Here is a 461,373-nt window from a genome sequence, read left to right as displayed (position 1 = left end):
CCGGGACGACGGCGCGCAGCACCCGCCCGGCGACCGCGGCCCGCACGTCGCCGACGGGACCGTCCGCGACGACCCGGCCGTGCCGCATGAGCACGACGCGGTCGGCGTAATCCTCGGCCTCGGCGAGGTAATGCGTCGCGAAGAGGACGGTGCGGCCCGTCTCGGTGTACTCGCGCATCGACGCCCAGAACCGGCGCCGCCCGTCGACGTCCATGGCCGCGGTGGGTTCGTCGAGCACCAGCAGATCCGGATCGCCGACCAGTGCGAGCGCGAACCGGACCCGCTGCTGCTCGCCGCCGGAAAGCTTGCCGCAGCGACGGTTCGCGTACTCGGTGACGCCCGCCCGCTTGAGCACCTCGCGGACCGGCAACGGATTCCGGTGCAGCGACGCGAACAGGCCGACGAGTTCGGCGACCGTGGCGTCCCGCAGCAGCGTCCCGTTCTGCGCCATCGCGCCGATCATCCCCCGGTCCATCGCCTCGCTGGCGCTGAGCCCGGCGACCCGGACCTGACCGGAGTCCGGCCTGCTCAGCCCCAGCAGCATGTCGATGGTGGTCGACTTGCCCGCACCGTTCGGCCCGAGCAGCGCCACCACCTCCCCTGGCGCGGCCCGCACACTGACGTCTTCGACGGCCAGGACGTCACCGAAGCGCTTGACCAGCCCTTCGAGGCTGAACGCGTCCGCCATTACTCTCCCCCTTCGAGCACTCTGCGCTACAAAGCTCACTCGCACTTTGTAACACAAAGTCCCCTGACTCGGAAAGCTTGGAGCGCGTGAAGGCCCCCTTCCCTCGGCTGAGCCGAGGGAAGGGGGCCTTCACGCGCATCCTTTAGGCGGGGACCCGGGAGAGTGCCGTGCCGGGGGCCGAAGCGGGTGCCGGAGGCGGCACCGGGAGCGGCAGCGGCGCGCATTCGACGTCGGCCGTGCGCCCCGGCTTGCGGTCGGGCAGCGCCCCGGTCGCCAGGTAATCGGCGATCCGGTTGTCGACGCAAGCGTTTCCGCGCGGGGTGATGGCGTGGCTCGTACCCCCCGGCTCACCGATCAGGCGAGCGCCGGGGAACCGGCTGCGCACCTCGAGGCTGCCCTCGTACGGCGTCGCCGCGTCGAGCGTCTCGCCGATCATCAGCACGCTCGGCACCTTCGAGCCGTCGACCTTGACCGGCTTGCCGGGTTTCGCCGGCCAGAACAGGCAGGGCGCGTTGAACCAGGCGTTCTGCCAGGTGAAGTACGGCGCCTTTTCATACGTCCGCCAGTTGTCGCGCTTCCACTGCTGCCAGCTCGGCGGCCACTTCACGTCCGTGCACTGGACGGCGAGGTAGACGGCGTACCCGTTGTCGTCACCGCGGCCGCCGAAGGCCTCGAACAGGCCCTTCATCGTCTGCCAGTCGCCCTTGTTGACGAACTTCGCGAGCGCGTCGCCGAGCAGCGTCCACCGCAGCTGGTAGTACGACGCCTGCTGGAAGACGTCGAGGAGTTCGTCCGGCCCGATGAAACCACCGGCCGGGACGGCGGCCACCTTCTTCAGTTGTTCATTGAAGACCTGCTTCACCGCGGCCTGCGTCTTGCCGAGGTGATAGACGCCGTCGTGCTGCGCGACCCAGCCGAACCAGATGTTCAGGTTGACGTCGAAGGCCACGTCCTGGTTGAGGTTCGCCTGGTACCAGACGTTGCGGGGGTCCACAGTGGAATCGAGGACCATCCGCCGGACGTGCTGCGGGAACAGCGTCCCGTAGACCTGGCCGAGGTAGGTGCCGTAGGAGTACCCGTAGAAGTTCAGCTGCTCCACGCGGAGCGCCTTGCGGATACTTTCCATGTCCTTGACCGTGTCGGTCGTCTTGATGTTCTCCAGCAGCGCGCGGCTGTTCTTCTCCGCGCACGCGTCGGCGTAGGACTTCGAGCGCTGCAGCCAGGTCTTCTCCAGCTGCCGCGTGGTCGGCACGTAGTTCGGCCGGTTGTAGTCCATGTAGTCGGGGATGCACGAAAGCGCCGGCTTGCTGGAGCCGACGCCGCGCGGGTCGAAGCCGACCCAGTCGTAGGCGTCACCGGCGCGGTTCGGCACGCGGGTGCCGCGGGTGGCGAGCAGCAGCCCGGAGCCACCCGGACCGCCGGGGTTGGTGAGCATGACGCCCTGGTACTGCGCGTCGGGCGTCTTGTGCTTGACGCGGCTGAGCGCGAGCTGGATCTTCTCGCCGCGCGGCCTCGAATAGTCCAGCGGAACGGACAGGTAGCCGCATTCGGCGCCGGCGTTGATCAACGTCGGGTCGGTGCACGCTCCCCAGGTGATCGACTCGACGGGCTGTGCCGCCTCCGCCGCGCCGGCCGGCGCGGTCACCGCGACCGAGGCGAGCGTGGCCGCGGCCAGCGCGGTGATGAGAACACGTCTCAAGGTTTCTCCCTTTCCCTCCAAAGGTGAAAGCCCCGAAACCCTATCCACGTCCGTGACCTGCGGAAGCCTTCCGGCGAAGGTCCCTACCAACGGCGGGTCCCGATCGCGGCAAACCGGGCAACCGGTTAATCGGTTGGGATGCTTCGCCGACCTCGCTAGGCTGTCGATCATGATCTACTTCATCCGCCTGCGCACCGCCTGAGACGGCGTGACCGCAGGGCCGCCCGCGATCGGGAGGCCCCTTTTCTGCACGCCGTCTGACGTTCCTCCACGGATTCAGACAGGACATCATGCAGAACCAGCACATCGCCATGATCGGCTCCACCGCGCCGAGTCACATCTATCCCTCGCTGGCGATCATCCGTGAGCTGGTCGCTCGCGGGCACCGGGTCAGCTACGCCGTGGGCGAGCCGCTCACCGGGCTGATCGAGCCGACCGGGGCCGAGGTCGTCGCCCACCCGTCGATCCTCCCGCTCGGCGACCAGGCGGCGTGGCCGGAGGATCCGGCGTCGCAGATGCGGGTCTTCCTCGACGAGGGCATCCAGGCGATGCCGGTGCTCACCGATTTCTACGACGAGAACCGCCCGGACCTGCTGCTGTACGACATCGGCGGGCTTCCGGCGCCGCTGCTGGCCAGGCGCTACGGCGTGCCGGCGGTGCAGCTTTCCCCGACGTACGTCGCCTGGGAAGGCTACGAGGAGGACATGGGTGAGATCATCACCGCGATCCGGACCTCACCGTCCGGAAAGGACTATTTCGCCACTTTCACCCGCTGGCTGAACGAAAACGGCATCGAGGCCGACGCCTGGGACTGGATCTCCCATCCGCCCCAGGTACTCGCACTGCTGCCGAAGGCGATGCAGCCGAACGTCGAACGGGTGCCATCGACGGTCCGGTTCGTCGGCCCGGCGCTGGACCCGGAACGCCTCGCCGACCGGAGCTGGACCCCGCCGTCGAACGGCCGGAAAGTCCTCCTGATGTCGCTCGGCACGGCGTTCACCGACCAGCTCGACCTGTTCCGCGCCTGCGTGGACGGGTTCCGCGACTCGGACTGGCACGTGGTCATCTCGATCGGCCAGACCGATCCGGCCTCGCTCGGGCCGCTGCCGGAGCACATCGAGGTCCATCGGTTCGTGCCGCAACTCGCGGTGCTGGAGGCCGCGTCGGCGTTCATCACGCACGCCGGTATGGGCGGCAGCACGGAATCGCTGTGGTACGGCGTGCCGACCGTCGCGATCCCGCTGGCCACCGACGGCTTCGGCAACGCGGCGAAACTGGCCGAACTCGGCGTCGGTGAGCAACTTCCGGCCGACGAGGTGACGGCCTCGACGCTGCGGGCCGCTGTCGAGCGGGTCGCCGGGTCGCCCGAGGTGGCCGCGCGCCTGGCCGAGGTGCGGGCCGAGACCCGCGGGAACGGCGGGATCGATCGGGCCGCCGACGCGGTGGAGTCCTTCCTCGCGTAGCTCCCCAGTGCTATGAAAGGTCCTTTCCTTGCAAAATTTGCAAGGAAAGGACCTTTCATAGCACGCGCGTCAGGTGCCCCGGATCTCGTTCAGGTAGTTGTAGATCGTGTACCGCGTGACGTCGAGTTCCCCGGCGAGGTGGTCCACCGAGTCCTTGATGAGGAAGAAGCCCGCCTCGTCCAGTTCCCGGACCACGGCCGCCTTGTGCCGTTTCTTCATCAGGTCCACCGGGATCCCGGCCTTCGCCACCGCACGCCCGACCAGGAAGCGCTGCAGGCTGTCGACGTCGGGCGGGAACGTCTCGGGTTCGTGCCCGTCGGCCTTCGGCGCGCCGTCGGACAGCCGGTTGACGCACAGGCAGCCGATCGCGACCCCGTCCGCGTCCCGCAGGAACAACGTCGACGAGCGGATCGCGCGCCCGTCGGGGCCGTGGGTCTCGTAGTTCGTCAGATCCTGCGTGGTGCCGCGCCGGACGAGCCCGAGCAGCAGATCCGTCATCGGTCCGCCGACCGTCCGGCCGGTGAGGTCGCCCGCGATGGCGACGATCGAATCCGGCAGCCTGCTCAGATCGTGCAGCAGGACTTCGTTGCCCGGCCCCAGCATCGCCGCGAGCGCGTGCACCGCCGGGACGAGCGCGGTGAGCAGATCGCCGGACGCCGTGGACGCGATGACGGGCGTCTCGAAGATCCGGGCCGGTTTCTTCAGCCGTTCCAACACAGAACGCACCTGTTCCGCCGCGCTCGCCGGAGTGGACGCGTGCGGCGACAGCCGGACGTGTTCCGGCCGCACGGTCGCGGCGATCCCGGCGCTCGCCAGCGCGGACCCCACCTGTTCGGCCGCGTGCCCCGGCAAGGTGAAGGCGAGGATCCCGGCCCGTCGCTCGACGGCCGAAACCACCTCGCCACCAACGGATTTCACGACGTCTTCGAGTTCGCCGACCCGTTCGGCGATCCGCCCGGCGATGGCGCCGACACCCGCCTCCTCGACCAGTTCCAGCGCGGCCGCGAACGCACCCGAGGTGATCGGGCTCAGGTTCGAGATCGACCACGCGGCCGCGGTGTCGTCGGCCGGGTGGATCTCGTCGTCGAACAGGCCGGGATCGCGGGCACCGGTCCAGCCGGAAAGGATCGGCTCCATCCGCTCCAGCGCGCGGTGAGACAGCACGGCGAAACCGGTGCCCCAGCCCGCCCGCAGCCACTTCTGCCCGCCGACGACGAGCACGTCCGCGACCTCCCACGGCGCCTCGGTCACGCCGAAGCCCTGGATCCCGTCGACCACGAGGAGCCGGTCCCCGGCCACCTCGCGGATGGCCGCCAGATCGGCGCGGTACCCGGTGCGGAAGTCGACCGCGCTCACGCTCACCAGCGACGTCTCCGGGGTCAGCGCCGCCTTGACCGCGTCCGCGGTGACGTTGCCCAGCGGCAGCCGCCGCACGGTCAGCCGCCCCGCCTGTTCCGCGCGCGCCCACGGGTAGGTGTTGGCCGGGAACTCCGCCGCCGACACCAGCGCCTCGCCGCCCGGCGCGTTGAACGCGGCCTGGAACAAGCCGAGACTGGTGTGCGGCAACAGCACCGTGTGGTCGGTGTCGCTGCCGGAAAGCCGCGCCGCGGCGGCCTTGGCCCTGGTCTCCTGCCGCATCAGGTCGTCCACTGTGGACGGACCGGCCTTGGTCGAGGCGTCGAGCAGGCTCGCCGTCGTGTCGAGCACGGCGTGCGAGGGCGGGCCGAACCGGGCGAAGTCGAGGTACCCGGCGGGCTCGCCGAACTGCAGCAGGTACCGCGGCGAGATCCGCGTCATGCGAGGACCCTGGCCAGGAACTGCTTGGTCCGCTCGTGCTTCGGGTCGCTCAGGATCTCCCCCGGCGGCCCGGTCTCGACGACCGTGCCGTCGGCCATGAACACCACCTCGTCCGCGGCCTCGGCCGCGAACCCCATTTCGTGCGTCACCACGACCATCGTCATCCCCTCCGCGGCCAACGTACCCATCACCGCCAGCACCTCGCCGACGAGTTCCGGGTCCAGCGCCGAGGTCGGCTCGTCGAACAGCATCAGCTTCGGTTTCATCGCGAGCGACCGGGCGATCGCGACCCGCTGCTGCTGCCCGCCGGAAAGCTGCGCCGGGTACGCGTCGGCGCGATGCGCGAGACCGACCCGGTCGAGCAGATCGAGCGCCTGCTCCCTGGCTTCCTCCACGGGGACGCCGAGTACCCGCACCGGCCCCTCGACGACGTTCTGCAGCGCCGTCCGATGGCCGAACAGGTTGAACCGCTGGAACACCATGCCGATGTCGCGCCGCTGCCGGGCGACCTCGCGTTCCTTCAGCTCGTACAGCTTGCCGTCGCGCAGCCGGAACCCGATCGGCTCGCCGTCGACCCAGACCTGCCCGGCGTCGATCGTCTCCAGATGGTTGACACAGCGCAGGAAGGTGCTCTTCCCCGCGCCGGACGGGCCGAGCAGGCAGACGACCTGTCCTTTGTGGACTTCGAGGTCGATGCCGCCCAGCACCTCGGTGTGGCCGTAGCTCTTGCGGACGCCGACGGCCTTGAGCAGTGGCTCAGACACGTTCACTCCTCACCAGTGGCGCGGTGCGCAGGGCCTTGGCGGCACGGGAGAACGGGCTCCTCGACCGGTCTTCGGCGTCGAAGGCGCGCTCCAGGTAGTGCTGCCCCACCCCGGCGACGGTCACCACGACCATGTACCAGACGGCGGCGGCCAGCAGGGTCTCCATCACCAGCAGGTTGTTGGACGAGATGTTGTTGGCGGCGTGGATCAGCTCGGTCACGCCGATCACCGACGCCATCGACGTGCCCTTGAGCATGTTGATGAAGTCGTTGCCGGTCGGCGGGATGATCACCCGCATCGCCTGCGGCAGCACCACGCGGCGCAGCGTCGCGCCCGGCGACATCCCGATCGACTTCGCCGCCTCGGTCTGTCCACTGTCGACACTGTTCAGCCCGGCGCGGACGATCTCCGCCATGTACGCGCTTTCGTTGAGCGCCAAGCCGAGCAGCGCGGCGGTGAACGCGGTGATCAGCACGTTGGTCTGCTCGTGCAGCAGATAGCCGCCGAACGGCAGCGGGATCGAGATGAACTCGAAGACCAGCGCCAGGTTGTACCAGATCAGGATCTGCAACAGCACCGGAAGCCCGCGGAACAGCCAGATGTAGCCGGCGGCGAACCAGCGCGCCACCGGATTCGCCGAGCGGCGCATCAACGCGATCACGATCCCGATGACGATCGCCGAACCCTGCGCGATCACCGCGAGCAGCACGGTGTTGAGCAGGCCGACCGCCATCACCCGGTACCACAGGAACTCGGGGACCGAATCCCACTGGATCTGCGCGTTGCCGAGCGCGATCCCGAGCAGGATCAGCAGCGCCAGGATGATCGCGGCGCTGACCCACCGGCCCCAGTGTTTGCGCCGGACGATCGGCAGCGGCTCAGCTTCCGCCATTGAGCTTCGCCTCCTTGAGCGCGCCCTGCTCGACGCCCCAGGCCTGGAGGATCTTGCCGTAGCCGCCGTCGGCGATCAGCGACTGCAGTGCCTTCTGGATCGACTCGGCGAGCGGCTTGTTCTCCTTGTTGACACCGATCCCGTACGGCCCGCCGTTGATCGGCTCGCCGGGAACGACCTCGAAGAACTTGCCCTCGCCCGCGGTCCGCGAGATGTAGACCGCGCTGGGCAGGTCGTTGAGGATGGCGGCGACCCGGCCGGTGCGGAGCTGGTTCTGGTTCTGGGTGTCGGAGTCGGTCGCGGTGACGGTCAACGCGGGCTTGCCCGCCTGCGTGCATTCGCCGTTCTGCTCTTCGGCGAACTTCTGGTGGCTCGTCCCCTGCACCACCGCGACGTTCTTGCCGCACAACGTGTCCGGCCCCGAGATCTGGTCGGGGTTGCCCTTGCGGACCATGATCGTGATGCCGGACGAGAAGTAGTCGACGAAATCGATCTGCGCCTGACGGGTCTTCGTGTCGTTCATCGCGGCCATCGTGAGGTCGACGCGGCCGGACTGGAGGCTCGTGATCAGCGAACCGAACGCCATGTCCTGGTGGTGCACGGTGACGCCCAGTTTCTTGCCGATGGCCTTGGCGAGGTCGACCTCGTAGCCGATCGGGGTCTTGCCGTCGGCGGCGTAGAAGTTGTTCGGCGCGGACTGCAGGTTCGACGCCAGGTGCAGCATCCCGGCCTGCGCGTACTTCGCGGGCAGGGTGCCGGCGACGGCGGCGTCCTTCTGGACGGACTCGATCAGCGCGGTCGTGTCCGGGATCGCGGCGGGCGCTCCCGGGGCCGCGGGTTCCTGGCCGCCGGCACCGTCGGGCCCGCCTCCGCAGGCCGCGGTGACGAGCGCGGCCAGGCCGGTGAGCACGGCCAAGCGCCAGGTTCGGTTCAGGGTGAGCGGCGTCGACGGCATGACGGACCTCCACGGTGCCTCGGGTGGTCGCCGACGCTACAACTGGGTGTTGAAGAGGTCAACTGCGTGTTGAAATCTTGTCCGGTCGGATGTCATGAAAGGGTCGTTCAGGACAAAAAAAGTCCTGAACGACCCTTTCATGACACTTCAGTAAGCGGTGGGCACCGCCGGATCAGACCGCGACGTAGTTCCCCGAGAGGATGATCAGGACCTGCACGGTGATACCGGTGCCGTAGTAGTCCTTGGCGTTCGGCGACCAGGCGGTGATCGACGTCCACAGCTTGTCCAGCCAGGCCTGGCTGCCCGGGTCGTTCATCGCCGCGATGGCGAACGACGCGGTGAAGCAGGGGTGCTGCCCGGTCTCACCCGGCAGCTTGGACCCGGACAGGGTGTAGCCGGAGGTGATCTTGGCCGGGTTGCCGCCGGTGTTCTGCTGGATCCAGGTGTTCATCTTCCGCACCTGCCCCTGCGCCGGGCTGCCCGAGACGGTGATCCCGTCGACACCGAGCCGCCACGGGTCACGGCAGGCGTTGTAGCCGTAGTGCGGGTCGTGGTCCTCGAGGAAGCCGTCCGGCGCGGGCTTCGGCGTGGAGTTGGTGTTGACCACGAAGTCCGGGATCAGGCCGGTCTTCGGCGCGTACTGCTGCTGCAGCTGCGTGACCGCCTTCTCCTGCCGGGTGCGGACCTGGCCCCAGAAGGAGTCACCGGTGGCCTTCTCGAACGCGCGAAGATGTCCGGGCATCCAGTCCGAGGAGCGCGAGCTGTTGATGTACTTGCCGCTGTCGGCCCAGTCCGCCAGCCGCATGAACTTGGTGTCGGGGTTGACCTCGCTGCGCTTGATCGCCTTGATGATCCGCAGCGCCTCGGCCTTGTAGTTGACCGAACCCCCGCTGCCCCAGACCTTGTCGGCGAGGAGCAGGCCGTACGCGATCTCGAGGTCGCCGTCGGTCGCCGCGTCACTGCCGTTGACGCTCTTGCAGTTCTCGTCCTGCTCGGCGGCGTGCAGATCCTTGTCGATCACGGACGGGTGCGCCTTCACGAACTTCAGGATGCCGTCGAAGACCGTGCGCGCCTGCGAGTCCTTGCCCGCCATCATGGCCGCGATGGTCATACCGTAGCCCTGACCCTCGGCCACGAAGGCGTGGTCGGCGTCCGGCGCCTTGACCGCGTACGTGCCCGCGCCGCACTTGGTGGTCAGGAAGTTCTTCTTCCAGTAGTCGTAGTACTTGGCGAGTGCCGCGTCCTGCGCCGACTGGGAGACGGACGGGCGCAGAACGCCCGGCAGGTAAGGGGTCCCCTGAGCGGTCGCCGCGGCGGCGGGGGCGGTCGTGGCGATCAGCCCGGCGGTCAGCGCGGCCGCGGCCAGCGCTGTCCGAACGGTCTTTCTCATGGCTCCTCCGGGAAACGTCGTTGGTGGCGGCGGCGCGTTCCGAGAGTGACATCCGGATCGGGCAAAAACAAGAGAGTTAAGAAAGTTTCCTTACTATTACCTCAAATGACGCCTGTATGACCGGTGCCTTAGCGTTGACACCATGAAGATCGACCTGAGCGAACGCGGCGAAGCCTTCCGGGAATTCTGGACCGAGCGGCACCTCGCCACCCTGACCACCGTCCGCCCGGACGGCACCCCGCACGTCGTCGCGGTCGGGGTCACGGTGGACTTCGAGGCCGGGATCGCCCGGGTGATCACGTTCCGCTCGTCCAAGAAGGCGCGCCTGGTCAAGGAAGCGGGCGAAGGCGGCATTCCGGTCGCCGCCTGCCAGATCGACGGGCCCCGGTGGTCCACTTTGGAGGGCCGTGCCGTGCTGCGCGAAGACCCGGAGTCCGTGCGCGACGCGGAGGATCGCTACGCCGCGCGCTACCGGCAGCCGAAGCCGAACCCGGAACGCGTGGTCATCGAGATCACCGTGACGCGGGTGCTCGGCAACGCTTGACAGGCCCGCATCTCACCACGCTGCCGGTAAGCCAAGACTGAACGGAAGGCCGTTGCGTCAGGCCCGCGAAGACCCTTCGCAGGCTTCAAGATGGGCCGAGTCGCCCATGGCGGCACGATCCCGAGGGTCGCGAGCGGCATGCCCGCTTTGGTCACTTTGCGCAGGGGTCGTGAGTGATTTGGGTGGTTCTAACCCTCATTAACACTCACGACCCCTAGTGGACGCGATATGTCTCCTGTGGACGCTCAAGGCCGGGCCTGTCCTTCACCTCCCGCTAGCCGGCGAGCACGAGCCGGGTGTATTCGTCCAGGATCTCGCCGAGGTCGGTGAATCCGCCCGCCGAGGCCACCTGCTGGTAGCCCACCAGCATCGCCAGCCCGAGCGAGGTCACGACCTCCGCACGACGCCGGTCGGGGATCAGCTCGGCCACCACCCTCCCGACCGTCTTGACCCGGGCGTCGTCTACGCGTTTCTGTGCCACGCGAACGGTTTCGTCGTTCGCCGCCCAGGCGCGGATGGCCGCCTCGGCGCGATGGCGGAGTCCGCGCGTCAGGCTCATCAGCGCGGCGAAATCCGCCTCGGGGCCACCGGAGCCGAAGTCCAGTTCCCGCAGGATCCGGACCTGCCGCTGCGCCCAGAAGTCGAGCAAGGCGCTGACGAACCCGGGCCAGCCGCCGAAATGGTGGTAGAAGGATCCGCTGGTGACACCGAGGCGCCTGCCGAGCGCGCCGACGTTGAGCCCGGCGAACCCGGACTCGGCGAGGATCTCCAGCGCCGCGTCGAAGTACTGCTCGCGGCTGACGGTCGACGGCATCAGACGGCGCGCTCCCGCCCCTCCCAGTACGGGCGCCGCAGGGTGCGTTTGAGGATCTTGCCGGTCGCGTTGCGCGGCAACGCCTCCACGATCTCGACCGTGCGCGGGCATTTGTAGTGCGCCAGGCGTTCCCGGCAGTACTCGACGAGTTCGACGGCGTCGACGCGCTCTCCCGGAGCCGGGGCGACCACGGCCTTGACCTGCTCGCCCCAGCGATCGTCGGGGACCCCGATCACGGCGACCTCGCCGACCGCGGGATGTTCGGCGATGACCCGCTCCACCTCCGGCGAGTAGACGTTCTCGCCACCGGTGATGATCATGTCCTTCACGCGGTCTTCGATGAACACGAAACCGCCGTCGTCGACCCTGCCGACGTCACCGCTGCGGACCCAGCCGTCGACGATCGTCTCGGCGGTCGCCTCGGGTTTGCCCAGATAGCCCGCCATCGCCTGATCGGTACGGAACCACAGCTCGCCGGGAGTCCCCGGCTCGCAGTCTTCGAGCGTTGCCGGGTCGACGACGCGCATCCCCACCCCGGGCAGCACCGTGCCCGCCGACGCCAGCCGCTCCGGCCGGGCGGGGTCGCGATGCGCGTCCGGGCCGAGCGTCGTCACCACGCCGGACAGCTCGGTCATGCCGTAGACCTGCACGAACCGCGTGTCCGGCCAGGCCGCGAGTGCCTTGCGCAGCAACGGGAGCGGCATCGGCGAAGCGCCGTAGCCCAGGTACTTCAACCGCGCGAACGCGGCGACGGCCTGCTCCCCCGCCTGCATGATGCCGGCGACCACCGCGGGCACCAGGAACGCGTGTGTGACCCCTTCGGCGAGCGCGCCCAGCAAAGACTTGCCGTCGGGCTCGCGGGTCATCGTCGTCGGCTGCCCGTAGTGGAAACCGATGATCGCGTAACAACTCCCGCCGACGTGGAACAGCGGCATCGCGACCAGATTGCGGTCACCGTCGCCCATCGGGAACGCGGCCCCGGCGTTGCGGCTGTGCGCCAGCAGGTTGCGGTGGGTCAGGACGGCGCCCTTGGGGAAACCGGTGGTGCCGCTGGTGTAGATGATCAGCGCGCCGTCGTGTTCGCCGACCTCGGGTGAGGGCCCGGCAGGTGTCGCGCCTGCCAGGAAGTCCTCGTACTGGTCGTCTTCTCCTCCGACGACGATCACCCGCTCGACCGACGGCAGCCGATCGCGCAGCGCCTCGACGGCGGGCAGCAGTTCCGGTCCGGCGAAGACGATCCGCGCGCCACTGTCGCCGAGGACGTACGCCAGTTCCTCCGGGGCGAGACGCCAGTTGACGACCGCGTTCGCCGCGCCGAGCGAGGACGCGCCGAAGGTCACCTCCAGACAGGCGGGCGTGTTCTTGTCGACGAAGGCGACCCTGTCGCCTCTGCCGATTCCGGCGGCCGCGAGCGCCCCGGTGACGCGCCGCGCCCGGTCGTCGAGTTCCTCCCAGGTGAGCCGCCGGCCCTGGAACGAGAGGGCCTCCCGCTCGGGGAGCACCTTCGCCCAGTGCGCGAAAAGTTCACCGAGAAGCCGCACATCCGGACGCGCGTCGTCGGGCATGCCGGACCCCTTTCGCCTGGTCGGAGCCGCCATAGAGTGCTCTATGGTGGCTCGGCGACCGGCAGGCGTCAAGCCACGAACAGGCTGAGCAGTCCCTCGACCGAACGCACGATCACCCGGGCGGCGGCACGTTCGGCGTGTGCGGCGTCGGCCCGTTCCGCCTCGTGCCGCCAGCGGACGAGCGCGCTTTCGGCCCCCGCGTGGATCTCGGCCGGATCCGCGTCGGGTTCGAGACCCAGCCGCTCGGTGGGCGCGAGTCCCTGCGCGCCGAGCAGCCGGACGGCCTCCTCGGCGATTTCCCCCGACAAGGCCGTGCGGCCACCGCGAATGCCCGCGATGAGCCGCAGCTCCCGGAAGTCGTGCGCGGCCGCGGCGAAACGTTCCACGCGAGCGGCGAGCCGGTCACCGTGCGGAAGGGGTTCCGCAGCGAGAAGGCCTTCCAAGCGCAACACCGCCGTGCGCGCCTTCAACGCGTCGGCCCTCGCGACGAAGCATCCGGCGAGCGTGTCCCTCAGGTCACCGAGACCACTGCGGTGCACGAGTTCCGCCGAGAGTTTGAGCCTGCTGTCACAGCCCGTGCGGATCAGGGTGATCGCCAGCCGGACCCCGTAGAGCCCGAACCGCGACACCAGGTGTTTCCGCGATTCCGGCGAGACCCGCACCGGGAACGGATCGTCCACAAAGGAATCCACGGACAGCAGATACCGTTCCAGCTCCGGCCGGGAGATCGACGCCAGTGCGCGCAGCACCTCGAATTCGTCGTCCCGCAACGCTCGTCCCGCATAGCCCAGCTGCCCGGCGACCGCGATGACCCCTTGGAATCCCGCGCAATCCGGGTCCTCGCGCCAAGCTCGGCGGGCCAGCTGTTTCGCGGTGAGCAGGGCGTCGATCCGGCCCGCGCCGACCTCGTCCGCCCTGCCGAGCACGAGCACCGAGTTCACCGCAGTCTGCCGCGCGAACGCCGAACCGCCCACCTGCCGGGTGCCGGCGAGTTCGTCGGGTTCGAGATGGCGCACCAACCGCACCGTCGCGTCGACGTGTTCGGCGAAAGCCGGAGTGTCGAACAGATCGATCTCACGCAAGGCCCGCGTCGGCCATTCCGCCAACGCTGAGACCAAAGTGGACTTCCCGGTTCCCGGCGTGCCGATGAAGCCGACGCGCAGCGGTTCGTCCAGCCGCTCCAGGCATTCCCGCAGCATCGCCACCGCGTGCGGACGGTCCCGGTAGTGCGCGGCGGCTTCGTTCAGCAGTTCCCGGACATCGAGGGTGGTCACGCCGACAGCTCCCGGCGCGGCGCGGCGCCGGTGCCGAGTGCCCCCGCCTTCCGGTGCAGGGCGGCCAGCCGGTCGATCTCCTTCTTGACCCGCTGGGTGCGCCGGTCCCGTTCGGCGGAGCCGGCGATGATCAGTTCCCGTTGGCGCGTCAGCTCTTCCGAGAGCTGATCGGACAGCGCGGCGAAATGGTCACGCAGGCGGCGCTGCACCTGGCGGACCTCGTCCTTGATCTCCTTGCTGAACCGGATGAACACGTCGTCGACGTGGCGCTGCGCCGCGGCCTTCGCCAGCGCCTGGCGGCGTTGCAACCGCATCCCGCCTTCGTCGCGCACGCTCTTGGTGGCGAACGCGACACCGGCGCCGAGCGAGACCGGGTTGATCAACGGCAGCCCGGCGAGACTGGTGACCAGGCCGAACATCAGCACGCCGCCGTAGGAACCGCGTAGGCCGGTAAAGAGTTTCTGCCCGATCTTGAACCGCTCGATCTTGGGCGTGCCGACCTCGGGGATCGAGTCCACTCCGGACCCGGTCAGCGGCAGTTCCGGGGCGTGGCCGTAATGCGGCCCGAAGGTCGACGCGACCGCTTGCGCGATCCACTCCGACCGGTCGGACACCCAGTTGTAGTTCGTCTCGACGGCCTCGGCGAGGTTTTCTTCCAGCCAGGTCTGGAAATCCGGCCAGATCTGCACCGGGTCGCCTTCGTCGAAGGTGCGGTCGACATGCCGCACGATCACCCGGGTCCGCTCGCGCAGATCGTATTCGGCGTCGGAGATCAGGTCGGTGATCTCGTCGGACAACATGTTCTGCCAGCGGACGTTCTGTCGCCGCAGCTCCTCGGTGCGCCGTTGTGCCTGGTGCAGCAGGGTGACCTGGTCCACCCCGTTGTCCTGTGAGACGGCGTTCAGCCGGGTCTGCAACGTCTCGACCAGTTCGACCGCCGCCGCGCGCACGCTCACCGCGGCGGCGAGCGCGCGGGTGCGTTCGATCGGGCGCGCGGCCTGTTCTCCCACCCAGTTCAGGAGTTCCGGGAAGCCGGACCGTCCGTTGAGGGCGGCGTCACCGGCCTTCGCGGCGGCCTGACGCACCGTCGCGGACACGGGGAAGACGTCGGCGACGACACCGGTCTCCGACAGCGCGGCACGATTGCGGGCGGCGAGCTCCCGCCAGTCCGGGCTCACGTCGATCTTGGTCAGCGCCAGCACCAAGGCCGGGCACCAGGTCCGGATGTGCCGCGCCAGCGCGAGTTCGGCGGGCTGGAGTTCCTGGGTCGCGTCGGAGACGAGGATCACCGCGTGCGCGTCGGCGAGCACGTCGAGGGTGGCCGCCGTGCGCGGGGAGCGGGGATCCCCGATCGCCGGGGTGTCCACCAGCACCAGCCCGGTGCCGAGGAGTTCGCGCGGCAGGCCGACTTCGACCCGGCGCAGCGAACCGGGCGGCCGGATCTCGAGTTCCTTGGCGAGGTCGCCGACCGGCACGTTCTCCCTGGCGTGCCCGACCAGGGTGGCGGCGGGGTCGGCGGCGTACCCGATCTCCGTTGGCACGGCAGGCGTACTCGCGTCCCCGACCGCGCAGACCGGCGCGTTCAGCAGCGCGTTGAGCAGGTAACCCTTGCCCTGCTTGGGAAAACCGACCACCGCGATCCGGGTGCCCGGAGCCCGCTGGTCCCGTCTGCGCCGGAGTCGTTCGGCCAGGTCGGCGCGACCGTGGGCGGCACAGGCGTCCAAGGTCTCGTTCAGCACGTCGAGCCAGGCGGGGGCTGTCACGGGGATGCAGTGTTCCCTTAACCAAGCGCGGAATCAATGTGGCATGGGCCAACATGCCGTGCGGGCCCCGCGACCTGCTGCGGTCGCGGGGCCCTGGCACAGATATGAAGAATCTTCGGATCAGCCGATGTGGATGTCGTTGTTCGAACCGATGTCACCGGTGCCGATGTTGACGTCGTTGAGGTTGCCGATGGTGTGGCCGATGTTGTTGCCAACCTCGGAAACCGTGTCGTGGACGTCGCCGACGCCGGCGTGGTTCGCGACGTTGGCGACCTCGTTGGCCACATTGCCGGTCACGTCGCCGTTGTTGTGGGCGATGTTGTTGGCGACGTCACCGTTGCCGTAGTTGTTCGCGATGTCGTGCACCTTGGTGGTGACGTCCGCGACGCCCGTCGTCTGACCGATGACGCTGGTCAGGTCGCCGACCGTCGACAGGAAGTCCGGGGCGTCGCCCGCGACACCGTCGGCACGCGGCAGGTCGCTGGTCAGGTCGCCGACGGCCGGGACCGAGTCGACGGCGGGCAGACCGGCGGTGTCCACGGCCGGGACGCCGTGGGCCAGGTCGGTCGCGGTGTCGACGGCACCGGTGGCGATGTCGCCGGCCTGGCCGACGGAAGCGGCGTCGAGGCCACGCGAAAGGTCGTCGGTCAGGCCGAAGCTGCCGACGGTGTTCTGCGCGAGGGCGGTCACGCCGGCGGCGGCGTTCGACACGTCGGTCACGTCGGAGACGGCCGGGACGGCGGGCAGGCCCGGGACGTCGACAGGCAGGTCGCCCACGGCCGGGACGGCCGGCAGGCCACCCAGCTCCGGCAGCTCGGGCAGGCCCGGTACGGCCGGAAGACCGGCCTCGGGCAGGCCCGGGAGGGCACCGGCGCCGGGGACGGCGACCGGCAGGCCGGCGGTCAGCGCGGTGAGCTGGTCGATCGCGCCCTGGACGCCGTCGGCGCACTCGCCGTCGGTGCCGTTGACGGCGTTCGTGATGCCGCCGAAGCCGGCCAGGTTGTCGGCGGTGGCGGCGGTGGTTCCGGTGAGGTCGGTGGCGGTGCCGACCGGGACGAAGTCGAGCACCAGCGGGACGACCTCGTGCACGTCGGCGGCGTTGATGTCGCCAAGGCCGGCGTCGGCCAGCACCTGCTGCGGGTCGTTGGCGAACGCCGCGCGGGCCGCGGTGTCGTTCAGCAGGTTCAGCGTGAAGTCGTGCAGGGTCTGGACGGAACCCATGAAAGGACTCTCCTGGGGGTCTAGGTCGGTGGGGCGCACCCAGCGGCCGGAGGGCACGGCTGAGCGCAGGTCACCGAAGTTAGTGAGCCGGTGCCGCCGGGCACATCGGGGATCACTCCTGGTCGTCGCTCACTCAGCCAATAGGGGATCGGTATGACATCGTTAGGGCGTTAGGGGCTTAACCGAGACGCACTCGGTTGGGTTTAATGCCAACCCTCACCCGGATGGGTCAAGCCGTTCAGGTGAGTGGCCCTATTTGGTCCTTAGGGGCTGGTCAAGCGAAGGAGGATGCTCGTTGCCCTACGTCCTCGGCATCGATATCGCCTCGACCCGCACCACCGCCGCCACCTGCGTGAACTCCGGCGACGGCTGGGGCGTGCCCGAGCCGTCATGGCTCGGCGCGCGCGGCCCGGCGGCGGCGTCGGCGGTGTTCCTCGACGACGACGGCTACCTGCTCACCGGGGACGCCGCGGTCGAGGCGGGCCGGTCCGCGCCCGCCCGGTTGCTCACCGGGTTCCACGAGCGGGTCGGCGACGACGTGCCCGTGATCGTCGGCGGCGAACGGTTCCCGGCCGAATCCCTCAGCGCGGTCCTCGTCGACGCGGCGGTGGATCAAGCGGCCGAACGCTTCGGGGAGAAACCGCACCACATCGTGCTCACGCACCCCGTCGGCTGGGGTTCGTTCCGCCGGGACCTGCTGCGCCGGGCGCTGGCCGAAGCCGGATTCCCCCGTGCCGCACTGGTTGCGTCGCCCGTCGCCGCGCTGCACGCGTATCTCGCCCCGCACGGCGATGTCACCGCCGGAGTCTGCGAATTCGGCCCGGACGGCGCGGTCGTCACGATCGCCGCCGCCACCGCCGTCAACGGCTGGCAACCGATCAAAACGCTGGAAGGTGTCGACCCCGCCGAGGCCGTCGGCAAGGTCTTCGAACTCGCGCACGGCGCCGGGGTCCCGCCCCAGTCGCTGGCGGGCATCGTGCTCTGCGGCGAGGCACCGCCGGTTCCCGGCCGGACGCCGTGCCCCGTGTTCGCGTCGAGCGACCCGGTGCTGACGGTGGCGACCGGCGCGGCCAACATCGCCGCGCGACGTGACCTTCCTCAACCCGGCGGGGCGGGATCGCACGCCGTCGCGACCATCGAGACCACCCTGCTCCCCCGGGTCGATGTGTCCGAAGAGCTCACCGAGCGGCCCGAACGGCCGCCGGTGGACATCACCCCGTTCCCCTTGCCAGAACGCACCGGGGCGGCGAAACTGCTCAGCCGGCGCAAGCCCCTCGTCGCCGGAGCCGCGGTCGTGGTGCTGGCCGCGACCACCCTGCTGCTCACCCTGACCACTCGAGAAGCCACCGCCGACAAGGGTCCCGAAGCCCCTCCCACCACTTCGAGCTCGTGCGCGCCGCCCACCCCCGGTGCCACGCCGTCCACCCCCGAAGGTCGCTGTTGAACGCACTGCTCGACCAGCCCGGCATCATCCATCCGGGTGCCCGGCGCCTGCTCGACGAGGTGACCACCGCCCCGGAAGCCCCGGTGCGGGTCGCCGTCGTCGCCCCCGGCGGGCACGGCAAGACCCATCTGCTCGGCCTGCTCGGACGTCGCTACGCCGATGCCGGTGTCGAGGCACTGCTGATCGACGACGCCGACCAGCTCGACGACGACGAACTCGCGAAGATCAAGGCGCGCACGGAGGAAACGACGGCACCCGTGGTCCTGGCCTTCCGGACGGCGGCGCGCACGAAAGCCTTGCGCACCCTCGCCGATTCCTTCGGCAGGTCGGTGTCCTTGGGCGCTTTCGGCGTCGACGACGTCCGGCGGCTCGTCGAGCACGCCGGTGGCGACGCGGCCACCGCGGCGGAGGTCCACGTCAGAACCGGTGGTGTGCCGGGACTCGTGGTGCGCGCGGTCACCGGGCGGCTCGCGGACTTCCGCGGCGAGCTGGAGCAGCTGGACGACGACGTGTACCGCTTCCTGATCGCGGCGGAAGCGGGTGCGGGCCGGAATCTCGATCTCCTCGCCGCACTTCTGAACCGTGATCGCGAAGGCCTGCCCGAGGTCTTCGACAGTGCCAGGGCGACCGGTCTCCTCGGCGAGGATGACGTCCTGCTGCCGATCGCCGCCGAGGCCATCCGGACCTGGGGTTCGCCGGGACGACGGCTGACGGTGCTGCAGCGGCTGGTGGAACTCCAGTTGCGGGACGGGCTTCCGGTGCTGGACCTCGCCCGGTCGTTGCTGGGAACGGGAAGTTCGGGCGCGAGCGCGGCGGCGGCCTTCGAAGCGGCCGCCCGCGAGGCGATGCCCGACGACACGAAACTCGCGGCGCGGTTCTACGAGGCCGCGTCCGAGGCCGGTGGGCGCGGCGCGGCGCTCACCGTCGGCTGGGCGCACGCCGCGGCGCTGGCCGGGGACCTCGACACCGCACTGCGGCTCGGGGACGGCATGCTCGGCAGCACCTCGGACACGGACGCCCGGGCCGCGGGCGCCGAAGTGGCCGGGACCGTGCTGGCGCATCGCGGCGAACTGGCACACAGCGCGGAGCTGTACCAATGGTCCGGGCGGGCCGAATCGAAGGCGTTCGCCGCGATCGCGTTGCTGGGCACCGGAAAACTCGAAGCCGCCCGGGGTGTGCTGGAAACTCCCGAGGTCCCGACGTTGTTCGCCGGAGCCGCCTCGCGGATGGCACGGGCGATCACCGGCTCGGTGTCGGGCTGTGGCGCCGAAACCCTGTCCGCGTTGCTGGGCGCGGCCTCGATGCTGGAATCGGCGGGCGCGCCGGCGCCGCTCCCGGACAGCCCGGCGGCCCTGGCGGCGTTGGTGGGCCTGCATTCCGGCGAACTCGCGCTCGCGGAGTCGGTGTTGAGCCGTGCGGCGAACGGCCGGATCGGGGGCGACCTGCTCGCGAAACGGCACCGGCTGCTGCTCGGCTGGGTCGCGATGACCGCGGGCGACCTCAAGACGGCCGCCGAAGCGTTGATGCCGCCGGACGGCCTCGAAGCGCGCGACGAACTCTTCGCCGCCACCCTGCACCTGGGCCTGGCGCGGCGCGCGAGCGATCTTCCCGGCCTGCAACGTTCGTGGGACCGGGCGTATCAGGCTTCGATGCGCCAGCAGCCGGACCTGTATTCGCTGCTGCCGCTGGGAGAACTCGCGATCGCGGCCGCACGGGGCGGCGCGAGCGCCAAACTGGCCGGGCAGCTGGAGCGGGCACACGCCGTGCTCGACGCGCTCGGCAACCCTCCACTGTGGACAGCCACCTTGCGCTGGCACGAACTGCACGCCGCGATCACCGTCGAGGATCACACGTCGGCGGGAGAACATCTGGCCGCGTTGAACGATTTCGCGCCCTGCGGCCGTTATCCCGCGGCCCTCGCCGCCGCGGCGACCGGTTGGCTCGCGGTCTTGACCGGCAGTTTCGATCCGGAATCGATCACCGCGGCCGCGTCGGAACTGCACGAACTCGGGCTCTGCTGGGACGCCTCCCGGCTGGCCGGGCAGGCGGCGATCCGGACCTCCGACCGCAAGGCGATGGTCCAGCTGCTCGAAGCGGCCCGGCAATTCCAAGGCCGGGCACCGGAACCCGTCCCGGCCACCGGATTGAGCGCCTTGAGCGAACGGGAACTGGAAGTCGCCCGCCTCGTCGTCGGCGGGCTGACGTACAAGCAGGCAGGGAGCGAACTGTTCATCTCGGGGAAGACCGTGGAACACCACATGGCGCGGATCCGGGGGAAACTCGGGGCCGGTGACCGGCGGGAACTGCTGGCGATGCTGCGGGAGATGCTCGCGGCGGGCGAGGGTTGAGGCTGGTTCGGGGCTCGGCTACCGCTCCGTGAGGTAGGCGTCCTCCGCGGCGTAGTCGAACATCGGCGCGAAATAGTCGTGGTCGAAGCCTGCCGGGAGCCGATCGATGGAGCCCAGCCAGTCCAGCTCAGCGGTCACGGTGGCGGCGTAGTCGCCGACCGGCCGGTAGCCCAGTCGCCCGGCCGCGGACATGTCCAGCCGGATACCCGGCAGGCGGTCCCAGGGGTGACGGCCGAGTCCGGCGGGGGCGTGGTCGTCGAGGAGCACTTCCTCCCATCGATGGCCGAGGTGGTTCGCGACGATCCTCGAGATGCCCAGGGCGTCGGGCGCGTCCGGGTCCGCGGCATTGAGGACACGCCTGCCCGGGTTTCCCGCGGCGGTTTCGATCAGCGCGGCGATGTTCCCGGCCGCACTCGGGTGGTCGACGCCGCGGCCACCGCGGGACAGGAGAAGGACTTCGCGCCGGTCGGCCACGCGTTTGACGAACACCCATTCGCCGGGCTTGGCCGACCCCTCTCCATGGACTTTGGACGGCCGCAGAACGGTGACCGGGTATCCGCTGTCGAGCAGGACATGCTCCGCCGCCACCTTGTTGGCGCCGTAGCCCTCACGAGTGCGGTAGTCGACGTCCTCGCGTGGGGCCATGGTGCGTTGCGACTCGTGGATCGGCCCGTCGAAAACCGGCGCGACGGCCGAGTTCACGTGGTTGCCCGCCGCGTCGACGTACACGGCCTTGCTGGAGATCATCACCGTGGACCCCACATCGTCCAGCAGCGGCAGCAGATCACGGGCGTGTGCGGCGGTGAAGCACAGGCAGTCGACCACCAGATCCGCTCCCGCGCCGAGCGCGGCCGCGAGGCTCCCGGGTTCGCCGCGGTCCCCGGCGGCGAACCGGCCACCCGCGACCGCGATGTCCTCGGGCATACGCGAGGAGTCCCGGCCGGCGACGGTCACCTCCCAGCCGGCGGCCAGCAACCGGCGTGCCGCGGCGCGACCGATCAGCCCGGTCCCACCGAAAACGACCGCGTGCGACATCGATCAACGATAACGCCCTTAGTCCGCTGAGGGTTGATAGACAGGACGGGTGAACGCCTTCTACCACCTGTGCTTCGTCGTTCGTGATATCGGACAGGCGACCGAAGACCTCACCCGCACTCTCGGTGTGACCTGGAGTCCTGTCCGTGCGGGCACCCTCGGGGATTGGGACTACGAAATCGTGTTCTCGACCGACGGGCCACCGTTCTTCGAGGTGATCCACGGGCCCGCCGGCAGTCCATGGGATGCGACCGAGGGGTCCCGCTTCGACCACATCGGCTACTGGTCCAAGGACGTCGTGACGGACAAACAACGCCTGGCGGACCGAGGCGCGCCGATCGAGTTCGACTCCTGCCCGTACGGTCGCTCCTTCACCTACCACCGGCTCGACAGCATCGGAGCGCGGATAGAACTGGTCGATCTCGCGGTGCAGCCGGGCTTCCGCGACACGTGGGCCAAGGACGCGGCGCCGATGCCGCCTCTCGTCCTGGGCGACCCGTGACGGTCAGCCCAGCACCGTGCCCGAGTTCGCGGTGTTCCGGTCGCGCTTACGGGAGAACGCACTCAGGTCGATCTCCAAGCCGGTGCGCGGGGCCCGGAACCGGACGGGCGACGTGTCGTGGTCGGCGCCGTTTTCCACCTGGCCGATCAGCTCCGTCATCAGCTGCCCCACGACCGGCGCGTTCTTGAACTGGTTGCCGCTCCTTCCGATCGCGAGGTAGAAACCACCACGTCGGCACTCGGGCGTTTACCGGGCACGGCAGGTCCTGAGATAGCTGAGGAACGAGGCCTGCAGGCCGGTCACGTGCGTTTCGCGCAGGACCGCGCTGGTGACGGCTCCGCCGCGCGAGGTGAGGCGGTGCAGAACGGTGGCCGCGTTCTTCGCGAGATTCTGGTAAACGGTCAGGTCACCGAGAAGCTCCCGGTCGTTGACGGTCACGTGGAGTTCGGCGGCAGGAAGGCCGTCGCCCAGTTCTTCGAGCATCGCGAAGATCCGGCTGTCTTCGCCGATGACACCGGGGCTGCCCGCTCCGATGCTCCCGAAAAGTGTGCTGCCGCTAAGCCAGGCGTAGAGGCTGAAGAGGCCGCCGTAGGAGTAGCCGAAAAGGCCGTGGCCGCTCGTGGCCGTGCCGTAGTCGCGTTCGATCCGCGGGTGCAGTTCCGCGGTGAGGAAGCTCAGGAACGCATCGGCGTGGGTATCGCGCAATTCGGCGAGGTAGGCATCGGATTCCTCGCGGGTCCTCGCGCCCGCCTGGAATCCCATCCCCACGGCATCGACGAGTTCCTTGGCGACGGGTTCGCCGGGTGGCACGAGGTCCCGGTTGCGCAGCCGGTCCCAGTGCTGTGCTTCCTCACCCGCGTAGCCGACGCTGACCTGGATGTAGGGCTGTATCCGTTGCATGGGGTCCGCCTGGGTGACGATGAGCGGAGCAGTCTGGCCCACGGCGAAGTTGCCGTCGACCACGTACACGGCAGGCGTTGGCGTCGTGGCGGGGTCATAGCCCGGTGGTGTGGTGACCCAGACGCCGTAGTCATGCCCACCGCTCGAGCGCATCTCGAAGTAGTCGGTGTCGGCGAGGCAGCCTTGCCACATGGTGCTCATCGAAGGTCCTTCACGATTCGGCCGGCCTGGAGAACGAGGACGGCATTGGCGGGATCGGCGAACAGCTCCGGGTCTTCGACCGGGTTGCCGTTCCACAACACGAGGTCTGCCTGTGCGCCGGGAGCGATGACACCGACCTGGCCGGACAGGCCGAGGATCTCGGCGTTGGTCTTGGTGGCCGCCACGAGGGCTTCCATCGGTGTTTCGAGCTTCGCGCGCAGCCGGAGCTCTTCGCCCCGGCGGTGCTGCGCCGGACCGATGAGGTCGGAACCCAGCCCGATCCGTACGCCGGCCTCCTTGGCGACGGCGAGCGCCTCGGTCATCCGCTCGCGGACGCCCAGCACCCGATCGCGGGTCGATTCGTCGAGGCCGGCTCCGGCGGTGTCGTGCAGCAGTTGCTCGACGACGGCGAACGTGGGCACGAGGGCGACCTCGCGACCGGCCATCAGGGTGGCCGTGGACTCGTCGAGGTCGGTGCCGTGCTCGACACAGCGCGCCCCCGCCTCGACCGCGTTCCGGATGCCGTCGTTGTTGTGGGCGTGAACGGTCACGTAGGTGCCCCGCGCCGCGGCTTCCTGGACGGCGACGGCGATCTCCTCGACGGTGAACTGGGTGTCGGTCAGCCGGTCGTGCGCCCCGACCACTCCGCCGGTCACGCAGAGCTTCAGGAAGGAAGCTCCGCGGCGGAAGGCTTCGCGCACGTTGTGCCGCAGCTCGTCCGCGTTGCCCGACATCATGGACAGGGCGCACAGACCCGGAACGTGATGGCTGCTCCACAGCTCGGTCGGTTCCCACTCGGCCCCGTAGTAGCCGTGTCCACCGATCTGGCACTGAACCGGCCCGCAGGACAGGACGCGGGGTCCTCGGACCTTGCCCTTGGCGATCGTGGTGACGACGCCGCCGTCGATCCCGCCGGTGTCCCGGACGGTGGTGAAGCCGGCATCGAGCGCCGCGCCCGCCGTGGCGAAGATGTCCGCCGCGAGCTCGGCAGCGCTCAGCCGGAACGAGAACTGTGGCTGGATCGGGCTCGACAGGCCCAAGTGGACGTGAGCGTCGATCAGGCCGGGCGTCATCGTCAGACCGTCGGCCTCCAGGCGCTCGCCGTGTGCGGCGGAGGCACCGACCTGCGTGATTCGCCCGTCTTCGATGCCGACGTTGACGTCGACCGGGTCACGACCCGATCCGTCGACGACCGTCGCGCCGACCACTTGAACACGTCCCACGAGTCGTTCCCTCCACCGGCGTGACTGCGATCATGTGTAAGCGACGGCGCCGCCGTCTCTTATCCAATGGATAAACTGAGGGAGTGATCCTGTCAAGCAACGAACGCAAGGGCGACGCACGCGAGCGTCTCCTGGCTCGGCTTCTCGACGCCTTCGATGAGGACCTGCCCGCCCCGGAGGTGTCGCTCCGCGAGATCGCCGCCAGGGCCGGGACCAACCACGCCCACCTGCGCTACCACTTCGGGTCGCTCCCGGGCGTGTTGGCGGCCATGCTCAAGGCGCAGCGCACCCGAGACAACGAGGTGCTTTTCGAGACCGCCCAGCAGGGCACATTCGACGACTTCGTCGTGGCGATCTGGCGGGCCTACACCAGCCCGGAGCAGTTGTCCCGCGTCCGCGGCTTCTTTCACGTCGTCGGTCTGGCCGCATACGGCCCAGAGGACTTTCGTGAGTTCATCGACTCGCTCGACGACCTGACCAAGATGCTGGCCTCGCTCGCGGAACGCGAAGGGCTTGAGTCCGAGGAAGCACTGACGCTGGCCACCGTCACCATTGCCGCGATGCGTGGCCTGCTCCTGCAGGAGGTCCTGACCCCGGCGGGCCACTCGGAGGCCGCGGTCGCTTTGATCCTGCGCATGCACAAGGGCGGATCCGTTCCACGGACGTGCACCGGGCAAGAGCAGTGACCGATTTTCCGGCGGACGTGGAGACGCACTACCGACGCCTGGCAGCACAACGGCACTGGCCGCCGGAGACCGAAGCCGCGTTCCGGGCGAGCGTCGCGAGGTACCGGATGTGGGACGAAAGCTCCGAGCCTCGCCGGTACTACGAGTACGTGGATCACGAAGGCCTGGTCGACGAAGGAGCCCGCTGGCTGTGGGAGGCGATCGTGGTCGACCACGAGACGGTGGCCGTCAAGCAGATCGAGCAGGACTCGTCCGGCGCCGTTCGCCGCTACTGGTGGCGGAACATCGAGGATGACGCCGGCGGACTCACCGACCAGGCACTCGACTCCGGCCTCACACCTGTTTCCCGAGCCGCGTTCTACTCGCTCTGGGACAGCGCCACCGGCAAGTGAGGCCCTGTGGCCGGGAGTGGGACACACTCCCGGCCACCGATCCGCTTACTCGGGCAGGGTGTCGGTCCATTCGGCGTCGATCCTGGCGCCGGCGGGGTCGGCCACCTTGTGCACCGCCCCGTCCATGGCGACGAAGATCGACGTCCCGTTCACCCGTCCGGTCGCCGGATCGACGACGAGCCGCTCGCCCGTCGGCAGCCTCAAGCCTTGACCGCCCGGCACCGTGCCGAGGTTTTCGACACCTGGATATTCGGCGATCGCGCGCAAGGCCGTGGCCCGGACCCCCGGCGTGGCCGGCAGGGTGGACACCAGTGAGATCAACGACTGGAAGCCGGCTTGTTCCCGGTCGCTCGCGGTGAGTTCACCCGCACTCGTCCTGGCGTCGCTGCGTTCGAGCGCAGCTGCGATCCAAGCCTTCAACTCGCCCGGGTCCGTCGGCAGGGCACGCAACTGCTCGAGGGTCAGATCGACGGCGACCAGGGAGAACGGGGTGGCCGAAAGCGCCCTCAGCGGCATGACCTTGCCTCCCGTCTTCGCTCCCCGCATCCACGACTGACCGTCCGGCTTGATCCAGTACTCGTACTCGTCCGCCCCGGTCACCTTCACGTGCCAATACGTGCCGGCCCCTTCAGGGGAACGCTCAGCAGCGGTGGCGGCGGCGAGCAGGACCTCCTGCCCGGTGACCGTCCGCACCGCCGGACCATCGACCGGTGCGGCCGGCATGGCCGCGATCGCGACGGCGGCAGCGGCCGCCGTCGCGAGCCCGGCCCCCGCGATCAGCCATCCGCTCCTCCGCCCGGAGGGCCGGCCACCGCGGATCCGGTTCTGAAGCCGGTGACGGCTGCGGTCGATCACGTCCTGGGACGGCTCGTCCGGGGTCATCGCGGCGCGCAGCGTCTGCAGGTCATTCATCGAGTGCCTCCGGAGTGAGGATGAAGTTGAGCTTCTTGCGTGCACGATTGAGCCGGGAACCCACCGTGCCGGAGGAGATACCGAGCGCCGCGGCCACTTCCTCGTACCCGAGCTGGCCGAGTGCCACGAGCAGCAACACGTCCCGTTCCCCGGCGGACAGCCGCGAGAGCGCGTTCGCAAGCCGAGGAAGCAGCAGTTGGGCGGCCACTGACGCGACCACCCTGCTCTCGTGTCCCTCGACCGCCGGGGCGACGCTCACCCGTGCCAGCGTCCGATAGTGGCGAGCCTCCTTGCGGCGGTGCCTGGCCACTAGATTCGTGGCGATGCCGAACAGCCAGACCCGCACCTCACCGCGTTCGGCGTCGAACGTGTCGCGCCGGTCGAACGCGACGAGGAACGTCTCCGCGGCGATGTCCTCCGCGGTCTGCGCGTCCAGCCGTCCGGCCACATACCGGTAGATGGCCGCGAAGTAGCGGTCGTGCACTTCGGTGAACAATTCCGGGTCCTGCCGCAACCGGGCGGCCAGGTCGGCATCGGTCACCTGCTCACCCGTTCCCGCTGTCATATGCCCGCCTCTGACATGTGGTTCCTTCCCGTCGACGGTCGGCTTTCACCACCACTTCGCCGACGGCCGGTTTCTTCTTCCCTCGCGGCGAAAGCTCGTTCGCCTCCCGGGAGGCAAATCGTCGAGGTTGTCCCGGACGTGGCCTTGTTCCGGCCTCGGCAGCGCCGCCACGCGGCCTGACCGCTCGATGCGGCAATTCCGGTTGTCGTCCCAGCCTCCGAAACGCCATGCTGCGACCATGATCCAGGCACGGATTGGCTCCGGCCACGACTTCCTGCGGCTGACCACCGATGTCGCCGAGAACGGTCCACCAGAGTCCTTGCTGGCCGAGCTGCGACTCCACGGCTTGTCAGCGTCAGTTCAGGTCGTGCACCACTATGCGACCGGGTTCGCCGATCTCGCGGAGTTCTTCCAGCGGCACGTGGACGACTGGCGTGGATGGGACGGAGTCCGAACGTGGGAGTCGCTCGAAGGGGACCTGAGAATCGACGCGTCCCACCAGTACGGCCACGTGCAGCTACGGGTCACCATCCAGAGGTTTCAACCCGGCTGGGGAAACGAAGGCTGGACCGCGACCGGCGACTTGACGATCGAACCCGGTGAGCAACTGTCGCAGATCGCCCAAGAGCTCAAGGCGCTGGCGACCGGCTCATGACAGTTCCCTTCACCTGCACTCAGAGCCGACGACCCGTGGCCGCTTCCCACCATTCGGCGTGCCAGGTCTCCTGTTCCGCGACACTCACGATCTGGTCGAGCTCCGCATCGGCCAGCGTATCGACGAGGTCGGCTTCCGAAGTCTTTTCGCCAGTGCGCATGACGTAGATCTGCATACCGCCGCCCATATCCCTGCACATCCCGCTCGGGTAGGTGTCGCGACGGGCGCCTTGAACGGCAATCGCCCAGCCCCCGGGTTCCAGCTGACGACGCAGCCGGACGAGCGACTCGAACATGTCCATGGCGGTGGCCGTAAACCGATCACCGTCGAGGAAGAGCTCGATCCGATAGAGCGGCCTTGGCCCGTCGTAACCGTCGAGCCAGCCCCGCAGCCGCGCTCGTCGCCGATCACCGGCCCGCGCCACCGACACTTCTCGGTCTTCCAGCAGCCTCGGGTAGTCGCTCACCCTCCCATTCAATCAGCCGCGGCGACGATCGTGTTCCGGTCTGGGCGAACAGCCATGACTGGCCCGTTCACTCTCCGCGCAAATCCGATCACGATCTCGGCCCAATTCGAACGTGAGTTCGAGTATGATCATGGGCATGACCACAACTCTCGCTTATAACCCGAAAGCCGCTCGCTTTCTTGACGCCGCGTTCGACGAAGAGCTTTCCCTTCGCCGGACGCAGGGACGTCAGGTGCGGGCGTTAGCCGACTTCGCCGCTCGCGGCGGGTCCCGAAGATCCGTGACCGAGGAGGTCGCCCTGCGCTTCTCGGTCACCCGCAATCACGCGTTCCTGCTCGTCGAGACTTCCTGCGCCCTGGTCGCCCGCCTGCCGAACACGCTGGCGGCGTTGGAGCGTGGTGATATCGACCTGTACAAGGCTTCCAAGGTCATGCAGCTGACACGAGAAGTGTCGGACGAAGTCGCGGCGCAGGTCGACGCCTGGATGGCAAAACGTTTCGCCGATCGTGATCCCGGAGCGATCCGGGGTTCGGTGAGACACGCCGTGCAGAAATTCGATCCCGCCGGCTATCGCGAACGAGCCGCCAGGAAACGCGCGTTGCGCCATATCTCGTTGGAACACGACGACGAGACCATGTCCACACTTTCCGGCCATCTTCCCACGGAAGTCGCCAGTTCCATCTACGCCTCGATGAGCCGCGCCGCGCGATCCCGGCGGAACAAGGACAAATCCCGGACGCTCGACCAGCATCGCGCCGATATCTTCGCCGAACGACTGCTGGCCGAGAACGGCCGGGGCAAGCCGCGGGCCCACATCCATGTCTATGTCGACTTCCTGACACTCGTCGGCGCGCGCGACGATCCCGCGACACTTGCCGGGTACGGCCCCATCCCCGACTGGCTGGTCCGCGAAATCGCCTCCGACCCCTCGTCCACCTGGTCTCGGCTGATCACCGACTCCGCCACGGGCCAACTGCTCGAGGCGGGCGGCGACAAGTACCGGTCACCGGCGTCCTTGGCCCGCTTGATCAAGGCGAGGGATCGCGAGTGCACCCAACCGGGCTGTCACCTGCCGGCCGAGTTCTCCGAGATCGACCATATCGTCGCGCGGGCTCGCAACGGGAAGACCAATCACCACAACTGCCATATCCACTGCAAGAACCACAACCTGCTCAAAGAGGAACCCGGGTGGTCGGCCGTGCCCACCGGTGACGGCGGCATGATCATTACCACGCCGAGCGGCCATACCTACGAGACAGCACCCGAGCCGTTCCACGAACCGCGCACAGGTACCGAGGACGACGAACCGCAGACCTGAGCACGGAAACGGATGGCGGCGGAGGTTCCCCACAGGACCATCCAAGGCCTTCGGCACCTGGTGACAACAAACATCAAGCCCGTGTTCCCAATGCCTTCAAGGCCGCCCTGACCACCCGACGGGAAGGATCCTCAAGCATCGAACTCATCGAATCGACCGGAACGGCGTCCAGAATCCGAAGTGCCCCAACGGCTTGCGCCCGCACGCCGGCCGCAGGATGGCTCAGCAACGGATACAGCAGCCGCCCGTCCTGTTGCCGCCCCGACTCGGCAAGCCCCGCGATGGTGCCCAAGGAAGGGTTCGCAGCGGAAACGGCCGACCGGTACCAGCCGACAGCGTCGACGCCCGTACGCCGGGCAGCATCCCGTGCGAGCGCACGGATCAGCGTGGAACGGTCGTCCAGCAGACCGACGATTTCGTTCCAGTGGCCGAGGCGAGCGAGTCCGGTCAGCGCGCTGATCCGTACCTCGCCGTACCGGCAGGCGGCCAGCTTGCGCAGGACGTCCACGCGGCCGGTCCACACGGCCTCGCGGGCGGCGGCCTCACCGGCTCGGGCACGAAGACTCTTGTCGGAATTCGTGAGGGCAACCCGGACCATCTCGTCGAGTTTGAGATCGCCACGCCGGGTTCTGGCCTCGAACGCGAATCTCGGCACCACGGAGGTGACCGAGCACATCAACTGGTCGAGCACCGCCACAGGAGCGTCATAAGCAGCCGCATACAACTGCTGCACGCCGAAGCCGCCACGACGACGGCGCCGCAGGTGAAGCATCGTTTCGGCGGCTGGCCGCAAATACGTCGCCGGATCGTCGTGGAGCAGCCGGACGACTCCCATGCGGGCGACATCACGGACCGGAGACGCCCAATCCGTCATGCGCACCAGCAGAAACGGAAGCATCTCCGGGCGCGGACTCGCCAGCAACTTCGTGACCGCGAACTCCCGGACCCGACCGTTACCGTGTGACGCGGCGATCGCCGTCGTCAACGGCCCGGCCCCACGTCCCGTGAGTCGTAGACCGACGTCGACCAGGGCCCGCTGAGACCGGCAGTACACGTGGAGAGTCGTGACGAGCGTCGGTGTCTCGGTGATCGTCTCGAAGGCGGCCTTGATTTCGGCGGCGTCGCCGGACTTGTCGACGCGCATGAGCGCATCGATGAGTACGCCGACGCGATGTCCCCTGCTCTCCAGAGTTTCCTGGAGAGCCTCGGCCACGGACTTCCTTCTCTCGAAGATCACACGGCGATCTTCCCGAATCCGCCGCCCATCGCGCTCATCCTTTTCGCGGGTAGACGCCCGACCACAAGGCGCGTAGGAACAGGAGAATGGCTGAGGAAAGGTCCAGACGAGTTTTCCTGTCCACGTCGGCCGCGCTCTCGGCGGCCGCCCTGTCATCAACGGCCCTATCATCAACGGCACTGTCATCAACGGCTCTCGCGCCGACCGCCGGCGCCGAGGTCCCGACCAATGACGAAAAGCCCGGTGAACGCCTCACCCCACAACGACCCGACGCCGAACTTCGAGCGATCCTCCGGGAGATAGACGAACACCGCATCGAAGCCAACGTACGCAGGCTCGCTGCTTTCGGAACCCGGCACACGTTGTCCTCGCAGACCGACCCCGTCCGAGGGATCGGCGCCGCCCGCGACTGGATCCTCGCGGAGATGACGAAATCCGCGGAGCGGTCGGGCGGCCGGATGACGGTCCAGGCACAGTCGTATCTGCAGCAGCCCGCTCCACCCCGGATCCCGGTCGCGACCACCATCACCAACGTCGTCGCCACCCTGCGCGGCTCCACCACCCCGGAACGGGTCTACGTCGTGTCAGGCCACTACGACTCGCGTTGTTCGGATCCGCTCGACGCGACGAAGGATGCGCCGGGCGCCGACGACGACGCCTCCGGAGTGGCCGTCGCGATGGAACTCGCCCGGGTGCTCGCCACTCGCCGTCCGGCCGCGACCATCGTGTTCGCCGCGGTCGCCGGTGAGGAGCAGGGCCTGTTCGGCGCACGGCACATGGCCACGCTGTTCAAGACGGCCGGCACGAACGTGCAGGCGATGTTCACCAACGACATCGTCGGTTCCAGCCGGGCGGACGACGGCACGCGGGACCCACGCACGATCCGGTTGTTCGCCGAGGGCGTGCCGACATCGGAAACCCCGGCGCAGGCCGACATCCGGCGCGCGGTCGGCGGGGAGAACGATTCGCCCTCCCGCCAGCTGGCGCGGTTCGTGCGCTCGGTCGCAAAGAACGAAGCGACCGGAATGACCGTACGGGTCATCCACCGGCGCGACCGCTACCTCCGGGGCGGCGACCACATCCCCTTCCTGGAGCAGGGATATCCGGCCGCGCGGTTCACCGAACCGCATGAGGACTACGCGCATCAGCACCAGGACGTCCGGGTGGAGAACGGCAAGCGATTCGGCGATCTGCCCGAGTTCTGCGACTTCCCGTTCATCGCCAGGGTCGCCCGGGTGAACGCCGCGACGATGTGGTCGCTGGCGACCGCGCCCGGTACCCCCGAAGACGTCCGGATCCGGACGAACCGGCTGACGAACGAGACGGATCTGGTGTGGCGGCGCGGGACAGACCCGGATCTCGCCGGTTACGAGGTCGTCTGGCGGGAGACGACGGCGGCCGACTGGACGCACGTCGTCAGGGTCGGCGACACGACCGAGGCTAAGGTGGATCTGTCGAAGGACAACGTGTTCTTCGGTGTCCGCGCGGTCGGGAAGAACGGCCACCGCGGTCCGGTCGCGTTTCCGACGCCCTTGAGTTGAGGTCGCTGAGCTGATGCCACGATGACGGTCACCCCCGGCGACCTCGACGCCGCGATCACGAGCGTGGTCGGTGAACTGCGCCAGGCGTCGGGCCGTGACTGGTCGGCGGCGCCGGGCACCGGCGACCTGAACGCCTGGCGCACGGCCGAACACCTCGGCGACTGCCTCATCTCCTACGCCGGCCTGCTGATCGCGCGGCCGTCGACACCGCGTTTCGTCTGCTTCGAATCCGTCGCCGACCAGGCCGCGACCCCGTCGGAGATGCTGGAGTTCGTCACGGTCGCCAGCGGCATCCTGGGCGCCACGCTCCGCACGGTGGCCCCGGACGTCCGCGCGTACCACCCGAGCGGCCGTGCCGACCTCGAAGGTTTCGCCGGAATGGGCTGTGTCGAAGTCCTGGTCCACGGCGAAGACATGGCCAGGGGCCTCCAAGTCACTCTCGATCCGCCGCGCGACGTCTGTTCGCGCGTGCTCGCGCGGATGTTCCCGGAAGTGGACGTCGCCGGCGTCGATCCCTGGACGGCGTTGCTGTGGGCGACGGACCGCATGGAGCTACCGGGGCGGCCGTCGCGCGCCGGGTGGCAATGGCGAGGCGCACCGCTCGACGATCCACCGTTCAGCGAGGCCTGAAGGCCACCACAGCGGCTTGGGCGCCGTCCCGCCACGCCACGGCGGGCTCGTCGACCGGCCCGGCCTGCAAGGCCCGCAGATGCCAGGCGGCGGGCGGGTGCCATTCCGCCGAAGACGAATCGCCGAACAGCCGGGCCCGTTCCACCACGGCCGGGCCCAGCACCGGATCCGCCGCGACCTGATCCCACCAAGCGTCCCAGGAGCCGTCGTCGCTCGCGGACGCCACGGCTTCCGTCTCCGGCATGTCGTCCACATTGGCCACGAATCCACCCGCCCGCACCAGTCCGGCGAGTTCGGCGTACAACGCGGTCAACCGGTCCGGCGGCAGGTAGTGCAACGCCATGATCGCCAGCACGGCGTCGTAGCCGCTGTACGGCAGCAAGCCCCTCCAGCCGGGATCACGCAGATCGGCCCGGACCACCTCGACAGACGACGGCAGCGACGCCCCGGCGATCGCCAGCATCACCGGGTCGAGATCGACCAGCGTGACCTCCGCCTCGGGAAACCGCGCGAGCAGCCGAGAACAGAGCGTGCCCGTGCCACCACCCACGTCCAGCACCCGCGGCGCCCGGCCGTCACAGCGCGCCGTGATCAGGTCGATCGTCCGCTCGATCGCCTGCTCACGTCCCGGCTGGTACCTCGCCATGAGACGTTCCCAGCTGTCGTTCCAGTCCCCAGAAGTCATACAGGTAATGATAATCGATATCACTAGATGAGCACTGCGTCGCGGACCGTCCCCAGGCAGTAGCCGAGGTACGGCCGATCGGCGCAACTTGGCCTCTGACGCGTTTGCCGCCACGGAGCCCGGGAACTTTTCCGGTATGTCCAGATGGCGAACCACCAGTAGGAGCAACACCGCCGTGCGCGTCATCACCGGCATCGGCGCGCTGTTCGCTTTCATCGAGCTGCTGTACATGGTGATGGTGCTCGCGGGAGCCAACGCGGGCAACGGCTTCTTCATCTTCATCCAAGCGCTGGCGAGGCCGTTGGCGTTGTTCTGGCCGGGCCTCTTCCCGGTGAGTGACCCGAATCTCGCGGTCATCCTCGACTACGGTCTGGCCGCGGCGTTCTGGGTGATCCTGGCGGGCGTGATCGCCCGTTTCGCGGCCCGCTGACCCCCTGCGGCGGCGATCGGCGTCCCGTTCGGCGACACTGGACGGATGAGCGACGGCAGATGGTTCGACCTGAACCCGCTTCCCGAGCTGTTCGGCCTGGCCGCCGCCGGGCGGGCGCTGTTGCCGAACGTGCCCGTGACCCCGGCCGCGATCCTGAAGACCGTGACCGAGCAGCTGGTCGGGCGTAGGCTCACGGCCAAGGTGGACGGGCACGACGTCGGCCTCACCCTGACCGGGCTCGACTACCAGGCCGACAGCCTGAGCCTGGCCGCCACCGGCCGGGTCGGCGACGTCCGCATCGTCGTCGAGGACGTCGACTGGCCGGAAACCCCGCTGGAACGCATCACCGTGCTGGCGTCCAACGTCCGCCTTCGCTCGCTCCCCTCCCCTGCCGCCATCCCGGAGCAGGTGAAGATGGCGATCCGGGTAGCACCGGAAGTCCTCCAGGCACGCGTGGCGGAGGTCCGGCCGGGCATCATCGTGACCCCCGGCGAGGACGGGCATTTCCACATCCGCTGGGAAAAGCGGCCCCACTGGGGTCACCTCGCCCTGGAGTCCACTGTGGAGCACGACGCCGTCGTCCTCCGGCCGATGTCCGTCCACATCGGACGCCACCGGTTCGGCCCGCCGTCCCGGCTCAAACCGATCGTGCTGCCGCTACCGGAGCTCCCGCAAGGGATCCGGCTCACCGCGGTCGAGGCGCACGACGGTCACCTGGTCCTGCACGCGCTGGCCGAGGAATGGCCGGAGAAGCTGTCCACCATCCCGCTCGGCGACCTGCTGGGCTGGGTGACGACGGCCGTGGCCACGTTGACCCTGCCGCGGCTCGGCGGACGTTGACCGGCGATGGCCCTCGCCGCGGTGACGAGGGCCATCATCGGGTCAGCTGTGCAACGGGCCCTGCGCGACGCGCACCGCGGGTGCGGCAGGCTTCGCGACAGCCGCGGCGGTTTCCGCCTCCGCGAGGGCGGACGACCGCACGAGACCGGTCTTCTTGCCGCACACCCTCTTCTTCTCGTCCGTGGTCATCTTCTTGCCGACGGTCCTGGTCTGGCCCACGACACCGGGCGCCGGGCCCTCACCGCTGAAGTTCCAGACGTACCACTGGTGGTGGCCCCAGCGGCGCTTGTCGTACCACATGTCGTACGAGCCGTAGCCCACGCGCATCACCGGAGAGCGGTCCAGACCCGCCCAATAGCCCGGATTCACCTCGATCCGGGTCTCCACGTTCTCGCTGGTCTCCCAGCCCCACTCCTGGCCCCACGTGCGCTTGTAGGCGACCGTCCACTGGACGAGGAACTCGAAGCCCGCGCTCACGCTGATCTCGTTCGACACCGTGTTCTTCCCGCTGCGGGTGTCCCGCTTGCCGATCACCTGGGTGATCTTGTTGGCGCTGCAGTTGAAGACCGTGTCCACCCGGTTCCACTCGCCGTAGAAGTCCTGGCCGCGCTGGTCGACGTGGGCGTTGCAGGTCTTGGTGGCGCGGCCGCAGTCCTTGAGCAGTTCGGCGCGGGACGGCCCGCGCGAGTACACGACGGAGCTGCCGAGGTCGTTCATGTTCGACCCGTAGTTGGCACTGTCGTTGGCGTACCACTCCTGCGTGGCGCCCTGGTATTCGGCGTGCTCGTACATCGTGATGTAGCAGTTGTAGAAGGTTTTGAACGAGGAGACCTTGTCGTTCATGGAGCCGAGGTAGCCGATGGTCTGGTTCGTCCCCTCGACGCACGGCGATCCGGTGACGGCGACACTGGCGCCGCCGAAGTTCGCGTGTTCGTAGAGCACGCTGATCACTGTCGCGGACGCGCCGACCTCGCCGGCCGACGCCGCGGCGAGGGACTCGCCCACGCTGTCGAAGCACCGGAAAGCTCCGGTGATCGTGTCGGCGACGCAGTGCTCGTCACGTTCCGCGGCGTTCGCCGGGACGACGCAGGCGAGACACATCGCCACAGCGGCCAGGAAGGCCGCCCCGAGTCTGTACTTGTGCACGTCTGAACTCCCTGGGGAAGACGGATTACCGACCATGGTCGGATCGGCGCCACGAGTTCACCACGGGGAAACCGGTTTGCCCATGCAGAACGACCGGCAGACTGTTTTTCGCTTACCACTGAACGGGACTGCTAGGCCGATTCGCCGCGCTCGCGCAGATATCGCGTGTGGTCGGCCTGCTGATGGACGTCGCCGGCATAGAAACGTTCCGCTATCCGGTGCGCTTCGGTCTCCAGCAGTTCCAGTTGCGCGAGGAGTTCGTCGGCCGGCCGTTTGGCGGCGAACCACCACGGCAGATTGAGGTAGGTCTCCACCGAAAGCGGCAGATCCGTTCGCGCCAACCGGGTGACGGCGTGCTGGACGTCCGGGTTCGCCGCCCACCGCTCCGGCCGTGAAAGCAGGTCTTCGAGCACCTCGGCGATCCGCCGCACACCGTCCACAGAGGACCCCGGCATCCGCTGTGCCCGCTCGGTCACCTTGTCCACCAACGATGCGAGGTCGGCCCGCAGCTGCCCGGCCTCGGCGACGGCGTCCGGCGAGACCAGCCGGACCCGCTCGGGCGGCGCGAGCAGGGCGAACACCGCGTACAGCCCGGCGACGACCAGCGGCCACAACCCGCCGACGACGCCGGTCAGGTACAGCGCCAGCCCGATCAGCCCGCCGACGCAGCCCGCGAGGTTCTTCGTGGAGCCGAGGTACCCGATCACTGGTACCCGCGGATTTCCTGAAACACCTTGGGCAGCACGTCGCCTCGCGCGTCGAACACGTTGCCACCGGTGCGTTTCGCGACCTCGCCGAGTTCGGCGGAGTCGCCTTCGCCGAAGATCACGGTGAACACGGGGATCTGCCGCATCGCCTCCGGCAGCGACGGGAACGTCAGCTGGAAGTCCGAGAACTTGGAGCCGTTCGCGTTCTGCCCGTCGGTCATCAGCACGATCGAATTGAAGCGATCGGGGTCGCGCGCGACCAAAGGCCCCATGATGTCGTACGCGCGCCGGAGGCTGTCGTAGATCGCCGTGCCGCCGTTCGCGTCAAGGCCCTCGGCGAAGCGCTTGATCTTCTCCAGCGCGGGTTGTGGATCGCCTTCCGGGACGGTGAACGTCTCAGGGCTGCCGGGCACGGTGTCGAACGGCAGCATCGTGACCTCCTCACGGCTGCGGAACCGGCGGTACCGCCCGGTCAGCGAACCGTCGGCACCGGTCAGCCCGATCAGCGCGGCGCGCAGCGACTCGATCCGGTCCCCCGCCATGGACCCGGAGGTGTCGAGCACGTACAGCGTCCGCGACGGCCGCCGGATCTTGTCGAAGTAGGCGCCCAGCAACGCGTCCACCGCCTGCTGCGTCGCGGGGAACGGCAGTTCGACGAGGTCCTTCTGCGCGAACTGCTGCCCCAGCTGAACCCCCGGCACAACCGGACGGCGTTGCGTGGTCTCCATGATCTTGCGCTGGGTGTCCGGCGTCCGCAGCCGCTCGGCGAGCTTGCGGTGTGCGTCCCGCGCGTCGGAATTCGCGCTCTGCAACAACGTCAGCGGGTAGTCAGCGGTCACGACACCGTCGGAGGGATACACCAGCGTCAGCGGTTCGGGGAGTTTCCCGCTAGCGTTCATCGACAGCAGGACGGACTCGTAGTTGATCAGGCCGTCGACCTTCTTGCCGGGATCCTGGCCGCTCGCCCGTCGTTGGTAGGCCTCGGAAAGCCAGCCCGACGAGCCCGCGGACATCGCCTGCGCGCTGAAGAACTCGGTCAGTTTCGGGGTGACGGAAGCGATCTGCTGCGCGTCGATCGCGTTGCCCGCCCCCGCGAGCGCCGACGCCACGCCGACGAGCGCCGAGAAACCCGAGTTCGACGCGGACGGGTCGGTCATGCCGTAGGTGAAGGCCTTCTTCCCGGCCTGTTCGGCGATTTCGCCCCAGCCCACCGGCCTGCCGGTCCAGCCGAGCCGTTGCGCCGACGACGCGGACAGCCCGAGCACCACCGGCGAGCTCATGATCTTCACCTGCTCGCCCAGCCGTTTCGCGGCCTCCGGAACCGCCGCCGGATACCGGTTCGACGAGAACCAGACGGCGTCGTACTGGCCGTCCGCCTTGCCGTTCGCCAGCGACTCGGTGCCCTCCAGCGTCCCGGTGAACTGGAATTTGACCTGGACGCCCGTCGCCGCCGCCTCCTGCTCCAGCAGCGGCTGCAGGTCGGCCAGTTCGCTGCCCGCGAGCACCCGCAAAGTGCCGGCTTCGGCCTCCCCCAGTCCCGTCCCGCCTTCGCTCGAATCGCAGGAAACCAGTGACAGCGCGCAGATCGCCGCCACCGTGAGCCCAGCCCAGCGTTTCACGATGCCCCCTCGGCCGCCGCCGTCTCGTGAGACCGGCGCAGATGGTCTTCGGCCCGCCGGATCTCCCCGGACAGCGCCTCCACGGTCGCCGCCATCGTCGACACGGCCCCCGCCTTGAACTCGTCGATCGCGTCGATGCTCCGGTAGATCCGCTCGAACGACTCGCGGATCGTCGCCACCGCCACCGCCGGATCGCTGCCCGCGCGCTGGATCTCGGCGCTGCGCAGTTCCAGCATTTCCGCGTTGGCCCTGATCAGCCCGTCGGTGGTCGCCTGCACGGCCTGGATCTCGTCGAGCACGTCGCGCTGCCCGGCGAGCGCCCCGCTCACCACCAGCGCGACCCGCAACGCCGCGACCGTGGTCGACACCGCCCGCTCGATCCCGCGGATCAGCTCGTCGTTGTTGCGCCGCACCAGATCCAGCGCCAGGTAACCCTGCGCGCTGACGGCGAGCTGGGTCAGCAGATCCTGATGCCGCTGCCGGATCGGATGCAGCGCGTCCGCCCGCAATGCCTTGGCCCGCATGGGATCGGTGAAGTCGAAGATCCCGGCTTGACGATCGACGGCCGTGTCGACGGCTTCGGCGAACGCGGCCGCTTCCGACAGCTTGCCGAGCGTCGCCCACAGACGTTCTCGCTCACCCTTGAGCGCGGCGTTGTCCCGTCGCAGGAGGTCTTGCCGCGCACGCAGGTCCAGCACGAGCGCGTTCACCGGCTCGTTGGCCGCGCGATAGCGGTCCAGTGCCTTCTTCGCGCTGCCCGCGACCGGGATGAGTCCCATCAGCTTCCGGCCCGTGATCGGCAGCTTCGCCGGGTCGATCTCCGCCACGGCCCGCCGGAGCCCGGCCAGGCTCACCGTCGCCTGGTGTTGCGGCGACCCGATTTCCGTGAGCGCCCGCGTCGACCGGTCCAGCAGCGCACCGGCGACGGTCGCGGCCGCACGCATGTCGGACTCGCCGACCGCGAGCAGTTCGTCCAGGACGCGCGTGAAATCCGGCGAGCGGACGTCGAGCGCTTCGAGACGCCGAGCGAACCCCTCCGCGCGCTTCGCGATCTCAGCGTGGACCTCCGGCGCCAGGGTGACCAGGCCGGCGGCCCGCTCGGCCGGGATCGCCTCCACCGGTTCGGGTGGAGTGAGCGTGAAATCGTCCATCAGTACTGCTTCTTCACCGCGTCGAGCAGCCGCTCCAGCGTTTCGTACGACGGCGGCTCGACGGCGTCCACCAGGTCCGCGGGCACCGGCGCCTTGGCCGCGGCGACGACGTCGGCGAACAGGCGCGGGTCCCCGGTGCGGAAACCGAAGGTGGCGGCGAGTTTCCCCAGTTCCGGGTCGGTCGCGAGCAGCCTGCCGACCTGGTCGCCGTTCGGTTTCAGCGGCACGAGCGTGTGCTTGGAATACACCGTCGGCGCCGTGTAGAGCAGGCGCATGTCCGGCCGGATCGAACCGTCGGCGCGCACCAGCCTGTCGACGAACTGCGACTCGTAGATCAGTGCCATCGGTGTCTTGCCCATCCCGGCCGCGAGGTAGTCCTCGAACGGGCCTTCGGTGCTGTTTTGCGTGTAGCCCTGGTCGATGAACAGCTTCGACACCGCGGGCAGCACCTTCGCCTCGGCTTCCGGCGTGCTGACGACGTTGTTCCCGTTGGCGACGAACGAGACGATCGACAGGTACATCGCCGCCGAGTTCGATTCGCGCGGGTCCGTGGTCGTGACCAGCACGTTCTTGCGCGCGGGGAACGCGGTGTTGCCGGGAAGCTGGTCCCAGCGCGTGCCGTTCTGCGCGGCTTCGAGGTATTTCGCGATGTCGAGCACCTGGTACTCGCCGGCGCCCTTGCGCACGATCCCGTTGGCGCTCAGGAGGTTCACGATCGGCTCGAAGGTCGCGACGGCCATCGGCGACTGGAACGGCGTGTGCACGCCGGTCACCTGATGGTCGCGCTGGATCCGCTGCGCGGCGGGCGACGAGGACGGGAACGCGAACTCGTACTTCCCGAGGTCCATGCTCGCGATCTGCCGCGAGCCCGCGGTGTCCACCTCGACCTTAAGCCCGTGCTTGGCGAACGCGTCCGCCACCCGCTTGTCGGAGAAGAAGGCCAGCTTCTCCGAACCGATGACCCCGCGTACGGTGGTCAGATCCGTTCCCTGCGCGGTGTTCTCGTCACCGTCCCGGCCCCAGACGATCACCGCGGCCACGGCCAGCAGCAGCACCACGGCCAGACCGATCGACAGACGGCGTTTCACCGGCCAACCCCCTCGTTCACAGGCTCGATCTTTCAGCCCGTACGACTCTTTTGACGCGCGGGCGAGCCATTTCGAAGTGAACGATCGATGAACGGGAGCCGTCGGTAGTTTCTGGCGAAACCTTGGGGGATAAGGGAAATCAGATCACGGACTGCTCCGAGACCGGCAGGCATACGGTGAACCGCGTGTCACCCGGCGCCGATTCGACCCGCAGGTCGCCCTGATGCCGTTCGACGACGATCCGCCAGGAGATGTCCAGGCCGAGGCCGGTCCCCTGCCCCACCGGTTTCGTGGTGAAGAACGGCTCGAAGATCCGCTGCCGCACCTCCGCCGGGATACCGGGCCCGGTATCGCCGATCTCGACGTGCACGTGGTCGTCCACCCTGGACGTCCGCAGGGTCAGCGTGCCCTCGGCCCCCATGGCGCCGAGCGCGTTGTCGATCACGTTCGTCCACACCTGGTTCAGCTCGCCCGCGTACGCCGGGATCCTCGGGATCGCGTGGTCGTACTCCTTCACGACGCGGATCCCGGGCGCGATCTTGCCCGCCAGCATCACGAGGGTCGAGTCGAGGCCTTCGTGGACGTCGATCCACTGGTGCGGGGCGCGGTCCATCTGCGAGTACTGCTTGGCCTTGCCGACCAGCACCGAGATCCGGGTGGTCGAATCCTCGATCTCGCCCATCAGCATCTCGGTCTCGAGCGCGTACGCGAGCCAGCGGACGGCACCGTCGAGGAAGGTCTCGCCGACCGCGTCGAGCAACCGGTCGAGATCCGGCACCGTCAGCCCGGCGCGGACGTAGATGTCGGCGAGATCCCAGCCCTGGTCGATGCCGTGGTCGTCGAACCAGTCGCCGATCTCGTCCTCGCGGTCGGCCTGCTGCATCGCGGTCAGCTTCGGCGCCGACGCGACCTGTTTGACCAGCTGTTCCTGGATGTCGAGCAGCTGCTCCAGCAGTGTCGGGTCGACGTTCTTCTTCGCCAGCATCGCGAGCTTGTGCCGCATCCCGGCGACGCGCTCCCGCAGCGACGCCGTCGCGCGGACGGCGGCGGCCGCCGGATTGTTGAGCTCGTGGGTCAGCCCGGCGGACAGCTCGCCGAGGGCCAGCAGCCGCCGCCGCGAACCGATGACGGTGTCGCTGTTGCGCCAGCCGAGGTACATGCCCTCCAGCAGATGCGTCGCCATCGGGAACCAGCGGCGGAACTCGGTGGCGAACTCGGCCGCGGGCAGGGTCAGGAAGGTGAGGTCGCTGACCGCGTGCACCGAAGCGCCGTAGGTGTGTTCGGTCTCTTGGTGCACGAAGAACTGCGTCGCGCCGCAGTACGCGCCACGCTGATCGGACCGGATCGTCTCGACCTCGGTGCCGCCGACGAGCCGCGTCATCCGCAGCGCGCCCGACAGCAGGAGGTAGAAGCAGGTGGCCGGTTCGCCCTCGCGCATGACCGTGGTGCCGCCGGTGTACTGCTCCAGCACGGCGTGCTCGTCGATCCAGTCGAGCTGCTCTTCGCTGAGGTGCTCGAAGAGGAAGAGCCCGCGCAGTTCTTCCCTGGGCAGAACGCTCATTGCTCCTCCAAGTACCGGTGGACCAGGGTGACCGCCATGGCGCCTTCGCCGACGGCCGACGCGACACGCTTCACCGACGCGGCCCGGACGTCGCCCGCCACGAACACGCCCGGGATGGACGACTCCAGGTAGTGCGGGTCGCGGTCCAGCGGCCAGCCCGGCGGCGGGCCGCCGTCGGTGAGCAGATCGGGCCCGGTGCGCACGAAACCGTGGTCGTCCCGCTGGATCTCCGTGCCGAGCCAGTCGGTGCGCGGGGCGGCGCCGATGAAGATGAACAGGTGCCCGGTGGGCACGGTCTCGGTCGCGCCGCCGTTCTCACACAGCGTCAGCCGTTCGAGGTGATCGTCGCCGTGCGCCTCGACCACGGTGGTGCGGGTGCGGACGTGGATGTTCTCGATCCCGGCGATCTGCTCGATCAGGTAATGCGACATCGACGCTTCGAGCGACTGGCCGCGGACGAGGATGGTGACGTCGGCGGCGTGCTTGGAGAAGAACACGGCCGCCTGCCCCGCCGAGTTCGCGCCGCCGACGATGTAGACGTGCTCGCCCTTGCACTCGGGCGCCTCGGTCGCGGCCGAGCCGTAGTACACGCCGCGGCCTGCGAGCTCGGCGACGCCGGGCGCCTCCAGTGCCCGGTAGGTGACGCCGCTGGCCAGCACCACGGAATGCGCGGAGATCTCGGTGCCGTCGCCGAACATGACCACTCGGGCGGAACCGCGGGCCTCCAGGCCGACGACGTCGCGGGCGGTGAGCACTTCGGCGCCGAACTTGAGTGCCTGCCGCCGCGCGCGGTCGGTGAGCTGGGCGCCGGAAACGCCGTCCGGGAAGCCGAGGTAGTTCTCGATCCGGGAGCTGGTGCCCGCCTGTCCGCCGGTCGCCTTGCGCTCGACGATGACCGTGCGCAGGCCCTCGGACGCGCCGTACACGGCCGCTCCGAGCCCGGCTGGCCCGCCGCCGATCACGATCAGGTCGTAGAAGTCCTGGGTGGGCCGGGTGGAGAGGCCGACGGCGTCGGCGAGTTCCGGCCCCGACGGCTGACGCAGCACCGTGCCGCCCGGGGTGACCAGCACCGGGATGTCGTGCGGCGCCGCGTCCGCCGCCTCGAGGATCCGGCGGCCCTCGTCGTCGTCGACGGAGTACCAGCGGTACGGCACGGCGTTGCGCGCCAGGAAGTCGCGCAGGTGGAACGACGGCGAGGAGTACCGGTGGCCGATGAGCTTGATCTCGTCGACCGGCCGCTCCCCCACCGCGCGCCACGTCTCCACCAGCGCGTCGACGACCGGATAGAGCTTCTCCTCCGGCGGGTCCCACGGCTTGAGCAGGTAATGGTCGACGTCGACGACGTTGATCGCCTGGATCGCGGCGTCGGTGTCGGCGTAGGCGGTCAGCAGCGCGCGGCGCGCGTTCGGGAACAGGTCCATCGCCTTCTCGAGGAAGACGATGCCGTCCATCTGCGGCATCCGGTAGTCGGCGAGGATCGCGGCCACGGCGTCGCCGCGCAGCTTGATCTCGCGCAACGCGTCGAGGGCGTCGGCGCCGGAATCGGCCCGGATGATCCGGTAGTCCTTTCCGTACCTTCGGCGCAGGTCACGGGCGACCGAGCGGGATACGGCGGGATCGTCGTCGACGGTCAACAGGATCGGCTGGCTCACCGGATCAGCCTAAGCCCTCTTGCCGAGCCCCTAGCCCTTCAGGCTCGGGTGAGTTTCCGCAGCCGGAAGGCCAGCACGAGCAGCATCACGCCGTACAGCAGGGCGTAGATCCCGACCAGGAGGGCGATCCCGTACGCGCCGGCGATCGGGTTGAACACGATCACGATGCCCGCGATCAGGGAGAGCGCGCCCGCCGCGATGAGGAACGCCTCGCCCTCGATCTGCTTGCGCAGCCGGATCGCCGCGACGATCTCGACGATACCGGTGAAGATCGCCCAGAAACCGACCAGAAGGGCCAGCACCAGCACGGTGATCCCCGGCCAGATCAAGACGAGGACACCGGCGATGATCCCGAACGCGCCGAGGACTCCGTACGCGGCGCGATGAGCGGCGTCGCCCGGCCGGAAGGCCTGCATGATGCCGCCGATGCCGTCGAAGATGGCGTAAATGCCGTAGAGGATCGCGAGAGCCAGCACGGTCGTTCCCGGCCAGATCAACGCGAGAATGCCGAACAGGATGGCGAAAACCCCGCGCACGGCGGCGAGCGGCCAGGCCAGGCGGGGTTCGACGACGGTGAGACCGACGAGAGGCATGTCCCGAGTATCGGAGCGCCTGTGCGGCGGCGCGCGGCACGCCACCCGTTGGGGTGAGGCCGGTGCGCGCCGCGACCGCCATCACGGCGCGCACCGGGGTCATCAGGGATAAGCGACCAGGTTGGCCACGTTCGATCCCGAATTGGCCGGTCCACCGCGGTCGTTGATCACCCGGGCGATGGTCCCGTTCCCGCCGAGGGAGACGGCGACCATGCTGCGGAACCGGACGTTCGCGTTGTTCGGCACCTCGATCGCGCGATCCGCCACCACACTCGGATTCACGTTGAAGAAGCAGTAGCTGCCGAGCCCGTACGCCTCGTGGTTCGTCACCGAGTTCGCCACCTTGTAGGCCGCGAAACCCCGCGTCGAGCCGTTCATCCAGGCGGCCTGATTCGGTGGGTCGTAAGGCATTTCGTTCTGGTAGAAGTACGTCCGGCCCCGTTCGCCGTTCCAGATCGTCTGGTACTTCTGGTAATGCTCGACGAACAGGCCGTACATCGTGACGTCGTCGCCGTTGACGATCAGGCCCGTGTCCGCGGTGTTGGTGTTCCATCCGACCCCGCTGCCGTGGTCGGCGCGCCAGATCCACAGGTGGTCGCCGATGACGTCGTCGCTGTTGACCACCAGGCTGTTCGTGGCCTTGCCGACGCCCGCCCCGCCGATGCGGAAGAACACGTCGTGCAGCGAAGTCGGGTTCGCCGCGTGGTCCTGCGCGGAGTTCGCCGGGCCGACCTCCATCAGCGTGTTCGAGTTCGTGGTGCCCGCGTCGATCAGCACGCCGGCGATCTTGACGCCGTCGACGTCGGCCACCGTCATCGCCGTGATGCCGTTGTCCGGGATCAGCGTGGCCAGGCCGAGGCCGAGCACGACGGTGTCCGGCCGGGTGACGCGCAGCGTCTCGTTGAGGTGGTAGACACCCGGCGTGATCAGGAGGTCCTTGCCTTCGGCGAGGGCCGCGTTGAGCTGCGAGGCCGTCGTGCCGGGCTTCGCGATGAAGAACCGGCTGATCGGCAGCGAAGACCCCGGCTGGCCGGCGCCCCAGGTGATCCCGGAGGCGTTGGTGCGCTTGGCAGGCACGAAGACCTGGTACGCGCCCGCGGCGTCGACGTAGAGGAACGGCTTCTCCCGCACGACCGGCGTCGTGTTCACCGTGGTGTACGGCGGATTGGGGAAACTCGTCGACGGCGCGCCGCCGACTCCCGCGAACACCATGTTCCAGTTGGAGCCGCTCCAGCTCCCGAACTGCGAATTGCGCGAGATCCACTGCTGCTGCGAGCCGGACCGCACCTGGCCGTCGACCTTCACGTCGGACATCCAGCCGCCGCTGGACCAGCCGCCGTCGTCGAGCTGCAGGTTGCCGCGGACATGCATGCGGCGGTACGGCGCGGCCTGCGAAACGGCCCATCGATCGGTACCGCCGGCCGGGTTGACGGACAGGTTTTCCGCGCCACGCCAGAAGTTCTGCGTCGCGTTGCCCTGGAACCAGTCGGCCTCCGCGTGCACCGCACCGTTGATCGTCACGTTGTCGGGAGACAGGCCGAGTCCCAGCACCTGCGTGTAGAACCCGACGTTCACATCGACGTTGTACGAGCCGGGCTTGAACAGCAGCGCCTTCCGGTTCGAGCCGAACTGGCTGGTCTCCTGCTGCGAGAACACGCTGTTCACTTGCGACTGGATCGCCGACTGCGACATCCCCGGATCGAAGAGGAGCACGTTCGGCCCGAGGTCGGGGTTCGCGGTGCCGGAGACCGGGGTGAGCCGGAAGGACTGGGCGCCGGTGCCGTTGCAGGCGTACTGCTGGAGCTGGGTGCTGTCCTGGGTCGAGAGACCGGGGATGTCCAGGCACTTGCCACTGTTGCGGCTCACGAAGTGATACGCCCCACCCGATTCCTCGACCGGCCGCCACTGCTGGTTGTTCCCGCCGCCGTAGGCCCACAGGTGGATCAGCCCACCGTCGGCCGTCGACACCTCGGCGACGTCCCACACCTGCGCCGGGGCGTTGCGCGTGTTGACCCGGTAGTAGCCGTCCGAGGTGGGCTGGAACTGCCACTGCTGGGAAAAGGTCTGGTTGCAGGCGTACTGCTGGACGACCGTCCCGTTCGCCGTCCCGGCGGCGCGGGCGTCCACGCATTTCCCGCCGGTGGTCGACACGGTGTACCAGGTATCGGGCACGATGGCCGCCTGCGCCGCCGGAGCCGCCACCAAAAGCGCTCCGACCAGGGAAAACAGGGCTATCAGGGCTGCTCTGGCCCTCATCAGGATCTCCTCCGCGTCATTCGGGCAGGGCGAGCTGAGGCGGAGCCCAGTGGAGACGCGGCGTAGCGGGCGGGGACCTCGGCGTCACGATGGTCGAAAACGTAACCGCGGTCACACGCGGAGTCAATACACGACTAAAAATAAGCTGCAAAAATGCAGGTCAGAGAGGTTTGCGCCGTCCGTGGCCGCATAGAGTGACCCCCGCGTGAACCGCCTTCGCGGGCGGTGTAATGTATGGACACACGAGATGCGGAGAACAAATCCGCTCCGGGGCTATGGCGCAGCTGGTAGCGCACCTCACTGGCAGTGAGGGGGTCAGGGGTTCGAGTCCCCTTAGCTCCACAGTACGAAAACCCTCCCGAATCAGCGGAAGCTTCCGCAGGTCAGGGAGGGTTTTCTCGTTTAACCGATGATCTTCTGTGATCACCTGAAGATCCACTGCGGATCGATTCAGGAACCCCTGATGGAGGATTTCTGGAGGATCGATCTTGCTGTTCTACCTGCTCGATGATCAGCAGCAGGCGCCAGGCCATGCAGCTGCGGCTGTCCTCACGGCCGCCAAGCACGGTGACGACCGGGGCGAGCTTGCCGGCGGAGTCGGCGCCGAAGACGAGCGGACCTATCAGCACGCACACGAAACTCCCTACAAATCGAGGATCAGGCGGGGCGAGCGAGCGCGGGACACGCAGATCATCATGCATGAGCCCGCCTGGCGTTCCTGGTCGGTCAATACCGAGTCGCGGTGGTCGGGGGCGCCGTCGAGGACTGGTGTCTCGCAGACCCCGCAGGTGCCTTCTTCGCAGTTGTAGACGACCGGAATCCCGGCCTCCTCGGCGACCGCGATGATCGAGCGGTCTGGCGGGATCGTGAGCGTCACGCCGGACTGCGCGAATTCCACGTCGAACTCGGTCGTCGGGCCGTCGAGCGCTCCCTCCGCCGGGGAGAACCTCTCCACGTGCAGTGACCCCTTCGGCCAGGGGGCGCAGTGCGCTTCCACGGCCTTCAGCAGTGGCTCAGGGCCGCAGCAGTAGACAGCCGTGTCCGGGGTGGGCTCTGCGAGCAGGCTCGCCAGGTCGAGCAGTCCGTACTCGTCCTGCGGACGTAGGGACACCCGCTCTCCCCCGGTTGCCACGAGTTCTTCGGTGAACGCCATCGACGCGGCGGTGCGCCCGCCGTAGAGCAGCGTCCAGTCCGCACCCGCGCGCTGCGCGGCCTCGATCATCGGGAGCATCGGCGTGATGCCGATGCCGCCGGCCACGAAGACGTAGCGCTTCGCCTCGATCTGCTCGAAGTTGTTCCGCGGCAGGCTCACCAGGATGGTATCCCCCAACGTCAGTCCATCGTGGACATACGCTGATCCACCGCGGCTGTCCGGCTCACGAAGGACCGCGACCTGGTAGCGGTCGCGCTCGGTGGGTGAAGAGCACAGCGAGTACTGCCTGATCACCGGCGGTTCGCCCAGGTGCAGGTCGACGTGCGCCCCGGACTGCCACGCCGGGAGCTCGCCACGGTCCGGCCGACCCAGCGTGAGCAGGACGACTCCGTCGGCCACGGTCTCCTTGCTGAGCACGACAACTTCGAAGGTCTCGGGAATGGGCATGGCTTTCCTCATCTGGTGCGGCGGCGGTCCTCGCCGGTCTGCCGGTAGAACTCCAGGAGTTCGGGCCGGTCGACGGCGTCCTTCTGGACCGTTGCGGTGAAGCCCCGCAGGATGTTCTTGACCGGTACTTCCAGCTTCTTGCCTGTGCGGGTGTGAGGGATCCCCGGTGCCTCGATCACCTCGTCGGGGACGTGCCGCGGTGACACCCGGTCGCGGACCGCGGCCCACACCGCGGCAGCGAGTTCCTCGTCGAGGTGCCGTCCGCCGGAGAGAGTGACGAACATCGGCATCCAGTAGCCTCCGTCGGGCTCCTCGATGCCGACCACCAGCGCCTCATCGACCTCGGGAAGGTCCTCGACCGCCTGGCAGATGTCGGCGCTGCCCATGCGGATGCCGTGCCGGTTGAGCGTGGCGTCCGAGCGGCCGTGCACGATCACCGATCCGCGGCCGGTCACGGTCACCCAGTCGCCATGCCGCCACACCCCGGGGAATTCCTCGAAGTAGGCGCCGCGGTAGCGGCTGCCGTCCGGGTCGTTCCAGAAGCGGAGCGGCATCGACGGCATCGGTGAGGTGACGACCAGCTCCCCCACCGCGTCGGTCAGCGGCTTCCGGTCAGGAGACCAGGCTTGGAGATCGACCCCCAGACAGCGGACGGCGATCTCCCCGGCCCGGATGGGCGCCGTGAGCGCGAAGCCGGCGAACCCGCTGACCACGTCCGTCCCGCCGGTGGTGGACCCGACCAGGACCTCCGGGCCGAGTTCCTCGGCCGCCCACTGGTGCAACGGGGCGGTGAGCACGGATCCCGTGCAGCCGACCACCCGCAGGGCCGGGAGATCGAAGTCCGCGGCGGGGTGCAGCCCCGCGTCGCGAGAGGCGCTCAGATAGCCGGGGCTGAGGCCGAGGTGCGTGACCCCGCCGCGCTCGGCGACCTGCCAGAGCGCGCGCACCGTCGGCGCGCCGTCGAAACAGTGGACGGTCGCTCCCCGGAGCAGCCCGCCCATCCGGAGGTTCCACATCATCCAGTTCAGCGTCGTGTACCAGAAGAACTGGTCCCCTGGCCGGACTTCCAGATGCAGGCTCAGGGTCTTGAGGTGCTCGACGACAACGCCGGCGTGGCTGTGCACGATGCCCTTCGGGGGGCCGGTCGTTCCCGAGGTGAACAGCACCCACAGCGGATGCTCCGCGAGTACCGGTACCGGCTCCACGCGTTGTGCGGGTGGAGAGACGGCCTGCGCCCAAGCGAGGGTGGTCACGTCCGTCGCGTGACCGTCGCCGACGAGCACGGTCGCACGCAGAGTCGGCAATCCCTCCCGCAGCTTCCGCACGTCGGTGGTGCGGTCGATCCACTGCCCCCGATGGTGGTGGCCCGAGGCGGCGACGAGGACAGCCGGGTCCAGCTGGGCGAGGCGGGCTCGAGCGGCGTCCCCGGCCAGGTCTGTACCGCAGCCGCCCCAGACCGCCCCCAGGCTCGCCGTGGCCAGGAAGGCCACGATCGACTCGGGGCGGTCGGGCAAATACCCGACCACCCGGTCGCCCGCGCGGACCCCCAACCCGGCGAGGGTGGCGGCGAGGCCGCTCACCTGCGCCTCCAGCTCCGCCCAGGTCAGGGTCTGGCTGATCCCGGTTTCGTCGTGGCCCACGACCGCCACTCCGGTGCGCGGGGTCCGGAACACCTGGGCGGCGTAGTTGAGGCGCCCGCCAGGGAACCAGCGGGTTTCCGGCATGGGGGCACCATCGGTGACCGCGTCAGGCTGGGTGTCCCAAGCCATTTCGCAGAACTCGGCCACGGCGCTCCAGAACTCGGTCGTGTCGTCGACCGACCACCGCCACAGCTCCTCGTAGGACGCGCCGGGTGGCGGGCCGCCCCGCCTCCCTGCGAAGCGGGCAAACGCGGTGATCGTCGCCTCGGCGGCCGCCTGGGCTGTCGGTGTCCAGACCTCGGCGCTCACGACGACCCCGCGGTGTTCCACGGGCGCGCACGTCGCCGCTGCTCCACCCGGGCCCTCGGCACGGCCACCGGCTCGGCCCCGGCGACGATCGGGTTCGACACCGAACCGATGCCCTCGACGACCAGCGTCACGACATCGCCCGGCCGCAGCGGCGGGGGCTCCTCGCTGTCCGTGTGGGCCCAGTATTCGAGCAGGCAGCCGGCCCCGCAGGTCCCCGAGGCGAGCACATCACCGGGCACCAGCTCCGCGCCGCGCGAGGCGAACGCGACCATCTCCTCGAACGACCAGGACATGTTGGCCGAGTTGTCCCCGCCCGCGGGCAGCGCGGCACCGTTGAGCTCCGCGTGCATCTCCAGCGCCAGCCGGCCGTCGCGGCGGTAGGGCGCGAGCTCGTCGGCGGTGACGATCCACGGCCCGAGGGTGTTGGCGAAGTCCTTCCCCTTCACCGGCCCCATGCCGACCGGGACCACCGGCGACATCAGGTCCCGCGCGGACCAGTCGTTGAACAGGGTGTACCCGGCTATGTGCTCGGCCGCCTGCTCCGGGCTCAAGTCCTTGCCGGGCTTACCGATGACGGCGGCAAGCTCCAGCTCGAAGTCCAGCAGCCGGCACCCCGGCGGCACCGCGACCGGGTCGTCGGGTCCCATCACCGCATTGGTGTTGGAGAAGTAAAACAGGGGCTGGTCGTACCAGGCGGGGTGAGGTGCCGGCGCGCCGAGCAGCTTCAGGCTGCCTTCCAGGTGCTCCTCGAAGGTGAGGAAGTCCCGCAGCGTCCTGGGCTGCACGGGCACGAGCAGCCGCACCTCGGACAGTGGGCGTGGCTCGCCCTCCGTGGCGCGTTGGACGAACTCCGCGCGCTGTGCTGGGGTCGCGGCGAGCAGCTCGGACATGTCGGTGTCCGCGGCGAGCGGCTGTACCTGGTCGCCGTCGACGATGCCCACCCTGGTCGTTCCCTCGATCTGGATTCGCGCGATCTTCATGCCGGCTCTCCGAGTTCGAAGGCGGCGATCCGGCTGAACTGCTCCAGCCGGTCCGCGCGCGGCCTGTCCGGATCGAGCTCCTCGTAGACGTTGAGCACATTGGCCGCGATCCGTCCCTGCTCGGACATCGCCGCGAACCGGCCGAGGTTCATCGACGCGACGGCCTGTTCGACGCTGAGCCCTTCCTCGAACCGCTTGGTCGCTTCGACCTCCACGAACGCGAGGTAGTCCCGGACCAGCCGGACGCCGTCCTTGTCGGTGAGCGGGCCGTGCCCGGGCACGATCGCGGTGAGTTCGAGGTCGAGGATCCGGTCGCAGGCGGCGATGCACCGCGAGACCGGTCCTGCCCACACGAGCGGAGCACCACCGACGAAGAGGATGTCCCCGGTGTAGACGACCTTCGCGTCCGGCACGTGGACCAGCACATCGCCGGGCGTGTGTGCCGGACCGACCTGAATGAGCCGCACCTGGCGCCCGCCGACGTCGAGGTCGAGCTCGCCGGCGAAGGTGCGGGTGGGCGGGGCCGGGGTGATCCCGGTCAGGTTGAAGCGGCCGCCGACCGAGTGGATGAACTGGCCGACGCGGTCCCCGCGGTTGTGCAGGGAGGCCATTTCGGACACCGCGCGCGGGGTCATCAGCTCCGCCGCCGCCTCCGACGCGACGATCTCCACATCGGGCCCGGCGACCAGCTGGTTGCCGAACCAGTGGTCGCCGTCGGAGTGGGTGTTGACCAGGGTCCGGATCGGATGGCTCGCGGTCAGCGGGCGGTAAGCGTCGAGCATCTCCGCGGTGTGCGGGAGGTCGTAGAGCGTGTCCACCAGGAGTGACACCCCCGCGCCGCGCACCAGCCCGGTATTGCTCTCCCCCCAGCCGCCGTCGGGCAGCAGCCAGGCGTGGCAGTCGCCGCCCAGGTCATGGGGTCCCTTCGAGTACCCGCTCATCACGCCACTCCCGGGGCCGGTACCAGCCGCACCGGCAAGGAGTCGAACTTGCGCATGGTCTGGCTGGGGCTGCGCACCGGCTCGCCGGTGCGCTCGAACCGCAGCACCCGGCGGGTGAGCTCGGTCAGCATCGACGTGGCCTCCAGCCGCGCCAGCGGCGAGCCGAGGCACAGGTGGATCGACGTCCCGAACGACAGGTGCGTGCGGGCGTTCTCCCGGGTCACGTCCAGCCGGTCGGGATCGGGGAACTGCCGAGGATCGCGGTTCGCCGAGGCAAGTACGGCACACACCGCGGCACTGGCCGGGATCGTGGTTCCGCCGATCTCGGTCTCGGCACGCGTGCGGCGGTAGAAGATGCGGAAGGGAGCCTCGAAGCGCAGCAGCTCCTCGACTGCGTTCGGGATCAGGTCGGGCCGGGCGCGCAGCAGCTCCCACTGGTCGGGGTGCTCGATGAACGCTCCGATCGCGTTGCCCAGCATCGCGCCGGTCGAGTCGATGCCCGCCAGCCAGATGGAGGCGAGGGTCATCAGCCGTTCCGAGCCGTCGGCTTCGAGCCCCCTGTTCGCGCCTCCGGACTCAGTGATCAGCCGGCCGAGGCAGTGCGCCGGCAGGCCGGGAACGCCTACCTCGGTCAGCCAGTTCAGTGCTTCGATCAGCAGCTCGGAGTGGCGCGCGCTCGCCGCCGGTTCCTGCGCGCGGACGACCGCGTCGCTCCAGTCAGCCAGCGTCTGGGCGCTCGGCGGGGTGAGCCCGGTCAGCAGTTCCATGGCCTTGTCGGGCATCGGCTGGGCCACCGCCTGGACGGCGTCGATCTCGCCGAGCGCGACGGCTTTCTCGGCGATCGATTTCGCGGCGGCCTCGATCGCGGGCCGCAGCTGCTCGATCGGGCCCTTGGTGAACGCCGGCTGGACCGCCCGGCGGATGCGGGTGTGCACCGGCGGGTCGTTCTCGATCAGCGGATACCGTTCGAGCCGGTCGCCGACCCCCTCGTAGGTGACCCCGTCGCCGGAGACGAACTCCTTGTGATTGCGCAGCACACCTGATGCCTCGGCGTAGCCGGGCACCAGCCAGATCTCGCGCTCCGGATCGAAGAGCACCGGTCCCAGCTCGCGCAGTTTCGCGTAGTGCGCGTACGGATCGAGCAGCGCTTCCGGCTGGTAGAGGTCGAGGTCACTGGGCCGCATCGAGGACGTTATGTTGGACATGGTCACTCCCTTGTGACGAGTTTTGCACTCGAGTGCAGTCACTGCGCGAGGGATGCTTGCACTCGGGTGCAGTTGATGTCAAGCATCGGGAAGGGGCGAGAGCGGCGGTGACACCCACTGAACAGGCCGCAGCGGGCCGGCGCGCTCCGGCCACCCGTGATCTGCTCTACGAGGCTGCGACGGCCTTGTTCGTGGAGCGTGGCTACGAGGACACCACAATGGCGGACATCGCCCAGCGGGCAGGCACCTCGCGCCGCACGGCGTTCAACCACTTCCCCAGCAAGGGCGACATCCCGATGTTGTGGACGCGGCGGATGGCGGACCGCGCCGTGGAGGTGATCACCGAGGCCACGGAGGAAGCGGTGCCGGAACGGGTCCGCGCCTACTTTCGGCTGATCAGCCGTATGGTGGAGGCGGAGCCCGAGCTGAGTAGGCAGATGATGCTCGGCTGGACCGCGGCGGGCGGCCCCATCCGTTACGAGTCACAGTTGCTGGCCGACCTGACACCTCTGCTCAGAAATGGCCAGGAACGCGGAGAAGTCGATCCGGGGGTGGACGTTGCCGAGGCGGCACGCACCCTCAGCGACGTCTACGCGGGAGTGATCTTCCGCTGGGTACGGGACCCGGACACGTCCCGGACACTGCAGACGACGGCGGACAGCGCGATCGACCTCGTCCTGTCGGCCATCCGGGCGGGCGGCAGGACGCCGAGCGCGTGGCGGTGAAGGCTGCGGAACAGGTCCAGCCCGCCCTGCTCGACCGCAACCGGCTCAGCGATCCTCGTACCCCCATGGCTGACCTCGAAGTCGCCACCGCACATCGGCATGAGCGGACGCCGTCGACACGGCATGCACAGGCAGACTGAACATTGCGAGCAGTGGTCCGCCGACTCCGAGAGTGGCGCCCACAGGAGCCAGGTTTCGAGCCCACGGCGAAGTGGAGCGCACCGTCGGTTACAACAGCGCCCAACGACACCGGACCGCATCGAACAGAGCACAACTGCACCAGCCGACCAGCGAGTTCCCGATAACCGCAGGTCAGCGACCTGCCCGAACCTGACTGGCAGTGAGGGGTCAGGGGTTCGAGTCCCCTAGCCTCCACAGTGCGAAAAACCGCCCACCTGGCAGCTTTGCCGAGGTAGGGCGGTTTTTCGTTCCGTCTCACTTTGGGACTCTCACCCGGCGGGCGGGCCACCTACCGCGGATCTTCACCAGCCTCGACGTCAACGAGAACTCCATCTCACCGACGCGACCGTTGACCGGCGCATCAGGCACCACATACCGATTCGATCCGAAGTGCCGGTCATGGCGCGGAAACGCAGCTCCACGTAGCGGGTACCCAAGGAGACGCCGGGCCGTGCGAACCGGCGAGCTGGTTGTCGTCGGTGACCGCGGAGATCCTGCTGGCCGGGGCGAAGTCGCCGATGAAGGTTCGATTCCACCAGATGCCGAGCGTGTTCGAGCCGTCGTTGTTGAAATACCACGCTGCGAGCAGGCCGTTCGCGTTGATGCCCATCACGGTGTTCCCCGGTGTCTTGCCCAGCACGGCACCGGTGTTCACGTCCCACTCGATGAGCTGCTCGCCCTGGGTCCATGACATGCCGACGATCCGCTCGCCCTGGTATCGCTTGATGACGAGATCGCCGTACCCGGCCAGCTGCCGGGTGGAACCATCGGGCGACCACACCAGCCCGGGCTCGGTCACCACCCGGCCCGCGTTGTCGATGCCGACCGCTTTGCCGTCGGCGATGATCCGGTAGCTGCCGGGAGCATTCGCCGGCCAGAGGATGACCTGATAGGGCACTCGTCCATCGCCGATGTACCCCACGATGTCACCGGACTCGTTGATGGCGGTGGCGGTGGCCCGCACCCCGGGCGGACTCGGCAGGGTCTCGTAAACGCCGTCGTGGTAACGGAATCCCGCGCTGACATCGGTCGAGGACTGATAACCCACAACCTCGCCGCGGCCACTGATGGCGGAGAACTGGAGCGCGGCGCCGTTCGGCGGCTGCGGCATTTCGACGACCTCGCGGTTGTGCCACAGCACGTTCACGCGTTTGTTGTCCTTCCACACCGCGCCGGCCAGATACCCGTTCGGTCCGGCGACGGCCACCGAGCCACCGTCGGCTCCGGCGGGGACAGGCAGGTCGGAGACGACCCAGGTACAGGGCGCCACCGAGGGTGTGGCAGCCGCGGTGACGGGGAGGGCGGTGGTGACGGTGAACGCGAGCGACGCGCCGAGTACGGCGCTTAGTACGGCCTTACGCATGGAATAACCCCTTGGAACGCAGGAAGCGGTCTTCGGGTTCACGCACGACTGGTCACCATGGTTGCCTTGGTGACCGGCGAGTGTGCGGGGATTCCCTGTGTTCGTCCTTCGAACGCTGTACACCCCGGCGACGTCGGGATCTCCAGCCCGGGATCCCACGATCCCGGCGCCGGTTTCATGCCCGCCCGTCGGCGACGTCTCCCGCTCGCAAGGCATAGCGCCGCTCGGCGTAGGCGAGGTCGTCCCGCCAGAGACGCGCGGACGCTCGGCGCATCAGGGGCCGCAGAGCCGGGGCGATGCGGGCGGCCTTGGCGAAACCGGGACGGTCGGACGTGGCTATCGTCGCCTCGATCACGGCGGTCCGTGGTCGTCCGTCGGGGCCGGTCCCGAGCGGTGTGGCGTGGGTTTCGACCACGCTGCCCGCGCCTTCGCCGTCGACGATGGTCATCAGCACCGTCCGCGGCTCGGGGCAGGTGAACTCGGCGATCACCGGCACGCCCAGTTTCCCGGCGAGCCGGAAGGTCACTTCGACGACGAACTTGTCCTCGGCGTCGGTGACGTCGTTCCCTTGTGGAGCCGACAACACCTTCAGCCGGGTGAACGAGTACGGATGGAACCACGCGCCATGCCAAGGGTCGAGCCGGTTCGCGACGACGTCCACCGGTTCGCAGGTCCCGGTCAGCGTCGCGACCGCGTCGATGGTGACGTCGCCTTCCGGACGGGCCGGCACGATCGGCCGCTCGGTGGGGGTTTCGCCGCCGAAGCGGTCGAGGCGGACCCAGGCGAGCACACCGTCGTCATGGGAGGGCAGCCGTGACCAGCCCGGCCGCTCGGGCCCGACCCGCAATCCGTGCCACCGGCAGACCAACTCTCCACAATGGACACGAGCCTGATCGAGCGGAGCACCGAGATGCGGGCAGGCACCGGGGCCGATGACCAGGTCACCGTCCGGACCACGCCACGCCACCAGTTCCCGGCCGCCGGCGCGCAGACCCAGTGGCCGATCCGCGACGACCTCCCGGCTGGCCGCGACGACGAACCAGTTGCCCGCCGGCCGCGCGTCGGCCCGTTTGACCGCGGCATCGATCAGCGCGGGACTGCATTCGCGGTAGGTCGGTTCCTGCCGGGCCCAGGCCGGCTCCCGGAACGGCTGGACCGGCCATTTCGCCGGCCAGCGCTCGACCACCTGCCGCCTGAGATCCACCGGGGAATCCTCCCTGTCCCGCGTCCGCTTCCGGATCCATCCTCAGGCACCTGAAGCGATCCCGCAACGGTTCAGGCTTTGAAGCGGGCGGCGACGACGTCCAGCGCGGTGGTCAGATCGTTGACCCAAGGCGCGCCACGGACGTTGAGTCCTTCCCAGCCGGGGCCGGCGACGACGACCTCGGACCCCTGCCGTTGCAGACGCTCGCACAGCAGGACATCGACGGTGCTGGCGGACATCGACCACAGCACCACCAGCACCGGATCCAATCTGGACGCCAGCCCGGCCAAGGTCTCCGCGGGCACCATCTGACCGAGGTGGACGGCGGGGACACCGATCTCCGCCAGGGACGCCCGGAGGACCTCGACCGGCAGGCTGTGCCGCTCGTCCGGGCAGCAGGCGATGAGCACTCCGCGTTCGGACGGCCCGGTGCTGAATCGGGCGACGTAGCGTTGCAGCGCAAGGGAAACCTCGGTGGTGAGCGCCCATTCCGACTCGAAGCACACGTCACCCCTGGACCAGCGGTCCCCGAGGCCGCGCAGGATCGGCAGCAACACGTCGGCCCACGTCGCCGCCGCGCCGATCGCGCCGAGCGTTTCGTCCAGTAACGCCGCGATGGAGGCGAATTCCAGGTCTTCCGCGGCCTGCTCGAGTTCGCCGACCAGCCTGTCGGCGGGTACGTCCGGGACCGTCTCACCGGTACCGGAGAACGCCGCGGCGGCCGCCTCGCGGGCGGGAATCCCCCGGTCGATCAGCCGCTGCATATGCTGCAACCTGCGGACATCCGCGTCCGAGTAACGGCGATGACGGCCACCCGCGCGGATGGTGGGGCCGACCCCGTACCGCGAATCCCAGGTGCGGAGCGTGACCGGCGAGACGCCCAGGATCTCGGCGACCTTGCCGGGGGTCCACGAACCGCCGCCAAGGCCGCTCATCTCGTCGACATCCATCCGTTCCACGTTCCCGGTGCCAGTGTTCGCCCGAAGGGCAGCTTACGAGGTCACCGGGCATGGACAGGCGCACACCGTCCCCGGAACGAAGAACGCCCGACGGCGCCACGGCGGGGCCCCGGGAAGGGACCGGTCCGCACGCCAGGCGCCGTCGGGCATCCGGAGCCCGGCGCGAGGGGGCACCGGGCTCCTGAGGGTGGCGGGGTCCGGGCCACTCTCGTCCGAAAGACGGTCTTCTTCGATCCGCGAGCGATCCGGGTTTGAGCCGGGAGATCCCGGGAAACCCAGGATTTCCTTGCTCTCCGGCCGATATGGCTCGAGTTGCGGGTGCGCCACTGGATCTAGTAGACAGGATACCCCAGGCGTGAAACGGTTATGAAACGAAATCACCGGATCGGCGGAGGGAAGGCGGATGGCGTCGACCATGGCGGCGGGAACGGTGCCGCCGAAGGAGGCGCGGGCCGCCTGGCTGGACGAGGTGGGCAGGCGTTGTCTCGCCGAAGCCCACGGTTTCGTCGAAGCACGGGCCGCCGAGCACTTCTCCGGCCGTGGCGAGGGCGAGCTCGCGGAAACCGTCCTTCCCCAGTTCCTCGCCGGAGGGAAATTCCTCCGGCCGATGTTCGCCTATGTCGGCTGGCGGTGCGGAGGCCCGGAATCGGACGCCGCGCTGCGAGCCGCGTCGAGCTTGGAATTGCTCCACTGTTTCGCGCTGGCGCAGGACGACGTCATGGACGCCTCGGCGCTGCGCCGGGGCCGCCCCGCACTGCACGTGCGGTTCGCGCGGTGGCATGCCGAACAGGGGTGGAGTGGCTCCGCCGACCGGTTCGGCGAATCCGCGGCGACTCTCGCCGGTGACCTTTTCCTTGTCTGGTCCGAACAGTTGCTCCGGGAGTCCGGTTTGGACACGGAAACGCTGTCGCGCGGCTGGCCGAGGTACGACGCGATGCGCGCGGAACTGGCGGTGGGGCAACTCGCCGATCTGGTGAACGACGCCCGGACACTTCCCGGCTGGGACGCGCTGCTCGACGTGCTGCGCCGCAAATCCGGCAACTACACCGTCCGCAGGCCGCTGGAGTTCGGCGCCGCGCTGGCGGGCTGCGGTCCGGACGTCATGGCCGCCCTCGCCGAGTACGGCGGCCTGGTCGGCGAGGCGTTCCAGTTCAAGGACGACCTACTCGGTGTCTTCGGCGATCCCACGGTCACCGGCAAACCCGCCGGCCAGGACCTCCGCGATCGCAAGGCGTCCAGCGTCGTGGTGCTCGCCGCGGAGATGGCCGACGGGCGGCGGCGTGCCGAACTCGGCGAACTGCTGAACCTGACGACCGTCGACGACGACGCCGTCTCCCGCTGGTGCGAACTGATCACGGCCACCGGCGCACGCGAACGCCTCGGCGAACTCATCCGGGAACGCGCCGACAAGGCGCTCGCGGTGATCGACCCGGCCGTCGTCCCGCAGGAGGCAGCGGACGCGCTGGCCGTACTCGCCATCCGGTGCACGGAGCGCGACCAGTGAAAACGGTGCCCGGCAGGACGGACCGGATCGTCGTCGTGGGAGCGGGGTTGTCGGGGCTGGCGGCCGCGTTGCACCTGGCGGGCCGCGGCCGCGAAGTCACCGTCCTCGAACGCGACCCCGGCCCCGGCGGCCGCGCGGGGCGCGCCGAACACCAGGGCTATCTGCTCGACACCGGTCCGACGGTGCTGACCATGCCGTCGATCCTGCGGGACACCTTCGGCGCCGTGGGCGCGGAACTGGACAGGGAACTGCCGCTCACCCGGCTCGACCCGGCCTACCTGGCACAGTTCGCCGACGGCAGCGCCCTGCCCGTGCACACCGACGCCGCGGCGATGACGGACGCGGTACGCGAGTTCGCCGGGCCTGCCGAGGCCGCGGGATACCTGCGGCTGCGCGACTGGCTGACCCGGCTCTACCACGCCGAGTTCGGCCGGTTCATCGACTCGAACATCGACTCACCGCTGGGCATGCTCAACCCGGATCTGGCCCGGCTGGTGGCGCTGGGCGGATTCCGGCGGCTGGACGCGAAGATCGGGTCCTTCCTGTCCGACGAGCGGCTGAAGCGGGTGTTCACCTTCCAAGCGCTCTACGCGGGCGAGTCGCCCATGCGGGCGCTGGCGCTGTACGCGGTCATCTCCTATATGGACACCGTCGGCGGCGTGTACTTTCCGCCCGGCGGGGTCGCGGCACTGCCCCAGGCGCTCGCCCGGGTCGCCGCCGAGAACGGCGTCACCTTCCACTACGGCGACCCCGTGCACGCGCTCGAACGCGACGGCAGCCGGGTCCACGCGGTCCGCACGGCCGCCGGCGAACGTCATCCGTGCGACGCCGTCGTCCTCACGACCGAGCTACCCGAGAGCTACCGGCTGCTCGGCCGGACTCCGGCGCGGCCCGTTCCGCTGCGGCCCGCGCCGTCGGCACTGATCCTGCACACCGGCGGCCCCGATACCGGGCCCGATGTCGGGCACCACACCATTTCCTTCGGTCACGGGTGGCGCTCGACCTTCGACGAACTCATCACCACGGGCCGCCGCATGAGCGATCCGTCGCTGCTGATCACCCGGCCGACCGCGACCGACCCGGGCCTGGCGCCGCCGGGCCGTCAGCTCTACTCGATCCTCGCGCCGGTCCCGAATCTCGACCGAGGCCCCGCGGATTGGACCGCCGAGGCCGGACCGTACGCGGAGGAGATCCTCGCCGTCGCGCGGCAGCGGCTCCTGCCGGATTTCGAACCCGAGTTCACCGAGATCATCAGCCCCGCCGACTGGGCCGACCGCGGGCACGTGGCCGGAACGCCCTTCAGCTACGCGCACTCGTTCGTCCAAACAGGACCGTTCCGCCCTCGGAATCTTCCTCGCGGCACTGAGAACGTCGTCCTCGCCGGAGGAGCGACGGTGCCGGGAGTGGGTGTGCCGACCGTGCTGATCTCCGGCAGGCTGGCCGCCGACCGGATCACCGGCGTTCCCGGACGCCGCTCGCGCGTCCTCGACCTGGCCACGGAGGCGAGCCGATGACCCGACGCGAACTCGATGCCGCCGAGATCCACGATCCCGGCCTGCGGGCCGCGTACACCTGGTGCCGCGACGTCAACGCCCGGCACGGCCGGACGTACTTCCTGGCGACCCGCATGCTGACGCCAGCGCAACGGCCCGCCGTCCACGCGCTCTACGGTTTCGCACGATGGCTGGACGACATCGTCGACGAGCCCGCCGCGGACGCCACCCCGGACTCCCTCGCCGCGCGACTGTCCGAAGTGGAGGATCGGTTTCTCGCCGATCTGACCGCGGGTACGAGTGACGATCCCCTGCTGACGGCGGTGATCGACACCGCGGCGAGGTACGAGCTGGAGGAAGGGCTCTTCCGCGACTTCTTCACGTCGATGCGGATGGACTTGAGCGTCACCGACTACGCCACCAGGGACGACCTCGACGAGTACGTGCGCGGTTCGGCGGAGGTGATCGGCCTGCAAGTGCTCCCGATCCTCGGCGCGGTCGCGCCTCGCGAAGAGGCGGCACCGCGAGCCGCCGCACTCGGGAAGGCCTTCCAACTGACCAACTTCCTCCGCGACGTCGCCGAGGACTTCGAGCGCGGCAGGGTCTATCTGCCCGCCGACGAACTCAAGGAACACGACGTCGACCGCGAACGGCTCTCCTGGTGCGCCGAGCATGGCCGAGCCGACGTCCGCGTCCGGGCCGCGATCAAGGAACAGATCGCGGTGACCCGGCGCGTCTACGCCGAGGCGCGGCCGGGCATCGCGATGCTGCACCCGGTCTCACGGCCCTGCGTCGCCACCGCCGCGACCCTTTATGGGGAAATCCTCGACCGGATCGAAGACGCCGGCCACGACGTCTTCGCCGGCCGGGCGAAGGTGTCCCGGCGTCGCCGTCTCGGGGTCGCCTGCGGCGCGCTCGTTCGCGCGCAGTGGGCCCGGAAACGACATCCCGCTCCCCCGTCGGCGGTGGGCTGATGGGCAAGATCGAATACCTGCTCGTATTGGCGGCATGTGTCCTGGTGACGCTGCCGTTGGAACTCGCGGGCGCCCGCGTCTACCGGCAGCCGAAACGCCTCGCCCGCGCGCTGCTCCCGGTGGCCGTGGTCTTCCTCGTCTGGGACGCGGTGGCGATCGCCGGCGAGGTCTGGGGTTACGCGCCCGAGTTCGTCACCGGTATCCGCGCGCCGTTTTCCCTTCCGCTGGAAGAGATCCTGTTCTTCGTCGTGATCCCGATCTGCGGGGTGCTGACCTACGAAGCGGTCCAGCTCACCCTCGCCGCGGTCCAGCGGCGCGAGAAGCAGGCGGTTCGGCGATGATCCCTTGGGGTTACACCGTTCCGGCCGTCGTCTCGGTGATCGTGGTCGTACTGTTCGAGCTCGCCGTGCTGAAGACCGGGCTGTTCCGCAAACCCGCCTACTGGCTCACCATGGCGATCGTCACCGGCTTCCAGATCCCCGTCGACGGCTGGCTGACCAAGCTGTCCGCGCCGATCGTCCTCTACGCGCCCGAACACATCACCGGCTGGCGGTTCCCGTGGGACATCCCGGTCGAAGACTTCCTCTTCGGCTTCGCGATGGTGACCGCCGTGCTGCTGCTGTGGGAACGAGCCCGATCACGAGAGGAAGCGCGATGAACGCCATGGCGCGAAACGGTTTGCCGCGCGAGGCCGTGCCTTCCGCCTTCGACACCGAAGCCCGGTTCTACGACCGTCTCGTCGGCGCGAATCCCGGCTACCACGAGCATTTGCGCCTTTCCGCCCGGCGGCTCGCCGCTCCTGGACCGCGGGTGCTGGACGCCGGCTGCGGAACCGGTGCGTCCACGGCGGCCCTCCTGTCGGTGCTGCCGAGCGCCCGCATCACCGCCTTCGACGCGTCCGGCGAGATGCTGGAGCGGGCCCGGAGCAAAACCTGGCCCGGCAACGTCGAATTCGTGCACACACCGGTCGAGGAACTGGCCGGGATCCACGGCCCGTTCGACGGAATCCTGGCGGCGTACCTCCTGCGCAACCTCACCGATCCGACCACACAGCTACGCCGGCTTCGCGCACTGCTCCGGCCGGGTGGCCGGATCGCCGTGCACGAGTACTCCGTGGGCGACTCCCGCCGAGCCCGCTGGATCTGGAACGCCGTCTGCGCGGGCGTGATCATCCCGCTCGGGAAACTCACCACCGGCGACGCCACACTCTACCGTCATCTTCGCCGCAGTGTCCTCGAATTCGACGGCATCACCGCACTCGCCCGGCGTCTCACCGACGCCGGCTTCACCGACGTCCACACCGCGACCGTCGGCGGCTGGCAGCGGGACATCGTCCACACCGTCGTCGGCACCGCGCCCTCGGAGCCGGTGTGACCCGCCCCAGGGATCCCCGTCGCGTGACCCGGCAGGCCCCGCCGGGGCTGGCCGACGCCGGACTGCTCGGACGGCGCCCCACCGCCGCGATCGTGGGCGGCGGCATCGCCGGGCTCACCGCGGCGACCGGGCTGGCCGAACGCGGCGTCACCGTCACCGTCTTCGAACGCGAAGACCATCTCGGCGGGCGCGTCGGCGGCTGGCGGGAGCGGCTCCCGGACGGCACCGCGGTGACCATGAGCCGGGGCTTCCACGCGTTCTTCCGCCAGTACTACAACCTGCGCGCCCTGCTCGCGCGCACCGATCCGCGGTTGGACCGGCTGACCCCGCTGACCGACTACCCGCTGTTGGACGCACACGGCCGCATCGACACCTTCGCCGGACTTCCGCGCACCCCGCCGTGGAACGCGATGGCTTTCGCCTGGCGTAGCCCGACCTTCACCCGCCGGGATCTGCTGCACCTCAGCGGCCGCGAGGCGCTGCCGCTGGCGACGGTCAGCGTGCCGGAGATCTACCACCGGCTCGACCGCACCGACGCCTCGACCTTCCTCGAAGCGATCAACTTCCCGCCCGCCGCCAAGCACCTCGCGTTCGAGGTCTTCTCGCGCAGCTTCTTCGCCGACCCGCGTGAACTGTCGGCCGCCGAGCTGGCGACCATGTTCCACCTGTACTTCCTCGGCTCCAGCGAAGGCCTGGTCTTCGACGTACCGACCGAGCCGTTCCCCCAAGCGCTCTGGGACCCGCTCGCGAACCATCTCACCGGCCGCCGCGCCGACATCCGCACCGGCACGACGGTGACCGGCCTCGGCCGGACCCCGGAAGGTTTCGCCGTCGAATCAGACGGCCGGACGGAGAACTTCGACGGCGTGGTCCTCGCCTGCGACGTCTCCGGGCTGCGCGAAATCGTCGCCGCTTCACCGGATGTCGGCACCGAGGCGTGGCGAGCCGACGTCGGCGGTTTGCGTACCGCCCCGCCTTTCCTGGTCCGGCGGCTCTGGCTGGACCGCCCGGTCGAGCCGCGTCGGCCACCGTTCCTCGGCACCGGGAGCATCCCGCCGCTGGACAACATCAGCCTGCTCGACCGGTACGAGGGAGAAGCCCGGCGCTGGGCCGCGCGCACCGGCGGATCGGTCGTCGAACTGCACGCCTACGCGGCCGCCACCGAGGACTCGAGCGGGTTGGAAAAGGCACTGGAAAGCCGTCTTCACGAGATCTACCCGGAAACCCGGGACGCCCGCGTGGTCGGCGACATCACGTTGTGGCGCGAAGACTGCCCGCTGTTCGGCGTCGGCGACTTCGCCCGGCGGCCCACGGTGGCGACCCCGGACCCGGCGCTCGCGCTCGCGGGCGACGGCATCCGGATCGACCTCCCGGTCGCCCTCATGGAACGCGCGGCCGCCACCGGCTGGAGCGCGGCGAACACCCTTCTCGGGCACTGGGGCCTTGCCGGGCACCCGATCCGCTCGGTCCCCAACCACGGACGGATCCGCCTGCTGAACCGGCTGGCCGCCTCGAAGTCCGGCTGAGCGGATGCTCCCCTGGAGCCGGTTATCGAGAGGTAAGTGAAAGGTGTCGTGGTCACGGGTGGGTCGGCGGTGGGGCGAAGGCTCCCTTCGCCGCGTCTAATGCGGCGAAGGGAGCCTTCACCCCGGTCACTCACCCGCGCCGACGGCGCCCGTGTCGCGAAAGCCACTTTCGCGACGTCTGATGTCCCGAAAGTGGCTTTCGTGTGGTCCACGCCGAGCACTAGCGGGTCAGGAACACGGCGGACTGTACGGCAGTTCGGCCGACACGAACTTGTCCCACATCTCGCGAGTGAGCGTGTTCCCCGTGACGGCGCAGATGCCGTGCACGGCTTGGGGCACGGTCATGTTCCACAGCCGCACGGTGTGGTCTTGGCTGCCGGTGGCGAGGGTGGCGCCATCCGGGCTGAACGCCACCGTGTTGACGGCGGCCTGGTGTCCGGTGAGCGGCTGCCCCGACTGCGTCCGGTCGGCTGTCCGCCAGAGCCGCACGGTGTTGTCGCCGCTGCCGCTGGCCACCGTGTGTCCATCCGGGCTGAACGCCAACCCGATGACGGGGTTGGTATGGCCCGCAAGAGGTTCGCCGAGCGGTGTGGCGTGAGCGGGATCGGTGACGTCCCACAGCCGCACCTGAGCGTCGTCGCCGCCGCTGGCCAAGGTCCGCCCATCCGGGCTGAACGCGATCCGGCGTATGTCGTCCTGGTGCCCTTTGAGGGGGCCGGTCAGCAGCGTGGGCTTGGCCGGATCGGAAACGTTCCACAGCCGCACCGCGACGTCGCTGTATTCGGTTCCCGTCGCCAGAGTTCTCCCGTCCGGGCTGAACGCCACCGCCAAGGCGTTGGCGTCCGGTCCGATCTCGATCCGGGCCAGCAACACGGGTTCGGCCGGGTCGGCGACGTCCCACAGCCGTGCGGTGTTCTCGTCCTTCACATCGCCGCCGGTGACCAGGATGCGGCCATCGGGGCTGAACGCCATCGACCGGACTCCGTCGGCATGCCCGGTGATCGGCGCGCCGATGGGCGAGGGGCGGGCTGGATCGGCGACGTCCCACAGCCGCACGGTCCGGTCACCGCCGCCGGTGGCCAGCACGCGGCCATCCGGTCTGAACGTCAAGGCGTTGATGTCGTCTTGGTGGCCGGTGAGCGGCCGGCCCAGCTGCCGCCGATCGGCAGGCGTCCACAACCGGACGGTCCGGTCGCCGCCGCCGGTGGCCAGGATGCGCCCGTCAGGGCTGAACGCCAACGCCTTGACTTCTCTCGTATGTCCTTTTAGGACGGTGTCGGGTATGTTCCACAGCCTTACCGCCCGGTCGCCACTGGCGGTGGCCAAGACACGGCCGTCCGGGCTGAACGCCATCGACCGGACGCCGTCGGCATGCCCGGTGATCGGCGCACCGATGGGCGAAGGGCGAGCTGGATCGGCGACGTCCCACAGCCGCACGGTGTAGTCATCGCCGCCGGTGGCCACCGTCCGTCCGCCGGGCCCGAACGCCAGCGACCGGATCGCGCCGGCATGCCCCGTGATCGGCCTGCCGACCGCCTCGGGGCGGGCCGGGTCGGCGACGTTCCACAGCCGCACTTCCCGGTCGTTGCTCGCACCGGCCAGCATCCGTCCATCGGGACTGAACGCCACCGAATGGAAAGCGCCGGTGTGCCCGGTCAACGGTGGCCCGAAGGGTTCGGCCCGGTCCGGCGCGGCGATGTCCCACAGTCGCATCGTCCGGTCGTCGCCGCCGGTGGCCAGAGTCCGGCCATCAGGGCTGAACGCCACGGAGTAGACGGCGTCGGTGTGCCCGGCCATCGGCGGGCCGAGCGCCGTGGGCCGGGCGAGGTCGGCGACGTTCCACAGCCGTACGGTTCGATCGTCCCCCGCGCTGGCCAGCGTCCGCCCGTCGGGACTGAACGCCATCGACCGGATCGTCTTGGTGTGTCCCGTGATCGGCGGGCCGAGCGCCTCGGGGCGGGCCGGGTCGGCGACGTTCCACAGCCGCACCGTGTTGTCGGCGCCGCCCGAGCCCAGAGTGCGTCCGTCCGGGCTGAACGCCAGCGCCCGGGTTGCCTCACCGTGACTGATGGTTTCGTTCAGCAGCACCGGATGGGCCGGGTCGGCAACATTCCACAACCGCACGAGTCGGTCGCCGCTGCCGCTGCCGGTGGCCAGCGTCCGCCCATCGGGACTGAACGCCACCACGCTGACGTCCTTGGCACCCGCGGGCAACGTCGCGGACAGCGGCGCGTTCGCGTCGACGATCAAGTGGGTGCCGGTGTCCGCGTCGGCCGGGCGCATGCGGTAGGCGACGAGATCGAGCTGGGCCGCCAGCGACACGTCAACGGTCCGTATCCGGTTCGCCTCGGCGGTGACCTTGTTGAAGATCGCGGCGTCACGTTGCTCACGGGCGATGTCGCGTTGCTGGAAGGCGTAGACGGCGGCACTGGACGCGACAAGGCCGAGGACGGCCAGCATGGCGACCGCGGTCCGGCGGACTCTGGCCCGCCGGCTTTCGTGCCGGATCGACGCGCCGAGGAAGGCCGCTCCGAGCGGCGTGAGGGCGGCGCGGTGCTCACTCCTGGACCGCCACCCCCGCGCGATGGCCAGCCGATCGCCGCGATACAGCGATCCGACCGGTTTCCCTTCTCTCTCCCATTGTTCGGCGGCCTCGATCAACTGCTGCCGGATGACCTGATCGTTGCGGCCCGTCTCGATCCAGGTGCCGAGCTGCGGCCACGCCCGCAGCAACACTCCGTGGGAAAGCTCGACGACGTTGCCGTCCAGCGTGACCAGACGTTTCTCGATCAGCCAGCCGAGAACCGTCTCAGCGGTCCGCGGTGCGTCGAAACCCTGGACGAGGTCGGCCGGATCCGCGCGCCGCCTGGCAGGCGGCGCGTCGTGCCTGACCACGACCAGGTGCATGAGGATCTGCTGGAAGATCACGCGCTGCTCGGCCGTGGAACACCGCGCGTAGGCCTCGTCCGCGGTGGCCGCGATCGCGCCTTGGATCCGCCCTGCCCGGTCGTAATCCGCCAAGGTCAGCTTGTCGCCCGCGCGCCGCTGCCAGGTGACGGCCAAGGCATGGGCCAGCAGCGGGAGCCCGCCCGCGTCCGTCCCGATCTCGTGCAGGAGGATCTCGACCAGGCCCGGTTCGACGTCGACGCCGATCTGCCGAGCGGGTCTTTCGATGGCCGCCCGCAATCCGGCCGGAGTCATCGCCTGGAGGTTGAACTGGCTCGCCGGCAGGAACTTCGCGAGCTGATCGTCGGCGAGGCAGTGGTCGTAGAAGTCGCCCCGCACCCCGAGAACCGCCCGCATCGCGATCAATGCGGCGATGAACCGCCGCCGCTCGGCCTCGTCGGCGCACAGGGTGAACACCTCTTCGAACTGGTCCACCACGACGACGGTGCCGTCGGGCAGCATGCTCGCCGGCCGGGCAGGATCGGATCCGACCGCCGAGCGCACGTCATCCACGTCGCCGTCGATGAGCTGCGCGACCTGCTGTGCCAGTGTCTCGCAAGGTTCCTTCGCCGGGGTGAGCAACAGCCACGGGCGTCCACTGTCGGCCACCTCGGTGATCACGCCTGCCCGAAGCAGCGACGACTTGCCGGCACCGGACGGTGCGACGACGAAGACCGGCCCGCCGCGGTGATCGATCTTCTCCATCAACACCGACAAGGTCGCTTCACGGCCGAAGAACCACCGCGCTTGGTCAGGTTGGAACGCACGCAGACCGGGATAGGGGCAGACGTCCTCCGGCCACTCCGCCTGACTGACGTCGGGCGGGTACGGGTCGTCCGGCAGGCAGATCCATCCCACCGTCTCCGTTTCCTTGACCCGGATGCGTTGGGGCCGATAGCGGGTCTCGTCGGCAGCGCTGTGCCAGACCACTTCACGGAACAACCAGTCGGAGGTGATCACCGCGAGCACACCGGCCGAGCCGGCGAGGGCGTCCTTCAACGGCGGCGAGTCGAGCAATCGGAACGTGTGGTTGATCGCGACGCCGGTCGCGCCGTGCTCGTCGAGCAGGACTTCCCCGGCGTGCACGGCCATCCTCAGCCGGATCTGCTCGCCGGTCCCGTGCGCCCGGTTGTGCCTGTTCAACGCTTTCACCAGGCGACCGGGCACCCGCTCGACGAACAGCTGCTTCGGAACATCCGCCGGTGCCAGAAGAAACACACCATCGCCCCGGTCTTCGCGATGGCAGGCGCTCCAGTGCGAGCCGAGCGCATGAGCCAAGGCCGCGTAGACCGCGCTGCGCACATTCCTCTGTTCCGGATTCTTCCGGCCGCTGAATTGCTCCACGTCCACAACCAGAACAGTGTGATGCAGCGCGGTAGGCGACATGAGACCTCCCCAGATCACGTCACTCGGCCAAAGATGCCGCCATAGTCCCCGCAGCCGTACAGAGCCTGATGAGCTTTCACTCGTTCGCGTGAAACCGATTGAAAGTATTCAGGATTAAGGGTGTCCCGCATCAGCTTGGACAGGCGCCGCACACGCATGAATCGACACGTGGCCGGTCCGCTGGACGCAGCCGGCGTGGTCGCCACGGCCGCCGCCGGGGAGACAAACCACAGCTGACCAGAAAAGCTCGATCATCGGGCTGAAGATCGGTGTAATAGCCGACGCCGAAGTGCATAGCCAAATCCTTCTTCAGCTGGGTTCGCAAAAGCGATATCTGGCGGATGATCGCGCAACCGCGACGGCGTTCGGCGTCGGCCGGGGGCAACGCGGCGAGTTGCGCGGCCAGTACGGCCGGTTTCATCTCGCCGACCGGGCAGACGAGATTGCCGTGGACGCCTATGAACAAGTCGCGAGCCGCGGACGAGGTGAGGATGCCGTCGCCGTCGTCGAAGTACCACTTTCCCATGTCGTCGTAGAGCTTTTTCAGCTCTCCGGGCTCCAACGGAGTAGCACGGAACGGGGCGGCGGGCGCGGTCAGCGCCCAGAGCCGCACGTACGACTCGACCTGACGTTCGGCGAGTTTGAGCCGGATCTGCCGCCGGTAGTTGTGCGCGAACCAGAGCCCGACCAGCCCCAGCAACACGGTTCCGGCCGCCTGAACCCACGTCGTGATCACCATGTCACGTCAACTCCCAGCTCGACGATGGCTACCAGTGTGAGGCCTGGAAGCCGCACCACCTCACTCCTTGTTCGGCACCAGGTACAGCTCCTGCTTCCCGAGAGTCGGCGCATCGAGCGTCCAGTGCGCGAGCGCGTCCGGTGGAGGAGCCGCCAGCCGTCGCAGCAGGAGTTCGGGACGCCGTGGCCGGACGTCGAAGTCGAAGAAGGCATAGTTCACGCGAAGCATCGCGCGAATCCAGCGGTTCTCCTCGCCGCGCGCCTCGATCGCGGCGGGCAGCAGGCCTCGGTCGGAGAAGACGTCGACGACCGGGCAGCCGCAACTGTAGGCGAGGACACCGATTTCGCCCGCGCTGCCGACGGTCCGGCCTCCGGCGAGCGTGCCGAGTTCCGCCCCGATACGGGCGTACTGCGCGCTCGACGTGTAGTTCGACGTGAACGGTGCGTACGTACGAGGAAGTCCGGCGGCCGCGTACGCGATCAGACCGGCGACGATCAGCGCGAGCACCCCGCTGACCATGAACCGGTGTGAAACCGCCACGGCACAGAGGACGACGGTCGCCGCGGTGAGGCCGGGCCCGTAGTACCAGTGGTAGGGCGGGACGGCCAGCAGCACGTAGCCGAGGTGGTAGAGCAGGCCGCCGACGGCGAGCGCCGCGAACGGCCGCAGGCCCGCCGGGCTCGTCCGCAGCCGGATGGCCAGTGCCACCACGGCGAGGACGGCGGGCAGGAACGCCAGCACGACCATCACCGGTGAAACCCGCGCGTAGAACAGCGGGCCGTTGCCGAAGTTCCAAGCGCCCCAAGCATGTTGCGCACCCTGGAGGGTCTTGATCACCACGGTGTCCGGTACCGCCGCGCCGAGCGCCACCCAGCTGAAACCGAACCACGGCAACGTGATCAGCCCGGCGCCGAGTAGTGCGCGTCCCACTCCGGGACGGAGGAAGACGAAGAGCACCACCGCGAACACGATCAGGTCCAGCCGGACCAGGGCGAGCGTGCCGGCTGTCAACCCGAAGGCGAATGGGTTCTTCTCGACGGCGAACACGGTGAGCCAGCCCAGGACGGCCGCGCCGAGGGCGACCTCGAGCCCGATCGACGAGAGGAGAAGCGGGTTCGCGGTCAGCGCGCCGAGCGTCAGGGCGGGGAACCGGGACGGCAGCCCGCACGCCGTGCCGAGCCTGCGCAACGCCAGGGCGAGAAGGACCTGGCAGAGCACGAACAGCACTCCAGCGGCGAAGACGGCGTCGCGGACGACGATGGTCAGGGCCGCCAGGACGAGCACGTTCGCCGGCGACGTCGCGGTGTTCGACGTCGCGTCGGCGAGCAGGCCCCAGTGGCCGTGGAAGGCGACATTGCGCGCGTACGCCAGCGTGATGTACGTGTCGTCGATCAAATGCGGACGGGCGAGCAGGAACACCACCGCCGAGAGCACCGCTGTGGACAGGGGCATCCGCCAGGGCGGCGCCTGGTTGTCCGTCGTCCGGACCTGTTCCATGATCATGTCTCGATGTGGCTCCTCCGCCCCGGGAAGTTGCGCGCAACGTTCGAGCGGTGCCGGCCACAACCAGGGCGTGAGCAACCTTGCGATCGGGTTGGGAGAACCGGTGGAACAGACCGGTGACCGGGAACTGTGGGCCCGCGCGGCCGACGGCGACGAGGGGGCGTTCAGTGAGCTGTTCGAGCGGCACGCCGAGACGCTGTGGAACTACACCTATCGCCTGACCGGTTCGTGGAGCAGCGCCGAGGACCTGGCGTCCACGACGTTCCTCATCGCGTGGCGGCGGCGGGCCGAAGTGACCCTGGTGCGGGACAGCGCCCTGCCGTGGCTCTACACGGTCGCGGCCAACGTCGCCCGTGACGAGCACCGCGGTGCTCGCCGCCGGCTGCGGCTGCTCGGGAAGATCCCGGCCCAGCCTGCCGTATCCGACCACGCCGACTCGGTGGCCGAGAAGATCGACGGCCAGCGCCGGCTGAAGCAGGTCGCCGAAGCCGTCCGGTCGCTGCCGAAATCGCAGCGCGAGGTCGTCGAACTCTGCCTGGCCGCCGAGGTGGGCATCGCCGACGCCGCGGAGCTGCTGGGCATCGCCGAGGTCACCGTCCGCGCCCATCTTTCCCGGGGACGAGCCCGGCTGCGTACGTTGCTGGAGGAGAAATGAGCGACGAACCCGTGTACCCGCCTCACCACGCGATGCCGGACGACGTCCGCGCCCGGATGCGATCGGCCGTCCGCGAGGGGATCGCGAAGCCGCGGCGGAGGGCACGCGTCTGGTACGCCGCCGCGGCGGCGGTCGTTCTCGTCGCGTCCGGCGTCGCCGCCGCGGCGCAGTCGCTCCGTCAGCAGGGCGCGGCCCCCGGCCCCGAACCGGCGGCCGGCGGGCTCACTCTGGACACCGCGCTGGCGACGTCGTCGCTCGACCGCTGCTGGGCGGCGGTGCGGGCCGCGGGCAAGTCGGACCGGCTGGCCCCGCGCGAGGAATGGGTCCCCCTGTTCACCGACGTCATGCTGGGCGTTTCGGTCGTCGCCGCGACGGCGGCGGGCAAGCCGATGTTCTGCGAGACGACGCTGACCACCGTGACCGTGTCCGATCCGGACGCCGCCCCCGCGTACATGCCGGGCACCCGCACCGGGCTGCTCGTGCAGAGCGCGACCGGACTGATCGGCGGGGTGCTGGATCCGTCCTGGCCGGGTGCGGGTCTCGCCTTCCAGGCCGAGGATTCCGGCGGCGGGGACACCCTGGAGGCGTCGCCGCTCACCCATCAGTTCGTTTCGTTCACCTGGACCGCCCCCGCGAAAACGCGACTGTCCGTTTACGGACCCGCCGGAGCGACGACCACGACCCTGCCGCCGGCTCCCCCGCCGCTGCTTTCGGCCGTCGATCGCCCGATCGCCCCGGCCGACCGGACCTCGCCCGCGGGACTCGCGCTGGGCGAATGCCTGTCCGGCGCGGTGGACGCCGTCTCCGACGCGGCGGGCTACCGGCCGGGCGCGCTACTGGACAAGGACGGCTATCGGGTCGTACTCGGCCGGTTGGGCGACCGGAGCCTGGCGTGCACGACCGTTCCGGACCCGCGGCGTCCCGGCCGGATGAAGATGCGCGTCTACCAAGATCATTTCGAGCTCCCGCCGACGCGGCCACGGACCATCCCGATGCAGACACTGGGCGGCGTGGAAGACGGTGGTGAACGGGGCAACGCCCGGACGCCGTACGCCGGGACCCTGCTGCCGGAGACGGCGGTGACGGTGACCTGTGACTTCGGCGCCGGACGGACCTCGACGACAGATGTGGTCGACAGGACCTTCGTGGTCTTCCTTCCGAAGGAGATGAACGATCCGTTCCCGCAAGGGGTCGGTATTCAAGCGCGTGACGCCGGCGGCGCTGTCGTATTCGAAGGGACGTTGTAGCCGGGCCGCCGGCGAGGTGTCATCACCCAGGCGGTCGCTACCTCCCGACCATCTCGTTCGCCCAGCCGGTCACCGCGTCGTGCAGCAGCGGCGCGTTGGGTGCGAAGTTGATCGAGTGCCCGTAGCCCGGCACCACGAAGGTTCGCAGCCTCGCCTCGGGTGAGTAGTACCCGGCCTCGCCCTGCCGCAGGGCTTCCGCGCTGGAGCAGTCGCTGGCCGGCGGGCCGCAGAACACGTTGTCCTTCTCCCCCATGGCGACCAGTACCGGCGCGGTGATCCGCCTGCTGTACGGCAGCACCAAACCGATCAGGACGGCGTCGATGATCTCACCGGTCGCGATCAGGTCCTTGCCTGCTTCGTCCACGTCGATGACCTGCCGGTCGAACGGCCCGGGATCGTGGAAAGCGGTGTACCGCATACCCGCTGTCGTGGTCAGGTAGCCCGGATCCAGCCCGACGACCTTGGACATCTTCTCGTCCAGCAACGCCGGACCCAGCGCGACCAGCGTGGGCATCACCGTCAGCGCGGCGACCCGGTGGGTGAACCCGGTGATCACCACACCGTCCACGTCGCGGAAGGTGGCCGCCTCGATGATCGCGGTGGCCGATCCGAGTGAGTGCCCGACGAGGACGATCTTGTCGAACCTGGGCCCCACCCTGCCCGTCCGCATCGCCTGGATGGCGTGGTGCACCGCGTTCGCCTGCGCGCTCGCGGTCAGCAGCCCGCTCAGCGGCTTCGAGCTGCGGCCCGAGCCGACCCGGTCCACCGACAGGGTCGCGTACCCGGCGTTGTTCACCGCCTTGCGGAACGATCGGGTCTCCGGCAGACCGGCCGGGTCGTAGTAGGCCGAGCTGTACGTGCCGCCGGGCACCAGCACGTGCAGGGTGCGGCTGCCGCCCGGCGGGACGCACAGCCTGCCGTACATGGTCTGGTCCTTGAGTCCCAGCAGCGGCACGTCCACCAGTGACACCGGGATGTTCAGGTCCTGGCACGCCGCCTCGACGGCGGAGGCCCGCAGGGGAACGAGCACCGCTCCCGTGCATAGAAGAGCCACCGCGGCGGCGAGGCGACGCAAGCGAAAACGCACGAAATTCTCCTTTGTGGGGCCTAATCCCTCGGGCGCACCGTCATCGGCAGGCCGCGCGGGTAGGCGATCGTGGTGTACCGCACCCGGACCGGGCCGGCGGGTTCGAGGCGCCACCGCGCGAAGATCGTGGCCAGGCCGATGACCACCTCCGCCCGGGCGAACAGGTGGCCGATGCATTGCCGGATCCCGTTGCCGAACGGGATGAACACCCCCGGCGGCAACGACCGCACCCGGTCGGTGGCCCAGCGGTCCGGATCGAAAACGTCCGGGTGGTCCCAATACCGGGGATCCGTGTGCAAGGCGAGCGGGCTGAACATCACCTCGTCGCCGGGCCGCAGCCGCACCGGGCCGAGGTCGATCTCCTGCTCGGTCCGGCGCATCAGGATCCACAGCGCGTACAGCCGCAGCACCTCGCTGACCACCTGACCGGTGTAGACCAGCGCGGGCAGATCGTCGAAGGTCACCGGGCGCCCGTCCAGTACCCGGTCCACCTCGGCCCGCATCCGGTCCGCGACATCCGGGTTGCGCCCCAGCTCGTGGCAGGCCCAGGCCAGGATCAGCGCGGTGGTCTCGGTGCCCGCGGTGAGCAGGGTCATCACCTCGTCGTGCACCTGCTCCCGGGTCATCCGCTCCCCGGTCTCGGCGTCCTTGGCCAGCAGCAGCGTGGACAGCAGATCGCCGTGGTCGGTGTCGGCGTCGCGGCCCGCCATCAGTTCGTGCACCACGGCCTTCATCCGCGTGGTGGCCTCGTCGAAGCGGCGGTTGAACGGCAGCGGCAGCTTCTCCGCGAAACCCGGGGAAAGCACCCGGTACATGCCCAGCCGGATGACCAGCGGGATCGAGCGACGGGCCTCGCTGATAGCCGCCTCCCCCAGTTCGGTGCCGAACAGCGCCTCGCCCACGTTGGTCATGGCCAGCGCCTGCATGTCCGCGTCGATCCGCCGTACCTCGCCCGGCCGCCAGGACGCGGTCAGGGCGGTCGTCGCCCGGACCCAGAGTTCGGCGTAGCGGCGCAGGTGGTTCCGGTCGAAGGCGGGCAGCATCAGTTTGCGCTGCCTGCGGTGAAAGGATCCGTCGGACAAGGCCAGGCCGTTGCCCGCGTACGGGCGGAATTTGCGGAACATGATCCCGGTGCCGAAGCTCGATCCGTTCGTCACCAGCACTCGGTGAATTAATTCCGGATTCGTCAGGAAATATGTTTGCAATGGCCCCAATGACACCTTGACCACGTCGCCGTGTTCCCGCAGTCCGCCGGCGAATCGGACCGGACGGCGGACCAGCGGGAGTGTGTGTCCCAGCACGGGCCATCGGCCGGGTGCCACCCCGACGGGCACGAGAACTCCTTGGCATTGGCGGAAATTCGGAAGTCCGCCACGGTACGGGGCGAGCCGCCGTGTCGGCAGCACCCGATCGGGTAAGACCCGGCCACGTTAGACGGATTAAGCCATTGTCGGCGAAGTGGGTATGCTGTCCCGTCTCCCGAACCGATGAGGTGCGCGATGGCGGATACACGGGACTGGGTCCCGGCCGGAGTCGATACAGCCACACCGAACGTCGCCCGGATATATGACTATTGGCTCGGCGGCAACCATAATTTTGAAAAAGATCGCACTACCGCGGATCATCTCGAGCGCACCCTGCCCTGGATCCGGCAGTCGGTGCGGCTCAACCGCGCCTTCCTCGGCCGGGCGGTGCGGTTCATGATCGCGCAAGGGATCCGGCAGTTCCTCGATTTGGGCGCGGGAATCCCCACCGTGGGCAACGTGCACGAGATCGCCCAACGAGAAGCCCCCGACGCCCGGGTGGTCTACGTCGACAAGGAAGCGGTGGCGGTCGCGCACGGAGAACTGATGTTGGCGGGCGACGACCGCTCCGCGGTCCTGCACGCGGACGTGCGCGACGTGGCCGGGGTTCTCGGCAGCTCGGAAGTCCGGCGGCTGATCGACTTCTCCGAACCGGTGGGCCTGCTGTGCATGCTGCTGCTGCACTGGATCCCGGACGAAGACGACCCGGCCGGGCTGGTGCGTGCCTACCAGGAACCTCTGGCTCCCGGGAGCCTGCTCGCCTTCACGCACATCTCGGCCGATGCGCATCAGGAGTCGTTCGCCGTGGCGAGCGACCAGATGGCCGCGCGGCGCGGCGAGGTGCCGCACACCCGCTCCCACGACGAAGTCCTTGGCCTGCTTGGGGATCTGACGCTGGTCGAGCCGGGCCTGGTCGGTTGTGGCAGCTGGCGGCCCGCCGGGCCCACCGACATCGCCGAGGACCCGGCATGGAACGAACTGATCTACGCGGGCGTGGCACGGAAGTCCTGAACCCATGACCGACCCCGGCAGACACCCGATCCCGGAGCCGCCGCCCGAACCCGGGCGCCGCGAGCGTGGTCTGCTCGCGCGCAAGTGGGCCTACCTGCTCGGCGGGATCGGCTACGTCCCGCTGGTGCACGCGAGCTTCGAGGCCGAGCTGGCCACGCTGCTGGACGCCCTGTGCGCCGAGGTGTACGAGAGCGGGCAGGAGCATTCGCCTGGCAGCACCGGTGCGCTGGAGGCCGCGGGCGCCCGGCTCGCCGAGCTGAACTGCGCGAGCGGGCAGTCGATCACCGTCACCATGGGTGTCCTCGGCAAAGGCTTGCTCACGTTGCCCGAATTCCAGCCCGCCGAAGAGTTCGCCGAACGCGTGGTGGGCGTGCTCGGCGCGCTGGCCGCGAGTGTGGTGGTGGCCGCGCAGAACGCCACCTTGGCACAGCAGGAAAGCCTGAAGCTGTCCATGCTCAAGGCCGTGCGGGACGCCAAGTACGAGCTGCGGACGGCGCAGGCGCGGTTCGACGAGGTCGCGACCTCGTCGGCCAGCGGCATCCTGGTCGCCGGCCTGGACGGCACGCTGGTCACCGTGAACGCCGCCGCGGGCGTGATGCTCGGGCACGCCCCGGACGAGCTGACCGGACGCGACCTGTTCGAGCTGGTACACCCCGACTACCGGCCGGTGCTGCGCGAGGACTACCGCGCACTGAGTGCGGGCAAGGTCGAGCGGATCCAGCAGTCCCAGCGGCTGCTGCACCGCGACGGCGAGCCGGTGTCGGTGTCCTTGACCGCTTCGCTGCTGCGAGGCGCCGGGGACGAGCCGAGTCATTTCGTCACCGTTGTCGAAGACGGCACCGAGTTGTTGTTGCTGCAGAACGAACTCAGCAGGCAGGCCCTGCACGACGTGCTCACCGGCCTGCCCAACCGGCAGTGCTTCAGCACGCGGATGGAGACCTCGCTGAGCAAGGCCGATCCGGAGCTGGGCGTGACGCTGCTGCGGCTGGAGCTGGACGCTTTCGCGGTGGTGCGCAACGGACTCGGCGAGCGCGTGGCCGAACAGCTGCTGGTCATCGTGGCCCAGCGGCTGAAATCCGTGCTGGCCGGGGAAAAGGCCCTAATCTCCCGGTTCGGCGGTGCGGAGTTCGCGGTGCTGGTGGAGAACGCGCCGAGCACCCCGGCCCCGGTGCACCTGGTGCACGAGTTGCGCCGGGAACTCGCCGAGCCCGCCTACGTGGACGAGCACGGGCTGGCCCTGTCGGTCAGCATCGGCGTGGTCAGCCGCCCCGCCCAGGATCGCGAAGCCGCCGACCTGCTGCGCGAGTCCCACCAGGCCCTGCGCCGGGCCAAGGCCAACGGACACGGGCAGTGGGAGCTGTCCCATCCCGAACAGGACCGGCTCGACCGCGAGACCGACGCGCTGGCCGCGACCATGCCGGGCGCTTTCGAGCACGGTGACGTGGAGGCGCGGTACCGGCCACTGGTGCGGCTGGCCGACGGCGCGGTGCACGGGGTGGAGGTACTCCTCGGCTGGGATCCGCCCGGGGTGGACCCGTTGACCGACCGGCAGTGCCGACGGTTGGCCGAGACCACCGGGCTGATGCTGCCGCTGGGCCAGTGGCTGCTGGCCACCGCCTGCCGTCAGGTGGGCTGGTGGCGGCAACGGCTGGACCGGGACCTGCGGTTGCTGGTCAGCCTGAGCCCGCATCAGGCGGCCGACACGGACTTGCTCACCCGGGTGGTCGGCGTACTGGAGGAGACGCGGTTCCCGGCCGAGCGGCTGCTGATCGAGCTGCCCATGCTCGCCCTCGCCGCCGATCTCGGCGAGACCGGGGACAACCTGCGGGCGCTGGCCGACCTGGGCGTACGGCCGGTGATCGGCGTCCGCGGGCTGGGCGACGGCGCGCTGGCCATGCTGGCCGGCCTGCCGGCGCACGGCGTGCGGCTGGACTGCGAGCCGTCGGACGGGGCCGGGCCGGACTCGCCGGTGGCCGGCCTGCTGCGGGAGCTGCCGGGTTTGGCGCACCGGGCAGGCGCGGACGTGATCGTGGACGGTCTGACGACCGCCGGGCAAGCGCGGTTCTGGCTCGACGCCGGGGCCGAATTGGCGGTGGGCGACCATTTCGGGGCGCCGTGCCGTCCGGACGAACTGGCCAAGGCTTTCGGCGACCTCGGTTGACGGACCCCTTTAGGGTGACCCCATGTCGCTGGTGGGAAGGAACGTCGAGCTGGCGCGGGTGCGACGCCTGCTGGCGAACGCGCGTGACGCGCGAAGCGGTGTGCTGGCGTTGCGGGGCGCGGCGGGAATCGGGAAATCGGTCCTTGTCGACCACGCGGTGTCGATCGCCGAAGCCGAGGGCATGCGGGTGGTCCGCGGAGCGGGGGTCGAGTCCGATTCCGAGCTGGCGTACGGCGGACTGCACCAGCTCCTGTTTCCGCACTTGGCCCGGCTGGACGCCCTGCCCATCCCGCAGGCCACGGCGCTGCGATGCGCTTTCGGCCTGGCCGAGGGAGACGAGGCCAATCGGTTCCTGATCTCCGCCGGCACCCTGTCTCTGCTCGCCGATCTGGCCGAGGACGCGCCTCTGCTGTGTGTGGTCGACGATCTGCAATGGCTCGACCAGGGTTCCGTGGAGGCGCTGTTGTTCGCGGCCCGCCGCTTCGTGGCCGACCGGATCGCGATGCTGTTCGCGGTGCGCGAGACGTCGGCGCCGTTCGAGATCGCCGGCATCGAGGTCGTGGAGCTCTCCGGCCTCGCCGCGCCCGACGCCGCCCGCCTGCTCGACGACCACGCGCCGGAACTCGTCGAACCGGTACGGGCCCGGGTCCTCGCGGAATCCGGCGGCAATCCGCTGGCGATCATCGAACTCGGGTCGTCGCGGCTCGCGGCACACGACACCGACGAGCCCGACCCGGCAGAGCAGGTCCGGCCGCTGCCGGTGACCCGCCGCGTGCAGGAGGCGTTCCGCCGCCAGATCGTCGAGCTTCCCGAACCCACCCAGCGCGCGCTCCTGGCGGCGGCGGCCGACACGGCGGCGCCGCTCGCGACCATCCTGCACGTGATCGAAGCGCTCGGTGGCGCCCCCGGCGATCTGGCGCCCGCCGAACGCGACCGGCTGCTCCGGATCGACAGCCGGATCACGTTCCGCCACCCGCTGGTCCGGGCGGCCGCCTATCAGGACGCGCCGCTGCACCGGCGGATCGAGGTACATCGCGCGTACGCCGACGCACTGGAGACCGACGCGGACCGCCGCGCGTGGCACCTCGCCGCCGCCACCACGAGCCCCGACGAGTCGGTGGCCGCCGAACTCGAACGCGCGGCGGAGCGGGCCTGGCACCGGGGCGGCGCGATGGCGGTGTCCGCCGCGTACGACCGCGCCGGCCGGCTCAGCGCCGACCGCGAGCTGAAGGCCCGGCGTATCGCCCGCGCCAGCCAGGCCGCGTTCGACGCCGGCAAGGCCGACCGCGCCGCCCGGCTGGCGGCCGAAGCGCTCTCGCTCACCACCGAGCCCGGCATCCGGGCCGACGCCATCTACACGCGTGGCGCCGTGGAGTACGAACGCACCTCCCCTCGGGCCGACGCGGAGCTGGCGATCGGGGCCGCGGAACTGGTGCGCGACACCGATCCGGAGCGCGCCGCGCTCAACTTCTTCGAGGCCGTGCACGCCGCCCGGCACGGAGCGGCGCACGATCTGCTGTGGCGCGTGGTCGACCTGATGCGCGGGTTCACCCCGCCGGAGGACTGGGCACCGATCGTCACCGCCCTTTTCGGCTGGGCGGAGCTCTTCGCCGGACGTCCGGAGGCGGCCGTCGGCCCGATGCGCGACCTCTACACCACCAAGAGCGGCGGCGGGAACGACCTGATGCATCGCGTCACGGCCGGGTTCGGCGGGCTCATGATCGCGGACGACGACGGCGTCGCCGCCGGGACCGAGGACATGCTGGCCCAGGTGCGGGCCACCGGCGCGCTGGGCTGGGTCCCGTACACCCTGAACGTGCTCGCCGTGGCGCGGTTGTTCCGCGGTGAGTTCGCCGATGCCCGCGCCTGTGTGGCGGAAGGCGCGGCCGTGGCCGCCGAACTCGGCAACACGACCGAACGCCTGGCACACCGGTCGATCGAGGTGTGGCTGCACGCCGTGTCGGGTGACGAGGCGCGCTGCCGGGCGCTTGCCGAGGAGGTGCTCCCGCGCGCCCGGGCCCGGCACCGGGTCAACGCCGAGCTCGCGGACTGGGGACTCGGCATGCTCGACCTTTCCGCCCGGCGGTTCAAGGAAGCGGCCGACCGGCTCGAGAAGGTGTTCCAGGGACCCGCGAGCCGCGATCTCCTGATGCGCGCGGTGCCGGATCTGGTGGAGGCCGCCATGCGTACCGGCGAGCCGGATCGAGCCCACGAACCGTTGGCGTCCTTCCTGCACTGGGCCGAACACGTCGACCGCCCGGTCGTCGCCGGGCTTGCTCTGCGGTGCCGGGCCCTTGTGACCGATGACGCCGACGCGCTGTACACCGGAGCGCTGCGGATCCAGGAGCGGCACGGCGGCCCCTACGAGCACGCCCGTACCCAGCTGGTCTACGGCGAGTGGCTGCGCCGTCAGCGCCGTCGCACCGAGGCCCGCGCCCATCTCGCGGCGGCGGTGTCCGCGTTCGAGGGACTCGGCGCGGAGCTCTGGGCCAAGCGTGCGCGCGGTGAGCTGGCCGCCTTCGGCGAGCGGGGCGACGAACCCCGGCGCAGCGGCCCGCTCACCCTGTTGACCCCGCAGGAGCTGCAGGTCGTCCGGCTGGCCGCCACCGGTCACACGAACAAGGAGATCGCCGCGCAGCTCTTCCTCAGCCCGCGGACCGTCGGCCACCACCTCTACAAGGCGTATCCGAAGCTGGGCGTGACCGGTCGTGCCGAGCTGGCGGGCCTCGTCCGGTAGTCGGATACCGGTCACGATGACTGATTCGCCGACCGGGGTCTCCCGCATAGCTTTTCGGCACAGCACCGAGAACGAGGAGCCGACCATGACGAAGTACTTCCTGAGCCTTCCCCACGACGCCGCCGAGGAGCCGACGATGGCGGACATGGACCCCGCCGAGCTGCAGAAGATCATCGCCGAGGTCGGCGCGTTCAACTCCGCCCTCGAGGAGGCGGGCGCGTTCGTGACCGCCGGTGGCCTGCAGCCGCCGTCGACCGCGACCACGGTGGACTACTCCGGCGACAGCCCCGTGCTGACCCCGGGCCCGTTCGTCGAGGCCAAGGAGTACCTGGGCGGCTTCTGGATCATCGAAGCCGAAAACGACGACGTCGCGATCGAATGGACCAAGCAGGCCTCGCGTGCGTTGCGCAGCCGGGTCGAGGTCCGCGCGCTCCAGGAAGAGCCCCCTGCCTGAAACGCCGTGTGGAGGGCGGACCGGGATCGGTCTCGCCCTCCACACGGGGATACAGCCGGTCATCGCCGGACCGCCGGTTCACCTCCGCTGACCTCACTGGGAGTGCGCAGGGTCGCCATGGCCAGGAAGCCACCGGCGATCGCGATCCCGGCGGCGCCGAGGAACGCGGCCGAGTAGCCGCCGGTCAGCGCGACCGGGTCACCGATCCGCCCCGCACCCGCCGACACGGCGACCGCGGTCATCGCGGCGAGGCCGAGCGCCGACCCGATCTGGTACGAGGTGTTCACGATGCCCGACGCGAGCCCGCCTTCCTCCGGCTTCGCGCTGGAGATCGCGGTGCCCAGTGACGGGATGAACGCCAGCGCCTGACCGAGGGCCGCGACCAGTGACGCGGGCAGGACGTCGACCACGAAGTTCCCCGTCGGGCTGACCAGCGACAGCCACACCAGGCCCGCGGCGAGCGCCCACAGCCCACCGATGATCATCTTCTTCGGCCCGAACCGGCCGATCAGCCGGGGCGCGACCGCGACCATCAGCACGACGATCAGCACCGTCATCGGCAGCAGCGCCGCACCGCTGGCGAAGGCGCCGTAGCCCAGGACCTGCTGCAGGTACAGGTTGAGGAAGTACCACATCGGGATCCACGCCGCGCCGAGCAGGAACTGCGCCAGGTTCGCGCCGCCGAGGTTCGGCGTCCGGAAGATCCCCAGCCGCACCAACGGGACCTCGCGCTTCCGCTGGATCGCGACGAACACCGCGAGCAGCGCGATGCCACCGGCCAGCGCGCCCCATGTGCCGGCCGAGTCCCAGCCCGCTTCCGGGGCGCGGACGACACCGAACACGGTCAGGCCGAGGCCCGCGGTCGCCGCGATGGCGCCGGCGATGTCGACCGAGCCACGCCGGGCCGGGGCGGACGGCATCAGCTTGCCGGTCGCCACGATCGCGACCAGTGAGATCGGGACGTAGAGCCAGAAGATCCACGGCCACGACAGCCATTCGGTGATCACACCGCCGAGGAACACCCCCGCGGTGCCGCCCGCGGGAGCGGCCGCGCCGTAGAGCGCGAGTGCCTTGGTCAGCTCACGGGGACGCGCGCCGAACAACATCATCAGCAGGGTCAGCGCGGACGGCGCGATCAGTGCCGCTCCCGCACCCTGCAGCACCCGGCCGAGCAGTTCGACCCACGCGGTGCCCGCGACCGCGGCGACCACGGAACCGCCCAGGGTGACGACCCAGCCGGCGGTGAACATCCTCCGCGCGCCGAACAGGTCCGAGAGGCGTCCGCCGAGCAGGAGCAGCCCGGCGAGCGCGATGACGTAAGCGTTGAACACCCACGACAGGTCACCCGGGGAGAACCCGAGGTCCTGCTGCATCGCCGGGAGCGCGACGCCGATGATCGAGGTGTCCATGATGACCATGAACTGGGCCAACGCGATGAGTCCCAGCGCCCACCACCGTCGCGGGTCCGGGGTTGTCTCCGCCATGACGACCGTCCTTTCCGGATCTTGTTACCCCTGGGGGGTATTGCGGAGTTGAAGTTAGACCGATCGACGCCGTCTCACAAGTACCCCTAGGGGGTATTAGTGTAGCGATCGTCACATGCGCTTCGTTGACAGCGAAACCCGTTGCACGGCAATGAGGACACCGAAACCCGACCGAGCTCGACAGTTACCCCTTACAGGTATAAGGTTCCGGCGACCGGCAGGACGAGGAGGAGCCATGCAGCGTCTCAAGTCGCTTGATCCGGCCGACGCGCCGGCGAAATCCGCCGAGCTGCTCGGCGACATCGTCGAACGGCGTGGCTCGGCGGGCCCGATGGTCTCCGCGATGGCCAACTCCCCCGCGCTCCTTCAGGGCTATCTCGACTTCTCACGCGCCATGAAGCGGGCGAAGCTTCCCCGGGCACTCGGCGAAAAGATCTCACTCGCCCTGCAGGAGTGGATCGGTTGCGCGCTGTGCCTGGAGGCGCACACGCGGGCCGCGCAGGCCGCCGGGCTCAGCGACAACGACATCGCGCTGGCCCGCCAGGGCACCTCCACCGACCGGCGCGAGGCCGCGCTGATCGCGTACGCCGTGCGAGTGCTCGCCGAACCGTCTTCGATCGGCGACGAGGACGTCGCCGAATTGCGGCGACACGGCTGGAGCGATCAGCTCATCGCCGACACGGTGGGACTGGTGTCCCTCAACCTGCTCACCGGTTCGTTCAATCTCGTCGCAGGCCTCGAACCCGCGCCTGCCGAACAGTCCACAAAGGAGAAACACGACCATGTCGGTTGAGCACGACCACTCGCACCACGAACACGAGCACCACGGTGGACATGCCGGCCATGAACACCACCGACCGGGCAAGGTCTCCTGGGGTATGGCGGCGTCGGCCACCCTGCACTGCCTCACCGGCTGCGCCATCGGCGAAGTGCTCGGCATGGTGATCGGCACCGCGCTGGGCTGGGGCAATCTCGCCACCATCGTGCTCGCCGTCGCGCTGGCGTTCGTCTTCGGCTACACCCTGACGATGCGCGGCGTCCTGCGCGCGGGCGTCGGCTTCAAGCAGGCCCTCAAGGTCGCCCTCGCCGCCGACACCGTGTCGATCATCGTCATGGAGATCATCGACAACGGCGTGATGCTCGTCGTCCCCGGCGCGATGGAGGCCGGTCTCGCCAGCTGGCTGTTCTGGGGCGCGCTCGCCTTCGCCCTCTTCGTCGCGTTCCTGCTCACCACGCCGGTCAACAAGTGGCTCATCGGCCGCGGTGCCGGACACGCGGTCGTGCACGCTTACCACCACTGATTCACGACCGACAACGGCCGCCCCTGGTGCTTTCGCACCGGGGGCGGCCTTTTGCCGTCACAGCGTTTGCCCAGCACACCTGCCTCGACGCTCATCGGACGTGACCGCTCGTCCAGGTGGTGGTGAGGTGTGGGTGTCGGCGGCGAGTTCATGATCACCACAGAGACCTGGCGCGCACCCCCTTGCCTGTCCATAAGGGACACTTCTTCGAAGAAGATGCCCGATTTGACCACTTCGCGCGGGGGTCGTGAGTGATTTTGGTGGTTCTAACCCTCTTTGCCACTCACGACCCTGCACAGAAACGTACATATAGGCGCCAATCGGACACCTGATCGACACGCAGTGTCGCATGTGGACACTCAGGACCGGTCCGGCACGCACGAAAGAGGCGCTCGCACGACACCGGAAGTGCCGCGCGAGCGCCTCGTTCGAGCGGGCGTCAGCTCGCCGTGCTGCGGAATCCTTTGAGCCGCAGGCTGTTCGTGACCACGAAGACCGAGCTGAACGCCATCGCGGCGCCGGCGATCATCGGGTTGAGCAGCCCCGCCGCGGCCAGTGGCAGCGCCGCGACGTTGTAGGCGAAGGCCCAGAACAGGTTGCCCTTGATGGTGCGCAGCGTCCGCCGCGAGAGCCGGATCGCGTCCACCGCCGCCCGCAGATCACCGCGGACGAGGGTGAGATCCGACGCCTCGATGGCGACGTCCGTGCCGGTGCCCATGGCCAGGCCGAGGTCGGCCTGTGCCAGCGCGGCCGCGTCGTTGACGCCGTCGCCCACCATCGCGACCACCTTGCCCTCGCCCTGCAGCCGCTTGACCACGTCCACCTTGTCCTTGGGCAGGACCTCGGCGATCACCTCGGTGATCCCCACCTCCGCGGCCACCGCGCGGGCCACGGCCTCGTTGTCCCCGGTGAGCAGGACCGGGGTCAGGCCGAGCGCCCGCAGCTGCGTGATGGCTTCGGCGGAGGTCGGCTTCACCGTGTCGGCGACGACGAGCACGGCACGCGCCTTCCCGTCCCAGCCGACGGCGATCGCGGTGCGACCGTCCTTCTCTTCAGCCGCCTTCTTCTCCGCGAGGTCCGGCGGCAGGTGGTGCGCCCATTCCTCCAGCAGCGCGCTGCGTCCGGCCAGTACCGCCTTCCCGTCGACGATCCCTTGCACGCCAAGGCCTTCGACGTTGGTGAACTCCTCGACGGCGGGCAGCTCGCCCACCCGCTCCCGTGCCGCGCGAGCGATGGCCTGCGCGATCGGGTGCTCCGAGGCGTTTTCCAGCGCACCGGCCAAGCGCAGCGTCGTCTCCTCGTCGGCGTCTTCGGCGACGTGGACCGCCACCAGCGACATCTGCCCGGTGGTCACGGTGCCGGTCTTGTCGAGGACGACCGTGTCGACCGATCGCGTGGACTCGAGCACTTCCGGGCCCTTGATCAGGATCCCGAGCTGCGCGCCCCGTCCGGTGCCCACGAGCAGCGCGGTCGGCGTCGCCAGCCCCAGTGCGCACGGGCAGGCGATGATCAGCACGGCCACCGCCGCGGTGAACGCCGCCGCGACCGAACCGCCTGCCCCGAGCCAGAACATCAGCGTGCCGACGGCGAGCGCGATCACGATCGGCACGAACACACCCGAAACCCGGTCGGCCAGCCGCTGGACCTGCGCCTTGCCGGTCTGCGCGTCCTCCACCAGTTTCGCCATCTGCGCCAGCTGCGTGTCGGCGCCGACCCGCTTCGCACGGACGACGAGCCGTCCGCCCGCGTTGACCGTCGCGCCGACCACGGCGTCGCCGGGCCCGACCTCGACGGGGACGCTCTCACCGGTCAGCATGCTCGCGTCGACGGCGGAGCTGCCTTCGACGATCACGCCGTCGGTGGCGATCTTCTCCCCCGGCCGGACCACGAACCGGTCCCCGACGACGAGCCGGTCGACCGGGATCCGCTCTTCCTTGCCGTCACGGAGCACGGCGACGTCCTTCGCGCCCAGCTCCAGCAAGGCCCGCAGCGCGGCACCGGCCCGGCGCTTGGACCGCGCCTCGAAGTACCGTCCGGCGAGGATGAACGTCGTCACCCCGGCGGCGACCTCGAGATAGATGTTGCCGTCCCCGGCCATCCGCTCGACGGTCAGCTCGAAGGCGTGCGTCATCCCCGGCGTTCCCGCGCTGCCGAACAGCAACGCGTACAGCGACCACAGGAACGCGGCGAGCGTGCCCATCGAGATCAGGGTGTCCATGGTGGCCGCACCGTGGCGCAGATTCGCCCACGCCGCCTTGTGGAACGGCCACGCCGCCCACACCAGCACCGGCGCGGCCAGCGTCAGCGAGATCCACTGCCAGTAGGTGAACTGGAACGCCGGCACCATCGCCAGCAGGATCACCGGCACCGACAGCACCGTGGAACCGATCAGCCGCTGCCGCAACGGCGCGATCGGGTCGGCCTCCTCGACGGGCCCGTCCGGCTGCTCCTGTTTCGGCGGAGCGGGCAGGGCGGCCGCGTAACCGGCCGCCTCCACCTGCTCGATCAGCCGTTGGGGTTCGATCTCCCCGCTGTAGGTGACTTTCGCCTTCTCGGTCGCGTAGTTGACCGTGGCGGTGACGCCGTCCAGCTTGTTCAGCTTCTTCTCGATGCGCATCGCGCACGACGCGCAGGTCATCCCGGTGATCGCGAGTTCGACCTCGGCCGTGGTGGCCTGGTCCAGATCGGAAGTCATCGTGGTCACTCCTTTCCGGCTCGCGGTCAGCCGTGTCCGCCGTGGCCGTCATCGGCCGCCGGGGGTGGGGTCTGGTTCTGGGACGCCGAAGCGGGCGTTCCCGCGGTGGCGACGGTGAACTCGGCGGTGCGGACCTTGCCCTGGTGCTGGAAGTCCAGGAACAGCCGGTACGTCCCCGCCGAGGGGACTTCGGCGAAGAAGGTCACCGTGGGGCCGGGCTTCGTGCGGCCGTCTCCGGGCTCGCCGTCCGGGTGGACGTGCAGGTACGCGAGGTCGCCGCCGCGCAGCGCCACCAAATGCCCGTAGGCGCCCAGGTACGGCTGGAGATCGGTCACGTCACGGCCGTCCTTGGTCACCGTCAAGGTCACCTTCGACGACTTGCCCGGCGTCAGCTCGCCGTCCAGGCGGACCTGGTAGCCGTCGACGTCCGCGACGCGCGAGGGCCGGTACTCGACGGGTTTGAACTCTCCCGCCGCGGCGACGTCGACACCGAGTGTCGAGGCCGAGCCGCCCGTCGGCTTGAAGTCCGCGAAGACGCGGTAGCTGCCCGCCTCGGGCAGGGACAGCGGGACGCTCCACACGCCGTCGGGCGCGAGTTCGGGATGCACGTGCTGGAAACCGGCCGTGTCGCGGCGGACGACGATCAGGTGCATCCGCTTTTCGTGTTCGACGTCGTACGCGGTGACCGGCGCGCCGTCGGGGCCGAGGATCTTGAAGGAGAAGAGCTGGTTCGTCCCCGGCGTGAGCGTCGTGGTGGTGGGCGTGAGGGTGTAGCCGCCCCTGGACGACGCGAGCCCGCCGGGCTCGTCGGTCGGCGCCGCCTCCGCGACGGTGCCGCTGTGAGCGTCCCCATGCCCGGCGTCCTCGCCGCCGGGAAGGCCGGCCGCGCCGGCGAAAGGACCGACAGCGGTGCCTGCGGCCCAGGCGCCACCGGCGACCAGGGCAAGCGCCACACCGTAGGCGGAGAGCTTCGCAACTGTGTTCATCGTGAAGTCCTTAGTACGGGCCGTGGCCCGCGATCGGGAGCGGACCGCGGATCAGGCGGTCAGCTCGTATCCGGCTTCTTCGACGGCGGCGCGCACATCCGCGACCGCGGGCTCCTTGGATCCGGTCACGGTCACCGCGCCGGTGGGCAGATCCACGCGGACGCCGGTGACGCCGTCGATCTTGCCGACCTCTTCGGTGACGGAACGGACGCAGTGGTCGCAGGTCATGCCGGTGACGGTGTAGGTGGTCTCGCTCATCGCTCTTCTCCTCCGGATTCGTTGCGGTGCTTCAGGAACGGACGAGACGGGCGATGACGTCGCTCGCCTCTTTGATCTTCTCGTCGGCCTCGTCGCCACCCTTGGCGATGGCGTCGGACACGCAGTGCCTGAGGTGTTCGTCCATCAACCCCAGCGACACCGACTGCAACGCCTTCGTGGCCGCGGACACCTGCGTGAGGATGTCGATGCAGTATTTGTCCTCTTCGACCATTCGCTGCAGGCCCCGGATCTGTCCTTCGATCCGCCGCAGCCGGGTCAGGTATTCGTCTTTGCCTTGCGTGTATCCGTGCATCTCGACCTCCTGACGACGACTCTACATACCCTAGGGGGGTAGGGCAACAGGCATACCCCCGTGGCGTATATCACCAGCCGCCTCCACGGCGGGCGCCTTCGACGCATCACTGCCGGACGGGCATGATTGAGCCGTACGCGAATCCCGACTCGAGGAGTGAGCGTGGCCGATCACGGCGACGACAAGGAGCGCCAGCTCAAACGCCTGCGACGCGTCGAGGGGCAGATCCGGGGGCTGCAGAAGATGGTCGAGGAGGACAAGTACTGCATCGACGTCCTCACGCAGGTCTCCGCGGCGACCCGCGCCCTGCAATCGTTCTCGCTCGAACTCCTCGAGCGGCACATGGCGGGCTGCGTCGTCGAAGCCGCGGCGAAAGGCGGCCCCGAGGCGGACCGGAAGATCCGGGAAGCCTCCGAAGCGATCGCGCGCCTCGTGCGCTCCTGATTCCCCCGATACAACGAGCGGGCGGGTGACCTCATGTCACCCGCCCGCTTCTCATTCCGCCCTGGCCGCCGCGAACCCGGTCCGGACATGGGCTCCGTCGCAGAACGGCTTTTTCGCCGAATTGCCGCACCGGCACAGCAAGTGCGTACGTCCGCTGATCTCGTATTCGTTGTTGTCGTGATCGACCAGCCGGATGGGCCCCTTCACCTGATACGGCCCGTTGTCCACGACCTTGACGACGACGGCCGGTTCGGCTCCGTTGTCAGCCATCGCCGTCAGCCGACCACCTCGTAGCCGGCTTCTTCGACCGCGGACCGCACCAGCCGCGCGTCGACCGGCCCCTCGCTCACGACGGTCACCTCGCCGGTCGCGATGTCCGCGTCCACCTCGCTGACCCCGGCGACACCGTTCACCGCCGTCGTCACCTTGTTCATGCAGCCCGAGCAGGTCATGCCCTTGACCGTGTACACGGTGGTGTCCATCGGCTTTCACCCTTCGATCCGAAATTACATTACCCCCGTAGGGTATAGCACAGCGTCCGGGCGCGCCAAAGTCCGTGAAGGCCTCCTTGAGGGACTCTGGGTCCCTCAAGGAGGCCTTCACGGACAGCTGATACGGGGTAGGGGTTTACAGGTCGGACTTCAGGATCTCGTTGGCGTCCTTCACCAGCACCATGACGTCCTGATGGCGATCCCACGCGGCCTCGTCGTATCCGGCGAGCCGCAGGCCGGGCGCCTCCAGCGCGCGCTGCACCGCCCAGCCGGGCGAGCAGAGCGAGATGCCGTAGCCGTCGTTGCCCGCGTAGTCGTTGTAGCCGAAACCGCACGCCTTGTACGCGGCGAGCATGCGATCGGTGGCACGCGCGTCCAGCCCGTAGTCCTTGCCCGCTTCGGCACGCATCGCCATCCGGCGGCCGTGGGTGGTGACCACCGCGACGCCACCGGGAGCCAGCGCGCGGGAGAAGTAGCGCAGCAGCGGGCCCCAGTCCGGGGCATCGAGATGAGTCAGCACCGAACCGCACCACAGCAGGTCCACCTCGGTCACCTGCTCGATGTCGTCGACGTCGGGGGCACCGGTCACCGCCCGCGCGCCGAACGCCTCCGCGCAACTGGCCAGCGCCGCCGGGTCCATGTCGCACGCGATCAGCTCCGCCGCCGGGAAGGCGGCCCGCAGCGAACGCATCACCCTGCCGTAACCACACCCGAAGTCCAAAACCCGCTTCGGTTCCGGCCGCCCCGTCACCTGCAACGCGGCGAGCACCGCACGCAGCGCGTCCCTGGACACGCTCATGTAGTGCGCGGTGTTGTTGCCCGCGAACATGCTGTCGCCCTCGGCGATCGTCGTACTGACCCCGGCCATGAGGCCCGCGACGGTCTCGTCCAACGTCTCGCTCATTCGTCCCCCTGGGTGGTCGGTCCCGCACGGCAACCGTAGCGGTCCCGGTTTCGCACCGAAGCGGTCATCCCGGCCGCTGGGCCGGCAGCCGCGACACCGTGACGAACCGGTAGCCCAGCCCCCGCAACCGCTCGACCAGCGGGACCACCGCCTGCCTGGTCGTGGCCCGGCTCTGGTACATCCCGTGCAACAGGACGATCGAGCCCGGCCTGACGTGCTCCGCGGTGTGCTCGGCGATACCGGCGGCGCTGGCGGCCACCTCGGGGTAGGAGTCCGGCTCGACGTCCCACATGATCGTCCGCCGCCGATGTTCGGCGAGATAACGCGGCAGCGCCAGCAGCTTCTTGCCGTTGGGCGGGCGGAACGTGATCTCGCCGCGGTAGCCGGTGCGGCGGATCAGCGCGTCGGTCCGCTCGATCTCGCCTGCCACCGTTTCGGCGGACACGAAGACCATCCGCTCGTGGGAGTAGGAGTGGTTGCCGAGTTCGTGACCGGCGGCGGCGATCCGCGTGCCGAGGTCCGGATGCCGCTCCAGTTCCCGCCCGGTCAGGTAGAAGGTGGCGGGCACCCCGGCCTTGGCCAGGCCGTCGAGGAGTTCCCCGGTGCCCGCCGGATCGGGCCCGTCGTCGAAGGTGAGGGCCACGACCTTGTCCGGCACCTCGACCCGATGGGTCAGGCCGCCATAGAACTGGAAGGTCCGGGCGTTGACCAGCCGATCGAGGCCGTAGGCCGACGCCGCCAGCACGACCGCGGTGATCAGGCCGAGCACCACGGTCTTGCGGGCACGCGGCGAAACAGGAAGGACGCGCATACGGGAACCTTGGCCGATCGCCCGTCACGACGGAAGCAGCGGAAGTAACCTTCGCCGGTCAGCCTGGCGCACGGCGATCTTCGCGTGAAAGCGACCGGGACGTTCAGCGTCTGCGGGTGGGCGGGCGGTGCGGGGCCGTGTAGCGCTTCGGGGTCGCCGGCGAACGGTAGGTCGTGGTCCGCGTGGTGTGCGGCGTGTCCCGGGTCGTGATGGTGGTCGCCGGGGTCTGCGTTGTCGTCGTCTTCACCGAGCCGGTCGTCGTCGGGGATGTCGTCGTGGACGGTGTCGTCGGCGTCGCCGGGGACACCACCTGGCCGCGTCCCGCCCCGCCCCCGGAACACGCGCCGAGCAGCGCGACCACGCCCACGACCAGCCCGCACAACCACACCCGCATGTCGCGGACCCTAACAGCCCGCCGCCCGGGAATCCGGCGAAACGGCTAGACCGCCGCTCGCAGGCGATACAGCTCGGCCAGCGTGGCTCCCTCGGCGCCGATGTCCGCGCCCAGCCAAGTGGCCGCCTCGTCACGCGGCAGCGGGCCGACCTCGATCTCCGCGAGGCAACGGCCCGGCCGGACCACCGCCGGATGCAGCCGCGCGACGTTCTCGTTGGTGGTCAGGCACACCAGGATGTCCAGGCCCTGGCCGAGCAGTCCGTCGGTCAGGTTGAGCAGCCGGGACAGGGCCTGCCCGGAGTCGCGTTTCGCGTCCGCGCCGACGAGTTCGTCGCAGTCTTCGAGGATCAGCAGTCGCCATTTCCGGTTGTCCGCCCGCTCCTCGCCGAGCACCACCGAGGTCAGGTAGCCCGGATCGGCGAACAGGACCTCGGGGTCGAGGACGTTGTCGACCTGGCACCAGTCCCGCCATTCGTGCGCGAGGGCGCGCACGGCGGTCGTCTTGCCGGTGCCCGCGGGGCCGTGGAGGAGGATCAGCCGTCCGGTGATGTCCTGCGGGCGCACCGCCATGAGCGTGTCGAGCGCGGTCACCGCCGACCGCGGGTAGTTGCCGCGGATCGCTTGCCACGGCGGCAAATCCATCGTCCTCGGCGCGCGCACCCCGGCACCACCGCAGCCCTGCACATGCCAGAATCCGACCGGCACGGCCGATTCGCCCGGCGTGCCCGTCCGTGCGGTGCCGACCGCCGCCGCGAGCACCTCGTCCGCCAGATCGCCGGAAGTGGCGCATACGCATACGGTCGCGGCGCCGGCGCGGCGGCGCAGCGCGACGAGTGTCCACTCCGGACCGGACGCGAGATGCGAGCGACGTCCGTCCAGTTCGTACGTCAGATCCGCGGTGACTCCCGGGGGCAGCAGCGTCGCGTCCGGTGAGACCTCGGTGATTTCGGCGGCTCGTGAGTGCGGCTGCGACCCGGTGATGAAAGGTTCCATCGCCAGTGAGTTCAGCACGCCTTCCATCGGCGCGTTGCCGCCGAAGAACATCGCACGGTCGAGAGGCTGGGGTAACTCCGTTGTCCTTGCTGTCACCCCAACACGGTCCAACCCATGAGGCAGGCGCACATCAGGGACCGTCCCCGATTCACCCCTGACAGGGATCTTCACCGGACCGCCTGTCCGCCACGATCGCCGGGATGATTGTCTCTGGTCGGACACTGGACCATTCGCGGAAGGAGGTTCGCGGTGAGCGACGACGGCTTCATCGAGGTGATCGCCCGCGAAGTGGAGGCCGACCCCGGCAATCTGGCGCTGCGCGAGGACTTCGTCACGCTGCTGCTGGAGCAGGACCCGGACCGCGCCGCCACCGAACTGACGGCGTTCGAGGCACACGGCGGCGATCCGGCGCGGATCCGCCTGCTGCGCGCCCGGCTGATGGCGGCGCGGTTGCGGACGTCGGCCCCGCCGCCCGCCGAGGTCGTGGCGGCCCCGTCCGATGAGGACCGTCACGACACGAGCCCCGCGGCTTCGGCGTCGCTGTGGGACACCGAGCGCCCGGCGGTGACGCTGGCCGACGTCGTGGGGCTCGCCGAGGTCAAGCAGCACCTGAACACCGCGTTCCTCACCCCGCTGCGCAATCCCGAACTGGCGGCGGCGTTCGGGCAGAAACCGGGCGGCTCGCTGCTGATGTACGGCCCGCCCGGCTGCGGCAAGACGTTCATCGCCAGGGCGATCGCCGGCGATCTCGGCGCGTCCTTCATCCACGTGACCCTCGCGGACCTGCTCAGCAAATGGATCGGGGAAAGCGAGAAGGCGATCCAGAGCGTGTTCCGCCACGCACGCGCGGCGGCGCCGTGCGTGATCTTCTTCGACGAGTTCGACGCGCTCGGCGGACGGCGCACCTCCGGTGGCGGCGGGTCTCAGTCGATGCGGATGCTCGTCACGCAGCTGCTGGAGGAGCTCGACGGCGTGGCAGGCGCGAACGACGGCGTCTACTTCCTGGCCGCGACGAACCGGCCGTGGGACATCGACTCCGCGCTGCGCAGGCCGGGCCGGATCGACAAGACGGTGCTGGTGCTGCCGCCGGACGCGGTCGCCAGGGCGGCGATCGTCCAGGGCGCGCTGGACGGCAAACCCGCCGACGACGTCGATGTCGTGGCCGTCGCGGCGGCGACCGAAGGGTTCTCCGGCGCCGATCTCAGCCACCTGACGACCACCGTGCTGCAGCAGGCGATGGTCGAGTCGATGAGCAAGGGCGAGCTGGTGCCGGTCACCACCGGCGCGCTGCTGGCCGCCGTCGGCGGGATCACCCCGTCCACCACCTCCTGGTTCGACCAGGTGGCGCCGGTGCTGGAATTCGGCGTCGACGACGGGACCTTCGACCAGCTCCGGGCTTACCGGGTGAAGCGGGGCATGCGATGAGCGACACCGTCGAGCGGGACCTCGACCTGGCGTGGGAACTCCTCGAGGCTCAGCCGACGCATCCCCGGGTCGCCGAGCTGGCGGTGCGGGTGCTCGCGGCCCAGCCCGAGCGGAGCAGCGCGTTGATGGTGCTCGCCTATCACCGTGAGTCCTGCGGTGACGCGGACGAAGCGCGGCGCCTCTATCTCCGGGTGGCCGGTCGCCGCGACAATCAGTTCATCTGGGCGGCTCGCGCGCTTCGGCATCTGGAATCGGGGGAGCACAACCACGACGAGGCGTTGCGGTGGGCTCGCACCGTACTGGGCCAGAACCACGAGGGCTGGGACGACTGGATGCAACTGGGCCACGCCCAGGCCTGCGCCGGGGAGCACGAGGCCGGGTGGCGGCAACTCGACGAGGCGGTGACGCTGTGCGCGCGGACGGCGCCGGACCACCTCCCCAAGGCACTGGCGAAACGCGCGGAGTACCTGCTGGGCACCTGCGCACCACCCGAACGGTTCGTTCCCGCCGCCGAGGAGGCCATCCGGACCAACGTGACGGACTCCTGGGTCGCCACGCTGCTCGGCTACGCCTACCTGGCGCGATACCGGTTCGACGACGCCGAACAACTCGGTCTCCGGCTGCTGCGCGAGGACCCGACCGACGACCTGTTGCAGACCCTGGTGGATACCGCGCGGACGATGCTGCGGATCGTCGAAAAGGCGCGCGGCGACGACATCACCCTGGCGGACATCCAAGCCACCGGCGCGCTCGAGATGGCTTGGCAGCAGATCCGCGACCTGAAGCTGGGCATCGACCTGGCCTCCGCGCTGGCGGCACTGGACGCGGTGATGCCCGCCGAACTCCGCGACACGCTAATGCCGGGAGCCTCGGCCGCGGATCTGGCCGAGGGCGAGGACAAGGTCGGCTCCATGGCCGCGAGGGATCTGCTCACCTGGCACGACGGCCAGCCACCCGGCTCCGGCGCCGCCTGGGGCTGGACCGAGCCGTTCCGCCTGATGTCGGCAGCCGAAATCCTCGCCATGGACGCCGAGATCGAAGCCGACCGGGCGGCGCACCCCGACTGGCCAGAGAAAGAGGTCTGGGAGCAGGTGATGACCGACGACGCCGGGGCCTACCTGGTCACCGTCGCGTTCGGGAAGCTGGTGAAACGCCGGCCAGGACAGCCGGACGAGCCCGTCGCCGACTCGATGGCCGACTGGATCTGGGACCGGGTGGCGGGCTTCGGCGGGCAGGACCCGCGGCCGGCACCCCTGAAGACCGAGGAGCCCGCGGCCGATCCGCTTCCGGCCCCCGGGACGCCGTTGACCGGTGTCATCGTCACGATGTGCGCCGCGCTGGGCGAACCCGAGGAATCCCCGGCCTACGCGGAACTTCGGCGGCTCTTCCCCGGCTCGACCGTCCGGCGGAGTGAGCTGGTCCCGGACGAGCCGAGCTCCGACGGCGTCTACATCGAGGCGCTCGACGGGCTGGTGACGAAGATCAGTGTCGATGTGGCGGTCTGCCCGGACGCGGACCGGCTGATCTCCGGGCTCGACCTCGGCGGGCATCGTGGGTCCGTCGATGCCTACGTGCGGGCGCATGGGGCCGTTCCGCACGACAGCTGGGTGAACCGTGCCAACGGCGAAGCCACGGTCGTCTACCACTTCGCCGGGCATCGGCTCTGCTTGTGCTGGGCGGACGGGAGTATCGCCCGGATCTACGTCACCGGTGCTTGAGCGTCGGCTCTTCCCTGGACGGTTGACCCGCCTCCGCCAGCGCGCGTTCACGGACCTCCCGCACCACACGGGACCGCGTGAACGCGGACGAAACCGCGCTCAGCCAGGCACTTTCGTCCCGCGCGCTGGGGTGCGGGCCCGCCGGGTTGCCCGGCCAGCTCCGGCCCGCCTCCCGCATCACCAGTGCCGCGGCGAGTTCGGCGGCGGCTCGCGTCGGCTCGTCGACCGGGGTGCGCAGCCAGTCGCCGAGCTGCGGCGGGACGTGTGCCCGCAACGCCAGCAGGCCGTCACGGATCTCGATCACCCTGCGGTACAAGGTGAATTCGAGGTCGTGCCGCACGGGCAGCGCGATCTGCGGGTGGGCGGCGACGAGTTCCTTCCACAACGGTGTCACCGCCCGGATCCTCCGCCACGCGCGCGCCAGCCGGAGCGCGCCGTCCCAGGTGGTGAACAGTCCGCCGAGGACCCACAACACCATCGCGCAGAGCCCGACCAGGCGGGCGCGGGGCATGAAGTCGAGGTCCGCGAGGTCGGTGATCTCCAGCCACAGCGAGGGAAGCCCGGAGAACAGCGCCCAGCCGATGGTGACCACGGCGGCACAGATCAGGATCCGCAGACCGGTCCGGAACGCCCCTCGTGGACGGCCCGCGGCGCTGCGGACGAGCGTGCGGATGAACAGCACCAGGCACATGACCGCGTACGTCGTCAGGATCACCTGGTAGGCCACGATGCTGAAGCGCCACTGGAATCCGGACGTGCCCGCTTCGAGCCGATGCGGCGCGAAGTCCAGATAACACAACACCATCAGGGCCCAGCACAGCACGATCGGCCAGAACGGCGTCGGCTTCTCCGGCGACCGGGTGCTGCGGACCAGTTGCAGCAGCGCGCGCATCGCGAGCAGTTGCAGCGCGTTGGTGACCAGCCGCGGGAGCAGTTCGTCGCCGAGCAGCCGGACCGTGTCCTCCGCGGAGACGGCGAGGCCCACCGCCATGCTGAGGAAGAACGTGGCGAGGTACCTCGGCCCGGCGCGGACCGTCATCAGCCGGGTGAGCCCGATCAACGCCAGCAGCGCGGCGGACAGGTAGCTGATCATGAACCGAGGGCGTGGCGCAGCCGATCGTTTTCCGGCCCGGTGCGCGCGGCGCGGCGCATGAGCAGCGACGCGACCAGTTCGGCTTCCTTCTCCTGCTCCCGCGCGTAGGTGGTGCGGCCGAGGACCCGGCGGACCAGATCCACCGACAGACTGGGCGCGACGATCTCCGCGATCGTCTCCGGCCGTACCTCGCCTTCGACGTGCCCGCACAGCAGGTGACCGAGTTCGTGGAGCAGGATGTGCCGCTGGTGCAACGGCGACGTGTCCCGCGTGTAGAACACGTAGTCCGCCCGGTCGGTGGCCGCGAGCACACCGCACGGCGCCCCCGGCCGCGCGGCGAGCGGCACCAGTTCGATGGGCCGCCCCCGCATCGCCGCGACCTCGCCGAACAACGTGGTGACGTCGAACGGCTCCGGCAGCCGCACGCCGCCCGCGATGCGCTCACATCTGCGCCAGAGCGCACTCTTCCTGCCCAGCATGGCTACTCCCCCTGGTCACGCTTGGACTCGCGCCGCTTGATCGCCTCGACGATGTCGGTCACGGTGCCGAGCCCCTCCTCGGACAGCGTCACCGCGCGCAACGCCAGGTTGCGCACCGCGCTGTTGCGCAACGCTCCCAGCAATTCGACCTCCTCGGCAAGAGCCCTCCCCTGTTCGTCGTCGAAGAAGTACGCGGGCGGCACCTGGAAGAACGCCGCGAGCGCTTCGAGGTGCCGTTTGGTCGGGTTGTCCCGGCGGCCGGTCCGCAATTGCCAGAGGTAGGCGGCGGAAAACGACTCGCCGGTGCTCTCCCGGCAGGCGCGTGCCACCTCCTCGTGGCTGTGCTGCTCGCCGTTGGGCCGCCGGACCACCTGGAAGAGGCGGTCGATCCGGTCGGTGAGCGTGGTCGCCCGTGGTTCGGTCATCTTCACCTCCGTTAGCTGAAATGAATGGCTTGTGGCGCTTTGTTCATCTGGGTTGACAGCCGGACGGCCGTCACTCTACGGTTTCCACGTTAGCTGAGATGAATGACTGAGGGGAGTCAGTCGATCCTGGCTGACGACCAGAAGGGGATCTCCCATGAAGAAATTTCTGACCGCGGCGGCACTGGTGGCGGCCGCGGTGACCATGTCGGCACAGCCGGCGCTCGCCGTGGAGACCGGGAATTTCTACGGCACCGGCACCGGCCCGTATCCGACGGATGCCATCAGCTCGGCGGAAAAGGTCGCCCGTACCTTCGCCCGCAACACGGGCTGGCTGGACTCGCAGTGTTACGTCCGCAGCTCCGACGTCCGGTCACAGACCAGCTACTACAGCGCCACCGTGTGGCTCTACTGCCAGCGCTGAAACCAGGAGGGGAAAACATGAACAGGACGATCGCCCGCGCCACGGGGGCCGCCGTGGTCCTCGCGGGACTCATGACACTCGCGCCGTCGGTGGCGAGCGCCGAGGAGACCCGGGCATTTCTCGGGACCACCGTGGAGAAGACATCGGCCTCGGCCAAGCGGACGGCGTTGCAGCAGGCCTACGACCACGCTTCCGCCTACGGGTACACGCAGGACCAGTGCGTGATCATCCACCTGTACTCGGTGAAGATCAGCTTCGTGATGTACCGCGGTGAAGCCGGGATCCACTGCACGAAGTAGACGGTCGGTGAAGGCCTCCTTGGGTCCCCGAGGAGGCCTTCACCGATTTCAAGCTAGGTTGGCCGGGTGAGTCTCCTCGACGACGTGGCCGAACGCGACGGCTGGCGATGCTGGGTGTGCGACGAACCGGTCGACCCGGACATGTCGGTGAACGACCCGCGGGGCCCGAGCGTCGACAGCCGGACCGCGGACCGGAAGGCCAAGATCGCCGAACGGCTCGCGCACCGCGGGTGCAACACTCGCAAGGGCGCGGTCAAGGTGGCCATCGCCTGGCCGGACAGGCTGCACGTGGTCGAACCCGCGCCGCTGATCACCGTCGCCGGACGGCTGGAGCGCAAAGGCGGCCGCGAAATGGTGGCCCGCTGCCCGACGAAACAGGACGCCCAAGAGGCGGCGGACTGGCTGGTGGACCGATTCTCGCGGCTTGTGCCGGGGCTGCCGGTGACCGCCGCCGTCGAGCCGGGCGGCGGCCAATTCCTCGTCATCCTGGCCGCCGGCCGCCGCTGAAATAGCCCGATCCTCGCCTGCGCGCAAGCCCTGAACAAACCATTGTCCGGGCCGGGGCCTGCCTGTTTAGTCAGGGACGCCCGGCCGATGTCAGGGCGTCGAGCGCATGAAAGCGAGGGCATATGAACGGAAAAGCACTACCGCGCAGGCTGGTCACGATGGCGGCCGCCGTACTGATGGCGGCAGGCGTCACGATCACCGGCCCGGCCACGGCTTCGGCCGCGGACTACTACTACGAACTGCCGTACCCGGCAGGCGAGGCCTACGCCGTTTCCCAGGGGCCTGAGGGCACTTTCTCCCACACCGGCCCCTACAACGAGTACGCCTGGGACTTCGCGCTCCCGGCCAATTACGAGGTGTCGGCGGCACAAGGCGGCCAGATCCTCGTCTCGGACTGGTCGCCGTACTGGCAGAACGGCATCGAGGTGATCATCCGGCACTCCAACGGCACCTGCACGCAGTACATCCACCTGAACCGGGCCATCTACAACGCGGGCACCTGGGTCCCGCAGGGCCGGGTCATCGGCTGGTCGGGCAAGACCGGCGCGGCCACCGACTATCACCTGCACTACCAGGTGATCAACTGCTCCACCCGCGTCGGCATCCGCTCCACCCTCCAGGGCTGGACCCCGCCGACCGGCTCTCGCCCGGTCAGCGTCAACACCAGGGCCTGAGTCCGCGCAGCCATTGCCCGAATCGAAATCCCGCGCCGTTCATCATGACAAAAAGCCATCTCTTATCGAAAATTCACCCGAAGGTGGGTACAGCGGCGCATTTCATCGGTATTTCATCGGCCCTCATTAGCGTTCGGCGCGGCAATACGACAGTGGGGAGAAACCGATGAAAAGAACCGGAGCGCGTTTGCTCGCGACCGCCGTCCTGTCCGTCGTCACCCTGGCCGGCGCCATCGCCGGTGCGGGCGCGGCGCAGGCGGCACCCGCCCGGCCGGACGGTCCGTGCGGGCCCGTCATGTTCGTCGTCCCGGGTTATCAGGACGGTGGCGCGCAAAAACTGCTCGACCGGGGACTCGCGCCGGGCGGCGCCGACCCGGTGCGCATCCCGTATCCGAACAGCGCCGGCGACGTCAATCTGTACGCCGACGTCGACGCCGGTGTCGCCAATCTCCGCACCGCGCTCTACAACCTCTATGTCACCTACGGCTGCGACCTCGAAACCAAGGTGTACATCGTCGGGTTCAGCCTCGGCGCGCTCGTCGCGGGCACGGTGCTGGAGACCGAGCCGCCCGGACGGAACATCCAGGGCGTGCTGTTCGCCGACGGGCGGCGGCAGCCCGTCGAGTCGAACTGGCCGGGTGACCCGGGCGGTCTGATCGGGCATCTGCCCGTTCCCGGCCCCGGTGGCGCCGGTTTCCGGCCGGTGGATTCCTTCCGGTACCCGACCTTGAGCCTCTGCAACGGCCCCAACGCGGGGGGCGGCGCGGATCTGATCTGCTTCGGCGGCACCAATCTGGACAGCTACTTCAACTCGCATCCGTTCTACAGCTTCGAAGTGGCCAAAGAGCTGAACATCCACGGCGAAGGCCCGTACCCGAACAACCTGCGCAACCGCGTGATCCCGTAACCCGCTCCGCACCCCTCCCCGGCGGGTCATGCCGGGGAGGGGTGCCATGAAATTCACCGCGAAGACCGTCAATGCCGCCATTGTGGGCGGCGCGCTAGCGGTCACCGCGAGCGGGTGCTCGACGTCCAGGGCCCCTGACCAAGAAGGTTTCAGATGTTCTGAACATCTGGTGCTAACATCTGGAGAATGCGAGTCCTTTTCGCCAGCCTGGCGTCGGTCGGCCACACCTATCCGCTGATCCCCCTCGCGATCGCCGCCAGGGACGCCGGCCACGAGGTGTGGTTCGCCGCCGGCGAGAACGTCCATCCGCCGCTGCTCCGGAACGGTCTCAGGCCGTTCCGGCCGGCGGACGCGTTCTACGAGATCTACGCCGAGGACCTCGAACCGGACCTGGCGCGGCTACGGCCCGACCTCGTCGTGCACGAATGGGGGCAACCGGGGGTGGCCGTCGCCGCGGAACGCGCCGGGATCCCGGGGCTCTGGCACGGTTTCGGCCGCATGTTCCCCGACGGGATCGGGCTTCAGCCGCCGGTGCGGCCCGGCCGGCCGCATCTCGACATCTGCCCGCCTTCCTTGCAGGACAAGGATTTCCTCGCGACGGCCGAACGCGTCGAACTGCGGCCCGTTCCGTTCTCCGAACCGGCGGCGCGGCTGGAAAAGACCGCGCGACCGCTGATCTACCTGACCCTCGGCACCGCGTTCGGCACGCCGGAAGTGCTCACCACGGCGATCCGAGGGCTGGCTCCGCTCGGTGCGCACGTGGTGGTCGCGTCGGGACGGATCCGCCCGGAGGAACTCGGCGCCCTCCCGGACGACGTCACGGTGCGGGCCTGGGTAGCGCAACCGGATCTGATGCCGCACGTCGACGTGGTGGTGCACCACGGCGGCAGCGGCACGACGCTCGGCACGCTCGCCGCCGGTGTCCCGCAGCTGGTCCTCCCTCAGGGCGCCGACCACTTCGCCAACGCCGAAGCGCTGTGCACCGCGGGGGCGGCGCTGAGCCTTCAGCCCGGCGAGCTGAGCTCGGAAGCCGTCACCGGACACACGCGGACCCTGCTGGGGCGGAACGGCCATCGCGACGCGGCCCGGGCGATCGCCGGGGAGATCGCCCGGATGCCCTCGCCCGACGAGGTCGCCCGCACCCTGCCGGAATGGGCGGGGGCCTAGAACCCGAACAGCTCCTGCGGGATCTCGTAGTCGTCCGGCCAGGTCAGCCAGGCGACGTCGGTCGGGCCGATGGCGCAGTTGGCCACCCGCCAGGACCGCGGATCGTCGTCGACGTTCGTTTCGCTCTTCTTCTTGAGCAGGGCGACGTAGACGTCGGACATGACGCCGTCGGCCCGGCGGTTCTCGTAGATGGTGCCGGCCCAGTACGGACGGCCGGCTTGGGCGGGGCGCATCGTGCCCTGCAGGAACACCCAGGGACCGAGCCGGTCGAGCTGTTCCACGGCCACCCGGACCTGATCGCCGAACTCCTCGTCGAGCCGGGCGGTGGCGGCCTGGAGCACCGCTTCCCGGACCGGGTCGCCGGGGTTCAGCGCCACCGGAAACGGTCGTGCGGACGGGGTGTACATCAAGCTACCTCCCACTGGCGGGCGGCGACGCGGGTGATCGCGTCCGCCTGCCCGGTGCTGCTACGGCGTTCTGTCGGATCAGGTCGGCGGGGTGAGGATCTTCACGAGGCCGCCACCGCCGCCCATGCTGATCCTCTGCGAACCGTCGGGGTTGACGTTGTTCGAGCCGATGAACTGGCCATCGCCCGCGTACAACACGACGTGCCCGCCGTTGTTCGAGATCACCACGTCGCCGGGTTTCGCTTCGGAGAGCGGCACCGACCGCCAGCCGTCCGCTTCGAGGTTGGCCGTCAGGCCCGCGACCGAGGCACTGGCCTGACCCTTGTCGATCAGGCCCGCCGCCTCGAGACAGCCGGAAACGAAGTTCGCGCAGTTGACGTTGTTGGGCACCCACGACTGCATGGCGGGGAGCTCACCGCTGCCCTTGAGGTCGCCGGCGTTGCGGCCGAGGAACTGCTCCGCGATCTTCGCCGGGTTGTCGCCGCGGGCGTCGATCGGCTTGGCGGGCCTGCCGTCACCCGGCACCCCGGCGGGGCCGCCACCGCCACCGCCACCGCCTCCACCACCGCCGCCGTCTCCCCCGCCGTAGCTGGGAGTGCTGCTGAGGTTGGAGTTGACCGGCTTCGCGTTGACGCTCGACGCCGTGGTCTGGCCGTCGTCGGCGGGGATCAGTTCGAGGAAACCGCCTTCGATCTCCAGGCCGAGCGGCTTGAGGAGATCGTCGATCTGCTTCTCGGCGTCGTCCAGCGCCTTCTCGATCTCGTCCTTCTTGCCGTTCGAGTCTTTTTCGTTGAGCGTCCGGAGCCGCTCGATGTCCGACGCGGCCGCGGCGATCTCGTTGTCGTCCTCGGAGCTGTTCTTCCGGCGGCGGGCCGCGTCGATCAGCTTCCGGTTGTCCGCGTCCTTGTCGTTGGCTTCCTGGGCGAGCTGTGCGACCTTCTTCTTGACCTCGTCCATGATCTCGGACACCCGCTGGAGGATGTTCTTGGCCGCTTCGGCCTTGTCGCTGACCTTGTAGCTGGCCTTGCCGAGTTTCTCAAGGTGATCGGCGACGGCGTCGGCGTCCTTGCCCTCCCAGTGGCGCAGGACGTCGTCACGGAAGGCCTTGAGGTCGTCTCCGAGGTCGTTGGCCCGGGTGGCGGCTCCGCCGACCTTCCTGGCCTGGTCGTTGACCGCGCCCGAGTTGAGCTTCTGCGTCTGCTGGGCGTGCTTGTCGATGGCGTCCAGCGACTTCGGGCGGTCGTGCGACGGGTCGTCGAGCGTGCTCGGATTCCGCTCCGCGGTGGTCATCGGTAAATCCCCCTGGTTCCCGTCTTCAGTCCGATCAGTCCCGCTCGCGAGCGTGGCCGCGGAGGGTGTCGACACCCGCGGCCTCGTCGTTGCGCATCCGCTGCGCGGCGTTGGCCAGCGCGTTCGACGCGGCGTCGACGAGCTTCGCGGCGGCCGCCAGTTCGGCGTTCACCCCGCGGTGGAAACCCTTGATGGTGGTCCCCGTGCCGGCCGCGTTCTTCAGGTCGCCGAAAGCGGCTCCGGGGTCGCCGTCGCCCAGGTCCTTGCCCGTGCCGGTGTAGCCGTCCTTGAGCCCGCCGACCTTCTTGGCCAGCGCGGCGATCTGCTCTGGATCGAATCGGCGAGTCATGAATGATCCTCCAGCCCGTGCTTGCCTGACCCATATTGCTCTACCGCGCACCCTATGAGTTCCCACCCACGCGTGCGCACCGTTTCCGTAAACGCGATGACGCCGTTCGTGTACACCGACGCATCCGGCCGCGCGTTGGTTCCCGGAAGATTTCCACGGCGTCCTCGGCGGGGAGATCCTACCCTCCCGGCACCCACCGGCAGGAGCCGAAGCTCACCCGGTCGGGGGCTTTGCCAGAATGGGCCGCGATGACCATCGATCGGCGCACTCGCGCCTTGAACTCCCTGTACGGCTTGGCCCTCGGCGACGCGCTGGGTTCCCAGTTCTTCGTCCCCGAAAATCGCGACCACTGGGCACGGCGGCAACCGCCGCCCGGCCCGTGGCAATGGACCGACGACGCCGAAATGGCGTGCTCCGTTTTCGCCGTCCTGGACCGGGACGGCCACATCGACCAGGACCTGCTCGCCGCGAGCTTCGCGACGCATCACGACTTCGATCGCGGCTACGGCCCGTCCATGAACCGCTTGCTGCGGCTCGTCCGCGAGGGCGGCTCGTGGCGTGAACTGGTCGCGGATCTGTTCGACGGGCAGGGTTCCTGGGGTAACGGCGCGGCGATGCGCGTCGCGCCGCTCGGCGCCTGGTTCGGTGGCGAACCCGACGAGGCCGCGCGTCAGGCCGCGCTTTCGGCCGAAGTGACCCACACCCATCCGGACGGGGTGGCCGGCGCCATCGCGGTCGCGGTCGCCGCCTCGCTGGCCGCCACCCCGGACCCGCCGTCACCGGAGGACTTCCTCGGCCAGGTGCTGCGGCGGGTGCCACCGGGCCGCGTGCACGACGGCGTCCGAGCCGCCCTCCGCCTGGCCGGTGAGCCCTCGGCCGAGACCGCCGCCCAGGAGCTGGGCAACGGCAGCCACACCGGCGCCCACGACACGGTGCCGTTCACCCTCTGGGTCGCGGCCCGCGAACTCGACGACTACGAGAAGGCCTTCTGGACCACGGCGGCCGCCGGTGGCGACGTCGACACCACCTGCGCCATCGTCGGCGGCATCGTCGCGACCCGTGTCGGTATCGAGGGCCTGCCGCCATCCTGGCGGGAGACCTGCGAACCGCTGCCGGACTGGGCGGGCGTCTAGACCAAGCCGAGTTCGCGCGCCCGGACGCCGGCCTGGAAGCGGGACTCGGCGCCGAGGGCGGCCATCAGCTCGGCCACCCGGCGCCGGTAGGTCCGCACGCCGAGGCCGAGGGTCCGGGCGGCGGCCTCGTCCTTGACGCCGCTGCCGAGCAGGTCCAGCACCGCGGGCGCGAGCCGCCGGATCTCGGACACCCGCGCGTCGAAGACGGCGAGCTCGGTCGCCGATCGCCACGCCGCCTCGAACAGCGACATCACGCCCTGCACGGTTTCGGGCTGGGTGATGACGCTGTAGCCGCGCTGCCCGGCGGTGAGGTCACCGGCGAGGATGACGAGCCTGCCGTCCATGACGATCGTCTCGTTGAGCTCCTCGGTGGAGATGCGGACCTGGGCTCCGTGCCGGTCGCGGACCCTGGCGAGCTCCTGCGCGGAGCCCGGGTCGAGAAGCAGACCGGCCCGGTAGATCTTGCGGATCCGGACCTGGCCCGCCCGGCGCTCGGCGAGCTCGCCGGCTCCGTGGGCGGCGACCCAGGTCGCGAGGTCGTTGGCCGCGCACGCCATGTCCGTCACGGTCGAGAACAGGTGCCCGACCCGGCGGAACAGCTCTTCCTCGCCGCGCACGATCGTCACCGCATCACTCGTCCGCATGACACCGATACTGCCCCAGCCGCGCGACCAGGTGGCAGCTTGTTGTCATTTTCTGACTACGAGCGGGCGCGTCACGACGCTGAGGGATATGACGAACCTTCACGACACCTGGCGGCTCGGCGACCTCACCGTCAACCGCCTCGGCCTCGGCGCGATGCGGCTGACCGGGATGCCCTGGGACGAGAAACCCAAGAGCCGCGAGGACGCGATCACCGTCCTGCGCCGCGCGATCGAACTCGGCGTCAACCACATCGACACGGCTTCCTTCTACTTCACGCCCACGCGTTCGGCGAACGAGCTGATCGCCACCGCGCTCCAGCCGTACCCCGGAGACCTCGTGATCACCACGAAGGTCGGCGCGGGCCGGTCGCGTGACGGCGAGTTCTCCTTCGCCCGGCCGGATCAGCTGCGCGGCCAGGTCGAGGAGAACATCCGGCAACTCGGCCTCGACCACCTCGACGTCGTCAATCTGCGCTGGGGTGCCGCGATGGGCAAGGAGCCCGGCTCGGTGGCCGAGCATTTCGGCGCGCTGGCGGAGCTGCGCGAGGCGGGCCTGATCCGGCACCTCGGCATCTCCAACGTCGTGGCGGACCAGCTGACCGAAGCGAGGTCGATCGCCCCCGTGGTCTGCGTGCAGAACCGCTACGGCCTGACCGACCGCGAGGACGACGCCCTGCTCGACCTGTGCGGCGAACTCGGCATCGCGTTCGTGCCGTTCTTCGCCGTGACGACCTCGATTCCGGGAGCCGCGCCCGGGCCGGTTCGTGGCGAGGCCGAGGTCGCGAAGGTCGCCGCGGCGCACGACGCGACCCCGGCGCAGATCCGGCTCGCCTGGACACTGCACCGGGGCACGCACGTCCTCGCCATTCCCGGGACCGGCGTTCCCGGGCATCTGGCGGAGAACGTCGCGGCGGGCGGCCTGCGGTTGAGCGAGGCGGAGCTGGCTTTGCTGGATGGCGTCGGCCGAGGGTGAATGGCGTTTCCTACCGCGGTGCGCGGCTGGACGGCGCGCGTGATCAACGGGACGACACGCGTGTCCAGAGGGACGACTCTCTGTGCCGTCCAACCAGTCACGCGAGTCGTCCATCGGCTCACGCGTGTCGTCCGATCAGTCACGCGAAACGGCCGGCCCCGCACAGGGGGTGGTCGTGAGTGGCGATTCGGGCTGGAACGGGCAGGTATTTACGTACCCGCGCCCGAGCAGGGCGAATGTGATTCGCATGCTCGCCACGGCAGGGTCGAGTGTGGAGGATTTGGGACGTTGAGTGTCCTGAATCCTCCACGCTCGAATCACCTGGCCGGCACGAGGATTGGTGTGCCTGGTGGTGACGATGTGGGAATCGGGACGTTGAGTGTCCCGATTCCCACATCGTCGAAGGGTGCGCCGGTCTCGGAGCTTGATCAACGGAAGATCGGGGACACTCAACGTCCCCGATCTTCCGTTGATCAAGCTTGTACGACCTGGTTCGCTACCGAGTGGGGAAGATTAGGGACGCTCAACGTCCCAAATCCTCCCCACTCACCACCCAGTCGTCCCGCTGTCGACGGAGAACGCCTGCTCGAACCGTGCTTCGTCCGCGCCTTGCCGGAAAACGAGGAAACGCACCTTGATCGGACGGCCGCCAAGCTGGTCGTCGCCGTGGAACTCGCCGAAGCCGTCACGGAACCGCCGTGGACCGACGGGGTGAGCAGGCCGGTGGTCGAAGGGGTCAGGGTCTGGGGCGAGGCGCATCTCGAACGCACCCTGGGCGACACGGCGCCGAACGCCGCGATGGGCTGCGCCGACGTGATCGGATAGCGATCTCGTGTGATTGGAGGCGGATCTCGCGTGATTGGAGGGCGATCACGCGTGATTGGACGGCGCACACGAAATCAGCGCACTCCGGAGCGGCGGGTGGCGGTGGCCGTGGCGAGGGTCTGCAGGACCTCTTGGGTGGCGGCGAGGTCGATGCAGGCGTCCGTGATGGACTGGCCGTAGGTGAGCGGCCGGTCGGGGTGGAGGTCCTGGCGGCCGGCCTGGAGGTTCGATTCGAGCATGACGCCGACGATGCCGCGCTGGCCGTTCTTGATCTGTTCGGCGATCTGGCCGGCGACGACGGCCTGCCGGAGGTGATCCTTGCGGCTGTTGTCGTGGCTGGCGTCGATCACGACCCGGCGGGGCAGGCCCGCGTTCTGCAGCGTGGTGAGCGCCGCGCGGACGGACGCCGGGTTGTGGTTCGGCTCGCTGTTGCCGCCGCGCAGCACGAGGTGACAGTCCGGGTTGCCGACGGTGTGCAGGATCGCGGGCAGCCCGCTGGGGTCGACGCCGGGGACGACGTGCCGGGCTTCGGCGGCGCGGATCGCGTCGACCGCGACGGTGACGTCGCCGTCGCGGCGGTTCTTGAACCCGACCGGCATGGACAGACCACTGGCCAGCATGCGGTGGTTCTGGCTTTCCACGGTGCGCGCGCCGATCGCGCCCCACGAGACGGTGTCGGCGAGGTACGCCGGGATGGTGGTGTCCAGCCATTCGCAAGCGGCGGGCAGGCCGCCCTCGGCGAGTTCGAGCAGCAGATCCCTCGCGATGCGCAGCCCGCGGTTGACGTCGCCGGTGCCGTCGAGGTGCGGATCGTTGATGAGCCCCTTCCAGCCGCCGACCGTGCGCGGCTTTTCGAAGTACACGCGCATGACGATCAGGAGTTCGTCGGCGAACCGGCCGGCCAGGGCGGTGAGCCGGTCGGCGTATTCGAGTGCCGCGGCGGGGTCGTGGATGGAGCACGGCCCGGCGATCACGAGCAGCCGGTCGTCCGTGCCGTCGAGGACGCGGAGGACGTCTTCCCTGCCTTGGCGCACCGTGTCGGCCGCGGTCGCGCTGAGCGGCAGTTCGTGGTGCAGCAGGGCGGGGGTGACCAGCGGGACCATCCGGTCGATGCGCTGGTTGTCGAGTTCGACCGTGGCGATGGTTGTCATCACAGATATCCAGGGTTTCTGCCGGCACCGGGGGCGGGAAAGCCGGGATTTCCCGGCCCGGCCGGCGGTCTCGGGTGAACTAAGAAGCAAACCCGGCATTTACTCGAGCGAGAATTCTCCTGCCCCGAATCTTCCACCATCCGCCACGCGGAACAACGGTCCAACCCGGATTCAGCGACCGGTCCAGATCGGGTCCCGTTTCTCGGCGAAGGCGCGGGCGCCCTCACTCGCGTCCGCGCTCGTCCGCCGCCGTTCTTCCCACGGATACGAGGTTTTGAACGCTTCTTCGAGCGGGAGGTCGAGTGACTTCAGCGCGGCCTCTTTGATCGCCCGTACCGAAAGCGGCGCGGCACGCACCAGATCGTCCGTCCATTCGGCGACGCACCGGTCCAATTCCGCGACCGGGACGACCTCGTTGACCAGGCCGTGACGCAGTGCCGTCGCCGCGTCCATTCTGCGCCCGGTCAGCAGATGACCCATCGCCACTTTCTGCGGAAGCTGGCGCGGCAACCGGAAAACGCCGCCCGCCCCGGCGATCAGCCCGAGACGGACCTCCGGCAACCCGAAGACCGCTTCTTCGGAAGCGACGACGATGTCGCACGCCAGCACCAGTTCGAAGCCGCCGCCCAGCGCGTAGCCGTGCACACGCGCGACCACCGGTTTGGACAGCGTGAACCGGTCGGTCAGCCGGGGATGGCCCGGCTGACCGGCGCTGCCGAACGTCGACGCCTCGACGCCTTCCTCGGTCAGCCGCGCGCGTTCCTTGAGGTCCTGCCCGACGGAGAACGCCCGATCCCCCGCCCCGGTCAGGACCACCGCCCTGACGTCGTCGTCGGCTTCGACGTCGTCCCAGATCCCGGCGAGTTCCGCGTGCATCCGCCGGTCCATCGCGTTCAGCACCTCGGGCCGGTCCATCGTCACGTAGGCGACGTGGTCCTTCTTCTCGTACCGGACGCCGTTCATCGCGACCCCACCGCGAAGCCGTCCACCTTGCCGATCACGTCCGCCCCGTAGATGCGCAGGGCCTGCTGCAGCGCGAATTCGGCGATATACCGGCGGAATTCCTCCGGTGGTTCCTCGGAAAGGTTCAGCATGCGCCGGTTGGCCGCGACGGCTTCCCCGTCGAGCCGGGCGAGCGCGCGGTCGATGGCCGAGTCCACCTCCTCCGGCCGCACGACCTCGTCGACGATCGAGCGGGCGTCCGGCTCGTCCGCCCGGAGCTTGCGGCCGCCGAGGATCACCTGCCGGGCCACCCGCGGCCCGGCGATCCGGGAAAGCCGGAAGTTGGAGACGCCGGGGATGATCCCCTCCTTGGCCGCGGGCAGGCTGAGGTACGCGTCGGAGGCCGCCAGCACGTGGTCGAAGACCAGCAGCAACTGGGTCCCGCCGCCGATGGCGAACGAATCGACGGCCGCCACCCAGGGTTTGCCGGTGAACCTCGAATGCCAGGAATTCTCCGTCAGCAGACCGTGGAAGATCTTCTGGATGTACCCGGTTTCCCGCCGCAGCAGGAAATCCACCAGCGGGATGTCGCCGGAGCTGAGCTTCTTGAGGTTGATCCCCGCGCAGAACACCCGGCGCCCCAGGTAACGGGGGTGGCTCATCACCCCGCCCCGCACCAGTCCCACCCGGACGGACGGGTCGAGCAGCACCAGGTCGACCGCGGTCTCCATGTCGTCGACCTGCTGGGCGTCCTCGGCGTTCAGGCAGTCGTCCCGGCACAGGGTCAGGTGCGCGACGCCGTCCCGGCGCTCCAGCCGGACGGCCTCCATCTGCACGACGCCGGTTTCAAGGAACTCCGGGAGCAGCCGCTGCGCCCTGGCGGTGGGCCGGAGCATGGCGTCGAGCAGATGCGGGCCCGCCTTCGGCGCGCGCAGGATCCCGCGCAGGAAGATGCCCTGGTCGATCTCGCGCCCCTCCTTCTCCGCCTGCGGCCGTGCACGCTCGGCCGCCATCTGCTCCTCCGACGGCACCAGACCCGGAAAGGCGAGCGCCGCGGCGCGGACGAGTTCGTCCATCCGCAGGTACCGCGTCCGGCCGCCGGTGAGTTCGGCGTAGATCTCCTCGGCGTGCGCCTCGACGAAGGCCGCACGCAGCGTCCGGACGTCGTCGTCGACCCGGTGGGCCTCCCCCGCCAGGGCCCGGAGGTCGAGCCCTGGCGAAAGTGCGGTTTGATCCGTCGTCACGACTTGGCTTCCCGCCGCAGGGCCCGGTCCGCGGCGGCCAGGTGGGAACCGAGCGCCTCCTCGAAGGTGGTCGAGCCCGCTTCGAAGATCAGCTGCCGCCGGATCGCCGTCTCGGCGCCGTCCATGACGACGTTCAGCTCGGCCAGCGTCTTCGCCGGGTCTTCGGACACCTCGTCGATCAGGTCGAGGGCGAGCGCGCGCTCCGTCCCGAGTGGCGCCCCGAGCAGTACGGCCCGGCGGATGCCCGCCGCTCCGGCCTGCTTGGTGAGCCGGTACACGGTCATGCCCGGCCAGGTGCCACCGCCGGCCGACGCGAGCCGCAGCGTGGTGCCCGGTTCGGCGATCCGGATGTCGGCGGCGAGAAGGAGGTCCAGGGCCGTTCCGGCGCATTCGCCCGACGCCACCGCGGCCGTGAGCCTGCCGAGGCGTTCGAACCGGCGCACGACCCGCTCCCATTTGGACACGAGCCCGACCGCCAGCCCCTTCGCCCAGCCCTCGGGCGGGGCGCCCGTGACGTGGATGGTGACTGGTCCGGGTTCACGCTCGTCCTCGGCTCGATCGCACAGCGCGTCGATCTCCTCGACGATCGCGGCGGACAGCGGACGGGATCCGTCGAAGCGCAGCATCGGCTCGCCCTTGCTTTCGTTACTCGTCACCATTGGATAAGCGCCATTTCGATCGTGGAGCCGGGCCCCATGGTCATGAGCACGCCGTAGTCCCCCGGGCGGGCGACGTCTTCGTCGGCGAGCCGCTCGTAGGAGAAGAGGAAGGAGCCGCTGGAGAGGTTCCCGTAGTCGCGGAGCACACCGGTGGTGTGGCGCACGTCGTACCGGCTCAGGCCGAGGTTGACGACGACGGCGTCGATCACCTTCTTCCCGCCCGAATGCACCAGCCAGTGGCCGATGTCGCTGCGGCGCAGGCCCGTCCCGGACAGAAGCCGGTCGATGACGATTTCGGCGTGCGCGCCGACCACGTAGGGGATCTGCGGGTCGAGGAAGAAACTGAACCGGTCCTGGTCACGGTCCCAGTCGTAGCGCATCGCGTCGACCGCGTCGGTGATGATGTAGCTGGCGAATTTCAGGACGCGCGGACCCGGCACGCGCCCGTCGCCGGAGACGACCGCGAGCGCCGCGGATCCGTCGCCGAAAAGACTGTTGACCACCGCGGTCCGCATCGTGCCGTCCAGCGCGTAGGCGGCGGAACACGCCTCGCTGCACAGGACGACGCCGAGTTCGCCGGGATGCGCCGCGGACCAGCCCGCGACCACGTTGAGCGCGTTGAGACCGGCGTTGCAGCCCATGCCCACGATGTCCGAGCGGCTGCAATGCGGGTCGATGCCCATTTCCCGGATGACGAGCGCGCTCAGGCCGGGCGTCAGGAACCCGGTCGAGGTGACACAGCACAGGTGACGCAGATCCGAAAGCGTCGCTCCCGCCGACTTCAGGCAGGCTTCCAGGGCACGGCAACCCATGTCGACGGCGATCTTCTTGTGCTTGTCGAGGAGGTCGCCCTGCGGCTCGGCCGCGCGGGCTCCGCCGGGACCCTCCGGCGGCAGGGTGAGGAAACGCCGATCGATGGCGCTGTTCAGGAAGACCGAGCGGATCTTCGGATCCTCGATGTCGAGGATTTCGAGCAGCTCGGACTGCGAGTAGGACGACTCGGACACCGCGGTGCCCACGCCGGCGAATCGGGTGATCTCGGTCAATCCATTGTGGACGGCAAGGTCCGCGGTGGTTTCGGCTAGGGCAGTCATCGATACATCCATCCCCATGTTCTCAATTTGCTCCGGAGCAGCTGCTTGAACCGCGCAGCGCGCATCGATCTCACCTTTCTCTGGTCTGGAGTGGACAGTGGGCTTTCAGGTGGTCTGGGGCACTTCGGACAGTCGCCGTTCGATCTCCACGCAGGTGGCGTAGTCCGGCAGCAGTCCCTGTCGTTCCGCCTCGGCGAGCGTGATCGCCACCTGGTCGCGTTCGGACAGGATCGGTTCGACGCCGGGGTCGACGGGCAGGCCGAGCGCGGGATCCAGGACCGAGAGGGCGAGTTCGTTCCCGGGGTCGTAGGCCGTGGAGAGCAGGTACCACATGACGGTGTCGTCTTCGAGCGCCACGAAGGCGTGGCCGACGCCGACGGGGAAGTACATCGCGCGGTGGTCACGCTGGTCCAGCAGGACCGCGTCCCATTTCCCGAACGTCGGCGAGCCGACCCGGAGGTCGACCACGATGTCCAGCGCCTGACCGCTCGCGCAGTAGACGTACTTCGCGGTGCCCGGCGGCGTCGTGGTGTAGTGGATGCCCCGCACCACTCCGCGTTTGGAGCTGCTGTGATTCGTCTGCACCGTCCGGAAGAGCGGGCCGCCGTGCGCTTCGGTGAACGCCTCTTCCTGGAATGGCGAGAGGAACAGGCCGCGATCGTCGGGGAAGACCTTGGGGGTGAACTCGATCGCGCCTTCGACGGCCAGTTCGCGTGCTTGCACAGGTACTCCCGTGGTCGGCGTGATCAGAGGCTGGACAGCACTTCGCGGACGGCGTGGACGACCTTGTCCTGCAGATCGGGGGAAAGCGCGGGATACATCGGCAGCGAGAAGATCTCGGTGGCCAGCTTCTCGGTGACCGGCAGGGAGCCCTTCTCGTAGCCGAGGTGGGCGAACCCGGTCATGGTGTGCACCGGCCACGGGTAGCTGATGTTCAGGTGGATGTCGTACGCCTTGAGCCGCTCGATGATCTCGTCGCGTCGCGGGTGCCGCACCACGTACACGTAGTACACGTGCTCGTTGCCGGGCGTGGTCTTCGGAAGCTTCAGGTCGGTGTCGCCGAGGCCCTCGACATAGCGTTCGGCGACGGCCCGGCGGCCCGCCGTGTACGCGTCGAGCCGCTTGAGCTTGCGCCGCAGGATCTCCGCCTGCACCTCGTCCAGCCTGCTGTTGTGGGCGGGCGTTTCCACCGTGTAGTAACGCTCTTCCATCCCGTAGTAGCGCAACCGCCGCAGCCGCCGGTCCACCGCTTCGTCGGAGGTGATGGCCGCGCCGCCGTCGCCGTACGCGCCGAGAACCTTGGTGGGATAGAAGGAGAACGCGGCCGCGTCGCCGAACGTCCCCGCGATCGTCCCGTTCTGCCGGGCTCCGTGCGCCTGGGCGCAATCCTCCAAAAGGGACAGTCCGTGCTTCGCGGCGAGCGCCTTCAGCGGGGCCATGTCCACGCACTGGCCGTACAGGTGCACGGGCAGCAGGCATTTGGTGCGTTCGGTGATCGCGGCCTCGACCAGGCCGGTGTCCATCAGGAAGTCTTCCTCGCGGACGTCGACGAAGACCGGGGTGGCCCCGGTCCCGTCGATGGCGACCACGGTCGGTGCCGCGGTGTTGGACACGGTGATCACCTCGTCGCCCGGCCCGACACCCAGCGCCTGCAGGGCGAGCTTGATCGCGTTCGTCCCGTTGTCGAGACCGGCGCAGTGCCCGACGCCGTGGTACGCGGCGAATTCCGACTCGAAGCCGCGCAGGCTCGCGCCGAGCACGAGCTGCCCGGAGTTGAAGACCGTCTCGACCGCGTCGAGCAGATCGGCCCGCTCGGCACCGTATTCGGCGAGGTAGTCCCATACGCGCGTGGTCATGTGTGAACCCTTCCCTGAACTGATGACGTCAAAGCGGCGACGGTGCGGCGCACTCCCTCGGGCAGCGAGATCTCCGGGCGCCAGCCGGTGACCGCACGGAACGGCGTGGAATCGATGGTGATGCTCCGGAGATCCGTCTCGGGCGCGTGCGCCGGAGGCTCCACACAGGACACTTCCACCGGGCTTTTCCCCGTGTGCTCGGACATCTCCTTCGCGACGAGCCGGAAGACCTCGCCCAGCCGGTCCCCTCGACCGGCACCGATCAGCCAGTGCCCGCCCACCAGGGAATCCGGATGGTCCAGTGCGGCCATGAACGCCGAGGCGACGTCGTCGACGTGCACCAGGTCGCGTCGCACCGTGCCGTCGCCCCAGACGGTGAGCGGTAGTCCTTCGAGCGCCCGCCGCGCCATGGTGGACACCACGCCGCGGTCGTGGTTCGCGCCCTCGGCCGCGGTCTCGCCGAAGATCGTCGGCAGCCGCAGGCTGATCCCGCGCACCAGGCCGTCGGCGGTGGCCTTCTTGAGGAGTTGTTCCGCTTCGAGTTTCTGGGCGTCGTAAGGAGTCGCCGGGTGGTCCGGTTCGGTCCCGTCGAGCGGTTCCCGCGGCGGCACCCCGACCTGCGCGGTGGTTCCGGCGAACACCACCACCGGAGGCGGCCCGTCGCCACCGCCGGCGATCTCGACGAGGTCCCGGAGGACTCCCACGTTCACGCGTTCGGCGCCCTCCGCGCCACGCCAGCCGCCGTCACCGAGCAGCAGGTGCACGATCGCGTCCGAGCCGGCGACCGCGCCGGCGAGCGCGGCGCGGTCGGTGAGATCGGCGGCGACGGCGGTGATCTCGGCCCGGCCGGGCGGGGGCGTGAGCCGCCTGCGCGCCACCGCCCGCACCCGGACCGGCCGCCGCGCCAGCGCGCGCACGACGGCGGAGCCGACGAAACCCGACGCGCCGAGGACGGTGATCGTCTTCATTCAGGCACCGCCCCGTGGCTGCGCGGCCGCGGCGTTGAGGCAGGCGAGCAGCGTACGGGCCTCGACGTTGACGTAGTGCCCGTGCCGGGTGAGTGCGGTGAGCTGCCCCGGAGTGATCCAGGCGTAGCCGGGCGGAGGCTCGACCGTGTCGTCCGCCTCGATCGCCAGATAACGCGCCTGGACGCTGAGGAAGCGGCCGCCTTCTTCGGAATGTACCGCCTCGTAACGGATCCGTGATCGCGGGGCGCCGAGGACCAGGTCGAGAAAGGGCGGCCGTTGCTCGGCGGGCAGATGCAGGTAGTTCTGCGGCGTGCACTGGACGGTCGGCGCCAGCTCGACCGTGTCCAGGAACCCGCCGTCGGCGCGGGCGTGCGCCAGGACGTGCGGAACGCCGCCGAAGTCACGCATGAGGAACGCGACGAGGCCCATCCCGACGGATTCGATCAACGGCTGGGTCCAGGTGACCTTCTCGCGGTTGCTGCCTTTCACCGCGACCGCGAGGACCCTGAAGTAGCGGCCGTCCTCGTGCTCGATCGCCTCGGCACCCCGCTTCCAGTCGCGGACGTCCTTGAGCGGGATGCGGCGGGCGCGCACGTCGTGCCGCGACCGCTCGTTCGTGAACCACGACAGGAGCTGGACGTCGGAGAACATCGCGCCGGGAGCCTTGTCGTGGTACGGCAGGCACGACAGCACGCTCCTGGCGTTCATGTTGATCGTCTCGTCCTCGTGCATCAGCTCCGCGATCTGCCCGAGGGTGAGCCAGCAGAAGTCGTCCCACAGCGGCACTTCGTCGGCGGTCTCGACGATCATGTTGCGATTGGACTTCTGGAGGAACCACGATCCCTGCTCCGCCTGAAGCACGTCGACGATGACCCGCTCGGGGTCGGGCGGCGCGAAGTACTCGATCAGCTTGACGTTCGTGCCGCCGTGCGCCTTGGTGTAATTGCTGCGCGTGGCCTGCACGGTCGGAGACAGCTGGACCAGATTGGGATTCCCCGGCTCCATCTTGGCCTGCATCAGGAAATGCAGGACGCCGTCGAACTCCTTGGCCAGGATGCCGAGGATGCCGACTTCGGCCTGTTTGATGACGGGCTGCTGCCATTCGCGGTAGGGACCGTCGCCGTGCGGGCCGTCGGCCTCGACCACGTGCAGCCCTTCGATGGTGAAGAACCGTCCGCTCCGGTGCGCGATGTTGCCGGTCCCGTCCTCGAAACCCCATTGGTCCAGCGCGGCGAACGGAATGCGTTCGACGTGGAAGACGTTGGCCTCACGGCGTTCGGCGATCCACGCGCGGACGTCGGCGGTCCGCATGTGCACGCCATCGGTGGTCGCGGCGGACAAGGCGACACGGTCCGCGTGATCCTGGCCGTCGCGGGGGCGCACCAGCGTCGAAGGACTCCTTGTCATGGCCGTCTATCCCCTTTGCGTGCCAACGGAAATTTCGCTTCCTACGCTCCGCGCCCTGACGGAAAGGTAACTTCGGTCCGGCGGAACGGTCCAGATCGTCCAATCCCGTCGCGGGCCGGGTTCGGCCGGCGGCTGTGGTGAAGGCTCCTTTCGTCGCATCAGACGCGGTGAAGGGAGCCTTAAGCCCACACTCGACGGCAACGGCCAAGGCAGAGGAAGAGGAAGAGCGTTGCGAAAGCCACTTTCGCAACGTTGAAGGTTGCGAAAGTGGCTTTCGCAACACCGCCGACGTGGCGTTCCGCCCTCGATCGGAGGGAAGGTAGCTTCGGTCCGGCGGAACGGTCCAGATCGTCCAATCCCGTTGCGTGCCGGGTTCGGCCGGCGGCCGTGGTGAAGGCTCCTTTCGTCGCATCAGACGCGGTGAAGGGAGCCTTCAGCCCGAGAGCAGCGGGGCGCTAGAGCGAATGTTCCTGCTCGTTCTTCACCGGTTCCGCGGCCCAAGCCCGGTGCTCGGTCTCCCGCACCTCCTCCTCGGCGGTCTGTTCCACCCGCTTCATCGCGAACCGCAGGATCGGCGGCGTCATCAGCGAAGTGACGATCGCGACGAGGATGATGATCGTGTAGATCTCGACGCTGAGAATGCCCAGCCGCAGCCCCACCATGGCGACCACGATCTCGATGACACCCCGCGCGTTCAGTCCCGCGCCGAGCGCGAGCCCCTCCCATTTGTTCAAGCCGCTGATCCGGGCGCCGGCGTACGCGCCGACGAACTTGCCGATGATGGCCAGCGCGAGCACCGCGAGCCCGGTGAGCAGGACCTGCGGGCGGATCAGCGCGGTGAGATCCATCCGCAATCCGGCCGTGGCGAAGAAGATCGGCGCGAAGACCGCAAGGACGACGGTGCGCAGCGGAGCCAGTTTGACGGGATCCACCTTGCCCGCGGTGTTGATCAGGATGCCGCAGAGGAAGGCACCGAAGATCGCCTCCAGACCGAGGGCCTGCGTCCCGGCCGAGGCCAGGAAGATCAGGATGACGGCGGCGGAGACGGTGAGCCCCGCACCGTCGGATCGGGCCGCGGTGCGCATGACGCCCCGGACCAGCGGCCTGCCGATGGTGAGGGCGAAGACGACGACGCCGACCAGATAGCCGAGCGAGATCAGCACGGCACCCGCGGACACGGCGGTGACCGCCATCGCGCTGACGACCGACAGCATGAACCAGCCGAAGGCGTCTTCGATCGCGCCGGCCGCCAGCGTGAGCTGCCCGACGTTGCGGTGCAGCAGTTTCATGTCCATCAGCGTCTTGGCGATGACCGGGATGGCGCTGACGCACAACGCCACGCCGAGGAAAAGCGCGAAGACGGTGCTGTCCGTGCCTTCGGGGATCAGCATCTTGGGCAGTACGTAACCCGCGCCGATGCCCAGTCCGAGCGGGACGATGAGGCCGCCGAGGCCCACTCCGGCCGCCGCGGCACGCCGCCGCCGGAGCAGGCCCATGTCCATCTGCATACCGGTGAAACCGACCAGCAGGATGACACCGATCTGCCCGACGGCGTCGAGAAGGTGGTACTGCTCGGTGACGGCGGGGAAAAGCCACCCGTGCAGCCCCGGTGCGGCCCACGCCAGCAACGACGGGCCGAGAAGCACCCCGACCAGCAGTTCGCCGACCACGGCGGGCATCCCGAACCGGGCGGCCAGCCGCCCGAAGACGACGGCGAGCAGGAGCAGCGAACCGACCTGCAGCAAGAACAGCAGGAGACTGTGGGCGGCGATCGGGGCGACCGGCGCCGGGAGCGAGAGAAGCACCTTCCTCCTTCGGGTAAGAACGGCAACGGCGTCAGCCGCGGCGGGAGACCTTCGTGCCCAGCCGCCGGGCCGCGTCCACCGAGTCGCAGCCCGCGAGGCCCAGCGCGTTCCGGAATTCGACGGCGAGCAGGTCGAGCACCTGCCGGACGCCGTCCTCCCCGCCCGCGGCGAGCCCCCACATGGCGGGCCGTCCGACCAGGACACCCGACGCCCCCAGCGCGATCGCCTTGAGGATGTCGCCGCCACCGCGGATCCCGCCGTCGAGCAGCAGTTCGCCCGGCCAGCCGGAAAGGGTGGCGGCGATCTCGCCCAGCATCTCGATCCCCGGCACGGCGCCGTCCAACTGCCTGCCTCCGTGGTTGGACACCACGATCCCGGCGGCGCCCGCGTCGACGGCGCGGCTCGCGTCCTCGACCGCGAGGATTCCTTTGAGCACCACCGGGAGATCCGTGTGCGCACGGACCGCTTCGACGGATTCCCAAGTGGCCGGGGCGAATTCGCGCGCGGTGTGCTCCGCCACCGCCGACCGGCCGCGAGTGCGGTGGTGCGCGGCCGCCCCGGCGTCGAAATTGGCCGCGGTCACGGAATCCGGCAGCGCGAAGCCGTTCCGCATGTCCCGCAGCCGTCGTCCCATCCACGGCACGTCGACGGTGAACACGATCGCCTCGCAGCCGGCGTCCTCCGCGCGGCGGACGAGGTCGAGCGAGCGTTTCTCGTCCCGCAGCCAGTACAGCTGGAACCACGGCCGTCCGCCGACGGCCGCGATCTCCTCCAGCGGGACACTGCTCAGCGTGCAGATGGTGTACGGCACGCCCGCGTCCCGGGCGGCGCGTGCCGCGGCGAGCTCGCCTTCGGGGTGGAACAACCGCTGGTACGCGACGGGCGCGACCGCCAGCGGCAGCGCGGCGCGACCGCCGAGGAGTTCGGCCTCGACGGTGCCACCGGTCAGCTCACGCAATACCCGGGGGATCACGAAGATCCGCTCGAGCGCGGCGCGGTTGGCCTCCAAGGAGGCTTCCGCGCCGCTGCCCCCGGCGAGGAAATCCCAGTTCTCGCCGGAGAGGACATCGCGTGCCGCGCGCTCGAGGTCGTCGAGACAGACGTGGGTCATCGACGGACGGGGCCGAGCTTGCTCTGCCCGGTGCGCTCCAGCTCCACGGCTTCGTACAGGGCCTTGATGTTCGAGCTGCCGAACGTGCCGGCGCCCTGGCGCTCGATGATCTCGAAGAAGATCGTCTTACGCGGATGCGTGGAGGCGGTGAAGATCTGGAACAGCTGGCCGCCGTGGTCCTCGTCGGCGAGCAGCTTCGTCTCGCGCAGATCGTCCAGCGAGTGCGTCTCCAGCTCGATCCGCTCGCCGAGCAGGTCGTAGTAGGCGTCCGGGGTCTTCAGGAATTCCACGCCGCGCGCGGAAAGCTCCTTGACCGCGCGGACCGCGTCCGGGCTGGTGAAGGCGATGTGCTGGACGCCGGACCCGTGGTGCTCCTTGATGAAGTCGTCGATCTGGCCGGGGTCGGCGGTCTTGTCCGGCTCGATCAGGGTGAGGGTGACCGCGCCCGACGTGCTCTGCACGACGGTGGAGTTCATCGCCTGCGCGCCGACCACGATGTGCTCCTCGAAGATCTGCTTGAAACCGAGCGCGCGCTCGTAGAACGCCACCGTGGGGCCGAGGTCGCCGGCGTTGAGGCAGACCGCGAAGTGGTCGATCACGCCCAGCTCCACGCCGCCCTTGCCGCGCGGGGTCTCCTCGGCGGCGTCGCTCTGGATCAGGGTGTGCACGACATCGCCGAACCCTCTGACGGTGGCCGTGACGACCGAGTCCGCCCGCTTCTCCGGCTCGCGGACGGGTTCCGCGCCCGCCTTCACCGCGGCCTCGAAAGCGGCGGCCACGTCGGGGGTGCGCAGCGCGATGTCGGCGACCCCGTCACCGTGGGTCTGCAGGTAGGTCGCCCCGGGGTGCCGGTCCGACAGCGGCTCGGTCAGCACCAGCGCGATCGCGCTGTGCCGCAGCGTCACGCTCCGGTGGTCGGCCGACCGGTCGGTGGCGGTGACGGAGAAGCCGTACTTGTCCATCCAGCCGGACGCGGCCGCCTCGAGGTTGGCGACGTACATTTCCACATAGTCGATCTCGAAATTCTGCGTGCTTTCTTGAGCAGACAAGGCATTCCTCCGTGGAATAGATGTAACCCTCGATCACAGGATGGCCCGCATCCCTTTGTGCATCAACGGTGTCCGCTTGACACTTACGTCCACATAGGACTCAGCGTCCGGTGAACCGCACCGGGAGTTCCCGGTACCCCTGCACGACGATCGCGCGCAGCCAGGCCGGTTCCTTCTCCAGCTCCACGCGTGACACCCGGCCGGCCACCTCCCGCAGCACGACCGCCAGCTCGATCCGCGCGAGCGCGGAGCCGAGGCAGTGGTGCATGCCGTGCCCGAAAGCGATGTGCCGGTTGGGTTTCCGCCCCGGCCGGAACGTGTCCGGTTCCTCGAACACGGCGGGATCCCGGTTCGCGGCGGGCAGCCACGCGACCACCGGCGTACCGGCTTCGAGGTCGCGGCCGTTGAGCGTGACTTCGCCGGTCGTCACGCGTAGCACGTGCATCGCGGGCGAGGTCCAGCGCAGCACCTCGTCCACGACGGGGTCGACGTCGACGTCGCCGTCCCGCACCCGGTCCAGAAGTCCCGGCACGGCGGCGAAAGCGTGCACCGCGCCGGTGATCGCGTGCCGGGTGGTCTCGTTGCCGCCGATCAGCACGTTGTCGCAGTTGAGCACCACGTCGTCGATCGAGAGTTCGCCGTCGGACAGCAACGTGCTGACGAGGTCGTCGCCGGGGTTCGCGCGGCGAGCGCTGATCAGTTCGTCGAAGTAGACAAGGATCTCGGTGTGCGCCTGACGCGGCGTCATCCCGTCGAACAGCTCGTCCTCGCCGCCGAACGCGTGATTGGTCAGGTCGATGAGCATGTCCTGGTCCTCGGCGGGCACGCCGAGGATCTCGCAGACGACCGCGGCGGGGATACGCGGGCCGATCTCCGCGGCGACGTCGCACACCTCGCCGTCGAGCACCCGGTCGAGCACGCCGCGCACCTCGGTCCGCACCCGGTCCGACAGTTTCCGCGCCGCCGCCCGGGAAAGCAGCGGTCCGACCAGCTTCCGCAGTTTGCGGTGCTGGTCCTGTTCGGACACCACCATCATCTGGCCCCCGGAATTGTCCGGGTGCTCGCGGTCGAAGCCGATCATCATCCCGTACTCGGAGGTGAACGGGGCGGACGGGCCGAGCACCGCGGCGCACGCCCGGTGCGAGAACACCGACCAGAAGCCGCCGGGTGAACTGCCCGGTTCGCTCCACACCATCGCGTCTTCCGCCGCGTACTCGCGCCAGCGGGTGTGACGGTCGAGGGTGGTGTACAGATCGGGATCGCCGAGGTCGACGGTTTTCGTCGTCTGCATGAAGTTCTCCAGGTCAGGTGAGTGCGCCGTCGAGCACCTTGGCGAGCTGTGCCACGGTCGGCGCGTCGAAGAAGGCCTGCACTCTCAGCCGGATCTTCAGGCTTTCGCGGATCCGGCTCACCACCCGGGTCGCGAGCAGCGAATGACCACCGATCTCGAAGAAGCTGTCCTCGACCCCGACACTGGCGACACCGAGCACGTCGGCGAACAGTTCGGCGAGAAGGATTTCCGTCGGTGTGCTCGGCGCCCGTCCCGACGCCGCGCGCTCGGCGCTCTCCTCTTCCGGGGTGGGCAGGGCGGTCCGGTCGACCTTGCCGTTCGGCGAGACCGGCAGTCTCGGCAGGCTGACGACCACGTCGGGGACCAGGTAGGACGGCATCCGCTCCCGCAGGGGCGGGAGGAGCTCTTCGGCCGTCACGCGTTCGCCCCCGGTGCCGACGACGTAGGCGACGAGCCGGTTGTCGTGCGCGGTCACCACCGCCTGGGCCACCTTGTCCACGGCGAGCAAGGCGGACTCCACCTCGCCCGGTTCGATCCGGTGACCGCGGACCTTCACCTGGTCGTCGACGCGGCCGACGAAGACGAACTGGCCGTCCGGACGCCGCCGCACCCGGTCGCCGGTGCGGTACATGCGCCCGCCCGGTTCGCCGAACGGATCCGGCAGGAACCGCTCCGCGGTCGCGGCGGGCCGCCTGAGATATCCGCGGGCGAGGCCGGGACCCATCGTGTACAGCTCGCCCACGTCCCCGTCCGGGACGGGCCGGAGCAGTTCGTCCAGGACATAGGTGCGCACACCGGTGATCGGCCTGCCGATCGGCGGGGTCTCCTCACCGGACAGCGGCTCGCTCGCGGTCACCGCCACGGTGACTTCGGTGGGGCCGTAGGCGTTGATCATCACGCGGTCCATGGACCAGCGTTTGGCCACCGGCGCCGGGCACGCCTCGCCCGCCACCAGGAGGGTCAGCCCGGCGGGCAGGCCGCCCGCCTCCTCCAGTGGCGCCAGCGCCGACGGCGGCAGCGTGATGTGGGTGATCCCCTGCTCTCGCACCAGCCTCCCGAGCGGCTCGCCAGGGACCAGGTCCGGCGCGGAGGCCAGCACGAGACAGCCACCGGCCTGCCAGATCGGCCAGAACTCGGCGACCGCGGCGTCGAAGCTCGGCGAGGCGAAGGCCAGCAACCTGCTGTCCGGCACCAGTTCCTGGCGGCGCACGTAGTCGTCGGCCAGGTTCGGGATCCCGCGATGCGTGACCAGCACGCCCTTCGGTTTCCCGGTCGAGCCCGAGGTGTAGATGACGTACGCGGGATGGTCGGGCAGCAACGGGCCGAGGCGGTCCCCGTCGTCCAGGTTCGGCTCGGACAGCCCCGGTTCCCGTTCCACGCTCAGGACGACGCCGTCACCGGGCACTTCCTGCCCCGGCAGGCACAGCACGAGCTGCGCCGCCGTGTCGTCCAGCATGTGGCGTTTGCGTTCCTCCGGATAGTCCGGGTCGACCGGCACGTACGCGGCGCCCGCCTTGTGCACGGCCAGGATCGCGATGACGAACTCGATCGACCTCGGCATGGCCAGCGCGACCAGCCGCTCCGGGCCCACGCCGTGCGCCACGAGCCGTCGCGCGAGCCGGTTGGCTTCGCCGTTGAGTTCGGCGTAGGTGAGTGTGGTGGTGTCCATCGCCACCGCCGGCCGATCCGGCAGCACGGCTGCGGTCGCCTCGAACAGGGCCGGTGTCGTGGCCGCCGAAAAAACGGTCATGCGGTCTCCCCCAAAGTCTCACGGGATTCGGTGCGGAGGAACCGGATCAGCTCCCGGTTCACCGCCTCCGGGTTCTCCAGGTAGCCGAAATGCCCGCACCCGGGAATCGTGCGGTGGGTCGCGCCGGGGATCGCGTCCGCCAGCTCGCGTCCGGCGGACGGCGGCGCCACGAGGTCGTGTTCGAACGAGACGACGTGACAGGGCACCTTGATCGAGCGGTAGGCCTCGAGGCGGTCGGGCAACGCGCTCAGCAGCAGCTGCTCCCGCACACCCGGCCCCCAGGATCCCGCCGCGGCGAACAGGTCGAGCCAGTCGCCGGCGAGGTCGTCGTCGGCGAGGGTCGCGGGTCCCAGGTTGTGCATGGCCCGGACGGCGGCGAGGAAGGCCGGTGGCAGCTCGATGCCTTGTTCGATCAGCTTCGCTTCGCCTTCCGCGAGTTCTCGCTGGACGAGGCTGCTCTTGCCGCAGGCCGCCATCAACAGGACCGAGTCCAGCAGTTCCGGACGGGCGAGTGCCAGCTCCTGCGCGACGTACGAACCCATCGACGTGCCGATCACGCGGCACGGCACGGCGTCGAGGTAGTCGATCAGCGCCGCCACGTCCGCGACGAGGTCGTCGATGGTGAACCCGTCCGTGCCCTCGTCGCTCGGCGGGATCCCGCGGTTGTCCATGGTGATCACGCGGAATCCGGCGGCGCGGAGCACGGGAACCTGGTGCAGATCCCAGACGGAACTCGGCGCGCCGGTGCCGGTCAGCAACAGGACGGCCGGGCCGTTGCCCTGATCGTGGTAAGACAACCGGATCCCGTTCTCGGTTGTCATCAGCATGATGGTCCTTCCCCGCTCACCGCACAGCCACGGCGCGCAGCGACATGGCGGCCGCGAATCACCCGGGCCACCGGTTTCCGTCTGATGTGGAACGTGCGATCCCCGGCTACGCGGCGCACTGCGGTGACCGTACCTTCGGAGATCCGTTATTCGGAAGGAATCAGCACTGGACATGGCGGAAAATCGGCACCGAATCGCGTCCACACCCCCGCTTGACACTTCGCCACCGGGTGGAAATCCTAGCATTTATGGATTCGAACGTTTTGTCCACCCATTTGGACATGGAAACGCTGCACGGATCGCTCACCGATCCGGCCATCTCGTCGATGAATCTGCTCAATGAACTGATCGACGAATACCCTGTGGCCATTTCCATGGCGGCAGGACGGCCATACGAAGAGTTTTTCGACATCCGGCTCATTCACGATTATCTCGACGCGTACTGCGAGCATCTCCGGCGCGATCGGAAAGTGGACGAGGCCGGCGTCACCCGCGCGCTTTTCCAATACGGCACCACGAAGGGCATCATCGCCGACATCATCGCCCGCAACCTGGCCGAGGACGAGAACATCGACGCCGCCCCGGAATCGGTGGTCGTCACCGTCGGCGCCCAGGAGGCCATGTTCCTGGTGCTCCGCACCCTGCGGGCGAACGAGCGGGACGTGCTGCTCGCCCCGGCGCCCACCTACGTCGGCCTGACCGGGGCGGCGCTGCTCACCGACACGCCGGTCTGGCCGGTCCGGTCCGGCGAGAACGGCATCGACCCCGAGGATCTCGTCCTCCAGCTGAAGCGCGCCGACGAACAGGGCATGCGGGTGCGGGCCTGCTACGTGACGCCCAACTTCGCCAACCCCACCGGCACCAGCATGGATCTGCCGTCCCGCCACCGGCTGCTCGAAGTCGCCGCGGCCCACGGGATCCTTCTGCTGGAAGACAACGCGTACGGGCTCTTCGGCGCCGAGCGCCTCCCCACGCTGAAAGCGCTCGACCGGTCGGGGAACGTGGTCTACATCGGATCCTTCGCCAAGACCGGCATGCCCGGCGCCCGGGTCGGCTACGCGGTGGCGGATCAGCGGGTGGCGGGCGGTGGCCTGTACGCCGACCAGCTCTCGAAGCTCAAGGGCATGCTCACCGTGAACACCTCGCCCATCGCGCAGGCGGTGATCGCCGGGAAGCTGCTGCTCAACGACTACAGCCTGACCAAGGCCAACGTCCGGGAAACCGCGATCTACCAGCGGAATCTCCAGCTGACGCTGAGCGAGCTCGACCGCAGGCTCGGCGACCGCCCCGGGGTCCGCTGGAACACCCCGACGGGCGGGTTCTTCGTCACCGTCACCGTGCCCTTCATCGTCGACGACGAGCTGCTGGCGGACGCCGCCCGCGACCACGGTGTGCTGTTCACCCCGATGCATCACTTCTACGGCGGGAAGGACGGGTTCAACCAGCTCCGGCTGTCCATCAGCCTGCTCACGCCGGAGCTGATCGAGGAGGGCGTGAGCAGGCTCGCCGCGCTCATCACTTCGCGTCTGCCGTGACCTCTCGCGGGATCGCCTCCACCAGCACCATGTCGTCACGACCGGTGCCGGTGGAGGCGAACGGTTCCCGCGCGACGACGTCGAAGCCGGCCTGCCCGAGTTCCCGCGCGATCCGGTCCACCGTGAAGAGCCTCCGGCGATGCGTGCAGACGACGAAGGGATCCGCGGTCTCGTCGGCGGGGTGGATGGTGATCTCCTGGAGCTCCTCCGACGGCAGGATCTTCACGTGCAATACGTGCCTCCTGCCGCTCCGGCCGGTCAGCTCCTGGCTGCGCTCCACCGGCTCCGCTTCGACGGGCTTCGTCAATTCCAGGCTGAGCAGGAACTTCCCGCCGGGCCGCAGATGCTCGAGAACCGACGCGTACAGGCCCTTCCGGTCGGCCTCGCCGAGTTCGTTGATCGAACCCGAGCTGATGACCACCGCGCCGAAACGCTCGCCCAACGCGAAGGCGCTCATGTCCCCCTGAACCACTGTGCACCGCTCTCGGAGCTCCGACGGCGATTCCGCCAGCCGCTTCCGGAAAGCGGTGACCACCGTCGCCGACAGCTCCAGTGCGGTCATCTCCCAGCCGAGCTCCAGGAAAGGGAACGTCAGCCTGCCCATTCCGGCCGCCAGCTCCAGCACGGGCCCCGGATCCTCGGGAAGACGGGCCGCGAATTCCCGCGTTTCCGGGGTGCCGTCGGCGTCCTGGATCAAATCCCGATAGGTGTCCGAGCCCGCCTCGTCGTAGAAATCGCACAGAACGCCCCGGTCACCCGCCGAGGCCAGGACGACATCGGCGTGCGCGGTCCGCGCCGGGCCGCGGTCCAGTTGATCGGTCATCAGGACAACCTCCAGGTCGACATTCGTCTCAGGCCCGATTCAGCCGTTTTCTTCGCGGACGACGACCGGCCAGGTCATTTCGCCGTACCCGGACCGCACGCCGTTCTTCCCGGCGTGCCCGTCCAACTGCGCGAAAAGATCCTTGTCCGGCCCGTGGAGCATCCGCATCTGCGTCGGATAGCGCAGTAGGGCCTCGAATTTCCGCGCCCGCGCGTCCGCCTCGACCGAGGCGAATTCGGGGGCGCCGAGCCGGAATCCTTCCGGGAGTTCGGCTTCCCCCTGAGCGAACATCGCGTGCGGGAGGTCTTCCCACAGCCGCACCGGGATCTCCCTTTCCCGCGCGACGAGCAGCGTGGCGTCCCGGGTGATCTCGTTGTCGATATGCCCGCTGGCGGCCGCGCAGGTCAGGATCAGCGTCGGGTCGCACTCCTGGACGACCGACGCGATTTCCTCCCGCACCGCGGAGAACAGCGGATCGTCCTGCGGTGACAGCCGTCCGATGGCCAGTTTCTGCCGTCCTGGCACGTTGTCGGCCATCCACCGGCCGTCCGCCGCCTTGCGATAGATGGCGTCGAGGAACCGGCTGTGCCGGTACTCGGCCCCCAGGTGGCCGAGTGCGGCGATGTCTTCGTCACGGCGGCGCAGCGACGCGTCCTCGTCCGGCGACAGCCCCCAGATCGAGTGCAGCCGGTCCGCCGCCGGTGAGAACGGGGGCGTCGCGGTACCGGCGAACACCGTGTGGACGGTCACTTTCGCGCCGTCCCGTTCCGCCTGGGCGAGGCCCGCCCCGAAGGACAGGACCGCGTCGTCCAAGTGCGGGGAGATCGCCAGGATCCGGTCCGTGCCGAGGTCTCGGGTCATGGCGATCAGCTCACGTGCACGTTCGGCACGTACCGGATCCACTGCCCGCCGGCGTCGCGGAAGGCCTGCTCCGCGTTCATGATCTCGTCGGCGTGGTTCCAGGCGAACAGCAGCGCGTAGTCCGGGTGGTCGCCGGCGAACGCCTGGTACTCGCGAACCGGGATGTGCTGTCCGGGGCTGAGCCTGCCCTGCTTGGCCGGGGTGGTGTCCGAGATGAACTCCACCAGATCCGGGGTAATGCCACAGAAGTTGGTCACCGTGGCGCTCTTGGCCGTCGCGCCGTAGCCGACGACGCGCTTGCCCTCGGCGCGGAGCTTGGTCAGCAGCGCGATCAGGTCTTCCTTGATCTTCTTCACGTTGGTGGCGAAGCGTTCCAGCGTGGCGTACTCCGCCAGCTTGCGCTCGGCCTCCCACGCCAGGAGTTCCGCCACCGCCGAGGAAGGCTTACGGGCCCCGGCGAGGGCGAGGGTGTAGCGGACCTCGCCGCCGTGCACCGGGATGCGCTCGACGTCCACGAGTTCGAGACCGTTGCGCCGGGCCATCTCCTGGACCGAGCGCGCGGTGAAGAAGAAGAAATGCTCGTCGTAGATCTGGTCGAACGACGTGCGCTCCACGATGTCGCCGAGGTACGGGTCCTCGAACACGAACACGCCGTTCGGGCGCAGCAGCGTCGTGACGCCCTTGAGGATCGAGTCCATGTAAGGGATGTGGCACAGGGTGTTGGCCGCGTAGATCACGTCGGCGGGGCCGTCGTTCTCCCGGATGTCGGCCGCCGTCGCCTCTTCGAAGAAATCCTTGCGGACGCGGATTCCCTTGGCCGCGGCCAGATCCGCGACGCCGCCGGAGGGTTCCACACCGAGCTGGCGTACCCCGGCTTCGGCCACGGCCTTGAGCATGATGCCGTCGTTGCACCCCAGCTCGACGATGAACGGGTCCTCGCCGGTCAGCTCCGTGGTCAGCAGGCGCTTGGCCAGTTCCTGGAAATGCGTGCGCATGACCGACGAACCGGACGAGTGATAGGGGTACGCCTCGTGGAACATCAGGTCCCTCGGGACCTCTTCCATCAGCTGCACCATCGTGCAGGACTCGCAGATCCCCGTGGCGAGCCGGAAGAAGAACTCCTTCTTCTCGTCGCCGGGAACCACGAACGCGTCCGAAAGCGGCTGGCGTCCGAGATCGATGAACTCGGTGACGGTGCCGTCGCAGATGCGGCACCGGGAAGTGGTCGACATGCGGTCTCCTCTGTACTGGTGATGATCAGGCGGGAACGGCGGGCTGGTTCCCGGTCACCGCGGCGAACAACAGGTCCGCGGCCACCGCGGCCCCGTCCGTCTGGACCGTTTCCGCCACGGCTTCCGCTCGCACGCGCGTTTCCGGAGCGAGGGCCTTGGTGAGCGCCGCCGACAACGTGTCGAAGGTCGGGGTCGGGCCGTCATGCGCCACACCGACCCCCAGTTCGGCCACCCGGGCGGCGTAGTAGGGCTGGTCCGCGATCTGGGGAACCAGGATCTGGGGGACGCCCGCCCGCGTGGCCACGTGGGTCGTGCCCGCGCCGCCGTGGTGGATGACGGCGGCCACCCGGCGGAACAGCACCTGCTGATTCACTTCGCCGATGGCGAAACAGTCCTCCCGGTCGTCGGGCAGGACCAGATCGGCCCAGCCGCGGGAGAGGATCACCCGGTGGCCGTGGGCACGGATCGCCTCGATGGCCACCTTCGCGGCGTCGGCGGGGGCGCGAAGGCTGCCGAACCCCAGGTACACCGGTGGTGCGCCGGCGTCCAGGAACGCCTCCAGCTCAGCGGAAATCGGTCGTTCGTCGGGCAGGATCCACGCCCCGGTCTGCACGGCGTCGAGATCCGTGGGTTGCAGCGGGGCCAGTACCGGGTCCGCCGCCATCCACGGGTGATCGGTGTAGCCGTGGCCGAAGATGTCCTCCACCGGCGGCAGGCCGATGGCGGCGCGCCTGCTGTTGAGCGGCTCCCCGTACCGCCGGTAGGCGCTCTGGTTGTTGCGCTCCCACAGCGCCTGGATGTCGGTCCCGTCCGGTGCGGGCGGCTCGCCGAGGGGCGGCGGAGGCGCATAGTACGGCGACGGCACATAGCTCGGGCAGTGGAAGCCATAGAAGTAGGGGATGCCCAGCTTTTCGGCCACCGACCGCACGCCGATGGCGGCGGCCAGCAGGCCGGTCGTCACCACCGCGGCGCATCCTTCGGCGGCCGCCGGAATCCGCTCGAACTGCGTGGCGATCGTCTCGGTCGTGAACCGGAGCATGTCCTCGGCCGTCAAGGGTTTCGCCTGCCCGGCCGACGGGCGCGCCGACGCACCGAGGGGCAGATGCGGCACGTCGACTTCGGCCAGCCGATCCGCGCAGTCCGGCGGCGCGCACATCCGCACCTCGGCGCCGCGCTCCCGCAACCGCACCGCCAACGCCACCAGTGGTTCGACGTCTCCGCGGCTCCCACAGGTCGACAACAACACACGCATCACGTATTTCCCCGTTTTCTCCGGTCCTGGCCGGCGTCCGGTCGCTGATGGTTCACGCGGGAACGGCGGGCTCGTTCCCGCCGACGGCGGCGAGCACCAGATCCGCGGCCGCCGCCGCGCCGTCGGTCTGGGCCATGGCCGCCACGGCCCGCGCCCGCGCGCGCGTTTCCGGCGCCAGGACCGTGGTGAGCGCGGCCGACAGGGACTCGAAGGTCGGCGTCGGGCCGTCGTGCGCCACACCGATCCCCAGATCGGCAACCCTGGCGGCGAAGTACGGCTGGTCGGTGTTCCGGGGGATCACGAGCTGGGGGACGCCCGCCCGCGTGGCCACGTGTTCCGTGCCCGCGCTGCCGTGATGGATGACGGCGGCCACCCGGGGGAACAGCGCCTGGAAGTTCACCTCGCCGATGGCGAAACAGTCCTCCCGGTCGTCGGGCAGGAGCAGATCGGTCCACCCTCGGGAGAGGATCACCCGGCGGCCGTGGGCACGGCTCACCTCGACGGCGATCTTCGCGGCGTCGGCGATCCCCTTCCCGGACGAGCTGCCGAAACCCACGTGCACCGGCGGTGGGCCGGCGGCCAGGAACGCCTCCAGCTCCGGGGGAAGCGGCCGGTCGTCGGTCAGGATCCACGCGCCGGTCTGCACGGCGTCGACGTCCGGCTGCAGCGGGGCGAGGACCGGGTCCGCCGACAGGATGGGCCGGTCGCCGTGGCCGTAGCCGAAGACGTCCTCCACCGGCGGCAGGCCGATCGCGGCCCGCCGCCGGTTGAGCGTCTCCCCGTACCGTTCCGCGAACCGGTGGGCACGCTCTTCCCACAGTGTCCGGTGGTCGGTCACGCCCGGGGTGGTCGGCTCGTCATAGGGCGGCGGGAAGTGCGGGGAAGCCAGGTAGACCGGGCTCGGGACGGAGTAGAAGAAGGGGAGGCCCAGCTTTTCGGCCACCGACCGCACGCCGGTCGCGGCGGCCAGATCGCCGACCGCCACCACCGCCACGCATCCTTCGGCGGCCGAGGGGATCGCGTCGAACTGCATCTCGACCGTCATGGCCGCGAGCCGCCGCTCCTCCTCCGGGGGCGGCGGCGGCATCCCCTCCTGCAACATCATGTGCTGCGGAAGGCCGACCGGCACATGCGGCACCTCGACCTCGGCCAGCCGCTCGGCGGCGGCGGGCGGTGCGCACATCCGCGTCCCGACGCCGAGCGCCTTCAGCCGGACCGCCAGCGACACCGCGATCTCGACGTCCCCGCGGGTTCCGCACACCGACAACAACACACGCATTTCGCTACCCCTGTTTCGTGCTCGACCACCGGCGCACCGCCGGCGTGCGGAGGTTTCAGGCCGGGTGGTGCGGCAGCCACTTCATCCCGTCGGGCGAAGTCACCAGGCCGCCGGGGAACAGCGGCAGCTCGGGTTCGGCGTCCTCGCCGAGCAGCGCCTTCATCTGGACCTGGCCCGCCTCCTGCATCGCCTGCTTGACCACGGTCGACTTGAACATCGGCACCATGTCGTCGCCGTCGCCCGTCGCCATCTTGTCGACGGCGGCGGCGAATTCGGCACTGTTCGCGGCGATCCGGTCGGCGGCCGTCAGCGCGGTCTCGCCGGACGACACCCCGCCGATCAGCTCGACGAACGACTCGATGTCGGTGCTCTGGTTCTGCGTGACCTTCTTGGCCTGCCAGAAATACGATTCCTCGTTGACGTTCATCTGATAGAAGGAGACGAGGAACTCGTAGAAGACGCCGTACTCGCGGCGATAGCGCGCCTCGAACTCGTTCAGCGCGGTCTTCTCGTCGAGGTCGCCCGCGAGGACGCTGTTGATCGACCGGGCCGCGAGCAGCGCGCTGTAGGTCGCCAGGTGCACCCCGGAGGAGAACACCGGGTCCACGAAGCACGCGGCGTCGCCGACCAGGACCATCCCGGGCCGCCAGTAGCTGTCCTGCTGGTACGAGTAGTCCTTGCGCACCCGCAGTTCGCCGTACCTGCCGGTGGTCACCCTGGTCGCGTTCGAGAGGTACTCCGAGATCAGCGGGCATTCGGCGATCAAGGTGTTGAGGGCCTTCTCGCGGTCGCCCTGGATCTTGTCGGCGTCCTCCCGGCGCACGACCGCGCCGACGCTGGTCAGCGTGTCGCTCAGGGGGATGTACCAGAACCAGCCGCTGTCGAAGGCGACGCTCAGGATGTTGCCCGACACCGGCTCGGGCAGCCGTTTGCCACCCTCGAAATAGCCGAACAGCGCGAGGCTGCGGAAGAACTCCGAGTAGTTCCGCGAACCGTTGACCTTCGTGTAGAGCCGGCTCTTGTTGCCCGACGCGTCGATCACGAACCGGGCCGAGACTTCGTGCGCGTTGCCGTCCGCGTCGGTGTAGCGCGCGCCGGTGACCCGCTCGCCGTCCTCCACGACGTCGTTGACCGAGCAGCCTTCCCGCACGACGACGCCCTTGCTCTTGGCGTTCTTCAGCAGGATGTCGTCGAACTTCGCCCGCTCGACCTGATAGGCGTGCGACGTCGAGCCCGCCATCTTGGCCGAGATCCCGAAGTGGAACGTCCACGGCTCCGGACGGGCGCCCCAGCGGAACGTGCCGCCGCGTTTGATCGGGAACCCGGAATTCGCCAGCTCGTCCGCGACGCCGAGCATCCGGCAGACCCCGTGCACCGTGGCGGGCAGCAGCGACTCACCGATCTGGTACCGGGGGAAGACCTCTTTCTCCAGCAGCAGGACCCGGTGTCCCTGCATCGCCACCAGGGTGGCCACCGTCGAACCACCCGGCCCGCCGCCCGCCACCACAACATCGAAATCTTCGACCGACATTTCCCACCATTCCTTTGTCGAGTGTCACTTCGCCGGGCCGGTCGTCACCAGGTGACCGGTACTTGATCGGGGCAGTCAACGAACGCGCTGCGGTATTTCACTTCTTCGACGGGCACGGCCAGCCGCAGCCCCGGGAATCGCCGCCACAAGGTCTGATAGGCCGTCCGCAGCATCGACCGGGCCAAAGCGGCACCGACGCAGTAATGGATTCCGTGCCCGAACCCGACGTCCGAAACAGCGGTGCGGTTCGCGTCGAAAACGTTCGGATCGGGGGTCAGTGCTTCGTCCCTGTTCGCCATGAGAACCGAGCACAGGACATAGTCCCCCGCTTTGATCAGCTGCCCGTCGACGACCACGTCCTTGATGGCGAGCCGGGGATTCGGCGCCTGCACGGGGGACAGATAGCGCACCAGCTCGTTGACGACGCGGTCGGCCTTTTCCGGGCCTTCGAAAAGCAACGGTATCTGGCCGGGGTGCTGAAGGAGGGCGAGCACGCCGAAGCCGATCATCCCCGCGACGGTTTCGACACCGCCGAGGATCAGCGCCGTGCACAGGCCCCGCAACTCCTCGTCCGTGACGTTGCCGCCGTGCTCTCGCACGATCGTGCCGAGGAGTCCGTCGTCGGGATCCGCGCGCTGCCGGGCGATGAGGTTGTCCAGGTACCGGTTGAACGCCGCGCTGTCGGCGGCCCGCGCCTTGAGGCCGCGGCTCAGATCGGCGTTCCGCCTGATCCGCCGGACGAACTCGCGCTGGTCGTCGCGGGGGATGCCGAGCAGTTCGCACAGGGCGTGGGCGCCGACCGGATCGGCGAACAGGCCCTGGAGGTCCGCGGGCGACCCCTCGGCCTCCAGCATGTCGAGGCGATCGTCGACGAGGCTCTGGATCGCGGGCTCCATCCGGCGGATCCGCCGGACGGTGAACTCCGGTGTCAGCATCTTCCGCAACCGGGTGTGCTCGGGCGGATCGTAGGTCGAGATCTGCCCGACGAACTGGGCCTCGACATGCGCCCCGGATTTCGCCTGGGTGAATTGCGGGCGCGTCGTGAAATTCTCGTGGTCACCGAGGATCCTGCGCACGACGTCGTAGCCGTGGGCCTGCCAGACGAAATCCCGGCCGAGCTGGGCCGAGGAATCGCCGGCTATCCGGACGAGCGGGCCGTGCGCCCTCAGTGCGAAATTGTCCGTATGCGGATCGCAGTTCGTTCTCAGCTGAAAGTTCGCGGGCTCCTCCAGGAGTGGCGCGACCTGTTCGATACCGTGCCCCATCCGACTGGAACTCCTTGGTAGACCGGGAAAGTGTCTTTCGGCTTCGACCGCCCGAACACAGCGACGCCCAATTTGACCGGTAATCGGGCGGCACGTCCAGCGACCTCGCGTGGACGGAGCCGCCGATCACCAGGCGACCATCAGCTCGGTCAATCCGTACGCCGGGGTGGTCAGGCGGAACTTGGTTTCCTGCGCGGGATCCGCCAGCCGCAGCTCGGGAAAACGCCGCCACAGCAAGGTGAACACGGTGCGCAGCTGGAGCCGGGTCAGTGCGGCGCCCAGGCAGTGATGGACCCCGTGCCCGAACGCGACATGCGGCGCGGACTCGCGGGTGACGTCGAGGCGTCCGGGATCCGGCACCAGCGCGGGATCCCGGTTGGCCGCCGGGAGGGAACAGATGACGCTCTCGCCCTTTTTGATCGCCTGGCCCGCGATGGTGATGTCCCGCATGGCGATCCGGGGAGTCGGGGAATACGGGACCGTCAGGTACCGGATCAGCTCGTCGACCGCCCGTTGCGCCTGCTGCTCGTCGCCTTGGAACGCGGCGATCTGCCCGGGGTTCCGCAGCAGGGCCAGCGCACCGAGGCCGATCATGCCGGAGATGTTGTCGTCGCCGGCCAGCATCACCTGAACGCAGAAGCCGCGCAGTTCCTCGTCCGTGGCTTCGTCGCCGTACTCGGCGACGACCGCTCCGATCAGGCCTTCGCCCGGTTCCTTGCGTTCCCTGGCGATCATCGCCAGCAGGTAGCGGGAGAACGCCTCACCCGCCACCGCGCGTCTCTTCTGGCTGCGCGAGGCGTCGAGATGCGCGTGACACAGCTGCAAGAACGTGGCGCGGTCGTCCCTCGGCACACCGATCAGTTCGCACAGCACGGCGCCGGGGACCTTGTCGGCGACGATCCCGACCAGATCCGCGGGGGATCCCGCCTGCTCCAGTTCGTCCAGCCGTTCGGTCACGATCTGTTCGATGTACGGCCCCATCCGCTGCATCTTGCGCAGCGTGAAACCCGGGTTCAGCTTCTGCCGCAGCCTGGCGTGCTCGGGCGGGTCGTAGTCCATCAGGTTGCCGACCAGTTCCCGCGGCCGGAAGATGCCCTTCCCGCCGATCTCGTCCCGGGGGTCCCAGCGACGCCGGGTGCTGAAACTCTTGTGATCGCCCATCACCTGCCGGACGACGGCGTGCGCGGTGGCCATCCAATGCGTTTCGGCGTCCGCTCCGGAGCCGATGGTGACCCTCGTCAGCGGCCCGGCGGCGAGCAGTTCGGGTGCCGGGTCCAGCCCCTGTCTGCGAATGTGCAGCGGGCGCGGGTCGTCCTCACTCAACGGGAAACTCCTTTGCGAACGTGTCATGCGCTTTCATGGGCGGGCCGTCCACTGAGATGGTGATTTCCCGTGACTGGCCGGACGGCACCTGTGATCCGACGGACGACACACGTGACTGGAGGGACGGCATCCAACACGGCCGATCCGTCCGCCTGAACGTGCTTGTCGTCCCTCCAGTCACGTGTGTCGTCCATCCAGTCACGTGTGTCGTCCCTCCAGTCACACGACACCGGGCCGGTCCGACGTTACGAAAGCCACTTTCGCAACGTTGAAGGTTGCGAAAGTGGCTTTCGCAACGCAGTCCGCGGACCGGGCCCGGCGCCGGCTTCGCCTTACCCGGCAACGAAACGGCCCGGGCTACCAGTCGAGCAGCAGGGATTCGACGTCGAACGGCGGCGGGCCCAGTTTGATCTCGCGGTCCGGTTCGGCCAGCCGGAGCTTGGGAAAGCGGTGCGCCAGGCCCGGGATCGCCGCCCGGAACACCATTTCGGCCAGCGGCCTGCCGAGGCAGTGATGGATGCCGTGCCCGAAGGTGACGTGCGCCGGCTTTTCCCGGGTGATGTCGAACCGGTCCTCCGGGTCGGGGAACTGCCGGCGGTTCGAAGCCAGCAGCGAGCAGGTGACGGCGTCGCCCTTCTTCACCAGCTGGTCACCGATGTACACGTCCTCCCGCGCGATGCGCGGAGTGGTCTTCTCGTCGCTGGTGAGGTACCGGGCCACCTCGTTCAGCCAGTCCGGGACGGTTTCCGGCTTGTCCCGGAGCACGGCGAACTGCTCGGGGTGCTCGACCATCAGCCACGCCCCCGCCGCGAGGAACCTGGCCACCTGGTCCCCGCTCGCCCCCATGACGAACGCGGCCACGCCCAGCAGTTCCGCGTCGGTGATGTCGTCGCCGTGCTCGCGCACCACGGCGCCGAACATGTCGTCACCGGGATCGCGGCGCGTCTTGGCCGCGATCTGGCCCATGTACGTCCAGTACTTGTTCCCCGCCGCCACACGCCGTTTGCCCGACCGTTCGGCCCGGCTGGCGTGCAGGGCGCGGGACAGGTCGGCCTGGTCGTCACGCGGGATGCCGAGGAAGTCGCAGATCACCGTCGTCGCCACGGGCCACGCGAACCGCGGCACGAAGTCCACCGGCCCGCCGGTGGCTTCGATGTCGTCCAGCGTGGCCTCGACGATCGCCTCGATCTTCGGCCGGAAGTCCTGCATGCGCCGGAAGGTGAACGCCGACGCCACCATCCGGCGCAGCCGCGTGTGTTCCGGCGGGTCGTACTGGTTGAGGAAGCCGGGCCAGATCCGGCCCGCCGCGGTGCCGCCGAAGAGCAGCTTGGCGCTGAACTTGTCCGAGCCGAGCACCTGGCGGGTTTCTTCGTACCCGGTGGCGAGCCACCCGGTCCGCCCGTCTGGGCCGTCTTCGGACTCCATCACGGACATGCGGCCCTCGGCCATCAGGGAGCGCAGTTCCGGCCCCGGATCGAAGCGCTCTCTCCGGTGGATCTCCGTGCCCCGGAGGGCGTTCTTCTCCTCGAACACTGCACAAGGTCCTTTCGCCTCATCCAGCCGGTGATCGAAGCCTGCGGCGTGTCCAACCGTCCGCGTTGAGCGGCTGGACACGCGCCCTCAGGCGCCCGCTTCCTGGATGAGGCTCTTCGGCCGGAGGTCGGTCCAGTTCTCCTCGACGTAGGCGAGGCATTCCTTGCGGCCGGCCTCGCCGTGCACCGTGATCCAGCCCGCGGGCACCTCGGCGAAGGCGGGCCACAGCGAGTGCTGTCCCTCGTCGTTGACCAGAACGAAAAAGGAACCGTCTTCGTTGTCGAAGGGGTTGGTCATCGTTGTGTCCTTTCACCTTCCGGACGCTGCCGGAGTTTCTCGGCGACGATGGCTCCAATCTGGCCCAGCGCCGCGGTTTGCACCATGTCGTAGTGGTTGGACGGGACGTCGTGGGTCTCGATGGTCCCGCTGGTGAAGTCCTTCCAGCTGGCCTTCGCCACCGAAACCGGCAAATGCTCGGGACGGTCCACAGTGGCCACGAAGAGCAGGATGTCGCCGGCGAAGGGGGAAGAGACGTGGCGCGGCCCGACGTCCCAGAGATTGCGCATGACCGCCTCCAGGCGGGCACGGGCGGCCTCGCCCTTGACCAGCTGGCCCGCGAGGTCGAGGTCCGCCTGGTTCCGCTTCGACAGCGCCTCTTCCTCGCTCGCCGCCCCGGTCGTCTTCCGTCCCATGTAGACGGGATAGGCGTCGAGCAAGGCGAGCAGGCCGACCTTCTCCCCTTCCTCCTCCAGCAGTTTGGCCATCGCCTGCGCGATACGGCCGCCGAGCGACCAGCCGAGCAGGTGATACGGCCCTTCCGGCTGCACGGCACGGATCTGCGCGAGGTAGTCGGCGGCCATCTCCTCGACGCTGCCCGGCAGCGGCTCGGTCCTGGCGAGACCGCGGGCCTGGACGCCGTAGACCGGCTGGTTCGACGGGAGGTGACGCAACAGCGGCTCGTAGTTCCAGCTCAGCCCGCCGCTCGCGTGGACACAGAAGAGCGGGGGCCGGTCCCCGGTCGTCCGGAGCGGCAGCAGGATCTCGAAGTCGCCCGTCTTCACCGAAGAGCTCGTCCGCCGCCGCTCGCCGACGACGACCAGGGTCTTGGCGGGCGTCTTCCTGGCGAGCAGACCGGTCCGCAGCATCCGGTGCCCCTCCTCCCCGAACGGACAGGGCACGGTCGGGAGATCGGCCGGTCCCTCGTCCACCGCGGGACCGGTGACGTAGAGCTCGCCGACGGTGCCCGGGGCGACGGGGCGCGACCGCTCGTCCAGTACGAGCGCGCCGAGCGGCCCGTCCCCGGCCACGTCGGCGACCACCTGCGGGACGGCCCCGGCCCAGCGCGCCGGCGCGATGGGCGGACGGGAGCGTTCGAAGTCGTCAAGGAAGAGGTCCAGCTCGCTGATCCGCCGCCCGGGATCCTCCGCCACCTGTTCGAGGACGCGGACCAGCCGCCGGGCCACCGACTCGGCGGTGGCCTCGTCGAACAGGTCGGTGGCGTAGCGCAGCACGCCCTCGAAGCCGCCCGGTTCGTCGTCGTCGTCGAAAAGCTCGGTGAGTTCGACCGACAGATCCAGCTCCATGGCCTCGACCCCACCGGGTTCGACACCGGTGCGCAGGGCGGGCAGTTCCGCCGCCGTCCAGCCGTCGATGTCCTCCTCGTCCACCCGCAAACCCACCTGGAACACGGGATGACGGGAGAGCGAGGCGGGCAGTTCGAGCAGCTCGACGATGCGCTCGAAGGGCACGTCCAGATGCTGTTCGGTCGCCTGGAAGGCTTCTTGCACCCGGTTGACGACCTCCCGGTGGGTCGGATCACCCGAGAGATCCGTGCGCACGGCGAGCGGCCGGGTGAACGGTCCGACCATCGGTTCGAGGTCGAAGAGTTCCTCGTCCCGGGGCAGCGCCGAGCCGATCACCACGTCTTCGCCCGCTCCGTATTTGGCCAGCAGCATGGCGAGCGCCGCGTGCACCAGCCGCGACGTTTCCACGCCCGCCGACTCCGCGGCCTCCGTCAGCCGGGCGTGCGGGCCGGCGTCCAGCCGCAGCGCGACGGTGCCCGCCCGCCGCGACGGGACGGCGGGCCGCGGCCGGTCGAACGGGAGCACCGTCTCGCCGTCGATACCGGCCAGGTTTTCCCGCCAGAAGGCGAACTGTTCGTTGATCAGGCTGCCCGGTTCGTTCTCGTCCTCCAGCAGCCGCCGCTCCCAGAGCGCGTAGTCGGCGAACTGCAAGGCCAACGGCGCGCGCTGCGGGACCCGGCCCTCACGCCGCGCGCCGTAGGCGGCCGCCAGGTCGCGGAAGAACACGTCCAGCGAATCGTCGTCCGCCAGGATCCGGTGCACCTGGAGGTGCAGCACGTGCTCCTTTTCCGAGAGCTCGAACAGATCGCACCGCCACGGCACCTCACGGGTGAGGTCGAAGGCGGCCTCGCGCCGCTCGGCGAGCAACCCGGGGAGGGCCTCCTCGGTCACCGGGATCGGGACCGGCCCGGCCGCCGGGGTGTCGTGGACGAGCTGGTGCACGCTCTGCGCGTCACCGGGAAAAGTCGTGCGGAGGAGCTCGTGCCGCTCGGCGACGTCGCCGAGCGCCGTCACCAGCGCGGGCACGTTCAGCTTGCCGTGCAGGCGAAGCGCGACCGAGGTGGTCAGGCCCGCCGTCTCCCCGCCAGGATCGGCCAGCAGCCAGGCCCGCAGCTGCCGGGCGGTCAACGGCACCCGATCCGGCCGCTTGGCGGCTTCCAGTACCGGACGGGACTTCGCGGCCAGGGCCCTGGCCAGCCCCGCGGGCGTCGGTGAGGAGAACAGCTGCCGGATGGGCAGGTCCTCGCCGAGTTCCTCACGGATCCGCGCGACGAGCCGCATGGCCAGCGCCGAACTGCCACCGAGGTCGTTGAAGGCGTCGTCGACCCCCACCTGCTCGACGCTGAGGATCTCGGCGAACAGCGCGCACAGCACCTTTTCGGTCTCGCTCTCCGGCGCCTTCTCCGACGAGCGTCCCGCGAGGTCCGGGGCGGGCAGCGCCCGCCGATCCACCTTGCCGTTGGGGGTGACCGGCAGGCCGGGCAGCGCCACGACCGCGATCGGGACCATGTAGTCGGGCAGGACCAGGCCCATCCGCCGCCGGATCTCCTCCGGCCCGGCGTCGGTGCCGTCGGACACGAAGTAGCCGACAAGGCGCTTTTCGCCCGGCTGGTCCTCACGCGCCAGCAGGACCGCCTCGACCACTCCCGGCTGGGCGGCCAGCACGGCCTCCACCTCACCGAGCTCGACCCGGTAACCGCGGATCTTCACCTGGTCGTCGGCGCGGCCGAGGAACACGATCTCGCCGTCGCGGGTCCAGCGGGCCAGGTCGCCGGTGCGGTACATGCGCTCACCGGGGAGGAACGGGCACGCCACGAACCGGTCGGCGGTCAGGCCGGGGTTGTTCAGGTAGCCGCGGGCCAGCCCCGTGCCCGCGATGTACAGCTCGCCGGCCACACCCGGCGCGACCGGGCGCAGGAAGGCGTCGAGCACGTAGATCCGGCGGTTGGTCATCGGGTGGCCGATCGGCAGCTCGGAGCCGAGCACGGCACCGGGTTCGATCGGCAGCCAGGTCGCGCACAGGGTGGTCTCGGTCGGCCCGTAGGTGTTGCGCACGCGCAGGCCGGGCTGGGCCCGCCGCAGGTTCTCCACCGACTGCAAGGGGACCACGTCGCCGCCGGTCCCGATCTCGATGAGGCCTTCGAAGCACTCCGGCGAGGTTTCCGCCAGTGCGCGGAAGGTGCCCGCGGTGAGGTGGACGTAGGTCGCGCCCCGTCGCACGGCCTGCCGGACCCCGGCCGCGTCCAGCACGCCCGGTTCGGTGAGCAGGACCCGGGCGCCGGAGACGAGCGGCACCCACATCGCGTACAGCGACGGGTCGAAGACGTGCGTCGCGTGCATCAGGACGCCGTCGTCCTCGCCGATCTGCCAGCCCGGGTCACCCGCCAGCCCGGCGACGGCCCCGTGCGGAATCCCCACGCCCTTCGGCAGGCCGGTGGATCCCGAGGTGTACATGACGTACGCCAGATCGTCCGCGTGCGGCCGGATTCCCGGTGCGGCGCACCCGTCCACGGCCGCGCGTGTTCCGGGCGCGTCGAGCACGATCGCGTCCTCCGGAGCGACCGCCTTCGTGGCCTCGGTGCACAAGACGGTCGAGACGCCGGAGTCGGCGAGGATGAACGAGATGCGCTCGGCCGGGTACTCGATGTCCACCGGCACATAGGCGGCGCCCGCCTTCCAGATCGCCAGGAACGCGATGGGCAGCTCCGGCGACCTTTCCATGGCCACGCCGACGCGGTCGCCGCGGCCGACACCGCGACCGGCGAGATACCCGGCCAGCCGATCCGACGCCTGATCGACTTCGGCGTAGGTCAGGTTCGCGCCGCCGGCGTCGATGATCGCCACCGCGTCCGGCGCCCCGGCCACCCGCCGCGCGAACAGTTCGACGACGGAGTCCCCCGGCACCGGGCCCGCGGTCGCGTTGAAACCGTCCACCACCAGGGCGCGTTCGGCCTCGCTCGCGAGGGTGAGACGGCCGACGAGGACGTCGGGCTCGGCGACCAGCCGCTCCAGCACCCGTGCCATCGCGCCGACGACCGATTCGGCGGCCGCGGGGTCGAACAGGCCCCGGTCGTAGTCGAGGATGAGCGGCATCCGTTCGCCCGGGCCGGTGACGAGGGTGAACGGATAGTGCGAGGAGTTGCTCCCCCGCTTCAGCGGGAGCAGGTTCAGGCCGTCACCCGACGGCTTCCCGAGTCCCTTGCGGGGGAAGTTCTCGTAGATGACGAGCGTGTCGAAGACCGCCCCGGGTCCGGCGACGCTCCGCACGTCCTGGAGCCCGAGATACTGGTGCGCCATGAGCGCCGCCTGGCCGCGCTGCACCTCGTCGAACAGGTCGACCGCCCGCTTCGCGCCGTCGAGCCGGACACGGACCGGCAGGGTGTTGAGCAACTGGCCGACCATCGACTCCACGCCCGGGAGATCGGCGGGCCGCCCCGAAGCGGTCGCGCCGAACACCACGTCGGTGCGACCGGCGAGCTGCGACAGCACGACGGCCCACGCGCCCTGCACGACGGAGTTCAGGGTGAGACCGTGGCCGCGCGCCAGCCGGGCGAGGCCGTCGGTCAGCTCCGCCGACAGCTCGACCACCGTGGTGTGGATATCCGGCACGCGCGCCGGATCGGCGGGAACGACCAAGGTCGGGGTGTCGAGCCCGGCGAGCTCGTTCCGCCAGGCCGCCTTCGCCGCTTCCTTGTCCTGCCGTCCCAGCCAGGCGAGGTAGTCCCGGTAGGAGACGGTGGGCGGCAGCCCGGACGCGTCGCCTCCCGCGGCGTAGATCTCGGCGAGCTCGCGGTGGATGATCGGCATCGACCAGCCGTCGGTCAGCACGTGGTGCAGGGTGTGCACGAGCCGGTGGCTCTCCTCGCCCAGCCGGATCAGGTGCAGTTTCATCAGCGGCGCCGTCTCGACGCTCAACCGCTCGGCCACCTCCGCCGCGGCCAGCCTGTCGACTTCGGCTTCGACGGCGTCGGCCGCCAGTCCCGAAAGATCCGTCTCCCGCCACGGGATCTCGGCGTCCCGCGCGATGACCTGCACCATCTGCGCGCCGCTGACGTAGCGGAAACAGGCCCGCAACGCGGCGTGCCGGTCCACGAGTGCCTGCCACGACGCCTTCAGCCGTCCCGCGTCCAGCGGCCCGTCGATCCCGTAGACGGTCTGCACCGTGTAGGTGTCCGGCCCGTCCTTGTCGAGGGCGGTGTGGAAAAGCATTCCCTCTTGCAGCGGCGAAAGAGGCCAGACGTCCTCCACGCTCGAGCGGGGCTTCGCGCGAGTGTCGTCTACGGTCACGATCTGCTCCTTAACGCGGGTCATTCGCCGGCCAGCCCGGCCTCGAGTAGGTCCATCTGGTCAGGGGAAAGGGCGAGTAGCGTGCCGTCGGCGGGCTCCGGTACCGCGACGGGCGCGTCCTCGGCCGGGAGTTCCTGGACGAGCGGCGCCAGCCGTTCCGGCGTCTTCTCCTCGAACACCTGCCACGGGGTCAGTTCCAGCCCCTGACGGCGGGCCCTCGCCGACAACTGCATCGAGGTGATCGAGTCGCCGCCGAGTTCGAAGAAGCTGTCCTCGGGAGCCACCTGGTCGAGCCCCAGCACGTCCGCGAACAGCGCGCACAGCGCCGCCTCCGCGGCCGTGCGCGGCTCCCGTTTCGCCGACGTCCCGGCGAAGTCGGGGGCTTGCAGCGCCCGGTGATCGAGTTTGCCGTTCGGGGTGAGCGGCATCTTCTCCAGCGACACGAACGCCGCGGGCATCATGTACTCCGGCAGGCGTTCGGCGGCCAGCTCCCGCAGCGCGGCGGCCAGCGTGCCGTTCCCCTCGCCGGCGGCCGCCGACGGCACGACATAGGCCACCAGCCGCTTGTCGCCCGGCCCGTCCCGGCGGACGGAGACCGCCACCTGGCCGACCCACGGATGCTCCGCGAGCACGGCCTCGATCTCGGCGGGCTCGACCCGGTAGCCGCGGACCTTGACCTGCGCGTCGACCCGACCGGCGAAGAGCAGCTGGCCTTCCCGGGTCCAGCGGAACAGGTCGCCCGAGCGGTACATCCGCTCGCCGGGCGCGAACGGGCTGGCGACGAACCGTTCCGCGGTCAGGCCGGGACGGCCGAGGTAGCCGCGGGCCAGTCCGACACCGGTGATGTAGAGCTCGCCGACCACACCGGGCGGCACCGGCCGCAGGAACGCGTCGAGCACGTAGTGCCCCACGTTGTGGATCGGTCCGCCGAGCGGGACCTGGTCGTGTCCCGGGGACAACGGGGCGCTCATCGTCGAGCAGATGGTGGTCTCGGTCGGCCCGTAGGCCTGGATCACCCGGCGGCCCGGCGACCAGCGGTCCACCAGCGCGGCCGGGAGCGCCTCGCCGCCCGTCAGCACCGTCCGCAGCGTGTCCGGCAGGTCGTCCTCGCTCGCCAGCACACTCGGCGACACGGTCAGATGCGTGATCTCCGCCTGCCGGATCGCGTCGCCCAGCGTCACCTTCGGCGGCATGCTCGCCGCGTCCGGCAGGACCAGGGTCGCCCCCGCCAGCAGGGACATGTAGAGCTCGGACACCATGGCGTCGAAGCCGATCGCGGACAACTGCAGGATCCGTGAGGACGACGTCACCGCCATCCGTTCGATATGCGCGTAGCCGAGGTTGACGAGTCCGGAGTGGGTGACCAAGACACCCTTCGGCACGCCCGTCGAGCCGGACGTGTAGATCACGTACGCCGCGTCTTCCGGCGCCGGCTCGGGCAGGGCGGCGTCCGGACCGGCGGCGGGCAGGTCCTCCAGCACCAGCACCGTGCCCGCGAACTCCGCGGGCACGAACGACCGGGTCGCCTTCGTGCACACCAGCACCCCGGGCGCCGAGTTCGCCAGCATGAATTCGACGCGGTCACGCGGATAGTCCGGATCGACCGGCACGAACGCCCCGCCGGCGAACATGACCCCCAGCAGGGTCACCGCGAGGTCGGCCGAACGCTCGACCAGCACCCCCACCCGGGCTTCGCGTCGCACGCCCGCCTCGGCGAGCAGCCGCGCCAGCGACTCCACTTCGCCGACCAATCCCCGGTACGACAGGCCTCGCGCCGCGTCCTGGACGGCGATCGCGTCCGGCGTCCGCTCCGCCTGTTCGCGCAGCAGCACCGGCAGCGTCTTCTCGGTGACCGGCCTGCCGGTCCGGTTCCACTCGTCCACCACCAGGCGGCGCTGCTCCGGGCCGATCAGGCCGATCCGCCCCACCGGCGTCCGCGGTTCGGCCAGCACCTGCTCGAGTGCGCGGAGGAGGGTCGCGACCGTCTCCTCGGCCTCGGCCCGGTCGAGCACGTCCGGCCGGTAGATCACTTCACCGCGGACCGGACCTCCCGCCACGGAAGCACGCAGGGACAACGGATAGTGCCCGTCGTCGTCCGAGTTCCCCGCGGGGCTCAAGACGAGCGCGTCGGGGCCGTCGAGCCGGGGCGGCGGGGGCGGATAGTTCTCGAACACCAGGATCGTGTCGAACGCCGCGCCCCGGCCTGCCGCCTTGATGATCTCTCCCTGCCCGAGGTGCTGATGCGGCAGCAGATCGAACTGCCGCTCCTGCAGGTTCTTCAGCATGTCGACGACCGGTTCGGTGCCGACGAGGCGCGCCCGGACCGGCAGCATGTTCATGAACAGGCCGACCGCGGCCTCCACCCCGGGGATGTCGGCCGGACGCCCGGCCACCGCGGCGCCGAAGACCACGTCCCGCCGTCCGGTCAGCCGGGCCAGGTGCAGGGCCCAGATCCCCTGGAAGAGCGTGTTCGGCGTGACCCCGTGACGGCGGCAGAACTCCGCCAGGCGCCTGCTCGGCTCGTCGCCGAGGGCGAACCTGACGCGTTCGGGTGCGAGCGGGGTGAGGATCGACTCCGGCGGCACGATCTGGGTCGCCTCGTCGAGCCCCGCCAGTTCGGTCCGCCACGCCTCCAGCGCCGCCGTCTTGTCCTGGTCCGCGATCCAGGCGAGATAGTCGCGGTACGACGCCGACGGGGGCAGCGCCCGGGCGTCGCCGCCCGCTTCGTACACGGCCAGCACGCCGGTGGCGAGCAGCGGCAGGGACCAGCCGTCGACCACGATGTGATGCGACGTGAAGATCAGCCGGTGCCTGCGTTCGCCGAGGCGCACCAGGTGCAGGCGCAGCATCGGTCCCTTGGCCAGGTCGAACCGTTCGGCGTGCTGTGCCGCGGCGAGCCGGTCGAATTCCGCCAGCGCCTCGTCCTCGGGCAGCCGGGACAGGTCGGTCTCCTGCCAGGGCAGCGTCGCCTCACGGGAGATCGTCTGCACGGCCGTCCCGGACGGGAGCTGGTGGAAACTCGTCCGCAGGGCGGCGTGCCGGTCGAGCATGGCCTGCCAGGACGCGCGGAACCGGGCGGCGTCCAGCGGGCCGTCGAGGGCGAGGGTCCGCATGCTCGCGTAGACGTCGAGGCCGTCCTCGCCGGTGGAGTGGAACAGCAATCCCTCCTGCAGCGGGGAAAGCGGCCAGATGTCGAGCAGATCCGGCACGGCGGCCTCGATCCGCGCCACCTCTCGCTGCGTCAGCGCGGTGAGCGGGAAGTCGGACGGAGTGTGTCCCCCGCCGCCGCCGTCGACGTGCGCGGCGAGGCCGGTCAGCGCGGCCAGCCACGCGTCGGCGAACGACTCGGCTTCGGCGTCGCCGAGGAGCCGGCGGGCCCAGGTCACGGTCAGGCTGAACTCGGGACCGTCCGCGCCGTCCGCCACGACGGCGTCGATCTCCAGGACGTGCCGCAGAGGCGTGGCATCGTCCGCCGCGTCACCGACGATTCCCGTTATCCGCCAAGGCTCGCCGCCACCGTCGGCTCGTGCGGAGAAGCGGCCGAGGTAGTTGAATCCGATCTCCGCCTTCGGCAGCGCCGCGAGGACCGGTGCCGTCTCCGGGTTGAGATGACGCAGCATCCCGTAGCCGAGCCCGCCGTCGGGCACCGCCCGCACGTTCTCCTTGACCTGCTTCAGCAGACGGCCCGCCGCGTCGCCGCCCGCGACGACGTCGGCCGGGTCGGCCCCGGTCGTGTCCAGCCGGAGCGGGTGGACGTCGGTGAACCAGCCGAGCGTCCGCGACAGGTCCATGTCGCCGAGGGGCTGACGCCCGTGGCCTTCGACGTCCACGACGACGGCGGTGCCGCCCCGCCAGCCGGTCACGGCGCCGGCCAGGGTGGCCAGCAGTACCTCGTGGACACCGCAGTGGAAGGCCGAGGTCGCCTTGTCCGCGAGCGTGCCCGCCGGCCGGGTCCAGGTCCGGCGGCCCGCGGTCGACACGGTGTCACGCCGGGGATCGAGCTCGCCGAGCCGCCGCGGTGCCCCGTCGAGGATCTCCGTCCACGTCGCCAGCTCGGCGGTCCGGTTCGCCGCCTCTTCGGTCAGCGTCCGCGACCAGCGCCGGAAGGAGACGTCCGGCGCTTCGAGCGACGGACGCAGGCCGGCGACTGCGGCCTCGCAGGCCGCTTGCAGGTCCGGCAGCAGGGTTCGCCACGACACCACGTCGACCACGAGGTGATGCGCGGCCACCACGAGCCGCCCGGCGTCCGCCAGGACCGCCCGCACCATCACGCCCGCGAGGGGATCCAGGCGTGCCGCCGCGTCACTCGCGATTTCGTCGATGTCGCCCGCGGCGGCACGCTCGACCAGCGTCGCCGCGTCGACGGTTCCCCGGTCGGCCACGACCAGCCGGGGCTCCTCGCCCTCGGTCGCGACGAGCCGGCTCCGCAGCAGGTCGTGGGTGTCGAGCACCGCGCCCAGTCCGGCGGCCAGGGCGGTCACGGAAAGGTCGCCGGGCACGTCCACGATCACCCACTGCGCCATGCCGCCGCGGGTCAGTCCGAGGGGGTCGCGTTCGAGCAGCGCCCGCACCACCGGTGTCAACGGGACCTCGCCGACGCCCTCGCCGTCCTCGGCCCGCGTCCGTCCGCCGTGCTCGGCGACCGCCGCGATCCCCGCGGGCGTCTTGTGGTCGAAGACCTGCTTCGCCCCGAACACGAGGTTCTCGCGGCGCGCGCGGGCGGCCAGCCGCATCGAGAGGATCGAGTCCCCGCCCAGTTCGAAGAAACCGTCGTCGGCGCCGACCCGGTCCAGTCCGAGGATTTCGGCGAACAGGTCGCACAGCACCCGTTCGGTCCCGGTGCGCGGTTCGCGACCGGCCGCCGCCGGGACGAATTCGGGGGCGGGCAGGGCCGCGCGGTCGATCTTCCCGTTGATGGTCAACGGGAAACCGTCCAGCACCAGCACCACCGACGGCACCATGAACTCCGGCAGCCGGGCCGCGAGCTGCGCGCGGACCGCGGCGGATTCCAGTCCCTGTCCCGGTTCCGCGGTCACGTAGGCGATCAGCCGCTTTTCGCCGGGGCGTTCCTCCCGCGCCACCACGATCGCCTGCGCGACGTCGGGGATCTCGGTCAGCACCGCCTCGATCTCGCCGGGTTCGACCCGGTAGCCCCGGATCTTCACCTGGGCGTCGGCACGCCCGCCGAAGAGCAGCTGGCCCTGTTCCGTCCAGCGTGCCAGGTCGCCGGTCCGGTACATCCGCTCTCCGGGGGCGAACGGATCGGCGACGAACCGCTCCGAAGTCGACACCGGGTTGCCGAGGTAGCCGTGCGCCAGCCCCGCTCCGGCGAGGTAGAGCTCACCGGTCACACCCGGGGCCACCGGCTGCAGGAACGCGTCGAGCACGTAGGCCCGCCGACCCGCCAGCGGTCCGCCGATCGGCAGTGTGTCCCCCGTTTCCGCCCCCGGTTCGAGAACGAGCCAGGTGGCGCAGAGGGTGATCTCGGTCGGACCGTAGAGCTGCCGGAACCGGACGCCGGGGCAGGCCCGGCGCATCCGTTCGACGGAGGCGAGCGGGACCGCGTCCCCACCGGTCAGGATCTCCCGCAGCCCGCGGAAGGAGTCCGGCGCTTCCTCGGCCACCGCACGGAAGGCACCCGCCGTCAGGTGGACGGTGGTCACCCCGCGGGCGATCGCCTCGCGGAGCCGCTCCGCGTCCACGGTGCCCGGTTCCGCGACCACCACGCGGGCCCCGCTGACCAGCGGCACCCAGAGCTCGACCAGCGACGCGTCGAAAGCGTGCGACGCGTGCAGCAGTACGTGATCGCCGGGGCCCTGCGACCAGCCCGGGTCGCTCGCCAGCGCCGCCACGCTTCCGTGTGGCACCGCGACACCCTTCGGCACCCCGGTCGATCCCGACGTGTACATGACGTAGGCGACGTCGTGCGCCCCGACCGTGACCCGTGGCGCCTCGTGCCGTGTCCCGTCGAGCGACGGCAGATCCGCGACCACCGGCTCGACCCCGTCCGGCACCGCCTTGCGGCTCGCTTCGAGGCAGACCGCGACCGACACCCCGGCGTCGGCCAGCATCCGCTCGATCCGCTCCGCGGGGTAGCCGACGTTCACCGGTACCTGCGCGGCACCCGCCTTCCAGACCGCGAGCAGGGCGACGAGGAGGTCCGCGCCGCGTTCCATCACCACACCGACGCGGTCACCGCGCCGCACCCCGACGGCGGCCAGATATCCGGCCAGCCGGTCGGATTCACGGTCGAGGCCGGTGTAGGACAGGGTGCGTTCCCCGTCCACGACCGCCACCGCGTCCGGCGAGGCGACGGCCTGACGCCGGAACAACTCCAGTACCGACGTCGTGTCGGCCGCGTCGCCCGTCGCGTTCCAGCGTTCCACCACCGACTCGCGCGCCGGTTCGCTCGTCACGCCGAGGCGGCCCACCGGCAGCGAAGGCCGTGCCACCACCTGGTCCAGGACCCGCACGACCTGCCGGGCGACCTCGGCGGCCGTGCCGGCGCCGATCCGGTCGGGCCGGTAGGACACGTTGATCCGCAGGCGGCTCCCGAGGCTGACGTTCATGGTCAGCGGATAACCGGTGCCGGTGCGGGTGACGACCGAGCTGATCGCGACCCCGCCGTCGTCGCCGAGACCGTCGGCGGTGTGCGGGTAGTTCTCGATCATGACGATGGTGTCGAAGACCGCGCCCGTGCCCACCGCCTTCTGGATCTCCGGCAGGCCGAGGTACTGGTGTTCGGTCAACGCCGCCAGGCGTCCCTGCAGCTCCCGGATCAGCTCCAGCACCGGCTGCCCGCCGTCGAGCCGCACCCGGACCGGGACGGTGTTGATGAACATCCCCACCATGCGTTCGACGTCCGGCACCTCCGCCGGACGGCCGGCCACCACCGACCCGAACACCACGTCCGTCCGGCCCGCGAGCCGCGCCAGCACCAGCGCCCAGGCGGCCTGCAGGATCGTGCTCGTCGTCACCCCGTTGGCCCTGGCCAGTTCGGTGAGCGCGCGCGTCGTCCCCTCGGACAGCAGTTCGGCGTGCTCCCCGGGCATCACCATCGTCTTGTCCGCGTCGGCGTCCACAAGGGACGGTTCGTCCGCGCCGTCGAGCTCGGCCCGCCACGCCGCCCGGGTCGCGTCGGCGTCCTGGCGGCCCAGCCACGCCAGGTAGTCCTTGAAGGACGGCGCCTTCGCGGGGAGCTGCCCGCCCGCGTACGCGGCCGACACCTCACCCACGACGAGCGGCGTCGACCAGCCGTCCAGCACGACATGGTGGGACGTCAGCACGAGCCGGTGCCGGTCGGCACCGAGCCGGATCAGCGACAGCCGCAGCAACGGCGGCTGGGTCACGTCGAACCGCCTGTCCTGATCCTCGGCGAGGAGCCGTTCGATCTCCGCGGCCGCGGCCGCCTCGTCGAGGTGCGACAGATCCACCACGCGCCAAGGGAGTTCGGCCTCCCCCACGACGACCTGCACCGTCTCGCCGGACCCCAGCTGATGAAAACCGGTCCGGAGCGATTCGTGCCGGGCGAGCACCCGCGTCCAAGCCTCGCGCAGCCGTTCCGCGTCGAGCGGCCCGTCGAGGCCCAGGATCCGCTGGCTCTGGTAGACGTCGACGCCGTCGGCGTCGAAGGCCCGCTCGAAGAGCATGCCCTCCTGCAACGGCGACAGCGGCCAGATGTCGGTCAGCCCCGGCGCCGCCGTTTCCAGTTCCGTCACGTCCCGCCGCGTCAGGCCGACGAGGGCGAAGTCGGACGGCGTGTGCCCGCCCGCGCCGGGATCCCCGGCGAGCGCCGCGAGGGCGCTCAGCGTCTCCGCCCACGCCTCACCGAGCCGTTGCACCAGGCCGGAGCCGGCGTCCCGGGCGTCGATGGCCAACCCCAGCCGGGGTCCGGACGGCGTGTCCTGGACCTCCGCGCTGACCTCCACGGCGTGCGCGAGGACCATGTCCGGACCGCCGCCGAGCGGCCCTTCGCCGTCCGGCTCCCACGCGGTGTCCTCCGGGGCGAGGACGGTCCGGCCGAGATAGTTGAAGCCGATCCGCGCGGACGGCAGCGCGGCCAGCGTCGCCGCGGTGCCGGGGTTGAGATGACGCAGCAGCCCGTAGCCGGATCCATCGCCGGGCACGGCGCGGATCTGGTCCTTCGCGGTCTTCAGCAACGATCCGGCGGCCGCGAGGTCCACATCGGACAGATCGAAGCGGACCGGGTGGACGCTGGTGAACCAGCCGACGGTGCGCAGCAGGTCCTCGCCGTCGGCGGCTTCGCGCCCATGTCCTTCCACGTCCACCAGCAGCCCGGCGCCGGTACCGCGTACCCGCGCCACCGCACCGGCGAGTCCCGCCAGCAGGACGTCCTGGATCCCGCAGTGGAACGCGCCCGGCAAGAGCGTCACCAGGTTGCGCGCCTCGGTGCCGGTCAGTCGCGTGGACCACGAATACGACTGTCCGGTGTCCTCTTCCCCGGCCGGGTCCGCGCCGTCCAGCAGGGCGGCCCAGTCCTCGAGTTCGGCCACGGTGCGCTCGCTGTGCGCCTGCTCGACCTGCCTCAGCGCCCACTGCCGGTACGACGTCGCCGGTGCTTCGAGGGCGGGGGTCCGGCCGGAGATCAGCTCGTCGTAAGCCGTCCGCAGATCCGGCAGCAGGATTCCCCACGACACCGCGTCGACGGCCAGGTGATGCGCCACGAAGGCCAGCCGTCCCGGCCCGGCGTCCCCGGCGTCGACCCAGACGAGCCGCGCCATGATCCCCGCCGACGGGTCCAGCGTGCCCGTCGCCGTCCTGAGCTCGCGCTCGGCGACCTCGTCGAGTTCCGCAGTTCCAGCGGCCACCCGCGTGACCAGACCGGCCGCGTCCACCGCGCCGCGCTCGGGCACGATCAGCCGTCCGTCCGGCTCCACCCGAGCCCGCAGCAGATCGTGCGTGTCCAGCACCGCCTGCAGCGCGCTCGCCAGCGTGTCCTGGTCCAGGCCCGCCGGAGCGACGACGACGCGCACCTGCGCGAAACCGGGGCGCAGCGCGTCGTCTCCGAGCGCGAGCATCACCGGCGTCCGCGGGATCTCCCCCACGCCGGTGACGGCCTCGGCGCGCGGCGTCGCGGCGGTCTCCCGCGCCAAGACCGCGAGGCGCTCGGGAGTCCGGTGCTCGAACACCTGCCGCGGCGTCAGCGGGATGCCCTCACGACGGGCGCGAGCGGCGACCTGCATCGACGAGATCGAGTCGCCGCCCAGTTCGAAGAAGCTGTCGTCGATCCCGACCCGGTCGAGACCGAGGACTTCGGCGAACACTCCACAAAGGACTCGTTCGGCGTCGGTGACCGGTTCCCGGCCCGCCGACTTCGACGCGAAGTCCGGTTCGGGCAAGGCCCGCCGGTCCACCTTCCCGTTGACCGTCAACGGCAAGGCGTCCAGTACCAGCACCACGGCCGGGACCATGAATTCGGGCAAGGTCTCGGCGAGCTGCCCGCGCAGGCGCTCCGGGTCGGCGTCCTGCCCCGCTTCGGCGACCACGTAGCCGATCAGATGCTCGCCCCTCGGGAGCACCACGGCCTGCGCCACCCCCGGCAGACCGCCGAGGACCACCTCGATCTCGCCCGGTTCCACGCGATAGCCGCGGATCTTCACCTGGTCGTCGGCGCGCCCGGCGAACGCCAGCGCGCCCTGATCCGTCCAGTACGCCAGGTCCCCGGTGCGGTACATCCGCCCGTCGGCCGCGAAGGGATCGGCGACGAACCGCTCGGCCGTCAACGCCGGACGGTCCAGATAGCCTTGCGCCACACCGGCTCCGGCGAGGTACAGCTCGCCGGGCACCCCCGCGGGCACGGGCCGCAGGAACGCGTCGAGCACGTAGACCCGCCGTCCCGCGAGCGGCCGTCCGATCGGCAGCACCGAACCCGGCTCGTCCCCGGGTTCGAGCAGCCACCACGTCGCGCACAGCGTGGCCTCGGTCGGGCCGTAGAGATGCCGCACCCGCACGTCCGGGCACACCCGCCGCACGCGCTCCACCGCCGAAAGCGGCACCGCGTCGCCGCCGGTCAGCACCTCGCGCAGCCCGGCGACGGATTCCGGCGATTCCTCGGCCAGCACGCGGAAGGCCCCCGCGGTCAAGTGGGCGGCCGTGACGCCGTCGGCGACGTGACGCGCCAGCGCCTCGCCGTCCACCGCGCCCGCTCCGGCCAAGACCACCCGTGCGCCCGACACCAGCGGCACCCACAGCTCGAACAGCGAGATGTCGAAGGCGTGCGAAGCGTGCATCAGCACCGCGTCGCCGGGGCCCACCCGCCAGCCCGGTTCCCCGGCCAGCGCCGCGACGTCGCCGTGCGACACCGCGACCCCCTTCGGCGTCCCCGTCGACCCGGACGTGTACATCACGTAGGCGAGGTCGAGGCCGCTCGTGGCGGTCGACCGGCGAGCGCTCTCCTCCACCGCCCGCCGCGTCCGGGGATCGTCCAGCACGATCGGTTCGAGGCCGACGTCCAGCACGGCGTCCCGGTACGTTTTCGCGCACACCACCGCCGCGGGCCCGGAATCCGTCAGCATGAACTGCACGCGTTCCACCGGATAGGCGGGATCCACCGGCACGTACGCCGCGCCCGCCTTCCACACCGCGAGCAACGTCACGATCAGCTCGGGTGACCGGTCCAGCACCACGGCCACCCGGTCGCCGCGCCGGACTCCCTTGCCGTGCAGGTGACCGGCGAGCCGTTCCGCGCGCTCGGCGAGTTCTCCGTACGACAGCGCCCGGTCGCCGTCGACGATCGCCGGCTCGTCGCGGTGGCGCTCCACCTGTGTGTCGAACAGTTCCGGCGCCGTCCGGTTCGGCGCCGCCTGGGACGACGTGCCCCAGGCGTCGACCACCAAGGCGCGCTCGGCCGGGCTCGTCACCTCGATGTCGGCGACCGTGGCCTCGCCCGCGTCCGTCAGCAGGCGCAGCACCCCGGTGAAACGCTCGATGATCGCGAGCGCGGTGTCCCGGTCGAAGAGGTCGGTCAGATAGTCCAGCTTGAAGTACATCGACTCGCCGGGGACCGCGACCAGCGTCAGCGGATAGTGGGCGGCCACGCGGCCCTGATGCACCCGGACGCCGAAGGTCTCGGCGGAGCCCAATTCCCCGGAATCGTGGTGGAACTTCTCGAAGACGATCAACGTGTCGAAGACGGCGCCGGGACCGGCCGCCTGCTGGATGTCCGCCAGCCCCACGTACTGGTCGGGGATGAGCGCGGACTGCCGCTTCTGCAGCTCCGTCAGCAATCCGGCGACCGGCGTCGAAGCCTGCAAGCTCACGCGCACGGGAACGGTGTTGAGGAACAGCCCCACCATCCCCTCCACGCCGGGAAGGTCCGGCGGACGCGCCGACACCGCCGCCCCGAACACCACGTCCGTCCGCCCGGTCAGCTGCGCCAGCACCAGTGCCCACGCGCCCTGCACCACCGTGTTCAGCGTCAATCCCTTGGCACGGGCCAGTTCGCCCAGCGCTCGCGTGACGTTCTCCGGCAGCCCGGCCTCGACACTCTCCGGCTCGGCCGGCGCCCGCCCCGGATCCGCAGGCACCACCAGCGTCGGCTCCTCGGCGCCCGCCAGCCGTTCCGTCCACGCCGCGAGCGACCGCTCCTTGTCCTGACGGCCCAGCCAGGCCAGGTACTCCCGGTACGACGTCACTTCCGGCAGGTCCGTCGGAGCGCCGTCCGCCGCGTACAGCGTCGACATCTCGGCCAGCACGATGGGCAGCGACCAGCCGTCCATGATCGTGTGATGGCAGGTCACCACCAGGCGGTGCGCGTCGTCGCCGAGGCGGATCAAAGTGAGCCGCAGCAAGGGCGCGCGCGTCAGATCGAATCTGGTCGTCCGGTCCTGCTCGGCCAGTTCACGCACGGCTTCGGCGGGATCTTCGACCTGCGAGAGGTCGATCTCCCGCCACGGAAGGTCCACCTGCTTGGCGATGATCTGCACCGTCTCGCCCGATTTGCGCTGCCGGAAACAAGCGCGCAGCGGGGCGTGCCGGGACAGCAGCGCTTCCCAGGCCGCGCGCAGCCTGGCCGCGTCCACCGGCCCGTCCAGGTCCAGGATCCAATGACCGACGTAGACGTCAGGCCCTTCGCCGTCGTAAACCGCGTGGAAGAGCAATCCGGCCTGCAATGGCGACAGCGGCCAGATTTCCTCAATCCGCGACTGGTTCATCAATGTCTCCCTCAATCAGCGAAGGGTGTGAAGTTCGTCTAGCTCAGCTTGAAATCCCCGATTCGGCCTTGGCCGGTTCGAGGAGTGCGCCTTCTTGTACGGAATAACCCCAGTGAAGGGATCATCCCCCGGTCCGGCCTTGCCGGACAACATGTCCAGCCGCGCCGTTCTGTTGAGCGGTAAGGCAAACGCGGCCCGGCGTCGCGAAAGTGGCTTTCGCGACACGGGCGCCGTCGGCGAGGTGGCCGGCGCGGGTGAGTGACCGGGGTGAAAGCTCCCTTCACCGCATTAGACGCGGCGAAGGGAGCCTTCGGCCCACCACCGACCCGGCACACCTCACGGCGTCACGGGCTCAGCGACCGCTTTCGAACTCCGCTTCGAATTCGTCGATCTCGTCTTGGTCCAGTTCGAGAAGAGCGACGTCGGACGTCGCGTGTTCACTCGCGGCGGGAGCGCTCGCCGCCCGTTCCACGACCGCCGCGATCGCCGCGGGGGTCCGCTGTTCGAACACCTCACGCGCCCCGAAGGCTATTCCCGCCCGGTGGGCACGCGCCGCCAGTTGCATCGAAAGGATCGAATCGCCACCCAGTTCGAAGAAACTGTCGTCCGCGCCCGCCCGCTCCAGTCCGAGCACCTCGGCGAAGAGCGAACACAGCAGCCGCTCGGCCTCCGTGACCGGCTCCCGTCCGGTGACGCGTCCGTTGAAATCGGGATCCGGCAACGCGTCCCGGTCCACTTTCCCGTTCGCCGTCAACGGCAGCGTCTCCAGCACCACCACCGCCGCCGGCACCATGTACCGCGGCAACCGGGCGGCCACGCCCGCGAGGACCGCGGCTTCGTCCACTTCGGACTCCCCGGCGGCGGTCACGTAACCGATCAGCCGTTTGCCGGAGGCGCCGTCCTTGGCCAGCACCACGGCCTGTCCCACCGGCTCCTGTGCCACCAGTGCCGCTTCGATCTCGCCGGGCTCGATCCGGTAACCCCGCACCTTCACCTGGTCGTCGACGCGACCGATGAACATCAGTTCCCCGTCCGGGTTCCACCGCACCAGGTCCCCGGTCCGGTACATCAGCCCGCCGTCCCCGGACGGGTCGGCCACGAACCGCGTCGCGGTCAGCCCCGGCCGCCCGAGATAGCCGCGTGCCACACCCGCGCCCGCCACGTACAGTTCGCCCACCGCGCCCGGCGGCACCGGCCGCAGCCACGAATCCAGCACGAACGCCCGCGCGTTCGTCATGGGAGTGCCGATCGGCACCACCTCGCCGGACGGCGCCGGCTGCCCGGGTTCGAGCCGGAATTCGACGCAGCCGACGGTGGCCTCGGTCGGGCCGTATTCGTTGACCACGACGGTGTTCGGGTAGGTCCGGCGCCAGTGGGCGATCGTGTCGACGGGCAACTGCTCGCCACCGAGCAGAAGGTCGCCCGCGACCGCGATCTCCCGTGAACCGGTGTCCAGCGTCTTCACATGGCTCGGCGTGGCCTTGAGGAACAGCGCCGGGGCGCTTTCCACCGTGCCGATCAGGTCTTCCAGCGCACCGACCTGAACCGTTCCGCCCACGGTCAGCGGAGTGAGCAGCGCGGTCACCGTCAGATCGAAAGCGATCGACGAATGCATCAGCGATCGTCCCCGCAGCCCCGGGTACTTCCGTCCACAGTGGAACAGGTAGTTCGCCAGGTTCCGGTGGGTGACGACGACGGCCTTGGGCCTGCCGGTGGAGCCCGAGGTGTAGATGAGGTACGCCGGATGACGCGGATCCAGCGGCCGGACGCGGTCCGCGTCGGTGACCGGAGCGCGATCCCGGGCAGCCAGCTCGCCAACGGCCACGGGATCGTCGATCACCACCGTCGCCTGCCTGCCCGCCACCACCTCACCGGCGGGCGACGCCGACAGCGCCGCGGAGGTGATCACCAGCGACGGCCGGGCGTCGTCGAGCATGTACGACACGCGCTCGGCCGGATAGACCGGATCGATCGGCAGCCAGGCAGCACCGGTCTTGGTGATCGCCAGCACCGTGACGACCAGTTCCAGCGACCGGGGCAGCAGCACCGCGACCAGGCCTTCGGGCCCGGCGCCCCGTTCGATGAGCCAGCGCGCCAGCTGATTGGCACGGGCGTCGAGTTCGGCGTAGGACAGCGACAGGTCCTCGAAGACCACCGCGGTCGCGTCCGGGGTGGCGGCGGCCTGCGCGGCGAACGACTCCGGGAGCGTCCGGTCCGGCACCTCCACCGCGGTGTCGTTGCGCGCCAGCAGGTCCCGCTGTTCGGCGGCGGACAGGATCGGCACCGCCGGGAGCGGCGTCCGCGGCTCGGCGACCACGGCTTCGAGCACCCGCGTGAAGCGGTCCAGCACGGCGGCGGCCTGCTCCGTGGTGAACAGCGTGGGCTGGTGCTCCAGCCGCAGGCGCAGGACGTCGCCGGGGACGACCGCCAGCGCCAGCGGGTAGTGGGTGGCGTCGGCGGCGGTCATTCCCCGCACCCGCAACCGATCCGGCTCCGTGTCGGCGGTCTCGTCGGGCCTGGGGTAGTTCTCGTAGACGACGAGGGTGTCGAACAACCGGCCCAGCCCGGCGGCCTGCTGGATGTCGGCGAGCCCGACGTGGTGATGGGCCAGCAACGCGATCTGCTCGTCCTGGATCTGCCGCACCAGCTCGGCGAAGGTCTGCTCCGGCCGCGTCCGGACCCGGACCGGCACGGTGTTGATGAACAGGCCGACCATGGTCTCGATCCCGGGCAGCTCGGCCGGTCGCCCGGACACCACCGCCCCGAACACCACGTCGTCGCGTCCGGTGGTCGCCGCCAGCACCAGGCCCCACACCGCTTGCAGCATCGTGCTGACCGTGACCCCGCATTCGCGGGCCCGCGCGGTCAGGGCGGCGGCGAACGTCTCGTCCAGTTCGGCCCACATCTGGCCGGGCACCTGGACCGGCACCGGCCGGTCGTCCGCGACCAGGGTCGGTTCCGGCAGGCCCGCCAGCGCCTCGCGCCACGCGGTGATCGACGCGTCCCGATCGGTTTCGCCGACCCAGGCCAGGTAATCCCGGTACGGGGTGACCGGCGCCAGCGCGGACGGGGCCGCGCCGTCGCGGTAGAGCGTGAGCAGTTCGTCCACCAGCAGCGGCGTCGACCAGCCGTCGAGCAGGATGTGATGGTTGGTCAGCACCAGGCGGTGGCTGTCCCGGCTCAGGGCCACCACCGTGATCCGCAGCAGCGGAGGCTTGGCCAGCTCGAACGGCCGAGCCCGCTCGGCCTCGGCCACCGCCGTCGCCTCGGCCTCCGGATCCGCCGACCCCGTCGCGTCCACAAAGGACACCGGCACCTCCACGGCGCCCGGGATCACCTGATAGGCGGGCCCGGCGGCGGCGTGCCGGAATCCGGCGCGCAGGTTCGGGTGCCGGTCCAGCAGCCCGCGCACCGATTTCCGCAGCAGCAGCATGTCCAGCGGACCGCTCAGGTCCAGCACCGCCTGGGCGGTGTAGACGTCGACCCCGTCACCGCCGTACCCGGCGTGGAACGCGAGCCCGTGCTGCAACGGCGAAAGCGGGAGCACGTCGGCCACTCCGCCGGCGTCCGCGTATTCGGCTTCGAGGGCTTCGATCTCGGCCTGGTCCAAGGTGACGAGCTCGAAGTCGGACGCGGTGTGCCCGCCCGCGGCGGGATCGTCCGCCTGCCGGGCCAGCCCGGCCAGCATGTCGAGCCAGTCCTGGGCCAGTCGTTCGACCTCGGCTTCGTCCAGCAGGTCTTCCTGCCATTCCAGCAGGAGCGTCAGTTCGGGACCGTCCGGCGAATCCTGGACGATCGCGTTGACTTCGAGCGCGTGCGGCAGACCCATTCCGGGTTCCTGCGCACTGCCGAGGTCGCCGACCGGCTGCCAGGCCCGCACGTCGCCCTTCTCGGCGGTGGCGAACCTGCCGAGGTAGTTGAACCCGATCTCCGGCGACGGCAGTGCCGCCAGTACCGGCCCCGTCACGTCGTTGAGATAGCGCAACATGCCGTATCCGAGGCCGTCGCCGGGCACCGCCCGCGACTGCTCCTTGACCAGCTTCAGCAACCGACCGGCCGCCGGGCCACCGGCGAGCACGTCCGCCAGATCGGTGTCCGCCACGGCCAGCCGTACCGGATGCGCGCTGGTGAACCAGCCCACCGTCCGGGACAGATCGGTGCCCGCGGCCGGATGACGGCCGTGGCCTTCCACGTCCACCAGCACCGCGTCGCCACCGCGCCGCCGGGCCACCGCTCCGGCCAGCCCCGCGAGCAGGACGTCGTTCACCCCGCAGTGGAAGACCAGCGGAGCCCGGCCGACCAAGGCCCGTGTCTCCGCCTTCGGCACCACCCACGACCGCGAGCGCACTTCGCCCCCCGCGGCCCGGCTCTCGGACGGCCCGCGCTCCACCGGTCCGAGGATCGCTTTCCACGCCTCCAGTTCCGCGACCCGTTCCGCGGAGACCGCCTGCTCCTTCAGCAGGCTCGCCCACCGTTTGAACGACAGGCCCACCGGTTCCAGCGCCGGGGTCCGCCCCTCGGCCGCCGCTTCGCAGGCGGACCGCAGATCCGACAGCAGGATCCGCCAGGACACACCGTCGACCGACAGGTGATGGACGACCACCACCAACCGGCCGGCCCGGTCCGGTCCGGCGTCGAGCCACACGACCCGCGCCATCACCCCCGCCGCCGGGTCGAGCCTGCCGACGGCCTCGCGTGCCGCGTCCTCGACGGCCTCGTCCGGCGAACGGCCGTCGAGCCCGACGCGGGTGATCCACCCGGCCGGGTCCACCGCCCCGCGCTCGCCGACCACCAGCCGCCGTCCGCGCCCGTCTTCGACGACGCGGGCCCGCAGCATGTCGTGCGTCGCCACCACGGCCGAGAATCCCGCCGCCAAAGCCTTTTCCGTCAGGCCCGGAGGTGTCGCGACCACCATCCACTGCGCGAATCCGGGTCCCGTGACGCCGTCGCCCAGCAGCGACATCACCGGCGTCCAGGCGACGTCGCCGACACCGTCGGGCTTCGGGGAAGCGGCCTGTTCCGGCGGCGAAGACACCTCCGCCAGCTGCGCGATGCGCTCCGGGGTCTTCCCGTCGAAGACGTCCGCCGCGGTGAAACTCAGTCCCGAACGCCGCGCCCGCGCCGCGAGCTGCATCGAGAGGATGGAGTCCCCGCCGAGGTCGAAGAAGCTGTCGTCCACCCCGGCCCGCTCCAGCCCGAGCACGCCGGCGAACAGCTCGCACAGCACCCGCTCGGTCTCGGTGGCGGGCTCCCTGGCGGGCGTCCCGGTGACGAAATCGGGGTCGGGCAACGCGCGCCGGTCGATCTTCCCGTGCGCCGTCAGCGGCAGGACGTCCAGCGCCACCACCGCCGCGGGCACCATGTACTGGGGCATCCGCGACGCGAGCTGCGCCCGCACCGCCTGGGTGTCGATGTCTCCCGGCGTCACGTAGGCGATCAGGCGGTCTTCGCGGACGGTCACGGTGGCCTGGGTGATCCCCGGGTACGCGGACAGCGCGAACTCGATTTCGCGCGGTTCGACCCGGAAGCCGCGGATCTTCACCTGGTCATCGGCCCGCCCGGCGGACACCAGTTCGCCCTGATCCGTCCAGTACGCCAGGTCCCCGGTCCGGTACATCCGCTCACCGGGGGCGAACGGATCGGCGACGAACCGCTCGGCCGTCAGCGCCGGACGGCCCAGGTAACCGCGCGCCACCCCGATGCCCGCCAGATACAGCTCACCGGTGATGCCGGGCGGCAACGGGCGCAGGAACGAGTCCAGCAGATAGGCGCGCACTCCCGGAACCGGTCCGCCGAACGGGATCGGGTGCTGGCCCGGCGACAACGGCATGCTCATCGTCGCGCAGATCGTGGTCTCGGTCGGCCCGTAGGCGTTGATCATCCGGTGGTTCGCGGACATCCGGTCCACCAGGCCGGGCGGGCAGAGTTCGCCCGCCGCGACCACGGTGTCCACCCGGTCCGGCAGCACGTCGACCGTGCCCAGCACCGACGGCGGCGCCTTCACCTGCGTGATGTCCCACCGTGCCAGCGTTTCGGACATCGCCATCCGCGGCGGCAGCTCCCGCTCCGGCGGCACCACCAGCGTGGCTCCCGACAGCAGCGCCATCATCACCTCGGACACGATGGTGTCGAAGCCGAGCGCCGCGAACTGCAAAACCCGCGACGACGGCTTCACGGCGAACCGTTCAATATGCGCCAGCGCCAGGTTCCCCAGCCCGGTGTGGGTGACGACGACGCCCTTCGGGGTCCCCGTCGATCCCGACGTGTAGATCACGTACGCGGCACTACGCGGATCCACCCGCGGCAGCTCTTCCTCCGTCGCCGCCGTCAGCTCGACCTCGTCGATCACCAGCGACCGGTCCGCGTACTCGGCGGGCACGGTCCCCCGGGTCGACGCCGCGCACACCACCAGCATCGGATCCGCGCTGCGGAAGATCGTTTCCTTGCGCTCGTCCGGATACGCCGGGTCCACCGGCACGAACGTGCCGCCCGCGAGCAGGACGCCCAGCATGCCGACGGTCCACCAGGACGACCGTCCCACCACCAGGCCGACCCGGGACTCCGCCCCGACGCCGTGGGCGCGCAGCACGGCGGCGAACCGCACCGAGAGATCCCACAACCGCGCGTAGGTCAGCTCGCCGTCGCCGTCCACCAGCGCCACGCCGTCCGGCCGCTCGGCGGCCATCCGCCCCACCAGCGTGTGCAGCGGTTCCCCCGCCACGAGTGGCGTTCGCCAGTCGCGTGCCTCCGCCGTGCCCACCCCGATCCGCCCCACCGGACCGGCGGGATCGGCGACCAGGGCGCCGATGGCACCGACGAACCACTCCAGCAGCGAGTCGGCGACGGCGTCCGGGACCTGGCCCTGCCAGTAGCCGAGCTGGATCTTGAACCGGTCCCCCGGGGTGATGCCGAGCGTCAGCGGATAGTGGGTCCCTTCGATCGTGCGCAGGTACTTGTACCGGCCGGCGTATTCCCGCGGGTAGTTCTCGACCACCAGCAGCGTGTCGAAGGTCGCGCCGGGTCCGGCCGCCTTCTGGATCTCCGGCAGTCCCAGGTGCTGATGCGGCATGAGGGCCAGCTGACGGCCGTACAGCCCGGTGAGCATGTCCATGACCGCCTGCCCGCCGTCCAGCGTCACACGGACCGGCATCGCGCTCATCAGCAGGCCCGGCATCGACTCGATGCCCGGCAGTTCCGCGGGGCGGGTCGCGACCATGGTGCCGAACACCACGTCGGTCCGCCGCGTGAGCCGCGACAGCACCATCGCCCAGGCGGCGTGCACCACCGTGCTCGGTGTCAGCCCGTGCTCACGGGTGAATTCCAGGAGGCCGTCGTGCAGCGCGGGCGGCAGGTGGGTGACGCGGTAGTCGTAGTCCGTCGCGGCCGACGCCGACGCGATGAGCGCGGGCTCGTCGAGGTCGGACAGCTCCGCCCGCCAGGCCTCGCGTGCCGCGTCCTTGTCCTGCCTCTCCAGCCAAGCCAGGTAGTCGAGATAGCCGGCGCCCTCCCGCCGTTCCGGCAGCCGCCCGCCGGGCTCGTAGGCCTCGAACGCCTCGTTGAGGATGACCGCCACCGACCAGCCGTCGACCAGGATGTGGTGGATGACGACCAGCAGCCGGTGCCGGTCCTCCCCGACCCGGACGAGCACCAGCCGGATCAGCGGCGCCGTGGCGAGGTCGAACCGATGCGCCTGCTCCTGCATCGCCAGGGCTTCGAAGGCGGTGTCGACGTCGTCGGCGCCGGTCAGATCCACCGTCCGCCACGGCACGGTGACATCCCCGTGGACGGCCTGCACGGTCTTGCCCGATTCGAGCCGGTGGAAGGTCAGCCGCAGCTCGTCGTGCCGCCGGACGACGGTGTCCCACGCGGCTCGCAGCCGGGTCTCGTCCACCTCGCCGGTCAGCTCCAGGATCACCTGCACCTGGTAGATGTCGGGGCCCTGGTCGTCGAGGATCGATTCGAAGAGCAGCCCCTCCTGCAGCGGGGCCAGCGGCCAGATCTCGTCGGCGCCGGGAGCGGCGAGCGCCAGCTCCGCCTCTTCCGCCTCGGTCAGGCTGAGCAGGGCACCGTCGGCGGGCCGGTCGGCGGGCAGGTCCCGCGCCACGGCGGCCAGCCGCGCGGGAGTGGTCTCCTCGAAGATCTGGACCGGCGTCAGCAGCAGACCGGCCTTGGCCGCGCGCGCCGCCAGGCGCATCGCGAGGATCGAATCCCCGCCCAGTTCGAAGAATCCGTCGTCGACACCGGCCCGGTCGATCCGGAGCACCTCGGCGAACAGTCCACAAAGGACACGCTCGGCCTCGGTGGCGGGCTCCCGGCTCGTGGCGCTCGCCGTGAACTCGGGTGCGGGCAGCGCCGCCCGGTCCACCTTGCCGTTGCCGGTCAGCGGCAACGCGTCCAGCACGAGCACGGCGACCGGGACCAGGTACTCCGGCAGCACCGCACGGAGACGCTCGCGGACGAGCGCGGGGTCGACGTCCTCACCCGCCACCACATAACCGATGAGCCGTCCGTCGATCGCCGCCACCACGGCGTCCTGGACGTCCGGCTGGGCGATGAGCGCGGCCTCGATCTCGCCGGGTTCGATCCGGAACCCGCGGACCTTCACCTGGTTGTCGGCCCGGCCCGCGAACAGCAGCTCGCCCTCGGCGGTCCACTGGGCGAGGTCGCCCGTCCAGTACATCCGCTGTCCCGGCGTGGAGGGATCCGCCACGAACCGTTCCGCCGTCAGCCCGGCCTTGCCGAAGTAGCCCTCCGCCAGGCTTCCCGAGAGATACAGGTCGCCGACCACACCCGGCCCGACGGGCCGCAGCGACTCGTCGAGCACGTGGACCGCGCGGCCCGCCAGCGGACGCCCGATCGGCAGCACCGTCCCCAGCACGTCACCCGGCTCCAGCAGATGCCACGTCGCGCACATCGTCGCTTCGGTCGGTCCGTACATATGCCGGACCCGCGCCCGGGGGCAGGCCTGCCGCACGCGCTCCACCGCGTGCACGGGCACCACGTCGCCGCCGGTCAGCACCTCGCGGAACCCGGCGAAGGATTCCGGCGATTCCTCAGCCACCGCACGGAAACTCCCCGCGGTCAGGTACGCGCGCGTCACTCCCGCGGCGGCCACTTCCCGCAGGCGCCGGGCGTCCATCACGCCCGGTTCGGCGATCACCACCCGGGCCCCCGAGGACAGCGGCGTCCAGATTTCGAGCAGGGACGCGTCGAAGGCGTGCGGCGAGTGCATGAGCACCGCGTCGTCCGGCCCCATCTCCCAACCGGGGTCCTGCACCAGCTCCGCGACACGGCTCTGGGAGATAACCACTCCCTTCGGCGTGCCCGTAGAGCCGGACGTGTACATCACGAACGCCGGATCCCCCGGGCGCGCCGCGGCGACCGGAGTGCCGCCCGCGTCCTCGTCCGTGACGGCGTCCGCTTCGAGCGACGCCACCCCCGCCGGTACGGCGGAACGGGTGGCGGCCGAGCACACCGTCAGCGCGGCCGCCGAGTCCGACACCATGAATTCCACGCGCGGAGCGGGATAGGCGGCGTCGACCGGCACATACGCCGCCCCCGCCTTCCACACGCCGAGCAGCGCCGCCACCAGGTCCGCCGACCGGCCCATGATCACCGCGACCCGGTCGCCACGGCGGATTCCCCGGCCTGCCAGGCATCCGGCCAACCGGCTCGCTTGCTCGTCGAGCTGCCGGTATGTCAGCACCCGGTCACCGTCGACCACGGCCACCGCGCCGGGCGTCCGGTCCACGTGCGACGCGAACAGCTCCAGCACCGTCCGTGTGGTCCGCGCTGCGGAATTCATCGTCATCCTCCGAAGCCGATGGGTTGGATCGCCGGCTGAGGCTCGGGCTCGTCAAGCTCGGCTTCCTCGACTTCCGGCTTGGCCGCGTCGTTCGCCGGGTCGGCGAACTGCGTGTAGTACAGCTCCGCGTACAGGCCGCCTTGGGCCAGCAGCTCGTCGTGCGTCCCGCGCTCCCGCACCCCGCCACCGTCGATCACGAGGATCTGGTCGGCCTCGCGGATCGTGGACAACCGGTGGGCGATCACCAGCGACGTCCGGTTCCGCAGGGCGGTCTTGAGCGCCCGCTGGACGGCCGCCTCCGACTCGGAGTCCAGGTGCGCGGTGGCTTCGTCGAGTACGACGATCGTCGGCGCCTTCAGCAGCAGCCTGGCGATGGCCAGTCGTTGCTTCTCCCCGCCCGACATGCGGTAGCCGCGGTCACCCGAGACGGTGTCCAACCCGAGGGGCAGGGATTCGATCAGATCCCAGATCTGGGCCCCCTTGCAGGCCTCGATCAGCTCTTCCTCGGTGGCGGTCGGACGAGCGTAGAGAAGGTTCTCCCGGATCGTGTTGTGGAAGAGATAGGCGTCCTGGCTGACCACACCCACCGTTTCGCGCAGCGATGCGAAGCTGAGGTCCCGCAGGTCGTGCCCGCCGACGCGCACGGTCCCGGCGTTCGGGTCGTACAGCCGGGACACCAGGTGGGTGATGGTGCTCTTCCCCGCCCCCGACGGGCCGACGAGCGCGGTGAGGGTGCCGGCCCCCACGTGGAAACTCACGTCGCGCAAGACGTCCGGCGACACTTCCCCGCGCTCCCGCTCGGTCCGCAGATGCTCCAGCGACGCCAGCGAGACCTCGTCCGCGGTGGGATAGCGGAACTTCACGTTCTCGAACTCGATGTCCGGCGCCACGTCCTTCTCCAGCGCGACCGCGCCGGGGCGTTCCTGGATGAGCGGCTTGAGGTCGAGCAGCTCGAAGACCCGGGAAAAACTCACCACGACGGTCTGCGCCAGCTCCTGCATCCCGGACAGCTGGGTGATCGGCCCGAACATCCGCCCGAGCAGCGTGGCGATGGCGACCAGCGTGCCGAGCTGGAACGCCCCCGCGAGCACGAGCCCGCCACCGATCCCGTAGACGAGCGCCGTGGCCAGCGAGGCCATCAGCGCCATCATGACGAACGCCATCCGGCCCCAGACGGCAAGGCTCACACCGACTTCGCGGATCTTCCCGGCACGTTCGGTGTACTCGGCCATCTCCTCGTCCGGCCGGCCGAAGAGTTTGGAGAGCATCGCCCCCTGCACGTTGAACCGCTCCTGGAGCAGCCCGCCGAGACCGGCGTTCTCGTCCATCTGCCGGATGCTGCGCCGCTGGATCGCCCGCCCGACCCGGATCCAGGGCACGAGGAAGATCGGGATGATCAGCAGCGAGATCGCGGCGACGAGCCACGAAAGATAGAACAGCTCGGCCAGCACCACCACGACCATGACCAGGCTGGTGGCCGCCATGAGCAGACCGGTGAAATGCTGCTGCGCCATGATCAGTTCCGTGTGCAGCCGTCCGACCAGCACCCCGGTCTGCGTGCGGGTGAAGAACGCGATCGGCAGCCGCCGGACATGGTCGAGCGCCTGGACCCGGAGGTCGTAGGTGATCCCCTCCCCGATCTTCCCGGAGATGTAGCCCGACAGCAGCGCCAGCGCCGCGCCCAGGAAGGCGAGCCCGGCGGTGAGGACGGCCATCCAGATCACGACCCCGAGGTCGTTCTTGACGATGCCGTTGTCGATGAGTTCCTTCAGCAGCAACGGAGTCGCGACGACGATCAGCGCCTCCAGGACGGCGACGAGCACGAAGAGCGCCACCTTGCCGACGTGCGGGCGGAAGTAGGCGAGCACCCGGCGCACGGTCCCCTTGCGGACCTTCGTCACCCAGGGATCCGGATCGTGCTCACTCTTGTCCACCCCCTCGAAGCGCAGAACCACGTCCATACGGTCACCTCTCTCACGAGCCAAGTCGGCGATCTCAATCGTGCTGAATCGAGTCGATGTCCACGAGTGAGTCCAAGCGAGCACTTTCCGCGCTTGGACACGTTCGCGCGGGGTCGGAGCGCGAGTGTTCCGTGGCGGGTCAGCCTGCTTTGGCGCCGCGCGGGCCGGGGATCCGGCCATGGCCGGCCACCCCGCGCCGCAGCAGATCCGTCACCTCGTCCAGATCGCCGGACCGCAACGCCGAGGCCGCCGCCGCGAGGTCGCCCGCGATCCGGTCGAGCACCCCGGCGACCGGCTGGGCGTTCCCGGCGAGAATCCTTCGCCACAGCAAGGGATCCCCGGCCGCGATCCGCGTCACATCGCGGAGTCCCTGCCCCGACAGGCCCAGCGCGACGTCGTCGCCGCCCGCGAGACTCGCCGCCATCGCCGACGCCACCACATGCGGAGCGTGCGACACCAGCGCCACCGCCGCATCGTGCTCGGCCGCCTCCACCGTGACCGCCCTCGCTCCGCACGACGAAACCAGTTCCCGCGTCAGCCGGACGGCATCCGCGGCCGTCTCGGCGCCGGGGCAGATCGCCCACGGACGGCCGAGGAACAGATCGGAGCGGGCGGCGGACGGGCCGGACCGTTCCCGGCCGGCGAGCGGATGGCCCGGCACATAGGAACTCAGGTCGCAGCCCAGCCGTTCCGCGTCGGCGATCGGGTCGACCTTGACGCTCGCCACATCGGTGTACACCCGCGCGGCTCCTCGCCGCTGCAGGTCCGCCAGTCGCTCACCCACGAGATGCGGCGGGACGGCGATCAGCGCCAGGTCGGCTTCCTCACCGGTCCATTCCCGGCCGGCGCCGAGGTCCCCCGCCAGCCGGACGGCCCGAGCGTCTACATCGGACAGATACACCGCCACGCCCCGTTCGCGAAGGGCCAGCGCGACGGAGGTGCCGATCAGTCCCGTACCGACGACAAGCGCCTTCTCGATGGTCACCGTCACTTCTTATGCCGCCCACCTGGCGATGTCGAGCCGGCGACCTTGGCACCGCGATCCGGTGTCCAAGGCGGAGTTGGACACCGGGCACACGAAAGGGACCTTCACCGTGCACCGCACGGGAAGGTCCCCTTCGCGCCGAGCTGTCGCGTTACGCGATCGCTCCCGTGGCGAGATCGGTCGCGCGGTTCTCCAGGTGATCCGCGAACCCCGCCCAGACCCGGGCGTGGTCCCTGGCGAATCCGGCGACCACGCCGTACAGATGCGGCGGGACGCCGCGCAGGATCCGCTCCCACTCCTGCCCGTCGATGGAGTGCATGGTGAGCATGCGCAACAGGATCCGGCCCACCTCACTCAACCGCAGGGTGGGATCCGCCTTGAGTTTCTCCAGTACGGCGAGCCGCTCCCGGTCCAGCGCGTGACCGAGATCGGGCTCGGTCAGGTTCAGCGGATGCTGTTTGGTCCGCGACCTCCTGCTGCCGTCCGGGGTCGGGTTCTCCCCGCGCTCCAGCCGCCCCCGCACGTCCCGGACCGTCTCCGGCGAGATGCCGACCTGCTTGGCGACCTGCCGGAGCGAGAGCCCCGGATCGTTGCGGATGAGGTCGGCGGCGAGTCGCCGCCGCTCTGAACTGTCGACGGGCCGGATCCGCCCGTCTCGCCCGATCCTGGCCTCGCTTCCGTTCTCTCCACCGCGTTTGCGCAGGTCCGCCACCGTCCCGGCGGAAATACCCGTCGCCGACGCCACGCGCCGATCGGACCACTGCGGATGCGTTCCGATGATCTGGACGGCCGCTCGTTTGCGATCGGCCAGCGAAAGCGGCAGACCGTGCCGGATGTTCGCCGCCACGGCCAGGACGAAGGCATCGGATTCGGTGCCGTCGATGAACCGTGCCTGGATTTTCGTGTCACCCCTTAACCGCGCCGCCTTCAGCCGGTGCTGGCCATCGACCACCCGCATCGTCGGCCGGTGCACGAGAATGGGCGGAAGCTCCCATTCCGTCGACAGCAACATCTCGACATGGTCCGGATCCTCGCCCGAAGTTCGTGGCGAGCACACGGACGACAGCCGCGACAGCTCGACTTCGACTACCGGGAGAGCGGACAGGTCTACTCTCGTCGGATCCACCTAGCCCCCACTGAATCTCTTATGCGTCAACTTCGTGACATGGCTTTGGAACCCACCGTCCAACTGCTTGGTTTCGGTGGTTGGACACCACGATCCCGTCCGGGCGTATCTCGGCCGCGCGGCGGGCGTCCTCGACGGTGAGGACTATTCGAACGCCACCACGGTTTTCGGAAGACCGATGGCGGCGCGTATTCCCCGGAACCACCGGAACGGGAAGGGTTTCCGCGCCCCGGATGAGGCTCCGATCAAGACGTACGCTCGGCGGCTCCGGTCCGGCAAGGGCTTACACCCGTTCAGCCCGAAGTAAGCCGGTACCCCACCCGCAGGGCGAGTTCTCGAAAGGTTCAGATCCTGGTTCTCGACTAGGGGGCCGATCAGTGCTGCACCGGTCGGTCCAAGACTTCCTCGCAGTCGCGAGTCACCGTCGCCCCCCCTCGATCCCCAGTGCGTGCGCGCTCTGACGATCCCCAGCGAGCCGCACACCTTTGCAGCATGGCACGATCAACCGTTGTCGGCAATTGACGAACAGCGTAATTCGCAGTGTCGAAGCGCCCCAAGATCACTATTCGCAGCTTCCACTCAGGGTATTGACTCGCTCACCCGGGATCAGTACGGCACGCCCGCATACGCTGCTCACAGGGGTAACGGGCTAGGCTGTTCGCGGACTCTTCTTAACCCGTTCGCCTGTTTCGCCTTCTCGGCCGGATGACCATGACATCCGATCACCGGATCCCGCCCTTCGACACTTATTCACACGAACGGTCGAGCCGGGGCCCCTTTGTTCGGTTCGCTACCGGATGCTTCTCATCGGTACGCGCACGCCGAGAGCAAAGCGGGGGATGCGAAAGTGAACTCCGACCCCGAACGGGTTCGCCTTCTTTTCATCCGGAGGCAAGCTCACCCCGATCGAGCGGAGGAGCAGTGACAGCGATGCCGCGGGCACCACTCGGGGCACCCGCGGCATCAGTGTGGCCGACCGGCTTTCCTACTCGATGGGAAAATCGAAATAGGTGTCCGGGTAAGGCTCGTCCTTCAGGTTGTAGTGCCACCACTCGCACTCGTAGGAGCTGAAGCCGGAACCTTCCATGATCGCGCACAGGTGCGCGCGGTTCTTCGCGGCCTCTTCCGGCACCCCGTCGGCACCGTGGTGCGAGACGACGTCCATCAGGTCGTGGTCACCGCCCATGTCGGCGAGCTCACCGGTGTCCAGGCGGTAGAGCGTCAGGTCCACCGTGCTGCCCCGGCTGTGCCCGGACTTGGTGGCCACGTAGCCCTGTTCGAACATCTGGGGCCGCTCGATGTTCGGGTAGTGCCTGGCCTTCTTCCGGCCGTCTTCGGGCTCTTCCGCCCAGCGCATGAAGCGGTCCACCGCGCGCTGCGGGCGGTACACGTCCCAAAGAAGCAGCCCGAAGCCGAGTTCCGCGGCCTTGTCCCGCGCCTTTTCCAGCGCCGCGCAGAACGCACGTGTGCCGACGACGCGGTTCACCAGGTAGCCGTCCACCGGCTTGCCGGTGAAGTTGTCCCACGTGGCGTACTTGGCGTCCCAGCGGATTCCGGAGACGACCTCGTCGACGAAGACGAAATCATCCCTCATTCGTCACGCCCGCCAGCGTCAGCTTCACCAGGCGGTCGATCACGTCGCCGAGCGAGAGGCCGGCGGCGTTCATCATCCGCGGGTAACGGCTGTACGAGGTCAGGCCGGGCAGGGTGTTGACCTCGTTGAGCACGACACTGCCGTCCTCCTTGAGGAACAGGTCCACGCGCGCGAGCCCGCTGCAGCCCAGCGCACGGTAGATGACCTTGGCCGTCTCCTGGACCAGGTCACGCGAGGCGTCCGGGATGTCGGCGGGGACGATGAAGCTCGAGTTCTCGGAACCGGTCTCGGGGCTCTTCTCCTGGTGGATCTTGAAGAAGCCGTGGGTCAGCGCGACCCGGTCGACCTCACCCGCGAACAGGTCCTCGCCGTCGCCGAGGATCGAGCAGCCGATCTCACTGCCGATAACGGCCTCTTCGATCAGGATCTTCGCGTCGTACTGGCGCGCCTCCGCCAGCGCGGCGGGCAGCTCTTCCTTCGAGGAGACCTTGCTGACGCCGAACGACGAGCCGGAGCGGGCGGGCTTCACGAAGACCGGGTAGTTCAGCGCGTCCGGGTCGACGTCGTTGTCCGGCGTGACGATGTGGAAGGTCGGCGTCGCGATCCCCGCGCCGCGGACGACCGAATAGGTGAGCGACTTGTCGATGCACATGACCGAGCTCGGGAGGTCGCAGCCGACGTAGGGGATGCCGGAGATCTCCAGCAGGCCCTGCATCGCGCCGTCTTCGCCGAACTTGCCGTGCAGCACCGGCAGCACCACGTCGAGGGCGATCGTCTCGTACTTGCCCTCGTCCAGGACGAGCAGGCCGTGCACACCGCGGTCCGGCGACAGGACGGCCGGGCGGACGTCGCCGTTCTCCCAGTCCTCGGCGGGGCCGTCGCACAGCATCCAGGAACCGCTCTGGGTGATCCCGATGTAGTACGGCTCGTACTTCTCGAGGTCGAGGTGCTTCTGGACCTCACGCGCAGATTTGATGGAGATAGGATGTTCTTCGGAAAGCCCGCCGAACAGAATTCCGATTTTCAGCCTACCCATACTACTTCCCGCTTTCGAATTGGAGACAATTGATGATGGAGTTTTCAACAGTGTCACTCAGTGCGTGGTCCGTGTAATAGGCGGTATGCGGACTGATGAGCACGTTCGGCAGCTTTTCCAGCCGCAGCAACGTTTCGCTCTCGAGCGGCTTGTTCCGGCAGTCGGCGTAGAAGATGCCTTCCTCTCCTTCGACGACGTCCAATGCCGCTCCGCCCAGTTTGCCGTCTTCCAGTGCCGAAATGAGGGCTTCGGTTTCGATGAGCGGGCCACGTCCGGTGTTGATGATGTACGCGCCGTCCTTCATCCGCTCGATGTTCTTCCGGTCGAGAAGATGATAGGTATCGTTGTTGAGCGGCACATGGAGCGTCACGATGTCGCTCTGCTGGAGCAATTCGTCGAGCGGAACGTAATCGGCCGAGGCGGTCAGCAGCGTGTCGTAGGCCAGCACCCGGCAGCCGAAACCACGCAGCCGGTCCAGCACCGCGACCCCGATCCGCCCTGTTCCGACCACTCCGACGGTCAGATCGCGCAGCTCTTTCCCGCGCACCTCGTTCAGCCGGTAGTCGTGCACCTCGGTGCGGCGGATGATGGACTTGGCGTCGCGCACCGCCATCAGCATCAGCATCAGCGTGAAGTCGGCGACGCTGTCGGGCGAGTAGGCGACATTGCCCACGGTGATACCGACGCTCGCCGCGTATTCCACATCGATGTGGTTGAAGCCGATGCTCCTGGTGGAGATGTATTCCACGCCCGCTTCGGCGAGGGCGAGAAGAATGGAATTCGTGACCTTGGTCTTGTGACCGATACTGATGCATCGATTTCCGGAGACCAGCCCGATATTCGCCTCGGATACCGGCTCGTCCACAATGGTCGGCATTACGCCGAAACGAGGAGCCATCTCCCGGAACAAGGCGGCCTCGTCCGATCCGCAACCATAAATCGTGATTCCCCTCGCCAAGACGGCCGAGGAGGAGGCGGACGCCGGCGATCCGGTGCGGGGGGCAGCTGATCGCGCTGGTTCGCTGTAGGTCATGCCCGACATTGTAGGCAGCGCGTTGTTGCCGCTTCTTATGGGGTTTTCGATGCCCCGACAATAAGTTACCAACTGGTAGCGCCGAGTGCATGTCGTTGTCGCTCACCTGCGGCGCACAGCTCTACCGCAGATCTTGCCCGCCCGCCCCCGAGGTCGAAACCGCCCCGTGACCGATGCCGCAAAGCCATCCGGACACGAGGTCGGCGAGCTGTTCCGGAGCGTCCCTCGCGACGAGATGACCCGCCGCCGGAACACGGACGACGGCGACCCGGCGGTTGGCCGCGCGCAGACGGCCCACATCGGCGTCGCGCAGCGGCGACCCCTGACCGCCGTGCACCACCAGGACCGGCAGGTCCAGGGCCCCGGCCGTGGCGAGCAGGGCGGGACCCGAGCCGAGGACGTCGTCCACCAGGCGTGTGTACCGCCCGGCGAGCCCATGGAAGTCGAGCCACGAGCGCACCCTGCCCGGTTCGAGGTCGGGTACGACGTCGACGAGCACGAGCCCGGACGCGCCTGCCGCGACAGCGGGATCCGCGAGCGCCGCGATGGCGGCCAGGCCACCGACCGAAGCGCCCACCAGGACCACGGGCACAGGCTGACTCGCGACCATCCCGGCCACGTCGTCGGCCAGCTCGCGGAGCGTGGTCGCCCGGCCGGAACTGTCCCCGTGTCCGCGCAGGTCGAAGGCCACCGACCGGAAGCCGTGCCCGGCCAGCGCCGCGGCGACCGGCACCCAGACCGCACGGCGTTCTCCGCCCGCGTGCAGCAGCAGCACCGTCGGACCGGCGCCGGTCGCCGTACCCCGAAGGATGACTTCGCCCAGGTCAAGACTGATTTCACTACTCACGGCATCCCCCTTACCTTGGACTGTCAAGGTAACGCATCTACCTTGGCTCATCAAGGTACGATCCGGTCGTGACGACCTCTCGAGCCCGACGAGCGCCCGAAGAGGCCCGGCGGCTGATCCTCGACGCCGCGGCCTCCCTGCTCGGCGAGTCCGGCGTCGCCGCCGTCCAGATGCGCGCCGTGGCCGCCCGGGTCGGCATGACCGACGCAGGCGTCGCCCATCACTTCGGCAACCGCGAGAAACTGCTCGCCGAACTCCTCCGGCACGGGGGCCGCCGTCTCCGGGACGCGCTTCAGGGCCTGCTCGCCGGCTGGCTGGACCAGGAGGCGGATCTGCTCGGGCTCGTCGAGGCCCTCCACACGCTGTACCGGGACGGCTACGGCGAGCTCGCGGTGGCACTGCACGCGGCGGGCTGGCACGACCCGGGCAGCGGGATGCTCGACCCGGTCGTCGACGCCCTCCACCGGCTCCGGCCGTCCGGCGGCTCACTCGACGACACGCGGCTCGCCGTCGCCGCCCTGCACCAGGCGATGGCCACGGAGCCCCTGTACGGGAGCGATTTCCGGCGCAGCGCCGGGCTCACCGCAGCCGACGGCTCGTCCGCGCAGGTGCGCTGGTGGGCGCGCCAGCTCCACCTCGCGCTCGGGCTCAGGCCCGATACGGACCCTGGTCCCCGAGATCCGGGCTCACCCGCGGGTTCCGGCCCTCCTGGCCCGGCACCGGGGTGACCGTCGGCTCCTGCACCGGTTCGACGCGGTCGTCCGGAGGCTTCCGCCGCCGGGTGCCGACCACGACGTCGTCCTCGCGCCGCCGGGCGAGCACGGACAGGGTGAGGACGTGGGCGACCGCCATGAGCAGCAGGAACACACCCAGCCTGCCGACGAACGCGGCCGTCGAACCGGACCAGTCCGGGGCCACGACCGCCAGCAGCGCCAGCATCCCGATCGCCGCCAGGTGGAAGACCGTCACCACCATCCAGGCCACCGACCCGCTGCCCTCCCGGGCGTCCGGCGCGGTCAGGAAGCGGCGGGCGCCGCGGTACAGGATCTGGCCGTCCGCGACGACGAAGATCAGGCCGATGATCAGGAAACCCGGGAGTTCGTTGTCGGGCATCGTTTGCCTCCTCCGTTTCCCGGGGGATACCCGCGGAACGCGGCGAGACGGGCCTCTTGCCTCGATCGTGTGACCGGCCGAGTCCGTGAAGGCCTCCTTGAGGGACCCAGAGTCCCTCAAGGAGGCCTTCACGGACTTGCGAGACGTCACACAAGCCCCATGAACACCAACAGTCACAGCGGCCGCGCGTGAAGGCCCCCTTCCCTCGGCTCAGCCGAGGAAACTCGACCTTCACACCTTCCCCAGTACATGAAGGCCCCCTTCCTTGCGCCTGACACAAGGAAGGGGGCCTTCATGTACTCAGCGAATACCCTGCGCCAGGCGTTGGCCCAGGCCTTCGACGTCGTCGAGCGCTGCTCGCAGCTCGGCGGCGTACTCCTCGGCCCCGGCCCGCAGGCCCCGCTCGACGACGTCCACGGCGTCGAACGTCTCGACGTCCCCTCCGCTCAGCGCCGCGACGGATTCCTTGACGACGGCACCGAGCAGCAGTTCTTCGGGGACCCCCGGCGCCCCTTCCAGCGGCCAGACGAGATCGTCGAGCACGCTCTGCCCGCCGACTTCGCGGACCAGGCCCGCCGCGGTGATCCCCGGCACCCGGAACCCCTCCGGCAGCACCGCGCGGACGCTCATATTGCGCGAAAGCCAGTACAGCAGCTGCGAGTTCACTTCCAGCTTGACCGGCTTCGGCGTCAACCACAGTGTGAGGTTCACGTAGTACTCGGTGAGGCGGTCGAGCACCTCGCCGCCCTTTTCGAAACCCCACAGATTGATGTCGAAATAGTGGTGCCAAGTGGCGTCGGCGACGATTCGCCCGACACCGGCGGCCGCGCCGTCGTACACACAGGACACGCCGTAGACCTGGCCGTTGCGTTTGTCGGTGCCCTGCGCGACGATTTCCGGCTTCGGCTGCCCCGAACGCCCGGACGGCCAGACATCAGCCGGGAATTGTTCCGGAATGACCAGCTGTCCCTCGTGCATGTGGTCCGGGAAAACGGTGATCGGTCCCCGCCTGCCCTGGAACAGCGCGTGCGGCCTGCCGAACCGCTTCCGCAGGATGAGCTCCTGCGGGTACGGGTCGAGGTCGTTCGGAATCGGATTGTTGATGTCACTGCCCCACGGATCCGGCTGGTGGGTGTTGTGGCTGAACTCGATGCTGGCGTCGGGCCGGTCGTTCCACACCCGCAGCTCACCCGCGCGCGGGACCCGGTGCCCCAGCGCCCGGCCGAGGTTCAGGTAGTCGGGCAGCGACGGATCCGCTCCCGGCGGACGCGGATTCGAGTGGTCGCCGCAGATGAGCACGCCACCACCGGCGTCCATCCACGTCCGCAGCGCGGCGACCTCCGCGTCCACGAGCTCGTTTTCCGGCTCTCCCGGCATGTTGGACTGCAGGATGCCGAAGAACCACACCTGCTCGTAGCGGCCGAGCACTTCGGTGGTGAGTTTGTTGGCGGCGTGCCCGCCGTCGTGCCGGTTGATCAAATCGATCTCGAACTCGGCGAAGAAAGGCTGATTCCCCAAAAGGAGATCACGGACGATTCCCAGCGAGAAGCCGCCGTTCCCCGAGAAGCCGACGACATCGGTGTAGAACAGAATTCTGATCTTCGGTTTGGCGAGCGGGCTGACTTGGTCAGCGACGAGACGCGCGTCGAACATCGGTATTTCCCCCTTGCTACAAGCGCCATGCCGTCCTCCCCGGCGGCGCCCTCCCTTCCACGTATACCGGAACTTCCGATGATCGTGCAGGCACCGAAGCGCGACCGAAAGGGCGGCCGCGCCCGGTTTTTCGCCCGCTTCGGGTGATCTTCGGAAACCGGCGGCCTGCCACCGTGGAACGCCGATCCGCCTCCTGGAAGGTGCCGCATGGTGCGAATATCGTTCGGCGATTCACCCGCGTACCGGTTCCGCCGCCATAAGACCAGCGGGCGACAGAAAGCCCGGCGCTTCACGAGACGGCCGCCACCGATTCCGGCGCCACCTCCCGCCACCGGCACACTGTTTCCCCGCGCGCTGGTGATGCTGCTGGGTTCCGCCGCCGCGGTCGTCGTACTGGCCGGCCTGAACGCGATCGCCTGGCTCGCCGGGCCCGTGTTCCTCGCCCTGGTCATCGTGATCACCCTCGACCCGGTGCGGACCTGGCTGCGCGGCAAGGGTTTCCCCCGCTGGCTCACGGTCGCCGTCCTGGTGGCCACCGTCTACGCCGCGTTGCTCGCGCTCTTCCTGGTGGTCGTGATCTCCCTCGCGCAGCTTTCGGCCCTGCTCCCCCGCTACGCCGGGCAGGCCGACGAACTGCTCCGGGACGGAGCGGCGTTCCTCGGCCGGTTCGGGGTCGGCGAACCACAACTGCGCGAGATTCTGTCCACTATGGACACGGGCAAACTGATCGGTTTCGCCGGATCCCTGCTCGCCGGCGTCGGCGGACTGGTCACGAACCTGGCCTTCCTCCTCGCCTTGATGCTCTTCCTGAGCACCGAATCGGCGTGGGCCGGGCAACGGCTCGGCCGGATCGCGCGCGACCGGCCGTGGGCGGGCGCGGCGTTGCGGCGGTTCGCCTTCGGCACCAGGAGATACCTGGTCGTGACGACGGTGTTCGGCGGAGCGGTGGCGATACTCGACACGATCGCGCTCGCCCTGCTCGGCATCCCGGCTGCCGTGCTGTGGGGGCTGCTGTCCTTCGTCACCAACTACGTGCCCAACGTGGGCTTCGTGATCGGGGTGGCACCGCCCGCGCTCATCGCGCTCCTCGACGGCGGCCGGCGCGCCATGCTCGTGACGATCGTCGTGTACGTCCTGCTGAACTTCGTGGTGCAGTCGCTGATCCAGCCCCGGTTCGTCGCCGAGTCCGTCGGTCTGTCCACTTTGGTCACCGTACTCGCGCTGGTGTTCTGGACCTGGCTGCTCGGCCCGCTCGGCGCCGTCCTCGCCGTGCCGGCGACGCTGCTGGTCAAGGCGCTGCTCATCGACGTCGATCCGCGTGCCCGCTGGGCCGAGGCGCTGCTGTGCTCGCCGGATCGCCGGAAGGGCTGACCGGCGCGCTCAGGTCAGGCCGTGGTGGCGCGCGACCACCACGGCCGACCGGCGGTTGTTCACCCCGAGCTTGCCGTAGATCGACCGGACATGGGTCTTCACCGTGTTGACCGACACCGTCAGATCCGACGCGATCTCGTCGAGCGAACGCTGGGACGGCAGCCGCCGCAGCACCACCTGCTCGCGATCGGTCAGTTCGCTGGGCGGGGTGTTCGGCACGAGACGCCCGCGGACCGTCTGCGCGAAACGGTCCAGTGAGCCGAAACCACCGGAATGGTCGATCAACAGGTTCCTCACCCGCGGCTCGGCGAGTGCGAACGGGCGGATCAGCCGCTGCGGCCTGGCGAGGGTGAGCGCGCGGTCGAGCGCCTGCAGCGCCAGGGTCCGCCGGTGGGACCGCAACGCGAGCGCGGTCTCGGCCAGGCGGGTGTCGACCGGGGTGGCCGGCAGCAACGCGGGAGCGGATTCGTTGGCACGCAAGACCTTCTCGGCGAGGTCGGTCTCCTCGACGGCGAGGTGGGCCCGGATCTGGAGCAGGGCCAGCTCGGCGGTGCCGGACAAGCTCTCCTGCGCCCAGGCGAACACTTCGGCCGCGTGCAGGCCTTCGCCCACCACGAGCGCCGCGTGGTGCTCGACGACGGTGCACATCCCGATGAGTTCGCGGGGCAGTTCGAGATCCGCGAGCCTCCGCCGGGCCGCCCGCATGGCCTGCGAGCCCGCCGCCCGGTCGCCCCCGTCGAAGCGGACCATGCCTTCGAAGAAGCCCCGCAGCGGCCCCAGAACCGGCGCGGAGACAGGCACTTCCGCTCGTGGAGCCCTGGCGAGCTCGCCCGCGGCCGCCACCGGTTCGAAGCGCATCAGATCGTCGTAAGCGAGCATCAGATGGCATTCGGCGACCCCCGGCGAGCGGCACCAGCCGTGCCGCCGGGCGACGGCGAGCGCTCCGATGCACGCGCGCCGCATCGCCGTGTGGTCGCCGAGCAACGCCGTCGCGACGGCGAGCGCGAGTCTGCTGTGCAGGACGAGATGTTCGAGCCGTTCGCCGTGGGCGAGGCGCAGCGCGGTTTCGGCACGGGCGACGGCGTGCCGCCGGGCGCCCCGGTGCAGCGCCCGCCAGACCAGCTCGACCTTGTCCCACGCGACCGATTCCGGCGACCGCGTCACCGTGCTCTCGGGCGGCCCGCTCCCCGTCACCAGCGCGAGATGGGGCGCGGCCAGCCGTCGCAGTCCGTCGTCGCCGAGATCGGTGGCGGCGGCGCCGAACTCCCCGCGCTGGACGTGTTCCAGCGCGGACGCCAGCCGGAGCCGGGGGCTCGCGCTCAACGCCCCCTCGCCCAGATAGGCGAGCGCGCCCCGGACGAGTTTCCCGTCGCCTGCCAGCACTTGGCGCACCGCGTGGTCGCGCGCCAGGCGCAAGGCCCCCTGCCGGTCCCGGCCCGCGACGGCGTGCGTCAGCGCTTCGCCGAACCGCCCTTGCCCGGCGTACCAGCGGGCGGCGATCCCCTGCAGCCGCCGCGCCCGTGCCGGGGACCGGCGTGCCAGCTCCGCCTGCAGGAAACCACGCAGCGGCGCCGGAAGCCGGTAGGTGTCGGCCGGGGTGCGCACGACGAGCCCGGTCTCGCGCTCCAGTTCGTCCAGCGTCACCCCGGCGTCCGGCGAACCCGTCAGCCGCGCCGCGAGCGCCGCGCTCACGGTGTCGCAGACACTGACGCACAGCAGCAGATCCGACGTCGCGGGCGGCAACCGCGCGAGCACCTCGTCGGCGAAGAACCGGGCCACGGCGAGCTCGTCGCCCCCGACCGCCGCGACGAGCCCGTCCGCGTCCTCGGCCTCGCGTACCGAGACCGCGGCCCAGCCGAGCGCGGCGGCCCAGCCCGCGGTGCGCTCGGTCAGTTCGCGGACCCGGTCCTCGCCCACCGTGGCCCCGGTGGAGCGAAGCAGGTTCGCCGTTTCCTCCACGCTGAAGCGGAGTTCGGCGGCGCCGAGCCGCGAAAGCGCGCCTTCGACCTCCAGCCGGGCCAACCGCAGTTTCGGCTCGACGCGCGTGGCCAGCACCAGCCGCAGCATCGGCGGCTGGTGCCGGGCCAGCGCGGCGAGCGCTTCCACCGGCTCCGGACGGGAGATCTCCTGGACGTCGTCCAGGACCAGCCACACCGGTTCACGCAGACCGGCGAGCACGTCACCGAGATCGGCGAGGAATTCGGTGCGCCGTCCGGGTGCCGGTGGCCCGAGCCGGAACTCCGGGAGGCGGAGGTTCCGGCGCAGCGAGAGGAGGACGGCCGACCACAGACGGCGTTCGTCGTTGTCGTCGTCGTCCAGCGACACCCAGGCCACGTCCCGCCGATCGCGGGCCCAGCAGGCCAGCGCGGTGGTCTTGCCGGAACCGGCGGGCGCCCGGAGCACGGTCACCGGCCGGGTGCCGGCCCGGTCGACCAGGGCCGTGAGCCGGGCGCGCGGGACGAAGATCCCCGGCACCCGCGGCACCGTCACCTTGGCCGAAGGGATCCGCCAGGACCGCGATGTCGTTCGAGCGGGCAAGTCAACCTCTCGATCGTCCGAAGGATCGCGACCCCGGCGAGGCCACGACTGTACTGGTCAGCGGGTCACCAGAGCTCGTCCGAGGTCTCGTCCCCGTGCACGAGCACTGCCCAGATCACCAGGACGTCGAGGGCGATGACGACCACGCCCCAGATCGGGTACGCGGACAGGAACACCAGCTGCGCCAACGCGTTGAACCCGGCGAGCAGGACGGTGACGACGCGGGCCCACGGCGCCCCGGTGAACAACGCGCTCCCCGCGAACACGGCGAGGACCCCGACGATCAGGTGGATCCAGCCCCAGGCGCCGAGATCGAAGACGAGCAGCCCCGACGGGCCGAGCAGGTAGTAGTTCTGTTCGAACAGCGCGACCAGCCCCTCCACCGCGGTGAACAGGCCGGCCATGATGGTGATCGACGCGGCGAACCACACCCAGCCCGATCGCCGCGACGCCCTCGCGGCGTGTTCCGGCGGGGACGACGGGCCGGTGCCCGCCGTGGTGGTCCAGTGATGCGCTCTTTCGCTCATGGTCCCTCTTTTCGGAAGCGGGGGCTGCGGACCCGGGCGATCATGGTCGGTTCACCGTGACGGGGGCCTCGCCCGCGCCAGGTGAGATCAGGGCCGCGTCCCCGCCGCACCGCCTCATCCGGCCCGGGCGATGCGGGGGTGCCGCCGCCCGGAGCACAGTGCGGCCTCCGAGCACCGACCCAGGACCGAGGAGGACGCACCATGAGTTCGCTGACCGTATGGGCCTTTCCCACCGCGGACGGCGCGGAGAACGCGCTCGCGCTGCTGGAACGACTGCAGAAACAACAGCTCATCAAGATCGCCGACGCGGCCTATGTCACCTGGCCCGAGGGCAGGAAGAAGCCGAAGACCAAGGACCTCGGTTCGCTGACCGGCGCCGGCGCGCTCGGCGGCGGGTTCTGGGGACTGCTGTTCGGCCTGATCTTCCTGGTGCCGCTGCTGGGCATGGCCGTCGGCGCGGCGATCGGCGCGTTGACCGGCTCGCTGTCCCGCGTCGGCATCGACGACGATTTCATCGCCACCGTCCGGGCCAAGGTCACGCCGGGCACGTCCGCGTTGTTCGTGATGGCGGACGGTGCCGTGCTCGACCGGGTGGCCGAGCCGTTCAAGGAGACCGGCGCCGCCTTGGTGACCACCAATCTCTCCGACGAGGAAGAGGCGCGGCTGCGTGCCGCGTTCGGCGAGTTCCCCCTCCCCGAACGGCTCTGATCCCGGCTCCGGGTTTTCCCGATTCACCGCGCGATCGGGAAAACCCGCGAGGGCAGTTCACGGACCCGGTGCACGGAGTCCACCCGCATCCCCAGTGCTTCGAGCGCGCACAGAATTCGCGAAACGCTTGTTTGCTCGGTCACCGTGCCGAAGACGATCAGCTCGCCGCCGATCGGGACGACGAACATTCCCCGGAAATCGTCTACCGTCCGGTTCGCCTGTTCGGGGATTCGGCCGCTGCCCCGGAAGACGTAATTCATTCCGGCCAACGGGCTCATCGGTTCCCCTTTCCCCGGCCCGCCAGGAACCAGGCCGCCGCCAGTACCGCCAGGTCGACCGCCGCCATGATCGAAGACCAGGTGTGCCACGGCAGGAAGAGCAGCCGCGCGAACAGGTCGAGGCCGGCCCGCGCGCCGAGCCGGATCGAGGTCACCGAGGTCAGGGTGGCGAGCAGGACGGCGAGCGAGAAGAACCCCGCCTCGGGTCCGACCCGGCCGGTCCCCAGCAGGTCGAGTGCCGCGAACTCGACGGGACCGATCCAGAAGAACTGTGTAGCGACGAATACCGACGCGGGCCGTTTCCGGCCATTCTCTTTTCTCCGGCAATCTCCACTGGCCATCACGCGGCACACGATTCTGGGTGCACTCGCTCTTTTCCTCGCCCAGCGCGGGTGAGACCGCCGAATTGCCTGGCAGTATCCGCTCCGACGATGTGAAACTGGCCGCAAAGGAGGCTGGCGCATGATGCAGGATCAGCATATTCCGCCGCGAAGACGGGTCCCGAGGACAAAGGTGACCATCCCCGATCCGCCACCGGATCTCGTTTCCCGGCCACGTTTGCTCGCCGCTCTCGACGAAGCGGGAGAACACGCCTTGGCGTTCGTCGGGGCGCCCGCGGGTCTCGGCAAGACGGTGCTGCTCGCCGAGTGGGCGGCCCGCCGCCGGGGGGCGGTCGCCTGGGTGTCCGCCGACGCGGAGGACGACGACGAACGGCTGTTCTGGTCGGCCGTCCTCGAAGCACTGTGCGGCTGCGCCCGGATCCCGGCGGGGAATCCGCTGCGCTCGCTGGCGGTCCCCGCGTCCCCCGGCACGGACCTCGCCTTCCTGGCCACGATGGCCGACGCGCTGGACACGGTGGACGAACCCGTCCTGCTCGTACTGGACGACGCGCAGGAGATCACCCATCCCGGCACCTGGCGCGGAGTACGTGCGCTCCTGCGGCATCAGCCGTCGGGGCTGCGGCTGGTGATCTCGAGCCGCCGGGAGCCACCGCTGCCGCTGGTGCGCGCCCGGATCGCGGGAGGGCTTTTCGAAGTGGGCGTGGACCGGTTGCGCTTCTCGCCGGAGGAGGCCGAGGCGCTCATCGCGGCGATCGGGCCGGGTATCCCGCGCCATCAGGTGGGGCTGCTCGTGAGCAGGACGGGCGGCTGGCCGGCCGGACTGCGTCTCGCCGCCGCTTCGGCGGCACGTCAAGGAAATCTCGCCGACTTCTTCGCCGGACGGGACCGGGCGGTGCTCGACTACCTGACCGACGAGGTGCTCGCTCCCCTGTCCGCCGTCCACCGGGATCTGTTGCGCTCGATCAGCATCTGCGACGAAGTCCCGGAGGGGCTGGCGGCCGCGTTGACGGACCGGCCGGACGCGGAGGCGCTGCTACGCGAACTCGGTGAACCCGCGCGCGTGGTCCATTCCGCCGGGACCCCTCCGTGCCACCGCGTCCCGCCCCTGCTGCGCACCTACCTGCGGGCCGAGTTGCTGCGCCGGGATCCGGACCGGACGAGGTCACTGCACGCGGCGGCGGCGCGCTGGTTCGCCGAACACGACCAGGCCGCCGCCGCACTGCTGCACAGCGTCCGCTCGGGGAACACCACCCGCGTCGGCGAACTTTCGCGCCGCCACGCGGTGCCGCTGTTCCTCGGCGGTGAGCACAACGTCCTGAGGCTCGCGCTCGCCGTTCTCGGCGAGCGGCGGACCGTGGCCTCACCCCTGCTCGCGCTGGTCTCGGCCGCGCTGTATCTGGAACGGGGTGAACCGACGTCGGCCGAGTCGCAACTGAGCTGCGCGGACGCGGCCTGGCCCGCCGAACCGGAGGCGGAGCTGACCGTGTTGCGGCAACTGGTGCGATCCCGGCTGGCCCAGATCGATCGCGGCCCGGCACAGGCCGTCCGCGCGGCGGAGCAGGTCGACGAGCATCTGGCGGCGGACACCGGCCTCGGCGGGCTGGCGACCCTGCACCGGGTGGGTGTGCTGACCGCACGCCGTGATCGTGCCTCCGCCCGTGCCGCGCTGGCCCGTGTCGCCGGGTCCGCCGCGAACGCGCGGCACCATTTCCTGGCCACGCAATGCCTTGTCACGCTGAGCGGGCTGGCCGGGTCGGACGGCGATTACCGCGAAATGGAGGCGCTGGCCCGGCGGGTGCAGGCCCGGCACGCGGCGCACGACCCGCATCGCTCGCTCGAAGGTGCGCAGGTGTCCGCTCAGCTCGCTTACGGCTCCTTGCTGCGCGGCGAGGCCGCCGAATGCGTCGAACACGCGAAACAGATCGGCCGGATGCTCGGCGACGCGCCTGCCCGCGCGGCCGGGAATCTGGGCTTGATCGCCGAAACCCTGCGTGGCGCGGCGGAATTCGAGCTCGGCGGCTGGCATTCGGGGCTGCGGAGGATGCGCCGTGCACGCACCCGGCTCGGCACCGGGCGGAGTTTCTCCGCCGAGCACGCGGCGTGGTGCGCGGTGCTGGAACACCGGGCGGCGCTACGGCTCGGCGCGGCCGATCAGGCGCGGGAGACCTTCCGCTGGGCCCAGCCGATCATCGCCGGTTCGGGCGAACTGCTGCTGATGCGGGCCCGGACCCAGCTGCGGCTCGGCAGGCAGGGCACGGCGAGTGCGGTGCTGCGCTCGCTGTCGGAGGACGGCGCGCCGATGCTGCTGCCGTGGTCGGAGGTCGAGGCGTCGCTGATCGGCGTGCGGGCGGCGCTCGGGGCCGGGGCGCCGGAACGGGCCGTGCGGTCGCTGGACGACGCCTTGCGCGCCGCCGAACCCGGCGACGTCCGGTTCCCGTTCGTGTTCGCCCCTTCCGACGTCATCGCGTTCCTGACCGCGCGGCTGGGCAAACTCGGCGCCGGTGAGCGGTTCGCCTGCCAGGTGCTCGCCCGGCGCCGCGAGTCGCGGACCCCGCCGATGCCGGCGCCGCTGACCGAACGGGAACGCAATGTGCTGCGCCTGCTGCCGACCCAGCGGTCGATCGACGAGATCGCCCAGGATCTGACGGTTTCGCCGAACACCGTCAAGACCCACGTCCGCGGCATCTACGCGAAGCTCGACGTCCGCAGCAGGCGTGACGCCGTGGCGATCGCGCTCCGGCGCGGTCTGCTGGACACCGAGTCGTGAGGAGGGGTCATGGCGGCCGGTTGGCGGTTCGTCCATCTCGCGGTGCTGCGGCCGCTGCTCACCGTCACCGCGTTGCTGTGCCTGTACTACCTGCTCCCCGTCGACCAGGGGCTGCGTCCCTGGACGGTGGCCGCCTTCGCCTGCGGCCTCGCGATCGTGGTGCTGGTCGTCGTCGGCGAGGTGCGGATGATCCTGCGCTCGCCTTTCCCCGCCCTGCAAGGGATCCAGGCGCTGGCCTTGATCGTGCCGCTGTTCCTGCTCCTGTTCGCCGACGTCTACTACGTGCTCGGGCAGGACCGGCCCGGTTCGTTCGGCACGGAGCTGACGCGAACCGACGCCCTGTACTTCACGGTCACCATGTTCACGACGGTCGGTTTCGGGGACATCGCGCCGGTTTCGGCGACGGCGCGGATCATCGTGATGATCCAGATGGTGGCGAACCTGCTCGTGCTGAGCATCGCCCTGCGGGTGATCGTGACCGCCGTGCGGCACCGGCGTTCGTCCACAGTGGACCTACCGCGCGGGCAGCAGCACCGCGGCGATCAGGCCGATCACCCCGGCAGCGGTCATCGTCGCGAGTGCCCAGGCGAAGCCATGGCCTGCCGCCCCGGCCAGCACGGAACCCGCGAGCGCCGTCCCCACCGAAGAACCCAGGTTGGACACACCGCGCGAGACCCCCGAGATGTCGCCCTGGGCCGCGTCCGGGCTGCGCGACTGGACCAGGTTCACCGACGCCGTCAGCATGATCCCGACCCCGGCACCGAGCAGGAACAGCCCCGGAACGGCGCTCGCCACCCCTGAATCCGCCCGCACCAGCAGGAGCACGAGCAGAAGCCCGGCGATGGCGAGCACGAAACCACCGCGGATCAGACGGCGCTGCGCGTGCCGCCGGGCCATCCGTCCCGCGGCCGCCGAAGCGGCGAGGATGCCGATAGTGGCAGGTGTCAGCGTCAGCCCGGTTTCGACGGCGTCGTACCCGCGGGCCTGTTGCAGGAAAACGGCGATCACGAAGAACGAGCCCTGCAGGATCAGCCATTGCACGTGCTGGGTGATCAGGCCGAGCCGGGTGACGCGGTCGCGGAAGAGCGCGGGGGACACCAGCGGTTCGCGGCCGCCCCGTTCCCGCGCGCGGATGTGGAGGTGGAACGCGGCCAGGATCGCGGCGCCGAGCCCGATGAGGAACCAGGCCGGGCGCAGCACACCGGCCACGACGAAGAACAGGCCCACCGCCGAAAGCACCGCACCGCCGACGTCGAACGGGGTGCGGGCGGGGGTTTCCGGCGGTTCGGCGATCCGCAGCGCCAGCAGGACGATCACGCCGACGATCAGCACCTGGAGGAGGAACGAGGACCGCCAGCCCAGCCACGTCGTGATCAGCCCGCCGAGGAGCGGACCGGCGGCGGCACCGAGCGCGCCGGCGCCGGAGACCACGCCGAAGCGGCGGGCCCTGGTTTCGATGTCGGGACTGGCGACGGTCACCAGGATGTAGATCGGCGGGATCATCAGCGCCGACCCGACGCCCTGCAGCAGGGAATACCCCAGTACCAAGGCGACCGGCCCGTGCGCGGCCGAGGCGAGCAGCGCGCCCGCGCCGTAGACGGCGAGGCCGGCCACGAAACACCGCTTGCGCCCCAGGACGTCGGTCAGTTTGCTGCCGGGCACCATCAGCGTCGCCATGGTGAGGGTGAACAACGTGATCGCCGTCTGGACGCCGAGCACCGTCGTGCCGAGATCGGCGGCGAGCACGCTCACGGCCACGGTCATCGTCGTCGCCGCGTAACTGGCGGCGAACTGGGCGAGGGCCAAGGGCGGTACGAGCATCGGCACGGCCTTCCGGTCGGGGTGCCGCCCACGGTGTCGTGGCCACCACCGGGCCACCTCACCCCGGGTGGATGAGGCGGCGGCCACCCGGCCGGACGACGGTGATCACCGACCGCACCCGATACCCGAGGAGGCGCCATGCCCGAAACCGCGATCGCCGACCACGGCCTGATCGGCGACCTGCAGACCGCCGCGCTGGTCACCACCGACGGGTCGATCGACTGGTTCTGCAGTCCGCGTTTCGACGCGCCGTCGGTCTTCGGCGCGCTGCTCGACGACGAACGCGGCGGCCGGTTCCGGATCCGGCCGAGCGGGCCGTACACGAGCAGGCAGATGTACTACCCGGACACCGCGGTCCTGATCACCCGGTTCTCCGGCGCGGACGGGATCGGCGAAGTGGTCGACTTCATGCCTCCGTGCGGCGGCGCCGCGACCGCCCGGCACCGGATCGCCCGCCTCGTCCGCTGCGTCCGGGGCAGCGTCACCTTCGAGATGGAGGTCGCGCCCCGGTTCGACTACGGCCGTCGTCCGCACGAGGCGATCCCGTTCGGGCACGGTGTCGTCTTCGTGTCGAGCGAACTGTCGCTGACGTTGCATCCGGTCCGCGAACCCGGCGACGAGCACCTGGCCGAGACGCGGCTCGAAGGCGGCGACGCGCATCTGCGGCTGAGTCTCACGGCGGGACAGGTCCGGGGCGTCGTCCTCGAAACCGACACCGCGGAACCGCCGCGGGAGATCCGGCTCCGCGAGTTCACCGCTCTCTTCGACGGCACGGTGGGCTGGTGGCGCTCGTGGCTGGCCCGCTCCACCTACCGCGGCCGCTGGCGCGAGATCGTGACCCGCTCGGCGATCACCCTGAAACTGCTCACCTACCGGCCGACCGGCGGACTGGTCGCCGCGCCTACCCTCGGGCTGCCGGAGGAACTCGGCGGGGAACGGAACTGGGACTACCGCTACACCTGGGTGCGGGACGCGTCGTTCTCGGTCTCCGCGCTGCTGGCGCTCGGTTTCACCGAAGAGGCCGCCCGGTTCGGCGGCTGGCTGGGCGACCGGATCCGCGAAGGCGGCAACGGGGACGGCGGGCCGCTGGCCGTGCTCTATCGCGTGGACGGCACGACGGATCTCCGCGAGGAGGGCCTCCCGCACTGGTCCGGCTATCGCGGATCGAGCCCGGTCCGGATCGGCAACGACGCGGCCGGGCAGCTGCAACTGGACATCTACGGCGAGGCGCTGGACAGCGTCTACGCCGCCGACCGCGCGGGTTTCGAGCTGCCCCATCGCGGGTGGACCGCGGTCCGCGCGGCGCTCGACTGGCTCGGCGAACACTGGGATCAGCCCGAAGAGGGCATCTGGGAGACCAGGGGCGGCCGCCGGTCCTTCACCTACGGCCGGTTGATGAGCTGGGTCGCCTTCGACCGCGGCCTCCGGATGGCGAGCACCCACGGCCGTCCCGCCCCGGTCGAGGACTGGACGTGGCAGCGCGACAGCATCTACGACCAGATCCTGAACCAGGGCTGGCACCGGACGCGGCAGGCGTTCGTCCAGCACTACACCGGGGACGAACTGGACGCGTCGCTGCTGCGGATGCCCCGCACCGGCTTCCTCCCCTCGCGGGATCCGCTCTGGCTCTCGACGCTCGACGCGATCGGGAAGGATCTGGTCGTCGACAGCCTGGTGCACCGGTACGACCCGGCCGCGTCCCCGGACGGCCTGGCGGGCACGGAAGGCACTTTCTCCTTGTGCAGCTTCGCCTACGTCGACGCGCTGACCCGGGCGAGCAGGCTGGACGAGGCCCGGGCGGCGTTCGAGAAGATGCTGACCTACGCCAACCACGTCGGCCTCTACGCCGAGGAGATCGCGCCCAGCGGCGAACAGCTCGGCAACTTCCCGCAGGCCTTCACCCATCTCGCGCTGATCGACGCGGCGGTCACCCTCGACGCCGCTTTGGGCTGATTGCGCGAAGATGCGGGGATGGGTTACCGGACCTGGATGCGGTACTTCACACCGTCCGCCGTGCACCGACGGCTGGGCCTGGTGTGCCTCGGGGTCGGGCTGCAGCACGGCGTCCTGCCCGCCGTCGGGCCGCGTGTGCTCGACCACTACGTGGCCGTGGTGGTGTCCAAGGGGCGCGGCTGGTTCGCCGTGACGGGCGAGGAACGGCAGGAGGTCGTCGCGCCCGCGTTGCTGTGGCTCGTCCCCGGTGTCGGGCACCATTACGCGCCCGATCCCGCGCACGGCTGGGAAGAATGCTTCGTCGACTTCGACGGCAGTGCCGTGGACGCCTATGTCGAACTCGGTTACGTCACACCCGCGACGCCGGTGGTGCCGCTGGGCGACGTCGAGGCCGTGCGCGACATCGTGAGCCGGATCGTGCGCTGCGCGCGCGGTGGCAGCCCGCTCGCCCAGGTCGACGCCTCGGCGGCCGTGCATCACCTGCTGGTGGCGTTGCGGCGGGCCGCCGACAGCACACCTGATGACGGTCCCTTGTTGGAGGCGCTGGCGCAGGACGCCCTGCTGCCGCTCAGCGTCGCGGAAATCGCGGCCCGGCGCGGGATGACGCTGCCCGAACTCCGCACCGCCGTGCGCCGGAGCACCGAGACCGGGCTGAAGGACCACCTGCTGACCCTTCGGCTCAACCGCGCCAAGGAACTCCTCGCCACCACACGGATGCCGGTGCAGGAGGTGGCGCAGGCGATCGGGTACGAGGACGCCGCGTACTTCAGCAGGCTCTTCACCCGCCGGGCCGGCGTCTCCCCCGCGCGCTTCCGCGAGTCGCGCGTCCAGGCCGTGCCCGGCGGCTGGAGTTCGCGCGTTCCCCCGGCCGACGACCCGCCGTTGGTACCCGACTGACCGCCTTGGACTTCCGTATCGGGCCGCTTGGACTTTCCGCGCAATAAGTGCATGGTCGACGCTTGAAGTTGACTGAAAGCGTTGACTTACGCGCAATTACGTTCATAACATCGGCGACCGCCCCGCCAACTGTGGTGCGGGTCACCCTTGGGAGAGAGTCATGCGGACCCTGCCTCTTCTCGGCGCCGCGGCCTTGGCCGTGGCGGCGACCACGGTGGTACCGGTGTCGTCCGACGCCGCGCCGCCGGACGCGACGTACACCATCACGGTCGACGCCAAGAAGTCGTTCAGCCCGACCACCGACACCCCGGCGAGTACCTATGTCGACAAGGACGGCACGTTCTACTTCCAGCAGGCGGCCGCGCTCTACGGCGCGGACCAGCCGCGGGAGTGGGACTTCTACAGCGGACGCGATTTCGACAGCTTCACCAAGAACCCGATCAGTTCGGCGGTGAACCCGGCGAATCCCGCCGACCGCAACGACGACACCACCTGGCGCTGCAACAACAGCCCCACCGGCAAGGAATCCACCGACCCGCCCGCCGGTTCCGGCTACTCGCAGCGCAATTTCTGCGACCTCGTCGGCACGTGGGTCGATCCGGACACCGGCGACTGGTACGGCCTGATCCACAACGAGTTCACCCCCGAACCGTTCGGCGCGTACTCGTTCTCGCACTACGACGCGATCGACATGGCCGTCTCGAAGGACCAGGGCAAGACCTGGACGATCAAGGATCACGCGATCACTTCGCCGTACAGCACGAAACGCGGTGACACGGCGGCATTCCCGCATCAGACGTTCGACTACGGCGACGGTGATCCGCGCCTGTTCGTCGACACCGCCTCCGGCTACTTCTACGTCTACTACGGCTCGCGCATCGTGCCGAAGGCCGGCGCCGGCGGCCCGATGACCGGGCTGGCCCACGTCGCGCGTTCGCCGATCTCGGCCAAGATGGCGTCCGGCTCGTGGCAGAAGTGGTTCGACGGCGGCTGGAGCCAGCCCGGCGTCGGCGGCCGCGAGAGCAACATGGTCCCCGTGTCTGCCGCGGGCGACACCGGCTACACGCCCGTAGCGGACGACTACGACCCGGCCAACACCGGCAACGTCACCCAGCAGATCGCCGCGGGACAGCTGCCGAAGAAGTCGGATCTGTTCATCATGAACATCGCCTACAACGCGCATCTCGGGCTCTACATCGGCGCGCCGGAAGCCGTGGACAGCGTCGTCCCCCAGCGCTATTACGTGACCGACGACCTGACCACGCAGAAATGGCGTCTCATCGGCGACACCGGGAGCTACACCAACCAGTCGTGGTACCGCTGGTTCGTCGACGCGGCGAACAAGACGAACTCGACCATCATCGGCAAGCAGTTCCGGTCGTACTGCGCGGTGGCCTGCTCGAACAACGCGGGCGGCGAGTACACCACCCAGACCATCACGTCGTCCGCGCCCGCACCGTCCCCTGTGGACACTTCCCGCAAGTACCGGATCGGCCTCGGCGACGGCCGGGTTCTCGCTCAGGGCACCGGAACCGCGACGACGTCGGTCTCGGCCACGACCGGATCCGACCGCGAAGCGTGGCAGTTCACCTCCGACGGCGACGGCTCATACCGCATCGCCAACGCCGCCACGGGCCAGCTCCTCGGCGTCGACGCCGTGCAGGCCGGCCGGGCGTGGGGCGCGAAGCCGACCGTCACGTCGGCTTCGACGGTCGGGCAGCAGTGGTTCGTCATCCCGTCCACTGTGGACAAGGGCACCTTCCGGCTGGTGAACCGCTACAGCGGTCTCGTGCTCGGCCTGTCCGGCAAAACGTCACGCCTGGCGGAGACCACCCCGCTGCGATCCTGGACCGATACCACCGGGAACGCCGTCGGCGGCGGCCGGACCGCGGCCGAGCAGACGCTGAAGTTCACCGACGCCGGCGCGGGCACTCTCGGCGGCGTCCACACCCTGGCCGCGTCCGGCAAGAACCTCGACGACCCGGACTCCTCGACCACCGCCGGAACCCCGCTGGTCACCTGGACGCCGAACAGCGGCGCCAACCAGAAGTGGCTGTTCACCAGGCAGGCCGACGGTTCCTACACGCTGACCAACGCGCATTCCAAACTGTGCGCGGACGTCGAAGGCGGGTCCACCACCGCGGGCGCGCGCGTCATCCAGTGGACGTGTACCGGCGGGGCCAACCAGCGCTGGAACGCGACGAAACAGCCCAACGGCACCTACAAGATCGCCAGTGTCCGCTCGGGTCTGCTGCTGACCACGGCGTCCACTTCGGACGGTGCGGCCGTGACGCAGCAGGCCGACACGGGCTCCTCGCTGCAAGCGTGGGCCATCGGCTGAGCCACGGTGGCCCGTTCTCCGGGGCGGGCCACCCGGGTTGCGTTTGTGTGGCACATCACACTCTCACTGCACGTCCCTGATCCGTAACCGTCTCCCTTCCTGAGAGTACTTTCGGTGAAAAGTTCACCGGGAGTGTGGGAGGGAGAACACCATGAAGCACACGGGCATCATCCGCACCACCACCATCACCGGCGTCGTCGTGGCGCTGAGCCTGGCCGCCGTCGTCCCGGCGCTGGCGAGCGCGCCTTCCGCCGACCCGGTCACCACCGTGGCCGACCTCGACGGCGACGGCGAGATCGAGACCGTCACCGCGCAGCTCACCGGCCCCGGCGACCAGGTCGTCTCGGCCACCGTGCACGGCACCTTCACCTCGATCCACCTCGGCGCCGACAGCTCGGTCCCGCTCGAGGCCCCGCGCGTCACCGATCTCAACGGCGACGGCCGCGCGGAACTGATCGTCACCCAATCCGTCGGCGCCAACACCACGTTCTTCACCGCGCTGCACTACGACGGCCGCAACCTCGCCCAGGTCGTCGGCAACGACGACAAGCCGCTGTCGGTCGCCGAAGGCGGTGGCGTCGCCGCCCACCTGGGTTACCAGTGCACCCCGCTCGACGGCGGCGGCCGCACCTTCGAAACCGTCGCGGCCGAGGCCGACGACGTCGGCGCCGACCCGCTCACCTATTCGGGCACGCGCACCGTGTACACCCTGCGCGACGGCGCGCTGACCACCCAGAAGACCATCCCGATCACGAACCGTCCGGTGACCGACCCGGTGCTGGGCACCGACGCCGCGAGCTGCGACCAGGCCGGCGCCTGACGGCTTCGCACCCAAGCGCGTGAAGGCCCCCTTTCCTCGGCTGAGCCGAGGAAAGGGGGCCTTCACGCGCAATTAGGCGACTAAGGCGCGTAGGTCAGGCAGTTGGCGGCGTGGTCACCCTCGCCCGGTCCCACCCGGACACTCGAAGCGGTGCATTCCAGCGCGGAATTGTGGCGGCAGTCGGACCGGGAGCAGGCTCCGACCTGCGCGGTCACCCGGTCGAGTCCGCCCTTGGTATTGAGCGGGACGAACGTTCCGCAATCGGCCGATCCGTTGCCGCCGCCCACCGTGATGGCGAAGGCGTGACAGCCGTCGTGGTTGTACGAGCATCCGCTGACCGTGCATTCGTGGACGGCGGGCATTTCGGTCGTGGTCATAACGACTCCTGTACTTCGTGGTGGTGGTGTCGTTCGGTATGACCAGGGTTACACCGGCCCGGTGCGGCGGCAATTCGGGAAAATTCATTCACGTCCGGCGAGCAGCCGGTCCAGCCAGGAATCCCGGGCGGCGAGACACGATCGGGCGACGGCCGTTTCCGGTGCCAGATCGTAGAAGCCGTGGAAAGCGCCGCCCCAGACGTGCAATTCCGCCTCTCCCCCGGCGGCCCAGATCGCGCTCGCGTACGCCACGGCCTCGTCGCGGAACACCTCGGCGGCGGCGACGTCGATGAACGTCGGCGGCAGCCCGCCGAGATCCGTCGCGCGGGCCGGGGCGGCATACGGCGAGACGTCGGGGCCGCCTCGCCGGTCGCCGAGGACCATCGTCCACGCCGTCAGGTTGCTGGTCCGGTCCCAGACACCGACGCCGTCGTACCGGCGCGCGGACCCGGTGTCGTTCCGGTCGTCGATCATCGGGCACTGGAGCAGTTGCCCGCACAGCGCCGGCCCGCCGCGGTCGCGCGCCAGCAGCGTGACCCCGGCGGCGAGACCGCCTCCGCCGCTGCCGCCGAAGATGACCAGCTTGCCCGGGTCGAAGCCCAGCTCGTCCGCGTGCGCGGCCATCCACTCCAGCCCGGCGTAGCAGTCCTCCACCGGCACCGGATCCGGGTGTTCGGGCGCGCGGCGGAATTCGACGGTGACCGCGACGGCGTCGTATTTCATCGCCCATTCGACGAGCGGCCCCACCGACGCGAACCGGTCGCCCATCACCATCCCGCCGCCGTGCACGTGGTAGATCCCCGGCCCGCCGCCGCGATGATCCCGGCGCGCGATGACCGAAACGGTGATCTCCGCGCCGCCGTATCCGGGGATCGTGTGATCGGTCCAGGTGACCGGGCGGTCGCCGATCTGTTCTTCGATCGTCGGGAACGGCAATGCCCGGTACCGCTCCAGCTGATCCGCCGTCATACCGACCGGCACGTTCCCCTTCAGCGCGGGCAGTACGGCGGCGAGTTCGGAATCGTATGCGGGTTCCACCATCCGTGTGAGCCTAGAGGTCGACGTCCAGCCGCGAAGACGCACGTGAGACACAGCAGTACATCCGCCCGTCCGGCGCCCCGATGTCGTCGCGGTGCTCAGGTTCCCCGCCGACGACGCCGATCTCGCAACTACCGCAAACGCCCTCACGGCACCCGGACGGGATCCGGAATCCCGCGTGGTTCAAGGCGTCCAGCAGCGACTCCTCCGCGGCGACCGGCACCGTCCGGCCCGAGCGGACGCAGTGCGCCTCGAACGGCACGTCGGGCCCGAATTCCTTGACCACCGGCCGAAAGCGTTCGAGGTGCAGGCGATGCGCGGGGAACGCCGCCTCGGCCGCGTCGAGCATCGACGCGGGGCCGCAGCAGTAGACCAGCGCGTCCGGGCCGAGTTCTGCCGCGAGCGCGGCGAAGTCCGGCCTGCCGCCCGCGTGCAGACGCACCCGGTCGCCGTATTCCGCCTTGAGTTCGGCGGCGAACGGCATGGTCGCTTCGGACCGGCCCACGTACACCAACCTGGCCGAGTCGCCCGCCGCCGCGAGCATCGGCAAGAGGGGCGTGATGCCGATCCCGCCCGCGACGAACAGGTACTCGGGGGCGGACAGCAACGGGAAGTTGTTGCGTGGCAACGAGACATCGAGGGTCCGGCCCGCGCGCAGGAACAGGTGGACGTACTCCGAACCGCCCCGGCTCAGCCGGTCGTGGCGGACGGCGACCCGGTAACTGCCGCGATCGGCCGGGTCCCCGCACAGGGAATACTGCCTGGTCAGCCAGTTCGGCAGGGACAGATCGACATGCGCGCCAGGCTCCCAGGGCGCCAAGGGGCCGTCTGCGCCGCGCAGGACGAGCGAGACGACACCCTCGGCGACCGGTTCCACGCGGTCGAGCACGGTCTTCTGCATCAACGGGATCACCTCAGTACAACTGCCGGTAGCCGGTTTCGAGCATGGTCTGCAGCACCGCGGGATCGACGCCGGGACCCATCTGCTCGGCGGCGACCTCGCCGACGGACGGCAATTCGTCCGCCAGCGCCTGACTCGCGGGATCCCAGAGCCGGGACCGGATCAGCGCGCGGCCGCAGTGGAAGAAGGTCTCCTCCACCTCGACGATGATCGCCAGAACCGCCGGTTTGCCCTCGGTGCGCATCCTGGCGAGCACGTCCGGCTCGTCGGTGGGATAGGCACGACCGTTGACCCGGAACACCTCCCGCACGCCGGGGACCACGAACATCAGGCCGATCCCGTCGTTCTCCGCGAGATTGCGGAAGGAATCGGCGAGTTTGTTGCCCGGCCGGTCGGGGATCGCCAGGGTGCGCTCGTCGAGCACCTTCACGAAGCCGGGGTAGTCGCCGCGCGGTGAGCAGTCGGGCAGGCCCGTCGCGTCCGACGTCGCCATCGCCACGAACGGCGCATGGGCGATGAACCGGTGGCCGTGCCGGTCGATCCGGTCGTGGACCTTGGCCTTGATCATGGCCTCCGGCTCCCCGAGCCGGGCACGGACCTCCTCGGGCGAAAGCCGGCGCGGACGCGTCTCAGTGCTGGTCATGGCACAATTATGAGTAATTGTTCAGTCCGCTCGCTACTCGCTTTCGCGCCGCTTCACCGGGAGTGTCATGACGTCGGAGCAACGACGGCTTCAGCCACGTAAACAGCCGCGCCAGGTCCGGGCCGAGCTGACCAGGCAGCGCATCCTCACCGCGGCTGCTCACGTTTTCGCCGAGTACGGGTACGCCGCGGGGACGACGAACCGGATCGCCGAACGGGCCCGGATCTCGATCGGTTCGCTGTATCAGTACTACCCGAACAAGGACGCGATCCTGGCCGAGTTGCTGACCCGCCACCTCGACGGCGACCGGGCGACCGAGACGCTGCGCCGCTACAAGGAGTCGCCGGAGCCGCTCGAAACGATCATCCGGGATTTCGTGCACACGGTGATCGAGAACCATCTCGACGATCCGCGGCTGCTGCAGATCATGATCGAGCAGGCGCCCCGCTCCGGCGAACTGCTGGAACGGATCACCCGCCTGGAATGGGAGATGATCGGCGATCTACGGGAACTGCTCCACGGTCATCCCGAGGTTCGCGTGGCGGACAAGGAGACCGCGGCCCGGCTCGTCGCGTCGACCGTGGAGCTGACCGTGCACCAGCTCATCGCCGCGCCCGGCTCCATCGACGTCACGCGGCTCGAGAACGAGCTCGTGGCGATGATCACCGGCTACCTCCGCGCCTGATTTCCGGGGGTTGACCAGGCGATGAGCGGGTACCCACCGGTGTGAGCCGACTCGGGGACAGCGTGCGCGGCCTCACCGCCCGGTGGCGGCGGCGAGGCGGCGCACTCGCGCTGATCTGGACACTGATCACCTTCGGCCTGGTCACGATGCTGTGGCTGTCCGGCTTCCGCGCCTGGCCGGTGTACCTGACCGCGGCGCCGGGCGCCGTCGTCACCGTCCTGCTGTGGATCGGTGTCGCGCGCACTCGCCGCCGGAGGGTCGTCGAGAAACAGCCGAGCGGTTGAGCTACTTCGTCGCGCGCATGGCCAGCTGGTCGAATTCGCGATCCGGCAGCGTCCTGTTGAGCTCCAGGAGCTGCTCGGCGAGGTGACCGACGGCGTACCGCGTCTCCGGCTTCCCGGCCTCGATGGCGCGGCGGATGGCGTCCACGACCACGGACGGGTCGGAGCCGTCACTGAGCCCGGTTTCCCCGTGCCGCGCCATGGCTTCCGCCATTTCCCGATACGCCCCGCGGCCGGAATTCTCCCGCAGCTGCACGGAAGTCTGGTCTTCGAACTCGGTTTTGATGATACCCGGCTGGATGATGACGACGTCGATACCGAAGGGCTCGACCTCCATCCGAAGCGTGTCGGAAAAGGCTTCGAGCGCGTGCTTCGACGCGTAATACCAAGCGCCGAACGGCAAGGCGATCTCGCCGCCGATCGACGAGACGTTGACGATCGTGCCGGATCGCTGAGCCCGCATGGCAGGCAAGACGAGCTGCACGAGCCTCGCCGGCGCGAGCAGATTGACTTCGAGCTGGTCACGCGCGCTGTCGAGCGGCACGTCCTCGACGGCCCCGTGCAGCACGGTCCCCGCGTTGTTGACCAGGACGTCGATCCGTTGCCGTTCTGCGAGAACGGTGCCGACCGCCTGGCGGAGATCGTCCTCGTTCCTGGCGTCCATCTTCAGCACCTGGCCGCCCGCCTCGCGGAGATCGTCCATCTTCTCCACGCGCCTCGCGGCGCCGTAGACGATGTGCCCGGCGCGCAGGAGGTCCAGCGCGGTGGCGTGGCCGATCCCCGACGAAGCACCGGTGACCAGGCATACCTTGGCCGTCATTTCGGGCACCCCTCCTGAGTTTTTCGGTTACGACGAAACCGTAGGCTTGTTTTTCCCGCTCCTGCAACACAGAACCTGGAATCGATGCAATGACCATGCCACTGAATGCACCGGAGGACGGATGCCCGGAAACCGCCTGACCCGCGACGAGCGCGGGCAGATCGCGGCGGGCCTGTCGGCGGGGCTCGCCTACGCCGAAATCGCCCGCCGGATGGAACGGCCCAAATCGACCGTGATCCGGGAAGTGGCCCGCAACGGCGGCGCCCACGGCTACCGGGCGGACCAGGCGCAGCAGGCGACGCGATGGCGGGCGCGCCGCCGCAAACCCGGCCCGCCGCCCGGCACCCCGCGGCCCCCGGAAACGCTACGCGATTTCGAAACCGAATTCGCCGAAACGATGGCCGCGACCGGCGTCCCGGCCATGATGGCCAGGGTCCTGGCGTGCCTGTTCACCGCGGACACCGGAGGCGGTACCGCCGCCGACCTGGTCGCCAGGCTGGAGGTCAGCCCCGCGTCGGTGTCCAAGGCCGTCGGCTGGCTCGAACAACGCGGCCTGATCACCCGCGAGCGTGAAGGCAGGCGGCAGCGATACGTCATCGACGACGACTTCGGCTACCGCGCCTGGCAGACGAGTCTCGAAGCGATGACCCGATGGGCGGAGGTCACCCGCCGAGGTGCCACCCTGCTCGACGGCCCGGCAGGCGCCCGGCTGGACGCCACCAGCCGGTTCTTCCGGCATCTGCGCGAGGACATGGGCGAGGCGGCCGAACACTGGCGCCGGACCGGCCCGCGCTGACGGGGCGTCACCCACGCTTGAATTCCGGTGTGTTCGCCTCCCGATCACGCGAGTTCGCCGTTCAATCACGCGAGTTCGCCGTTCAATCACGCGAGTTCGCCGTTCAATCACGCATGAGGCGCGCCTGAGCCCGGGGAAAACACCTCGTTCGGCCGGAAAAGTGCGCTAGCCGCCGCTTTCCGGGCTCCCTACGCTGAATTCCGCGCACGAGAACCACAAACGGCCTCGGGAGACTCCAGTGAGAGCAACGAGAATCGTGTTCTGCGCCCTGTTCGCCCTCGGCGCCGCCTGCCTTTCCCCCGTGGCGTCGGCGACACAAAACGCGTTCACCCTGTCCAGCACCGCGTTCGCCGATGGCGGTCTCATGCCCAAGGTGCACGAGTGCACCAGCGGCGGCGGGAACGATCCGGCCAAGAAGAACGAGTCGCCGCCGCTGGCGTGGTCGGGTGCCCCCGCCGCGGCGAAGAGCTACGCGATCGTCATGCGCGACCTCGACAACGCCAACCTCATCCACTGGGTCATCTACGACATCCCGGCGGCCACGGCTTCGCTCCCCCAGAACGTCCAGCACGTCTACCGGCCGCCGGTGCCCGCCGGCTCCAGGCAGGTCTACTACCGCGGCAGCGCCAGCCTCTACGGCTACCAGGGCCCGTGCTCGCCCTCGACCGTGAACACCTACGAGTTCGTCGTGCACGCCCTCGACCGGGCTTCGCTCACCGGCCTGAACTCCGGTTCGTCGACCCAGGCCGCCGCCAGGGCGATCACCGCGGCTTCGATCGGTTCGGCGAGGCTCACCGGCGAGTCGTAAGTCCCCTGGTCACCCGTGGCAAAATCGGCCCAATGCGGATCGGGATGCTGGGGCCCTTCGAGGTGCACACGGACGACGGCGGGCTCGCCGACGTGCCGGGCGCGCGGCTGCGCGGGCTGTTGATCGCCCTTGCGCTCGATCCGGGCCGGGTGGTCCCGAAAGCGACGCTCGTCGACTGGATCTGGGGCGAGCAGCCACCGGCCGACGCGACGAACGCCTTGCAGCGCTTGGTTTCCCGGCTGCGGAAGGTGCTCCCGGACGGCGTCGTCGAGGGACAGACCGACGGTTACCGCCTGAAGGTGGCGCCCGAAGACGTCGACGCCGTGCGGTTCGAGCGGCTGATCGAGCAGGCCCGCGGCGACGACGGGCCGAGGCGGCTGCGCGAGGCGCTCGACCTGTGGCGCGGGGCGGCCATGCAGGACGTCGGCCTGCAGGACAGCGGCGCGTTCGACGCCGCGGTCACCCGGCTCGAAGGGCTCCGCCTGACCGCGTTGGAGGACCGCTTCGACGCGGAACTCGACCTCGGCCACGGCGCGAACCTGGTCACCGAGCTGACCGATCTGGTGGCCGCGCACCCGCTGCGCGAGCGGCTCGTCGCCGCGCTGATGCGGGCCCTCGCGGCGACCGGCCGCGACACCGAAGCCTTGCTCGTGTACCAGCGCACGCGGGAAGCCCTGGCCGACGCGCTCGGCGTCGACCCGTCGCCGGAGCTGTCCGCGGTGCACGTCCAGCTGCTGCGGGGCGAGCTGGGACGGCGTGAAGAGAACCGCAAGACCAACGTGCGCGCCGAGCTGACCAGCTACGTCGGGAAGGACGACGACGTCGCCAAGGTCCGCGAGCTCGTCGCCGATCACCGGCTCACCACCCTGATCGGGCCCGGTGGTTCGGGGAAGACCCGGCTGGCCACGGAAGCCGCGCGCACCGTGCTCGGCGACCTGCCGGACGGCGCGTGGCTGGTGGAGCTCGCGGCCATCGGCCCCGATGACGACGTCGCCCAGGCGACGCTCGCCGCGCTGGGCATGCGGGACGCACTGCTCGGCGACTCTTCGAACGCCGAACCCGTCGAGCGGGTCGTCGCCGCGATCCGCGACCGGGAAGTCCTGCTGATCCTGGACAACTGCGAGCACGTGATCGAGGCGGCCGCGGCCTTCGCCCATCGGGTGCTCGGGGAATGCCGCCGTCTCCGGATACTGGCGACGAGCCGGGAGCCGCTCGGCATCACCGGCGAGACGTTGTGGCACGTCGTGCCGCTGGCCGTCCCGGACCGGCACGCGAGCCCCGGCGAGATCGAATCCTCCCCCGCCGTCCGGTTGCTGCGGGACCGGGCGAGCGCGGTGCGCAAGGATTTCGTGGCCGACAAGACCACCCTGGCCACGATGGCGCACGTGTGCCGGATCCTGGACGGGATGCCGCTGGCGATCGAACTGGCCGCGGCCAGGCTGCGCACGATGTCGATCGAGCAGCTCGCGAACCGCCTCGACGACCGGTTCCGCCTGCTCACCGGCGGCAGCCGGACCGCGTTGCCCCGCCACCGGACGTTGCGCGCCATGGTCGACTGGAGCTGGGAGCTGCTGTCCGAGGCCGAGCGGACGGTGTTGTGCCGTCTCTCGGTGTTCTCGGGCGGGGCGAGCCTGGAAGCGGCCGAGCGCGTCTGCGTGAGCGAAGCCGTCGAGGAGTACGAAGTCCTCGAACTGCTCACCACGCTGACCGAGAAGTCGCTGCTGGTCTCCGCGGGCGACGAAGCGCCGCGTTACCGGATGCTCGGCACGATCAAGGAGTACGCCGCGCAACGGCTCGCCGAAGCGGACGGAACACTGCTGGCGCGCCACGCGCATCTCGCGTATTTCACCGATCTCGCCGAGGCCGCCGAGCCGATGCTCCGCCAGGCCGAGCAGCTGGAGTGGCTCGCCAAGCTCAACGCCGAGCACGACAACATCACCGCCGCGATGCGCGGCGCCCTCACGGCGGGCGAAGCACCGGAAGCGATGCGGCTCGCGGCGGCCTGTGGCTGGTACTGGTGGCTCAGCGGGCACCGCACGGAAGGCATGGAGCTGGTCAGCGCGGCCGTCAAGACGCCGGGTGAGGTGCCGGAAGAGATCGCGGCCGTCGTGTACGGGCTGGTCTCGCTCTTCGTGAGCTCCGGTTTCGCCGACGAACACACCGCGGCGAAGTGGATCCACGAGTCGTACCGGCTGGGCACACGCACCGAGAAGAAGCATCCGCTGCTGGGCCTCGTCGTCCCGCTGGAACGCATGCTGGCCGGTGACGACGCGCTGTCCGCTTGGGAACCGGTGCTGTCGGACGAAAACCCTTGGGTCCGCGCGCTGGGCAGGCTGCACCTCGGCAAGATGCGGGCCTCGCTCGGCCATCCCGGCCGGGAGGCGGACGAGTACCTCGAGGGAGCGCTCGCCGAGTTCCGGGCCATCGGCGAACGGTTCGGGATCTCGTTCGCCCTGACCGAACTGGCGGACCGGATCGCCACGCGCGGCGAGTTCGCCACCGCGTGCGAGTACTACGAACAGGCGGTCACGGTGGTGACCGAGGTCGGCTCCGTCGAGGACCTGATCCGGCTGCGGTCGCGGCAGGCACAGCTGTTCTGGCTGATGGGCGACGAGGAGGCCAGCGCGGCCGCCGCGGCCGATGCGGAACGACGCGCCGAGCAGGTCACCTGGCCGGGCGCACTGGGGATGTTCGCCCTCTCGCAGGCGGAACTCCTCCACTGGCGTGGCGAAACCGAGGAAGCGGCGAAGCAACTCGACTTCGCGACGACCGTGATGGGCGACGAAGCGGGATTGGGACACGTCCGCGCCGTCACCCACGACCTTCGCGGCTACTTCACCGACGACCTCGACCGGTCCCGTGAACACCGGCGATCGGCCTACCAGGCGGCGCATGAGGTGCACTTCCAGCCCTTGATCGCCCACGTGCTCGTCGGGATCGCCGATCTGGCCCTGCGCCAGGACGATCCCGAGCAGGCCGCGCGGCTGCTCGGGGCGGCGGACGAACTGCGCGGGCTGCCGGACCGGTCCCGTCCGGACGTCACCCGCATCGAGACCACAGTGCTGCGCCGCCTCGGCGAAGCGAAGTTCGCGGAGGCGGCGCGAGAAGGCGCTGCGACGGACTGGAAACAGCTGGCCGAGGTCACGCTCGCTTCTTGAACGTCGAGGACGCCCACAGGTATCCGGCGAGCGCGATCCCGGCGCACCAGCCGAGGGCCGGGAGCACGTCGCCCGCGGCCGGTGCCCCGTTGAGAAGCCCGCGCAAGGTCTCGATGATCGGCGTGAAGGGCTGGTACTCCGCGAACTCCCGGAGCCCCGGTCCCATCTTCTCGGCGGGCACGATCGCGCTGCTGAAGAACGGCAGCATGACCAGCGGCACCGAGGCCATTCCCGCGGTTTCCGGGGATTTCGCCGCCAGACCCAGCGCGACCGTGAGCCAGGCCGCCGCGAAACCGAGCAGGACGACGATGCCGACCACGCCCAGCCAGTCGAGGAAACCGGCCGCCGGGGAGAAGCCGAGCAGGAAGGCCACCCCGGTGAGCGCCGCGATGGCGACCAGGTTGGTGAGCACGCTGGCGATGACGTGCCCGGTCAGCACGGCGCCGCGGGAGACGTCCATGACCTTGAACCGGTTGATGATGCCCTTGGTCATGTCTGAGTTCACCGCGGTCGCGGTGGCGCCGAGGCCGTAGCAGACGGCCAGCAGCATCAATCCCGGTGTCGCGTAGTCGATGTAGTCGACGCCGACGCTGAACGCGTCCCCGAAGACGTAGACGAACATCAGCATCATCACGACCGGCATCAGGATCGCGTTGAACACCGAGGTCGGGTTGCGGACGAGGTGTTTGAAGTTACGGCGCAACATCACCGTCGAGGGGGTGTTCATCGGGCTGCCTCCGTGTCGTGGCCGGTCAGGGCGAGGAAAACGTCATCGAGATCAGGGGTGTGGACGGAGAACTCTTCGGCGGCGATGGAGTACTCGTCGAGCCGGTCGAGCAGCGAGCGCAGGGATTTCGTCCCGGCGTCGCTGGGGATCCGCAGGTCGAGCTCCTCGTCGTCGCGGGTGGCGCCGGGGAAGATCCGCGCCGCCGCGTCGAGTTCGGCGACGGTGGTGAAGTGGAGCCGCACGTGCGTGCCGGGCATCCGGCGCTTGAGCTCGGCGGGCGTGCCCTGTGCGACCAGGCGGCCCTGGTCGAGGACCGCGATCCGGTCGGCGAGCTGGTCCGCCTCTTCGAGGTACTGGGTGGTGAGGAAGACGGTCACGCCGCCGGCCACCAGCTCGCGGATGATCGACCACATCGTGCGGCGGCTGCGCGGGTCCAGGCCCGTGGTGGGCTCGTCGAGGAAGATGATCCGCGGATCGCCGACGAGGGTCATCGCCAGATCCAGCTTCCGCCGCATGCCGCCGGAGTAGGTCGACGCCGGCTTGCGCGCCGATTCCACCAGGTCGAAGCGTTCCAGCAGCTCGGACACGACGTTCTTGCCCGCGGTGCCGCGGCTCAGGTCCACCATCAGCTGGAGGTTCTCCTGGCCGGTCAGCAGTTCGTCGACCGCCGCGAACTGGCCGGTGACGCCGATCGCCGCGCGCACCGCCTTGGCCTCGGTCACGAGGTCGTGGCCCGCGACCTTCGCGGTCCCGCCGTCGGCCTTCATCAGGGTGGTCAGCAGGTTCACCGTCGTGGTCTTCCCCGCCCCGTTCGGGCCGAGCAGGGAGAAGATGGTGCCCGCCTGGACTTCGAGGTCTATACCGTCGAGCACGACCTTGTCGCCGAAGGTCTTGCGCAGTCCGGAGACCGCGATCGCTGTGTCGTTCATGGGCACCACTCTGTGCGGCCGCGCTGACACGGCCCCGCCACGCCGCTGACACGGGTGGTGTCAGCGCCGTGTCAGCCGGATGTCAGGCCTCGCGGGGAGAGTGGCCGTCACAACCACCACGAAAGGCGAAGCGATGACTCAGACGGTTCCCGTCCCGCAGGGCCTCCCGATGGAGCGCGACGCGGGGCCCTTCGACCCGCCCCGCGAGATCACCCGGCTGCGCGAGGCCCGCCCGGTGAGTCCCATGCTCTTCCCCGACGGTCACGAGGGCTGGCTCGTCACCGGCTACGACGAGGTCCGGCAGATGATGGCCGACACCCGCTTCAGCTCGCGCCAGGACATCGGCATCCTGCACGTGCCGTACGAGACGCCGGGGATGCCGGTCCAGACCGAGCCGTCCCCGCCGACGCCGGGCATGTTCGTCGCCATGGATCCACCGGATCACGGCCGGCTGCGGAAGCGGCTCACCGGCGCCTTCACCGTGAAGCGGATGAAGCAGCTCGAAGAGCACATCGTCGAGGTCACCGAGCGGCAACTGGACGCGATGGCGAAGCTGACTCCGCCGATCGACCTGGTCAAGGAGTTCGCGCTGCCGGTGCCGTCGCTGGTGATCTGCGAACTGCTCGGCGTCCCCTACGAGGACCGGGAGAGCTTCCAGGCCGACTCCGCGCAGCTCATGGTCAGGGACCAGACGCTGGAGGAGAAGATGGCCGCTTTCATCGGGATGAACACGTTCCTCACCGAACTGGTCACCCGCAAACGCGAGACGCCCGAGGACGACATCCTGTCCGACCTCGGCCGCCACGAAGACCTCACCATCGAGGAGCTGGCGGGCGCCGCGTTCCTGTTGCTGTTCGCGGGCCACGAAACCACCGCGAACATGCTGGCGCTGGGCACTTTCGCGCTCCTGGAGCACCCGGAGCAACTGGCCGAACTGCGCGCCGACGCGGCGCTGCTCCCCGGCGCCGTCGAAGAGCTGCTTCGCTACCTGTCCGTCGCCGACATCTTCTTCCGCTACGCCACGGAAGACCTGGAGCTCGGTGGCGAAACCATCCCCGCAGGGTCGACCGTGATCGTCTCTCTGCTGGCCGCCAACCGTGACCCGCGGCGGTTCGAGAACCCCGACGCCTTGGACCTGCACCGCAACGCCCGCGGTCTGCTGTCCTTCGGGCACGGCATCCACCAGTGCCTCGGCCAGCAGCTGGCGCGGATCGAGATGCGCGCGGGTTTCGAGGGGCTGCTGCGCCGGTTCCCGACGCTCGCGCTCGCCGTTCCGGCCGACGAGGTCAGGCTCAAGACGGACATGAACATCTACGGCGTGCACGCGCTTCCGGTCACCTGGACGAAATAGGTTCCGGGCACCGCGGCCCTCCCCTGCCTGGTGGGGAGGGCCGCTCTCGTGGTCAATTCTTGAGCCACTCCAGCACTTCGACTTTTCCGTGTCCCTTCGCGCCGGTCTTGCGGATCGACGCGTCGACCGAACCCGCGACGACGTAGGAAGCTCCGGCCCCACCGCCGCCGCCGGCCGAGTCGTTGGTGCCCGATTTGCCACCTCCGCCTCCGCCGCCGCCCTTCACCGCGTATCCCGCGCCGCCGCCACCGCCGCCACCGGCGGTCGACGCTCCCGGCGCTCCCTGGCCGTTGTCACCCTTGCCGGTTTTCGCGGTTCCCCCGGTTCCGCCGTCGCCGCCGACGCCGAGCGTGCCGCGTTCGCCTTTGCCGCCGTTGTGCGGTTTCGCGTCACCCGCGCCGCCGTCGCCACCGCCTGCCACCAGCGAGCCGCCGCCGGCCCCGCCTCCGCCGCCCGCCACGATCAAGGGCACGGAACCACGGCAGACCGCGCTGGATCCACCTCCGCCACCGCCGTTGCGACCCGAGTCGGTTTCCCCGGAGCCGCCTCTTCCGCCGATGGTGAATCCGAAACCGCCGGATCTCCCGGCCTGTTTCCCGACATGGACTATCAGTATCTCGCCGCCTTTGACCGGCACCGTAGCCTCGACTTCAGCCCCGTGACCGGGACCGCCGGAATCCGCGTTTCCGTGTCCTCCTTGCCCGCCTCGCAGTTTGAACCGGCCACGCTTCGCGTCGTCGGGAACCGGGAGTTTCTGTCCTTCTTCTCCTTCAACGGCTTCGAAGCTGTGGGTGGTCACGGTCTCGGTCATGATTCCTCCTGGATTTCCGCCGGACTCCCAGTCTGGAATGCGCGATTCACCGGCCGATAGTGCACGATCGGGCACGAAAAGACTTCGCTGCGTTCGCGATCGCGTCCTTTTCGTACCAGCGTGGAGCAGCGCGGCTATACCTTCGGGTAATTACCGGGCCGTGCAAGGAAATCCGCCTCCCCCTTCAGTTCTTGGGGCGGGCGAGGGTCTGGCTGAGCGTCAACGCGGTGAGCGCGACGGCGAATCCGGTGAGCTGCCAGCCGGTGAGGGTCTGGCCGAGCACCAGGAATCCCGCCGCGGTGGCGACCAGGGGGTTGGTCAGCGTCAGCAGGGAGACCGACGCCGGGGCGAGCCGGTCGATGCCGCAGAACCACAGCGGATAGGCCAGCGCGGTGGTGACGACGCCGATGTAGCCGTAGCCGATGACGTTCGCCGTCGTCAGCGAGCTCGGGAGGCCTTCGAACAGCAGCGTCGCCGGAGCGAGGACGATGCCGCCGAGGGTCAGCTGCCAGCCGGTCATCGCCAGCGGATGCCCGGGGCGGCCCCATTTCTTGGTCAGGATCAGGGAAACGGCCATCAGCCCGACGGCGACGAGCATGGCGGCCAGTCCGAGCGGGTCGAGCCGGGCTTCCGAGGTGAGGGTCAGCAGCGCGACCCCACCGGCGCCGGCGGTCGCGGCGAGCAGGATCGGCGCCGGGGTCCGGACGCGGAGCATCGGGAGCGCGAGCAGCGCCACCAGCAGGGGTTGCAGGGCGCCGAGGGTCGCGGCGACCCCGCCGGGAAGGCGGTACGCGGCGAAGAAGATCAACGGCAGGAAGGCGCCGAAGTTGAGCATCCCGAGCACCGTCGTCTTCCACCACCACGACCCGTGCGGAAGCCGCCGGGTCAGTGCCAGCAGGAGCAGCCCGGCCGGGAGCGCCCGCAGCGCGGCGGCCAGCAAGGGCCGGTCCGGGGGCAGCAGGGTCGCGGTGACGACGTAGACGGTGCCCCAGCTGGCCGGGGCCAGCGCGGCCGGCCCGGTGTCACGCAGCGTCGGTTTCGCGGCCGCCGGTTCCGCCGGGGCGACGGGCCGCTCGGCGATGATCGCCATGATGTCTCCTCACTGATAATCTCAACGTTGAGATAACACCAGCGACTTCTGTCAATGTCAAGTCTCTTAATGTTGAGATGATTGGAGGGCGTCATGGCCGACGCGGTGGACGCGGTGATCGCGCTTTGGCGGCACGAGCGGCCGGACCTCGAAGACAAGCTCTGGCCCGCCGAGGTGATCGGTCGCGTTCAGCGGCTTTCCCGGATCCTCGACCGGAAGCTCAAGGAGTTCAACGCCAAGCACGACCTGGAGTCGTGGGAGTTCGACGTGCTCACCACACTCCGCCGCTCCGGGGAAGCCGACGGCCTGACGCCCGGCGCGCTGCTCAAGGCCGCGATGGTGACGTCCGGGGCGATCACGAACCGCATCGACCGCATGGAGGCGAAAGGCCTGGTCGAGCGGGTGCGCGACAGCGACGACCGCCGCTCGGTCAAGATCCGGCTGACCGGCAAGGGACGCCAGGTCGTGGACGAGGTCTTCGTGCTCCACCTGGAGAACGAAGCGGACCTCCTGCCCGACCTGAAACCGGCGCAGTGGGCGGAACTGATCGGCGGCCTGCGCCTGCTGCTCGAGCACTTCGGCGACACTTCACTGGAGTGACCCCGGGCGCGTCACGTCCAGCCGAGCGGGGTGACCTCCGCCGCCGACGTCCACGGCCCGCGTCCGCCCGCTTCGGTGAGGGCGCGGAACCGCACATACCGCGCCCTGGTCGGCCAGAACCGCAGGGTCTTCCGGGCGGCATCGTCCGCGAAGGTACCCGCGGCGACGGGACTCCCCCAGGCCGAGCCGTCCGCACTCAAATGGACTTCGTAGCCACCGACGCGCCCGTGGTCGGAACCGTCCTGGCGCGGCAAGTAGGCCAAACCCGTCACCGTGCGGGCGGCACCCAGATCGAGTTGCAGTTCGTGCGGCAGCGGGTCTTCCCCACCGGACCACTTGGTGTGCCAGTGAGTGGCGGGATTCCCGTCGACGGCGTTCGCGGCGGCGCCGTTCTCCCCCACGGTCTCCTGGCTGTCGGCCGAGCGGACGGTGGCGGTGAGCGGCCCGGAGCCCATGACCGGGTCGCTGATGGTCTCGGCGCCCGACTCGACATGGCCCGCGAAGCGGCGAAGGAAGCCATCCGGCCCCTGAACGGTCAGGTCGTACCAGCCGCCCATGCCGCCTTCGGTGCTGAACCAGTCCTCGACCGTCGCGCCCTGGGCGACCGTGTACGTCCATGGCCCACCGCCCCGGTTCCCGGTCCGCACGGTCAGTTCGCAGGCGGCGCCGGCGTTGGTCATCTTCAGGTACACGACGCCGGAACCCGGCCACAGCACGACTTCCGGATTCGGCTTGCCGCCGGTGGTCGCGGTGATCCGGTTGCCGGCGAACCGGCGCAGGAACCCGTTGGGGCCGTGCGCGGTGAGGTCGTACGCGCCGCCCGGGGAACCGGCCTGCCAGTAATCGGAAAGCGTCGCGTTCCCGCCGACGGTGTAGCGCCACGGCCCGTCGGTCCGGTATGCGTTGGCGTACACGGAGAAATGAGCGCCCGCCGTTCCGGTATTGGCGAAGTCGATCCAAAACCTTTCGGCCGTCACCCGCCCTGAAGCCGCCAGCTGGTAGGGCAACGGGCGCGCGGCGCGTACCCCGGTCTCCGCGACGGGAAGCTTCTGCACGGACGGCGGCTGCGGCTGGGTGTTCCACGGCCCGCTCGTCGGCACCGGTTTGGTCAGCACCGGATAGCTCGCGCTCGGCGACGTCGTGTCCAGCGCCGAAGTCAGGTCACCGCAGACGGTGCGCCGCCACGGCGAGATGTTCGGCTCGGCGACACCGCTCCACTGTTCGAGGAAGCGCAGCACGGAAGTGTGGTCGAAGACCTCCGAACACACCTTCCCGCCCCGGCTCCACGGCGAGATCACGAACATCGGCACCCGTATGCCCAGCCCGATCGGCTCACCGGAGACGAATTCGTCGGTCGTGGCGACGGAACTCTTGCCCTCGTCGTCGGAGGCCGGCGGCGCGGGCGGCGGCATGTGGTCGAAGAAACCGCCGTCCTCGTCGTAGGTCAGCAGGAACAACGTCTTGTTCCACACCTCGGGTTCGGACGCGATCGTGTCGAGGATCGACTTCACCAGATCGGCCCCGGTGTTCGGGCCCCACGCCGGATGTTCGGTCTGGGATTCCGGCGCGACGATCCACGACACCGACGGCAGCCTGCCCGCGTCGACATCGCCCTTGAAAGCACTCAGCAATTGCTTCGGCGCGACCCGCGCCAGTCCGCGGTCGTACAACGCGCGTTCGGACGCGGTCAGGGTCGCCACACCGGCCGCCAGTCCGTCGAGCAGCCGGGTGCGCTCGGCGGCCGAGGCCGAATCGAGGGCGTAGTAGAAGTACTCCAGCTTCGGAAAGGCTTTGCCCGCGGAGTCCTTCACCTTCGACAGTGCCTTGGTGCCGACGGCGAGGAAGCTGCTGAAATAGTCCAGCGAGTTGTCGCCGTAATTGTCCCATTCCTGATAAACGCGCCAACTGCGGCCGGCGGCCTGGAGCCGCTCGGCGTAGGTCTTCCACGTGTAGCCGGTGTGCCCCGGGTTCTGCCAGGCGTCGTTGCCGATCGCCCGGGTCGTGCCGTCCGGCTCGTAGCCGAGTTTGCCGGTGAACAGGTAGAGCCGATTCGGGTTGGTGGGGCCCAGTTCCGAGCAGTGGTAGGCATCGCAGACGGTGAACGCGTCGGCCAGCTCGTGGTAGAACCGCAGTGCCGAACGGGTGTGATAGGTCAGCGACCGGACCCCCTTGGCCGCACGCCACGCGTCGTGACGCCCCTTGTTCCACGCCCGGTGCCCGCCGGACCAGCTGTGGTCGACGTCGGCCATGAACTGATCGTCGATCGCGTACGGGAGCAGAGTGCCCGTGCCGTCGGGTTGCTGGAAGACCGAAGCTCCCGACGGTAGTTTGATCGCGGCCGGATCGTTGAAACCCCGTACGCCGCGCAAGGTCCCGAGATAGTGGTCGAACGACCGGTTCTCCTGCATGAACACCACGACATGCTCGATGACGTCGAGCCCGCCCGTCGGCGCCTCGGCGGCGAGCGCCTGCCGGACGCTCGCCGGGAGCAAGGTGAAGGCGGAAGCCGCACCAGCGGCTTTCAGCAGGGTACGACGGCGCACGGAGCCCTCCAGGAATTGCGTTGAACCCGTTCGATCGTGTTCGAAACTGCATCTTTGATCGGACTATCGAGCAGATAGAAACATAGGTGCCTGATCGGTTCAAGGGTTCGGCCCAGGGGCTGCATGATCGGAGCAAGATGACGCGACTTTCGGAGGGTCACGACCCTCGTGAGCGGCGAGGACGGTCGGAGCCAACCGTGTCCTGGATACCTACCGGTCGGAAGTCCGTGAGCGGAGGCGTGACTCGCGTGATCAGGCACGTAACTCGCGTGACTGAAGGCCGCACTCGAGTGTTTCGCCCCTGATCACGCGAGTTGCGCCTTCAATCACGCGAGTGCGGTGCTACGCACTCACGAGGGAACCGCGGTGGGGGCCGCCCCCCTTGAGCGTCCCCCACCGCGGTCATCCGGCCGGAAACCGGCCGGACGTCATCTCCTGTCGTCGTCCGGACGCCCGGACAAGGCAGCCAGGGAAAGCACCACGACGACCGGCCAGATCACCGCCACCAGCGCGACGCCGCCGAAGGTGATCGCCGTGACCGAGACCGCCGTCGCGATCAGCCCACCGACGGGTGACACGTAACAAAGGCCCAACGGGCCCAGGAACAGTGCCCACAGCAACGCGGCCTTCGCCGATTTGGCGGGCGGCCGGGGAACCGGATACCGGCCGGGACCGACGACCTCGTGATCGTCGCCCTGATACCACCCGCCGGACATCAGCGGCGGGTGCGGCGCGAAGAACGCCGGTCTTCGGCCGAACGCCTTGGGCGTCCGCGGGTTCTGCCCGACCGGCACGTTGCGGTGATCCTTCGGCCGTCCCATGACACTTTCCGCACTGCGCATGACACCCTCCCCCGTCGCCGGCCCGAGGCCTGGTGAAGTCACCCCGTGCCTGGCACAATTACCGGTCGCGGTTCGAAACTTCCGGGTCGTTCTGCCCACTGACCATGCTGACGAGTCGGGGGAGTGGCTGATGCGTCATATGGAACACAGCACCGATCCGGTTCCCGGGGAACCGGAGGGCCACGATGACCGGTTCCCCCGCGGCTGAAAACGGGAGTCTTGGCACCTGGCGGCGGCTGACCCCGGCCGAACAGTCCGCCCTCCGGCGCGCCGGCCACCTGAAAGTGTGGCGCCCCGGCCAGATCCTCGCCCTCCAGGGCAGTCCGCCCACCAGTATGTTCGTCGTCCTGCACGGCTGGGTGAAGATCAGCGCCACCAACTACCGCGGCGAGGACGCCCCGCTCGCCGCGCGCGGTCCCGCGGAAATCGTCGGCGAACTGGCCCCGATCAGTGGACTCCCCCGTTCCGCCACGATGTCGGCGATCGACGAGGTGCACACCCTCGTCGTGCCGAGGGACAAATTCCTCGGCGTATTACGCGACCAGCCGCGTATCGCCGAGGAAATCTTCCGTACCGCGGCGATCCGCCTGCAGCAATCCGACCGGCTGCGTCTCGAATCCGGCGGCCCGGATTTCCCGCAACGCCTCGCCGCCGTTCTCCTGGAACTCGCGTTGCAGCACGCCGTCGACTGGACGGCCGGGAAACAGATCGATCTCCGCTTCAACCAAGGAGAATTGGCGGGCTTCGCACGCGTCTCGCGCAGCACCCTGATCCGTGGCCTCGACGAACTCCGGCGACTGGGCGTGGTGCGCACCGCCCGTCAGCGCGTCACCATCACCAGCCCTCGCGCACTACGGGAATTGGCGGCCGGACGGCCACCACCGGCCGCCGAGGCCTGATCCGGCGCGAAATCTCGGCTATCCTGAGCGAGGTTCAACTCTCGCAACCGTTTCACGGGTGGAGGGAATCGGCACGATGAGTTCTTTCTCGGCAGACACGGAACCGGACATCGAATCGGCGTTGCTCGATCTCGACGCGGTCTCCTTCACCGCGTTACGGGAGCTGGACGGCGAAGCCTTCCGCCATTCGGCGCGCCAGGTCGTCGAACGCACCACCCTCGTCCGAGCACGCTACAGAAGCGGCAGCGTCGGGAATGGCGAACGGATCGACTGATGCCGCCATCGGCCGGGTCGCGTCCCGCGTTCCACCGGTTGTCATGGCGGGACTTCGACGCGCTCGCGCGTCTCGACGGTGACGAGGACATGGCGCGGCGGCTGCGACGAGCCGAACGAAGCCGTCGCAAACTATTGATCCACGCCTTGCTGACCGAAGCCGCGAAGACACCGGATCATTCAGGCCCGTTACCGCCGCTGGATTCCGCTTGGGAACTCCTCGCCCGTGCCGAGGCACGAGCACCCCGTTCGGTGAACCGGATGCTCACCAATCCGTATACCGGAAGCTGGGCCGGCTACACGACTCGCTTGCTCCGCAACGGAATCGACGGTATCGGTCCGTTGTGGATGCACCTGGGACACGCGCACGCGATCGCGGCGGCCGCGGCGATCCGGGCGGAGCTCGACTTCGAGACCGTCATCCCGGCGTGGCACGGCAACGCCATGCTCCCTTCCCTCGGGATGGCCCGATTTCCGGACACCGAAACGTTTTCTTCGGTAGTCGTGCGTGGCGTGAACGGCCGGTACTCCGTGTCGAACGTCGACACGACGGTTCACCTGCCGGACGCACCCGACGTCGACGCCCCGGGTTGGTGGGGAATCCGACGGGTGCGAAGCCAGGTCGGCGCGCAACGGTTCTCGTTGTGGCTCGACGACCTCGACCCCTATCGCGGACTCTACGAACCGATCCCGCCGGAACGGCTACCGGGCAAGGATCTGGCCGATTGGCAACGGGTGATCGACGAGGCCTGCCGTCTGGTCGCCACCCATCTGCCCGGTCTCGCCCGCATCATGCCGGTGGGATTGGCGTCCTTGGTTCCGAAACCCCAGGTGCTCTTCCGGAATCCGAGCGCGTCGACCGGGGAAGCGTTCGGCAGCGCGGTCGTCGGGCTGCCCACGGACGGAGCGTCGCTCGCCGAAACCCTGATCCACGAATTCCAGCACATCGTGCTCGGCGGCCTGCTGCATCTCGTCGAGTTGTACGAGCCGGACCCCCGAGAGCGGATCTATGTGGCCTGGCGGGATGATCCACGCCCCCTCAGTGGCGCTCTGCAAGGGGTCTACGCCTTCTTCGGCGTCACCGCCTTCTGGCGCGCCTTGGCCAGGGCCGGGACGAATCCCCGGCGCTCCGGCTTCGAATTCGCCTACTGGCGTGAGCAGACGTGGCACACCCTGCGAGTGCTGCGCGTGGACTCGACACTGACCGACGCCGGCCGACGCTTTCTCGACGGCGTCGCCGAACGCCTCGGGCCGTGGCAGAGCGAGCCCGTCTCGGCGGAGGCGAGTGAGCTTGCCACTGCCGCCCGTCGCGATCACCGCGCGGGTTGGCGGGCCCGGCACCTGCGTCCGGACCCGTCCGTGGTCGCCGAACTCGCGGCGGCGTGGCTCAGCGGAAGATCGAGGCCTCCCGCGAGTGTCGACGCGACAAGCCTTCCCCCGACCCCGGTACCGGACGGAGCCTGGTCCCCGGCCAGGACGGACCTCATCCGGCTCTCGCTCGGCGGCGCGGGGCGACCGCTGACGGTACCCGGCGCCACCGAAGCGGATTTCGCTTACAGCGCGGGTGATCACCTCGAAGCCGCCGAGGGCTACCGGCGGGAACTCGCCGCGGATCCGGACCGGCCGAAGTCCTTGGTCGGGCTGGGCCTCGCGCTCTCCGCCCGAGGCCTCCACCCTGCCGCCCGTGCCCTGCTGCACTGTCCCGAACTGGTCCGCGCGGTGCATCGGTCCTTGCGATCCGGCACACGGCCGCCGACCGTGGAGGAACTCGCCTCCTGGATCGGGCAGCTCGTGCCGGCCTGACTCACATCAGGATCGGGTCGATGTCGCAGTTGGCCCGGGCACCGCGACCGGCGGCCTGCGTTCCCGGGTGGGCCTCGCCCAAGATCCGGCGGTACCGCGCCAGGATCGGGTCGCGGAACGGTGCGGCCTCCTCCGTCCGACCCAGCGCGGCCAGATCCAATCCGAGGTTGAACGACGCCGCCAGGACCGTGGGGTGATCCTCGCCGAGCACCTGTGTGCCACGCTCGATCGCGTCTCGTCCCAGCTCGACCACGCGGTCGAGTTCACCCACCGCGGCCAGGTCACTCGCCAGGTTGATCGCGGCGGTGATGGCATAGGGATGGTCCGGGCCGATGGTGGCGCGGAACTGCTCGAGGGCACGCTCGTCGAGGACGCGGGCGGCCGCGGGGTCGCCCATCAGGCGCAACGTCACCGCGAGGTTGACGTTGGCCGCGAGGGTGTGCGGATGATGTTCGCCGAGACCGCCGCGGTACCGCTCGAAGGTGCCCTCACCGAGCTTCTTCGCCGCGGCCAGATCACCCGAGTGGCGAAGATCGATCGAATGCGCGAGAGCCGTGGCCATCGTCGTGCCATGGTCGTCGCCATAAGCGAGCCGGAACCTCTTGAGGGCCTCCGTGGACAAGCTGAGCGCTCCGGGGTGATCGCCGTCCTTCCGCCTGGTCACCGAAAGCAGGAACGAGTTGACGGTCGCGTCCAGCTGCTCCCCGCCGAAGCGGGCGACGAAATTCTCCGTCAGCCTCTCCTGCTGAATCCGGGCCTGGCCGTATTCGCCCGCTTCGCGCAGGTCGACGATCACCGAACTGTTGACGCTGAAGGTGCGAACGTGATCGCGGCCGAGAACCTCGATCCGCCGCCGGAGGGTGTCCTGATCCAGTTCCAAGGCCTCCCGGTAGGCACCGGCCAACCGCAGGCTGATCGCATGCTGATACGCGGCGTAGAGCGTCTCCGGGTCGTCTTCACCGAACATCCGCTTGGCCTTGTGATAGATCTCTTCGCTCAGCTTGGTCGCCGCGGCGAAATCACCCTGCGCCCGGAGATCGATCGTGATGTTCCGCTGGAGCGCGAAGGTCTCCTCGTTCTCCTCACTGGAGATCTGCAAACGCAGCGCGAGAGTGCGCTGGTTGAGTTCCGCGGCTTCGGAGTACCGGCCGATCGCCCACAGGTAGAGCCCGAGCCTGGACGAGACTTCGAGAGTCTGCGGATGTGTGGGGCCGAGGACGTCGGTGAAGCGTTTGCGCGCTTCGAGACCGAGCCGTGCCGCTTCTTCGTGATCGCCGTACTCGAACAGGTAGCGCATCAGGTTGATGTAGAGCTGACGCGGCCAGTCGTTGTCGCAGTCCAGGACGTTCGCCGCGTAGGCGTGCGGCAGCAGTTCGCGGTAGCGCGACCAGTGCCTGCTGGACTCGGGGTCGTTGGGGTCCAGCGCGGCGAGCAGCTGGTGGGCACCGTGCTGCATCCGCGCGTGCACCTGCCGGGCCATGACCCGGTTGCGCAGCACCAGCTGCACCAGCCGGTGCAGCTGAAGGGTGTTGTTCCCGTGGTCGATCTTGGCGAGGCCATAACGGTTGATGTCACGGATGGCGCGCGCCAGCTTGATCGGGTCACGGAGCGCGGCGTCGAGCTCGGGCGAGATCGACACCCGGTTGACCCCGGTCAGCAGGTCACGCGAGATCGGTTCCGGGGAGAAGAAGGCGCAGATGTGCAGGATCTGGTGCGCCGCCGGGTTGCGGGTCTTCAGTTCCTCGAACGAAACGTTCCACGCGGCGGCGACGGATACCTCGTTGTCGGGCGCCGAAGCGGTGTCGAGGATTTCCTCGACCGACTCGTCGAACAGGCGCAGATATTCCTGCACCGGCATCCCGGTCACCGCACGCCAGGCCGCCGCCTGCTCCACGGCCAAGGGCAGATCGCCGAGCTTCTCGGCGAGCTGGTCGGCGTCGGCCGGGTCGATCTCCGGGCCGCGGCGGCCGAGCAGCTCGACGCTTTCCTCTCGTTTGAACACCGCGAGTTCCAGCGGGCGCGCGATACCCGCCCAGTCGGAGTTCCGCGAGGTGATCAGGATTTCGCCGGGACCGTTGCGCGGGAAGAACGGCAGCACGGTCTCCGGGCTTTCCGCGGCGTCGAAGACCAGGAGCCAGCGGCGGAAGGGGCGGCCGGTCCGGAGTGCCTCGATGACCGCGGGCACCGCGACACTGGCTTCGGACGCGCCGTGCAGGCCGAGGATTCCGGCGAGTTCGGTGAGACCGGCTCGGATCTGGGTGGTGTGCGCGGCGTCGATCCACCAGACGAGGTCGTAATCCTGGAGATGCCGGTAGATGTACTCGGCGGCCATCTGCGTCTTGCCGATACCACCGAGACCGTGCAGCGCCGAAGGAAGCACGGCGGTGGTACCACTGCTCAACCGCTTCGTGAGCTGGTCGAGCAATTCGTCGCGACCGGTGAAGTTGGGGTTCCTCGGGGGGACGTTGCCGAAGACGAGCGGCGGGTCGTCGGGCTGGCGCGTGGGGAAGCTCCGGGAGGTTTCCGACGCCGAGGGATGCACGATCCGGGTGGTCGGCTCGTTCGCTTCGGGCTCAGTGAGATAAGACGAGCGTCCCTGTGTCACAGGCGTCGAGGCAGGTGGACGTTCGGCCGTCTCAGGCATCATCGAGCTCTCAGTCTTTGATTCAGATAGGTGCGTTGGGAGGATTTGGCTTGCCGCCGCGTTCCGCAGCCGGTCGGCCCGGGACAGGTACGGCCCGGAAAGGGCGCGCATGAGCGCGGTTTCCAGCTCCACATCGGCCGGGGACTCGCGGGTGAGGTCTGGGTCCGGTGTGTTGTTCGGGTCGGCGATGGCGTCTCGGAGGTGGCCGATCAACCGGATCCGGTCACCGAAATGGGTGGCGGCCACTCGGACGACCTTGGCCGTTTCCGACCGGCGCGCGCCGCTGAGCAGCAGTTCCCGGACTGCCTCGGGAAAAGCGAAGACCCCGTCTGTGTCCCAAGTGGACTCGCCCTCCCTGAGTGCGGGAGCGTACATCATCCCCGAAAGCAAAAGTTCGAGGAGGTGTTCCGGGCCCGCTTCCGGAACGAATTCCTGTCCCACCAGCTTCGCCACGTCGAGACGGACCGGTACCGCCGCGAGCAACTGCGCCAAGCGTAGCGCCGGCGGCGACGCAACACTGCGAAATCGCTGCACTCTTTCGGCGGGTGACAAAGTTACCGGCGGGTCATCGAAATCGGACTGGGAAATCCGTTCCGAGGCGAGTACGACGGTTCCTTCCACGGTGTCGTCGTTTTCGCCGGTCATCAGTCCGGCCCACCAGCCCAGCGACCTCGGCCGCAGTTCGAGGACCGGCACCGGGACGAGATGGTCCGGCACTTTCGAGCCGGGTTCGAGCCACGCGTCCGCCAGGTCGTATTTCCAGCGGCCGTTGGGCGCCACCGCGTTCGGCACTCTCAACCGCGCTTTGTGCGGACTCATACCGCACCGGCCCCACAGCCATTGCGGGAGCAGGTGCACGATACTCACCGGCATCTTCCTGCCCCACCGCGCCAGGATCGGATAGAGGGCGTCCTTCTTCTGCCAGGCGTCACCCACACCGTCGGTCAGCAGCAACACCACACGCCGCCCCGACGAATCCACGATCTCGTCCGGATCCCGGGCGGGCGCGCCGGGCGTGCCACCACGAAGAACGAGATCCTCTTCGGTGTCCTTGGCGGTTTCCAACAGGCGGACCTGAATGGTGCGGAAAGCACCCACCTGTCCGAGCAATTCGACGAACGCGGACACCCTGGGGCGCCACAAGGCCATCGACGGACCGTTGTCGAGGACGAGCGTCAGGTCCAGCCAGCGCTCTTTTCTCGATCGGGTGACCGGCCACCACCGTCCGGTCTCCGCGACCCGGACGGCGGTCGCCACTTCGTCCAGGACCACATTGTTGTGTCGCCGCGAAGCCATCTCCCGTTTCAGGCTTCTCAGCGCACGGAAGTACTCCAGCGATTCGAGGAGTACCGCTCCCCCGGGCCCGTCGCCGTCCACCGCGGGTTCCGGCAGCTCGCCGGGTATGGCCTCGATCGCGACGACCTGACCGTCGTCCTCCTCCAGTGGGGCGTCGACGAGCCGGGACGGCTTCGGTTCGGGAAGTTCCGGTCTTTCCCCGCGTTCGGAAGGCGCGTTGCGGATCCGCACGTCTTGGTGCGTCCGTTCGGGCTCCTCGGGCGGCGCCGATGCGCCGTCGGCCCGCCGTGGGGAGATGACCGCGGCCAGCCACACGATGTCGGCGACGTCGGTCCAGTTCAGGTCCTCGAATCCGAACCGCTCCGCCACCGGGGCGGAACGCGAGTCGGACACACCGCCCGGCCCCTCCATGTCACCGCACCGTCAGTCGTTGCCACAGAGCGTCCACCAGCCGCGGCCATGCCTCCTGATCCGGCTGGTACGCGCCCGACGTCGCGAGATAGACGGCGTCGAGCAGCCTGTCGGTGGGGAGCCCGCCTTCCGCCTTGCTCCGTTCGGCGAATTCCCGGATGAGCCTGTCCCGGTGTTCTCCGTTTTCACTGACCAGATGACCGGCCACGATCGCGGCGAGCTGCTCCTCGTCCGGGTTCTCGATCCGCAACTGCAGGCAGCGGCGCAGGAACGCGGGCGGGAATTCCCGTTCCCCGTTGCTGGTCATGATGACGATCGGGAAGGCGTGGCAGGCGATCCGGCCGTCGCGGACCACGGCGGTGCGCTGCGGGTCGGCGGTGTGCACCGTAACTTCGGGATGCCGGTTGCGCACGCGCGTCAATTCCTCGATGGAGAATTCGCCGTCCTCGAAGATCGAAAGCAGATCGTTGGGCAGATCCGCCTCGGATTTGTCGAGCTCGTCGATCAGCAGGACGCGCGGCAGCCTGCTGGGCAGGAAGGCGGTACCCAGCGGGCCCAGCCGGACGAAATCACCGATCGGGGGTTCTTCGGCCTCGCCGCCGCGCTGGGCCTGGCTGGTCGCGGCCGCCTGGACCCGGCCGATCGCGTCGTAGCCGTACAGCCCGGAACTCAGCGCGGTATGACTGGTGATCGCCCAGCGCAGCACCCTGCCCAGGCCCAGTTCCCTGGCGATCCGGTACGCGAGGCTCGATTTCCCCGTTCCCGGGTTTCCCGTGACCAGCAACGGACGCCGCAAGTACAGGGCGGCGTTGACCATGTTCAGCTCGCCCGCGTCGGCGTTCTGCTCCGAAAGCGTGAACGCGGTGCCGAGACGACGTTCCACCTCGCCGTCGTCCGGCGGCGGTACGTCGTTCTCCGGTGGCGGGTCACCGCGATAAGACCGCCACGGTGGCGGGGCGGGCAGAAGCTGCGCGAGGTCGATGTCGTGAATCGGCATACCGGTGCCCCGGTAGATCCACCAATCGGGTGCGTCGAGCCGAGGAGTCCGGCCGTCCACGGCCGCGTCCTGATCGTTCCCGCTCATCCGCGGCATCCCCTTACAGTCGAGTCGGGATCAACGGCTGGTCCAGAACGATCACACGTTTGGGGTCGTCCCACATTACCACCAGATCGTGAGCCAGAGAATTCTTGAACGGTACCGCCATACCGGAATTCGCCAGTTTGCGGCGATCCGGAAGTTCGTTGAAACCGCTCTCCGCGGCCAATACCCAGTCGAGCAACTCGCGCAGGGTCTCCGGCTCCGCGTCCGGATGCCACAGCACGACCGGCAGGCCACTGCGGAGCGCGCTCGTCAGTTCGTCCGGCGCACCGTCGGGTTTCGCTTGGGGCGACGGGGGTTTCGCCAATACCAGACCGACCCAATGTTCGTCGCTCAGTATTGCGTCGATCGGGTGATCCTCGACCTCCGGGCGACCGGAATAGTGCAGCCGGTCGGCGGCGGGGTCCTTCACCATCGAATCCCAGCGAACGTGCCATGCGCGATGCCAATGCCTCGCCCGCATCCTCTCCAAAGACCGTATTCCGAGACGGTACCCGTAGCGCAACGGCTGAGGCTGACCGGTGTCGTGTTCCTTCGCCCATCGCTGAACCGGCAAATTGATCAACGTCCTCGGCAGGAGGAATTCCACCGACGCGGACATGCTCTGACCGGACCAGACACCCTCGGTCTCCAGGATGACGTCATCGACCCTGAGCTCGACCTCTTCGATTCCGATTTCGCGGACACCGCCGAGCGACGGCGGCCAGACCTCCGGATCGTCCTGCCGCCAGAAGGCGAGCGTGCACCGCGTCGGATCCGCGGAAACCGGTTCGAGCATGATCAGCAAATGCAGGTGCGGACGATCCGGAATGGGCGGCCTGGTCAGCCGCTGATTCCCGAGCGCCGGGGCGAGCCGCAGCGACCTGGCCTGGTTCGCCAGCCAGCCCTCGATCATCGGATTCGGCTTGCCGCCGGCGTTTTCGGCCAGCAGCCCGAGAAAGGTCAACGCGGGCGGGATGCCCGTCCGGTCCCGCGTTGAAGTCGGTGAGCAGCTGGAAGATCTCCCAGGCGTCGGTGATGCCGTCCAGCCGGGGCGGCGGGACCGCGGGCCCGAGCGCACGGCTCACCATGACCGCCGGATTGGGGATTCGCATTCCGGTCAGATGACGGCACAGGCCCACCAGATCCTTGCGAGGGATCAACTCCAGAACGGGGCCCGCCAGGTCGGCGGGGAAGAGATCCTCGGCGCGCACCACGGCCGAATCCGCGATGACTTCCCCGTGCAGCCGTAAATAAGCCATTCCGGTGAATGTCTTCACCGAAACAGGTAGCGGAGTGTACAACTCGGGCAACAAGCCCGGGTCCTTCTCGATGACGTCCGCGAAAAAACGCTCCGAAGAGATGAAGGCGATCATCCGACCGGATTCGGCGAAGGTCTCCTTCACCGGTCGCGCGTCGAGAATGCGGAAAGCGATATCGACCGCGTCCCCGACCCAGCCGTTGCCGTCGCCGATCACCTCGCCGGAATTGAGGCTCACCCGCAGCCGCATCTGCGCCTGCGGGGTCCGCGTGTGGTTGTACCGGCGGAGGGCGACCCCGAGGCGATCCGGCAGCAGGTCCGCGACCAGGCTTTTGGTCGTTCCGGGCGGAAGCAGGATCAAGACACCGTCGCCGCGATCCTCGTGCGCGCAGGAATCGAAGTCGATACCGCTTTCCGCGAACGCGATCTTCAAGACCTCGTACATGCCCTGGTGCACGGCGAGCCGGTCGAGACGGTTGCGGTCCGGCGCGGTGAACCCCACGACGTCCACCACGACGATCGTGCGGTCGAGAGCCCGCGTCGGTCGCGCCACTGGCCCCCTCCCAAGGTCCATGGCGCCGACCCACCGGCGCCGACCGCCACATTATCGCGTCGATGGGCCCGGAGTTGAGTGTCAATTGACAAATAGGGTGCGGCGGATCGGTGTTAACGCTCGTGAGTGGTGAGGTCGGTTGGAGCCAAGGGGTACCTACGCGGAGCGCGGCTGCGGCTGATCCAACCTGCGTCAGTAGGCACTAGCGGAGTGGTGTGGGCTGAAGGCTCCCTTCACCGAGTCTGATGCGACGAAAGGAGCCTTCGCCCCCGGTCGGCCACGGGGAGCGGCGGTTCGGTCGCAGGTGTCGCCTCGTGAGTGTTTTGGGTCGTTAGAACGACCCAAAACACTCACGAGAAGGGTCAGACGCCGGCGATCTGCTGGATCCAGCTGCGGTAGCGGGTGATGTTGGTGTACGCGGTGTTGTTCGACCGGTCACTCGTAGAGGCGACGCCGACCTGGCGGCCACTGGAGAACATCGGGCCGCCCGAGTCACCGCCGGCGGTGATGCCGTCGACGCGGTTCGCGCAGACCGCGACCCCGCCGTTGTAGTCGCTGCAGCCGACCGAGTTGACCCGGACGGTGGCGACCTTCAGGTAGCGGGACTGGCAGTTGATCTCCGAGCCGCACTGGCTGGTCGCGCCCCAGCCGTAGACCTGGACGTTCTGCCCGACGGCGACATCGCTCGTGGTGCCGAGCGGCGAGTAGGTGGCGTTGACCGAACTGGTCAGCCGCACGATGGCGAGGTCCGCGCCCGAGTGGCGGGTGATGCTCGCCGCGGTGGCCATGGTGCCGCCGCTCTGCTGGTCGAGGCTGCCGATGCGGAACGTGTAGCTGCCGCTGCTGGCGACACAGTGCTTGGCGGTGAGGATGTACTGCGGCGCGATGATCGTGGCGGTGCAGTTCTGCTGGCCGTTCACGAACAGCCTGGCCGCCCAGGGAGCGTTCTGCGCGTACTGACCACCGATGATCATCGGCTGCACGCCCGAAGGCTCGGCGGCGGTCGCGGCGGGGGCGGTCGAGCCGAGCAGCGCCATGAAGGCGGTGCCGGCGAGCAGGACAAGAGAGCGCAGTCGCATGTTCCGACTCATTTCTGCGGCGGGGATCCGGCCGCTTCAGTGGGGACGAACGCGCTGATTCTGTGTCGTGCCAAGGGAAGCCGGAAACCGACGAAAGTTCGCGTGGGCTACCTATTTATTTCGACGGCCCGGCGAAGATCATTAGGTAGTCACTCGCCTAGCAGGCGCCAAGCGGTGAGGGCGAGCCTCACCCGCGTCAGGCCGAGCGGGTCGGTCAAGTCGACGGACAGGCTTTTGCCGATCTGGGTCAGCCGCCGCGCCACGCTGCTGTGGTGCAGGTGCAGGGAATCGGCGGCCTGGCGCACGGAACCCGTGGCGCAGTAGGCGTCCAGCGTCCGCAGGTCCTCCGGATCCGCGGCCAGCTTCGTGATCGCGACGACGTCGGCGTTGGCCCGCATGTCCTCCTCCGGGATCCGCGCGAGCAGCGCCAGGGCACCGAGGTCGCGATAGTGGATCACCGGACGGCGCGCGGTCGTGAACCGCAGCGCGGTCGTCGCGTCCTGCCAGGACCGATGCGGGCATTCGGCGTCGCCGATCCCCGCACGGACGTCTTCGGGGAACCGGGCCGGATCCACCGCGGCGGCCAGGATGATGCCGACGTCGCCGAGTGACGCGGCCTTGACCGGGCGCCCGTGGCAGATCAGGCCCCCGATCTTCTCGAGCGGGAGCCCGGACCGGACGGCGACCACGCGGATCGGCGCGTCGCCGGGGAAACCCAGCAGCCGTAAGGCCCGGTTCCTGGCGGCGTCGTCGCTGGCGGAGCTGATCACGAGTTCCACCAGCGCCGGATCGGCCATGGTGGTGCGGGCGGGCCCGTACCGCTCGACGACCGTCGCGACGGCGATCGCGAGGCGGTCCAGCACCGCTTCGTCGAGGGCACCCGGCTCGCCCTCGCGTTCCAGCCAGACCGTGCCGATCTCTTCGTCGTCGAGGGTGACCGCCGTCGTCATGGACACGGGCGCGGAGGCCGGAGCGGCTTCGCGTCCATCGGGGGCCATGCGGATGGTGCGCCCGGTGCTGTGCAGCCGGATGCCCGCCGCGCATTCCGCCAGCCCCGCGGTGGCGCGGGCGAGCGCTGGGAGGTCGACCCGCCGCCGCATCAAGGTGTCGTAGAACATCACGACGCGGATCACGCCCTCGACGTCGGGATCCAGATGCGACAACCGCGCGGCCAGTGCCTCCATGCCGGCGAGCCTACGCGGCGATCGTCGCGCGAAGGGGCGATCACACGCGACGGATGGCGGCCGCCCTCCGGACCGGAAGCCGGAAGGATCATCGTCATGGATCCCGAACTCGAAGCCTTCATCGCCCTGTTCCCCGCGGCGAACCTCGACGACCCGATCGCGGATCGCGAGAAGCTCGCGAAACTGGCCACGTCGGTGCCGCGGCCCGACACGTCGGCCATGGAGGTGGAGGACCGGACGGTGCCCGGCGACCCCGGCGTCCCGATCCGGATCTACCGGCCGCGGGAGGCCCAGGGCGCCATCATCTGGCTGCACGGCGGCGGCTGGGTCATGGGCAACCTCGAGACCGAGCACCCTTGGGCGGCCCGGCTCGCCGAAGCGTCCCAAGCGGTGGTGATCTCGGTGGAGTACCGGCTGGCGCCGGAGAACCCGTTCCCGGCCGCGTTTGACGACACCTACGCCGTGCTGAACTGGACGGCGGACCACGCGGCCGAGCTCGGCGTCTCGCCCGACCGGATCGCGGTCGGCGGGCACAGCGCGGGCGGCGGGCTCGCGGCGGCGACGGCCTTGCGGGTCCGCGACGAAGGCGGCCCGCGGATCTGCTTCCAGCTGCTCAACCAGCCGGGGCTCGACGACCGGCAGGAGTCGTGGTCGGCGCGGAACTTCACCGACACGCCGTGGATGAACCGCGCCAAGATCACCGCCGCTTGGGGGCACTACTTGGCCGGGAAGCCCGCGCCTTCGCCGTATGCCGCCCCTTCGCGGGCCACCGATCTCTCCGGGCTGCCGCCAGCGTACGTGGCCTCCGCCGAGTTCTGCCCCAACCGCGACGAGAACATCGAGTACGCGCTCCGTCTGCTGCAGGCGGGGGTTTCGGTCGAACTGCACCATTGGCCGGGCACCTTCCACGGGTCGCAGGCGATCCTGTCCGCCGAGGTGTCCCGCCGCCAGATCGACGAACTGGGCGGCGTCCTGCGCCGCGCGCTGGCCGAGTCATGACGACACCTACGACAGCCGGGTTGCTGCGCCCGTTCGCCGGGAGTTTCGCCGCCGTCGTCGTGCTGCAGATCGTCGGCGCCGTCTCGGGGTTGGCGCCGCTGCTCGCGGTCGTGGAACTGGGCAGGGCGCTGCTGGCGCCCTGGCCGGTCGACGAGAGCCGGGTCTGGACCGCGGTGATCGTGGGCGCGGCCGGATTGTTCGTCCGGCTGGTGCTCACGGCCGCGTCGTCCGGGATCGGGCATCTGCTCGACGGCCGGGTCCAGCTCACCTTCCGCCGTCTGCTCGCCGACCGCCTCGGCCGTGTGCCGATCGGCTGGTTCTCCGGGCGCCGCACCGGCGAGCTGGCCAAGGTCGTCGGCGAGGACGTCGGCGCCGTGCACCCGTTCATCGCCCACACACCCGGCGAACTCGTCTCCGCCTTCGTCGTCCCGCTGGTGTCACTGGGCTACCTGCTCACCATCGACTGGCGGCTCACCCTGATCACGCTCATCCCGGTGGTGCTGGCGGTGGCGCTGGTCCCGTTGATGATGACGCCCTCCCGGCTGCGTGAGCAGGAGGAGTTCGACCGCGGCATGGCGGGGATCTCGGATTCGGTCGTCGAATTCGTCCAGGGCATCGCCGTGGTCAAGGCGTTCGGCGGAGCGGGCCGCGCCCATCGCAGGTTCCGCACCGCCGCGGACGATTTCGTCGCCACCTTCACCCGGTGGGTGCGAGGGATGGCCGGCCCGGCGGCGGGGATGCAGCTCGCGCTGTCGCCGCCGTTCGTCCTGCTGGTGGTCCTGATCGGCGGAACGCTGCTGATCACCGGCGGCGGCCTCGCCCCGGTCGATCTCCTGCCGTTCCTCGTGCTGGGCCTGGGCTTGACCGCCCCTGTGGCCGCGCTCGGCCACGGCTTCGACGAACTGCAGGCCGCCCGGCGCGCGACCGGCCGGATCCGCGACGTGCTCGCCGTCCAACCCCTGCCGGAACCGGAGAATCCCCTTGTGCCACAAGGGCATCGGATCGAGCTGCGCGACGTCCGGTTCGGCTACGAGGCCGATCGCGAAGTCCTGCACGGTATCGACCTGGTACTCGAACCGGGCACCGTCACCGCCCTCGTCGGGCCGTCCGGCAGCGGGAAGTCCACTTTGGTCACTCTGTTGCCGCGGTTCTTCGACCCCACGGAAGGAAAAGTCCTGCTGGGTGGCGTCGATCTGCGCAAGATCGGCAGCCAGGAGCTGTACCGCAAGGTCTCCTTCGTGTTCCAGGACGTCCGGCTGCTGCGCGCGTCGGTCGCGGACAACATCGCGCTGGCCGTACCGCACGCCGATCTCGACGACGTCGTCCGCGCCGCCCGGCTGGCGAACATCCACGACCGGATCCTCGAACTGCCGCGTGGCTACGAAACGGTGCTGCACGGGGAAACCGGCCTGTCGGGCGGGGAAGCCCAGCGGATCTCGCTGGCCCGCGCGTTGCTCGCCGATACGCCCGTGCTGGTGCTCGACGAGGCCACCGCGTTCGCCGACCCGCAGACCGAACTGGCCGTGCGCCGGGCGCTGGCGACGGCGCGGGAAGATCGGACGCTCCTGGTCATCGCGCATCGCTTGGAGACGGTGGTCGACGCCGACACCGTCGTACTGCTGGAGAACGGCACCATCGCCGAACGCGGCAAGCCCGCGGATCTGCTGACCGGCGACGGGAAATTCGCCGCCTTCTGGCGTTCCCAGCACGCCGCCGAACCACAGGGGGAACCTCGATGATCCGGATGTTGCTGAGCGTCCTCGGCCCCGAACACGCCCCGCCCGTGCGGCGGACCGTGGCGCTGATGACGGTGACCGGGATCGTCGAAGGACTGTCCTACGCGTTGCTGGTCCCCTTGCTGCGGGCGCTGCTCGGGGGCACCCCGGGCGACGCCGTCCCGTGGCTGATCGCGTTCGGCGCGGCCTTCTCGGTGTTCGCGATCCTGCGCTACCGCGCCGATCTCTCCGGTTTCCGCGCCGGGACGACGTTGCTGCGCGGGATGTACCACCGGCTCGGCGACCATCTCGCCCGGCTGCCGATGGGCTGGTACGGCGGGAACCGCGTCGGTGAGGTTTCGGCGCTGGCCGGACCCGGGGTGCTGCAGGCGATGGGCGTGATCGCGCATCTGCTGGCCCCGTTCGTGGCCGCGTGCGTCACCCCGCTGACGATCGTGCTCGTGATCTCCGCCTTCGATTGGCGGCTGGGGCTGGCCGCGCTGATCGCCGTCCCGGTCGTGGTGGCGATCCAGGTGCGAACGGGCCGTTCGACGGCCGCCGCCGACGAAGAGTCCTCCCGGCGCGGAACCGAGGCGACCGGCCGGGTCATCGAGTATCTGCAGGCCCAGCCGGTGCTGCGGGCCGGTGGGCGGGCCGCGGAACGATTCCGGCTGCTCGACGACTCGCTACAGGACCTCCAGCGGGCGAACCGCCGGTCCACCCTGTCGGCGCTGCCCGGTGTCGTGGGGCTGACGTTCACGGTGCAGGCGTTGTTCACCGTCCTGCTGACGCTGGGCGCCTTCCTCGCGCTCGGCGGGGAGATCGGGGCGGCCGAGGTAGTGGCGATCCTCGTCCTGGCCACGCGCTGCGCCGATCCGCTGCTCTCGCTGACGGACATCGGCGGCAAACTCCGCGGCGCGCGTTCGGTGCTGGTGCGGCTCGACGCGCTGCTGCGCACCGAACCGCTGCCGGAGCCGCCGGAACCGGTCCGGCCGGAGCGGCACGATCTGGAGTTCGAGTCGGCCGCCTTCACCCGCGGCGGCCGCGCGGTGCTCGACGGCCTGTCGCTGACCGTCCACGAAGGACAGAAGCTCGCCATCGTCGGCCCGTCGGGTGCCGGCAAGAGCACGGTGCTGCAGCTGCTCGCCCGGTTCCACGACGTGGATTCGGGCGCGGTGCGGGTCGGCGGGGTGGACGTCCGCGCGATGAGCACCGACGACCTGATGTCCCGGATCGCGATCGTGTTCCAGGACGTCTACCTCTTCGACGGCACGATCGAGGAGAACATCCGGCTGGGCCGCCCGGACGCCGACGACGCCGACGTGCGGGCCGCGGCGACGGCGGCCCGCCTCGACGAGGTGATCGAACGGCTGCCCGGCGGCTGGTCCGCGAACGTCGGCGAGGGCGGCGCCCTGCTGTCCGGCGGGGAACGCCAGCGGGTGTCGATCGCGCGCGCACTGCTGAAGGACGCGCCCATCGTGCTGCTCGACGAGGTGACCTCCGCGCTGGACCCGGTCAACGAAGCGGCCGTTCACGAGGGCATCGAACGGCTCATGGCGGGCCGGACCGTGGTGATGGTGGCGCACCGGCTGCGCACCGTCGAACGTGCGGACCACGTGGTCTTCCTGGACGGCGGCCGGATCGCGGAGGAAGGGAGCCACGGCGAACTGGCCCGGCTCGGCGGCCGGTACGCCGGGTTCCTGGAGCCGCAAATCGCTTGACGCCGCCGGGGTACGGCAATGCACTGTGCCCATGAAGATCCGTTCCACGACCGCCGACGACCGCGCCGTCTTCGTCGACACCATGTTCACCGCGTTCGCCCGTTTCCCGGACACCGCGGGCGAGACCTGGTCCGCGCTCGAAATGGACCGGGGCCTGCTCGCGGTGACCGAGGACGGGCGGCCCGTCGGCACGGCCGCCGCGTACTCCTTCGAACTGACCCTGCCCGGTGAGGTCGTCGTGCCGGCCGCCGGTGTGACCGCCGTCGGCGTCCTGCCCTCGCACCGTCGCCAAGGCGTGCTCAGCGCGATGATGCGGCGCCAGCTCGCCGACTTCCGGGCCAGGGGCGAGTTCCTCTCCGTCCTGCTGGCGTCGGAGGCCCTGATCTACCGCCGGTTCGGCTACGGACCGGCGACCTACACCCGGCGCCTGACGGTGCAACGCCACCGGGCCGCCTTCGCCGTCCCCCGGACGGCCGGGGTGGCCACCGGCTCGATCGAAGTGCTGCGCCGGGCCGACTGCGGCGAAATCCTGGAAACCGTCTACGACCGGTATCGCCGCACCCTGCCCGGCGCGCTGTCGCGCCCGCACGGCTGGTGGGAGGCCGGGGCCGGGCAGCCCCCGATCTCCCGGGCACAACGTCATGTCGCCGTGCATCGCGACGCCGACGGAGTCCCGGACGGCTACGCCTCCTACTCGCTCACCGAACCCTCCACACTGACCGTCGACGAGACCATCGCCACCGACGACGCGGTGTCCACGGCGCTGGCCAGGTTCCTGCTCGGGCACGACCTCGTCACCGAAGTCGTGTTCAAGCACCGCCCGCTCGACGATCCGCTGCGCTGGCAGCTCGAAGACTTCCGCGCCGGGGAACTCGGCGGCGACACCGACTGGCTGTGGGTGCGGCTGCTCGACGTCCCCCGGGCACTCACCGCCCGCGGCTGGCAGACCGACGGCGAGCTCGTCCTCGACGTCGGCGACCCGGCGCTCGGCGAACACGGCCGTTACCTGCTCACCGTCCGGGACGGCGAGGCCGCCTGCGTCCCGACAGAGCGGGAACCCGACCTGTCCCTGGACGTGAGCGATCTGGGCTCGATCTATCTCGGCGGCACCACCCCGAGCATGCTCGTGCGGGCGGGCCACATCCGCGCCCATCACCCGGAGGCCGCCGCGCTCGCCGACGCCCTGTTCGGCACCGAGCGTCCTCCGCACTGCCTGCACTGGTTCTGATCAGGTCCGGCGGGTGCCGACCGTGAACAGCAGCGACGCCGCGGTCAGCACCACGCCGAACCACACCACACTGGTGATCCCGGCGTGGTCCGCGAGCAGTCCCGCGAACAACGCCCCCAGGGCGATGGAAGTGTTGTAGGCCAAGGTGTTGAGTGACATGGCGGCCTCGAACGTGTCGGGCGCGGACCGCTGCGTCATGGTGAGCTGGCTCAGCTGCACCACGCCGTAGGACAGTCCCCAGAGCACGAGCGCGATCAGCGCCCCCGCCTGCGCGTGGCCGACCACGAGCAGCAGCACCAGGGACGCCACGAGTCCGGCCGCTCCGACCGCGAAGCTGACGAGCACGTTCTTCGCCACGAAGTGCCCCGCGACGAAGTTCCCCACCGCCCCACCGGCACCGAAGACGATCAGGCACACCGTGACGAAGGCGGGCGACGCCGACGAAGTGCCTTCCAGGAAGGGACGGATGAAGGTGTAGACGCCGAAATGCCCGAGCACGAACAGGACCACGGTGATCAGGACCGACCGCAGGCGCGCGTTCACCCGTGGCAAGCCGAAGACCTCGCGGACCGGGACCGCGTTCGCCGACGGCAGGGACGGGACCAGGACGAGCACGGCGAGGAAGACCAGGACGCTGAGCCCGCTCCAGATCAGGAACGTGGCCTGCCAGCCGACGAGGCGCTCCAAGACGGTGCCCAGCGGCATCCCCAGCACGGTGGCGACGGAGATACCGGACATCACGACCGCCGCCGCCCGGTTGGCGTGGCGGCCGGGGACGATCCGCATCGCCATCCCCACGCCGATGGCCCAGAACGCGCCGTTGGCGAAGCCCATGACGAGCCGGGTCGCCAGTACCAGCGGATATCCGGGCGCGAGGGCGGTGATCAGGTTTCCGGCGGTCAGGATGGCGAGCAGTGTGGAGAGCAGGACGCGCCGGTTGATCCGCCGCGTCCACGCGACCACGAACGGCACGCCGAGCCCGGCCGAGACGCCGTAGAGCGTGACCATCAGCCCGGCGGCACCCACCGAGATGTCCAGGCTGGTACTCACCGGGGTGAGCAGGCCGACGGGCATCAGTTCGGTGGTGAGGAAGACGAACAGGCTGGCGGTGATGGCGGCGACCCCCGCCCAGCCCTTCAGGGTCGAATGCGTGTTTTCGGTTCGGGTGACCATTTCTTCTCTCTCGATTCACGAGCATGACGAAGAAACCCCTGCGGGTACGGCGATTCCGTCCCTGGGGTGCTTCGCTCCAGAAGGATCGACGGCACGCGGGACCACCCCGCGAACCTCTTAGCGCTAAGCTATTCGATGCTTAGCGCTAAGTCAAACGAGTACTCGAGAGAGGGCGTGCGTCAGTCGTCGAGAGCGACATCTCCCAGTGACTGCAACAGGTTTCGCAGCAACACGGCCAGCTCGTCCCGCTCCTCGGCGCTGACCGCGCTCAGAAGCCGATGCTCGGTGTCGACATGATCGGGCAGGGCGCGGTCGATGAGTTCGCGCCCTTCCGCGGTGAGGTCGACCAGCACGCGGCGGCCGTTCGTCTCGTCGGGCAGACGGACGACCAGGCCGCGCTGTTCGAGGCGGTCGAGCCGCTGGGTGACCGCGCCGGAGGTGATCATCGCCGAGCGCATCAGATCGGCGGGGGTCAGCGTGCCGGCCCGGCGCAGGGTCGCCAGGACGTCGAACGACGACCGGTCGAGGTCGTGGCGCGCGAACGTCTTGCGCAGCTCGCCTTCCAGGACCCGGGTCAGCCTGGTCAGCCGCCCGATGACGCCCATCGGGGAAACGTCCAGGTCGGGACGGGCTTCGGCCCACTGGCGAAGGATGTGATCAACGTGATCCGGCACGACCGGAGATTACCCCGGTCTCAGAGCGCGGACGTTCGTTGACACCCCGTAGTGCCACTGCTCTACTCGGACGCATGCGCTGTCCGGCCTGAATCAGTGTCCGCTCATTTCGGAAACACCCGGGAATTCCGGGCGCCGCATGCTGCCCGGAAACCCGTTCGCCCTCACACAGAACGGAATTCACCCATGACCACGACCGAGAACCGCGTCCGATCGGCCAGTGAATGGCTCACCACCGCTCGGGAGGTCGCCGCCGAACTCGCGGTGGACGCGGCCGAACGCGACCGGAAGAACGAGACGCCTTACCCGGAAGTGCGGCTGCTCAAGGACTCCGGTCTGGTGACCCTGCTCGGCCCGGTCGAGCACGGCGGTGGCGGCCAGAGCTGGGAGACCGCCTACCGCGTGATCCGCGAGGTCGCGCGCGGCGACGGCTCGATCGGCCAGCTGCTCGGCTACCACTACCTCTGGGCGTGGGCCGCGCGCCTGGTGGCGACCGACGAGCAGATCGCCGCGGTCGAAGAACTGTACACGCGCAACAACTTCGTGTTCGGCGGCGCGGTCAACCCTCGTGACTCCGACCTGAAGATCACCGAGGACGGCGACGAGATCGTCTACAACGGACACAAATCGTTCTCCACCGGCAGCAAGATCTCCGATCTGACCGTGCTCGAAGGTGTCCTGGAGGGCACCGAGGACCACGTCTTCGCCATCGTTCCGTCCGAACAGGACGGTATCGTCTTCCACGACGACTGGGACAACATCGGTCAGCGGCTCACCGAATCGGGCAGCGTGACCATCACCGACGTCCGCGTCCCGTGGGCGAGCGCGGCGGGCTACGTCGACAAGAAGTTCCACCCCTTGACCTACAACACGCTCAACGTCCCGGCGATCCAGCTGGTGTTCACCAACTTCTACCTCGGCATCGCCCAAGGGGCATTGGAAACCGCGCTGACCTACACCCGCGAGCACACCCGCGCTTGGCCGTACGGCGGCGACGACAAGACATCCGCCGGTGAAGAGTGGTACATCCTCGAAGGCTACGGCGACCTCCAGTCGAAACTGTGGGCGGCCGAGGCACTCGCGGACAAGGCCGGAACCGCGATTTCGGCCGTGCTGCACGCGCCGCGCGAGGAATTGACACCGCAGGCCCGCGGCGAAGTCGCGGTCCTCATCGCGGCCGCGAAACAGCGTGCGATCGAAACCGGCCTCGAAATCGGCACGAAGATCTTCGAACTGACCGGAGCCCGCGCGAGCGCCACGAAATACGGCTTGGACCGGTTCTGGCGGAACCTGCGCACGCATTCGCTGCACGATCCGGTGGCCTACAAGCGCCGCGAAGTCGGTGCGTACGCGTTGCTGAACGAACTCCCGGAGCCCACCTGGTACACCTGAGCCGGCCACCGCGAAGTGACCTCTGGGCACACCGGAGCCGGTGTGCCCAGAGGCCGGATCACTCCTCGAAGCCCTCGTCGCCGCCGTCGAAGACGTCTTCCATGACCTCGCCGAGGATCATGCCGCCGACCACACCGGCCGCGGCACCGGCGACCACGCCGCCCATCCCCGGACCACGCCTGCCGTGGTGACCGTGGTGGTCGTAGTCGTGGCCGTAGTGCTCCTGGTGCCCGCCGAACATGGCGTGCCCGCCGCCGGATTCGGCGACCTTGGCCAGCCAGCCGTCGATGGCCGCGGCCCAGTCGGTGCGCAGCGCCTCCTCGTGCGAAACGTGGAAGCGGCCGAAGGAGTCACCGCCGGACCGGAACATGCCGCCGCGCCTGTCCGCCTCCAGCACCACCACGAGGTCGTCCGGGCTCGCGACGAAGGTCAGCTCCACCTGGCTGACCCGGCCGGCGTAGCGCGACGGCGGGAAGAACTCGATCTCCTGGAAGAACCCGAGCTCCTGCCGGACACCGTGCAACCGCCCGGCCTCGACGTCGGCGCTGCGGAAGGAGAAGCCGAGCTCGCCGAACGCCTCCAGCACCCGGTCCTGCGATTCCAGCGGCCCGACGAGCACCGGGTCGAGGTCGCCCTTGTCCGGCGCGCCGGCGATGACGAGTTCGGTGCGCACGCCGACGACCATGCCCGGCAGCTCCCGCCCGCCCACCGCGCTGATCGGCGTTTCCCACGGCAGGGCGAGCTGGAACGGGACGGTCGTCAGCTGCCCCGCCGTCACCCGCACCTTGCGGCCCGCGCTGACCCGCAGGAACTCCGCGGTCCCGGCCCGCTCGTGGTCGCCGTGCTCGACCTCGACCCTGGTGACCAGCGAAAGCAGGATCTCCTCGATCTGGGCGTCGCTCGAACCGCCCTGGATGCGTACCTGGCCGGTGATCACCTCGCCGGGAACGGCGTGCGGCGAGTCGAGCACGGTGTCGACGGACGGACCGCCGACCCCGAAGGCGCTGAGCATCCGTTTGAACATCAGGGATTTCCTCCGCTGGGTACTGGAACAAGGGGGTACCGGAACACTTCGACTACTACCGAGATCCGCCGCGGCACGCCAGGTGAACCGGGTTAAAAACCCCTAAACGGGCGCGACGTCACTACCTTCTCAGATCGGCCTCGCGGACGTCGTGCAGGTGGATGACGACGTCGTAGGAGCGCCCGAGCGAGATGTCCGCCGGGTCGACGGGGAACAGCGTGCCGATGGTGCGGGTGGGCCGGGCGGTGTCCAGCCAGGCGCGGGCGGCCGGCGGCGCGGTGCGCAGGTCCAGGTAGAAGTCGTCGAACCGGACCCGGTCGAGGGTGTCCTCGTTCGTCCCCGACGGCGCGGCCGGGACGGAGAACCGCTTCCACTCCCCGCCCACCGCGGTGTCCTTGGACAGGAAGGAACCCTCGTCGAAGCTGAACCCGATCGGCAGGTAGCCACGGCCCAGCGTCTCGCGAAGGAAGGCGCCTTGGGTCTTCGGGTAGATCGACGGCATGTCGGGGATGTACGCGACGTGGGCGTTGTGCGCGGAGAGCAGGATCTTGTGCCCGGTCCGCCGCTGCCACCAGGCGACGTTCTGCGCCATCGCCTGGTCACGCAGGATCTGGGCCGCGGGCAGCCCCTTCGGATCCGCGAGGTCGACGGCGAGGAAGCGGGCGGTCTGCGCGACGAACCTGGCGTGCTGCTCGGTCCAGCCGTAGGTGTCCGCGCCGGTCAGGCCCTTGACCAGCTCGAAGGCCTGCTCGGCCTGCGTGGCGAGCCGCCTTCGCTCGTCGACGGGTTTCCGCAGGTAGGCGAACGCGTCGTCGATCGGGCGCAGCCCCGTGTACAGCTCGTTGAGCCGGGGCAGCGCCTCCGGATGATGCCGCCCGATGTAGTCGGTGATCCGCGCGAAGAACGCGTCGTTCACCGAAGGCGCGCCGAGGTCGTCGCCGACGAAGTGCACCGTGCGGTCGGGGTGCGCGCGGTTGTGATCGCGCATCCACCGGATCAGGCTGACGAACTCCTCGCGGTCCCACGGAGACCCGGCCAGCGTGCGCTTCGCGATCTCGCGGGCGTCACCGCGCCCGGTCTGGACGTACTCGTCGATCTCCAGGCCGGCGGACCAGCTGAGCTCCAGCGCGAAGGCCCGGAACCCCTTTTCCTCCACCAGGTAGCGGAACACCCGCTCCTTCATGGTGAAGAACTCGTGGGAACCGTGGGTGGCCTCGCCGAGGCCGACCACCTTCGCGTCGGCGATCATCCCGCCCAGCGCCCGAAGATCAGCGTTGTTCCGGCCGGGTTCGGTCGAGCGCAGCGGATGCGCCAGCCGGTCCAGCGACCGCACCGGATCCCGCCAGGTCGTGGTCGTCTCCGCCGCGAGTGCCGGACTCGCCAGGGGAGCGAGCACCGCTCCCGTCACCATCACGGCGGCGGCCACCACTCCCCGTCTCGCCCACCGCTTCCGGCCGTTCGTCATACCGTTCACCCCTTCGCTCCGATGTCGAAGTCGATCATCGTCCGCGGGCCGGGGCCGGCGCATTGAAGCAAAGCTCCTACTTGGGGTGAGGAAAACCCCACCCCATGAGGAAGCGGGTGGACCCCGCCGCCGGGGTGTGGGACCCGGCGGCGGGAGTCCACCCGCGTTTATCTCCCTCCGCAGCGGCCGTCCGTCACTCCGCGCGCCACAACGCGGGTGTGGACGGCGGCTCCCAGCCGGGCTGGGCGGTGTGCGCCTGCAAGCACACGTAACCGCGACCGCTGTAGGTGACCCGGGCGCCCGCGGAATAGCCGGTTCCCGCCGCCCAGGTCGTCCCGCCGGGCGGGTTGGAGGTCGAAGTCGACGTCGTCGGCGTCGTACTGGTCGGCCGCGAGGTCGAGGTCGGCGTCTGCGGCACGTTCAACACGAAGTCGAACGCGGCCTCCTTGGCCGTGCCCGCGTCCCGGACGGTCATCAGCAGCCGCGGGTCGAAGATCGTGTCGGTGTTGTTGCGCGGCTCGTTGGGGAAGTAGAGCTGCGTGGTCAGCACCGGCCTGCCGGGGGCCTGGACCTTGACGTGGATGTGCCGCGTACGGCCGGGGTACAGGCCGGGCACGATGGTGCTCAGCGAGAACGCGCCCTGGTCGTTCGTGAACTGGTGACCGCGGAAGGTGTACCCCACGTTGTCGTAGGCGCCGTTGACGTCCGCCTGCCAGAAGTCCAGCAGTGCCCGCGCGATCGGCAGGCAGCCGAGCCCGAACACGTAGCCGGACACGGTGAGCCGCGTTCCCGGCGTCCCCGGCGAGACGAGCGAGGTGCGCTGCGGGGAATTCGGCTTGAAGTAAGGACCCTCGGTCTGCGGAATGGTCGGGGCGTCCCCGTCGTCGCAGTACGGGGTCAGCTCGGGTGTCTTGCCGCTCTCGACGGTGGTGCGCGCGAGTGCGGGACCGCCGATCAACGCGACCGGAGCCGCCACACCCGCCGCGAGCGCGGCCTTCAGCACAGTCTTTCGGCTGAGCTTGTTCTCTTCGTCCATACCTGCTCCTCGTGGGGGCTTCGGGAATCACCCTCGACGGTATGGAGAAGATCAGCTGCGGACGATGGACTGGGATGGTCAGTCGTGGTGAATCTCCGGGGGCGAGTCTCCGGTCCGGCGATAATCACCGGGGCTCAACCCCGTTTCCCGCCGGAAGAACCGGCAGAAATACGCGGGATCCGCGAAACCGACGCGGCTGGCGACCTGCCGCACGGTGAGGTCGGTGCCGAGCAGGAACCGTTTCGCCTCCCGTGTCCGCGCTTCGCGCATCAGTTGTGCCGCCGTGCGGCCGGTCGCCGTTTTCACCGCGTCGGTGAGATATCCCGGTGTGACCCCGATACGTTCCGCGAGCGCGCCGACCGACCAGAGCCCGAGATCGGGCCTGCCGAGCAACCGGGCGAATTCCGTGCCCACCGCCTGCGCCCTCGCGGGCGGACGGGGATCCGCGAGCCCGGGAAGCCGTCCCGCCCGCACGATCAGCACGTGCATCAGCGCTCGCAGCACCGAATCGGTACCCTGCCCGCCACAACGGAATTCCTCGTCGAGTTCGGCGACCAGCCGCGCCGTCTCCTCGGCCGCGCGTTCGTCGAGCCGCCACGGCTGCTGGCTGAGCCTTCGCAGGGTTTCGCGATCCGACGGATGTTCGAGCAGGAAATCGTCGGTGAACAGCACGACGAATCCGCTGAGATCGCGGGCATCCCAATGATGCACCTGCCCCGGTGTTATGACCGCGAGTTGCGGCGGCCCCAATTCCCAGCGGGTGAAATCGATGACGTGGTCGCCGGCGCCGCCGGTGACATGGACGATTTCGTAGAAGGTGTGCCGATGCGGGAACGACGCCCGCGACATCGGCCCGATCGTGTCGAATGTGCCGACCGTGAACGGCAGGGCGTCCGGCGCGCGGACCTCCAGCCGATGCAGTGGCAATTCCCCCGCCTTCGGTTTCAGGCAAGGCGTCCTCGGCAACACCGTCGTTCCGCGCATGGATCGGTCCCTTTCACCACACTGGGGAATGAAAAGTCTAGACCAATATGCGGGCGGTGACTGCCGACGGAAGTCGCTTCTCCCCCGCCCGGTACAGTCGTGATCATCGACGCACGTCCGAAGGGTCACCACGCGATGTCTCCCACCAAGTCGCGCGGTCGGGCCTGGTGGTCGCTCGGCGCGTTCGCCGCCTTGTCGCTGGCGTGCGCCGTGGCCCTGATGACGGCGGGCACTTCCCACAGCGATCTGGAGATCTACCGTTTCGGCGTCGACACCCTGTGGAGCGGCGGCGATCTCTACGGCGCGTTGCCGCTTTCCGACGCCGGCATCCCCTTGCTGTTCATCTACCCGCCCTTCGCCGCACTGGTGCTCACCCCGCTGGCACTGGTGCCGTGGACGGGCGCGGTGCTGGTGCTGTTCGCGCTCAGCCTGGCCGCGCTGGGCATCACCTTCTACGGGATCGTCCGCACGCTGTGGCCGTCCGGGGACCGGCGGAAGGCGTTGCTCGCCGCGTCGCTGGCGATCACCCCGGCGCTGTTCCTCGAACCGGTCCGCCAGACGCTCGGCTTCGGCCAGATCAACCTGTTGCTCATGGGCCTCGTCGCGGCCGACTGCCTGCTGGCGCGGGGTCGTTACCGGGGCATCGGAGTCGGTCTCGCCGCCGCCGTCAAGCTGACACCGATGGCGTTCCTGCTGTTCTTCCTGGTACGCAAAGACTTCCGCGGCGCGCTGACCGCGGTGGGCACGTTCCTGGCCGCCTCGGCCGTCGCGTTCGCGGTCGCGCCGGAGGCCTCCGCGCGTTACTGGTTCGGCGGCTTCGCGGGGGCGTCCGGGATCAGCGGGACTTCGTTCCACACCAACCAGACCTTGCAGGCCGTGCTGGCCCGGTTCGGCGTCGAGTCCGCCGCGAAACCGCTGTGGATCGTCCTCACCGGTGTGCTGCTGATACTGGTGACGGTGACCATGTACCGCTCGGCGCCGGTGCAGGCGTTGCTGCTGAACGCGACGTTCGCCCTGCTCATCTCCCCGACGTCGTGGTCGCATCACTGGGTGTGGATCGCCCCGGCGCTGTTCACCACCGCCGCCTTCGCGGTCCTGCATCGCCGAGATCGCCGCCGTGCGGCAGGCTGGCTGGCCGTCACCGGCGTCGTGGCCACGATCTTCGTCGCGGCACCGTTCCGGTACTTCCCGGCCTTCGACCGGCCGGGCCAGACCTGGACGACCACCCAGCAGTGGCTGGGGAACTGCTACGTCCTCGCGGGTCTGGTCTTCCTCGCCGTCGCGGGTTCGCTCTCCCTGCGGAAACGCGTTTAGCCGGCTGAACGCGATCGAGTTCCACCTCGAGGACCACTCCGGCCTGTCGCCGTATCTGCAGCTCGTCCGCCAGGTGCGGCAGGCGCTGCGGCTCGGCTTGCTCGCCGAGGGCGACCAGCTGCCGACGGTCAAGGAAGTGGTGGCCCGGCTGGCGATCAACCCCAACACCGTGCTCAAGGCGTATCGCGAGCTCGAACACGAAGGCCTCGTCGCCGCGAGGCCGGGCTCGACGACGAGAGCATCGAGGCGCTGTTCATGACGACCTTTCGGACCGTCGCCGGAGAGGAAATAGCATGACCGCCGTCCTGCGAACCGAGGGTCTCGGCAAGAGATACGGCAGGAACTGGGCGCTTTCCGAGTGCACGCTGGACATCCCGGCCGGGCACGTGGTGGGGCTGGTCGGCCCCAACGGAGCGGGCAAGACCACGCTGCTGAACATGGCCGCCGGCCAGCTGCCGCCGACCACCGGCCGGATCACCGTGCTGGGCGGTCGCCCCGGCGCGAACCCGGCCCAGCTCGCCAAGGTCGGCTTCGTCGCGCAGGACACCCCGACCTACGCCGGTCTGACTGTCGAAGACCATCTGAGGCTCGGCGCGCGGCTCAATCCCGGCTGGGACGACGCGCTGGCCAGGGACCGCATCGCCCGCCTCGGTCTCGATCCCGCGCGTAAGGCCGGGAAACTGTCCGGCGGTCAGCGCGCCCAGCTCGCCCTCACCCTCGGCGTGGCGAAACGGCCGGAACTGCTGATCCTCGACGAACCCGTCGCCGCGCTCGATCCCTTGGCGCGCCGCGAATTCCTGCAGGGGCTGCTCGAAGCCACCGTCGAGCAGGAGCTGAACGTGGTGCTGTCGTCCCATCTGGTCTCGGATCTGGAACGCGCCTGCGACTTCCTGATCGTGCTCATCGACTCCCGCGTGCAGGTGTCCGGCGAGGTCGAGACCCTGCTCGCCACCCACCACCGCCTGACCGGCCCGCGCCGCGACGCCGCCAGGCTCCCGTCGAACCAGCACGTCGTCTCGGAAAGCCATACGGACGTCCAAAGCACCTTCGTCGTCCGCACCGAGGAACCCATTCACGATCCGGCGTGGACGGTGAGCAAGCTGAGCCTCGAAGACCTCGTCCTGGCTTATCTGACCAAAACCACCACGAACCACCGGCGGATCCTGGAGGTCCGGAGATGATCTGGCTGACCTGGCGTCAATTCCGGCTCCCGGCCGCGGCCGTGTTCGGGGCACTGGCGGCGCTCGCGCTCGTCCTGGCCGTCACCGGGCCCGCCATCTCCGGCGAGTACGCCACCGGGATCGCGACCTGCGCGGGCGACACCGCCGCCTGCGACGACTTCATCGAGCGCTTCCTCAACGACCACCAGAACACCTTCCTGGCCGTCACCGCGCTGGTGCTCCTGCTGCCCGCGCTCATCGGCCTCTTCTGGGGCGCGCCGCTGTTCACCCGCGAACTCGAGGCGGGGACGCACCGTCTGATCTGGAATCAGAGCGTCACCAGGACACGGTGGCTGGCGGTGAAATTCGGGATCACCGGGGTGGCCGCGATGCTGGCCGGTGGCGTGGGCAGCCTGCGGTGACCTGGTGGGCGACCACCTTCGAACAGGCCGCCGTGAAGGACTTCCCGCGGCTTTCGGCGATGGTGTTCGACGCGCGCGGCGTCGTCCCCATCGCGTACTCGGCGTTCGCCTTCGCGCTCGGCGTCACCATCGGCATGCTGGTGCGCCGCAGCCTGCCCGCGATGGCCCTGACGCTGGCCGCGTTCGCGGTGATCCAGGTCGCCGTGCCGATCGTCGTCCGGCCCCATCTGCTGCCCGCGATCGACGGGACCTTCGAGCTCTCTCCGTCCACTGTGGATGGAATCGGCCGGAACCCGAACACCGGGGTATTCCATTTCGAAGCCAAGGCACCGGATCCCGGTGGCTGGCTGCTGTCGGGCGAAACCGTCGACGCCGCAGGCAAACCCGTCGAGAACGTCACGATGCCCACGTCCAGCGGCGCGTGTTCACCGTCGGCGCCGCCCGGCGGCCGGGGCACCGGTGCCGATCCGATGGATCTGTGCCTGGCCGAAATCAACCGGCTCGGCTATCGACAGCATCTGGTCTACCACCCGCCGACGCGATTCTGGCCGTTCCAATGGATCGAGAGCGCGCTGTATCTGGCGCTCGCCCTCGGCCTCGCGGGATTCTGTTTCCGGTGGATCCGCCGCCGTCTCGCCTGAAAGGACCTCGATGCTCGACCTGACCGGTACCACCACCCTCGTCACCGGGGCCAGCGGCGGGATCGGCCGCGGCATCACACTGCGCTTCGCCGAGGCGGGCAGTGCCGTCGCCGTGCACTACCACCGTGACAAGGCCTCGGCGCTCGCCGTCGTCGAACGGATCCAGGAGGCGGGCGGCACCGCCGAGGCGTTCGCCGCCGACCTCACCGACGACGACGAATGCCGACGGCTCGTGACAGCTGCCGCCGCCTGGGCCGGGCGGCTGGACACCTTGGTCAACAACGCCGGCGTGCAGCCGATCGAACCGCTGCCGGAGATGTCGGCGCAGAGCTGGCGCGCCGTCCTCGACGCGAACCTCACCAGCGCGTTCTCGTGCACCCAGGCCGCGGCCGAAGTGATGAAGGGCGGCAGCGTCATTCATATCGCCTCGATCGAAGCGGCCCAGCCCGCGCCGGGACACGCGCACTACAGCAGCGCGAAGGCCGCCCTGGTCATGCACGCCCGAGCCGCCGCGCTCGAATACGGGTCGCGAGGACTGCGCGTCAACTCCGTCTCCCCCGGCCTGATCGACCGGCCCGGCCTTGACGACGCCTGGTCGGAGGGCGTCCATCGTTGGCGACAGGCCGCGCCTTTGGGCAGGCTCGGCACTCCTGGGGACGTCGCGAACGCCTGCCTCTTTCTCGCTTCGCCGCTCGCGTCGTGGATCACGGGGCACAACCTCACGGTGGATGGAGGCGTCTCCGCGCGTCCCACTTGGTAGACAAGCACGGCGAAGCTCCTGGTCGAGCGAGTGATCCTGGTCGTGAACTCCAGTGCCTGACGGGTGATGTTCCGGGCGCCATACTGGTCTTCATGACCCCAGCCAAAGTCCACTTGAGGGCATTCACCGAGGCCGACCTCGCCTTTCTCGACCGCCTCTGCACGGATCCCGATGCGCTCGGCGAGTTCGACTGGCCCGGATTCGGTGATCCGAGGGCACGCCGCAAGCGATGGGAGATCGACGGGTACATCTCCGCCGAGTCCGCGGCGGTGGCGATCGCGCGGGCCGACGACACGGTTATCGGCATCGTCAGCTGGAAACCTCGCGGCTTCCCCTTGGGTGTCACCTACGAGATCGGCGTGGGGGTGCTACCCGAGCATCGTGGACAGGGGGTGGGCACGGCGGCGCAGAGGCTGCTCGTGGACTATCTGTTCGGCCGCACGACCGCGAACAGAATCGAAGCCCTCACCAATGGCGGTAACCTCGGCGAGCAGAAAGCCCTCGAACGCCTGGGGTTTCGCCGGGAAGGGGTCATGCGCGGCAGGTCCTTCCAACACGGCGAGTATGTCGATGTGCTCGTCTACGGTCTGCTCCGCTCAGAGCATTGTCCCGGAACGCCATGAGCACTCCTTCCACCTGTTCAGAGTGAGGTGGAAAAGGCTCCGCGTACATCGAGGGCGCTGCGACGGCTTGGCGCGGAGCACCCGTATCGCCTCCATCGGCACGGTGAAAAGGACCGAACCCCGCGTCCACCCGCTTGGCGAATCATCTTGCCAGGACCCACTCAAGATTGTTTGACAACAGGCCGCCGTTTTATTGGGTCGATATAGTCTGAATATGCTATAGCACGGGTGTTCGATTCGGCGTAGTGTTGATCTTGTGTCCAGCGACGATGCCTCCCCGAAGACGACCACCGAGTGGTGGCGCGTCGACACGGCGACGCTGCACGCCCGCAAACAAGAACTCGAAGTGCTGAAACGCCAGTTGGATGCCGAGCAGAACGCTATCCTCGCGGAAATCAATTCCCGCGGGATCCGTGGCTGCTCGGGTCATTCAACGCTGGCGGGGCTGATTCTCGAGGACTTCCTGGTGTCGGACAAGGAAGCCGCTGCCCGCGCCGACCGCGTCCTCGCTCTGCACCCCGGCCCCTCGATCGGCGGAGACCCCGAACCCCCGTTGGCTCCGTTGACCGCCGAGGCTGCCGCGGAGGGCGCGATCGGCGGCGGTCAGATCGACGCGATCATCAAGACGCTCGCCCGCATCCCCTCCACCGTCCCCGACAAAGATGTGCGGGCCGGGGAGAAGATCCTCGTCGAACTGGCCCGGCACGCCGGGCCACGGCAGATCGCCCGCGCCGGACGCCGCCTGCTCGACAAACTCGACCCCGACGGCAAACAACCCCGCAACGAGGACCCCAAAGACACCCGCCCCGAACTACGGTTCATCAAACACCGCGACGGCACACTAGGCCTCAAAGCACGCCTGGATCTGGAAACCTACGCTCGCTTGAAGTCCGACTTGGATCCGATGGCGAAACCCCATAAGGCCATCGACGGCATTCGGGATGCTCGGACTCAGGACGAGCGCTACGGGGACGCCTTCACCGACTATGTGCGGCTGAAGACCACCAGCCGGAACCTTCCCGGCCAAGCCGGGGAAGCCACGCACATCCTGGTCACCATGTCCTACGACGACCTGATCCGGGACATCGGCGAAGCCCACCTGGACCTGGTCGGACCGATCAGCGCCACCGACGCGAGGATCCTCGCCTGCGACGCCCGCGTCCGCCCCGGCGTCCTCGGCACCGCAGGCGAACCCCTCGACATCGGCCGCTCCAAACGCACCGTCTCCCTCGCACAGAAATACGCACTCACCCTCCGCGACGGAGGCTGCGCCTTCCCCGGCTGCGACATGCCCGTACCCCGCTGCACCGCCCACCACATCGTCTTCTGGCGACACCACGGCGAAACCAAAATCGACAACCTCGTACTCCTCTGCACCAAACACCACCGACTCATCCACCGCAGCGAATGGAAAGTCCAAATCGCCCAAGACGGACTCCCCGAATTCACCCCACCCACCTACCTCGACCCCACCGGAACACCAAGGAGAAACACCATGCACCTACGGACATAAGCCGACCCGTGAAGCTCCAGGAACCGAGCCCGGCGCGACTGGCCAGACGCACCGAACACCCAGTGCTTCATCGAGCCGTGCCAAAAAGTCACCGGCTCCGGATTTCGGCCCCACGCCTCAAGTTCGTCACCAGTGCCGTCGACTTGCCGGTGACGGCGGCCGCGAGCGGGCGTTCGAGTCCCGGAAGCCGGGCCACGCGAAGGAGCGCGCGGCGCGCCAGGAGCAGGAAGCGGTTGGCGGGAAGGAACCATCGCGCGCCCCGGCGGGCGACCTGCTGCTTCTCGGTCACCACCGGACGGACCAGACGCTCGTACTCCGCGAGGGCGGTCTCGATCGAGGGCGCCCGGGTGAGCTGCTCGGCCAGCACGAACGCGCCCGCGATACCCAGTGATGCGCCTTGACCGGCCACAAGGGAGACGGCATAACAAGAGTCGCCGACGAGCACGACCCGCCCGCGGCTCCAGGAAGGCATCTCGATCTGCGCGACCTGGTCGTAGTACACCTCGCCGGGAGGCGGGCACAGCTCGAGTGCTTTCGGCACCACCCAGCCGAGCGAACCGTAGGTCGCGCGCAGCGCCGCTCGCGCATCGGCCGGCAGGGCCGGGTCCGTCGTGCGGTGCACGGCGAACGCCGCGAGTTTGCCGTCGCGGAGACCGTAGAAGCCCATCTGCATCCCGATGGTGTCGGTCAGGCAGAACCGCTCCCCCATCCGCGCACGAATGTCCTCGTCCTCGAAAACGAAGGCCGCCGTATGAAACCCGAGATGACGCAAGAACCGGCTCTCTTCACCGAAGACCAGCCGCCGCACGGTCGAATGGATCCCGTCGGCGCCGACCAGCAGATCGGCTTCGAGGATCTCACCGTCCGCCAAGGTGACCCGCACGCGGTCGCCGAGGTCCTCGACGCCGGTTACCCCGGCACCGAACCTGACGTCCACTGTGGACGGAAGCCCGCTACGCAGGACACGCTCCAGATCCGGTCGCATGATGCTGCAGAGCCGTCCCCGCACCGACTTGGCGAACTGGACGTAGTCGATCGCCGCCCGGCGGCGGCCGTGCTCGTCCAGCAAGGTCGCTTCGTCCACCCGATACGCCGATTCTTCGACCTGGGGCAGCAGCCCCATCTCCTCGACGGCGTCGAAGCCGGGGCCGAAGAAGTCGATCATGTAGCCCTGTTCCCGCGGCCCGGCGGCTCGTTCCAGCACCACGACCTCGACGTCCAGCGTCGCGAGCCGGTGCGCCAGTGCCAGACCGGTGATCCCGGCACCGCAGATCGCCACCTTCATGGGGTCCCTCCCTTTCGTTCAGCCGACCAGCCTGCGCAGGACGGCCGGAGAGACGATCCGGCCGGACTCCGGTCCGAGCGCCCGATGCAACAGAAGCCCGTCCACCGCGGCGAGGAGCGCCGCCGCCGTGTCCTCGGCGTCGGCCACTCCCCGCTGCGCCAGCCACCCGCCGAACCTGGTCCGCAGGCCGGCGAGCAGCTCACGGATGCCTTGGCGCAAGGTGTCGTCGCGGGTCGCGGCGAGGTAGGCCTCGGCGAACAGCAACGACATCGGGTCGGTGCCGGAGTATTCGCCGACCGACGCCAGCAGCGCGTCCACCGCGTCCGCGGGTGTCTCGACGGCCTCCAACGCCGGCTCGAAAGCGACCGCGACTTCACGCATCGCGCCGAGCACGGCCTCGATCATCAAGGCCTGCAGCGACGGGAAGTGGTAGTGCACGACGCTCGGCGTCACACCCGCACGCTCGGCCAGGATCCGGGTGCTGACCGCGGACCACCCGAGTTCGGGCACGAGCGCGACAGCCGCTTCGAGCAACCGCTGCCGAACGAGCCTGCCACGCGCCGCGGCCGGGGATCCTGCCACCGTCATCTCCTAGGGCGTTCGTCCTGTACGACTGCCCTGATCGTATGCCCGGATCTGGCCGAGGCGCAAACTCACGCCGTCTTCAGCCGTGCCACCACGCGTTCCGCGGTCGCGACGCTGGACTGCGGGTTCTGGCCGGTGACAAGGTTTCCGTCGACGACGACGTCGCTCGACCAGGCGGCCGCCGGAGTGACGTTCGCGCCCTCTTCCCGAAGTCGAGCCTCCACGAAGAAGGGGGTCTTCTCGCCCAACCCGCCCTGCCGTTCCTCCTCGTCGCTGAACGACGTCATCGAGCGGCCGGCGAAGGTGAACGAGCCGTCCTCGCGGCGCGCGCTGAGCAAGGCGGCGAGTCCGTGGCAGAGGGCGGCGATGGTCTTGCCCCGCGCGTCGGCGTCGTTCAGCAGGGCGCCGAGGTCGGCGTCGTCCACCAGGTCGGTCATCGGGCCGTGTCCGCCGGGCAGGTAGTAGGCGTCGTAGGCGTCGGCCGAGACGTCTGCGAGCTTGAGCGGCGCCGAAAGGTCGAGCTCTTTGAGGTACTCGGCGAACTTCGCGCCCGCGGCCGGGTCGACGCCGCCGCGTTCGTCCAGGCTGATCGGGTCGACGGTCGGCCGGAGCCCGGACGGCGTCGCGATCTCCACCCGGTGGCCCGCCGCGGCGAGCACCCGGTGCGATTCGGCGACCTCTTCGGCCCAGAACCCGGTCGGGTGGTCGACGCCGTCCGTGAGCCGCACGTGGTCCGCGGCCGAGAGGATCATGAGGATGCGCGCCATGACTGTTCCTTTCGTTGTCCGGGGGCGTTGTGCCCCACTGCCCCCTTCAACCGGGTCTTTGCCGCGAGCACTCCGCGCCGACGGCTACGATCCATAAGATTTCTTATGGAAGGTGGCTTGTATGACCAACCTGGACCGGCTAGCGACCTTCCTGTCGATCTACCGCCTCGGCTCGCTCTCCGCGGCCGCCGCGGAGCTCGGCCTGACCCAGCCCGCCGTAACCGGGCAGCTACTCAAGCTCGAAGAGGAACTCGGCGAGCAGCTCTTCGTCCGGTCACGGCTGGGGGCGGCGCCGACCGCTCGCGCGGCCGAGCTCGCCGCCAGGATCGGCACCCGGATCGACGAACTGCGGAGTGCTTTGACGCCGGGCGACGACGAGGTCCAGTACCGCGAACAGGTGGCACTGGGCGGCGCGAGCGACGGCATGGCGACGCGGTTCCTGCCCGCGCTCGCCCCGCTGACCGAACGCGGGCTACGGCTCACCGTCACCCTCGGCCTCGCCGACGAACTCCTGGCCGCCCTCGAAGCCGCGCGCCTGGACCTCGTCATCTCGTCGGTCCGGCCGCGGCAGCGCGGCATCGCCGCGATTCCGTTGATCGACGAGGAATTCATACTCGTCGCCGCCCCGGCGCTCGCCCGGAGCGTCGATCCCGCGCTGCTCGCCGCCGACCCGGTGCCGGCGCTGGCCCACTTACCGCTGATCGCGTACGCCGGTGATCTGCCGATCATCCGCCGCTACTGGCGCAGTGAATTCGGGCGACGTCCACCGAACCGCGTCGCGATGGTCGTGCCCGATCTCCGCGCGATCCTCGCCGTGGTCGTCGCGGGAGCCGGGGCGAGCGTGCTTCCGCGCTACATCGCCGCGGCCGCGCTCGAAGCGGGCTCGGTCTCGACAGTGCACACCCCGGAAGTGCCGCCGCTGAACACCATCTACCTCGCGCACCGGCCGGGAACGGTGCGTCCGGTCGTGACCCTCATTCGCGACCGGCTACTGGAACGCGCCCGCGCCTGGGGCTCACTCTGAAACCCCAGGCGGGGCAAAAATGACCTCTTTCTCCTTCGGAACCGTCGCGAAGCTTGCTCTTCCGTACCCGTTTCCTGGAGGACACATGGTCTCGAAGCCCCGCCTCGCACTGGGAATGCTCGTCTTGGCCGCCCTGGCGGCGGGGCTGCTCGCGTTGCTCATCTCGCTCGACGTCGGCGCTTTCTGGGCCAAGACGCTGCCGCTCGTCTTCCTGGCGGGCGGCGCGGCGTTCGCGCAATCCCTCGGCCTGTTCAACAAGGCGCCGAAGGACTGAGGACGAGCGTCAAACGCGCTGCGGCGCGAAGGTCCGCCGGTAGTCCTGCGGGGAAACGCCGACGACCTTGTGGAAATGGTGACGCAGCAAGGCTCCCGAGCCGAAGCCGCAACGGCGCGCGACCTCGTCGATGCTCATCGTCGTCTCTTCGAGCAGTGACCTCGCGTGCAGAACCCGTTGTGTCGAAAGCCATCGGTGCGGTGTGGTGCCCGTCTCCGCGACGAACTTGCGGGCGAAGGTGCGCTCGGACATCCGGGCCCGGCGGGCCAGCTCGGCGACGGGATGTTCGTGGTCGATGGTGTCGAGCATCCAGGCGAGCACCGGTTGAAGGCTGTCGCCGGTGCACTCCGGGATCGGCACCTCGACGAACTGGCGTTGCCCGCCTTCCCGTTGCGGGGGCACCACCATGCGCCGGGCGATCGCGGTGGCCGCGGCGGAGCCGAGTTCGCGGCGGACCAGATGCAGGCACGCGTCGATACCGGCGGCCGTTCCGGCGCTGGTGATGATGTCGCCGTCGTCGACGAAGAGGACGTCGGGATCCAGCCGCGCCTCGGGAAAGCGCTCCCGGAACCGCGTGCTGTGCCGCCAGTGGTTCGTGCATCGCCGCCCGTCGAGCAGCCCCGCGGCGCCCAGCACGAACGCGCCGGTGCAGACCGAAAGCAGCGTGGCACCCCGCGCCGAAACCGCACGGAGCGCCTCGAGCACCGCGGGTGGGTACTCGTCGCGCACATCGCAGGCTGGGACGACGACGAGGTCCGCGTCTTCGGTCGCCTCGAGACCGTGTTCCGGGGTGACCTTCACGCCGTGCCCGAGGCTGAGCGGCTCTCCGGCGCGCTCGCCGCACACGCGGAAGTCGAGCAGTGGCACTCCGTCATCGGTGCGGTCGTAGCCGAACACCTCGCACACGACGCCGAACTCGAAGGGGGCGAAGTCGTCCAGCAGCACCACGGCGACGCTTTTCAGCATGCCCGGAGCATAGCTGGCAGGATTTTGTCGCACAACGACAGAACTGCCACTTTTGGCAGGATGTCGAGCGGCGCAAACTTACTGCCATGACCGCAATCATCGTCACCCTCGCCCTGATCGCCCTCGTCACCTACCTGCTGGAGCGCAACCACGCGCGGCAGGGCCGCCCGGACGCCGCCGGCGGCGATCCGCTCGGCCGGCCCTTCTGGCGAGGAGGCGCCGCGGCCTGAAATCGCCTTACGCGGGCACCGCGCCGGTGTCACGAGCGACACGTTCCCCGCCGAGCCCCTCGACCGAGCTCGCATCCTCCGAGGTCAAGCCCACAATCACGGGTTTAAACCTCTTCGCCCGCATTTTCTGCCGGTTACCAGTTTTCTGGTTAGGGTGCAGTGGTGCAAACGGGTTAACTCGGGCGGAAGGAGCGCGCGCCGCAGTCGGCGCGTCACTGAACATGAGTTCGCAGGACGGTAAACAAGCGGAAGAACAGGTCGTCGCGGAGACCGCGGCCGACCTTGCCCACGCACCGGACACGACAGGTCCGGGGCACCCGCCCGATGAACACGTCCCGCTCGACCTCGCGTCCGAACGACCCGCCGAGACCGACCGCACCGTTTTCGGTGTGGCGGCGGTGCTCGCGCTCGCGATCATCGTCTGGGGCGTGCTGGCCCCGGAAAACCTGGCGAGTGTCGCGTCGACCCTGTTGAACGACGCCGTGATCCCTTACGGCGGTTGGGCTTTCGTGCTGACCGCGAGTGGTTTCGTGCTCTTCGCGGTCTGTCTGGCCATAAGCCGCTACGGCCGGATCCCGCTGGGCGGGGACAAGGAACTCCCCGAATTCCGGACGTCGTCGTGGATCGCGATGATGTTCAGCGCCGGCATGGGCATCGGCCTGATGTTCTTCGGTGTGTACGAACCGGTCTCCCACCTCGCGAGCCCGCCCCCGGGCACCGCGGCCCCGAACTCCGACGAAGCCGTCCACACCGCGATGGCGACGACGTTGTTCCACTGGACCGTGCACCCGTGGGCGATCTACGCCGTCGTCGGCCTCGCGATCGCGTACAGCACCTTCCGGAAGGGCCGCAGCCAGCTGATCAGTTCGGTGTTCGCGCCGCTGATCGGCAAGCGGCGCACCGAAGGCCCGCTGGGCAAGGCGATCGACATCATGGCGATCTTCGCGACCCTGTTCGGCTCGGCCGCTTCGCTCGGTCTCGGCGCGCTCCAGGTGGGTGGCGGTATGGGCGCCGTCGGCTGGATCGACGACCCCGGCAAGGGCCTCCTGGTCGCGATCATCGCGATCCTCACCATCGCGTTCATCGCTTCGGCGGTGTCCGGGGTGGCCAAGGGGATCCAGTGGCTGTCCAACATCAACATGGTGCTCGCCGCGGTGCTCGCGGTGTTCGTGCTGGTGGTCGGCCCGACCGTGCTGATCCTCAACATCGTGCCCGGCGCGATCGGCGACTACTTCCGCGAGCTGGCGGAGATGTCCGGCCGTACCGGGATGACCGGTGGCGAGGAGATGCAGACGTGGCTCGGCGGCTGGACGGTCTTCTACTGGGCGTGGTGGATTTCGTGGACGCCCTTCGTCGGCATGTTCATCGCGCGGATCTCGCGCGGCCGCACCATCCGGCAGTTCATCTTCGGTGTCATCGCGATCCCCAGCATCGTGAGCCTGATCTGGTTCGCGATCTTCGGCGGCGCGGCGATCAGCAGGCAGCGGGCGGGCACGGACATCGCGGGCGCGGGCAGTGCCCAGTCGGCGACGTTCGAACTGCTCGAGACGCTGCCGTGGTTCCTCCCGATCGCGATCCTGGTGATGATCCTGGTGTCCATCTTCTTCGTCTCCGGCGCGGACGCGGCTTCGGTGGTGATGGGCACCTTGTCCCAGCGCGGAAGCGTGCATCCGACGAAGAGCGTCGTGATCTTCTGGGGCGTGCTGATGGGCGCCGTCGCGGCGGTGATGCTGCTGGTCGGCGGGAACAAGGCGCTGACCGGGTTGCAGAACCTCACCATCCTGATCGCGGTGCCGTTCGTGTTCGTGATGGTCGGGTTGTGCGTGTCGGTCTGGAAGGACCTGCGCAACGACCCGCTGATGAAGCAGGAAGACGCGATGATGCTGTCGCTGAAGGAACTGCACGAGGAGCGCACCAACGGCCACGGCCGTCGTCGCATCCTCGGCCGGTCGAAACAGCGCACCTGAGCTGATCTCGCGTGAAGGCCCCCTTTCCTCGGCTGAGCCGAGGGAAGGGGGCCTTCACGCAATTCAGGCACGTCCGATGGCGACGAAAGCGCACAGCGCGAGGTAACCCAGGTCCAGCAACGCGATCAGGGGCTCGCGGCGACGCAGCCGGACGACCAGCGCGCCCGCCATGACCAGCGCCAGTCCGAGGGCCGCCAGCGGCACCAGCACCGGGGCGATGTCGAGCAGCGCGGGAACGACCAGGCCGACCGCGCCCAGGATCTCGACCACCCCGATGAACTTCACCGTGCCGGGGCTGAAATCGAGCACCCAGCCCGCCCCCGAGGCCACCCCGGCGATCGTTTCCCTGCGCAGGAACAGCTTTCCGACGCCGGAGACGAGATACATCACGGCCAGCAGACCGGCGACGATCCACAGCGCGGTCTCCATCAGTGCGCCGCGAACTGGCCGGGCGTGTAGTCACCGGCGGGCTGCCGGGTGATGACGTTCAGCCGGTTGAAGGCGTTGATGAGCGCGATCTGGGTCACCAGCGCCACGAGCTGCTCGTCGTCGTAGTGCTTGGCGGCGGCCGCCCACGCCTCGTCGGTGACACCGCTGCCGTCGGCGAGACGGCTGCCCTGCTCGGTGAGTTCCAGCGCGGCGCGTTCGGCCTCGGTGAACACCGTCGCCTCGCGCCAGCACGCGACCAGGTTCAGCCGGGTCGTGGTCTCCCCCGCGTGTGCCGCGTCCTTGGTGTGCATGTCGAGGCAGCCCGAGCAGCCGTTGATCTGGCTGGCCCGGATGTTCACCAGTTCCCTTGTCGCCAAAGGAAGTTCGCTGCCGTCGAGGACTTTCGCGGCCGAGACGAGGTGCTTCACCAGCTTCGGAGCGAGAGCGGTCTTGAGGTAATCGATCCTTGCCTGCATGGGATTTCTCCTTCTCGTCGGTCTTCACTTACTTCGACGAGGAGGACTTCCGAGAGGTAACACCCATGGCGGCGAGGCGACGTGGATCACTGACGGAGTCGATTTCGACGATGCGGCCGTCGACGATGGTGCACGCCATGACGCCCAGCAGCTTCCCGGTCCGGCTCCACGACACGATGCCCGGTTTACCGTTGACCAAGGCGGGCCGGGTGGTGCCGGCGGCACGCGCTCCGCGCTGGACCCGCGTGGCCACCTCCGCCGCGCCGAGCCGCACGACCTCGCCGTGACGGCTCCGCGAGCGCCAGGTGACGTCGGGGTCGAGCATCTCCAGCAACCCCTCGAAGTCCCCTTCGCGGGCGGCCGCGAGAAACGCTTCGACGACGGCGCGTTGCCGCGGCTCGTCGGCCGGACGCTGTCCCCGCACCTTCCGGCGGGCCCGGCTGGCGAGCATCTTGGCCGCGTCCGCCGACTTGCCGAGGATCTCGCCGATCTCGGCGAACGAGACCGCGAACAGGTCGTGCAGCACGAAGGCCAGCCGCTCGGCCGGGCCGAGGGTGTCGAGCACCACGACCAGCGCCACCCCGACCGATTCGGCGAGCAGCGCGTCTTCTTCCGGCGAGTCGTCGAGCACCAGCAGCTCGGGCGGCTCGTCGTAGGAATCCTCGGGACGGGTCTTGCGGGAGCGCAGGACGTCGATGCAGACGCGGCCGACGACGGTGGTCAGCCAGCCGGACAGGTTGTCGATCGTGTCGGCGTCCTGGCGGGCGAGCCGCAGCCAGGCCTCCTGGACCGCGTCCTCGGCGTCCGTGCGGGAGCCGAGCATCCGCTGGGCCACGGCCACCAGACGCCCGCGCTGTTCCTCGAACGCGCTGGCCAGGGCTTCGCCGGTCATGTCGATACCTTTCTCGCGCCGAACCCGTCATGGACATGACGAGCGCGACGCGAGAAAGGTAACCGACTCCGCGACTCGTGTGCTTGAGGACGTGACTCACGTGATTGGGAACGTGACTCACGTGATTGGGAACGTGACTCACGTGATTGGGGACGGAACTCACGTGTCTGGACGCCGCACTCGGGTGTTCCGTGCTCAAGCACGCGAGTTCCGTGTCCAAGCACGCGAGTCACGTGCCTGATCACGCGAGTTCGGTGTCCCGTCACCCAGGCCGACGCGAAGGGGCCTTTCCCCGCTTCGTATGCGAGGAAAGGCCCCTTCACCACATTCGGCACAGCCCTGCGGCGCCGAGCCGAGGACCGGTCAGACGTCGCGGATCGGCGTCTTCACGGTCTTCTTCATGCCGGGGTTCTTCGTCTCCGGCTTCTTCTTGCCGGGCTCCGGCTCCGGCTCGGCGGTCGTGCCGCCGATGCCGGAGTCGATCGCCGCCGTGACGATCAGGTTCCGCTCGTCGGACGAGATGATCCCGCCGTCGAGCAGTTCCTGGGTCACGGCCCGCACGTAGGTCACGAACTGCTCGTTCGACGAGTAGTCCGACTCGTCGTCGATCACGTCGTTGATCGTGCAGCCGTCACCGGTGTCGCGGTTCTCGACCTGGCTGTCCGCCGTCCCGAGGATCACGGTTTCCCGGAGGTCGGAGTCCGGGCAGGCGTCCGGGCCCGGCGGCGCGGCGACGATGGTGAACGAGCCGCCCTGTTCCGCCGACACGTTGCCGGCCTTGTCCGACGCGCGGTAGGTCAGCGTGTGCGTGCCGAGCGCGGTCACCTTCACCGGCGCGGTGTAGACCGTCCAGGCCCCACCGTCCAGCTGGTACTCGATCTTGTCCACCCCGGACCCGGTGTCCGTCGCGGTCAGGTTGATGGTCGCGTCCTCGATGTATGACCAGCTTCCGTCCAGATCACCGCTCACCACCACCGAAACCACCGGTGCGGTGCTGTCGTCGCCCTCGACGATGGTGAACGTCGCCGTGCCCTCGGCCGAGACGTTGCCCGCCTTGTCGGTGGCGCGGTACTTCACCGTGTGCGCGCCGACGACGGTCAGCGCGAGCGGCGCCGAGTACGTCAGCCACGGGCCGCCGTTCAGGCTGTACTCGACCTTGCCGACACCGGAGCCTGCGTCGGTGGCCGTGAGGGTCACGGTCGCCTTGCCGACATAGTTCCCGGCGGTGTCCTTGGTCCCGGTCACCTCGGACGTCACGGTCGGCGCGGTGGTGTCACCGCTGACGATCGTGAAATGCGCCATGCCTTCCGGCGAGACGTTGCCCGCCTTGTCCGAAGCGCGATAGGAGACCATGTGCATCCCGGGCGCGGTGACCGCGACCGGAGCGGTGTACGCGGTCCACGCGCCTTCGTCCACTTTGTACTCGACCTTGTCGACACCGGAGCCGGCGTCGGTGGCCGTGAGCTTCACGGTGGCGGTGTCGAGGTAGTTGCCCGCACCGTCCTTGGTCCCCGTGACCTCGGCCGTCACCGTCGGCGGTGTCGTGTCGCCGGGCTGGCCGGTGACGACGGTGAACGACGACATCCCTTCCGGTGAAACGTTTCCGGCCTTGTCGGTAGCGCGGTAGTGGACCATGTGCGCACCGGCCGCGGTGACCGCCACGGGTGCGGTGTACGCGGTCCACGCGCCGCCGTCGAGCTGGTACTCGACCTTGTCCACACCGGACTGGCTGTCCGACGCGGACAGGTTCACCGTCGCGGAACCGACGTAGTTCCCGGCGGTGTCCTTGGTGCCGGTCACGTTCGCGGTCACGGTCGGCGGCGTGGTGTCCGGGGTCGGCTCGCCGGTGACGACGAACTCGCCCATCATCTTGGTGTGGCCCTGGATCGTGCAGTAGTAGCGGTACTTACCAGGGGTCAGCGTCACCGTGGCCTGGTGCACGCCGTTCTTGTCATCGTAGGGGTTGGCGAGGATGTTGAGGTTGACGTCGTGGTTGTAGCCCGCGGTCGACGTGTCGAACGTCAGCGTGTGCGACATCGTCGAGCCGAGCTCTTCGGTGTTCTTGAAGACGATCGTGGTCTCACCGGCCACCGCGGTCGACGGCGCGCTGAGGTAGTGGTCGGTGCTGTCGCCCGCGGTCCATTCCAGGGTCTGGACGGGTGCGGCGGAGGCGGGAGCGGACGAGCCCGGTAACACCAGGCCCGCCAGTGCGAGCGTCGCGGCCACCAGGGCCACGACGAGGGTTCTTGGGGACATCGCAGGGAAACCTTCCGTACAAGGGACACCGGCCGGGCACACGGAACCCGCGCGCCCGGCCGGCTTTCGCGCTACAGCTGCCGCACCCGGATGTTGCGGAACTCCATCAGGTCGTTGTCACCGTGGTTCTGCAGACCGATGAACCCGCTGACGAACTGCCGGAAGTCGGTGGACGGGTCGCCCGCCCGCGACGAGGAGATCCCCGGCGCGTTCTCGAACTCGTTGATCACCACGCCGTTGCGGATGATCGTGTACTTCTGCCCGACGACCTTGATCTCGTACTCGTTCCAGGTCCCCTTCGGCTTCACGCCCGCCTGGTCCAGCGGCCGCGGGTCGAAGTTGTAGATCGACCCGGTCTTCTGCGGCTCACCGGTGGCCCCGTCGTACAGCTGCACCTCGTGACCGCAGTAGATCGCGACCCAGGCCTGCGACGTCCTCGCCGAGCCGACCGTGCCGCAGCTGCCCGGCGGGCGCTGCTCCAGCGGAGTGCGCGGATCCGGGAACCGGACGAACACACCGCTGTTGGCGCTGCCGGTCGGCGCGATGTCCTTGAACTGCAGCTTCACCGAGAAGTTGCCGAACTGCCGTGCCGAGTACCACAGCATGCCCAGCCCGCCCGACGGTCGCAGTGACCCGTCCGGCTGGATGGCGAACTGCCCGGACGGGGCTTGCGACCAGTTGCGGAACGACTCGGCCGTGCCGTCGTAGATCGCGTCGTAGCCGGTGACGCCCTTGTTGCCGATGGGCGACGCGGCGGCCGCGGCGTTGATCTTGTCCGACTCGGCCGCGTTCAGCACCCCGAGGTCACCGAGCCGGTCCACGGCCTGCGTGACGTGGTTGACGAAACCGGCGTGGGAGGTCCACGTGCTCTCGTCGTCGATCATGTCGTCGACCGTGCAGCCGCCACCGGCGTTGCGGTTGGTCACCCCGGTGTCGGTGTCGCCGATGGTCACCGTGGCACTGGAATCCGCCACGAGACACCCGACGCTCACCGAGTTCCGCGTGGTCACCGTCTCGCCGTTCGCGTAGGTCACGGTCAGCTTGGCGGTGTACAGCCCGGTGCGGGGGTAGGTGTGCCGCGGGTCAGGCTGGGTCGAGATCGTGCCGTCGCCGAACTCCCACTTGTAGGAGACGCCGCCGGACTTCGACCCGGTGAAGGCCGCGGTGAGCGGCTTGTTCTGCACCATCGTCGAAGACGCCGCCGCGGACGGGGTCGCCTCGCCGCCGATGTAGCTGATCTTCAGCAGCTTCTGGTTGTTGGTCAGGGTGAAGAAGCCGCCGCCGTAGTCGAGCGCGTACAGCGCGCCGTCCGGCCCGAACTTGGCGTCCATCCACTGGTTCAGCTTGGTGTCGCCACCACCGGTCGGGATGATCTGCCGCACCGTCTCGGCGAACACCGGCGGATCCTGCTTCGCGACACCGTTCGGGTCGAGGGTGACCGCGATCCGGTTCTGCCCGTTGCTCTGGTCACCGATGAACCACTTGTCGTTCCAGTAGGCGGGCCACGCGACACCGCTGTTGGTGTTGACCAGGTCGCGGTGGTACGTCGGCCCGGTCATGACCGCCTGGCCGCCGCCCTTGAGGTAGGGCTGCGTGTAGGTGGCCTCGGCCGCGTTGTACGTCGGGACGGAGCTGTTGGGGCGGTTGGGGAACACCGGCCCGCCGCCGTCCGGCGCGTACCAGATCATGTTCTTCTTGATCGGCGGCAGGTTCACCAGGCCGGTGTTGCGCGGCGAGGTGTTGACCGGGTTGTCGCAGTCGTACCAGCCGGTGAGCACCGCGGCGTCGGTGCTGCTGCGGTCGCGGTACGGCTGCTTGTTGCCCATGCAGTACGGCCAGCCGTGGTTGCCCGCCTCGGTGATGACCGTGGCGGTCTCGTACTTGGCCGGGCCGAGTTCCGGGCTGGGCGAGGACGCGTCCGGGCCGACCCAAGCGGCGGTCAGCCAGTTGGTCTTCTTGTCGACTTGCAGACGCGAGATGTTCCGCACGCCCATCACGTAGATCTCGGGCCTGGTCTTGTTCCCGGGGTCGTTCGCCTCGGGGAACAGGTTGCCCGCCGGGTTGGTGTAGGTACCGTCGGCCTCGGGGTGGATCCGCAGGATCTTGCCGTTGAGGTCGTTGGTGTTACCGGCGGTGCGGCGCGCGTCCTGGAACGAGACGCCCTTGTAGTCCTGGGTCCAGTTGTTGCCGGAGTACCCGTTGGAACCCTGCGACGAGTTGCTGTCGCCGGAACCGATGTAGAGGTTCCCGTCCTTGTCGAAGTCCATGCCGCCGCCGGCGTGGCAGCAGCTGTGGACCTGGACGTCCCACGACAGCAGGTCCTTGCGGGTCGCCTGGTCCAGCGTCTGGTTCTTCAGGTCGTAGGTGAACCGCGAGACCGTGCGCTTGCCGATCCGCTTGTCGATGTCGACCGACTCGTGCGGCATCCAGTAGGCGTACATGAAGCCGTTCTCGCTGAACTTCGGGTCCAGCACGAGCCCGAGGAGGCCTTCCTCGTTCTTGACCAGTTCGTCGCCGCTGCCGCGGTTGCCCATCACCTTCAGCGTGGTGAGCAGCTTCGGCTTCTTGGTGACCGGGTCCCACTGGTGGATCGTGCCGCAGCCGGCGCCGATCTGGGGGTTGGTCCAGTCGTTCGGCGCGGGGACGACGTTGCCGGCGCAGGCGGCGCGGCCGATGTAGAAGACGCGGCCGTTCGGCGCGATGGTGAGCCCGTGCGGCTCGCCCATCTGGTCGAGCTGGCCGGGCTGGTTGATCCCGGTCAGGCGCTCGACCTTGTAGTTGGCCGCGATCCCCGCCTTGCAGTCACCGCGCACCATGCCGGTGGTCCACTTGAGCGCGCCGAGGATGTGGCTGCGGAACTGGGCTTCACCGTAGCTCGCCTCGGTCCGGCCCATGCCGCTGTAGAAGGAGCGGCCGCCGTCGTAGTCACGGCACCACGAGATCGGGTGGAAGGCGCCGTTCGCGCCGACACCCGGCTTGTAGGTCGATTCCTCGACCTGCGCGACCGTGTGCACGGTGCCGACCGGGTTGACCTCCCAGTTGAGCCACCGGTCGGTGCGCACCCACTTCTGCGGCAGGCCCGCGGTGGCCGGGTTCGCCTTGTCGAGGACGTCGACCGTGGCCTGGGCCGGGTCGGGCTCCGGCGGCGGCGGGGTGGTCGAGTTGTCCTTGTACAGCTTCCAATCGGCCAGCTGGATGAGCGGTTCACCGGCGTTGGCGGTGATGTTCAGCCGGTAGTTCGCGTACGCCGTGGTGTTGGTGAAGGTGAACTTGCGGCTCACGAACCGGTCGGCGAACGTCTCGTTGGTGCGGGTGTCCAGATCGGTCCACGTGGTCCCGTCGTTGGAGCCCTGCAGGGTCCAGCTCTTGGGGTCACGGCCGGGGAAGTCGTTCGCCGAAACGAGGTCGTAGCTGCTCACGGCGACCGGGGCGGCCATCTTGTAGGCGACCCAGCCGGTCGGCTGGAACGCCAGCCACTTGGTGTTCTCGTTGTTGTCGGCGAGCTTTTCCTTGCTCTCGTTGGGCGCGTTCTCCGCGCTCGCGGTCACCGAGGCGACCGCCTCCGGCGTGGGACGCGCCCCCACCGGACGGGCACCGATCAGGCCGGAGAACCACTGCGAACCGTCCTGGGCCCGCGCGGCGTCGGACAGGCCGAGGAACCCGCCGCCCGCCTTCATGTAGTTCTGCAGCGAGGTTTCCTGGTCACGGTTGAGCGTGATGCCCTGTGCGGAAAGGAAAACGACGCCGCGGTACTTCGCGAGGTTCGCCTGCGTGAACACCGCGGGGTCCGAAGAGGACGAAACGGAGATGCCGTTCGCCTGGCCCAGGCTCGCGATCGCGTCCGTGGCACGCAGGACGGGGTCCTTCTGGTCCGCGGCGGCGCCGTGGAAGACCAGGACGTTCACGGGGACGTTCGTCGCGGCTTCGGCGGTCACCGGTGCGATGGCCAGTGGCAGGCCGGAGGTGACGACGGCGCCGACCGCGAGCGCGGCCAGTGACCGTCTGCGGAGCCGGCGTTGCGAAAATACTCGTCTCAAGTTCTCGCTCCTTTCAAGACTGGTGGTGGTGGGCCGAGGCGCCGGTGGCGTTCGGCGTGGACGTGGTGGTGTGCTGGTGCCCCTTGAAGCGGTCGATCGCCTCCTGCGCGCCCGCGGGCATCCCGCCGTCGGCGTTGCGGACCAGGAACACCCCGGACATGCCGTCGTCCGAGTGCTGCTGGACGTGGCAGTGGTACATCCACGCGCCCGGCCCGACGCCGTCACCGGCGATCACCTGGAATCCGAAGGAGTTGCCGGGGTCCAGGGTCTTGTTGTCGACGATCGGGGCGTTGTCGGTCGCGCTGGTGAGCATGCCGGTGCGGGTGTCCGCCCAGCGATGCGCGTGCAGGTGGAAGGTGTGCATCAGGTTGCCGTGCCCGATGCAGATGAATTCGACGCGTTCGCCGAGGTTCGCCTCGAAGATCGGCGTGTTCGGGGCGATCTGGTGGTTGATCCACATCTCGGTGAACACGACGGTGAACTGCTTGCTGGGCAGCAGATCGCCGCGTTTACGCACGATCAGGCCACCGTAGAGGCCTTTCAGCAGGCCGATGGTGCCGTGGTCGCCGTCGAACGCGTGGTCGTGGTAATGCCAGTACCCCGCGCTGCCGGGCATCCAGAAACCGTTGGCCGCCTGGTAGGCCGTGCGGGTCTTCCAGGTGTAGGTCTTGGTCTCGTAGGGCTTGTTGAAGGAATCGTTGAACGGCGAACCGTCGGATTTGGTGTCGTAGTTGACACCGTGCGGATGGATCGACAGCCGCTTGTCGGTGTTGTTGACCAGCTCGATCACCAGCGTGTCACCCTCGTAGCACTCCAGGAGCGGCCCGGGGATCGTCGGCTTGCCGGGCTCGAGCCCGTAACCGACCCGGGTCGAACCGGGAACGTAGTCGGCGTAGATGGTGATGTTGCGGGTCATCCCGGCCGCGGCGGCCGGTGCCGAACCGGCGCTGGCCGACACCACGACCGGGGCGATCACCCCGGCCGCGGTGCCCGCGAGCATCGATCTGCGGGACAGCCCGCGTTTCTTGTTGTCCATTGTGGATTCCCCAGTTAGAAGCGGACGTTACGGAGATAGGTGAATCCGGTCTGGGCGGTGCTCAGGGGATCCGTGGGGTTGTCGTGCTCGACGATGTATTCGGCGAGGTGGGGACGGGTGTGGCGGAAGATGCGCGGGAAGTCGATGACACCCTTGCCGGGGTCGACCATCTCGCCCGCCGCGGTCCGGTCCTTGACGTGGTACTGCACCACGCGCGGACAGTGCTGCCGGTACAGCGAAACCGGGTCCATCCCGCCTTCCACCGCCCAGAACAGGTCGATCTCCAGGTGCACGTACCGCGGGTTCGTGTTCCTGGTCAGCACGTCGTACGGGCGCACGCCGCCGATGGGCGCGAACTCGTGCGCGTGGTTGTGGTAGCCGAGCGGGATACCGGCCTGGCGGAACTTCCGCGCCGCCGTGTCCATCCGGCCGGCGAACTGCTTCCAGCCGTCGATGGTGTCGAAGTTCGCCCACGGCACGTTGGCGCGGGTGTTCCCGAGGATCTTCGCGTCCGCGATGGTCTTGTCGAGGTCGCCGTCGATGCCGACGTGGGTGGACGTCGCCTTGATGTGGTTCTTGTCCAGCAGACCGCGGAACTCCTCGGCCGACCGGCCGTAGGTGCCAGCCAGTTCGACCTTCCGGTAGCCGATGTCCGCCAGCGCGGACAGGGTTCCCGGCAGATCGGCCTGCAGCGCGGTGCGCAGGGAGTAGAGCTGGATGCTGATCTTCTCCACCGGGACCCGGCCCCGTCCGTGGTGGCCGGATCCCTGGGTCTCCGCCTTGGTGGCCGCACCGGCCACACCCGGCAGGGCTACCGCCGCGCCGACCGCGACCGCCGCCGTCGCCGCGCCGCGCAGGAGCGCCCGCCGGGAGTGGAACTGCTCAGCTTCTTCACCGCACATGAAACCGCCCTCACTTCTGGTTGCTGAAAGCCGCGTCGAAGGCCGCCGACGGCTTGTCGAACAGGAGCCCCCGCAGAAAGGTCACGGCCTCCGCCGCGCCCCGGAGCCGGTCCATGCCGGCGTCCTCCCACTCCACCGAGATCGGACCGGCGTAGCCGATCGAATTCAGTGCGCGGAAACAGTCCTCCCAGGGCACGTCGCCGTGCCCGGTCGAAACGAAGTCCCAGCCGCGTCGGGGATCTCCCCAGGGGAGATGCGAGCCGAGCCGTCCGTTCCGTCCGTCGAACCGCTTCCTGGTGTCCTTGCAGTCCACGTGGTAGATCCGGTCGGCGAAGTCGAGGATGAAGCCGACCGGGTCGAGGTCCTGCCAGATGAAATGCGAAGGATCCCAATTCAGCCCGAATGCCGGACGGTCGCCGACAGCTTCGAGCGCTCGTTTCGTGGTCCAGTAGTCGTAAGCGATCTCCGACGGGTGGACCTCGTGGGCGAACCGCACGCCCACCTCGTCGAAGACGTCGAGGATCGGGTTCCACCGGTCGGCGAAGTCGGAGTAGCCGTCGTCGATGACCGCCTGCGAGACGGGCGGGAACATCGCGACGTACTTCCAGGTCTTCGAGCCGGTGAAGCCGATTACCGTGTCCACGCCGAGTTTCGCCGCCGCGCGGGCGGTGTCGGCCATCTCCTTCGCCGCCCGCTGCCGGACGCCTTCGGGCTCTCCGTCCCCCCACACCCGGGCGGGGATGATGGCCTGGTGGCGTTCGTCGATCGGGTCGTCGCAAATGGCCTGGCCGACGAGGTGGTTGGAGATCGCCCACACCTTGAGGCCGTGCTCGGCGAGCAGCTTGAGCCGTCCGGGCACGTAGTCCTCTTCGGACAGTGCGCGGTCGACCTCGAAGTGGTCGCCGGAACACGCGATCTCGAGGCCGTCGTAGCCCCATTCACTGGCCAGCCTGCACACCTCGGTGAACGGGAGATCCGCCCACTGGCCGGTGAACAGGGTGATCGGACGGCTCATCAGTTCTCCTCGAAAGTGATCGCGTCGACGTCGAACAAGCCGCCGGAACCGCCCTTGAACACGAGGAACAACGGGCCGGTGCCGCCGGGGTCGGTGATGGCGGAAGCCGGGATGTCGGCATAGGTGTCCCAGCCGCCGGTGTTGGCGACGGTGACCGTCTGGACCAGCGGTCCGTCCACCGCGCCCGAGCGCACCTCGATCGTGCCGCCCGCGCCACCGGACGAGACCCGGTAGCCGATGCCGCTGACGCCGACGAGGTTCACCGGGTCGAATTTGATCCAGTCGCCGGATTCGATGTGACCGACGCGTTTGCCGCCACTGGCGCCGGCGTGCGCGACGACCTCGATGCCGCTGGACTGGGTGTAGAACTCGGCCTGCTTCAGTTTCGGCTGCAGGATGGATTCCGCCTCGCCGGTGAGCGCGGGCACGCCGTTTCCGCCGTTGTCGGTGTAGCTGGCGTTGATGACGCCGAAGACGTTGGCGTCCGCACCGTGTCCTTCGTCGGCGGGCGTGGCGATGGTGCCTTCACAACCGGTCGCGCGGCTCAGCGGATGTCCGTGCCCCTCGTGGCCGAGGATGTATTCGACGGTCACCTTGGAGCAGTCGATCGGGTTGTCCTCGGCGTCGGTCACCTCGACCTTGAACGGGACCATGTCGCCGAAGCTGAACACGCTGCCGTTGACCGGGGTCTTCAGCGTGACCACCGGCGCGGTGTTGCCGACGGTGACCACCACGCTCGCCGAACCGGTCAGCCCGGTGGAATCGGTGACCGAGAGCTTCGCCGTGTACTGGCCGTTCGCGGCGTAGGTGTAGGAAACCGGGGTGGCCTCGGTGGAATCGGTCGTGCCGTTCCCGTCGAAGTCCCAGGCGTAGGTGAGCGCGCCACCGTCGGGATCGTTCGTCCCGGCCGGGTCGAACTTGACGGTCAGCGGCGCCTGTCCGGACGTCTTGTCCGCGGCCACCTTGGCGACCGGCGTGCGGCGGCCCTTGGTGTAGTCGATGCGGTAGACGGCGGATTCCTTGGAGCCGCCGAAGTAGCCGGTGCCGTAGTCGAGGACGTAGAGCGCGCCGTCCGGGCCGAACTCGAGGTTCATCGGGCGGACGAGGTCCATCGAGTCGAAGAACGGCTTGATGGCGCCGCGTTCACCGTTCGCGCCGACGGTGATCTCCTTGATCCAGCCGCGTTCCCACTCGTAGGCGAAGGTCTTGCCGTTGAAGTACTCCGGGAACTTGGTCTGCGACGGGTTCGTCGCGTCGAACTGGTAGACCGGGCCGCCCATCGGCGACTCGGGGCCGGTGCCGAACTCGGGCACCGAACCGCCGTCGTAGGCGATCCACGCCTTCTCGACCGGCGGCAGATCGGTCAGGCCGGTGTTGCGCGGGCTGGTGTTCTTCGGTTTGGCGCAGTCGAAGGCGGCGCCGGACTGCTTGGTGGCGAAGTCGTAGTCGATGAACGGCAGGTTGTCCCCGACGCAGTACGGCCAGCCGAAGTTGCCGGGCTTCTTGATCAGGTTGAATTCGACCGTGCCGCCGGGCCCGCGCTTCGGGTCGGCAGCGCCGGCATCGGGACCATAGTCGGCCAGGTGGATCCAGCCGGTCTTGCGGTCGACGGCGAAGCGGAACGGGTTGCGGAAGCCCATCGCGTAGATCTCGGGCTTGGTCTTGGCCGTGCCCTTGGGGAACAGGTTGCCCTTGGGGATCGTGTACTTGCCTCCCGCACCGACCTTGATCCGCAGCACCTTCCCGCGCAGGTCGTTGGTGTTGGCCGAGGTGCGCTGCGCGTCGTACACCGGGTTGCGGTCGGCGCGCTCGTCGATCGGGGTGAAGCCGTCGGAGGCGAACGGGTTGGAATCGTCCCCTGTGGACAGATACAGATTGCCCTTGGCGTCGAAGTCGATCTCGCCGCCGGCGTGGCAGCAGATACCGCGTTCGGCGGGGACCTGGAGGATCTTCTGCTCGCTCGCGAGGTCGAGCTTGTTGTCGGTGCCGAGCTTGAACCGCGAGAGCTGGTTGTACCCCTTGAACGGCTCGAAGTCGGCGGGGGTGCCGTTCTCCGGCGCGTCACCGGCCGGGGTGTTCAGCTTGGGCGCGTAGTAAAGGTAGACCCAGCGGTTCTTGGCGAAGTCCGGGTCGATGGCGACACCCTGGAGGCCGTCCTCGTCGTGGTTGTAGACGGGGATCTGCCCGGCCAGCGACGTCGTCGCCGACGAGCTGGTGTACCAGACGCGGCCGTCGCGCGAGGTGTGCAGGACGTCGCGGTTGGGCAGCACCGAAAGCGCGATCGGCTCGCCGGTCTTCTCCTCGCCCTTGGCCAGGGTGATCTGGTCGAAGTCCGCGTCGACCGGGTCTTCCTGGGTCTTGGCGCAGCCCGCCTCGCTCAGCTTGGTGGCGTACTTGATGCCGCCCGCCAGATGCTTGAGGAAGGCAGGCTCGGCGTAGGAGGCCTTGGTGTGCCCGCCGCCGGTGTACCAGGAGCGGCCGCCGGAGTTCTCGTGGCACCAGGCGATCGGGTGATCGCCCATCGCGCCGTCGCCGGGCTGATAGCTCTTCTCGTCCAGGCTCGCGAGCACGTGGACGTCGCTGCGCGGGTTCTCGCGGTAGTTGTACCACTCGTCGGTGCGCGGCCAGGTCTCCGGAAGATCCACAGTGGACACATGCTCGTGGTCTTCGACCTTGACGTTCGCCTGCTGGATCTGCGGGTGGGACTTGAAGTACGCCCCGACCAGCTCGCCGTACCAGGGCCAGTCGTACTCGGTGTCGGAGGCGGCGTGCACGCCGACGTACCCGCCGCCTCCCTTCACGTACCGCTCGAACGCGGCCTGCTGGTCCGCGTTCAGCACGTCACCGGTGGTGGAAAGCCAGACCACCGCGTTGAACCGCTTGAGGTTCGCGTCGGTGAAGGCTGCCGCATCCTCGGTGGCCTCCACCGCGAAGTGGTTCTGTGCCCCCAAATCCTTGATCGCCTTGATCCCGTCGGGGATCGAATCGTGCCGGAAGCCCGCGGTCTTGGAGAACACGAGCACCGTGGCCGCTTCGTGCGCCGATGCGGTCTGCATCGGTAGCGCGACGCCTGTCAGAGCCGTGACCATGGCTGTGACGAGCACACCCATTCGTCGTTTCAAAGACATAGCAGTGGCGATCCTTTCGATGAGCGGCGGCGATCAAGGAAGGACTTGCGTTGGTCGTGAGTGGCGTTTCGGGTTCTAACCCGAAACGCCACTCACGACCCACTGGACCGAGGACCTCCTCTACTTCAGTCCCTGCAGCGACAACAACAGCGGGTGCACGTCGGTGGCCCCGACGCGACCGGAAGGCTGGAAGGCCGGATCCGAACACAGCAGCACCGGACCGTCCTCTGTGGAATCCGGCAGCCGTCCGTGCGAGCCGCGCACCCAGCGCGGATCGGTCGGGACGACGTCCATCGCGTACCGGAGCCCGGCGAACTTCTTCGCCAGGTTGAGCCCGGCCCGCGCCTTGGCGAACTTGTCCTCCGGGTCGAAGAACAGCTCGGCGGGGTCGTAACCCGGTTTGCGGTGGATCTCGACGCCGCGCGCGAAGTCGGGCTTCCGCGCGTCGTCGAGCCAGTAGTAGTAGGTGAACCACGAGTCCGGCTCGGTGACCGCGACGAGTTCGCCCGCGCGTTCGTGGTCGATCCCGTAACGAGCCTGCGCCTCACGGTCGAGCACCTCGTCGACGCCGGTCAGCTCGCCGACGATCGAGCGCACCCGCTCGAGGTCGGCCGAGTCGCGGACGTAGACGTGCGCGACCTGGTGGTCGGCGACGGCGAACGCGCGCGACGCCCACGGGTCGAGGTACTCCATGCCTGCCTGGGTGTAGACCTCCAGCAGACCCTCGCGCCGCAGCGCCCGGTTGATGTCGACCGGCCGGTGCACGTTGGTGATCCCGTACTCGCTGAGCGCGACCACGGTCGCCCCGGCGTTGCGGGCGTCGTCGAGCAGCGGGGCGAGCGCGTTGTCCAGTTCCCGCGCGGCTTGCCGAGCCTGCGGCGCGTCGGGACCGAAACGCTGCAGGTCGTAATCCAAGTGGGGCACGTAGGTCAGCAGCAGATCAGGCCGCTTCTCCCGCAGGATCTGCCGCGACGCCCCGATCACCCACTTGCTCGACTTGAGCGACGCCGTCGGTCCCCAGTACTGGAAGAGCGGGAACTCCCCCAGCGCGCCGGTCAGCTGATCGTGCAGTTCCGGCGGGCGCACGTAGGCGTCCGGCGACTTGCGGCCGTCGGCGTGGTAGATCGGCCGCGGGGTCACCGTGACGTCGGTGCTCATCCCCATCGCGTACCACCAGCACACGTTCGCCGACGTGTAGCCGGGGTGCGCCGCCCTCGCGGTCTCCCACAGCTTCTCACCGCCGACGAGCCGGTTGTGCTGGCGCCACAGGAAGATCTCACCGAGATCGCGGAAGTACCAGCCGTTGCCGACGATCCCGTGCTGCGCGGGCATGAGCCCGGTGAGGAACGTCGACTGCGCGCTGCAGGTGACCGCGGGCAGCACCGTGCCCAGTTCGGCCTGCCAGCCGTCGCGGGCGACGGCGGACAGTTTCGGCATGTCCCGCAACGCCCTCGGGGTCAGCCCGACGACGTCGATGACGACCAGCGGTTTCACGCGGACGCCCCTTCCTTGACGAGGTTCGCCTGTGCCCATTCGAGTTCCGCGGCGATCCCGCCGACGAGGTCGCCCGCGTCCGGGAGCACACTCCAGGTGTAGGTCTCGACCTCGATATGCGGTTCGCCGGGCAGCCCGGCGGCGACGGTGCGCAGGACGTCGGTCGTGGTGGACAGCGGCGCGGCCGGCGCCTGGTGCAGCGGCATGTGGAAGTGCACGCGCCACGGCCCCTCCCCCGGCAGGTCGGTCCACGCCTCGGGCAGGTCGTCGGCCTTGCGCACGACACCGCCCGAAAACTCGCGGACCTGGTGCAGATACCGCGGTTCCGCGAAGGCCGCCAACGCGTCACGCGCTTCGGCGGGATCTTCGACGTGCAACGCGGCGGAAGCCTGCACCTTCACGATGTCCACATCGGACTCCGCGATCGCCTTGAGCGTCTCCGCCGGATCGGCGAACGACACCGCGAGATGGCAGGTGTCCAGGCACAGCCCGACATACTCCGGATCGACACGGCCGGACAGCCAGCCCAGCGCGTCGGCCACGGTGTCGAGCACGCAGCCGGGTTCGGGTTCGACGGCCAGTTTGATCGGTCGGTCACCGATCGCGCGGACGACCTCACCGAAGGCTTCGGCCGCCCGGCGGTCGTCCTGTTCGCCCCACGGTTCACGCCAAGCCAACGGCAGCGTGGATATGCTGCCGTAAGAAGCATCCTCGGCGAGGAGATCGGAGAGCACGTTCACACAGTCGATCGTGTAGGCGACCCGGTCCGGGTGTGTCCACTCAGGACGGTAGACCGCGTGCTTGACGACGTCGTCGTGAAAACCGCCGTACGGGAAGGCGTTGAGCGTGTACACCGACAGCCCGCGGGCGTCGAGTTCGGCACGGAAACGCATGCGCGCCTCGGCGTCTTCGGCGAGCCCGCGCGCGACCGGCGCGGAAAGCCACAGCCCGACGCCGAGCCGATCGGCGCCCAGGCGCTCACGCACCGGGAGCGCGTACCGCTCCAGCTGCGTGACGATGCCGTCGACGTCTTCGGCCGGGTGGACGTTCGTACAGTAGGAGATCATTTGCGGGCACCTCGCAGCACCGAGTTGCCCTCGAACGTCACAGCCTCGCCGGTGAATCCGGGCAGCGGGTCGAGCGTGAGCCTGCCGCTGAGCCCGTAGAAGTCGACCGGGTTCTGCCACAGCACCTTGTCGACGTCGGCCTCGGTGAACCCGCCGTCGAGCATCGCCTGCCCGGTTTTGGCGGTCTTCAGCGGATCGGACCGGCCCCAGTCGGCGGCCGAGTTGACGATCATCTGATCCAGCCCGTACTGGCGCAGGATCTCGACCATCCGGTGCTCGTCCATCTTGGTGTCCGGGTAGATGGAAAAACCCATCCAGGCGCCGGAATCCTTGACCAGCTTGACGGTGACCTCGTTGAGGTGGTCGACGACCACGCGCTCCGGCGCGACGCCGGCCTCACGCACGACGTCGAGCGTGCGCTTGGTGCCTTCCAGCTTGTCGCGGTGCGGGGTGTGCACGAGCACCGGAAGGTCGTGTTCCAGCGCCATCGCCAGCTGCTGGGAGAAGACCTCGTCCTCTTCCTTGGTCATCGAGTCGTAGCCGACCTCGCCGACCGCGACCACGCCGTCCTTCGCCAGGTACCTCGGGAGCACGTCGAGCACCTCGCGGCAGCGGGGGTCGTTGGCCTCCTTGGGGTTCAGTGCGATCGTGCAGTGGTGCCGGATGCCGAACTGGGCGGCACGGAACCGTTCCCAGCCGATGAGCGCGTCGAAGTAGTCGGTGTACGAGCCGACGCTGGTACGCGGCTGCCCCAGCCAGAACGCGGGCTCGACCAGCGCGCGGACACCGGCCGCGTACATGGCTTCGTAGTCGTCGGTGGTCCGGGAGGACATGTGGATGTGGGGATCGAAGATACGCACTGGCTCAGTTCTCCTTGAGCAATGAGAGGGCGTCGGCGGGTACGTCACGCCCGGCCGCCCTGCGTTCGTCGGCGAAATCGGCGAGCATCCTCCGAAGCTCGTCGTCCGCGCGGGCAGTGAGGTCCGCGACGGCGGCCAGCGGCACACCGACGAAGACGCATTTGAGGACGCCGTGGCGCCACGTGTGGTCGTCCAGGAACCGGGCGAAGGCACCCATGGCGGCGGCGACCAGCCTGATGTCGTTGGCGCGCAAGGCGTCCTCGACCAGCTTGATCCCGGCATCGGTGACTTCGGCGCCCGGCGACTCCAGAGTGGAGAGCGCCCGCAGGACCCCGCGCCGCTCGGCGTCGTCGCCGTAGCGGTAGAGATCGCGCAGTTCCGCGGCCAGCGCCGCGTCGTCGAGGACTTCGGCGAGCACCGACACGAGCCGGACCCGTGCCCGGTCGTCGACCGTGCCGTGGACCAGCCCCTGCGGATCGGTGTCCGGGCGCAGCGCCTCCCGGCCCACCTCGCGGCCGACGGCCGGGAAGATCGAGCCGATCACCGACGGCTTCTCCCGGATCCGGCGTTCCGCCTTGGTCTGCCACGTCTGCGGCATCGCCGCCGTGAGCGCCTCGAAGGCCCGGCGCGCGGTGTCCGGCGCGGCGTGGCTGTGCCGGGGCAGTTCGACCGCGGCCAGCCCGGTGTAGCCGATCTCCGCCAGCGCGGCGAGCGTCCCCGGCAGATCCAGATGCCCGTCGCCGAACTCCAGATGCTCGTGGACCCTCGGCAGCATGTCGTCCAGCTGCACGTTCCACAGCAGCGGACCGGCGAGGCGGACACATTCGGCCGCGTTCACCGGCTCGACCGCGACGCAGTGCCCGACGTCGAGCGTGACCCCGAAGAGGTCCGGCTCGCCGAGTTCCTTGCGCAGGTCCAGGACCTGGCCCAGATGCTGCACGAGGTGGCCGGGCTCGGGTTCCATCGCCAGCCGCACGTTCAGCCGCGCGGCGTGCTCCAGGACCGCCGCGACCCCCTCACGCAACCGGGACCAGGCGAGGTCGTTGTCCACAGTGGACACTCCAGACCAGAACGACACGCAGTCCGCGCCGAGATCCCCGGCGATCCGCAAAGCCCGTGCCAGGAAGTCGATCCGCAACGCGGGATCGTCCGAAAGCAGCGTCGGCGAGTGCTTGCGCCACGGGTCGAGCAGATACCGCGCGCCGGTCTCGATGACGACCCGGTTCAGGCCGAGCGACGAAAGCCGGGAAGCCACGTGGTCGACCTGCCGCGCCAGATCGTCGGCGAACGGGTCGAGGTGATCGTGGTCCAGCGTCAGCGCCACCCCGGTGTACCCGAGGTCGGCGATCACCGCGAGCGCGTCGTCGAGGCGGTGGTTGGAGAAGCCGTTGGTGCCGTATCCGAGCGAGAACGTCATGTGGGGCTCACCTTCCTCGACAGCTTGCGGGCGATCGGCAGCGCGGCCGCGACCAGCGCCGCCCCCAGTACCGAGCCCTTCGCCGTGACCGCCGCCTGCAGCGGGACCATGCCGTGGATGCCGTTCTTGGTCGCCGACCGCACGGATTTCGCCGACGGGTCGCGGACGGCGTCCGCCTGCGCCCGGCCGACCAGGCCCGCGTAGCCCGAGCCGGCGGCCATCGAGGCGGCGCGATGCCAGCCCCCACGTGCCGGTCCGGTCAATGCCAACGTTGTCGCCGCGCAGCTGGTGGCCAGCGCCGCCCGGGCGGTCGCCGGGTTCGCCCCGTGGACCTCCCCGGTGGAGAGCGCGGTGACGCCGAGCGTGTGGACGCCCACCGCCGCCGCGGCGGTGGCTGCCTTCTTCGACGAGTCACCCGCGCCTAGCAGGACGTCGAGGGTGCGGCACGTCGCCATCGCCATCGGTCCGGCCGGGGTCGGCTTGAGCACGGTGTCGTAGGCCCACACCGACGCCGCGAGCGGGACCGCGACGCGCATCGCCCGGCGTCCGCCACCGAGCGCGGCCAGGCCGAGTCCCGCCGCGGTCAGCGCGGCACCGGTGGTGAGCGCCGCGCCCGCGCTCACCCGTCCGGACGGGATCGGGCGCTCGGGCCGCTCCACGGCGTCGAGCTTCCGGTCCGCCCAGTCGTTGAGGGCCATCCCGGCCCAGTAGAAGGCGACCGAGGACAGCGGCAGCAGCAGCCGTCGGCCGGTCATCTTGAGCCCCGCCGCGGCGGATCCGGCGACCGTGTCGCCGAGCACCGTCAGCGCCGCGGGCGCCCGGACGAGTTCCACATAAGCCTTCACAGGTCGGCCGCCCAGGTGACCAGGCGGGCGGTCTGCTCGGCGAAGCGGTGTTCGTCGCTGCCCAGCGGATCCTTGAAGAAGAAGCCGAGTTCGGTCAGCGCGCCGCTCTGGCCGCCGGCGTGCGCCGCGGTGACGAAGCGGGCCAGGTCCAGGATCAGCGGCGCCGCGAGCGCGGAGTCGTAGCCGGTCCAGGTGAACTGCAGGCTCATGCGCGCGCCGAGGAAACCCTCGAAAGACACGTGGTCCCACGCGGTCTTGATCTCGCCGAGGTCGGGCACGTTGTCGATGTGCAGCGGCGCGGTGACGTCCTCACCGAGCAGCGCCGCGAGTCCGCGTGCCTTGGATTCCAGCTTGCTGTTCGCGGTCACCGGGTCGGCGAGGGTCTCGCCGTCGCCGCCGCCCAGCAGGTTGGTACCCGCCCAGGAGCGGACCTTCAGCGCCCGCGCGCTGAACATCGGCGCGAGGACGGTGCGCAGCAGCGTCTCACCGGTCTTGCCGTCGCAGCCCGCGTACGGCAGGCCTTCCCGCTCGGCGAGCTGCCGCAGCGCGGGCAGGGTGATCCCGGCGGACGGCGTGAACTCGACGTACGGGCTTCCCGCCTTCAAAGCCGCGTAGGCCGACAGGGAACTCGACGGGAGCACCGCCCGCGCCGGATCCGTGAGCGCCGCTTCGAGCGCGTCGAGGTCGTCGTGTTCGGGCAGGTGGGGGCACGGGGCCTCGGTGGAGGACACGTTGACCACCACGACCCGCGCTAGGTCGTGCCGGTCGGCGAAAGACCGGATGTCCGCCGTGAGCCGCGCGGCCGCGTCGGCCTGGGCACCGGTATGCGTCGCCGGGTGGTAGCCGTCGCGGATCTCGGCGTCCACTTCGGCCAGCCCGGACCGCACCGCGGAGAACACCGAGTGCCCGAAGACGCCGGCGTGCGCCAGCTGCTCGGCACGCTTCTCGAGCGGGGTGTGCACGATGTCGTGGCCACCGAGGACCAGATCGTCCCAGCCCGGCAACGGAACCCCGGCGAACGCGGGCAGCTCGCTGACACAGCCGCCACCGCCGGCCACCCCCGCGCGCAGCGCGAGCAGCCCCACCGCGGCGGTAGTCGCGACAGACCCCCTCGCCCCGACCAACCAGATGCCCGTACGCTCGTGAGCAGGCATTTCTCCACCTTTCCAGAACCCGACAACCCCGACCTCCGATGGTCGGATGTTTCGGATCGAACCAAGTCGCAGTGATAGCCGTCATGCGACTTTCGGCTGGATCTACTCCTCAGTTACTCCCCTTCGCGGTGACACCGGGCACAGTGGTCCATCGCGCCTCGTCGGACGCGCTGCGCTCGACCGCGTCCAGTACCTGCTGAACCCTCAACCCGTCCTCGAAGGACGGTTCGGGATCCTTGCCGTCGCCGATCGCGGTGAGCAGATCGGCGACCTCGTTGGTGAAGGTGTGCTCGTAGCCGAGCAGGTGGCCCGGCGGCCACCACACCCCGACGTACGGGTGCTCGGGTTCGGTGACCAGGATCCGGCGGAACCCGGCCTCGGTGGCGGGCTGGCCACCGTCGAAGAAGGACAGTTCGTTCATCGACTCGAAGTCGAACGCGAGGCTCGCCTTCGACCCGTTGACCTCCAGCCGCATCGCGTTCTTGCGGCCGAGCGCGAACCGGGTCGCCTCGAAACTCGCCACCGCCCCGCCGCTGAACCGGCCGAGGAACAGCGCGGTGTCGTCGACCGTCACCTGCCCGGTGCCGCCGTCGCCGTCCGGCCGCTCCTTGACGAAGGTGTTCGTCAGCGCGGAAACCCCGGTGATCGTGTCGCCGGTGACGAACTGGGCGGCGTCGACGATGTGCGCGCCGAGGTCGCCCAGCGCGCCGGAGCCCGCCTTGTCCTTGTGCAGCCGCCAGGTCATCGGCGCCTGGGCGTCGGACAGCCAGTCCTGCAGGTAGACCGTCCGCACGTGGCGGATCTCGCCGAGCGCCCCGCTCGCGACCAGTTTCCTGGCGTGCGCGAGCGCGGGCACCCGGCGGTAATTGAACGCCACCATCGACCGGACGCCGTTGGCCCGCGCCTTCGCCGCGGCCTCGGCCATCGCTTCGGCCTCGGCGAGGGTGTTGGCCAGCGGCTTCTCGCACAGCACGTGCTTGCCCGCTTCGAGCGCGGCGATCGCGATCTCGGCGTGGCTGTCGCCCGGTGTGCAGATGTCGACCAGGTCGACGTCGTCGCGGGCGATCAGCGCGCGCCAGTCGGTCTCGACGTCTTCCCAGCCGAACCGTTCCGCCGCGGCCTTCGCCCGCACTTCGTCACGGCCGCCGAGCACGGCGAGTCGCGGGATCAGCGGTGGCGTGAAGAACCGGTGCACGCTGCGCCACGCGTGCGAATGCACCGCACCCATGAACGCGTGGCCCACCATGCCGATCCCGATCGTTTCCTTTGCCGTGCTCAATACCCCTCCTATGTCTCCGCTTGCGTGTCGGGTGCGCGGGTTTACGAGTCGAAGCCGACGTCCATGTACTTGTCGACGTTCTCCTTGGTGACCACCGCGGAGTACGTGGTGATCTCGGCGGGGATCTCGTGCTCGGCGAAGTCGCCGGCCCCCTTGCCCTGGCCGAGCAGGCGGGCGAGCGAGATCGCCGAGGACGCCATCGACGGGCTGTAGAGCACCGTCGCCTTCAGCGGTTCGGCGTCGGACTTGATCAGGTTCATCGCGTTCTTCGATCCGGCGCCGCCGACCATCAGGAAGTTCTTGCGGTTGGCGTTGTTGATCGCGGCGATGACACCGACACCCTGGTCGTCGTCATGGTTCCACAGAGCGTCCAATTTGGACGCCGACTGCAGCAGGTTCGAGGTCTGCTGCTCGCCCGACTCCGGGGTGAACTGCGCCGAAACGCGCGGTCCGACCGTGAAACCCTGACGGGTCAAGGCGTCCTTGAAGCCCTTGCTGCGTTCCTGGGTCAGCGGCAGCGAGTCGATGCCCGCGACCTCGCCGATGACCGGGTTGGCGATGTTCTTCGCCTTCATCTGCTGGGCGATGTAGTTGCCGGCGTTGACACCCATGCGGTAGTTGTCGCCGCCGATCCAGGTGCGGTACGCGAGCGGGGTGTCGAAGACGCGGTCCAGGTTGATCACCTGGATCCCGGCGTCCATCGCCTGCTGGCCGACCGCGGTCAGCGCCTTGCCGTCGAACGGCAGGATCACCAGGACGTTGACCTTGGCGTTGATCAGGGTCTCCACCTGGGAGATCTGCTGGTTGACGTCGTTGGTGCCCTCGGTCGCGTTGAGCGTGACCTCACTGAACTTCTGCGCCTGCGCGCGGGCGTTCTTGGTGATGGCCGCCATCCAGCCGTGGTCCGCGGCAGGAGCCGAGAACCCGATGGTGACGGGGGTTCCGGGCTGCGAGTTCGCCCCGGCGTTGGCCACGTTGGCCGCGTTGTTCTGCGCCGGTGCCTCGTTCGAGGTGCACGCGGTCAGCAGCGCACCCGCTCCGACGGCCGCGCCTCCCAGCAGGAAACGGCGGCGGTGCAGGGATTGTTCGGTCATGACGACTCTCCATCCACGGTGATCAAGTACTCGTCTTGGTTTTCTTTACGGAGCGGAACTGGAGCAGCGCGGCCAGCACGATGATCACGCCCTTGGCGATGTTCTGGATGTCGGTGTCCAGGTTGTTGAGCGTGAAGATGTTGGACAGCACGGTGAAGATCAGCACGCCGATCAGGGTGCCGATGAGCGAGCCGCGGCCACCGGTGAGCAGGGTGCCGCCGATGACGACCGCCGCGATGGCGTCGAGTTCGTAGAGCATGCCGTTGGTCGAGGCACCCGCGGTGGTGCGGGCGACGACCATCAGCGCGGCGATGCCACAGCACAGCCCGGCCACGCCGTAGACGAGCGCGGTGTGCCGCTTGACGTTGATCCCCGCCAGCCGTGACGCCTCGGCGTTGCCGCCGACGGCGAAGGTGCGGCGGCCGAACGTGGTGCGGTTCAGCACCACCCAGCCGATCGCGAACACCAGCGCGAACATCCAGATCAGCACCGGGATGCCGAGCAGGTCACCGCGGAAGAAGTCGAGGAAACCCGCTTCCGACACCACCTGCGTGCGGCGGCCGCTGATGCGTTCCGCGAGACCGCGGGCGGAGACGTACATCGCCAGTGTGGCGATGAACGGCACGATCTTCCCGTAGGAGACCAGGATCCCGTTGATCAGCCCGCAACCGAGGCCGACCAGGAGTCCACAAAGGATCATCACCCACGGGCCGTAGGACTGGGTGGCCAAGGTGGTCAGCCAGACACTGGACAGCGCCACGATCGACCCGACCGAGAGGTCGATGCCGCCGGCGATGATCACGAACGTCATCCCGACACTGACCACCCCGATGGCCGCGGCGAGCCGCAGGATCGTGGAGATGTTGCCGTCGGTGAAGAACTGGTCGGGCCTGGTCACCTGGCCGACGATGCACAGGATCACCAGCACCCCGGTCAGGCCGAGCAGCCTGGGGTCGGCGGTGAACTTGAACCCTGTCTTCTTGGGGGGCAAGGGTTCCACGGCGCTCTCCGTACGCACCGATTCGGCTTGGTCGGTCACGCCGCACTCCCTTCGAGAATCACGTCGAGCACTTCCGCCTCTGTCAGCTCCGCGGACGGCTTTTCAGCCAGGACACGTCCTTCACGCAGCACCAGCACCCGGTCGGACAGGCCGAGCACTTCGGGGATCTCGCTGCTGACGAGCACGATCGCGACCCCGGTCGCGGCCAGTTCCTCGATCAGCCGGTACAGCTCCGCCCGCGCGCCGACGTCGACCCCGCGCGTCGGCTCGTCCAGCAGCAGGACCCGGCAGCCGCGGACCAGCCAGCGCGCCAGCACCGCCTTCTGCTGGTTGCCGCCGGACAGCGTGCGGATGATCCGGTGCGGGTCGGCGGGGCGGAGATCGAGGCGCCGCAGGCTTTCCCCGGCGTCGTCGAGTTCCCGGCCCCGCTCGGTGAACCCGAACGTCGCGTACTTGCTCAGGCTCGCCAGGGTCACGTTGTGCACGACCGGCAGGTCCAGCAGCAGCCCCTGGCTCTTGCGTTCCTCGGGCGCCAGGCCGATGCCTGCCTTGACCGCCGCGGACACGCTGCCCGGCCGGACCGGTTCGCCGTCGACCGACACCGAACCCGTGTCCTGCTTGCGCGCGCCGAAGATCGTCTCCAGCAGTTCGCTGCGGCCCGAACCGACGAGTCCCGCGATCCCGACGACTTCACCGGCGTGCACGGTGAAGTTCACGTTCTCGAACTCGCCGACGGTGGTCAGGTTCTCCACCTTGAGGACCTCGTTGTCCGGGTCCACGTGTTCCTGGTGGCGCGGGCCGAACACGGTTTCGACCTTGCGGCCCGCCATCAGCGCGACGAGGTCGGAGGTCGGCGTCTCCTTGGCGTCGAGGCCGGTGGAGACGGTCTTGCCGTCCTTCAGCACGGTGACGCGGTGGCCGATCCGGCGCAGTTCTTCGAGCCGGTGGGAGATGTAGACGATCGCGACACCTTCGGCGGTCAGTTCGCCGACGATGCGGAACAGGTTGTCGACCTCTTCGCCCGCCAGCGCCGCGGTGGGCTCGTCCATCACCAGCAGCTTCGCGTCGTAGGCGAGCGCCCGCGCCATCGAGACCAGTTGCTGACCGGCGGCGGACAGCTTCCCGACCTCGGTCGACGGCGCGATCTCGGGATGTCCGAGCCGTGCCATCAGTTTCGCGGCCTTGTTCCGGGACTCGCTGATCCGCGTGAACCCGAACTTCGCCCGCTCGCGGCCGAGGAAGATGTTGTCCGCCACGGAAAGCCCGGGCACCAGGTCGAGTTCCTGGTACATGGTCGCGATGCCGATCTTCAGCGCGGCGACCGGCGAGGGCAGCGTGACCGGCTCGCCCTGCCAGAAGATCTCGCCACCGTCGGGCCGGTGTGCTCCGGCGAGCGTCTTGATCAGCGTGGACTTGCCCGCGCCGTTCTGGCCGAGCAGACAGTGCACCTCGCCGGGTTCGACGTCGAAGTCGACCCCGTCCAGCGCACGCACCCCGGGGAACGTCTTCACGATCCCCCGGACGGATAGCAGGGTCATGCCGGAGCCTCCTCGGCCGCGTTGGGAACTAGCGTCGGATCGGCGAAAAGCCGTTCGGTGGCGAGATGCGCGGCGCCGCGCAGCGGGGCGGTGGTGCCCAGCGGCGACGGCTCGACGCGGCAGGCGGGCTCGTGCCCGAGCGGACGCGCGGACAGTTCGCGGCGCACCGGCTCGACCAGCCACTCACCCAGTTCGGCGAAGTAGCCGCCGAGTACGACGACGTCCGGGTCGAGCACGTCGACCACGGTGGACACCGCGATGCCGAGCGCGACCCCGAGTTCCGAGACCGCCGCGACCGCGCGCTGGTCACCGCGCTGCACGCGGTGCTTGAGCAGCCCGACCCGGCCGTCGACGCCGAGCGCGGGATCGTGCAGCGGGTCACCGGGCGAGGCTGCGCCGCGCAGGACGGCGTTGAGCCCGGCCTTGGTCTCCAGGCAGCCGACCCGGCCGCAGGGGCACTGCTCGCCCGACGGGTCGACGGTGATGTGCCCGACCTCGCCCGCGAAACCCCTGGCACCGCGCAGGATCGCGCCGCCTGCCACGAGCCCGCCGCCGACGCCCGTCCCGCCGCTGAGGTAGAAGAGCTCCCGCACACCTTGGCCGACTCCGGCGACCGATTCGCCGACCGCGCCGAGGTTCGCTTCGTTGTCGACCGTGATGGCGTCGGCAGGCAGGCCGAGCCGGGCGGCGAGGAGGTCGGCGATCTCGGCGTCGCGCCAGCGCAGGGTCGGTGCGAACCGGAGGACGGCGGCGGCCGAATCGACCAGGCCGGGCACCGAGACGGTGACCCCGACCGGCTGGTCGTCCAGCAGCACGGTCCGGGCGAGGAAGGCGAGTTCGTCCATGCTCCGGTGCAGCCCGAGCGCGGCGACGTCGGCGGTCTCGGTGCGTTCGGCGACCACGCGACCGTCGAGATTCGTGACGACGGCGGCGAACCGGTCGGCCTCGACGCTGAGCGCGAGCCCGCACGCGCTGGCGCCGTTCAGCTCGACCAGCTGGCTGGGCCTGCCGTTGCCACCGCCCTGGAGTCCGGCGGAGCGGACGAGACCGCGATCGGACAGCTCGGTGACCAACCCGGAGACGGCCGCCTTGGTGAGCCCGCAACGCGCCGCGAGCTGGGTGCGCGAGAGCGGCCCCGCGCGCAACGCCCGCAGGAGCGCGGCGAGGTTCGCGGTGCGTGGGCTGACCGGGTCGAGCCCGGGTTCAGTCGCGGCCACACTGCCTCATCAGACGACGCCTCACTTACGAATCAGCCGTAACAAACTTTGTTACTTAGCCAGCGAAAGTAGGGTGGCGCCTGTCACCCGTCAAGGTGACAACAGGACAGAAATGTCGACTAAAGGCCTCCGTCACCCGATTAGCCGCCTCAATCCGCGCAGACTTTCGTATCTTTCGAGCGAAAGTCTGTACGATCTTGACGTTACTAATCGGAATCAGGTGGATGCCCAACGTGCCGCCGGATGCTCACTCAGCGCTCCGGCCCGGATGTCATGAAAGGGTCGTTCAGGACGTAATTTGTCCTGAACGACCCTTTCATGACATCCGGAACCGCGGCACCGCGGCCTCTCAGCTACTCAGCGTGAAGGCCCGATCCGTAGCGGACCAAGCGGCCCCGATGACCCCCGCGGTGTCCCCCAGCTCCGACAGCACGATCGGCAGGTTCCCGGTCGCGAGCGGCAGCGACCGCCGGTACACCGAGCTTCGGATCTCGGCGAGCAGCTGATGCCCGAGCTGCGCCACGCCGCCACCGATCACGACCATGCCGGGGTTCACGAAACTCACCAGCGAGGCGACCACCTGCCCGAGCCGCCGCCCGCCGTCGCGGATCAGGTTGACCGCGCCGAAGTCGCCCGACGCCGCCGCCCGGCCGACGTCCTGCGCGGTGATCGCGCCGCGGGCCGCAACGACGTCGGCGAGGTAGGTCGACCGGCCACTGCGCGCGAGCGTAAGCCCGTCGCGGGCCAGTGCGGCACCGCCGAAGTAGGCCTCGAGGCAGCCCGTCTCGCCGCAGGCGCAGGTCGGCCCGTAGTCGTCGAGCCGGATGTGCCCGATGTCGCCCGCGGTGCCGGCGACGCCGCGGTACACCTTGCCGCCCAGCACGATCCCGCAGCCGATACCGGTACCGATCTTGACGAACACCAGGTCGTCGATGGAGCGCGCGACCCCGGCGTGCCGTTCCCCGAGCGCCATCGAGTTCACGTCGTTGTCGACCGTGACCGGGCAGCGCAGCAGCCCACCGAGATGGTCGCGCACGGAGAACCGGTCCCAGCCGGGCATTATCGGCGGCGCGACCGCCATGCCCTCGGCGAAACTCACCGGGCCCGGGAGACCGATCCCGGCGGCGATCAGCTTGCCCGGCGCCTCTTCGCGGATCTTCTCCGCCAGCGCGACGACGCGTTTGAGCACAGCGTGCGGCCCCTGCCGGACGTCGCAGTCCTCGACGGTGTGCACCAGCACCTCGCACGAAGCGTCGGTGAGCGCGACCCCGACCGACGTCGCGCCGACGTCGACCGACAGCACCCGCAGGTCTCCCGCGAGCCGCACCAACGTGGACCGCCTGCCGCCGCGGCTCGCCGACGGACCCGCCGTCTCGACGAGGCCGACCTCGGCCAGCCGCGCGACCTCGGCCCCCACCCGGGCACGCGGCAGCTCCAGCCGCTCCCCCAGCTCGACGCGGGACATCGGTCCCTCGTCGCGCAACAGGGTGAGCAACTGGGTCTGGTGCCGGGTTTCGACCGTCGGATGCTCCGACGTGGGTGCCGTGCTCATTCACCTGAGCCTACGGCGTTGTCCACCCGCTGTCCCGGATGACACTGGAAACCTTCACGCCCTCCGGACGGGAACAAACCCACCGTCACCGCTCAGTCCTTTGTGGACATTTCGGCGCGGACGAGGAGCCACGCCGGGATCAGCACGATCGCCGTGATCCCGGCGATCCACCCGTGCGCGCCCGCGACGGCCACCGCGGACCCGGGAGCGGCGGCGAGCCGCGCGGCGACGACCGCGGTCAGGGCCGACGTCCCGAAGGAACCGCCGATGCGTTGCAGCATGGCGAAGAGCGGCATCGCGTGGGAAATTCGCTCTTTGGGCACCGACACCAGTCCGGTGGCGAGCGCCGGGGTCGTGGTCAGCCCGATACCGCAGCCGCGGACCACCTGGACGGCCGAGAGCCACCGGTAATCGTCGGACCCGGTGAGCAGTGCGAGCGGCACCGTCCCGATGATCGTGACGATCAGGCCGGCGAAGATCACCCGCGCGCCGCCGATCCGGTCGGTCAGCCTGCCCGCGAGTGGAAGGGCCAGCACGGTGCCGAGTGCCAGCGGCGCGGTCAGGAACCCGGTGGCGACGAGGCTTTCGTGCCGGACGTCGAGGTAGTACAGCGGCAGGACGAGCATCGCACCGAACAGCGCGATCCCCATCCCGAAGACGACGGCGGCGGCCGAGGAGAACGTCCGGTCTCGGAACAGCCGCAGGTCGAGCAGTGGCGACGGCGACCTCAGCGCGGTGACCACGAAGGCGGCGAGCAGGAGCGCACCGGCGGCCGCCGCGATCGGGGCGGCTTCGGCGAAGCCGTAGACGAGCAACGGCAAGCCGGTGACGGTGAACACCAGGCCACGCCAATCCAGCGGGTGGTCGCCGACGGGCTTTTCCCTCGGCAGCCGTTTCCGGCCCAGCAGCAGGCAGAGCACCGCGAGCGGCACGTTCACCAGGAACATCCACGGCACGCCGAACCGCTCGGCGAGCACGCTGCCCGCCAGGGTGCCGAGCACGGGAGCGAGGTAGATCGGGATGCTCAGCACGGCCATCATCCGGCCGAGCCGCTTCGGTCCCGCCATCGTCGCGAACAGGATCTGTCCGGCCGGGACCAGCAGTCCGCCCGCGGCGCCTTGCAGGACACGGAACGCGATCAGCGCTTCGGCCGAGGGCGCCGCCGCGCACAGCGCGGAAAAGACCGCGAACAGACCGACGCACACCAGCCACAGCCGCGCCGTGCCGATGCGACGGCTCGCCCAGCCGCTCACCGGCACCATCGCGGCGAGCGCGAGCAGATAGCCGGTGACGATCCACTGGGCGGTACCGAGTGGTGCACGGAATCCGGCCGCGATCGTGCCGAGCGCGACGGTGACGACGGTCGACGTGAACATCGACAGGAATCCGCCGAGGGTCAGGATCGCGGCCGTCCCCCACAACGCCGGGGTCAATCGGTCCTCATCGGGACTTCCGATCATCCTACCTGCCGATCTTATCGCCGTTAAGATCTTAACAATGATAAGTTGCCGTCGAGTTGTCAACTCCGATACGGACCGGCGAAGGTGTGCGCATGGTCGTGAGACGGGATGGCTACGTTCGAGCCGCGCTGGAGCTCCTCGACGAGGTCGGGCTGGACGGATTGAGCCTGCGCAAGCTCGGGGAGAAGCTCGGCGTGCGCGGCCCCGCGCTCTACACGCACTTCGAGAGCAAGCAGGCGTTGCTCGACCAGATGGCCGAAACCATGCTGGACGACCGGCTCGCCCCGCTCGACGATCCCTCGGCGATGGACGACTGGGCCGAGTGGCTGGCCCGGCGCGCCCGCACCATCCGCCGCACCCTGCTGTCCTACCGGGACGGCGCCCGCCTGCACGCCGGCTCCCGCCCGACCGGCCGGTCGGCGATGACACCGCTGATCAAACCGTTGCTGCGGGCGGGTTTCACCGAAGAGAACGCGACGCACGCGATCCTCGCGATCAGCCGGTACACCCTCGGCTGCGCGATCGACGAGCAGCAGCACCTGGAGGGCGACCACGACGAGGATCCGGCCGCCTCGTTCGAGTACGGCCTCGCGCGCCTGATCGCCGGGCTCCGCGCCGACGTCGAAGTCGCGAACCCGCCGGACCAGGACGTCGCCTAGCCGCATTCAGAGGACGAAACGCTGGTCAGGACCAGAGATAGCGGCGTTCGGGACGGCCGGTCCCGCCATACTTGAGGGTCACCTCGGCCTTCCCCGTCGCCACGAAATGCTCCAGGTACCGTCGCGCGCTCACTCGCGCGACGCCCGTCGCCTCGGCGCATTCGCTCGCCGACATCCCGCCGTCCGCGCCCCGCAGGGCGTTCTCCACCAGTCGCGCGGTCTCGGCGGTGAGTCCCTTGGGCAGCACGGGTTTCGCGCTCGGCCGCGCACCGAAGACCTGGTCGACGTCGGCCTGCCCGGCCTCGGCCAGGCGGTCCAGCCGTTGGTGCAGGGACGCGAAATGCGTGAGCTGATCGCGCAGCGACGCGTACTCGAACGGCTTGATCAGATAGTGCAGCACCCCGCCCCGCATCGCCTGCCGCACGGTTTCCACGTCGGTCGCGGCGGTGATCAGGATGACGTCGACGTCCTCGGTCGTGCGCAGTTCCCGCAACACCGAAAGCCCGTCGAGATCGGGAAGGTAGACGTCCAGCAGCACCAGATCCGGTTTCAGTTCCCGCGCCAGGCGGATCGCGTCGGCGCCGGTGTGCGCGACCCCGACCACGGCGAACCCCTCCGTGCGCGTGACGTATCCACTGTGGACCTTCGCGACCATGAAATCGTCGTCGACGACGAGCACCTTGATCATCGCGGCAACCTCGCCGTGAACACCGCGCCGCCGGAGTTGTGCACCTCGACCGAGCCGCCTCGCCGCACACACGCCTGCCGGATCAGCGCGAGCCCGAGACCGCGCTGGCCGTGCGCGGCGGCCTTCGTGGTGAAGCCGTGCTCGAACACCTCTTCCGCGATCTCCGGGGCTACTCCCGGCCCGGAATCACGGACCTCCACCCGCACTTCGTCCTCCTCCTGCCACACGCCGACCTCGATCCAGCCCTGCTCACCGCCCTGCTTGTTCAAACTCAGTGCGTCCAAGGCGTTGTCCACGAGATTTCCCAGCACTGTCACCAAATCCGAGGAAAGGGCGTCTTCGACGCGGTCCAGTTCGCTGTCCGGGGCCATGCGCAGCCCGACCCCGCGTTCCGCGGCGAGCGACGCCTTCGCGATCAGCAACGCCGCCACCGCCGGATCCCCGACGCGCGAGCCGACCTCCGCGCGCCACTCCCCCTGCGCCGAGCTGATCCGGCTGACATAGCCGCGGACCTCTTCGTATTCCCCGAGTTCCAGCAGTCCGGAGATGGTGTGCAGCCGGTTGCTGAACTCGTGCGCCTGCGCCCGCAACGTGTCGGTGGCGTGCCTGCTGGCGTCGAGTTCGTCCCGCAGGGTCATCAGATCGGTGCGGTCCCGCAGGGTGACCACGGCTCCCCGCACGTCGATCGGCATCCGGTTCAGCGTGAGCACCTTCCCCTGCCGCAGCACGATCTGGTCCGCGCCGGTCGCGCGGCCGGTGAGCAGGTCGCGGATCCGCTCGTTGAGGTCGAGGTCCTCGACCGACCGGCCGACCGCGTCGTCCGGCAGCGCCAGCAGTGCGCGCGCTTGATCGTTCACCAGGGTGATCCGGTGCTGCGGGTCCAGGCCGACGACGCCCTCCTTGATGCCGTGCAGGAGCGCCTCCCGGTTCTCGACCAGCGCGGTGATCTCGTGCGGCTCCAGGCCGAGCGTCTGGTTCTTCACCCGCCGCGCCAGCAGCAGCGAACCGCTCACCCCGATCACCAGCGCGACCCCCAGCACGCGCAGGGCGTTGTCCGGCGACTCGAGCACTCCGGCGAAGAACCCGGGCGACTTCGAGCCCGCCGCGACCATGCGGACGACCTTGCCGCCCTTCTCGTCGAGCACCGGGACGTGCGCCACGATCGAGCCGTCGAGTTCGCCGACCCACGACCGTCCAGAGAGGACGGTGCTGTCGCCGATGTCGAGCAGCGTGCGCACCTGCCCCGGATCAGGTGACGCGAGCACATAACGGTCCGCTCCCGCGATCACGACGAAATCGACCCCGGAGAGGCTTCGCGCGGTCTCCGCGGGCGCGTTCAGCTCCCACGGGCCGTTGTCGAGGTCGCCCACGATGCCCTGCGCGGCGACACTCTCCGCGACCGAAAGCGCCCGGCGTCCCTCGGTCGTGCGGAAGTTGTTCCCCGCCTGGACGACGGCCAGCACGCCCACCGCGCACAGTAGGCAGGTGACGACTACCAGTTGCCACACGAGGAGCTGGCGGGCCAGTGAACCCCGAGCGCCCATCGCCACCTCCTCGTGACCACAAAGAACAAAAGAACCCTTAGGCGTCTAAGCGAGACATCTCTGTTTACACGAGTGCAACATGTCCAACCACGCGGCAGAGAGGCGGGGATCACAGTGAAGCCCAGTAGCTGGTTGGCCATCGCGGCGGCGCTTGTCGCCGTCTTGCTGGTGCCACCGTTGCTCACCCCGGGCAGCGAGGCCGACGAGGGCTCGCAGATCCGGTCGTTGCGGGTACTCGTGCCCAACGCGCCCGGCGGCGGTTACGACATCACGGCGCGGACCGCGACCAAGGCCATGGAGGACGCCGACCTGCTCGGCAACGCGGAGGTGTTCAACCTCCCCGGCGCCGGCGGCACGGTCGGCCTCGGCCGCACGGTGGCCGAACGCGGCAACGGCAAACTCGTCATGTCGATGGGGCTCGGCGTCGTCGGCAGCGTGTTCACGAACAAGTCGCCGTCTTCGCTGCTCGACACCACACCGGTGGCGAAGCTGATCGAAGAGTCGGACATCGTCGTGGTCGGCAAGGATTCGCCGTACCAGAACATCGGCCAGCTGCTCGATGCCTGGAAGCGGGACCCGGGCGCGGTCCAGGTCGGCGGCGGTTCGTCGCCCGGCGGGCCGGACCATCTGGCGCCGATGCTGATGGCGAAGGCGATCGGGCTCGCGCCCAAATCCGTCAACTACGTCCAGTACGACGGCGGTGGCGAACTGCTCGCCTCGGTGCTCGGCGGCAAGGTCGCGTTCGGCGTCTCCGGTGTCGGCGAGTACCGCGACCAGATCGCGGCGGGCACGCTCCGGGTACTGGCGGTGACGAGCGAGAAGCGGCTCCCCGGGATCGACGCGCCGACGCTGACGGAGTCCGGTGTGGACGTGAAGTTCACGAACTGGCGCGGCATCGTCGCGCCGCCCGGGATCACCGAGTCGGACCGGGCGAAGCTGGTGAGCCTGTTCGAGCGGTTGCAGAAGACGCCGCAGTGGCAGGAAGCCTTGCAGCGCAACGGATGGACCGGCGCGTTCGCGCCAGGTGAGCAGTTCGGTTCGTTTCTCAAAGAGGAGAACACTCGAGTGGCAACGGTGCTGAAAGAGCTGGGTCTGGCATGACCACGTGGCTGAAAGGGCGCTCCGAACTCGGAGTGAGCGTGGTGCTCGTCGTACTCGGCGTGCTGGTGCTGACCGACGCGCTGAGCATTCCCACCGACTTCGCCCAGCGCGGTCCCGTGGGGCCGAAGGCGGTACCGGTCCTGGTCGGCTCGTTGCTGCTGATCGTCGCGGTGCTGCTGGCGCGCGACGTCCTGCGCGGCGGCAAGGGCGAGGCCGAGGGCGGCGAGGACATCGATCTCACCGCGCCCGCCGACCTGCGCACGGTCCTGCTGCTGTGCGGTGCCTTCCTCGCCAACGCGGCGCTGATCGGCCTCGTCGGGTTCCCGATCTCGGGCGCGATCCTGTTCTGGGGCGCGGCGTTCGCCCTCGGCAGCCGCAACCTGGTGCGTGACCCGCTGATCGCGGCGGGCATGTCGATCGTGACCTTCCTGATCTTCAACAACCTGCTCGGTGTCCCGCTGCCCGGTGGCCCGTTGATGGAGGTGTTCTGATGCTGCAGCAACTCATCGACGGGTTCGGCACCGCGCTGACCCCGACGCACCTCGCGCTCGCCGCGCTCGGTGTGCTGCTGGGCACCGCGATCGGCGTGCTGCCGGGGATCGGTCCCGCGATGGCGGTGGCCCTGTTGCTGCCGGTGACCTACGGCATGGAGCCGACGGCGGCGTTCATCATGTTCGCCGGCATCTACTACGGCGGCATGTTCGGCGGCTCGACGACGTCGATCCTGCTGAACACCCCGGGTGAGAGCTTCTCGGTGGTCGCCGCGATCGACGGAAACCCCATGGCACGCAAGGGCCGGGGCGCACAGGCGCTGGCGGCGGCCGCGATCGGGCATTTCGTCGGCGGCATCCTCGGCACGATGGCGCTGGTGCTGCTGGCGCCGATCATCGCGAAGTACGCGGTGGACATCGGCGCGCCCGACCTGTTCGCGATCATGGTGCTGGCGTTCATCGGGGTGACCTCGGTGCTCGGCAACTCGCGGATCCGCGGGGTCGCTTCGCTGCTGATCGGTCTCACCATCGGGCTCGTCGGCCTGGACGAGATGACCGGCCAGTCGAGGTTGACCTTCGGTTCGCTGCATCTGGCCGACGGGATCGACGTGGTGATCGTGGCGGTCGCGCTGTTCGCCGTCGGCGAGTCGCTGTGGGTCGCCGCGCATCTGCGGCGCAACACCTTCAAGCCGATCCCGGTCGGCAGGCCGTGGCTCTCGCGCGCCGATCTGAAGCGGACCTGGAAGCCGTGGCTGCGCGGCCCGGTGATCGGTTTCCCGTTCGGCGCCATCCCGGCCGGTGGCGCCGAGATCCCGACCTTCCTTTCGTACCTGACCGAAAAGCGGCTCTCGAAGCACAAGGACGAGTTCGGCAAGGGCGCCATCGAAGGAGTCGCCGGTCCGGAAGCGGCCGCGTCGTCTTCGGCGGCGGGCACGCTGGTCTCGATGCTGACGCTGGGCCTGCCGACCACCGCGGTCGCGGCCGTGATGCTGGCGGCGTTCCAGCAGTACGGCATCCAGCCGGGACCGCTGCTGTTCGAACGCGAGTCGAAGCTGGTGTGGGGCCTGATCGCCTCGCTGTTCGTCGGCCTGACGCTGCTGCTGGTGCTGAACCTGCCGCTGGCGCCGCTGTGGGCGAAGCTGCTGCGCATCCCGCGGCCGTACCTCTACGCGGGCATCCTGTTCTTCGCCAGCGTCGGCGCGTACGCGGTCAACGCGGACATCTTCGATCTGCTGGTGATGTTCGTGATCGGCCTGATCGGGTTCGCGATGCGCCGCTACGGGTTGCCGGTGCTGCCGGCGATCATCGGCGTGATCCTCGGCCCGGCCGCCGAACAGCAGATGCGGCGCGCGCTGCAGCTCAGTGACGGCTCGCTGACCGGACTGGTCAACACGCCGTTCGCGATCGTGGTCTACGTGATCATCCTGGTGATCCTGTTCTTCCCGTTGATCAAGCGTTTCCTGCCCTCCCGGCCCACCGCACCCGAGCCGGAGCCCAAGGACAAGGTCGACGCCTGAGAAGCGGGAACCGGCCCGGCCTCGACTGCCCCGAGGCCGGGCCTTTCTCCCTCTTCGGAAGGAGGGCTTAGTCCCGTCGCCGTGAGACGCCGGCCCGGCCTACGCGCTCCCCTGGCTCCTGCTGCCTTCGTGCCTGTGGCGGTTGCCGTTCGCCGTCCACTTCGAAATGGGCCAGGCGAAGTGGTGCCCCGCTGGATCCCGTTCCTCGGCGGCAAAGCCGTCCGGCCGCTGGCGGCGGTCGTTCCCGCCGTGGTCGGCGGCTTGAGCCTCACCGCGCTCTTCAGCTCGGTCCCCCTCGGTGACGACCTAGGGGCCCGGCAAAGTCGCATAAGCGCTGGTCGGTGCCGCTCTTGACGATTCGGGCGGGATCTCCGAACGGGCGGACGACAGGAGACTTGACCGGACGATGTCCACAAAGGACACGAACCGGCAGGCAAATGCCCGTTTGATTCATATTCGTCCGGTTTTCGGGTGGGGTCGTGAGTGTTTTTGGTCGTTAGAACGACCAAAAACACTCACGACCCCTTCGTAAAACGCCCAAATCGGGCGCGCCCATCTCGGAAGTGTCCCCTGTGGACAGTTGAGAAGAGGCCAGGCCGCCGCGACGAGCCCCTCTGTCACCCACTTGACCAGCGGATAGACGACTTTGCCGGCCCCCTCGGTGACAACCGACGGCTCACCGTGTTCGGCATCGCCGAAAACGCCCCTTACGTCAACGAAGGCTGGGAAACGCTGGCCGCGATCTGCATCGCCCCGCTCAGCTTGTGGGGACCCATCACCATCGTTCTGGGGCTCGCCTATCACCGCCGTCGCAAGGTAACGAAAGCATAACGGCGAGGTCGCGTTTTGAACCGGCCGTCCCTCGGGGCCGTTTCAGCCAACGCGGAGTCAGTGACGCCGGCGCGGCCGGCGCCGCATCCCCCGGGCTTCGCGCAACGACACCGAACGAGGTGAACAAGTTCATGCCCCGTAACCAAAGAACCGCTGGCCGCCATCGCATGGCGCGCCGCACCAAGGTCGCCACGGGCGCCACCGCCCTCGCCCTCGCCGTCGGCGGGATCGTCGTGGTCAACACGACCGGAACCCCCGACGCCGCCAGGGCCGACGGCGCGGACAAATCGTTCTTCATCGACATCACGAAGGTCCCCCGCGGCAACAACGTCAACCTCGACCTCGCGAAACGAGGCGCACGAGGGACGTTCACCGTGGACTGCGGCCGCAACGAGAACGGCCACTTCAACGGCGACAACTTCATCGCCCAGCCCGGCGTCCGCAATGGAGCCGAGCACCTGCACGACTACGTCGGGAACCTTTCGACCAACGCGGACTCGAACAACAAGAGCCTGCTGCGCGCGGGCACCACCTGCAAGAACGGGGACAAGTCGGCCTACTTCTGGCCGGTCATCCGGATCAACACCGAGGAAGAGGAAGCCAACGAGGCCGCGAACGAGGAGAAACTCGCCGCGGATCGCGTCGACGCGGCCAAGGACGAGGCGGGCGCCCAGGTCGACTGCCCCGACGTCGCCAGCGAGCTCGAAGAGGTTCCCGACCAGGCGATGCCCGCGGTCGACGAGAACCTCGACAAACTCGACCGGGAGTCCGAGAACGCGAACAACCAGCTGGCGCAAGGAAAACAAGCCGCCCAGGTGCTCGACGAGCTGAAGAACAAGCGGAAGCCGTCGATCCAGCAGATCGGCGACACCATGCGGCAGGCGGGCAAGCCGGTCGCGAAGAACGAAGACCAGCTCGCGAGCTGCGCGGTGAAGCAGAACGGCAAGGGCGGTCTCGACAACGGCGGCGACAACAGCAACGTCAACGCCGCCGGTGACGCCGAGAAGAAGAAGGCCGACGGCAACGCCGCCGACCTGCCGGGTGTCAACGACAACAACGAGATCGGCGACAACGAAGGCGAGATCCAGCGCGCCGAGAAGGTCGACCTGACCTTCACCAGTGGCGGAGCCCGCCGCGTCGTCGCGATGCCGAAATTCCTGCGGGTGCTCTACGGCGACGCCAAACAGAGCACCAACGGCCCGGCCAACGCCCGGCCGAGCTGGACCTGCACCGGCTTCGAGGACCGGCTCACCGAGCTGTACCCGATCTGCCCGCGCGGCAGCAAGGTCACGCGGATCCACTCGTTCCCGAACTGCTGGGACGGGAAGAACACCGACAGCGCCAACCACCGCACGCATATCGTGTTCTCCGACCGCAACGGGAAATGCCCGCGTGGCTTCAAGAACGTGCCGCAGCTGCGGATCACGCTCGTGTACGACATCCCCGCGGACATCCAGGCCGCCGGGCAATACGCGGTCGACGCGTTCGCGCAGGAGAAGCACAACCCGCGCTCCGACCACGACGACTTCGCGAACGTCATGTCGCAGCGGCTGATGAACCAGCTGGTGAAGTGCATCAACAGCGGTAAGAGGTGCCGGCAGTAGCCCGCGCCCGGACGTCATGAAAGGGTCGTTCAGGACGAAAAACGTCTTGAACGACCCTTTCATGACATTTCCATGCGAGAGGGCGCGGCGGGGATGACCCGCGCCCCCACCCCCCGCGCCGGGGGTCCGGTTCCCGGCCCGGCGTAGGGGTACCGGGCCGGGAACCGGCGAGCGATACGGTTTTCCCTCCCTGGAAACCGGACCGCCCGGTCTGGGTCAGGCCGTCGTGGACAACCGGCTCACCCGGTCGAACACGAGCGGCACCGCGACGGCGGGGTTCAGTTCGGCGAGGACCGCTTCCGCGTCCAAGCCGGGCAAGTGGATCCACGCGCTGTCGGCGAAGTCCGGGGTCGTGACGCTGATCCGGGCGCAGCGGGCCGGCGGGACCAGCGCGACCCCGAACGGCTCGACCACGTTGCGCCACACGGATTGCGAGACGATCATCCCGGCGCCGAACTTGTCGCCCGTCGGATCCGAACGGCACCAGTAGCCCACGGCGTCGTTGAAGGTCGAGGCGCACAGCAGCCGGGTCAGCGTGATGTACGTGCGGTGGTAGCGGTGGTTGTCCGCCATCGGTCCCATGTGGACCGCCACCCGTGCCCGCATCGGGACCCTGGCGTAGCGGTTACGGGTCCGGAGCAGATGGTCCAGGTGGAACGCGACCTCGCAGAGCTGCCCGACGGCGTGGTCCGGATACGCGACCATCAGCCCGTCCCCGGTCTCCCGGAAGTGACGCGCTTCCCCCGGGGCGAGCCCGACCGCGTTGAACGAGCGGGAAACCAGCGTTTCCATCTCGGTCTTCATCGGGTCCAGCAGATCGTCGCTGGCCTTGGACGAACCGACGATGTCGACGGAAAGCACGGCGTGGGTGTGCGCGTTGTAATGGCCTGAGGTCAGCACCTGCATCTCTGCGACCCCTCCCCTGATCGGTGAAAACTGGCGGCAGGAAGCAGTGTTCCCACTCCTCACCGGAAGTTCTGTTCGGAACCGAACAAAACATGATCTCGCGATGGTCAACGCCAGTGAGCTAAGTCACACCTTTTTCCGTGATCACCCGCAATGCCTCGCGGTCGATGACGGTGATCGCACGGCGCGAACTGGCCACGACTCCCGCCTTCCGCAGCTTGTCCAGCGCCTGCGCGACCATGGTCCGCCCCATCGGGATGAACTGCGCGAGTTCGTCCTGGCTCAACGGGATCCCGATCCGCCAGCCGGCGGGTGTCCGGATGCCACAGACGTCGACCAGGTAGTCCAGCCGGGTCGCGACCCGCGCCACCGCCTGCGGTTTCCACGATTGGGTCCGCTGCCGCTGGGCGAGCACGAACCGGCGGGCGACGCTGACGAGCACCTCGCGCATCGCCGCCGGATGATCCAGCAGGAACCGGTTGAACTCGCTCGCCGCGATGCGCCGGACGTGCACCTCCTCGATGGCCACCACGTCGGCCATCCGGATACCGCCCGCGATCACCGCGATCTCGCCGTGCAGATCGCCGGGCACCCCGACGTCGAGGATGACCGTCGCACCCATCCGGTCGGCGCTGGTCACCTTCACGTAGCCGTGCCGCAGCAACATGACGAAGTCGCCGGGCTCGCCCGCCCGCATCAGCGCCTGTCTGGCCTCGTAGGTCTGCGGGGTCCCCATCTCCAGCAACCGGGCGCGGACGGGTTCGTCCAGTCGCTCCAGGAACGGACGTTCTCTCTCTTCGGCGGCCTCTTGGCCCAAACCCACGAAACACCCTCCCAGGCAGTCGTGAACACCTATCGCGGAGAGTAACCGAGTCGGCCACCCGATCCGGCGGCGGAACCGTCGTGGGTGGTGAAGATGCCCAGCCGGACCAGTTCCGATCTGATCCACTCGGCCAGCCGGTGCAACGGTCCGTCTTCGGCCTCGACGAAGTAGCTGTCCACGATCTGGTGTCGCCTATCGGCGTGTTTCGCCGCATAAAGCAGCGCTGACCGTACCTCCGACACCTTCAGCGGAGCGACCTTGATTCCCGGAGCGGGCCGCACGGTGCTTTTGGCGGCCATCACCGCCAGCACGGCCTCCTCCAGGCTGAACCGGTGCTCCACCGGCACGACCACATGTTCCACGCCCTCGACAACCCGGCGCCCGATCAACGGCATGCTGTCAGATCAGCATGACGCACGGCCGTAGTCTGTTCGGCACCGAACACTCACCCCGGTTCGACCGCCCGGAGAGCCTCTTCGAGCGTTTCCCGGTACAGCCCCATCCGTTCGCCGAGCATCACCGGATCGGGATTCTCGTCCCCCGCGTGTCGTTCCAGCTTCTCGGTGGTCTGCTTCACCGTCACCCGCAGTTCGACGACTTCGGCGGTGTTCCGGTTCTTGTGTCGTTCGAGCGCCGACACCGCCCGGCGGAAGACCTTGGCCAGCTCGGTTTCGCCGGGCCGCACCGTTTCGATGGCCGTCAGCGCCCGGCCGAGCAGGCTGAAGTGGTCGTACGGGGCGGATTGCGGCACGCGCTTCTTCTCCCGCGCCGGCCTCCGTCGCCTTCCGTTGAGCACGAAGAACGCGGTTTCGGCTGGCACCAGCACGGCCAGCGCGGCGGCCGCGGCGAAGAGCCAGGCCTGCGGATGCGGATAGGTCACCGCGCGGCCGATCATCCCGGCGATGAGGGCGAGCACCACCGCGACGACGTGGAACGGCCGGTTGTCGTACTCGGCCATGTCAGAAGTTGCTGAACACGTTGACGAACATCTTGTCGATGCCGTGCGGGTCGACGGCCTGGTAGCTGCGGGCCTTGGACTTCTGCGCGATCTCGTCGAGGACGCGGCTGTCGGCCTGCGCGCCGTAGGCCATGGTGAAGATCCGGACGGAGTTGTCCAGCCGTTCGGCGTCGACGTTCTGTAGCACCTGCTCCTTCGTCCCGGCTTCGGTGTTCTCGCCGTCGGTCAGGAAGACGACGGCGTTGATGAGGTTCGGATCGAACTCGAGCCGCATCTTGTCGTTGGCCGCCATCACCGTCTGGTACAGCGCCGTATCCCCTTTCGGAGTCAGGTTCTCGACCAGCTGGAGCATCGGGCCGCGGACGTTCTTGACCTTGCCGATCGGCATCTTCTCTTCGTACCCGTCCGAGAACGTCCACAGCCCGACCTCGTCTTCGGGATGCAGGTACTCGAGCTGTTTCCGGATCGCGGGTTTCAGCAGGGCGATCCGGCTTTCGGAGTACGGCTTGTCCTTGCGGTTCTTGTCGAACGGCTCGTTCATCGAACCGGACAGGTCCAGCACCAGCAGGATCCGGCCGCGCCGCTGCGTGTACTCCCAGCCGTCCAGCATCTTCTGGATCTGCTCGCCGGTGGGCACGCCGATCTTCGGGGTCTCCTGGGTGCCTTGGGTGCCCACGACCCCGGCCAGATCCGGGCCCGGCCTGCCCTCGGGGTCGCGGAACCCGAGATCGCGGAACCGGCGCTGCTGGCCCTCTTCCCGCAGGAAGGCGTAGAAGTCCTCGGCCGCGGCCTGCTGCTCGGACGACGCGCTCGCGGTGATCAGGAAGGGATGGTCGATCAGCATCGTCCCCTCCTTGGGGGGAACGGCGACCAGCGGGCGCAGCGGCGGGACGGGGTTCGCGTTCAGCTGCGCCGGATCCCCGGTCGGCACGCCGCGGTTGTAGAGGTAGACCATCTGCTCCTGCATCGCCATCGCGCTGATGTAGGGCGTGGGCTTCTTGCGGTCCTCGTCGTAGAGCGTCTTCAGGAAGGCCACCGAATCGTCGCTGTAGTAGGCGACCGACGCCTCGACCCCGCGGACGAACTGCACGGTCTCCGCGGTCCCGATCTTGCCGTAGTCGCCGCCCGTGGCGGCGAAGTAGGTCGCGATGGTCGCCGCGAGCCCGGACGTCGACCGCCGCGGATTGTCCTTGCCCAGGGTGAAGTTGCCCCAGTTGGCGTACTCCGCCCCTTTCGAAGCCCAGCCACCGTCCCGGTTCACCTGCAGGACGTCACCCCAGCCGATGGACTTGCCCGGCCAGCCCATCGCCTTGGCCATCGGCTCCGGCATCGCGATCACCATCGGGCTGGTCGCGAGCGAGGTCTTCGGCCCGGCCTTGATCCGGTCGCCCTTCCCCCGCTGTTTCAGCAGATCGAGCCAGAGCGAGGAACTCGGCAGCCAGACCTGGGGTTCGGGTTGACGTTCGTCGACGTCGTTCCAGCCGTCGGCGATGAGGTCGAGCGTGGCGCCCGAGGTCTTCTTGTATGCGTCGACCTTCGCGCATTTGCCGCCGTCGAACGTCCGGCCCGCGTCGTTGTACCGCGCGGCCAGTTCGGCGATCAGATCGCCCTTCTCCGTGGAGGAACTCGTGACCAGCCGCACGCAGTCGGTCCTCGGCGCCGCAGGCGGAGCGCTGACCGTGGTGGCGAGCAGGACGATCACGAGCGTCCCGACGAGCGCGCCGAAGACGAGCGAAAGCCAGCCTGATCTCCGCATGCGCCGCCCCCTCGCCGTCGTAGCGGGCAAGTGTAGCTACAACGTGGCTTCCGGTTCCGTCTCCTCGGTGACCAGATCGTAGGTTTCGAAACTGAAGCGGGCGAGAGTGCCCACCCAATTCCGGTAGACCTGTAGATCATCGAAGGATTCGGCGTCCAGCCGCCATTCAGGTGGAAAGGCGTCGCGCGATGATTCCCCGGCGGAAAGCGCGATGAACGTCGAACGCGCGGCGTCCGGATCGGCGACCAGCAGGGCCAGCAGGACGAGCACCGCGCGATAGGGGCCGCCGACGAACGCCGCCAGTTCCGCGTCGGGGATTCCGATGCGCACGAGCCGGTAGAGATTGACCAGTTTCCGGATCTCGCGCGGCGTGTTCAGCCTCTTCCGCAGCACGTGGACGAAATCGCGTTCGACCTCGGTGAGCCGCAACCGGTCCGGCCGCATGTTGTAGAACGTCGGCGGGGCGGTGTCCTGCACCACGACCTCCACCGGTTCACCGCGTTCGGGGGCACTCTCGTCCTCCGTCCATTCTTCGTGCTCGGACGGCCGCGGTCCCCGTTCCCCGATCGGCATCAGGGCGTCGATCAGCTCGTCCGCCGCGCTTCCCATGGGGCGCAGGGCGAACACGATCTGGAAGATCTTGTCGAGGTACTCCGCCCGGCTCGTCTCGCCCGCGCCGAACAGTTCTTCGTGGTGCTGGTCGAGGCATCGCCGCAACCATCTTGGATCGACGGCCACCACCACGACGAACGCGGGCAGGGCCAGCAGCAGATGGACCGCGGCCAGCACTTCGATCACCTTCGACGGCGCGCAACGGTCGAGGTCGTCGATGTAGAGCACGATCCGCTCCAGCGGTGGCTTGCCCTTCCCGCCCGCCAGCAGCCATTGTTCCCGCGCGTCGGCCAGATCGGCGCTCAGGTCCGCGAGGTCCTCGCGCACCCGGGCGAAAACCCCTTGGTAATCCCCGTATCGACCGGTTTTCGCCTCCTCGATCAGATCGCCGAGCCTGCTTGCGGCGTCCAACCGCCGGAGCCGTTCCTCGGTCTCCCGTACCTCGGTCTCGAACCGTTCCCCGCGTTTGTCGACGTCGTGCCGCAGTTTGTCCAATGTGGACTTCACCGGGGCGAGGGCCGCCCTGGCGGTGGTGAGCGCCGGGGTCAGCACGGCGCCGAGCGCGACGATGGCGCCCGCGGCCGCGAGAATCGCGTTGTGCCACAGGGCCCAGCCGGTGATCGCCGCGGCGATGCCGAGCACCCCCGCCACCGCGTAGCCCGCGACCGCGAGCCGTCGCCGCCGTCGTTCGGCGCGGTCCACCCCGGATACCAGCAGCCGCCAGCGCCAGGTGAGCGGAGAGTCCGCCTTGACCGCCTTCAGTCCCGCGAGCCGGGCCCGCAGTTCCTCGCGTTCGGCATGGACCTCACCGGCGTCCGCGTGCGTCTCGGGCGCGCCGAGGTTGCGGAACAGATGGTCCACCAGCCCGACCCACAGATGGTCGTCGTGGTACTGCCAGGCGTTGAACCGGATCTGCCGGATCTCACCGGTGAACACGCTGTTGGCGGCGTCGCCGCGGGACCGGCTGGCCAGTTCGGCCACCCGGTCGGTCACCTGCCGGACGAAACTCGACTTGCCGGACCCCCAGGGCCCCAGCAGCGCGACGCACAGCGGCGGGCTGGTCTCGCGGTCGGCGATGACCGCGGCGAGCGTGCGCACGTCGTCGTGGAAGCCGATCAGGTCCACCGGGCTTTCGACGTCGGGCGTGATCCGCGGCCGCGCCCGGCCCGGTTTCGGCTCGACGAAACCGGTGCCGTCGATCTGGTTGCCGAAGCGGTCCCACACCCGGATCGTGCGGTCGTCGCCGACCGTGACGATCTTTTCGTTCCCCGCGGTGCAGGCGATCGCCCGGACGTTCCCCTGATGTCCCTTGAGGAGCGTGTACTCCCGCGGGTCGTCGATCTCGCGGACGCGGACCTCGCCGTCGGAGCCGCCGGAGAGCACCAACTTGCCGTCCGCGCCGAAGGCCAGCGCCCGCACCACCCCGGTGTGCGCGGGGAAGACGAGGGCGGGGTCGCCTTTGCGTCCCCACAACCGCACCGTCTCGCCCTCGGCGGACAGCACCTGCCCACCGTCGGGCGAGATCGCGACCACGTGGACCGCGCCCGCCCCACCGAACCGGTAGTGGGAAACGACTTCCCGGTCCCACAGCCGCACGCCGCCGGCGTCGTCCCCGGCGACGACGACCCGGCCGTCCGGGGTCACCGCGACGGATTCGATCTCCGGGCCGCCGATGCGCGGACCGCGCACCGTCACGCCGTCCGGCCGGCGGACCTCGACGGCGCTCCCCGCGCCGGACACGACGAAGTCCTTCGCCACCGCGACCGCCACGGTCCGTTTGGTGGTCTGGACCTCCGGGGGATGCGCTTCGGCGCCGGTGATCCGCCAGCGCCGCACCGTCGCCCCATCGCAACCGACCACGTACTGACCCGAGATACCCACCGCCAGCACCGGCCGATCATGGCCGCTCAGCACGAATTTCTGCGCTCCGGTCTCCAGGTCCCAGACCCGGACCGTCCGGTCGGCACCCCCGGTGACCAGCCGGTTTCCCTTCACCGCGACCGCGAGGATCGGTTCTTCGTGTCCGGTGAAACGCGCCGTCGTCATAACGGCACAGTCTTCCGGTCGCGTCAAGATCATGGTTAACGACAGACGACTATCGGCGGGTACCCCGGCCGCCCCGACAGGTTCAGTGTCGACACTGCTCCGAAATTCCAGCACGCCTTAACGCGAGGAGTTCAACGTGCTTCGACGTACCTTCGCCGCGGTGCTCACCGGCGCCGCGCTCTCCATCTCGGTGCTCTCGGCACCCTCCGCCGGCGCCGCCGAGATCATGGCGACGACCCTGACCTACGACGACAGCCAGGCGGCGGAGTTCAAGGACGCGGTGGCCGCCGGCGTCAACGTCTGGAACACCAACGTCACCAACGTCCGCATCGTGAAGGCGACGCCGGGGCAGCGGGTCAACATCCGGGTCATCGCCGACAACGGCTGGCCGCGCGCCACGCTCGGCCCGGTCCGCCCGGGCGGCACGGTCACCGTGTGGATGGGCAGGCAGGCCGTCCAGCAGGGCTATCACACGCCCCGGATCGCTTCCCACGAACTCGGGCACAGCCTCGGCCTGCCCGACGTGAAGCCCGGCCCCTGCTCGTCGCTGATGTCCGGCTCGACCGGCGGGGTCAGCTGCACCAACGTGAACCCCAACGCCCAGGAGAAGGCCAGGGTCCAGCAGCTCTACGCCGGCACCGCGGTGCAGAGCGCCGACGCGGGCAAGGTCCTCGCGGAAATCGGCTGATCCTCCAGCCAGGGGGTGCCGCGCCCGGCACCCCCTGGCCTGGCTCTTTCAGGCGTTCGCCGTGATCGCCGCCGCCGGGCACAGCTGCACGGCGTCGCCGATCTCGGCCGGTTCCGGATCCAGCAGCCGGACCCGGCCGTCTTCCTCGTCCTGTTCGAACACCCCGGGCGCGGTCAGCACGCACATTCCGGCGCCCACACAGCGTTCCCGGTCCACTTCGAGTTTCATCGCGCTCAGCTCCAGGCCACCGGGAGCGCGTACACGCCGTAGATGTCGGAGTCCGTCCGCATCGGGATCTCCTCGGCCGGGACGGCCAGGCGCAGCTTGGGGAACCTGGCGAGCAGCCCGCCGAAGGCGACCTTCATCTGCACACGCGCGAGCTGCTGGCCGAGGCACTGGTGCACGCCGTGCCCGAAGGTGGCGTGCCCGGCGGCGTTCCGGCGGACGTCGAGCCGGTCGGGTTCCGGGAACTTCAGCGGATCACGGTTGGCGGCCTGGGCCGACAGCGCGACCACCTCCCCGGCCCTGACGAGCTGACCGCCGATCTCGACGTCTTCGAGCGCGGTGCGCGCACCGGTGTGCGTGATGGTCAGATAGCGCAACAGTTCCTCGATCGCGCCATCGATGAGCTCCGGATCCTCGCGCAGCGCCGCGAGCTGCTCCGGATTCTGGAGAAGGGCGAACGTGCCCAGCCCGAGCATGTTGGCCGTGGTGTCGAGACCCGCTCCCAGCAAGAGGAACGCGATGCTGGTCAGTTCCTCGTCGGTGAGTTCCGTGGTCGTCAGTTCGCCGAGGATGTCGTCGGTCGGCTCGGCACGCTTCGCCAGGATGAGCTTGTAGAGGTACTCCCCCAGCGCGTTGATGGCGGCTCCCTGCTCCTCGGCCGAAGCGTCCGGCCGGTTCAGCGGCATGACGTTGCGGCGGAAGAACTCGTGGTCTTCGTACGGGACGCCGAGCAGCTCGCAGATCATCAGCGCCGGAATGGGCTGCGCGAAGACAGGCACCAGATCGGCCGTCGTCCCCTCGCGCTCCATCGCGTCCAGGCACTCGGTGGTCACCTGCTCGACTCGCTCGGTCAGCAGCCGCATCCGGCGGACGGTGAACTTGCCGGTGAGCAGCTTGCGGTACCGCGCGTGCTCCGCACCGTCCATCCGGATGAACATCCCCGGTGCCGCGGGCGGCATCTCCACCATCGCCGCCGCCCCCGGCAACGGTGAGTGCATCAGTTCCTGCCGGGCACTGAACCGGGGATCCGCGAGGATCGCCCTGGCGATCGCGTGGCCGGTCGCGAGCCAGCCCTCGTGCCCGTCGGGGAAGGTCAGCCGGACGAGCGGGTGCTCGTCGCGCAGCGTGCCGAGCTCCGCGGGCGGGTCGAACGGGCAGCCCTTCGGGCGTTCGAGGGGCAGCTCGGTGAGATGTGGGACCGAGGTGGTCATTTCTGTTCCTCCCAGTTTTCAGCGATACCCAAAGGCTACGTTGCATTCAGAGTTGCTTCAAAGCTAAGGACTGGCTTTTATGGCGTTCTTGCTGGTAGGTTTCCGTAAATCGTTGCAACGATCTTGGCGGTGAATGCAACGACTCGTTGCAATGATTTGCGGGTGAACGCACAGGAGGTGCCCATGCCGGGCGGCAGGCTGACCCAGGAGGACCGTCGGCTGATCGCGGCCTGGCTCAAGGACGGCCTCGGTTACGCCGAGATCGCGCGGCGGCTCGGGCGCCCGACGTCGACGATCAGCCGTGAGGTCGCGCGCAACAGCGGCCGATCCGGCTACCGCGCCGACGAAGCGACCCGCGTGACCGGAGAACGCGCTCGACGCCGCAAACCCCAGCCGCGCGCCGTCCCCGTCGTCGAAAACGGCTACGGCCGCGACCCCGAAGCCGTCCGCGCCTTCGAAACCGAGTTCGCCGAAATGATCGTCGAGACCGGCCTGCCCCGGATGACCGCCCGGCTGCTCGCGTGTTTGGCGGTCAGCGACGACGGCGTACTCAGCGCCGCCGAACTCGCCCAACGGCTCCAGGTCAGCCCCGCTTCGATCTCGAACGCCGTCGCCTACCTCGAGTCGCAAGCGATGCTCAAACGGGAACGGGACGGTCGGCGAGAGCGCTACGTCATCGACGAGGAGATGCCGCAACGGGTGTGGAACGAAAGCGTGCGGTCGAACCAGGAATGGGTGCGGGTCTCGCGCCGGGGCGCCGAAGTCCTCGGCACCTCGACCCCCGCGGGGGCCCGCATGGACGACCTCTCCCGGTTTCACGCGCGTATCAACGAAATCATGCTCGACGACCGGATCGCGGTGTTCGCCGGTGACGCTCTGACCGTGCTCGCCGCCCTTCTGCATGCCGGGCGCGCACTTTCCGTTTCGGCTCTCGCGGACGCGCTGGGCTGGGCGACCGACCGGGTTGCGGCCGCTTTGCGGGTGGCGGAGGAGCATCCGCATATCGCGGGGCCGGTGCGGGTGGTTTGCCGTGATGGGGAGTATGGGGCGGTTCCCTTGGTGGAACGGCTCACGGCTGGGCAGTTGGCGGCTTTGGGGGGTTGAGGGGTGTGGTTCGGGTTTGGGGCTGCTGTGTCGCCGTTTTTCGGCGACGTGGCAGGGCTGGCACGCGGACCGCACGTTGCCACTTTTCGGCGACGCCTCGTGGCTTCTGGTTGAAAGCCGGTGCTTCACGCACAAATCCGCCGCTTTCCGACGGCAGATGGGAACGGTGGGACTTGTTGACGGCTTGCGGCTGAAGCCCTCCCTGCACCTGGACCGTCGCCGGTTTTCGGCGACGCACCGGAACAGTGGGACATGGCAGCGGCTTGTGCCTGAACCCAGCCCACACCCGACCGCCTGTCGCCGGTTTTCGGCAACACATCGAAACAGCGGACTGGCCGACTGTGTTCTCCGACTGAAGCTCAGTGTCGTACGCACGACTCCCCTGTCGCCAAATTCCGACGACAGACCGGACTCGTCGGCGGCCCTCCGGCTGAAGCCCTCCCCGAACCTGACCCGTCGCCGTTTCTCGGCAACGGACTCAGAACGGTGGTGGCTCGTCGCCTAATGGGCGGGGTTCGTGAAGTGGTGGCGGTGTGCTGTCGTGGCGCTGTCCGGTCGGAGTGATGATCGTGAGGGTGCCATCGGATGCGAGGTGGTAGGTCCAGCCGGGTTCGTCCTTCAACCGGTGGTCCCGGCGGCAAAGATCCACGAGTTCGGTGTCGGCGGTGTGCCCGCCGTGCTGCCACGGCACCGCATGATCGAGGTCGCACGCCTGAGCCGGGCGATGACAGCCGGGTCTTCGGCATTCACGATCCCGCACCCGCACGAACTCCGCCAAACCCGCCGTCGGCCGGTACCGATCCCGGCCGAGATCGAGAACCTGCCCGGACAGCGGATCGGTGATGATCCGCCGCAACACAGTGTTCTCACCGTTAGCGATGTGCCGGGCCAACGCCGCGGGGATCGTGCCATGTCCGGCCAGTGCCGCGGGGTCGTCGTTCAAACCGAGATAGGTGAACAAGTCCATATAGAGGAACACTTCGCTGCGCTCACCCGCCCCGCCCTGCCCACCGAGCAGCAGATCCAGCGCGACATCGGCCCTCAGCTGATCCAGAGTGCGGGTCTCGCCGTCGGCCCTGAGGGCGCGTGCTTCCCGATCGATCCGCTGATACGCGGCGGCGACCTTCTCCACCGGCCCATCCTCGACCTCGATCGAGGCGACCCCGGTCTCACCATGCCGCAGCGTGAGACGGCGGCCTTCGCGATGCTGCTCGGCCCGTTTACCGGCCCCGTCGGGGTCGATGGTGTTCACCGCGTGATTGGCGGCTTTCCGGACCTGATCGGGGTTCTTCTTCGCGATCCGATCCTCCAACAACGCGTCCACCGCAAGAGCGTCCTCATCGGAGAGCCATGCGGTGGCAGTGGCGACTTTCGACGCACCGAACCCACTCAATTTCCCATTGTCCATCAAGGCCAAGGTGCGAGGCAGACGGCTGGTCACCGCGTCCGCCGCGGCGACCAGCGCACCCGCATGATTGTCCACAAGGGACAACTCAAGCGCGACCTCCTGCACCACACTCCGCGCGCCGTCACGATGCCGGTTCAACTGCGCCAACGCCCGGAACCGCACCGCCTCCAGCCGCGCGATCCCCGCTGACGCCGCCTGCGCCAACGCCACGGAATCGTTGTCGTCCAACATATTCGCGGCATCGTTCACCGCAGCCAGCACCTCAGGATCGGTGAGGCTTTCCAGGAGCGCCACAGGCGCGGAATGAGTGTCCACCCCACGAACCTACGACCCAACACCGACAATTCCCGGCCTCACGAACGACCGAGGTATTGCCGATTTTCGGCAATACCTCGGTCGAACCCAAGAAACCCCTACATCACATCCCGCACGACCATCCGCTCCGAAGCGCGCTCGATAGCCGCCTCGACCGCGCCCACCCGGTCCGCCAGCAAACCCACAGCGCCGACAGCCCGGCTCATGGGGTCTTCGTCGTCGCCGCCCAGTGCCTGCGCACGCAGGTAAGCCGCCTTCACATCCGCCCACCGTTGCGCGTCCGAAGGGCTCAGCCGTCCGCGGAGTTCGGCCAGCTTCAACAGGTTGGCTTCGGCGCCCGAGGTCAGCGTCTGCGCTTCGCCGGCGTAGTGGTCGTCGATCAGCGCTTCCAGCTCCGCGTCGTTCATCGCGGGCACGATGCGGCCGGCGAGTTTGTTCATGTTGCGGTACGAGCCTTGAAGCTGGAACGGCGGTTCGACCCGGGAAGCGTCCGCCTGCGCCGCGGAAGCGATGTACGCTTGGTTGTTCGTCAGGACGATCCGCTGCACCTTGATCAGTTTCCGCAGCACGGCGAGGATCTGCTCCAGTTCGGTCGCCGAGTACGCGTGTTTCAGCTGATCCGCCCGCGCCGAACCGTCGCCGCGGGCCAGCCGTACCAGAACGTCCACATCGGACCGTTCCCGTGAGACCAGTGGGGCCAGCACGGTATTGGCGGTGAGCGAGTTTTCGATGTAGCTCAGCGCGAACAGTTCTTCCTTGCCCGAGAGCACATCGCCGAGGTTCCACACGTCCGCGCGGTTGGCGAGCATGTCCGGGATCCGGAACCGCTTGCCCTGCTCGGTGTACGGGTTTCCGGCCATGCAGACCGCGAACCGTTTGCCCCGCAGGTCATAAGTCCGCGTCCGGCCCTCCCACACGCCTTCCATCCGCCGCTGCGCGTCGCACAGCGAGATGAACTTCTGCAGCAGTTCGGGTGAGGTGTGCTGGATGTCGTCCAGATACAGCAGCACGTTGTTGCCCTGCTCCAGCGCGAACGAGATCTTCTCGACCTCTTGCCGCGCCGTCGCGTTGGGCGCGTCCGCCGGATCCACCGACGTGACGTCGTGCCCGAGCGCCGGCCCGTTCACCTTCACGAACACCAGCCCGAGACGGCTCGCGACGTACTCCATGAGGGTCGTCTTGCCGTAGCCAGGCGGCGAGATGAGCAGCAGCAGACCGGACTGGTCGGTACGCCGCGCGTCGCCCGTCGCGCCGAGCTGTTTGGCGAGGTTGTCGCCGATCAGCGGCAAGTAGACCTCGTCGAGCAGCCTGTTGCGCACGAAGGCGCTCATCACCTTCGGCTTGTACTCCGACAGCCGCAGCCTGTCCCGTTCGGCCGCCACCAGGTCGTTGCGCAACCGTTGGTACGCGCGGAAACCCGGAACGCGGTCACGCCGGAAACGCCGTGTCCTGGCGAGTGTCTCGTCGAGCCGCAGGGTCAGCGACCGGTTGACGATCCGCGGATGCGAGCCGAGCAGACCGTCCACAGTGGCCGAAAGCTCGGCCGAAGAGTCGTAGCGCGGCAAGTCGGCCAGTTCGATCGCGACGGCCTCCGCCAGCTCGTCGTCCGGCAGACCGGCGGAGTCCACAAAGGACCGCAGCCAAGCCTCCGCGAGCTGGTGACGATCGGCGAGGTCTTCGAGCGCACGCAGATCTTCGGCGAAGCTCCGGCGATCCAGCCGGAACTTGTCGAGCAGCGTCCGCGCGCCACCGCTGGTGACGAACCCCGGCGACGCGTCGGCCAGTTCTTCGAAGAGGTATTCGCCGGCGAGTTCGAGTTCCAGCGAGAGCCCGGACGACGTCGCGAACGCGGTCATCGCCTCGGTGAGTTCCCGCGCCAGCGCGTCGATCGCCGGGGCGTGCCCGAACGCCTCCCGCACCCGCGCGAGCGACGCGGAACGCGTGGTCCAGGCGGACTTCGCCGCTTCTTCGGCACCGAAAGCCCAGAACAGCTGAGCCGCGGCCCTGGCGGCGGGCGGATAGCGCAGCAGCCCGGCGGCGGACCGCAGACGCACCAAGGCCGACAGGATCGCGGCGGCGTCGTGGTCGTGTACGCCACGCGCGTAACCCTCGTCGTACCGATCCCCCGCCGCGCGCCGGACGACATCCAGCAGATCGACGTCCGGCAGGTCGGGCTGTTCGGCCAGGATCGACGTCGCCAGATACTCGGCGCGGTAGACCTCGGCCGACTCCGAGACCAGCAGCTGATCCCAGTACGGCCGCGTCTCCTCGAACGCGGAATCCCGCACCGGCGAACGGTAGTCGGTGCCGGTGATGGCGAACTTCATCCCGCCGTCGTGCGGCACCAGGGTGAGGTCGATGTCCTGCGTGTTGACCGCGAAGGTGTTGCGGCCCAGGCGGATCGTCTCGCCACCCTCGCCGTAGAGATCCAGCCGGTCGCGCAGCGCGCGACCGGCTTCCTGGCGCGCGGCCTTGACGCGGCCTTCGAGCTCCTCGGCACGCACCTGGTCACCGAGGTCACGCAGTTCGGCGACGACGCTGCGCAGCTTCGCGACCATCGGGTCGGAGGCGAAGTAGGTGTTGATCTCGTCGACCGAGCCGAGTGTGCCGACCCTGCGGGTCACGCTCGTGAGGATCCGCTCGGCCGAATCGACCAGCCTGTCCGCGCGTCGCGCCCGCTCGTCGAGCAGCGCCTGCTTGCGCGAGGAGAACGCCTCGTAGACGTCGGTGCGCTTTTCGCCGAGCGACGCCAGGAAGTCGTCGAACTCCCCGAACCTCGATTCGAGGTTTTCCAGCTGCAGCAGCAATCTGCCGAGCTGCTCGTCGCAACGGTCCGGTGTGTCCGCGACCGCGAGCCCGCCGGTGATGGCCTGCGCGAGCAGCGCGAACTCGGCGGCGAACTCGGCCCGGCCCTCGGTCTCCAGCAGTTCCTTGCGGCGCGCGTCGAGCGTCGCGCGAGCCCGGTTGACCGCGCCGATGACCTCGCCGACGCGTTCGAGGATCTTCGTGCGCACCACGGCGTCCGCGATCTCCAGCCCGCCGACGACGTCGGTGAGGACTTCGAGCCCGCCGGACTGCTCGTCCAGCTGCTCGGCGACCGGAACCGCCTCGGCGACGGTGGAGATCGTGCCCGCCGCCTCGATGAGGCCGTCGACCTCGGCGTGATAGCTCGTGAACGCGTCTTCGCCCTGCAGGAAGCGGACGGCCCGCTGCGCCGCTTCGCTGAAATTTCCGTCGAGATCGGCGATCAGCTTGTCGACCCGTTCGGTGTCGACGTACCGCAGTTCCCGCACAGTGACGAGATGTCCGCGCGCGCGATGCATTTCCGCGAGCCGTCGCACCCACGCGTCGGCCGCGTTCAGCGCCTCGCCACGGACCTTCCGCACCAATGACGCGGTCTCGGCGGCCGCTTCCTCGACGGCTTCTGCCGCCTGCGCGGTGAGCGAGGTGACCGTCTCGAATTCGTCGAGCACCTGCTCGGCGGTGACCCGGACGTCCGACAGCGGCGACCGCAGATCGCCGAGTTCGGCCTCGCCGAGCCAGTGATAGTGGTCGAAGACCCGCGCGCACGCGGCGATCAGCGCCTCGAACACCGCCGCCGACGGCGCCATCTCCTCGACCATCCGGCCGATGGAGAGACAGTCGGAGATGCCGCGGACCAGATCGGCGTTGCCGACCCGCTCCAGCGGCCCCGTCCCGGCCGGCTGCGACGCGGCGTACGTATCCGACTGGAACGGCGTCCGCCACACCTGCATCGGGTGCACGCGGCTCGGCTCGTCGGACAACGCGCGGAACAGCACCATCGTGCCGTCGTCGAACAGCGAGTACCCGTGGCACGGGATCGGGTTCGAGACCTCTTTGCGGATCACGTTGTACGGCAGGAGCAGCGATCGGCCCTCGGCCCGCGCGTGGAAGACGTAGAGCACGTCCTCCCCGTTGGGCGAGCGGATCACGCGCTCGAATTCGAGCTCGTCCACGGTGGTGTCGAACGTCTTGCTGACACCCGTGTCGAGGTAGTAGCCGCCGGGGAAGATGATCCCGTGGTCCTCGGGCAGCCGCTGGCACGCCTGCCCGATCCCGTCGAGGCGCACCACGCTCCGGGTGCGGGTGTTGAACACCAGGTACCGGTACTCGGTCTCCTTGTACGGCAGTATCCGCAGCAGGATCAGCGGGCCGATCCTGGCGTAGGACACCTCGGCGTCGGCCAGGCTCTGCAGCGGCTCGTCGACCGGTTCGGAGTAGACGCCCTCGCCGGTTTCGGTGTTGTTCTCGACCTTGATCGTCAGGTTGCCGCCGACGGTCTCGACGAACACCTCGTCCTCGATCGAGATATGCGGATGCCGCCCGAGGACGTGCTGTTCGCGGCCGGTCTCGATCCATTCGAAGTCGTGCGACGGCGGGAAGACGTGGTCGCGTTCGCCCCGGCTGTCCACATAGGACACCTTGCCGTCGGCGGCCACGCCCCAGCGCAGCACGCGGATGTCCTCGGTCCGCGGGCCGATCTGGAACACCGCGAGCAGTTTGCCCTCGACCCGCCGCAGCTGCAGCAGCTTCGCCTGCCGGTAGTACCGGTACAGCTCGGCGAAATCGCGGACGAACTGCTCGTCGCGCAGCAGCCCCGGCAGTTCTTCGGCCGGCACGTCGTCGAAGCGGAAGGCCTGTTCGTCATGACTGAAGCCGTGCAGCGAGAAGACGTCGTCGACCGTCGTCTCGGGCTTGAGGCCGATGAAGACGTTGTAGCCGAACAACATCCGCCCGCCGACCGACACGACGTCCCGCGGCACGCAGTTGTTCTCGGTGCGGATCCGCTCCGTGCCGATCAGCGCGAGCTGCGCGCTGCCGAAGACCCCGAGCCGCGCGGTGTTGAGCTCGTCCGCGCGTTTTGCCAGCTCGGCGGCCTGTGCGGCGAGCCGGGCGCGGAGCACCTCGTAGGTGCCCGCGTCCAGCTGCTCCGTTCCTGCCGCCGGTTCGGTCGTCGTCACTGCTTCGCGGGGGCGAGGGTGGCGACGGACGTGTCAGCCAGGCCGAGCCGCTGCGCCATGGCCAGCAGCTCCTGCACCTTGCCGCTGTCCGGGCCGCCCGCCTGCAGCTGCTTGGCCAGGAAGGCCGACAGCGTCAGGTTCTTCACGTCCTCCGTGCTCACCGAGCCGACCAGTTTCGTCAGGTCGTCGGTGAAGCTGCCCGAGCCGTCGAGCCAGGCCTTCCCGAGGGTCTGGACGACGTCCGAGTGCTCGACGAACCCGTCCACGCTCTTGCCCGCCCCGATCGAGCCGATGACCTTCTCGAAGAACATCGTCTCGCCGCCGACGATGTCGATGTCGGCCTTCTCCAGCCCGATGCCCAGCACCGTGGCCTGTGCCTCGGCGACCTCGCGCTGCACGTTGAGCGCGGCGAGCCGGATCTCCTTCTCGGCCTCCAGGCGCAGGCGGTACTCCTCGTGCTCGCGGCTGGCGCTGTCGAGCGCGGCCATCGCGGCGGCCTTCTCGGTGAGACCTTCGGCCTCGCCCTTGAGCTTGTCGCGCATCGCGTCGGCGAGGACGATCGCCTTCTCGCGTTCGACGATGGCCTCGGCGCGGCCGACCTTCTCCAGCGCGTCGGCGTCGCGTTCCTTGACCTGCGCCGCGGCCAGCCCGGCGGCGGCCTCCTCGGCCTGGATGCCCTCGGCCAGGCGGATCTTCGCCCTGGTCTCCAGCTCGGCGGCCTGCTGGCGCGCCTCGGCCAGCGTCAGCTCCTCGCGGGCCTTGTGCTTGGCGGCCGCCTCGGCGGCTTCCGCGGCCTTGATGTCCTTGACGAGATTCTCCTGCGCCTCGCCTTCGGCCCGGATGATGGTGGCCTCGCGCTGGCGCTGCGCCTCTTCGACGACGCGGAGCTTCTTGATGTTCTCTTCCTGCTCCGCCACGGTCTTCTCGACCGCGATCCGCTCGCGGATGACCTCGGCGATGGAGCGCTTCTCGGTCTCGACCTCCTTGTCCTTGGCGATACGGGACAGCTCGGTCTCGCGTTCGCGGCCGATGACCTCGAGCAGGCGGTCCTTCTCGATGCGCTCGGTCTCGATGGCGATCACGCGTTCGCGGTTCTTGCCCGCGACCTCGATCTCACGCTGCTGGTTCTGGTGCTGGATGCCGAGCTGCTCGTCGGTGCGCAGGCCGGCGGCCTGCGACTTGAGCCGCTCCTCCGCCTGCACCTTGGCGATCTCCGCCTCTTCGCGCGCCCGCATGGTCTCGACCTCGCGGCGCTGCTTGATCTCGGCGTCGGCCTGCCGCCGCTCCAGTTCGAGGATCGCCTCCTTGGCGTCCACGTTCTGGCGGGTGATCTCTTTTTCCTCGCTGCGGCGGAACTCGTTGGTGCGCACGTGCTCGATCGCGGTCAGCTCGGTGATCTTGCGGATACCCTGCGCGTCGAGGATGTTCGCGGAGTCGAGCTGCGCCATCGGCGTCTGCTCGAGGTAGTCGATGGCCGCGTCCTCCAGGCTGTACCCGTTGAGGTCGGTGCCGATGACGCGGATGATCTGATCGCGGAATTCGTGGCGTTTGGTGTAGAGATCCACGAAGTCCAGCTGCTTGCCGACGGTTTTCAACGCCTCGGAGAACTTGGCGTTGAACAGCTCCTGCAGGGTCGCCTCGTCGCTGGCGCGTTCGGTGCCGATGGCCTGCGCGACCTTGATCACGTCCTCGACGGTCTTGTTGACCCGCACGAAGAACGAGATCCGGATGTCGGCGCGGATGTTGTCCCGGCAGATCAGGCCCTCGCGGCCGGTCCGGGTGATCTCCATGGCCTTGACCGAGGTGTCCATGATCTCGGCCTTGTGCAGCACAGGCAGGACGATCGCGCCGGTGAACGTCACGTCGACGCGGCGGACCTTCGAGATGATCAGTGCCTTACCCTGCGGCACCTTCTTGAACAACCTGGTGATCGTGAAGAGCAAGACCAGGAGGATGACAACTACCACGGCGATCAGAACGCCGGCCCCCACGCTGATGGCACCCATAGTGTTCCTTTTCTGCTTCAGATGTCCAAAGACTCGACCCAGAAGAACTCGCGTTCGGAGTCGTAGTCATAGAGAACTACGCGGCTGCCCGCCGTCAGGTTGCCTTGACCCGCCTGCCGAACGTCCACAATGGCCGTCGACCCGTCGGCGGCGGCGACTTCGGCCTGGCCGAAGTCGTGCGTGACCGACGAGGTGCGGATGACCGCGGCCCGGCCGACGAAGTCCTTCCTGCTCGGTTCCCTCGCGGGACCGAAGACGCGACGTAGCGGCACCACGATCACCCTCGTCCCGAGTGTGCCGAGCACGAGCGCGACGACGAGCACGCCGGCCCCGAGCCCGATCCTCGATGGTGTCGAAAGCTCAAGGTCATCGAGTAGAACCGTCCCTGCCAGGCTGGCGAACCAGGTGAATGCGATCAGCAAAGAGAGCGAAATGGACAGTGGGACGCCGCCGAAGCCCGCCAGGAGCCCGTCGCCGCCGTCGAAGTCGTCGACGTCGACGGCACCGAGCAGTGCCAGCAGCCAGTAGCCGATCACCACGATCAGCAAGAAGCTGAAGAGCACGGCCGGGAACCCCAAAGCCGCGGTGACGAACCCGCCCATCGCCGTCGTTCCCTCCCCATTACCCCGGGTCAGGACTATAACCAGCGCGTGACGCCCGGCGGGCCGTTTTCGGCTACGACTGGGTCACGGTGTGCGGAAGCGTGCGGCTGGTCGTGAGTGGCGATTCGGGTTAGAACCCGAATCGCCACTCACGACCACCTGTACCGACGACCAACCGCCGGGGTTACGCCGACCGGCCGCCCGGAAGCCATCCGGTTGGACCTGTCGCACCGTCGGGGCGAGCCCTACTCTCCAGTATTGAGAGTGACACAGGACACACCACGGTCTTGGGAGGCTCCATTGGGTTGGCACGTTCGCGAGACGATCGACGAGGATCAGCGCGAACGGCGGATCCGCCACGTCACCCGCTGCCTGAGTTGCACGCTCACCTGTGTCCACTGTGGACTTCCCACGAGATTCTCCGTGCCCGCCGGACATCCCGGCCTCGGTGTCGTCGAACACCTCCCCGGCGTGACCTCCCCCGGTCTCCCCGATCTCGCGCTGCTGCACCGATTCTGCCGGGACAACCTCGCCGCGGAGCCGGGGATCGCGCTCAGACGCGCCTATCTCGGCCTGGCGACCGAACTCTTCGAAACGGGACGGCGGATCCGCCGTCACCGCAGGCTCGGCGTGCATCCGCCACGGCCGGGAAATCTCGAGGCCTACCGAAAACGGTGGCGAGTGGCCAAAATGCGGTACGCCTGCAAGGCGTGCCGGTACTACACCGGCTCTCACTGAGCCGATTCTCCCCCGGAGGACTCGTGCTCGTTCGTCTCATCCTCGGCCTGCTCATCACCGTCGCCGGCCTCGCCTTCGCCGCCCGTCGCGCCGTCTGGCTCTACAAACTGATCCGGTCCGGCCAGCCGGACGAGAAACGCTCCGACGTCATGGCCGTCCGCGCGAAAACGCATCTGGCCGAGGTCTTCGGACAGCGCAAACTGCTCAAATGGTCCGTCCCCGGGCTCGCGCACCTGTTCACCTTCTGGGGATTCGTGATCCTCGGCTCGGTCTACGTCGAGGCGTACGGTGCCCTGTTCGACCACGACTTCCACATCCCGCTCATCGGGCACTGGGCGGTACTGGGTTTCCTTCAGGACTTCATCGCGGTCGCGGTGCTCGTCTCGCTCGCGGTCTTCGCGGTCATCCGGATCCGCCAAGCACCCGAACGGAAAGAGCGCGCGTCGCGATTCTTCGGCTCGCACACCGGCGGCGCCTGGCTGATCCTGTTCATGATCTTCAACGTGATCTGGACGATGTTCCTCTTCCGTGGCGCGTCGGCGGCGGTGGGCGTCTTCCCGTACGAGTCGGGCGCGTGGGTCTCGCTCGGCGTGGGCGAACTCCTGGAGCCACTGGGCGCCTCGGTCACCGAGCCGCTGGAGACCGTCGGGCTGCTGCTGCACATCGGCGTGATGCTGGCGTTCCTGTCGATCGTGCTCTACTCCAAGCATCTGCACATCTTCCTGGCGCCGGTCAACGTCACTGCGAAACGGCTCCCGGACGCGCTCGGCCCGCTGCTGCCGATGGAATCCGGCGGCAAGCCGATCGACTTCGAGGACCCGGGCGAGGACGACACGTTCGGCCGCGGCAAGATCGAGGACTTCACCTGGAAGGGCATGCTCGACTTCGCCACGTGCACCGAATGCGGCCGCTGCCAGTCGCAGTGTCCGGCGTGGAACACCGGGAAACCGTTGTCCCCCAAGCTGTTGATCATGGATCTGCGAGATCACCTCTTCGAGAAGGCGCCGTACATCCTGGAGGGGAAGGAAGCCCCCGAAGGACGTCCGCTCGTCGGCCCCCAGGACGACGGCGGCGTGATCGACCCGGACGTGCTGTGGTCGTGCACCACCTGCGGCGCCTGCGTCGAGCAGTGCCCGGTCGACATCGAGCACGTGGACCACGTCGTCGACATGCGCCGCTACCAGGTGATGATCGAGTCCGCCTTCCCGAGCGAGCTCGGCGTGCTGTTCAAGAACCTCGAAACCAAGGGGAATCCCTGGGGCCAGAACAACTCCGACCGGCTCGCCTGGACGAAGGACCTCGGCTTCGAGGTGCCGGTCTTCGACGGTGAACTCGCCGACGACGTCGAGTACGTCTACTGGGTCGGGTGCGCGGGCGCGTTCGACGACAACGCCCGCAAGACCGTCCGCGCCACGGCGGAACTCCTGCATCTGGCCGGGGTGAAGTACACGATCCTCGGCACCGACGAGTCGTGCACCGGGGACCCCGCCCGCCGCTCCGGCAACGAGTTCCTCTTCCAGATGCTCGCGCAGCAGACCGTCGAGACGCTAAACGCGGTGTTCGAGGGCCGCGAACCGGGTACGCGCAAGATCGTCACCACCTGCCCGCACTGTCTCAACACCCTCGGCCGCGAGTACCCGCAACTGGACGGGCATTACGAGGTCCTGCACCACACGCAACTGCTGAACCGGCTCGTCCGCGCGGGCAAGCTGACGCCGGTCAAACCGGTCGACGCCGGCCCGGTGACCTACCACGACCCGTGCTACCTCGGCCGCCACAACAAGGTCTACGAGCCGCCCCGCGAGCTCGTCGGCGCGACCGGCGCGACGCTCAGCGAGATGCCCCGGCACGCGGACCGCTCGCTGTGCTGCGGCGCCGGTGGCGCGCGGATGTGGATGGAGGAGCAGATCGGCAAGCGCATCAACCTCGAACGCGTCGACGAAGCGCTCGGCACGGACGCCGAAACGATCGTCACCGGCTGCCCGTTCTGCCGCGTGATGCTGAACGACGGCCTCGTGCAGCGGCAGAGCGAAAAGCGTGGCGAGAACGTCACCGTGCGCGACGTTTCCCAGCTACTGCTGGAGTCCGTACGGGAGCGGGACCGGACCGCGACCGAGATTTAAGGCACACGTGAGTTGGAAGTTCGGCACGCCGAACTCTAGACTCGCGGAATGGCGAATCTGCGCAAGACCGTGTGCGCGCTGGCGGCGTCGGCACTCGTCCTGTCCGCGTGCGGCGGTCCCGCCGACAGCACGGACGACAAGCGGCCCGTGGTGCTGACGACGTTCACGGTGCTGGCGGACATCGCCTCGAACGTCGCGGGCGACAAGCTGAAGGTCGAGTCGATCACCAAACCCGGCGCGGAGATCCACGGCTACGAGCCCACGCCGGACGACATCAAGAAGGCCGCGAAGGCCGACTTGATCCTCGACAACGGACTGAACCTGGAGGCGTGGTTCGCCCGGTTCGTCAAGGAGAGCGACGCTCCGCACAAGGTCGTCAGCGAGGGCGTCCAGCCCATCGCCATCGGCGAAGACGCCTATCAGGGAAAGCCGAACCCGCACGCGTGGATGTCCCCGAAAAATGTGGGTATCTACGTGGACAACATGGTGAAGGCGTTCAGCGAGCTCTCCTCCGGCGACGCCGCCGTGTTCAAGGCCAACGGCGATGCCTACAAGGCGAAACTGCAGGAGGTGCAGGACGAGATGACGAACGCGCTGAGCACCCTGCCGAAGAACGAACGCGCCCTGGTGACCTGCGAAGGCGCCTTCTCCTACCTCGCGCGCGACACCGGTCTCACCGAGCGGTACATCTGGGCGGTCAACGCCGAACAGCAGGCGACCCCGCAGCAGATCACCCGCGCCATCGAGTTCGTCAAGGAGAACAAGGTCCCCGCGGTGTTCTGCGAGTCGACCGTCTCCGACGCCCCGATGCAGCAGGTCGTCTCCGCGACGGGGGCCGCGTTCGGCGGCGTGCTCTTCGTCGATTCCCTGTCCGGGCCGGAAGGTCCGGTGCCGACGTACCTCGACCTCATCCGCCACGACTCGAAGACGATCGTCGCCGCGCTCACCGGGGCGAAACCGTGACGGCCGCGATCCGCGTCGAAGGCGTCACCGTCCACTATGGCGACGTCCTCGCGCTCGACGGTGTCGACGTCACCCTCGACCACGGCCGCGTCTGCGGGCTGGTCGGGATGAACGGTTCCGGCAAGTCGACGCTGTTCAAGACGATCATGGGCATGGTCCGGCCGGACGCCGGCACGGTCTCGATCGACGGCGGCACCCCCGTCCGCGCGCGTAAGACCGGCGTGATCGGGTACGTGCCGCAGAGTGAGGACGTCGACTGGTCGTTCCCGTTGTCCGTGCGGGATGTCGTGATGACCGGCCGCTACGGACGGCTCGGCTTCACCCGCCGTCCGCGTCGCGCTGACCACGAAGCCGTCGACCACGCGCTGGAGCGGGTCGAACTGACCGACCTCGCCGGACGCCAGATCGGCCAGCTGTCCGGTGGGCAGCGCAAGCGCGCGTTCGTCGCGCGCGGGATCGCGCAGGGCGCACGTGTCCTGCTGCTGGACGAGCCGTTCGCCGGCGTGGACAAGCGCTCCGAGGCCACGATCACCCGGCTGCTCAAGGAACTCGCGGCCGGCGGCGCCGCGGTCCTGATCTCCACCCACGATCTGCACGCGCTGCCCGGCCTGGCCGACGAGGCGATCCTGCTGATGCGCAAGGTGCTCGCGCACGGCTCCCCCGGCGAGGTGCTCCGCCCCGAGAACCTCGCGCTGGCCTTCGGACTCGACGTCCTGCAACGGGAAGAAGAACCCGCGTGAGTCTCTACGACCTGTTCCTCGAACCACTGAGCTACGACTTCATGGTGCGGGCGCTGGCGTCCACGGTCGTCGCGTCCGCGGTCTGCGCGGTGCTCTCCTGCTGGCTGGTGCTGATCGGCTGGTCGCTGATGGGTGACGCGGTCTCGCACGCGGTACTGCCCGGCGTCGTGCTCGCGTACGTCCTCGGCGCGCCCTTCGCGCTGGGCGCCGTGGTCTTCGGTTTCCTCGCCGTGGCGCTGATCGGCGTCGTCCGGGACACCAGCCGGGTCAAGGAGGACGCCGCGATCGGCATCGTGTTCACCACGCTGTTCGCGCTCGGGCTGGTGCTGATCTCGGTGACGCCGAGCCAGACCGACCTGAACCACATCATCTTCGGCAACCTGCTCGGCGTCGACACCTCCGATCTGATCCAGATCGGCGTCCTCGGCGCGATCACACTCACCGTGCTGGTGCTCAAACGCCGCGATTTCACCTTGTACGCCTTCGATCCCACGCACGCGCACGCGATCGGGCTCAACCCGCGCGTACTCGGCGCCGCGCTGCTCGGCCTGCTCGCGCTGACGGCGGTGGTGGCGCTGCAGGTGGTCGGCGTGATCCTGGTGGTGGCGATGCTGATCATCCCCGGCGCGACGGCGTACCTGCTGACCGACCGGTTCGGCCGCATGCTGGTGATCGCGCCGTCGTTCTCGGTGCTCGCGGCGGTGGCCGGGCTGTACCTGAGCTACCACCTCGACACCGCGTCCGGCGGGATGATCGTGCTGGTGCAGGGCGCCGGGTTCACGCTGGTGTACCTGTTCGGGCCGCGGCACGGGATCGTCGGGAAGCGGCTGGCCAAGCGTCGCCGGGAGACGGCACGGGCGGCGGCGTAACCGGACAATCACCCCGCGCTCTGTGTCTCTCGTGACATGGGTCTGGACCGCCTCTTAGGTTAGGCTCCCCTCATGTCTACGGAAGACGCGCTGCTCACCGGCCATGACCTGGTGCTCGCGCACCAAGAGCGGGCCGTGGTGGACGGGGTGTCCCTGTCCTTGCGCGCCGGCACGGTGACCGCGCTGGTCGGGCCGAACGGCTCCGGCAAGTCGACGCTCCTGCGTTCGCTGGCGCGGCTGCACAAGCCCCGCGAGGGCGGCGTCCGGCTCGGAGAGCGCGCCGTCTGGGGCGGCAACGCGTTGTCCGGCAAGGAATTCGCCCGTCAGGTCACGCTGCTGACGCAGCACCGGCCCACCCCGAGCGGGGTCTCCGTGCGCGACGTCGTCTCCTACGGCCGGTACCCGTACCGCTCCGGCTGGCGCGGGGTCGACATCGACGGCGCCGCCGCGATCCGCCGCGCGATGGAGCTCACCGGCGTGACGGCGATGGCCGAACGCGGTGTCGACGAGCTCTCCGGCGGCGAGCTCCAGCGCGTCTGGCTCGCTTCCTGCCTCGCGCAGCAGACCTCGGTGCTGCTGCTCGACGAGCCCACCAACCATCTCGACCTGCGCTATCAGGTCGAGATCCTCGACGTCGTCCGCGATCTGGCCAACGAAGGCGTCGCGGTCGGCGTGGTGCTGCACGACCTCGACCACGCGGCGATCATCGCCGACGAGGTCGTCCTGCTGAGCGAGGGAACCATCGTGGCCACGGGTGACATCGGGCAGGTGCTCACCTCCGAGCACCTCTCCCAGGCCTACGGCGTCACCGTCCACGTCGCGAACGACCCGGTGACGGGCGCGATCCACTGCAGGCCACTCGGGCGGCATTCGCCCAGGCCCGCCTGAGAAATCCAGGAAGAACCATGCGTTTGCTGACCCCTGCCGCCCTCGTCGCGGCGACGGCCCTGCTGTTGTCCGCGTGCGGCACCACGGAGAACACCGCGGCCGCGCCGAGCGAATCCGCCGCCGCGAGCGGACCGGTCACGGTGACCGACGCGCGCGGCAAGGCCGTCACCCTCAAGGCCCCGGCGAAGCGCGTGGTCGCGCTGGAGTGGGGCGAGGCCGAGATGGTCGCGTCGCTCGGTGTCATGCCGGTCGGCGCCGCGGACGTCGCGGGCTACAACGTCTGGGACAAGGCCGCTCCCCTGACCCCGGAGGTCAAGGACGTCGGCAAACGCAACGAGCCCAGCGTCGACGCGATCGTGGGGCTGAACCCCGACGTCGTCATCATCGCCGACGAGCGCGACTCGACGCTGGTCCCGCAGATCGAGAAGTACGTGCCGGTCGTGGTGACCAAGTCCAGTGACGCGAGCCGGAACTTCGACCGCCTGCGCGAGGACTTCAAGCTGATCGCCAAAACGGTCGGCAAGGAGGCCGAGGCGGACAAGCAACTGTCCGAAATGGACGCCAAACTCGCCGAGGGCAAGAAGGCCGTCGAGGCCAAGGGCGCCGCGGGCACCCCGTTCCTGATGGCCGACGGCTACCTCGAAGGCAGCACCGTCAGCATCCGCCCGTTCGGCAAGGGTTCCCTGGTCTCCGACACCGCCGAGGCCGTCGGCCTGAAGAACGCCTGGACCGGCAAGGTCGACCCGCAGTGGGGGCTCGGCCAGACCGACGTCGAGGGCCTGACCGCGATCACCGACCCGAAGACCGTCCTGTTCTACAGCGCTTCCGAGGAAGACGTCTTCACCACCGGGCTCGCGCAGAACGCCGTCTACCAGCGGCTGCCGTTCGTGGTGTCGAAGAAGATCCACAAGCTCGACGCGGGCACCTGGACCTTCGGCGGACCGAAGTCGATCATCATGACCGCCGACCAGATCGTGAAGGCAGTCACGACCTGATGCGTGCCCGCACCATCGCGGTGTCGGCGGGGCTGGTGGTACTCATCGCCGTCCTCGCCGGCATCCACCTGACCCAGGGCACTTCGACGTCCGGTCCGCTGGACGTGGTGAAGGCGATCTTCGGCCAGGGCGACGCGCAAACCCTCGCGGTGCTGGAAGGTGCGCGCGTCCCCCGGCTGCTCGCCGCGTTGCTGCTCGGGATCGCGCTCGGTGTCGCGGGCGCGGGAATGCAGTCCGTGGCACGGAATCCGCTCGCCTCGCCGGACACGCTCGCGGTCAACGCGGGCGCGCATTTCGCCGTGGTCGCCATCTCCGCGTTCGGGCTCTCGCTGCCGCTCGTGCCGGTGGGCGGGGCGGCGTTCGTGGGCGGGCTCGCCGCGGCCGTCGTCGTCCTCGGTCTCGCGGGCGGCGGTGCCGCGAGCCCGCGGCTGGTGCTCGTCGGTTCGGCGATGCTGCTGGCGCTCCAGTCGGTGACCGTCCTGCTGCTGCTCCTGTTCGAGGAGGAGACGAGCGGGCTGTTCGCCTGGGGCAGCGGTTCACTGACGGTGGCCGACCTGCGCGCGACCGCCCAGATGACGCCGATCGTGGTGATCGCCGTGGTGGCGCTCATCGCGATGGGCGGCAGGCTCGACATCCTCGCCCTCGGCGACGACAACGCGACCGTGCTCGGCCTGCGCGTCCGCCGCACGCGGGTCACCGCGATCGTGCTGACCGTCGCGCTGACCGCGGCGGCGGTGACCGTCGCCGGACCGGTCGGGTTCGTCGGGCTGAGCGCGCCGGTGATCACGCGGCTGCTGCTGCCGATCGCCAAACATCGTGCCCTGCTGCCGGTTTCCGGGCTGGTCGGCGTTGTCACGGTGCTCGGCGCCGACGTCGTCCTGCGGGCGATCATGGGCTCGGCCGCCGCCGTGCGGGTGCCGACCGGGGTGGTGACCACGATCGTCGGCGCCGTCGTGATGGTGTGGCTGGCACGGCGCGGCCGGGGAAGCGGCTCGCGCCGTCCCGCTCCGGCCGGGCGGGTCGGGGTCGCCGGATCGACCCGGCGGCTCGTGCTCATTTCGGTCGTCCTGGTGGGTCTCCTCGCTGTCGTCCCGGTGGTGGGCCTGATGCTAGGCGACCGCCTGGTGCTGCTCGGCGATCTCGCGAACTGGGTCACCGGCAACACCGGGACCGCGCTCACCTTCGTGCTGGACCAGCGCCTTCCGCGGGTGCTGGCCGCGCTGCTCGCCGGTGCCGCGCTGGCCGTGTCCGGCTGCGGGATCCAGTCGGTCAGCCGCAACCCGCTCGCCGAACCCGGGTTGCTCGGCATCACCGCGGGCGCCGGGCTCGGCGCGATCACGCTGATCACCATCGTCCCCGCGGTCGGCGCCTGGTCGATCGCCGGTGCCGCCGGCGTCGGCGCGACCGTGGTGTTCCTGCTGGTCTACGGGCTCGCGTGGCGGTCGGGGCTGGATTCGGACCGGCTGGTGATCATCGGCATCGCGGTCTGGTCGGCCGGGATGGCGCTGATCACGCTGCTGATCGTGGTCTCCGACCCGTGGAACTCGGCCAAGGCGCTGACCTGGCTGTCCGGTTCGACCTACGGCCGCACGCTGGAGCAGGTCGTGCCGGTCGCGCTCGCGCTCGTCGCGCTGACGCCGCTGCTGTGGATCAAGCGCCGGGAACTCGACCTGCACGCCCTCGACGAGGACACTCCGCGTGTGCTCGGGGTGCGCATCGAACGGTCACGGCTGGTGGTGCTGGCGGCGTCCGGGATCCTGGCGGCCACGGCGGTGTCCGCCATCGGCGTGGTCGTCTTCGTCGGTCTGGTCGCACCGCATCTGGCGCGCTCGCTGGTCGGTGGACGGCACGGGCGGGTCGTCCCGGTGGCCGCGGCGCTCGGTGCGCTGCTGGTGAGCGTCGCGGACACGCTGGGGCGGACGGTCATCGCGCCCGCCCAGATCCCGGCGGGTCTGGTCATCGCGATGGTCGGGACGCCGTACTTCGTGCTGGTGCTCTGGAAGACCCGGCCGTAGCGAGCCGTCAGGATGCCGGGAAGGCGAAGGTGCGTGGTGGAGTCGGCGGTGCGAGCGGGCTCACCACTGAGGCTTAGCGTCCCCGGACTGTCCAAAAAGGTCACTTTTCGAGATCAAAGCGTCCAATTTGGGTACTTTGCGCAGTATTGCCCGGGGGTCGTGAGTGGCGATGGTCGTTCTAACCCTCTTTAGCACTCACGACCTCAGTACAAAGCGTCCAAATCGGGCATCGAATCAGTCTCGGCGTCCCTTGTGGACAGTTCAGGCCACGATCGGCCCCCACGGGTCGCCTGGGCTGAAGGGGCCCTTCACCGCATGCGATGCGGTGAAGGGCCCCTTCGGCCCACGGAACTACAGGGTCTTCTGGAGGTGCGTGGCGAGCAGCTTCGTGAAGCGCGCGGGGTCGGCCAGTTCGCCGCCTTCGGCGAGCAAAGCCATGCCGTACAACAGTTCCGCGGTCTCCGCGAGCCCCTCGGACTCGCCCTTCTCGGTGAACGAGGACCGCAGCCCGGACACCAGCGGGTGCCCCGGGTTCAGTTCCAGGATCCGCTTGATCTGCGGCAGCTCCTGGCCCATCGCGCGGTACATCTTCTCCAGCGTCGGGGTGACGTCGTTCGTGTCGCCGACGATGCAGGCGGGCGACGTCGTCAGCCGCGACGAAAGCCGGACCTCCTTGACCTGCTCCCCGAGCGTCTTCGTCAGCCAGGTCAGCAGCCCGGAGAACTCTTCCTTCTGCTCGTCGGTGGTGTCGGAGTCGAGTTCGACCTCGCCCTTCGCGACCGACTGGAACTGCTTCTCCTCGTAGCCGGCGACGGCGTCGACCCACATCTCGTCGATCGGGTCGGTGAGCACGAGCACCTCGTAACCCTTGGCCTGGAAGGCTTCCAGATGCGGGGAGTTCTCGATGCTCTGCCGCGACTCACCGGTCAGGTAGTAGATGTGCTCCTGGCCGTCCTTCATCCGCTCGATGTACTCACGCAGCGACGTGAGCTTCTCCGGGTCGTTCGTCGAGGCGAACGAGCAGATGTCGAGGATCGCGGTGCGGTTCTCGTGGTCGTCCAGCAGGCCTTCCTTGACGGCGCGGCCGAACTCCTTCCAGAAGGTGTCGTACTTGTAGCGGTTCTCGTCGGCCATCAGGGTCTTGACCGTCGACAGCACCTTCTTGACCAGGCGACGGCGGATCAGCTGGATCTGCCGGTCCTGCTGCAGGATCTCGCGCGAGACGTTGAGTGAAAGGTCCTGCGCGTCGACGACGCCCTTCACGAAGCGCAGGTACTCCGGCATCAGCGCTTCGCAGTCGTCCATGATGAAGACGCGCTTCACGTACAGCTGGACGCCGCGTTTGCGCTCCCGCATGAACAGGTCGAGCGGCGCGTGTCCCGGCAGGAACAGCAGCGCCTGGTACTCGAAGGTGCCCTCGGCCTGGAGCCGGATCGTCTCCAGCGGGTCGTTCCAGTCGTGCGCGACGTGCTTGTAGAACTCGTTGTACTCGTCCTCGGTGACGTCGGACGACGGGCGCGCCCACAGTGCCTTCATCGAGTTGACCGTGACGACCTCTTCGCCTTCGGTCATCCGGATGGGCCAGGTGATGAAGTCCGAGTACTTCTTGACGATCTGCTTGATCTTCGTGGCCGAGGTGTAGTCGAAGAGCTGGTCTTCGGCGTCCTCGGGCTTGAGGTGCAGGATCACCGACGTGCCCTGCGGCAGGTCCGGGACCGTCTCGATGGTGTACGTGCCCTCACCCTCGGACTCCCAGCGGACGCCCTCGTCCGATCCGGCGCGGCGGGTCAGCAGCGTGACCTTGTCGGCCACCATGAAGCTGGCGTAGAAGCCGATGCCGAATTGGCCGATCAGATCCTGCGAGGCCGCGGAATCCTTGGTCTCCTTCAGTTTCTTCAGGAATTCGGCGGTGCCGGACTTCGCGATCGTGCCGATCAGCGCCACGACGTCGTCCCGGCTCATCCCGATTCCGTTGTCCCGCACGGTGAGGGTGCGGTTTTCGGGGTCGGTCGCGATCTCGATGTGGAGATCGTCGGTGTCCGCCTGGAGTTCCTTGTCGCGGAACGCTTCGAGGCGGAGTTTGTCCAGTGCGTCGGAGGCGTTGGACACCAGTTCCCGCAGGAAGGTGTCCTTGTTCGAGTAGATCGAGTGGATCATCAGCTGAAGCAGCTGACGTGCCTCCGACTGGAACTCGAGTGTTTCGGCAGAGGTTGTCACGGGCCGATATTACCCAGCGTGGAACGGGCTCAGGCCAGCCTCTGCCTCGCCACCTCGGTGAGCCCCTCGCCAGTGGCCTGCTCGATCGTCGTGACGGCTGACCGGCCGTCGGTCTCGACGGTCGCGATGACATTGCCGAAATGCGGTCCCGACGTCTTCCGCCAGTCGAGGGGAAGGGGCGCGACGCCGCCGCGTTCCGCCCAGCGGCGCGCCGGCGACGCCAGCCGGGCCGACCAGGTGGCGCCGAAAGCCAGCCTGAGCGGCCGCGGCATCGCGTTGTGCACCGGCGAGCAGGTGAGCTGGTACACCGCCGACGCCACCGGCTCCGGATACCGCGCCTCGGCGATGTAGGCGTGGTGGACGTCGCCGGAGAGCACCGCGATGGTGGCGGGCGGATCGTCCCGGCGGCCCTCGCGCGCGATCATCGCCGCGAGCCGGTCGAACGACGCGCGGAACGACGCCCAGTGTTCGAGGTCGCCCGCCTGCCGGATCTTCTCCGCGAGCCGTCCCCGCCACCCGGGACGGGCACAGGCACGCTCGTTCAGCGATTGCAGGTGGGAGATCACCGGCGGCAGCAGCCACGGCAGCGAGGAGCCGATGAGCAGGTGGTCGCACGGCGCGGCGGCGTTCTCCTCGATCCAGTCGAACTCGTCGTCGTCCACCATGCACCGGGCGCCGCCCACCAGGATCCGCCCCGCCCGGCTGTCGATGACCAGCAGCCGCACGCCGCCGAAGTCGCGGCGGTAACTCCAGCGCGCGCCCTTGGTGCCGTCGCGGTCGTCGTCGGCCTCGTCGGCGAATTCGGTGAGCAGGCCGGCGTTGTCCCCGCCGGAGGCGATGGCTTTCTGGAAGGTCGGGTCCTCGGCGAGTTCGGCGGGGCCGAGGTTCCCGAGGTGCTGGTAGACCCAGTACGACATGATCGCCCCGCGCAGGCGCTCCCGCCACCACGGCTGCGCGCGCATCTGCTGCCGCCAGGTGTGGGAGGTGTTCCAGTCGTCACGGACGTCGTGGTCGTCGAAGATCATCGACGTCGGCACCGTGGACAGCAGCCAGCGGATCACCGGCTCGCCCCAGGCTTCGAGGTAGAGGTGGGTGTACTCCTCGAAATCCGTCACTTCCGTGCCCGGTGGTTTCGACGTGTCGCGACGCCGCTTCAGCCATTCCTGCGTCTCGTCGGTGGTCTCGTCGGCGTAGACCTGATCGCCCAGCATCAGCAACGCTTGCGGCCACTCGGTTTCCTCGCCCGCGGCCATCCGGTGGGCATACGCGGCCAGCGCGTCCGGGCCGAAGACGTCGCCGTCGTGCGGTTTGCGGCAGGAGCCGAACACGAGCCGGACCCGGGACTCGTTCCGGGGCAGGGTGCGGATGCGGCTGGGCGGGAAGCCGGAATCCTCCGGCGGCCATGCCTTTTCGCCGTCCACGCGCACCTCGTACTCGTGGCACGAGCCCGGTTCGAGACCGGTCAGGACCAGCAGCGCGTAGTGGTGGCCGCGGATCTCGAACGTCCTCGCCGTGACACCGAGGACTTCGACCTCACTCGCGGTGGCGGTCTCGACCCATACCGTCGCCGACGTCTCGTCGACGTGACGCAGCAGCGGACCCAGGCGCAGGCTCATTCCCGAAACGGTGCCACAGCGGAGCCATGATCGTGCGCTGAGCGGCGTCTCAGCCGAGCCGCGCGAAGATCTCCCGGACCTCGGCCAGCGCCTTCTCCCGCTCGGCGTCGTCCTCGTACCAGCCGTCGGCGGCACGGTCTCCGACGATCGCCTCGGGCGTGAACTCCTCGCCGAACCGGTAGTCGCCGAGGCAGTAGGTGAATCCCGACTCGCTGAGCGGATCCAGGCCTTCTTCGCGACAGTGGTCGAGGAAACCCTCGCCCTGCCGCCATCGCTCCCCGTCGAACCAGAACACACCGCCGGCGTAGAGGATCATCGCCCCCGATTCGGCGACGAGGTTCAACGACTCGTAGTTCTCGGGCTGGTCCCGCACGAGCGCGACGAGGTCTTCGGGGACGCCGCGGTACAGCGCCTCCTGCACCGAGTAGTCGCCCTCGGCGAACAGGTTCAGCTCCGACTCGTGGTCGAAGGTCAGCAGCAGCGCTCGTCCGTCCGGGGTGAAGTACCAGACCGCCGACTCGCCGCCACCGTTGTTCCAGGCGTACCGCACCGCGCCGTCGACCTCGATCGGCTCGATTTCGGTGACCGCGTCGATCACCGCCGCACGCCGTCGTACCTCCGCGAGGGATGTCGCACCGAGTGCGGCCCAGATCTCTTCGCTCACCCGCGCAGGCTACCGGTACGCACGTGGCCGATCCGGATCCGCTGCGGGTGGTCACCGACCGGGACGGACTTCACCTTCGCGCCGGTCGCGAAGTCGATCGCCGTCACCTGGTCCGAACCGCTTTCCGAGATGACGCAATGCCTTCCGTCGCCGCTCACGGTCGCCCAGTACGGCTTCGCCGCCGTCACGAGCTGCGCCTCCCGCAGGCTCGCGCGGTCCACAATGGTCGCGTAGTCGTCCATCGTCCCGGCGACGCAGAGCTTGTCGCCCGCCGGGCTCATCGAGAGCCCGTGGTGCCGCGAGTCGTTGACCCAGGTGGTGCGGTCCTCGCTGGTGGCCGGGTTCTTCGGCAGCGTCTTCGATCGCGTGATCCGGTCGGTGGCGACGTCGTATTCGAGAAGGCCGTTGAAGAACGACACCTGGAAGTACAGCTTCGACTCGTCGGGGGTGAAGGCCACCGGCCGGACGGCGTCGGAGAGATCGCCGCGCCCGAAAGCGTCCAAACGCTCACGCATGTCGATCACCTTCACCTGCTGGAAGGTGGTCGCGTCGACGACGGTGAGCCGCCGGTCGCCCTTGGTGAAGTCCTGCCACGGCGCGTCGAGCGCGGTGTTCACCTCACCGATCGAGCTGTTCCACAGGTACCGGCCGCCGTCGGTGTAGGTGTTCTCGTGCGGTTTGTCGCCGGTCTTGAACGAGCCGCGCTGCCGCCCGGTCTCGATGTCGAGCACATGGACGGTGTTCGACGTCGAGGCCGACACCGCGATGCTGCGGCCGTCCGGCGACACGGCCATGTGGTCGGAGCGGAAACCCGACACCGGGAACCGCCAGTTGACGCGGCCGGTGGCGAGGTCGATCGACACGACGTCGGCGAAACTCGGGCGCGACGCGACCACCGCGCGGCCGTCCGGAGTGGTGTAGAGATCGTCGACGAGCTGGTCGTGTCCCTCGCCGACACCGTTGCGGATACCGAGGAAGAACGCGAGCTTGATCGGGTTCAGGTAGATCTCGGTGAGCCGTTCGTCCTTGTCCGGCACCATGTTCACGCGCGCGATCTTCGCGTAGTCGCCGGAGGGCGCGATGACGTCCGCGGTCCCCTCCCAGTTGTTGCCCACGAACAGCACCTGCCGCAGGCCGTCTTCCGCGGCGGCGGGCGCCGAGCCCAGTGCCGCGGCGAGGCAGGTCACGAGGACGGTGGCCAGCAACCGGCGTTTCCGCATCACGCGCACCTTTCGGCGAGGGCCTGTTACCTTTCGGTAGCTCACAGGAAACCAACCGGCCGGACACCCTCGGTAGGGGACGGTCGCCAAGGACCGCCGGCTTCGTTGTGCACCGGGCACAATCCGCGCGGGAAGGCGGTGGCGATGGCGCACCGGTCGCTCCACGACGTGCTGGCCACGATGGCCGCCGACGCCGATGTCGTCGACGAGGTGGTCCGGGCGGCCCGCACGGAGTCGCCGGAAGTCGCGACCCTGCCGGTGAGCGAGAACCGGCGGCACGTCGCGATCGTGCTCGCCGCCGGACTCGCCTCCTTCGACCGGCCGGGCGGCGCCGGGGAGCAGGACTACGCCGCGGCCGCCGTCCTCGGCGCGGACCGGGCCGCGCAGGGCGTGCCGCTCGCCGCGCTGCTGCGCGGGGTGCAGGCGGGCCGCAGCCGCGCGGTCGAAATCGCCGTCGAGCGCGGCAAGGCCGCCGGGGTACCGGACGACGTCATGCTGGCGGCGCTGGTCGACTTCGACCGGAACACGCGCGCGCTCGAACGGCAGGTCATCGCCGGGTATCACGAGGCCGAACTCGAACTCTCCCGGACGGTGCACGACAGCCGCGCCCGGGTGCTGCGGCGGTTGCTGGGCGGCGACACGACGGCGCCCTCGGCCGAGGAGGTCGCGAACGCCGGGCTGAACCCTGGCGGGCGCTATCACTGCCTGCTCTCCGACGTCGGCGATCCGTACCAGGCGCGGGTCGTCGAACGACGGCTCGGCGCGACAGGCGGCGTCTTCGGCCTGGTCGACGGGCGGCTGACCGGGCTGGCGCCGCGGCTTCCCGCTCCGTCGGCGCTCGGCGACGACGTCCTCATGGTGGTCTCCCCCGCCGTCCCGCTCGCGGAGGTCCGCGGGATGCACGCGCTGTGCGTGATGGCGCTGCCGACGGCCGCGCGGTCCCGCGGTCTGCACGCGGTGGCCGATCTGGCCGTCGAGACCGCGCTCGCCGCCCAGCCGGGGCTCGCGGCGCTGCTCGGTGACACCCTGCTGAGCGCGCTGACGCCGGGCGATCCCTTCCACGAGCAGCTCGTCTCGACCGCGCTGGCCTACCTCGACCACGGGCGGCGGCTCGACCAGACGGCCGCCGCGCTGCACGTCCACGCGAACACCGTGCGGTACCGGCTCGCCCGCCTCGGCGAGATCACCGGTGCGTCGCTCGACCCGCCGGAAGACGACGGCGGTACGCACGTGCGGCACACCGTCGGCTGGTGGTGGGCGCTGCGCACCTGGCGCTCGGGCTGAACCGCCGGGGTCCGTCGCGCGTGTAACCCGATGAAGGCTTCTCCACCCGGAAGGAATCCCGCCTTGTCGGTTTTCACGCGCCCCGCGCTGGTTGGCCTGCCGGGCGACCGGACGTCCGCCCGCGAGATCGCGTCCAGCGCGGCGACCACCCTGTCCGCCGTCCTCGTGCTGTTCGCCCTGCTCGCGCCGGACGACCTCGACACGCTGACCCCCGAGGCGTTCGTGCGGTTGCCGGTGGAGGCGCTGCTCGGGGTGGCGGTGGTGCTCATGCTGCGCGACGGCGCCCGGCGGACCGTCGCGGTTTCGGCGGGCGCGCTCCTCGGCCTGCTGACCGTGTTCAAGGCCATCGACATCGGTTTCGGGCTCGCGCTGAACCGGCCGTTCAACCCGGTTTTCGACTGGGGTGTGCTCGGCAACGGCGTCGATCTGCTCGGCACGTCGATCGGCCGGGCCGGCGCGATCGCGTCGTTCGCCGGGCTGACGCTGCTCGCGGCGGTGGTGATCGTGCTGATGGCGCTGGCCGTGCTGCGGTTGAGCCGGGTGGTGGCCGGACGGCGCACGGCGTCGGCCAGGGTGACGGCCGTGCTCAGTGTGGTCTGGATGGTGTGCGCGGTCTCCGGCGCGCAGCTCGCTCCGGGGCAGCCTCTCGCTTCGCGCAGCGCGGTCGCCTTCGCCTACGACGACCTCCGCCAGGTTCGGGCCGGAATCCGGGACAGGCAGGCCTTCGCCGAGGAAGTCGCCGTCGACACCTTCCGTGGCACGCCGTCTTCCGGACTGTTGAACGCGTTGCGCGGCAAGGATGTGCTGTTCACCTTCATCGAGAGCTACGGCCGGGTGGCCGTGCAGGACTCGGACATCGCGCCCAAGGTCGACGCGGTCCTCGACGCCGGGACGGCGCGGCTGAAGAACGCCGGCTACGGCTCGCGCAGCGCGTTCCTGACGTCGCCGACGACGAGCGCGGGCAGCTGGCTGGCGCATTCCACGTTCCAGTCCGGGGTGTGGGTCGACAGCCAGCACCGCTACGACGACTTCGTGAAGACCGACCGATTCACCCTCGGCGGTGCGTTCAAGCGCGCGGGCTGGGAAACCGTCGGCGTCGTTCCCGCGCACACCGAGGACTGGCCGGAGGGCAAGGTCTACGGCTACGACCGCTACTACGACTCACGGAACATCGGGTATCACGGCCCGCGGTTCTCCTACGCCACGATGCCGGACCAGTTCACGCTTTCGGCTTTCCAGCGCGCCGAACGCGCGAAGCCGGACCGTCCGCCACTGATGGCGGAGATCGACCTCGTCACCAGTCACTGGCCGTGGACGCCGCTCCCCCGCATGATCGACTGGGCCGCCGTCGGCGACGGATCCGTCTACGACCCCATGCCCTCACAAGGGAAAACGCCCGAAGAGGTCTTCACCGACCCCGCCAAGGTGCGCGGCGCGTACGGCGACTCGATCGCGTATTCGCTGGAATCGCTCATTTCGTACGTGGAGACGTACGGCGACGACGACCTCGTGCTCGTGTTCCTGGGCGACCATCAGCCGAACCCGATCGTCGCCGGCGCGGGCGCGGATCACGACGTCCCGATCACCGTGGTCACGCGGGACGAGGCCGTGCTCGACAAGGTCGCGGCGTGGCACTGGCAGGACGGCCTGAACCCGGACCGGAACGCGCCGGTGTGGCGAATGGACACGTTCCGGGACCGGTTCCTGACCACTTTCGCCCGCTAGCCGGTGGCGTCGCGATACCGGTCGGCCAGCTCGCGCAAGTAGTCGACCAATTGCGGGGGTTCGGTGACTCGGAAAGGGGCGTTGAGGAGTCCTAAGTGGACGGCCATCGTCTCGATGCTGTCCGCGCCGGTGTGCAGGACGCAGGTGTTCGCGTCGACGGCCTCCACCGTCCCGACGGCCGGGTTGATCCGCGCGGTCACCTCTTCGGCGGACGCGTGCACGGTGACGTCGGCACGGTATCGCCAGGCGGCGGACGACACCCCGCGCCGCACGCGGTCGGTGACGTCCTCGGGCAGTTCGCGCGCGGTGAACCGCGGGCCGGTCGGGACGCGCGGGGTCAGCCTGTCGACGCGGAAGGTGCGCCAGTCGCCGCGGTCGAGGTCCCAGGCGACCAGATACCAGCGGCGTCCCCAGTTCACCAGGCGATACGGCTCGACCTTGCGGAGGCTTTCCGAACCGTCGTGCGTCCGGTAGCCGAACCGAAGGACCTCATGATCCCGGCAGCAGGCCGTCAGCACGGTGAGCGTCTCGGCGGCGACACGCGGGCCGGGGTCGTCCCTCGGCACCGGGACCGTGTACGCCTGCAGGGTGTTCACGCGGCGCCGCAACCGGGACGGGAGCACCTGCTCCAGCTTGGCGAGCGCGCGCAACGACGTCTCCTCCACGCCCGCGATGGTGCCGCCGGCCGCGGTGCGCAGGCCGATCGCGACCGCGACGGCCTCCTCGTCGTCCAGCAGCAGCGGCGGCAGATCGGCGCCCGCGCCGAGCCGGTAGCCGCCGACGGAGCCGCGGGTCGCGTCCACCGGGTAGCCGAGCGCGCGCAGGCGCTCGACGTCGTTGCGGATGGTGCGGGCGCTGACCTCCAGGCGTTCCGCCAGTTCGGTGCCGGTCCAGTCACGGGGAGTCTGCAGAAGAGAGAGCAAACGGAGTAATCGTGCCGAAGTTTCCAACATTTCTTCAGACTGCTCCTCCATTAGGAACGGGATGTTCCTAATGAGACTCTACCTTGGTCTCATGAGCGAAAACACCGAGATCAAGCCCTTCCGCGTCGAGGTCCCGCAGGCCGAACTGGACGACCTCGCCGACCGTCTGGCCCGCGTCCGCTGGGCGAACGAGCTGCCCGCCGACCAGGTGACCGACGGGGTGCAGCGCGGACCGGTCACGCCGGGCTGGGAGTACGGCGTGCCCCTGGAGTACGTGCGACGGCTCGTCTCGTACTGGCGCGAGGGCTACGACTGGCGGAAGTGGGAGGCGAAGCTCAACGAGTACCCGCAGTTCACCACGGAGATCGACGGGCAGAACATCCATTTCCTGCACGTCCGCTCGCCGGAGCCGGACGCGACGCCGCTGATCCTCACCCACGGCTGGCCGAACTCGGTCTTCGAATACCTCGATCTGATCGACCAGTTGACCGACCCGCGCTCCCACGGGGGCGACCCGGCGGACGCGTTCCACGTGGTCATCCCGTCCCTGCCCGGGTTCGGCTTCTCCGGCCCGACGCGCGAGAAGGGCTGGAACCGGTACCGCACGGCTCGGGCCTGGGCCGAGCTGATGCACCGCCTCGGCTACGAACGCTATGGCACGCACGGGAACGACGCCGGTTCGTTCGTCGCCCCCGAGGTCGGCCGCGTCGACGCCGAGCACGTCCTCGGCGTGCACGTCACGCAGCTGTTCTCGTTCCCGAGCGGTGACCCGGCGGAGTTCGAGGGCATGACCGAGAAGGAACTGGAGTACCTGCAGTTCCTCCAGTCCTTCAACGACGACATGTCCGGCTACGCGAAACTCCAGGAGAGCGCGCCGCAGAACCTCGCGCACGCGCTGGCCGACTCGCCGACCGGGCAGCTGGCCTGGAGCGCGCAGCTGCTGTCGGCCACGAGCGACGACCACGTGCTCACCAACGCCACGCTGTACTGGCTCACCAACACCGCGGCTTCGGCGGCGCGGTTCTACTACGAGGACAAGCACAGCGAGCACCCGGCCGAGCCGACGACCGCGCCGACCGGGCTGGCCAGCTTCGCCTACGACTTCCGGCCGCTGCGGCGCTTCGCCGAGCGGGACCACGCGAACATCGTTTCGTGGCAGGAATTCGACCGCGGCAGCCACTGGGCGACGCAGGACGCGCCGGACCTGCTCGTGGGGGACCTCCGGGCGTTCTTCCGCAAGCTCTCCTGAGCAACGCACTCACGTGATCGAAGGCGGAACTCGCGTGATCAGAGGCGAAACACATGAGTGCGGCCTCCAATCACGCGAGTCACGTCCCTGATCACGCGAGTCACGCCTTCGCTCACGCCACACCAGTCCGTGAAGTACATGAAGGCCCCCTTCCTTGCGCCTGGCGTAAGGAAGGGGGCCTTCATGTACTTGGGGGAGGTGTGAAGGTCGAGTTTCCTCGGCTGAGCCGAGGGAAGGGCCCTTCACGCGCGATCTCTGAAGGTAGTGAAGGCCTCCTTCACTACCTTCAGAGTAGGCAAGGAGGCCTTCACGGACTTCGGCCACTCACGAGGTCACTCGGCCATGCGGTGCAACAGGAAGATCCCGTTCAGCAGCGGCCGGTCGAGCCGCTGCCCGTCGGTCGCCACGTACTCGTCGAGGATGTCGAGGATGCGGTTGTCGAGTTCGGTGGCCTCTTCCGGCGAGAGATGCAGCGCGAACCGCTCGACCACCCGCACCGAACCGGGCCCGGCCTCGCGGAGTTCGTCCTGGAAGGCCTCGATCGGCCCGAACCGGGTGTCTTCGTCCTCGCCGTTCAACGGCCCGTCCAGCCACCAGGTCTTGCCGGCACCGCGATAGGGCTTTTCGAGCGCGCCGCTCGCCCCGGTGCGCACCGGGGCCTGCTCCAGCAGGCCGGCCTCGACGAGTTGCCGCACGTGATAGAGCACCGTGCCGGGGTCCTTGCCGAGCCGGTCGGCGAGTTCCTTGTTGGTCAGCTCCCGCTCGCCGCAGAGCCGGAGGATCCGCAGCCGCAAGGGATGACCGAGCGCCTTGGCCTCCCGCGCGGTCGCTTCGCGCCGCCTGTCCGCGACCCTCGCGGCGACCTGATCGTCCATGGGCGCAGCGTAGCCGACCGATGGAGAAGGCAGACATCGATGGAGTTTTCTCAATCGATGTGCGATCCTCGATCGGTGACCTCACTGGGGACCGCCTATCGGCGGCTGTGGAGTTCGTCGGGGCTGTCGAATCTGGCCGACGGGATCGTCAAGGTCGCGCTCGGCCTGGTGGCCGTCCAGTTCACCCGGTCGCCGTCGCTGGTCGCGGGGCTGGCGGCCGTGTCCTCCTTGCCGTGGCTGGTGTTCGCCCTGCACGCCGGGGTACTCGCCGACCGCGTCGACCGCCGCCGCGCGATGCTCGCCGCGAATCTGGTCCGCGCGGCGCTCGTCGCCGTGCTCGCGGCGGCGATCGCGCTGGGATCCGGGTCGATCTGGCTGCTCTACGTCGTCGCGCTGGGGCTCGGGATCGCCGAAACGGTCCACGACACGGCCGCGCAGGCGATCCTCCCGCAGATCGTCGGCCGCGACCGGCTGACGCGGGCCAACAGCCGTCTCTACGCCGCCGAACTCACCGCCAACGAATTCGCCGGCCCGCCACTGGGCGGTTTCCTCGTCGCCGCCGGCGCTTCCGTCGCGTTCGCGGCGCCCTCGGCGCTCTGGATCGTCGCGCTCGCCGCGCTCTTCTTCGTCCCCGGCACGTTCCGCGCCGATCGGCCGCGGAGCACGAGCGTGCGCGAAGATCTGGTCGAGGGCCTGCGTTTCCTTTGGGAGAACCGGATTCTCCGGATCCTGGCGGTCATGGTCGGCGGGTTCAACCTCGCCACGAGCGCCGTGATCACGCTCTTCGTGCTGTACGCGGTGGGCCCGTCGTCGGCGATGGGACTGTCCGAACAGGCCTACGGATTCCTGCTCGCGGTCATCGCCCTCGGCAGTCTCGCGGGGTCGTTCGCGGCCGAGCGGATCGAACTCGCGCTCGGCCGCTCCCGCGCGCTGGTGCTCAGCCTGCTCACCGGCGCCGCCTTCGCCGGGATTCCCGCGGTGACCACGGATCCGTACGTGATCGGCGCGGTGTTCTTCCTCGGCGGGGCCGGGGTCGTGCTGTGGAACGTGATCGTCGTTTCGCTGCGGCAGCGGATCATCCCGGACCACCTGCTGGGCCGGGCCACCAGCGGCCACCGGCTCGTCGCCTGGGGGACCAAACCGCTGGGCGCTGCGGCGGCCGGGCTGCTCGCGGAGGTCTTCGGGCTGCGGCCGGTGTTCGCGGGGGCGGCGGCGGTGATCCTGGCGCTGTCGCTGCTCACCCCTCGCGAGTGGTGAGCACCGACTGAACGGCCTCCGGGGTCCGCCCGACCACGGTCGTGCCGTCGTCGGCGGTGATGATCGGCCGCTGGATCAGCTTCGGATGCGTCGCCAGCGCCTCGATCCACCGCTCACGGTCGACGGGAGTGCGCCCCCACGTCTTGAGTTCGAGTTCCTTCGCGATCGGCTCGGCGGTGCGGGTGATGTCCCACGGCTCGAGTCCGAGCCGCTTGAGGACGACCTTCAGTTCCTTCGCCGTCGGCGGCTCCTCGAGGTACTTCCGCACGGTGTACTCGGCCCCCGCCTCGTCCAGCATCGAAACCGCGGACCGGCATTTGGAACACGCCGGGTTCACCCAGATCTCCATCCGGGACCACCTCCCTTCGAAAAGTACTCACTCGATGAGCACTTTGCTTCCGATGATGGTCACAGACATTACGACGAAAGGAACCCCGGCCATGGACGAGACCACCTTCAGCGCCGCCTCCCCCGCCGAGTGGCGTGCCTGGCTCGCCGAGAACGCCGGGACCGAAAAGGAGGTCTGGCTGGTCATCCGGCACAAGGACAGCGGCGTCCCCAGCGTCCGGATCGAAGAGGCGATGGAGCAGGCGCTGTGCTTCGGCTGGATCGACGGGCTGCACCGCAAGAACGACGCCACCAGCTCGCGGCTGCGGTTCACCCCGCGCAACCCCCGGAGCACGTGGAGCCGGGTCAACCGCGAGCGGGCCGCGCGCCTGATCGCCGGAGGGCTGATGACCGAACGCGGTCAGGCGATGATCGACCTCGCCAAGGCGAAGGGCCGTTGGCAGGTCGTGCCGGACGGCGACGGCGTCCCGGAGGACCTGCGCGCCCGGCTCGACGCCGACGACGACGCCCGCACCCACTTCGAGAAGTTCCCGCCGTCGTCGAAGCGGCTGATCCTGGAATGGATCCTGACGGCGAAGAAGCCGGAGACCCGGGAGCGGCGGATCGCCAAGACCGTCGAACTCGCGGCCGTGAACGTCCGCGCGAATCACCCGGTCCGGTGACTCAGTTCGGTTCGCACCGGGCGACGAGGAGGGCGATGTCGTCCTGCGCCGGGATGTTGCCGACGAGCGCGGCCATTACGCGCGCGCAGACCACATCGGGCTGGTCCGCGGAGATCACGCCCGCGAGCCGCTGCAGGCCGACGTCGATCAGCTGGTCCCGGCGCTCGACGAGACCGTCGGTGTAGAAGGCGAGCACGGCACCGGCCGGCAGTTCGACGACAGTTCTTCGGCGCCCCGGCCCGGTGACCCCGATCGGCGGATCGACCGGCGCGTCGACGAACACCGACGGCCCGCCGGGCGGCGCGAGCACCGGCGGCAGATGCCCGGCCAGTGAGATCGCCATGCTGTCGCGCGAAGCCGTCACCAATCCGTACACGACGGTGGCCAGCGAACCCGGCTCGAAATGCTGCACCTTCCTGTCCAATTTGGACAGTACTTCCGCCGGGTCGTCCGATTCGAGCGCGTAGGCGCGAAGCGCGCTGCGCAGCCGTCCCATGATCACGGCGGCGTTGAGGCCGTGCCCGGCGACGTCGCCCATCACGATGCCGAGCCGTCCACCCGGCAGCGCGAACAGGTCGTACCAGTCACCGCCGACCCCGGGTTCGGTACCCGGGACGTACCGCGCGGAGAACTGGATTCCCGGGACGGCGGGCAGCCGCGCGGGCACCAGGCTCCGCTGCAGCGCGGCCGCGGCCGCGCGATCGGTCGACGAGAGTTCGATCTGCGCCGCCAGCGCGAGCCGCGCGGCCACCAGCTGCAGCAGTTCGATGTCGGTCGCGGAGAACTCCCTGGGCGTCAGCGACCCGACGTGCAGGACCCCGATCAGTTCGTCGCCCGCGACCATCGGCACGCCGAGCAGCGTGCTCAGCCCCCGTTCCCACAGGAGCGAGTTCACCACCGTGGTCTCGTCGACGTGGTCGATGATCACCGGACGGCGCTGCGCGGCGACCTTGCCCGCGAAACCGGCACCGACGGGCACCCGCACGTCCTGGTAGACCTCTTCCTCGATCCCGGAAGCGGCGATCGCCAGCAGCTGCTGGGCCGCCGGGTCGTGCCGGAGCACCGTGGCGGTGTCGACGCCGAGCACCTCGCGTACGCGCGCCAGGATCGTGGCCATCACCTTGTCCTGGCCGAGGTGCCCCAGCTCCGTGTCGGTGATGGCTTCGAGCACCTGGAGCCGGTCGGCGGCGGTCGGGGTCTCGGGCATGCGCAGAGCCTAGCCAGCCCGGTCGGTGGCCACCGCCCAGCCCGCCGCCAGTCCGTCGAGGTCAGCCGCCAGTACGGCACTCGGCGGAATGGCGTCCCGCGGGACCCGGCAGGCGAGCGCCGTGCCGAGCCCGGCCATCCGGATGACGCCGTCGATCAACACCTCCGGCTCCTCCGCCCAGTCGAACCCCGGCTGGGCGATCAGCAGGCTCACGCAACCGTGCATCGCCGACCAGAGGCCCATCGCGAGGACCTCCGGTTCGCCGTGCAGGATCCCGGCCCGTACGCAGGCGGCGGTCGCGTCGGCGAGATACCGGAAGCAGGCGACCGCGCCGGGCGACGAACCGCCGGAGGGACGCATCAGGAGCACGCGGTACTGCACCGGATGGTCGAGGGCGAACCGGGCGTACACGCGTGCGCGGCGGCTGAGCGCGCGCATCGGATCGGCGACCTCGACGGCGTGCTCGCGCATGCGGTGCGCGAGTTCGTCCCACACCCGCAGGCAGACCGCCTCCAGCAAGGCGTCCCGGCTGGGGAAATGCGCGTAGACCGACGGCGTGGAAACGCCGGTGCGGCGCGCGACGGCCCGCAACGTCAGCGCCTCGTCGGTGCCCGCCTCGCCGAGCAGGGCGTCGGCGGCGGACAGGATCTCGCCGCGCAGCCTGTCCCCTTCACCCGGCCGCGCCTTCGTCCGCTTCGCGCCCATGCCGTGATGCTGCCAGCATTGACTTGACACCGTCAACTTGACGGTGTCAGCTTGGCGGTATGGCGCATTTCCGGACCGCGACCGCCCTCCGCCGCCGAGGCGGCGACCCGGTCTTCGACACCGAGCTCGATCCACAGTGGACGATCGGGACGAAGCTGCACGGCGGCTATCTCCTCGCCGTACTCGCCAAGGCGGCCGCCGAGGTGTCGTCGCATCCGCATCTGACCGCGATCAGCGGCTCGTTCTCGGTGGCCCCCGAGCCCGGCCCCGCGGTCGTGGAGGTCGAGGTGCTGCGCGAGGGCCGCGGCCTCACCCAGCTGCGCGCCCGGCTGAGCCAGGGCGGCGCGCCCTGCACCGAAGCGCTCATCACCCAAGGCGTCCTGACCGAGGGCGACGCGTGGTGGTCCGGAGTGGACCCGGTCGAGATCCCGCCGGAGCAGGACTGCCTGCCCGTGCCCGCCGACGGCGGCGGCGGCTTCCGCATCGGCCTGATGGACGTCGTCGAGCAGCGCCTCGACCCGGCCGCGGCGGGTTTCGCGGTGGGACAGCCGTCCCGGAAAGGCGTCATCTCGTCCTGGCTGCGGCTCGCCGACGGCAGCGACTGGGATCCGGTGAGCCTGCTCGTCGCGCTCGACCCGGTACCGCCGATCTCCTACGACCTCGGCATCGCGGGCTGGGCGCCGACCGTCCAGTTCACCGCGTACCTGCGCGGGCTCCCGGCGCCGGGTCCGGTGCGGGTGCGGATGCGCGCGGGCGAACTCGGCGGCGACCGGATGGACGAGGTCGCGGAGCTTTGGGACGAAAAGAACCGGCTCATCGGGCAGGCGACCCAGATCGCCGCCGTCCGTCTCCCCTGAACCACCCGAAAGCGGGTTCATGACGCGGCGCCGGGAGCTAAGATCCGGCTTCGACGTCATAGTTCTGGGGGCAGGACCATGGAAGTGGAACCACGTCGCGCGGGCGAGAACGACTCCGGCTCCGGCGGAGCCGAGATCACCCGGCTTTGCCGGACCCTGGTGCCGCTGGCCGCCGCCGGCAAGTACGCCGAGGCCGCGTCGACCTATCGCTGGGTGAGCAGGGCCTCGTCCGGCGACCCGCTCCGGTACGGCGATCACGCGCTGCGGCTGGAATTCTGCGCCCTCACCGGCAACGAGCACACCGGTCTCGATCTTCTGTCGCTTTTGGACGGTGTCGGCGACCATTCGGACGCCGTCGGCAGGCTGGAGTTCTTCGCCTCGGCGGCGCTGCTCACCCGCCGGTTGACGGAAACCGGATACGGCGAGATCCCGTTTGTCCTCAACGGCCCGTACGACGGCGTCTCCCTGAGCAGGCTGCACGAGCGGATGCGGGCGGCGGCCTTCGTCGAAGCCGAAGAACTCGACGGACGCGAGCACTCCGGCTACTTCACCGGCTACGCCGAACGGAAGATGGCCGCGAAACCGGTCGCGGAATTCGTCCCGCTCCTGCCCTCGGCGCTCCCCCGGGTGCCGGTCCTGCCGCCGCCCGGACTGTCCGCGGAGGAACTCGTCATCCGGGCGGAGATCCACAATCACCGGTGCGAACCGGAGGAGGCGCGAGCCTGTCTCGACGCGATCGAAGGCGTCCCGGACGAAATCGCCCCTCGGCTGAGCGAACTGCGCGCGATCTTCTTCCAAGGTGAGGACACCGAGAAGCGGCTGCGCGACGCCGCCGCCGGATTCCGGCGCCAGGGCGACGAAATCCGCTTCCTGCTCAACCAGTGCTGGCTCGGCCTGTGGCTCGTTTTCGACGATCAGGCCGAGACCGGGGTGGCGCTGACGACGGTGGCCGCGTCCCGCTTGCGCGCCGGGACGGACGAACGCGCCGCCTGCTGGGGCGAATACTGGCTGGCGCACGTGCTCTCCGGACAGGGCCGCACTTCCGAGGCGTACGAGGCCTTGCGGCGGGGCGCCGAGCGGGCCGGCGCGGTGGGTGATCCCTTGCTCCTCGGGACTCTTCTGTGTCTCGAAGCGTCGTTGCGCAACGGCGACGGCGAGGATCCGGTGACCACACTGGAACTCGCGCGGTCGGCGACGGACGCCTTCATCGTCGGGAACGTCGGCGAGAAGGCCGTCGAGGCGGTCGAACAGGTCCGGATCGCTTACGAGCGCACGGGATCGCTCGACGAATTGGACGTCTTCGTGGAGCACATGCTGGCGACGCTGCCTGTGGGCGGCCCGGAACGGTTGCGCGGACATCTCCGCCACCTCCGGGCGTTGTCGCTGATCGGCACCGGCAGGTTCGCCGAAGCCGTCGACGACGCCTACGCGTCTCTCGGTGTCTCCGCGTCGCAAGGCAAGGACACCGCGGAACATTGGTACGTCCTCGTCACCGCACTGCACGGCGCCGGCCGCTACGACGAGGTGCTCGACGTCGCGCCCCGCGCCATCGCTCTGCTCGCCGCGTCACCGGACTGGGGTCACCGCTGCCGGTGGATGTACGCCGACAGCTACCGCGCGCTCGGCGAATCTTCCCGCGCCTTCAACGAATACGCCGTCCTCGCCGAAATACTCCACGATTCGGGCGACACCGGGCACTCCTACATCTCGGTGAGCATGGCCGCCGCCGAACAGCTCGATCTGCTCGGCTACGGCGCCAACGCCGCCGACTTCTACGCGCGGGCCGCCGACGCGGCCTTGGCGATCGGCGGCGGGTACGTGGCCGCCACCTGCCGCAACGCCGCGACGCTTTCCCGGCTGCGGTCCGGCGACGTCGACGCGGCGCTGAGCGCGCTCGACGCCGCGGAAACCGCTGTGCACGCCGTGGAAACCGAAACCGTGCCCGCCAGGGAGCATCTCGTCGCGCAGCTCGACCACGTCGCCGCCCACGTGCTCAGCGCCGCCGGCCGGGTCCGCGAGGCCGCCCGCCGCGCGCTCCGCGCCGCCGAAACGTTCCACCGGATAGGCGAAGCCGAATCCGCCCGCGACGTCGACCTGTTGCTCGAACAGATACTGCTCGGCGACCAGAAGTGACGTGCCGTCTCGGTCCAGTGGGTCGTGAGTGGCGATTCGGGTTAGAACCCGAATCGCCACTCACGACCACCTGTACCGAGACGGCGGCTTCGCGTGATTGGGCGGACGACACCCGTGATCAGATGGACGACACGCTCGCGGCGAAGCTTTCGTCGTGAGTCGTCCGTTCAGACACGCGTGTCGTCCGTCGGATCACGTGAGTCGTCCATCCAGTCACGCGAGATCGCCAGTAGGTACTCAGGACACGGTTGGTCCTAACCCGAATCGCCACTCACGACCACCTGGACCGACTACGCGGCTTGCCTGCCCCGTTCACCAGGAGAAAGATCCCCGGCATGACCGGAGGAGCCAGCGGTACCCGAAGCCTGTCCATCGGCTCGATCCTGCTGTGGGTCGTGCGCATCGCGCTCGCCGCCGAGTTCCTTTACAGCGGCTACCTGCTGTTCGCGGGCGGCCACACCGAACAGACCTTCGCCGAGATCGGGCTCGGGCAGTGGCTCCGGTACGTCACCGGCGTGCTCGAGGTCGCCGGCGCGATCGGCCTGCTGATCCCCCGCTTCGGCGGGCCGTCGGCGCTGCTGCTGGCGGGCGTCATGGTGGGCGCGAGCGTCACGGAACTGTTCATCCTCGCCAACGGGGGCCCGGTCCTCCCGCTGATCCTGCTGATCGTCTGCGCGACGCTGGCCTGGTTCCTCCAGGATCAGACGCGCGCGCTGCTCGGGATCCAGCCGCCCGAAGACGACGAGGACGACCGCTAGGCGAACGCGCGCCACCCTTACACCGAACGGCGCAAAGGTCGCCCGCCGAATGCCCCGATCACCGGGACGGACAAAGAAAAACCGCATGTCAGCCCGCCTCGCGAGGCGCTGACGAGCATGCCGAAATCCGATCATCAGCGTGATCATCCGCTCACTCAAGGTTAAAGATTGCGGCTCGTTTACAACGAACCGGCCACCCGCTTGACAGTCGGAGTGGTACGTACCACGCTGCCCGCATTGGTCTACACCATTTTGTGGGAGCTCGGCATGGTGGCCGGGCATCGAAAGGACGGCACGAGTGAAGCGCTGGCTCAAGATGGCTGCGGGCGCCGCCGCCATCACCCTCGCGACGGCGGGCTGCGCCGGTTCCGGCAGTGGCGACAGCACGAATTCGAGCGCTGCGGCCTCGAACGGCTCGCTCACGGTCTGGCTCATGACGGGGACCGCCCCGGAAGCACTGACGAACTCGCTCCACAAGGAATTCGAAGACGCGCACCCCGGCGTCAAGGTCAAGTACGAGATCCAGCAGTGGAACGGCATCCAGCAGAAGCTGACCACCGCGCTGGCCAGTGACAACCCGCCGGACGTGATCGAGCTGGGCAACACCCAGACCCCCGCGTTCGCGAACCAGGGCGTGCTCGCCGACCTCACGTCGAGCGTGAACGACTTCAACGGCGCGCAGTGGCTGCAGGGCCTCAAGGCTTCGGGCGAGTTCGACGGCAAGACCTACGGCGTCCCGTTCTACGCGGCCAACCGCGAGGTCATCTACCGCAAGGACATGTTCGAGCAGGCGGGCATCACCGCGACGCCGAAGACGCGCGCGGAGTGGCTCGACGCGATCACCAAGCTCAAGGCCAAGTTCGGCAGCGACCCCGAGTTCCAGGCCCTCTACCACCCCGGCCAGAATTGGTACGAGCTGCTGTCCTACATCTGGGACGAGGGCGGCGACATCGCCCAGGCCAACGGCAAGTCCTTCAAGTCGACCCTGGACTCCCCGCAGGCGAAGGCCGGGCTCGAGTTCTACAAGCAGCTCACCGACGCTTCGGGCACCAAGGCCCCGAAGGACGCCGACGAGGCCACCCCGCAGCAGGCCGGCATCTACGGCGCGGGCAAGGTCGCGATGATGATCGGTGTCCCGGGTGAGGTCGACACCGCGGCGAAGACCGACCCGAAGATCAAGGAGAAGTCGGGCGCCTTCGCGATCCCGGGCAAGACCGCCGACAAGTCGGCCCCGGTCTTCCTGGGCGGCTCGAACCTGGTCATCCCGGCCAACAGCAAGAACGCGGCCGCGGCGAAGGACTACGTCAAGCTGTTCTCCACCCCGAAGTACCAGACCGAGCTGGCCAAGGCCGGTTACGTCCCCGGTACCTCGACCGACGTGTCCGCGCTCGACGCGAACCCGCTCACCAAGGTGATGGCCGAGGCTTCCAAGAACGGCCGCGCCGTGCCGACCAGCCCCAAGTGGGGTGACGTCGAGTCCGGTCAGAACCCGATCAAGGACATGCTGACCGCCTACCTGACCGGAACGAAGACGCTCGACCAGGCGACCGCCGACGCCAACGCAGCGCTCGACAAGCTCATCGGCGGATGACCACGACGAAAGATGTGACGATGCCGGCGGGGGCCACCCCGCCGGCATCGCCGCGCATCAAACCCCCGAAGTCCAACCGGCGCCTCCGCCTCGGCGAGCGGACGGCGCCGTACCTGCTGATCCTTCCCGCACTGGTCGCGATCCTGGTCCTGCTGGGCTGGCCGACGCTGCAGCTGATCGGGATCAGTCTCCGCAAGCTCGATCTCCGTGAGCTGGTCTCCGGGGAGATGGTCTGGATCGGATTCGAGAACTTCTCCGAGATCCTGTCCGATTCGGAGTTCTGGGAGATCACCGTCCGGACGCTGGTGTTCACCGCGTCGGTCGTGCTCCTCACCCTGCTGCTCGCGCTGCTCATGGCGGTGCTGATGCGGCATCTCAACCCGGTGGTCCGGGTGATCGTGCAGGTCGCGCTGATCCTCGCGTGGGCGACCCCGGTGGTCGCGACGACCACGGTGTTCCAGTGGATCTTCGACCAGCAGTACGGCATTTTGAACAAGACGCTCGCGAAACTCGGTTTCGAGAGCTTCATCGGGCATTCCTGGTTCTCCACCGGCCCGAGCACGCTCACCGTCATCGGGATCCTGGTGGTCTGGCAGGCCGTGCCGTTCGTGGCGTTCACGCTCTACGCCGGGCTCCTCGGCGTCCCCAAGGAGCAGTACGAGGCCGCGGGTATCGACGGCGCCAACGCCTGGCAGGCGTTCTGGGCGGTCAGCTGGCCGGCGATCCGGCCGATCCTGACCATGGTCACGTTCCTGTCGGTGCTGTGGGACTTCAAGTTGTTCGCCCAGGTGTGGGCGATCCGTCAAGGCGGACCGGACGGCGCCAGCACGACGCTGCCGGTCTACATGTACCTCAAGGGCCTCGCGGGCAACCACTTCGGCCTGGCGGCCACCGCCGCCCTGCTGATGATGCTCGTGCTGATCCTGCTCACCGCCCGGTACGTCCAGCTGCTGGTGCGCACGAAGGAGGCCGACCTGTCATGAGGAAGTCCCTGACCCAGCGGATCGGCCTCGGCACGCTCGGCGTGGTCGTCGCCCTGCTGTTCGTCTTCCCGACGTACTGGATGTTCACCTCGTCGCTGAAGACCCCGGGCCAGGTCCTGTCCCCGGACTACGACCTCGTCCCGCTTTCGGTGACGTTCGAGAACTTCGTCTCGGCGCTGACGAAACCCGGTTTCACCACCTACCTCGCCAACAGCCTGATCGTCACGCTCGGCGCGGTGCTGTGCTCGCTCGTCGCGGGGGTGCTGGCCGCGGTTCCCTTGTCCCGTATGCGTTTCCGTGGACGCAAGGGGTTCCTGCTGCTGGTGCTCGTCGCCCAGCTGGCGCCGTTCGAAGCGCTGCTGATCCCGATGTACCTGCTGATGCGCGACGCCGGGCTGCTCAACCAGCTGCCTTCGCTGCTGCTGGTGTACTTCGCGGCGACGCTGCCCTTCACGTGCTGGATGCTCTACGGCTTCGTCAACGGCATCCCGTACGACCTCGAAGAAGCCGCGATGATCGACGGATGCAGCCGGGCAGGTGCCTTCCGCCGGGTGACGCTGCCGCTGCTCGCGCCCGGACTGGTGACCACCTCGGTGTTCAGCTTCATCACCGCGTGGAACGAGTTCCTGTTCGCGTTCGTGTTCATGCGCGACCAGAACAAGCAGACGCTGCCGGTGTGGCTCTCGTCGTTCCGGACGGCGTTCTCCGTGGACTGGGGCGGCATCATGGCGGCGTCGGTGATCTACGCCGTGCCCGCGCTGGTGTTCTTCATCATCGTCCAGCGCAAGCTCGTGTCCAACCTGACCGCAGGCGCAGTGAAGGGGTAATCCTTGTCTTCACCGGAAAAGCTCGCCGCTTCCGTTCTCGTACCGGGCTTCGACGGCACCACCGCGCCGGATTGGCTGCGCCGCAAGGTGGCGGACGGTCTCGGCGGCGCGATCCTGTTCGGCCGCAACGTGGTCGACGACGAGCAGGTGGCCGCGCTGAGCGCGCAGCTGCGGGCGGAACGGCCCGACGTCCTCGTCGGCATCGACGAGGAGGGCGGTGACGTCACGCGGCTCGACGTCGCCACCGGCTCGTTCGTGCCGGGGCCACTCGCACTCGGCGCCGCGGACGACGTCGAGCTGACGACCTCGGTCGCGGCGGCGCTCGGCGAGCGGCTGGCCGCGTGCGGGGTGACGATCAGTTTCGCCCCGTGCGCGGATCTCACGCTGGCGGCGGAGGATCCCTCGATCGGGGTCCGGGCGTTCGGTTCGGATCCGGTGAAGGCGTCGCCGCATGTGGCGGCGTTCATCACCGGGCTGCAGAAGTACGGCGTGGCCGCGTCGGCCAAGCATTTCCCCGGGCACGGGGCGGCGACGGACGATTCGCACCACGCGCTGCCGGTGCTGCCCCGGACCGAGGCGGAACTGCACGAGATCGAACTCGTCCCGTTCAAGGCGGCGATCGCGGCGGGGGTGCGCGCGGTGATGACCGGGCACCTCGTCGTGCCCGCGTGGGGTGAGCTGCCCGCGACGCTCAATCCGAAGGCGCTCACCGACGTCCTGCGCGGCGAGCTCGGCTTCACCGGCGCGGTCATCACCGACGCGCTGGACATGGGCGCCGTCGCGGGCGAACTCGGCAAGACCGAGGGCGTCGGACGGGCGTCGGTGCGGGCGCTGATCGCCGGAGCCGACGCGCTGTGCCTCGGCGGGGTGTCGTTCGAAGAGGACGAGCTGAACCGGATCGCGGCGGTCATCGCGGCCGCCGTCGAGTCCGGTGAGCTGCCGCTGGAGCGGCTGGTGGAGGCGTCGGAGCGGGTCGCCGCGCTCGGCACTCCCCCGGTGTCGACGCCGATCTCTCCGGTGGATCACCGGCTCGGCCTGGAGGCGGCGCGCAAGGCGTTGCGGATCCAGGGTTCGCCGAAGCTGGACGGCCCGCCGCTGGTGATCGACATCGAGACCGAGCCGATCATCGCGGCAGGCCCGATGCCGTGGGGGCTCGGCTCGCATCTGACCGAGCTCGTGCCCGGCACCCGGGCGCTCAAGGTCGGCGCGGACGGGATCTCGACCGCGATCGAGGCCGTCCACGGCGCCCGCGATCTCGTGGTGGTGACGCGCGAGGCGCACCGGCACCCGGAGGTCCGCGAATTCCTCGGCTGGCTGCGTGAGGCAGGCGTGGACTACATCCGGGTCGAGACCGGCGTTCCGGGCCCGGAGACCGACGGCCCGCGGATCGACACGTTCAGCGGGTCCTATGTCAGCCTCCGCGCCGCCGCGGAGTACCTGGCCTGATTTGCGCGTGAAGGCCCCCTTCACGCGCGTTATTCGGTTGCGGGGCCAAGGCGGGGGTGTTGTAGTCCTGGGGATCGGTTCCCGGCCTAGGAGATGATCGTCTTGCGAGTGACCACGTCCTTCCATCAGGTAATTCCCGCCTACCTCAAGGACGAGACCACTCGTGAAAACCCTCAATCTGGGGATTCTGGCGCATGTTGACGCCGGGAAGACGAGCCTGACCGAGCGGCTGTTGCACACCGCCGGGATCATCGGCGAGCCGGGCAGCGTCGACGACGGCAGCACGCAGACCGACACCCTGGCGCTCGAACGCGCCCGCGGCATCACCATCAAGGCGGCCGTGGTGTCGTTCGCCCTCGGCGACGTCACCGTCAACCTGATCGACACCCCCGGCCACCCCGATTTCATCGCCGAGGTCGAACGCGCGCTCGGCGTTCTCGACGGCGCGGTCCTGGTGCTGTCGGCGGTCGAAGGCGTCCAAGCCCAGACCCGTGTCCTGATGCGGACCTTGCGGCGGCTGGGCATCCCGGTGCTGCTGTTCGTGAACAAACTGGACCGCCGCGGCGCCGATCCGGAACGCGTTTTCCGGGAGATCACCGAGAAACTCACGCCAACGGCCGTCACGATGGCTCCCGATCGGGTGATCGATCTGCTGGCGACGCTCGACGAGGACTTCCTCACCGAATACCTCACCGCCCCGGACGCGTTCACGCCGTCGCGGCTGCGTGCCGAGCTCACCGCGAAAGTCGCCGAAGGTCGCGCGCATCCCGTCTACTTCGGGTCCGCGATCACCGGCACCGGGATCGACGCGCTCCGCGACGGCATCGAGAACCTGTTGCCCGCCAAGGAAGCCGACGTCCACGCGCCGTTGTCCGGCACGGTGTTCAAGGTCGAGCGCGCGCCGGGCGGCGAGAAGATCGCCTACGTGCGGCTGTTCTCCGGCAGCGTCTCCGTACGCGACAAGGTCCCGCTCGGTGACGACGAAGGAAAGGTCACCGCGATCAGCGTTTTCGACCACGGCGGGGCCGTACCGTCGGCGTCGGCCGGCGCCGGGCGGATCGCGAAGATTTCAGGGCTCGACGTCCGGATCGGGGACGTACTCGGAGCGCGGCCGCCGATGCGGGAAGCGCGGTTCTCGCCGCCGACGCTGGAAACCGTCGTCTCGCCGGTGCGCCCGGCCGATCGCGGACCGCTGCACCAGGCACTCACCCGGCTGACCGAACAGGATCCGCTGATCGGCCTGCGGCACGACGAGGTCCGCCAGGAGACTTCCGTTTCGCTGTACGGAGAAGTGCAGAAGGAGGTCATACAGGCGACGCTCGCGGACGAGTACGGCGTCGACGTCACGTTCAGCGAGACGACCACGATCTGCGTCGAACGCCTCCGCGGCAACGGGTCGGCCGCCGAGCTCATCGGCACGTCGTCGAATCCCTTTCTGGCCACGGTCGGACTGCGCGTCGAACCCGGGAGCGGGATCTCGTTCCACCTGGAGGTCGAACTCGGCTCGATGCCGTACTCCTTCGTCAAAGCCGTGGAGGACACGGTGAGGAAGACGCTGCGCGAAGGCATTCACGGCTGGGAGGTGCGCGACTGCGCGGTGACGATGACGCATTCCGGCTATTACGCCAGGCAAAGCCACGCCCACGGCACCTTCGACAAGAGCATGTCCAGTACCGCGGGCGATTTCCGCGATCTGACGCCGCTGGTGCTGATGGCGGCGCTGCGCGAGGCCGGGACGACCGTGCACGAACCCCTGCACCGGTTCACCCTCCAGACTCCGGCCGACACGCTCGGCCCGGTGACCGCGCTGCTCGCGCGGGCACGCGCCGTCCCGCGGACGACGCTCACAAAGGGCGGGACGGCCGAGATCGAAGGCGAGATCCCGGCGGCGAAAACCCATGAGGTGCACCAGCTCCTGCCCTCGGCGACCCGAGGGGAGGGTGTGCTGGAGACGGCGTTCCACGGCTACCGGCCCGTCCGGGGAGCGGTGCCGTCGCGATCGAGGACCGATCACAACCCGTTGAACCGCAAGGAATACCTGCTACGCGTGCTGCGGCGCGTCTGAAGAACGGAGAACGTCATGGTTTCACGGCTCGGGGTCAGGATCCCGCGCGAGCTGCCCGCCGCCCGGCTGAAGAGTCTTGCCCAGCGCGCGGAGCAGGAAGGCTTGGACGAGGTCTGGATCGTCGAGGACTGCTTTTACGCGGGCGGGATCGCGACGGCGTCGGCGGTGCTGGCGGCGACCGAGAAGATCACGCTCGGCATCGGGATCATGCCCGCCGTGGCGAGGAACCCGGCCATCGCGGCGATGGAGATCGCGGCGATGGCGGAGCTGTACCCGGGACGGCTGATCGCCGGATTCGGGCACGGGGTACCGAGCTGGATGCGGCAGATCGACGCGTGGCCGAAGTCGGCGCTCGCCGCGTTCGAGGAGACGCTCACGGTCATCCGGCGGCTGCTGGCGGGTGAGCGGGTTTCCTTCGAGGGCAAGCACGTCCGGCTCGACGAGGTCGAACTGGAATTCCCGCCCGCGCTGCCGCCGAAGCTCGTCGCCGGTGTCCGCGGCCCGAAGTCGCTCGCGGCGGCGGGCCGGGTCGCCGACGGGACGCTCCTGGCCGAACCGGCGACCCCGGAGTACGTCCGCGCGACGCGGGACCTGATCGGCGTCGAAGGCCATTCGATCGCCGCCTACAACTGGCTGGCCCTCGACGCCGATCAGGATCGGGCCCGCGAACGCGCCCGGTCCGACGTCGCTTCCGCGATCGGGCCGAACTCCGGTCCGGCGCTGGAGCCGCTGGACTTCGGCGCCGAACTATTGGCCGAGGTGAAGGCCGCTACCGACCGCCAAGACCTGGCCCGGCGGTTGCGGCCCGAGTGGATCGACAGGCTGAGCATCAGCGGCCCGCTCGACCGGTGCGTCGAGCAGATCCGCGCCCTGTACGCGGCCGGGACCGAGTCGGTCATCCTGCTCCCCCTGCTCGGGGAGCCGGAAGAGGAGTCCTTCGCCGCTGCGGGCCGGATCGCCTCGGCCCTGCGCGGCTGACCCCCTCCGCATTCGTCCTCTGAATGCGGTCAGGGGGCGGCGGCGCCTGGGGTGAAGGGGACTTTCCCCACATCTGATGCGGCGAAAGTCCCCTTCACAACACCCGAGCGACCGCGTTTAGTCCTCTGGATGCGGGCGGGAGTCGAGCGCCCTGATCACGGCGACCATGTCCTCCTCGCCGAGACCGAGCCGCGCGGTCTCGGCGTAGAGGGCGCGGGACGCCGAGATCAGCGGCAGCTCCAGGCCCGCTTCCCCAGCCGCCGCCGCGATCAGCTCGACGTTGGCCAGCACGTTCGCGATCGAGGCCTGCGGCGCGAAGTCCTCTTCGACCAGCTTCGGCGCCTTGACCCGCAGGATCGGGCTGGCGAGCTGCCCCGCGCCGAGCACGTCGGCGAGCAGGCCGAGATCCAGCCCGTGCGCCCGGGCGAAGTGCACCGTCTCGGCCAGCGAAGTCACGACCGCGGTCAGGTGCACGTTGACCGCCAGCTTCATCAGGAGCCCGTTCGGGACCGGCCCGCAGTACACGGTTTCCCGGCACATCGGCCCGAACAGTTCCCGGACCTCCTCGACCACGGCGGGGTCGCCCGCGAGCATCGCGACCAGCTCCCCCGCCTCCGCCGGGACACGCGAACCCGAAACCGGCGCCTCCACGTACTTCGCCCCCGCCGCGACGAGGTCCGCCTCCAGCGCACGGGAATGGCCCGGCGCCGTCGTTCCCATGTGGACGATCGTGCGGCCCGCCACCCGCCCGGCGAATTCGGGCCCACCGCGTCCGAGCACGGCGTCGACGGCGTCCGCGTCCTTGAGCATCAGGATCACGACGTCGCAGCGCGCGAACAGGTCGGCGACGTCGGCCACCTGGTCGCCCTTGCCCGGCGTGCGGTTCCACCGGAGCACCGGGATCCCGGCCCGCACCAGGTTCCGTGCCATCGGCTCGCCCATGCTGCCCAGCCCGGCGAAGCCGACTCGTTCGAGGTCCATGGGCTCCACTCTGCTGCACGGGAGGACGACACCGGACCCGGTGCGACGATTGCGGCGGAAATCGCGAGGAATGCCCCGCGACGCGACGACGAGGAGCGAGCACGATGGCCTGGCCCGAGAAGGACACCCGTCGAGTCTCGCTTCGCGACGGCCAGACGTTCCTCTGGCACCTCGACGCCGACTGGGAACGGACGACGCGCGCGATCCGCGTCAAGGAAGACGGCACCGACGGCCAGATCCTCGTCCTCGACCCGTACCACCACGCCTTCCTGCCGACTCAGACGCAGGTCCGCCGCGCCATTCACGACGCCTTCCGCGCCGGCTGGCGGCCCGCCATCCGGCTCCCGCCACTCGAGATGGTCTTCGACGGCGAGCATTTCCGCCGCCGCGAAGACTGAACCGATCAGAACGGGTGCTCCATCCACACGTTCGCCTCCACGTACACCCCGCAGTCCCGCTCGATGTCCGCGTGCACCGGCGCGATCCCGCCGGGGATCACGTTGTCGCCGTCGACGAGGTCGACGCCGCTCCACTCCTTCCAGTCCGCGATCGAGCCCGAGATGGTCACCGCGAACGGGCACACCTTGATCATCCGCGCGCCGAGCCGTTCGTGGGTGCGCAGCCAGCGGTCGGCGAACAGCCCGTCCTCGCGCCGCCGGAGGGCGTAGTCCTCCATGAGCACGCCGGGTTCGTCCTCCTTGCCGATCGGGCGCACGGAGACGATCAACCGCTTCAGCCCGGTCTCGGCCGCGCGCGCCTTCAGCGCCTTGAGCATCGGCGTGGACAGGCCGGTCCCGCGCATTCGCGGCGCCACAACGACTTCGAGGGCGCAGAGGGTGTCCGGCGCGCGGCCGTCCATGAGGTCCTGCGCGGCCCACTGGATCGCCTCGTCCCACCCGTGCGACGGCAGCTCCTGGCGGTCTTCGGCCGGATAGGTCAGCGGGACCGACAGGGCCCGCGCGATCGGCGCCCCGTCGTCGTCCAGCGCGATCAGGAAATACCGGGACCAGTGGCGCAGGAACCGGTCCGGCGTGATCATCTTGCCGCTGAACCCGGCGTAGATGAACTCACCGCCGACGTCGCCGAGGTTCAGCGCGGCATCGAGGAGATCGGGACGGGACGCAAGGTCGACGATTCGCATGCCGCCCAGTCAACCGAGCCGGTGATCTCCGCCGATAGCTGCTTCCGGGCGATGATCAAACCGGCTGACGCGGCGCCGCCTGCAACCGGGAGAGGACGTCGGTGAGCCTGCCCGCGGCGACGTCCCATTCCTCGAGGACGCTGCTGCGCGCGAGCGCCGACGTCCGCAGCGAATGGCGGAGTTCCGCGTCGAGCGACCACCGCAGCAACGCCGCCGCGAGTGCCGAAGGGTTGTTCGGCGGCACCAGCATGCCGGGCACACCGCCGCCGGGCGCGGTGCCGAGCGCGTCGTGCGCGCCGGCGGTTTCCGTGGCCACCACGGGGATCCCGCGCGCCAGCGCCTCGGCGACGACCAGTCCGGACGTGCCGCCGCGGGCGGGCAGGACGAGCAGATCCGCGCCGTCGTAGACCAGGTCGAGGTCCTCCGGCGGCTGGATGAGGCTGATCCGCGAACCGAGCCCGAGCCGTTCGACCGTCCAGCGCAGTTCGTCGACGTACGCGGGATCGTGGTGCGTCGCACCGGCGAACACGCATTTGAACGCCAGTTCGTCGACCATCGAAAGCGCCCGGATGAGCACGTCCTGGCCGTGACGCGCGGTCATGGGCGCGAGACACAGCAGCCGCGAGACGCCGTCGGCCCCGGCGGCGAGCGGCGCCGCGTCCGTACCGGGTGTCGCCACGTAGACGCGGGTCGGATCGAGGTCATGGCGGTCGATCAGCTGCCGGGCGAGCCACGGCCCGGTGGCGACGATCATCCCGGTCAGCCGCAGGGTCTCCCGTTCGCAGGCGTCGAGTTCGGCGGCCTGCGCCGGATCGAGCGCGGGATCGTCGGCGAGCGGCCGGTGCACCAGGACGGCCAGCCGGAGCCGCCGCGCGTGCGGGACGACGATCTCCGGGACCCCGCAGGCGACCGTGCCGTCGATCAGGACGACGGTGTCGTCGGGCAGCGCGGCGAGCGAACGGGCCAGTCTCGACCGGGACAGCGGCCCCGGCATCGGCCATTCCCCGGCGATCGGCAGTTCCAGCAGGGGAAGGCCGGTGGCCGGGAGGTTCTGGCACATCCGGCGGTCGTATTCACCGCTGACGTCCTCCGTTTCGCCCGGCAGGACGAAGACGACCGGTTCGGTCACGCGGACATTCGAGGTGAACACGGTTACCTCCAGATGCGGGCGCCTTATCTGGAGACACGGATACGGCGCCCGGTCGGTTCACATCCGGAGCGAGAAATCTCAGCCGCGCACGCGCGCGAGGGCCGCGACGATCTCGTCCCGCAGCCCGGCCCCGACCGCGATGGTGGCCGCCGAACGCACCGTGTGATCGCCGCCGTCGATGTCGACGACCACTCCCCCGGCCTCGCGCACCAGCAGGACCCCCGCCATCGTGTCCCACGGTTTGTTGGCGAGGATGACACTCGCGTCGAGTTTGCCGTCCGCGACCCAGGCCAGGTCGATCGCCGCGGAGCCGAGGAAGCGCACCCGCTGCACCCGGCCGCCGAGTTCCGCCAGCAACGCCATCCGGACGCGGTTCTTGACCTCCGCGCCCTCGCCGACCGCGAAATCGCCGATGCTCACGATCGCGTCGGACAGCTTTGTCGCTTTCGACGCCGTAAGACGTTCTTCGCCCGCGTACGCGCCTTGGCCCTCCACAGCGGTGTAGGTGACGTCGAGGAACGGCAGGGAGATCGCCGCGACCGTGCTCTTCAGACCGTCGACGAGCCCGAGCGAGACGCCGCACAGCGGAATCCCCCGCGCGAAGTTCGCCGTGCCGTCGACCGGGTCGAGCGCCCACCACAGGTCCTCGTCGCCCTCATGCCCGCGCTCCTCGCCGAGGATGCCGATCTCCGGGGTCTCGCGCGCCAGGAACTCGCGGACGGCGTCCTCGACGGCGAGGTCGACGTCGGTCACCATGTCACGATCACCTTTGGCGGCAACGGAAAACGACGTCATCGAGCGGATGATCCCGGTCGCCTTGGCGACGGCCTCGCGGGCAACGGACAACACTGCGGCGTGGTCGGTCATGTGGGTACCGTAGCCCGCGTGAACCTGTTCCCGACGGCCACGACGGCCGACGAAAGCGCCCGCGGCGCCGAGGTCGCGGTGCTGCCCGTCGGCAGTTTCGAACAGCACGGCGCGCACCTCCCGCTCGCCACCGACGCGGTGATCGCGACGACGATCGCCGACGCCCTCGCCGCGGCGTATCCGGTGCTGCGGCTCCCGCCGATCACCATCGGCTGCTCCCACGAACACGCGGATTGGCCGGGCACGGTCAGCATTTCCGCCGCGACGCTGTACGCCGTGGTGAACGACGTCGCCGCCTCGCTGCGCCGGTCCGGCGTGCCGAAGCTGGTGCTGGTGAACGCGCACGGCGGCAACTACGTCCTGTCCAACGTGGTCCAGGAATCGACGTCGCCGATGGCGCTCTTCCCCGGCGTCGAAGGCTGGCAGGCCGCACACGACGCGGCCGGGCTGGAAACGTCACTGGACAGCGACATGCACGCCGGCGAGCTGGAGACGTCCATCCTGCTCCACGCGCATCCTTCGCTGGTCCGGCCCGGTTTCACCGAGGCGGATCACCTCGCCGACGACCGGCGGCACCTGCTCACGGTGGGTCTGCGCCCGTACGCGGAATCCGGTGTGGTCGGGCGGCCTTCGCTGGCGACGGCGGAGAAGGGGCGGCTGGTGCTGGCGTCACTGGTGGAGAGCTTCGGGGACACCTTGGCCGTGCTCGGCTGAAGGGACTTTCCCCGTGGGTCATGCTGCTGTTCGCCTGTTCGGGCGGGTGGGCCGTCGGTACAGCGGGTCGTGAGTGTTCCGGGTCGTTCTAGTGCGCGGTAAGGCAAAGGTGGCGTGGGTGTGCCGCGCTCCGCCGGTCCGTGAAGACCTCCTGTCTGCCGTGAGGGTGAGGAAGGGGTACTTGCGGGCTTTCGCGACACAGGCGCCGGCGGCGAAGTGACCGCGGCGGGTGAGTGACCGGCGCGAAGGGAGCCTTCACCCCATCATCGACCCGTCCGCGACCACGACACGTTGCCTTACCCCTCAATAACCCTCTTTACCACTCCGGACACGTGATCGCCGCGAAATGTCTGTGGCGGCTGCCTTGGGCTCGCCCGCCCCATGCGATGAAAGCGCCCTTCACCGCGTGAGACGCGGGGAAAGTCCCCTTCAGCTCCCCGCCGCACCCACCGGCTCGACAGCGTCCAGATGCGGCAGGAAATGGTGCATCCGTTCCTGTTTGGTCCGCAGGTACCGCAGGTTCTCGTCGTTCGGCGTGACCAGCAGCGGCACCCGCTCGCTGATTCGCACGCCGTGCTGTTCCAGCTGGTCGACCTTCGCCGGGTTGTTGGACAGCAGCCGCACCGACCGCACGCCGAGATCGTTCAGGATCTCCGCCGCGGCACGGTAGTCGCGGGCGTCCACCGGCAGCCCGAGCGCGATGTTCGCCTCGACGGTGTCGAGCCCTTCGTCCTGCAGCCGCATCGCTTTCAGCTTCGCGAGCAGGCCGATTCCGCGTCCTTCGTGCCCCTGGGCGTACACGAGGATTCCGGCGCCCTCGTCGACGATCGCCCGCAGCGCGGCGGCCAGCTGGTCGCCGCATTCGCAGTGCATCGAACTGAACACGTCTCCGGTGAGGCATTCCGAATGGACCCGCGCCAGCGTGCCCGAGGTCGCGACGTCGCCGTGCACCAGCGCCATCTGTTCGGTGCCATCGGCGTCCAGGTACCCGTACGCGCGGAATACGCCGTACCGGGTGGGCAGTCTGGTCTCCACGACCCTCTCGACGGTCATCGGGCTTCTCCTGACTGTTCGGTGACTCTTGACAGAACGCGCGAGCAGGACGCCCGCACCGGGAAGGCTGGAGACGAGCGCGAGCACGCCGTAGACGACGGCCACGGTGACGCCCTGCGCCGAACCGAGACCCGCGGCGCCGAACAGCAGCGCGCAAACGCCTTCGCGCGGGCCCCACCCGCCGATGTTCAGCGGCAGCCCCATCGCCAGCAGGGCGAGGATCATCAGCGGCAGCAGGTCGCCGATCGGCGCGGTGACGCCCGCCGCGCGCGCGGCGACGACGAACAGGGCGAGATGCCCGGCCAGGGTGGCGACCGAAAGCAGGCCCACGCCGGGCCAGGTCTCCTTGGTCAGCAGGCCGAGCCGGACGTCGGCGAGGGAGACGGCGAACCCGCGGCGCCATTTCGATCCACTGTGGATCCATCGCCGCCCGGCCGTCATCCCAGTGACGACGGCCGCGAGCGCGAGCACGACCACCGCGATCCCCGCGACCGTCACCACGCGGTCGATCGGCGGCGGCACCACGGAAGGCGCGCTGAGCACGACGACGACCGAAGCGCCGATCACCACGATCTGCCCGGCTGTGCGTTCCAGCACCACCGCGCGGACTCCGCGCGGTACGTCACCGGCCTCGCGCCCGTGCTGAACGGCGCGGTTGACGTCGCCGAGGACACCCGCCGGCAGCACCCCGTTGAGGAACAACGCGCGGTAGTACTCGCCGACGGCACTCCTCAGCGAAAGCTTGAGACTGAGCCGCCGCGCGACCAGGCGCCAGCGCCAAGCGCTGAAAACCGTGGTGGCGAAACCGAACCCGAGCGCGGCGGCGATCCCGCCCGCGTCGACCTCGCGCACCCCGGCCAGGAACGCGCCGGTGCCCAGCTGCCAGACCAGCGCACCGAGGATGGCGAGCGCGCCGAGGATCCGAAGCCAGGGCCAGAACCGTTTCACGCGGGCACCACCAGGAGATCTTCGTGCTGGATCACCGCGTTCAGCTCCCCGGCGGCGCACTGCGCGAGCCGCCACTGCAGGTAGGAGTCGCCGTCCGCCGCGAGTTCCGGCCGCTGTTCGCAAGCGGCGCCGACCCAGCCGGTGAGCCATTCCGCGGTCAGCGCGGCCTGATCCGCCCCGAGCCGCCACGGGCTCGGTGCACGCCGCACGGTGGCGCCGAGACGTTCGAAAACACCGAAGGCGACGTCCACCGCGTCCGGTCCGAGCAGCCACCGGCCGCCGGTCACCCGGCGCTGATGCGCGTTGAAGGCGTCGGAGATCTCGATGTCGAACTTGTCCTTGGGCGAAAGCACGACCCGGCCCGAAACGCTCAGCGTGAACAGGACCGCGCAGCGCGCCTCGACGCACGCCTCCGCCAGCCGGGACATCTCCTCGGCGGTGAGCAGGTCGAGCAGCGCCGACGCCGCCACGAGCGAGGTCCCGGCGAGGTCGTCGGCGCGTAACTCGGTGATGTCACGCTGTTCGGTGACGACGGTGACCTCGCTTCCGTCCAAAGCGTGATCCGGACGGCTGGTGCGCGCCAGCGCGTGGGTGAGCAGGTCCGGGTCGCGGTCGTGCAGGATCCAGCGCTGGCGGCCGGGCAGCCGCCTGGCCAGCCAGCGGCCGAGCGAACCGGTGCCGCAGCCGAGATCCCGGATGACGACCTCGTCCTGGTCCGGCAAGAAGGACCGCACCGGCTCGATCAGCTCGGTCGCGCGAGCGGCGGCGTCGGCGTCTTCACGCAGCTGGAGCCAGCTGGGGGCGTACTTGGTCATGCCGCCGTCCGTTCGCTCAGCAGTACGGCGGCGACGCCGCGGGCCGTCTCGTCCCAGCCGGTCAGCGTCTCGCGGCGCAGGCGTGCGGAGGCGCGAAGGCGGTCACGCAGGTCAGGTTCGGTGAGCCAGCGGCGCAGGGCCGCGGCCAGCGCGTTGACGTCCTCACCGGGGACGAGCATCCCGGGCACACTGCCGTCGGGCGCCTGCCCGAGTGTGTCCGGCAGGGCGTCGACGGCGGTCGTGAGCACGGGGATGCCGCGCGCGAGCGCCTCGGTGACGACCATGCCGTAGGTCTCCGCGCGCGAAGGCAGCACGAGAAGGTCTGCCGCCGCGTACGTCGCTTCGAGCGCTTCGCCGGACCGGGGTCCGGTGAGGGTGAACCGGTCGCCGAGTGTGTGCCGCCGCAGGCGTTCGACGTAGCGGGTCTCGCGACGGATGGCGCCGACGCACTCACAGCTCCATGGGAGGTCCTTCAGCGACTTCAACGCGTCCGCGAGCAAGCCCTGGCCCTTGCGCGGCGTCACGTTGGCGACGCAGACCAGATGAGTCCCGTCCAGGCTCCCCGAAGCGACTTCGGCCTTGTCGACCCCGGGCGGCACCACGTGCACACGGTGCGGGGCGAGGTCGTGGTGCTCGATCAGCCGTCGCGCCGCCCAGTCGCTGGTCGCGACCACGGCGTCGACCGCGCCGAGCGTCTCCCGCTCCAGCCGGTCCAGTTCGGCGGCGAGCGAAGGCGAAAGTCCCGTCTCGTCGGCCAGCGGCAAATGCACCAGCACCGCGAGCGACAGCCGGCGCGCCGCGGGGGCGATCACCTCAGGCACCCCGCAGGCCACCAGCCCGTCGAGCAGCACCGCGGCGCCGTCGGGCAGCTCGGCCAGCTTGCGCGCCAGCACCTTGCGCGCTTCGGTGTCGGGCCGCGGCCAGTTCCCGCGCACGGGGATTTCGCGGACCTCCACCGCTTCGGCGGCGAGGCCGTCACACAGCCGGCGGTCGTAGACGTTGCCGCCGCTGGGCGCGCTCACGTCGTCGATGTCGTTGGGCAGGACGACGTGGAGGCCACTCACAGCGCACGCTCGTAGCTCGCCCACGCGACGTGGGATTCGTGCAGCGAGACGGTGAGCCCTTCGAGGCCGCGCGCGCCCTCACCGAGCGCTCCCGAGTGGACGCGGTCGGCGAGCCGGTCCGCGATGACCTTCGCGAGGAACTCGGTCGAGGTGTTGATCCCGGCGAACTCGGGCACGTCGTCGAGGTTGCGGTAGTTCAGGTCGGCGAGCACCGCTTTGAGCTCTTCGGTGGCCTTGCCGATGTCGACGACGATGTTGTCGGCGTCCAGTTCGGACCGGCGGAACGTCGCGTCCACCAGGAAGGTCGCGCCGTGCAGTCGCTGTGCTGGGCCGAAGACCTCGCCGCGGAAGCTGTGGGCCACCATGACGTGGTCGCGGACGGTGATACTGAACAACGGACCTCCCGGGTCGAACCCTTAACGCGTGTCCTCCATCTGATAGGTGACACGGAGGCAGAGCGTTCCTGGTTCATTCGCGGCCAGACGCGGCAAGACGTCCGGCAGTTCACGGAACTGACATTCCCCGCTGACCAGCACTTCGAATCCCGGATCGGCGAGAAGACGCAGCGCGAGCGCCAAGCGGTCGGCGTAGGTCCGGTTCAACCGGCGGGACGGCGAGACCATGCCGACCTGGCTGCTGCGGATCGCGAGCCGTCGTGAGTGGAAGTTCTCGCCGAGCGGGACGCTGATCCTCCGGTCGCCGTACCAGCTCAGCTCGATGACCTCGCCTTCCGGCGCGAGCAGTTCCAGCGACCGGGCGAGGCCCGCTTCGCTCGCGCTGGCGTGCACGACGAGGTCGCAGTCGCCGAGGGCGTCCTCGGGTGTCGAGAAGTCGACACCGAGCACTTCGGCGACCTTCGCGCGCTCCGGGTCGACGTCGATCAGCTGCACCCTGGCCCCCGGGAACCCGGCCAGCAGTTTCGCGACGCTGCTGCCGACCATCCCGGCGCCGACCACGGCGATCCGGTCGCCGATTTTCGGCGACGCGTCCCAGACGGCGTTGACCGCGGTCTCGACCGTCCCCGCGAGGATCGCGCGCTCCGGCGGGACTTCGCGCGGCACCGGCGTGACGGCGGACGCCGGGACGACGAAGCGCGTCTGATGTGGATAGAGGCAGAAGACGACCTGCCCGGCGAGGTCCTCCGGACCGCGTTCGACCACGCCGACATTGAGGTACCCGTACTTCACGGGACCGGGGAAGTCGCCTTCCTGGAACGGCGCGCGCATGGCCGCCCGTTGACTCGGTGGGACCTCGCCGCGGAAGACGAGCGTCTCGGTGCCGCGGCTCACGCCCGTGTACAGGGTGCGGACCAGCACTTCGTCGTCGCCGACCGGAGGGAGCGTGACGGGCCGGAGTTCACCGTCGCCGGAACCACTGAACCAGAAGGCGCGTTCCATCGTGTCCTCTCATGTCGGACCCTGGAAGCGGGGTCACCGCCACCATAACGAGGAGGCCTCGTGATCAACCCCGGAGTTTTCCTGGGGGTCCTCGTCCAGCTGGCGCTGCTGGGGACGCTGGACGCCGTCACCGGGCTGGGCCCGCTGGGCTGGCTCGCCGGAGCGGCCTACGGCCTCGCCGTGGGCGGATTCCTGACCTACGGCCTGAACCGGAGCACCGCGCGCTCCCTGGGCCCCGCTGATGCCGTCACGCTCGCCCGCTCCGGGCTGGTCGGCTGCGTCACCGCGCTCGTCGTCGACACCGCGGGACGGGAGATCGTCGCGATGGTCGTCATCGCGTCGGTCGCGCTCGCCCTGGACGCCGTCGACGGCCAGGTCGCCCGCCGCACCGGGACGGCGTCGCCGCTGGGCGCGCGGTTCGACATGGAGGTCGACGCGTATCTGATCCTGATCCTGAGCGTGGTCGTCGCGCAGTCGCTGGGCCCGTGGGTGCTCACGATCGGCGCGATGCGCTACGTCTTCGTCGCGGCGAGCAGGCTGTGGCCTTGGCTGAACACGCCGCTTCCGCCGAGCATGGCGCGCAAGACGGTCGCGGCGGTCCAGGGCATCGTGCTGGTCGTGGTGGCCTCGACGATCCTGCCGCTCTGGGCGGGTTTCGTGGTCACGCTGGGCGCGCTGGCGCTGCTGACCTGGTCGTTCGGACGCGACACGTGGTGGCTGCTGGAGCAGCACGCCTTCACCGCCGCGCCCGCGTGATCACGCGTACTGCGCTTCGCCGTTGCCGATCGACCAATCGATGGGATTGTTCTCGGTGATCGTGACGAGCACGTTCCGCGGCTCGGTTCCCGCGTACTCCTCGGCGAGCTCCGCGATCCGCCGGTAGAGCGACTTCTTCTGCTCGTCGGTGCGGCCCTGCCGCATGGTGATCGTGATGAACACGACCCCTTCGTCGCGGTGGATCCCCAGGTAGTCGTCGTATTTCAGGGTGTTCTGGCCGTTGAGGACCTGGAAGCGGTCGTCGGCCGGGATGCCGAGCGTCTCGACCAGCGCGTCGTGGACGGCGTTGCCGAGGGCTTCGAGCTTCTCGGTCCCGATGGTGTCGATACGGACGAAGGGCATGTCAGGTCTCCTTGGTGGTGAGCAGGCCGAGGGCGCCGTCGACTGCTTTCGCGAACACGTCCGGGGAACCGGCGGCGCGGGCGAGGATGTATCCGCCCTGCAGCGCCGCGACGAGCGCGGTCGCCGTGGCGAGCGGGTCCAGCGCCTGGTCGAGCTCACCGGCCGCGCGGCCCTCGTCGAGCAGCTCGGCGAGGCGCCCGGTGAGCCAGCCGAAGTACTCCTCGACCGGCTTGCGCAGCTCCGCGTCGGCCATCACGTCGGGATCCTGGGCGAGCCTGCCGACCGGACAGCCCTTGAGCACGTCACGCTCGCGGCGCAGGTAGACCGTGATGCGCTCGACGACCGACCCGGGCCCGGAGAACTCGGCTTCCGCTTTGGCGCGCAGATCGTCGGCGCTGCGTCCGATCGCGGCGAGCGCGAGTTCGGACTTGCCCTGGAAGTGGTGGTACATGCTGCCCTGGCCGGCGCCGGAGCGCTCCTGGATCGCCTTCGGGCTGGTGCCGACGTACCCGCGCTCCCACAGAAGCTCGCGAGTGCTCTCGATGAGCCTTTCCCTCTTGTCCACATGCTGACCGTACATACTAGTAGGTACAGGGACAACCCAGGCGCTTGGGAGCAAGGGACCTTTGCTGCCACTTTGACACTTCTCCGCAGGTCAGCGCCCACTTTCCGCATTTAGTCCTCTAAACGCGCTCCAAGTCCGTGAAGGCCTCCTTCACTACCCTCAAGGTAGGGAAGGAGGCCTTCACGGACCGGCAGATAGCCACATGCGCCTCAGCGACCCCAAGCCGCGCACGAAGGCCCCCTTCATTGCGCCTAGCGCAGTGAAGGGGGCCTTCATGTACCTGGGAAGCATTTAGAGGACTAAACGCGCCCCAAGGCTCAAGAACGCGAGTCCTGCGCGAACCGCTCCCACTCCCGGTCCCAAGCCGCCCACCGCGCCCGGTTCAGCAGGTGCCGGGCGAGCAGATACCCCGCCACCAGCAGCGTCACCGCGCTCAGCCACACACCGACGCCGACCCCGATCCCCGTGCTGGCCGCGTCCTGCGGCATCACCGGCGGCTCGACGACGGCACCGGACTCGTCGAGCCACACGGTCACCGCGTCCCCCGCCGAAGCGCCGAGATCGACACTCACGGCAGCCTCCTGAAACCGACCATCCGGCAACGCCCACCGCGCCGCCACCGAAGCCGTCTCCATCGAGGGCGTCCCGTCGACACCGATCCGCGCCTGCGGAGCGTCTTCGAGCAGGAACGCGGTCGTCGAGTGACGCGAAGCCGTCTCAAGAGCCGAGCGCGCCATCATGGTCGCGTACGCCTCCGAGCCCGCCGCCGCGGCCAGCGGCACACCGAGCAGCGCGATCAGGACGCAGGCGACCAAGATCGCCGCCTCGATCCGATCCCAGCTCCGGCCGAGGTGGATCCGGCGCCACAGGTGCACGAGCGACACGACGGACCTCCTTCACCGGTAAGCCTGCGCCGGGAAGAGCCGTCACGACAGGAGGCTTTGGTCCCGCATCCAAGACCACGTACGCGGCGAGCCTCCGGTTCACCGCACTACGTGTTCGTACGCGGACTTCAGGTCTTCGACCCGGCCCGGCGGAGCCACTAGAGGCCCCTTCGCCCAGTCGCAGCCGAGTTCGTGCAGCACCTCCAGCTGCCGCGCGGTCTCGACCCCTTCCGCGACGACGACGAGGTCGACGGCGTGCGCCATCGCCATGATCCCGGCGACGATCGGTTCGGCGTCGCTCGACCGCCCGAGATCGGCCACGAACGACCGGTCGATCTCGATCACGTTCAGATCGAGCCCGCACAGCTGGGCGAGCGAGGAGTATCCGGCGCCGAACCGTTCCGCGGTCACCCGCACCCCGGTCTTCCGCAACGCGTCGACGGCGTCGGCCGCGTCCTTCAGCGCCGTCTCGTCGACGTCGAGGCTCAGGTCCTGCGGCCCCAGGCCGGCGTCCTCCAGTGTTGTCTGGACCACTTGCAGCAACGTGGGATCGCCCAGTTGGCGGACCGAAAGGCTCACATTCACATTACAGTGCACACCATGATCGGCACGCCATCGAGAGATCTCGCAGGCGGCCTTGGCGAGAACCTCCGCCCCGATGACCGTCAAAAGATCGCCGTCGTCGGCGAGCTCGGCCAATTCCGCCGGATCGATCGGCCCGCGAACGGGATGGTTCCAACAGGACTTCGCCTTCACCGCGACCGTCCGCCCGGTCCGCAAATCGACGACGGGCTGATAAACGGTCTCGACCAGGCCTTCCGCGACGGCGTTCCGCAGATCCTGTTCCAGCGCGAAACGGTCTCGTACTCGTTTACGCATGATCGGCGCATAGAAAGCGTACCGGCCGGGTCCGAACGTTTTCGCCTGATACATCGCCAAATCGGCGTCTTCCAGCAATTCGTCGGCCGTGCGCCGATCGCCCGGTTCGGCGATCACTATTCCAATGCTCGTATTGATATGCAGTTCTCGGCCGTGCACGGTGAGCGATTCGGCGAGCCGCCGCTGGAGATGATCGGCCAGCGCCCGCACCTCGGCGGCTTCGGTATAACCGGTGGTGATGACCAGGAACTCGTCCCCGCCGAGCCGTCCGACCAGGTCCGAAGGCCCGGCGGCGGCCCGCAGCCGGTCGCCGATGATGCGCAGCACCTGGTCGCCGACGGTATGACCGAGCGAATCGTTGATGATCTTGAACTTGTCGAGGTCGATGAACATCACCGTGGTCGTGGCCGCCGGGTCGGCGATCGTCCGGCGCAGGTGGTTCAGCGCGAGCGTGCGGTTCGCGAGCCTGGTCAGCGGGTCGTGGGTGGCCTCGTAGGCCAGCCGCTCGCTGATCGCGCGCCGGTCGGTGATGTCGGCGAAGGACGTCAGCACCGAGGGCACGCTCTGGCCGGGTGCCATCAGCGGACCGGAGGTCAGCGAAAGCCACCGATGCGCGCCGTCACGCCGCCGTACCTGCACGACCCGTCCGGTCTCGACCTTCCCGGACCGGCGCACCCGCGCGGACGGCAGATCGTCGACGGGCACCGGGACACCGTGCTCGTCGTGCAGCCGCAGCGTCCGGCTCTCCAGGCCGACCAGGGAACCCGGCGGCACGCCCGCGATCCGGTGCGCCGCGGAGTTCGCCAGCTCGATCCGCCCACCGGGGCCCACCAGCAGCACTCCCTCGTCGAGCGTCTCGACGACGGTGGCGAATTCGGCCTCGGCCCGGCGCTGCGCGGTCTCGTCGGCGCACAGCAGCACGTAACCGTCGAACATCTCGGCCGCGGAGACCCGCACCGCCAGCGCCGTGCCGTCGGCGCTGTAGTGCGTCGCCTGCACGACACCGCCCGCCGCGACGACCTCCCGCGGGCTCATCGGCGCGCCGACCACCTCGGCCACCGGAACCCCGATGACCTGGTCGAGGTCGTGCCCGTAGACGGCCTCCGCCGCCGGGTTCCAGCTCGTCACCAGCCCGTCGGGCGAGGTCGCGATGATCGCGTCGCTCGCGTGGCCGACCAGCGCCGCCTGGAACCGCAGCCCGGCCTCGGCCGCCTTCTGCGTGGTCAGGTCGCGCATGATCACCTGGTACGCGGGTTTGCCCTCCCAGGTGGTGAGCACCGCCTGGGATTCGACGTCGACGCTGCGGCCTTGCAGGGTCCGCAGGGTCATCTCGGTCGGTTCGCTGAACGAGCCGGGCGAGGCCAGCGAACCGATCCGCGCCAGCAGCGCGTCCTGCGACCCCTCGTCGACCAGGTCCGTGATGTGCATCCCGATGATCTCGGTCGACACCTTCGCGCCGACGAAGCGCATGGTGGCCGAGTTCACGAAGACGACTTTGCCCCGTTGATGGACACAGATCCCGTAAGGGCTCGCCTCCACCATCGTGAGATATTGCGTTCCCAAAGTGCCGCTGTCGGAATTTTGCTCCAAAAGGCGGTACCCCTGGCCGAGAAAAGCGAGCGCGGGTTCGCCGCGCCGATCCCTCTCGGCGGACAACTCGGTCAGCAGACGGACGAGCGACGCGTGCCGCCCGGGTTTTCCCACCGTGCGGGTCGCGGTGCCGTTCGCTGGCGAGGAATCCTGATCCGAGGGCCGGTGGGTGTCGGGAGTCCCACCGTCGAGATCGTCAGGATCCATCTGATCCAAACCCCCTACTCGACTGATGTAGCTTCCGATTAGATCACTAAATCGACGTAGCCGTCCTCCCCGGACAGCTGATCGGTGCGGCTATTCCACCCCAGCGTTGACTGAATGTAGTTGAAGGGAAACACGTGCGGAGCAAAACAGACATCTGCGGCATCGGCGCCGTAACCGCCTACGGCTGGGGGCGCGAAGCACTGTGGGAGGGCCTGGCGAGCGGCGTCCCCTGCGCCCAATTCACCGACGGCTTCGGGGAAACCCCGGATCTGCCCGGCTGGGTCGCGCACGTTCCCGAGGGCGGCAAGGCGAGGGACGGCAGTTTGCACGCCCGCGCCCTGCTCGCCGCGGCACGGGAAGCGATCGAAGACGCCGGCTCGCGGGGCTGGACGCCGGGCCGCCGGGTCGGGGTCATCTCCGGCGGCGTCCGCGAGGACCTGCGCACCTGGGACCGGCTCACCGAACTCGGCGAACAGCTCATGTACCGGCGCGAGTTCATCGGCATGATGCCCTCGACCCCGATCGCCACGCTGATGTCGGAGTTCGGTTTCCACGGCCCCTCGATGGCCACGTCCGCGATGTGCGCGACCGGGAGCGCCGCCGTGCTCACCGCGAAGATGTGGCTGGACGCGGACATGGCCGACGACGTCGTCGTGGTCACCACCGATCTCTCCGCGACCAGGCCGATGGTGCGCAACTTCGTGCACTGCGGGGTGGCGATCACCGACGTGCCCCCGCTCGAAGCCTGCCGTCCTTTCCAAGAGGGCACAAAGGGTTTCACCTTCTCCGAGGCCGCGGTCGCGGTGGTGTTGACGCAGCGGAAGACCGATTCGTACGCGACGCTGCGAGGCGGCGCGATGACGCACGAAGCGCACAACGCGATGGCACTCGACCCCGATTCGACGAGCGCGATCGAGGCGGTGACCAGCGCGCTGGAGAACGCGGCCGCCACACCGTCGGACGTCCGCTACCTCAACGCGCACGGGACGGGCACGAAACTCTGCCACCGCACGGAATCCCAGATCCTCGAAGCGGTCTTCCCGCGCGAGACCGGGATCTACTCGATCAAACCGCTGACCGGGCACAGCCAGTCGGGCAGCGCGCTGACCGAGATCGCGGCCATCTGCCTCGCGGCCGAGCGGGATCTGGTGCCGGCGCCGAAACCGGTGGCGGACGGGCATCCGCAGCTGATGGACGGACCGTCCCGGCCGGAAGGCGGGCTCACCGTCAAGACGTCGATCGGGATGGGCGGTTACGTCGCGGCTGTCGTATTGGAAACCGCCTAGCGAGCAATTCGATAACACACGGTCTCTCCGTCGTCACGAGCTGTCATCATATGGCGACAAGCACTGAGCACGGAGGCGACCATGAGCGCGCGAACGGCATCCGACAACCTCGTCCACAACTACCTGTTCTTGCGGCGCGCCATCGGTTTCCTCGGGATCGGACTGCCGTTCGTGCTGGTCTTCGGGAAGCTGGTCGTCGACGGTGGCGGCCTGCTCAACTCGATCAGCGGTTACTACTACTCGGGAATGCGTGACGTCTGGGTCGGCGTCATGTGCGCCATCGGCGTCTTCCTGTTGTCCTACCGGGGTTACGGCCGGGTCGACGACATCGCCGGGAACATCGCGGCGGTGGCCGCGGTCGGGGTGGCGCTCTTCCCCACGACTCCGGCGAACGGCGACCGCACGGACGAGATCGTCGGGCTGCTGCACCTCGGCTTCGCCGCGGTCTTCTTCCTCACCTTGGCGTTCTTCTGCATCGTGCTGTTCACCAAGTCGGACAAGGAGATCCCCGGCCCGCGCAAACCCGAACGGAACCGGCTGTACGTCGCGTCGGGCGTGATCATGCTGGTGTGCCTGGCGTTGATCGTGCTCTGCGGCCTGGTGTTCGACGAGCTGACGAGGGACCTCTACCCGGCGCTGTGGCTGGAGTCGGTGGCGATCCTCGCGTTCGGTGTCGCATGGCTCACCAAGGGCGGGACGCTGCTGCCGGACAAGACCGTGCTGCCCGGAACGCGCGTGACCGCTTGACCTGTGCCGATCCTGGTAAAGGAACCTTTGTCATCGGCCGGGTCGTTGAGGCCGTATGACCGATCGCATCGCACTCCGGCTCGGCCGTCGCGACCTGCTGGTGGTGGCGGGGATCCCCGGGGCGGGCAAGACCACCCTGCTGTCCCGGGCGGCGACCGGCGCGCTACCGGTGCTCGATTCGGACCAGGTCCGCGCGCGGCTGCGCGAACGGTTGCCGCCCACGTTGCCGTACCGGATCTACCGGCCGCTGGTCCACGGCTGGCATCGCGCGCGGGTCGTGCGGACCGCGCTGGCGCACGGCGGCCCGCTCGTCGTGCACGAACCGTCGACCAGGGCCACCACCCGCGGCCTGCTGGCCCTGCTCGGCCTGCTGAGCCGCCGCCCGGTGCGGTTGCTGTGGCTCGACGTGGCGCCGGAGGACGCCCGCGCGGGCCAAGTCGCGCGCGGGCGGGTCATCCGGCGGCATTCGTTCGCCCGCCACGTCAAAAGGGCCGAGAAGGTACGCCGTGCCCTGCGTGAGGGCTGGGTCCCGGCGGGCTGGCACAGCGCGCGGATGGTGACCCGCGAGGTCACCGGCGCGCTGCGCTTCGTCACCGAGGAGGAGCCGGGGAGACACCGCTCAGGCGACGTCCGGCTCCTCCGCGTCGAGCTTCCCGCGACAAACACAGTCCGCGCGGGCTAACGGTTCCGGCTCGGGTTCGTCCGCGGGGCCGGGACGGCTCGGGTGCGGGTTCGACGGCGTCCAGCGGATGCGTACCGGCATCGTCGTTCGTCCTTTCACTCCGCGATCCCCTCTTTCCCGGAATACGGACGCGACGGGCTTCCGGTTCAGATACCCACGTAGTTTTCGGCGAAGAAGTCTTGGTGCGCACGGGAAACCCGCAGGCTCTCCAGCCGTGCGTCCCGCAGCGCCCGCTGGAAGACGGCCTCGTCGTCGTAGCCCGCCGGGCCGTGCAGCAGATTGATCATCCAGAGCGAGAACTCCTGCGCACGCCAGATCCGCGGCAGGCAGTCGGCGGAGTAGCGATCGAGCGCCGTCGTGTCACCATCGAGGTGGGCCGCGATCAACGCGTGCGCGAGGATTTCGGCCTCCATCAACGCGAGATTCGCGCCCTTCGCGGCGGCGGGACTGATGAGGCTCGCCGCGTCGCCGGCGAGGAACAGGTTCCCCCGCTGGATCGTGTCCATCACGCGCGAGGCCATGTCCACGATCCGGCGCTCGATGATGGCGCCGCGTTTGAGCTCGCCGTAACGATCGGAGCGCATCCGCACGTGCAGTTCGTCCCAGATGCGGTCGTCTCCCCAGTCCTGAAGATCCTCACCGCGCGGGACTTCGAGGTAATAACGCGTCACCGTCGGCGTTCTCGCCATATGCCCGGCGAATCCGCGTTCGTGGATCGCGTAACCGATCGCGGACATGCTCGGCGGCGCCTCGGCGAGGATCGCGAGCCACGAGATGTCGTGATCCCGCCGGAAGACCCGCGCGGGGACGGATCTCAGCGAGACCCCGCGCCTGCCGTCGCAGCCGGCGATGTACTTGGCACGCAACAGAAGATCATCGGCGATGACCGTCGCGTCCATCCCCGACACCGACGAGACCTCGGTGCCGAACCTGATCTCCCCGCCGCGGGCGAGGAATTCCGCGATCAGGTCGGTGACCAGGAACTGTTGCGGGTAAACGGTGTGCACCTCACCGTTCCCGAGTTCACTGTAGTCGAGCTCGAATTCGGCCTGATCGTTGCGGAAGGCGCAGGTGTCGTGCCGCGCGCCCTTCTCGATCAGCCCGGCGGCGAGCCCGTTCTCGGTGAGCACGCGGACACTGTTCGCGGCGAGAAAACCCGCCCTCGCCCGGTTTTCGACATGTTCACGGCTTTGCCGTTCGAGGATCAGGCAGTCGATCCCGGCGGCTCGCAACAGGTTTCCCAGCACGAGCCCCGCCGGACCGGCCCCCACGATCACCACGTCGGCATCGATCTTTCCCACGAAAGCCCCCAGTACCTTCGCCCGCCCCCAGCGCGGTCCAAGGTACACAAAACGGCGTGCCGCCGTGGGTGTTCAGTCCTTCCGGTCGCGCGCCCGTGCCCGCCGTTTCCCTTCGTGCATCGCCACCACCCGGGCGATCGGGATCGTGTGCCCCTGCTCGACGAGGTCGGCGGGCAGCCTCTGCGGTTCCGGCATCGACTCGGCCCAGGGATCCTTGCCGCCCAGCAGCTCGGGCGCCGTGTGCACGGTGAAATCGGCGGGGACCACGTTTTCGAGGTCGTCCCAGGACACCGGGAACGACACCGTCAGCCCCGGCCGCAACCGCGGGCTGTACGCCGCCGCGACCGTGTTGCCGCCCGCCCGCGTCGAATCGAGGTACACCTTGCCTTCGCGGTCTTCCACGATGTACGCGGTGGTCGCGACCGACGGATCGAGCCGCTCCGCGCGGGCGGCGAGCGCGCGGGTCGCGGCGAAGACGTCTTCGAAGCCTTGTCCCGGCACCAGCGGGACGAAGATGTGCACTCCCTTGGAACCACTGGTCTTCACCGTCCCGACGAGCCCGGATTCGGCGAGTGCCTGGCGCACCAGAACGGCGGCCTTCACGACGTGCGCGAAATCGTCGCCGGCGGGCGGATCCAGATCCAGCACGAGATGGGTCGGCCCCGCGTCGACGTCCGCGGTCATCAGCGTCGGGTGATATTCGACGGCGCGCTGGTTCGCGAACCACAACAGCGTGCGGCGGTCGTCGCAGAGCGCGTACGACACCTGCCGTTTCGAGGTCTCCGCCCACATCCCGTACCGCTTCACCCAGTCGGGCGTGTACTTGGGCAGGTTCTTCTGCATGAACGGGTCTTGGCCGCGCAGGATGCGGATCACCGAAAGCGGCCTGTTCGCCAGCACGGGGACGAGGCGGTCCGCGACCGCGTCCAGATAATCCACCAGGTCGCGTTTGGTCACGCCCTCGAACAAGGGCTGATCGAGATTGGTCAGCTTGACGCCGTCCCGTTCGCACATGGGACGAGCCTGACACAAAAGCCTCGTGAGCGGTAATGACGGTTCTAGCCGTCATTACCGCTCACGAGCCCTGCTACCTAGCTGATGTTGGCGTCGATGCAGGCGTAGAACGCGTTCGCCGTGTCGTAGACGTTCCAGCGGGCGAGGATCTTGTGCCGCCCGCTCTGCTGCAGGTTCACGCTGTGGGTGACCGTGGCGCCCGGCTGCGCGCCGCCGTCGTTGAAGCTGGCGACCTTGGCACCGTCGACGAAGTACTCCCAGGTGCTGGTGCGGTGGCGAGCCGTCAGCGTCCACCGGAACGTGGTGGTACGGCCGAGGGAATGCACCTTCCAGCCCTTGCTGTCATCGTTGAGGTCCGCGAAACGGCCGACACCGCCGTTGCAGCTCATGAGACCCTTGGGGCCTTCGACACTTTGCGGCTCCCATTTGATGGAGCCACAGGAAACGGTGTTCTGGGCGCATTGTGCCTGCCTGCTCGCAGGCGAGGAAACGTAACCGTGCGCGCTGGCGGTGCCCGCCGGGATCGCGACCAGGGCCGCCGGCACCATGGCCGCACCGGCCGCCAGGGTCAAAAGCCGTCGTTTGAAGCTCATGCCTACCCCTTTCCCATCTCTACACCCACCGCGGACTCGAGATTCCTGGGTCACAGCGAGCGAAATACCAATGAAGGTTGGGACCCATCCGCCGAAGCACCGAGCGGGCGAATGTGGTCTAGACCATAATTGGTTCAGACGACTCGGTCAAGAGTAACCAACCGGCCACTTGGAGTCGTGAAGATCGAACAGGGGTTGTCAAGCCGGACGATCAGCCCGCACCCAAACAGACGAACGGTCGCCGGAACGGATCAACGGCGATGGTGTCCGCCAAGGCGGTCGCCGGTCCGGCGCCTCCCGCGAGGCCGCGGTGGTAATCGTCCATCGCGGCCGCCGCAGCCTCGTCACCGACTCGGCTCAACGGCGCGATCACCGTCCGCGAACCGCTCGCGAGCAACGCGCTGGCGAAACCGAGGACCTCGTCGCCGGGCCGGATCCGGTTCAGCGCCAGCTCGCACGCCGCGAAGACGACCTGCGACGGCGGCTGCGCCAGCCCGGCCATCTCGTGCGCGAAGAGCGCGCCGTCGGCCAATTCCAGCCGGGAGAACAAGGCGTTCTCGGGCTCGTGCGCGCCGTGCGCCGCGATGTGCGCGAGCTTCGCCCCGTCCAGCGCCCGCAGAACCGACGACACGGTCGCCTCGGCGCCGGCCAGCGTATGCGCGGTCCGGTAGTGCATCGCGAGCTTGTCCAGCTCACCACGGGTCCCGACGAGGCCGGGGCCACGGACGAGCACGACCTTCCGCGCGCGGGACACCGCCGACCGCGCCGCCCCCAGCCAGGCCGTCGCCGACGGGGCGACGACGATCGGCCGGGACCGCAGCGCCGGCAGCACTCCCCACGGGACGGCGAACAACGGACCGGTCGGCACGACGATCAGGCCGCGGTCCCCCAGCAGCGCTTCGAGCGGCCGGATCAGCTGGGTGTCCAGCCGTTCGGCCTGTTTCCGCGCCGAACCGAGTACCGACTGGACCAAGGGTGCCGGCAGCTGATCCGGCGCGAGGGCGTCGAGGTCGACGTTCAGCATCCGCGCGGATTCCGCCGCCCGCACGGCCGAACCGAGCCGCACCAGCTCGCATCGCCCGTCGACGACGACCATCGCCACCAGGTCGTCCCCCGACGACGCGAAACTCACCAGCGCGCGTTCGCCCAGCTCCTGGGCGACCTCCGCGAGCCGCGCGACCGGCCGCGGCCTACCCCAGCGGCCCGTATGCCAGCCGAGCCGATGCGCCTCACGCAACCGCTCGGCGTGCTTCGTCCGCAAGGCCGCCGTCGGATGCCCCTCGTGCTGTGCCTGGTGGATCGCCTGATCGAGCCCTCGAACCTCGCCGATCCGCTCGGCGAGCTCCGGATCGGTCGCGACAACTGGTTCGTACCGGTAACTTTGCGCCCTGGTCCGCTCCGTCCAGCCGAACAATCGGGCCGCGTCGGCCCGCTCCAGCACGATCTTGACGGCCAGGTCCGCCAATTCCCTGCCGTGCAACGCCGTGCCGGACACCAGCTCGATGCCGCCCATCCGGTCGCGGACGCGGTCGAGTTCGGTGAGCCCGGCCCGGATCTCCGCCAGCGCCTTGCTCTTGTCCCCCTCGGCCACCGCGAGTTCCGCGCGGCAAAGCCGGCGCAGCATCCGATAATCGACGGAGGTCAGCCGTCCCGGCTGCGGAATCCGCGCGAGCAGCTCGGCGGCACGTTTGCGTTTCCCCTTCCGCAGCTCGACCCGGACGGCCAGCATCCGCGCCAGCGCGGCCTGGTCGGCGAGCCGCGGCATCGGCATCGCGTTCGCCGCCCGCAGCGCGCGCGAGGTCAGGGTTGGCGGGATTTCGTTGGTACGCAAGGCTTCTTGGACGTCGGCGCGGAGGCCGACGATGGTCGCGTTGGCGACACAGGTCTGGCAGCCCCAGCGCAGCGTACGACGCCGGGCCGAAGCGGCATAGGTTCGCGCGAGCTCCAGATCATCGGTCATCAACGCCGCGGTCGCGCGGAACAACTCCACCCCGCCCAAATCCCTGGTGATACTCCGCTGTTCCAGCATCACCGGCAGAATCTCGTCGAGATGGGCTCCTGCCTCTTCGGCCAGGCCCGCGGTCAACAGCGCTTCGGCCCGCTCCCACCTCAGCAGGGGCGGGATGTCCAGATCCAGCGAACGGTAGATCCGCTCGCTTTCCTCGTAGAGCCGCAGCGCGGCGGGCACGTTCCCGACCCGGAGTTCGAGCGTGCCCAACGGGCGGCGGACGTCCGCGGCCTGTGCTCGCAGCCCGTTCCGTTCCGCGAGTTCCACCGCACTGACGAGGTCCCGCCTCGCCCGCCGTACATCGCCGAGCCTGGTGTACGCGAGCCCCCGCGTGGTCAACGTGCCCAGATAAGGATCCAGCGAGGTCGAGGGATCCTTCGCCATGGCGAGTGCGGCCTCTTTGTGCGCCAGTGACGAATCGAAATACCCTGTGCTTTCCTCGTTGCGACCCACCGCCATGAGCAGGAGTCCGTAATTGTGGTCGAGCTGCCCGCGTAATTCCGCGTAAAGTCGGGGGTCGTCCACCGCTTTCAGCAACTGTCGTACGTCGTCCAGGCCGGCGAGACCGGAAGCGACGCCCCCGCTGGTCTCCGACCCCACGGTCGCGATACTGGAAGCCAGCCGGATCCGGGCGGCGAGCCAGTCGTGCCTCATCTGCTCGGCGACCGGATGGATGGAATCGAGCAACGCCATGCCGCGGCGGAGCAGAAGGATTCCTTCGCGTTGACGGGCCGAACACGCGGCATCGATACCGGCGCGCTGGAGTTCGCGCGCCTTGCGAATGACCTCGATTTGATCGAGTTGTGTTACCGCCACTGATCTATGACAGCACACTCCGTAGCCGAGAGTCGCCCGCCACCGGTTCGAAACCGGGTGACGGGCGCACTTCTACGGCCAGGAGCATTGCTCAGGGAGTGGGCGGCGGCGTCTGAGCACATCCGCCGGGGCAGTCGCGGACCCGTTCGTTCTGGTGCTCACAATCGGGACCGTGCCGGTGTTCTCCCTGGTCAGGCTTGGGCTGGGCCGGGTCGACCGGCTCCTCCTCGCCGATGGGGTCCTTGACGTCCGTAGGCGTCGACATTTGACGATCTCCTCCCCTGGTGATCATTTTTGTCATATCAGGCAGCCCCATTCACGACTGCCCCCCTCTGTTCACAGGCCCTCTTCCTGCGAACGGGGTAATAGTGCCACAACGGAGCAGTGATCGGGAGTTTTTACCTACACTGAGTCATCGGAGGCACCCAATAGGGGGACGCCTGGTTAGCAAACCTCACGATCTCCGCTCATTGCGCACACCGGCGCACGCGAAGCGGCCCAGGAAAGATCAATTCACTGCGCCATCCGGCCTAAGATCCAAAACTTCTTGCGGCACAAGGGTTTCCGGCCCGAAAAGCGAGGGAACTCGCCGCCTGTCGGGGGATGACCGGCGAATATCCGGAGGAGATAACGATGCCCACGTGGTTGGTCATCATCATCGTCATCGCCGCGATCCTGGTGGTGGGAGCGGCCGCCTGGTTCGTCATCGAAGGACAACGCAGGCGGCGATTGCGTGAGACGTTCGGGCCCGAATACGACCGGGCCGTGCAGGAACACGAAAGTCCGCGGGAAGCCGAACGTGAGCTTTCGTCGCGGGTGAAACGACACTCGGATCTCGACATCCGGCCGTTGCCGGAGACCACAAAGGACCGGTACGCGCAGGAATGGGCGCTGATCCAGGAACAGTTCGTCGACCGCCCGTCCGGCGCCGTCGTCGAGGCGGACCGCGTACTGGTCTCGTTGATGGCCGAGCGCGGCTACCCGACCGAAGGGTACGACCAGCAGCTCGCGGATCTGTCCGTCCGGCACGCGAACGCGTTGCGGCACTACCGCGCCGGGCACGACACGCTGGTGCGCCACCGGGAATCCGAAATGTCCACAGAGGACATGCGGGAAGCGATGAAGCACTACCGCGAAGTGTTCGAAGAACTGTTGACCGACGCCGGCGAAGGAGCGGAAAGCCATGGAAAGCAGGCCCCTGGAAACCGAGGGAACGGAACGGCTCGACGAGGATCGGACCACTGACGGCGACACCGGCCGTCCCCTGGGCACCGAGGACCTGGTGGCCACCGATCCCCAGCGCACCAACGAAGACGAAGCGCAGGCGTTGTTCGAAAACGCCGACGTCGACCGGTTCCGCGACAGCTGGCAAGGCATCCAGACGGCCTTTGTGGACGATCCGCGGCGAGCGGTCAAGGAAGCCGACGAACTCGTCGCGGTGGTGATCCAGAACCTGGCCACGACCTTCGCGGACCACAAGAAGGAATTGGAATCCGCGTGGAGCCAAGGTGAACCGGCCACCGAAGACCTCCGGATCGCGCTTCGCCGCTACCGGTCGTTCTTCAACCAACTGCTGAGCGCCTGACGGAAGCCTCGTGAGTGGCGATCCACTCACGAGGCTTTTTCACGCACCGGTGGTCGATCCGGGCCGCACGATCATCAGCACCGTCACCACGGCCCACAGCAGATTGAACATCCCGGTGTACATCGCCACCCGCCCGGCGGTGACCGGCGCCGACGGCGGCTCCGCGTCCAGCGCGGCGAGGATCGCGTTCTGCCCGGGCAGCACCAGCAACGCCAGCACACCGGCGGCCGCGGCGGTGAGCACGATCGACACGATCACCCACGCGTCGCCGAAGACCCGCATGCTGCCCGCCGTCGCCAGCGCGAAGAACGGCACCGCGATACCGAAGATCGCGTAGACACGGCAGATCCGGTTGAGCGCGCGCAGCACGGACAGGCCGGAACCCGGTTCGGCGAAGGCCTTTCGCGCCGCGGCGGGGAACATGCTCGCCGCGACGGTGACCGGGCCGACCGCGATGACGGCGGCGAGCACGTGGAGGATCAAGAGGATTTTCGACACGCCGCCGAGCCTATGATCGTCACCGCGGTGCCCGGTACCGGTGTTTTCGACAGATGTCGCAGGATTCCGGCCATCCGGCTACGTCCGACGACGTACGCGTGGTGCCGCCCGTGAACGGATGTGGTGACCGCCTCCCCCGCGACACCATTCGTCACCATGAACCTTCCCGTGGACACAGACGAACTCACGAAACGGTACGGCGAACAACTCGCCGTGGACCGGATGGAACTGACCGTGCTGCCCGGCGAGATCTACGGTTTCCTCGGCCCGAACGGCGCCGGCAAGACGACGACGTTGCGAATGCTGCTGGGCCTCGTCCGGCCGACTTCCGGCAGCGTCCGGCTGTTCGGCAGGCCGCCCGGCGACCTCGACGGGGTCGGCGCCCTGATCGAATCGCCGGGCTTCTACCCGTACCTCTCCGGCTCGGACAATCTCAAAGTACTGGCCCGCTACAGCGGAACGGATCCGTTGCGCGTCGGCGAAGTGCTGGCGATGGTCGACCTCGCCGATCGCGGCAAGGACCGGTATTCCACCTACTCCCTCGGCATGAAGCAGCGGCTCGGGGTCGCGGCGGCACTGCTGAAGGACCCGCGGCTGCTGATCCTCGACGAGCCGACCAACGGGCTCGACCCGGCCGGGATGGCCGACATGCGGGTGCTGATCCGGCGGCTCGGCGCGGAGGGCTGCACCGTGCTGCTGTCGAGCCATCTGCTGGGCGAGGTGCAGCAGATCTGCGACCGCGTCGGCGTCGTCTCGCACGGGCGGCTGGTCGCGGAGAACACGGTGGCCGAACTGCGTGGCGGCACGGTGCTGCACATCGAGTCCGACGAGATCGCGCGTGCCACCGGCCTGCTGCGGCGCTGGATCGGCGCGGAGAACGTCCGCGAGAGCGGCACCGGTCTCGATCTGACCGTGGAGCCGGAACGCGCGTCGTGGCTGAACCGCGAACTCGTCACGGAAGGGATCGCGGTGCGGGAACTGCACGTCCGCGAACGGGATCTGGAACAGGTCTTCTTCGAGCTCACCGGAGAGGTGGCAGGTCATGTGGGGTAGCTGCACCGCCGAACTGGCGAAACTCGTCCGGCGTCCGGCGAACTGGTTCATGCTGGGGATCGCCGTCACGCTCGGCCTGACCTTCACCTATCTGCTGCCGCTCGCGGGCGCGGCGGGCTCGTCGAGCGGGGCCCCCGGTACGGATCGCGGGCTGGCCGCGACCCTGCCGTCCAACCTGGTCGGCAACGCGATCGGCGGGCTGCCGGTGTTCCTCGGGGCGATCCTGCTCGTGCTCGGGGTGCTGGCCGTCGGTACCGAATACGGCTGGAGTACGTGGAAGACCGTGCTGACACAAGGGCCTTCGCGGCTGACCGTCTACAGTGGAAAGTTGTTCGCGCTGGCCGTCGCTTCGCTGACCGTCGTGCTGACGAGCTTCGCGACCGGCGCGATCACCAGCGCGCTCATCGCCTCCTCGGAGGGCGAGCCGATGAACTGGCCGTCGTTCGGCGCGGTGCTGACCGGGATCGGCGCCGGCTGGCTCATCGCCATGACGTGGGCGGCACTCGGCGCGGCGCTCGCCATCGCGATGCGCGGGGTCGCGCTGCCGATCGGGCTCGGCCTGGTGTGGCTGCTGGTGGTGCAGAACCTGCTGTTCGGGGTCGCGGCCCCGCTGGTGGACTGGGTCGGCACGCTCCAGCTGGCGCTGCCGGGAGCCAACGCCGGTTCGCTGGCGGCGTCGCTCGGTGCTTCGGGTGCGACGCCGGGCGTCGGGGAACTCGTCGGCGCCTCGCAGGCGACGCTGGTGGTGGCCGGCTACCTGGTGGTCTTCGCCGGTGTCGGTGGCTGGCTGCTGCGGCGCCGGGATGTCCTCTGAAAGTCCGTGAAGGCCTCCTTCCCTACCCTCAAGGTAGTGAAGGAGGCCTTCACGGACGGCTAGGCGAGGCCGTCGAGGTCCGCCAGGACGTCGGCGGGCAGTTCGAGTTCCGCGGCGGCGACGTTCTCCCGCAGGTGCGCCGGCGAGGACGTGCCCGGGATCAGCAGGATGTTCGGCGACCGCTGGAGCAGCCACGCGAGCGCGACCTGCATGGGCGTCGCGCCGACCCGGCGGGCGCAGTCGTCGAGCACGCCCGATTGCAGCGGCGTGAACCCGCCGAGCGGGAAGTACGGCACGAACGGGATGTTGATGGCCGCGAGGGCGTCGAGGAGCCCGTCGTTGGCGCGGTTCGCGACGTTGTACTCGTTCTGCACGCAGACGACCGGTGCGATGGCGCGCGCTTCCTTGACCTGCTCCGCCGAGACGTGGCTCAGGCCGAGGTGCCGGATCAGGCCCTGCTGCTGGAGTTCGGCGAGCACCTCGAACGGCTCCGTGATCGAGACCGGGATCGGGAAGACGCCGTGCTCCCCCGCGAGCCGCAGGTTGACCACGTCGAGGACGTCGAGGCCGAGGTTGCGCAGGTTGTCGTGGACCGCGGAGGTCAGCTCCTCCCGCGAGAGCGCCGACGGCCAGCCCTTGTCCGGAGACCGCTTCGCGCCGACCTTCGTGACGATGTGCAGCTCGTCCGGGTATGGGTGCAGGGCCTCGCGGATCAGCTCGTTGGTCGTGTGCGGACCGTAGAAGTCGCTGGTGTCGATGTGGGTGACGCCCAGCTCGACCGCCTCACGGAGGACGGCGATCGCGGCGTCGCGGTCGCTCGGCGGGCCCCAGATGCCGGGGCCGGACAGCCGCATGGCGCCGTAGCCCATCCGGCTCACGGTGAGATCGCCGAGGGTGAGGGTGCCGCCTGGGCTCATGATCGCTCCTTGTGCAAGTGGGTTCCGCTCACCTTATGCAGGTTCTCCTCAGTCGGCGCGTGCGGGAAGGGAGCAAGGGACCTTTGCTACCACTCGGGGCGCTGACCTGCGCGAACAGCCAGGCCGACCAGCTGGTTCGCCAGCCCTTCGGTCAGGCCGTGGACGAACATCGCCTGGCCGTCGGGCGCTCCGCGTTCGGCCAGGACCGTCGCCACGGCCTCGCCCGGGTTCGCGTAGGGCCACAGTCCCGCGACGAGGATGAAGACCGCCTTCGCGAAGTACCCGGCCGCTTCGGCGTCCAGCGTCACTCGAGCGCGGACGATCCCGGCGAGCCGCTCGGTCCGTTCACCGGCCCGCGTCTTGAACGCCCGCGCGGTCTCCACGGAGATGTTGCGTTCCAGTACCGCGGCCATCGTGCTGATCAGCTCGCACAGCAGGCGCTGCCGCGAGATCGACGTCGCGATGACGGTCGCGACTCGCTCGTAGCCGGGCCCGTCGAGGGCGCTCAGCTCACCTTCGAGCTCGTCGAGCCACGAGACCCAGGCCGAGTCCAGGACCTCCAGGAAGATCGCCTCCCGGCTGTCGAAGTACCGCAGCACGTTCGACTTCGCCAAGCCCACCCGATCGCTCAGTTCCCGCAAACTGATCCGGGAGACGGGCCGCTCGGCCAGGAGTTCGCGCGCCACCCCGAGGATCGCCGCGCGCCGGGCCTCGACCTGTTCCGGCCGCCGTGCGCGCTGGAAGTCGGGTGCCACGCGGCGCACGGTACCAGACCACCCGGCTGTTATTCGGCGTTCGCGGCCCTCCGCGCCTGCACCCGCTTGTAGCTCCAGATCAGCAACGCGAACAGGATGAGCCCGGAAAGGATCAGGCTCGACCCGGTGCTCCAGCCGCCGAGCGGCAACCCCGGCACGAGTCCCCAGACGACCCCCGCGGCCAGCAGCCCGAGCCCCGCGAGCACCGAACCCGCGATGCGCAGCGGAGACGAAACGCTGTCCTCCGCCGCCTTCATCGCCCTGTCGCGGATCGGATCGACGTACTTCTCCACGGCGGGGAACTCCGAGGCCAGCACGAGCAGACCCGCGAGCACCAGCAGCAACCCGGGCCCTGGCAGCACGAGCAACGCGATACCGACCAGCAGGAGAATGAGGCCCGCGATGAGGATCAACACCTGCTTCACGGGTTTTCCGATGCCCACCGTCGTCTCCTCGCCGTCGTCCGTTCCTTTCGATTGTGCCGGTCGGGACGGGAAAGCGCTGGTCCTGATGGTCTGTTTCGGCAGAGACCGTTCGTCGGGGTGATGAACCGTCCAACCCAAGGAGGACCCGATGCGCTACATGTTGCTGATCTGCGGGACGCCGTTTCCCGGCGCGGACGACTGCGAGGACCCGCTGGACGAGCGGACCCAGGAATGGGTCGACGAGATGACCGCCCGCGGAGTGCGGCTGTCCGGCAGCAGGCTCCGGTCGGCGGCCACCGCGACCACCGTGCGCCACCGCGACGGCGAACTGCTCGTCTCGGACGGGCCGTTCGCCGAGACGAAGGAACAGATCCTCGGCTACGACCTGATCGAGTGCGCCGATCTCGACGAGGCGATCGAGGTCGTGTCGAAGCATCCGGTGTCGAAGTTCGCGACCGTCGAGATCCGGCCGGTCTGGCCGACCCCCTGAACGCTGGCCGGCGGGTGCGAGTGTCACCGCGAGTAAGAGGTGTGTGGATATAGGGACGTTAGATGTCCCTATATCCACACACCCCGTCGTGACCGGACCGGTCACGACGGGGTGTGTGGGCTCCCTGAACGCGCCACGAGAGCAAAGGTCCCTTCCTCACCCACCGGCCAGCAACTGCTCGAACGGCACGAACCCGCTCTCCGGAGCCCCAACCGGCGAATCCGACGACAGCCGCGAGGCGAGTTCCCGCCCAGCCCGCGACGCCCGCTTGTCGAGGTCTCCCGGAGAAGCCCAGTCCGACGAAGCCGCGTACACCGCCGTCGCGACCGGCTCGGCGCGAAGGTAGGCGAAGAGCGGACGCAGCGCGAAGTCGAGCACCAGCGAGTGCCGTTCGGTCCCGCCGGTGGCACCGATCAGCACCGGCTTCCCGTCGAGCGCCTTCTGGTCCAGCACGTCGAAGAACGACTTGAACAGTCCGCTGTACGACGCGGTGAACACCGGCGTCACGGCGATCAGGGCGTCCGCGGTGGTCACCGTGTCGATGGCCGCACGCAGGGCCGGGGAAGGGAACCCGGTCAGCATGTTCTTCGTGACGTCGACGGCCAGATCGCGGAGTTCGATCACCTCGATCTTCACCTCCGGCAGCGCGACGGAAACCGCCGCGGCGAGCTTGTCGGCGAGCAACCGCGTCGAGGACGGCTGGCTCAGACCGGCGGTGACGACAGCGATCGTGGTCATGCCAACACCTCCAAACGAGAAGCGTGCGTAGGGGCTTCCGGCACGTGCGCCGGCCGAAGCGAGTCGAGTTCCTTGCGCAGCACCGGGATCACGTGCTCGCCCAGCAGGTCGAGCTGTTCCAGCACGGTCTTCAGCGGCAAGCCGGCGTGGTCCATCAGGAACAGCTGGCGCTGGTAGTCGCCGAAGTGCTCGCGGAAGGTCAGCGTCTTGTCGATCACCTCTTGCGGGCTGCCGACGGTCAGCGGCGTCTGCTCGGTGAACTCCTCCAGCGACGGCCCGTGCCCGTACACCGGCGCGTTGTCGAAGTACGGCCGGAACTCCCGCACCGCGTCCTGCGACTTGGGCCGCAGGAACACCTGGCCGCCCAGTCCGACGATGGCCTGGTCCGCCTTGCCGTGCCCGTAGTGCTCGTACCGCTCGCGGTAGAGGTTGATCAGCGCCTGGAAGTGCTCCTTCGGCCAGAAGATGTGGTTCGCGAAGAACCCGTCGCCGTAGTAGGCGGCCTGTTCCGCGATCTCCGGGCTGCGGATCGAGCCGTGCCAGACGAACGGCGGAACCCCGTCGAGCGGACGCGGCGTCGAGGTGAACTCCTGCAGCGGCGTCCGGAACTTGCCGGACCAGCTGACCACGTCCTCGCGCCACAACCGGTGCAGCAGGTGATAGTTCTCGATGGCGAGCGGGATCCCCTGCCGGATGTCCTGCCCGAACCACGGGTACACCGGGCCGGTGTTGCCGCGTCCCATCATCAGGTCGACGCGGCCGTCGGCGAGGTGCTGCAGCATCGCGAAGTCCTCGGCGATCTTCACCGGGTCGTTCGTGGTGATCAGCGTGGTCGAGGTGGAAAGGATGATCTTCGACGTCTGCGCGGCGATGTAGCCGAGCATCGTCGTCGGCGACGAAGGCACGAAGGGCGGGTTGTGGTGCTCGCCGGTCGCGAAGACGTCGAGGCCGACTTCCTCGGCCTTGAGCGCGATCCGCACCATCGCCTTGATCCGCTCGTACTCGCTGGGCGCCTCCCCGGTGGTCGGGTCGGTCGTCACATCGCCCACCGTGAAGATTCCGAACTGCATGACCTGCTCCCTAGGCCGGGGTTACTTTGCTTGAGCGTTCAACTTCACGCACGCGAGAAGTATTCCAGACCATCGGCGCGGGCTGAAAGGGTGACTTGATCGGCCCGGAAAGTGACCGCCCCCACACTCGAATCCATGTGGCTCACCTCCCTGCTTGTGACAACGTTGACATTCGCTCTCACGCCGGCCACCACCCCCGAACCGACCGTCGCGGCGACGATCTGCGCCAAGTACTGCGACAGCCGCGACCCCGCCTTGGCCGTCGGCGAAAGAAGACCTGGCACGGCGTCCGTCTGGGGCCGCGCCATCACGCTGCACCTCTCCGACGGCGACAACATGGGCTGGGGCAGCATCGGCGACGGCGACCCCGGCGACGAAGTCTGGCTCGACCGCTCCTTCGACGGCGGCCGTACGTGGGCGGGCGACAGCCGGATCGGCGACACGAAGATCCCGGTCGGCCAACGCGGCTGGCGCACCCTGATGTTCAACGTCGACGACCCCGCCACCCACCGCTTCGGGGCCCTCCGCGCCTGCGGGAAGGCGGGCAACCGGCCGGAAATCGCCTGCACGCCTTGGTTCCGCACCACGGTCGCCGCCAAGGACCGCACGGAAGCCGCGGCCACCGCGCTCATGCAGTTCTACGACAACGGCACCGGGCTCTGGCAGACCACGGGCTGGTGGAACTCGGCGAACGCGCTCACCGCGATCCTCGACTACAGCACGCGAACCGGCTCGCAGAACTACCGCTACGCCATCGGCAACACCTTCGACCGCAACCGCGGCGACAACTTCACCAACGAATACATCGACGACACCGGCTGGTGGGCGCTCGCCTGGATCCGGGCCTACGACCTCACGAAGGATCGCCGCTATCTCGACACCGCCGTCATCGCGGCGGACTATATGTACTCCTATCGCGACGGGACCTGCGGCGGCGGGCTCTGGTGGTCGACGGCGAAGACGTACAAGAACGCCGTCACCAACGAGCTGTACGTCAAGGTGGCCGCCTCACTGCACAACCGGCTCCCCGGCGACACCCGGCAGCTGGCGCGGGCCCGCGAGGTCTGGGACTGGTTCCGCGCCAGCGGCATGATCAACGGGAGTTCCCTGATCAACGACGGCCTGAACGCCTCCTGCGCCAACAACGGCCAGGCCGTCTGGAGCTACAACCAGGGAATCGTCCTCGGCGCGCTGGTCGAACTGCAGCGCGCGACCGGTGACGCCGCCCTGCTCACCACGGCCCGGCGGCTCGCGGATGCCTCCACCACCACGTCGCTCCTGCACGCGAACGGGATCCTGCGCGACCCGTGCGAATCCGGCGACTGCGGCGCCGACGGGCCGTCGTTCAAGGGCGCATACGCCAGGGGGCTCGGCGAGCTGGACCGGGCGCTGGCGGGCAGGCCGTACCGCGCTTACCTGACGCGCCAAGCGAACGCGACGATCACGAACAACCGCACGTCGCTCGACCAGCACGGCCTGCGCTGGGCGGGACCGGTCGACAAGATCGACGCCGCCCGTCAGCACAGCGCGCTGGAGGTCCTCACCGCAGCTCTCTGAGAACCGGATCGGGCACGTGCAGCCAGGCGCGGACCTCGGTCTCCTTCTCGTGCACGAGCACCTGCCGGTAGCTCATCGTGTCGAGACCGGGGCCGCCCTGGTCCTGGACGTCCTCGTGGAACCGGTCCGACACGAGCACCACCACGGGCGACTCGTCCGGCGCTTCGGCGAGCGCGTCCCGCAGCACGCGTGAGTCCAGCAGCCGGGCGAGCAGCACCTTCGGCCGCCCCGTCACGCCGTACTCGTCGAGCGCGATCTCGCCGGCGTGGATCGCCACCCGCACCCGGATCCGCAGGCCGGGTTCGGTGACGACGTTGTAGCGGGCCAGTTCCGCGGTCAGCCGGGAAAGCAGCGGATACACCAGGCGGAACTTCGGGAAATGCGGCGGGACCACGACGATCATGCCGTCCCCGGTGTCGCGCTTCAGGCACGCGTCCCAGGCGATCCCGCTGGCCTCGAAGGCCGTGGCGAGGAGGCCGAAGAGCATCCGCCGGACCTGGACGAAGATCTCGCTGCTGCGGCCGACCTGGCCGAAACCGGAGATGTCGATCGAGAACAGCCCGCAGTGCATGCCGGATTCGACCCACGCCGTCGGCGGCGGGTAGAGGATCTTCGTCCGCAACCTGGCGAGGTGGACGCAGGTCACGGTGACGAACAGGATCGTGCCGAAGAGCCAGGCGAACGAGAGCATCGCCTCCGACTCGCCCTCCGACGCCGCCCGCTCCAGCAGGAACGTCATCGCGACGGCGATGCCGCCGTAGCCGAGCACGAACAGCCAGAGGATGCCCCGCCGCAGCCGGATCGCGGCGTGCGCGACCGGGAGCAGCGCGAGCATGCCGAAAGACCCGACGACCACCACGAAATACCAGAGACTCACGACGCGTTGTGCGGTCGAGACGCGTGTGCGACCGGTTCCGACGGCCACCTTGTTCCCCCCGTCACCCTGTGACACCGGAAACGATAACGCCTCATCCGAGGCCGGTGGAAGTCGCTTTCCCCAGCCGTGACCCGCCCATCGGGACAGGGTGATGCGCCACACCGGGGGCTCGGGACAACGAAGCTGTCGGAGGGGGCGGATATCCTCCAGTACGGTGTCGCGTTGAACACCACCTCCACGAGCTAGTTCGCGAGCCACGACTCCAGGAGAAGTACCCAGTGACTGCTGAGACCCTGTACGGGGCCGACGACCTGACGCATCTCGAGGGTCTGGAAGCGGTCCGCAAGCGCCCCGGGATGTACATCGGCTCCACCGACAGCCGCGGTATCAACCACCTGTTCTCCGAGGTCGTGGACAACTCGACCGACGAGGGCGTGGCGGGTCACGCCACGAAGATCGTGGTCACCCTGCACGCCGACGGCAGCGTCCAGGTCGACGACGACGGCCGTGGCATCCCCACCGGCACGCACGCCAAATCCGGTTTGTCCGGTGTCGAGCTGGTGCTCACCAGGCTCCACGCGGGCGGCAAGTTCGGCGGCTCGGGCTACAAGACCTCCGGTGGTCTGCACGGTGTCGGCGCTTCGGCGGTGAACGCGCTGTCGCACCGCTTCGACGTCACGGTGAAGCAGAGCGGCAAGGTCCACCAGATGTCGTTCGCGCACGGCGTCCCCGGCGTGTTCGACGGGCCCGGCCCGAAGGCCAAGTTCACCCGCAAATCCGGGCTGAACGTGACCGGCAAGATGAAGCGCGGCGAGCGCTCCGGCACGTCGATCCGGTACTGGTACGACTCGCGTTACTTCGAGAGCGGCGCCGCGCTCGACGTCGAAGGCGTCCGCGCGAAGATGCGCAACACCGCGTTCCTGGTCCCCGGCGTCACGTACGTGTTGCGCACCGCCGTGGACGACACGATCAGCGAAGAGACCTTCCACTTCCCCAACGGCCTCGCGGACATGGTCGACTTCCTCGCCCCGGACAGCGAAAAACCCGTCTGCGGCACGCTGATCATCAACGGCGAGGGCACGTACAAGGAGAACGCCGCCGACGCCAGCGGTGTCATGCAGTCCAATGTGGTGCGTCACGCGGAGGTCGAGGTCGCGCTGCGCTGGGGCACCGGCTACGAACGCACGGTGGAGTGCTTCACCAACACCATCCGCAACGTGCACGGCGGCACCCACCGCCGCGGTTTCGACCGCGCGGTGCTGAAAGCCTTGCAGGACGCCATTTCCAAAACCCGCGGGCTGCTCAAGCCCAAGGAGGACATGCCGACCGTCGAAGACGTGCTCGAAGGCATGACGGCGGTCGTCCACGTCCGGCTGCCCGAGCCGCAGTTCACGTCGCAGACCAAGGACGAGCTGTCCACCGCCGGCATCACCCGCGTCATCCAGGGCATCGTCGACAAGCACATCCGCGCCTGGACCGAAGAGCGCAAGACCAAGTCCGAGGCGAAGATCGTGCTGCAGAAGGTGGTCGACGCGGCACGCGTCCGGCTCACCCAGAAGCAGCAGAAGGACGCGGCCCGGCGCAAGACCGCGCTCGAAGGCGCGGCGATGCCGCCGAAGCTGGTCGACTGCCGCACCACCGGCGTCTCCCGCAGTGAGCTGTTCCTCGTCGAGGGTGACAGCGCCCTGGGTTCGGCGCGGATGGCGCGCGTCTCGGAGTACCAGGCGCTGCTTCCCTTGCGCGGCAAGATCCTCAACGTCCAGAAGGCGTCGCTCGGCGACACCTTGAAGAACGCCGAGATCGCCTCCATCGTGCAGGTGCTCGGCGCGGGCAGTGGGCGCACGTTCGACCTGTCGACCATGCGCTACGGCCGGGTGATCCTGATGGCCGACGCGGACGTCGACGGTTCGCATATCCGCACGCTGCTGATCACGCTGTTCGCCAAGTACATGCGGCCGGTCATCGAGGACGGCAGGCTCTACGCCGCGATGCCGCCGCTGCACAAACTGGTCACCAAGGGCCGCAACCCGGAAACCCATTTCACCTTCACCCAGAAGGAGATGGAGACCAAGTACGCGGAACTGGAGCGGGCGGGCAAGCAGATCGTCACGCCGGTGCCGCGGTTCAAGGGTCTCGGCGAGATGGACGCCGACGAGCTGTGGGAGACCACGATGAACCCGGCCACCCGCTCGGTCCGCCGGATCACCCTCGACGACGTCGAAGCCGCGGAGAACGCGCTCGAACTGTTGATGGGCGAGAAGGTCGAGCCACGCCGCAACTGGCTGGTCGAATCCTCCGACCGGGTCGACCGCGAAGCCATCGACGCCTGATTTCGCTGCTATTCAAGGAGCTTTGAGCAATGGCACGCCGCAAGGGCACCACCACCAAGGTCGATCCCTCCGCGTTCGACAAGCCCGGCGCGAACGTCTTCGACAATTCGCTGAAGACGGAGATCGAGGATTCGTACCTGGAGTACGCCTACTCGGTCATCCACTCGCGGGCGCTCCCGGACGCGCGGGACGGGCTGAAGCCGGTGCACCGCCGGATCATGCACTCGATGAACGAGAACGGCTACCGGCCTTCGCACGCGTACGTGAAGTCGGCGCGTGTCACCGGCGACGTGATGGGCAAGTACCACCCGCACGGTGAGACGGCGATCTACGACGCCATGGTCCGGCTCGCGCAGGACTTCTCGCTCAACGTCCCGCTGATCGACGGGCACGGCAACTTCGGCTCCCCCGACGACGGCCCGGCCGCCTCGCGGTACACCGAGGCGCGGCTGTCCCCGGAAGCGATGCTGCTGGTCGGTGAGCTCGGCGAGGACACCGTCGACTTCCGGCCGAACTACGACGGCTCGCTCGAAGAGCCGTCGGTACTGCCCGCGGCCTTCCCGAACCTGCTGGTCAACGGCACGTCCGGGATCGCGGTCGGGATGGCGACCAACATGATCCCGCACAACCTGTCCGAGGTCATCGGCGCGGCGCGGTGGCTGATCAACCACCCGAACGCCACCCTCGACAAGCTGATGGAGTACGTCCCGGGCCCCGACCTGCCGACCGGTGGTTCGCTGCTGGGGCTGGACGAGGTCCGCCGCGCGTACGAGACCGGCCGCGGTGTGGTGCGCATGCGCGCCAGCGCCGAGACCGGGCCGCTGGAGGGCAGCCGCGGCCGTCAGGCGATCACCATCACCGAGCTCCCGTACGGCGTCGGCCCGGAGAAGGTGATCGAGAAGATCACCGACGAGGTCAACAAGTCCAAGCGGCTCACCGGCATCGCCGACGTCAAGGACCTCACCGACCGCGAGAACGGCACGCGGCTGGTCATCGAATGCAAGGTCGGCGTGAACCCGCAGGCGCTGCTGGCGGATCTGTACCGGCTCACGCCGCTGGAGCAGTCGTTCGGCATCAACAACCTGGTGCTGGTGGACGGGCAGCCGCAGACGCTGGGGCTCAAGGCGCTGCTGGAAGTCTTCCTCAGCCACCGCTACGAGGTCGTCACCCGCCGCACGCGATATCGGCGCCGCAAACGCGAAGAGCGTCTGCACCTGGTCGACGGTCTGCTGATCGCCCTGCTCGACATCGACAAGGTGATCAAGCTGATCCGCGACAGCGAGAACGCCGCGGCCGCGAAGGACGGCCTGATGAAGCGGTTCAAGCTCTCGGAGATCCAGGCGACCTACATCCTGGACACCCCGCTGCGGCGGCTCACCAAATACGACCGGATCGAACTCGAAGCCGAGCAGGACAAGCTGCGCGGGGAGATCGCCGAGCTGTCGAAGATCCTCGACGACGAGTCGGTGCTGAAGAAGGTCGTCTCGGCCGAGCTGGCCAAGGTCGCCAAGGACCACCCGACCGAGCGCCGCACCGCGCTGATCGACGGTGACCTCAAGGAGGTCCTCGCCGCGTCGAAGCCGTCGGGTCCGCTGGAGGTCGCCGACGATCCGTGCCAGGTGATCCTGTCCGCCACCGGGCTGGTCGCCCGGACCGCGGCGGAATCGGAGGAGGCGTCGGAAGTGCGGCGCCGCAACGGCCGCGTCAAACACGACTCGGTGGCCGCGGTGGTCCATTCGACCGCGCGCGGGCAGGTGCTGCTGGTGACCAACCGCGGCCGCGCGTTCAAGACCGACGTGCTGCCGCTGCCGGTGCTGCCCGAGCAGGCGGGCACCGTGTCGCTTCGAGGCGGAATGGCCGCGAAGGAACTGGTGCCGCTGGAGAAGGGCGAGCGCGTCATCGGCCTGGCCCCGCTCGGCGAACAGGCCGCCGGCTCCCCCGGCCTCGCGCTCGGCACGAAGCACGGCGTCGTGAAGGTGTGCGCGCCGGAATGGCCGGTCCGCTCCGACGAGTTCGACGTGATCAGCCTGAAGGACGGCGATGAGGTCGTCGGCGCCACCTGGCTCACCGACGGCAACGAGACGCTGGCGTTCCTGTCGTCCGAAGCGTCACTGCTGCGCTACGCCGCTTCGTTGGTGCGGCCGCAGGGTCTCAAGGGCGGCGGCATGGCGGGCATCGTCGTGCGCGGCGATGCGGAAGTGGTCTTCTTCGGCGCGATCCGCACCGACGACGCCGAACACGGCGAGCCGATGGTCGTCACCGCGACCGGCGCGAGCGTGAAGGTGACCCCGTTCAGCGAGTACCCGGCCAAGGGCCGCGCGACCGGCGGTGTCCGGGCGCAACGGTTCCTCAAGGGCGAAACGAGGCTGATCGTCGGCTGGATCGGCCCGCGTCCGGCCGGTGCCGCCCGCAACGGCGACCCGGTGGAACTCCCCGAGGTCGACCTCCGGCGCGACGGCTCCGGCCACGCCCACCCCGGCCCCGAGGTCGTCGGTCACCTCATCGAACGCGACTGACCCCGCACTCGCGTGATTGGGCGCGGAACTCGCGTGATGGGAGCCGTAACTCGTGAGTTACGCCCCCAATCACGCGAGTTCCGGCCCCGATCACGCGAGTTCCGCGCCCAATCACGCGTGTCGTCCGTCTGATCACGGGTGTCGTCCGCCCAAGCACGGGTGTCGTCCGCCGGGCCGCCGGATCCCGGGTGGTAGCAAAGGTCCCTTGCTCCCTCAGCGGCCGAGCAGACCCTTCGCGATGTGTGTCACCTGGATCTCGTTGCTCCCCGCGTAGATCATCAGCGACTTCGCGTCCCGCGCCAGCTGCTCCACCCGGTACTCCGCCATGTACCCGTTGCCGCCGAACAGCTGCACGGCCTCCATCGCGACCTCGGTGGCCGCCTCCGACGAGTACAGCTTCATCGCCGAAGCCTCGGCCAACGTCGGCATCTTGCCCGCGCGCAGGGTCTCGATCAGCTGGAAGACCATGTTCTGCACGTTGATCCGCGCGACCTCCATCTTCGCCAGCTTGAGCTGGATCAGCTGGAACCGCCCGATCTCCTGGCCCCACAGCTTCCGGTTCTTCGCGTAGTCCACGCACAGCCGGTGACATTCGTTGATGATCCCGAGCGCCAGCGCCGCGACGCCGATCCGCTCGACGGCGAACCCGGACTTCACCTCGGCCTTGCTGTCACCGTCGCGGCCGCTCTCGGATTCGCCGAGCAGCCGGTCCCGCCCGAGCCGGACGTCGCTGAAGAACAGCTCGCCGGTCGGCGACGACATCATGCCCATCTTCTTGAACGGCTTGCCCTGCGTGAGCCCGGGCATCCCCTTGTCGAGCACGAACGTCAGCACCTTGCGGTCCCGCACGTCCGAGCCGTCGTCGAGCTTCGCGTACACGATGATCGTGTCGGCATAAGGCCCGTTGGTGATGAACGTCTTCTGTCCATTGAGGACGTACTCGTCACCGTCACGCCGCACCGACGTCTTCATGCCGCCGAAAGCGTCCGAGCCGGAGTCGGGTTCGGTGATCGCCCACGCCCCGACCTTCTCGAACGTCGCCAGCCCGGGCAGCCAGCGCTCCTTCTGCGCTTGCGTGCCCTTGGTCAGGATCGTCTGCGCGGTCAGCCCGATGCTCACGCCGAGCGAAGCGACGATGCCGAGGCTGACCCCGGCCAGCTCGCTCACCGCGATGAGCGCCATCGCCTCCTGCCCACCGAACGCCAAGCCGCCGCCACCCGAGCCGCGTTCCTTCGACAGCAGTTTCGACACCGATTCCCGCGCGAGCGCGTCAATGCCGAAGGACGCGAACATCTTACGGATGATGTCGTACGGCGGCAGCGTGCCGCTCTCCAGCGCGTCGAGGTGCGGACGGATCTCCTTGTCGACGAACTCCCGGATCGCGTCCCTGATCAGCAGTTCGGTCTCGGACCACTCGATCACGGGAGCCTCGCGGCGATGTCGTCGATCTCCCAGGCCGCCTCGGTTTCGATCACCTTGACGTCGTGCCAGCCCGCGAGTTCGGAGATCGCGCCGCCCTGCACCGCGAACACCTTGCCGGTGAGCGGGCACTTCTCGGTCGCCAGGTAGGCCACCAGCGGCGAGATGTTCGCCGGGGAGAACGCGTCGAACTCCCCCTCTTCGACCTCCTGCGCGAAGATCGCGCCCATGCCCGGCGTCGCCAGGGTGAGCCGCGTGCGCGCGATCGGCGCGATCGCGTTGACCCGCACGCCGTAGCGCTCCAGCTCCTCGGCGGCGACCAGCGTCAGCGCGGCGATACCCGCCTTCGCGGCGCCGTAGTTCGCCTGGCCCGCGTTCGGCAGCGTGGTCCCGGACGCCGAGGCGGTGTTGATCACCGAACCCGCCACCGGCTCGCCGGCCTTGCTCGCGCTCTTCCAGTAGGCGGCCGCGTGCCGCAGCACCGCCGCGTGCCCCTTCAGATGCACGGCGATCACGGAATCCCACTGGGACTCCTCGAGACCGGCGATGAACGCGTCGCGCAGGATGCCCGCGTTGTTCACGACGACGTCGAGCCTGCCGAACTCGTCCACCGCCTGCGTCACCAGTTCGGCGGCACCCGTCCAGTCGGCGACATTGGCCGTGTTCGCGACGGCCTTCCCGCCCGCCGCGCGGATCTCGTCGACAACCTCCTGCGCGGGCCCGGCGTCGCTACCGCTGCCGTCGTTCGCCCCGCCGAGGTCGTTGACCACGACGCTCGCGCCCTCCCGCGCGAACAGCAGCGCGTGCTCGCGGCCGATCCCGCGTCCGGCGCCGGTGATGACGGCGACGCGTCCGTCGAGTGCTCCCATGGCTTTGCTCCTACTCCGCGAATTCCGCGAGACCGTCTTTGATCACGACGGTGTCGCCGACGCTGGTTTCGAACGCGTAGCTCCCGGCGCCCGCGCGCCAGATATGCGTCGTCAGGTCCTGGCCGGGCAGCACCGGCTTGGCGAACCGGACGGCGAACCGTTTCAGTCTGTCCACATCGGACCCGGCGACCTCGGTCAGCAGCGCCCACGAGGTGAACGCCATGGTGCACAGGCCGTGCGCGATGATTCCCGGCAGTCCCGAATCCTTCGCGACCTCTTCGTCGAGATGGATCGGCATGGGGTCGCCGGCGGCGGGCGCGTACCGATACGTCTGGTCGTCGTCGACGTGCTGGTTCACCTTCGCCACCGGCGCCTGCGCGCGGAGGGCTTCGTCGAACTTGTGGTCCGGCCCGAGTTCGCCGCGGGTCTCGCCGGTGTCGAACCCGCGCACGAACAGCGTCACGTACTGCTCGTTGACCAGGTCGCCGTCGTCGGTCCGGCATTCGAGGTGGATGGTGCCTCGGGTGCCGTTCGGCAAGCCCTCGTAGCCGGTCATCCGCGCCCGCGACACGAGCTTGTCGCCTGGACGGATCGGCCGGTGGAACCGGAATTCCTGCTCCCCGTGCACGATCCGGCCGAACAAGCCGACCGGGACGACCTCGAGCGCGGGTTCCATCAGCGACTCGAACACCGGCACGATCGCGAACACGGGGCTCGCGACGTCCCCGGCGAGATGCGCCGGGATCGGGTCGTTCGTGGCCTTCGCGTACTCGATCAGCCGCTCGCGGGTGACCTCGAACCGCGACTCGCCGGTCCACTTGCCGAGTCCGCCGGGGTCGAACCGCTCGGTCACGAGACCAGCGCCTTGAAGTTCTCGAGCGAGGCGTCGAGGTTCTTCTTGCCGTCCTTCTCGACAGCCTTGCCGAGCGCGCCGACGATCATCTGGCCGGCGAACTCCGCGTCGATGCTGGCCAGTGAACCGTCTCCGGACGCCTCCACCGACAGCTCGAACTTGACCTTCACCCCGGCCATCCCGGTGCCGGAGATCGCGAGCTTCGACGGCGCCTCGAACTCGTCGACGGTCCAGGTGATCGTGTTCGGCATCCCGAGCATCGTGACGACCTCGGAAGCCTGTGCCCCCTTGGAGAATTCGGCCGGGACCTCGCCCTTCCACTTGGTGTGGATGGTCAGCCACTTCTCGAAGTTGTTGGGGTTGGAGAACTCCGCCCACACCTTGTCCGGAGCGGCGGGGAGTTCGACGGAGGCACTGATCTTGCCCATGGTTCTTCCTTTCGGGGTCAGCGCTCGGCGCGCTGGTAGGCGGTGACGACGGCGGCGCCGCCGAGTCCGATGTTGTGCTGCAACGCGGCCTGGACGCCGTCGACCTGGCGTTTGCCGGCGGTCCCGCGCAGCTGCCAGGTCAGTTCGGCGCACTGCGCGAGGCCGGTGGCGCCGAGCGGGTGTCCCTTGGAGATCAGCCCGCCGGACGGGTTGACGACCCACTTCCCGCCGTAGGTGGTGTCACCGGAGTCGACGAGCTTCCCGGCCTCCCCTTCGGCGCAGAGCCCGAGCGCTTCGTAGAGGAGGAGTTCGTTGGCGGAGAAGCAATCGTGCAGCTCGATGACCTGGAAGTCCGCCGCACCGAGCCCCGCCTGGTCGTACACCTGGCGGGCGGCCTGGGCGTTCATGTCGTAGCCGATGATGTTCTTCGCGGTGCCGTCGAAGGTGCTGGCGAAGTCGGTGGTCATCGCCTGCCCGACGATCTCCACGGCCTGCCCGGCCAGCCCATGCGAGTCCACAAAGGACTCACTGGCGAGGATCGCCGCGCCGGAACCGTCCGAGGTCGGCGAGCACTGGAGCTTCGTGAGCGGGTCGTAGATCATCCGCGAGTCGAGGATGTCCTGCAGGGAATAGCTTTCCTGGAACTGCGCGTACGGGTTGTTCACCGAATGCCGGTGGTTCTTCTCGCCGATCTTGGCGAAGTGCTCGGCGGTGGTGCCGTAGGTCTTCATGTGCTCGCGGCCTGCCGCGCCGAACATCCACGGCGCGGGCGGAAAGAGCACCTCCGAGATCTCCGCGAGCGCCTGGATGTGCCTGCCCATCGGCTGCTCGCGGTCGTCGTAGGTCGAGCCCAGTGATCCAGGCTGCATCTTCTCGAAGCCGAGCGCGAGCGCGCAGTCCGCGCGGCCGCCCCGGATCGCTTCCGCGGCCAGGTAGAGCGCGGTCGACCCGGTCGAGCAGTTGTTGTTGACGTTGACGACCGGGATCCCGGTCATGCCGAGCTCGTAGACCGCGCGCTGCCCCGAGGTCGACTCGCCGTAGACGTAGCCGACGTAGGCCTGCCGCACCTCGTCGAAGGAGATCCCGGCGTCGGCGAGCGCCTTGGTCCCGGACTCCTTGGCCATCTGCGGGTAGTCCCAGCCCTCGCGGCGTCCGGGTTTCTCGAACTTCGTCATGCCCACGCCGACGACGTACACCTTGTTGGCCACCACGACGCTCCTTGTCGTTGCCGGGTCGCTGCTGCCACTGAAGATACAGACAGGACTGTATTTATCAACCCCTTACATACAGGTCTGAACGGATGTTATTCACGGCACGTTGCGTGTCAGGTGACGCAGACGGGCGAGCCACACCCCCGTTAAACAGGGAGAACACGACTCACAGGGGGTAACGATGAAACGGACGAGCATGGTCTTGGCGGCCACCGTCGCCGCCGGTCTGTTGTCGGCGGGCACCGCGTCGGCGAGCGACTGGACGATGAGCTACCTACGGCCGCCAGGTGGAGACGCCATCCGGGTGGTCGGCACCGACGGCGCCGGGAGCTACGCGGGACACTCCAACCGGGGACTGCTCACCTGGTCGGGCTGGATGGTGCGGAACCACGGTTTCCCGGCGGGCTACGACACGGTCGAAGCCGTGGACGAGAACACGTCGAAAGCCATCCTCGCGAACGGGTACGCGAGTTCGACGGCGACGAAACGCTCGTTCGTCTTCCAGAACGGCGCGTTCCAGCTCCTCGAGAAGGTTCCCGGGTACGCCCAGACGGTCGTCACCGGGATGAACAACCGCGGCGACATCGTCGGTCGCGTGTACAACGATCCTCGATACGGCTCGTGGGCCGCGTTCTGGCCGGCCGGCGACCGCGCGCACCCGGTGCTCCTGGACTCCCCGCCGCTGCTCGGCCCGGTGGACATCGACCACGACGGCACGATCCTGATGCAGGAACAGTTAGGCGGCGCCTGGCTCTGGAAGGACGGCGTGGCACGGCAACTCGTCCTCCCCGAGGGCGTCCGTGAGGCACGCGCCATCGCGATCCGGGACGGCAAGGTGCTGGCCGACCTCCAAGGAGGCCAACGGCTTTGGACGGCCCACGACACGTCCATCCCGGTGCCGGAGACCATGACGGTGACCGCGCTGAACGGGTCGGGGCTCCTCACGGGCTGCTTGCGAACCATGGGGACCGACACGATTCCCGCGGCGTGGACGCCGGGCGGCCCGGTCGAGACGCTTCCCGCGCCGTCCAGCGGTTGCGGCGCGATCGTGAGCGACAACGGGGAAATCATGGGGACCCTGCAGGACGACGACTACTACGACAAGCTCGTGGTGTGGCGCCGTGGCTAAAGTCGGGGTATGGATCCCGAAGAGCTTCGGCAGCGGTTCTCCCTGCTGACCACCGCACACCTGACCGACGGCTGCGTCCGCGCCGGCGTTCAGGTCCGGTGCGCGCCCGCGGGCACGCACTCGGTCGTGCCCAGCGCCCGCGTGGCCGGACGGGTCACCCCCGCCCGGCACGTCGGCAGCGTCGACGTCTTCCTGGAGGCGTACGAAACCGCGAACCCCGGCGATGTCCTCGTCGTCGACAACGGCGGCAGGCTCGACGAGAGCTGCGTCGGGGACCTCGCGGTCCTCGAAGCGGAGGCGGCGGGGCTGAGCGGTGTGGTGATCTGGGGGCTGCACCGCGACACCGCCGACATCAAGAAGATCGGGTTGCCGGTGTTCAGTCTCGGCTCGATCCCGACCGGCCCGCTCTCGGTCTCCGCCCGCCCGGACGGCGCGCTCGAATCCGCCGTCGTCGGGGAGTGGACGGTGACGCGGGAAGACCTCGTGTTCGGTGACGAGGACGGCGTCCTGTTCGTCCCGGCCGACCGGGCGGACGAGGTCCTGGACCGCGCCGAAGGCATCCGCGACACCGAGCGCCGCCAGGCCGACCGGATCCGCGCCGGAGAGTCGCTTCGCGAGCAGGTCCGCTTCGCCGACTTCCTCGCGGAGCGGGCGAAGTCGCCTTCGCTGACGTTTCGGCAGCACCTGCGGGCGGTCGGGGGCGCCATCGAGGAGTAGCAAGGGACCTTTGCTACCACCTGACCCGGGGCACACCGCACCCGTCGTCCGTGAAGGCCTCCTTCACTACCTTCAGGGTAGGCAAGGAGGCCTTCACGGCACCGCGAGAGAGCAAGGGACCTTTGCTACCACTCGCGGCCCGGCTCATCCGCGGGCGGCTTGCCTCCCACCGAGCCACAGCAGACCGTCGACGACGAAGCGGTTCTGCACCTCACTGGCGAAGCTCGACGAAAGCGGCTGGTTCGTCTCGTAGTTCATCTTGTTGTGCCCGAAGTTCGCGTAGAGCATCTTGTACTTCGCGTTGGTCCAGAGGATCGGGTAGTACCCGCTGTACCAGGACTGGTTCGGGTCGGTCCCGAGCGGGAAGCTCACCGGGTCCACCGACGCGAGGATCCGGATGTCCGGGTTCCCGCGCAGGTCGCGGTTCCAGGCGTACCACTCGCTCACCGACGAGGTGAACGTCGCGGGCAGCCGCGTGGTCGACGGATGTGGCCGGTTCTCCACCTTCAGCGTCGCCGTCGTCGGACCCCAGGTGTTGGACTTGAACGCGCCCGTGCCGAGGAACCTGTTGTGGTACCAGTCCCAGGTGGACGGATTGGTGTTGAACGCGGCCACGTGGAAGCCGAAGAACGCGCCGCCCGCGTTCATGTAGCGCTCGAAGCCCGAGCGCTGCGCGGAGGTCTGCGGCAGGTCGTCCAGGAACAGCACGACCTGGTACTGCGAGGGCTGCAACGAGCTCAGCCGGTTCCAGTCGTTGGTCGCGGTGTAGCTGAAGTTGTTCTGCGTAGCGGTTTTCGGGAACCACTGATTGGCTTCCTTGACGAAGCTGATGTGCGCCGCGTCGTAGGTGCCGTTGTAGAACGCGAGCACCTTGAACGCGGGTGCCGCCTGTGCCGTCACCGGCGCCAACGCCAGCGCGAGACACGAAACGAACAGCAGAGCGAGCCGGACCGCGAATTTCGTCATACCCCACCACCCATGCCGGAAGCATTTAAGTTCACATCTTGAATTAACACATGACAAAGCGCCAGACCTGCGAAAAAGACGGTTCCCGCTGACCGACACCGGCGCCTATCGATAACCTGGGGATTATGGAACTGCGGGATATCGAGATCTTCCTGGCACTGGCCGACGAACTGCATTTCGGCCGCACCGCGGAACGCCTGCACGTCTCGCAGGCGCGGGTGAGCCAGACGATCAAGCAGGTGGAGCGCCGGATCGGCGTACCGCTGTTCGCCCGCACGAGCAGGCGGGTCCGGCTCACGCCGATCGGCGAGCGACTGCGGGACGACCTCGGCCCCGCCTACCGCGCGCTGCACGAAGGCATCGACCGCGCGATCGCGTCCGGCCGCGGGATCGGCGGCGTGCTGCGGCTGGGCTTCGAAGCACCGGGCGTCGCCGATCTGACCGAAGACCTGCTGGACCGTTTCCGGCAGCGCTACCCGGACACCGAACTGCTCATCCGCGAGGCCGACTTCGCCGACCCGTTCGCGATGCTGCGATCGGGCGAGATCGACGTGCTGGTGACGCTGCTTCCGGTCGACGAACCCGATCTCACGACCGGACCGGCCGTGTACACCGAACCGATGGTGCTCGCTGTGTCGTCGAAACACCCTTTCGCGCGACGCAAGTCAGTCACCCTCGACGACCTCGCCCGCGACACCGTCCTTCGCGCGGCGCATCCGCCGGAGCCGTATTGGATCGAGGAACCGCGACAATGGCTGACGCCGGCCGGGCATCCCGTAAGTCGGGGAACGCCCTTCGCGACCTTTCAAGAGCTACTCGCCGCGATCGCCACCGGTGCCGGTATCTGCCCGCTAGCCGCGCACGCGCGGGAGTACTTCAGCCACCCGCGGATCCGCTTCGTGCCCTTCGCCGGCTCACCCGACGTCGAGTGGGGCCTCGTCTGGCCGCGCTCCGCGGAGACGGCCCGCGTACAGGCCTTCGCCTCCGTCGCTTCGCACCCCTGACCTGCGAAAAGGGAGCAAGGGACCTTTGCTACCACCCGGCTGCCCCACCGACCCCGAACAGCGTGAAGGCCCCCTTCCCTCGGCTGAGCCGAGGGAAGGGGGCCTTCACGGGAAAAGCTAGCCGATGACCTCCTGCAGCCAGCCCTCCTTGAGCTTCACGACCTGCCCGTTCGCAGTGACGGTCGGCGTGCCGAAACCGGGGCCGTTGCCGAAGTCCTGCTGCAGCGACGGGTCCGTCGAGATCTTCTTGTACGCGTCCTGGATCTCCTGGTCGTACGCGCCGCTGTTGACCTTGAGCGCGAAGGCCGGGTCGGTGATGCCGACGTCCTGGCCCAGCTTGATCAGCTGCGCCTTGTCGAACCCGCGGCCGCCTTCCTCCGGCTGGTCCTTGAACAGCGCGTCGTGGAAGGCGAGGAACTTGCCCGCGTCGGCCGCCGCGAGGGAGGCGTTGGCGGAGTCCAGCGAGTAGCCCGGCGGGTCGGAACGCTGGTTCAGCATCGGCAGCATGTGGTACCGGACCTGCAGCGTCCCGTTGTTCACCTGCTCTTCGATCTGCCCCTTGAACGACTCTTCGAACTGCTTGCAGACCGGGCAGAGGAAGTCGGCGTAGATGTCGATGGTCTTCTTCGCCTCGGGCTTGCCGACGACCACGGCGGCCCCGTCGCGCTTCTCGACGACGCCGGGCGCCGACGCGGTCGGCTGTGCCCCGATCACCTTGCCCTCGGTGCTGTCCTTGCTGGACGTCGTCCAGATGACGCCGCCGATCACCAGCGCGGCGAGGACGACCACCGCGACGGTGATCGCGACGACCTTCTTCTTGTCGCCGCCCGCGACGCCCCTGGCCTGTGCCACCGAGCGCGCCGCCGTCTGCTGCTGCTTGCGTTTCCGAGCGTTGCGCTCAGCTCCACCCACGATTATTCGTTCCCTTCAGCGATACCCACATAGTCGTCGTCGGCGGGGGCCCCGGAGTTCCCGAGCCAGCCGTCCACCGACAGCCAGGTCCGCGGCCGCACGATCAGCCACACACCCAAGAGCGCGAATCCGAGGTCCCTGGCGATCTCCTGCGGATACTGCGTCTGATCCGCGGCGATCTGACCGCCACCGCCGAAGCAGCCGCAGTCGATACTCAGCCCGCGCGCCCAGGATTGGGCGATGGCGGCGATGAGCACCGCGAGCAGCAGCACCGACAGCACCGACACCCACCGGGTCACGAACCCGGCGAGCAGGAACAGGCCGAGCGCCAGTTCGACGAGCGGCATGCCGATCGCGACCGGGCGGACGAGCCCGTCCGGCAGGACGTCGAAGGCCTGGACCGCGATGTAGGTCTGCCCCGGATCGCTGATCTTCAGCGCTCCGGAAATCAACCAGACGGCGGCCAGTCCGAGCCGGGCGAGTGTGCCCACGGCGTCGAGTACGACTTGGGGCGGTCTACGCACGGGCCTAGGCTAACCGCCGACCCTGAGAACAATGTGAGGCGGCGGACGGAGGCACCCGATGAGGGGACGCGCCCTGCTGGTGGCCTGCTTGATGCTGGTCACAGCGGCGGCCTGCGGCGAAGAGGCCGGTCCGTCGGATTCTCTCGTCGCGCGCGCCGTCGCGTCCAACAAGCTCACCATCGGCATCCGCTTCGACCAGCCGGGACTTTCCAAAAGAACGATGGACGGCCGTTACGTCGGTTTCGACGTCGACGTGGCGAAGTACGTCGCGAGCGAACTGGGTGTCGACGAGGATCACATCACCTGGCACGACAGCAGGCCGTCGTCCCGCGAGACGGACATCACCTCGGGGATCACGGATCTGATGGTGGCGACCTACTCCATCACCGAAAAACGCAAACAGGTCGTCGCGTTCGCCGGCCCCTATTTCGACACCGGCCAGGATCTCCTCGTCCGCCTCCGGTCGACCGACATCACCGGGCCGGAGAACCTCAACGGCCGCAAGCTGTGCGCCGTGGGCGGCACCACCTCCGCCGAGCAGGTGCGCGACAAGTTCGCCCAGGCCGTGCAGCTCGTCGAGTACCCGCGCTACCAGGACTGCGTCACCGCGCTGCTCGCCGGACAGGTGGACGCGGTGACCACCGACGACGTCATCCTCGCCGGTTACGTGGCGCAGAACCCGGAGCTGCTGAGGGTCGTCGGGAAGCCGTTCTCGAAGGAGAAGTACGGCGTCGGCCTGCGCAAGGACGACACCGAGGGCAAGGCGGCGGTGGCCAAGGCGATCCAGAAGATGATCTCGTCCGGCGAATGGCTCGAATCGCTGAACCGCAACATCGGCCCGTCCGGCTACCGGATCCCGCCTCCTCCGCAGGTCACCGAGAAGTGACCCTTCCCGATCTGCCGGTTCGCGCCGTCCTGCCCGAACTCGAAGCCGCCCTCGACGCCCACGGCACCGCTGTCCTCGTCGCGCCCCCTGGCACCGGCAAGACCACTTTGGTGCCGCTCGCCTTGGACAACGGCGAAGGCCGGGTGATCGTCGCCGAACCGCGGCGGCTCGCCGCCCGGGCCGCGGCCGCGAGGATGGCGTCCCTGCTCGGCGAACGCGTCGGGGAGACGGTCGGCTATTCCGTCCGAGGCGATCGGAAGGTGTCTTCTTCGACGCGGATCGAAGTGGTCACCTCGGGTTTGCTGGTACGGCGGGTGCAGGGCGATCCCGAGCTGGCCGGGGTGTCGGCCGTCCTGCTCGACGAATGCCACGAACGCCATCTCGACGCGGATCTGCTGCTCGCGCTGCTGCTGGACGTGCGCGCCGGGCTGCGGGACGACCTGCGGCTGCTCGCGACGTCCGCCACGGTGGCCTCCGGACGGCTCGCGGCCCTGCTCGGCGACGCGCCGGTGATCAGCGCGCACGCGAGGACCTATCCGGTCGACGTCTCGTACTCCCCGCCCTCGCGCGGCGAGCGGATCGAGGCGACCGTGGCCCGCGTGATCCACAAAGCACTGTCCGAAGGGGACGGTGACGTCCTCGCCTTCCTGCCCGGCGCCGGTGAGATCGCCAGGGTGAGCGGACTTCTCCACGGCCTCGACGCCGACGTGCTGCCCTTGCACGGACGGCTTTCGGCGGCGAGCCAGGACGACGCGCTGCGCCCGCGCGACCGGCGCAGGGTGGTGCTCTCGACGTCGGTCGCCGAGTCCAGCCTGACCGTGCCGGGGGTGCGCGCGGTGGTGGACTGCGGGCTTTCCCGCGTTCCCCGTGTCGATCACCGGCGCGGCTTGCCGGGGCTGGCGACGGTCCGCGTTTCGGCCGCGGTCGCGGAACAGCGAGCCGGCCGCGCCGGACGCGAGGCGCCGGGCCGCGCGTACCGGTGCTGGGCCGCGCATGAGCAAGGGGCGCTGCCCGCCTATCCCGAACCCGAGATCCGGACGGCGGAACTGGCGCGGTTCGCCCTCGAACTCGCCTGCTGGTCCACTCCGGACGGTTCCGGCCTTGCCTGGTGGGACCCTCCCGGCGAAGGCGCGCTGGCGGCCGGACGCGCGTTGCTGACCACCCTCGGGGCGACCACGGAGGACGGCACGGTCACCGAGCGCGGGCGGAAGATGGCCGGGCTGGGCCTGCATCCGCGGCTGGCGAGGGCGTTGCTGGACGGCGCGGCGCGCACCAACGCGCGTTCGGCCGCCGAAGTCGTCGCACTGCTGGACAGCGGCGGCACGCTGACCGACCTCGAAGCCGAGTTGCGCCGAGTACGCGGCGACGAGCGCTGGAAGCGTGACGTGCGAAGGCTTTCCAAGCTGGTGCCCGACGGCGGCAACGCCTCCGATCCGGCGCTGGTGGTGGCGCTCGCGCATCCCGAGCGGCTCGCGCGGCGGCGTGCCGCGGGGACGCCGGTGTACCTGATGGCCGGGGGAACGGCGGCCGAACTCCCGCGCGGCAGCGGGCTGGCCGACGTCGAATGGCTGGCGGTGGCCGAAGCGACCCGGGATCCCGGCCGCGCGCAAGGCGTCATCCGCCTGGCCGCGCCCGCCGACGAAGACCTCGCCGTCCGCGCGGCGCCGAATCTGGTGTCCTCTGTGGACGAAGTGCACTGGGCTTCCGGTGATGTCGTCGCGCGCTCGGTGCGACGGCTCGGCGCGATCGTGCTCTCGGAGAAGCCGCTGCGCTCGCCCGCGCCGGACGCGATCCGCGCCGCGCTGCTGGACGGATTGCGCACCGAGGGGCTCGGCCTGCTGCGCTGGTCGGAGGACGGGAAGCGACTGCGCGAACGTCTGTCCTTCCTGCACCGGGTACTGGGGCCACCTTGGCCCTCCGTCGCCGACGCCGACCTGATGTCCACTTTGGACAGCTGGCTCGACCTCGGTACGGCACGCCGCCGATCGGATCTGGCCTCGCTGGACGCGGGTGCCGCGCTGCGCGGTCTGCTCCCCTGGCCCGAGGCGTCGCGTTTGGACGAACTGGCGCCGGACCGGCTGGAGGTGCCGTCGGGTTCGCGGATCCGGGTCGACTACTCGGGCGAGCAGCCTGTGCTGGCGGTCAAACTGCAGGAGACCTTCGGCTGGCTCGCGACGCCGGAGCTGGCGGGTGTCCCCGTCGTGCTCCACCTGCTCTCCCCCGCCGGGCGGCCCGCCGCGGTCACCGCCGATCTGGAATCGTTCTGGTGCAACGGTTACGCTGCCGTACGGGCCGATCTTCGCGGACGCTACCCGAAACATCCGTGGCCGGAGGACCCGCTGACCGCCGCGCCCACCCGGCGCACGTCACGAGGTCAGTCCATCAACTGATGCTGAGGTCTGGTCGGCAACTGCGCCGCCAACTCCTCGTCGTCCTCACGTTCGTTGAGCCCCAGCTGCACGGCGCTGCGGATCTGCTCCCGGTTCTCCCGCACCACATGCGCGAAGAACTCGTCGATCCGCGGATCGGTCAGCACTTCGAGGATCACGCGCATCGCGGTGTCGATCACCGAACGCACCACCTCGTCGTGGAACGGCAGCTTCGAAAGCCGGCCGGCCTGCGGGTCGTTCTTGAGTTTCTCCGCGATGATCCCCCGCAGCAGCGTCTGGTTCTCGCCGAGTGAGCGCGCGAGGTTCTGCGGATAGTTCCCGGTTTCCAGTACCTTCACGACCTCGTCGAGCACCGCAATCGTGATCGGCTTCTTGATCGCCAGCACGATCGGCCGCGAAAGCCTTTCGACCAGCCGCTGCGTGAACCGCTCCCCGAACGCGCGGTCCGCCGTCCGGGCGAGCCGGACCAGGACCACGATGATCCGCAACAGCCGGAAACCGCGCAGTGCCGGATGCGCGATGGGGATCATGCCGAGGATTTCGTACCAATTGCGCAGCGGGAACCGTTTCTCCCAGCCGTTGCGCCGCCACCGCCAGAGGAATTCCAGCGCGAAGATGCCGCACACCGTCGTGTCGATGACGAAGACGCGGTGCGCCGTCTCCTCCGAATGCGGGAAGAACGTCACGTAGGCGAGCAGCCCGACGGAGAACACGGCGAGGACGAGCATCACCAGGTCGAGCGGATTCACGCGCCGTTGTTCGCGGGTGGTCATGGCGCCGATTCTGCCTTTCCGCGGCGACTCGTGCCGAGCGGCACCTGCCGAAAGTAAGGGGTAGCCGATGACTTCGGGGCAATGACCGCGGGTGTCCCCGCATCGGAGGATTCGGGGACACGAAGGAGGACGCGGATGATCACGCTTCGAGGACTCACGAAGCGCTATGGCGAGAAGACGGTGGTCGACGGGCTGACCTTCGCCGTCGAGCCGGGCAAGGTGACCGGCTTCCTCGGTCCCAACGGCGCGGGCAAGTCGACGACCATGCGGATGACGCTCGGCCTCGACGTGCCGAGCGCGGGCGAAGTCCGCATCGACGGCAAGAGGTACGAGGACCTGCGCTTCCCGCTGCGCGAGGTCGGCGCGCTGCTGGAGGCCAAGGCACTGCATCCCGGCCGGAGCGCGGGCAAGCACCTGCTGGCGATGGCGCGCAGCAACGGGATCCCGGCGAGCCGGGTGGACGAAGTGCTCGCGACGGTGGGCCTCACCGACGTCGCGGGCAAACGCGCCGGGACGTTCTCCCTCGGCATGGGGCAACGGCTCGGGATCGCCGGCGCCCTGCTGGGTGACCCTGGCGTGCTGATGTTCGACGAACCGGTGAACGGGCTCGACCCCGACGGCGTCCGCTGGGTGCGGCACCTGATGCGTTCGCTCGCGGAGGAGGGCCGCACGGTGTTCGTGTCGAGCCATCTGATGAGCGAGATGCAGCTGACCGCCGACCGGCTGGTCGTCATCGGCAAGGGAAGGCTCCTCGCCGACGCGCCGGTCGACGAATTCATCGCGGGCAATTCGCGGACGTCGGTCGTGGTGCGGGTGCCCGCTCCCGCCGACCTGCGTGTCCTCGACCAGCGCCTTCGCGCACTCGGCGCGGCCACGGAAGCCGATCAGGACGAACTGCTGGTGCACGACCTGCCCGTTCATCTCGTCGGCGACGCGGTGCACGAACTCGGGATCCGGGTGCACGGGCTGACCGAGCGGACGGCCTCGCTCGAACAGGCGTACATGGAACTGACCGCGTCGTCGGTCGAATACGGAACGGGAGTCGCGGCATGAAGTCACTCATGGTCCTGGTGGCGGTGATCGCCGGCCTGCTGGGGGTGCCGGCGGTCGCGTCGGCGGCACCGGCGCTGTCGCTGCCCGCGCCGGACGGCCCGTTCCCGATCGGACTGCGCACGCTGCATCTCACCGATCAGCGGAGAGCCGATCCCTGGGTGCCCGAAAAGCGCCGGGAACTGATGGTCAACGTCTGGTATCCGGCCGTGCCGATCGGGCGCGCGCCGCGGTACATGACCGAGGCGGAGTCGGCGGCCGCGGTCGCCGGGCGGAAACTCGACCTGCCGCCGGACGCGTTGAGCAAGGTGCGGGTCCACTCGCGGGAGAACGCGCCCTCATTGCCGGGGCGGCGTCCGCTGGTGGTGCTTTCGCCGGGCGCGGGCAACAACCGGATCACCCTGACCTCGGTGGCCGAACACCTTGCCGCGCAAGGCTTCGTGGTCGCCGGGATCGACCACGCCTACGAAGCCTGGGCGACGGAATTCCCCGACGGCCTGCGCCAGTGTGTCGCTTGTGGACTTCCCGGCGAGCCGTGGCCCGCCGCGATCGCGAACCGCGCCGTGGACACCACGTTCGTCGTCGACACGCTGCTGAAGGACCGGCGCTGGTCGATCGACGCGACGAAGATCGGGATGGCCGGTCACTCCGCCGGGGGTTCGGCGACCGCCGCCGCGATGACCGCCGACCGGCGGATCAAGGCGGGCGTGAACGTCGACGGCCCGTTCTACGGCGGCGTCTCGCTCGACCGGCCGTTCCTGCTGCTGACCAGCCCGACCGGCGAGAAGTACTTCCGCGCGTCCTGGGACGAGACGTGGCCGCGGCTCACCGGCCCGAAGAAGCAGGACCTGGTCGAGAACAGCGGCCATTCGTCGGTGACCGACGCGGCGATCCTGATCGACCAGCTGGGGCTGCGACCGCAGCTCCCGCCGACCGAGATCGAGAACCAGTACGGCTCGATCGACTCGCGGAAGGCGCTGGAGTTCTTCCGTACCGAGTTGACCGGTTTCTTCAAGCAGTGGAGCGCACGATGAACGCGATCTCTTCGGAATGGACCAAGTTCTGGTCGGTCCGGTCGACCTGGTGGTGCCTGATCGGCGGCGTCTTCCTGATGCTCGCCTACTCGGCGGCTCTCGGCTTCGCCCTCCAGGACGGCAGCGACCGTCCGATGGCCCCGCACGCCGTGGTGACCGGAGCGGCGTTCTATCTCACGCAGTTCGCCGTGGTCGCGCTGGCGACGCTGTTCATCACGAGCGAATACGCGAGCGGCAGTATCCGTTCGTCGCTGCAGTGGGTCCCGGTGCGGAACCGGGTCCTCGCGGCGAAGTCGGCCGTCCTGCTGCCGGTGCTGTTCGGCTACGGCGTGCTGAACACGCTCGCCGGCGTGGCGGTCTCGGCGCCGCTGATCCCCGCGCCCGACTCGTCGTTGGGCGAAGTACTCGCGACCGCGGCGGGCATGGGGGCCTACTTCGCGCTACTCGGACTGCTCTGTCTCGGTCTGGGGACGGCGCTGCGTTCGACGGCGGGAACGATCGTGTCGGTGTTCGTGCTGCTGGTGATGATCCCGATGTTCGCCGGTTCGCTCGGCTGGGAAGACCTCGTGAACTACTTCCCCGGCTTCGCTGGCGTCAACGCGATGGTCACGCCCGGGGAGCGGAATCCGATCTTCGGCGGTGTCGCGCCCTACGCGCCTTGGGTCGGCGTCGCGCTCTGTGCGGCTTGGGCTGCGGCTGGGCTTGTCACCGGTTCCACCGTCCTGCGGCGGCGCGACGCCTGACGGGAAGCAAGGGACCTTTGCTACCACCCGGGTGCCTGAGCATGTCGCCTCGTTCCAGGACCGCCGAGCCGACGCCCCACGTGGTAGCAAAGGTCCCTTGCTCTCTTTCCGCAGGTGTGCGCTGTGACCGTGTGGATTTTGGGACGTCAGATGTCCCAAAATCCACACGGTCGCCGGATACCGACCCGTGAGCGACAGCAAAGGTCCCCTGCTCTCTTTCCGCAGGTCAGCGCCCCAAGTGGTAGCAAAGGTCCCTTGCTACCCAGCCACCCCGAGCCCCGCCAAAACCTCCCGCGCCCCCCGCGTCAGCTCCTCCAACCCCGGCGGCCGCAGCGAGCCGGTCCCCGCCAGCGCGTCGAACACCGTCCCCTCCAGCCAAGCGACCAGCACCCGCGCGTGCCGCTCAGGATCCGCCGATCCGCACGCCGTGAGCACCTCCGCGCACCGCCGCCGGATCACCAGCCCGCCCCGGTCGTAGGCCTCCCGCAGCTCCGGCCGCCGCGTCGCCTCCAGCGCGAACTCGTACCGCGCGAGCATCCGCGTCCGCCCCTTCGTGATCGCCGCGTGCGCGAACCCCGCGACATACTCCGCCAGCTGCCCGGGCGGCGGGTCGAGGGTGACCTCGTCGAGTTCGACCATCCGCGAGATCGCCAGTTCCAGCAGCGCCGCCCGCGTCCGCGCGTAGTACGAGGTTGAACCCGGCGGCAGTCCGGCGAACCGATCGACCGCGCGATGCGTCAGCCCCCGCATCCCCTCGGCCGCGATGACCTCGATGGCCGCGTCCCCGATCGTCGCCTTTCGCACTCTACAAGTGTAGTAGTACTCTACAAATGTAGAGGAGGTCGACATGCGTAAAGCGATCATGATCGGCGGGGGAATCGGCGGACTGAGCGCCGCCATCGGGCTGAACGGCATCGGCTGGGAGGTCACCGTCCTCGAACGAGCACCGGAACTCACCGCGGTCGGCGCGGGTATCTCCCTGTGGCCGAACGCCCTGCGTTCACTCGAGACACTGGGCGTCCACCTCGGCAAGCTGCGGGAACAATCGTCCGGCGGGCTCCACGACCGCGAGGGCCGCCGCATCACCCGATGGGATGCCGAGGCGTTCCGCCGTCATCACGGCCGCCCGCTCGCCGCCATCCACCGCGCGGATCTCATCGGCGCGCTCCACGACGCCCTTCCCGACGGTTGCGTCCGCACCGGCGTCGAGGTGACCCGCCTCGACGACCTCGACGCCGACGTCATCGTCGCCGCGGACGGGATCCACAGCACGGCCCGGAAACAGCTGTGGCCACGACACCCCGAACCGGTCTACAGCGGCAGCACGGCCTTCCGCGCGGTGACCACCCTCCCGCACCGCACAAAACTGAGCACGAGCTGGGACGACGGCGCCGAGATCGGCGTCATCCCGTTGCACGATGACAGCGTCTACTGGTGGGCGAGCTACGTCGCCGAACCGGGCATCCGCCACGAAGACCCGAAGTCGTATCTGCGAGACCGCTTCGGCGGCTGGCACGACCCCATCCCCGAACTCATCGAGGCGACCGCGCCCGAGACGCTGCTCCACCACGATCTCGACTTGCTCGGCACTCCCCTGCCCGCCTACGTGAAGGGCCGCGTCGCACTGCTCGGCGACGCGGCCCACGCGATGCCGCCGTTCCTCGGCCAGGGCGGCTGCCAGGCGATCGAAGACGCCGTCGTTCTCGCCGCCGCGCTCAGCACCACCGAAGACGTCGACGCGGCACTGAAGAGTTACGACGAGCAGCGCCGCCCCCGCAGCCAAGGCGTCGTGAAAGCCTCGGTCCGGGCGGGAAAGGTCGGGCCGCAGCTGCGCAATCCGCTCGCCGTGGCCGTCCGCAATGGCGTGTTCCGCCTGCTCCCCGGCGCGGTCGCCGCCCGCATCGGCGCCGGCGTCAGCGGCTGGACTCCTCCCGTCCCCCGCCGACCAGCCCCGCCTCGTACGCGGTGATCGCCGCCTGCACCCGGTTCCGCGCGCCGAGCCGGTTGAGGATCGTGCTCACGTAGGCCTTCACCGTGCCCTCGACGACGAACAGTTTCGCGGCGATGTCCGCATTGGACAGTCCGGAACCCAGCAGCGCCAGCACTTCCTGCTCACGCGGGGTCAGTTTCCCGATCAGCGCCTTCGCCTCTTCGGCGCGGGACACCTGGTTGCCGGAAAAGCGGGCGATGACCCGCTGCGCGACCTTCGGCGAAAGGAACGCCGCCCCGCCCGCGACCGCGTGGATGCCGCCGAGCAGTTCGCGGGGATCGCCGGACTTCAACAGGAAACCGCTCGCGCCCAGGCCGAGCGCGCGCTCGATGTAGGCGTCCTCGCCGAACGTCGTCAGCATGATCACGCCGACGTCGGGCAGCAGCCGCCGGATCTCTTCGGCCGCCTTGAGCCCGTCCATCACCGGCATCCGGATGTCGAGGAGCACGACGTCCGGCCTGGTCGCGCGGGTCTGCTCGACGGCGGCGCGCCCGTCCTCGGCCTCCGCGACCACCTCGATCCCGGCGTCCGCGGCCAGGATGGCCGACACCCCGGCGCGGATCATCGCCTCGTCATCGGCCAGCACCACCCGGATCATCCGGGTCCCCCCTTTTCTCGTCTTCCGTGATCACGTCCTTCGCCACGAGTCTCCCGTCGGCGAAGCACAGCCTGTAGGCCTCGTAGTTCAAGTTGAACACGCTGCGCTCGGTGCCGTAGTACTCGCATGCCGCCCCCGCGGGCACCGGCGGCTCCACCGCACGCGGTCGCGCGATCCGTTGCCCCGACGGCAGCAGGGAGGCGATCTCCGCGCGCGTCTGGCCGATCCGGATGCGGTCGTAGTCGCCGACGGCGAGTTCCGAGCGGTACCACTGGACGAGGAACACGGTCCCGCTGATCCCGACCACCACGCCGAAAAGCCCGATCGGCACGACGATCGCCTGGATCAGGCTGCGCCGGACGTCCCGGCGGGCCCGTTCCAGTTCCCTCGCCGACATCGACTGCCCCACCTCGGCGTCCATCGCCGCCTGGCTCTCCGGTGATTCCTCCGACGGCGCCGCGTCGTGTGGCAGGGTCGCGCTGACCTCGAATCCGCCGTCACGAGGCCCTGCCCGCAGGGTCCCGCCGACCAGCCGGACCCGTTCGCGCAGGCCGATCAGCCCGCGTTTGCCCGACGTCCGGCCCGGGAGCGGGCCCGCGGGCGGCGCGGCGTTGGTGACCACGACGTCCGTCCGCCCCGCGGATCGCACGACCCGGACCGTGACCGCGGCACCCGGCGCGTGTTTCACCACGTTCGTGACCGATTCCTGGACCACGCGATACGCGGCACGATCGACCATCGGCGGCTCACCGTCGGCCGGTTGGTCCACAGAGGACTCGATCAGCACGCCCGAAGCCCTCGTCCGGTCGAGCAGTTCGTCGATGCTCTCGTGCACCGGCTCGGTCGGCGCGTCGTCCTCGCGCAGGACACCGATGATCTCGCGCAGCCGTTCGGTCGCCGTCGCGGCGCTCTGCCGCAGCTCACCTGCGGCCTGCCGCTGCGGTTCGTCGAGTCCTCCCGCGACCTCCAGCGCCGCCGCGCGCACCGCGATCAGGCTCAGCTCGTGGCCCAGCGAATCGTGCATGTCGCTGGCGATCCGGGTGCGCTCGCGCAGCCGCGCGCGGTCGGCGACGAGCCGCTGACGGCTCTCCATCTCCTCGGCGCGCCGCCAGCCGTCGCGCGCCATGTCCTCGCGCTGCCGGACGTACCTGCCCAGCAACCAGGGCGTCACCCCCGCGAAGACCAGGACACCGAGCAACGCGCCCCAGGCCGCGAAGCCGTCGTCGCTCCACAGCAGCGCCACCGGGACAGCGACCACCGAAACGGCGGCGAAAAGGCGAAGCATCGGTTTCGCGACCGGGTGCCGATAGCCGGCGAGATAACCGACCGCGACGAGGACGAACCCTTCCCAGATCGGCACCCGGCCACCGAAACTGCCCAGCACGATGAAGCTCGCGACCATGGCGACGGCGAGCGAGACCAGCGGATACCGGCGCGCCACCGCGATCGCGGCCGTGGTCGCGACGAGCCCGAAGAGCAGTTCCCAGTGCTTGGTGCTGGACCCGGCGTCGATGACCACCCAACCGCAGAGCCCGAGCCACAGCGCGACGTCCATCAACAGCCGCCGCCCGCGCCGCACGGGCTCCTCTCCGTCCATCACAGCCCTGGACGCTACAAGCCGTGACGAGCGGTCCGCCATGGACGAAAGTAAAGGTCCCCTGCTTCCCGGGCCCGATGAGGCATGATGATCGACCATGGCCGAGCGCACACTCACCGGTCAGCTAGGCGGTCCTGTCCCGGCAGGCATCGAAGCGCTGGCCGACCACGAGAAACAGGACCTCTCCGACGCGCTGCGCGACGCGCGCCACCGCCAGGCCAAGGCGTTGGCCGAAGCGGGCGAAGAGGGCTTGAAGTACGTACCTGCGCTTCTGCGCGGCGCCGTTCGCAAGGTGGTGGGCCTGTGACCACCGAAAACTTCGCTTCGCAGGCGGAGATCCTCAAGCTCGCGCGTGTCCTGGGCACCTCCCCGGAGCGGCTCTCCTACCTGGAGAACGTCGACGCCGCCGAGCTCCAGGCGTTCCGCGAGCAGGTCACGGACACGCTGTTCGACGCCAACCTCGCCGCGTTGGAGCGGATGGCGATGGCGAGCAAGCTCGTCCCGAGCCCGATCCTCGCGAAGATCGCCGAGAAGGTCTTCGGCCCGCTTCTGTGCGCGCGGATCGCCGGGCTGGTGGACGTCTCCCGGGGCGTCGACGTCGCGAAGCGGCTGAAGCCGCCGTTCCTGGCCGACGTCGCGGCAGAACTGGACCCGCGCCGGGCGAGCGCGATCATCGCGCGGATCCCGCTCGACACCGTCGTCGAGGTGGCCGGTGAGCTGGTGCGCCGCGAGGACTGGATCACCGTCGGCCGGTTCGTCGGCCACCTGCCCGATCCGACCGTGCGCCGGGCGCTGGCCGTCATCGGCGACGAGGCGCTGATCCGGATCGCGTTCGTCCTCGACGACAAGAGCCGGATCGATCACGTCCTCGGCCTGCTCCCCGAGGCCCGCTTCCGCGGTCTCCTGCAGGTCGCGGCCGCCGACGAGGACCTGTGGGCGCCGGTGCTCGACCTGCTCACGCACCTGAGCGAGAAGCGGGTCGAGCAGTGGTCGCACCTGCTCGGCGATCTCCCGCCCGCCTTGCGCGAGCGCGTCCAGGAGACCCTCGACCAGGCCTCCTGACCACCGCGGGGGAGCAAGGGACCTTTGCTACCACTTTGAGGCGAAACCGCTGGTCAGACGCTTTCCGCGCCGCCACACCCCGGCCGTCAGCGGCACCCCCGGCCGGTACGCGAGGTGCGTCGTCGAAGGCGCCTCCAGCACGTGAAGGTCGGCCCGCGCCCCCGGCCGCACGAAGCCCACATCGTCGCGCCGCAGGGCGCGAGCGCCGCCCGCCGTCGCCGACCACACCGCCTCGTCGATCGTCATCCGCATCTGCAGCACCGCGGTCGTCACGCAGAACGCCATCGACGTCGTGTACGAGCTGCCCGGGTTCGCGTTGCTGGCCAGCGCCACCGTCGCCCCCGCGTCGAGTAGCCGCCGCGCCGGCGCCAACGCCTGCCGGGTCGACAGGTCACACGCCGGAAGCAAGGTCGCGACAGTCTCCGAAGCAGCGAGAGCCTCGACGTCCGCTTCGCTCAGGTACGTGCAGTGGTCGACACTCGCCGCCCCCAGTTCGACGGCGAGCCGCACGCCCGGTCCCTCCCCCAGCTGGTTCCCGTGCACCCGCAGCCCGAGCCCGCGCTCCCGCGCCGCCTTCAGCACCCGCCCGGACTGCGCCTCGTCGAACGCGCCGGTCTCACAGAACACGTCGGCCCACCGCACGAGCGGAGCCACGGCATCGAGCATGTCCCCGCACACCAGGTCCACATAGGACTCCGCGTCCGCGCCCGGCGGCACCAGATGCGCGCCGAGGAACGTGACCTCGTCGGCCACATCGGCGGCGATCCGCGCCGAACGAGCCTCGTCCTCGACGTTGAGCCCGTACCCGGTCTTCGTCTCCAGGCAGGTCGTGCCCTGCCTAGCCGCCTCGTCGACGTGACGCCGCAGGTTCGCCGCCAGTTGCTCGTCGGAAGCCGACCGCGTCGCGTCGACGGTGACCGCGATCCCCCCGGCGCTGTACGCCTTCCCGGCCATCCGCGCCTCGAACTCGGCCGTCCGGTCCCCGGCGAAAACGAGGTGCGTGTGGCTGTCCACCCAGCCAGGCAGCACCGCGCGCCCCTCGACGTCGACCCGCTCGTCCGCGTCGGGCGCCTCCGCGGCGGCACCGACCCACGCGATCGCTTCGCCATCGATGACGACGGCCGCGTCGCGGAGCTTGCCCAGTTCGGCGTCGTTCGTGGTGAGCTCGCCGATTCCCGTGATCAGGACTGCCACAATGCCTCGATCTCCTTGGCCAAGACCGTTTCCGGCCGGTCGATCAGCTGATGCACGCCGCCACGGACGATCTCACGCCCGGCGACGACGACGTCCCGGACGTCCGCGCCGGAAGCGGCGAAGACCACCCCGGACGGCTCGATCCCCGCGGTCCGCACCGAGCCGAGGCCGACCGTGACCAGGTCCGCGCCCGCGCCCGGAGCCAGCGAGCCGACCTCGTCCCAGCCGACCGCGCCGTGATCCGTCGCGGCCGCGAGCAGTTCCTCGGCGGTGAACCGGCCGCGTTTCTCGCTGGCGAGCCGCTCGTTCAGTTCCAGCGCCCTGGTCTCTTCGAACGCGTCGACGACCGCGTTGCTGTCACTGCCGATCGACAGCCGGACCCCCGCGTCCAGCAGCGTCCGCGCGGGGCCGATGCCGTCGCCGAGATCCCGCTCGGTCGTCGGGCAGAAACAGGCGCGGCTCCTCGCCGCACCCAGCCGCTGGACGTCCTCCGCAGTCAGATGCGTCGCATGCACCGCGGTGAGCCGCTCGCCGAGGATGCCGTGGTCGTGCAGCAGCCCCGTCGGCGTCCGGCCATAAGCCGCCAGGCATTGCTCGTTCTCGGCACGCTGCTCCGAAAGGTGGATGTGCAGCGGCCCAGTCCCACCGGCCACTTCGGACAGTTGATCCTCGGGAACGGCACGCACCGAGTGAATCGCACCCCCGACGCGGAACGTCTCGTCCTCCCGCAATTCGCCGGCTCGTTGCGCCCACTTGGTGGCCGTGCCGTCGGAGAACCGCCGCTGCACCTCGTCGGGTTCGACGCCGATCCCACCCGCGAGGTAGCACGTGTCGAGCAACGTCAGCCGAATCCCGGCATCCTTGGCCGCCTGCCGCAGCGCCCCGCCCATCGCGTTCGGCTCGGCGTACGGCTTTCCGCCCGGCGCGTGGTGCAAGTAGTGGAATTCGCCGACACTCGTGTATCCCGCCAGCACCATCTCCGCGTAGACCCCGCGTGCCAGGCGGTAATAAGAGTCCGGATCCAGCCGGGACGCGAGCGAGTACATCCGCTCGCGCCACGTCCAGAAGGTCCCGCGGTCGTGGTGCGTCCGCCCGCGCAACGCGCGGTGGAACGCGTGCGAGTGCCCGTTCGCGAAGCCCGGCAAGGTCAGTCCACTCAGGACAGTGCCCGCACGAGGCGCGTTCGCCGTCACGGCAGCGATCTTGCCGCCGTCGACCTCGATCCGCACGGCATCGGCGATCCCGTCCGGCAGCCAGGCACGTTCACACCAATATGTCGTCATGTCGACAGTTTCTCCAGGACGTCCGCGAGCGCGCGGGCACCGTGGTCGACGTCCTCCGCTTCGGAGAACTCCTCCGGGGAATGGCTGATCCCGGTGGGGTTACGCACATAGAGCATGCCGGACGGGACGAACCCGGCGAGGATCGCCGCGTCGTGCCCGGCGCCGGTCGGCAGCTCCGGCGGCCCGCCCAGCCAGGTGCCCAGGTCTCGGCGCAGCGCGTCGTCGAAGATCACGTCGTCGGAGTACGACTCCCTGGTGACCTCGACGCGGCAGCCCTCCTGCCCTGCCGCCTCTTCGGCCAGCTTCGCGATCTCCGCGACCAGTTCGGGCGTGGCCGTGCCCGGCACCCGCGCGTCCAGCCAAAGGTCCACAGTGGACGCGATGACGTTGGTCCCGCCGGGCACCGGCACGAGCCTGCCGACGGTCGCCCTCGCGTCCGCGGTCGCCTTCGCCAGTTTCCGTACGGCGAGCACGGTCTCCGCCGCCGGGATCATCGGGTCGCGACGATCGCCGATGAGCGTCGCACCGGCGTGGTTTCCCTGTCCCTGGAAGGAGAATCGCCACCGCCCGTGCGCGATGACCGTGTTCCCGACGGCGACCGGCGAGCCGAGGTCGATCAGCCCGCGCCCCTGCTCGACGTGCAGTTCCAGGAACCGCCCGATCAGCCCGAGCCGCTCCGAATCCCGGCCGATCCGCTTGGGATCGAGGCCGGTTTTCGCCGCCGCTTCGGCGAACGTGACGCCGTCCGGGTCGCGCAGGCCGCGTGCCTTGTCCGCGTCGATCGTCCCGGTCAGCAGGCGCGAGCCGAGGCACGGCACGCCGAATCGGCCGCCTTCCTCCTCCGCGAACACCACCACGGCGAACGGCTTGGCCGGGCGGAATCCCTTGGCCTGCAAGATCTCCACCGCGTCGAGCGCGCTCGCGACGCCGAGCGGGCCGTCGAAAGCGCCGCCGCCGGGCACCGAGTCGAGATGGCTCCCGGTGACGACCGCGTCCGGGCCGGGTGTGCCCCACCAGGCCCAGATGTTGCCGTTACGGTCGGTCTCGACGCCCAGTCCCAGCCGCCCGGCGCGCTCGACGAACCACGCGCGCAGCTCGGTTTCGGCCGCGTCGAAGGCGTGGCGGGAATAACCGCCGCGCTTCGGGTCGCGGCCGACGTCCGAGATCTCCTCCAGCAGCGAGGACGCGGTCACTCGGCGTCCCGCATCGGCACGCGCACGCCGCGCTCGTCGGCGACGTCGGCGGCGCGGTCGTAGCCCGCGTCGACGTGCCGGATGACGCCCATGCCCGGATCGTTGGTGAGCACACGCTCGAGTTTCTGCGCCGCCAGCAGGGTTCCGTCGGCCACGCTGACCTGGCCCGCGTGGATGGAACGGCCCATGCCGACGCCGCCGCCGTGGTGGATCGACACCCAGCTGGCGCCCGACGAGGTGTTGACCAGCGCGTTCAGCAGCGGCCAGTCGGCGATCGCGTCGGAACCGTCGGCCATGCCCTCGGTCTCGCGGTACGGCGAAGCGACACTGCCCGAGTCGAGGTGGTCACGCCCGATGACGACCGGCGCCTTCAGCTCACCGCTGGCGACCATCTCGTTGAACCGCAGGCCCGCGAGGTGACGCTCGCCGTAACCGAGCCAGCAGATCCGCGACGGAAGGCCCTGGAAGGCGACGCGTTCCCCCGCCATCTTGATCCAGCGCGCGAGGGATTCGTTCTCCGGGAACAGTTCCAGCATCGCGCGGTCGGTCGCCGCGATGTCCTCGGGGTCGCCGGACAGCGCCGCCCAGCGGAACGGGCCGTTGCCCTCGCAGAACAGCGGGCGGATGTAGGCGGGCACGAATCCCGGGAAGTCGAACGCGCGCTCGCAGCCGCCGAGTTTCGCCTCGCCGCGCAGGGAGTTGCCGTAGTCGAAGACCTCGGCGCCCTTGTCGAGGAAGCCGAGCATCGCCTCGACGTGCTCCGCCATCGACTCGCGGGCGCGTTCGGTGAACTCGTCGGGCTTCTTGTCCGCGTAGTCCTGCCACTCGTCGACGCCGATTCCCTTGGGCAGATAGGAAAGCGGGTCGTGCGCGGAGGTCTGGTCGGTGACGATGTCGACCTCGACACCGCGGCGCAGCAGCTCGGGCAGCACCTCGGCGGCGTTGCCGACCACACCGACGGACAGCGCGCGCTTCTCCTTCTTCGCGGCCTCCACCCGGCGGATCGCGTCGTCGAGATCGTCGGCGACCTCGTCGAGGTAACGGGTCTCGACGCGACGGTGGGCGCGCTGCGGGTCGCACTCGATGACGAGCGCGACACCGTCGTTCATCGTGACCGCGAGCGGCTGCGCGCCGCCCATGCCGCCGAGACCGGCGGTGACGGTGAGCGTGCCCTTGAGGCTGCCGCCGAACCGCTTCTTGGCGACGGCGGCGAAGGTTTCGTACGTGCCCTGCAGGATTCCCTGGGTGCCGATGTAGATCCAGGACCCCGCGGTCATCTGGCCGTACATGGTCAGGCCCTGCGCCTCCAGGCGGCGGAACTCCGGCCAGGTCGCCCAGTCGCCGACGAGGTTGGAGTTCGCGATGAGCACGCGCGGCGCCCATTCGTGCGTGCGGAACACGCCGACCGGCTTGCCGGACTGGACGAGCAGCGTCTCGTCCTGCTCCAAAGCGGTCAGCTCGCGGGTGATCGCGTCGAAGCTGGCCCAGTTGCGGGCGGCCTTACCGGTGCCGCCGTAGACCACCAGGTCCTCGGGGCGCTCGGCGACCTCGGGGTCGAGGTTGTTGTGGAACATCCGCAGCGCGGCTTCGGTCTGCCAGTTCTTCGCGGTGAGCGTGGTGCCTCGGGCGGCACGGACCGTGCGGGTCATGGGCTCAGACCTCCAGTTGGGCCGCGGCGAGGACGGCACCCGACGCGACGAGTTCTTCGGCGGCGGCGATCTCCGGCGCCAGATGACGGTCGGGGCCGGGGCCCTCGACCTTGGTGCGGACGAGATCCCGGACCCGGCCGGTGACCGGCGACGGGGCCAGGGGCGCGCGCATGTCGAGGGCGCGCGCGGCGGTGAGCAGTTCGATGGCGAGGACGGTGTTGAGGCCTTCGACGGCCTTGCGCAGCTTGCGCGCGGCGGACCAGCCCATGGAGACGTGGTCCTCCTGCATGGCGCTGCTCGGAATCGAGTCGACCGACGCCGGCACCGCGAGGCGCTTGAGCTCGCTGACCACGGCCGCCTGCGTGTACTGGGCGATCATGTGGCCGGAATCGACGCCGGGGTCGAACGCGAGGAACGGCGGCAGGCCGTGCGAACGGGCCTTGTCGAGCATGCGGTCCGTGCGGCGCTCGGCGATGCTCGCGACGTCCGCGAGCGGGATGGCGAGGAAGTCGAGCACGTACGCGACCGGGGCGCCGTGGAAGTTGCCGTTGGACTCGACGCGGCCGTCGGACAGCACGACCGGGTTGTCGACCGCGGACTGGAGCTCACGCCCGGCGACGAGTTCGGCGTGCGTGAGACTGTCGCGCGCGCCGCCGTGCACCTGGGGCGCGCAGCGAAGCGAGTACGCGTCCTGGACGCGGTTGCAGTCGGGACCGCGGTGGCTCTCGACGATCTTCGAGTCCTGAAGCGCCGTCCACATGCGCTGGGCGCTCAACGCCTGACCGGGGTGCGGGCGCAGCGCCTGAAGGTCGGCTGCGAAGGCACGGTCGGTGCCGAGGAGCGCTTCGACGCTCATCGCCGCGGTGATGTCGGCGGTGTCGAGCAGCTTGCGCAGGTCGGCGGCGGCCAGCAGGAGCATGCCGAGCATGCCGTCGGTCCCGTTGGTGAGGGCGAGGCCCTCCTTCTCCGCGAGAACGACCGGCTCGATCCCCGCGTGCTTCAGCGCTACGGCGGCCTGGACGACTTCGCCGTTGTACTCGACTTCGCCCTCCCCCATCAGCGCGAGCGCGACAGCGGCGAGAGGCGCGAGGTCACCGGAGCAGCCGAGACTGCCGTACTCGTGCACGAGCGGCGTGATCCCGGCGTTGAGCATGGCCGCAAGCGCTTGCGCGGTCTGCGGACGGATGCCGGTGTACCCGCTGGCGAGGGTGCGGAGGCGCAGCAACATCAGCGCGCGGACGACCTCGGTCTCCACGACCGGGCCCGCGCCGGCCGCGTGCGACCGGATCAGCGACCGCTGGAGCGCGGTGCGGCTTTCGAGCGGGATATGCCTCGTGGCGAGCGCCCCGAAGCCCGTCGAAACGCCGTACGTCGGCGTCTCGGCGTGCGCGAGGTCGTCGATGTGCTGACGCGTCGCGGCGAGGTTCTTCTCGGCCGCTTCGCTGACCGCGACGGGCGAGTGGTCACGGGCGACCGCGACGACCTGTTCGGGCCGAAGCGGTTCGGACCCCAGAAGTACGGTTTCCGGCATAGCCCCATTGGACAACGCCATGCCCGCTGGTGGGCGGCGCCAACCGGTGGTTGTGTCTGGTATCCAAGACACGCACGGTGGGAGCAAGGGACCTTTGCTACCGCGCGGCGGAAGGTGTGTGGAAATAGGGACGTTGAGTGTCCCTATTTCCACACACCACCTACTCCGCGTAGCAATGCGTACCGACCGTGTGGATTTTGGGACATCTGACGTCCCGAAATCCACACGGTCACCTGCGGAAGGAGAGCAAGGGACCTTTGCTCTCACTTGTCTCAACGCTGAGAGAAGCGAAAGCAAAGGTCCCTTGCTCCCGCCGCTGAGCAAAACAGGAGGTCAGCATGGGTGAGAGCAGCGAAGTACCAGCCCTCCGACGCGGCCTCGGCATCCTCCGCGCCCTGGCCGCGAGGCCCGGCCCGGTATCGGCGGCCGCGATCGCGCGCGAACTCGGCCTCCCGCGTTCGACGACGTATCACCTGCTCGCCGAACTGGAAGCCGCCGGTTTCGTGACACACCTGCCGGCCGAGCGCCGGTACGGCCTCGGCATCGCCGCGTTCGAGCTCGGCTCGGCCTACCTACGGCACGATCCACTCGAACGGCTCGCGCTCCCACTGCTGCGCAAACTCGCCGACCGGGTCGGCCACACCGCGCATCTCGGCGTGCTCCACGGCAACGAGTCGCTCTATCTGGTCAAAGAGCGACCAGCACGGCCGGAAACCCTGGTGACCGAGGTCGGCGTGCGGCTACCGGGCCAGCTCACCGCCTCGGGCAGGGCGATCCTCCGGCATCTGCCCTCGCCGCACGTGCGCGCGCTTTTCCCGGCCGCGTCGGCTTTCGTCCTGCGCACCGGCCGCGGCCCGCGCACCCTCGCCGAACTCCGCCGCACGCTGAACGCGGAAGGCAGGCTCGGCTGGGCGGTCGAAGACGGTCACGTCACCGAAGGATTCGCCTCGGTGGCATGTCCGGTCTTCGACCACGGCGGCCGGCCGATGGCCGCGATCAGCGTGACCCTCCGCCACCTGTGCCCAGGGGTCGAAGGGTGTGAGGAGACTTGGCCCGATCTCGCCGAAGAGGTCCGTGTGACGGCGGCCGAATTGACCACCCGGATCGGCGGTCAGGTGCGCTGAACGTGCTCTTTCCGCACGCCTTCGAGACCCAACATCGCGAGCAGTTCCGCGCAGTCGAGAGCGCCCGAAGAATGCCCGGCGACGGTGCGGGCCGCTCTGGCGTTCTGCAGGTTGAGGCGGATTTCTTCCTCCGCGCGAACACCCGCCATCCGGCTGTGGTCGTCCGCGGGATCCGGTCGGCTCGAGTGCCTGGCCCAGGTCATCTGCCACCTTCTTCCGGCCCTCCGGCGACACGGGGTCGTTTCGAAAGAGGGCCATGGTCGGACACTCAGCATGACACCTCACTCGCACAAGATCACCATTGCGGGTGAATCGAGATGAAATCAGCTACCCTCTGTGATTCAGAAATTCTTCCAAAAGCTCATTGAACAGTGCCCCGGTGTCGGGCACCAAATGCCCCATGCCGCGCACGATTTCGCGCCGAGCGCCGGTCCGGTCCGCGATCGCGTCGGCGATGATCCCGTACTCCGGCCGATGGCCGCCGGTGACCGCGAGCATCGGGAAGCCCGCCTCGGCCAGCACATCGAGTGGCAGTTCCGCGTCACCCGGTGGCCGCATCCCGACGAGCGCGCGGGCGCCGCGCCGCAGCGTTTCCGGCACGGGATCCGGGATGGGCAGCGGCACCCCGGCGAGCGGGAAGAACGCCTTGAACACCTCGCGAGGATCTTCGAGCGGCCCGTCGAGGAATCGCCGCAACTCGGCATCCCACGTGTCGACGACCTCGTCCCCTCGGACGACTCCGGCCGCGGGCGGTTCGACCACGGTGAGCGTCCTGACCATCTCCGGCCGCCGCGCGGCGGCCAGCATCGCGACGATCGCGCCATAGGACAGCCCGACCAGATGCGCCGGCTCGTCGAGCACCTGCTCAGCGATCAATTCCGAGTCGACTTCGAAATCCTGTACACCGTCCGGCGATTTCCCGTGGCCGAGGCGGTCCGGCGCGAGCAACGTCCACCTTGCGGTCAGCGGGCGCTGCGCCCGCCACGCCTCGCGGCCGCCGAGCAATACGCCGTGCACGAGAACGACACGCGGCCCGGATCCCCACTGATGCACATGAAGGCGCATGGCTCCGAGCCTATGAGGCTCTCACGAATCGAGCCCGCCCGATCGGGCGGGCGAAGACGCCTCCCTGATGCCCTCGGCGAGCGCACCGACGAGGACCGGCCCACGCGTGAGGCGAACGTCGCTGCCCAACCGGCCCAGCACGTCGTCGTCGACGATGCCGAGCACTACCGCGACGCCATCGGAATCCAACAGTTCCGGCATGTGTGATCCCAGTAGCCAGGCCCCCGCGAGCGCAGGGTCGAAGCCGTGCCGTTCGAGCACCTCGAGTTCCTCGTCGTAGAGCCGATCCCAATAGGGTCCCGATGAGTACCAGCCGATCATCGTCCCGAGGTCGATGGCGTCGCGTGTGGTCGTGGCGCGCCGATCCCACCAGGTCAAGAGCTTGAGCAGAGCCAACGCCGGCACCGCGGGAACCTTGATGACGAGCCCGCCGGGCAGGATCACCGACTCGGCCGATGCCACGGCTTCGCGCAATCCGCGGACGTTCATGCGGTGGTCGTCGGGCCAGAGGATGGTCCGGTCGTCATCCTCGATACCGCCGTAAGGCAGCACGTCGACTTCGATGCCCTCCACCAGAAACGAATGCGCGCTCCGGCCATGTCGTTCCAGCCGGCTTACGAATTTCTCGAACTCGTCCCAGGTGCCCATCGCGGCGGCGATGTCGATGTCCTGGGTGGCCCGCTCGGGCGGGCCGCCGACCAACCCGATCGACAAGATCGTGCGTGCGGTCGCCCCCACCACGAGGTACTCGACCCCGACGGCATTGGCGACGGCATCGACCCGAGCCAGCACTCGCGGCGAGCAGGAGATCAGGTTCGGTCGATGCGCTTAAGTCGATCATCATCGCTCCGAATCCGGTCGCCGTGCTCGCGCTGGCGCGGATCGCCCGAGGCCAGCAGGTCAGCGTAGATCAGCGGCGAAGGCACGATCCACGACTCCGGCCCGGGTGCCTGCCAGAACCGGCGCCTGATGTGTACGTTGCCGCCGTTTTCCGCTCGTGCCAAGCGATACCGGCCGATCAGCCGCGCCGGTAGCCCGCCGGCATAGAGGGTGAGTGAGGCGGGCCGCAGACGCGGATCGATGAGGCTCGCCCCGGCTTCTCCGCCCACCTGGACCCCGGAGGAAAGCAGGTCCTCTTCCGCGTCACGCCACCACGACAGGTCGGCCGCCACGAATTCGCCGAGGGCCAACGACGTGTCCAAGGTGATCGAGTAAGCCTCCGACCATCGGTCGAGCAACTCGGCTCCACGGGCCAGCCGTCGCTCGTTCCCTCGTTCGTACAGGTAGCCGGCACGGGTGAGCTCATCGACGACCGTCTTGACCGTACCGAGCGAAACACCGCTCATCTCGGCCAATCGACGATACGGAAAGGCGGCCGCCTCCGGCCAGCTGAGCAGGACGAACAGGACCTGAAGGCCCGCCCTGCCGAATGCTCCCGCACCTCGCGAGGAGACTCGCCCGGCCGGCACGGTGGGCTTGCGACGGCCTCGAACATCGATCAGGACGTCGTCCCACGAAAGGTGGGCGTTGCCCGCGGCGTCCACGTAGTCGATACCCCTGGCCCGCAGCCGCTCGGCAACCGGTTCGCTGAGGTAGGTGGTGAACAGCAGCGGCGGAGGGGACGGCGGGAAATGGACCGCCGTGGCCAGTTCCGCGGTCATCCGTCGCTTGAGCTCGACACCGTAGGTCCGTGCGGCACCGGATCGCGTTGTGAGCTTCACCAGTGCGTCAGCGAGTACCTCGACACGGAAGCCCAGCTCCTGGAGCCGGGAGCGCATCTCGGCGTTCAGCGAGTCATCATGTTCATTCAGATTGAACATACGCATATTTTGAACGCGCGCGGACCTCCGGCGCAACCCGCACCGCCGCCGAAACGACGAATGGCGAGTGCTCGATCACGAGCACTCGCCATTCGGGCGGTGGAGGTGCCGGGAATTGAACCCGGGTCCTCTGGCGCATCATCAGGGCTTCTCCGTGCGCAGTCCGCTATGTCTCTACTTGGCCCCTTCAGTCACGCGAACAAGCTGAAGTGACGAGCCCAGCCACTGTTTGTTTCCCAATCACACCCCGTAGCCGAGTGTGACGGTAAGCCTCCTAGCTGATGCCGGTGACCGGGTCGGAGGCGACCCCGGACCGACAGAGTTGCTCTACTGCTTAGGCAGCAAGAGCGAACTCGCGCTGGCTCTTAGGCTCGGCGCTTATTGGTTTGCGATGACGCTTACGGTGGTCTCTCGCCTGCACCGGCACGCTTCTCCTGATTCAACGACCAAAGTCGAAACCGTTCACCCCCTTGGTGGGACACAACCTCTACATCATAACGCGGTCGGCAACCGGGTTAATCCCGCAGGTGGGGCTAGCCCTACCTGCGAGATGCCCGCGCGCACCATGTCAGCGGACGCCCCCGAGCGCGATGCTTGACTCCTCGAACAGGAGAGGAGCACGACCATGAGTTCGCTGGCGGCCGAGCGGGAGCTGAGCAGGTCCGATCCGTCGTTCGGCGGCTCGCTGGTCTACCTGCTGATGAACCTGCCGATGGGCGTACTGGCCTTCGCGCTCCTGACGGCCTTCATCTCGGCGGGCGTCGGCACGGCGATCGTCTGGATCGGGTTGCCCATCCTCGCGCTGGTGATCCTGACGGTCCGCGGCGCGGCCCGGATGGAACGCGCCAGGGTGTACGCGCTGCTCGACCGCTACATCGACCTGCCGTACCTCCCGCTGCCCGCCGCCGGCCAGTCCGTGCGCTGGAAGGCGCGGCTGAAGGACGGCTCGACCTGGCGCGACCTCGGCTACTTCTTCCTGCTCTTCCCGCTCGGGATCGTCGAGTTCGTCCTGGTCACGGTCTTCTGGTCGACCAGCCTCGGCCTCGCCGGGCTGCCGATCTACTACCGCTTCCTGCCCGGAGGCGAGTACCGCTTCCCGACCTGGGAGAACGCGTGGTTCACCGTCGATTCGACGGTCTCGGCGCTGCCTTGGGCGGCGCTCGGAGTGCTCTGCATCGCTCTCTCGGTAGCGTTGACGAAGGCGCTGGCCGGGACGCATGCACGGCTGGCGACGGCGTTGCTCGGGCCGACCTACGCCCAGCGCCGCCGTCTGGAAGATTCTTGGGGCGAGGTTCACGGATGACGATCGACCAGCAGGTACAGCAGGTGGGGATCCCGCGGCCGCGGCCGATGCGAACGATCGCCTACATGTTCGTCAGCTTCTTCTTCCGGCTGCTCCAGTTCGTCCTCATCGTCGTCGGACTGGCGGTCGGCATCGCCACCGCGGTGGTGTGGATCGGCTTCCCGATCCTGATGGCCACGACCAGCTTCATCCGCTGGTCCGCCGACCGGGAGCGGAGCTGGGCGCGGACGATGCTCGAAACCCCGCTGGAGCCGGTCGAGCGCCTCCCCCTCGAAGGGCTTTCGCTGGTCAAGCGCTGGCTGACCCGGCTGACCGACGCGACGACCTGGCGTGACCTCGCCTACCTGATGGCGGCGTTCCCGCTGGCCTGCCTGGAGCTGCCGATCGCGATCGCGTCGGTCGTGCTGCTGCCGATGGCGATCTGGGTGACGCCGTGGGTCGGGTGGCTGCACGGAAACCTGGCGTACTCGCTGCTCGGCCCGAACCGTGCCGCGAAGCTGGAGCAGAAGGCCGAGCGCCTGCAGGCGTCGCGGGCTCGCGGGGTCGACGCCGCCGAGGCCGAACGCCGCCGCATCGAGCGCGACCTGCACGACGGTGCCCAGCAGCGGCTGGTCGCCGTCGCGATGAGCCTCGGCCGCGCGAAGTCGAAGTTCGACCAGGATCCGAACGCCGTGCGCGAACTGATCGACGAGGCACACCTCGACGCCAAGCTCGCGGTGTCCGAACTGCGCGATCTCGCCCGTGGGATCTACCCGGCCGTTCTCGGCGATCGCGGCCTCGACGCCGCGTTGTCCGCACAGGCCGCGAAATCGCCGATCCATGTCGACGTCGAGGTGGACGTCGAGCCGCGACCGCCGGCCGCGGTCGAGACGACGGCGTACTTCATCGTCGGCGAGACGCTGACCAACATCGCGAAGCACTCGGGCGCGACCGAAGCGGGCGTGAAGGTGTGGCGCACCGAGTCGATGGTCATCGTCGAGATCACCGACAACGGGCACGGCGGCGCCGAAGTCCGGCCAGGTGGCGGCCTCGCCGGGCTCGCCGACCGCGCCGCCACGATCGACGGCGTGATCACCGTCGTCAGCCCGCCCGGCGGCCCGACGGTGATTCGCGCGGACCTGCCGTGCCAGTGGTGACCAGCTCGTGAGTGAATAGGCTCTGCCATTCACTCACGACGCTGGGGGCAGCATGCGGGTTGTCATCGCCGAAGACGCGGTTCTGTTGCGCGCGGGGGTGATCCGACTGCTCGCCGACGAGAACATCGAGACGGTCGCCGCCGTGGACAACGGCGACGACCTGCTGGTCGCGGTCAAGGAGCACCGGCCGGACCTCGCGATCGTCGACGTCCGCATGCCGCCCACCTTCACCGACGAGGGCTTGCGGGCGGCGCTGGGCGCCCGTGAGGCCGTTCCCGGTCTTCCGGTTCTCGTGCTGTCCCAGTACGTCGAAGAGAGTTACGCCGTCGAGCTGTTGTCCGGCGGCGCGGGCGGAGTCGGTTACCTGCTCAAGGAACGCGTCGCCGACGTCGGGGACTTCCTCGACGCGGTCAAGCGGGTCGCCGGCGGCGGCACGGCCATCGATCCGGACGTCATCGCGCAGCTGATGGCCCGCGGCCGCAAGAACCCGCTCGACGCGCTCACCGCCCGCGAGTCCGAGGTGCTGGGCCTGATGGCGCAGGGCCTGTCGAACACCGCGATCGCGAACTCGCTCGTCGTCTCGCACGGCGCGGTCGAGAAGCACATCGGCAACATCTTCTCGAAGCTCGGCCTCGAAGCGAGCTCGGTCGAACACCGCCGGGTCCGCGCGGTACTCACTTACTTAGGACGCTGAAGTAGCTCTTGGTGGCGAAGCCGTCACTCACCTAACATGGGCAGACTGTTGGTGGGGAACGAGCCGAACCGAGGAGGACCCATGACCGACCGGCCCTCCCACAGCGTCCGCTTCTTCGGCGGGCCCCTCGACGGCCGCGTCCAGGAACTCGGTGACACGGAGCCGATCGTGGGCACCGTTGTCAAACACGTCCATTTGCACGACGGCCCCAAGATCGAAACCCGGTACGAACTCGGTCTCGCCGAGGACGACCGCTGGGAGTTCCGGCTGTGCCCCGCCCCGCTCCCGGAGCCAGAGACCGACGGCGTGGGGTAGGGAAAACTCCACCCTCGGAGGGCGAAAACAGGAAGAACGATACGGCGGCACGCACCGCTGTTTTCGCGACCCCGAAGCACCAGGCTCTTTCCATGCACACAAGCGGGAAACAGGGCCGGGACAGGTTCCTGGACATCGTCCGAGCGGTCGCGATCCTCGCGGTCGTCGTCCAGCACTGGGGAATGCCGGTGCTCTCCTACGCCGATGGCCATCTCTCCACCGGAAACGCCCTCGCGACGCCCGGCTGGTGGGTCATCACCTGGCTCAGCCAGGTCATGCCGCTCGTCTTCTTCGCCGGCGGCGCGGCGAACCTGATCTCGCTGAGCCGCGCGGAAAGCTCCCGTTCCTGGCTCGCGGCGCGCCTCAAGCGGCTGATGATCCCGGTGCTGCCGCTGGTGGCCGTCTGGCTGTTCGTCCCGGACATCCTGCGCGGCATGGGCGTTCCGGAGCAGCCGCTGCAGGTCGGCGGCGCGATCGCCGCACAGCTGCTGTGGTTCCTGGCCGTGTACGTGCTCACCGTGCTGCTCACCCCGACACTGGCCGCGGCACATCGCCGCTGGGGTCTGAAGGTCCCGCTCGTGATGCTCGCCGCCGCCGTGCTCGTCGACGTCGCCCGCTTCAACGACCTCGGCCTGATCGGTTTCGCGAACGCCGTCTTCGTCTGGATGGCCGTGCACCAGCTCGGTTTCCACTACACGCAAGGACGTCTCGGCTCGCTGAGCCGCAACGCCGCGCTGGGCATGTCCGCCACCGGTTTCGGCATCACCGCGCTGATGGTCGCCTTCGGCCCGTACCCGGCGAGCATGATCGGCATGCCGGGCGCCCCGGTGTCGAACATGAGCCCGCCGACCGTGCTGCTGGCCTTCCTCGCGATCGGCCAGATCGGGCTCCTGCTGGCCTTCAAGCCCCAGCTGAATGCCTTGGCCGCCCGGCCGAACCTCGACGCCGCCCTGAAGTGGATCGGCCCGCGGTTCATGAGCGTCTACCTGTGGCACATGCCGGCGCTGATCGTCGTCTCCGGTGTCGCGGTCTACGGCCTCGGTTACGAAACCCCCGAACCGGGTTCCGTGCTCTGGCTGACGATGCTCCCGGCCTGGCTCGGCGCCTGCGGGCTGGTGCTCCTCGGCCTGCTGCGGATGTTCGCCCGCTTCGAATCGCAGGGTTCCGGCCCCGCGTCGACCGCCCGCACGCCTCAGCTCGTGGTGGCCGGGCTGGCGATCGCCGGCGGCCTGCTCGGCCTCGCCGCGCACGGTTTCGCCCCGCTGAGCGACGGTCTCGCGCAGGGCCCGGCGCCGTGGGTGGCGCTGGCGACGGGCGGATTCCTCCTGGCGGGCAAGCAGATCCAGGTTTCGGAGCTGGGGACGCGGCTGCTCGGCCGCGCCGTCTCGGTCACCGAGGTGGCCCAGCTCAAACGCTGAGCAGTTTCGCGGGGGTGTCGTGCAGCACCGCCCGCAGGAACGGCTCACCCAGGCGATCGTCGGCGGCCCAGCCGGCGATCGCCTGCAGCTGTGTGGCGTACGAGTACGGGATGTTGGGGAAATCGGTGCCGAGCACGACGCGATCCGGGAACTCCGCCAGCAGATCCTGCCAGTCCGGCGGGAGCGGGTTGCCCCGCAGCGTGAACTCCACCCCGACCATCGTGGTGTCGAGGTACACGCGCGGATACTTCCTGGCCAGCTCGAACGCGAAGTCGATCTCCGGCATACCGGCGTGCGCGAGCACCAGCGTCAGGCTGGGATGCCGGACCAGGATCTCCTCGAACAGCCGTAGCCCGGTGTAGGCACCCCTCAACGGTCCGTGTCCACAGTGGACGACCACCGGAACACCCGCGTCCGCCAGCGCGCCCCAGACGCCGTCCAGCAGCTCGTCACGCGGGTCGTAGGCGCCGACCTGGACGTGTGCCTTGAAACAGCGGGCGCCCGCGCGCAGCGCACCGTCCACAACGGACAGCGCACCGGGCTCCGGGTAGAACGTGCCGGTCGGCACCGCCTCCGGGACGCGCTCCGCGAACTCCAGCGCCCACGAGGTCAGCCATTCGGCCATCCCCGGCTTGTGCGGATAGACCAGCGGCGCGAACCTGCGCACGCCGAACGAGCGCAGCGTTTCGACGCGTTCTTCTTCGGACGTGCGGTAATGCACCGGCCAGGCCATGCCGTAGTGCTCCTCGGCCCGGTCGAAATAGGCCCACACCTTGTCCATGACCGGCTTCGGCAGGAAGTGCAGGTGAAGGTCCACGAGCCCGTCGATGCCCAGCGCCGAGATCCAGCCGGGGATCTCGGCGTCCGACGCGGGCCCGTGGATCAATCGTTGTACCGGCCCTTGAGCGCCCGGCCCATGGCCCGGCTGATGGTGCGCTGCGCGTCCCGCTTGGCGATGTCCTGCCGCTTGTCGTAGGACTTCTTGCCCTTCGCCAGCGCGATCTCGACCTTGACCTTGCCGTCCTTGAAGTACATCGACAGCGGGACCAGCGAGAGGCCGCTCTCCTTGGTCTTGCCGATGAGCTTCTCGATCTCCTGGCGGTGCAAGAGCAGTTTCCGGGTGCGCCGCGGCGTGTGGTTCGTCCACGTGCCCTGCACGTACTCGGGGATGTGCACGTTGCGGAGCCAGACCTCGCCGTCGTCCACCGTGGCGAACGCGTCGGCCAGCGATGCCCGTCCTTCACGCAGGCTCTTCACCTCGGTACCGACGAGCACGAGACCGGCTTCGTAGGTGTCGAGGATGGAGTAATCGTGGCGAGCCTTGCGGTTCGACACGATCACTTTTTGTCCGCGTTCCTTGGGCATGACGGCGACTCTACGTGAGTTTCTGTGTTCGGGCAGGTGGTTATCGGGGCGGCTAGTGGCGCACGTACAGGCGCAGCGTCACGTAGCCGGTGATCGCCGAAATGACGATCGAAACGGCGAGCAGGATCGGCGCCACCGGGAACAGCAATTCGAGCATGCCGACCGCGGGGAACACGTCACCGGTGAGCACCAAGTCGAGCAACAGCACCTTGGTGAGGATCAGGAAGACGATACCGATGATCGCACCGACCAGGCCGGCGACCACCGCCTCCAGAAGGAACGGCAGCTGCGTGTACCAGCGGGTCGCGCCGACCAGCCGCATGATGCCGACCTCGGTGCGCCGGGTGAACGCCGACACCTGGATCGTATTGGCGATCAGCAGCAGCGCGGCGATGGCCATGATCAGCGCGGCCCCGAAGGCCAGGTTCCGCACACCGTTGAGCGCGTTGAACACGCGGTCCAGAGCCTTCTGCTGGTCGTCGACCTTGGAGACGCCGGGCTTGCCGGTGTACTCCTGGATGATCGCCTGGCTGCGCTCGGGGTTCTTCAGCTTGACGTGGAGCGACGCGGGCAGCGCCTCCGGCCCGGTGAGCGCGAGCAGTTCCGGCTGGCTCTCGAACATCTTCTTGAACCGCTCGTAGGACTGCTCGCGGTTCTCGAAGACGACCGACTCGACACCTTCGTTGCGCTGCAGCTCCTCACGCAGTGTCTGGCAGGCGGACTGCGAGCAGTTCGGGTCACCCGCGCTGATGTCGTTGACCAGATAGACCGAAACCTCGACGTCGGCGAGGAAGTTGGCCTTCATCTTGTCGATCGTGCCGACGGCCAGCAGACCGAAGCCGAGCATGGCGAGGGAGACCGCGGTGGTGAGGATCATCGCGATGGTCATCGTGACGTTCCGGCGCAAGCCGGTGACTACCTCGCTGAAGACGAAACTGGCGCGCATCGGGGTTGATGTCCCTTGGAAGTCGTGGGTTACGGAGGAGGGCGGGGCCGGTCAGCGGCCGATGCCGTAGACGCCTCGGGCGTCGTCACGGATGACCTTGCCGAGCTGGAGCTCGACGACCCTTCGCCGCATCGAGTCCACGATCGAATGGTCGTGGGTGGCCATCAGCACCGTCGTGCCGGTGCGGTTGATCCGCTCCAGCAGCAACATGATGTCCTGGCTGGTGTCGGGGTCCAGGTTCCCGGTCGGCTCGTCGGCGAGCAGCACGAGCGGGCGGTTCACGAACGCGCGGGCGATCGCGACGCGCTGCTGCTCACCGCCGGAGAGTTCGTTGGGGAGACGGTCGGCCTTGCCGTCGAGGCCGACGAGCTCGAGCACCTCGGGCACGACCTTGCGGATCGTGGGGCGCGGCTTGCCGATGACTTCGAGCGCGAAGGCGACGTTTTCGGCGACGGTCTTGTTCGACAGCAGACGGAAGTCCTGGAACACGCAGCCGATGGTCTGCCGCAGCCGCGGCACCCGGCGCCGGGCCAGCTTGGCGACGTCGAAGTTGGAGACCATGACGCGACCCTTGCTCGGCACCTCTTCGCGCAGCAGGAGACGCAGGAAGGTCGACTTCCCGGATCCCGAGGGACCGATCAGGAAGACGAACTCGCCTTTGTCGATCTCGACCGACACCCGCTCAAGGGCGGGACGGGTCGAGGTCTTGTAGACCTTGGAAACCTCTTCGAGCCGGATCACGGTTCGGCATACTACCCATGCCCGTCGTTAAGCCCGGGTAGCCCGGTACCGGCGGCCAAGCGAGCAAGGGACCTTTGCTATCACTCTCTTTCGGAAAGTGGTAGCAAAGGTCCCTTGCTCTCTCACGCAGGGTTGTTACGCGGCTCCGGACTGCTTGCGCCAGCGGATGCCCGCCTCCAGGAAGCCGTCGATCTCGCCGTCGAGCACGGACGACGGGTTGCCGACCTCGAACTCGGTCCGCAGGTCCTTGACCATCTGGTACGGGTGCAGCACGTAGGAGCGCATCTGGTTGCCCCAGCTGGAGCCGCCGTCCTTGAGCGCGTCCATTTCGGCGCGCTCCTCCTCCTTCTTCCGCTGCAGCAGCCGCGCCTGGAGAACCTTCATCGCGGCCGCCTTGTTCTGCAGCTGCGACTTTTCGTTCTGGCACGAAACGACCACGCCGGTCGGGATGTGCGTGATCCGCACCGCCGAGTCCGTCGTGTTCACGCTCTGGCCGCCGGGTCCGGACGAGCGGTACACGTCGACGCGGATGTCCTTCTCGGGGATGTCGACGTGGTCGACCTCCTCGACCTCGGGCATCACCTCGACGTGCGCGAAGGAGGTCTGGCGACGGCTCTGGTTGTCGAACGGCGAGATGCGCACCAGCCGGTGCGTGCCCTGCTCGACCGAGAGCGTGCCGTAGACGTACGGAGCGCTCACCTTGAAGGTGGCGGACTTGATGCCCGCTTCTTCGGCGTAGGAGATGTCGTAGACGTCCGTCGGGTAGTTGTGGCGCTCCGCCCACCGCAGGTACATCCGGAGCAGCATCTCGGCCCAGTCGGCGGCGTCCACACCGCCCGCTTCGGACCGGATGGTGACCACGGCGTTCCGCGGGTCGTATTCACCCGACAGCAGGGTGCGGACCTCGAGCCCGTCGATGTCCTTGGTGAGCGCCGTGAGCTCGGACTCGGACTCGGCCACGCTGGCGGAGTCGCCCTCGGCCTCGGCCAGTTCATAGAGGACGCCCAGATCGTCGAGCCGCTGCCGCAGCTCGGAAATGCGTCGCAGCTCACTCTGCCGGTGGGACAACTGGCTGGTGACCTTCTGCGCCGCTTCGGGGTCGTCCCAGAGGTTCGGGCTGGATGCCTGTTCCTCCAGCTCGGCCACCTGGGCACGCAGCGCATCCAGGTCCATCACCGACTCGATCTGCGTCAGCTTGCCGGCCAGGTCCTTCAGTGCCGCATCGAACTCATCACTCACGTCGGCCAAGGTTACGGCAAAACCCACGACCGGTTGCGGGGAACCGGCCGTGGGCACCTGTCCGGGTCAGGACTGGGGGATGGAATCCAGCAGTTTGAGTGCGGCTTTGGCCTGCGCCTGAGCGAACTCGGCGACCGCCTTGGCGTACGGGCCGTCGGCGGCCTTGGTGGCGGCCTTGGCCTCGTCGAGCTGCTGCGTGTAGCTCGCGCGGGCCGATTCGAGCAGGGTCGCGCGCTGCTTCACCGTCAACGAACCGGCGTGCACGAGACGGAGGATCAGCGGGCTGCGGAGGTGGTCAGGACCGGCTTCGGAGGACAGCCACGTCTTGAACGCCTTCTTGCCCGCCGCGGTGATGAGGTACTGCTGGCTCGACCGCGGCCCCTGCTTGCCGAGGCGGACGAGGCCCTCCTTCGACAAGGCGGGGAGCTCCCGGTACACCTGGCTGCGAGTCACGCTGAAGAAGGCGCCGAAACGCTCACCCGCCCCCGCGACCAGTTGCCCGCCCGTGGCGGGACCGTCGTGGAGAAGACCGAGCAGTGCGGCGGCTGTTGCATTCAATTCGGACACGTTCTCTACGGTCCCACTTTTCGGAACCTGTGTCCACTGTGGTCAACACATCTGTCCATTGTGGCTAGTGGTATGCGCTCATTCGGCCCAACGCACTACGCCTGTCCACAATGGACCGACCACGCTACGCAACCGGCCTTCGCCACGGACAGCGGTACGCGTCCCCCGCCCCGACCAACAACAGGGAGTGATCGCCCCGGAGGGCGCACGGGCCACGAAACCGGAAAACGAAGAAGCGCGGATCTGCGATTTCCGCAGATCCGCGCTTCGTTTTCGAAGTAGCGGGGACAGGATTTGAACCTGCGACCTCTGGGTTATGAGCCCAGCGAGCTACCGAGCTGCTCCACCCCGCGTCGTTGTGTTAATAGATTACACGGGTCCTCAACCGGGTTTCACGGGGGTGCCCTTAACTCTTCAAGGGGCCCTTGACCTGCCTTTATGGCGCGACTTTGTCATCCAGCCAGGCGAAGACGCCGTTGAGCACCATGGTCAGCCCGTCGCCGAACCTGCCCTCGACGTCCTTGTCGAACACCCACGAGGTGGGTGTCGCGTCGTAACGCGGATCCCGTTCCCCCGGAACCGGGTAAACGGCCTGCTCTTCGATGGTGAAACCGATGACATAGCTGTAGACGGTGAACAACGCTCGTCCAGCCAGGTACGGTTCGAGCCCCGCGTCGACGCGCGCCTGAAGCGGGTTGTCACCGAGCAGGCTGTCGTCGGTCATGAAAGTCCCGGCGAAGACCTTCGCGCCATCACGGTAAGCGAGCATCATCCGGCGCAAAGCCCGTGCCGCCAGCTCGAGAGACTCCCGCTCCCCCATACCTTCCGGAACACGACCTGGCATCGCATCCGCGTACATCCGCGTCGCCATCTCGTCGAGCAGCTCCTGCTTGTTCTTCATATGCCAGTACAGCGCGGGCGCCTTGACGCCCAGTTCCTGCGCGATCAGGCGGAGCGTCAGCCCGTTGAGCCCGACGTCATTGAGCAGCCGAAGCCCGGCATGGGCGATGTCCTGCCTGGTCAGACCCACTTTCATCCCTCTTTCCAGCAGAAGCGCCTTGACAATTTAACAATGTTAAGGGCACGCTGGGCGGTGGTCAATTTAACGTCGTTAAGGAGTGGTATGAACAACCTGGGGACGGACGTGGTCGTGGCAGGCGCCGGACCGACGGGGCTGATGCTGGCCAACGAACTCTCGCTCGCCGGCGTCGATGTCGTCGTCTTGGAACGGCTTCACGAGCGCACAGGGCTGTCGAAAGCGCTGAACCTCCAGCCGCGCACGGCGGAAGTCCTGGAGCTGCGCGGACTTCTGAGCGGCGCCGAGGAACGTTCGTTCGCGACGGTGCGGGACGGACATTTCGCGATGATCCCGGTCGGTTACGAGGGCTGGGACACTCGTTTCCCTTTCCAGCTGGGGATTCCGCAGGCACAGGTGGAGGAGTACCTGGAGGAACGGCTTGCCACACAAGGAACGAAGGTCATCCGCGGCGCCGAAGTAATCGATTTCGTCCAGGACAAGGACTCTGTGTCTGTTCGGTACCGAACAGACAGCGGCGAGAACGTGCTGTATGCGAAGTTCCTCGTCGGCTGCGACGGTGCTCGAAGTGTTGTACGCAAAGGACTCGGCGTGGACTTTCCCGGAGTGGACGGTGAAGGTTTCGGCGTGGTCGCGGACGTCCTGTTCGACAGAATCCCTGACGGTGCGCAAAAACAGTGGCGAACGATGCGGAACGTCGGCGAGCCGACCGGCGCGACCACGTTCAAGGGCCTGATTCCGTTGGGAGAACCGGGCCTCTACCGCTTCGTGTACGGCGACCGGGCCTCGCGGCCTGCGGACCTCCGGGCCGCCGTCTCCCAAGACGACGTCCGGCGGGCACTGCTGGACTCGTACGGCGAGACAGCGACGGTGTCGGAAATCCGGTGGGCGTCACAGTTCTCCGACGCCGCACGACAGGCGGAGCACTACCGCGTCGGACGTGTGCTGCTCGCGGGCGACGCCGCGCACATCCATTTCCCGGCCGGCGGCCAGGGGCTGAACCTGGGCGTGCAGGACGCGATGAATCTGGGTTGGAAGCTCGCCGCGACAGTGCACGGCTGGGCGGGCGACGACCTGCTCGACACCTACGAGGCCGAGCGGCACCCCGTCGGCGCGCAGGTGCTGCACAACGTCGCCGCTCAACTGGGGCTGACTCCGCGGTCTCATTCGTCTCGCGCGCTTCGCGCCGTTTTCGCCGACCTGGCCGCGCTGCCCGAGGTGAGCAAGCACCTGTCGGGCATGGTCTCGGGCCTAGGGGTCCGCTACCCGACCCACGGGACTTCGCATCCCGCGCTCGGCTCGCGGCTGACCGATGAGGACGTCGCGACCGAAGACGGCCCACTGCGCCCCAGCACGCTCTTCCGCGACGGCGGCTTCGTGCTTCTGACGACCACGCCGGCCCACATCGACGCCGCCCGGGCCCACGCCCCTTCGCCGCGCCTGACCACCCAGCTGGTCACGTCCCTGCCGTGGCCCGCCACCGAGGCCGTCCTGTACCGCCCCGACGGCTATGCCTGCTGGACCGCCCCCACGCGGTAGCAAAGGTCCCTTGCTCCCCACGTGGTAGCAAAGGTCCCCCGCTACCACCGTCACCCTGGGCACCGAGGCGACCCACTCACTCGGGGTCCAGGGGGCGGAGCCCTCCTGGCGGGGGTCCGGGGGTTCGACCCCCGGGACAAATGCGAAAGAGGCCCGGCCTGCGTTTCCGCAGGCACGGGCCTCCAACCTCTGTAGCGGGGACAGGATTTGAACCTGCGACCTCTGGGTTATGAGCCCAGCGAGCTACCGAGCTGCTCCACCCCGCGTCGTGACACCTACCTTACGCCTGCGTTTCGAGCAGGCGCAAAGCAGGTGCCCTTTAGGTAAGCGACGTCACCCTCCCGGCTGGCCGGAGGCCGGGGGCGCGCCGGACGCCGGCGGGCTGGCCTTGGCCGCCTCGTAGGCCTTCGAAGCGGCTTCGAGTGCGGCCAGGGCGGCACCCTGGTCGGCGTAGTTGCCGGATTGCTGGGCCGCACGGAACTTGACCCAGGCGTCATGCATGTCGCCCGCCGCCTTGTCGAGCGCCGGGTTGCCGCCGGCGGGCGGCTGCGGCGTCGTGGTGCCCGGGGGCGGCGGCGTGGTCGTTCCGGGTGTGCCTCCGGTCTGCGGCGGCGTGACCCCGGAGCCCGTGCCTGGGCCGAAGACCTGATCCAGGGCTTCGTTGAGAGTCGGCGCGAAACCGATCTTGGTGCCGTAGGAGACCAGGACCCGGGCCAGCTGCGGATAGCTCAGCTGGTTCCGCTGCCGGATGTAGACCGGTTCCACATAGAGGAAGCCGTTCGCGACCGGCAGGGTGATCAGGTTTCCGTACGTGACCGTGACGTTCGGGTTGTTGAACAGCGTCCGGTCCTGCGCGACCCGCGGGTCACTTTGGAATCTGTTCTGTACCTGGACGGGACCATCCACCTGGGTCGAGCCGCTGGCCCCTGTCGGCAGTCTCAGGACGCGCATCTTCCCGTAGTCCTCGGGATCCGAGGACACCGACATCCAGGCCGCCAGGTACTGCCGTTGGAGACCGGTCAGTGAACTGGTGAGCTGGAACCGCGACTTGGTGTCTCCCGGCGCGGTGGCCAGGACGTAGTAGCCGGGCTGGTTCGCGACACCGGATGCGGACGCGTTCACTCCGCCTTCTTGCGTCGGGTCCTGCGGAACGCTCCAGAAGGCCTGCTGTGCGTAGAACTCCGCCGGGTTGTTCACGTGGTACTTCGACAGGAGTTCCCGCTGCACCTTGAAGAGGTCTTCGGGGTAGCGGAAGTGCGACCGCAGGTCCGGCGAGATCTCGCTGCTCGGCTTGACCAGGCCCGGGAAGACGTTCTTCCAGGCGTTGAGCACCGGCTCGTTGTCCTCGACCCCGTACAGGGTCACGGTGCCGTCGAACGCGTCGACGGTGGCCTTGACCGAGTTGCGGATGTAGTTGAGCGAGGAGTTCGCCTGGCGGGTGGTGCCGCTGAGCGAGTCGTTGGTCGCCTGGCCGAGCTGGGTCTGCTGGGCGTACGGGAAGTTGTTCATCGTGGTGTAGCCGTCGACGATCCAGATGATCTTGCCGTTGACGACCGCCGGATACGGGTCACCGTCGAGGGTCAGCCACGGAGCGACCTTGGCGACACGATCCCGCGGTTCGCGGTTGAACATGATCTTGGATCCGTCACCGATGGCGTCGGAGAAGAGAATGTTCCGCTCGCCGTACTCGGCGGCGAAGACGAGCCGGTTGAACCAGTTGTCGATCGGCACGCCGCCGGAACCCTTGTAGATGTAGGCGCGGTCGACGGCGGTGTCGTACTCGCCGGGCGCCTGCCCGGCCTTGCCGCCGACGATCGCGTACGCGGCGTCCGTCGCCAGCTCGCCGTAGTAGATACGGGGCTCGTCCACCTTGATACCCGGCTTGTTCGGGTCGGTCGAGCCGGCGCCGGTCGGGTTCTGGGTGTCGCTGGTCGTGGCGATCGGGTAACCGCCGTCGGAGTTCGCGTCCTTCAGCGCGCGGTCGATCGTGTTGGCCGGCGCGGCGACGAAGCCGTTTCCGTGCGTGTAGACGAGGTGCTTGTTGATCCAGTTCGTCTGGTTGCCGGTCAGGCCCTCGGTCTTGATCTCCTTGGCCGCGACGATGTAGTCCTGCGTGACCCCGTTGAGGGTGTAGCGGTCGATGTCGAGCTTGGACGGGAAGCCGTAGAAGTTCTCACGGCCGACGCGCTGGGTGAAGGTGTCGCTGAGGATGTTCGGGTCGAGGAGCCGGATGTTCGGGACGGTCCCCTTGTCGGCCTTGATCTCCGCGGAGGTCGCCTCGGATTTCCCGGTGTAGTCCTTGTACTCGACGTTGGTCAGGCCGAACGCCTGACGGGTCGCGTCCATGTTGCGCTGGATCGACGCGGCCTCCTTCTCGTTCGCGTTGGGACGCACCGAGAACTGGTCGAGCACGGCGGGCCACGCGACACCGACGAGCACGTTCGACAGGATCAGCAGCACCAGCGCGATCGCGGGAAGCTGCAGGTTGCGCAGGAACGCGCCGGCGAAGAACGCGACAGCACAGATCACCGAGATGCACAGAAGGATGAGCTTCGCGGGCAGGACCGCGTTCAGGTCGGTGTAGGTCGCACCGATGAAGAGCGGCGCCCCCCTGTCGGAGAGCAACAGGTTGTAGCGATCGAAGAAGTACTCGACCGCCTTCAGCAGCACGAAGATGCCGATGGTGATGGCGAGCTGGGCCCGGGTGGGGCCGGCGAGCTGGCCGCCCTTACCGGCGAGCCTGATGCCACCGAAGATGTAGTGCGCGATCAGCGCGCCGAAGAACGCGATGACCACGGAGATGAACAGCCAGCCCAGGAGCCAGTTGTAGAACGGCAGGTCGAAGGCGTAGAAGCCGACGTCGTTGCCGAATTCGGGATCGGTCTGCCCGAATCGTGTGCCGTTCAGGAACAGCTGGACTACCTGCCAGTCGCTCTGCGCGGAGGCGCCGGCGATGAGCCCGGTGAGCACCGGGATGCCGATGCCGAAAAGCCGGATCCGGCCGACGATCGCCGACCGATAACGCGCGAGCGGATCGTCGTTGCCGGAAATCGGCACGAAGACGGGCCGCGACCGGTACGCGATCATCAAACTGACCGCGAGCGAACCACCCACCAGGAGCCCGACGGCGAAGAACAAGACGACACGGGTGATCAACACCGTGCTGAAGACCGTCCGGGCGCCGACCTCGCCGAACCACAACCAGTCGACATAGGTGTCGAGCAGTCTCGCGCCCAGCAGCAGGGCCAGGATGACTACGGCGGCGATGATGAGCAGGATCCGGCTGCGCCGGGACAGCTTCGGCAGGCTCACGGGGGGCCGAGTGGCCACTGCACACGCTCCTGGTTTGGTGAACTTTTCGCAGGGGCGCGCGTACCGCGTGCGGCCCCTGATGCTCTAACTCTACGGATGCCGTCGGAAGTTCCCGGAACCCGCCCAAACCGGACTCGGGACGCCGCTGTCCCGGCCGCCTGGAACGATGTGCCAATGGCACCGAGTGAGCAGCAGGGCGTGGCCGGCCTGGCCCGCGAAGTCGAGGAGTTCGTCGCCTCCGGAGGATGGGACCAGCCGCCGCAGTTGTTCGCGCTGGTCCCGACCGCGGCGCTGCTGGACGAGCAGCCCGAACTGGCCGGACAGCTCGATCCGTCGGCCCCGCTGACGCCGGTCGCGCAGGAGTCGCTGCCGGAGGGCGACCTGGGTGAAGCGCTGGCGCAGATCGCGTGGCCCGATCTGGTCCTGGGCTGCGCGCTCGCGCAGGAGATCATCGTGCTGCCGCCGGACGCCGAAGCCGAGCTTCCCGTCGTGCCCGAGACCGACGCCGAACGCCTGCGCCAAGCGGCCGCCGACCACCCGCGCCGGACCGAGGCGCGGCTCGTAGCGGCCGTCCTGCGGGATGGTGCCGGAGCATGCGTCATGCGGCTTCGCGGCGCCGGGAAGGTCGAAGAGCCTGGTGACGTCCCTGTCGACGAGATCATCGAGAACCCTGAGCTGGCCCCCAACCTGCTGGAAGCCCTGAAGGCGACCCTGCTGCCCTGACCTGCGAAAAGAGAGCAAGGGACCTTTGCTACCACCCGGCCCGAGACGCACGCCGGGTGGTAGCAAAGGTCCCTTGCTCCCCCAGCGGTCAGCAGGAGGCGGTGGGGCGTCCCGCCTTGAGGTTCTCGAGCTGAGTGATCGCCTCGTCCAGGGTGGAAACCTTGATCAGGTTGAGGCCATCGGGCGCGGCGGTCTTCGCCTCGGCGCAGTTGTGCGCGGGCACGAGGAAGTCGGTCGCGCCGGCCTCGCGGGCGCCGACCACCTTGAACGAGATGCCGCCGATCGCGCCGACGACGCCCTTCTCCGAGATCTCGCCCGTTCCGGCGATGTGCCTGCCGCCGGCGAGGTCGCCGGGCTCCATCTTGTCGACGATCGCGAGCGCGAACATCAGGCCCGCCGACGGCCCGCCGACGTCCTGCAGCGAGATCTTCACGTCGAAGGGGACGTCGGCGCGGTCCACCGCGGTCAGGCCCATGAAGCCTTCCGGGCCGTCGGGCCGCTGCGCGAGCGTGAGCGGCACGGTGCGCTCGGCCTGCCCATCGGATTTGAAAGTGATCTGGACGGTCTGCCCGGGCTTCGTCCCGTTCAGCGCGGCCCGCACGTCGGTCGCTTCCTTCACCGTCGCCCCGTTGACCACCAGAAGCCGGTCCCCCGGAGCGAGCACCTTGTCCGCGGGGCTGCCGGAGACGATCGTTTTCGCGAGCACCTTCACCGGGAACTTGCGGCGCAGCGCGGCGACCTGAGCGGCGGTCTGCGAGTCCTGCAGCTGCTGGATGTTCTCCTGGCGGACCTGCTCGTTGGTCTCACCGGGCTTGAAGTACTCCTCACGCGGCGCCAGCGCGTACCGGCCGCTCGCCCAGAGCCCGAGCGCGTTGAACAGCGTGATACCGCCATCGCGCAGGGAGACCGTCGTCATCCGCAGTTCGCCGGAGGTCTGGAAGATCTCGTGCCCGTTGACCTGGATCACGGACTGCCCGGCGGCGTCCTTGCCGAGGGTGTCGTACGTCGGACCGGGGCTGATCGCCACATACGGCACCGGGATGAAGAACCCGACCAGCGCGAAGACGACGAACAACCCGCCGCTGACCAGCAGCGTCCAGCCGCGCCGGGTCAGCCGCCGTTCGGAGCGGTCCTGGTCACCCGCGGAGCCCGAACGGCTCCGCGCTCCTGTGGTCTCCTCCGAGGGCTCTGTCACGCGTGACAGCGTACGGTGACTGTGTTCGCTTCTCGGTGAAGGCCACGCTCATCACTCCACTTGACGAGCTGTGAATCCCGGGACCCGCGTACGGTGGTGCCATGAGCAAACCCCCGTTCGGCTTCGGACCGCCCGATCCCGACAAACGAGGCGAGAACGAGCCGTCGGATTCCGGCGGCCAGCCCTCCGGCGCCGAGGCCTTCAATCAGCTCGGTCAGATGCTCAGCCAGCTGGGCCAGATGCTCAGCCAGGCCGGCAGCTCGACCGGGCCGGTCAACTACGACCTGGCGAAACAGATCGCGTTGCAGAACCTCAGCGGCAGCGACAGCGGAGACGTCAAGCTCGGCTTTTCGTCGTCCAGTGGCGGCGACTCGAGCACGGCCGTCCGTGACGCCGCCCACCTGGCAGAGCTGTGGCTCGACGCCGCGACGATCCTGCCCGCCGGAGCCACCTCGACCGTCGCATGGTCCGCACGCACCTGGGTCGAGAAGACCCTGCCGACCTGGCAGCGCCTCTGCGACCCCGTTGCCCAGCAGGTTTCGGGCGCGTGGGTCCAAGCCTTGCCCGAGGAGGCCAAGCAGGCCGCCGGTCCGCTGCTCTCGATGATGGGGCAGATGGGCGGGATGGCCTTCGGCTCCCAGCTCGGCAACGCCCTGGCTCAGTTGGCTTCCGAAGTGCTCACCTCCACCGAGGTCGGCCTTCCGCTGGGTCCCGCGGCCACCTCCGCGCTGCTGCCGGCGAACATCGAGAAGTTCACCGAGGGCCTGGAGCTGCCGACCAGCGAGGTGCTGGTCTTCATCGCCGCACGCGAGGCCGCCCACCAGCGGCTGTTCGCCCATGTCCCCTGGCTGCGGCAGCGGCTGCTGGCCACGGTCGAGGAATTCGCGAACGGTATCTCCGTCGACACTTCGGCGCTGGAACAGCTCGCCGGCCGGATCGACCCGTCGAACCCGGCCAGCATCGAAGAGGCCATGTCCTCCGGCCTGCTCGAGCCGCAGACCTCGCCCGAGCAGAAGGCGGCGCTGAACCGCCTGGAGACCCTGCTCGCACTGGTCGAAGGCTGGGTCGACGTCGTGGTCGCCGAGGCCATCGGCGACCGGCTGCCGGGCGCGGACGCGCTCCGGGAGACGCTGCGCCGCCGCCGGGCCACCGGTGGTCCCGCCGAGCAGACCTTCGCCACCTTGGTCGGGCTCGAACTCCGGCCCAGGCGGATGCGGGCGGCTTCCTCGTTGTGGAAGCTCGTCGGCGACCAGCACGGCATCGAGAAGCGGGACGGCCTCTGGTCCCATCCCGACCTGATGCCGACCGCCGAAGACCTCGACGAGCCGCTCGACTTCTCCGAACGCCTCGGCGACGGCGAGTCGACGCTCGAAGGCATCGACCCGATCGCCGAGATCGAACGCACCGAGCGCGAGAAGAACAAGCCCAAGGGCGACGAAGACGAGAGCTGAGGCACGTCAGTCCTCCGCCGCGATGCCCCAACCGGCGGCGGAGGACAAGCCCTCCAGGTAGCCGATGGCGCGTTCGGTCTTGGGATAACGGCGAACGAGCTCCCAGAACGCCGCGTTGTGCCCTGGCTCCTTCAGATGCGCGAGTTCGTGCACGAGGACGTAGTCCAGCACCCATCCCGGCACCCGGCGCAGACGATCACTCACCCTGATCGTCGCGTCGACCGGTGTGCAGGACGCCCACCTCGTCCTCATCGGCGGCACCCAGCGAACGCTCGCGGGTATCGCCTTGCCATCCAGATATTTCGCCGAGAGCACGGCGCAGCGCGCCAGCAGCGCCTCGTCGGAGGCCTTCGGCGGCGCGGCCTGCCGCGGGCCTTTGCGCAGCAGCTTGCGCTGCATCTCGGCAACCCAGTGCTTCTCCTCGGCCCGGGTCATCCGGGCAGGGATCAGCACGACGAGGGTGTCCTCGTCCCAGTACGCGGTGACGGTCCGGTGACGGCGTTGGCTACGCCGTACCTCGACCTTGTGTTCGGGAGTGTCCGACGGATTCGTCGTGTCCCGGCCCCTCAATGAGGGCGTCCGTGCTTCGACCACTCGACCACGGTAAGGCCAGTCACCGACAACTCCGAGGGCCGAAAGGTCACAGCCTCCAGTTGTCCACAACGGGGCCAACCTGTGGATAACTCGCGTTCTTTCGGACGGCGAGGCGGCGGGTGGGTGCGATCCTGCGATCATGAACCCGCGCGAACCCGATCTGCGATCGATCATCCTTCCCGCCTTCCCCGCCCTGCTTCCCGGCCTGGATGTGCTGGAACGGGGAAACGGCGAGATCCAGATCGGCCTCGACCCCGCACACGCCGTCGTGGTCGCCGGAGTCGCCACCGAGGTGGCCGAAGCCGTCCGCGGGCTGGACGGGAAACGGGCCGCGGACGACATCGTGCTCGCGCAGAGCGAACACGACGAACAGCTGCGGGACCTGTTGACGGACCTGACGGCCCGAGGGCTCGTGACCGACGCGGGGCAGTCCGAACGGCATCCGAGACCGAGACCGGAGACAGGACTTTGGCCGCTTCGCGCCCGTCACCAGCAGGCCGCGATGGCGGCACGCCGCAGGCGCACCGCGGTGGCGATCCACGGCGACGGCAGGCTGGCCGTGGCCATCGCCGTCCTGCTCGCCAACAGCGGCGTCGGGCACATCGACGTCCGGGCGACGGGCACGGTTCTCGAACGTGACCTGGGCTCGGGCTACACCGAAGCCGAAATCGGCATGCCCCGCCGGGAGGCGCTGGTCCAGGTGGTGCACCGCACCGGGGCGGATACGGCGACCACCCGGCTCTATTCGGACCGCCGTCCGGAGCTCGTCCTACTCACCGACGCCGTGGTCCCGGCACCCGAATTGGTCGAGGAACTCGTCCGCGACGGGGTCAACCACCTGCCGGTGCGAGTCCGGGACGGGATCGGCATCGTCGGACCGCTCGTGGTGCCCGGCCGCAGCAGTTGCCTGCGCTGCGCCGACCTGCACCGTGCCGGCCGCGACGATTCGTGGCCGAGGGTCGCGAGCCAGCTCGCGGGACGTGTGCAGCAGCCGGACCTCGGCGCCGTCCACGCGTGCGCCGCGCTGGCCGCCGCACAGGCGCTCCGGCTCCTGTCCCCCGGCGACCGGACTCCGCCCGCGTGGAACGCGACACTGGAGATCGACTTCTTCGACGGCACGATCCGGCACCGCGACTGGCCGCCGCACACCGGATGTGGATGCGGCGCCCGGTGATACGGCGAGCGACGTAGCCCACACACACTCCCCCGACAGGCTGCGCGGGCGCAGTGAATCAAGGCAGAATCGCGAAGGTGACCGACTCCCGCAACGCCGAGGACCGTGACGCCGCCATCCCCCGCAACGGGGCCGCGCGAACGGCGAAGCTGGCCAGTATCCCCCTCGGCATAGCGGGACGGGCGGTCGGCGGCTGGGGCAGGCGGTTGACCGGGCAAAGCGCCGAAGAGGTCAGCGCGACGCTGTCGGCCAAGGCCGCGGAGCAGCTTTTCGAGGTCCTCGGCACGCTCAAGGGCGGCGCGATGAAGTTCGGCCAGGCGCTGAGCGTTTTCGAGGCCGCGGTGCCGGACGAGATGGCGAAGCCCTACCGCGAGGCCCTGACGAAGCTTCAGGCGGCCGCGCCACCCATGCCCACCCGGCAGACCCATCGAGTCCTCGCCGAGCAGCTGGGGCGCACCTGGCGGCAGCGATTCGCGGCCTTCGACGACCAGCCCGCCGCATCCGCGAGCATCGGCCAGGTCCACCGCGCGACCTGGCACGACGGTCGCGAAGTCGCCGTCAAGGTGCAGTACCCGGGGGCCGACGACGCCTTGCGGAGCGACCTTCGGCAGCTCCAGCGTTTCAGCAGGTTGTTCCAGGCCTTCGTGCCGGGGACCGAGGTGAAACCGCTCCTGGCGGAACTCGCCGAACGGATGAACGAAGAACTCGACTACCAGGCCGAAGCCCAAAATCAGCGTGACTTCGTGAAGGCATTCGAAGGCGTCCCCGGGTTCCTGATCCCCCGCGTGGTCGCCAGCGCGCCGAAGGTCGTCGTCACGGAGTGGGCCACCGGCACACCGCTGTCGAAGATCATCGCCGGCGGTGACAAGGAGACGCGGGACCGCGCCGGCCGCCTGCTCACCGAGTTCCACTACTCGTCCCCGGAACGAGCCCGGCTCCTGCATTCGGACCCCCACCCCGGCAACTTCATGCTGACGGCCGACGGCAGGCTGTGCGTCATCGACTTCGGTGGAGTGTCCAGGCTGCCCGACGGGATTCCGCAGCACCTCGGCGAGATGACCAGGCTGGCGCTCGACGGCGAGTCCGCGAAGCTGATGCGGCTGCTCAGGGAGTCCGGTTTCATCCGGGCCGACGCGGATCTGCGGGCCGACGACGTACTCGCCTACCTTGCCCCGTTCACCGAACCGCTGGCGGGCGAAACGTTCCACTTCACCCGCCGCTGGATGCAACGGCAGGCGGGCCGGGTCGGTGACACCCGCGGCCGGGATTTCCGGATCGGGCGTTCTCTCAACCTCCCTCCCGAGTACTTGATGATCCACCGGGTGACCGCCGGCTCGACCGGCATCCTCTGCCAGCTCGACGCCGAGATCCCCGCCCGCGCGATCGTCGAACGCTGGCAGCCGGGCTTCGCGGCCTGAGAAAGTTATCCACAGGGAACGTTGGGACTGAGCGGAAAACGGGCTCGCCGGGGCGAGTTGTCCACAAGTTCGCGGAAGCGGTTCCACCCGGTCGGCCCAGCGGTCATCCTCGATTCATGACCATTACACGAAGCGCCCGACTCATGGCGCTCAGTAACACCAGCGAATCCGGGATCATCACCAGCCGCGAGCTGCGCAAGGCGGGCGTCACCGCGCGCTACACAGCGAAGCTCTGTGGCCCGGGCGGTCCCTGGCGAAGGTTGATGCCGGGTGTGATCCTGTTGCGCGACGCCGCGCCCACCCGGCTTCAGCTGCTGCAAGCCGCTGTCGCGCGGTTCGGGCCGGACGTGGTGGTGACGGGCGCCGACGCGCTACGCGCACGAGGCGTCGACTGCCCGGTGACACGGGAGGTCCATCTCCTTGTCCCCGAGTACCGTCGCGTGCCCGCGGAGCCCGGCATGCTGCCGCGAAGAACCACGCGGATGCCGCCGCCGACCTTGATCGACGGTGTTCCGTTCGCCCCGCCGGCCAGGGCCGCGCTCGATCTCGCCCGGTTGGAGCTCGATCCCTCGCGAATCGACGAACTGATCACGCTGCCGCTGTATTGGGGCCTGTGCACGCTCGACGAACTCAGCGAGGAGCTCGATTCCGGCAACCGACGGGGTTCGGCCGCGGTGCGGGCGGCCTTGCGGCGCGTCGATCCCGAAGAGACGTACGCGCATGGGCTGGCACAGAAGGTCCTCAGCGGCTGTCCGCTGCCCTCGCCCTCGTGGAACACGACGCTCTGCGACCGACGAGGACGCCCCATCGGCACCGCCGATGCCTGGTGGGACGACATCGGCATGGCATGGCAGTTCCGTGCCCCGAAACAGGGCGCCGCGAATTTCCACCCGCTGGCGCTGACCGCGACCGGGACCGTGCTGGTGCGCTGCACCATCGACCAGATGAGGAAGGTGCCATTGGAAGTCGCGGCCGAGCTCGTCAGGGCGTTCGCCGAAGCGGCGCGGACACCGAGGCCGAAGGTCCGCACGATCGGCCGCATCGACGCCGCCTGAGTGGTTCACCAGTACTCGTCCGGCAGCTTTCCCTCGATGTCGCGGGTGTGGCGGCGAGCGCAGGCGGGGCACATCCAGCGCACGACGTTCTTCTCACGGGTGGAAACCCAGGCGAGCGTCTGCGCCGGCTCCTCGTCGACGCCGCGGATCCGGCCGCACAACGAGCAGCCGATCGGGTCGTTCACGACCGCCGTCCGCGATGGATCGTCTTCGCCCCTTGCAAGAACAGATCCTGGCGCGCGCCGAGGAAGGCCGGGTTCGCCGGGTCCATCAACGCGGCCACGGTCTCGTGGTCGTCGTCGGCGAGGCGGTCACCTGCCACCTCGCTCAGCCAGGTCAGTCGCTCGACGATGAACTCCCGCAGCAGTTCCGGTCCGGGCGCCGGATGGTGGATGAGCACGCCGAAGGAGTCGACGTCGGTGAGGTCTGCCCGCTGAAGTGCGATATTCCAGCCGTAGGGCATGGGCACGGAGCCGGGGATCCCTGCCCGCATCTCGGCGAACCACTCACCGCGCGCGGCGAGCAGCCTGTCCTCGAGCCCGGGCCGTCCGATGCCGAGATCCCAAGGAAGACAGTTGAAGTCCAGACCACCCTCGGAGATGGCGACCAGGCCGCCGGGGCGGGCGAGCCGGGCGAGGGTGTCGATGGCCGCCTGCTGATCGGGCAAGTGATGGACCACGCGGGAAGCCCAGACCAGGTCGGCGGGAGGAAGCTTGGCGGCCAACGCGTCATCGGCCACGTCCGCGTGGACCGTCTCGACGGTGGCCCTGTCGCCCGCGGCCGCGCGGACGACGCGGTGCGCCTCGACGAGCAGCTGCTCGGTCGCGTCGACCAGCACGATCCTGGCGCCGACGGAAGCGAGCTCCTCGGCGAAGAGCACGCTCATCCCGCCCGCGCCGCAACCGACGTCGAGGATGGTCGGGCCATCCGGCATGCCCTTCAGCAGCCGTCGAGCCGCCTCCCGCATCGGCTCGGCGTCGAGTGCCTCAGCCATGCGAAGCGATCGAAGCCGATCGGCCCAGTCGATGTCGTCGTGCGTGTGTACGGCCATTCCCCCAGTGAACACCAAGCCGAGCCGCGCCACGCCCCAAAGGGAGCGGGGGACCTTTGCTACCACCGCGCTGGTGGTAGCAAAGGTCCCCCGCTCCCCCGAGTGGTCAGGCCTGAAGGCGCTCGGCTCGCCGGGCCGCCCAGCGGGCGACCTTGGTCCACCTGCGTGCGGCGCGCGGGCCGCTTCGAGCCGGCTGCGCGCGGACTCCCTCCTCGAGGTCTCGTATTCGGGCCCTGGACAGTTCTTCATAAAGCAACATTTCGCTGGTCTCCTCGACCTTGATTTCGTTCAATTCGGTCGGCGCGCGAGTTCCCCTCAGCGCCTCGTAATCCCTGGTGGTGATGAGTTCGACGGTCATGCCGCAGCGCTCCGCTCGACCTTGCGCGCGACGGGGCGAGCCTCGGCGGCGGGCTCGACGACCGGGTTCTTCCGGGGGCGACCACGGGGCCGCTTCCGCGCGACGACAACGCCACGCTCGAAGATCTCGCCACCCCAGACACCCCACGGCTCACGCCGGGAAAGGGCACCCGCGAGGCAAGCGGAACGGACCGGGCAGTCCGCGCAGAACGCCTTCGCCCGCTCGAGCTCTGCCGGCGACTCGGCGAACCAAAGGTCCGCGTCGCCCGAACGGCAGGGAAGCATCGACTCAGGCGAGTCGATGGCGTCGAGCAGGTCGACGACGCCTGCGTCGGCGAAAGGCAGAGCCTCCCCCGGCGCGAAAGCTATGGCCGATGACATAAGTGCACTCCTCTGTCCGGTAACGGATTTCGTACTCACGGTGGAACTGGACAACGCTGAACCCCAATTAGGTTGTGCAGCCAACTTGTTTGTGCAGCAAAAACACGAAGGCCGCGGATCCGGTAACCGGTTCCGCGGCCTTCGTGAGCCTCTAGTCCTGACTAGGTCAGGAACTTCGCTCCCGTATGGACAACGGAACACGGAACTGCTTGATGACCGGCAGATCGACGCCACCGTTCTCGTACGCTCCACCGAAGGCGGCAACGTGCGAGAAGGTTTCTTCAGCGGCGATCCGGCCGAGGTCGAAACGCTGGGTGCCGCGGGCGGCGAGGATGCTCACAGGCACAAAGGTGCCCTGGCGCTGAGCCTGCGGGACTTCCGCGACGCAGGACAGACGGGTGCCAGGGTTCGTGAGCATCATGTTGATCGTCATTTCACCGGCACCGCCTTTCTCTGTCGCGCGCGAACCGCCCTGCGGTCTACGCTGTGTTGTAGATGTTCTTCCCCAGTCCGGGCTCTTCCCGCCCGGTACCTGCAGGTTATTGCCACCGGCCGCACCGGGGCAACTTATTTTCCAGAAAATCCGTCGAAGTTGCGAAGATCGGCTCTGAGCAGCAGGTTCGCCGCGTGGATCATGCCTGGAACGCGGTCAAGACTCCACCGACGCCCGTACGACGTCGAGAACCTCCGCTCCGAAGCGCTCGAGCTTCGTCGCGCCGATCCCGGAGATGGCGCACAACGCCGTGTCGTCCGTCGGCCGCTGCTCGGCGATCGCGACCAGCGTCGCATCCGTGAAAACGACGAAGGCCGGCACCTTGAGCTCGCGCGAGCGCTCCCCCCGCCAGGACTTCAGCTTCTCGAGCAGCTGCTCGTCCACGTTGGACGGACAACGGGAGCACCGGCCCAGCTTGATGTCGAGCGTCTCCGGCAACGGCCCGCCGCACACCCGGCACCGGGCCTTGTTGCCGGCCTGCTTCGGCTGCTGCGAGCGGGCAACCCTCGCCGCCGGATGATCTTCGGGGATGAGGCCGTAAAGGAAACGGCTGCGGCGCCGGTTGCGGCGGTTTCCCGATGTCCTGGCCAAGGCCCACGAGAGCGAGAGGTGCTCTCGCGCCCGAGTGACACCGACATAGAAGAGTCGGCGCTCTTCTTCGATGGCCGCCTCGTCGCCGTCGGCGTGGAGGATCGGCATGGTCCCTTCGGCGAGCCCCACGAGGAACACAGCGTCCCATTCGAGCCCTTTCGCCGCGTGAAGCGAGGCCAGGGTGATGCCCTCCACCGTCGGCGGATGCTGCGCTGTCGCCCGCTGCTCGAGCTCCGCCACGAAACGCGGCAGATCCGCGTCGTCGACGGTGGAGGCCAGCTCCTCGGCCAGCTCGACGATCGAGAGAAGCGCGTCCCATCGCTCTTTCGCCGCACCTCCGGCGGGAGGCTGGTCCGTGAGCCCTACTTTCGCGAGCACGGAGCGGACCCGGGTCACCAACTCGCCGGTGTCGGCGTCGGTCGACGCCATCCGCAACGCGGACATCGCCTGCCGGACCTCCGCCCTGGCGAAGAACCGCTCGCCGCCACGGACCAGGTACGGGATCCCCATCTCGGCCAGAGCCTGCTCGTAAGCCTCCGACTGGGCGTTGACGCGGTAAAGCACCGCGATCTCGCTGGCCGCCACTCCGCTGTCGAGCAGATCACGGATCCTGCGGGCGACGGCCGCGGCCTCGGCGGTCTCGTCGTCATATTCGGCGAACCGCGGGACCGGCCCGGAAGGACGCTGGCCGATCAGCTTCAACCTCGACCCCGCAGGGCGGCCACGCGCGGCACCGATCACCTGGTTGGCGAGAGCCACGACCTCCGGAGTCGACCGGTAGTCCCGTTCGAGCCGCACGACCGTCGCCTCGGGGAACCTCCGCGTGAACTCCAGCAGCGGACGGGGGGAAGCCCCACCGAACGAATAGATGGTCTGGTTGGCGTCGCCGACGACGGTCAGGTCGTCGCGGCCGCCGAGCCAGGCGTCGAGCAACCGCTGCTGCAGCGGGGTGACGTCCTGATATTCGTCGACGACGAAGCAGCGGTAGCGCTCGCGGAACTCCTGGGCCACCACCGTGTGCTCCTCCAGGACCGCGGTGGTGTGCAGGAGCAGATCGTCGAAGTCGAGCACCTGCGCGGCGTTCTTGACCTTCTCGTAGTTGCGGTAGACCTCCGCGACCTGCGACGCGGGAGCCGGGGTATCCCGCTGCGTACGCGCGGCGACCGCCGGGTAGTCGTCCGGCGATACCAAAGAGGCCTTGCTCCACTCGATCTCACTGGCGAGGTCGCGCAGGAGCTCCGTCTCGGTGCTGAGACCGGCCTTGTTGGCGGCTTGGCTGATGTAGCGGAACTTGTTCTCGAGGAGCTCCCACGGCCGGTCACCGACCACCTGCGGCCAGAAGTAGCGAAGCTGGCGGCGAGCGGCGGCGTGGAAGGTGAGCGCCTGGGCGGCGTCGACACCCAACCCCCGAAGCCGCGTGCGCATCTCGCCCGCCGCGCGAGTCGTGAACGTTACCGCGAGCACCTGACCAGCGGCGACGTGCCCGGAACGGACCAGGTGGGCGATGCGATGCGTGATCGTCCTCGTCTTGCCGGTCCCCGCTCCCGCGAGGACACAGACCGGCCCCCTCGGCGCGCAGGCGGCGGCGCGCTGCTCGGGATCGAGCCCATCGAGCAGGCCTGGACGACTCTTCGGGGACGATGCGCTAACCACGCCCCGATCCTCGCAGAGGGCCCGACGGGTTCGGCGCAGGGCACGCGGCCGTATCCTGGTCACATGGCGGGAAAGCAGGACAAGGAAGCAGCGAAGCTGGCCAAGAAGGAGAAGCGCGCCGCGAGCAAGGCTCGCCGCGGGCAGATCTTCGAGGCCTTCAAGATGCAGCGCAAGGAAGACAAGGCGCTCATCCCCTGGATGGTCGGATCGCTCCTGGTCATCACCGGTGTCGTGTTCGGCATCGGGTTCATCTTCGACGTCCACTGGGTCGTGCTGCCGCTGGGCATCCTGCTCGGCGCGCTCGCCGCTGTGATCATCTTCGGCAGGCGGGTTCAGAAGACCGTGTACTCGAAGGCCGACGGGCAGCCCGGCGCCGCGGCCTGGGCACTCGAGAACATGCGAGGCCGTTGGAAGGTGACGCCGACCGTGGCGGCCACGACCCAGCTCGACGCCGTGCACCGAGTGCTCGGCGGCCCGGGCGTCGTGCTCGTCGCCGAGGGAGCGCCGCACCGCGTGAAGTCCCTGCTCGCGCAGGAGAAGAAGCGTGTGTCCCGCTTGATCGGTGAGACCCCGATCTACAACGTGATCATCGGGAACGAAGAGCAGCAGGTGCCGCTGAAGAAGCTCCAGGGCTACCTGATGAAGCTTCCGCGCAACCTCAAGCCCGCCCAGGTCGACGCGCTGGAGGCGAAGCTGGCCGCCCTCGGCAGCCGCGGTGCCGCCATGCCCAAGGGCCCGATGCCCGCCGGCGCGAAGATGCGCAACGTCCAGCGCACCATCCGCCGCCGCTGACCAAACGAGAATCAGGGGTCCTTTGCTGCCGCTAGGTGGCAGCAAAGGACCCCTGATCCGTCTTCAGGCGAAAAACTGTCGGTGGGTGGTCGCATGATCACTGTGTGGACAGAACCTTGAGCGCCCGGCAGAAGATGCTGGCAGCGATGTTCCCGGACGGCGTGGCCGCCCGGGCGAAACTTGTCGCCCTGGGCTACTCACACTCCTCGATCTCTCGATATTGCCGAGAAGGCGGTCCGTGGAGACGTCCCATACCCGGCGTCATCCTCCTGACCAACACCACGCCGACCAAGCATCAGCTCTTGAAGGTCGCGCTGACTCACGCGGGCCCGGAGGCGATGCTCACCGGCGTACAGGCCGCCAGGTTGTACGGAGTACGAAGACTCCCGCCAGAAAGACGTGCGCACAGCTTGATCCCCCACCGGAGCAAAGTGGCCACCTGGGGATTCGCCGTCGTGGAACGAACGATCCATCTGCCGGAACCGGTGGAGATCGATGGACTCCCCGTCGCTCCACTCGCCCGGGCGCTGATCGACGCGGCACGACGGATGGACGAGCTCAATTCGGTGCGGGCCATGATTCACGACGCGGTCCATCGCGGGCTCTGCACTCCGGAGGAGCTTCGAGTCGAGCTTGCCCAGGCCAGCACGATCGGCTCCGCACTCCCCCGGATCGTCGTCAATGCCCTCCAGGACGGGGTCGACTCCGCCGTCGAGCAGTGGTTGGAGTCCGTACTGGAGCGCAGCGGTCTGCCCACACCTACGCGGAGGGCAGAGCTACGGACGTCGGATGGAACGGTGGTCGGAGTCGCCGACGCCTGGTGGTCGCAGGTTGGCGTCGCCTTGCAGATCCGCCACGACGAGGCCGCTCTCGAACCGGACAAGTCGCCCAAGATGCCGTCGCTGGCCGCTCCAGGGCTCATCGTCGTCCAGGTAGGCCCGGCACAGCTGCGTGACGAGCCGCTGGTGGTGATCCAGGATCTGCGAGCGGCGCACCGCCGCGCTCGGCAACGACCGCCGCCGGACCTAGGGAGCGTTCCCGCGGCACCGGCCGCCTGACCAGGGTCGGCCGGACAGCGGATGCCCCGGCGAGAGCAAAGGTCCCTTGCTCTCCCCCTACGTCAACGCATGCGGATCACGACGGTCCCGGTCAGCCGGTCGAGCCAGCTCCGGCCGTCGATGTTGCGGATCGCGGCCGGAATGATCACGAAGGTCAGTGCCGCGCGCACGACCGCACGCCACGCTCCGACCATTTGCGCGCCGTCGAGCCTGGCGACGCGGATCCCGACCACCGCCATACCGGGGGTGAAGCCGAAGAAGGCCGCGGGAATGACCGTGATCGCCGCCCAGACGCCGACCGACCAGAGGTTGAAGGTCTGCATGACAGCCGGATCCTGAAGACTGGGAGTCACGAAGATGGTCGTGACCAGCGAGGCGAGAACCAGATCGATGATCAGCCCGAGAAGGCGTGCGCCGCCGCCCGCTACCGAGCCGACACCTGATTGGGGCAAGCCGAGTCGCTCGCCACGCCACCGCTGCGTACCCTCGCCACCGGCAGTCGTCTCGTCACCGGCTCCGGGCAGCCATTCTCCGGTCCATCTCGCCACCCATCCAGGGTATGCCGGTGGCGCGGGCCACATTCGCCCTGGTCGACTACCTGATATCGCCGCCCCGTTAACACCGGCGAAACATACGGGTGACGGTCGGGCAACACCGCGCTCTTAGCGTGAGCCGAAGAGAGTACTGCCGCCGGCAACGAACGAGAAGGAGTCACCGAGGGTGCCCACTACTCCAGACGACATTCAGCGCCTTATCGCCGACGAGAACGTAGAGGTCGTCGACGTCAGGTTCTGCGACCTGCCCGGCGTTATGCAGCACTTCACCGTTCCGGCGAAGGCGTTCAACGAAGAAGCCTACGAAGAAGGCCTGGCCTTCGACGGCTCCTCGGTGCGTGGTTTCCAGTCGATCCACGAATCCGACATGCTGCTCCTCCCGGACCCCGAAACCGCGCGTATCGACCCGTTCCGCAAGGCGAAGACGCTCTCGCTGAACTTCTTCGTGCACGACCCGTTCACCCGTGAGGCGTACAGCCGCGACCCGCGCAACATCGCGCGCAAGGCCGAGCAGTACATCTCCGAGTACGGCGTCGCCGACAACGTGTTCTTCGGCCCGGAGGCCGAGTTCTACATCTTCGACTCGATCCGGTTCGACTCGGCCGAGCACGCCTCGTTCCACGAGATCGACTCCGTCGAGGGTTGGTGGAACACCGGTGCCGATGTGCCGGGCGGCAACCAGGGTTACAAGACGAAGTTCAAGGGCGGCTACTTCCCGGTCCCGCCGGTCGACCACTTCGCCGACCTGCGCGACGAGATCGTCCGCAACCTGCAGGGCTCCGGTTTCGAGATCGAGCGCGCGCACCACGAGGTGGGCACCGCCGGCCAGACCGAGATCAACTACAAGTTCAACACGCTGCTTCACGCTGCGGACGACCTGCAGCTGTTCAAGTACATCGTGAAGAACACCGTGTTCGCCGCCGGCAAGACCGCGACCTTCATGCCGAAGCCGCTCGCCGGCGACAACGGCTCGGGCATGCACTGCCACCAGTCGCTGTGGAAGGACGGCACGCCGCTGTTCCACGACGAGTCGGGGTACGCGGGCCTGTCCGACACCGCCCGCCACTACATCGGCGGCCTGCTCAAGCACGCGCCGAGCCTGCTGGCCTTCACCAACCCGACCGTCAACTCGTACCACCGGCTCGTGCCGGGCTTCGAGGCGCCGGTCAGCCTGGTGTACTCGCAGCGGAACCGGTCGGCTTGTGTCCGTATCCCGATCACGGGCAACAACCCGAAGGCCAAGCGCGCCGAGTTCCGGTGCCCGGACTCGTCCGGTAACCCGTACCTCGCGTTCTCGGCGATGATGATGGCCGGTCTCGACGGCATCAAGAACAAGATCGAGCCGCCGGAGCCCATCGACAAGGACCTCTACGAGCTTCCGCCGGAGGAGGCCCAGAACGTCAAGCTCGTCCCCGGCGACCTCGGCGCGGTTCTCGACACGCTGGAAGCGGACCACGACTACCTGCTCGAGGGTGGCGTGTTCACCCCCGACGTGATCGAGACGTGGATCTCCTACAAGCGTGAGAACGAGATCGACCCGCTGCGGCTCCGCCCGCACCCGTACGAGTTCTCGCTGTACTACGACGTGTGATCGTGCGGTAGGCAACACCAAGAGCACGCCGGTGGTGAGGTGCGGAAGCGCCCCTCACCACCGGCGTTTCTTATGGTCATTCGCGGTACGGCTACTCCGAAGTGGAGAGCACCTTCAGATCGACGCCTGCACGCTCGATGCGCCCACGCGGGTCGTCCACCAGTTTGCGCCGCTCGAGATCCATCAGCCCCAGCGTGCAAGTGATCTCCGCGGAGAGGGTGCCATCGATCTTGTAGATGTTCGAGTCCATGTGGAAGGTCTTGCCGGTGCCGAACTTGGCGTCGCAGGTCACGTCGACGACATCGCCCGCCCGAAGCTCGCGCCGGAACACGATATGGGACTCGAGCAGCACGAAGGCGAGATTCGCGTCGCGCATGCCGGAGTTGAGGCCGCCGGCGAGCTCCATCAGCTCGAGTCTGGAGACCTCACCGTATGAGTGGTAGACGGCGTGGTTGAGGTGGCCAAGGGTGTCCAGCTCGTAATGACGCACCTTGATCCGGGTGCGAAATGGCTCGCGCACAGTCACGAGTCCACTGTAAGCGCCACTCACCGTCCGCGACGCCGAGTGTGAGCAAGGGACCTTTGCTACCACCTCGTCCATTCCAGGCAGGTGGTAGCAAAGGTCCCTTGCTCACTTACCGCAGGTCAGAGCGGTCAGCCCTGGTAAAAGAGGGTCTCCACGACCGCATGAGCACGTCGCGTCGTCCGCCGGTAGGCATCGAGGAACTCGCCTGGATCGTCATCGGCCGAGTAACCGAGCACTCGGGCGACCGCGGCTAGGTCCCGGCCGGAGCTCGGGATCTCGTCGACGGCCTTGCCGCGAACCAGCATCCCGGCATTGCGCACACGCGTCGCGAGCAGCCAGGCCTCGGTCAGGGATTCGATCTCGGCGGACTCGGCGAGCCCCGCCTCCGCCACGGCTTTCAGCGCCTCGATCGTCGAAGTGGTCCGAAGTCCCTCGACTTCGTGCCCATGGCGCAGCTGCATGAGCTGCACAGTCCACTCCACGTCGGCGAGCCCTCCGCGGCCGAGTTTCGTGTGCCGTGTCGGGTCGGCGCCCTTGGGCATCCGCTCCGTCTCCACCCGGGCCTTGATCCGCCTGATCTCCCGCACCCGAACGGCGTCGAGGCCCGCTTTCGGGTATCGAATGGGGTCGATCATCTCGATGAACCGAGCGCCAAGGTCGTCGTCGCCTGCGATGAATCGTGCGCGGAGCAGCGCCTGCGACTCCCAGACCTCCGCCCAACGACCGTAGTAGCTGCGGTAGGACTCCAGGGTTCGCACCAACGGGCCGCTTCGCCCCTCCGGACGGAGGTCGGCGTCGACGACCAGCGCAGGATCGGGGCTCGGGGCCCCGAGGATCTTGCGCACCGTCTCGGCGACCGAGGAAGCGAACTTCGCGGCTTCGGAGTCCGACACTCCTTCCGCCGGCTCGCACACGAAGAGAACATCCGCGTCAGATCCATAGCCGAGTTCGGCGCCGCCCAGGCGTCCCATACCGATGACAGCGATCTTCGCGGGGGTCTGGCCGAGCTCAGCCTGACGCTGGCGAAAAGCAGCGGCCAAGGCACCTTGAAGCACGGCGACCCACACGCTCGACAACGCCGCGCAGACCGCGGGAACGTCCAGCAACCCCAGCAGATCCGCCGACGCGATCCTCAGCATCTCGTGACGGCGGAGCGATCTCGCGGCCGCGACCGCGGCGTTCAACCCCGGTTGCCGCCGTACTGCGGCTCGCAGCGAGGTGGCCACCTCTGCCGGAGTGCGACCGGCCAGCCGCGCGGGATCACCGAGCAGTTGCAGGACCTCGGGCGCTCTCGCCAGCAGGTCGGGTACCAGTCGCGAGGTACCCAGCAGAAAAGCGAGCCGCTCGACGACCGCGCCCTCGTCCCGGAGAACCCTGAGGTACCAAGGCGTTTCCTCAAGCGCTTCGGAGACCTTCCGGTAAGACAGCAGTCCACGGTCAGGGTCCGGAGTGTCGGCGAGAAGGTCCAGCAAAACCGGCAGCAGTGCCTGCTGGATGGCCGCCCGACGTGACATTCCCGCGGTCAACGCCTTGATGTGCTGAAGGGCGCCGTCCGGAGCGGCATAGCCGAGCGCGGCGAGACGGCTCTCCGCCTGTTTAGTGGTCAGCCGGAGCGCTTCGGTCGGCACGTTCGCGACAGATTGCAGCAGAGGCCGGTAGAAGAGCTTTTCGTGAAGCCGTCGGATACTCTGCAGATGACGACGGAACTCCGCCAGCAGAACGTCCCCTTCACTTTTGCCCCGCGCTGGCCGCACACCGCTCGCCCTCGCGATCGTTCGCAACTCGCTGACGTCCGAATCGGCAGGGAACAGGTGCGTGCGCCGGAGCCTGCGAAGCTGAAGCCGATGCTCGATGGTCCGGAGAAATTCGTATGACGATGTGAGCTCCGCGGCGTCCTTCCGGCCGACATAGCCGCCGTCACCGAGGGCGGCGAGCGCGTCCATCGTGGACGGAGATCGCAGATCCGCGTCGATCCTGCCGTGGACCAATTGCAGCAACTGCACGGCGAACTCGACGTCGCGGAGGCCTCCACGCCCCAGCTTCAGCTCCCGCTCCGCGTACGCGGAAGGCACGTGCCCTTCGACGCGGCGCCGCATCTTCTGGACTTCGGGGACGAAATTCTCCCGATCGGCCGCGGCCCATACCTTCGGTGCGACCATCTCCGCGTACTGGCGCCCGAGCTCGGCGTCGCCCGCGACCGGCCGTGCTTTGAGCAAGGCCTGAAACTCCCAGGTCTTGGCCCACTTCTGGTAATAAGCGGCGTGCCCATCGAGGGTCCGGACCAAGGCACCCGCCTTACCCTCGGGACGCAACGCCGCGTCGACCTCGAAACAGGCCTTGCCGACCACGCGCATCATCGTGCTGGCGAGCCGCGTGGAGATCGTCAGATCTCCATCGCCGACAAAGATGACGTCCACGTCGCTCACATAATTCAGCTCTCGACCACCGCATTTCCCCATCGCGATGACGGCCAGCCGGCCTTCGGCACCGGCACCCACCTCGGCCTCCGCGACCAGCAGCCCCACTGACAGCGCGGCTTCGGCCAGCGTGGTGAGCTGGGCACCGATCTCGGCATAGGGAGGCTGGCGAAGGCCAGGTTCGACCAGATGCCCGAGGTCGGCCGCTGCGATGCCGAGGAGCAGCTCGCGGTAGCCGACGCGAAGAGCCTGCTCCGACTCGAGTCCAGTGAGCAGTTCTCCATTCGGTCGTAAGTGGTCGAGGAGACTGCTCACGTACTGACCTGGCTCGGTGCTTTTCTGTCCTTCGAGGGTCTTCCAGCAGCCGGTGTTCGAGACCAGGAAGTCCGCGAGTGCGCTCGAGGTACCCAAGACACCGAGCATCCGGCCGCGGAAGGTGCGATTGGTGCGGAGCGCCTGGTCGAGTCCGCTCCAGTTTTCAGGGTCGGCTTCCCTGATCCGGTCTAGGCCGCTCAAAGCGAGATCAGGATCCGCCGCGCGGGAAAGCGCGGACAACACGTCGGCGGCGGAGCCATCCGGGCCGGCTTCGGTCCACCAACCGGCAGCACGCAGCTGCCCGTCGGCACGGGGATCGGTGAAGCCGTATCTCGCTACGGAAGCGGTCGGCCTGGCGCGCTCAACCATCGGCTTCCACCGTAGTCGCCCTTCCGCCCGCGGCCAGACGGACGCGCAAGGGAGCAAGGGACCTTTGCTACCACTAGGCGGCGATCCTGCCGACTTCCTGTTCCGGAACGGGCGGGGCGGGGCTGGTGAAGCTGCCTGCATTGACGGGGCTCCGCCGTGAAAGGAGGTAGATCCCAATGCCGATCGCGAGGCCCGCGACACCGACGGCGATCGTGCCCACTGTGCCGGTCGAGGTCACGAGGCCGGCACCTGCACCGACGATGGCGGCTGCCGGAAGCGTGAACAGCCAGGCGGTCACCATGCGACCGGCCGTACGCCAGCGAACCGGTGACTCATTCCTGCCCACACCGGAGCCGACGATGCCGCCTGAGCAGACGTGGGTCGTCGAAAGCGGGAAGCCGAAGTTCGTCGAGGCGAGGATGACGGCCGCCGAGCTGGTCTGCGCGGCGAACCCCTGCGGGCCATCGATATCGGTGAGGCCTTTGCCCAGCGTATAGGTGATTCGCCAGCCGCCCAGGTACGTGCCGAGCGCCAGCGCCAGCGCCGCGCTGACGATCACCCAGAGCGGCGGCCCCGCCCCGGCGGGGAGGGTCCCGGCGGTGATCATCGTCAGCGTGATCACGCCCATGGTCTTCTGCGCGTCGTTCGTGCCGTGGGCGAGCGAGACCAGCGAAGCCGAGATGATCTGGCCGACTCTGAAGCCCGCGGTGCGACCGCGGCGGACGAAGAAGCGGTAGACGAAGTACGTCACGGCCATCGCGACGAGGCCGGCCAGGACCGGCGACAGCGCCGCTGGAACCAGCACCTTCTCGACGATCTTTCCGAAATGGACGGAGTCCGTTCCGGCCGACACCCACGTGGCACCGATCAGCCCTCCGAACAGCGCGTGGGACGAGCTGGACGGCAGGCCGATGAACCAGGTGATCAGGTTCCACACGATCGCCCCGACCAAGCCCCCGAAGACGATCGCCGGGCCGATCTTGGTGTCGTCGACCAGTCCATTCGAGATGGTCTTGGCCACCTCGACCGACAGGAACGCTCCGACCAGGTTCAGGACCGCGGAGATCGTCACTGCGACCTTGGGCCGCAACGCCCCGGTGGCGATCGACGTCGCCATCGAGTTTGCCGTGTCATGGAACCCGTTTGTGAAATCGAAAATTAGGGCCGTGACGACGACGAGCACGACCAACAGTGAGGGCTCCACCCCGACCTCCGAACCCTTCGAAACTCCCCTCGCAAGGTACCTGACGGCAAGAGCCGAGTGTTAATAACCCATACGGATTTGAGACATAAGTCGTTAAGCCATCGGCAATGTACGTTGACGGTCCGCAGCCGGGGCGAGGTCGCCGGACACCAGTCGGACGAAGCGGTGGGCGAACGGTCGCCAGGTTTCGGTGATATCGGCATGCACCTTGGCGAGGTTTTCCGGGGTCAGTACGTCCGGCCGGGTGAGTTCCGCCATTTCCGGCGCCTGCCATGCCCAATCGAGGACCACATCAGGCGTCGTCTCGATGTGGAACTGGACACCGTAGGCACAACGGTCGAATCGGAAGGCCTGGTAGGCGTACCGCGGGGAAGAGGCGAGAATCTCCGCGCCTGCGGGCAGCCGGGTGATCGCGTCGTTGTGGAACTGCAGGACGTCCTGCATGAGCGGCAGGTCCGCGAACAGCGGGTCGGTCCACGCAGCGTCCTTCTTGGACACAAGCCCCGGGCCGACCTCGGGCCCTTGATCGCCCGTGCTGACACTGCCGCCCAGCGCTACGGCCAGTAGTTGGCTGCCGAGGCAGATCGCGAGTGTCGGGATCCGTGCTCCCGCGGCTTTCGAAAGAAGCTTCCGCACGTCCGCGAGCCATGGGTAAGCCTCGTCGTCATTCGCACCCATCCCGCCGCCAAGGCATACGACGCCGGCGTATCCGTCGAGATCGGCGGGGAGAGTTTGATCAGGCAACAACCGGATGTCGAGCTCGGCGCCCGCCTCGGTGAGCCAGTCGCCGAGGGGGCCGATCGGGTCTGATTCATCCGGCTGGATGACGAGCAACTTGGGAGCGGTCACCTCCCCAGCCTACGACCGCGTCGAGAGCAAGGGACCTTTGCTACCACGCGGGGCGGTGGTAGCAAAGGTCCCTTGCTCCTCAGCAGGCGCAGAGCGGGGTGGGTGCGGAGGTGTGCGCCGGCAGCAGGGCGTCTCGCTCAACGGGATAGCCGGCTGCTTGCCAGGCGGTGATGCCACCGGAGAGGCGTTTGATCTTGAAGCCGAACTCCGCGAGTTTTAAAGCGCCCTTCGTCGCGGCGTTGCAGTGGATGCTCTCGCAGTAGCAGATGTAGACGAGTCTGCGGTCCAGTCCGCTGACCGACTCTGCTGTCATGTCCCGGTACGGGAGATTGATCGCGCCGGGGATACGAGCGGACGCGAAGGCCTCGGGAGCTCTGGTCTCGACGACCACGTAACCCTGCTGGGTGTCAGAGGCGAGATCACGGACCAGGTCGTCCGGGTCGACCTCGAGAGCGAGTTCAGCGCGCAGGTGCGCGGCCGCGGTCGCGCTGTCCAGGGCCGGGAACGTCAATGCGCGGGGTTCGGTCGTCATGGCTCAATCCTCGTAGGCAGTGATCGCTCGCGACATCGGAGAATCCAGGTCTTGGAAACGGCTAGCCTGGAGATTCCTCGCGGGCATGACGATCGACCTGGAGTTCTGTGAACCTCGATGATCTCGACTGGCAGCTGCTCGAACTGCTCCAGTCCGACGGCCGCCTGACCTACTCGGAGCTCGGCAGGCGGGTGTCGCTGTCCGCGCCCGCGGTGACCGAGCGGGTACGTCGGCTCGAGGAGAAGGGGATCATCACCGGGTACTCGGCAAGTGTCGATCTGACGAAGCTCGGGCTCCCCATCGAAGCGATGGTCCGGGCGAAGGTACGCAGCCTGGACACGGCACGCTTCCGCGAAACCATCCTCGCGCTACCGCAGGTGCTCGATGCCGACCACGTCACGGGCGACGAGTGCTGGTTGGTGCGAGTTGCCTGCCGGAACACGGCAGAGCTGGAGGAACTCGTAGAGCGGATGCAGCGCTATGGCGAGACGACCACATCGCTGGTCTTCTCGTCGCCTGTGCGCCGGCGGGCGATCGGCCGCGAAAGCTGCTGAGCGAGATCTCCGCGGGGGAGCAAGGGACCTTTGCTACCACTCGGCAGACCCAAGCATGAAAAAAGGTCTGGGACCTGGGAGAACTCTCGGTTCTCGACCAGGTCCCAGACCCTTTTCTTCAATGTTAGTCCGGCGGTGTCCTACTCTCCCACAACCCTTCGGTTGCAGTACCATCGGCGCTGTCAGGCTTAGCTTCCGGGTTCGGAATGGGACCGGGCGTTTCCCTGACGCTATAACCACCGAAACACTACGAAACAACACACACTGCCTGTTTCCAGAACGGTGTGGTGTTTCAGAGCTGTAGAGTGGATGCGTAACATCTTTGTGGGCAAGTCCTCGGCCTATTAGTACCAGTCAACTCGACAACACATTACTGTGCTTCCATTTCTGGCCTATCAACCCAATGGTCTGTTGGGGGCCTTAACCCACAAGGGGTGGGATACCTCATCTTGGAACAGGCTTCCCGCTTAGATGCCTTCAGCGGTTATCCCTTCCGAACGTGGCCAACCAGCCATGCCACTGGCGTGACAACTGGCATACCAGAGGTTCGTCCGTCCCGGTCCTCTCGTACTAGGGACAGCCTTCCTCAAGTATCCTACGCGCGCGGCGGATAGGGACCGAACTGTCTCACGACGTTCTAAACCCAGCTCGCGTGCCGCTTTAATGGGCGAACAGCCCAACCCTTGGGACCTACTCCGGCCCCAGGATGCGACGAGCCGACATCGAGGTGCCAAACCATGCCGTCGATATGGACTCTTGGGCAAGATCAGCCTGTTATCCCCGGGGTACCTTTTATCCGTTGAGCGACACCCCTTCCACCAGGTGGTGCCGGATCACTAGTCCCGACTTTCGTCCCTGCTCGACATGTCTGTCTCACAGTCAAGCTCCCTTGTGCACTTGCACTCAACACCTGATTGCCAACCAGGCTGAGGGAACCTTTGGGCGCCTCCGTTACTCTTTAGGAGGCAACCGCCCCAGTTAAACTACCCATCAGGCACTGTCCCTGAACCAGATCATGGTCCGAGGTTCAGATTCCCAATCCGACCAGAGTGGTATTTCAACAACGACTCCACCAACACTAGCGTGCCGGCTTCACAGTCTCCCACCTATCCTACACAAGCCGAACCGAAAACCAATACCAAACTATAGTAAAGGTCCCGGGGTCTTTCCGTCCTGCCGCGCGTAACGAGCATCTTTACTCGTAGTGCAATTTCGCCGGGCCTGTGGTTGAGACAGCCGGAAAGTCGTTACGCCATTCGTGCAGGTCGGAACTTACCCGACAAGGAATTTCGCTACCTTAGGATGGTTATAGTTACCACCGCCGTTTACTGGCGCTTAAATTCTCAGCTTCACCCCCAAAGGGGTTAACCGGTCCTCTTAACGTTCCAGCACCGGGCAGGCGTCAGTCCATATACATCGTCTTGCGACTTCGCATGGACCTGTGTTTTTAGTAAACAGTCGCTTTCCGCTGGTCTCTGCGGCCACCCACCCCTAGTCCGCAAGGGACTTCAGAGTGTTTGGCCCCCCTTCTCCCGAAGTTACGGGGGCATTTTGCCGAGTTCCTTAACCACAGTTCACCCGATCGCCTTAGTATTCTCTACCTGACCACCTGTGTTGGTTTGGGGTACGGGCCGTGCACGCACTCGCTAGAGGCTTTTCTCGGCAGCATAGGATCACTCTACTTCACCTCAATCGGCTACGCATCACGTCTCAACCTATATGAATGGCGGATTTGCCTACCATTCGGTCTACACGCTTACACCAGTACTACCACTCACTGGCGGAGCTACCTTCCTGCGTCACCCCATCACTCGACTACTACGGAATCAGATCCCACGCTCCACACTCGCGTATCCACCCGAAGGCTTCAACACGAGGCTTTGGGTGGTTAGTATCAACCGCCTCATCCTGGGCGCACGTGCTCGGGTACGGGAATATCAACCCGTTATCCATCGACTACGCCTGTCGGCCTCGCCTTAGGTCCCGACTTACCCTGGGCGGATTAGCCTGGCCCAGGAACCCTTGGTCATCCGGCGGCAGAGTTTCTCACTCTGCATTCGCTACTCATGCCTGCATTCTCACTCCCACACCCTCCACGACTGGCTTCCGCCGCCGCTTCCCTGGATGCAGGACGCTCCCCTACCCATCCGTGCGACTAGACATCCCTTCAAGAGAGACGCCGATCTATATGCACGAATGACACAGCTTCGGCGGTGTGCTTAAGCCCCGCTACATTGTCGGCGCAGGACCACTTGACCAGTGAGCTATTACGCACTCTTTCAAGGGTGGCTGCTTCTAAGCCAACCTCCTGGTTGTCTGGGCAATCCCACATCCTTTCCCACTGAGCACACACTTAGGGGCCTTAGCTGGTGTTCTGGGCTGTTTCCCTCTCGACGACGAAGCTTATCCCCCGCCGTCTCACTGCCACACTCTCACACCACGGTATTCGGAGTTTGGTTGATTTCGGTAACCCGGTAAGGCCCCTAGACCATCCAGTAGCTCTACCCCCGTGGAGAAACATGTGACGCTGCACCTAAATGCATTTCGGGGAGAACCAGCTATCACGGAGTTTGATTGGCCTTTCACCCCTACCCACAGCTCATCCCCTCAGTTTTCAACCTAAGTGGGTTCGGCCCTCCACGTCGTCTTACCGACGCTTCAGCCTGGCCATGGGTAGATCACTCCGCTTCGGGTCTAGACCACGCGACTATGACGCCCTATTCAGACTCGCTTTCGCTACGGCTACCCCACACGGGTTAACCTCGCCACGCAGCACTAACTCGCAGGCTCATTCTTCAAAAGGCACGCCATCACCTCAACATCACAAGGATGTGCTCGGGCTCTGACGGCTTGTAGGCACACGGTTTCAGGTACTCTTTCACTCCCCTCCCGGGGTACTTTTCATCTTTCCCTCACGGTACTAGTCCGCTATCGGTCTTCAGGAAGTATTTAGGCTTACCGGGTGGTCCCGGCAGATTCACAGCAAATTCCACGAGCTCGCTGCTACTCGGGAACACCAGACAAACAATCCACAACGTGTTTTCGCGTACGGGACTCTCACCCACTCCGGTCGCCCATCCCAAGGCGTTCCACTAACACGCGTAATCGTTCCGAGGACTGTCAGATCCTCGACGCTGGGTCCCACAACACCGCTTATACAACGCCTGACAGCTTGACATATAAACGGTTTAGCCTCTTCCGCTTTCGCTCGCCACTACTCACGGAATCACGGTTGTTTTCTCTTCCTACGGGTACTGAGATGTTTCACTTCCCCGCGTTCCCTCCACGCACCCTATATATTCAGATGCGGGTAACACCACATAACTGGTGCTGGGTTTCCCCATTCGGAAATCCTCGGATCACAGCTCGGTTGACAGCTCCCCGAGGCATATCGCAGCCTCCCACGTCCTTCATCGGCTCCTGAAGCCAAGACATCCACCATGTGCCCTTAACAACTTGACCACAAAGATGCTCGCATCCACTCTACAGTTCTCAAACACCACACCAGAAACAAACGTCCCAGAGGGTACTAGCCCCTTGGCGTGTTGCCTCAGGACCCAACAGCGTGCTGAGTGAACAATTCTTCCGACCTCCCAGGAGCACCCGTTCCACGCACCAAAAGTGCAGTACTAGAGCGTCCCGGCAGAAGCCGGCCGAACCCTAACCAGTAGTTCCACAATTCCTTGAGCAACCCAGGCAGAAACACATTCGGTTTCTAGGCCTGAGCCACTCCACAGTGCTGGTCTCGGGTATCCCGAGGACTGTGGATGTGTTGCTCCTTAGAAAGGAGGTGATCCAGCCGCACCTTCCGGTACGGCTACCTTGTTACGACTTCGTCCCAATCGCCAGTCCCACCTTCGACCACTCCCTCTCCGAAGAGTTGGGCCATGGGCTTCGGGTGTTACCGACTTTCATGACGTGACGGGCGGTGTGTACAAGGCCCGGGAACGTATTCACCGCAGCGTTGCTGATCTGCGATTACTAGCGACTCCGACTTCACGCAGTCGAGTTGCAGACTGCGATCCGAACTGAGACCGGCTTTAAGGGATTCGCTCCACCTCGCGGTATCGCAGCCCTCTGTACCAGCCATTGTAGCATGTGTGAAGCCCTGGACATAAGGGGCATGATGACTTGACGTCATCCCCACCTTCCTCCGAGTTGACCCCGGCAGTCTCCCACGAGTCCCCGCCATAACGCGCTGGCAACGTAGGATAAGGGTTGCGCTCGTTGCGGGACTTAACCCAACATCTCACGACACGAGCTGACGACAGCCATGCACCACCTGTACACCAACCACAAGGGAAGCCCTATCTCTAGGGATGTCTGGCGCATGTCAAGCCCAGGTAAGGTTCTTCGCGTTGCATCGAATTAATCCACATGCTCCGCCGCTTGTGCGGGCCCCCGTCAATTCCTTTGAGTTTTAGCCTTGCGGCCGTACTCCCCAGGCGGGGCGCTTAATGC

The 461,373-nt window shown here is 68.9% G+C and carries 392 protein-coding genes, 3 tRNA genes, 3 rRNA genes, 1 other RNA gene and 3 pseudogenes (2 of these 402 running past the window's edge); 153 read left to right on the top strand and 249 right to left on the bottom strand.

The genetic code is table 11. From position 1 onward, the window contains the following. Positions 1 to 688, bottom strand: the 5' portion of a protein-coding gene (locus AORI_RS49045; RefSeq protein WP_016332001.1) for an ABC transporter ATP-binding protein. Its footprint begins 215 nt before the window's first position; the window shows 688 of its 903 coding nt (coding positions 1-688); its start codon is at positions 686 to 688; its stop codon lies off the left edge, out of view. 142 nt (positions 689 to 830) lie between these two features. Further along, on the bottom strand, positions 831 to 2,387 hold the full coding sequence (locus AORI_RS49040; protein ID WP_016332000.1) for an alpha/beta hydrolase: 1,557 nt from the start codon (positions 2,385 to 2,387) through the stop codon (positions 831 to 833). 290 nt (positions 2,388 to 2,677) lie between these two features. Between AORI_RS49040 and AORI_RS49035 the strand changes: the two genes are divergently transcribed. Further along, positions 2,678 to 3,850 carry a macrolide family glycosyltransferase gene (locus AORI_RS49035; RefSeq protein ID WP_016331999.1) on the top strand — a complete coding sequence of 391 codons (1,173 nt, stop codon included), beginning with the start codon at positions 2,678 to 2,680 and terminating at the stop codon, positions 3,848 to 3,850. 69 nt (positions 3,851 to 3,919) lie between these two features. On the opposite strand, the gene AORI_RS49030 is transcribed toward AORI_RS49035, so the two are convergent. The 5 genes from AORI_RS49030 to AORI_RS49010 form a co-directional block, all read right to left on the bottom strand. Further along, the gene (locus tag AORI_RS49030; protein ID WP_016331998.1) at positions 3,920 to 5,647 is read right to left on the bottom strand and encodes an aminotransferase class V-fold PLP-dependent enzyme; all 1,728 of its coding nucleotides are present in this window, start codon (positions 5,645 to 5,647) and stop codon (positions 3,920 to 3,922) included. Further along, positions 5,644 to 6,411, bottom strand: coding sequence for an amino acid ABC transporter ATP-binding protein (locus AORI_RS49025; RefSeq protein WP_016331997.1), 768 nt, complete (start codon positions 6,409 to 6,411; stop codon positions 5,644 to 5,646). Before AORI_RS49025 ends, AORI_RS49030 begins: the two co-directional genes overlap by 4 nt. Beyond that, positions 6,404 to 7,303: an amino acid ABC transporter permease gene (locus tag AORI_RS49020; RefSeq protein ID WP_016331996.1), complete on the bottom strand. Its 900-nt coding sequence runs from the start codon at positions 7,301 to 7,303 to the stop codon at positions 6,404 to 6,406. Before AORI_RS49020 ends, AORI_RS49025 begins: the two co-directional genes overlap by 8 nt. Then, positions 7,290 to 8,258, bottom strand: coding sequence for an ABC transporter substrate-binding protein (locus AORI_RS49015; RefSeq protein ID WP_016331995.1), 969 nt, complete (start codon positions 8,256 to 8,258; stop codon positions 7,290 to 7,292). Before AORI_RS49015 ends, AORI_RS49020 begins: the two co-directional genes overlap by 14 nt. Positions 8,259 to 8,430: 172 nt before the next feature. Then, positions 8,431 to 9,648 carry a family 8 glycosyl hydrolase gene (locus tag AORI_RS49010; protein WP_016331994.1) on the bottom strand — a complete coding sequence of 406 codons (1,218 nt, stop codon included), beginning with the start codon at positions 9,646 to 9,648 and terminating at the stop codon, positions 8,431 to 8,433. Between the two features lie 142 nt (positions 9,649 to 9,790). On the opposite strand from AORI_RS49010, the gene AORI_RS49005 reads away from it, so the two are divergent. Further along, the gene (locus AORI_RS49005) at positions 9,791 to 10,192 is read left to right on the top strand and encodes a PPOX class F420-dependent oxidoreductase (RefSeq protein WP_016331993.1); all 402 of its coding nucleotides are present in this window, start codon (positions 9,791 to 9,793) and stop codon (positions 10,190 to 10,192) included. Between the two features lie 274 nt (positions 10,193 to 10,466). Here AORI_RS49005 and AORI_RS49000 read toward each other — a convergent pair whose 3' ends face one another. The 5 genes from AORI_RS49000 to AORI_RS48980 all read right to left on the bottom strand — a co-directional run bounded on the left by AORI_RS49000 (position 10,467) and on the right by AORI_RS48980 (position 16,829). Further along, positions 10,467 to 11,006 carry a TetR/AcrR family transcriptional regulator gene (locus AORI_RS49000; protein ID WP_016331992.1) on the bottom strand — a complete coding sequence of 180 codons (540 nt, stop codon included), beginning with the start codon at positions 11,004 to 11,006 and terminating at the stop codon, positions 10,467 to 10,469. Beyond that, on the bottom strand, positions 11,006 to 12,571 hold the full coding sequence (locus AORI_RS48995; RefSeq protein WP_016331991.1) for a long-chain-fatty-acid--CoA ligase: 1,566 nt from the start codon (positions 12,569 to 12,571) through the stop codon (positions 11,006 to 11,008). Before AORI_RS48995 ends, AORI_RS49000 begins: the two co-directional genes overlap by 1 nt. A 68-nt stretch (positions 12,572 to 12,639) precedes the next feature. Beyond that, positions 12,640 to 13,845, bottom strand: a complete 1,206-nt coding sequence (locus AORI_RS48990) for a GTPase (RefSeq protein ID WP_016331990.1) — start codon at positions 13,843 to 13,845, stop codon at positions 12,640 to 12,642. Beyond that, a complete protein-coding gene (locus AORI_RS48985; protein ID WP_016331989.1) occupies positions 13,842 to 15,608 on the bottom strand; it encodes a dynamin family protein in 1,767 nt (588 codons plus the stop codon). Before AORI_RS48985 ends, AORI_RS48990 begins: the two co-directional genes overlap by 4 nt. A 120-nt stretch (positions 15,609 to 15,728) precedes the next feature. Next, the gene (locus AORI_RS48980; RefSeq protein WP_016331988.1) at positions 15,729 to 16,829 is read right to left on the bottom strand and encodes an IniB N-terminal domain-containing protein; all 1,101 of its coding nucleotides are present in this window, start codon (positions 16,827 to 16,829) and stop codon (positions 15,729 to 15,731) included. A gap of 295 nt (positions 16,830 to 17,124) precedes the next feature. On the opposite strand from AORI_RS48980, the gene AORI_RS48975 reads away from it, so the two are divergent. Together AORI_RS48975 and AORI_RS48970 are read left to right on the top strand one after the other, a co-directional pair. Continuing rightward, positions 17,125 to 18,273 carry an Hsp70 family protein gene (locus tag AORI_RS48975; RefSeq protein ID WP_016331987.1) on the top strand — a complete coding sequence of 383 codons (1,149 nt, stop codon included), beginning with the start codon at positions 17,125 to 17,127 and terminating at the stop codon, positions 18,271 to 18,273. Further along, positions 18,270 to 20,621 (top strand): helix-turn-helix transcriptional regulator, encoded by a 2,352-nt coding sequence (locus tag AORI_RS48970; protein WP_016331986.1) that lies wholly within the window; start codon positions 18,270 to 18,272, stop codon positions 20,619 to 20,621. The genes AORI_RS48975 and AORI_RS48970 overlap by 4 nt, the downstream gene beginning before the upstream one ends. Positions 20,622 to 20,639: 18 nt before the next feature. Here the strand turns inward: AORI_RS48970 and AORI_RS48965 are convergent, their stop codons facing one another. Next, positions 20,640 to 21,656 carry an NAD-dependent epimerase/dehydratase family protein gene (locus AORI_RS48965; protein WP_016331985.1) on the bottom strand — a complete coding sequence of 339 codons (1,017 nt, stop codon included), beginning with the start codon at positions 21,654 to 21,656 and terminating at the stop codon, positions 20,640 to 20,642. A gap of 49 nt (positions 21,657 to 21,705) precedes the next feature. On the opposite strand from AORI_RS48965, the gene AORI_RS48960 reads away from it, so the two are divergent. Beyond that, positions 21,706 to 22,158: a VOC family protein gene (locus AORI_RS48960; protein WP_016331984.1), complete on the top strand. Its 453-nt coding sequence runs from the start codon at positions 21,706 to 21,708 to the stop codon at positions 22,156 to 22,158. Between the two features lie 3 nt (positions 22,159 to 22,161). Here the strand turns inward: AORI_RS48960 and AORI_RS82795 are convergent, their stop codons facing one another. The 3 genes from AORI_RS82795 to AORI_RS48950 all read right to left on the bottom strand — a co-directional run bounded on the left by AORI_RS82795 (position 22,162) and on the right by AORI_RS48950 (position 24,482). Further along, positions 22,162 to 22,317, bottom strand: a complete 156-nt coding sequence (locus AORI_RS82795) for a hypothetical protein (protein WP_200870963.1) — start codon at positions 22,315 to 22,317, stop codon at positions 22,162 to 22,164. An 87-nt stretch (positions 22,318 to 22,404) separates the two neighbouring features. Further along, the gene (locus AORI_RS48955; RefSeq protein WP_016331982.1) at positions 22,405 to 23,259 is read right to left on the bottom strand and encodes an alpha/beta hydrolase; all 855 of its coding nucleotides are present in this window, start codon (positions 23,257 to 23,259) and stop codon (positions 22,405 to 22,407) included. Then, on the bottom strand, positions 23,256 to 24,482 hold the full coding sequence (locus AORI_RS48950; RefSeq protein ID WP_016331981.1) for a metal-dependent hydrolase family protein: 1,227 nt from the start codon (positions 24,480 to 24,482) through the stop codon (positions 23,256 to 23,258). Before AORI_RS48950 ends, AORI_RS48955 begins: the two co-directional genes overlap by 4 nt. Before the next feature lie 83 nt (positions 24,483 to 24,565). On the opposite strand from AORI_RS48950, the gene AORI_RS48945 reads away from it, so the two are divergent. Both AORI_RS48945 and AORI_RS48940 read left to right on the top strand, forming a co-directional pair. Further along, positions 24,566 to 25,168: a TetR/AcrR family transcriptional regulator gene (locus AORI_RS48945; RefSeq protein WP_016331980.1), complete on the top strand. Its 603-nt coding sequence runs from the start codon at positions 24,566 to 24,568 to the stop codon at positions 25,166 to 25,168. Further along, the gene (locus AORI_RS48940; protein WP_016331979.1) at positions 25,165 to 25,560 is read left to right on the top strand and encodes a hypothetical protein; all 396 of its coding nucleotides are present in this window, start codon (positions 25,165 to 25,167) and stop codon (positions 25,558 to 25,560) included. Before AORI_RS48945 ends, AORI_RS48940 begins: the two co-directional genes overlap by 4 nt. Positions 25,561 to 25,605: 45 nt before the next feature. Here the strand turns inward: AORI_RS48940 and AORI_RS48935 are convergent, their stop codons facing one another. Continuing rightward, positions 25,606 to 26,472 carry a CU044_5270 family protein gene (locus tag AORI_RS48935; RefSeq protein WP_016331978.1) on the bottom strand — a complete coding sequence of 289 codons (867 nt, stop codon included), beginning with the start codon at positions 26,470 to 26,472 and terminating at the stop codon, positions 25,606 to 25,608. Then, on the bottom strand, positions 26,465 to 27,037 hold the full coding sequence (locus tag AORI_RS48930; protein WP_016331977.1) for an RNA polymerase sigma factor: 573 nt from the start codon (positions 27,035 to 27,037) through the stop codon (positions 26,465 to 26,467). The genes AORI_RS48935 and AORI_RS48930 overlap by 8 nt, the downstream gene beginning before the upstream one ends. 238 nt (positions 27,038 to 27,275) lie before the next feature. Here AORI_RS48930 and AORI_RS48925 point away from each other — a divergent pair, with 238 nt between their 5' ends. After that, positions 27,276 to 27,692, top strand: coding sequence for a DUF6228 family protein (locus AORI_RS48925; RefSeq protein WP_016331976.1), 417 nt, complete (start codon positions 27,276 to 27,278; stop codon positions 27,690 to 27,692). A gap of 19 nt (positions 27,693 to 27,711) precedes the next feature. On the opposite strand, the gene AORI_RS48920 is transcribed toward AORI_RS48925, so the two are convergent. Next, on the bottom strand, positions 27,712 to 28,158 hold the full coding sequence (locus tag AORI_RS48920) for a hypothetical protein (RefSeq protein WP_016331975.1): 447 nt from the start codon (positions 28,156 to 28,158) through the stop codon (positions 27,712 to 27,714). A gap of 136 nt (positions 28,159 to 28,294) precedes the next feature. Here AORI_RS48920 and AORI_RS48915 point away from each other — a divergent pair, with 136 nt between their 5' ends. Beyond that, a complete protein-coding gene (locus AORI_RS48915) occupies positions 28,295 to 29,476 on the top strand; it encodes an HNH endonuclease signature motif containing protein (protein ID WP_081809775.1) in 1,182 nt (393 codons plus the stop codon). 73 nt (positions 29,477 to 29,549) lie between these two features. On the opposite strand, the gene AORI_RS48910 is transcribed toward AORI_RS48915, so the two are convergent. Next, on the bottom strand, positions 29,550 to 30,689 hold the full coding sequence (locus AORI_RS48910; RefSeq protein WP_123798316.1) for a HEAT repeat domain-containing protein: 1,140 nt from the start codon (positions 30,687 to 30,689) through the stop codon (positions 29,550 to 29,552). 209 nt (positions 30,690 to 30,898) lie between these two features. Then, on the bottom strand, positions 30,899 to 31,072 hold the full coding sequence (locus AORI_RS84185) for a hypothetical protein (protein WP_228688318.1): 174 nt from the start codon (positions 31,070 to 31,072) through the stop codon (positions 30,899 to 30,901). A 3-nt stretch (positions 31,073 to 31,075) separates the two neighbouring features. On the opposite strand from AORI_RS84185, the gene AORI_RS48905 reads away from it, so the two are divergent. Both AORI_RS48905 and AORI_RS48900 read left to right on the top strand, forming a co-directional pair. Next, the gene (locus AORI_RS48905; RefSeq protein ID WP_016331972.1) at positions 31,076 to 32,254 is read left to right on the top strand and encodes a M28 family metallopeptidase; all 1,179 of its coding nucleotides are present in this window, start codon (positions 31,076 to 31,078) and stop codon (positions 32,252 to 32,254) included. A gap of 21 nt (positions 32,255 to 32,275) precedes the next feature. Continuing rightward, the gene (locus tag AORI_RS48900) at positions 32,276 to 32,884 is read left to right on the top strand and encodes a maleylpyruvate isomerase mycothiol-dependent enzyme family protein (RefSeq protein WP_016331971.1); all 609 of its coding nucleotides are present in this window, start codon (positions 32,276 to 32,278) and stop codon (positions 32,882 to 32,884) included. On the opposite strand, the gene AORI_RS48895 is transcribed toward AORI_RS48900, so the two are convergent. Then, complete coding sequence (locus AORI_RS48895) at positions 32,871 to 33,569, bottom strand: class I SAM-dependent methyltransferase (protein ID WP_043847954.1); 699 nt, start codon at positions 33,567 to 33,569, stop codon at positions 32,871 to 32,873. The two genes, AORI_RS48900 and AORI_RS48895, sit on opposite strands and share 14 nt — an antisense overlap. A 175-nt stretch (positions 33,570 to 33,744) precedes the next feature. Between AORI_RS48895 and AORI_RS48890 the strand changes: the two genes are divergently transcribed. After that, entirely contained in the window at positions 33,745 to 33,999 is a 255-nt protein-coding gene (locus tag AORI_RS48890; protein ID WP_016331969.1) for a hypothetical protein, read from the top strand. Positions 34,000 to 34,044: 45 nt separating this feature from the next. Continuing rightward, the gene (locus AORI_RS48885; protein WP_016331968.1) at positions 34,045 to 34,839 is read left to right on the top strand and encodes an LmeA family phospholipid-binding protein; all 795 of its coding nucleotides are present in this window, start codon (positions 34,045 to 34,047) and stop codon (positions 34,837 to 34,839) included. 42 nt (positions 34,840 to 34,881) lie between these two features. Here the strand turns inward: AORI_RS48885 and AORI_RS48880 are convergent, their stop codons facing one another. The 9 genes from AORI_RS48880 to AORI_RS48840 all read right to left on the bottom strand — a co-directional run bounded on the left by AORI_RS48880 (position 34,882) and on the right by AORI_RS48840 (position 46,612). Continuing rightward, positions 34,882 to 35,985, bottom strand: a complete 1,104-nt coding sequence (locus tag AORI_RS48880; RefSeq protein WP_016331967.1) for a peptidase inhibitor family I36 protein — start codon at positions 35,983 to 35,985, stop codon at positions 34,882 to 34,884. Between the two features lie 131 nt (positions 35,986 to 36,116). Further along, entirely contained in the window at positions 36,117 to 36,692 is a 576-nt protein-coding gene (locus AORI_RS48875; protein ID WP_016331966.1) for a hypothetical protein, read from the bottom strand. Next, complete coding sequence (locus tag AORI_RS48870; protein ID WP_016331965.1) at positions 36,689 to 38,311, bottom strand: VWA domain-containing protein; 1,623 nt, start codon at positions 38,309 to 38,311, stop codon at positions 36,689 to 36,691. Before AORI_RS48870 ends, AORI_RS48875 begins: the two co-directional genes overlap by 4 nt. Continuing rightward, complete coding sequence (locus AORI_RS48865) at positions 38,308 to 39,462, bottom strand: toxic anion resistance protein (RefSeq protein WP_016331964.1); 1,155 nt, start codon at positions 39,460 to 39,462, stop codon at positions 38,308 to 38,310. The genes AORI_RS48870 and AORI_RS48865 overlap by 4 nt, the downstream gene beginning before the upstream one ends. Further along, positions 39,462 to 40,550, bottom strand: coding sequence for a hypothetical protein (locus AORI_RS48860; protein ID WP_016331963.1), 1,089 nt, complete (start codon positions 40,548 to 40,550; stop codon positions 39,462 to 39,464). Before AORI_RS48860 ends, AORI_RS48865 begins: the two co-directional genes overlap by 1 nt. 139 nt (positions 40,551 to 40,689) lie before the next feature. Beyond that, positions 40,690 to 42,111: an ATP-binding protein gene (locus tag AORI_RS48855; RefSeq protein ID WP_016331962.1), complete on the bottom strand. Its 1,422-nt coding sequence runs from the start codon at positions 42,109 to 42,111 to the stop codon at positions 40,690 to 40,692. Then, positions 42,108 to 43,763: an NAD(P)/FAD-dependent oxidoreductase gene (locus tag AORI_RS48850; RefSeq protein WP_016331961.1), complete on the bottom strand. Its 1,656-nt coding sequence runs from the start codon at positions 43,761 to 43,763 to the stop codon at positions 42,108 to 42,110. The genes AORI_RS48855 and AORI_RS48850 overlap by 4 nt, the downstream gene beginning before the upstream one ends. A gap of 38 nt (positions 43,764 to 43,801) precedes the next feature. Continuing rightward, on the bottom strand, positions 43,802 to 44,356 hold the full coding sequence (locus tag AORI_RS48845) for an HdeD family acid-resistance protein (RefSeq protein ID WP_016331960.1): 555 nt from the start codon (positions 44,354 to 44,356) through the stop codon (positions 43,802 to 43,804). Between the two features lie 102 nt (positions 44,357 to 44,458). After that, a complete protein-coding gene (locus tag AORI_RS48840; RefSeq protein WP_043847953.1) occupies positions 44,459 to 46,612 on the bottom strand; it encodes an RICIN domain-containing protein in 2,154 nt (717 codons plus the stop codon). 269 nt (positions 46,613 to 46,881) lie between these two features. On the opposite strand from AORI_RS48840, the gene AORI_RS48835 reads away from it, so the two are divergent. Beyond that, a tRNA-Ala gene (locus tag AORI_RS48835) sits at positions 46,882 to 46,954 on the top strand. A gap of 41 nt (positions 46,955 to 46,995) precedes the next feature. Here AORI_RS48835 and AORI_RS83240 read toward each other — a convergent pair. The 6 genes from AORI_RS83240 to AORI_RS48810 are packed head-to-tail and all read right to left on the bottom strand — an operon-like array spanning position 46,996 to position 53,287. Then, positions 46,996 to 47,241: a hypothetical protein gene (locus tag AORI_RS83240; RefSeq protein ID WP_123798312.1), complete on the bottom strand. Its 246-nt coding sequence runs from the start codon at positions 47,239 to 47,241 to the stop codon at positions 46,996 to 46,998. Between the two features lie 14 nt (positions 47,242 to 47,255). Beyond that, positions 47,256 to 48,212 carry a PDR/VanB family oxidoreductase gene (locus AORI_RS48830; protein WP_016331958.1) on the bottom strand — a complete coding sequence of 319 codons (957 nt, stop codon included), beginning with the start codon at positions 48,210 to 48,212 and terminating at the stop codon, positions 47,256 to 47,258. Positions 48,213 to 48,220: 8 nt separating this feature from the next. Continuing rightward, positions 48,221 to 50,182, bottom strand: coding sequence for an acetoacetate--CoA ligase (locus tag AORI_RS48825; RefSeq protein WP_016331957.1), 1,962 nt, complete (start codon positions 50,180 to 50,182; stop codon positions 48,221 to 48,223). After that, positions 50,158 to 51,141, bottom strand: a complete 984-nt coding sequence (locus AORI_RS48820; protein WP_016331956.1) for a fumarylacetoacetate hydrolase family protein — start codon at positions 51,139 to 51,141, stop codon at positions 50,158 to 50,160. Before AORI_RS48820 ends, AORI_RS48825 begins: the two co-directional genes overlap by 25 nt. Further along, positions 51,138 to 52,082 (bottom strand): MBL fold metallo-hydrolase, encoded by a 945-nt coding sequence (locus AORI_RS48815; protein ID WP_043847952.1) that lies wholly within the window; start codon positions 52,080 to 52,082, stop codon positions 51,138 to 51,140. The genes AORI_RS48820 and AORI_RS48815 overlap by 4 nt, the downstream gene beginning before the upstream one ends. Continuing rightward, the gene (locus AORI_RS48810) at positions 52,082 to 53,287 is read right to left on the bottom strand and encodes a cytochrome P450 (RefSeq protein WP_228688317.1); all 1,206 of its coding nucleotides are present in this window, start codon (positions 53,285 to 53,287) and stop codon (positions 52,082 to 52,084) included. The genes AORI_RS48815 and AORI_RS48810 overlap by 1 nt, the downstream gene beginning before the upstream one ends. Positions 53,288 to 53,394: 107 nt before the next feature. On the opposite strand from AORI_RS48810, the gene AORI_RS48805 reads away from it, so the two are divergent. Beyond that, positions 53,395 to 54,012: a TetR/AcrR family transcriptional regulator gene (locus AORI_RS48805; protein ID WP_016331953.1), complete on the top strand. Its 618-nt coding sequence runs from the start codon at positions 53,395 to 53,397 to the stop codon at positions 54,010 to 54,012. 577 nt (positions 54,013 to 54,589) lie between these two features. Here AORI_RS48805 and AORI_RS48800 read toward each other — a convergent pair. From AORI_RS48800 to AORI_RS48790, 3 genes are all read right to left on the bottom strand, one after another. Then, the gene (locus AORI_RS48800) at positions 54,590 to 55,555 is read right to left on the bottom strand and encodes a hypothetical protein (RefSeq protein ID WP_016331952.1); all 966 of its coding nucleotides are present in this window, start codon (positions 55,553 to 55,555) and stop codon (positions 54,590 to 54,592) included. Positions 55,556 to 55,730: 175 nt separating this feature from the next. Continuing rightward, entirely contained in the window at positions 55,731 to 56,759 is a 1,029-nt protein-coding gene (locus AORI_RS48795; RefSeq protein ID WP_016331951.1) for a Rieske (2Fe-2S) protein, read from the bottom strand. A gap of 71 nt (positions 56,760 to 56,830) precedes the next feature. After that, positions 56,831 to 57,709 carry a MerR family transcriptional regulator gene (locus AORI_RS48790; RefSeq protein WP_016331950.1) on the bottom strand — a complete coding sequence of 293 codons (879 nt, stop codon included), beginning with the start codon at positions 57,707 to 57,709 and terminating at the stop codon, positions 56,831 to 56,833. A gap of 412 nt (positions 57,710 to 58,121) precedes the next feature. Between AORI_RS48790 and AORI_RS48785 the strand changes: the two genes are divergently transcribed. Genes AORI_RS48785 through AORI_RS48755 form a run of 7 tightly spaced genes read left to right on the top strand, consistent with a single transcriptional unit; the run spans position 58,122 to position 64,589 of the window. After that, positions 58,122 to 59,222 (top strand): polyprenyl synthetase family protein, encoded by a 1,101-nt coding sequence (locus AORI_RS48785; protein ID WP_016331949.1) that lies wholly within the window; start codon positions 58,122 to 58,124, stop codon positions 59,220 to 59,222. Continuing rightward, the gene (crtI, locus tag AORI_RS48780; RefSeq protein ID WP_016331948.1) at positions 59,219 to 60,736 is read left to right on the top strand and encodes a phytoene desaturase family protein; all 1,518 of its coding nucleotides are present in this window, start codon (positions 59,219 to 59,221) and stop codon (positions 60,734 to 60,736) included. Before AORI_RS48785 ends, crtI begins: the two co-directional genes overlap by 4 nt. Next, positions 60,733 to 61,689, top strand: a complete 957-nt coding sequence (locus AORI_RS48775) for a phytoene/squalene synthase family protein (RefSeq protein ID WP_016331947.1) — start codon at positions 60,733 to 60,735, stop codon at positions 61,687 to 61,689. The genes crtI and AORI_RS48775 overlap by 4 nt, the downstream gene beginning before the upstream one ends. After that, positions 61,689 to 62,030 carry a lycopene cyclase domain-containing protein gene (locus AORI_RS48770; RefSeq protein WP_016331946.1) on the top strand — a complete coding sequence of 114 codons (342 nt, stop codon included), beginning with the start codon at positions 61,689 to 61,691 and terminating at the stop codon, positions 62,028 to 62,030. Before AORI_RS48775 ends, AORI_RS48770 begins: the two co-directional genes overlap by 1 nt. Further along, positions 62,027 to 62,347, top strand: coding sequence for a lycopene cyclase domain-containing protein (locus AORI_RS48765; RefSeq protein ID WP_016331945.1), 321 nt, complete (start codon positions 62,027 to 62,029; stop codon positions 62,345 to 62,347). The genes AORI_RS48770 and AORI_RS48765 overlap by 4 nt, the downstream gene beginning before the upstream one ends. After that, complete coding sequence (locus AORI_RS48760) at positions 62,344 to 63,063, top strand: class I SAM-dependent methyltransferase (protein WP_016331944.1); 720 nt, start codon at positions 62,344 to 62,346, stop codon at positions 63,061 to 63,063. The genes AORI_RS48765 and AORI_RS48760 overlap by 4 nt, the downstream gene beginning before the upstream one ends. Next, positions 63,060 to 64,589: an FAD-dependent oxidoreductase gene (locus tag AORI_RS48755; RefSeq protein ID WP_046199759.1), complete on the top strand. Its 1,530-nt coding sequence runs from the start codon at positions 63,060 to 63,062 to the stop codon at positions 64,587 to 64,589. Before AORI_RS48760 ends, AORI_RS48755 begins: the two co-directional genes overlap by 4 nt. A gap of 228 nt (positions 64,590 to 64,817) precedes the next feature. On the opposite strand, the gene AORI_RS48750 is transcribed toward AORI_RS48755, so the two are convergent. From AORI_RS48750 to AORI_RS48740, 3 genes are all read right to left on the bottom strand, one after another. Next, a complete protein-coding gene (locus AORI_RS48750) occupies positions 64,818 to 68,885 on the bottom strand; it encodes an NACHT and WD repeat domain-containing protein (RefSeq protein ID WP_123798310.1) in 4,068 nt (1,355 codons plus the stop codon). Between the two features lie 166 nt (positions 68,886 to 69,051). Then, positions 69,052 to 69,660: a hypothetical protein gene (locus tag AORI_RS48745; RefSeq protein ID WP_016331941.1), complete on the bottom strand. Its 609-nt coding sequence runs from the start codon at positions 69,658 to 69,660 to the stop codon at positions 69,052 to 69,054. Between the two features lie 60 nt (positions 69,661 to 69,720). Next, positions 69,721 to 71,163, bottom strand: a complete 1,443-nt coding sequence (locus tag AORI_RS48740) for a hypothetical protein (RefSeq protein WP_016331940.1) — start codon at positions 71,161 to 71,163, stop codon at positions 69,721 to 69,723. Positions 71,164 to 71,266: 103 nt separating this feature from the next. On the opposite strand from AORI_RS48740, the gene AORI_RS48735 reads away from it, so the two are divergent. Both AORI_RS48735 and AORI_RS48730 read left to right on the top strand, forming a co-directional pair. Next, positions 71,267 to 71,818 carry an RNA polymerase sigma factor gene (locus AORI_RS48735; RefSeq protein WP_016331939.1) on the top strand — a complete coding sequence of 184 codons (552 nt, stop codon included), beginning with the start codon at positions 71,267 to 71,269 and terminating at the stop codon, positions 71,816 to 71,818. After that, complete coding sequence (locus AORI_RS48730) at positions 71,815 to 73,065, top strand: hypothetical protein (protein ID WP_016331938.1); 1,251 nt, start codon at positions 71,815 to 71,817, stop codon at positions 73,063 to 73,065. Before AORI_RS48735 ends, AORI_RS48730 begins: the two co-directional genes overlap by 4 nt. Positions 73,066 to 73,102: 37 nt before the next feature. Here the strand turns inward: AORI_RS48730 and AORI_RS48725 are convergent, their stop codons facing one another. Together AORI_RS48725 and AORI_RS48720 are read right to left on the bottom strand one after the other, a co-directional pair. Beyond that, the gene (locus tag AORI_RS48725; protein WP_043847950.1) at positions 73,103 to 74,152 is read right to left on the bottom strand and encodes an alpha/beta hydrolase; all 1,050 of its coding nucleotides are present in this window, start codon (positions 74,150 to 74,152) and stop codon (positions 73,103 to 73,105) included. Between the two features lie 20 nt (positions 74,153 to 74,172). After that, positions 74,173 to 75,486 carry a cytochrome P450 gene (locus tag AORI_RS48720; protein WP_043847949.1) on the bottom strand — a complete coding sequence of 438 codons (1,314 nt, stop codon included), beginning with the start codon at positions 75,484 to 75,486 and terminating at the stop codon, positions 74,173 to 74,175. 165 nt (positions 75,487 to 75,651) lie between these two features. Between AORI_RS48720 and AORI_RS48715 the strand changes: the two genes are divergently transcribed. The 4 genes from AORI_RS48715 to AORI_RS48700 all read left to right on the top strand — a co-directional run bounded on the left by AORI_RS48715 (position 75,652) and on the right by AORI_RS48700 (position 81,819). Next, positions 75,652 to 76,467 carry an SAM-dependent methyltransferase gene (locus AORI_RS48715; protein WP_043847948.1) on the top strand — a complete coding sequence of 272 codons (816 nt, stop codon included), beginning with the start codon at positions 75,652 to 75,654 and terminating at the stop codon, positions 76,465 to 76,467. A gap of 4 nt (positions 76,468 to 76,471) precedes the next feature. Beyond that, positions 76,472 to 78,628: a putative bifunctional diguanylate cyclase/phosphodiesterase gene (locus AORI_RS48710; protein ID WP_016331934.1), complete on the top strand. Its 2,157-nt coding sequence runs from the start codon at positions 76,472 to 76,474 to the stop codon at positions 78,626 to 78,628. Between the two features lie 22 nt (positions 78,629 to 78,650). Beyond that, positions 78,651 to 81,365: an ATP-binding protein gene (locus AORI_RS48705; protein WP_016331933.1), complete on the top strand. Its 2,715-nt coding sequence runs from the start codon at positions 78,651 to 78,653 to the stop codon at positions 81,363 to 81,365. Positions 81,366 to 81,450: 85 nt separating this feature from the next. Further along, positions 81,451 to 81,819, top strand: coding sequence for a YciI family protein (locus AORI_RS48700; protein ID WP_016331932.1), 369 nt, complete (start codon positions 81,451 to 81,453; stop codon positions 81,817 to 81,819). Positions 81,820 to 81,878: 59 nt separating this feature from the next. Here AORI_RS48700 and AORI_RS48695 read toward each other — a convergent pair whose 3' ends face one another. Beyond that, positions 81,879 to 83,303: an MFS transporter gene (locus AORI_RS48695; protein WP_016331931.1), complete on the bottom strand. Its 1,425-nt coding sequence runs from the start codon at positions 83,301 to 83,303 to the stop codon at positions 81,879 to 81,881. Positions 83,304 to 83,538: 235 nt separating this feature from the next. Between AORI_RS48695 and AORI_RS48690 the strand changes: the two genes are divergently transcribed. Continuing rightward, positions 83,539 to 84,096, top strand: a complete 558-nt coding sequence (locus AORI_RS48690; protein ID WP_016331930.1) for a carboxymuconolactone decarboxylase family protein — start codon at positions 83,539 to 83,541, stop codon at positions 84,094 to 84,096. Then, a complete protein-coding gene (locus tag AORI_RS48685; protein ID WP_016331929.1) occupies positions 84,086 to 84,604 on the top strand; it encodes a DUF4396 domain-containing protein in 519 nt (172 codons plus the stop codon). The genes AORI_RS48690 and AORI_RS48685 overlap by 11 nt, the downstream gene beginning before the upstream one ends. Before the next feature lie 439 nt (positions 84,605 to 85,043). Here AORI_RS48685 and AORI_RS48680 read toward each other — a convergent pair whose 3' ends face one another. Genes AORI_RS48680 through AORI_RS48665 form a run of 4 tightly spaced genes read right to left on the bottom strand, consistent with a single transcriptional unit; the run spans position 85,044 to position 88,856 of the window. Continuing rightward, complete coding sequence (locus AORI_RS48680; protein WP_016331928.1) at positions 85,044 to 87,299, bottom strand: heavy metal translocating P-type ATPase; 2,256 nt, start codon at positions 87,297 to 87,299, stop codon at positions 85,044 to 85,046. Positions 87,300 to 87,325: 26 nt separating this feature from the next. Beyond that, a complete protein-coding gene (locus tag AORI_RS48675) occupies positions 87,326 to 88,285 on the bottom strand; it encodes a hypothetical protein (RefSeq protein ID WP_016331927.1) in 960 nt (319 codons plus the stop codon). A gap of 51 nt (positions 88,286 to 88,336) precedes the next feature. After that, positions 88,337 to 88,543, bottom strand: a complete 207-nt coding sequence (locus AORI_RS48670; RefSeq protein WP_016331926.1) for a heavy-metal-associated domain-containing protein — start codon at positions 88,541 to 88,543, stop codon at positions 88,337 to 88,339. Positions 88,544 to 88,574: 31 nt separating this feature from the next. After that, positions 88,575 to 88,856, bottom strand: a complete 282-nt coding sequence (locus AORI_RS48665) for a metal-sensitive transcriptional regulator (protein ID WP_016331925.1) — start codon at positions 88,854 to 88,856, stop codon at positions 88,575 to 88,577. Positions 88,857 to 89,018: 162 nt separating this feature from the next. Here AORI_RS48665 and AORI_RS48660 point away from each other — a divergent pair, with 162 nt between their 5' ends. Then, a complete protein-coding gene (locus AORI_RS48660; RefSeq protein ID WP_016331924.1) occupies positions 89,019 to 89,300 on the top strand; it encodes a metal-sensitive transcriptional regulator in 282 nt (93 codons plus the stop codon). Positions 89,301 to 89,351: 51 nt separating this feature from the next. On the opposite strand, the gene AORI_RS48655 is transcribed toward AORI_RS48660, so the two are convergent. From AORI_RS48655 to AORI_RS48640, 4 genes are all read right to left on the bottom strand, one after another. Further along, complete coding sequence (locus AORI_RS48655) at positions 89,352 to 89,570, bottom strand: CDGSH iron-sulfur domain-containing protein (RefSeq protein ID WP_016331923.1); 219 nt, start codon at positions 89,568 to 89,570, stop codon at positions 89,352 to 89,354. Positions 89,571 to 89,575: 5 nt separating this feature from the next. After that, positions 89,576 to 89,782 carry a heavy-metal-associated domain-containing protein gene (locus AORI_RS48650; protein WP_016331922.1) on the bottom strand — a complete coding sequence of 69 codons (207 nt, stop codon included), beginning with the start codon at positions 89,780 to 89,782 and terminating at the stop codon, positions 89,576 to 89,578. A 145-nt stretch (positions 89,783 to 89,927) separates the two neighbouring features. Beyond that, positions 89,928 to 90,695, bottom strand: a complete 768-nt coding sequence (locus AORI_RS48645) for a class I SAM-dependent methyltransferase (protein ID WP_016331921.1) — start codon at positions 90,693 to 90,695, stop codon at positions 89,928 to 89,930. 64 nt (positions 90,696 to 90,759) lie between these two features. Further along, positions 90,760 to 91,506, bottom strand: coding sequence for a polysaccharide deacetylase family protein (locus tag AORI_RS48640; RefSeq protein WP_016331920.1), 747 nt, complete (start codon positions 91,504 to 91,506; stop codon positions 90,760 to 90,762). A gap of 194 nt (positions 91,507 to 91,700) precedes the next feature. On the opposite strand from AORI_RS48640, the gene AORI_RS83645 reads away from it, so the two are divergent. Continuing rightward, the gene (locus AORI_RS83645; RefSeq protein WP_158509119.1) at positions 91,701 to 91,949 is read left to right on the top strand and encodes a hypothetical protein; all 249 of its coding nucleotides are present in this window, start codon (positions 91,701 to 91,703) and stop codon (positions 91,947 to 91,949) included. Here AORI_RS83645 and AORI_RS48630 read toward each other — a convergent pair. Next, entirely contained in the window at positions 91,946 to 92,989 is a 1,044-nt protein-coding gene (locus AORI_RS48630; RefSeq protein WP_200870962.1) for a DUF5925 domain-containing protein, read from the bottom strand. The genes AORI_RS83645 and AORI_RS48630 overlap by 4 nt on opposite strands. A gap of 153 nt (positions 92,990 to 93,142) precedes the next feature. Between AORI_RS48630 and AORI_RS48625 the strand changes: the two genes are divergently transcribed. Both AORI_RS48625 and AORI_RS48620 read left to right on the top strand, forming a co-directional pair. Continuing rightward, positions 93,143 to 94,318, top strand: a complete 1,176-nt coding sequence (locus AORI_RS48625) for an ATP-binding protein (protein ID WP_016331917.1) — start codon at positions 93,143 to 93,145, stop codon at positions 94,316 to 94,318. Continuing rightward, positions 94,315 to 96,036: a tetratricopeptide repeat protein gene (locus AORI_RS48620; RefSeq protein ID WP_016331916.1), complete on the top strand. Its 1,722-nt coding sequence runs from the start codon at positions 94,315 to 94,317 to the stop codon at positions 96,034 to 96,036. Before AORI_RS48625 ends, AORI_RS48620 begins: the two co-directional genes overlap by 4 nt. Here AORI_RS48620 and AORI_RS48615 read toward each other — a convergent pair. Genes AORI_RS48615 through AORI_RS48605 form a run of 3 tightly spaced genes read right to left on the bottom strand, consistent with a single transcriptional unit; the run spans position 96,023 to position 98,033 of the window. Continuing rightward, positions 96,023 to 97,129: an MAB_1171c family putative transporter gene (locus AORI_RS48615; RefSeq protein ID WP_016331915.1), complete on the bottom strand. Its 1,107-nt coding sequence runs from the start codon at positions 97,127 to 97,129 to the stop codon at positions 96,023 to 96,025. The two genes, AORI_RS48620 and AORI_RS48615, sit on opposite strands and share 14 nt — an antisense overlap. Then, entirely contained in the window at positions 97,126 to 97,608 is a 483-nt protein-coding gene (locus tag AORI_RS48610) for an ImmA/IrrE family metallo-endopeptidase (protein ID WP_016331914.1), read from the bottom strand. Before AORI_RS48610 ends, AORI_RS48615 begins: the two co-directional genes overlap by 4 nt. A 2-nt stretch (positions 97,609 to 97,610) precedes the next feature. Beyond that, the gene (locus AORI_RS48605) at positions 97,611 to 98,033 is read right to left on the bottom strand and encodes a helix-turn-helix domain-containing protein (protein ID WP_016331913.1); all 423 of its coding nucleotides are present in this window, start codon (positions 98,031 to 98,033) and stop codon (positions 97,611 to 97,613) included. A 154-nt stretch (positions 98,034 to 98,187) separates the two neighbouring features. Between AORI_RS48605 and AORI_RS48600 the strand changes: the two genes are divergently transcribed. The 6 genes from AORI_RS48600 to AORI_RS48575 all read left to right on the top strand — a co-directional run bounded on the left by AORI_RS48600 (position 98,188) and on the right by AORI_RS48575 (position 102,008). After that, positions 98,188 to 98,454: a hypothetical protein gene (locus AORI_RS48600; protein ID WP_016331912.1), complete on the top strand. Its 267-nt coding sequence runs from the start codon at positions 98,188 to 98,190 to the stop codon at positions 98,452 to 98,454. A gap of 17 nt (positions 98,455 to 98,471) precedes the next feature. Next, positions 98,472 to 98,753 carry a hypothetical protein gene (locus AORI_RS48595; RefSeq protein ID WP_016331911.1) on the top strand — a complete coding sequence of 94 codons (282 nt, stop codon included), beginning with the start codon at positions 98,472 to 98,474 and terminating at the stop codon, positions 98,751 to 98,753. A gap of 66 nt (positions 98,754 to 98,819) precedes the next feature. Then, complete coding sequence (locus AORI_RS48590; protein ID WP_016331910.1) at positions 98,820 to 99,260, top strand: hypothetical protein; 441 nt, start codon at positions 98,820 to 98,822, stop codon at positions 99,258 to 99,260. 122 nt (positions 99,261 to 99,382) lie between these two features. Further along, on the top strand, positions 99,383 to 99,934 hold the full coding sequence (locus AORI_RS48585) for a M23 family metallopeptidase (protein ID WP_016331909.1): 552 nt from the start codon (positions 99,383 to 99,385) through the stop codon (positions 99,932 to 99,934). Positions 99,935 to 100,100: 166 nt separating this feature from the next. Continuing rightward, complete coding sequence (locus AORI_RS48580) at positions 100,101 to 100,841, top strand: alpha/beta fold hydrolase (RefSeq protein ID WP_016331908.1); 741 nt, start codon at positions 100,101 to 100,103, stop codon at positions 100,839 to 100,841. Between the two features lie 186 nt (positions 100,842 to 101,027). Next, a complete protein-coding gene (locus AORI_RS48575) occupies positions 101,028 to 102,008 on the top strand; it encodes a glycosyltransferase (protein WP_016331907.1) in 981 nt (326 codons plus the stop codon). Here the strand turns inward: AORI_RS48575 and AORI_RS48570 are convergent. The 3 genes from AORI_RS48570 to AORI_RS48560 all read right to left on the bottom strand — a co-directional run bounded on the left by AORI_RS48570 (position 102,005) and on the right by AORI_RS48560 (position 104,054). Continuing rightward, entirely contained in the window at positions 102,005 to 102,415 is a 411-nt protein-coding gene (locus tag AORI_RS48570; RefSeq protein ID WP_016331906.1) for a hypothetical protein, read from the bottom strand. The genes AORI_RS48575 and AORI_RS48570 overlap by 4 nt on opposite strands. 78 nt (positions 102,416 to 102,493) lie before the next feature. Next, positions 102,494 to 103,705: a peptidoglycan-binding protein gene (locus AORI_RS48565; protein WP_016331905.1), complete on the bottom strand. Its 1,212-nt coding sequence runs from the start codon at positions 103,703 to 103,705 to the stop codon at positions 102,494 to 102,496. Positions 103,706 to 103,739: 34 nt separating this feature from the next. Next, entirely contained in the window at positions 103,740 to 104,054 is a 315-nt protein-coding gene (locus tag AORI_RS48560) for a hypothetical protein (protein WP_016331904.1), read from the bottom strand. 248 nt (positions 104,055 to 104,302) lie between these two features. On the opposite strand from AORI_RS48560, the gene AORI_RS48555 reads away from it, so the two are divergent. After that, positions 104,303 to 105,187 carry an ADP-ribosylglycohydrolase family protein gene (locus tag AORI_RS48555; protein ID WP_016331903.1) on the top strand — a complete coding sequence of 295 codons (885 nt, stop codon included), beginning with the start codon at positions 104,303 to 104,305 and terminating at the stop codon, positions 105,185 to 105,187. Here the strand turns inward: AORI_RS48555 and AORI_RS48550 are convergent. After that, positions 105,184 to 105,831: a response regulator transcription factor gene (locus AORI_RS48550; RefSeq protein ID WP_043847946.1), complete on the bottom strand. Its 648-nt coding sequence runs from the start codon at positions 105,829 to 105,831 to the stop codon at positions 105,184 to 105,186. The genes AORI_RS48555 and AORI_RS48550 overlap by 4 nt on opposite strands. An 88-nt stretch (positions 105,832 to 105,919) precedes the next feature. Here AORI_RS48550 and AORI_RS48545 point away from each other — a divergent pair, with 88 nt between their 5' ends. Together AORI_RS48545 and AORI_RS84180 are read left to right on the top strand one after the other, a co-directional pair. Further along, a complete protein-coding gene (locus AORI_RS48545) occupies positions 105,920 to 106,804 on the top strand; it encodes an oxidoreductase (RefSeq protein WP_016331901.1) in 885 nt (294 codons plus the stop codon). A 609-nt stretch (positions 106,805 to 107,413) separates the two neighbouring features. Continuing rightward, positions 107,414 to 107,629: a hypothetical protein gene (locus AORI_RS84180; RefSeq protein ID WP_016331900.1), complete on the top strand. Its 216-nt coding sequence runs from the start codon at positions 107,414 to 107,416 to the stop codon at positions 107,627 to 107,629. A 74-nt stretch (positions 107,630 to 107,703) separates the two neighbouring features. On the opposite strand, the gene AORI_RS48535 is transcribed toward AORI_RS84180, so the two are convergent. The 15 genes from AORI_RS48535 to AORI_RS48465 all read right to left on the bottom strand — a co-directional run bounded on the left by AORI_RS48535 (position 107,704) and on the right by AORI_RS48465 (position 124,783). Continuing rightward, positions 107,704 to 108,780: a 3-deoxy-7-phosphoheptulonate synthase gene (locus AORI_RS48535; RefSeq protein ID WP_043847945.1), complete on the bottom strand. Its 1,077-nt coding sequence runs from the start codon at positions 108,778 to 108,780 to the stop codon at positions 107,704 to 107,706. 171 nt (positions 108,781 to 108,951) lie between these two features. After that, on the bottom strand, positions 108,952 to 109,743 hold the full coding sequence (gene dpgD / locus AORI_RS48530; RefSeq protein ID WP_016331898.1) for an enoyl-CoA-hydratase DpgD: 792 nt from the start codon (positions 109,741 to 109,743) through the stop codon (positions 108,952 to 108,954). Then, entirely contained in the window at positions 109,740 to 110,966 is a 1,227-nt protein-coding gene (gene dpgC / locus AORI_RS48525; RefSeq protein WP_016331897.1) for a (3,5-dihydroxyphenyl)acetyl-CoA 1,2-dioxygenase DpgC, read from the bottom strand. The genes dpgD and dpgC overlap by 4 nt, the downstream gene beginning before the upstream one ends. Next, positions 110,963 to 111,625, bottom strand: coding sequence for an enoyl-CoA-hydratase DpgB (gene dpgB / locus AORI_RS48520; protein ID WP_016331896.1), 663 nt, complete (start codon positions 111,623 to 111,625; stop codon positions 110,963 to 110,965). The genes dpgC and dpgB overlap by 4 nt, the downstream gene beginning before the upstream one ends. Then, positions 111,619 to 112,719 (bottom strand): 3,5-dihydroxyphenylacetyl-CoA synthase DpgA, encoded by a 1,101-nt coding sequence (gene dpgA / locus AORI_RS48515; RefSeq protein WP_016331895.1) that lies wholly within the window; start codon positions 112,717 to 112,719, stop codon positions 111,619 to 111,621. Before dpgA ends, dpgB begins: the two co-directional genes overlap by 7 nt. Positions 112,720 to 112,824: 105 nt before the next feature. Further along, a complete protein-coding gene (locus tag AORI_RS48510; RefSeq protein WP_016331894.1) occupies positions 112,825 to 113,442 on the bottom strand; it encodes a dTDP-4-dehydrorhamnose 3,5-epimerase family protein in 618 nt (205 codons plus the stop codon). Between the two features lie 23 nt (positions 113,443 to 113,465). Next, a complete protein-coding gene (locus AORI_RS48505) occupies positions 113,466 to 114,575 on the bottom strand; it encodes a DegT/DnrJ/EryC1/StrS family aminotransferase (RefSeq protein ID WP_016331893.1) in 1,110 nt (369 codons plus the stop codon). Continuing rightward, positions 114,572 to 115,543, bottom strand: a complete 972-nt coding sequence (locus AORI_RS48500) for an NAD-dependent epimerase/dehydratase family protein (protein WP_016331892.1) — start codon at positions 115,541 to 115,543, stop codon at positions 114,572 to 114,574. The genes AORI_RS48505 and AORI_RS48500 overlap by 4 nt, the downstream gene beginning before the upstream one ends. After that, positions 115,544 to 116,950, bottom strand: a complete 1,407-nt coding sequence (locus AORI_RS48495; protein ID WP_043847944.1) for an NDP-hexose 2,3-dehydratase family protein — start codon at positions 116,948 to 116,950, stop codon at positions 115,544 to 115,546. A gap of 455 nt (positions 116,951 to 117,405) precedes the next feature. Further along, a complete protein-coding gene (locus AORI_RS48490; RefSeq protein ID WP_016331890.1) occupies positions 117,406 to 118,755 on the bottom strand; it encodes a cation:proton antiporter in 1,350 nt (449 codons plus the stop codon). Positions 118,756 to 118,786: 31 nt separating this feature from the next. Beyond that, positions 118,787 to 119,866, bottom strand: coding sequence for an alpha-hydroxy acid oxidase (locus tag AORI_RS48485; RefSeq protein WP_016331889.1), 1,080 nt, complete (start codon positions 119,864 to 119,866; stop codon positions 118,787 to 118,789). Then, positions 119,863 to 120,915 carry a 4-hydroxyphenylpyruvate dioxygenase gene (gene hppD / locus AORI_RS48480; RefSeq protein WP_016331888.1) on the bottom strand — a complete coding sequence of 351 codons (1,053 nt, stop codon included), beginning with the start codon at positions 120,913 to 120,915 and terminating at the stop codon, positions 119,863 to 119,865. Before hppD ends, AORI_RS48485 begins: the two co-directional genes overlap by 4 nt. A gap of 100 nt (positions 120,916 to 121,015) precedes the next feature. Beyond that, a complete protein-coding gene (locus AORI_RS48475) occupies positions 121,016 to 122,206 on the bottom strand; it encodes a cytochrome P450 (RefSeq protein ID WP_016331887.1) in 1,191 nt (396 codons plus the stop codon). A 13-nt stretch (positions 122,207 to 122,219) separates the two neighbouring features. Next, on the bottom strand, positions 122,220 to 123,956 hold the full coding sequence (locus AORI_RS48470; protein WP_016331886.1) for an amino acid adenylation domain-containing protein: 1,737 nt from the start codon (positions 123,954 to 123,956) through the stop codon (positions 122,220 to 122,222). Further along, the gene (locus AORI_RS48465) at positions 123,953 to 124,783 is read right to left on the bottom strand and encodes an alpha/beta fold hydrolase (protein WP_016331885.1); all 831 of its coding nucleotides are present in this window, start codon (positions 124,781 to 124,783) and stop codon (positions 123,953 to 123,955) included. Before AORI_RS48465 ends, AORI_RS48470 begins: the two co-directional genes overlap by 4 nt. A 248-nt stretch (positions 124,784 to 125,031) precedes the next feature. On the opposite strand from AORI_RS48465, the gene AORI_RS48460 reads away from it, so the two are divergent. Then, positions 125,032 to 126,318, top strand: a complete 1,287-nt coding sequence (locus AORI_RS48460; RefSeq protein ID WP_016331884.1) for an aminotransferase-like domain-containing protein — start codon at positions 125,032 to 125,034, stop codon at positions 126,316 to 126,318. On the opposite strand, the gene mpaM is transcribed toward AORI_RS48460, so the two are convergent. The 20 genes from mpaM to AORI_RS48355 form a co-directional block, all read right to left on the bottom strand. Beyond that, the gene (mpaM, locus tag AORI_RS48455) at positions 126,299 to 127,141 is read right to left on the bottom strand and encodes a daptide-type RiPP biosynthesis methyltransferase (protein ID WP_016331883.1); all 843 of its coding nucleotides are present in this window, start codon (positions 127,139 to 127,141) and stop codon (positions 126,299 to 126,301) included. The two genes, AORI_RS48460 and mpaM, sit on opposite strands and share 20 nt — an antisense overlap. Positions 127,142 to 127,180: 39 nt before the next feature. After that, positions 127,181 to 128,002, bottom strand: coding sequence for a PIG-L deacetylase family protein (locus tag AORI_RS48450; RefSeq protein ID WP_016331882.1), 822 nt, complete (start codon positions 128,000 to 128,002; stop codon positions 127,181 to 127,183). A 5-nt stretch (positions 128,003 to 128,007) separates the two neighbouring features. Beyond that, positions 128,008 to 129,234: a class I SAM-dependent methyltransferase gene (locus tag AORI_RS48445; RefSeq protein WP_016331881.1), complete on the bottom strand. Its 1,227-nt coding sequence runs from the start codon at positions 129,232 to 129,234 to the stop codon at positions 128,008 to 128,010. A 25-nt stretch (positions 129,235 to 129,259) separates the two neighbouring features. Beyond that, positions 129,260 to 130,486, bottom strand: a complete 1,227-nt coding sequence (locus tag AORI_RS48440) for a glycosyltransferase (RefSeq protein ID WP_043847943.1) — start codon at positions 130,484 to 130,486, stop codon at positions 129,260 to 129,262. 52 nt (positions 130,487 to 130,538) lie between these two features. Beyond that, complete coding sequence (locus tag AORI_RS48435; RefSeq protein ID WP_016331879.1) at positions 130,539 to 131,765, bottom strand: glycosyltransferase; 1,227 nt, start codon at positions 131,763 to 131,765, stop codon at positions 130,539 to 130,541. A gap of 55 nt (positions 131,766 to 131,820) precedes the next feature. Then, positions 131,821 to 133,296: a tryptophan 7-halogenase gene (locus AORI_RS48430; protein ID WP_016331878.1), complete on the bottom strand. Its 1,476-nt coding sequence runs from the start codon at positions 133,294 to 133,296 to the stop codon at positions 131,821 to 131,823. Between the two features lie 44 nt (positions 133,297 to 133,340). Beyond that, complete coding sequence (locus AORI_RS48425; RefSeq protein ID WP_016331877.1) at positions 133,341 to 134,561, bottom strand: cytochrome P450; 1,221 nt, start codon at positions 134,559 to 134,561, stop codon at positions 133,341 to 133,343. A 126-nt stretch (positions 134,562 to 134,687) separates the two neighbouring features. Continuing rightward, positions 134,688 to 135,884 carry a cytochrome P450 gene (locus AORI_RS48420; protein ID WP_016331876.1) on the bottom strand — a complete coding sequence of 399 codons (1,197 nt, stop codon included), beginning with the start codon at positions 135,882 to 135,884 and terminating at the stop codon, positions 134,688 to 134,690. Positions 135,885 to 136,241: 357 nt separating this feature from the next. Further along, positions 136,242 to 137,417, bottom strand: coding sequence for a cytochrome P450 (locus AORI_RS48415; RefSeq protein WP_016331875.1), 1,176 nt, complete (start codon positions 137,415 to 137,417; stop codon positions 136,242 to 136,244). A gap of 87 nt (positions 137,418 to 137,504) precedes the next feature. Next, positions 137,505 to 137,714, bottom strand: coding sequence for an MbtH family protein (locus AORI_RS48410; protein WP_016331874.1), 210 nt, complete (start codon positions 137,712 to 137,714; stop codon positions 137,505 to 137,507). Continuing rightward, positions 137,711 to 143,287: a non-ribosomal peptide synthetase gene (locus AORI_RS48405; protein ID WP_016331873.1), complete on the bottom strand. Its 5,577-nt coding sequence runs from the start codon at positions 143,285 to 143,287 to the stop codon at positions 137,711 to 137,713. The genes AORI_RS48410 and AORI_RS48405 overlap by 4 nt, the downstream gene beginning before the upstream one ends. 20 nt (positions 143,288 to 143,307) lie before the next feature. Then, positions 143,308 to 155,460, bottom strand: coding sequence for a non-ribosomal peptide synthetase (locus AORI_RS48400; protein WP_016331872.1), 12,153 nt, complete (start codon positions 155,458 to 155,460; stop codon positions 143,308 to 143,310). Positions 155,461 to 155,812: 352 nt separating this feature from the next. Then, positions 155,813 to 165,265, bottom strand: coding sequence for a non-ribosomal peptide synthetase (locus AORI_RS48395; RefSeq protein ID WP_016331871.1), 9,453 nt, complete (start codon positions 165,263 to 165,265; stop codon positions 155,813 to 155,815). 2 nt (positions 165,266 to 165,267) lie between these two features. After that, the gene (locus tag AORI_RS48390) at positions 165,268 to 167,226 is read right to left on the bottom strand and encodes an ABC transporter ATP-binding protein (protein ID WP_016331870.1); all 1,959 of its coding nucleotides are present in this window, start codon (positions 167,224 to 167,226) and stop codon (positions 165,268 to 165,270) included. 139 nt (positions 167,227 to 167,365) lie between these two features. Next, positions 167,366 to 168,211: a prephenate dehydrogenase gene (locus tag AORI_RS48385; protein WP_043848611.1), complete on the bottom strand. Its 846-nt coding sequence runs from the start codon at positions 168,209 to 168,211 to the stop codon at positions 167,366 to 167,368. A gap of 151 nt (positions 168,212 to 168,362) precedes the next feature. Beyond that, positions 168,363 to 169,337 carry a ParB/RepB/Spo0J family partition protein gene (locus tag AORI_RS48380; protein WP_081809644.1) on the bottom strand — a complete coding sequence of 325 codons (975 nt, stop codon included), beginning with the start codon at positions 169,335 to 169,337 and terminating at the stop codon, positions 168,363 to 168,365. 985 nt (positions 169,338 to 170,322) lie between these two features. Next, the gene (locus tag AORI_RS48370; RefSeq protein WP_016331866.1) at positions 170,323 to 170,931 is read right to left on the bottom strand and encodes a D-Ala-D-Ala dipeptidase VanX-Ao2; all 609 of its coding nucleotides are present in this window, start codon (positions 170,929 to 170,931) and stop codon (positions 170,323 to 170,325) included. Next, positions 170,921 to 171,967, bottom strand: coding sequence for a D-alanine--(R)-lactate ligase VanA-Ao2 (gene vanA-Ao2, locus AORI_RS48365; RefSeq protein ID WP_016331865.1), 1,047 nt, complete (start codon positions 171,965 to 171,967; stop codon positions 170,921 to 170,923). Before vanA-Ao2 ends, AORI_RS48370 begins: the two co-directional genes overlap by 11 nt. Before the next feature lies 1 nt (position 171,968). Next, on the bottom strand, positions 171,969 to 173,000 hold the full coding sequence (locus AORI_RS48360; protein ID WP_063856700.1) for a D-lactate dehydrogenase VanH-Ao2: 1,032 nt from the start codon (positions 172,998 to 173,000) through the stop codon (positions 171,969 to 171,971). 121 nt (positions 173,001 to 173,121) lie between these two features. Beyond that, on the bottom strand, positions 173,122 to 173,847 hold the full coding sequence (locus AORI_RS48355; protein WP_016331863.1) for an alpha/beta fold hydrolase: 726 nt from the start codon (positions 173,845 to 173,847) through the stop codon (positions 173,122 to 173,124). A 68-nt stretch (positions 173,848 to 173,915) separates the two neighbouring features. On the opposite strand from AORI_RS48355, the gene AORI_RS48350 reads away from it, so the two are divergent. Beyond that, positions 173,916 to 174,575 carry a TetR/AcrR family transcriptional regulator gene (locus AORI_RS48350; protein ID WP_081809643.1) on the top strand — a complete coding sequence of 220 codons (660 nt, stop codon included), beginning with the start codon at positions 173,916 to 173,918 and terminating at the stop codon, positions 174,573 to 174,575. Here the strand turns inward: AORI_RS48350 and AORI_RS48345 are convergent. Together AORI_RS48345 and AORI_RS48340 are read right to left on the bottom strand one after the other, a co-directional pair. Then, positions 174,496 to 174,960 (bottom strand): hypothetical protein, encoded by a 465-nt coding sequence (locus tag AORI_RS48345; RefSeq protein ID WP_016331862.1) that lies wholly within the window; start codon positions 174,958 to 174,960, stop codon positions 174,496 to 174,498. The two genes, AORI_RS48350 and AORI_RS48345, sit on opposite strands and share 80 nt — an antisense overlap. Before the next feature lie 300 nt (positions 174,961 to 175,260). Continuing rightward, positions 175,261 to 176,613, bottom strand: a complete 1,353-nt coding sequence (locus tag AORI_RS48340; RefSeq protein WP_016331861.1) for a hypothetical protein — start codon at positions 176,611 to 176,613, stop codon at positions 175,261 to 175,263. A 207-nt stretch (positions 176,614 to 176,820) separates the two neighbouring features. On the opposite strand from AORI_RS48340, the gene AORI_RS48335 reads away from it, so the two are divergent. Then, complete coding sequence (locus AORI_RS48335) at positions 176,821 to 177,984, top strand: AI-2E family transporter (RefSeq protein ID WP_043847942.1); 1,164 nt, start codon at positions 176,821 to 176,823, stop codon at positions 177,982 to 177,984. 9 nt (positions 177,985 to 177,993) lie between these two features. Here the strand turns inward: AORI_RS48335 and AORI_RS48330 are convergent, their stop codons facing one another. After that, entirely contained in the window at positions 177,994 to 180,474 is a 2,481-nt protein-coding gene (locus AORI_RS48330; RefSeq protein ID WP_016331859.1) for a winged helix-turn-helix domain-containing protein, read from the bottom strand. Positions 180,475 to 180,587: 113 nt separating this feature from the next. Continuing rightward, positions 180,588 to 181,049, bottom strand: a complete 462-nt coding sequence (locus AORI_RS48325) for a DUF7144 family membrane protein (protein WP_016331858.1) — start codon at positions 181,047 to 181,049, stop codon at positions 180,588 to 180,590. 201 nt (positions 181,050 to 181,250) lie between these two features. On the opposite strand from AORI_RS48325, the gene AORI_RS48320 reads away from it, so the two are divergent. After that, positions 181,251 to 181,757 carry a DUF1269 domain-containing protein gene (locus AORI_RS48320; protein ID WP_016331857.1) on the top strand — a complete coding sequence of 169 codons (507 nt, stop codon included), beginning with the start codon at positions 181,251 to 181,253 and terminating at the stop codon, positions 181,755 to 181,757. Between the two features lie 23 nt (positions 181,758 to 181,780). On the opposite strand, the gene AORI_RS48315 is transcribed toward AORI_RS48320, so the two are convergent. Next, complete coding sequence (locus tag AORI_RS48315; protein ID WP_123798305.1) at positions 181,781 to 182,035, bottom strand: hypothetical protein; 255 nt, start codon at positions 182,033 to 182,035, stop codon at positions 181,781 to 181,783. Then, a complete protein-coding gene (locus tag AORI_RS48310) occupies positions 182,032 to 182,376 on the bottom strand; it encodes a hypothetical protein (RefSeq protein WP_016331855.1) in 345 nt (114 codons plus the stop codon). Before AORI_RS48310 ends, AORI_RS48315 begins: the two co-directional genes overlap by 4 nt. A 121-nt stretch (positions 182,377 to 182,497) precedes the next feature. Here AORI_RS48310 and AORI_RS48305 point away from each other — a divergent pair, with 121 nt between their 5' ends. After that, a complete protein-coding gene (locus AORI_RS48305; protein WP_043847940.1) occupies positions 182,498 to 185,143 on the top strand; it encodes a winged helix-turn-helix domain-containing protein in 2,646 nt (881 codons plus the stop codon). A 9-nt stretch (positions 185,144 to 185,152) separates the two neighbouring features. Further along, a pseudogene (locus AORI_RS84705) lies at positions 185,153 to 185,569 on the top strand (potassium channel family protein); the annotation flags it as partial. Between the two features lie 87 nt (positions 185,570 to 185,656). On the opposite strand, the gene AORI_RS48295 reads toward AORI_RS84705, so the two are convergent. Further along, complete coding sequence (locus tag AORI_RS48295) at positions 185,657 to 186,964, bottom strand: MFS transporter (RefSeq protein WP_016331852.1); 1,308 nt, start codon at positions 186,962 to 186,964, stop codon at positions 185,657 to 185,659. A gap of 138 nt (positions 186,965 to 187,102) precedes the next feature. On the opposite strand from AORI_RS48295, the gene AORI_RS48290 reads away from it, so the two are divergent. The 4 genes from AORI_RS48290 (at position 187,103) to AORI_RS48275 (ending at position 192,975) form a co-directional block, all read left to right on the top strand. Next, positions 187,103 to 188,917, top strand: a complete 1,815-nt coding sequence (locus tag AORI_RS48290) for a glycoside hydrolase family 15 protein (RefSeq protein ID WP_016331851.1) — start codon at positions 187,103 to 187,105, stop codon at positions 188,915 to 188,917. Between the two features lie 18 nt (positions 188,918 to 188,935). Then, entirely contained in the window at positions 188,936 to 189,814 is an 879-nt protein-coding gene (locus AORI_RS48285) for a helix-turn-helix domain-containing protein (RefSeq protein WP_016331850.1), read from the top strand. 160 nt (positions 189,815 to 189,974) lie between these two features. Next, positions 189,975 to 192,155, top strand: a complete 2,181-nt coding sequence (locus tag AORI_RS48280) for an RICIN domain-containing protein (RefSeq protein WP_016331849.1) — start codon at positions 189,975 to 189,977, stop codon at positions 192,153 to 192,155. Positions 192,156 to 192,306: 151 nt separating this feature from the next. After that, positions 192,307 to 192,975, top strand: coding sequence for a hypothetical protein (locus AORI_RS48275; protein WP_016331848.1), 669 nt, complete (start codon positions 192,307 to 192,309; stop codon positions 192,973 to 192,975). Positions 192,976 to 193,055: 80 nt separating this feature from the next. On the opposite strand, the gene AORI_RS48270 is transcribed toward AORI_RS48275, so the two are convergent. From AORI_RS48270 to AORI_RS48255, 4 genes are all read right to left on the bottom strand, one after another. Next, positions 193,056 to 193,352, bottom strand: a complete 297-nt coding sequence (locus tag AORI_RS48270; RefSeq protein WP_016331847.1) for a DUF1540 domain-containing protein — start codon at positions 193,350 to 193,352, stop codon at positions 193,056 to 193,058. Positions 193,353 to 193,436: 84 nt separating this feature from the next. Next, positions 193,437 to 194,393 (bottom strand): alpha/beta hydrolase, encoded by a 957-nt coding sequence (locus tag AORI_RS48265; RefSeq protein ID WP_016331846.1) that lies wholly within the window; start codon positions 194,391 to 194,393, stop codon positions 193,437 to 193,439. A gap of 10 nt (positions 194,394 to 194,403) precedes the next feature. Beyond that, positions 194,404 to 195,291, bottom strand: coding sequence for a PDR/VanB family oxidoreductase (locus AORI_RS48260; protein WP_016331845.1), 888 nt, complete (start codon positions 195,289 to 195,291; stop codon positions 194,404 to 194,406). Positions 195,292 to 195,304: 13 nt separating this feature from the next. After that, the gene (locus AORI_RS48255) at positions 195,305 to 195,934 is read right to left on the bottom strand and encodes an MSMEG_1061 family FMN-dependent PPOX-type flavoprotein (protein ID WP_016331844.1); all 630 of its coding nucleotides are present in this window, start codon (positions 195,932 to 195,934) and stop codon (positions 195,305 to 195,307) included. A 67-nt stretch (positions 195,935 to 196,001) separates the two neighbouring features. Between AORI_RS48255 and AORI_RS48250 the strand changes: the two genes are divergently transcribed. Next, complete coding sequence (locus AORI_RS48250; RefSeq protein ID WP_016331843.1) at positions 196,002 to 196,619, top strand: TetR/AcrR family transcriptional regulator; 618 nt, start codon at positions 196,002 to 196,004, stop codon at positions 196,617 to 196,619. A gap of 41 nt (positions 196,620 to 196,660) precedes the next feature. Continuing rightward, entirely contained in the window at positions 196,661 to 196,903 is a 243-nt protein-coding gene (locus tag AORI_RS48245) for a hypothetical protein (RefSeq protein WP_016331842.1), read from the top strand. Position 196,904: 1 nt separating this feature from the next. Here AORI_RS48245 and AORI_RS48240 read toward each other — a convergent pair whose 3' ends face one another. After that, positions 196,905 to 197,720 carry an oxidoreductase gene (locus tag AORI_RS48240; RefSeq protein WP_016331841.1) on the bottom strand — a complete coding sequence of 272 codons (816 nt, stop codon included), beginning with the start codon at positions 197,718 to 197,720 and terminating at the stop codon, positions 196,905 to 196,907. Between the two features lie 121 nt (positions 197,721 to 197,841). On the opposite strand from AORI_RS48240, the gene AORI_RS48235 reads away from it, so the two are divergent. From AORI_RS48235 to AORI_RS48225, 3 genes are all read left to right on the top strand, one after another. Continuing rightward, complete coding sequence (locus AORI_RS48235) at positions 197,842 to 198,516, top strand: GbsR/MarR family transcriptional regulator (RefSeq protein ID WP_016331840.1); 675 nt, start codon at positions 197,842 to 197,844, stop codon at positions 198,514 to 198,516. A 256-nt stretch (positions 198,517 to 198,772) separates the two neighbouring features. After that, positions 198,773 to 199,324 (top strand): YbhB/YbcL family Raf kinase inhibitor-like protein, encoded by a 552-nt coding sequence (locus AORI_RS48230; RefSeq protein WP_016331839.1) that lies wholly within the window; start codon positions 198,773 to 198,775, stop codon positions 199,322 to 199,324. 32 nt (positions 199,325 to 199,356) lie between these two features. After that, positions 199,357 to 202,482: an AfsR/SARP family transcriptional regulator gene (locus AORI_RS48225; protein ID WP_016331838.1), complete on the top strand. Its 3,126-nt coding sequence runs from the start codon at positions 199,357 to 199,359 to the stop codon at positions 202,480 to 202,482. On the opposite strand, the gene AORI_RS48220 is transcribed toward AORI_RS48225, so the two are convergent. Further along, positions 202,466 to 203,209, bottom strand: a complete 744-nt coding sequence (locus AORI_RS48220) for an ABC transporter permease (RefSeq protein ID WP_016331837.1) — start codon at positions 203,207 to 203,209, stop codon at positions 202,466 to 202,468. The two genes, AORI_RS48225 and AORI_RS48220, sit on opposite strands and share 17 nt — an antisense overlap. Beyond that, on the bottom strand, positions 203,206 to 204,138 hold the full coding sequence (locus AORI_RS48215) for a daunorubicin resistance protein DrrA family ABC transporter ATP-binding protein (protein ID WP_016331836.1): 933 nt from the start codon (positions 204,136 to 204,138) through the stop codon (positions 203,206 to 203,208). Before AORI_RS48215 ends, AORI_RS48220 begins: the two co-directional genes overlap by 4 nt. A gap of 133 nt (positions 204,139 to 204,271) precedes the next feature. Here AORI_RS48215 and AORI_RS48210 point away from each other — a divergent pair, with 133 nt between their 5' ends. Further along, positions 204,272 to 205,489, top strand: coding sequence for a cytochrome P450 (locus AORI_RS48210; RefSeq protein WP_043848605.1), 1,218 nt, complete (start codon positions 204,272 to 204,274; stop codon positions 205,487 to 205,489). 52 nt (positions 205,490 to 205,541) lie between these two features. Here AORI_RS48210 and AORI_RS84170 read toward each other — a convergent pair whose 3' ends face one another. After that, complete coding sequence (locus AORI_RS84170) at positions 205,542 to 205,961, bottom strand: hypothetical protein (RefSeq protein WP_228688441.1); 420 nt, start codon at positions 205,959 to 205,961, stop codon at positions 205,542 to 205,544. A gap of 129 nt (positions 205,962 to 206,090) precedes the next feature. Between AORI_RS84170 and AORI_RS84160 the strand changes: the two genes are divergently transcribed. Then, positions 206,091 to 206,360, top strand: coding sequence for a hypothetical protein (locus tag AORI_RS84160; protein ID WP_228688440.1), 270 nt, complete (start codon positions 206,091 to 206,093; stop codon positions 206,358 to 206,360). Between the two features lie 124 nt (positions 206,361 to 206,484). On the opposite strand, the gene AORI_RS48200 is transcribed toward AORI_RS84160, so the two are convergent. Then, positions 206,485 to 207,390, bottom strand: coding sequence for an EamA family transporter (locus tag AORI_RS48200; protein WP_016331833.1), 906 nt, complete (start codon positions 207,388 to 207,390; stop codon positions 206,485 to 206,487). A gap of 93 nt (positions 207,391 to 207,483) precedes the next feature. Here AORI_RS48200 and AORI_RS48195 point away from each other — a divergent pair, with 93 nt between their 5' ends. Further along, a complete protein-coding gene (locus AORI_RS48195; protein WP_016331832.1) occupies positions 207,484 to 207,990 on the top strand; it encodes a MarR family winged helix-turn-helix transcriptional regulator in 507 nt (168 codons plus the stop codon). 11 nt (positions 207,991 to 208,001) lie between these two features. Here the strand turns inward: AORI_RS48195 and AORI_RS48190 are convergent, their stop codons facing one another. Together AORI_RS48190 and AORI_RS48185 are read right to left on the bottom strand one after the other, a co-directional pair. After that, positions 208,002 to 210,533 (bottom strand): phosphocholine-specific phospholipase C, encoded by a 2,532-nt coding sequence (locus AORI_RS48190; RefSeq protein ID WP_016331831.1) that lies wholly within the window; start codon positions 210,531 to 210,533, stop codon positions 208,002 to 208,004. 428 nt (positions 210,534 to 210,961) lie between these two features. After that, positions 210,962 to 211,375 carry a hypothetical protein gene (locus AORI_RS48185; protein ID WP_043847939.1) on the bottom strand — a complete coding sequence of 138 codons (414 nt, stop codon included), beginning with the start codon at positions 211,373 to 211,375 and terminating at the stop codon, positions 210,962 to 210,964. Between the two features lie 185 nt (positions 211,376 to 211,560). On the opposite strand from AORI_RS48185, the gene AORI_RS48180 reads away from it, so the two are divergent. From AORI_RS48180 to AORI_RS48170, 3 genes are read left to right on the top strand one after another with little or no spacing between them, the layout of a single operon-like run. Beyond that, complete coding sequence (locus AORI_RS48180; protein WP_016331829.1) at positions 211,561 to 212,274, top strand: Crp/Fnr family transcriptional regulator; 714 nt, start codon at positions 211,561 to 211,563, stop codon at positions 212,272 to 212,274. A gap of 58 nt (positions 212,275 to 212,332) precedes the next feature. Next, a complete protein-coding gene (locus tag AORI_RS48175) occupies positions 212,333 to 212,548 on the top strand; it encodes a hypothetical protein (RefSeq protein ID WP_043847938.1) in 216 nt (71 codons plus the stop codon). Next, a complete protein-coding gene (locus AORI_RS48170; RefSeq protein WP_016331827.1) occupies positions 212,548 to 214,350 on the top strand; it encodes an HEXXH motif domain-containing protein in 1,803 nt (600 codons plus the stop codon). The genes AORI_RS48175 and AORI_RS48170 overlap by 1 nt, the downstream gene beginning before the upstream one ends. A gap of 1 nt (position 214,351) precedes the next feature. Here the strand turns inward: AORI_RS48170 and fxsT are convergent, their stop codons facing one another. The 6 genes and pseudogenes from fxsT to AORI_RS48145 form a co-directional block, all read right to left on the bottom strand. Further along, positions 214,352 to 218,701, bottom strand: a complete 4,350-nt coding sequence (gene fxsT, locus AORI_RS48165; RefSeq protein ID WP_016331826.1) for an FxSxx-COOH system tetratricopeptide repeat protein — start codon at positions 218,699 to 218,701, stop codon at positions 214,352 to 214,354. Position 218,702: 1 nt separating this feature from the next. Continuing rightward, on the bottom strand, positions 218,703 to 219,785 hold the full coding sequence (locus tag AORI_RS48160) for an AAA family ATPase (RefSeq protein ID WP_016331825.1): 1,083 nt from the start codon (positions 219,783 to 219,785) through the stop codon (positions 218,703 to 218,705). Between the two features lie 13 nt (positions 219,786 to 219,798). Then, the gene (locus AORI_RS84155; protein WP_228688314.1) at positions 219,799 to 220,578 is read right to left on the bottom strand and encodes a VMAP-C domain-containing protein; all 780 of its coding nucleotides are present in this window, start codon (positions 220,576 to 220,578) and stop codon (positions 219,799 to 219,801) included. A 232-nt stretch (positions 220,579 to 220,810) separates the two neighbouring features. Continuing rightward, positions 220,811 to 220,894, bottom strand: a pseudogene (locus tag AORI_RS84540) (hypothetical protein); the annotation flags it as partial. Positions 220,895 to 221,955: 1,061 nt separating this feature from the next. Continuing rightward, on the bottom strand, positions 221,956 to 222,672 hold the full coding sequence (locus tag AORI_RS48150; protein ID WP_016331822.1) for a S1 family peptidase: 717 nt from the start codon (positions 222,670 to 222,672) through the stop codon (positions 221,956 to 221,958). A 149-nt stretch (positions 222,673 to 222,821) separates the two neighbouring features. Beyond that, the gene (locus tag AORI_RS48145) at positions 222,822 to 223,856 is read right to left on the bottom strand and encodes a PucR family transcriptional regulator (protein ID WP_016331821.1); all 1,035 of its coding nucleotides are present in this window, start codon (positions 223,854 to 223,856) and stop codon (positions 222,822 to 222,824) included. Between the two features lie 96 nt (positions 223,857 to 223,952). Here AORI_RS48145 and AORI_RS48140 point away from each other — a divergent pair, with 96 nt between their 5' ends. The 4 genes from AORI_RS48140 to AORI_RS48125 are packed head-to-tail and all read left to right on the top strand — an operon-like array spanning position 223,953 to position 229,519. Next, positions 223,953 to 224,855: an alpha/beta hydrolase gene (locus AORI_RS48140; protein ID WP_016331820.1), complete on the top strand. Its 903-nt coding sequence runs from the start codon at positions 223,953 to 223,955 to the stop codon at positions 224,853 to 224,855. After that, positions 224,852 to 226,594: an ABC transporter ATP-binding protein gene (locus AORI_RS48135; protein WP_043847937.1), complete on the top strand. Its 1,743-nt coding sequence runs from the start codon at positions 224,852 to 224,854 to the stop codon at positions 226,592 to 226,594. The genes AORI_RS48140 and AORI_RS48135 overlap by 4 nt, the downstream gene beginning before the upstream one ends. Then, positions 226,591 to 228,291, top strand: coding sequence for an ABC transporter ATP-binding protein (locus AORI_RS48130; protein ID WP_016331818.1), 1,701 nt, complete (start codon positions 226,591 to 226,593; stop codon positions 228,289 to 228,291). The genes AORI_RS48135 and AORI_RS48130 overlap by 4 nt, the downstream gene beginning before the upstream one ends. A 31-nt stretch (positions 228,292 to 228,322) precedes the next feature. Further along, the gene (locus AORI_RS48125) at positions 228,323 to 229,519 is read left to right on the top strand and encodes a GNAT family N-acetyltransferase (RefSeq protein WP_016331817.1); all 1,197 of its coding nucleotides are present in this window, start codon (positions 228,323 to 228,325) and stop codon (positions 229,517 to 229,519) included. Here AORI_RS48125 and AORI_RS48120 read toward each other — a convergent pair whose 3' ends face one another. After that, complete coding sequence (locus tag AORI_RS48120; protein WP_016331816.1) at positions 229,520 to 230,692, bottom strand: MFS transporter; 1,173 nt, start codon at positions 230,690 to 230,692, stop codon at positions 229,520 to 229,522. It abuts the gene before it with no gap. Between the two features lie 179 nt (positions 230,693 to 230,871). Continuing rightward, positions 230,872 to 231,366, bottom strand: a complete 495-nt coding sequence (locus AORI_RS48115) for a MarR family winged helix-turn-helix transcriptional regulator (protein ID WP_016331815.1) — start codon at positions 231,364 to 231,366, stop codon at positions 230,872 to 230,874. 186 nt (positions 231,367 to 231,552) lie between these two features. Between AORI_RS48115 and AORI_RS48110 the strand changes: the two genes are divergently transcribed. Next, entirely contained in the window at positions 231,553 to 232,758 is a 1,206-nt protein-coding gene (locus tag AORI_RS48110) for an acyl-CoA dehydrogenase family protein (RefSeq protein WP_016331814.1), read from the top strand. A 58-nt stretch (positions 232,759 to 232,816) separates the two neighbouring features. On the opposite strand, the gene AORI_RS48105 is transcribed toward AORI_RS48110, so the two are convergent. From AORI_RS48105 to AORI_RS48090, 4 genes are all read right to left on the bottom strand, one after another. Then, on the bottom strand, positions 232,817 to 233,782 hold the full coding sequence (locus tag AORI_RS48105; RefSeq protein ID WP_016331813.1) for a sporulation protein: 966 nt from the start codon (positions 233,780 to 233,782) through the stop codon (positions 232,817 to 232,819). A 121-nt stretch (positions 233,783 to 233,903) separates the two neighbouring features. Beyond that, entirely contained in the window at positions 233,904 to 235,247 is a 1,344-nt protein-coding gene (locus tag AORI_RS48100) for an erythromycin esterase family protein (RefSeq protein ID WP_016331812.1), read from the bottom strand. A 193-nt stretch (positions 235,248 to 235,440) separates the two neighbouring features. After that, positions 235,441 to 236,283, bottom strand: coding sequence for a dioxygenase family protein (locus AORI_RS48095; RefSeq protein WP_016331811.1), 843 nt, complete (start codon positions 236,281 to 236,283; stop codon positions 235,441 to 235,443). A 78-nt stretch (positions 236,284 to 236,361) separates the two neighbouring features. Continuing rightward, on the bottom strand, positions 236,362 to 237,267 hold the full coding sequence (locus tag AORI_RS48090; RefSeq protein ID WP_016331810.1) for an AraC family transcriptional regulator: 906 nt from the start codon (positions 237,265 to 237,267) through the stop codon (positions 236,362 to 236,364). 135 nt (positions 237,268 to 237,402) lie between these two features. Here AORI_RS48090 and AORI_RS48085 point away from each other — a divergent pair, with 135 nt between their 5' ends. The 8 genes and pseudogenes from AORI_RS48085 to AORI_RS48055 all read left to right on the top strand — a co-directional run bounded on the left by AORI_RS48085 (position 237,403) and on the right by AORI_RS48055 (position 243,700). Further along, on the top strand, positions 237,403 to 238,581 hold the full coding sequence (locus AORI_RS48085; RefSeq protein WP_228688313.1) for a glycosyltransferase 87 family protein: 1,179 nt from the start codon (positions 237,403 to 237,405) through the stop codon (positions 238,579 to 238,581). A 4-nt stretch (positions 238,582 to 238,585) separates the two neighbouring features. After that, positions 238,586 to 238,816 (top strand): annotated as a pseudogene (locus tag AORI_RS82150) (GntR family transcriptional regulator); the annotation flags it as partial. 58 nt (positions 238,817 to 238,874) lie between these two features. Next, entirely contained in the window at positions 238,875 to 239,762 is an 888-nt protein-coding gene (locus AORI_RS48075; RefSeq protein WP_016331807.1) for an ABC transporter ATP-binding protein, read from the top strand. After that, positions 239,759 to 240,163, top strand: coding sequence for a hypothetical protein (locus AORI_RS83990; protein ID WP_200870961.1), 405 nt, complete (start codon positions 239,759 to 239,761; stop codon positions 240,161 to 240,163). The genes AORI_RS48075 and AORI_RS83990 overlap by 4 nt, the downstream gene beginning before the upstream one ends. After that, entirely contained in the window at positions 240,160 to 240,804 is a 645-nt protein-coding gene (locus tag AORI_RS83985) for a hypothetical protein (RefSeq protein WP_200870960.1), read from the top strand. Before AORI_RS83990 ends, AORI_RS83985 begins: the two co-directional genes overlap by 4 nt. Positions 240,805 to 240,814: 10 nt before the next feature. Next, positions 240,815 to 241,564 carry an SDR family NAD(P)-dependent oxidoreductase gene (locus AORI_RS48065; RefSeq protein WP_016331806.1) on the top strand — a complete coding sequence of 250 codons (750 nt, stop codon included), beginning with the start codon at positions 240,815 to 240,817 and terminating at the stop codon, positions 241,562 to 241,564. 92 nt (positions 241,565 to 241,656) lie between these two features. Then, positions 241,657 to 242,187 carry a GNAT family N-acetyltransferase gene (locus AORI_RS48060; protein ID WP_016331805.1) on the top strand — a complete coding sequence of 177 codons (531 nt, stop codon included), beginning with the start codon at positions 241,657 to 241,659 and terminating at the stop codon, positions 242,185 to 242,187. 256 nt (positions 242,188 to 242,443) lie between these two features. Next, a complete protein-coding gene (locus tag AORI_RS48055; protein WP_016331804.1) occupies positions 242,444 to 243,700 on the top strand; it encodes an HNH endonuclease signature motif containing protein in 1,257 nt (418 codons plus the stop codon). A gap of 88 nt (positions 243,701 to 243,788) precedes the next feature. Here the strand turns inward: AORI_RS48055 and AORI_RS48050 are convergent, their stop codons facing one another. The 3 genes from AORI_RS48050 to AORI_RS48040 form a co-directional block, all read right to left on the bottom strand. Then, the gene (locus AORI_RS48050) at positions 243,789 to 244,985 is read right to left on the bottom strand and encodes an FAD-dependent monooxygenase (protein ID WP_016331803.1); all 1,197 of its coding nucleotides are present in this window, start codon (positions 244,983 to 244,985) and stop codon (positions 243,789 to 243,791) included. An 18-nt stretch (positions 244,986 to 245,003) separates the two neighbouring features. After that, positions 245,004 to 245,573: a TetR/AcrR family transcriptional regulator gene (locus tag AORI_RS48045; RefSeq protein ID WP_016331802.1), complete on the bottom strand. Its 570-nt coding sequence runs from the start codon at positions 245,571 to 245,573 to the stop codon at positions 245,004 to 245,006. 65 nt (positions 245,574 to 245,638) lie between these two features. Then, positions 245,639 to 246,337 carry a type 1 glutamine amidotransferase domain-containing protein gene (locus AORI_RS48040; protein WP_016331801.1) on the bottom strand — a complete coding sequence of 233 codons (699 nt, stop codon included), beginning with the start codon at positions 246,335 to 246,337 and terminating at the stop codon, positions 245,639 to 245,641. A 121-nt stretch (positions 246,338 to 246,458) separates the two neighbouring features. Here AORI_RS48040 and AORI_RS48035 point away from each other — a divergent pair, with 121 nt between their 5' ends. Next, positions 246,459 to 247,361 carry a LysR family transcriptional regulator gene (locus AORI_RS48035; RefSeq protein WP_016331800.1) on the top strand — a complete coding sequence of 301 codons (903 nt, stop codon included), beginning with the start codon at positions 246,459 to 246,461 and terminating at the stop codon, positions 247,359 to 247,361. Between the two features lie 85 nt (positions 247,362 to 247,446). After that, the gene (locus AORI_RS48030; protein ID WP_016331799.1) at positions 247,447 to 247,635 is read left to right on the top strand and encodes a hypothetical protein; all 189 of its coding nucleotides are present in this window, start codon (positions 247,447 to 247,449) and stop codon (positions 247,633 to 247,635) included. Positions 247,636 to 247,644: 9 nt separating this feature from the next. On the opposite strand, the gene AORI_RS48025 is transcribed toward AORI_RS48030, so the two are convergent. After that, positions 247,645 to 248,601 carry a GlxA family transcriptional regulator gene (locus AORI_RS48025; RefSeq protein WP_016331798.1) on the bottom strand — a complete coding sequence of 319 codons (957 nt, stop codon included), beginning with the start codon at positions 248,599 to 248,601 and terminating at the stop codon, positions 247,645 to 247,647. Between the two features lie 86 nt (positions 248,602 to 248,687). Here AORI_RS48025 and AORI_RS83830 point away from each other — a divergent pair, with 86 nt between their 5' ends. Continuing rightward, a complete protein-coding gene (locus tag AORI_RS83830) occupies positions 248,688 to 248,831 on the top strand; it encodes a hypothetical protein (protein ID WP_167337761.1) in 144 nt (47 codons plus the stop codon). 221 nt (positions 248,832 to 249,052) lie between these two features. Then, positions 249,053 to 250,798 carry a BCCT family transporter gene (locus AORI_RS48020; RefSeq protein ID WP_016331797.1) on the top strand — a complete coding sequence of 582 codons (1,746 nt, stop codon included), beginning with the start codon at positions 249,053 to 249,055 and terminating at the stop codon, positions 250,796 to 250,798. Positions 250,799 to 250,861: 63 nt separating this feature from the next. Here AORI_RS48020 and AORI_RS48015 read toward each other — a convergent pair whose 3' ends face one another. The 22 genes from AORI_RS48015 to AORI_RS47910 form a co-directional block, all read right to left on the bottom strand. Further along, positions 250,862 to 251,227 (bottom strand): DoxX family protein, encoded by a 366-nt coding sequence (locus tag AORI_RS48015; RefSeq protein ID WP_016331796.1) that lies wholly within the window; start codon positions 251,225 to 251,227, stop codon positions 250,862 to 250,864. Next, positions 251,227 to 251,703, bottom strand: coding sequence for a carboxymuconolactone decarboxylase family protein (locus tag AORI_RS48010; RefSeq protein WP_016331795.1), 477 nt, complete (start codon positions 251,701 to 251,703; stop codon positions 251,227 to 251,229). Before AORI_RS48010 ends, AORI_RS48015 begins: the two co-directional genes overlap by 1 nt. 28 nt (positions 251,704 to 251,731) lie before the next feature. Further along, positions 251,732 to 252,595, bottom strand: a complete 864-nt coding sequence (locus AORI_RS48005) for a sigma-70 family RNA polymerase sigma factor (protein WP_016331794.1) — start codon at positions 252,593 to 252,595, stop codon at positions 251,732 to 251,734. Between the two features lie 363 nt (positions 252,596 to 252,958). After that, on the bottom strand, positions 252,959 to 254,851 hold the full coding sequence (locus AORI_RS48000) for an OmpL47-type beta-barrel domain-containing protein (protein WP_043847936.1): 1,893 nt from the start codon (positions 254,849 to 254,851) through the stop codon (positions 252,959 to 252,961). A 71-nt stretch (positions 254,852 to 254,922) separates the two neighbouring features. Then, positions 254,923 to 258,888 (bottom strand): ThuA domain-containing protein, encoded by a 3,966-nt coding sequence (locus AORI_RS47995; protein ID WP_016331792.1) that lies wholly within the window; start codon positions 258,886 to 258,888, stop codon positions 254,923 to 254,925. Between the two features lie 13 nt (positions 258,889 to 258,901). Next, positions 258,902 to 259,924, bottom strand: coding sequence for a multicopper oxidase domain-containing protein (locus AORI_RS47990; protein ID WP_016331791.1), 1,023 nt, complete (start codon positions 259,922 to 259,924; stop codon positions 258,902 to 258,904). A 14-nt stretch (positions 259,925 to 259,938) separates the two neighbouring features. Next, complete coding sequence (locus AORI_RS47985) at positions 259,939 to 260,826, bottom strand: sugar phosphate isomerase/epimerase family protein (protein ID WP_016331790.1); 888 nt, start codon at positions 260,824 to 260,826, stop codon at positions 259,939 to 259,941. A gap of 10 nt (positions 260,827 to 260,836) precedes the next feature. After that, a complete protein-coding gene (locus AORI_RS47980; protein WP_016331789.1) occupies positions 260,837 to 261,841 on the bottom strand; it encodes a sugar phosphate isomerase/epimerase family protein in 1,005 nt (334 codons plus the stop codon). After that, complete coding sequence (locus AORI_RS47975; protein ID WP_043848602.1) at positions 261,841 to 264,930, bottom strand: ThuA domain-containing protein; 3,090 nt, start codon at positions 264,928 to 264,930, stop codon at positions 261,841 to 261,843. Before AORI_RS47975 ends, AORI_RS47980 begins: the two co-directional genes overlap by 1 nt. Before the next feature lie 159 nt (positions 264,931 to 265,089). Further along, the gene (locus AORI_RS47970) at positions 265,090 to 266,463 is read right to left on the bottom strand and encodes an alkaline phosphatase family protein (protein ID WP_016331787.1); all 1,374 of its coding nucleotides are present in this window, start codon (positions 266,461 to 266,463) and stop codon (positions 265,090 to 265,092) included. Beyond that, complete coding sequence (gene eboE, locus AORI_RS47965) at positions 266,460 to 267,530, bottom strand: metabolite traffic protein EboE (protein WP_016331786.1); 1,071 nt, start codon at positions 267,528 to 267,530, stop codon at positions 266,460 to 266,462. The genes AORI_RS47970 and eboE overlap by 4 nt, the downstream gene beginning before the upstream one ends. After that, positions 267,527 to 268,390, bottom strand: a complete 864-nt coding sequence (locus AORI_RS47960; RefSeq protein ID WP_016331785.1) for a TatD family hydrolase — start codon at positions 268,388 to 268,390, stop codon at positions 267,527 to 267,529. Before AORI_RS47960 ends, eboE begins: the two co-directional genes overlap by 4 nt. A 4-nt stretch (positions 268,391 to 268,394) precedes the next feature. After that, positions 268,395 to 269,807, bottom strand: a complete 1,413-nt coding sequence (locus AORI_RS47955) for an EboA domain-containing protein (RefSeq protein ID WP_016331784.1) — start codon at positions 269,805 to 269,807, stop codon at positions 268,395 to 268,397. Continuing rightward, on the bottom strand, positions 269,804 to 270,652 hold the full coding sequence (locus tag AORI_RS47950) for an SCO3242 family prenyltransferase (protein WP_043847935.1): 849 nt from the start codon (positions 270,650 to 270,652) through the stop codon (positions 269,804 to 269,806). The genes AORI_RS47955 and AORI_RS47950 overlap by 4 nt, the downstream gene beginning before the upstream one ends. Further along, positions 270,649 to 271,806: an inositol-3-phosphate synthase gene (locus AORI_RS47945; protein WP_043847934.1), complete on the bottom strand. Its 1,158-nt coding sequence runs from the start codon at positions 271,804 to 271,806 to the stop codon at positions 270,649 to 270,651. Before AORI_RS47945 ends, AORI_RS47950 begins: the two co-directional genes overlap by 4 nt. A gap of 109 nt (positions 271,807 to 271,915) precedes the next feature. Then, entirely contained in the window at positions 271,916 to 273,085 is a 1,170-nt protein-coding gene (locus tag AORI_RS47940) for a Gfo/Idh/MocA family protein (protein ID WP_016331781.1), read from the bottom strand. A gap of 41 nt (positions 273,086 to 273,126) precedes the next feature. Beyond that, a complete protein-coding gene (locus AORI_RS47935; RefSeq protein WP_016331780.1) occupies positions 273,127 to 274,179 on the bottom strand; it encodes a substrate-binding domain-containing protein in 1,053 nt (350 codons plus the stop codon). Positions 274,180 to 274,201: 22 nt separating this feature from the next. Further along, a complete protein-coding gene (locus AORI_RS47930) occupies positions 274,202 to 275,218 on the bottom strand; it encodes an ABC transporter permease (protein WP_016331779.1) in 1,017 nt (338 codons plus the stop codon). After that, positions 275,215 to 276,717, bottom strand: a complete 1,503-nt coding sequence (locus tag AORI_RS47925; RefSeq protein ID WP_016331778.1) for a sugar ABC transporter ATP-binding protein — start codon at positions 276,715 to 276,717, stop codon at positions 275,215 to 275,217. The genes AORI_RS47930 and AORI_RS47925 overlap by 4 nt, the downstream gene beginning before the upstream one ends. After that, positions 276,714 to 277,934 carry an ROK family transcriptional regulator gene (locus AORI_RS47920; RefSeq protein WP_016331777.1) on the bottom strand — a complete coding sequence of 407 codons (1,221 nt, stop codon included), beginning with the start codon at positions 277,932 to 277,934 and terminating at the stop codon, positions 276,714 to 276,716. The genes AORI_RS47925 and AORI_RS47920 overlap by 4 nt, the downstream gene beginning before the upstream one ends. A 349-nt stretch (positions 277,935 to 278,283) precedes the next feature. Continuing rightward, entirely contained in the window at positions 278,284 to 279,486 is a 1,203-nt protein-coding gene (locus AORI_RS47915; protein WP_016331776.1) for an ROK family transcriptional regulator, read from the bottom strand. A gap of 92 nt (positions 279,487 to 279,578) precedes the next feature. After that, entirely contained in the window at positions 279,579 to 280,946 is a 1,368-nt protein-coding gene (locus tag AORI_RS47910; RefSeq protein ID WP_043847933.1) for a DHA2 family efflux MFS transporter permease subunit, read from the bottom strand. Between the two features lie 92 nt (positions 280,947 to 281,038). Here AORI_RS47910 and AORI_RS47905 point away from each other — a divergent pair, with 92 nt between their 5' ends. After that, positions 281,039 to 281,605 (top strand): TetR/AcrR family transcriptional regulator C-terminal domain-containing protein, encoded by a 567-nt coding sequence (locus AORI_RS47905; protein WP_016331774.1) that lies wholly within the window; start codon positions 281,039 to 281,041, stop codon positions 281,603 to 281,605. A 25-nt stretch (positions 281,606 to 281,630) separates the two neighbouring features. Here AORI_RS47905 and AORI_RS47900 read toward each other — a convergent pair whose 3' ends face one another. Both AORI_RS47900 and AORI_RS47895 read right to left on the bottom strand, forming a co-directional pair. Next, positions 281,631 to 282,293: a response regulator gene (locus AORI_RS47900; protein ID WP_016331773.1), complete on the bottom strand. Its 663-nt coding sequence runs from the start codon at positions 282,291 to 282,293 to the stop codon at positions 281,631 to 281,633. Further along, positions 282,290 to 283,837 (bottom strand): sensor histidine kinase, encoded by a 1,548-nt coding sequence (locus AORI_RS47895; RefSeq protein ID WP_016331772.1) that lies wholly within the window; start codon positions 283,835 to 283,837, stop codon positions 282,290 to 282,292. Before AORI_RS47895 ends, AORI_RS47900 begins: the two co-directional genes overlap by 4 nt. 132 nt (positions 283,838 to 283,969) lie before the next feature. On the opposite strand from AORI_RS47895, the gene AORI_RS47890 reads away from it, so the two are divergent. The 5 genes from AORI_RS47890 (at position 283,970) to AORI_RS47875 (ending at position 289,381) form a co-directional block, all read left to right on the top strand. Then, a complete protein-coding gene (locus AORI_RS47890; RefSeq protein WP_016331771.1) occupies positions 283,970 to 284,938 on the top strand; it encodes a Bug family tripartite tricarboxylate transporter substrate binding protein in 969 nt (322 codons plus the stop codon). After that, complete coding sequence (locus AORI_RS47885) at positions 284,935 to 285,429, top strand: tripartite tricarboxylate transporter TctB family protein (protein WP_016331770.1); 495 nt, start codon at positions 284,935 to 284,937, stop codon at positions 285,427 to 285,429. The genes AORI_RS47890 and AORI_RS47885 overlap by 4 nt, the downstream gene beginning before the upstream one ends. Next, positions 285,429 to 286,946: a tripartite tricarboxylate transporter permease gene (locus AORI_RS47880; RefSeq protein WP_016331769.1), complete on the top strand. Its 1,518-nt coding sequence runs from the start codon at positions 285,429 to 285,431 to the stop codon at positions 286,944 to 286,946. Before AORI_RS47885 ends, AORI_RS47880 begins: the two co-directional genes overlap by 1 nt. A 681-nt stretch (positions 286,947 to 287,627) precedes the next feature. After that, positions 287,628 to 287,777, top strand: coding sequence for a hypothetical protein (locus AORI_RS83640; RefSeq protein WP_016331768.1), 150 nt, complete (start codon positions 287,628 to 287,630; stop codon positions 287,775 to 287,777). A 167-nt stretch (positions 287,778 to 287,944) separates the two neighbouring features. Next, positions 287,945 to 289,381 (top strand): DUF1996 domain-containing protein, encoded by a 1,437-nt coding sequence (locus tag AORI_RS47875; protein ID WP_016331766.1) that lies wholly within the window; start codon positions 287,945 to 287,947, stop codon positions 289,379 to 289,381. 216 nt (positions 289,382 to 289,597) lie between these two features. On the opposite strand, the gene AORI_RS47870 is transcribed toward AORI_RS47875, so the two are convergent. From AORI_RS47870 to AORI_RS47845, 6 genes are all read right to left on the bottom strand, one after another. Beyond that, positions 289,598 to 290,287 (bottom strand): hypothetical protein, encoded by a 690-nt coding sequence (locus tag AORI_RS47870; protein WP_016331765.1) that lies wholly within the window; start codon positions 290,285 to 290,287, stop codon positions 289,598 to 289,600. 121 nt (positions 290,288 to 290,408) lie between these two features. Then, positions 290,409 to 291,110: a Crp/Fnr family transcriptional regulator gene (locus AORI_RS47865; protein WP_016331764.1), complete on the bottom strand. Its 702-nt coding sequence runs from the start codon at positions 291,108 to 291,110 to the stop codon at positions 290,409 to 290,411. A 29-nt stretch (positions 291,111 to 291,139) separates the two neighbouring features. Then, positions 291,140 to 291,505 carry a hypothetical protein gene (locus AORI_RS47860; RefSeq protein WP_016331763.1) on the bottom strand — a complete coding sequence of 122 codons (366 nt, stop codon included), beginning with the start codon at positions 291,503 to 291,505 and terminating at the stop codon, positions 291,140 to 291,142. A 50-nt stretch (positions 291,506 to 291,555) separates the two neighbouring features. Next, positions 291,556 to 292,068 (bottom strand): hypothetical protein, encoded by a 513-nt coding sequence (locus AORI_RS47855; protein WP_016331762.1) that lies wholly within the window; start codon positions 292,066 to 292,068, stop codon positions 291,556 to 291,558. A 1-nt stretch (position 292,069) separates the two neighbouring features. Beyond that, positions 292,070 to 293,824 (bottom strand): substrate-binding and vWA domain-containing protein, encoded by a 1,755-nt coding sequence (locus AORI_RS47850; RefSeq protein WP_016331761.1) that lies wholly within the window; start codon positions 293,822 to 293,824, stop codon positions 292,070 to 292,072. 36 nt (positions 293,825 to 293,860) lie between these two features. Beyond that, on the bottom strand, positions 293,861 to 296,482 hold the full coding sequence (locus tag AORI_RS47845) for a P-loop NTPase fold protein (RefSeq protein WP_016331760.1): 2,622 nt from the start codon (positions 296,480 to 296,482) through the stop codon (positions 293,861 to 293,863). A gap of 136 nt (positions 296,483 to 296,618) precedes the next feature. Here AORI_RS47845 and AORI_RS47840 point away from each other — a divergent pair, with 136 nt between their 5' ends. Continuing rightward, complete coding sequence (locus AORI_RS47840; protein WP_016331759.1) at positions 296,619 to 297,170, top strand: snapalysin family zinc-dependent metalloprotease; 552 nt, start codon at positions 296,619 to 296,621, stop codon at positions 297,168 to 297,170. A 48-nt stretch (positions 297,171 to 297,218) separates the two neighbouring features. Here the strand turns inward: AORI_RS47840 and AORI_RS47835 are convergent, their stop codons facing one another. Continuing rightward, positions 297,219 to 297,398 (bottom strand): ferredoxin, encoded by a 180-nt coding sequence (locus AORI_RS47835; protein WP_016331758.1) that lies wholly within the window; start codon positions 297,396 to 297,398, stop codon positions 297,219 to 297,221. 5 nt (positions 297,399 to 297,403) lie between these two features. Beyond that, the gene (locus tag AORI_RS47830; RefSeq protein WP_016331757.1) at positions 297,404 to 298,606 is read right to left on the bottom strand and encodes a cytochrome P450; all 1,203 of its coding nucleotides are present in this window, start codon (positions 298,604 to 298,606) and stop codon (positions 297,404 to 297,406) included. Between the two features lie 183 nt (positions 298,607 to 298,789). Here AORI_RS47830 and AORI_RS47825 point away from each other — a divergent pair, with 183 nt between their 5' ends. Beyond that, positions 298,790 to 299,710, top strand: a complete 921-nt coding sequence (locus AORI_RS47825; protein ID WP_016331756.1) for a helix-turn-helix domain-containing protein — start codon at positions 298,790 to 298,792, stop codon at positions 299,708 to 299,710. Between the two features lie 478 nt (positions 299,711 to 300,188). Here AORI_RS47825 and AORI_RS47820 read toward each other — a convergent pair whose 3' ends face one another. The 4 genes from AORI_RS47820 to AORI_RS47805 all read right to left on the bottom strand — a co-directional run bounded on the left by AORI_RS47820 (position 300,189) and on the right by AORI_RS47805 (position 309,023). Then, on the bottom strand, positions 300,189 to 301,412 hold the full coding sequence (locus AORI_RS47820; protein ID WP_016331755.1) for an HNH endonuclease signature motif containing protein: 1,224 nt from the start codon (positions 301,410 to 301,412) through the stop codon (positions 300,189 to 300,191). A gap of 119 nt (positions 301,413 to 301,531) precedes the next feature. Beyond that, positions 301,532 to 306,415 carry a DNA repair ATPase gene (locus AORI_RS47815; protein ID WP_016331754.1) on the bottom strand — a complete coding sequence of 1,628 codons (4,884 nt, stop codon included), beginning with the start codon at positions 306,413 to 306,415 and terminating at the stop codon, positions 301,532 to 301,534. Beyond that, positions 306,412 to 308,358 carry a flotillin family protein gene (locus tag AORI_RS47810; protein WP_228688311.1) on the bottom strand — a complete coding sequence of 649 codons (1,947 nt, stop codon included), beginning with the start codon at positions 308,356 to 308,358 and terminating at the stop codon, positions 306,412 to 306,414. The genes AORI_RS47815 and AORI_RS47810 overlap by 4 nt, the downstream gene beginning before the upstream one ends. Before the next feature lie 80 nt (positions 308,359 to 308,438). After that, positions 308,439 to 309,023, bottom strand: coding sequence for a hypothetical protein (locus tag AORI_RS47805; RefSeq protein WP_016331752.1), 585 nt, complete (start codon positions 309,021 to 309,023; stop codon positions 308,439 to 308,441). Positions 309,024 to 309,323: 300 nt separating this feature from the next. On the opposite strand from AORI_RS47805, the gene AORI_RS47800 reads away from it, so the two are divergent. The 8 genes from AORI_RS47800 (at position 309,324) to AORI_RS47765 (ending at position 318,354) form a co-directional block, all read left to right on the top strand. Continuing rightward, positions 309,324 to 309,761 (top strand): hypothetical protein, encoded by a 438-nt coding sequence (locus AORI_RS47800; RefSeq protein WP_016331751.1) that lies wholly within the window; start codon positions 309,324 to 309,326, stop codon positions 309,759 to 309,761. A 23-nt stretch (positions 309,762 to 309,784) separates the two neighbouring features. Next, on the top strand, positions 309,785 to 311,884 hold the full coding sequence (locus tag AORI_RS47795; RefSeq protein ID WP_016331750.1) for a (Fe-S)-binding protein: 2,100 nt from the start codon (positions 309,785 to 309,787) through the stop codon (positions 311,882 to 311,884). Between the two features lie 48 nt (positions 311,885 to 311,932). After that, positions 311,933 to 312,847 carry a metal ABC transporter substrate-binding protein gene (locus AORI_RS47790; RefSeq protein ID WP_016331749.1) on the top strand — a complete coding sequence of 305 codons (915 nt, stop codon included), beginning with the start codon at positions 311,933 to 311,935 and terminating at the stop codon, positions 312,845 to 312,847. After that, on the top strand, positions 312,844 to 313,587 hold the full coding sequence (locus tag AORI_RS47785; RefSeq protein WP_016331748.1) for a metal ABC transporter ATP-binding protein: 744 nt from the start codon (positions 312,844 to 312,846) through the stop codon (positions 313,585 to 313,587). The genes AORI_RS47790 and AORI_RS47785 overlap by 4 nt, the downstream gene beginning before the upstream one ends. After that, positions 313,584 to 314,456: a metal ABC transporter permease gene (locus AORI_RS47780; RefSeq protein WP_016331747.1), complete on the top strand. Its 873-nt coding sequence runs from the start codon at positions 313,584 to 313,586 to the stop codon at positions 314,454 to 314,456. Before AORI_RS47785 ends, AORI_RS47780 begins: the two co-directional genes overlap by 4 nt. 72 nt (positions 314,457 to 314,528) lie before the next feature. Continuing rightward, on the top strand, positions 314,529 to 315,344 hold the full coding sequence (locus AORI_RS47775) for an ABC transporter ATP-binding protein (protein WP_016331746.1): 816 nt from the start codon (positions 314,529 to 314,531) through the stop codon (positions 315,342 to 315,344). Positions 315,345 to 315,361: 17 nt separating this feature from the next. Further along, entirely contained in the window at positions 315,362 to 316,339 is a 978-nt protein-coding gene (locus AORI_RS47770) for an ABC transporter substrate-binding protein (RefSeq protein WP_016331745.1), read from the top strand. Next, on the top strand, positions 316,339 to 318,354 hold the full coding sequence (locus AORI_RS47765; protein WP_016331744.1) for an iron ABC transporter permease: 2,016 nt from the start codon (positions 316,339 to 316,341) through the stop codon (positions 318,352 to 318,354). The genes AORI_RS47770 and AORI_RS47765 overlap by 1 nt, the downstream gene beginning before the upstream one ends. Positions 318,355 to 318,705: 351 nt before the next feature. On the opposite strand, the gene htpG is transcribed toward AORI_RS47765, so the two are convergent. Genes htpG through AORI_RS47745 form a run of 4 tightly spaced genes read right to left on the bottom strand, consistent with a single transcriptional unit; the run spans position 318,706 to position 324,071 of the window. Further along, positions 318,706 to 320,571: a molecular chaperone HtpG gene (htpG, locus tag AORI_RS47760; protein WP_016331743.1), complete on the bottom strand. Its 1,866-nt coding sequence runs from the start codon at positions 320,569 to 320,571 to the stop codon at positions 318,706 to 318,708. A 29-nt stretch (positions 320,572 to 320,600) separates the two neighbouring features. Then, complete coding sequence (locus tag AORI_RS47755) at positions 320,601 to 322,187, bottom strand: alkaline phosphatase D family protein (RefSeq protein WP_016331742.1); 1,587 nt, start codon at positions 322,185 to 322,187, stop codon at positions 320,601 to 320,603. Positions 322,188 to 322,236: 49 nt separating this feature from the next. Continuing rightward, positions 322,237 to 322,851 carry a hypothetical protein gene (locus AORI_RS47750; RefSeq protein ID WP_016331741.1) on the bottom strand — a complete coding sequence of 205 codons (615 nt, stop codon included), beginning with the start codon at positions 322,849 to 322,851 and terminating at the stop codon, positions 322,237 to 322,239. Next, the gene (locus AORI_RS47745) at positions 322,848 to 324,071 is read right to left on the bottom strand and encodes a YncE family protein (protein ID WP_016331740.1); all 1,224 of its coding nucleotides are present in this window, start codon (positions 324,069 to 324,071) and stop codon (positions 322,848 to 322,850) included. Before AORI_RS47745 ends, AORI_RS47750 begins: the two co-directional genes overlap by 4 nt. 144 nt (positions 324,072 to 324,215) lie before the next feature. On the opposite strand from AORI_RS47745, the gene AORI_RS47740 reads away from it, so the two are divergent. Together AORI_RS47740 and AORI_RS47735 are read left to right on the top strand one after the other, a co-directional pair. Continuing rightward, entirely contained in the window at positions 324,216 to 325,355 is a 1,140-nt protein-coding gene (locus tag AORI_RS47740) for a PucR family transcriptional regulator (RefSeq protein WP_043847930.1), read from the top strand. A gap of 63 nt (positions 325,356 to 325,418) precedes the next feature. After that, positions 325,419 to 327,080, top strand: coding sequence for a sulfatase-like hydrolase/transferase (locus AORI_RS47735; RefSeq protein WP_016331738.1), 1,662 nt, complete (start codon positions 325,419 to 325,421; stop codon positions 327,078 to 327,080). Here the strand turns inward: AORI_RS47735 and AORI_RS47730 are convergent. Continuing rightward, a complete protein-coding gene (locus AORI_RS47730) occupies positions 327,077 to 328,033 on the bottom strand; it encodes a helix-turn-helix transcriptional regulator (protein ID WP_016331737.1) in 957 nt (318 codons plus the stop codon). The two genes, AORI_RS47735 and AORI_RS47730, sit on opposite strands and share 4 nt — an antisense overlap. A 61-nt stretch (positions 328,034 to 328,094) precedes the next feature. On the opposite strand from AORI_RS47730, the gene AORI_RS47725 reads away from it, so the two are divergent. Further along, a complete protein-coding gene (locus tag AORI_RS47725; protein ID WP_016331736.1) occupies positions 328,095 to 329,252 on the top strand; it encodes an epoxide hydrolase family protein in 1,158 nt (385 codons plus the stop codon). A gap of 332 nt (positions 329,253 to 329,584) precedes the next feature. Here AORI_RS47725 and AORI_RS47720 read toward each other — a convergent pair whose 3' ends face one another. Beyond that, a complete protein-coding gene (locus AORI_RS47720; protein ID WP_016331735.1) occupies positions 329,585 to 330,127 on the bottom strand; it encodes an ArsR/SmtB family transcription factor in 543 nt (180 codons plus the stop codon). Between the two features lie 75 nt (positions 330,128 to 330,202). On the opposite strand from AORI_RS47720, the gene AORI_RS47715 reads away from it, so the two are divergent. Continuing rightward, entirely contained in the window at positions 330,203 to 331,384 is a 1,182-nt protein-coding gene (locus tag AORI_RS47715) for an MFS transporter (RefSeq protein ID WP_228688310.1), read from the top strand. On the opposite strand, the gene AORI_RS47710 is transcribed toward AORI_RS47715, so the two are convergent. Next, entirely contained in the window at positions 331,365 to 331,733 is a 369-nt protein-coding gene (locus tag AORI_RS47710) for an arsenate reductase family protein (RefSeq protein WP_016331733.1), read from the bottom strand. The genes AORI_RS47715 and AORI_RS47710 overlap by 20 nt on opposite strands. A 91-nt stretch (positions 331,734 to 331,824) precedes the next feature. Here AORI_RS47710 and AORI_RS47705 point away from each other — a divergent pair, with 91 nt between their 5' ends. Further along, positions 331,825 to 332,394, top strand: coding sequence for a YdeI/OmpD-associated family protein (locus AORI_RS47705; protein WP_016331732.1), 570 nt, complete (start codon positions 331,825 to 331,827; stop codon positions 332,392 to 332,394). A gap of 1 nt (position 332,395) precedes the next feature. Here AORI_RS47705 and AORI_RS47700 read toward each other — a convergent pair whose 3' ends face one another. Both AORI_RS47700 and AORI_RS47695 read right to left on the bottom strand, forming a co-directional pair. After that, positions 332,396 to 333,601: a PP2C family protein-serine/threonine phosphatase gene (locus tag AORI_RS47700; RefSeq protein WP_016331731.1), complete on the bottom strand. Its 1,206-nt coding sequence runs from the start codon at positions 333,599 to 333,601 to the stop codon at positions 332,396 to 332,398. 9 nt (positions 333,602 to 333,610) lie between these two features. After that, entirely contained in the window at positions 333,611 to 334,306 is a 696-nt protein-coding gene (locus AORI_RS47695; RefSeq protein ID WP_016331730.1) for a TetR/AcrR family transcriptional regulator, read from the bottom strand. A 59-nt stretch (positions 334,307 to 334,365) separates the two neighbouring features. Between AORI_RS47695 and AORI_RS47690 the strand changes: the two genes are divergently transcribed. From AORI_RS47690 to AORI_RS47650, 9 genes are all read left to right on the top strand, one after another. Next, entirely contained in the window at positions 334,366 to 335,163 is a 798-nt protein-coding gene (locus tag AORI_RS47690; protein WP_016331729.1) for a thioesterase family protein, read from the top strand. A gap of 78 nt (positions 335,164 to 335,241) precedes the next feature. Further along, positions 335,242 to 337,296, top strand: coding sequence for a hypothetical protein (locus tag AORI_RS47685; RefSeq protein ID WP_016331728.1), 2,055 nt, complete (start codon positions 335,242 to 335,244; stop codon positions 337,294 to 337,296). 335 nt (positions 337,297 to 337,631) lie between these two features. Continuing rightward, the gene (locus AORI_RS47680; RefSeq protein ID WP_016331727.1) at positions 337,632 to 338,054 is read left to right on the top strand and encodes a DoxX family protein; all 423 of its coding nucleotides are present in this window, start codon (positions 337,632 to 337,634) and stop codon (positions 338,052 to 338,054) included. A 298-nt stretch (positions 338,055 to 338,352) separates the two neighbouring features. Then, positions 338,353 to 339,645 (top strand): extracellular solute-binding protein, encoded by a 1,293-nt coding sequence (locus tag AORI_RS47675; RefSeq protein ID WP_016331726.1) that lies wholly within the window; start codon positions 338,353 to 338,355, stop codon positions 339,643 to 339,645. Next, complete coding sequence (locus AORI_RS47670) at positions 339,642 to 340,628, top strand: carbohydrate ABC transporter permease (protein WP_016331725.1); 987 nt, start codon at positions 339,642 to 339,644, stop codon at positions 340,626 to 340,628. The genes AORI_RS47675 and AORI_RS47670 overlap by 4 nt, the downstream gene beginning before the upstream one ends. Next, positions 340,625 to 341,455 carry a carbohydrate ABC transporter permease gene (locus tag AORI_RS47665; protein ID WP_016331724.1) on the top strand — a complete coding sequence of 277 codons (831 nt, stop codon included), beginning with the start codon at positions 340,625 to 340,627 and terminating at the stop codon, positions 341,453 to 341,455. Before AORI_RS47670 ends, AORI_RS47665 begins: the two co-directional genes overlap by 4 nt. Positions 341,456 to 341,458: 3 nt before the next feature. Then, the gene (locus tag AORI_RS47660; RefSeq protein ID WP_016331723.1) at positions 341,459 to 342,901 is read left to right on the top strand and encodes a glycoside hydrolase family 3 protein; all 1,443 of its coding nucleotides are present in this window, start codon (positions 341,459 to 341,461) and stop codon (positions 342,899 to 342,901) included. 163 nt (positions 342,902 to 343,064) lie between these two features. Next, the gene (locus AORI_RS47655) at positions 343,065 to 344,966 is read left to right on the top strand and encodes an elongation factor G (RefSeq protein WP_016331722.1); all 1,902 of its coding nucleotides are present in this window, start codon (positions 343,065 to 343,067) and stop codon (positions 344,964 to 344,966) included. A 15-nt stretch (positions 344,967 to 344,981) separates the two neighbouring features. After that, positions 344,982 to 345,944: an LLM class flavin-dependent oxidoreductase gene (locus AORI_RS47650; RefSeq protein WP_016331721.1), complete on the top strand. Its 963-nt coding sequence runs from the start codon at positions 344,982 to 344,984 to the stop codon at positions 345,942 to 345,944. Positions 345,945 to 346,061: 117 nt separating this feature from the next. Here AORI_RS47650 and AORI_RS47645 read toward each other — a convergent pair whose 3' ends face one another. Then, positions 346,062 to 346,925, bottom strand: a complete 864-nt coding sequence (locus tag AORI_RS47645) for an NAD(P)-dependent oxidoreductase (protein WP_016331720.1) — start codon at positions 346,923 to 346,925, stop codon at positions 346,062 to 346,064. 104 nt (positions 346,926 to 347,029) lie between these two features. Between AORI_RS47645 and AORI_RS47640 the strand changes: the two genes are divergently transcribed. Next, positions 347,030 to 347,323: a hypothetical protein gene (locus AORI_RS47640; RefSeq protein ID WP_016331719.1), complete on the top strand. Its 294-nt coding sequence runs from the start codon at positions 347,030 to 347,032 to the stop codon at positions 347,321 to 347,323. A 5-nt stretch (positions 347,324 to 347,328) separates the two neighbouring features. On the opposite strand, the gene AORI_RS47635 is transcribed toward AORI_RS47640, so the two are convergent. From AORI_RS47635 to AORI_RS47625, 3 genes are all read right to left on the bottom strand, one after another. Then, complete coding sequence (locus AORI_RS47635; RefSeq protein WP_016331718.1) at positions 347,329 to 348,066, bottom strand: GNAT family protein; 738 nt, start codon at positions 348,064 to 348,066, stop codon at positions 347,329 to 347,331. Between the two features lie 55 nt (positions 348,067 to 348,121). Continuing rightward, positions 348,122 to 349,216 (bottom strand): glycosyltransferase family 4 protein, encoded by a 1,095-nt coding sequence (locus tag AORI_RS47630; protein ID WP_016331717.1) that lies wholly within the window; start codon positions 349,214 to 349,216, stop codon positions 348,122 to 348,124. 78 nt (positions 349,217 to 349,294) lie between these two features. Then, positions 349,295 to 350,083: an inositol monophosphatase family protein gene (locus AORI_RS47625; protein WP_016331716.1), complete on the bottom strand. Its 789-nt coding sequence runs from the start codon at positions 350,081 to 350,083 to the stop codon at positions 349,295 to 349,297. A gap of 18 nt (positions 350,084 to 350,101) precedes the next feature. Here AORI_RS47625 and AORI_RS47620 point away from each other — a divergent pair, with 18 nt between their 5' ends. Continuing rightward, positions 350,102 to 350,797 (top strand): creatininase family protein, encoded by a 696-nt coding sequence (locus tag AORI_RS47620; protein ID WP_043848599.1) that lies wholly within the window; start codon positions 350,102 to 350,104, stop codon positions 350,795 to 350,797. A gap of 429 nt (positions 350,798 to 351,226) precedes the next feature. Here the strand turns inward: AORI_RS47620 and ribA are convergent, their stop codons facing one another. The 5 genes from ribA to AORI_RS47595 are packed head-to-tail and all read right to left on the bottom strand — an operon-like array spanning position 351,227 to position 356,074. After that, the gene (ribA, locus tag AORI_RS82770) at positions 351,227 to 352,798 is read right to left on the bottom strand and encodes a GTP cyclohydrolase II (protein ID WP_016331714.1); all 1,572 of its coding nucleotides are present in this window, start codon (positions 352,796 to 352,798) and stop codon (positions 351,227 to 351,229) included. Further along, entirely contained in the window at positions 352,795 to 353,613 is an 819-nt protein-coding gene (locus tag AORI_RS47610; RefSeq protein WP_016331713.1) for a methyltransferase domain-containing protein, read from the bottom strand. Before AORI_RS47610 ends, ribA begins: the two co-directional genes overlap by 4 nt. After that, positions 353,610 to 354,677, bottom strand: a complete 1,068-nt coding sequence (locus tag AORI_RS47605) for a glycosyltransferase family 4 protein (RefSeq protein ID WP_016331712.1) — start codon at positions 354,675 to 354,677, stop codon at positions 353,610 to 353,612. The genes AORI_RS47610 and AORI_RS47605 overlap by 4 nt, the downstream gene beginning before the upstream one ends. Next, entirely contained in the window at positions 354,674 to 355,072 is a 399-nt protein-coding gene (locus AORI_RS47600; RefSeq protein WP_016331711.1) for a 6-pyruvoyl trahydropterin synthase family protein, read from the bottom strand. Before AORI_RS47600 ends, AORI_RS47605 begins: the two co-directional genes overlap by 4 nt. A 21-nt stretch (positions 355,073 to 355,093) precedes the next feature. Next, a complete protein-coding gene (locus AORI_RS47595) occupies positions 355,094 to 356,074 on the bottom strand; it encodes a zinc-dependent alcohol dehydrogenase (RefSeq protein ID WP_016331710.1) in 981 nt (326 codons plus the stop codon). A gap of 60 nt (positions 356,075 to 356,134) precedes the next feature. Between AORI_RS47595 and AORI_RS47590 the strand changes: the two genes are divergently transcribed. Continuing rightward, a complete protein-coding gene (locus AORI_RS47590) occupies positions 356,135 to 356,830 on the top strand; it encodes a CDP-alcohol phosphatidyltransferase family protein (RefSeq protein WP_016331709.1) in 696 nt (231 codons plus the stop codon). Here the strand turns inward: AORI_RS47590 and AORI_RS47585 are convergent, their stop codons facing one another. The 4 genes from AORI_RS47585 to AORI_RS47570 form a co-directional block, all read right to left on the bottom strand. Continuing rightward, positions 356,831 to 357,193, bottom strand: a complete 363-nt coding sequence (locus AORI_RS47585; RefSeq protein WP_016331708.1) for a tautomerase family protein — start codon at positions 357,191 to 357,193, stop codon at positions 356,831 to 356,833. Between the two features lies 1 nt (position 357,194). Beyond that, entirely contained in the window at positions 357,195 to 357,758 is a 564-nt protein-coding gene (locus AORI_RS47580) for a TetR/AcrR family transcriptional regulator (protein ID WP_016331707.1), read from the bottom strand. Between the two features lie 317 nt (positions 357,759 to 358,075). Continuing rightward, the gene (locus AORI_RS47575; protein WP_016331706.1) at positions 358,076 to 358,642 is read right to left on the bottom strand and encodes an Rv1733c family protein; all 567 of its coding nucleotides are present in this window, start codon (positions 358,640 to 358,642) and stop codon (positions 358,076 to 358,078) included. Positions 358,643 to 358,741: 99 nt separating this feature from the next. Beyond that, positions 358,742 to 361,318 (bottom strand): sensor domain-containing protein, encoded by a 2,577-nt coding sequence (locus tag AORI_RS47570; protein WP_016331705.1) that lies wholly within the window; start codon positions 361,316 to 361,318, stop codon positions 358,742 to 358,744. Positions 361,319 to 361,452: 134 nt separating this feature from the next. On the opposite strand from AORI_RS47570, the gene AORI_RS47565 reads away from it, so the two are divergent. The 3 genes from AORI_RS47565 (at position 361,453) to AORI_RS47555 (ending at position 364,033) form a co-directional block, all read left to right on the top strand. Continuing rightward, positions 361,453 to 362,604 carry a beta-ketoacyl synthase N-terminal-like domain-containing protein gene (locus tag AORI_RS47565; protein WP_016331704.1) on the top strand — a complete coding sequence of 384 codons (1,152 nt, stop codon included), beginning with the start codon at positions 361,453 to 361,455 and terminating at the stop codon, positions 362,602 to 362,604. Between the two features lie 81 nt (positions 362,605 to 362,685). Continuing rightward, positions 362,686 to 363,351 (top strand): DUF998 domain-containing protein, encoded by a 666-nt coding sequence (locus AORI_RS47560; protein ID WP_016331703.1) that lies wholly within the window; start codon positions 362,686 to 362,688, stop codon positions 363,349 to 363,351. A gap of 55 nt (positions 363,352 to 363,406) precedes the next feature. After that, the gene (locus AORI_RS47555) at positions 363,407 to 364,033 is read left to right on the top strand and encodes an AAA family ATPase (protein WP_016331702.1); all 627 of its coding nucleotides are present in this window, start codon (positions 363,407 to 363,409) and stop codon (positions 364,031 to 364,033) included. Positions 364,034 to 364,179: 146 nt separating this feature from the next. On the opposite strand, the gene AORI_RS47550 is transcribed toward AORI_RS47555, so the two are convergent. From AORI_RS47550 to AORI_RS47535, 4 genes are all read right to left on the bottom strand, one after another. Further along, entirely contained in the window at positions 364,180 to 365,334 is a 1,155-nt protein-coding gene (locus AORI_RS47550; RefSeq protein ID WP_016331701.1) for a 4-hydroxybenzoate 3-monooxygenase, read from the bottom strand. Between the two features lie 72 nt (positions 365,335 to 365,406). Next, entirely contained in the window at positions 365,407 to 366,348 is a 942-nt protein-coding gene (locus AORI_RS47545) for a DNA polymerase domain-containing protein (RefSeq protein WP_016331700.1), read from the bottom strand. A gap of 77 nt (positions 366,349 to 366,425) precedes the next feature. After that, positions 366,426 to 366,941, bottom strand: a complete 516-nt coding sequence (locus AORI_RS47540; RefSeq protein ID WP_016331699.1) for a lytic polysaccharide monooxygenase auxiliary activity family 9 protein — start codon at positions 366,939 to 366,941, stop codon at positions 366,426 to 366,428. A gap of 211 nt (positions 366,942 to 367,152) precedes the next feature. Next, entirely contained in the window at positions 367,153 to 369,603 is a 2,451-nt protein-coding gene (locus AORI_RS47535; protein WP_420806975.1) for a CHAT domain-containing protein, read from the bottom strand. Between AORI_RS47535 and AORI_RS84140 the strand changes: the two genes are divergently transcribed. The 3 genes from AORI_RS84140 (at position 369,595) to AORI_RS47525 (ending at position 371,350) form a co-directional block, all read left to right on the top strand. Next, a complete protein-coding gene (locus tag AORI_RS84140; RefSeq protein WP_228688439.1) occupies positions 369,595 to 369,768 on the top strand; it encodes a hypothetical protein in 174 nt (57 codons plus the stop codon). The genes AORI_RS47535 and AORI_RS84140 overlap by 9 nt on opposite strands. Positions 369,769 to 370,398: 630 nt before the next feature. Beyond that, positions 370,399 to 371,010 carry a hypothetical protein gene (locus tag AORI_RS47530; protein ID WP_016331697.1) on the top strand — a complete coding sequence of 204 codons (612 nt, stop codon included), beginning with the start codon at positions 370,399 to 370,401 and terminating at the stop codon, positions 371,008 to 371,010. Further along, on the top strand, positions 370,949 to 371,350 hold the full coding sequence (locus AORI_RS47525) for a hypothetical protein (protein WP_016331696.1): 402 nt from the start codon (positions 370,949 to 370,951) through the stop codon (positions 371,348 to 371,350). The genes AORI_RS47530 and AORI_RS47525 overlap by 62 nt, the downstream gene beginning before the upstream one ends. A 39-nt stretch (positions 371,351 to 371,389) precedes the next feature. Here AORI_RS47525 and AORI_RS47520 read toward each other — a convergent pair whose 3' ends face one another. Further along, entirely contained in the window at positions 371,390 to 371,848 is a 459-nt protein-coding gene (locus AORI_RS47520) for a hypothetical protein (protein ID WP_016331695.1), read from the bottom strand. A 156-nt stretch (positions 371,849 to 372,004) separates the two neighbouring features. On the opposite strand from AORI_RS47520, the gene AORI_RS47515 reads away from it, so the two are divergent. Then, positions 372,005 to 372,901: an ABC transporter ATP-binding protein gene (locus tag AORI_RS47515; protein WP_043847929.1), complete on the top strand. Its 897-nt coding sequence runs from the start codon at positions 372,005 to 372,007 to the stop codon at positions 372,899 to 372,901. Then, positions 372,891 to 373,715: an ABC transporter permease gene (locus tag AORI_RS47510; RefSeq protein ID WP_016331693.1), complete on the top strand. Its 825-nt coding sequence runs from the start codon at positions 372,891 to 372,893 to the stop codon at positions 373,713 to 373,715. Before AORI_RS47515 ends, AORI_RS47510 begins: the two co-directional genes overlap by 11 nt. Positions 373,716 to 373,774: 59 nt before the next feature. On the opposite strand, the gene AORI_RS47505 is transcribed toward AORI_RS47510, so the two are convergent. The 3 genes from AORI_RS47505 to AORI_RS47495 all read right to left on the bottom strand — a co-directional run bounded on the left by AORI_RS47505 (position 373,775) and on the right by AORI_RS47495 (position 375,830). Further along, the gene (locus tag AORI_RS47505; protein ID WP_016331692.1) at positions 373,775 to 374,632 is read right to left on the bottom strand and encodes an aldo/keto reductase family oxidoreductase; all 858 of its coding nucleotides are present in this window, start codon (positions 374,630 to 374,632) and stop codon (positions 373,775 to 373,777) included. Positions 374,633 to 374,718: 86 nt separating this feature from the next. After that, a complete protein-coding gene (locus AORI_RS47500) occupies positions 374,719 to 375,396 on the bottom strand; it encodes a TetR/AcrR family transcriptional regulator (RefSeq protein WP_016331691.1) in 678 nt (225 codons plus the stop codon). A 20-nt stretch (positions 375,397 to 375,416) separates the two neighbouring features. Then, complete coding sequence (locus AORI_RS47495; protein WP_016331690.1) at positions 375,417 to 375,830, bottom strand: PGPGW domain-containing protein; 414 nt, start codon at positions 375,828 to 375,830, stop codon at positions 375,417 to 375,419. A 130-nt stretch (positions 375,831 to 375,960) separates the two neighbouring features. On the opposite strand from AORI_RS47495, the gene AORI_RS47490 reads away from it, so the two are divergent. After that, positions 375,961 to 376,302 carry a YciI family protein gene (locus AORI_RS47490; RefSeq protein ID WP_016331689.1) on the top strand — a complete coding sequence of 114 codons (342 nt, stop codon included), beginning with the start codon at positions 375,961 to 375,963 and terminating at the stop codon, positions 376,300 to 376,302. A gap of 156 nt (positions 376,303 to 376,458) precedes the next feature. Here AORI_RS47490 and AORI_RS47485 read toward each other — a convergent pair whose 3' ends face one another. Both AORI_RS47485 and AORI_RS47480 read right to left on the bottom strand, forming a co-directional pair. Beyond that, positions 376,459 to 377,040, bottom strand: a complete 582-nt coding sequence (locus AORI_RS47485) for an FMN reductase (protein ID WP_016331688.1) — start codon at positions 377,038 to 377,040, stop codon at positions 376,459 to 376,461. Next, the gene (locus AORI_RS47480; RefSeq protein ID WP_016331687.1) at positions 377,037 to 378,110 is read right to left on the bottom strand and encodes an LLM class flavin-dependent oxidoreductase; all 1,074 of its coding nucleotides are present in this window, start codon (positions 378,108 to 378,110) and stop codon (positions 377,037 to 377,039) included. Before AORI_RS47480 ends, AORI_RS47485 begins: the two co-directional genes overlap by 4 nt. Before the next feature lie 135 nt (positions 378,111 to 378,245). On the opposite strand from AORI_RS47480, the gene AORI_RS47475 reads away from it, so the two are divergent. After that, positions 378,246 to 379,667, top strand: a complete 1,422-nt coding sequence (locus tag AORI_RS47475) for a glycoside hydrolase family 76 protein (protein ID WP_043847927.1) — start codon at positions 378,246 to 378,248, stop codon at positions 379,665 to 379,667. On the opposite strand, the gene AORI_RS47470 is transcribed toward AORI_RS47475, so the two are convergent. Next, positions 379,651 to 380,544: a hypothetical protein gene (locus AORI_RS47470; RefSeq protein WP_228688308.1), complete on the bottom strand. Its 894-nt coding sequence runs from the start codon at positions 380,542 to 380,544 to the stop codon at positions 379,651 to 379,653. The genes AORI_RS47475 and AORI_RS47470 overlap by 17 nt on opposite strands. Before the next feature lie 278 nt (positions 380,545 to 380,822). Between AORI_RS47470 and AORI_RS47465 the strand changes: the two genes are divergently transcribed. Next, positions 380,823 to 382,874: a DNA gyrase/topoisomerase IV subunit B gene (locus AORI_RS47465; protein ID WP_016331684.1), complete on the top strand. Its 2,052-nt coding sequence runs from the start codon at positions 380,823 to 380,825 to the stop codon at positions 382,872 to 382,874. A 29-nt stretch (positions 382,875 to 382,903) separates the two neighbouring features. After that, positions 382,904 to 385,390 (top strand): DNA gyrase/topoisomerase IV subunit A, encoded by a 2,487-nt coding sequence (locus AORI_RS47460; RefSeq protein WP_016331683.1) that lies wholly within the window; start codon positions 382,904 to 382,906, stop codon positions 385,388 to 385,390. Between the two features lie 213 nt (positions 385,391 to 385,603). On the opposite strand, the gene AORI_RS47455 is transcribed toward AORI_RS47460, so the two are convergent. The 5 genes from AORI_RS47455 to AORI_RS47435 are packed head-to-tail and all read right to left on the bottom strand — an operon-like array spanning position 385,604 to position 390,170. After that, entirely contained in the window at positions 385,604 to 386,812 is a 1,209-nt protein-coding gene (locus tag AORI_RS47455) for an acyl-CoA dehydrogenase family protein (RefSeq protein ID WP_016331682.1), read from the bottom strand. Further along, positions 386,809 to 387,678, bottom strand: coding sequence for an SDR family oxidoreductase (locus tag AORI_RS47450; protein ID WP_016331681.1), 870 nt, complete (start codon positions 387,676 to 387,678; stop codon positions 386,809 to 386,811). The genes AORI_RS47455 and AORI_RS47450 overlap by 4 nt, the downstream gene beginning before the upstream one ends. Before the next feature lie 10 nt (positions 387,679 to 387,688). After that, positions 387,689 to 388,531: a MaoC/PaaZ C-terminal domain-containing protein gene (locus AORI_RS47445; protein ID WP_016331680.1), complete on the bottom strand. Its 843-nt coding sequence runs from the start codon at positions 388,529 to 388,531 to the stop codon at positions 387,689 to 387,691. Continuing rightward, on the bottom strand, positions 388,528 to 388,959 hold the full coding sequence (locus tag AORI_RS47440; protein ID WP_016331679.1) for a type II toxin-antitoxin system Rv0910 family toxin: 432 nt from the start codon (positions 388,957 to 388,959) through the stop codon (positions 388,528 to 388,530). Before AORI_RS47440 ends, AORI_RS47445 begins: the two co-directional genes overlap by 4 nt. Positions 388,960 to 388,976: 17 nt before the next feature. Next, the gene (locus AORI_RS47435) at positions 388,977 to 390,170 is read right to left on the bottom strand and encodes a lipid-transfer protein (protein WP_016331678.1); all 1,194 of its coding nucleotides are present in this window, start codon (positions 390,168 to 390,170) and stop codon (positions 388,977 to 388,979) included. Between the two features lie 181 nt (positions 390,171 to 390,351). Here AORI_RS47435 and AORI_RS47430 point away from each other — a divergent pair, with 181 nt between their 5' ends. Together AORI_RS47430 and AORI_RS47425 are read left to right on the top strand one after the other, a co-directional pair. Continuing rightward, on the top strand, positions 390,352 to 391,299 hold the full coding sequence (locus AORI_RS47430) for a hypothetical protein (protein WP_016331677.1): 948 nt from the start codon (positions 390,352 to 390,354) through the stop codon (positions 391,297 to 391,299). Between the two features lie 9 nt (positions 391,300 to 391,308). Further along, on the top strand, positions 391,309 to 392,016 hold the full coding sequence (locus AORI_RS47425; RefSeq protein ID WP_016331676.1) for an RraA family protein: 708 nt from the start codon (positions 391,309 to 391,311) through the stop codon (positions 392,014 to 392,016). Between the two features lie 144 nt (positions 392,017 to 392,160). Here the strand turns inward: AORI_RS47425 and AORI_RS47420 are convergent, their stop codons facing one another. Beyond that, entirely contained in the window at positions 392,161 to 392,982 is an 822-nt protein-coding gene (locus AORI_RS47420) for a ThuA domain-containing protein (RefSeq protein ID WP_016331675.1), read from the bottom strand. Between the two features lie 125 nt (positions 392,983 to 393,107). Here AORI_RS47420 and AORI_RS47415 point away from each other — a divergent pair, with 125 nt between their 5' ends. Continuing rightward, positions 393,108 to 393,986, top strand: a complete 879-nt coding sequence (locus tag AORI_RS47415) for a LysR family transcriptional regulator (protein ID WP_016331674.1) — start codon at positions 393,108 to 393,110, stop codon at positions 393,984 to 393,986. 117 nt (positions 393,987 to 394,103) lie between these two features. Here AORI_RS47415 and AORI_RS47410 read toward each other — a convergent pair whose 3' ends face one another. Both AORI_RS47410 and AORI_RS47405 read right to left on the bottom strand, forming a co-directional pair. Beyond that, positions 394,104 to 394,898: a DsbA family protein gene (locus AORI_RS47410; protein ID WP_016331673.1), complete on the bottom strand. Its 795-nt coding sequence runs from the start codon at positions 394,896 to 394,898 to the stop codon at positions 394,104 to 394,106. Between the two features lie 2 nt (positions 394,899 to 394,900). After that, positions 394,901 to 395,389: a MauE/DoxX family redox-associated membrane protein gene (locus AORI_RS47405; protein WP_016331672.1), complete on the bottom strand. Its 489-nt coding sequence runs from the start codon at positions 395,387 to 395,389 to the stop codon at positions 394,901 to 394,903. Between the two features lie 91 nt (positions 395,390 to 395,480). Between AORI_RS47405 and AORI_RS47400 the strand changes: the two genes are divergently transcribed. Both AORI_RS47400 and hrpB read left to right on the top strand, forming a co-directional pair. Then, a complete protein-coding gene (locus AORI_RS47400) occupies positions 395,481 to 396,308 on the top strand; it encodes a glutamate ABC transporter substrate-binding protein (protein WP_016331671.1) in 828 nt (275 codons plus the stop codon). Beyond that, the gene (hrpB, locus tag AORI_RS47395; RefSeq protein WP_016331670.1) at positions 396,305 to 398,698 is read left to right on the top strand and encodes an ATP-dependent helicase HrpB; all 2,394 of its coding nucleotides are present in this window, start codon (positions 396,305 to 396,307) and stop codon (positions 398,696 to 398,698) included. Before AORI_RS47400 ends, hrpB begins: the two co-directional genes overlap by 4 nt. On the opposite strand, the gene AORI_RS47390 is transcribed toward hrpB, so the two are convergent. Then, positions 398,683 to 399,471 carry an ion transporter gene (locus AORI_RS47390; protein ID WP_016331669.1) on the bottom strand — a complete coding sequence of 263 codons (789 nt, stop codon included), beginning with the start codon at positions 399,469 to 399,471 and terminating at the stop codon, positions 398,683 to 398,685. The two genes, hrpB and AORI_RS47390, sit on opposite strands and share 16 nt — an antisense overlap. 135 nt (positions 399,472 to 399,606) lie before the next feature. On the opposite strand from AORI_RS47390, the gene AORI_RS47385 reads away from it, so the two are divergent. The 3 genes from AORI_RS47385 to AORI_RS47375 are packed head-to-tail and all read left to right on the top strand — an operon-like array spanning position 399,607 to position 402,298. Beyond that, positions 399,607 to 400,524, top strand: a complete 918-nt coding sequence (locus AORI_RS47385) for an ABC transporter ATP-binding protein (protein WP_016331668.1) — start codon at positions 399,607 to 399,609, stop codon at positions 400,522 to 400,524. After that, positions 400,521 to 401,555 (top strand): alpha/beta hydrolase family protein, encoded by a 1,035-nt coding sequence (locus tag AORI_RS47380; RefSeq protein WP_016331667.1) that lies wholly within the window; start codon positions 400,521 to 400,523, stop codon positions 401,553 to 401,555. The genes AORI_RS47385 and AORI_RS47380 overlap by 4 nt, the downstream gene beginning before the upstream one ends. Continuing rightward, positions 401,552 to 402,298, top strand: coding sequence for an ABC transporter permease (locus AORI_RS47375; RefSeq protein WP_016331666.1), 747 nt, complete (start codon positions 401,552 to 401,554; stop codon positions 402,296 to 402,298). Before AORI_RS47380 ends, AORI_RS47375 begins: the two co-directional genes overlap by 4 nt. A gap of 258 nt (positions 402,299 to 402,556) precedes the next feature. On the opposite strand, the gene AORI_RS47370 is transcribed toward AORI_RS47375, so the two are convergent. Then, positions 402,557 to 403,102, bottom strand: a complete 546-nt coding sequence (locus AORI_RS47370) for a TetR/AcrR family transcriptional regulator (RefSeq protein WP_016331665.1) — start codon at positions 403,100 to 403,102, stop codon at positions 402,557 to 402,559. A gap of 43 nt (positions 403,103 to 403,145) precedes the next feature. Here AORI_RS47370 and AORI_RS47365 point away from each other — a divergent pair, with 43 nt between their 5' ends. Then, the gene (locus AORI_RS47365) at positions 403,146 to 404,267 is read left to right on the top strand and encodes an FAD-dependent monooxygenase (RefSeq protein WP_043847926.1); all 1,122 of its coding nucleotides are present in this window, start codon (positions 403,146 to 403,148) and stop codon (positions 404,265 to 404,267) included. On the opposite strand, the gene AORI_RS47360 is transcribed toward AORI_RS47365, so the two are convergent. Together AORI_RS47360 and AORI_RS47355 are read right to left on the bottom strand one after the other, a co-directional pair. Beyond that, a complete protein-coding gene (locus AORI_RS47360) occupies positions 404,212 to 404,886 on the bottom strand; it encodes a response regulator transcription factor (protein ID WP_016331664.1) in 675 nt (224 codons plus the stop codon). The genes AORI_RS47365 and AORI_RS47360 overlap by 56 nt on opposite strands. After that, the gene (locus AORI_RS47355) at positions 404,861 to 406,483 is read right to left on the bottom strand and encodes a sensor histidine kinase (protein WP_228688394.1); all 1,623 of its coding nucleotides are present in this window, start codon (positions 406,481 to 406,483) and stop codon (positions 404,861 to 404,863) included. Before AORI_RS47355 ends, AORI_RS47360 begins: the two co-directional genes overlap by 26 nt. Positions 406,484 to 406,580: 97 nt before the next feature. Between AORI_RS47355 and AORI_RS47350 the strand changes: the two genes are divergently transcribed. Then, on the top strand, positions 406,581 to 406,790 hold the full coding sequence (locus tag AORI_RS47350; RefSeq protein WP_016331662.1) for a hypothetical protein: 210 nt from the start codon (positions 406,581 to 406,583) through the stop codon (positions 406,788 to 406,790). Further along, positions 406,787 to 407,545, top strand: coding sequence for a hypothetical protein (locus AORI_RS47345; RefSeq protein WP_016331661.1), 759 nt, complete (start codon positions 406,787 to 406,789; stop codon positions 407,543 to 407,545). The genes AORI_RS47350 and AORI_RS47345 overlap by 4 nt, the downstream gene beginning before the upstream one ends. A gap of 27 nt (positions 407,546 to 407,572) precedes the next feature. Here the strand turns inward: AORI_RS47345 and hutI are convergent, their stop codons facing one another. Genes hutI through hutH form a run of 5 tightly spaced genes read right to left on the bottom strand, consistent with a single transcriptional unit; the run spans position 407,573 to position 414,395 of the window. Further along, on the bottom strand, positions 407,573 to 408,739 hold the full coding sequence (hutI, locus tag AORI_RS47340) for an imidazolonepropionase (protein ID WP_016331660.1): 1,167 nt from the start codon (positions 408,737 to 408,739) through the stop codon (positions 407,573 to 407,575). Next, positions 408,727 to 410,022, bottom strand: coding sequence for a formimidoylglutamate deiminase (locus AORI_RS47335; RefSeq protein ID WP_016331659.1), 1,296 nt, complete (start codon positions 410,020 to 410,022; stop codon positions 408,727 to 408,729). Before AORI_RS47335 ends, hutI begins: the two co-directional genes overlap by 13 nt. Continuing rightward, on the bottom strand, positions 410,019 to 411,215 hold the full coding sequence (locus AORI_RS47330; RefSeq protein WP_016331658.1) for an allantoate amidohydrolase: 1,197 nt from the start codon (positions 411,213 to 411,215) through the stop codon (positions 410,019 to 410,021). Before AORI_RS47330 ends, AORI_RS47335 begins: the two co-directional genes overlap by 4 nt. Next, the gene (gene hutU / locus AORI_RS47325; protein ID WP_016331657.1) at positions 411,212 to 412,864 is read right to left on the bottom strand and encodes a urocanate hydratase; all 1,653 of its coding nucleotides are present in this window, start codon (positions 412,862 to 412,864) and stop codon (positions 411,212 to 411,214) included. Before hutU ends, AORI_RS47330 begins: the two co-directional genes overlap by 4 nt. A gap of 4 nt (positions 412,865 to 412,868) precedes the next feature. Continuing rightward, entirely contained in the window at positions 412,869 to 414,395 is a 1,527-nt protein-coding gene (gene hutH / locus AORI_RS47320; RefSeq protein ID WP_016331656.1) for a histidine ammonia-lyase, read from the bottom strand. 338 nt (positions 414,396 to 414,733) lie between these two features. Between hutH and AORI_RS47315 the strand changes: the two genes are divergently transcribed. Further along, positions 414,734 to 415,519, top strand: coding sequence for an IclR family transcriptional regulator (locus AORI_RS47315; RefSeq protein ID WP_016331655.1), 786 nt, complete (start codon positions 414,734 to 414,736; stop codon positions 415,517 to 415,519). On the opposite strand, the gene AORI_RS47310 is transcribed toward AORI_RS47315, so the two are convergent. From AORI_RS47310 to ssrA, 5 genes are all read right to left on the bottom strand, one after another. Further along, positions 415,507 to 415,722 carry a hypothetical protein gene (locus AORI_RS47310; RefSeq protein WP_016331654.1) on the bottom strand — a complete coding sequence of 72 codons (216 nt, stop codon included), beginning with the start codon at positions 415,720 to 415,722 and terminating at the stop codon, positions 415,507 to 415,509. The genes AORI_RS47315 and AORI_RS47310 overlap by 13 nt on opposite strands. A 124-nt stretch (positions 415,723 to 415,846) precedes the next feature. Continuing rightward, on the bottom strand, positions 415,847 to 416,584 hold the full coding sequence (locus tag AORI_RS47305; protein WP_081809641.1) for an alpha/beta fold hydrolase: 738 nt from the start codon (positions 416,582 to 416,584) through the stop codon (positions 415,847 to 415,849). 21 nt (positions 416,585 to 416,605) lie between these two features. After that, a complete protein-coding gene (locus AORI_RS47300; protein ID WP_016331652.1) occupies positions 416,606 to 417,376 on the bottom strand; it encodes a nucleotidyl transferase AbiEii/AbiGii toxin family protein in 771 nt (256 codons plus the stop codon). Positions 417,377 to 417,393: 17 nt separating this feature from the next. Next, entirely contained in the window at positions 417,394 to 418,440 is a 1,047-nt protein-coding gene (locus AORI_RS47295; protein ID WP_123798297.1) for a type IV toxin-antitoxin system AbiEi family antitoxin, read from the bottom strand. Between the two features lie 61 nt (positions 418,441 to 418,501). Beyond that, positions 418,502 to 418,874: a transfer-messenger RNA gene (gene ssrA / locus AORI_RS82620) on the bottom strand. 155 nt (positions 418,875 to 419,029) lie between these two features. On the opposite strand from ssrA, the gene AORI_RS47290 reads away from it, so the two are divergent. The 5 genes from AORI_RS47290 (at position 419,030) to AORI_RS47270 (ending at position 423,270) form a co-directional block, all read left to right on the top strand. Next, positions 419,030 to 419,707 (top strand): sensor domain-containing protein, encoded by a 678-nt coding sequence (locus AORI_RS47290; RefSeq protein WP_016331650.1) that lies wholly within the window; start codon positions 419,030 to 419,032, stop codon positions 419,705 to 419,707. After that, a complete protein-coding gene (locus AORI_RS47285; RefSeq protein WP_016331649.1) occupies positions 419,704 to 420,843 on the top strand; it encodes a sensor histidine kinase in 1,140 nt (379 codons plus the stop codon). The genes AORI_RS47290 and AORI_RS47285 overlap by 4 nt, the downstream gene beginning before the upstream one ends. Before the next feature lie 52 nt (positions 420,844 to 420,895). After that, positions 420,896 to 421,537 carry a response regulator transcription factor gene (locus AORI_RS47280; protein WP_016331648.1) on the top strand — a complete coding sequence of 214 codons (642 nt, stop codon included), beginning with the start codon at positions 420,896 to 420,898 and terminating at the stop codon, positions 421,535 to 421,537. Positions 421,538 to 421,618: 81 nt separating this feature from the next. Further along, the gene (locus AORI_RS47275) at positions 421,619 to 421,852 is read left to right on the top strand and encodes a hypothetical protein (protein WP_016331647.1); all 234 of its coding nucleotides are present in this window, start codon (positions 421,619 to 421,621) and stop codon (positions 421,850 to 421,852) included. Between the two features lie 92 nt (positions 421,853 to 421,944). After that, a complete protein-coding gene (locus tag AORI_RS47270; protein ID WP_016331646.1) occupies positions 421,945 to 423,270 on the top strand; it encodes an acyltransferase family protein in 1,326 nt (441 codons plus the stop codon). Here the strand turns inward: AORI_RS47270 and AORI_RS47265 are convergent. The 8 genes from AORI_RS47265 to AORI_RS47230 all read right to left on the bottom strand — a co-directional run bounded on the left by AORI_RS47265 (position 423,260) and on the right by AORI_RS47230 (position 429,158). Next, positions 423,260 to 424,156, bottom strand: coding sequence for an amidohydrolase family protein (locus tag AORI_RS47265; protein WP_016331645.1), 897 nt, complete (start codon positions 424,154 to 424,156; stop codon positions 423,260 to 423,262). The two genes, AORI_RS47270 and AORI_RS47265, sit on opposite strands and share 11 nt — an antisense overlap. Further along, positions 424,153 to 424,635, bottom strand: coding sequence for an SsrA-binding protein SmpB (gene smpB, locus AORI_RS47260; protein ID WP_043847924.1), 483 nt, complete (start codon positions 424,633 to 424,635; stop codon positions 424,153 to 424,155). Before smpB ends, AORI_RS47265 begins: the two co-directional genes overlap by 4 nt. 52 nt (positions 424,636 to 424,687) lie before the next feature. Next, complete coding sequence (gene ftsX, locus AORI_RS47255) at positions 424,688 to 425,581, bottom strand: permease-like cell division protein FtsX (protein WP_016331643.1); 894 nt, start codon at positions 425,579 to 425,581, stop codon at positions 424,688 to 424,690. A 51-nt stretch (positions 425,582 to 425,632) separates the two neighbouring features. Continuing rightward, positions 425,633 to 426,322 carry a cell division ATP-binding protein FtsE gene (ftsE, locus tag AORI_RS47250; RefSeq protein ID WP_005168409.1) on the bottom strand — a complete coding sequence of 230 codons (690 nt, stop codon included), beginning with the start codon at positions 426,320 to 426,322 and terminating at the stop codon, positions 425,633 to 425,635. Between the two features lie 135 nt (positions 426,323 to 426,457). Beyond that, a complete protein-coding gene (prfB, locus tag AORI_RS47245) occupies positions 426,458 to 427,561 on the bottom strand; it encodes a peptide chain release factor 2 (protein WP_037345950.1) in 1,104 nt (367 codons plus the stop codon). Between the two features lie 66 nt (positions 427,562 to 427,627). Beyond that, on the bottom strand, positions 427,628 to 428,128 hold the full coding sequence (locus tag AORI_RS47240) for a PadR family transcriptional regulator (RefSeq protein WP_016331641.1): 501 nt from the start codon (positions 428,126 to 428,128) through the stop codon (positions 427,628 to 427,630). Positions 428,129 to 428,407: 279 nt separating this feature from the next. Next, a tRNA-Met gene (locus AORI_RS47235) sits at positions 428,408 to 428,481 on the bottom strand. 83 nt (positions 428,482 to 428,564) lie between these two features. Continuing rightward, entirely contained in the window at positions 428,565 to 429,158 is a 594-nt protein-coding gene (locus AORI_RS47230; protein ID WP_043848593.1) for a TetR/AcrR family transcriptional regulator C-terminal domain-containing protein, read from the bottom strand. 93 nt (positions 429,159 to 429,251) lie between these two features. Between AORI_RS47230 and AORI_RS47225 the strand changes: the two genes are divergently transcribed. Further along, the gene (locus AORI_RS47225) at positions 429,252 to 430,703 is read left to right on the top strand and encodes an FAD-dependent monooxygenase (RefSeq protein ID WP_016331638.1); all 1,452 of its coding nucleotides are present in this window, start codon (positions 429,252 to 429,254) and stop codon (positions 430,701 to 430,703) included. A 192-nt stretch (positions 430,704 to 430,895) separates the two neighbouring features. Here AORI_RS47225 and AORI_RS47220 read toward each other — a convergent pair. Together AORI_RS47220 and AORI_RS47215 are read right to left on the bottom strand one after the other, a co-directional pair. Then, positions 430,896 to 430,969: transfer RNA gene (locus AORI_RS47220), tRNA-Met, on the bottom strand. A gap of 67 nt (positions 430,970 to 431,036) precedes the next feature. Then, the gene (locus AORI_RS47215; RefSeq protein WP_043847923.1) at positions 431,037 to 434,033 is read right to left on the bottom strand and encodes a UPF0182 family protein; all 2,997 of its coding nucleotides are present in this window, start codon (positions 434,031 to 434,033) and stop codon (positions 431,037 to 431,039) included. Positions 434,034 to 434,189: 156 nt separating this feature from the next. Here AORI_RS47215 and AORI_RS47210 point away from each other — a divergent pair, with 156 nt between their 5' ends. Beyond that, the gene (locus tag AORI_RS47210; protein WP_016331636.1) at positions 434,190 to 434,738 is read left to right on the top strand and encodes a PPA1309 family protein; all 549 of its coding nucleotides are present in this window, start codon (positions 434,190 to 434,192) and stop codon (positions 434,736 to 434,738) included. Between the two features lie 88 nt (positions 434,739 to 434,826). Here the strand turns inward: AORI_RS47210 and AORI_RS47205 are convergent, their stop codons facing one another. Further along, positions 434,827 to 435,831, bottom strand: a complete 1,005-nt coding sequence (locus tag AORI_RS47205) for a YlbL family protein (protein WP_197684810.1) — start codon at positions 435,829 to 435,831, stop codon at positions 434,827 to 434,829. Positions 435,832 to 436,034: 203 nt separating this feature from the next. Between AORI_RS47205 and AORI_RS47200 the strand changes: the two genes are divergently transcribed. Next, positions 436,035 to 437,384 carry a zinc-dependent metalloprotease gene (locus tag AORI_RS47200; protein WP_016331634.1) on the top strand — a complete coding sequence of 450 codons (1,350 nt, stop codon included), beginning with the start codon at positions 436,035 to 436,037 and terminating at the stop codon, positions 437,382 to 437,384. Between the two features lie 6 nt (positions 437,385 to 437,390). Here AORI_RS47200 and AORI_RS47195 read toward each other — a convergent pair whose 3' ends face one another. Beyond that, a complete protein-coding gene (locus AORI_RS47195; RefSeq protein WP_016331633.1) occupies positions 437,391 to 437,954 on the bottom strand; it encodes a M48 metallopeptidase family protein in 564 nt (187 codons plus the stop codon). 163 nt (positions 437,955 to 438,117) lie between these two features. Here AORI_RS47195 and AORI_RS47190 point away from each other — a divergent pair, with 163 nt between their 5' ends. The 3 genes from AORI_RS47190 to AORI_RS47180 all read left to right on the top strand — a co-directional run bounded on the left by AORI_RS47190 (position 438,118) and on the right by AORI_RS47180 (position 441,625). Next, entirely contained in the window at positions 438,118 to 439,152 is a 1,035-nt protein-coding gene (locus AORI_RS47190) for a hypothetical protein (protein ID WP_016331632.1), read from the top strand. A gap of 77 nt (positions 439,153 to 439,229) precedes the next feature. Further along, positions 439,230 to 440,570 (top strand): ABC1 kinase family protein, encoded by a 1,341-nt coding sequence (locus AORI_RS47185; protein WP_016331631.1) that lies wholly within the window; start codon positions 439,230 to 439,232, stop codon positions 440,568 to 440,570. A gap of 143 nt (positions 440,571 to 440,713) precedes the next feature. Further along, on the top strand, positions 440,714 to 441,625 hold the full coding sequence (locus AORI_RS47180; protein ID WP_016331630.1) for a hypothetical protein: 912 nt from the start codon (positions 440,714 to 440,716) through the stop codon (positions 441,623 to 441,625). A gap of 5 nt (positions 441,626 to 441,630) precedes the next feature. On the opposite strand, the gene AORI_RS47175 is transcribed toward AORI_RS47180, so the two are convergent. From AORI_RS47175 to AORI_RS47150, 6 genes are all read right to left on the bottom strand, one after another. After that, positions 441,631 to 441,810: a hypothetical protein gene (locus tag AORI_RS47175; RefSeq protein ID WP_016331629.1), complete on the bottom strand. Its 180-nt coding sequence runs from the start codon at positions 441,808 to 441,810 to the stop codon at positions 441,631 to 441,633. Beyond that, entirely contained in the window at positions 441,807 to 442,676 is an 870-nt protein-coding gene (locus AORI_RS47170; protein WP_016331628.1) for a class I SAM-dependent methyltransferase, read from the bottom strand. The genes AORI_RS47175 and AORI_RS47170 overlap by 4 nt, the downstream gene beginning before the upstream one ends. A 106-nt stretch (positions 442,677 to 442,782) precedes the next feature. Continuing rightward, positions 442,783 to 443,034 carry a hypothetical protein gene (locus AORI_RS47165; protein ID WP_016331627.1) on the bottom strand — a complete coding sequence of 84 codons (252 nt, stop codon included), beginning with the start codon at positions 443,032 to 443,034 and terminating at the stop codon, positions 442,783 to 442,785. Further along, complete coding sequence (locus tag AORI_RS47160) at positions 443,031 to 443,414, bottom strand: WhiB family transcriptional regulator (protein ID WP_007033873.1); 384 nt, start codon at positions 443,412 to 443,414, stop codon at positions 443,031 to 443,033. Before AORI_RS47160 ends, AORI_RS47165 begins: the two co-directional genes overlap by 4 nt. Positions 443,415 to 443,580: 166 nt before the next feature. After that, the gene (locus AORI_RS47155) at positions 443,581 to 443,847 is read right to left on the bottom strand and encodes a hypothetical protein (protein ID WP_016331626.1); all 267 of its coding nucleotides are present in this window, start codon (positions 443,845 to 443,847) and stop codon (positions 443,581 to 443,583) included. 216 nt (positions 443,848 to 444,063) lie between these two features. Then, complete coding sequence (locus AORI_RS47150) at positions 444,064 to 446,151, bottom strand: ATP-dependent DNA helicase UvrD2 (RefSeq protein ID WP_016331625.1); 2,088 nt, start codon at positions 446,149 to 446,151, stop codon at positions 444,064 to 444,066. 63 nt (positions 446,152 to 446,214) lie between these two features. On the opposite strand from AORI_RS47150, the gene AORI_RS47145 reads away from it, so the two are divergent. Next, entirely contained in the window at positions 446,215 to 446,943 is a 729-nt protein-coding gene (locus tag AORI_RS47145) for a DUF4191 domain-containing protein (RefSeq protein WP_016331624.1), read from the top strand. A gap of 455 nt (positions 446,944 to 447,398) precedes the next feature. Further along, on the top strand, positions 447,399 to 448,001 hold the full coding sequence (locus tag AORI_RS47140) for a hypothetical protein (protein WP_228688307.1): 603 nt from the start codon (positions 447,399 to 447,401) through the stop codon (positions 447,999 to 448,001). A gap of 62 nt (positions 448,002 to 448,063) precedes the next feature. On the opposite strand, the gene AORI_RS47135 is transcribed toward AORI_RS47140, so the two are convergent. Next, positions 448,064 to 448,549: an RDD family protein gene (locus AORI_RS47135; protein WP_200870958.1), complete on the bottom strand. Its 486-nt coding sequence runs from the start codon at positions 448,547 to 448,549 to the stop codon at positions 448,064 to 448,066. 172 nt (positions 448,550 to 448,721) lie between these two features. Between AORI_RS47135 and glnA the strand changes: the two genes are divergently transcribed. Beyond that, a complete protein-coding gene (gene glnA / locus AORI_RS47130; protein WP_007033879.1) occupies positions 448,722 to 450,146 on the top strand; it encodes a type I glutamate--ammonia ligase in 1,425 nt (474 codons plus the stop codon). 91 nt (positions 450,147 to 450,237) lie between these two features. Here the strand turns inward: glnA and AORI_RS47125 are convergent, their stop codons facing one another. From AORI_RS47125 to AORI_RS47105, 5 genes are all read right to left on the bottom strand, one after another. Beyond that, positions 450,238 to 450,672, bottom strand: a complete 435-nt coding sequence (locus tag AORI_RS47125; protein ID WP_043847922.1) for an acyl-CoA thioesterase — start codon at positions 450,670 to 450,672, stop codon at positions 450,238 to 450,240. 128 nt (positions 450,673 to 450,800) lie between these two features. Continuing rightward, entirely contained in the window at positions 450,801 to 453,773 is a 2,973-nt protein-coding gene (locus AORI_RS47120) for a bifunctional [glutamine synthetase] adenylyltransferase/[glutamine synthetase]-adenylyl-L-tyrosine phosphorylase (RefSeq protein WP_016331619.1), read from the bottom strand. A gap of 73 nt (positions 453,774 to 453,846) precedes the next feature. Next, positions 453,847 to 454,965: an inorganic phosphate transporter gene (locus AORI_RS47115; RefSeq protein WP_081809772.1), complete on the bottom strand. Its 1,119-nt coding sequence runs from the start codon at positions 454,963 to 454,965 to the stop codon at positions 453,847 to 453,849. A 105-nt stretch (positions 454,966 to 455,070) separates the two neighbouring features. Beyond that, positions 455,071 to 455,826 carry a type 1 glutamine amidotransferase gene (locus tag AORI_RS47110; RefSeq protein ID WP_016331617.1) on the bottom strand — a complete coding sequence of 252 codons (756 nt, stop codon included), beginning with the start codon at positions 455,824 to 455,826 and terminating at the stop codon, positions 455,071 to 455,073. Positions 455,827 to 455,905: 79 nt separating this feature from the next. Continuing rightward, positions 455,906 to 456,358 (bottom strand): rhodanese-like domain-containing protein, encoded by a 453-nt coding sequence (locus AORI_RS47105; RefSeq protein ID WP_016331616.1) that lies wholly within the window; start codon positions 456,356 to 456,358, stop codon positions 455,906 to 455,908. Between the two features lie 107 nt (positions 456,359 to 456,465). On the opposite strand from AORI_RS47105, the gene AORI_RS47100 reads away from it, so the two are divergent. Further along, positions 456,466 to 456,912, top strand: coding sequence for an Lrp/AsnC family transcriptional regulator (locus AORI_RS47100; RefSeq protein ID WP_016331615.1), 447 nt, complete (start codon positions 456,466 to 456,468; stop codon positions 456,910 to 456,912). A 127-nt stretch (positions 456,913 to 457,039) separates the two neighbouring features. Here AORI_RS47100 and rrf read toward each other — a convergent pair. From rrf to AORI_RS47085, 3 genes are all read right to left on the bottom strand, one after another. After that, positions 457,040 to 457,156, bottom strand: a 5S ribosomal RNA gene (gene rrf, locus AORI_RS47095). Between the two features lie 80 nt (positions 457,157 to 457,236). Next, positions 457,237 to 460,374 (bottom strand): 23S ribosomal RNA (locus AORI_RS47090). Between the two features lie 321 nt (positions 460,375 to 460,695). Beyond that, positions 460,696 to 461,373, bottom strand: a 16S ribosomal RNA gene (locus AORI_RS47085) (it continues 841 nt past the right edge of the window). The 16S, 23S and 5S rRNA genes sit together here, the layout of an rRNA operon.

Source organism: Amycolatopsis keratiniphila (genome assembly GCF_000400635.2).
Taxonomy (GTDB): Bacteria; Actinomycetota; Actinomycetes; order Mycobacteriales; family Pseudonocardiaceae; genus Amycolatopsis; species Amycolatopsis keratiniphila.
Note: the sequence above shows the minus strand (reverse complement) of the source record. Positions and strands in the feature narration are given on the sequence as shown.

Bases quoted from the DNA above. Each gene is read 5' to 3' on its own strand.
- AORI_RS48760 (WP_016331944.1), top strand. From the start codon at position 62,344: ATGAACGCCATGGCGCGAAACGGTTTGCCGCGCGAGGCCGTGCCTTCC.
- AORI_RS48810 (WP_228688317.1), bottom strand. From the start codon at position 53,287: ATGTCCAACATAACGTCCTCGATGCGGCCCAGTGACCTCGACCTCTAC.
- AORI_RS48465 (WP_016331885.1), bottom strand. From the start codon at position 124,783: ATGCTGATGACAACCGAGAACGGGATCCGGTTGTCTTACCACGATCAG.
- AORI_RS48885 (WP_016331968.1), top strand. From the start codon at position 34,045: ATGAGCGACGGCAGATGGTTCGACCTGAACCCGCTTCCCGAGCTGTTC.
- AORI_RS47285 (WP_016331649.1), top strand. From the start codon at position 419,704: ATGACGATCGACCAGCAGGTACAGCAGGTGGGGATCCCGCGGCCGCGG.
- AORI_RS47505 (WP_016331692.1), bottom strand. From the start codon at position 374,632: ATGAGCCCAGGCGGCACCCTCACCCTCGGCGATCTCACCGTGAGCCGG.
- AORI_RS47480 (WP_016331687.1), bottom strand. From the start codon at position 378,110: ATGCAGTTCGGAATCTTCACGGTGGGCGATGTGACGACCGACCCGACC.
- AORI_RS48655 (WP_016331923.1), bottom strand. From the start codon at position 89,570: ATGGCTGACAACGGAGCCGAACCGGCCGTCGTCGTCAAGGTCGTGGAC.
- AORI_RS48435 (WP_016331879.1), bottom strand. From the start codon at position 131,765: ATGCGTGTGTTGTTGTCGGTGTGCGGAACCCGCGGGGACGTCGAGATC.
- AORI_RS48820 (WP_016331956.1), bottom strand. From the start codon at position 51,141: ATGAAGATCGCGCGAATCCAGATCGAGGGAACGACCAGGGTGGGCATC.
- AORI_RS47685 (WP_016331728.1), top strand. From the start codon at position 335,242: ATGGAAGTGGAACCACGTCGCGCGGGCGAGAACGACTCCGGCTCCGGC.
- AORI_RS47335 (WP_016331659.1), bottom strand. From the start codon at position 410,022: ATGACGACATATTGGTGTGAACGTGCCTGGCTGCCGGACGGGATCGCC.
- AORI_RS47835 (WP_016331758.1), bottom strand. From the start codon at position 297,398: ATGAAACTCGAAGTGGACCGGGAACGCTGTGTGGGCGCCGGAATGTGC.
- AORI_RS48845 (WP_016331960.1), bottom strand. From the start codon at position 44,356: ATGCCTCTCGTCGGTCTCACCGTCGTCGAACCCCGCCTGGCCTGGCCG.
- AORI_RS48150 (WP_016331822.1), bottom strand. From the start codon at position 222,672: ATGCGACTGCGCTCTCTTGTCCTGCTCGCCGGCACCGCCTTCATGGCG.
- AORI_RS48425 (WP_016331877.1), bottom strand. From the start codon at position 134,561: ATGGGGCACGGTATCGAACAGGTCGCGCCACTCCTGGAGGAGCCCGCG.
- AORI_RS48250 (WP_016331843.1), top strand. From the start codon at position 196,002: ATGACGTCGGAGCAACGACGGCTTCAGCCACGTAAACAGCCGCGCCAG.
- AORI_RS47525 (WP_016331696.1), top strand. From the start codon at position 370,949: ATGGAAAGCAGGCCCCTGGAAACCGAGGGAACGGAACGGCTCGACGAG.
- AORI_RS48445 (WP_016331881.1), bottom strand. From the start codon at position 129,234: ATGTCGACCACTTCCCGGTGCCGCATCTGCGACGGCACCGTCACCGAG.
- AORI_RS48275 (WP_016331848.1), top strand. From the start codon at position 192,307: ATGAAGCACACGGGCATCATCCGCACCACCACCATCACCGGCGTCGTC.
- AORI_RS47740 (WP_043847930.1), top strand. From the start codon at position 324,216: ATGGCGCACCGGTCGCTCCACGACGTGCTGGCCACGATGGCCGCCGAC.
- AORI_RS48505 (WP_016331893.1), bottom strand. From the start codon at position 114,575: ATGACCACGCGCGTATGGGACTACCTCGCCGAATACGGTGCCGAGCGG.
- AORI_RS48740 (WP_016331940.1), bottom strand. From the start codon at position 71,163: ATGATCATGGAACAGGTCCGGACGACGGACAACCAGGCGCCGCCCTGG.
- AORI_RS47145 (WP_016331624.1), top strand. From the start codon at position 446,215: ATGGCGGGAAAGCAGGACAAGGAAGCAGCGAAGCTGGCCAAGAAGGAG.
- AORI_RS48085 (WP_228688313.1), top strand. From the start codon at position 237,403: ATGTCTCCCACCAAGTCGCGCGGTCGGGCCTGGTGGTCGCTCGGCGCG.
- AORI_RS47310 (WP_016331654.1), bottom strand. From the start codon at position 415,722: ATGACCTGGGCCAGGCACTCGAGCCGACCGGATCCCGCGGACGACCAC.
- AORI_RS47860 (WP_016331763.1), bottom strand. From the start codon at position 291,505: ATGCCGTTGATCGGGCGCCGGGTTGTCGAGGGCGTGGAACATGTGGTC.
- AORI_RS47945 (WP_043847934.1), bottom strand. From the start codon at position 271,806: ATGCCTGCTCACGAGCGTACGGGCATCTGGTTGGTCGGGGCGAGGGGG.
- AORI_RS47460 (WP_016331683.1), top strand. From the start codon at position 382,904: ATGGCACGCCGCAAGGGCACCACCACCAAGGTCGATCCCTCCGCGTTC.
- AORI_RS47880 (WP_016331769.1), top strand. From the start codon at position 285,429: ATGCTGCAGCAACTCATCGACGGGTTCGGCACCGCGCTGACCCCGACG.
- AORI_RS47755 (WP_016331742.1), bottom strand. From the start codon at position 322,187: ATGAGCCTGCGCCTGGGTCCGCTGCTGCGTCACGTCGACGAGACGTCG.
- AORI_RS47515 (WP_043847929.1), top strand. From the start codon at position 372,005: ATGAACCTTCCCGTGGACACAGACGAACTCACGAAACGGTACGGCGAA.
- AORI_RS49005 (WP_016331993.1), top strand. From the start codon at position 9,791: ATGAAGATCGACCTGAGCGAACGCGGCGAAGCCTTCCGGGAATTCTGG.
- AORI_RS47535 (WP_420806975.1), bottom strand. From the start codon at position 369,603: ATGAGGCACGACTGGCTCGCCGCCCGGATCCGGCTGGCTTCCAGTATC.
- AORI_RS47845 (WP_016331760.1), bottom strand. From the start codon at position 296,482: ATGACGACGGCGCGTTTCACCGGACACGAAGAACCGATCCTCGCGGTC.
- AORI_RS47530 (WP_016331697.1), top strand. From the start codon at position 370,399: ATGCCCACGTGGTTGGTCATCATCATCGTCATCGCCGCGATCCTGGTG.
- AORI_RS49000 (WP_016331992.1), bottom strand. From the start codon at position 11,006: ATGCCGTCGACCGTCAGCCGCGAGCAGTACTTCGACGCGGCGCTGGAG.
- AORI_RS47170 (WP_016331628.1), bottom strand. From the start codon at position 442,676: ATGGCCGTACACACGCACGACGACATCGACTGGGCCGATCGGCTTCGA.
- AORI_RS47650 (WP_016331721.1), top strand. From the start codon at position 344,982: ATGGTTTCACGGCTCGGGGTCAGGATCCCGCGCGAGCTGCCCGCCGCC.
- AORI_RS48290 (WP_016331851.1), top strand. From the start codon at position 187,103: ATGCCCGAAACCGCGATCGCCGACCACGGCCTGATCGGCGACCTGCAG.
- AORI_RS48395 (WP_016331871.1), bottom strand. From the start codon at position 165,265: ATGAATTCCGCAGCGCGGACCACACGGACGGTGCTGGAGCTGTTCGCG.
- AORI_RS47585 (WP_016331708.1), bottom strand. From the start codon at position 357,193: ATGCCCTTCGTCCGTATCGACACCATCGGGACCGAGAAGCTCGAAGCC.
- AORI_RS49035 (WP_016331999.1), top strand. From the start codon at position 2,678: ATGCAGAACCAGCACATCGCCATGATCGGCTCCACCGCGCCGAGTCAC.
- AORI_RS48240 (WP_016331841.1), bottom strand. From the start codon at position 197,720: ATGACGGCCAAGGTATGCCTGGTCACCGGTGCTTCGTCGGGGATCGGC.
- AORI_RS48430 (WP_016331878.1), bottom strand. From the start codon at position 133,296: ATGTCGGTCGAAGATTTCGATGTTGTGGTGGCGGGCGGCGGGCCGGGT.
- AORI_RS48560 (WP_016331904.1), bottom strand. From the start codon at position 104,054: ATGACTCGCCGATTCGATCCAGAGCAGATCGCCGCGCTGGCCAAGAAG.
- AORI_RS48295 (WP_016331852.1), bottom strand. From the start codon at position 186,964: ATGCTCGTACCGCCCTTGGCCCTCGCCCAGTTCGCCGCCAGTTACGCG.
- AORI_RS48995 (WP_016331991.1), bottom strand. From the start codon at position 12,571: ATGCCCGACGACGCGCGTCCGGATGTGCGGCTTCTCGGTGAACTTTTC.
- AORI_RS48035 (WP_016331800.1), top strand. From the start codon at position 246,459: ATGACCAACCTGGACCGGCTAGCGACCTTCCTGTCGATCTACCGCCTC.
- AORI_RS48475 (WP_016331887.1), bottom strand. From the start codon at position 122,206: ATGCAGACGACGAAAACCGTCGACCTCGGCGATCCCGATCTGTACACC.
- AORI_RS47165 (WP_016331627.1), bottom strand. From the start codon at position 443,034: ATGACCGTCGAACTCATCACCACCAGGGATTACGAGGCGCTGAGGGGA.
- AORI_RS48345 (WP_016331862.1), bottom strand. From the start codon at position 174,960: ATGCCCGACAACGAACTCCCGGGTTTCCTGATCATCGGCCTGATCTTC.
- AORI_RS47935 (WP_016331780.1), bottom strand. From the start codon at position 274,179: ATGACCGAACAATCCCTGCACCGCCGCCGTTTCCTGCTGGGAGGCGCG.
- AORI_RS48280 (WP_016331849.1), top strand. From the start codon at position 189,975: ATGCGGACCCTGCCTCTTCTCGGCGCCGCGGCCTTGGCCGTGGCGGCG.
- AORI_RS48815 (WP_043847952.1), bottom strand. From the start codon at position 52,082: ATGAGCGGGTACTCGAAGGGACCCCATGACCTGGGCGGCGACTGCCAC.
- hutU (WP_016331657.1), bottom strand. From the start codon at position 412,864: ATGACCCGCACGGTCCGTGCCGCCCGAGGCACCACGCTCACCGCGAAG.
- fxsT (WP_016331826.1), bottom strand. From the start codon at position 218,701: ATGGAGGGGCCGGGCGGTGTGTCCGACTCGCGTTCCGCCCCGGTGGCG.
- AORI_RS48145 (WP_016331821.1), bottom strand. From the start codon at position 223,856: ATGGAGGCACTGGCCGCGCGGTTGTCGCATCTGGATCCCGACGTCGAG.
- AORI_RS47280 (WP_016331648.1), top strand. From the start codon at position 420,896: ATGCGGGTTGTCATCGCCGAAGACGCGGTTCTGTTGCGCGCGGGGGTG.
- AORI_RS47400 (WP_016331671.1), top strand. From the start codon at position 395,481: ATGAGGGGACGCGCCCTGCTGGTGGCCTGCTTGATGCTGGTCACAGCG.
- AORI_RS47305 (WP_081809641.1), bottom strand. From the start codon at position 416,584: ATGCGCCTTCATGTGCATCAGTGGGGATCCGGGCCGCGTGTCGTTCTC.
- AORI_RS48640 (WP_016331920.1), bottom strand. From the start codon at position 91,506: ATGCGCGTCCTTCCTGTTTCGCCGCGTGCCCGCAAGACCGTGGTGCTC.
- AORI_RS48575 (WP_016331907.1), top strand. From the start codon at position 101,028: ATGCGAGTCCTTTTCGCCAGCCTGGCGTCGGTCGGCCACACCTATCCG.
- AORI_RS48965 (WP_016331985.1), bottom strand. From the start codon at position 21,656: ATGTCGCACGCGGTCGTTTTCGGTGGGACCGGGCTGATCGGTCGCGCC.
- AORI_RS48135 (WP_043847937.1), top strand. From the start codon at position 224,852: ATGACGACACCTACGACAGCCGGGTTGCTGCGCCCGTTCGCCGGGAGT.
- AORI_RS48310 (WP_016331855.1), bottom strand. From the start codon at position 182,376: ATGGCCAGTGGAGATTGCCGGAGAAAAGAGAATGGCCGGAAACGGCCC.
- AORI_RS48895 (WP_043847954.1), bottom strand. From the start codon at position 33,569: ATGACTTCTGGGGACTGGAACGACAGCTGGGAACGTCTCATGGCGAGG.
- AORI_RS48675 (WP_016331927.1), bottom strand. From the start codon at position 88,285: ATGAACACAGTTGCGAAGCTCTCCGCCTACGGTGTGGCGCTTGCCCTG.
- AORI_RS47275 (WP_016331647.1), top strand. From the start codon at position 421,619: ATGACCGACCGGCCCTCCCACAGCGTCCGCTTCTTCGGCGGGCCCCTC.
- AORI_RS47900 (WP_016331773.1), bottom strand. From the start codon at position 282,293: ATGATCAAGGTGCTCGTCGTCGACGACGATTTCATGGTCGCGAAGGTC.
- AORI_RS48470 (WP_016331886.1), bottom strand. From the start codon at position 123,956: ATGACCGTTTTTTCGGCGGCCACGACACCGGCCCTGTTCGAGGCGACC.
- AORI_RS47160 (WP_007033873.1), bottom strand. From the start codon at position 443,414: ATGTCATCGGCCATAGCTTTCGCGCCGGGGGAGGCTCTGCCTTTCGCC.
- AORI_RS48225 (WP_016331838.1), top strand. From the start codon at position 199,357: ATGCGGATCGGGATGCTGGGGCCCTTCGAGGTGCACACGGACGACGGC.
- AORI_RS48180 (WP_016331829.1), top strand. From the start codon at position 211,561: ATGACCGGTTCCCCCGCGGCTGAAAACGGGAGTCTTGGCACCTGGCGG.
- AORI_RS48670 (WP_016331926.1), bottom strand. From the start codon at position 88,543: ATGAGCGAGACCACCTACACCGTCACCGGCATGACCTGCGACCACTGC.
- AORI_RS47855 (WP_016331762.1), bottom strand. From the start codon at position 292,068: ATGGCCGAGTACGACAACCGGCCGTTCCACGTCGTCGCGGTGGTGCTC.
- AORI_RS48215 (WP_016331836.1), bottom strand. From the start codon at position 204,138: ATGAACGACACAGCGATCGCGGTCTCCGGACTGCGCAAGACCTTCGGC.
- AORI_RS48700 (WP_016331932.1), top strand. From the start codon at position 81,451: ATGACGAAGTACTTCCTGAGCCTTCCCCACGACGCCGCCGAGGAGCCG.
- AORI_RS47105 (WP_016331616.1), bottom strand. From the start codon at position 456,358: ATGACGACCGAACCCCGCGCATTGACGTTCCCGGCCCTGGACAGCGCG.
- AORI_RS47915 (WP_016331776.1), bottom strand. From the start codon at position 279,486: ATGAGCACGGCACCCACGTCGGAGCATCCGACGGTCGAAACCCGGCAC.
- AORI_RS48010 (WP_016331795.1), bottom strand. From the start codon at position 251,703: ATGCAGGCAAGGATCGATTACCTCAAGACCGCTCTCGCTCCGAAGCTG.
- AORI_RS47670 (WP_016331725.1), top strand. From the start codon at position 339,642: ATGACCACGACGAAAGATGTGACGATGCCGGCGGGGGCCACCCCGCCG.
- AORI_RS48400 (WP_016331872.1), bottom strand. From the start codon at position 155,460: ATGAACCAGTCGCGGATTGAGGAAATCTGGCCGCTGTCGCCATTGCAG.
- AORI_RS47120 (WP_016331619.1), bottom strand. From the start codon at position 453,773: ATGGTTGAGCGCGCCAGGCCGACCGCTTCCGTAGCGAGATACGGCTTC.
- AORI_RS48090 (WP_016331810.1), bottom strand. From the start codon at position 237,267: ATGCGCGGAACGACGGTGTTGCCGAGGACGCCTTGCCTGAAACCGAAG.
- AORI_RS47830 (WP_016331757.1), bottom strand. From the start codon at position 298,606: ATGACCACCTCGGTCCCACATCTCACCGAGCTGCCCCTCGAACGCCCG.
- AORI_RS48260 (WP_016331845.1), bottom strand. From the start codon at position 195,291: ATGCAGAAGACCGTGCTCGACCGCGTGGAACCGGTCGCCGAGGGTGTC.
- AORI_RS47745 (WP_016331740.1), bottom strand. From the start codon at position 324,071: ATGCGGAAACGCCGGTTGCTGGCCACCGTCCTCGTGACCTGCCTCGCC.
- AORI_RS48695 (WP_016331931.1), bottom strand. From the start codon at position 83,303: ATGGCGGAGACAACCCCGGACCCGCGACGGTGGTGGGCGCTGGGACTC.
- AORI_RS48500 (WP_016331892.1), bottom strand. From the start codon at position 115,543: ATGAAGACGATCACCGTCCTCGGCGCGTCGGGTTTCGTCGGCTCCGCC.
- dpgD (WP_016331898.1), bottom strand. From the start codon at position 109,743: ATGAACGGCGTCCGGTACGAGAAGAAGGACCACGTCGCCTACGTGACG.
- AORI_RS48545 (WP_016331901.1), top strand. From the start codon at position 105,920: ATGACGAACCTTCACGACACCTGGCGGCTCGGCGACCTCACCGTCAAC.
- AORI_RS48305 (WP_043847940.1), top strand. From the start codon at position 182,498: ATGATGCAGGATCAGCATATTCCGCCGCGAAGACGGGTCCCGAGGACA.
- AORI_RS47545 (WP_016331700.1), bottom strand. From the start codon at position 366,348: ATGTGCGAACGGGACGGCGTCAAGCTGACCAATCTCGATCAGCCCTTG.
- AORI_RS48050 (WP_016331803.1), bottom strand. From the start codon at position 244,985: ATGAAGGTGGCGATCTGCGGTGCCGGGATCACCGGTCTGGCACTGGCG.
- AORI_RS47595 (WP_016331710.1), bottom strand. From the start codon at position 356,074: ATGGAACGCGCCTTCTGGTTCAGTGGTTCCGGCGACGGTGAACTCCGG.
- AORI_RS47825 (WP_016331756.1), top strand. From the start codon at position 298,790: ATGCCGGGCGGCAGGCTGACCCAGGAGGACCGTCGGCTGATCGCGGCC.
- AORI_RS47770 (WP_016331745.1), top strand. From the start codon at position 315,362: ATGCGTTTGCTGACCCCTGCCGCCCTCGTCGCGGCGACGGCCCTGCTG.
- AORI_RS47510 (WP_016331693.1), top strand. From the start codon at position 372,891: ATGTGGGGTAGCTGCACCGCCGAACTGGCGAAACTCGTCCGGCGTCCG.
- AORI_RS48650 (WP_016331922.1), bottom strand. From the start codon at position 89,782: ATGGACACCACCGTGTACACGGTCAAGGGCATGACCTGCTCGGGCTGC.
- AORI_RS48170 (WP_016331827.1), top strand. From the start codon at position 212,548: ATGCCGCCATCGGCCGGGTCGCGTCCCGCGTTCCACCGGTTGTCATGG.
- AORI_RS48095 (WP_016331811.1), bottom strand. From the start codon at position 236,283: ATGGACGAAGAGAACAAGCTCAGCCGAAAGACTGTGCTGAAGGCCGCG.
- AORI_RS47665 (WP_016331724.1), top strand. From the start codon at position 340,625: ATGAGGAAGTCCCTGACCCAGCGGATCGGCCTCGGCACGCTCGGCGTG.
- AORI_RS47680 (WP_016331727.1), top strand. From the start codon at position 337,632: ATGACCGGAGGAGCCAGCGGTACCCGAAGCCTGTCCATCGGCTCGATC.
- AORI_RS48160 (WP_016331825.1), bottom strand. From the start codon at position 219,785: ATGAGCGGGAACGATCAGGACGCGGCCGTGGACGGCCGGACTCCTCGG.
- dpgB (WP_016331896.1), bottom strand. From the start codon at position 111,625: ATGGTGACGAGTAACGAAAGCAAGGGCGAGCCGATGCTGCGCTTCGAC.
- AORI_RS48555 (WP_016331903.1), top strand. From the start codon at position 104,303: ATGACCATCGATCGGCGCACTCGCGCCTTGAACTCCCTGTACGGCTTG.
- AORI_RS84160 (WP_228688440.1), top strand. From the start codon at position 206,091: ATGGACTATCAGTATCTCGCCGCCTTTGACCGGCACCGTAGCCTCGAC.
- AORI_RS48320 (WP_016331857.1), top strand. From the start codon at position 181,251: ATGAGTTCGCTGACCGTATGGGCCTTTCCCACCGCGGACGGCGCGGAG.
- AORI_RS48710 (WP_016331934.1), top strand. From the start codon at position 76,472: ATGACCGACCCCGGCAGACACCCGATCCCGGAGCCGCCGCCCGAACCC.
- hutH (WP_016331656.1), bottom strand. From the start codon at position 414,395: ATGCCGGAAACCGTACTTCTGGGGTCCGAACCGCTTCGGCCCGAACAG.
- dpgA (WP_016331895.1), bottom strand. From the start codon at position 112,719: ATGACTGCCCTAGCCGAAACCACCGCGGACCTTGCCGTCCACAATGGA.
- AORI_RS48770 (WP_016331946.1), top strand. From the start codon at position 61,689: ATGGGCAAGATCGAATACCTGCTCGTATTGGCGGCATGTGTCCTGGTG.
- AORI_RS47645 (WP_016331720.1), bottom strand. From the start codon at position 346,925: ATGGACCTCGAACGAGTCGGCTTCGCCGGGCTGGGCAGCATGGGCGAG.
- AORI_RS47355 (WP_228688394.1), bottom strand. From the start codon at position 406,483: ATGGACGGAGAGGAGCCCGTGCGGCGCGGGCGGCGGCTGTTGATGGAC.
- AORI_RS48980 (WP_016331988.1), bottom strand. From the start codon at position 16,829: ATGGGTTCCGTCCAGACCCTGCACGACTTCACGCTGAACCTGCTGAAC.
- AORI_RS48765 (WP_016331945.1), top strand. From the start codon at position 62,027: ATGATCCCTTGGGGTTACACCGTTCCGGCCGTCGTCTCGGTGATCGTG.
- AORI_RS48075 (WP_016331807.1), top strand. From the start codon at position 238,875: ATGACCGCCGTCCTGCGAACCGAGGGTCTCGGCAAGAGATACGGCAGG.
- AORI_RS48100 (WP_016331812.1), bottom strand. From the start codon at position 235,247: ATGACGAACGGCCGGAAGCGGTGGGCGAGACGGGGAGTGGTGGCCGCC.
- AORI_RS47790 (WP_016331749.1), top strand. From the start codon at position 311,933: ATGGCGAATCTGCGCAAGACCGTGTGCGCGCTGGCGGCGTCGGCACTC.
- AORI_RS47200 (WP_016331634.1), top strand. From the start codon at position 436,035: ATGAGCAAACCCCCGTTCGGCTTCGGACCGCCCGATCCCGACAAACGA.
- AORI_RS48580 (WP_016331908.1), top strand. From the start codon at position 100,101: ATGAAAAGAACCGGAGCGCGTTTGCTCGCGACCGCCGTCCTGTCCGTC.
- AORI_RS48865 (WP_016331964.1), bottom strand. From the start codon at position 39,462: ATGGACGATTTCACGCTCACTCCACCCGAACCGGTGGAGGCGATCCCG.
- AORI_RS48645 (WP_016331921.1), bottom strand. From the start codon at position 90,695: ATGAGCGAGACGTTGGACGAGACCGTCGCGGGCCTCATGGCCGGGGTC.
- ftsX (WP_016331643.1), bottom strand. From the start codon at position 425,581: ATGCGCGCCAGTTTCGTCTTCAGCGAGGTAGTCACCGGCTTGCGCCGG.
- AORI_RS48200 (WP_016331833.1), bottom strand. From the start codon at position 207,390: ATGGCGATCATCGCCGAGCGGCCCGTCGCCCCGGCGGAACCGGCGGCC.
- AORI_RS48005 (WP_016331794.1), bottom strand. From the start codon at position 252,595: ATGACCGGCGAAGCCCTGGCCAGCGCGTTCGAGGAACAGCGCGGGCGT.
- AORI_RS47475 (WP_043847927.1), top strand. From the start codon at position 378,246: ATGTGGCTCACCTCCCTGCTTGTGACAACGTTGACATTCGCTCTCACG.
- AORI_RS47180 (WP_016331630.1), top strand. From the start codon at position 440,714: ATGGCGCTCAGTAACACCAGCGAATCCGGGATCATCACCAGCCGCGAG.
- AORI_RS47380 (WP_016331667.1), top strand. From the start codon at position 400,521: ATGAAGTCACTCATGGTCCTGGTGGCGGTGATCGCCGGCCTGCTGGGG.
- AORI_RS49015 (WP_016331995.1), bottom strand. From the start codon at position 8,258: ATGCCGTCGACGCCGCTCACCCTGAACCGAACCTGGCGCTTGGCCGTG.
- AORI_RS47905 (WP_016331774.1), top strand. From the start codon at position 281,039: ATGGTCGTGAGACGGGATGGCTACGTTCGAGCCGCGCTGGAGCTCCTC.
- AORI_RS47390 (WP_016331669.1), bottom strand. From the start codon at position 399,471: ATGACCACCCGCGAACAACGGCGCGTGAATCCGCTCGACCTGGTGATG.
- AORI_RS47555 (WP_016331702.1), top strand. From the start codon at position 363,407: ATGACCGATCGCATCGCACTCCGGCTCGGCCGTCGCGACCTGCTGGTG.
- AORI_RS47210 (WP_016331636.1), top strand. From the start codon at position 434,190: ATGGCACCGAGTGAGCAGCAGGGCGTGGCCGGCCTGGCCCGCGAAGTC.
- AORI_RS47315 (WP_016331655.1), top strand. From the start codon at position 414,734: ATGGGTGAGAGCAGCGAAGTACCAGCCCTCCGACGCGGCCTCGGCATC.
- AORI_RS47490 (WP_016331689.1), top strand. From the start codon at position 375,961: ATGCGCTACATGTTGCTGATCTGCGGGACGCCGTTTCCCGGCGCGGAC.
- AORI_RS48785 (WP_016331949.1), top strand. From the start codon at position 58,122: ATGGCGTCGACCATGGCGGCGGGAACGGTGCCGCCGAAGGAGGCGCGG.
- AORI_RS48800 (WP_016331952.1), bottom strand. From the start codon at position 55,555: ATGCGTAAGGCCGTACTAAGCGCCGTACTCGGCGCGTCGCTCGCGTTC.
- AORI_RS48565 (WP_016331905.1), bottom strand. From the start codon at position 103,705: ATGACCACCGCGGAGCGGAATCCGAGCACGCTCGACGACCCGTCGCAC.
- AORI_RS47975 (WP_043848602.1), bottom strand. From the start codon at position 264,930: ATGGTCACGGCTCTGACAGGCGTCGCGCTACCGATGCAGACCGCATCG.
- AORI_RS49030 (WP_016331998.1), bottom strand. From the start codon at position 5,647: ATGACGCGGATCTCGCCGCGGTACCTGCTGCAGTTCGGCGAGCCCGCC.
- AORI_RS48610 (WP_016331914.1), bottom strand. From the start codon at position 97,608: ATGCTGGGCAGGAAGAGTGCGCTCTGGCGCAGATGTGAGCGCATCGCG.
- AORI_RS48360 (WP_063856700.1), bottom strand. From the start codon at position 173,000: ATGACCTACAGCGAACCAGCGCGATCAGCTGCCCCCCGCACCGGATCG.
- AORI_RS47430 (WP_016331677.1), top strand. From the start codon at position 390,352: ATGAAACGGACGAGCATGGTCTTGGCGGCCACCGTCGCCGCCGGTCTG.
- AORI_RS47570 (WP_016331705.1), bottom strand. From the start codon at position 361,318: ATGGATCCTGACGATCTCGACGGTGGGACTCCCGACACCCACCGGCCC.
- AORI_RS48390 (WP_016331870.1), bottom strand. From the start codon at position 167,226: ATGGACGTGGTTCTGCGCTTCGAGGGGGTGGACAAGAGTGAGCACGAT.
- AORI_RS47775 (WP_016331746.1), top strand. From the start codon at position 314,529: ATGTCTACGGAAGACGCGCTGCTCACCGGCCATGACCTGGTGCTCGCG.
- AORI_RS47385 (WP_016331668.1), top strand. From the start codon at position 399,607: ATGATCACGCTTCGAGGACTCACGAAGCGCTATGGCGAGAAGACGGTG.
- AORI_RS47640 (WP_016331719.1), top strand. From the start codon at position 347,030: ATGGCCTGGCCCGAGAAGGACACCCGTCGAGTCTCGCTTCGCGACGGC.
- AORI_RS47725 (WP_016331736.1), top strand. From the start codon at position 328,095: ATGAGCGAAAACACCGAGATCAAGCCCTTCCGCGTCGAGGTCCCGCAG.
- AORI_RS47895 (WP_016331772.1), bottom strand. From the start codon at position 283,837: ATGGGCGCTCGGGGTTCACTGGCCCGCCAGCTCCTCGTGTGGCAACTG.
- AORI_RS47485 (WP_016331688.1), bottom strand. From the start codon at position 377,040: ATGACCACGATCGCTGTCGTCACCGCCGGTCTGAGCCAGCCGTCCTCG.
- AORI_RS47375 (WP_016331666.1), top strand. From the start codon at position 401,552: ATGAACGCGATCTCTTCGGAATGGACCAAGTTCTGGTCGGTCCGGTCG.
- AORI_RS47985 (WP_016331790.1), bottom strand. From the start codon at position 260,826: ATGTGCGGTGAAGAAGCTGAGCAGTTCCACTCCCGGCGGGCGCTCCTG.
- AORI_RS47700 (WP_016331731.1), bottom strand. From the start codon at position 333,601: ATGCCCGAGACCCCGACCGCCGCCGACCGGCTCCAGGTGCTCGAAGCC.
- AORI_RS82795 (WP_200870963.1), bottom strand. From the start codon at position 22,317: ATGACGGAGCTGATCGGCCAGGTGGAAAACGGCGCCGACCACGACACG.
- AORI_RS47635 (WP_016331718.1), bottom strand. From the start codon at position 348,066: ATGCGAATCGTCGACCTTGCGTCCCGTCCCGATCTCCTCGATGCCGCG.
- AORI_RS47720 (WP_016331735.1), bottom strand. From the start codon at position 330,127: ATGGACGATCAGGTCGCCGCGAGGGTCGCGGACAGGCGGCGCGAAGCG.
- AORI_RS48615 (WP_016331915.1), bottom strand. From the start codon at position 97,129: ATGATCAGCTACCTGTCCGCCGCGCTGCTGGCGTTGATCGGGCTCACC.
- AORI_RS47805 (WP_016331752.1), bottom strand. From the start codon at position 309,023: ATGGGCGGGTTCGTCACCGCGGCTTTGGGGTTCCCGGCCGTGCTCTTC.
- AORI_RS48715 (WP_043847948.1), top strand. From the start codon at position 75,652: ATGGCGGATACACGGGACTGGGTCCCGGCCGGAGTCGATACAGCCACA.
- AORI_RS47360 (WP_016331664.1), bottom strand. From the start codon at position 404,886: ATGATCCGGGTGGTGCTGGCCGATGACGAGGCGATGATCCGCGCCGGG.
- AORI_RS49020 (WP_016331996.1), bottom strand. From the start codon at position 7,303: ATGGCGGAAGCTGAGCCGCTGCCGATCGTCCGGCGCAAACACTGGGGC.
- AORI_RS48790 (WP_016331950.1), bottom strand. From the start codon at position 57,709: ATGGATGTCGACGAGATGAGCGGCCTTGGCGGCGGTTCGTGGACCCCC.
- AORI_RS47440 (WP_016331679.1), bottom strand. From the start codon at position 388,959: ATGGGCAAGATCAGTGCCTCCGTCGAACTCCCCGCCGCTCCGGACAAG.
- AORI_RS47990 (WP_016331791.1), bottom strand. From the start codon at position 259,924: ATGGACAACAAGAAACGCGGGCTGTCCCGCAGATCGATGCTCGCGGGC.
- AORI_RS48195 (WP_016331832.1), top strand. From the start codon at position 207,484: ATGGCCGACGCGGTGGACGCGGTGATCGCGCTTTGGCGGCACGAGCGG.
- AORI_RS48585 (WP_016331909.1), top strand. From the start codon at position 99,383: ATGAACGGAAAAGCACTACCGCGCAGGCTGGTCACGATGGCGGCCGCC.
- AORI_RS47625 (WP_016331716.1), bottom strand. From the start codon at position 350,083: ATGACCGACCACGCCGCAGTGTTGTCCGTTGCCCGCGAGGCCGTCGCC.
- AORI_RS47610 (WP_016331713.1), bottom strand. From the start codon at position 353,613: ATGACCAAGTACGCCCCCAGCTGGCTCCAGCTGCGTGAAGACGCCGAC.
- AORI_RS48775 (WP_016331947.1), top strand. From the start codon at position 60,733: ATGACCCGACGCGAACTCGATGCCGCCGAGATCCACGATCCCGGCCTG.
- AORI_RS47765 (WP_016331744.1), top strand. From the start codon at position 316,339: ATGCGTGCCCGCACCATCGCGGTGTCGGCGGGGCTGGTGGTACTCATC.
- AORI_RS47955 (WP_016331784.1), bottom strand. From the start codon at position 269,807: ATGACGTTCTCGCTCGGATACGGCACCAACGGCTTCTCCAACCACCGC.
- AORI_RS48730 (WP_016331938.1), top strand. From the start codon at position 71,815: ATGAGCGACGAACCCGTGTACCCGCCTCACCACGCGATGCCGGACGAC.
- AORI_RS48460 (WP_016331884.1), top strand. From the start codon at position 125,032: ATGGATTCGAACGTTTTGTCCACCCATTTGGACATGGAAACGCTGCAC.
- AORI_RS49010 (WP_016331994.1), bottom strand. From the start codon at position 9,648: ATGAGAAAGACCGTTCGGACAGCGCTGGCCGCGGCCGCGCTGACCGCC.
- AORI_RS48040 (WP_016331801.1), bottom strand. From the start codon at position 246,337: ATGGCGCGCATCCTCATGATCCTCTCGGCCGCGGACCACGTGCGGCTC.
- AORI_RS48265 (WP_016331846.1), bottom strand. From the start codon at position 194,393: ATGGTGGAACCCGCATACGATTCCGAACTCGCCGCCGTACTGCCCGCG.
- AORI_RS84155 (WP_228688314.1), bottom strand. From the start codon at position 220,578: ATGCTCGAACCGGTTTCCGCGGATCCGACGCGGTGCACGCTCGCCTTC.
- AORI_RS47420 (WP_016331675.1), bottom strand. From the start codon at position 392,982: ATGACGAAATTCGCGGTCCGGCTCGCTCTGCTGTTCGTTTCGTGTCTC.
- AORI_RS48605 (WP_016331913.1), bottom strand. From the start codon at position 98,033: ATGACCGAACCACGGGCGACCACGCTCACCGACCGGATCGACCGCCTC.
- AORI_RS48185 (WP_043847939.1), bottom strand. From the start codon at position 211,375: ATGCGCAGTGCGGAAAGTGTCATGGGACGGCCGAAGGATCACCGCAAC.
- AORI_RS48340 (WP_016331861.1), bottom strand. From the start codon at position 176,613: ATGTTCGACGCGCGTCTCGTCGCTGACCAAGTCAGCCCGCTCGCCAAA.
- AORI_RS48210 (WP_043848605.1), top strand. From the start codon at position 204,272: ATGACTCAGACGGTTCCCGTCCCGCAGGGCCTCCCGATGGAGCGCGAC.
- AORI_RS47705 (WP_016331732.1), top strand. From the start codon at position 331,825: ATGGACGAGACCACCTTCAGCGCCGCCTCCCCCGCCGAGTGGCGTGCC.
- AORI_RS47155 (WP_016331626.1), bottom strand. From the start codon at position 443,847: ATGACGATCAACATGATGCTCACGAACCCTGGCACCCGTCTGTCCTGC.
- AORI_RS48125 (WP_016331817.1), top strand. From the start codon at position 228,323: ATGAAGATCCGTTCCACGACCGCCGACGACCGCGCCGTCTTCGTCGAC.
- AORI_RS47225 (WP_016331638.1), top strand. From the start codon at position 429,252: ATGAACAACCTGGGGACGGACGTGGTCGTGGCAGGCGCCGGACCGACG.
- AORI_RS48485 (WP_016331889.1), bottom strand. From the start codon at position 119,866: ATGACCCACGTCTGTCTCGACGACCTCGAGCGCGCGGCACGCGATGTC.
- AORI_RS48045 (WP_016331802.1), bottom strand. From the start codon at position 245,573: ATGACGGTGGCAGGATCCCCGGCCGCGGCGCGTGGCAGGCTCGTTCGG.
- AORI_RS48285 (WP_016331850.1), top strand. From the start codon at position 188,936: ATGGGTTACCGGACCTGGATGCGGTACTTCACACCGTCCGCCGTGCAC.
- AORI_RS47850 (WP_016331761.1), bottom strand. From the start codon at position 293,824: ATGCGGAGATCAGGCTGGCTTTCGCTCGTCTTCGGCGCGCTCGTCGGG.
- AORI_RS47885 (WP_016331770.1), top strand. From the start codon at position 284,935: ATGACCACGTGGCTGAAAGGGCGCTCCGAACTCGGAGTGAGCGTGGTG.
- AORI_RS47730 (WP_016331737.1), bottom strand. From the start codon at position 328,033: ATGTTGGAAACTTCGGCACGATTACTCCGTTTGCTCTCTCTTCTGCAG.
- AORI_RS48105 (WP_016331813.1), bottom strand. From the start codon at position 233,782: ATGTTCAAACGGATGCTCAGCGCCTTCGGGGTCGGCGGTCCGTCCGTC.
- AORI_RS48705 (WP_016331933.1), top strand. From the start codon at position 78,651: ATGTCGCTGGTGGGAAGGAACGTCGAGCTGGCGCGGGTGCGACGCCTG.
- AORI_RS47450 (WP_016331681.1), bottom strand. From the start codon at position 387,678: ATGGGAGCACTCGACGGACGCGTCGCCGTCATCACCGGCGCCGGACGC.
- AORI_RS47540 (WP_016331699.1), bottom strand. From the start codon at position 366,941: ATGAGCTTCAAACGACGGCTTTTGACCCTGGCGGCCGGTGCGGCCATG.
- AORI_RS48110 (WP_016331814.1), top strand. From the start codon at position 231,553: ATGACCACGACCGAGAACCGCGTCCGATCGGCCAGTGAATGGCTCACC.
- AORI_RS48020 (WP_016331797.1), top strand. From the start codon at position 249,053: ATGAGTTCGCAGGACGGTAAACAAGCGGAAGAACAGGTCGTCGCGGAG.
- AORI_RS47290 (WP_016331650.1), top strand. From the start codon at position 419,030: ATGAGTTCGCTGGCGGCCGAGCGGGAGCTGAGCAGGTCCGATCCGTCG.
- AORI_RS47980 (WP_016331789.1), bottom strand. From the start codon at position 261,841: ATGAGCCGTCCGATCACCCTGTTCACCGGCCAGTGGGCGGATCTCCCG.
- AORI_RS48410 (WP_016331874.1), bottom strand. From the start codon at position 137,714: ATGACCAACCCCTTCGACAACGAAGACGGTTCCTTTTTCGTTCTGGTC.
- AORI_RS47425 (WP_016331676.1), top strand. From the start codon at position 391,309: ATGGATCCCGAAGAGCTTCGGCAGCGGTTCTCCCTGCTGACCACCGCA.
- AORI_RS48535 (WP_043847945.1), bottom strand. From the start codon at position 108,780: ATGACAACCATCGCCACGGTCGAACTCGACAACCAGCGCATCGACCGG.
- AORI_RS48745 (WP_016331941.1), bottom strand. From the start codon at position 69,660: ATGGTGATCACGACGTGGGTTCAGGCGGCCGGAACCGTGTTGCTGGGG.
- AORI_RS47695 (WP_016331730.1), bottom strand. From the start codon at position 334,306: ATGGGCGCGAAGCGGACGAAGGCGCGGCCGGGTGAAGGGGACAGGCTG.
- AORI_RS48925 (WP_016331976.1), top strand. From the start codon at position 27,276: ATGATCCAGGCACGGATTGGCTCCGGCCACGACTTCCTGCGGCTGACC.
- AORI_RS48140 (WP_016331820.1), top strand. From the start codon at position 223,953: ATGGATCCCGAACTCGAAGCCTTCATCGCCCTGTTCCCCGCGGCGAAC.
- AORI_RS47710 (WP_016331733.1), bottom strand. From the start codon at position 331,733: ATGGAGATCTGGGTGAACCCGGCGTGTTCCAAATGCCGGTCCGCGGTT.
- AORI_RS48855 (WP_016331962.1), bottom strand. From the start codon at position 42,111: ATGAGCGTTCTGCCCAGGGAAGAACTGCGCGGGCTCTTCCTCTTCGAG.
- AORI_RS48060 (WP_016331805.1), top strand. From the start codon at position 241,657: ATGACCCCAGCCAAAGTCCACTTGAGGGCATTCACCGAGGCCGACCTC.
- AORI_RS48255 (WP_016331844.1), bottom strand. From the start codon at position 195,934: ATGACCAGCACTGAGACGCGTCCGCGCCGGCTTTCGCCCGAGGAGGTC.
- AORI_RS48620 (WP_016331916.1), top strand. From the start codon at position 94,315: ATGAGCGACACCGTCGAGCGGGACCTCGACCTGGCGTGGGAACTCCTC.
- AORI_RS48955 (WP_016331982.1), bottom strand. From the start codon at position 23,259: ATGAGCACCATGTGGCAAGGCTGCCTCGCCGACACCGACTACTTCGAG.
- AORI_RS83990 (WP_200870961.1), top strand. From the start codon at position 239,759: ATGATCTGGCTGACCTGGCGTCAATTCCGGCTCCCGGCCGCGGCCGTG.
- AORI_RS48120 (WP_016331816.1), bottom strand. From the start codon at position 230,692: ATGGTCACCCGAACCGAAAACACGCATTCGACCCTGAAGGGCTGGGCG.
- AORI_RS48685 (WP_016331929.1), top strand. From the start codon at position 84,086: ATGTCGGTTGAGCACGACCACTCGCACCACGAACACGAGCACCACGGT.
- AORI_RS48315 (WP_123798305.1), bottom strand. From the start codon at position 182,035: ATGAGCCCGTTGGCCGGAATGAATTACGTCTTCCGGGGCAGCGGCCGA.
- AORI_RS48440 (WP_043847943.1), bottom strand. From the start codon at position 130,486: ATGCGTGTGTTGTTGTCGACCTGTGGGAGCCGCGGAGACGTCGAACCA.
- AORI_RS48450 (WP_016331882.1), bottom strand. From the start codon at position 128,002: ATGACCCGAGACCTCGGCACGGACCGGATCCTGGCGATCTCCCCGCAC.
- AORI_RS48030 (WP_016331799.1), top strand. From the start codon at position 247,447: ATGGTCTCGAAGCCCCGCCTCGCACTGGGAATGCTCGTCTTGGCCGCC.
- AORI_RS48570 (WP_016331906.1), bottom strand. From the start codon at position 102,415: ATGTACACCCCGTCCGCACGACCGTTTCCGGTGGCGCTGAACCCCGGC.
- AORI_RS48270 (WP_016331847.1), bottom strand. From the start codon at position 193,352: ATGACCACGACCGAAATGCCCGCCGTCCACGAATGCACGGTCAGCGGA.
- AORI_RS48130 (WP_016331818.1), top strand. From the start codon at position 226,591: ATGATCCGGATGTTGCTGAGCGTCCTCGGCCCCGAACACGCCCCGCCC.
- vanA-Ao2 (WP_016331865.1), bottom strand. From the start codon at position 171,967: ATGGGTAGGCTGAAAATCGGAATTCTGTTCGGCGGGCTTTCCGAAGAA.
- AORI_RS47415 (WP_016331674.1), top strand. From the start codon at position 393,108: ATGGAACTGCGGGATATCGAGATCTTCCTGGCACTGGCCGACGAACTG.
- AORI_RS48915 (WP_081809775.1), top strand. From the start codon at position 28,295: ATGACCACAACTCTCGCTTATAACCCGAAAGCCGCTCGCTTTCTTGAC.
- AORI_RS48935 (WP_016331978.1), bottom strand. From the start codon at position 26,472: ATGAATGACCTGCAGACGCTGCGCGCCGCGATGACCCCGGACGAGCCG.
- AORI_RS48550 (WP_043847946.1), bottom strand. From the start codon at position 105,831: ATGCGGACGAGTGATGCGGTGACGATCGTGCGCGGCGAGGAAGAGCTG.
- AORI_RS48665 (WP_016331925.1), bottom strand. From the start codon at position 88,856: ATGCACGGATACACGCAAGGCAAAGACGAATACCTGACCCGGCTGCGG.
- AORI_RS47270 (WP_016331646.1), top strand. From the start codon at position 421,945: ATGCACACAAGCGGGAAACAGGGCCGGGACAGGTTCCTGGACATCGTC.
- AORI_RS47925 (WP_016331778.1), bottom strand. From the start codon at position 276,717: ATGACCCTGCTATCCGTCCGGGGGATCGTGAAGACGTTCCCCGGGGTG.
- AORI_RS48325 (WP_016331858.1), bottom strand. From the start codon at position 181,049: ATGAGCGAAAGAGCGCATCACTGGACCACCACGGCGGGCACCGGCCCG.
- AORI_RS48930 (WP_016331977.1), bottom strand. From the start codon at position 27,037: ATGACAGCGGGAACGGGTGAGCAGGTGACCGATGCCGACCTGGCCGCC.
- AORI_RS48220 (WP_016331837.1), bottom strand. From the start codon at position 203,209: ATGAACACCCCCTCGACGGTGATGTTGCGCCGTAACTTCAAACACCTC.
- AORI_RS48830 (WP_016331958.1), bottom strand. From the start codon at position 48,212: ATGCCCATTCCCGAGACCTTCGAAGTTGTCGTGCTCAGCAAGGAGACC.
- mpaM (WP_016331883.1), bottom strand. From the start codon at position 127,141: ATGACCGATCAACTGGACCGCGGCCCGGCGCGGACCGCGCACGCCGAT.
- AORI_RS48235 (WP_016331840.1), top strand. From the start codon at position 197,842: ATGCCCGGAAACCGCCTGACCCGCGACGAGCGCGGGCAGATCGCGGCG.
- AORI_RS48680 (WP_016331928.1), bottom strand. From the start codon at position 87,299: ATGACTTCCGATCTGGACCAGGCCACCACGGCCGAGGTCGAACTCGCG.
- AORI_RS48595 (WP_016331911.1), top strand. From the start codon at position 98,472: ATGAACAGGACGATCGCCCGCGCCACGGGGGCCGCCGTGGTCCTCGCG.
- AORI_RS48900 (WP_016331971.1), top strand. From the start codon at position 32,276: ATGACGGTCACCCCCGGCGACCTCGACGCCGCGATCACGAGCGTGGTC.
- AORI_RS47365 (WP_043847926.1), top strand. From the start codon at position 403,146: ATGCGTAAAGCGATCATGATCGGCGGGGGAATCGGCGGACTGAGCGCC.
- AORI_RS48600 (WP_016331912.1), top strand. From the start codon at position 98,188: ATGAAGAAATTTCTGACCGCGGCGGCACTGGTGGCGGCCGCGGTGACC.
- AORI_RS48495 (WP_043847944.1), bottom strand. From the start codon at position 116,950: ATGACAAGGAGTCCTTCGACGCTGGTGCGCCCCCGCGACGGCCAGGAT.
- AORI_RS47875 (WP_016331766.1), top strand. From the start codon at position 287,945: ATGGCGCGCCGCACCAAGGTCGCCACGGGCGCCACCGCCCTCGCCCTC.
- AORI_RS48015 (WP_016331796.1), bottom strand. From the start codon at position 251,227: ATGGAGACCGCGCTGTGGATCGTCGCCGGTCTGCTGGCCGTGATGTAT.
- AORI_RS48335 (WP_043847942.1), top strand. From the start codon at position 176,821: ATGGTGCGAATATCGTTCGGCGATTCACCCGCGTACCGGTTCCGCCGC.
- AORI_RS47910 (WP_043847933.1), bottom strand. From the start codon at position 280,946: ATGATCGGAAGTCCCGATGAGGACCGATTGACCCCGGCGTTGTGGGGG.
- AORI_RS47870 (WP_016331765.1), bottom strand. From the start codon at position 290,287: ATGCAGGTGCTGACCTCAGGCCATTACAACGCGCACACCCACGCCGTG.
- AORI_RS83830 (WP_167337761.1), top strand. From the start codon at position 248,688: ATGACCGCAATCATCGTCACCCTCGCCCTGATCGCCCTCGTCACCTAC.
- AORI_RS48025 (WP_016331798.1), bottom strand. From the start codon at position 248,601: ATGCTGAAAAGCGTCGCCGTGGTGCTGCTGGACGACTTCGCCCCCTTC.
- AORI_RS48370 (WP_016331866.1), bottom strand. From the start codon at position 170,931: ATGAGGGATGATTTCGTCTTCGTCGACGAGGTCGTCTCCGGAATCCGC.
- AORI_RS47190 (WP_016331632.1), top strand. From the start codon at position 438,118: ATGAACCCGCGCGAACCCGATCTGCGATCGATCATCCTTCCCGCCTTC.
- AORI_RS48690 (WP_016331930.1), top strand. From the start codon at position 83,539: ATGCAGCGTCTCAAGTCGCTTGATCCGGCCGACGCGCCGGCGAAATCC.
- AORI_RS48840 (WP_043847953.1), bottom strand. From the start codon at position 46,612: ATGAGGGCCAGAGCAGCCCTGATAGCCCTGTTTTCCCTGGTCGGAGCG.
- eboE (WP_016331786.1), bottom strand. From the start codon at position 267,530: ATGATCTCCTACTGTACGAACGTCCACCCGGCCGAAGACGTCGACGGC.
- AORI_RS48000 (WP_043847936.1), bottom strand. From the start codon at position 254,851: ATGTCCCCAAGAACCCTCGTCGTGGCCCTGGTGGCCGCGACGCTCGCA.
- smpB (WP_043847924.1), bottom strand. From the start codon at position 424,635: ATGCCCAAGGAACGCGGACAAAAAGTGATCGTGTCGAACCGCAAGGCT.
- AORI_RS47560 (WP_016331703.1), top strand. From the start codon at position 362,686: ATGAGCGCGCGAACGGCATCCGACAACCTCGTCCACAACTACCTGTTC.
- AORI_RS47690 (WP_016331729.1), top strand. From the start codon at position 334,366: ATGGCGCATTTCCGGACCGCGACCGCCCTCCGCCGCCGAGGCGGCGAC.
- AORI_RS47350 (WP_016331662.1), top strand. From the start codon at position 406,581: ATGGCCGAGCGCACACTCACCGGTCAGCTAGGCGGTCCTGTCCCGGCA.
- AORI_RS48065 (WP_016331806.1), top strand. From the start codon at position 240,815: ATGCTCGACCTGACCGGTACCACCACCCTCGTCACCGGGGCCAGCGGC.